Annotated in this window: 369 protein-coding genes, 9 tRNA genes, 7 pseudogenes and 1 CRISPR repeat array (2 of these 386 only partly in view); of the genes and pseudogenes, 228 read left to right on the top strand and 157 right to left on the bottom strand. The window is 72.1% G+C overall.

What is annotated here, in order from left to right; all coding sequences use genetic code 11:
• Together ACQ9ZG_RS10465 and ACQ9ZG_RS10460 are read right to left on the bottom strand one after the other, a co-directional pair.
• Positions 1 to 472, bottom strand: the 5' portion of a protein-coding gene (locus ACQ9ZG_RS10465; protein WP_084997160.1) for an iron-containing redox enzyme family protein. It extends 242 nt beyond the left edge of the window; the window shows 472 of its 714 coding nt (coding positions 1-472); it begins with the start codon at positions 470 to 472; the stop codon falls past the left edge of the window.
• A 326-nt stretch (positions 473 to 798) separates the two neighbouring features.
• Positions 799 to 1,857: pseudogene (locus ACQ9ZG_RS10460) on the bottom strand (radical SAM protein); the annotation flags it as partial.
• A 306-nt stretch (positions 1,858 to 2,163) separates the two neighbouring features.
• On the opposite strand from ACQ9ZG_RS10460, the gene ACQ9ZG_RS10455 reads away from it, so the two are divergent.
• From ACQ9ZG_RS10455 to lanKC, 3 genes are all read left to right on the top strand, one after another.
• A complete protein-coding gene (locus ACQ9ZG_RS10455) occupies positions 2,164 to 2,325 on the top strand; it encodes a hypothetical protein (protein WP_018488908.1) in 162 nt (53 codons plus the stop codon).
• 286 nt (positions 2,326 to 2,611) lie between these two features.
• Entirely contained in the window at positions 2,612 to 3,940 is a 1,329-nt protein-coding gene (locus tag ACQ9ZG_RS10450; RefSeq protein WP_109917320.1) for an MFS transporter, read from the top strand.
• 11 nt (positions 3,941 to 3,951) lie between these two features.
• Entirely contained in the window at positions 3,952 to 6,639 is a 2,688-nt protein-coding gene (lanKC, locus tag ACQ9ZG_RS10445; protein WP_499280349.1) for a class III lanthionine synthetase LanKC, read from the top strand.
• A 338-nt stretch (positions 6,640 to 6,977) separates the two neighbouring features.
• Here the strand turns inward: lanKC and ACQ9ZG_RS10440 are convergent, their stop codons facing one another.
• The 5 genes from ACQ9ZG_RS10440 to ACQ9ZG_RS10420 all read right to left on the bottom strand — a co-directional run bounded on the left by ACQ9ZG_RS10440 (position 6,978) and on the right by ACQ9ZG_RS10420 (position 16,941).
• On the bottom strand, positions 6,978 to 8,879 hold the full coding sequence (locus tag ACQ9ZG_RS10440; protein ID WP_499280347.1) for an AfsR/SARP family transcriptional regulator: 1,902 nt from the start codon (positions 8,877 to 8,879) through the stop codon (positions 6,978 to 6,980).
• Positions 8,880 to 9,054: 175 nt separating this feature from the next.
• Positions 9,055 to 11,976 (bottom strand): helix-turn-helix transcriptional regulator, encoded by a 2,922-nt coding sequence (locus ACQ9ZG_RS10435; protein WP_499280345.1) that lies wholly within the window; start codon positions 11,974 to 11,976, stop codon positions 9,055 to 9,057.
• A 69-nt stretch (positions 11,977 to 12,045) separates the two neighbouring features.
• Complete coding sequence (locus ACQ9ZG_RS10430; protein WP_018488913.1) at positions 12,046 to 12,240, bottom strand: hypothetical protein; 195 nt, start codon at positions 12,238 to 12,240, stop codon at positions 12,046 to 12,048.
• Between the two features lie 167 nt (positions 12,241 to 12,407).
• Complete coding sequence (locus ACQ9ZG_RS10425) at positions 12,408 to 15,524, bottom strand: type 2 lanthipeptide synthetase LanM family protein (protein WP_499280344.1); 3,117 nt, start codon at positions 15,522 to 15,524, stop codon at positions 12,408 to 12,410.
• A 325-nt stretch (positions 15,525 to 15,849) separates the two neighbouring features.
• The gene (locus ACQ9ZG_RS10420) at positions 15,850 to 16,941 is read right to left on the bottom strand and encodes a LacI family DNA-binding transcriptional regulator (protein WP_499280342.1); all 1,092 of its coding nucleotides are present in this window, start codon (positions 16,939 to 16,941) and stop codon (positions 15,850 to 15,852) included.
• A gap of 110 nt (positions 16,942 to 17,051) precedes the next feature.
• Between ACQ9ZG_RS10420 and ACQ9ZG_RS10415 the strand changes: the two genes are divergently transcribed.
• Genes ACQ9ZG_RS10415 through ACQ9ZG_RS10405 form a run of 3 tightly spaced genes read left to right on the top strand, consistent with a single transcriptional unit; the run spans position 17,052 to position 20,250 of the window.
• Entirely contained in the window at positions 17,052 to 18,203 is a 1,152-nt protein-coding gene (locus tag ACQ9ZG_RS10415; RefSeq protein ID WP_028418518.1) for a Gfo/Idh/MocA family protein, read from the top strand.
• Positions 18,200 to 19,378: a dihydrodipicolinate synthase family protein gene (locus ACQ9ZG_RS10410; protein ID WP_109917218.1), complete on the top strand. Its 1,179-nt coding sequence runs from the start codon at positions 18,200 to 18,202 to the stop codon at positions 19,376 to 19,378. Before ACQ9ZG_RS10415 ends, ACQ9ZG_RS10410 begins: the two co-directional genes overlap by 4 nt.
• Positions 19,375 to 20,250, top strand: a complete 876-nt coding sequence (locus ACQ9ZG_RS10405) for a sugar phosphate isomerase/epimerase family protein (protein WP_499280341.1) — start codon at positions 19,375 to 19,377, stop codon at positions 20,248 to 20,250. The genes ACQ9ZG_RS10410 and ACQ9ZG_RS10405 overlap by 4 nt, the downstream gene beginning before the upstream one ends.
• 198 nt (positions 20,251 to 20,448) lie before the next feature.
• Here the strand turns inward: ACQ9ZG_RS10405 and ACQ9ZG_RS10400 are convergent, their stop codons facing one another.
• Entirely contained in the window at positions 20,449 to 21,408 is a 960-nt protein-coding gene (locus tag ACQ9ZG_RS10400; RefSeq protein ID WP_109916704.1) for a glycoside hydrolase family 43 protein, read from the bottom strand.
• 470 nt (positions 21,409 to 21,878) lie between these two features.
• Here ACQ9ZG_RS10400 and ACQ9ZG_RS10395 point away from each other — a divergent pair, with 470 nt between their 5' ends.
• Both ACQ9ZG_RS10395 and ACQ9ZG_RS10390 read left to right on the top strand, forming a co-directional pair.
• Positions 21,879 to 23,534 (top strand): glycoside hydrolase family 76 protein, encoded by a 1,656-nt coding sequence (locus ACQ9ZG_RS10395; RefSeq protein ID WP_109916703.1) that lies wholly within the window; start codon positions 21,879 to 21,881, stop codon positions 23,532 to 23,534.
• Between the two features lie 221 nt (positions 23,535 to 23,755).
• Positions 23,756 to 24,547 (top strand): NPP1 family protein, encoded by a 792-nt coding sequence (locus tag ACQ9ZG_RS10390; RefSeq protein ID WP_109916981.1) that lies wholly within the window; start codon positions 23,756 to 23,758, stop codon positions 24,545 to 24,547.
• A gap of 580 nt (positions 24,548 to 25,127) precedes the next feature.
• Here ACQ9ZG_RS10390 and ACQ9ZG_RS10385 read toward each other — a convergent pair.
• A complete protein-coding gene (locus ACQ9ZG_RS10385) occupies positions 25,128 to 25,265 on the bottom strand; it encodes a hypothetical protein (RefSeq protein ID WP_165273064.1) in 138 nt (45 codons plus the stop codon).
• A gap of 22 nt (positions 25,266 to 25,287) precedes the next feature.
• Complete coding sequence (locus ACQ9ZG_RS10380) at positions 25,288 to 25,521, bottom strand: hypothetical protein (RefSeq protein ID WP_258312351.1); 234 nt, start codon at positions 25,519 to 25,521, stop codon at positions 25,288 to 25,290.
• 1,434 nt (positions 25,522 to 26,955) lie between these two features.
• Here ACQ9ZG_RS10380 and ACQ9ZG_RS10375 point away from each other — a divergent pair.
• Entirely contained in the window at positions 26,956 to 27,633 is a 678-nt protein-coding gene (locus tag ACQ9ZG_RS10375; protein ID WP_109916980.1) for a PASTA domain-containing protein, read from the top strand.
• Between the two features lie 25 nt (positions 27,634 to 27,658).
• A CRISPR array of direct repeats spans positions 27,659 to 28,663; the repeat unit is 29 nt; unit sequence CGGAACACCCCCGCTCACGCGGGGACCAC.
• A gap of 203 nt (positions 28,664 to 28,866) precedes the next feature.
• On the opposite strand, the gene ACQ9ZG_RS10370 is transcribed toward ACQ9ZG_RS10375, so the two are convergent.
• The 3 genes from ACQ9ZG_RS10370 to ACQ9ZG_RS10360 form a co-directional block, all read right to left on the bottom strand.
• The gene (locus tag ACQ9ZG_RS10370) at positions 28,867 to 29,583 is read right to left on the bottom strand and encodes a bleomycin resistance protein (protein ID WP_109916982.1); all 717 of its coding nucleotides are present in this window, start codon (positions 29,581 to 29,583) and stop codon (positions 28,867 to 28,869) included.
• A 113-nt stretch (positions 29,584 to 29,696) separates the two neighbouring features.
• Positions 29,697 to 29,918 carry a DUF397 domain-containing protein gene (locus tag ACQ9ZG_RS10365; RefSeq protein WP_028418530.1) on the bottom strand — a complete coding sequence of 74 codons (222 nt, stop codon included), beginning with the start codon at positions 29,916 to 29,918 and terminating at the stop codon, positions 29,697 to 29,699.
• A complete protein-coding gene (locus tag ACQ9ZG_RS10360) occupies positions 29,893 to 30,729 on the bottom strand; it encodes a helix-turn-helix domain-containing protein (protein ID WP_109916979.1) in 837 nt (278 codons plus the stop codon). The genes ACQ9ZG_RS10365 and ACQ9ZG_RS10360 overlap by 26 nt, the downstream gene beginning before the upstream one ends.
• Positions 30,730 to 30,954: 225 nt before the next feature.
• Between ACQ9ZG_RS10360 and ACQ9ZG_RS10355 the strand changes: the two genes are divergently transcribed.
• Positions 30,955 to 31,302, top strand: a complete 348-nt coding sequence (locus tag ACQ9ZG_RS10355; protein ID WP_109916978.1) for a hypothetical protein — start codon at positions 30,955 to 30,957, stop codon at positions 31,300 to 31,302.
• Here ACQ9ZG_RS10355 and ACQ9ZG_RS10350 read toward each other — a convergent pair.
• Positions 31,275 to 31,781, bottom strand: a complete 507-nt coding sequence (locus ACQ9ZG_RS10350) for a DUF6584 family protein (protein WP_109916977.1) — start codon at positions 31,779 to 31,781, stop codon at positions 31,275 to 31,277. The genes ACQ9ZG_RS10355 and ACQ9ZG_RS10350 overlap by 28 nt on opposite strands.
• A gap of 127 nt (positions 31,782 to 31,908) precedes the next feature.
• Between ACQ9ZG_RS10350 and recD2 the strand changes: the two genes are divergently transcribed.
• Positions 31,909 to 34,134, top strand: coding sequence for an SF1B family DNA helicase RecD2 (gene recD2 / locus ACQ9ZG_RS10345; RefSeq protein ID WP_109916976.1), 2,226 nt, complete (start codon positions 31,909 to 31,911; stop codon positions 34,132 to 34,134).
• A 214-nt stretch (positions 34,135 to 34,348) separates the two neighbouring features.
• Positions 34,349 to 35,638, top strand: a complete 1,290-nt coding sequence (locus tag ACQ9ZG_RS10340) for a citrate synthase (protein ID WP_018488933.1) — start codon at positions 34,349 to 34,351, stop codon at positions 35,636 to 35,638.
• 805 nt (positions 35,639 to 36,443) lie between these two features.
• On the opposite strand, the gene ACQ9ZG_RS10335 is transcribed toward ACQ9ZG_RS10340, so the two are convergent.
• The 3 genes from ACQ9ZG_RS10335 to ACQ9ZG_RS10325 form a co-directional block, all read right to left on the bottom strand.
• Positions 36,444 to 38,948 carry a heavy metal translocating P-type ATPase gene (locus ACQ9ZG_RS10335; protein ID WP_499280336.1) on the bottom strand — a complete coding sequence of 835 codons (2,505 nt, stop codon included), beginning with the start codon at positions 38,946 to 38,948 and terminating at the stop codon, positions 36,444 to 36,446.
• Between the two features lie 163 nt (positions 38,949 to 39,111).
• The gene (locus ACQ9ZG_RS10330; RefSeq protein WP_028415143.1) at positions 39,112 to 39,435 is read right to left on the bottom strand and encodes a heavy-metal-associated domain-containing protein; all 324 of its coding nucleotides are present in this window, start codon (positions 39,433 to 39,435) and stop codon (positions 39,112 to 39,114) included.
• A 135-nt stretch (positions 39,436 to 39,570) separates the two neighbouring features.
• On the bottom strand, positions 39,571 to 40,308 hold the full coding sequence (locus ACQ9ZG_RS10325) for a TetR/AcrR family transcriptional regulator (RefSeq protein ID WP_109916776.1): 738 nt from the start codon (positions 40,306 to 40,308) through the stop codon (positions 39,571 to 39,573).
• A gap of 157 nt (positions 40,309 to 40,465) precedes the next feature.
• Between ACQ9ZG_RS10325 and ACQ9ZG_RS10320 the strand changes: the two genes are divergently transcribed.
• Both ACQ9ZG_RS10320 and ACQ9ZG_RS10315 read left to right on the top strand, forming a co-directional pair.
• Positions 40,466 to 42,910, top strand: coding sequence for an MMPL family transporter (locus ACQ9ZG_RS10320; RefSeq protein ID WP_499280334.1), 2,445 nt, complete (start codon positions 40,466 to 40,468; stop codon positions 42,908 to 42,910).
• A 247-nt stretch (positions 42,911 to 43,157) separates the two neighbouring features.
• Entirely contained in the window at positions 43,158 to 43,907 is a 750-nt protein-coding gene (locus tag ACQ9ZG_RS10315; RefSeq protein WP_109915382.1) for a class I SAM-dependent methyltransferase, read from the top strand.
• Positions 43,908 to 43,926: 19 nt separating this feature from the next.
• Here ACQ9ZG_RS10315 and ACQ9ZG_RS10310 read toward each other — a convergent pair whose 3' ends face one another.
• Positions 43,927 to 44,118: a helix-turn-helix transcriptional regulator gene (locus ACQ9ZG_RS10310; RefSeq protein WP_018487248.1), complete on the bottom strand. Its 192-nt coding sequence runs from the start codon at positions 44,116 to 44,118 to the stop codon at positions 43,927 to 43,929.
• Between the two features lie 218 nt (positions 44,119 to 44,336).
• On the opposite strand from ACQ9ZG_RS10310, the gene ACQ9ZG_RS10305 reads away from it, so the two are divergent.
• A complete protein-coding gene (locus ACQ9ZG_RS10305; protein WP_219995608.1) occupies positions 44,337 to 44,873 on the top strand; it encodes a DinB family protein in 537 nt (178 codons plus the stop codon).
• A gap of 31 nt (positions 44,874 to 44,904) precedes the next feature.
• Here ACQ9ZG_RS10305 and ACQ9ZG_RS10300 read toward each other — a convergent pair whose 3' ends face one another.
• Positions 44,905 to 45,837, bottom strand: a complete 933-nt coding sequence (locus tag ACQ9ZG_RS10300) for a sugar phosphate isomerase/epimerase family protein (RefSeq protein ID WP_109915381.1) — start codon at positions 45,835 to 45,837, stop codon at positions 44,905 to 44,907.
• A gap of 166 nt (positions 45,838 to 46,003) precedes the next feature.
• Here ACQ9ZG_RS10300 and iolC point away from each other — a divergent pair, with 166 nt between their 5' ends.
• The 10 genes from iolC (at position 46,004) to ACQ9ZG_RS10250 (ending at position 60,125) form a co-directional block, all read left to right on the top strand.
• Positions 46,004 to 47,194, top strand: coding sequence for a 5-dehydro-2-deoxygluconokinase (iolC, locus tag ACQ9ZG_RS10295; protein ID WP_499280332.1), 1,191 nt, complete (start codon positions 46,004 to 46,006; stop codon positions 47,192 to 47,194).
• Positions 47,191 to 48,258: a Cgl0159 family (beta/alpha)8-fold protein gene (locus tag ACQ9ZG_RS10290; protein WP_109917222.1), complete on the top strand. Its 1,068-nt coding sequence runs from the start codon at positions 47,191 to 47,193 to the stop codon at positions 48,256 to 48,258. Before iolC ends, ACQ9ZG_RS10290 begins: the two co-directional genes overlap by 4 nt.
• 9 nt (positions 48,259 to 48,267) lie before the next feature.
• On the top strand, positions 48,268 to 49,362 hold the full coding sequence (gene iolB, locus ACQ9ZG_RS10285) for a 5-deoxy-glucuronate isomerase (protein ID WP_258312393.1): 1,095 nt from the start codon (positions 48,268 to 48,270) through the stop codon (positions 49,360 to 49,362).
• Positions 49,359 to 51,476, top strand: a complete 2,118-nt coding sequence (gene iolD, locus ACQ9ZG_RS10280) for a 3D-(3,5/4)-trihydroxycyclohexane-1,2-dione acylhydrolase (decyclizing) (protein WP_499280331.1) — start codon at positions 49,359 to 49,361, stop codon at positions 51,474 to 51,476. The genes iolB and iolD overlap by 4 nt, the downstream gene beginning before the upstream one ends.
• A 73-nt stretch (positions 51,477 to 51,549) precedes the next feature.
• Complete coding sequence (gene mmsA / locus ACQ9ZG_RS10275; protein ID WP_109917065.1) at positions 51,550 to 53,052, top strand: CoA-acylating methylmalonate-semialdehyde dehydrogenase; 1,503 nt, start codon at positions 51,550 to 51,552, stop codon at positions 53,050 to 53,052.
• Between the two features lie 95 nt (positions 53,053 to 53,147).
• A complete protein-coding gene (locus ACQ9ZG_RS10270) occupies positions 53,148 to 53,765 on the top strand; it encodes a DUF4291 domain-containing protein (RefSeq protein WP_499280330.1) in 618 nt (205 codons plus the stop codon).
• A 200-nt stretch (positions 53,766 to 53,965) separates the two neighbouring features.
• Positions 53,966 to 56,620 (top strand): alpha/beta fold hydrolase, encoded by a 2,655-nt coding sequence (locus ACQ9ZG_RS10265; RefSeq protein WP_499280329.1) that lies wholly within the window; start codon positions 53,966 to 53,968, stop codon positions 56,618 to 56,620.
• Positions 56,617 to 57,537 (top strand): ABC transporter permease, encoded by a 921-nt coding sequence (locus ACQ9ZG_RS10260; RefSeq protein ID WP_028415154.1) that lies wholly within the window; start codon positions 56,617 to 56,619, stop codon positions 57,535 to 57,537. Before ACQ9ZG_RS10265 ends, ACQ9ZG_RS10260 begins: the two co-directional genes overlap by 4 nt.
• A 285-nt stretch (positions 57,538 to 57,822) precedes the next feature.
• A complete protein-coding gene (locus ACQ9ZG_RS10255; RefSeq protein WP_109916024.1) occupies positions 57,823 to 59,394 on the top strand; it encodes a vWA domain-containing protein in 1,572 nt (523 codons plus the stop codon).
• Between the two features lie 263 nt (positions 59,395 to 59,657).
• Positions 59,658 to 60,125 (top strand): anthrone oxygenase family protein, encoded by a 468-nt coding sequence (locus ACQ9ZG_RS10250; protein WP_028415156.1) that lies wholly within the window; start codon positions 59,658 to 59,660, stop codon positions 60,123 to 60,125.
• An 18-nt stretch (positions 60,126 to 60,143) separates the two neighbouring features.
• Here ACQ9ZG_RS10250 and ACQ9ZG_RS10245 read toward each other — a convergent pair whose 3' ends face one another.
• The 3 genes from ACQ9ZG_RS10245 to ACQ9ZG_RS10235 form a co-directional block, all read right to left on the bottom strand.
• Positions 60,144 to 61,016 (bottom strand): peptidoglycan-binding protein, encoded by an 873-nt coding sequence (locus ACQ9ZG_RS10245; protein ID WP_018487235.1) that lies wholly within the window; start codon positions 61,014 to 61,016, stop codon positions 60,144 to 60,146.
• A 763-nt stretch (positions 61,017 to 61,779) separates the two neighbouring features.
• The gene (locus ACQ9ZG_RS10240; protein ID WP_258312216.1) at positions 61,780 to 63,774 is read right to left on the bottom strand and encodes a glycosyltransferase family 2 protein; all 1,995 of its coding nucleotides are present in this window, start codon (positions 63,772 to 63,774) and stop codon (positions 61,780 to 61,782) included.
• Between the two features lie 352 nt (positions 63,775 to 64,126).
• Positions 64,127 to 64,199 (bottom strand) — tRNA-Arg (locus tag ACQ9ZG_RS10235).
• A 363-nt stretch (positions 64,200 to 64,562) separates the two neighbouring features.
• Here ACQ9ZG_RS10235 and ACQ9ZG_RS10230 point away from each other — a divergent pair.
• The 8 genes from ACQ9ZG_RS10230 (at position 64,563) to ACQ9ZG_RS10195 (ending at position 74,271) form a co-directional block, all read left to right on the top strand.
• Positions 64,563 to 66,206, top strand: coding sequence for an ATP-binding protein (locus tag ACQ9ZG_RS10230; RefSeq protein ID WP_018487233.1), 1,644 nt, complete (start codon positions 64,563 to 64,565; stop codon positions 66,204 to 66,206).
• Positions 66,203 to 68,263, top strand: coding sequence for a YfjP family GTPase (locus ACQ9ZG_RS10225; protein WP_499280328.1), 2,061 nt, complete (start codon positions 66,203 to 66,205; stop codon positions 68,261 to 68,263). Before ACQ9ZG_RS10230 ends, ACQ9ZG_RS10225 begins: the two co-directional genes overlap by 4 nt.
• Before the next feature lie 112 nt (positions 68,264 to 68,375).
• On the top strand, positions 68,376 to 68,861 hold the full coding sequence (locus ACQ9ZG_RS10220; RefSeq protein ID WP_028415160.1) for a single-stranded DNA-binding protein: 486 nt from the start codon (positions 68,376 to 68,378) through the stop codon (positions 68,859 to 68,861).
• Between the two features lie 189 nt (positions 68,862 to 69,050).
• Positions 69,051 to 70,592, top strand: coding sequence for a Cys-Gln thioester bond-forming surface protein (locus ACQ9ZG_RS10215; RefSeq protein WP_499280326.1), 1,542 nt, complete (start codon positions 69,051 to 69,053; stop codon positions 70,590 to 70,592).
• Positions 70,593 to 70,762: 170 nt separating this feature from the next.
• Positions 70,763 to 71,110, top strand: a complete 348-nt coding sequence (locus ACQ9ZG_RS10210) for a VOC family protein (protein ID WP_109916228.1) — start codon at positions 70,763 to 70,765, stop codon at positions 71,108 to 71,110.
• A gap of 370 nt (positions 71,111 to 71,480) precedes the next feature.
• Entirely contained in the window at positions 71,481 to 73,145 is a 1,665-nt protein-coding gene (ettA, locus tag ACQ9ZG_RS10205; RefSeq protein WP_018487228.1) for an energy-dependent translational throttle protein EttA, read from the top strand.
• Between the two features lie 5 nt (positions 73,146 to 73,150).
• Positions 73,151 to 73,573, top strand: coding sequence for an acyl-CoA thioesterase (locus ACQ9ZG_RS10200; RefSeq protein ID WP_026237383.1), 423 nt, complete (start codon positions 73,151 to 73,153; stop codon positions 73,571 to 73,573).
• Positions 73,570 to 74,271, top strand: a complete 702-nt coding sequence (locus ACQ9ZG_RS10195) for a DUF8010 domain-containing protein (protein ID WP_028415163.1) — start codon at positions 73,570 to 73,572, stop codon at positions 74,269 to 74,271. The genes ACQ9ZG_RS10200 and ACQ9ZG_RS10195 overlap by 4 nt, the downstream gene beginning before the upstream one ends.
• Positions 74,272 to 74,524: 253 nt before the next feature.
• Here ACQ9ZG_RS10195 and ACQ9ZG_RS10190 read toward each other — a convergent pair whose 3' ends face one another.
• Positions 74,525 to 74,929 carry a globin gene (locus ACQ9ZG_RS10190; RefSeq protein WP_018487225.1) on the bottom strand — a complete coding sequence of 135 codons (405 nt, stop codon included), beginning with the start codon at positions 74,927 to 74,929 and terminating at the stop codon, positions 74,525 to 74,527.
• A 127-nt stretch (positions 74,930 to 75,056) separates the two neighbouring features.
• Between ACQ9ZG_RS10190 and ACQ9ZG_RS10185 the strand changes: the two genes are divergently transcribed.
• Positions 75,057 to 76,067: a methyltransferase domain-containing protein gene (locus tag ACQ9ZG_RS10185; protein ID WP_109914007.1), complete on the top strand. Its 1,011-nt coding sequence runs from the start codon at positions 75,057 to 75,059 to the stop codon at positions 76,065 to 76,067.
• A gap of 54 nt (positions 76,068 to 76,121) precedes the next feature.
• Here ACQ9ZG_RS10185 and ACQ9ZG_RS10180 read toward each other — a convergent pair whose 3' ends face one another.
• The 4 genes from ACQ9ZG_RS10180 to ACQ9ZG_RS10165 form a co-directional block, all read right to left on the bottom strand.
• Entirely contained in the window at positions 76,122 to 77,777 is a 1,656-nt protein-coding gene (locus ACQ9ZG_RS10180; RefSeq protein WP_499280325.1) for an FHA domain-containing protein, read from the bottom strand.
• 94 nt (positions 77,778 to 77,871) lie between these two features.
• Positions 77,872 to 79,233 carry a vWA domain-containing protein gene (locus tag ACQ9ZG_RS10175; protein WP_499280323.1) on the bottom strand — a complete coding sequence of 454 codons (1,362 nt, stop codon included), beginning with the start codon at positions 79,231 to 79,233 and terminating at the stop codon, positions 77,872 to 77,874.
• A gap of 41 nt (positions 79,234 to 79,274) precedes the next feature.
• Complete coding sequence (locus tag ACQ9ZG_RS10170) at positions 79,275 to 80,714, bottom strand: protein phosphatase 2C domain-containing protein (RefSeq protein ID WP_499280321.1); 1,440 nt, start codon at positions 80,712 to 80,714, stop codon at positions 79,275 to 79,277.
• A gap of 2 nt (positions 80,715 to 80,716) precedes the next feature.
• Positions 80,717 to 83,395 (bottom strand): serine/threonine-protein kinase, encoded by a 2,679-nt coding sequence (locus ACQ9ZG_RS10165; protein ID WP_499281588.1) that lies wholly within the window; start codon positions 83,393 to 83,395, stop codon positions 80,717 to 80,719.
• On the opposite strand from ACQ9ZG_RS10165, the gene ACQ9ZG_RS10160 reads away from it, so the two are divergent.
• Complete coding sequence (locus ACQ9ZG_RS10160) at positions 83,322 to 83,714, top strand: hypothetical protein (protein WP_499281661.1); 393 nt, start codon at positions 83,322 to 83,324, stop codon at positions 83,712 to 83,714. The two genes, ACQ9ZG_RS10165 and ACQ9ZG_RS10160, sit on opposite strands and share 74 nt — an antisense overlap.
• A 34-nt stretch (positions 83,715 to 83,748) precedes the next feature.
• Here the strand turns inward: ACQ9ZG_RS10160 and ACQ9ZG_RS10155 are convergent, their stop codons facing one another.
• The 10 genes from ACQ9ZG_RS10155 to ACQ9ZG_RS10110 all read right to left on the bottom strand — a co-directional run bounded on the left by ACQ9ZG_RS10155 (position 83,749) and on the right by ACQ9ZG_RS10110 (position 96,184).
• Positions 83,749 to 85,122 carry a coiled-coil domain-containing protein gene (locus tag ACQ9ZG_RS10155; protein WP_109916824.1) on the bottom strand — a complete coding sequence of 458 codons (1,374 nt, stop codon included), beginning with the start codon at positions 85,120 to 85,122 and terminating at the stop codon, positions 83,749 to 83,751.
• A gap of 123 nt (positions 85,123 to 85,245) precedes the next feature.
• Entirely contained in the window at positions 85,246 to 86,322 is a 1,077-nt protein-coding gene (locus tag ACQ9ZG_RS10150; protein WP_499280318.1) for a glutamate ABC transporter substrate-binding protein, read from the bottom strand.
• A gap of 11 nt (positions 86,323 to 86,333) precedes the next feature.
• Entirely contained in the window at positions 86,334 to 87,770 is a 1,437-nt protein-coding gene (locus tag ACQ9ZG_RS10145; protein ID WP_499280315.1) for a GlnX family signal transduction membrane protein, read from the bottom strand.
• Positions 87,771 to 88,232: 462 nt separating this feature from the next.
• Positions 88,233 to 89,213, bottom strand: coding sequence for an N-acetylglucosamine kinase (locus ACQ9ZG_RS10140; RefSeq protein WP_028415172.1), 981 nt, complete (start codon positions 89,211 to 89,213; stop codon positions 88,233 to 88,235).
• The gene (locus ACQ9ZG_RS10135; RefSeq protein ID WP_026237380.1) at positions 89,204 to 90,469 is read right to left on the bottom strand and encodes a 6-phospho-beta-glucosidase; all 1,266 of its coding nucleotides are present in this window, start codon (positions 90,467 to 90,469) and stop codon (positions 89,204 to 89,206) included. Before ACQ9ZG_RS10135 ends, ACQ9ZG_RS10140 begins: the two co-directional genes overlap by 10 nt.
• A gap of 2 nt (positions 90,470 to 90,471) precedes the next feature.
• Positions 90,472 to 91,374 carry a carbohydrate ABC transporter permease gene (locus tag ACQ9ZG_RS10130; protein ID WP_018487211.1) on the bottom strand — a complete coding sequence of 301 codons (903 nt, stop codon included), beginning with the start codon at positions 91,372 to 91,374 and terminating at the stop codon, positions 90,472 to 90,474.
• A 3-nt stretch (positions 91,375 to 91,377) separates the two neighbouring features.
• Entirely contained in the window at positions 91,378 to 92,319 is a 942-nt protein-coding gene (locus ACQ9ZG_RS10125; protein WP_028415175.1) for a carbohydrate ABC transporter permease, read from the bottom strand.
• 6 nt (positions 92,320 to 92,325) lie between these two features.
• Positions 92,326 to 93,657 (bottom strand): ABC transporter substrate-binding protein, encoded by a 1,332-nt coding sequence (locus tag ACQ9ZG_RS10120; RefSeq protein ID WP_109914078.1) that lies wholly within the window; start codon positions 93,655 to 93,657, stop codon positions 92,326 to 92,328.
• A 65-nt stretch (positions 93,658 to 93,722) separates the two neighbouring features.
• Complete coding sequence (locus ACQ9ZG_RS10115; RefSeq protein ID WP_028415177.1) at positions 93,723 to 94,928, bottom strand: ROK family transcriptional regulator; 1,206 nt, start codon at positions 94,926 to 94,928, stop codon at positions 93,723 to 93,725.
• A gap of 185 nt (positions 94,929 to 95,113) precedes the next feature.
• Positions 95,114 to 96,184: a mechanosensitive ion channel family protein gene (locus tag ACQ9ZG_RS10110; RefSeq protein ID WP_109914079.1), complete on the bottom strand. Its 1,071-nt coding sequence runs from the start codon at positions 96,182 to 96,184 to the stop codon at positions 95,114 to 95,116.
• Between the two features lie 313 nt (positions 96,185 to 96,497).
• Between ACQ9ZG_RS10110 and ACQ9ZG_RS10105 the strand changes: the two genes are divergently transcribed.
• Positions 96,498 to 97,034, top strand: coding sequence for an HNH endonuclease (locus ACQ9ZG_RS10105; RefSeq protein ID WP_018487206.1), 537 nt, complete (start codon positions 96,498 to 96,500; stop codon positions 97,032 to 97,034).
• A gap of 93 nt (positions 97,035 to 97,127) precedes the next feature.
• Here ACQ9ZG_RS10105 and ACQ9ZG_RS10100 read toward each other — a convergent pair whose 3' ends face one another.
• On the bottom strand, positions 97,128 to 100,136 hold the full coding sequence (locus ACQ9ZG_RS10100) for a beta-N-acetylglucosaminidase domain-containing protein (protein ID WP_499280314.1): 3,009 nt from the start codon (positions 100,134 to 100,136) through the stop codon (positions 97,128 to 97,130).
• Positions 100,137 to 100,491: 355 nt separating this feature from the next.
• Between ACQ9ZG_RS10100 and ACQ9ZG_RS10095 the strand changes: the two genes are divergently transcribed.
• The 5 genes from ACQ9ZG_RS10095 (at position 100,492) to alc (ending at position 105,695) form a co-directional block, all read left to right on the top strand.
• Positions 100,492 to 100,803, top strand: coding sequence for a hypothetical protein (locus ACQ9ZG_RS10095; protein ID WP_018487204.1), 312 nt, complete (start codon positions 100,492 to 100,494; stop codon positions 100,801 to 100,803).
• Complete coding sequence (gene malQ, locus ACQ9ZG_RS10090) at positions 100,804 to 103,161, top strand: 4-alpha-glucanotransferase (RefSeq protein WP_499280313.1); 2,358 nt, start codon at positions 100,804 to 100,806, stop codon at positions 103,159 to 103,161.
• Between the two features lie 20 nt (positions 103,162 to 103,181).
• Positions 103,182 to 103,412 (top strand): hypothetical protein, encoded by a 231-nt coding sequence (locus ACQ9ZG_RS10085; RefSeq protein WP_019767085.1) that lies wholly within the window; start codon positions 103,182 to 103,184, stop codon positions 103,410 to 103,412.
• A 152-nt stretch (positions 103,413 to 103,564) separates the two neighbouring features.
• Positions 103,565 to 104,476, top strand: coding sequence for a LysR family transcriptional regulator (locus ACQ9ZG_RS10080; RefSeq protein ID WP_109917231.1), 912 nt, complete (start codon positions 103,565 to 103,567; stop codon positions 104,474 to 104,476).
• Positions 104,477 to 104,540: 64 nt separating this feature from the next.
• Positions 104,541 to 105,695, top strand: a complete 1,155-nt coding sequence (gene alc / locus ACQ9ZG_RS10075) for an allantoicase (RefSeq protein WP_109917232.1) — start codon at positions 104,541 to 104,543, stop codon at positions 105,693 to 105,695.
• Between the two features lie 110 nt (positions 105,696 to 105,805).
• Here alc and ACQ9ZG_RS10070 read toward each other — a convergent pair whose 3' ends face one another.
• The 6 genes from ACQ9ZG_RS10070 to pepN (ACQ9ZG_RS10045) form a co-directional block, all read right to left on the bottom strand.
• Positions 105,806 to 106,354: a hypothetical protein gene (locus ACQ9ZG_RS10070; protein WP_109917233.1), complete on the bottom strand. Its 549-nt coding sequence runs from the start codon at positions 106,352 to 106,354 to the stop codon at positions 105,806 to 105,808.
• Positions 106,355 to 106,710: 356 nt separating this feature from the next.
• On the bottom strand, positions 106,711 to 109,287 hold the full coding sequence (gene pepN, locus ACQ9ZG_RS10065; RefSeq protein WP_109917234.1) for an aminopeptidase N: 2,577 nt from the start codon (positions 109,285 to 109,287) through the stop codon (positions 106,711 to 106,713).
• Between the two features lie 221 nt (positions 109,288 to 109,508).
• Positions 109,509 to 110,537 carry an aspartate-semialdehyde dehydrogenase gene (locus ACQ9ZG_RS10060; protein ID WP_109917235.1) on the bottom strand — a complete coding sequence of 343 codons (1,029 nt, stop codon included), beginning with the start codon at positions 110,535 to 110,537 and terminating at the stop codon, positions 109,509 to 109,511.
• A gap of 336 nt (positions 110,538 to 110,873) precedes the next feature.
• On the bottom strand, positions 110,874 to 114,182 hold the full coding sequence (locus ACQ9ZG_RS10055; protein WP_181398386.1) for a S8 family serine peptidase: 3,309 nt from the start codon (positions 114,180 to 114,182) through the stop codon (positions 110,874 to 110,876).
• 252 nt (positions 114,183 to 114,434) lie between these two features.
• A complete protein-coding gene (locus tag ACQ9ZG_RS10050; RefSeq protein ID WP_499280309.1) occupies positions 114,435 to 115,535 on the bottom strand; it encodes a hypothetical protein in 1,101 nt (366 codons plus the stop codon).
• 395 nt (positions 115,536 to 115,930) lie between these two features.
• Positions 115,931 to 118,543: an aminopeptidase N gene (pepN, locus tag ACQ9ZG_RS10045; protein ID WP_499280307.1), complete on the bottom strand. Its 2,613-nt coding sequence runs from the start codon at positions 118,541 to 118,543 to the stop codon at positions 115,931 to 115,933.
• Between the two features lie 188 nt (positions 118,544 to 118,731).
• Between pepN (ACQ9ZG_RS10045) and ACQ9ZG_RS10040 the strand changes: the two genes are divergently transcribed.
• Together ACQ9ZG_RS10040 and ACQ9ZG_RS10035 are read left to right on the top strand one after the other, a co-directional pair.
• Positions 118,732 to 119,382: a mycothiol-dependent nitroreductase Rv2466c family protein gene (locus ACQ9ZG_RS10040; RefSeq protein WP_109917099.1), complete on the top strand. Its 651-nt coding sequence runs from the start codon at positions 118,732 to 118,734 to the stop codon at positions 119,380 to 119,382.
• 133 nt (positions 119,383 to 119,515) lie between these two features.
• A complete protein-coding gene (locus ACQ9ZG_RS10035; RefSeq protein ID WP_109917101.1) occupies positions 119,516 to 119,863 on the top strand; it encodes a VOC family protein in 348 nt (115 codons plus the stop codon).
• Positions 119,864 to 119,947: 84 nt separating this feature from the next.
• Here the strand turns inward: ACQ9ZG_RS10035 and ACQ9ZG_RS10030 are convergent, their stop codons facing one another.
• Both ACQ9ZG_RS10030 and ACQ9ZG_RS10025 read right to left on the bottom strand, forming a co-directional pair.
• Entirely contained in the window at positions 119,948 to 121,300 is a 1,353-nt protein-coding gene (locus ACQ9ZG_RS10030) for a flavin monoamine oxidase family protein (protein ID WP_499280305.1), read from the bottom strand.
• A gap of 61 nt (positions 121,301 to 121,361) precedes the next feature.
• Complete coding sequence (locus tag ACQ9ZG_RS10025) at positions 121,362 to 122,816, bottom strand: aldehyde dehydrogenase family protein (protein WP_109915509.1); 1,455 nt, start codon at positions 122,814 to 122,816, stop codon at positions 121,362 to 121,364.
• Positions 122,817 to 122,905: 89 nt separating this feature from the next.
• Here ACQ9ZG_RS10025 and ACQ9ZG_RS10020 point away from each other — a divergent pair, with 89 nt between their 5' ends.
• Complete coding sequence (locus tag ACQ9ZG_RS10020; protein WP_181398245.1) at positions 122,906 to 123,532, top strand: TetR/AcrR family transcriptional regulator; 627 nt, start codon at positions 122,906 to 122,908, stop codon at positions 123,530 to 123,532.
• A 135-nt stretch (positions 123,533 to 123,667) separates the two neighbouring features.
• On the opposite strand, the gene ACQ9ZG_RS10015 is transcribed toward ACQ9ZG_RS10020, so the two are convergent.
• The 4 genes from ACQ9ZG_RS10015 to ACQ9ZG_RS10000 form a co-directional block, all read right to left on the bottom strand.
• Positions 123,668 to 124,336, bottom strand: coding sequence for a CatB-related O-acetyltransferase (locus tag ACQ9ZG_RS10015; RefSeq protein WP_109915511.1), 669 nt, complete (start codon positions 124,334 to 124,336; stop codon positions 123,668 to 123,670).
• 129 nt (positions 124,337 to 124,465) lie between these two features.
• Positions 124,466 to 125,248 carry a DUF2071 domain-containing protein gene (locus tag ACQ9ZG_RS10010; RefSeq protein WP_109915512.1) on the bottom strand — a complete coding sequence of 261 codons (783 nt, stop codon included), beginning with the start codon at positions 125,246 to 125,248 and terminating at the stop codon, positions 124,466 to 124,468.
• Positions 125,245 to 125,589, bottom strand: a complete 345-nt coding sequence (locus ACQ9ZG_RS10005) for a metalloregulator ArsR/SmtB family transcription factor (RefSeq protein WP_018487186.1) — start codon at positions 125,587 to 125,589, stop codon at positions 125,245 to 125,247. Before ACQ9ZG_RS10005 ends, ACQ9ZG_RS10010 begins: the two co-directional genes overlap by 4 nt.
• Before the next feature lie 192 nt (positions 125,590 to 125,781).
• Positions 125,782 to 126,423, bottom strand: coding sequence for a superoxide dismutase (locus tag ACQ9ZG_RS10000; RefSeq protein WP_018487185.1), 642 nt, complete (start codon positions 126,421 to 126,423; stop codon positions 125,782 to 125,784).
• A 338-nt stretch (positions 126,424 to 126,761) separates the two neighbouring features.
• Here ACQ9ZG_RS10000 and tkt point away from each other — a divergent pair, with 338 nt between their 5' ends.
• The 3 genes from tkt to ACQ9ZG_RS09985 all read left to right on the top strand — a co-directional run bounded on the left by tkt (position 126,762) and on the right by ACQ9ZG_RS09985 (position 131,928).
• Positions 126,762 to 129,029: a transketolase gene (tkt, locus tag ACQ9ZG_RS09995; protein WP_499280303.1), complete on the top strand. Its 2,268-nt coding sequence runs from the start codon at positions 126,762 to 126,764 to the stop codon at positions 129,027 to 129,029.
• A gap of 179 nt (positions 129,030 to 129,208) precedes the next feature.
• The gene (locus ACQ9ZG_RS09990) at positions 129,209 to 129,904 is read left to right on the top strand and encodes a Dps family protein (protein ID WP_028415195.1); all 696 of its coding nucleotides are present in this window, start codon (positions 129,209 to 129,211) and stop codon (positions 129,902 to 129,904) included.
• Between the two features lie 131 nt (positions 129,905 to 130,035).
• Positions 130,036 to 131,928, top strand: coding sequence for a hypothetical protein (locus ACQ9ZG_RS09985; protein WP_499280301.1), 1,893 nt, complete (start codon positions 130,036 to 130,038; stop codon positions 131,926 to 131,928).
• A gap of 31 nt (positions 131,929 to 131,959) precedes the next feature.
• Here ACQ9ZG_RS09985 and ACQ9ZG_RS09980 read toward each other — a convergent pair whose 3' ends face one another.
• Positions 131,960 to 133,414 (bottom strand): amino acid permease, encoded by a 1,455-nt coding sequence (locus tag ACQ9ZG_RS09980; protein WP_109917701.1) that lies wholly within the window; start codon positions 133,412 to 133,414, stop codon positions 131,960 to 131,962.
• 120 nt (positions 133,415 to 133,534) lie between these two features.
• Positions 133,535 to 135,079 carry an amino acid permease gene (locus ACQ9ZG_RS09975; RefSeq protein ID WP_109917702.1) on the bottom strand — a complete coding sequence of 515 codons (1,545 nt, stop codon included), beginning with the start codon at positions 135,077 to 135,079 and terminating at the stop codon, positions 133,535 to 133,537.
• A 292-nt stretch (positions 135,080 to 135,371) separates the two neighbouring features.
• Here ACQ9ZG_RS09975 and ACQ9ZG_RS09970 point away from each other — a divergent pair, with 292 nt between their 5' ends.
• Complete coding sequence (locus ACQ9ZG_RS09970; RefSeq protein WP_018487178.1) at positions 135,372 to 135,965, top strand: biotin transporter BioY; 594 nt, start codon at positions 135,372 to 135,374, stop codon at positions 135,963 to 135,965.
• Positions 135,966 to 136,040: 75 nt separating this feature from the next.
• Here ACQ9ZG_RS09970 and ACQ9ZG_RS09965 read toward each other — a convergent pair whose 3' ends face one another.
• Positions 136,041 to 137,477, bottom strand: coding sequence for an amino acid permease (locus ACQ9ZG_RS09965; RefSeq protein WP_028415199.1), 1,437 nt, complete (start codon positions 137,475 to 137,477; stop codon positions 136,041 to 136,043).
• Between the two features lie 275 nt (positions 137,478 to 137,752).
• Here ACQ9ZG_RS09965 and ACQ9ZG_RS09960 point away from each other — a divergent pair, with 275 nt between their 5' ends.
• Entirely contained in the window at positions 137,753 to 138,241 is a 489-nt protein-coding gene (locus ACQ9ZG_RS09960) for a ribose-5-phosphate isomerase (protein WP_018487176.1), read from the top strand.
• 131 nt (positions 138,242 to 138,372) lie between these two features.
• Positions 138,373 to 139,200, top strand: a complete 828-nt coding sequence (locus ACQ9ZG_RS09955) for an Fpg/Nei family DNA glycosylase (RefSeq protein WP_109917703.1) — start codon at positions 138,373 to 138,375, stop codon at positions 139,198 to 139,200.
• A 196-nt stretch (positions 139,201 to 139,396) separates the two neighbouring features.
• Here the strand turns inward: ACQ9ZG_RS09955 and ACQ9ZG_RS09950 are convergent, their stop codons facing one another.
• The gene (locus ACQ9ZG_RS09950) at positions 139,397 to 140,632 is read right to left on the bottom strand and encodes a GNAT family N-acetyltransferase (RefSeq protein ID WP_109917704.1); all 1,236 of its coding nucleotides are present in this window, start codon (positions 140,630 to 140,632) and stop codon (positions 139,397 to 139,399) included.
• A 105-nt stretch (positions 140,633 to 140,737) separates the two neighbouring features.
• Between ACQ9ZG_RS09950 and ACQ9ZG_RS09945 the strand changes: the two genes are divergently transcribed.
• Positions 140,738 to 141,883, top strand: a complete 1,146-nt coding sequence (locus ACQ9ZG_RS09945; RefSeq protein ID WP_026237374.1) for a PP2C family protein-serine/threonine phosphatase — start codon at positions 140,738 to 140,740, stop codon at positions 141,881 to 141,883.
• Between the two features lie 174 nt (positions 141,884 to 142,057).
• On the opposite strand, the gene ACQ9ZG_RS09940 is transcribed toward ACQ9ZG_RS09945, so the two are convergent.
• A complete protein-coding gene (locus tag ACQ9ZG_RS09940) occupies positions 142,058 to 143,296 on the bottom strand; it encodes a cation:proton antiporter (RefSeq protein WP_109917705.1) in 1,239 nt (412 codons plus the stop codon).
• A 299-nt stretch (positions 143,297 to 143,595) separates the two neighbouring features.
• Positions 143,596 to 144,786, bottom strand: a complete 1,191-nt coding sequence (locus ACQ9ZG_RS09935; RefSeq protein ID WP_109917706.1) for an acyltransferase family protein — start codon at positions 144,784 to 144,786, stop codon at positions 143,596 to 143,598.
• A 458-nt stretch (positions 144,787 to 145,244) separates the two neighbouring features.
• Here ACQ9ZG_RS09935 and ACQ9ZG_RS09930 point away from each other — a divergent pair, with 458 nt between their 5' ends.
• Positions 145,245 to 145,439 (top strand): hypothetical protein, encoded by a 195-nt coding sequence (locus ACQ9ZG_RS09930; protein ID WP_026237373.1) that lies wholly within the window; start codon positions 145,245 to 145,247, stop codon positions 145,437 to 145,439.
• A 137-nt stretch (positions 145,440 to 145,576) separates the two neighbouring features.
• Here the strand turns inward: ACQ9ZG_RS09930 and ACQ9ZG_RS09925 are convergent.
• Positions 145,577 to 145,650 (bottom strand) — tRNA-Gly (locus ACQ9ZG_RS09925).
• A gap of 167 nt (positions 145,651 to 145,817) precedes the next feature.
• Between ACQ9ZG_RS09925 and ACQ9ZG_RS09920 the strand changes: the two genes are divergently transcribed.
• The 5 genes from ACQ9ZG_RS09920 to clpX all read left to right on the top strand — a co-directional run bounded on the left by ACQ9ZG_RS09920 (position 145,818) and on the right by clpX (position 150,563).
• Positions 145,818 to 145,894, top strand: a tRNA-Pro gene (locus tag ACQ9ZG_RS09920).
• Between the two features lie 150 nt (positions 145,895 to 146,044).
• On the top strand, positions 146,045 to 147,439 hold the full coding sequence (gene tig / locus ACQ9ZG_RS09915) for a trigger factor (RefSeq protein ID WP_018487169.1): 1,395 nt from the start codon (positions 146,045 to 146,047) through the stop codon (positions 147,437 to 147,439).
• A gap of 296 nt (positions 147,440 to 147,735) precedes the next feature.
• Complete coding sequence (locus tag ACQ9ZG_RS09910) at positions 147,736 to 148,341, top strand: ATP-dependent Clp protease proteolytic subunit (protein ID WP_018487168.1); 606 nt, start codon at positions 147,736 to 147,738, stop codon at positions 148,339 to 148,341.
• An 82-nt stretch (positions 148,342 to 148,423) separates the two neighbouring features.
• Complete coding sequence (locus ACQ9ZG_RS09905; RefSeq protein WP_018487167.1) at positions 148,424 to 149,107, top strand: ATP-dependent Clp protease proteolytic subunit; 684 nt, start codon at positions 148,424 to 148,426, stop codon at positions 149,105 to 149,107.
• 157 nt (positions 149,108 to 149,264) lie between these two features.
• Positions 149,265 to 150,563 carry an ATP-dependent Clp protease ATP-binding subunit ClpX gene (gene clpX / locus ACQ9ZG_RS09900; RefSeq protein ID WP_018487166.1) on the top strand — a complete coding sequence of 433 codons (1,299 nt, stop codon included), beginning with the start codon at positions 149,265 to 149,267 and terminating at the stop codon, positions 150,561 to 150,563.
• A gap of 85 nt (positions 150,564 to 150,648) precedes the next feature.
• Here clpX and ACQ9ZG_RS09895 read toward each other — a convergent pair whose 3' ends face one another.
• Positions 150,649 to 151,680: a hypothetical protein gene (locus tag ACQ9ZG_RS09895; RefSeq protein ID WP_109917707.1), complete on the bottom strand. Its 1,032-nt coding sequence runs from the start codon at positions 151,678 to 151,680 to the stop codon at positions 150,649 to 150,651.
• A gap of 136 nt (positions 151,681 to 151,816) precedes the next feature.
• On the opposite strand from ACQ9ZG_RS09895, the gene ACQ9ZG_RS09890 reads away from it, so the two are divergent.
• From ACQ9ZG_RS09890 to ACQ9ZG_RS09795, 20 genes are all read left to right on the top strand, one after another.
• Complete coding sequence (locus ACQ9ZG_RS09890; protein ID WP_109917708.1) at positions 151,817 to 154,438, top strand: valine--tRNA ligase; 2,622 nt, start codon at positions 151,817 to 151,819, stop codon at positions 154,436 to 154,438.
• 124 nt (positions 154,439 to 154,562) lie between these two features.
• Complete coding sequence (folC, locus tag ACQ9ZG_RS09885) at positions 154,563 to 156,086, top strand: bifunctional tetrahydrofolate synthase/dihydrofolate synthase (RefSeq protein WP_018487163.1); 1,524 nt, start codon at positions 154,563 to 154,565, stop codon at positions 156,084 to 156,086.
• Positions 156,087 to 156,094: 8 nt separating this feature from the next.
• Positions 156,095 to 156,448: a DUF4233 domain-containing protein gene (locus tag ACQ9ZG_RS09880; protein ID WP_018487162.1), complete on the top strand. Its 354-nt coding sequence runs from the start codon at positions 156,095 to 156,097 to the stop codon at positions 156,446 to 156,448.
• 260 nt (positions 156,449 to 156,708) lie between these two features.
• Positions 156,709 to 157,122 (top strand): nucleoside-diphosphate kinase, encoded by a 414-nt coding sequence (ndk, locus tag ACQ9ZG_RS09875; protein WP_018487161.1) that lies wholly within the window; start codon positions 156,709 to 156,711, stop codon positions 157,120 to 157,122.
• A 287-nt stretch (positions 157,123 to 157,409) separates the two neighbouring features.
• On the top strand, positions 157,410 to 158,429 hold the full coding sequence (locus ACQ9ZG_RS09870) for a rod shape-determining protein (RefSeq protein WP_018487160.1): 1,020 nt from the start codon (positions 157,410 to 157,412) through the stop codon (positions 158,427 to 158,429).
• A gap of 176 nt (positions 158,430 to 158,605) precedes the next feature.
• On the top strand, positions 158,606 to 159,652 hold the full coding sequence (mreC, locus tag ACQ9ZG_RS09865; RefSeq protein ID WP_109914411.1) for a rod shape-determining protein MreC: 1,047 nt from the start codon (positions 158,606 to 158,608) through the stop codon (positions 159,650 to 159,652).
• A gap of 5 nt (positions 159,653 to 159,657) precedes the next feature.
• Positions 159,658 to 160,323 (top strand): rod shape-determining protein MreD, encoded by a 666-nt coding sequence (mreD, locus tag ACQ9ZG_RS09860; protein ID WP_028415208.1) that lies wholly within the window; start codon positions 159,658 to 159,660, stop codon positions 160,321 to 160,323.
• Positions 160,324 to 160,384: 61 nt separating this feature from the next.
• The gene (mrdA, locus tag ACQ9ZG_RS09855; protein WP_109914410.1) at positions 160,385 to 162,604 is read left to right on the top strand and encodes a penicillin-binding protein 2; all 2,220 of its coding nucleotides are present in this window, start codon (positions 160,385 to 160,387) and stop codon (positions 162,602 to 162,604) included.
• Positions 162,604 to 163,797: a rod shape-determining protein RodA gene (rodA, locus tag ACQ9ZG_RS09850; protein ID WP_028415210.1), complete on the top strand. Its 1,194-nt coding sequence runs from the start codon at positions 162,604 to 162,606 to the stop codon at positions 163,795 to 163,797. Before mrdA ends, rodA begins: the two co-directional genes overlap by 1 nt.
• 29 nt (positions 163,798 to 163,826) lie before the next feature.
• On the top strand, positions 163,827 to 165,350 hold the full coding sequence (locus ACQ9ZG_RS09845; protein ID WP_109914409.1) for a CYTH and CHAD domain-containing protein: 1,524 nt from the start codon (positions 163,827 to 163,829) through the stop codon (positions 165,348 to 165,350).
• Between the two features lie 88 nt (positions 165,351 to 165,438).
• Entirely contained in the window at positions 165,439 to 167,367 is a 1,929-nt protein-coding gene (locus ACQ9ZG_RS09840; RefSeq protein WP_028415212.1) for a TIGR03960 family B12-binding radical SAM protein, read from the top strand.
• Positions 167,368 to 167,836: 469 nt separating this feature from the next.
• Entirely contained in the window at positions 167,837 to 168,616 is a 780-nt protein-coding gene (locus ACQ9ZG_RS09835; protein WP_084995639.1) for a TIGR03936 family radical SAM-associated protein, read from the top strand.
• 232 nt (positions 168,617 to 168,848) lie between these two features.
• Entirely contained in the window at positions 168,849 to 173,000 is a 4,152-nt protein-coding gene (locus ACQ9ZG_RS09830; RefSeq protein WP_499280297.1) for an Rne/Rng family ribonuclease, read from the top strand.
• Between the two features lie 342 nt (positions 173,001 to 173,342).
• Positions 173,343 to 174,461 carry a DegT/DnrJ/EryC1/StrS family aminotransferase gene (locus ACQ9ZG_RS09825; RefSeq protein WP_109917050.1) on the top strand — a complete coding sequence of 373 codons (1,119 nt, stop codon included), beginning with the start codon at positions 173,343 to 173,345 and terminating at the stop codon, positions 174,459 to 174,461.
• Positions 174,458 to 175,477 (top strand): Gfo/Idh/MocA family protein, encoded by a 1,020-nt coding sequence (locus ACQ9ZG_RS09820; RefSeq protein WP_109917051.1) that lies wholly within the window; start codon positions 174,458 to 174,460, stop codon positions 175,475 to 175,477. The genes ACQ9ZG_RS09825 and ACQ9ZG_RS09820 overlap by 4 nt, the downstream gene beginning before the upstream one ends.
• Positions 175,467 to 177,179, top strand: a complete 1,713-nt coding sequence (locus ACQ9ZG_RS09815) for a glycosyltransferase family 4 protein (RefSeq protein ID WP_499280296.1) — start codon at positions 175,467 to 175,469, stop codon at positions 177,177 to 177,179. The genes ACQ9ZG_RS09820 and ACQ9ZG_RS09815 overlap by 11 nt, the downstream gene beginning before the upstream one ends.
• The gene (locus ACQ9ZG_RS09810; RefSeq protein WP_109916138.1) at positions 177,163 to 178,827 is read left to right on the top strand and encodes a glycosyltransferase family 2 protein; all 1,665 of its coding nucleotides are present in this window, start codon (positions 177,163 to 177,165) and stop codon (positions 178,825 to 178,827) included. The genes ACQ9ZG_RS09815 and ACQ9ZG_RS09810 overlap by 17 nt, the downstream gene beginning before the upstream one ends.
• Positions 178,824 to 180,110 (top strand): nucleotide sugar dehydrogenase, encoded by a 1,287-nt coding sequence (locus ACQ9ZG_RS09805; protein ID WP_109916137.1) that lies wholly within the window; start codon positions 178,824 to 178,826, stop codon positions 180,108 to 180,110. The genes ACQ9ZG_RS09810 and ACQ9ZG_RS09805 overlap by 4 nt, the downstream gene beginning before the upstream one ends.
• A gap of 224 nt (positions 180,111 to 180,334) precedes the next feature.
• Positions 180,335 to 181,651 (top strand): glycosyltransferase family protein, encoded by a 1,317-nt coding sequence (locus ACQ9ZG_RS09800; protein WP_499281587.1) that lies wholly within the window; start codon positions 180,335 to 180,337, stop codon positions 181,649 to 181,651.
• Positions 181,648 to 183,783 (top strand): glycosyltransferase, encoded by a 2,136-nt coding sequence (locus tag ACQ9ZG_RS09795; RefSeq protein WP_499280293.1) that lies wholly within the window; start codon positions 181,648 to 181,650, stop codon positions 183,781 to 183,783. The genes ACQ9ZG_RS09800 and ACQ9ZG_RS09795 overlap by 4 nt, the downstream gene beginning before the upstream one ends.
• Before the next feature lie 229 nt (positions 183,784 to 184,012).
• On the opposite strand, the gene ACQ9ZG_RS09790 is transcribed toward ACQ9ZG_RS09795, so the two are convergent.
• Entirely contained in the window at positions 184,013 to 184,621 is a 609-nt protein-coding gene (locus ACQ9ZG_RS09790; protein ID WP_109915204.1) for an acyltransferase, read from the bottom strand.
• 294 nt (positions 184,622 to 184,915) lie between these two features.
• Between ACQ9ZG_RS09790 and rplU the strand changes: the two genes are divergently transcribed.
• The 11 genes from rplU (at position 184,916) to ACQ9ZG_RS09735 (ending at position 198,294) form a co-directional block, all read left to right on the top strand.
• Positions 184,916 to 185,236, top strand: coding sequence for a 50S ribosomal protein L21 (rplU, locus tag ACQ9ZG_RS09785; RefSeq protein ID WP_018487143.1), 321 nt, complete (start codon positions 184,916 to 184,918; stop codon positions 185,234 to 185,236).
• Positions 185,237 to 185,250: 14 nt separating this feature from the next.
• Positions 185,251 to 185,508 carry a 50S ribosomal protein L27 gene (gene rpmA, locus ACQ9ZG_RS09780; protein ID WP_015608479.1) on the top strand — a complete coding sequence of 86 codons (258 nt, stop codon included), beginning with the start codon at positions 185,251 to 185,253 and terminating at the stop codon, positions 185,506 to 185,508.
• Between the two features lie 159 nt (positions 185,509 to 185,667).
• On the top strand, positions 185,668 to 187,104 hold the full coding sequence (gene obgE, locus ACQ9ZG_RS09775; RefSeq protein ID WP_028415221.1) for a GTPase ObgE: 1,437 nt from the start codon (positions 185,668 to 185,670) through the stop codon (positions 187,102 to 187,104).
• 309 nt (positions 187,105 to 187,413) lie between these two features.
• Positions 187,414 to 188,913 (top strand): bifunctional cytidylyltransferase/SDR family oxidoreductase, encoded by a 1,500-nt coding sequence (locus tag ACQ9ZG_RS09770; protein WP_028415222.1) that lies wholly within the window; start codon positions 187,414 to 187,416, stop codon positions 188,911 to 188,913.
• A 148-nt stretch (positions 188,914 to 189,061) separates the two neighbouring features.
• Complete coding sequence (locus ACQ9ZG_RS09765) at positions 189,062 to 191,275, top strand: hypothetical protein (RefSeq protein ID WP_499280291.1); 2,214 nt, start codon at positions 189,062 to 189,064, stop codon at positions 191,273 to 191,275.
• 178 nt (positions 191,276 to 191,453) lie between these two features.
• Complete coding sequence (locus ACQ9ZG_RS09760) at positions 191,454 to 192,695, top strand: glycosyltransferase family 2 protein (RefSeq protein ID WP_109916290.1); 1,242 nt, start codon at positions 191,454 to 191,456, stop codon at positions 192,693 to 192,695.
• A 456-nt stretch (positions 192,696 to 193,151) separates the two neighbouring features.
• Positions 193,152 to 194,270, top strand: a complete 1,119-nt coding sequence (gene proB, locus ACQ9ZG_RS09755; protein WP_018487137.1) for a glutamate 5-kinase — start codon at positions 193,152 to 193,154, stop codon at positions 194,268 to 194,270.
• A 127-nt stretch (positions 194,271 to 194,397) separates the two neighbouring features.
• Positions 194,398 to 194,889, top strand: a complete 492-nt coding sequence (locus tag ACQ9ZG_RS09750; RefSeq protein WP_028415225.1) for a DUF8830 family protein — start codon at positions 194,398 to 194,400, stop codon at positions 194,887 to 194,889.
• A 97-nt stretch (positions 194,890 to 194,986) separates the two neighbouring features.
• Entirely contained in the window at positions 194,987 to 196,270 is a 1,284-nt protein-coding gene (locus ACQ9ZG_RS09745; RefSeq protein WP_018487135.1) for a glutamate-5-semialdehyde dehydrogenase, read from the top strand.
• Positions 196,271 to 196,324: 54 nt separating this feature from the next.
• Positions 196,325 to 196,882 (top strand): SCO2584 family spore wall biosynthesis protein, encoded by a 558-nt coding sequence (locus ACQ9ZG_RS09740; RefSeq protein WP_018487134.1) that lies wholly within the window; start codon positions 196,325 to 196,327, stop codon positions 196,880 to 196,882.
• Positions 196,883 to 197,118: 236 nt separating this feature from the next.
• On the top strand, positions 197,119 to 198,294 hold the full coding sequence (locus ACQ9ZG_RS09735) for an SCO2583 family membrane protein (protein ID WP_499280290.1): 1,176 nt from the start codon (positions 197,119 to 197,121) through the stop codon (positions 198,292 to 198,294).
• Here the strand turns inward: ACQ9ZG_RS09735 and ACQ9ZG_RS09730 are convergent.
• The gene (locus ACQ9ZG_RS09730; RefSeq protein WP_028415227.1) at positions 198,227 to 199,354 is read right to left on the bottom strand and encodes a M48 family metallopeptidase; all 1,128 of its coding nucleotides are present in this window, start codon (positions 199,352 to 199,354) and stop codon (positions 198,227 to 198,229) included. The two genes, ACQ9ZG_RS09735 and ACQ9ZG_RS09730, sit on opposite strands and share 68 nt — an antisense overlap.
• Before the next feature lie 111 nt (positions 199,355 to 199,465).
• Between ACQ9ZG_RS09730 and ACQ9ZG_RS09725 the strand changes: the two genes are divergently transcribed.
• From ACQ9ZG_RS09725 to ACQ9ZG_RS09680, 10 genes are all read left to right on the top strand, one after another.
• Positions 199,466 to 199,618 (top strand): hypothetical protein, encoded by a 153-nt coding sequence (locus tag ACQ9ZG_RS09725; RefSeq protein WP_018487131.1) that lies wholly within the window; start codon positions 199,466 to 199,468, stop codon positions 199,616 to 199,618.
• An 84-nt stretch (positions 199,619 to 199,702) separates the two neighbouring features.
• Positions 199,703 to 199,864: a hypothetical protein gene (locus tag ACQ9ZG_RS09720; RefSeq protein ID WP_018487130.1), complete on the top strand. Its 162-nt coding sequence runs from the start codon at positions 199,703 to 199,705 to the stop codon at positions 199,862 to 199,864.
• 38 nt (positions 199,865 to 199,902) lie between these two features.
• Complete coding sequence (gene nadD, locus ACQ9ZG_RS09715) at positions 199,903 to 200,520, top strand: nicotinate-nucleotide adenylyltransferase (RefSeq protein ID WP_026237369.1); 618 nt, start codon at positions 199,903 to 199,905, stop codon at positions 200,518 to 200,520.
• A 19-nt stretch (positions 200,521 to 200,539) separates the two neighbouring features.
• The gene (locus ACQ9ZG_RS09710; protein ID WP_109915353.1) at positions 200,540 to 202,402 is read left to right on the top strand and encodes an LCP family protein; all 1,863 of its coding nucleotides are present in this window, start codon (positions 200,540 to 200,542) and stop codon (positions 202,400 to 202,402) included.
• A gap of 191 nt (positions 202,403 to 202,593) precedes the next feature.
• Complete coding sequence (gene rsfS, locus ACQ9ZG_RS09705) at positions 202,594 to 203,025, top strand: ribosome silencing factor (protein WP_028415229.1); 432 nt, start codon at positions 202,594 to 202,596, stop codon at positions 203,023 to 203,025.
• Complete coding sequence (locus ACQ9ZG_RS09700; RefSeq protein WP_028415230.1) at positions 203,022 to 203,675, top strand: histidine phosphatase family protein; 654 nt, start codon at positions 203,022 to 203,024, stop codon at positions 203,673 to 203,675. Before rsfS ends, ACQ9ZG_RS09700 begins: the two co-directional genes overlap by 4 nt.
• A 194-nt stretch (positions 203,676 to 203,869) precedes the next feature.
• Positions 203,870 to 203,942: transfer RNA gene (locus ACQ9ZG_RS09695), tRNA-Ala, on the top strand.
• Between the two features lie 186 nt (positions 203,943 to 204,128).
• A complete protein-coding gene (locus tag ACQ9ZG_RS09690) occupies positions 204,129 to 204,317 on the top strand; it encodes a hypothetical protein (protein ID WP_109915354.1) in 189 nt (62 codons plus the stop codon).
• Between the two features lie 3 nt (positions 204,318 to 204,320).
• Positions 204,321 to 204,554, top strand: coding sequence for a hypothetical protein (locus ACQ9ZG_RS09685; RefSeq protein WP_018487125.1), 234 nt, complete (start codon positions 204,321 to 204,323; stop codon positions 204,552 to 204,554).
• Positions 204,555 to 204,702: 148 nt separating this feature from the next.
• Positions 204,703 to 204,775 (top strand) — tRNA-Ala (locus ACQ9ZG_RS09680).
• Positions 204,776 to 204,834: 59 nt separating this feature from the next.
• On the opposite strand, the gene ACQ9ZG_RS09675 is transcribed toward ACQ9ZG_RS09680, so the two are convergent.
• Both ACQ9ZG_RS09675 and ACQ9ZG_RS09670 read right to left on the bottom strand, forming a co-directional pair.
• The gene (locus ACQ9ZG_RS09675; RefSeq protein WP_386699360.1) at positions 204,835 to 206,412 is read right to left on the bottom strand and encodes an NADH-ubiquinone oxidoreductase-F iron-sulfur binding region domain-containing protein; all 1,578 of its coding nucleotides are present in this window, start codon (positions 206,410 to 206,412) and stop codon (positions 204,835 to 204,837) included.
• Positions 206,409 to 208,022 (bottom strand): ferric reductase-like transmembrane domain-containing protein, encoded by a 1,614-nt coding sequence (locus ACQ9ZG_RS09670; protein WP_499280286.1) that lies wholly within the window; start codon positions 208,020 to 208,022, stop codon positions 206,409 to 206,411. The genes ACQ9ZG_RS09675 and ACQ9ZG_RS09670 overlap by 4 nt, the downstream gene beginning before the upstream one ends.
• Positions 208,023 to 208,529: 507 nt before the next feature.
• Between ACQ9ZG_RS09670 and leuS the strand changes: the two genes are divergently transcribed.
• The 6 genes from leuS (at position 208,530) to ACQ9ZG_RS09640 (ending at position 218,793) form a co-directional block, all read left to right on the top strand.
• Positions 208,530 to 211,403 (top strand): leucine--tRNA ligase, encoded by a 2,874-nt coding sequence (gene leuS, locus ACQ9ZG_RS09665; protein WP_109916367.1) that lies wholly within the window; start codon positions 208,530 to 208,532, stop codon positions 211,401 to 211,403.
• A 293-nt stretch (positions 211,404 to 211,696) separates the two neighbouring features.
• Entirely contained in the window at positions 211,697 to 212,479 is a 783-nt protein-coding gene (locus ACQ9ZG_RS09660; RefSeq protein ID WP_499280285.1) for a hypothetical protein, read from the top strand.
• A gap of 232 nt (positions 212,480 to 212,711) precedes the next feature.
• Positions 212,712 to 213,557 carry a DegV family protein gene (locus tag ACQ9ZG_RS09655; RefSeq protein ID WP_084995679.1) on the top strand — a complete coding sequence of 282 codons (846 nt, stop codon included), beginning with the start codon at positions 212,712 to 212,714 and terminating at the stop codon, positions 213,555 to 213,557.
• Positions 213,558 to 214,030: 473 nt separating this feature from the next.
• Positions 214,031 to 214,942: a ComEA family DNA-binding protein gene (locus tag ACQ9ZG_RS09650; RefSeq protein WP_499280284.1), complete on the top strand. Its 912-nt coding sequence runs from the start codon at positions 214,031 to 214,033 to the stop codon at positions 214,940 to 214,942.
• 86 nt (positions 214,943 to 215,028) lie between these two features.
• Entirely contained in the window at positions 215,029 to 217,653 is a 2,625-nt protein-coding gene (locus ACQ9ZG_RS09645) for a ComEC/Rec2 family competence protein (RefSeq protein ID WP_499281586.1), read from the top strand.
• 255 nt (positions 217,654 to 217,908) lie between these two features.
• Positions 217,909 to 218,793 (top strand): YceI family protein, encoded by an 885-nt coding sequence (locus ACQ9ZG_RS09640; protein ID WP_109914940.1) that lies wholly within the window; start codon positions 217,909 to 217,911, stop codon positions 218,791 to 218,793.
• Between the two features lie 150 nt (positions 218,794 to 218,943).
• Here the strand turns inward: ACQ9ZG_RS09640 and ACQ9ZG_RS09635 are convergent, their stop codons facing one another.
• On the bottom strand, positions 218,944 to 219,189 hold the full coding sequence (locus ACQ9ZG_RS09635; RefSeq protein ID WP_109914941.1) for a hypothetical protein: 246 nt from the start codon (positions 219,187 to 219,189) through the stop codon (positions 218,944 to 218,946).
• Positions 219,190 to 219,279: 90 nt separating this feature from the next.
• Here ACQ9ZG_RS09635 and holA point away from each other — a divergent pair, with 90 nt between their 5' ends.
• A complete protein-coding gene (holA, locus tag ACQ9ZG_RS09630) occupies positions 219,280 to 220,269 on the top strand; it encodes a DNA polymerase III subunit delta (protein ID WP_028415239.1) in 990 nt (329 codons plus the stop codon).
• A gap of 476 nt (positions 220,270 to 220,745) precedes the next feature.
• Here the strand turns inward: holA and rpsT are convergent, their stop codons facing one another.
• A complete protein-coding gene (gene rpsT / locus ACQ9ZG_RS09625; RefSeq protein WP_018487114.1) occupies positions 220,746 to 221,012 on the bottom strand; it encodes a 30S ribosomal protein S20 in 267 nt (88 codons plus the stop codon).
• 229 nt (positions 221,013 to 221,241) lie between these two features.
• On the opposite strand from rpsT, the gene lepA reads away from it, so the two are divergent.
• The 4 genes from lepA to hemW all read left to right on the top strand — a co-directional run bounded on the left by lepA (position 221,242) and on the right by hemW (position 229,003).
• On the top strand, positions 221,242 to 223,116 hold the full coding sequence (lepA, locus tag ACQ9ZG_RS09620; RefSeq protein WP_109914942.1) for a translation elongation factor 4: 1,875 nt from the start codon (positions 221,242 to 221,244) through the stop codon (positions 223,114 to 223,116).
• A gap of 278 nt (positions 223,117 to 223,394) precedes the next feature.
• A complete protein-coding gene (locus tag ACQ9ZG_RS09615; protein ID WP_028415241.1) occupies positions 223,395 to 225,284 on the top strand; it encodes an AMP-dependent synthetase/ligase in 1,890 nt (629 codons plus the stop codon).
• 299 nt (positions 225,285 to 225,583) lie between these two features.
• Positions 225,584 to 227,608: a SpoIIE family protein phosphatase gene (locus ACQ9ZG_RS09610; protein ID WP_499280281.1), complete on the top strand. Its 2,025-nt coding sequence runs from the start codon at positions 225,584 to 225,586 to the stop codon at positions 227,606 to 227,608.
• 153 nt (positions 227,609 to 227,761) lie between these two features.
• On the top strand, positions 227,762 to 229,003 hold the full coding sequence (gene hemW, locus ACQ9ZG_RS09605) for a radical SAM family heme chaperone HemW (RefSeq protein ID WP_109917211.1): 1,242 nt from the start codon (positions 227,762 to 227,764) through the stop codon (positions 229,001 to 229,003).
• Between the two features lie 164 nt (positions 229,004 to 229,167).
• Here the strand turns inward: hemW and ACQ9ZG_RS09600 are convergent, their stop codons facing one another.
• Together ACQ9ZG_RS09600 and ACQ9ZG_RS09595 are read right to left on the bottom strand one after the other, a co-directional pair.
• The gene (locus tag ACQ9ZG_RS09600; RefSeq protein WP_018487103.1) at positions 229,168 to 229,986 is read right to left on the bottom strand and encodes a DUF3097 domain-containing protein; all 819 of its coding nucleotides are present in this window, start codon (positions 229,984 to 229,986) and stop codon (positions 229,168 to 229,170) included.
• Positions 229,987 to 230,268: 282 nt separating this feature from the next.
• Positions 230,269 to 231,000, bottom strand: coding sequence for an MBL fold metallo-hydrolase (locus tag ACQ9ZG_RS09595; protein WP_415743887.1), 732 nt, complete (start codon positions 230,998 to 231,000; stop codon positions 230,269 to 230,271).
• 178 nt (positions 231,001 to 231,178) lie between these two features.
• Between ACQ9ZG_RS09595 and hrcA the strand changes: the two genes are divergently transcribed.
• The 7 genes from hrcA to ACQ9ZG_RS09560 all read left to right on the top strand — a co-directional run bounded on the left by hrcA (position 231,179) and on the right by ACQ9ZG_RS09560 (position 237,943).
• Positions 231,179 to 232,195, top strand: a complete 1,017-nt coding sequence (gene hrcA / locus ACQ9ZG_RS09590) for a heat-inducible transcriptional repressor HrcA (protein WP_018487101.1) — start codon at positions 231,179 to 231,181, stop codon at positions 232,193 to 232,195.
• Positions 232,196 to 233,332, top strand: coding sequence for a molecular chaperone DnaJ (gene dnaJ / locus ACQ9ZG_RS09585; protein WP_018487100.1), 1,137 nt, complete (start codon positions 232,196 to 232,198; stop codon positions 233,330 to 233,332). It begins immediately after the preceding gene.
• Between the two features lie 132 nt (positions 233,333 to 233,464).
• Positions 233,465 to 234,541 (top strand): nitronate monooxygenase, encoded by a 1,077-nt coding sequence (locus ACQ9ZG_RS09580; RefSeq protein WP_109916411.1) that lies wholly within the window; start codon positions 233,465 to 233,467, stop codon positions 234,539 to 234,541.
• Complete coding sequence (locus tag ACQ9ZG_RS09575) at positions 234,538 to 235,284, top strand: 16S rRNA (uracil(1498)-N(3))-methyltransferase (RefSeq protein ID WP_499280279.1); 747 nt, start codon at positions 234,538 to 234,540, stop codon at positions 235,282 to 235,284. The genes ACQ9ZG_RS09580 and ACQ9ZG_RS09575 overlap by 4 nt, the downstream gene beginning before the upstream one ends.
• A 285-nt stretch (positions 235,285 to 235,569) precedes the next feature.
• Positions 235,570 to 235,929, top strand: coding sequence for a histidine triad nucleotide-binding protein (locus ACQ9ZG_RS09570; RefSeq protein WP_028415253.1), 360 nt, complete (start codon positions 235,570 to 235,572; stop codon positions 235,927 to 235,929).
• 38 nt (positions 235,930 to 235,967) lie between these two features.
• Positions 235,968 to 236,906, top strand: coding sequence for a ribonuclease Z (locus ACQ9ZG_RS09565; protein ID WP_109917426.1), 939 nt, complete (start codon positions 235,968 to 235,970; stop codon positions 236,904 to 236,906).
• Between the two features lie 44 nt (positions 236,907 to 236,950).
• A complete protein-coding gene (locus ACQ9ZG_RS09560; protein ID WP_109917427.1) occupies positions 236,951 to 237,943 on the top strand; it encodes an adenosine deaminase in 993 nt (330 codons plus the stop codon).
• Here ACQ9ZG_RS09560 and ACQ9ZG_RS09555 read toward each other — a convergent pair.
• Positions 237,907 to 239,259: an MFS transporter gene (locus ACQ9ZG_RS09555; RefSeq protein ID WP_028415256.1), complete on the bottom strand. Its 1,353-nt coding sequence runs from the start codon at positions 239,257 to 239,259 to the stop codon at positions 237,907 to 237,909. The genes ACQ9ZG_RS09560 and ACQ9ZG_RS09555 overlap by 37 nt on opposite strands.
• Positions 239,260 to 239,689: 430 nt before the next feature.
• On the opposite strand from ACQ9ZG_RS09555, the gene ACQ9ZG_RS09550 reads away from it, so the two are divergent.
• From ACQ9ZG_RS09550 to era, 8 genes are all read left to right on the top strand, one after another.
• Positions 239,690 to 240,973: a carbohydrate kinase family protein gene (locus tag ACQ9ZG_RS09550; protein ID WP_499280276.1), complete on the top strand. Its 1,284-nt coding sequence runs from the start codon at positions 239,690 to 239,692 to the stop codon at positions 240,971 to 240,973.
• A 175-nt stretch (positions 240,974 to 241,148) separates the two neighbouring features.
• The gene (locus ACQ9ZG_RS09545; RefSeq protein WP_032754063.1) at positions 241,149 to 242,213 is read left to right on the top strand and encodes a PhoH family protein; all 1,065 of its coding nucleotides are present in this window, start codon (positions 241,149 to 241,151) and stop codon (positions 242,211 to 242,213) included.
• Between the two features lie 12 nt (positions 242,214 to 242,225).
• Entirely contained in the window at positions 242,226 to 242,723 is a 498-nt protein-coding gene (gene ybeY / locus ACQ9ZG_RS09540) for an rRNA maturation RNase YbeY (RefSeq protein WP_028415259.1), read from the top strand.
• Complete coding sequence (locus tag ACQ9ZG_RS09535) at positions 242,720 to 244,015, top strand: hemolysin family protein (protein WP_028415260.1); 1,296 nt, start codon at positions 242,720 to 242,722, stop codon at positions 244,013 to 244,015. Before ybeY ends, ACQ9ZG_RS09535 begins: the two co-directional genes overlap by 4 nt.
• Positions 244,012 to 244,368 (top strand): MmcQ/YjbR family DNA-binding protein, encoded by a 357-nt coding sequence (locus ACQ9ZG_RS09530; RefSeq protein WP_099220627.1) that lies wholly within the window; start codon positions 244,012 to 244,014, stop codon positions 244,366 to 244,368. Before ACQ9ZG_RS09535 ends, ACQ9ZG_RS09530 begins: the two co-directional genes overlap by 4 nt.
• 36 nt (positions 244,369 to 244,404) lie before the next feature.
• Positions 244,405 to 245,223 (top strand): aminoglycoside adenylyltransferase family protein, encoded by an 819-nt coding sequence (locus ACQ9ZG_RS09525; RefSeq protein WP_499280273.1) that lies wholly within the window; start codon positions 244,405 to 244,407, stop codon positions 245,221 to 245,223.
• Between the two features lie 34 nt (positions 245,224 to 245,257).
• Positions 245,258 to 245,620, top strand: coding sequence for a cytidine deaminase-like protein (locus ACQ9ZG_RS09520; protein WP_028415263.1), 363 nt, complete (start codon positions 245,258 to 245,260; stop codon positions 245,618 to 245,620).
• Between the two features lie 86 nt (positions 245,621 to 245,706).
• Entirely contained in the window at positions 245,707 to 246,681 is a 975-nt protein-coding gene (gene era / locus ACQ9ZG_RS09515; protein WP_018487086.1) for a GTPase Era, read from the top strand.
• A gap of 23 nt (positions 246,682 to 246,704) precedes the next feature.
• On the opposite strand, the gene ACQ9ZG_RS09510 is transcribed toward era, so the two are convergent.
• Both ACQ9ZG_RS09510 and ACQ9ZG_RS09505 read right to left on the bottom strand, forming a co-directional pair.
• Entirely contained in the window at positions 246,705 to 246,971 is a 267-nt protein-coding gene (locus ACQ9ZG_RS09510) for a protealysin inhibitor emfourin (RefSeq protein ID WP_109916280.1), read from the bottom strand.
• Between the two features lie 118 nt (positions 246,972 to 247,089).
• The gene (locus ACQ9ZG_RS09505) at positions 247,090 to 248,169 is read right to left on the bottom strand and encodes a M4 family metallopeptidase (protein WP_018487084.1); all 1,080 of its coding nucleotides are present in this window, start codon (positions 248,167 to 248,169) and stop codon (positions 247,090 to 247,092) included.
• 292 nt (positions 248,170 to 248,461) lie between these two features.
• Between ACQ9ZG_RS09505 and leuA the strand changes: the two genes are divergently transcribed.
• The 4 genes from leuA to ACQ9ZG_RS09485 all read left to right on the top strand — a co-directional run bounded on the left by leuA (position 248,462) and on the right by ACQ9ZG_RS09485 (position 252,866).
• Positions 248,462 to 250,258 (top strand): 2-isopropylmalate synthase, encoded by a 1,797-nt coding sequence (gene leuA / locus ACQ9ZG_RS09500; protein ID WP_109916281.1) that lies wholly within the window; start codon positions 248,462 to 248,464, stop codon positions 250,256 to 250,258.
• Between the two features lie 165 nt (positions 250,259 to 250,423).
• Positions 250,424 to 251,128: a tellurite resistance TerB family protein gene (locus ACQ9ZG_RS09495; protein ID WP_499280270.1), complete on the top strand. Its 705-nt coding sequence runs from the start codon at positions 250,424 to 250,426 to the stop codon at positions 251,126 to 251,128.
• A 90-nt stretch (positions 251,129 to 251,218) separates the two neighbouring features.
• Complete coding sequence (recO, locus tag ACQ9ZG_RS09490; protein ID WP_006124319.1) at positions 251,219 to 251,965, top strand: DNA repair protein RecO; 747 nt, start codon at positions 251,219 to 251,221, stop codon at positions 251,963 to 251,965.
• A gap of 82 nt (positions 251,966 to 252,047) precedes the next feature.
• A complete protein-coding gene (locus tag ACQ9ZG_RS09485; protein ID WP_109916831.1) occupies positions 252,048 to 252,866 on the top strand; it encodes an isoprenyl transferase in 819 nt (272 codons plus the stop codon).
• 61 nt (positions 252,867 to 252,927) lie between these two features.
• Here ACQ9ZG_RS09485 and ACQ9ZG_RS09480 read toward each other — a convergent pair whose 3' ends face one another.
• The 4 genes from ACQ9ZG_RS09480 to ACQ9ZG_RS09465 all read right to left on the bottom strand — a co-directional run bounded on the left by ACQ9ZG_RS09480 (position 252,928) and on the right by ACQ9ZG_RS09465 (position 256,276).
• A complete protein-coding gene (locus ACQ9ZG_RS09480; protein WP_018487080.1) occupies positions 252,928 to 253,362 on the bottom strand; it encodes a Fur family transcriptional regulator in 435 nt (144 codons plus the stop codon).
• A gap of 132 nt (positions 253,363 to 253,494) precedes the next feature.
• A complete protein-coding gene (locus ACQ9ZG_RS09475; RefSeq protein WP_028415268.1) occupies positions 253,495 to 254,394 on the bottom strand; it encodes a metal ABC transporter permease in 900 nt (299 codons plus the stop codon).
• Positions 254,394 to 255,179, bottom strand: a complete 786-nt coding sequence (locus tag ACQ9ZG_RS09470) for a metal ABC transporter ATP-binding protein (protein WP_028415269.1) — start codon at positions 255,177 to 255,179, stop codon at positions 254,394 to 254,396. The genes ACQ9ZG_RS09475 and ACQ9ZG_RS09470 overlap by 1 nt, the downstream gene beginning before the upstream one ends.
• Before the next feature lie 47 nt (positions 255,180 to 255,226).
• Entirely contained in the window at positions 255,227 to 256,276 is a 1,050-nt protein-coding gene (locus ACQ9ZG_RS09465) for a metal ABC transporter substrate-binding protein (protein WP_109916051.1), read from the bottom strand.
• 177 nt (positions 256,277 to 256,453) lie between these two features.
• Here ACQ9ZG_RS09465 and ACQ9ZG_RS09460 point away from each other — a divergent pair, with 177 nt between their 5' ends.
• Both ACQ9ZG_RS09460 and ACQ9ZG_RS09455 read left to right on the top strand, forming a co-directional pair.
• Positions 256,454 to 257,836, top strand: a complete 1,383-nt coding sequence (locus tag ACQ9ZG_RS09460) for a glycine--tRNA ligase (protein WP_018487076.1) — start codon at positions 256,454 to 256,456, stop codon at positions 257,834 to 257,836.
• 293 nt (positions 257,837 to 258,129) lie between these two features.
• The gene (locus ACQ9ZG_RS09455; RefSeq protein ID WP_028415271.1) at positions 258,130 to 258,351 is read left to right on the top strand and encodes a DUF6243 family protein; all 222 of its coding nucleotides are present in this window, start codon (positions 258,130 to 258,132) and stop codon (positions 258,349 to 258,351) included.
• 133 nt (positions 258,352 to 258,484) lie between these two features.
• On the opposite strand, the gene ACQ9ZG_RS09450 is transcribed toward ACQ9ZG_RS09455, so the two are convergent.
• A complete protein-coding gene (locus tag ACQ9ZG_RS09450) occupies positions 258,485 to 258,964 on the bottom strand; it encodes a MarR family winged helix-turn-helix transcriptional regulator (protein ID WP_109916052.1) in 480 nt (159 codons plus the stop codon).
• Positions 258,965 to 258,994: 30 nt separating this feature from the next.
• Here ACQ9ZG_RS09450 and ACQ9ZG_RS09445 point away from each other — a divergent pair, with 30 nt between their 5' ends.
• Positions 258,995 to 260,059 (top strand): bifunctional NAD(P)H-dependent oxidoreductase/GNAT family N-acetyltransferase, encoded by a 1,065-nt coding sequence (locus ACQ9ZG_RS09445; protein ID WP_109916053.1) that lies wholly within the window; start codon positions 258,995 to 258,997, stop codon positions 260,057 to 260,059.
• Positions 260,056 to 260,880: a formylglycine-generating enzyme family protein gene (locus tag ACQ9ZG_RS09440; RefSeq protein WP_258312217.1), complete on the top strand. Its 825-nt coding sequence runs from the start codon at positions 260,056 to 260,058 to the stop codon at positions 260,878 to 260,880. Before ACQ9ZG_RS09445 ends, ACQ9ZG_RS09440 begins: the two co-directional genes overlap by 4 nt.
• 145 nt (positions 260,881 to 261,025) lie before the next feature.
• Here ACQ9ZG_RS09440 and ACQ9ZG_RS09435 read toward each other — a convergent pair.
• The 9 genes and pseudogenes from ACQ9ZG_RS09435 to ACQ9ZG_RS09395 form a co-directional block, all read right to left on the bottom strand.
• A pseudogene (locus tag ACQ9ZG_RS09435) lies at positions 261,026 to 262,288 on the bottom strand (MFS transporter); the annotation flags it as partial.
• Positions 262,289 to 262,362: 74 nt separating this feature from the next.
• Positions 262,363 to 263,031, bottom strand: coding sequence for a GTP cyclohydrolase II (locus ACQ9ZG_RS09430; RefSeq protein WP_028415276.1), 669 nt, complete (start codon positions 263,029 to 263,031; stop codon positions 262,363 to 262,365).
• Positions 263,028 to 263,828, bottom strand: a complete 801-nt coding sequence (locus ACQ9ZG_RS09425; RefSeq protein ID WP_258312372.1) for a PIG-L deacetylase family protein — start codon at positions 263,826 to 263,828, stop codon at positions 263,028 to 263,030. Before ACQ9ZG_RS09425 ends, ACQ9ZG_RS09430 begins: the two co-directional genes overlap by 4 nt.
• Positions 263,780 to 264,037, bottom strand: coding sequence for a hypothetical protein (locus tag ACQ9ZG_RS09420; RefSeq protein ID WP_181398371.1), 258 nt, complete (start codon positions 264,035 to 264,037; stop codon positions 263,780 to 263,782). The genes ACQ9ZG_RS09425 and ACQ9ZG_RS09420 overlap by 49 nt, the downstream gene beginning before the upstream one ends.
• Before the next feature lie 84 nt (positions 264,038 to 264,121).
• The gene (locus ACQ9ZG_RS09415) at positions 264,122 to 265,420 is read right to left on the bottom strand and encodes a hypothetical protein (protein ID WP_499280265.1); all 1,299 of its coding nucleotides are present in this window, start codon (positions 265,418 to 265,420) and stop codon (positions 264,122 to 264,124) included.
• Entirely contained in the window at positions 265,410 to 266,654 is a 1,245-nt protein-coding gene (locus tag ACQ9ZG_RS09410) for a glycosyltransferase family 2 protein (protein WP_499280263.1), read from the bottom strand. The genes ACQ9ZG_RS09415 and ACQ9ZG_RS09410 overlap by 11 nt, the downstream gene beginning before the upstream one ends.
• On the bottom strand, positions 266,654 to 268,360 hold the full coding sequence (locus ACQ9ZG_RS09405; RefSeq protein ID WP_028415280.1) for a WD40 repeat domain-containing protein: 1,707 nt from the start codon (positions 268,358 to 268,360) through the stop codon (positions 266,654 to 266,656). The genes ACQ9ZG_RS09410 and ACQ9ZG_RS09405 overlap by 1 nt, the downstream gene beginning before the upstream one ends.
• 81 nt (positions 268,361 to 268,441) lie before the next feature.
• Entirely contained in the window at positions 268,442 to 269,545 is a 1,104-nt protein-coding gene (locus tag ACQ9ZG_RS09400; RefSeq protein ID WP_258312355.1) for an SAM-dependent methyltransferase, read from the bottom strand.
• Between the two features lie 277 nt (positions 269,546 to 269,822).
• Positions 269,823 to 270,671, bottom strand: a complete 849-nt coding sequence (locus ACQ9ZG_RS09395; RefSeq protein WP_499280261.1) for a helix-turn-helix transcriptional regulator — start codon at positions 270,669 to 270,671, stop codon at positions 269,823 to 269,825.
• A gap of 176 nt (positions 270,672 to 270,847) precedes the next feature.
• Here ACQ9ZG_RS09395 and ACQ9ZG_RS09390 point away from each other — a divergent pair, with 176 nt between their 5' ends.
• Complete coding sequence (locus ACQ9ZG_RS09390; protein WP_499280260.1) at positions 270,848 to 271,363, top strand: hypothetical protein; 516 nt, start codon at positions 270,848 to 270,850, stop codon at positions 271,361 to 271,363.
• A 145-nt stretch (positions 271,364 to 271,508) separates the two neighbouring features.
• Positions 271,509 to 272,804 carry a serine hydrolase domain-containing protein gene (locus ACQ9ZG_RS09385; RefSeq protein ID WP_499280258.1) on the top strand — a complete coding sequence of 432 codons (1,296 nt, stop codon included), beginning with the start codon at positions 271,509 to 271,511 and terminating at the stop codon, positions 272,802 to 272,804.
• 21 nt (positions 272,805 to 272,825) lie between these two features.
• On the opposite strand, the gene ACQ9ZG_RS09380 is transcribed toward ACQ9ZG_RS09385, so the two are convergent.
• Positions 272,826 to 273,779, bottom strand: coding sequence for an SDR family oxidoreductase (locus ACQ9ZG_RS09380; protein ID WP_109916888.1), 954 nt, complete (start codon positions 273,777 to 273,779; stop codon positions 272,826 to 272,828).
• Between the two features lie 271 nt (positions 273,780 to 274,050).
• Between ACQ9ZG_RS09380 and ACQ9ZG_RS09375 the strand changes: the two genes are divergently transcribed.
• Together ACQ9ZG_RS09375 and ACQ9ZG_RS09370 are read left to right on the top strand one after the other, a co-directional pair.
• A complete protein-coding gene (locus ACQ9ZG_RS09375; RefSeq protein WP_028415285.1) occupies positions 274,051 to 274,893 on the top strand; it encodes a helix-turn-helix transcriptional regulator in 843 nt (280 codons plus the stop codon).
• A gap of 168 nt (positions 274,894 to 275,061) precedes the next feature.
• Positions 275,062 to 275,790, top strand: a complete 729-nt coding sequence (locus ACQ9ZG_RS09370; protein WP_109916887.1) for an alpha/beta fold hydrolase — start codon at positions 275,062 to 275,064, stop codon at positions 275,788 to 275,790.
• Between the two features lie 68 nt (positions 275,791 to 275,858).
• On the opposite strand, the gene ACQ9ZG_RS09365 is transcribed toward ACQ9ZG_RS09370, so the two are convergent.
• Genes ACQ9ZG_RS09365 through ACQ9ZG_RS09345 form a run of 5 tightly spaced genes read right to left on the bottom strand, consistent with a single transcriptional unit; the run spans position 275,859 to position 277,663 of the window.
• A complete protein-coding gene (locus tag ACQ9ZG_RS09365) occupies positions 275,859 to 276,269 on the bottom strand; it encodes a hypothetical protein (RefSeq protein WP_109916886.1) in 411 nt (136 codons plus the stop codon).
• Positions 276,266 to 276,691 (bottom strand): hypothetical protein, encoded by a 426-nt coding sequence (locus tag ACQ9ZG_RS09360; protein WP_499280257.1) that lies wholly within the window; start codon positions 276,689 to 276,691, stop codon positions 276,266 to 276,268. Before ACQ9ZG_RS09360 ends, ACQ9ZG_RS09365 begins: the two co-directional genes overlap by 4 nt.
• Positions 276,692 to 276,732: 41 nt before the next feature.
• Positions 276,733 to 277,125 carry a hypothetical protein gene (locus tag ACQ9ZG_RS09355; protein ID WP_018487056.1) on the bottom strand — a complete coding sequence of 131 codons (393 nt, stop codon included), beginning with the start codon at positions 277,123 to 277,125 and terminating at the stop codon, positions 276,733 to 276,735.
• Entirely contained in the window at positions 277,122 to 277,406 is a 285-nt protein-coding gene (locus tag ACQ9ZG_RS09350) for a hypothetical protein (protein ID WP_109917346.1), read from the bottom strand. The genes ACQ9ZG_RS09355 and ACQ9ZG_RS09350 overlap by 4 nt, the downstream gene beginning before the upstream one ends.
• Positions 277,403 to 277,663 (bottom strand): hypothetical protein, encoded by a 261-nt coding sequence (locus ACQ9ZG_RS09345; RefSeq protein ID WP_018487054.1) that lies wholly within the window; start codon positions 277,661 to 277,663, stop codon positions 277,403 to 277,405. The genes ACQ9ZG_RS09350 and ACQ9ZG_RS09345 overlap by 4 nt, the downstream gene beginning before the upstream one ends.
• Positions 277,664 to 277,770: 107 nt before the next feature.
• On the opposite strand from ACQ9ZG_RS09345, the gene ACQ9ZG_RS09340 reads away from it, so the two are divergent.
• The 8 genes from ACQ9ZG_RS09340 to ACQ9ZG_RS09305 all read left to right on the top strand — a co-directional run bounded on the left by ACQ9ZG_RS09340 (position 277,771) and on the right by ACQ9ZG_RS09305 (position 284,428).
• A complete protein-coding gene (locus ACQ9ZG_RS09340) occupies positions 277,771 to 278,610 on the top strand; it encodes a helix-turn-helix domain-containing protein (protein WP_109917347.1) in 840 nt (279 codons plus the stop codon).
• Positions 278,607 to 278,816: a DUF397 domain-containing protein gene (locus ACQ9ZG_RS09335; RefSeq protein ID WP_103421924.1), complete on the top strand. Its 210-nt coding sequence runs from the start codon at positions 278,607 to 278,609 to the stop codon at positions 278,814 to 278,816. Before ACQ9ZG_RS09340 ends, ACQ9ZG_RS09335 begins: the two co-directional genes overlap by 4 nt.
• Before the next feature lie 155 nt (positions 278,817 to 278,971).
• On the top strand, positions 278,972 to 279,181 hold the full coding sequence (locus ACQ9ZG_RS09330; protein WP_109917352.1) for a DUF397 domain-containing protein: 210 nt from the start codon (positions 278,972 to 278,974) through the stop codon (positions 279,179 to 279,181).
• 175 nt (positions 279,182 to 279,356) lie between these two features.
• Positions 279,357 to 280,322, top strand: a complete 966-nt coding sequence (locus ACQ9ZG_RS09325) for a glutaminase (RefSeq protein WP_109917348.1) — start codon at positions 279,357 to 279,359, stop codon at positions 280,320 to 280,322.
• Positions 280,323 to 280,520: 198 nt separating this feature from the next.
• Complete coding sequence (locus tag ACQ9ZG_RS09320; protein WP_109917349.1) at positions 280,521 to 282,443, top strand: pentapeptide repeat-containing protein; 1,923 nt, start codon at positions 280,521 to 280,523, stop codon at positions 282,441 to 282,443.
• Between the two features lie 230 nt (positions 282,444 to 282,673).
• Complete coding sequence (locus ACQ9ZG_RS09315; protein WP_109917350.1) at positions 282,674 to 283,219, top strand: 2'-5' RNA ligase family protein; 546 nt, start codon at positions 282,674 to 282,676, stop codon at positions 283,217 to 283,219.
• A gap of 175 nt (positions 283,220 to 283,394) precedes the next feature.
• Entirely contained in the window at positions 283,395 to 283,748 is a 354-nt protein-coding gene (locus tag ACQ9ZG_RS09310) for a hypothetical protein (protein WP_018487048.1), read from the top strand.
• Between the two features lie 248 nt (positions 283,749 to 283,996).
• A complete protein-coding gene (locus ACQ9ZG_RS09305; RefSeq protein ID WP_258312427.1) occupies positions 283,997 to 284,428 on the top strand; it encodes a hypothetical protein in 432 nt (143 codons plus the stop codon).
• Between the two features lie 150 nt (positions 284,429 to 284,578).
• Here ACQ9ZG_RS09305 and ACQ9ZG_RS09300 read toward each other — a convergent pair whose 3' ends face one another.
• Positions 284,579 to 287,548 (bottom strand): 3-keto-alpha-glucoside-1,2-lyase-like domain-containing protein, encoded by a 2,970-nt coding sequence (locus tag ACQ9ZG_RS09300; RefSeq protein WP_109917351.1) that lies wholly within the window; start codon positions 287,546 to 287,548, stop codon positions 284,579 to 284,581.
• Positions 287,549 to 287,809: 261 nt separating this feature from the next.
• On the opposite strand from ACQ9ZG_RS09300, the gene ACQ9ZG_RS09295 reads away from it, so the two are divergent.
• The 3 genes from ACQ9ZG_RS09295 (at position 287,810) to ACQ9ZG_RS09285 (ending at position 289,913) form a co-directional block, all read left to right on the top strand.
• The gene (locus ACQ9ZG_RS09295; protein ID WP_018487042.1) at positions 287,810 to 288,106 is read left to right on the top strand and encodes a hypothetical protein; all 297 of its coding nucleotides are present in this window, start codon (positions 287,810 to 287,812) and stop codon (positions 288,104 to 288,106) included.
• A 233-nt stretch (positions 288,107 to 288,339) separates the two neighbouring features.
• On the top strand, positions 288,340 to 288,615 hold the full coding sequence (locus ACQ9ZG_RS09290) for a hypothetical protein (RefSeq protein ID WP_028415298.1): 276 nt from the start codon (positions 288,340 to 288,342) through the stop codon (positions 288,613 to 288,615).
• 272 nt (positions 288,616 to 288,887) lie between these two features.
• Positions 288,888 to 289,913, top strand: a complete 1,026-nt coding sequence (locus ACQ9ZG_RS09285; RefSeq protein WP_499280256.1) for a peptidoglycan-binding protein — start codon at positions 288,888 to 288,890, stop codon at positions 289,911 to 289,913.
• A gap of 182 nt (positions 289,914 to 290,095) precedes the next feature.
• On the opposite strand, the gene ACQ9ZG_RS09280 is transcribed toward ACQ9ZG_RS09285, so the two are convergent.
• Positions 290,096 to 291,019: an AEC family transporter gene (locus ACQ9ZG_RS09280; RefSeq protein WP_109914968.1), complete on the bottom strand. Its 924-nt coding sequence runs from the start codon at positions 291,017 to 291,019 to the stop codon at positions 290,096 to 290,098.
• A 272-nt stretch (positions 291,020 to 291,291) separates the two neighbouring features.
• On the opposite strand from ACQ9ZG_RS09280, the gene ACQ9ZG_RS09275 reads away from it, so the two are divergent.
• Complete coding sequence (locus tag ACQ9ZG_RS09275) at positions 291,292 to 291,720, top strand: hypothetical protein (protein ID WP_499280254.1); 429 nt, start codon at positions 291,292 to 291,294, stop codon at positions 291,718 to 291,720.
• A gap of 129 nt (positions 291,721 to 291,849) precedes the next feature.
• Here ACQ9ZG_RS09275 and ACQ9ZG_RS09270 read toward each other — a convergent pair whose 3' ends face one another.
• The gene (locus ACQ9ZG_RS09270; RefSeq protein ID WP_109914965.1) at positions 291,850 to 292,815 is read right to left on the bottom strand and encodes an alpha/beta hydrolase family protein; all 966 of its coding nucleotides are present in this window, start codon (positions 292,813 to 292,815) and stop codon (positions 291,850 to 291,852) included.
• A 247-nt stretch (positions 292,816 to 293,062) separates the two neighbouring features.
• Between ACQ9ZG_RS09270 and ACQ9ZG_RS09265 the strand changes: the two genes are divergently transcribed.
• Positions 293,063 to 293,653, top strand: coding sequence for a TetR/AcrR family transcriptional regulator (locus ACQ9ZG_RS09265; protein ID WP_018487036.1), 591 nt, complete (start codon positions 293,063 to 293,065; stop codon positions 293,651 to 293,653).
• 45 nt (positions 293,654 to 293,698) lie between these two features.
• Here the strand turns inward: ACQ9ZG_RS09265 and ACQ9ZG_RS09260 are convergent, their stop codons facing one another.
• On the bottom strand, positions 293,699 to 294,064 hold the full coding sequence (locus tag ACQ9ZG_RS09260; RefSeq protein WP_109914969.1) for a hypothetical protein: 366 nt from the start codon (positions 294,062 to 294,064) through the stop codon (positions 293,699 to 293,701).
• A gap of 292 nt (positions 294,065 to 294,356) precedes the next feature.
• Between ACQ9ZG_RS09260 and ACQ9ZG_RS09255 the strand changes: the two genes are divergently transcribed.
• Both ACQ9ZG_RS09255 and dusB read left to right on the top strand, forming a co-directional pair.
• The gene (locus ACQ9ZG_RS09255; protein ID WP_258312091.1) at positions 294,357 to 295,229 is read left to right on the top strand and encodes a hypothetical protein; all 873 of its coding nucleotides are present in this window, start codon (positions 294,357 to 294,359) and stop codon (positions 295,227 to 295,229) included.
• 248 nt (positions 295,230 to 295,477) lie between these two features.
• Positions 295,478 to 296,626 carry a tRNA dihydrouridine synthase DusB gene (gene dusB / locus ACQ9ZG_RS09250; RefSeq protein ID WP_028415311.1) on the top strand — a complete coding sequence of 383 codons (1,149 nt, stop codon included), beginning with the start codon at positions 295,478 to 295,480 and terminating at the stop codon, positions 296,624 to 296,626.
• Between the two features lie 22 nt (positions 296,627 to 296,648).
• On the opposite strand, the gene ACQ9ZG_RS09245 is transcribed toward dusB, so the two are convergent.
• Complete coding sequence (locus ACQ9ZG_RS09245; RefSeq protein ID WP_109914966.1) at positions 296,649 to 297,404, bottom strand: GntR family transcriptional regulator; 756 nt, start codon at positions 297,402 to 297,404, stop codon at positions 296,649 to 296,651.
• A 266-nt stretch (positions 297,405 to 297,670) separates the two neighbouring features.
• On the opposite strand from ACQ9ZG_RS09245, the gene ACQ9ZG_RS09240 reads away from it, so the two are divergent.
• The 8 genes and pseudogenes from ACQ9ZG_RS09240 to ACQ9ZG_RS09205 all read left to right on the top strand — a co-directional run bounded on the left by ACQ9ZG_RS09240 (position 297,671) and on the right by ACQ9ZG_RS09205 (position 308,173).
• Positions 297,671 to 298,849 (top strand): ABC transporter substrate-binding protein, encoded by a 1,179-nt coding sequence (locus tag ACQ9ZG_RS09240; RefSeq protein ID WP_109914967.1) that lies wholly within the window; start codon positions 297,671 to 297,673, stop codon positions 298,847 to 298,849.
• Positions 298,849 to 299,766: an ABC transporter permease gene (locus tag ACQ9ZG_RS09235; protein WP_028415314.1), complete on the top strand. Its 918-nt coding sequence runs from the start codon at positions 298,849 to 298,851 to the stop codon at positions 299,764 to 299,766. The genes ACQ9ZG_RS09240 and ACQ9ZG_RS09235 overlap by 1 nt, the downstream gene beginning before the upstream one ends.
• Positions 299,754 to 300,626 (top strand): annotated as a pseudogene (locus ACQ9ZG_RS09230) (ABC transporter permease); the annotation flags it as partial. The gene ACQ9ZG_RS09235 and the pseudogene ACQ9ZG_RS09230, both read left to right, overlap by 13 nt.
• Before the next feature lie 189 nt (positions 300,627 to 300,815).
• The gene (locus ACQ9ZG_RS09225) at positions 300,816 to 301,991 is read left to right on the top strand and encodes an ABC transporter ATP-binding protein (protein WP_499280252.1); all 1,176 of its coding nucleotides are present in this window, start codon (positions 300,816 to 300,818) and stop codon (positions 301,989 to 301,991) included.
• 35 nt (positions 301,992 to 302,026) lie between these two features.
• Complete coding sequence (locus tag ACQ9ZG_RS09220; RefSeq protein ID WP_499281585.1) at positions 302,027 to 302,821, top strand: HAD family hydrolase; 795 nt, start codon at positions 302,027 to 302,029, stop codon at positions 302,819 to 302,821.
• Between the two features lie 340 nt (positions 302,822 to 303,161).
• Positions 303,162 to 305,873, top strand: coding sequence for a pyruvate, phosphate dikinase (gene ppdK, locus ACQ9ZG_RS09215; protein ID WP_028415318.1), 2,712 nt, complete (start codon positions 303,162 to 303,164; stop codon positions 305,871 to 305,873).
• A 644-nt stretch (positions 305,874 to 306,517) separates the two neighbouring features.
• Positions 306,518 to 307,555 carry an ArsR/SmtB family transcription factor gene (locus ACQ9ZG_RS09210; protein ID WP_099220650.1) on the top strand — a complete coding sequence of 346 codons (1,038 nt, stop codon included), beginning with the start codon at positions 306,518 to 306,520 and terminating at the stop codon, positions 307,553 to 307,555.
• A 207-nt stretch (positions 307,556 to 307,762) separates the two neighbouring features.
• Positions 307,763 to 308,173 carry a VOC family protein gene (locus ACQ9ZG_RS09205; protein ID WP_109917636.1) on the top strand — a complete coding sequence of 137 codons (411 nt, stop codon included), beginning with the start codon at positions 307,763 to 307,765 and terminating at the stop codon, positions 308,171 to 308,173.
• Between the two features lie 87 nt (positions 308,174 to 308,260).
• On the opposite strand, the gene ACQ9ZG_RS09200 is transcribed toward ACQ9ZG_RS09205, so the two are convergent.
• Positions 308,261 to 309,427 carry an alkaline phosphatase PhoX gene (locus ACQ9ZG_RS09200; RefSeq protein WP_084995857.1) on the bottom strand — a complete coding sequence of 389 codons (1,167 nt, stop codon included), beginning with the start codon at positions 309,425 to 309,427 and terminating at the stop codon, positions 308,261 to 308,263.
• Positions 309,428 to 309,843: 416 nt separating this feature from the next.
• Between ACQ9ZG_RS09200 and ACQ9ZG_RS09195 the strand changes: the two genes are divergently transcribed.
• Positions 309,844 to 310,635, top strand: coding sequence for a TSUP family transporter (locus ACQ9ZG_RS09195; RefSeq protein WP_109914112.1), 792 nt, complete (start codon positions 309,844 to 309,846; stop codon positions 310,633 to 310,635).
• A 16-nt stretch (positions 310,636 to 310,651) separates the two neighbouring features.
• On the opposite strand, the gene ACQ9ZG_RS09190 is transcribed toward ACQ9ZG_RS09195, so the two are convergent.
• The 3 genes from ACQ9ZG_RS09190 to ACQ9ZG_RS09180 all read right to left on the bottom strand — a co-directional run bounded on the left by ACQ9ZG_RS09190 (position 310,652) and on the right by ACQ9ZG_RS09180 (position 312,873).
• Positions 310,652 to 311,284 (bottom strand): class F sortase, encoded by a 633-nt coding sequence (locus ACQ9ZG_RS09190; protein WP_028415323.1) that lies wholly within the window; start codon positions 311,282 to 311,284, stop codon positions 310,652 to 310,654.
• A gap of 151 nt (positions 311,285 to 311,435) precedes the next feature.
• A complete protein-coding gene (locus ACQ9ZG_RS09185; protein WP_109914851.1) occupies positions 311,436 to 311,984 on the bottom strand; it encodes a GVDTG sorting domain-containing protein in 549 nt (182 codons plus the stop codon).
• 427 nt (positions 311,985 to 312,411) lie between these two features.
• The gene (locus ACQ9ZG_RS09180; RefSeq protein WP_109917402.1) at positions 312,412 to 312,873 is read right to left on the bottom strand and encodes a DUF5990 family protein; all 462 of its coding nucleotides are present in this window, start codon (positions 312,871 to 312,873) and stop codon (positions 312,412 to 312,414) included.
• Positions 312,874 to 313,046: 173 nt separating this feature from the next.
• On the opposite strand from ACQ9ZG_RS09180, the gene cutA reads away from it, so the two are divergent.
• Together cutA and ACQ9ZG_RS09170 are read left to right on the top strand one after the other, a co-directional pair.
• Positions 313,047 to 313,391: a divalent-cation tolerance protein CutA gene (gene cutA, locus ACQ9ZG_RS09175; protein WP_028415325.1), complete on the top strand. Its 345-nt coding sequence runs from the start codon at positions 313,047 to 313,049 to the stop codon at positions 313,389 to 313,391.
• An 8-nt stretch (positions 313,392 to 313,399) separates the two neighbouring features.
• Positions 313,400 to 313,966, top strand: coding sequence for a gamma-glutamylcyclotransferase family protein (locus tag ACQ9ZG_RS09170; RefSeq protein WP_109917401.1), 567 nt, complete (start codon positions 313,400 to 313,402; stop codon positions 313,964 to 313,966).
• Positions 313,967 to 314,388: 422 nt separating this feature from the next.
• Here the strand turns inward: ACQ9ZG_RS09170 and ACQ9ZG_RS09165 are convergent, their stop codons facing one another.
• Entirely contained in the window at positions 314,389 to 315,120 is a 732-nt protein-coding gene (locus ACQ9ZG_RS09165; RefSeq protein WP_499280251.1) for a SanA/YdcF family protein, read from the bottom strand.
• Positions 315,121 to 315,818: 698 nt separating this feature from the next.
• On the opposite strand from ACQ9ZG_RS09165, the gene ACQ9ZG_RS09160 reads away from it, so the two are divergent.
• From ACQ9ZG_RS09160 to ACQ9ZG_RS09150, 3 genes are all read left to right on the top strand, one after another.
• Positions 315,819 to 316,688 carry a sirohydrochlorin chelatase gene (locus tag ACQ9ZG_RS09160; RefSeq protein WP_499281584.1) on the top strand — a complete coding sequence of 290 codons (870 nt, stop codon included), beginning with the start codon at positions 315,819 to 315,821 and terminating at the stop codon, positions 316,686 to 316,688.
• A 53-nt stretch (positions 316,689 to 316,741) separates the two neighbouring features.
• Positions 316,742 to 318,100, top strand: a complete 1,359-nt coding sequence (locus tag ACQ9ZG_RS09155; RefSeq protein ID WP_109917615.1) for a deoxyguanosinetriphosphate triphosphohydrolase — start codon at positions 316,742 to 316,744, stop codon at positions 318,098 to 318,100.
• A 125-nt stretch (positions 318,101 to 318,225) separates the two neighbouring features.
• Positions 318,226 to 319,485 (top strand): NAD(P)/FAD-dependent oxidoreductase, encoded by a 1,260-nt coding sequence (locus ACQ9ZG_RS09150; RefSeq protein ID WP_028415330.1) that lies wholly within the window; start codon positions 318,226 to 318,228, stop codon positions 319,483 to 319,485.
• Here ACQ9ZG_RS09150 and ACQ9ZG_RS09145 read toward each other — a convergent pair.
• Positions 319,376 to 320,974 carry an MFS transporter gene (locus ACQ9ZG_RS09145; protein ID WP_109916911.1) on the bottom strand — a complete coding sequence of 533 codons (1,599 nt, stop codon included), beginning with the start codon at positions 320,972 to 320,974 and terminating at the stop codon, positions 319,376 to 319,378. The two genes, ACQ9ZG_RS09150 and ACQ9ZG_RS09145, sit on opposite strands and share 110 nt — an antisense overlap.
• Positions 320,975 to 321,161: 187 nt before the next feature.
• Here ACQ9ZG_RS09145 and ACQ9ZG_RS09140 point away from each other — a divergent pair, with 187 nt between their 5' ends.
• From ACQ9ZG_RS09140 to ACQ9ZG_RS09125, 4 genes are all read left to right on the top strand, one after another.
• Positions 321,162 to 321,779, top strand: a complete 618-nt coding sequence (locus ACQ9ZG_RS09140; RefSeq protein ID WP_084995865.1) for a helix-turn-helix domain-containing protein — start codon at positions 321,162 to 321,164, stop codon at positions 321,777 to 321,779.
• 114 nt (positions 321,780 to 321,893) lie between these two features.
• Entirely contained in the window at positions 321,894 to 322,787 is an 894-nt protein-coding gene (locus tag ACQ9ZG_RS09135; RefSeq protein WP_499280249.1) for a class I SAM-dependent methyltransferase, read from the top strand.
• An 82-nt stretch (positions 322,788 to 322,869) separates the two neighbouring features.
• Positions 322,870 to 324,816: a DNA primase gene (dnaG, locus tag ACQ9ZG_RS09130; RefSeq protein ID WP_499280247.1), complete on the top strand. Its 1,947-nt coding sequence runs from the start codon at positions 322,870 to 322,872 to the stop codon at positions 324,814 to 324,816.
• 226 nt (positions 324,817 to 325,042) lie between these two features.
• Complete coding sequence (locus ACQ9ZG_RS09125; RefSeq protein WP_109915538.1) at positions 325,043 to 326,242, top strand: RNA polymerase sigma factor; 1,200 nt, start codon at positions 325,043 to 325,045, stop codon at positions 326,240 to 326,242.
• A gap of 26 nt (positions 326,243 to 326,268) precedes the next feature.
• On the opposite strand, the gene ACQ9ZG_RS09120 is transcribed toward ACQ9ZG_RS09125, so the two are convergent.
• The 4 genes from ACQ9ZG_RS09120 to ACQ9ZG_RS09105 all read right to left on the bottom strand — a co-directional run bounded on the left by ACQ9ZG_RS09120 (position 326,269) and on the right by ACQ9ZG_RS09105 (position 331,872).
• Positions 326,269 to 328,197 (bottom strand): ABC transporter ATP-binding protein, encoded by a 1,929-nt coding sequence (locus ACQ9ZG_RS09120; protein ID WP_028415335.1) that lies wholly within the window; start codon positions 328,195 to 328,197, stop codon positions 326,269 to 326,271.
• Positions 328,197 to 329,930, bottom strand: a complete 1,734-nt coding sequence (locus ACQ9ZG_RS09115; protein ID WP_018487005.1) for an ABC transporter ATP-binding protein — start codon at positions 329,928 to 329,930, stop codon at positions 328,197 to 328,199. The genes ACQ9ZG_RS09120 and ACQ9ZG_RS09115 overlap by 1 nt, the downstream gene beginning before the upstream one ends.
• A gap of 135 nt (positions 329,931 to 330,065) precedes the next feature.
• Positions 330,066 to 331,511 (bottom strand): FGGY family carbohydrate kinase, encoded by a 1,446-nt coding sequence (locus ACQ9ZG_RS09110; RefSeq protein WP_028415336.1) that lies wholly within the window; start codon positions 331,509 to 331,511, stop codon positions 330,066 to 330,068.
• Between the two features lie 52 nt (positions 331,512 to 331,563).
• On the bottom strand, positions 331,564 to 331,872 hold the full coding sequence (locus tag ACQ9ZG_RS09105) for a hypothetical protein (RefSeq protein WP_099220659.1): 309 nt from the start codon (positions 331,870 to 331,872) through the stop codon (positions 331,564 to 331,566).
• A 181-nt stretch (positions 331,873 to 332,053) separates the two neighbouring features.
• Between ACQ9ZG_RS09105 and ACQ9ZG_RS09100 the strand changes: the two genes are divergently transcribed.
• From ACQ9ZG_RS09100 to ACQ9ZG_RS09090, 3 genes are all read left to right on the top strand, one after another.
• Positions 332,054 to 332,126, top strand: a tRNA-Asn gene (locus ACQ9ZG_RS09100).
• A gap of 5 nt (positions 332,127 to 332,131) precedes the next feature.
• A tRNA-Asn gene (locus tag ACQ9ZG_RS09095) sits at positions 332,132 to 332,204 on the top strand.
• A gap of 234 nt (positions 332,205 to 332,438) precedes the next feature.
• Positions 332,439 to 332,512: transfer RNA gene (locus tag ACQ9ZG_RS09090), tRNA-Ile, on the top strand.
• Positions 332,513 to 332,643: 131 nt separating this feature from the next.
• On the opposite strand, the pseudogene ACQ9ZG_RS09085 reads toward ACQ9ZG_RS09090, so the two are convergent.
• A pseudogene (locus tag ACQ9ZG_RS09085) lies at positions 332,644 to 332,880 on the bottom strand (IS630 family transposase); the annotation flags it as partial.
• Between the two features lie 265 nt (positions 332,881 to 333,145).
• Between ACQ9ZG_RS09085 and ACQ9ZG_RS09080 the strand changes: the two are divergent.
• Positions 333,146 to 333,989 (top strand): annotated as a pseudogene (locus ACQ9ZG_RS09080) (IS5 family transposase).
• 57 nt (positions 333,990 to 334,046) lie between these two features.
• Positions 334,047 to 334,514: an NUDIX hydrolase gene (locus ACQ9ZG_RS09075; protein ID WP_109914688.1), complete on the top strand. Its 468-nt coding sequence runs from the start codon at positions 334,047 to 334,049 to the stop codon at positions 334,512 to 334,514.
• Here the strand turns inward: ACQ9ZG_RS09075 and ACQ9ZG_RS09070 are convergent.
• The gene (locus ACQ9ZG_RS09070; RefSeq protein ID WP_181398122.1) at positions 334,499 to 336,985 is read right to left on the bottom strand and encodes an AfsR/SARP family transcriptional regulator; all 2,487 of its coding nucleotides are present in this window, start codon (positions 336,983 to 336,985) and stop codon (positions 334,499 to 334,501) included. The two genes, ACQ9ZG_RS09075 and ACQ9ZG_RS09070, sit on opposite strands and share 16 nt — an antisense overlap.
• 677 nt (positions 336,986 to 337,662) lie before the next feature.
• On the opposite strand from ACQ9ZG_RS09070, the gene ACQ9ZG_RS09065 reads away from it, so the two are divergent.
• The 9 genes from ACQ9ZG_RS09065 (at position 337,663) to ACQ9ZG_RS09025 (ending at position 345,102) form a co-directional block, all read left to right on the top strand.
• Positions 337,663 to 337,833 (top strand): hypothetical protein, encoded by a 171-nt coding sequence (locus ACQ9ZG_RS09065; RefSeq protein ID WP_181398123.1) that lies wholly within the window; start codon positions 337,663 to 337,665, stop codon positions 337,831 to 337,833.
• 289 nt (positions 337,834 to 338,122) lie between these two features.
• The gene (locus tag ACQ9ZG_RS09060) at positions 338,123 to 338,626 is read left to right on the top strand and encodes a MauE/DoxX family redox-associated membrane protein (RefSeq protein WP_109914690.1); all 504 of its coding nucleotides are present in this window, start codon (positions 338,123 to 338,125) and stop codon (positions 338,624 to 338,626) included.
• An 18-nt stretch (positions 338,627 to 338,644) separates the two neighbouring features.
• Positions 338,645 to 339,217, top strand: coding sequence for a TlpA family protein disulfide reductase (locus ACQ9ZG_RS09055; RefSeq protein WP_146225523.1), 573 nt, complete (start codon positions 338,645 to 338,647; stop codon positions 339,215 to 339,217).
• A 28-nt stretch (positions 339,218 to 339,245) separates the two neighbouring features.
• Positions 339,246 to 341,105, top strand: a complete 1,860-nt coding sequence (locus ACQ9ZG_RS09050) for an ABC transporter ATP-binding protein (protein WP_258312020.1) — start codon at positions 339,246 to 339,248, stop codon at positions 341,103 to 341,105.
• Entirely contained in the window at positions 341,102 to 341,557 is a 456-nt protein-coding gene (locus ACQ9ZG_RS09045) for a S26 family signal peptidase (RefSeq protein ID WP_109914692.1), read from the top strand. The genes ACQ9ZG_RS09050 and ACQ9ZG_RS09045 overlap by 4 nt, the downstream gene beginning before the upstream one ends.
• Before the next feature lie 311 nt (positions 341,558 to 341,868).
• Complete coding sequence (locus ACQ9ZG_RS09040; RefSeq protein ID WP_181398124.1) at positions 341,869 to 342,522, top strand: AfsR/SARP family transcriptional regulator; 654 nt, start codon at positions 341,869 to 341,871, stop codon at positions 342,520 to 342,522.
• A gap of 63 nt (positions 342,523 to 342,585) precedes the next feature.
• A complete protein-coding gene (locus ACQ9ZG_RS09035; RefSeq protein ID WP_258312021.1) occupies positions 342,586 to 342,717 on the top strand; it encodes a hypothetical protein in 132 nt (43 codons plus the stop codon).
• A gap of 61 nt (positions 342,718 to 342,778) precedes the next feature.
• Positions 342,779 to 343,885, top strand: a complete 1,107-nt coding sequence (locus tag ACQ9ZG_RS09030; protein WP_109914694.1) for a HesA/MoeB/ThiF family protein — start codon at positions 342,779 to 342,781, stop codon at positions 343,883 to 343,885.
• A complete protein-coding gene (locus ACQ9ZG_RS09025) occupies positions 343,882 to 345,102 on the top strand; it encodes a hypothetical protein (protein ID WP_258312022.1) in 1,221 nt (406 codons plus the stop codon). Before ACQ9ZG_RS09030 ends, ACQ9ZG_RS09025 begins: the two co-directional genes overlap by 4 nt.
• Before the next feature lie 237 nt (positions 345,103 to 345,339).
• Here ACQ9ZG_RS09025 and ACQ9ZG_RS09020 read toward each other — a convergent pair whose 3' ends face one another.
• A complete protein-coding gene (locus ACQ9ZG_RS09020) occupies positions 345,340 to 348,333 on the bottom strand; it encodes an FG-GAP-like repeat-containing protein (protein WP_258312023.1) in 2,994 nt (997 codons plus the stop codon).
• A 239-nt stretch (positions 348,334 to 348,572) separates the two neighbouring features.
• Between ACQ9ZG_RS09020 and ACQ9ZG_RS09015 the strand changes: the two genes are divergently transcribed.
• From ACQ9ZG_RS09015 to ACQ9ZG_RS09000, 4 genes and pseudogenes are all read left to right on the top strand, one after another.
• Positions 348,573 to 354,932, top strand: a complete 6,360-nt coding sequence (locus tag ACQ9ZG_RS09015; RefSeq protein ID WP_499280243.1) for an RHS repeat domain-containing protein — start codon at positions 348,573 to 348,575, stop codon at positions 354,930 to 354,932.
• 8 nt (positions 354,933 to 354,940) lie between these two features.
• Positions 354,941 to 355,423, top strand: coding sequence for a hypothetical protein (locus ACQ9ZG_RS09010; protein WP_109915261.1), 483 nt, complete (start codon positions 354,941 to 354,943; stop codon positions 355,421 to 355,423).
• A gap of 46 nt (positions 355,424 to 355,469) precedes the next feature.
• Positions 355,470 to 355,853, top strand: coding sequence for a hypothetical protein (locus tag ACQ9ZG_RS09005; protein WP_109915262.1), 384 nt, complete (start codon positions 355,470 to 355,472; stop codon positions 355,851 to 355,853).
• A 187-nt stretch (positions 355,854 to 356,040) separates the two neighbouring features.
• Positions 356,041 to 356,172 (top strand): annotated as a pseudogene (locus tag ACQ9ZG_RS09000) (IS5/IS1182 family transposase); the annotation flags it as partial.
• Positions 356,173 to 356,329: 157 nt separating this feature from the next.
• On the opposite strand, the gene ACQ9ZG_RS08995 reads toward ACQ9ZG_RS09000, so the two are convergent.
• The 6 genes from ACQ9ZG_RS08995 to ACQ9ZG_RS08970 all read right to left on the bottom strand — a co-directional run bounded on the left by ACQ9ZG_RS08995 (position 356,330) and on the right by ACQ9ZG_RS08970 (position 362,454).
• The gene (locus ACQ9ZG_RS08995) at positions 356,330 to 357,589 is read right to left on the bottom strand and encodes an Nramp family divalent metal transporter (protein WP_109915263.1); all 1,260 of its coding nucleotides are present in this window, start codon (positions 357,587 to 357,589) and stop codon (positions 356,330 to 356,332) included.
• A 133-nt stretch (positions 357,590 to 357,722) separates the two neighbouring features.
• Positions 357,723 to 358,709, bottom strand: coding sequence for a VOC family protein (locus tag ACQ9ZG_RS08990; RefSeq protein WP_032754089.1), 987 nt, complete (start codon positions 358,707 to 358,709; stop codon positions 357,723 to 357,725).
• Positions 358,706 to 358,990, bottom strand: a complete 285-nt coding sequence (gene thmT / locus ACQ9ZG_RS08985; RefSeq protein ID WP_018486992.1) for a 2-hydroxymuconate tautomerase — start codon at positions 358,988 to 358,990, stop codon at positions 358,706 to 358,708. The genes ACQ9ZG_RS08990 and thmT overlap by 4 nt, the downstream gene beginning before the upstream one ends.
• Before the next feature lie 2 nt (positions 358,991 to 358,992).
• On the bottom strand, positions 358,993 to 359,793 hold the full coding sequence (locus ACQ9ZG_RS08980; RefSeq protein ID WP_109915264.1) for a 2-keto-4-pentenoate hydratase: 801 nt from the start codon (positions 359,791 to 359,793) through the stop codon (positions 358,993 to 358,995).
• A 276-nt stretch (positions 359,794 to 360,069) separates the two neighbouring features.
• Positions 360,070 to 360,870 carry a 2-keto-4-pentenoate hydratase gene (locus ACQ9ZG_RS08975; protein ID WP_109915265.1) on the bottom strand — a complete coding sequence of 267 codons (801 nt, stop codon included), beginning with the start codon at positions 360,868 to 360,870 and terminating at the stop codon, positions 360,070 to 360,072.
• 108 nt (positions 360,871 to 360,978) lie between these two features.
• Positions 360,979 to 362,454: an aldehyde dehydrogenase gene (locus ACQ9ZG_RS08970; RefSeq protein ID WP_050451158.1), complete on the bottom strand. Its 1,476-nt coding sequence runs from the start codon at positions 362,452 to 362,454 to the stop codon at positions 360,979 to 360,981.
• 507 nt (positions 362,455 to 362,961) lie between these two features.
• Between ACQ9ZG_RS08970 and ACQ9ZG_RS08965 the strand changes: the two genes are divergently transcribed.
• The 8 genes from ACQ9ZG_RS08965 (at position 362,962) to ACQ9ZG_RS08930 (ending at position 373,715) form a co-directional block, all read left to right on the top strand.
• Positions 362,962 to 364,527, top strand: a complete 1,566-nt coding sequence (locus ACQ9ZG_RS08965; protein WP_499280240.1) for an FAD/NAD(P)-binding protein — start codon at positions 362,962 to 362,964, stop codon at positions 364,525 to 364,527.
• A 93-nt stretch (positions 364,528 to 364,620) separates the two neighbouring features.
• Positions 364,621 to 366,192: a 4-hydroxyphenylacetate 3-hydroxylase family protein gene (locus tag ACQ9ZG_RS08960; RefSeq protein ID WP_028415346.1), complete on the top strand. Its 1,572-nt coding sequence runs from the start codon at positions 364,621 to 364,623 to the stop codon at positions 366,190 to 366,192.
• 41 nt (positions 366,193 to 366,233) lie between these two features.
• Positions 366,234 to 367,070: a flavin reductase family protein gene (locus ACQ9ZG_RS08955; RefSeq protein WP_499280239.1), complete on the top strand. Its 837-nt coding sequence runs from the start codon at positions 366,234 to 366,236 to the stop codon at positions 367,068 to 367,070.
• A complete protein-coding gene (locus tag ACQ9ZG_RS08950) occupies positions 367,060 to 368,346 on the top strand; it encodes an aminotransferase-like domain-containing protein (protein WP_499280238.1) in 1,287 nt (428 codons plus the stop codon). Before ACQ9ZG_RS08955 ends, ACQ9ZG_RS08950 begins: the two co-directional genes overlap by 11 nt.
• 130 nt (positions 368,347 to 368,476) lie before the next feature.
• Complete coding sequence (locus ACQ9ZG_RS08945; protein ID WP_258312195.1) at positions 368,477 to 369,154, top strand: RraA family protein; 678 nt, start codon at positions 368,477 to 368,479, stop codon at positions 369,152 to 369,154.
• 123 nt (positions 369,155 to 369,277) lie between these two features.
• Positions 369,278 to 370,747: an adenosylhomocysteinase gene (gene ahcY, locus ACQ9ZG_RS08940; RefSeq protein WP_050451159.1), complete on the top strand. Its 1,470-nt coding sequence runs from the start codon at positions 369,278 to 369,280 to the stop codon at positions 370,745 to 370,747.
• Positions 370,748 to 371,115: 368 nt separating this feature from the next.
• The gene (locus tag ACQ9ZG_RS08935) at positions 371,116 to 372,414 is read left to right on the top strand and encodes an ATP-grasp domain-containing protein (RefSeq protein WP_109915648.1); all 1,299 of its coding nucleotides are present in this window, start codon (positions 371,116 to 371,118) and stop codon (positions 372,412 to 372,414) included.
• Complete coding sequence (locus tag ACQ9ZG_RS08930; RefSeq protein ID WP_109915647.1) at positions 372,411 to 373,715, top strand: MFS transporter; 1,305 nt, start codon at positions 372,411 to 372,413, stop codon at positions 373,713 to 373,715. Before ACQ9ZG_RS08935 ends, ACQ9ZG_RS08930 begins: the two co-directional genes overlap by 4 nt.
• Before the next feature lie 42 nt (positions 373,716 to 373,757).
• Here the strand turns inward: ACQ9ZG_RS08930 and ACQ9ZG_RS08925 are convergent, their stop codons facing one another.
• From ACQ9ZG_RS08925 to ACQ9ZG_RS08900, 6 genes are all read right to left on the bottom strand, one after another.
• A complete protein-coding gene (locus ACQ9ZG_RS08925; RefSeq protein WP_499280236.1) occupies positions 373,758 to 374,558 on the bottom strand; it encodes a hypothetical protein in 801 nt (266 codons plus the stop codon).
• Positions 374,552 to 375,133, bottom strand: a complete 582-nt coding sequence (locus ACQ9ZG_RS08920) for a transposase (RefSeq protein WP_084995878.1) — start codon at positions 375,131 to 375,133, stop codon at positions 374,552 to 374,554. Before ACQ9ZG_RS08920 ends, ACQ9ZG_RS08925 begins: the two co-directional genes overlap by 7 nt.
• Complete coding sequence (locus ACQ9ZG_RS08915; RefSeq protein WP_028415351.1) at positions 375,130 to 375,336, bottom strand: hypothetical protein; 207 nt, start codon at positions 375,334 to 375,336, stop codon at positions 375,130 to 375,132. The genes ACQ9ZG_RS08920 and ACQ9ZG_RS08915 overlap by 4 nt, the downstream gene beginning before the upstream one ends.
• 550 nt (positions 375,337 to 375,886) lie before the next feature.
• On the bottom strand, positions 375,887 to 376,663 hold the full coding sequence (locus tag ACQ9ZG_RS08910; RefSeq protein ID WP_028415352.1) for an IclR family transcriptional regulator: 777 nt from the start codon (positions 376,661 to 376,663) through the stop codon (positions 375,887 to 375,889).
• A gap of 193 nt (positions 376,664 to 376,856) precedes the next feature.
• On the bottom strand, positions 376,857 to 377,150 hold the full coding sequence (locus ACQ9ZG_RS08905) for a PqqD family protein (protein ID WP_018486977.1): 294 nt from the start codon (positions 377,148 to 377,150) through the stop codon (positions 376,857 to 376,859).
• Positions 377,151 to 377,801: 651 nt separating this feature from the next.
• Complete coding sequence (locus ACQ9ZG_RS08900) at positions 377,802 to 379,685, bottom strand: phosphodiester glycosidase family protein (protein ID WP_499280234.1); 1,884 nt, start codon at positions 379,683 to 379,685, stop codon at positions 377,802 to 377,804.
• Positions 379,686 to 379,849: 164 nt separating this feature from the next.
• Between ACQ9ZG_RS08900 and ACQ9ZG_RS08895 the strand changes: the two genes are divergently transcribed.
• Positions 379,850 to 381,118, top strand: coding sequence for an MFS transporter (locus ACQ9ZG_RS08895; protein ID WP_028415354.1), 1,269 nt, complete (start codon positions 379,850 to 379,852; stop codon positions 381,116 to 381,118).
• Positions 381,119 to 381,140: 22 nt separating this feature from the next.
• Here the strand turns inward: ACQ9ZG_RS08895 and ACQ9ZG_RS08890 are convergent, their stop codons facing one another.
• From ACQ9ZG_RS08890 to ACQ9ZG_RS08880, 3 genes are all read right to left on the bottom strand, one after another.
• The gene (locus ACQ9ZG_RS08890; RefSeq protein ID WP_499280232.1) at positions 381,141 to 382,634 is read right to left on the bottom strand and encodes a carboxyl transferase domain-containing protein; all 1,494 of its coding nucleotides are present in this window, start codon (positions 382,632 to 382,634) and stop codon (positions 381,141 to 381,143) included.
• Positions 382,624 to 384,234 carry an acyl-CoA synthetase gene (locus tag ACQ9ZG_RS08885; protein WP_499280231.1) on the bottom strand — a complete coding sequence of 537 codons (1,611 nt, stop codon included), beginning with the start codon at positions 384,232 to 384,234 and terminating at the stop codon, positions 382,624 to 382,626. Before ACQ9ZG_RS08885 ends, ACQ9ZG_RS08890 begins: the two co-directional genes overlap by 11 nt.
• Positions 384,235 to 385,013: 779 nt before the next feature.
• Positions 385,014 to 386,255: a nitrate/nitrite transporter gene (locus ACQ9ZG_RS08880; RefSeq protein WP_109917188.1), complete on the bottom strand. Its 1,242-nt coding sequence runs from the start codon at positions 386,253 to 386,255 to the stop codon at positions 385,014 to 385,016.
• A gap of 163 nt (positions 386,256 to 386,418) precedes the next feature.
• Between ACQ9ZG_RS08880 and ACQ9ZG_RS08875 the strand changes: the two genes are divergently transcribed.
• Positions 386,419 to 386,850: an Lrp/AsnC family transcriptional regulator gene (locus ACQ9ZG_RS08875; protein ID WP_028415358.1), complete on the top strand. Its 432-nt coding sequence runs from the start codon at positions 386,419 to 386,421 to the stop codon at positions 386,848 to 386,850.
• Positions 386,851 to 386,878: 28 nt separating this feature from the next.
• On the opposite strand, the gene ACQ9ZG_RS08870 is transcribed toward ACQ9ZG_RS08875, so the two are convergent.
• The 3 genes from ACQ9ZG_RS08870 to ACQ9ZG_RS08860 form a co-directional block, all read right to left on the bottom strand.
• Positions 386,879 to 388,450: a GAF domain-containing protein gene (locus tag ACQ9ZG_RS08870; protein WP_499281583.1), complete on the bottom strand. Its 1,572-nt coding sequence runs from the start codon at positions 388,448 to 388,450 to the stop codon at positions 386,879 to 386,881.
• A gap of 45 nt (positions 388,451 to 388,495) precedes the next feature.
• Positions 388,496 to 389,533: a rod shape-determining protein gene (locus ACQ9ZG_RS08865; RefSeq protein WP_028415360.1), complete on the bottom strand. Its 1,038-nt coding sequence runs from the start codon at positions 389,531 to 389,533 to the stop codon at positions 388,496 to 388,498.
• Between the two features lie 631 nt (positions 389,534 to 390,164).
• The gene (locus ACQ9ZG_RS08860; protein ID WP_181398148.1) at positions 390,165 to 390,731 is read right to left on the bottom strand and encodes a hypothetical protein; all 567 of its coding nucleotides are present in this window, start codon (positions 390,729 to 390,731) and stop codon (positions 390,165 to 390,167) included.
• Positions 390,732 to 390,855: 124 nt separating this feature from the next.
• Here ACQ9ZG_RS08860 and ACQ9ZG_RS08855 point away from each other — a divergent pair, with 124 nt between their 5' ends.
• Entirely contained in the window at positions 390,856 to 391,635 is a 780-nt protein-coding gene (locus tag ACQ9ZG_RS08855; protein ID WP_499280230.1) for an SCO2400 family protein, read from the top strand.
• 137 nt (positions 391,636 to 391,772) lie between these two features.
• On the opposite strand, the gene ACQ9ZG_RS08850 is transcribed toward ACQ9ZG_RS08855, so the two are convergent.
• The gene (locus tag ACQ9ZG_RS08850; RefSeq protein WP_018486966.1) at positions 391,773 to 392,198 is read right to left on the bottom strand and encodes a MarR family winged helix-turn-helix transcriptional regulator; all 426 of its coding nucleotides are present in this window, start codon (positions 392,196 to 392,198) and stop codon (positions 391,773 to 391,775) included.
• Between the two features lie 121 nt (positions 392,199 to 392,319).
• Between ACQ9ZG_RS08850 and ACQ9ZG_RS08845 the strand changes: the two genes are divergently transcribed.
• The 3 genes from ACQ9ZG_RS08845 (at position 392,320) to ACQ9ZG_RS08835 (ending at position 394,989) form a co-directional block, all read left to right on the top strand.
• Positions 392,320 to 393,339, top strand: coding sequence for an NADP-dependent oxidoreductase (locus ACQ9ZG_RS08845; protein WP_018486965.1), 1,020 nt, complete (start codon positions 392,320 to 392,322; stop codon positions 393,337 to 393,339).
• A 341-nt stretch (positions 393,340 to 393,680) separates the two neighbouring features.
• Complete coding sequence (locus ACQ9ZG_RS08840; RefSeq protein ID WP_109917550.1) at positions 393,681 to 394,109, top strand: organic hydroperoxide resistance protein; 429 nt, start codon at positions 393,681 to 393,683, stop codon at positions 394,107 to 394,109.
• Between the two features lie 82 nt (positions 394,110 to 394,191).
• Positions 394,192 to 394,989, top strand: coding sequence for an EI24 domain-containing protein (locus ACQ9ZG_RS08835; protein ID WP_109917549.1), 798 nt, complete (start codon positions 394,192 to 394,194; stop codon positions 394,987 to 394,989).
• 62 nt (positions 394,990 to 395,051) lie between these two features.
• Here the strand turns inward: ACQ9ZG_RS08835 and ACQ9ZG_RS08830 are convergent, their stop codons facing one another.
• Complete coding sequence (locus ACQ9ZG_RS08830) at positions 395,052 to 395,645, bottom strand: TetR/AcrR family transcriptional regulator (RefSeq protein WP_018486962.1); 594 nt, start codon at positions 395,643 to 395,645, stop codon at positions 395,052 to 395,054.
• A gap of 196 nt (positions 395,646 to 395,841) precedes the next feature.
• On the opposite strand from ACQ9ZG_RS08830, the gene ACQ9ZG_RS08825 reads away from it, so the two are divergent.
• Positions 395,842 to 398,481 carry a glycoside hydrolase family 3 protein gene (locus ACQ9ZG_RS08825; protein ID WP_499280228.1) on the top strand — a complete coding sequence of 880 codons (2,640 nt, stop codon included), beginning with the start codon at positions 395,842 to 395,844 and terminating at the stop codon, positions 398,479 to 398,481.
• Here ACQ9ZG_RS08825 and ACQ9ZG_RS08820 read toward each other — a convergent pair.
• Positions 398,469 to 399,602: an amidinotransferase gene (locus tag ACQ9ZG_RS08820; protein ID WP_032754109.1), complete on the bottom strand. Its 1,134-nt coding sequence runs from the start codon at positions 399,600 to 399,602 to the stop codon at positions 398,469 to 398,471. The genes ACQ9ZG_RS08825 and ACQ9ZG_RS08820 overlap by 13 nt on opposite strands.
• Before the next feature lie 395 nt (positions 399,603 to 399,997).
• A complete protein-coding gene (locus ACQ9ZG_RS08815) occupies positions 399,998 to 400,930 on the bottom strand; it encodes an SGNH/GDSL hydrolase family protein (RefSeq protein WP_181398217.1) in 933 nt (310 codons plus the stop codon).
• A 400-nt stretch (positions 400,931 to 401,330) separates the two neighbouring features.
• Here ACQ9ZG_RS08815 and ACQ9ZG_RS08810 point away from each other — a divergent pair, with 400 nt between their 5' ends.
• Positions 401,331 to 401,825, top strand: coding sequence for a DUF3145 domain-containing protein (locus tag ACQ9ZG_RS08810; RefSeq protein WP_026237328.1), 495 nt, complete (start codon positions 401,331 to 401,333; stop codon positions 401,823 to 401,825).
• Positions 401,826 to 401,936: 111 nt separating this feature from the next.
• On the opposite strand, the gene fabF is transcribed toward ACQ9ZG_RS08810, so the two are convergent.
• The 5 genes from fabF to ACQ9ZG_RS08785 form a co-directional block, all read right to left on the bottom strand.
• The gene (gene fabF, locus ACQ9ZG_RS08805; RefSeq protein ID WP_109915216.1) at positions 401,937 to 403,199 is read right to left on the bottom strand and encodes a beta-ketoacyl-ACP synthase II; all 1,263 of its coding nucleotides are present in this window, start codon (positions 403,197 to 403,199) and stop codon (positions 401,937 to 401,939) included.
• Positions 403,200 to 403,275: 76 nt separating this feature from the next.
• Positions 403,276 to 403,524: an acyl carrier protein gene (locus ACQ9ZG_RS08800; protein ID WP_018486956.1), complete on the bottom strand. Its 249-nt coding sequence runs from the start codon at positions 403,522 to 403,524 to the stop codon at positions 403,276 to 403,278.
• A 63-nt stretch (positions 403,525 to 403,587) separates the two neighbouring features.
• Positions 403,588 to 404,619: a ketoacyl-ACP synthase III gene (locus tag ACQ9ZG_RS08795; RefSeq protein ID WP_109915215.1), complete on the bottom strand. Its 1,032-nt coding sequence runs from the start codon at positions 404,617 to 404,619 to the stop codon at positions 403,588 to 403,590.
• Positions 404,620 to 404,632: 13 nt separating this feature from the next.
• The gene (locus ACQ9ZG_RS08790; protein WP_018486954.1) at positions 404,633 to 405,550 is read right to left on the bottom strand and encodes an ACP S-malonyltransferase; all 918 of its coding nucleotides are present in this window, start codon (positions 405,548 to 405,550) and stop codon (positions 404,633 to 404,635) included.
• Positions 405,551 to 405,639: 89 nt separating this feature from the next.
• Positions 405,640 to 406,839, bottom strand: coding sequence for a PucR family transcriptional regulator (locus ACQ9ZG_RS08785; RefSeq protein WP_018486953.1), 1,200 nt, complete (start codon positions 406,837 to 406,839; stop codon positions 405,640 to 405,642).
• Between the two features lie 282 nt (positions 406,840 to 407,121).
• Between ACQ9ZG_RS08785 and ACQ9ZG_RS08780 the strand changes: the two genes are divergently transcribed.
• Positions 407,122 to 407,790: a pirin family protein gene (locus ACQ9ZG_RS08780; RefSeq protein WP_109915214.1), complete on the top strand. Its 669-nt coding sequence runs from the start codon at positions 407,122 to 407,124 to the stop codon at positions 407,788 to 407,790.
• A gap of 156 nt (positions 407,791 to 407,946) precedes the next feature.
• Here the strand turns inward: ACQ9ZG_RS08780 and asnB are convergent, their stop codons facing one another.
• The 5 genes from asnB to ACQ9ZG_RS08755 all read right to left on the bottom strand — a co-directional run bounded on the left by asnB (position 407,947) and on the right by ACQ9ZG_RS08755 (position 415,454).
• Positions 407,947 to 409,782: an asparagine synthase (glutamine-hydrolyzing) gene (asnB, locus tag ACQ9ZG_RS08775; RefSeq protein ID WP_109916102.1), complete on the bottom strand. Its 1,836-nt coding sequence runs from the start codon at positions 409,780 to 409,782 to the stop codon at positions 407,947 to 407,949.
• A gap of 75 nt (positions 409,783 to 409,857) precedes the next feature.
• Positions 409,858 to 411,117 (bottom strand): nucleotide sugar dehydrogenase, encoded by a 1,260-nt coding sequence (locus tag ACQ9ZG_RS08770; protein ID WP_109916101.1) that lies wholly within the window; start codon positions 411,115 to 411,117, stop codon positions 409,858 to 409,860.
• Positions 411,118 to 411,243: 126 nt separating this feature from the next.
• Entirely contained in the window at positions 411,244 to 412,662 is a 1,419-nt protein-coding gene (locus ACQ9ZG_RS08765; RefSeq protein WP_109916100.1) for an MFS transporter, read from the bottom strand.
• Positions 412,655 to 414,496: an NAD-dependent epimerase/dehydratase family protein gene (locus tag ACQ9ZG_RS08760; RefSeq protein WP_499280224.1), complete on the bottom strand. Its 1,842-nt coding sequence runs from the start codon at positions 414,494 to 414,496 to the stop codon at positions 412,655 to 412,657. Before ACQ9ZG_RS08760 ends, ACQ9ZG_RS08765 begins: the two co-directional genes overlap by 8 nt.
• A gap of 181 nt (positions 414,497 to 414,677) precedes the next feature.
• Positions 414,678 to 415,454 (bottom strand): phytanoyl-CoA dioxygenase family protein, encoded by a 777-nt coding sequence (locus ACQ9ZG_RS08755; protein WP_181398383.1) that lies wholly within the window; start codon positions 415,452 to 415,454, stop codon positions 414,678 to 414,680.
• Positions 415,455 to 416,001: 547 nt separating this feature from the next.
• Between ACQ9ZG_RS08755 and ACQ9ZG_RS08750 the strand changes: the two genes are divergently transcribed.
• Positions 416,002 to 416,616 (top strand): hypothetical protein, encoded by a 615-nt coding sequence (locus tag ACQ9ZG_RS08750; RefSeq protein WP_109917209.1) that lies wholly within the window; start codon positions 416,002 to 416,004, stop codon positions 416,614 to 416,616.
• 273 nt (positions 416,617 to 416,889) lie between these two features.
• On the opposite strand, the gene ACQ9ZG_RS08745 is transcribed toward ACQ9ZG_RS08750, so the two are convergent.
• A complete protein-coding gene (locus ACQ9ZG_RS08745; protein ID WP_028415379.1) occupies positions 416,890 to 417,705 on the bottom strand; it encodes a serine hydrolase domain-containing protein in 816 nt (271 codons plus the stop codon).
• A gap of 146 nt (positions 417,706 to 417,851) precedes the next feature.
• Here ACQ9ZG_RS08745 and ACQ9ZG_RS08740 point away from each other — a divergent pair, with 146 nt between their 5' ends.
• From ACQ9ZG_RS08740 to ACQ9ZG_RS08730, 3 genes are read left to right on the top strand one after another with little or no spacing between them, the layout of a single operon-like run.
• Positions 417,852 to 418,427: a hypothetical protein gene (locus ACQ9ZG_RS08740; RefSeq protein ID WP_109916490.1), complete on the top strand. Its 576-nt coding sequence runs from the start codon at positions 417,852 to 417,854 to the stop codon at positions 418,425 to 418,427.
• Between the two features lie 52 nt (positions 418,428 to 418,479).
• Positions 418,480 to 418,980: a MerR family transcriptional regulator gene (locus ACQ9ZG_RS08735; protein WP_028415381.1), complete on the top strand. Its 501-nt coding sequence runs from the start codon at positions 418,480 to 418,482 to the stop codon at positions 418,978 to 418,980.
• Positions 418,980 to 420,041, top strand: a complete 1,062-nt coding sequence (locus tag ACQ9ZG_RS08730; protein WP_109916489.1) for an aldo/keto reductase — start codon at positions 418,980 to 418,982, stop codon at positions 420,039 to 420,041. The genes ACQ9ZG_RS08735 and ACQ9ZG_RS08730 overlap by 1 nt, the downstream gene beginning before the upstream one ends.
• An 80-nt stretch (positions 420,042 to 420,121) precedes the next feature.
• On the opposite strand, the gene ACQ9ZG_RS08725 is transcribed toward ACQ9ZG_RS08730, so the two are convergent.
• The 7 genes from ACQ9ZG_RS08725 to ACQ9ZG_RS08695 form a co-directional block, all read right to left on the bottom strand.
• Entirely contained in the window at positions 420,122 to 421,348 is a 1,227-nt protein-coding gene (locus ACQ9ZG_RS08725; RefSeq protein ID WP_109916488.1) for an acyltransferase family protein, read from the bottom strand.
• Positions 421,345 to 422,403, bottom strand: coding sequence for an alpha/beta hydrolase (locus ACQ9ZG_RS08720; RefSeq protein ID WP_109916135.1), 1,059 nt, complete (start codon positions 422,401 to 422,403; stop codon positions 421,345 to 421,347). Before ACQ9ZG_RS08720 ends, ACQ9ZG_RS08725 begins: the two co-directional genes overlap by 4 nt.
• Positions 422,404 to 422,683: 280 nt before the next feature.
• Positions 422,684 to 423,373, bottom strand: coding sequence for a response regulator (locus ACQ9ZG_RS08715; RefSeq protein WP_084995898.1), 690 nt, complete (start codon positions 423,371 to 423,373; stop codon positions 422,684 to 422,686).
• Positions 423,370 to 424,716 carry a sensor histidine kinase gene (locus ACQ9ZG_RS08710; RefSeq protein WP_109916134.1) on the bottom strand — a complete coding sequence of 449 codons (1,347 nt, stop codon included), beginning with the start codon at positions 424,714 to 424,716 and terminating at the stop codon, positions 423,370 to 423,372. Before ACQ9ZG_RS08710 ends, ACQ9ZG_RS08715 begins: the two co-directional genes overlap by 4 nt.
• A 207-nt stretch (positions 424,717 to 424,923) precedes the next feature.
• Positions 424,924 to 425,790 carry a DUF4429 domain-containing protein gene (locus ACQ9ZG_RS08705; RefSeq protein WP_028415387.1) on the bottom strand — a complete coding sequence of 289 codons (867 nt, stop codon included), beginning with the start codon at positions 425,788 to 425,790 and terminating at the stop codon, positions 424,924 to 424,926.
• Positions 425,791 to 425,876: 86 nt separating this feature from the next.
• Complete coding sequence (locus ACQ9ZG_RS08700; protein ID WP_109916133.1) at positions 425,877 to 427,085, bottom strand: alpha/beta hydrolase; 1,209 nt, start codon at positions 427,083 to 427,085, stop codon at positions 425,877 to 425,879.
• A 142-nt stretch (positions 427,086 to 427,227) separates the two neighbouring features.
• The gene (locus ACQ9ZG_RS08695) at positions 427,228 to 427,932 is read right to left on the bottom strand and encodes a TetR family transcriptional regulator (protein WP_109916132.1); all 705 of its coding nucleotides are present in this window, start codon (positions 427,930 to 427,932) and stop codon (positions 427,228 to 427,230) included.
• 115 nt (positions 427,933 to 428,047) lie between these two features.
• On the opposite strand from ACQ9ZG_RS08695, the gene ACQ9ZG_RS08690 reads away from it, so the two are divergent.
• Positions 428,048 to 429,667: an MFS transporter gene (locus tag ACQ9ZG_RS08690; RefSeq protein ID WP_109916131.1), complete on the top strand. Its 1,620-nt coding sequence runs from the start codon at positions 428,048 to 428,050 to the stop codon at positions 429,665 to 429,667.
• Between the two features lie 224 nt (positions 429,668 to 429,891).
• Complete coding sequence (locus ACQ9ZG_RS08685; RefSeq protein ID WP_258312226.1) at positions 429,892 to 430,392, top strand: peptidase inhibitor family I36 protein; 501 nt, start codon at positions 429,892 to 429,894, stop codon at positions 430,390 to 430,392.
• 145 nt (positions 430,393 to 430,537) lie between these two features.
• Here the strand turns inward: ACQ9ZG_RS08685 and aceE are convergent, their stop codons facing one another.
• Positions 430,538 to 433,270 carry a pyruvate dehydrogenase (acetyl-transferring), homodimeric type gene (aceE, locus tag ACQ9ZG_RS08680; RefSeq protein ID WP_084995902.1) on the bottom strand — a complete coding sequence of 911 codons (2,733 nt, stop codon included), beginning with the start codon at positions 433,268 to 433,270 and terminating at the stop codon, positions 430,538 to 430,540.
• A gap of 507 nt (positions 433,271 to 433,777) precedes the next feature.
• On the opposite strand from aceE, the gene ACQ9ZG_RS08675 reads away from it, so the two are divergent.
• The 6 genes from ACQ9ZG_RS08675 to ACQ9ZG_RS08650 all read left to right on the top strand — a co-directional run bounded on the left by ACQ9ZG_RS08675 (position 433,778) and on the right by ACQ9ZG_RS08650 (position 438,564).
• A complete protein-coding gene (locus tag ACQ9ZG_RS08675) occupies positions 433,778 to 434,215 on the top strand; it encodes a DUF3052 domain-containing protein (protein WP_018486931.1) in 438 nt (145 codons plus the stop codon).
• A gap of 165 nt (positions 434,216 to 434,380) precedes the next feature.
• Positions 434,381 to 434,839: a peroxiredoxin gene (locus ACQ9ZG_RS08670; protein WP_018486930.1), complete on the top strand. Its 459-nt coding sequence runs from the start codon at positions 434,381 to 434,383 to the stop codon at positions 434,837 to 434,839.
• A gap of 149 nt (positions 434,840 to 434,988) precedes the next feature.
• A complete protein-coding gene (locus tag ACQ9ZG_RS08665) occupies positions 434,989 to 435,564 on the top strand; it encodes a TerD family protein (protein WP_028415393.1) in 576 nt (191 codons plus the stop codon).
• A gap of 263 nt (positions 435,565 to 435,827) precedes the next feature.
• A complete protein-coding gene (locus ACQ9ZG_RS08660) occupies positions 435,828 to 436,403 on the top strand; it encodes a TerD family protein (protein WP_018486928.1) in 576 nt (191 codons plus the stop codon).
• Between the two features lie 69 nt (positions 436,404 to 436,472).
• Positions 436,473 to 437,633, top strand: a complete 1,161-nt coding sequence (locus ACQ9ZG_RS08655; protein WP_109916130.1) for a DUF475 domain-containing protein — start codon at positions 436,473 to 436,475, stop codon at positions 437,631 to 437,633.
• A 196-nt stretch (positions 437,634 to 437,829) separates the two neighbouring features.
• The gene (locus ACQ9ZG_RS08650; RefSeq protein ID WP_018486926.1) at positions 437,830 to 438,564 is read left to right on the top strand and encodes a TerD family protein; all 735 of its coding nucleotides are present in this window, start codon (positions 437,830 to 437,832) and stop codon (positions 438,562 to 438,564) included.
• 40 nt (positions 438,565 to 438,604) lie between these two features.
• Here the strand turns inward: ACQ9ZG_RS08650 and ACQ9ZG_RS08645 are convergent, their stop codons facing one another.
• Positions 438,605 to 439,567 carry a TerD family protein gene (locus ACQ9ZG_RS08645; RefSeq protein WP_499280223.1) on the bottom strand — a complete coding sequence of 321 codons (963 nt, stop codon included), beginning with the start codon at positions 439,565 to 439,567 and terminating at the stop codon, positions 438,605 to 438,607.
• Positions 439,568 to 439,847: 280 nt separating this feature from the next.
• Between ACQ9ZG_RS08645 and ACQ9ZG_RS08640 the strand changes: the two genes are divergently transcribed.
• The 4 genes from ACQ9ZG_RS08640 (at position 439,848) to ACQ9ZG_RS08625 (ending at position 445,270) form a co-directional block, all read left to right on the top strand.
• Positions 439,848 to 441,020, top strand: coding sequence for an HpcH/HpaI aldolase/citrate lyase family protein (locus tag ACQ9ZG_RS08640; protein ID WP_028415396.1), 1,173 nt, complete (start codon positions 439,848 to 439,850; stop codon positions 441,018 to 441,020).
• 41 nt (positions 441,021 to 441,061) lie between these two features.
• Positions 441,062 to 443,704: a phosphoribosyltransferase gene (locus tag ACQ9ZG_RS08635; RefSeq protein WP_499280222.1), complete on the top strand. Its 2,643-nt coding sequence runs from the start codon at positions 441,062 to 441,064 to the stop codon at positions 443,702 to 443,704.
• Positions 443,701 to 444,546, top strand: a complete 846-nt coding sequence (locus ACQ9ZG_RS08630) for an HAD family hydrolase (protein ID WP_109917355.1) — start codon at positions 443,701 to 443,703, stop codon at positions 444,544 to 444,546. Before ACQ9ZG_RS08635 ends, ACQ9ZG_RS08630 begins: the two co-directional genes overlap by 4 nt.
• Before the next feature lie 64 nt (positions 444,547 to 444,610).
• Entirely contained in the window at positions 444,611 to 445,270 is a 660-nt protein-coding gene (locus tag ACQ9ZG_RS08625) for an O-methyltransferase (protein ID WP_109917354.1), read from the top strand.
• A gap of 50 nt (positions 445,271 to 445,320) precedes the next feature.
• On the opposite strand, the gene ACQ9ZG_RS08620 is transcribed toward ACQ9ZG_RS08625, so the two are convergent.
• The 3 genes from ACQ9ZG_RS08620 to ACQ9ZG_RS08610 all read right to left on the bottom strand — a co-directional run bounded on the left by ACQ9ZG_RS08620 (position 445,321) and on the right by ACQ9ZG_RS08610 (position 448,132).
• Complete coding sequence (locus ACQ9ZG_RS08620; protein ID WP_026237319.1) at positions 445,321 to 445,539, bottom strand: FmdB family zinc ribbon protein; 219 nt, start codon at positions 445,537 to 445,539, stop codon at positions 445,321 to 445,323.
• A gap of 160 nt (positions 445,540 to 445,699) precedes the next feature.
• Complete coding sequence (locus ACQ9ZG_RS08615; protein ID WP_499280221.1) at positions 445,700 to 447,259, bottom strand: hypothetical protein; 1,560 nt, start codon at positions 447,257 to 447,259, stop codon at positions 445,700 to 445,702.
• 72 nt (positions 447,260 to 447,331) lie between these two features.
• Positions 447,332 to 448,132, bottom strand: coding sequence for a DUF4097 family beta strand repeat-containing protein (locus ACQ9ZG_RS08610; protein WP_109915235.1), 801 nt, complete (start codon positions 448,130 to 448,132; stop codon positions 447,332 to 447,334).
• Positions 448,133 to 448,486: 354 nt separating this feature from the next.
• On the opposite strand from ACQ9ZG_RS08610, the gene ACQ9ZG_RS08605 reads away from it, so the two are divergent.
• From ACQ9ZG_RS08605 to ACQ9ZG_RS08580, 6 genes are all read left to right on the top strand, one after another.
• Positions 448,487 to 448,558, top strand: a tRNA-Val gene (locus tag ACQ9ZG_RS08605).
• 130 nt (positions 448,559 to 448,688) lie between these two features.
• Positions 448,689 to 449,084, top strand: coding sequence for a TraR/DksA family transcriptional regulator (locus tag ACQ9ZG_RS08600; protein ID WP_109915234.1), 396 nt, complete (start codon positions 448,689 to 448,691; stop codon positions 449,082 to 449,084).
• Positions 449,085 to 449,176: 92 nt separating this feature from the next.
• The gene (locus tag ACQ9ZG_RS08595; RefSeq protein ID WP_109915236.1) at positions 449,177 to 449,818 is read left to right on the top strand and encodes a GNAT family N-acetyltransferase; all 642 of its coding nucleotides are present in this window, start codon (positions 449,177 to 449,179) and stop codon (positions 449,816 to 449,818) included.
• A gap of 123 nt (positions 449,819 to 449,941) precedes the next feature.
• Positions 449,942 to 450,160: a hypothetical protein gene (locus ACQ9ZG_RS08590; RefSeq protein ID WP_018486914.1), complete on the top strand. Its 219-nt coding sequence runs from the start codon at positions 449,942 to 449,944 to the stop codon at positions 450,158 to 450,160.
• Positions 450,161 to 450,302: 142 nt separating this feature from the next.
• Positions 450,303 to 450,743, top strand: a complete 441-nt coding sequence (locus ACQ9ZG_RS08585) for a DUF7144 family membrane protein (protein WP_018486913.1) — start codon at positions 450,303 to 450,305, stop codon at positions 450,741 to 450,743.
• 46 nt (positions 450,744 to 450,789) lie between these two features.
• On the top strand, positions 450,790 to 451,074 hold the full coding sequence (locus ACQ9ZG_RS08580; RefSeq protein WP_109915233.1) for a DUF2277 domain-containing protein: 285 nt from the start codon (positions 450,790 to 450,792) through the stop codon (positions 451,072 to 451,074).
• A 59-nt stretch (positions 451,075 to 451,133) separates the two neighbouring features.
• Here ACQ9ZG_RS08580 and ACQ9ZG_RS08575 read toward each other — a convergent pair whose 3' ends face one another.
• On the bottom strand, positions 451,134 to 451,931 hold the full coding sequence (locus tag ACQ9ZG_RS08575) for a DedA family protein (RefSeq protein WP_084995914.1): 798 nt from the start codon (positions 451,929 to 451,931) through the stop codon (positions 451,134 to 451,136).
• A 211-nt stretch (positions 451,932 to 452,142) separates the two neighbouring features.
• Here ACQ9ZG_RS08575 and ACQ9ZG_RS08570 point away from each other — a divergent pair, with 211 nt between their 5' ends.
• Positions 452,143 to 452,880, top strand: a complete 738-nt coding sequence (locus ACQ9ZG_RS08570) for a superoxide dismutase family protein (protein ID WP_258312138.1) — start codon at positions 452,143 to 452,145, stop codon at positions 452,878 to 452,880.
• A gap of 209 nt (positions 452,881 to 453,089) precedes the next feature.
• On the opposite strand, the gene ACQ9ZG_RS08565 is transcribed toward ACQ9ZG_RS08570, so the two are convergent.
• The 3 genes from ACQ9ZG_RS08565 to ACQ9ZG_RS08555 all read right to left on the bottom strand — a co-directional run bounded on the left by ACQ9ZG_RS08565 (position 453,090) and on the right by ACQ9ZG_RS08555 (position 456,341).
• Entirely contained in the window at positions 453,090 to 453,536 is a 447-nt protein-coding gene (locus ACQ9ZG_RS08565) for a DoxX family protein (RefSeq protein WP_028415407.1), read from the bottom strand.
• Positions 453,537 to 453,650: 114 nt separating this feature from the next.
• A complete protein-coding gene (locus ACQ9ZG_RS08560) occupies positions 453,651 to 455,354 on the bottom strand; it encodes an alkaline phosphatase D family protein (protein ID WP_499280219.1) in 1,704 nt (567 codons plus the stop codon).
• A gap of 342 nt (positions 455,355 to 455,696) precedes the next feature.
• Positions 455,697 to 456,341, bottom strand: a complete 645-nt coding sequence (locus ACQ9ZG_RS08555; protein ID WP_028415409.1) for an HNH endonuclease family protein — start codon at positions 456,339 to 456,341, stop codon at positions 455,697 to 455,699.
• A 307-nt stretch (positions 456,342 to 456,648) separates the two neighbouring features.
• Between ACQ9ZG_RS08555 and ACQ9ZG_RS08550 the strand changes: the two are divergent.
• A pseudogene (locus tag ACQ9ZG_RS08550) lies at positions 456,649 to 457,382 on the top strand (ABC transporter permease).
• Positions 457,383 to 457,549: 167 nt separating this feature from the next.
• Here ACQ9ZG_RS08550 and ACQ9ZG_RS08545 read toward each other — a convergent pair.
• Positions 457,550 to 457,693 carry the 3' portion of an HAD-IA family hydrolase gene (locus ACQ9ZG_RS08545; protein ID WP_099220698.1) on the bottom strand. 519 nt of this gene lie beyond the right edge of the window, so 144 of the gene's 663 nt are visible here — the last part of the coding sequence; its start codon lies off the right edge, out of view — the gene reads right to left on this strand; the stop codon is at positions 457,550 to 457,552.

The following is a 457,693-nucleotide window of genomic DNA, read 5'->3' as shown; positions in this document are numbered from 1 at the left end:
GCCCGGTCAGTCCGCCGATGCGCTCGGTCAGCCCGGGCGCGGGCGCGTACCCCTCCAGCACCGCGATATAGCCGAGCAGGGCCACGGGGTGGTGGTGCTCGATCCAGTAGTACTGGGGGCCGACCAGGGCGGCCACATCCGGCGGCGGCAGCGGCCCGAGCGCGTCCTCGGGGGCCGCGCCCGCCGCGCGCAGATCCTCCAGCAGCCAGGCGTCGTGCTCCGCCTCCTCCTGGATGTGCTCGGCCAGATACGCGGTCAGCGGCCCGGAGAGCGGATCGCCGGGCCGGTCCGCCATGCGGCGCAGGGCCAGCTCCATCAGCGGGACCGAGGCGCGGATCACGGCGTGCATGGTGCACAGATAGGTCCGGTAGCGCTCCAACAGCCCCTCGGGGCGCCACATATGGCTGGTCGCTCCCCGGAACTCCGGTTCGAGGAGGAGGAGTTTGGTGCGCAGGCGCGCCGAGACGTCCATGGCCGCGGTGGTCACCGCATGCTCCCGGCCCCGGTGCGGGCCCCGTTCCCGGCTCCGGTGCGGGCCGCCGCCCCGGCGCGAGCCTGGGCTCCGGCTCCGGCTCCGGCTCCGGGCCCGGCACCGGCCTCGGTCCCGGTACGGGCTTCGGCTCCGACCTCGGTACCGGTACGGGCTCCAGCCCCGGCCCCGGCTCCGGTACGGGCCTCGGCTCCGGTACGGGCCCGGGCTCCGGCCTCGGCTCCGGTGCGGGCCCCGGTTCCGGCCCCGGCCACGTTCCCGGTGCCTGCCGCGTCGGCCGCCGCCGCGTCGGCCCCCGCCGCCCCGACCCCCGCGCCCACCAGCCGCGCGTACGCCGAGCAGCCGTGCCGCCGGACGACCCCCTCGGGCCCGCCCAGCGCACCGCGCCGGGCCGCCGCCAGGTCGAGCAGCGCGCCCGCCGGGCCGGAGGCCACCGCGCGGGCGCCGGCCGCCACCGCCTCGTTCCCGCCGAGCGCGCGGCATCCGTCGCAGTAGGAGCCGGGATGGGGGGCGGCGCCGGAGCGGGCGGCCAGATGGGTCGGGCCGACCGTACGGATCATCCGCAACACCGGTGATTCCAGGGCCCGTCGTCGTACGGCCGCCCAGTCGTCGGAGCCGATGTGGCCGAGGTCCAGATGGGCCGGGGCGGGGCGCCGGTCCACCGTGTCCTGGTTGCAGCAGGCCAGCACCGTACCGTCGAAGGCGACCACCGGCCAGGCGGCCATCGAGCAGGGCGCCGCCGCCGACGGGTCCGGTCCGGTGCGCGCGGGGCGGGCCCAGGAGGCGGCCCGGCCGAACGGCCGCACCTCGTTGACCAGGGACGGCACCCGGCCGCCGAACTCCTTGTCGATGGCCCGGGTGATGTCGGCCAGATACGGGTCGTCCGCACCCGTCCCCGTGAGGTGGAAGCTCACGCTCACTCCCGACTCGCGGATGTGGTGCAGGGCCCGGAACACATCCGCGCGCGCCACCTCCCGCTCGTGGTACACGTCCAGGCTCGCGGAGAAGTGGTCGACCTGGGCGATCGCGCGCAGGATCGCGGGCGGGATCCGCTGGGAGCGGGCGAAGAACATCCCGCTCAGCACCGCCGTACGCGATCCGGCGCGGCGGGCCAGGAAGCTCAGCTCGCCCGCGAGCGTGGGCAGGAGCAGCGGCTCGCCGCCCGTCAGCATGACGACGTCCGGCCGGTTCTCGGTGGTGAACGAGCCGACGAATCGCAGCAGTTGGGCGGCGTTCGGCTCTTCCCGCACGGTCAGGTCCGACCCGGTGGAGCAGTGCCGGCAGCGCAGGGGGCAGCGGCGGGTGAGGCCGAGGAGCAGACCGGCGGCCGGGAAGGGCCGCAGTCCGACGAGTTCGGCGAGTTCCATACGGGCCGCCTCCTTCGGGGCCGGGGGCGCGGCGGGCGCACGCCCAGGCTGGGGCGGACCGGTTCGCGGGCGGTCGGCCGACGCTTCAGGGTCGGTATGGGCGCAGGTCAGCGCGGTCCGGGGGAGGGGCGGACGGTCGGCCGGGGCGCCCTCCGGCCACTTCGCGCTGGCCTTATACCGGCCCCATACCGGCGTCGAAGCGTCTGTCAGGCGGCCGTTCCTAATGTTCTCGGCACCGGCAGGCACCGGACCGCGGCAGACGCCACGGACACCGGACCGGCCCACCCCGAGTGGACGGAGACCACCATGTCCGAGAACACCAAGCCCGCCGCCGACGAGAACAACGAGACCGAGACCCCCGAGGTGGAGGCGCACTCCGTGCTGGACCTCCAGGAGACCCCGGGCGTCATCGACCGCGAGATCGTCCCCGGCAACTGCGTCAGCACCGTGAGCCTCGTCCTGAGCTGACCCAGGGTCCACTGGGGCGTGCGCCACGGCGGCTTCGAACCCGCCGTGGCGCCGGCCGCCGGAGTCGGGGCGGCCTCCGTACACCACGGAGGCCGCCCCGCCCCGCGTAAGGGCCCGGCATCCGGCCGCCCCGCGTAAGGGCCCGGCAACCGCCCCGCCCCGCGTACGGGCCCGGCAACCGCCCGACCGGCGTACGGGGCCCGGCCCTCTTCCTCCCCTACGGGACCGGAACCCGCCCGCCACCCCCGCGCACAGCCGACGACCCGACGAACAACGGGAGCCCCCGATGGCCACGCCGCTCCGCTCCAACCGGGATTTCCGGCTGCTCTGGTTGAGCGGCCTCTTCGCCGTTCTGGGCAGCCAGATGAGCGCCCTCGCCCTGCCCCTGCTGGTCCTCAAGATGACCGGCTCCGCCGTGCAGGCCGGTGCGGTGGGGACGGTCTCCGTCTGCGCCCTGCTGGTGACGATGCTGCCGGGCGGGGTCATGGCCGACCGGGTCGAGCGCCGTCGGCTGATGCGGCTCTGCGACGCCGGAAGCCTCGCCGCCGTCACGGCCCTGACCATCGCGGTCTGGTACGGACACGCCCCCATGGTGCTCGTGCTGCTGGTCGCGACCTCGGGAGCCGTGCTGAGCAGCGTCTACGGCCCCGCCGCCTTCGGCCTGATGCGGGCGGTCGTCCCGCCGGACCAGATGGGCACGGCCACCGCACGGCTCCAGGCCCGTACCTCCACGGTCAAGATGGTCGGCCCGCTCGTCGGCGGCGGGCTGTTCGGCATCCACGAGGCCCTGCCCTTCGCGGCCCAGTTCCTCGGACTGCTCCTCTCGACCGTCTGCGTGGCGCTCGTGCGCACCCGCTCCGAGGCGAGGAGCCGGGCCGGTTCGGTCTTCAGCCGCCGCGAACTCACCGCCGGGCTCGCCTTCCTCTGGCAACTGCCTTATCTGCGGACCGTGTTGCTCGTCTTCGGCCTCGGCATGAACTTCGCCTTCGGCGCCCTCACCTTCACGGCGCTCGCCGTCTTCTCCGACAACGGCGCCTCCGGCCTCGGCGGCGGCTTCGTCCTCACCTGCGTCTCGGCCGGCTCGCTCGCCGGGGCGCTGATCGCGCCCCGCATCGCCCCGGACCGCCACGCCCGCGCCCTGATCGTCGCCACCTGCTGGGCCTGCGTCCTGACGGCCGCCGCGCTGGCCTGGCTGAGCAGCGCGCTGCTGGCCGGGCTGCTCTGCGCGATCTGCATGTGCCTCTCGACGGTCGCCAGCATCGGCTTCCTCTCCACGCTGCTGATCGTCACCCCGGAGGACCGGATCGGCCGGGTGCAGAGCGCGGCGGGCTTCCTCTCCTCGATGGTCCAGCCGTTCGGGCCGCTCGCGGGCGGGGCCCTGCTGACGCTGCTCGGCAGCCGTATCGCCTTCGGCACCATCGGCTGTGTGCTGGCCGTCTCGGCGGCCGTGGTGACGCTCGCCCCCTCGGTACGGGCGGGCGCGGCGGCCATCCCACCGCCCACGGAGCCGGAAGCGGAGCGGCTGCCGGACCTGAATCCCGACCCGAAGCCCGAACCGGAGCCCGCCGGAACGTCCCGCCCCGCCCCCGACCCCGCCGGTCCCGGCGCGCACTGAGGAGAGCCACCGTGTCCGTCTCCGGTATCCAGCAGACCCAGCTCTACTGCCTCGCCGACCCCACCTACTACGAGACCCCGGCCCGCCTCCGCGACGAGGAGACCCGCTACCCCCTGGACTCCGCCCCGCCCCCCGAGGGCAGGCGCCGGGTCCGGAACGGGCTGTGGACCTCGCTGCTCCCCGAGGACCGCGAAATCGCCGAGCAGGGCTGGAAGATCCACATCTCCACCGTCCCGGAGGAGGCCGAGGCGACCCTGCGCGACACCGCCCGGATCTGCCTCGCCCACGGCGTACCGTTCAAGTTCCTCCGCAGCGAGCAGGCGCTCCTGCTGATGTCCGACAAGTACATGGCCCGCTCCGGCGCCGGGAAGTTCCTCACGCTCTACCCGCCGGACGAGACCGTCTTCCTGCGGGTGCTGGACGAGCTGTGCCCGGCGCTCACCGGACGCCGTGGCCCGTACATCCTCAGCGATCTGCGGATCGGGGACGCCCCGGTCTACGTACGGTACGGGGCCTTCGTCGCCCGCTGGTGCCTGGACGCCGACGGGGAGCGGGTCCCGGCCCTGCGCCACCCGTCCGGTGAACTCGTCCCCGACGAGCGGGGCGTGGTCTTCCGGGTGCCGCCGTGGGTCACCGTCCCCGAACCGCTGCGCCCGCACCTCGCGGCCCGCGCCGCCGCCGGGGACACCACGTTCCCGTACACGGTCACGGAGTCCCTCCAGTTCTCCAACGCGGGCGGGATCTACCGGGCCCGGCACCGCGAGACCGGCCGGCAGGTGGTGCTCCGCGAGGCGCGGCCGCACAGCGGGCTGGACGCGGTGGGACATGACGCGGTGACCCGGCTGCACCGCGAGTACCGGGCGCTGACCGCGCTGGCCGGGCTGGACTGCGTGCCCGAGGTCCACGGCGTACGGAGCGTGTGGGAGCACCACTTCCTGATCGAGGAGCACATCGAGGGGTCCACCCTCCTGGAGGAGATCGTCGCCCGCTTCGCCCTCCTCCACGGGGAGGGCACGGACGCCGAACTCGCCACCTACACCGCCTGGGTGGACTCCGTGGCCGAGCGGCTCGCCCAGGCGCTGGCGGCGATCCACGCCCGCGGGTTCCGCTTCGGCGACCTCCACCCCACCAACGTCATCATCCGCCCCGACGGCCGGCTGGTCCTCGTCGACTTCGAGTACGCCACCGACCTCGACGACCAGGACACCCCGGTCGCCGGTGCACCGGGCCTCCAGGCACCCACCGGGACGCCCGGCGCCGAGTCCGACGCCTACGCGCTCTGGGCGACCTGGCTCTACATGCTGATGCCGATCATGGAGATGGCCGGGCACGACCGGGCCAAGGCGGTGACCCTGGAGCGGTGGGCCCGCAGGCGGTACCGCCTGGCGGCCGACGCGGGCCCCATCCGGCCCGCCGCGCTGCGGGCCGCGGAGGACCGCCTCGGCGGCGAGGGCGAGATCGCCGCGCTGCTCGACGGGCCCGTCCCCGACTGGGCGGAGCTGCGGACCCGGCTGATCGCGGGCATCCACGCCGGGGCGACCCCCGAGCGCACCGACCGCCTCTTCCCCGGCGACCCGCAGGCCTTCGCGACCGGCGGCGGCGACCTGGCGCACGGGGCCGCCGGGGTGCTGTACGCCCTGCACCGCGTCGGTGCCCCCGTGGACCCCGCCTGGACCGACTGGCTCTCCGACGCCGCCCGCCGCCGTGACCCGGCCGCGCCCGGCGGACTCTACGGCGGGCTGCCGGGCACGGCGGTCGTCCTCTCCCTGCTCGGCCGCGCCGACGAGGGGCGGGAACTCTTCGAACGGGCCGCCGCCGCACCGCCGTCCGCCTCGGCCGACCTGCTCAACGGCCGCGCGGGCATCGCCCTCGCCGCCCTGCGCCTGGCCCGGCCGGCGGGCCGGGGGAGCGCGGGTCCCGCCGCCGCGGCCGGCCCGGTCGCCGCGGCCGATCCCGATGCCAAGGTCGACCACGATCTCGTCGAGCTGGCCCTGCGCACCGCCCACGACCTGGACCGCCTGGTCCGCGGCGAATCCGTACCGGGGCTGGCAGCACCTGCCTCGGCCGGGCTGCTGCGCGGGCTCAGCGGCGCCGCCCTGCTCCACCTCGAACTCCACGCCCTCACCGGTGAAGACCGCCATCTGCGGGCCGCCGGCCGGGCGCTGGAGCGGGAGGCGGGGCACTGTGTGGCGATGCCGGGTGGCACGGTCCAGGTGAAGGACGGCCGACGCCATCTGCTCTACCTGGACCAGGGCAGTGGCGGCGTCGCGCTGGTGGCCCAGGCGTATCTGGCCCGCCGCGCCGCCCCGTCGCTGGCGGCCCTGCTGCCCGGGGTCCGGCGGGGCTGCACGCTCGAATTCATCCGCGAGCCGGGGCTGTTCACCGGCCGGGCGGGGCTCATGGCTACGGCGGGCCAGCTGTCGCCCGAGGGCCGCCTGGCCCCCGACATCCTCGCCTCCGTACGGAACCTGTCCTGGCATCTGCTCGCCGAGGAGGACCGGCTGCTGGTCCCGGGCGCCCGGCTGCGCCGCTGCTCCGCCGACCTGGCGACGGGCGCGGCGGGGCTGCTGCTGGCCCTGCACTTCCTCTCCGGAGGCGGTACGGGGGCGGGCATGGCGGGCACGGCGGGCACGGCGGGCACGGCCAGGCCGGAGACGGACGGGACCCCCGGCCTGCTGGAACTGCTCACCCTGGGGTGACGGACCGGCCACGGGGCCGGACCAGGACCGGGGCCGGACCAGGACCGGGGCCGGACCAAGACCGGGGCCGGACCAAGACCGGGGCCGGGACCGGCGGGGCCCGGCCCGCGCGGTCCCGGCCCCTTCCCCGTCCCGGCCCCTTCCCCGTCCCGGCCCCTTCCCCGTCCCGGCCCCTTCCCCGTCCCGGCCCCTTCCCCGTCCCGGCCCCTTCCCCGTCCCGGCCCCTTCCCCGTCCCGCCCCCTTCCCCGTCCCGGCCCCTTCCCCGTCCCGGCCCCTTCCCCGTCCCGCCCCCTTCCCCACCCCACTACGCGCCCCCACCCCACTGCGCACCCCCGCCCTACTGCGCCGCCCCCACCCGCTCGCGGGCGTACAGGCAGAGCAGCCGCGGCACCTCGTAGAAGGCGGCGTGCGCGGTGACCTCGCCCGTCGGAGAGGTCACCGCCCCCGCGTCGATCAGCGACTCGACCGTACGGATCGCCGCCCGCTCCCCGCACTCCAGCGCCGCCATCGCCCCGTCCAGGGTGATGCCGCCCTCCTGCGCGGGCCGGGCCAGCCGCCCCAGCGCCCGCCGGTCGTCGGCCGCCAGGTCCTGCCAGCCCGACGCCATGCGCCGCCGTACGGAGACGTCCCCGGCGACCAGTTCGTCCAGGGCCGCCGACGGGTCGTCCAGCCGGTCCGCGAACTCCGCCAGCGGCAGATGGCGCAGCACCGCGAGCCGCATCCCGCTCACCCAGACCGCCAGCGGCAGCGCCCCGCAGGCCCGGACGATCCGCAGGGCCGCCGCCGGGTCGGTCCGCAGCCGGCCGGGCCCGATCAGCTTGCCCAGCAGCTCCAGCGCCTCGGCGTCCGCCAGGGCGGCGAGGGCGATCCGGTGCACGGGGGCGAGGCCCGGCAGCTGGCCGCGCGCGGTGAGCACCACCGAGGACGGGCCGGAGGACCGGGGCAGCAGCCCCCGTACGGACGCCTCGTCCGGTACGTCGTCGAGGACGATCAACGCCCGGTGCAGCGACAGCCACTCCTGCCAGGCGTCCTCCGCCCCCTGCGACACCGCCACCGCGACCCCCACCGCCGGAACGACGCCCGCAGCGCCTCCCGGCACGCCTCCGGAGCCGCCCGTCACCCCCGGGACGCTCCCCGGGACCCGGACCCCGCACAACCGGGCCAGTTCGTCCAGGACTTCGGCGGGCGTACGGGCGGAGCCGTCCTCCCGGCGGACCCCGACGTGGAAGCGCCCGTCGGGGAAGCTGTCGCCGAGCAGATGGGCGGCCCGCAGTGCCAGGGCCGACTTGCCGGACCCCGCAGGACCCGAGACGACCGCCACCCGCTCGTCCGCGGCGCCCAACAGCCCCAATAACTCGCGCAGTTCCTCACGGCGGCCGGTGAAATGGCGCGGCGCGGCGGGCAGGGCCGTACCGCGTGAGCTCTCCCGCCCGCCCGTCGGAGGCCGGTGGGTGCGGCCCCGCCCCAGCATCACCTTGTACAGGGCGGCCATCGCCGGGCTCGGCTCCAGCCCCAGCTCCCGGGCCAGCAGCTGCCGGTAGTCGTCGTACACCGCCAGCGCCTCGGCCTGCCGCCCGGACTGGTGCAGGGAGTTCATCCAGGCCACCCGCAGCCGCTCCCGCAGCGGGTGGCGGTCCACCAGATCGCGCAGGCCGTCCACCGCCGCCGCGCCCCGGCCCAGCTCGGTCTCGATCTCGGCCCAGTCCTCGTAGACGGTCAGACAGCGGGCCTCCAGCCGCTCGGCCTCCTCCGCCACCCCGGTGGAGTCCCGCAGGTCGTTCAGCGGCGGCCCCTCCCACAGGTCCAGCGCCTCCCGCAGCAGCCGGGCCGCCGCCCGCAGATCGCCGCGCTCACCGGCGGCCCGCCCGGCGCGGGCCAGGGACCGGAAGCGCAGGGTGTCCAACTCGCCCTCGCCGATGGTGAGCCGGTAGCCGCCGCAGCCGTGGACCACCCGCTCGCGGTCGTCGTCGCCGGTGCTGCCCAGCAGGGTGCGGGCGGCGCTCACATAGACCTGGAGGTTCTTGCGCGCGGTTCTCGGCGGGTCGTCGGGCCAGACCGCGTCGGTCAGCACGTCGACGGAGACCGGGGTGTTGGGCCGGGCGAGCAGGGTGGCGAGGACGATGCGCTGTTTGCGGGGACCGAGCGGGAGCGGCCTGCCGTCCCGTACGGCGGTGAGCGGGCCGAGCAGCGAGAAGTACACGGCGCCGGCCGGGACCGGGCGGGCGGGAGGTCGGATCATCAGCGGGCCTCCGGAAGCGGGGACGAAGGGCAGACTGCCGTACGTACCCTTTGATGCTCCCTACCGCACGGTGGCCGGCACATCGGGGCGGTACCCGCATGTTCCGCCCCCACACCCGACCGAAACCGTCCCGCACCCCCATGTTGTGGGGGTGCGGGACGGGGGAGTCAGCCGTTCATGCGGGTTCGACCTCCACCGCGCACTCCGCCGCGAACTCGCAGAGCGCCGAGCGGTCCGCCCGGCCCGTCTTGCTGAGCAGGCTGGCCATGTGCTTCTCCACCGTGCGCGGCGAGATGGAGAGCCGCCGGGCGATCTGCTGGTTGCCCGGCCGCTCCGGGAGCAGTACGAACACCTCGTACTCGCGCGGGGTCACCCCGCTGGTCCGCAGCGAGAGCGGGATGCGGTCCCAGCCGCCCCGGTGCTGGGTGACGCTGGCCCCGGCCTGCCGCAGCGCGGCCCGGCAGGCGGAGGCGACCGGCTGCACCCCGATCCCGTAGAAGAACTCCTCGGCCCGGCGCAGCCAGGCGACCGGCTCGCCCCACCCGTCGGTACGGGCCGCGTCCGCGACCAGGCGCAGCCCGAGATGGCGGGCGACCGGGAAGGGGGTGGCCCGGGCGTCGAAGGAGGCCACCAGGCGGGCGGCCCCGGACCGGTCGCCGTCCCGGCCCAGCAGCACGGCCTCGGCCAGCTCCAGGAACTGCCCGTTCCATGCGAGTTGGGCTCCGGGCGAGCCGCGTACGGCCGTGAACTCCGCCCCGTCCGCCGCCCCCGTCAGTACCCGCAGCAGGGGGCGCAGCCCGTAACTCCCGCTCAGGTAGAAGTAGCTGGGGTGGTCCTGCTCCCAGGCGAGCACCGCGTCCAGCTTCTCGAGAGCGCGCTCGTGGTCCTCCTCCAGCAGGGCGCCGATCGCCTTGCACAGCCCCAACTGGTGCGGTACGAGCAGGGATTGCTCACCGCCCGCCCGTTTGAACGCGGCCAGCGAGCGGTCCATGTCCCGCCGCCGGCCCCGGTGCGCGGCCATGGTGGCGGTGGAGAGCAGCAGATAGCGGTGGGCCGAGTGGTTGCCGACCCGGGCGCTGGCCTCCAGCGAACGGTCGATGATCTCCTGTGCCTCGTCCCACCGGGCGCAGAGCACCGCGTTCATGGCGAGCAGCCCGTCCACCGTCTGGGTCAGCAGCAGCGCCCCCAGCTCGACCGCCGCCGCCCGCGCCGAGCGGAGCCGGGAGGAGTCCCCGGTCCGCATGAAGGCGTTGGCGCCGAGCCGCACCAGGGCCTCCACCCGCCAGACGGGCAGGTCGTGGTCGGTGGAGAGCGCGAGCATCCGCTCCAGGCAGGCGTCCGCCGCGTCGAACCCGCTCTCGCGCAGCAGCAGCGCCAGCAACTGCCAGGCCTGGCAGGCGACCACGGGCAGCCCCTCGGCCTCCGCGATCTCCGCCGCCTCCCGGGCGGCCCGCTCGGTCTCCGACGGGCACCGGTGCTCCTGGCCCGGCATCAGGGCGAGATGGGCGTCGGCCACCCCGAGCGCGGCCCGGCGGCCGGGGGCGGGCTCCTCGCCGAGCAGGGCGCGGGCGGCCTCGATCTGGCGGGCCGCGTCGGCCGCCCGCTCGGCCATCACGGCGACCCACGCGATCCTGATGTGGATCTCGCCGCGCCGGTCGGCGGCCTCGGTCCGCGCGGGCACCGGCGGCAGCGCGTCGGCCAGCTCCAGGGCCGCGTCCAGGTCGCCGCCCTCGGCCTTCGCGACCGCCAGCGACTCGGAGATGGCGGCCCGGTCGGCGTCGGCGGCCAGGGGGCAGGCTCGCTCCAGCAGCACCACGGCCGAACCGTGGGCCCCCGAGGCGAGCATCCGTCTCCCGGCCTCCGCGAACCGCAGCGCGGCCCCGGCCCGGTTGCCCGCGGCCAGGTGGAGGGAGGCGACGAGCTGCTGTCCGTCCTCGTCCAGCGGCTGCCCGGACCGCTCGACGGCCCCGGCGGCGCGGCGGGCGAGCGAGGCGCGCTCGGCCGGGGCGAGCGAGGAGATCAGTGCCTCGGCGGTGAGCGAGTGGCGGAAGGCGTAGCGGTCCGGGGCGGCCCCGTCCGGGGCGATCACCCCGGCCTCCACGGCGGAGCGCAGATGGGTGAAGAGGGCCCGGTCCTCGAAGCCGGTGACGGTCTGGAGCACGGTGACCGAGAACTGGCCGCCCAGGGTGGCCGCGGCCAGTAACAGCTCCCGGACCGGCTCGTCCAGCCGGTCCAGCCGGCGGGCCCAGCTCCGGACGATCCCCGAGGGGACCGGCCCGCCGGGATCGTCGGCGGCCTCCCAGCCGCCCTCCGACTGCCGCAACTGGTCGGTGTCGAGCAGATCCGCCAGCAGTACTTCCACCAGGTACGGATTGCCGCCCGCCCGTTCGGCCAGCCGCTGGTGCACCACCTGGGGTATCTCCTCGGGCGCCGCCTCCAGGCAGGCGCCGGTCAGCACCCGCATCTGGTCGTCCCCGAGAGGCTTCAACTCCCTCACGCCCGCCGCCTGTCGGCGCTCGGCGGAGCGTACGAGATCGAGTGCGGCCCCCGCCTCCGGGCGGAGCGTCCCCAGCAGCAGGATCGGCAGGTCCGCGAGGTTGTCGATGACGTACTCGACGACCGCGATCGTCTCCGTGTCGCTGTCGTGCAGGTCCTCCAGCAGGATCGTGCAGCCGGACTCCCGGCCCAGCACGGAGAGCAGCCGCAGCAGCGCCTCCGCCAGTTCGACCACGGTCTCCGGATAGCCGGGCGAGGCCTCCTGGCGCCACTCGGGGACGAGCCGGGCCAACGCGGGGTGGTAGGGGGCCAGTTCGGGATCGGTCGGGGTGCCCGCGGCCCGGAACCGGGAAGAGAGCGCTTCCACGAGTGGCCGGAAGGGCACGACCAGACCGGTCGAGGTGGCCCGGCCGCGCAGCACGGGCATGCCGAGCCCGTAGGCCCGGTAGGCGCACTCACCCACCAGCCGGGATTTCCCGATCCCCGCCTCGCCGACGAAGAACAGGGCGCGCCCCGAACGCCGTCGCACGGCGTCCAGGGCGCTGCTCAGCAGGCCGATCTCCTCGTCCCGCCCGACGATGACCGGCGAAGTGGCTCGCATGGGCGCAGGTTACTGGAGTCGAAACTCATCCGGCAGTGCCCCAATGCGCCACAATCCGGCCGAGCGTGGTTAAAGCGGAATCATCGTGGTCCACGGCAGGTCGATGGTGTTGCCCGCTTCGCCCTCCGAGGCGCTGAGAAGCCTGCTGCGCATGCCCAGCCCACCGCCGATACCGAAGGAGATCTGCCCGGCCGGGTGGTCGTAGCCGCCGTCCTGGGGGAGGTTGCCGGATCCCTGCATCGCCGATTCGCTGATGTGCGTCATCTCTGCCTCATTCTCCTTGGAACGGAATGTCTCTGACGTTCGGTCGAGTAAGCGGTCGGTCGTCGGTCGTCTGTCGTCTGTCGTCTGTCGTCTGTCGTCGGGGCGGGCGGGCGGACGGTCGGCTGTGGTGCGTGCGGTACGGGGGAGCGGTCCCGGCCCGGGGGCCGTTACGCGGCCCCCAGGGACGGGTTGAGCAGCAGCGCGGAGCCGATGCGGTCGGGGAACCCCGCCCGCAGCAGTCCGTGCCCGATCCCCGAGAGGCCGGTGAGCAGCCCCGGGTGCGGAACATGGCCGGGGGTCCCGCAGCGCGGCCCCTCCCGGTCGGCGGCGGCCAGCAGCGTCCCGGCCCGGCGCACCCACGGAGTGCGGTCGCCGGGCAGCGCCGGGTGGCCGAGCAGTTCGAGCAGGCCCAGCTCGCCGTGGCAGAGGCTGTCGTCGGCGAGCGGGGTGCGGTCGGCCAGGTCACCGGCGCGCTCCGCCAGCCAGCCCGACAGGTCCGGGTCGGCCAGGGCGGCCGGACTGTCCGCGACCGCGAGGGCCACCCCGACGGACCCCTCGCACCAGGCTCCGCCGTCCGGCACCTCGACGGTCGCCCGGCGCAGGGCCCGCAGCCCCGCCGTACGGTACTGCTCACCGCCCCCCGCCGCGGCGAAGCGCAGCAGCGCCCAGCCGATGCCCGCGGTCCCTTCGGCGAAGCCGCCGGCCGCCGGGAGCGGGGCCACCGCGATCCGCTCGGCACACCGCTCCGCGCCCCGCCAGGCCTCGGCCCGGCCGGTCGTGCGGTGGACCGTGAGCAGGGAGACCAGCCCGCCGGCCGCCCCGCCGCGGACCCCGTACCCCTGCTCGGCGGCGCCCGCCGCGCAGGCCAGCCGGGTGGCGGGGCCCACCAGCTCCGTCACCGTACGGTCGTCGAGCAGGGCGCCCACCTCGGCCAGGGCGTACGCGATGCCGCCGAGCCCCGCGAAGGCCCCGGATCCCAGCACCGCGAGGTCGTCGACCCGGCCGTGCAGCGCGTCCAGCAGCCCCGGCACCGGGGTCAGCGCCTCCCGGGCCGCCTCGGCGTACCGCTCGGCCCCGGTGAGGGCGGCCAGCTGCGCCAGGTAGAGGGCGGGACCGGTGTAGCCGCTCGCGAGGTCGGCCGCCATCGGGGCGAGCCGCCAGTACCGCTCGCCCAGCAGTTCCAGGCCGATCCAGTTGGTGCGGTGCTCGTGCCGGTAGGCGAGCGAGACGAGCTGGTCGCCCACCGACCGCGCGGCGGAGAGGAGGTGTTCGGGCTCGGGGGCCGTCGCCGCCGTCCGGGCCCGCGCCCCGCCCTCCGAGCGGTGCGGCGGCTCGGCGGAGGTGGAGACCATCGCGGCCCGGATGATCCGCTCCTGGTCCTGGCGGTCGACGGAGTCCATGGCCCGGACCTTCGCCTCGACCCGCTCCAGGCCGGTGGGCCCCGGCGTGGCGGGCACCCCGCGGCCGGTGCCGCTCCACAGCTCCGCGGAGCCGGGCCGGGTGAGGAAGACCGGCACGTCACCGGCCCACAGCTCCTCGATCTCCTCCTCCTCCAGACCGGGCAGCGCGGGGGTGCCCAGGGTGGGGGTGCGGAGCAGGGAGAGGACCTGGTGGCGCTCGGCCGCGTCCCGCATCAGATCGGGGTGGGTCGACTCGTCGAGCAGGGTGGTGTAGGTCCAGGTCGGCCGGGAGACCACCCGGACCTCGTCCCGGGCGAAGTCGGTCAGCAGGCCGCGCTTGCCGAGCAGTTCGTCGCGGTACTCGCTGACGGCGGTGTAGCCGACGCGGAAGCCCTCGCACAGGGCGTCGGTGTACGTGGACGGATCGGCCGGAACCCCTTCCAGCCGGGGCCGGTTGGCGGACTCGGTGAACCGCGCGGAACGCCGTACCAGCCGCATGGTGTCCAGGCCCGCGTCGGCCCAGTCGGCGGTCTCGATGGGGGAGGGGGCGGCCCGGCCGCCGCCGATCGCGGAGACGTCGAGCGCGGCCGAGTCCCCGACCAGCAGCTGGGGCAGCAGGCCGACCCGGTAGGCCGAGGCGTGCAGGGCGCGGGCGGCGGGGTCGGCGGAGTGCGCCTGGGTGAGCGGCGGGTGGAACAGGGTCTCCACGTCCACCAGGACCGGATGCGGCCCGCAGGCGATCAGGTTCTCCTGGTGCAGATCGGTGCCGTCCAGCAGATGGAGCAGGGCCAGCAGCGCGCCCTGGCGCCGGTAGAAGAGATGGGTCTCCGCCGGGGAGGAGCAGGGCCGCTCCGCCACGAACTCCACCCACCCGTACTCGCCCCGGTCCAGCACCCGCAGCGCCCGCAGGGACGGTGTGCCCGGCAGCGAACCGAACCATTCCACCAGGGAGTTGAAGTGCCGGTGCGCCGAGAGCGGGCGCGGCTTGTAGACCAGCCGGGTGCCGTCGTTGAAGCGCAGCAGCATCACCGAGCGGCCCCCGCGGTGGCTGTCGCCGGCCCCCGTGTCGACCCCGGTCAGCGCTCCGGGACCCGGCCCGGCACCCAGCGATCCGGCCGTGGGACCCCGGTCGCCCAGCACCCCGGAGGCGGCCAGCAGTTCCCGGTCGTCGGCCAGTCGGCCGAGCATCTCCGTCAGTGCGTCGGCCGCGCTCAGGCTCGTCCGGGCCAGGATGTGGGCCAGCACGGGATAGGCGGTGAGGAAGGCCGCGAGCCCGTCCCGTCCGGCCGTCAGCCGCAGGAAGTCCCGGAACCGTTCCCCGGGCCCCTCGCCGGCCAGCCGCCCGGCCCGCCGCGCCTTGTGCAGCTCCAGCACCAGCGTCCGCGCCGCGAGCCGGGCCAGCCGCGTGGTCAGCTGGGACCGGAAGTCGTCCAGTACGGGGGCGAGCCCGACGGCGGTCCCGGCCCGTACGGCGTTGTTCGACGGGGAGGTGAGCAGCCGGGCGGCGGCCCGCTCGGCGAACGGCGCCACGACGAGGGCGAAGCCGGTGAGCCCGGGGTACTTCCGCTCGGGGACGGCCACCACGGGCGGCGCGTCGGCGATGACCCCCTGGACGAAGACCACCCAGTCGGGCTCGCCCACGGGCGGCTCCCCGACGACTCCGCCCAGCCACCAGGGTCCGCTGCGGGGGGAGTTGTCGGTGGCGGTCCTGGGCGACGCGCCGGGGCGGACGGTACCGGCGGCACGGGCGGCCCCACCCACGGGGTGCGCACCGCCGGTCCCGTTCATGTGCACCACCGCGGTGGACCCGTTCACGGTGACGGCCGGGGGAACGGGACGGGCAGCAGCCCCCGTACCGCCGCTGCCGATCAGTTCCTTCTCCACCGCACCTCCCAGGTCGGGAGCGGCCCACCGGACCGCCTGCGACCATCCTGGCGGTGGTGACTCCCGCGGCGCATGGGGGAGTTGCCCCCATCTTTCGCCCGTCGGCGCGCAGCCCGGGGGTTCCGTACGCTCTCACCAGGGCATGTCCGGCGGATCAGGACCGCACGGTCCGGGCGCCGGGCGCCGGGCGCCGCGGTCCTGGCGCGCGCCGGGGGCCGCGTGCCTGGCCGGGGTCCGCCGGGCGCGCCCCGGGGCCGGGCCGGTCTCACCGGGTCCGGTGCGGGCTCACTCCACGCGGTGCGGGCTCACTCCAGGCGGTGCGGGCTCACTCCACGCGGGGCGGGGCCGTCGACCCCCGGATCATCAACTCGGCGGCGATGGTGGCGATTCCGCCGGGCGGCGGGTTCTCCTTGCCCATCGCGAGCCGCCCGGCCCGCGCCCCCGCCTCGAAGAGCGGCAGCCGTACGGTGGTCAGCGCGGGCACGGCGTCCACCGAGAACGGCAGGTCGTCGAAGCCGGCCACCGAGATGTCCTGCGGGATGCGCAGCCCCTGGTCCCGTACGGCGGCGCAGGCGCCCAGCGCGACGGTGTCGTTGGCGGCGACGACGGCGGTGATGCCGGGCTCCCGGCGCAGTATGTCGAGGGTGGCCTCGTAGCCGGAGCGCCGGTCGTAGGGGCCGTGCACGGTGAGCCGCCCGCCGTCCCCGCCCACGCCCTCGCCGTCCCCGCCGTCCAGTCCCGCGCCCCGCAGCGCCTCGCGGTGGCCCTCCAGCCGGTGGCGGGTGGTGGTGCGTTCGGGGGGCCCGGCGACGTAGCCGATCCTGCGGTGGCCCAGCGAGATCAGGTGCTCGGTCAGCCGCCGCCCGCCGCCCCGGTTGTCGAAGGCGAGCGCGGCGACGAGCGCGTCCCCCCCGGGGAGCGGGGGGCGCCCGCAGAAGACGATCCGGGTGCCCGCGTCCGCCAGCTTGGCCAGCTTCGCGGCCATGGCGGTCTGGTGGTCGGGGTCCTCGATCGCGCCGCCGGTGAGGACGACGGCGGCGGCCCGCTGGCGCTGGAGGAGGGTGAGATAGGTCAGCTCGCGCTCGGGGGAGCCGCCGGTGTTGCAGATGACGGCCAGCTTCTCGCCGCCCGCCCGCCCGGTGCCGTCCCCTGGCCCGCCGATCTGGGTCTGCGCGGCCCCGGCCATGATCCCGAAGAAGGGATCCGCGATGTCGTTGACCAGGATGCCGACGAGGTCGGAGGTGGCGGCGGCCAGCGAGCTGGCGGGCCCGTTGAGCACGTAGTCGAGGTCGTCGACCGCGCGCAGGACCCGCTCCCGGGTCGAGGCGGCGACCGGGTAGTTGCCGTTCAGCACACGGGAGACGGTGGCCGGGGACACCCGGGCGCGGGCCGCCACGTCCGCCAGGGTGACTGTCATCGCTTTCCTCCGTGAGGTCACGTGCGGCGCCCCTCTTGTCCGGCCGCTGTCCGCAGGCTAGCGTCATCTCGTATAGAAAGCGCTTGCTACGGCTGTATGGAGGGAACTTCGTGACACGCAGGACAGTGCGCATCGCCATGAACGGCGTCACGGGTCGCATGGGATACCGGCAGCATCTGGTGCGTTCGATCCTCGCGATCCGCGAGCAGGGCGGCCTGGACCTCGGCGGCGGGGAGGTCCTCTGGCCGGAGCCCGTCCTCGTCGGCCGCCGCGCCCACGCCCTGGAGGAGATGGCGGCGCTCCACGGTCTGACCGAGTGGTCCACGGACCTGGACGCGGTGCTCGCGGACGACACGGTGGAGATCTACTTCGACGCCCAGGTCACCTCGGCCCGGGTGGAGTCGGTCAAGAAGGCCGTGGCGGCCGGCAAGCACATCTATACGGAGAAGCCCACGGCGACGGACGTCGAGGGCGCCCTCGACCTGGCCCGGCTGGCGCGCGAGGCGGGCATCAAGCACGGCGTGGTCCAGGACAAGATCTTCCTGCCGGGCCTGCTCAAGCTGAAGCGCCTGATCGACGGCGGCTTCTTCGGTGAAATCCTCTCCATCCGGGGGGAGTTCGGCTACTGGGTCTTCGAGGGCGACTGGCAGGAGGCCCAGCGCCCCTCGTGGAACTACCGGGCGGAGGACGGCGGCGGCATCGTCGTCGACATGTTCCCGCACTGGGAGTACGTGCTCCACGAGCTGTTCGGCCGGGTCACCTCCGTGACGGCCCAGGTGCACACGCACGTCCCGCGCCGCTGGGACGAGCGCGGCGAGCCGTACGAGGCGACCGCCGACGACGCCGCGTACGGGATCTTCCAGCTGGCGGGCGGGGCGGTCGCGCAGATCAACTCCTCCTGGGCGGTCCGGGTCAACCGGGACGAGCTGGTGGAGTTCCAGGTGGACGGCACCCACGGCTCCGCCGTCGCCGGGCTGCGCAACTGCCGCGTACAGCACCGCTCTTCGACCCCCAAGCCGGTCTGGAACCCGGACCTGCCGGTCACCGAGCCGTTCCGCGACCAGTGGCAGGAGATCCCGGACAACCAGGAGTTCGACAACGGCTTCAAGGCGCAGTGGGAGCTGTTCCTGCGCCATGTGGTGCTCGACGAGCCGTACACCTGGGACCTGCTCGCCGGGGCGCGGGGCGTCCAACTCGCCGAGCTGGGGCTGAAGTCGTCGGCGGAGGGCCGCCGCCTCGACGTCCCGGAGCTGACGCTGTGACGGCATCGGCATCGGCATCGGCATCGGCACCGGTACCGCTGCCGCAGGGCCCGTACACCCCGCGTGCCACCCCGCTGGAGCTGCCCGCCGGGGGCGGGCCGCTCACCTCCCGTACGGTCTACTCGGCGGCCCATGTGGTCGCGGACCCGTACGCGGACACCGGACCGGACGGCCCGGCGGCCGTCGACTGGGAGTCCACGCTCGCCTTCCGCCGTCACCTCTGGTCGCACGGTCTGGGCGTGGCGGAGGCGATGGACACGGCCCAGCGGGGGATGGGCCTGGACTGGCCGGGCGCGGCTGAGCTGATCCGCCGCTCGGCGGCGGAGGCGCGGGCGGTGGGCGGCCGGATCGCCTGCGGGGTGGGCACGGACCAACTGCCGCCGACTTCCGAACCGACCCTGGCGGCGGTGGCGTCGGCGTACGAGGAGCAGCTGACGCTGGCCGAGGCGAACGACGTACAGCCGATCCTGATGGCGTCGCGCGCCCTGGCCCGCGCGGCGAGGGGCCCCGAGGACTACCTCGCGACCTACGCCCACCTCCTGCGCCAGTCGGGGGAGCCGGTGATCCTGCACTGGCTGGGCCCGATGTTCGACCCGGCGCTGGAGGGCTACTGGGGGAGCGCGGACCTGGACGAGGCGACGGACACGTTCCTGAAGGTGATCGCCGAACACCCGGACAAGGTGGACGGCGTCAAGATCTCCCTGCTGGACGCGGACCGCGAGATCGACGTACGCCGCCGCCTGCCGTCCGGTGTGCGCTGCTACACGGGCGACGACTTCCACTACCCCGAGCTGATCGCGGGCGACGAACAGGGCTTCAGCCATGCCCTGTTGGGCATCTTCGACCCGCTCGGCCCCCTGGCGGCACACGCGGTACGCGTACTCGACACGGGTGACGTGGACGGCTTCCGGAGCCTCCTCGACCCCACGGTCGAACTCTCCCGCCACCTGTTCCAGCCGCCGACCCGCTTCTACAAGACGGGCGTCGTCCTCCTGGCCTGGCTGGCGGGCCACCAGGACCACTTCACGATGGTGGGCGGCCTCCAGTCGGCGCGCTCGCTGCCGCATCTGGCGAGGGCATACCAACTGGCGGACGGACTGGGCCTGTTCCCGGATCCGGAGCTGGCGGCGCACCGTATGCGGACCCTGCTTGAGGTACAGGGAGGAACGGCATGACAACAGCGCAAACCCCCACCCCCGAACCCAGCCCCACCCCCACCGCCTCCCTCGCGCGTCTCTCGATCAACCAGGAGACGATCAAGCAGTGGTCGCTGCCCGAGCTGGCGGAGGGGTGCGTCAAGGCGGGGATCGGCCAGGTCGGCCTGTGGCGGGCGCCGATCCAGGCGTACGGCGTCGAGCGCACGGCGAGGCTCCTCTCGGACGCCGGCCTCACGGTCACCAGCCTCTGCCGGGGCGGCTTCCTCACCGCTCTGGACCCGGCCGAGCGGGCCCGCGCCCTGGACGACAACCGCCGGGCGGTGGACGAGGCGGCGGCCGTCGCCACGGACACCCTGGTCCTCGTCTCCGGCGGTCTCCCGCCCGGCAGCCGCGACCTGTCCGGCGCCCGGGAGCGGGTGGCCGAGGCGCTGGCCGAACTCGCCCCGTACGCGGCGGAGCGGGGCGTACGTCTGGCGATCGAGCCGCTGCACCCCATGTTCGCGTCCGACCGCTGCGTGGTCTCGACCCTGGCCCAGGCCCTGGACCTCGCGGAGCGCTTCCCGGCCGAGCGGGTCGGCGTGGTCGTCGACACGTACCACCTCTGGTGGGACGACCGGGCCCCCGCCGAGATCGCCCGGGCCGGGGCGGGCGGCCGTATCCGCGCCTTCCAGTTGGCCGACTGGATCACCCCGCTCCCGGCGGGCGTCCTGCTCGGCCGGGGCCAACTGGGCGACGGCAGCGTGGACTTCCGCGCGTTCCGTACGGCGGTGGAGGCTGCGGGCTACGACGGCCCGATCGAGGTGGAGATCTTCAACGAGGAGCTGTGGGCCAGGGACGGGGCGGAGGTGCTGGCGGAGGTGGCGGCCCGCTACGGGCAACATGCCTGCTGAGAGCCCTGACGGAGCCCGAAGGTAAAGAGATCGTCAAGGGCTGCAACCTTCGTGTGCCCTTCCGGGTCACACATGGCGTCGGGACTTCCGGGGAGGGGTCCGGGGGGAACGGGAAGGCCCGACAGGGGGAAAGCGAGAGGGGTCCGGCCGCGAGGTCGGACCCCATTCTTGCCTGCGGCCCCGGGGAGGCCGCGCCGGTCACTCGAAGAACTTCAGGCTGTGGCCCACGTCGGTGAGGCTGCCGGGGACGTTGGCGCGCCGGTAGGTGGTGCTGCCCCACCAGACCGCCGTCCCGGAGTACCAGTGGCGGTTGGACCAGGTGTACGGGGTGCCCTTGGCGACCGCGTGGTACAGCGTGGGGAAGCGGTTGCCCGACGGGGGGCCCTCGTTGACGTCGCCCTGCGGCAGGACGAACGTCTGGTGGCCGGGTCCGTCCACGTTCACCGTCGGCGTCCAGCCGGACATCATGGACGGCGCGTGCGAGCCGAAGAGGCAGCCGTTGCTCTTGTACCAGTCCCAGACGTAGGTGGGATCGCCGCCCGCCCTGAGCCTCAGGTCGGCGATGCAGTACTTGCTGCTCCAGCTCCCGTTGGCGGAGTAGACGACGTGCAGCCGGCCCTGCGGGTCGACGATGGGCTGGGGGGCCTCGTTGATGTACGGGTTGCCGACGACCCGCTCCCACGGCTCGCGCGGCTGCGAGATGACGTACCGGCCGCCGGTGGCCGCGGTGGGGCTGCTCATCCGGGCGATATAGAGGTTCTGCTCGACGTTGGTGTCGCCGGACCAGCCCGACCAGACGAACCAGCGCTGGCCGTTGAAGGTGAAGGGGACCCCGTCGATCGCCCACTTGTCACCGGGCAGGGACACCTTGACGGCCGCGGAGTAGCCGGACGTCGGGGTGGCGGAGCCGATGTGGTACATCCGGTGGGCCGCGCCCCGCCCGGCGGCGAAGTAGATGCGGTACTGACCCGCGTGGTGCACGATCTCCGGGGCCCACACCTCGCCCAGGTTCCCGGTGTCGCGCCACACCTGGTGCTTGGGGGCCGTGGCGACGCCTTCCGCCGTGGACGCCGTCCGGACCGCGATGCCGCCGTCCACCGCCTTGGCGGAGACGTAGAGGCTGCCGACCTTGATGACGGTCGGATCGGCCCCGCCCACCAGCGAGCGGCCGAGCGCCGAGAAGTCGCCGGCGGCTCCCGGGGCGGTGGACGCGGGCCGGTCGGTGTCCCGTTGCACGGGCTGGGCGGCCGTCGCGGTCTGCCCCAGGGCGAGCAGGGCGGCCAGTCCCAGCGTTACGGCTCCGGCGAGCCGGCGGGAAGGGGGCATGGAGGTCCTCCTGGCGGGTGCGCGGCGACGCGGATGCGAGCGCCTGAGCGCGGGTGCGAGAGCCTGACTGAGAGCGCTCTCAACGTTCGCGGGTGGCGTGCGGACCTGTCAAGGGCCCGGCGGTCGGGTGGGAGGCTGTGGGCCCGCAGGCCTATCAGGGCCCAAATCCCCTCCGTATGAACCGTGTTGACCTGCGGTGACGGCAGTGGGACCCGGGCTGTGCCCTTGACGGCGGGGAGGCGGGGCGGTTCGCTGACGCCCAGCCACCCCCCACTTCCCGCGATTCGCCGGAGGACAGCCCGATGCCCCCGACACTCCGCCCCGTCTCCTTCGGTCCCGCCCGGTCGGCGCTCTGCGCGGCCGTCGCCCTGATGCTCGGTGTGCTGCCGGCCGCGACGGCCCGGGCCGCCGGACCTGCCGCGCCTCCGCCTTCCGCCGCTCTTTCGACGGTGGCCGCACCTCCGGCCTACGCCGTAGCCCCGTCCTCCGCCGCGCCTCAGGTCTCCCTCCCGCCCGACCGGAGCGAGCGGTCCGGGCAGGCCGAGCCGGGCGGCGAACCGTCACGGCCGGCCGTCGTCGCGGACGGGGCCGCCGTCTCGGCCGCACTCTGCAACAAGCACTGCGACGCCCGCGACCCCGCGACCGCGACCTCCGACCGCGTCCCGGTCACCGCCTCCCTCTACGGCCGCTCCATCGCCCTCCATCTGTCCGACAACGATGTCATGGGGTGGGCCTCCATCGACAACGGTCAGGCGGGTGACCAGACCTGGCTGGACCGCTCCTTCGACGGCGGCCGCACCTGGGCCTCGGGCAGCAGGCTCGGGACCACGGCGATCCCCGCGGGCCGGACCGGCTGGCGCTCCCAGATGTACAACGTGGACGACTGGAACAGCGGCGGCATCGGGGCCCTGCGCGCCTGCGGAAAGGCCGGTGACCGGGCGGAGATCGCCTGCACCGGCTGGGCGCGTGTCGACTGGAACGCCGGGAGCCGGAGCAAGGCCGCGGCGACGGCCCTGATGATGAACTACGACCGCGCTTCCGGGAAGTTCGCCGGCTGGTGGACCTCGGCCACCGCGCTCACCTCGCTGATCGACAACATCCGGATCAGCCACATGCCGAGCTACCGCTACGCCGTCGCCAACACCTACGACAAGCTGCGCTCGGCCGAGGGCGGCGACTTCACCAACTCCTATCTGGACGACACCGGATGGTGGGGCCTCGCCTGGGTCGCCGCGTACGACCTGACCGGCGACCGCCGCTACCTGGACACCGCGCGCAAGGACGCCGACCACATGGCGGCCTACTGGACGGACAAGTGCGGCGGCGGGGTGCAGTGGGCCACGGACAAGGCCTACAAGAACGCCATCACCAACGAGCTGTACATCCAGCTCAACGCCGCGCTCCACAACCGCCTCCCCGGTGACACCACCTATCTGCGGCGGGCGACGACCGGCTGGGACTGGTTCAGGAACAGCGGGATGATCAACTCCGGCAACACCGTCAACGACGGCCTGCGGGACGACTGCACCAACAACGGCGACACCACCTGGACGTACAACCAGGGGGTCATCCTGGCGGCCCTCGCCGAACTGAACCGGGCCACCGGCGACGCCTCGCTCCTCACCCGGGCCCGCACCCTGGCCGACGCCTCCACCACCTCCGCCTACCTCAACCCCGGCGGCACCCTCCACGAGCCGTACGAGCCGGACGGCACGGGATGCACCTCCGACGGCGACTCCTTCAAGGGCGCGTACGTCAGGGGGCTGGGCCTGCTCAACAAGGCGCTCCCGGACCGCCCGTACAGCGCCTACCTGGACCGGCAGGCCGACACCGCGTACGCGAAGAACCGCAACAGCCTGGACCAGTACGGCCCCCACTGGGCGGGCCCGCGCACGGTCACTGGCAACGGCTGCCAGCACAGCGCCCTGGACCTCATGAACGCGGCGGAGGACAGCTGACCTCTCCCGCGCCACCCTCGCGCCCCGACATCCGTTCCGGCTCTGACGGCCCCACCTCGGCCCGACCTCCGTCCTACCTCCGGCTGCCCCCCGGCCCGACAGCCGCCCCGCCTCTGACGGCCCCACCCCGCCCCGACCGCCGTCCTGCCTCCGACCGACCCACCCCGGCCCGCGCGGGGGCGGCCCCCGACAGCTCTCCACCACAGCCCCGAAGGAGTCCCATGCCCCGGTCCGCACACCGGCCGGCCCGCCGAGGGCGCGTGCTGCGCCGAGGCCTCACCGTCACCCTGACGGCCGCGGCCCTCGTCCTCACCACCGCCACCATGGCCCACGCCGCCCCGCCGCCGCCCCTGCCCGGCAACGCCGACGACCTGGAACGGAGGTTCCAGCCGGCCCTCGACTACGACAAGGACGGCTGCTACGCCACCTCCGCGATCGGCCCGGACGGCACGATCGCGCCCGGACTGAAGCTCGGCGGCGCCCTGAACGGCGACTGCCGCGACCTCTCGGACCTGGAGAACAGCAACGCCTACTCCCGGGCGAAGTGCGACAACGGCTGGTGCGCCATCCTCTACACCTACTACTTCGAGAAGGACCAGGTGGCGCCGGGCGGCCTGTTCGGCGGCCACCGCCACGACTGGGAGCACGTCGTGGTCTGGGTCCACGACGACAAGGCCCAGTACGTGGCGACATCGGCCCACGGCAACTTCACGGTCCACAAGGCCGCGGACGTCCCCTTCGACGGCACGCACCCCAAGGTCGTCTACCACAAGGACGGCGCGAGCACCCACTGCTTCCGCAAGGCCACCGCCAAGGACGAGCCCCCGGAGAACCACTACGGCACCTGGCACTACGCACCACTGGTCGGCTGGAACGGCTACCCGGACGGCCTGCGCGACAAGCTCCTCGCCGCCGACTTCGGCAAGGCGACGATCGGCATCAGGGACGACCGTTTCACCGGCCACCTGACCAAGGCCCTCCCCAAGGGGGTGCCGTTCAACCCCGCGAGCTGAACGGGGCGGGGCGTGCTCCCTCCCCCGTACGGCCTCCGCCCCGGGGGCCCGGACGAAGGAGCACGCCCCCGCCCCGGGGACAAGAGAACGATCGCGAAGGAACTGCTCCCACCCTCCGGGACCCACCGCACCGGACCACGCCCCGGCCTGCCCGCCGGGGACCCACACTCTGTCCCCGGGCTGGATCGGAACACCCCCGCTCGTGCGGGGAGCACCCGGAGGGAGCGGTGGCAGAGGAGGTGTGGTTCGGAACACCCCCGCTCACGCGGGGAGCACGGGGAGTACGGGGCCGTCATCCGCTCCCTCTCCAACGCGAGAGCAGATGAGTACCCCGGACCCGGGAGCGCATCGGCGGAAGGCGCGGCGACGACGGCCGACCAGAGCCGTCCTTCACGAGGACCGCGGCCTCACGCAGATACAGCGCGGCGAGCCGACCGGGATGGACCGCAAGACCGTCCACCGTATCGAGTACGGCACCAGCGCCCCGAGCCTGACCACGCCGCTCCGCCTGGCGGCGGCGCGCGGCCTACCGCTCGCCGAGCTCGTTGCCTGGGCCGGCAGCCGTCGCGGAGCCGGGCGGTTACGCCTCAGGCTTGGTGGGAATCAGGAACCCCCGTACTGGGCGGGGCTCGTCCGGGTCACGCGAGTCCGGCTCCTGCCCCGCCTCCCACGCGGCCACCAGGTCCGCATACCGCGGGTCGGTCCATTCCTTCGCCATGAGGCACCTCCTCCCTGGAAGGCTACGGCCACTCCGGCTTCGGCATGGGCCGGATCGTGCACTCCGGGGCGTGCTGGCACCGTGCGGCCACCGCCACGAGGGTCTCGTCGGACGGCTCGCCCCACAGCTTCGCGTCCGGCACGTACCCCAGGCTGGTGATGGCCTGCCGGGTGCGGTCCAAGATGGCCTGGTCGTAGTGCGTCGGGTCGTACCCGGGAAAGTGCGCGGCAACGTCAGCCGGCAGGCTCGAACTCAACGGTCTCCTGGCCGCAGCTCTCAGCCAGTACGGCCAAGGTTCCGCCGTCGCCTGATCGACCGACAGCCCCCCGCGGAGTTTCGCCGACGCGCCGTCCGAGGTGTACCACTCACCCCGGTCACCTTGCGGGCCCCTTCGGCGGTCGGCTCCACACGGGACCCGGCGATCGGGACATCCGTCCTGGTGTTGGAGTCTGTGTCGGCCTCCACCAGTGCTTGAACGCACTGCGCTCGTAGCTTTCGAGGGGCTCGGCGGCCTGTGCGGTGGTGGCGACGAGCAGAGGCAGGATGGCGACAGAGGCGGCGTCGAAGCGGCGCATAGCCGGAACATCCCTGCTCGCGGGGAGCGCGGAGGTAGAACGGCGTTGGCCAGGCTCCAGGCCGGAGCACCCCCGCTCGTGCGGGGAGCACCCGGAGGGAGCGGTGGCAGAGGAGGTGCGGTTCGGAACACCCCCGCTCACGCGGGGAGCACCATGTCCTGCGGGTTCAGACCGGCGATCACTCCGGACCACCCCCGCTCGGCGGGGAGCACATCTTTCTGACCTGGTGTCCTATAGGGGCTATGCCGATTCTCGACTCATGGTTGCGGCCGTCACGCTGACATGGTGACAGAGCTGAAATCGTCAGCGGCGGCAAACATCTTGCTGTGCGAGCAGTGCTTCGCGTCGGCGTAAGCAAGGTCCTGCGCAGGCAAGCGCCTACGTCTCCCACGCGCTCTCTCCCGCCCGCTGGAAACTTGGCGCAAAGTCGCGTCAAGTTGTACGGGGCCCCCATCTGTACGGGTGAAGGAGCGGCTCACAGGGGGCGGGCGCCGCGATATGCGGCCATACGATGGGCGCCCCGCCGCCCCTGGAGCCAATGTGTCGGATCACGCCCCGGACCATCCGCCGAAGACCCCGCCTCCGCCGAAGCGCCCGATCTCCCCGCCGCGCCCGGAGACAGGACGGGGCGGTACGGCGAACCCCCGGATGTTGGTTCCCCGCAGGCGATCGGTCAACTGGCTACTGGAATCCTCTTCCTGGGCGCCCAAGTTGGCCTCGGATCACGTAGTTCTCCAGCTGCATGAGTGGGGCCACCGTGAAAGAGATCGGCGTGCGACGGATTTAACGAAACTGCTCGTGCGCATGGCTGCTGCGGACGGCGGCCGTCAGGTTTCCGTGCAACTCGCGGACCAAGGGCAACAGGCGCTCATCGTTGCCTTGTCCCACCGGCCGGTGCGCCCGGTTGTGGATGGCGGGGCGCTCCTGGAACTTGCCGGGTTGGGCGCGGCCTCGTGTGGGATGGATACGGCCGAGGACGGTCGCCGGGTGTGGGCGGTGCTCGACTTGTAGGGGCCTGCTCGTCGTTGGCGTTTCAGGAAGGGATCCTCAGCCCGCCGTCATGGGTCACAACTCCGTCACCGCCGGAACATTCCGGCTTCCTGAGGTGTGCTCGGGTGACTACGGTCGGCTTTCACGAACCTCCCAAGGGGGACGAGTTGAAGAGCCGCACACTCACCGCCGTGCTCGCCTGTATCGCCGCCGTAGCCCTTGTCGGTTGCGACCCTGCGGGCACCGACGCGAAGCCCGAGTCCTCCGCCGCCACGCCTGTCGGTGAAACTCCTACGTCGGCGCCGGCCAAGGAGAAGGAGCCGGTCGAGTCGAAGGCGGTTCCCGACTTCGTCGGCATGGGACTCCAGTCCGCACAGGACGCTGCGCAGAAGGAAGGGTTCTACGCGCTGAGGTCCCACGACAGTGCCGGTCGTGGCCGTATGCAGGCCTTCGACCGGAACTGGAAAGTCTGCTCGCAGAACATGGCGGCGGGCAAGGTCATCCCCACGGACACGGTGCTGGACTTCGGCACCGCGAAGTTGGAGGAGAAGTGCCCAGCCGGTGACGGGAAAGACCCTGAGGTGGTCGGTGGAAAGATGCCGGACTTCGTCGGGAAGTCCGTGAAGGTCGCCCGTATGGCACTCGACTCCAGTACGTCGATCACCGTCAAGGACGCGACCCAGGACCGGAAGGTACTCATGGAGAGCAACTGGCGGGTGTGCACCCAGTCGCCTTCCCCCGGGACCGCTCTGAACGGGCAGCCGGTCGAGTTCAGTGCGGTCAAGTTCGAAGAGAACTGCTGACGTTCACCCGTACCGCTGTTGATTCCGGAACGCCCCCGCTCGCGCGGGGACCGCCGACGCTCGATCGATCTGGTCCGCTATCGACTCGGAACACCCCCGCTCACGCGGGGACCACACCAGTCCGGCGGTGATCAGGCCTCCGGCCCACGGAACACCCCCGCTCACGCGGGGACCACACGTCCGTGCGCAGGGCGAGCACGAGCCGGTCCGGAACACCCCCGCTCACGCGGGGACCACCGCCGACCGGCTCCCCGTCTGCCCCGTATCCGCGGAACACCCCCGCTCACGCGGGGACCACGGGAGCTTTCGCCTCTGGAGCGGCGATGCTCATGGAACACCCCCGCTCACGCGGGGACCACCCCCGAGCAGATCGGCGGCCTCCGCCTGGTGGAGGAACACCCCCGCTCACGCGGGGACCACTGCTGGGCTGGTATGCCGATGCGCTGTGGGAGCGGAACACCCCCGCTCACGCGGGGACCACCCACCCTTCGAGGAGTCGAGCGGTTCCGACTGCGGAACACCCCCGCTCACGCGGGGACCACGGTGGCGTAGAGGGCGCCGGTGCCGACGTCGGCGGAACACCCCCGCTTACGCGGGGACCACCGCGGACGGGCGGCGGCCAGATACGGCTGGGGCGGAACACCCCCGCTCACGCGGGGACCACGACAGGAACGCTTCCGCGGCGTGGGTGCCCGGCGGAACACCCCCGCTCACGCGGGGACCACTTCAGGGTCAGCGCCCCGGCGCGCAGGCGGGCCGGAACACCCCCGCTCACGCGGGGACCACGTGGTCCAGCGCAAAGAGCGCGTCCGCCACGCCGGAACACCCCCGCTCACGCGGGGACCACTACAGGGAACTGCGGTGGGCCGTCGCCGACCGCGGAACACCCCCGCTCACGCGGGGACCACAAGCACGGTGGGGCGCCGCTGCACACGATCCTCGGAACACCCCCGCTCACGCGGGGACCACAGATCCGGCAGCACCCCCCTGTCGCGCCGGTACGGAACACCCCCGCTCACGCGGGGACCACACTTCCTGACCTGCTGGTTTATGGGGGTTTTGCCAGTCCTTGACCCTTGGGCTGCGTGCTCACCTCTACATGATCACAGAGAGGGCGGCTGGGCGCAGTTGGTTCGAGAGCCGTCCACATGGCGGGTGATTCGGCGGAGAGACGTGAGGGGGCGTCCCCGCCGAGCCTGGAGGGGTAGCCTTCAGCGTCCACCGGCTGCTCCGTCACCCCCGCAGCTCCTCCAGCCGAGCCAGCGCATCACGGGCCAAGGCCTCCTCCTCGGCGGCGAGTTGAACCGATCCCGCCGTCTCCAGCCACCCCCGTGCCCCCTCCGCGTCTCCCATCCGTTGCGCGAGGTCCCCGCGCAACACCAGCAGCTGCAACCGCTGCGCCGGCGTGGGCTGTTCGTCCTTCAGCTTCAGTACCCGGTCGATGATCCTGGCGGCCCCCGGGAAGTCCTGCTTCGAGTCCGCGAAGAGGTCCGCCATGTGCAAGGCGCGGGCGAAGACGTCTTTCGGTGCCGCGTCGGCCAAGTCCTCCGGGCTGTCGTCGTCGATCGTCTGGCCGACCCGGATCGTGTTGCCCGTCGGGTCGGTCGTCAGGAACTGCCGTACTCCGTAGGACATGTCCTTCAGCGGGCCGATACGCGGCAGCCCGCGTGCGGGAATGCGTCCGTACGTCGCCTTCAGGTCGGACCTGAACGCGGCGTACAGGCCGTCCACGTCCTCCGTGAGCACGTAGCAGCTCGCGTGCGACGTGCTGGGGTCGTAGTCCTTGAGGCCGTACAGCTGGATTTCGACGGCCCCGCGCTCGACCACCGCGTACGCGTACGGGCTCTTCTGCAAGTGCGTCATCTCGAAGCCCAGGGCTGCGTAGAAGTCGACCACGGACTGGAGCAGTTCCGTGCGGCAGGGCAGCAGGGGGATGGTCTTCTCGGTCATGGCCTTGAAGGTAGTCAAATTTGATTACGTGGGCAATGGGGTATGACAACGGCCCCGTCAGGTCGATGACCGTGACGGGGCCGCTGGGCAGTCGTCGTACGTAAGGCGGAAGGTCAGGCGGAGAGTTCGCCGCGCTTGACGGCCGTGACGAACGCGGACCAGTCCTGGGGCGAGAAGGTCAGCGTGGGGCCGGTGGGCGTCTTGCTGTCGCGTACGGGGACGGAGGCGTGGCCGTCCGCGACCTCCAGGCACTCGCCGTTGGCCCCGCCGCTGTAACTGGACTTACGCCATCCGGTCGGGGTCGCGACGTCAGTAGTGGGCTCGGTGATGTGCATGTTCGTGCTCCTCCGCGATGCTTCTGACGAGCGCCACCGACTTTTGCCGCGAGGCCGCGTCACTCAGGGCGAGAGTGTAGGAGGTGCGGCAGGCGTCAACCAGCGCCGGATCGTCCAGCAGCCGCCCGTTGTGAAGCCCCTCGATGTACGCCAGCGGGGCGGCGTCCGCGAAGGACAGCAGGTAGAGCATGCCCTCCAGGAGAGCGTGTGCTCCGCAGGCGAGGGGCAGTACATGTAGGCGTAGGCGGCCCGAATCGGCCATGTCTGCCACCTTGTTCAGCTGTTCTGCCATCACCCGTGGTCCACCGATGGAGCGCCGGAGCGCACCCTCGTCCAGCAGAGTCCATGTTTCCGGCGCTGACGTCTTCTCCAGCAGGAGTCCTCGTTTGGCGCGGCTGACAACCAACTCGTCAACCTCCTCGGCGCAGTAGTTCGGGCGATAGGCCTGGAACACGGCACGTGAGTACTCCTTCGTCTGGAGCAGGCCAGGGATGAGCGACCCTCCGTACTGACGGATCTCCGTGGCCTCCTGCTCCAACTCCGCCACCACACCGAAGTAGTGGGCGAACGCCGGATCCAGGTCCTCCAGCCACCGCTCGAAGAACCCGTCCGTCCCCAGCGCCTGGTCGATCCGCCGCGCGTCGTCCGGGCTCGGCAGCCGTCGCCCCGCCTCGTAGTGGCTGATGAGCGTCGGGGAGCAGACCACTTCTCTCGCCAGTGCCTCCTGCGTCAACCCGGCCGCCATGCGGCGCAGCTTCAGCTCCTCGCCGTACTTCTCCCGTGCCGTACGCGGCCTTCCGTCCGCCTTCATGCGCGCCCAACTCCTCGATCTGACCAGCGTGCTGTCATGCCCGACCCCCTGGCAGCGTAGCGACCTCCGACCCCACTCTGTGATGGGTTCGCTACGGAAAGAAGCGATCTCATTCACCCTTGCAGCCAGAGAGAAGGCCCCCATGAACCACCCCGTCGCCTCGCCCCCCGCCCCATTGCCGCCCTCCCCGATTCCGTGCTCCACCCCCGGAAGCGAGGTCCGCGCATGAGGGTCATGGGTGGGCAGAGCGGCGCCGGCGCCCCCGCGCGGTTGCTGCCGTGGACGGGGGCGGGCGGGAGGCCCTGCTACCTCGTCGGGAGCGGTACGGGGTACGTGGCGCGCAGGGCCGACGAGGTGGAGGAGATCCAGCTCGACATGGCGTACGAGCTGCTCGGGCACGCCGAAGGGCTCCTGTCCGGGACCGATGCCACCGCGCCGCAACTCCACTTCCTCGCCAGTCGGCTGAGCGAGTCCCTGGAGCAGGTCCAGCGGATCGCGGAGAGCCGGGGGACCCGGTTGGAGGCCGCGCTCGCGGGAGCGCGGCCTCAGGTGAACAGCGACACCAGGCCGTAGGCCCAGATACCCAGGAACACGATCGCGAGGAGCAGGCACCCGCCGGCCGTCAGGAGGTCCGACAGCCGGCTGCTCTCCCCGATGTCCCCCTTCACCTTCGCCAGGCCTTCCCATGTCACCGGGTGCCCGAGGGTGTCCGATGCGGCCTCCCGTACGGCGGCCAGTTGGCGGGCGGCGAACGGTGTCGGAGCCGCAGACTCCGGGCCGCGCCAGGCGACCGCGCGCATCCGGCGCACGGCGTTCGCGTACCGCTCCTCGAAGGCCGCCGTCTCCTCCGGGGAGCGGTCCTCCTCCAGGTACATCCACCGGCCCGCCTCCGCCGGGTCCCCGTACAGGCGGTAGACCTCGGCCAGGCGGCGGCGGGGCGCCGGTTCGCGCGGGTAGGAGGAGACCAGCCCGCGCAGGCGCTGCCTCGCCACCGGTACGCGTCCGGAGGCGAGGTCCGCGTCCACGCGGGCCAGGGTGTCGTTCAGGGCCATGCGCTCATCATGGGGGCGGGGGAGGGGCGTGTACGAGTGAGTTGTCGACCAGGTCGGCCGTTCCCCGTCCCACCCCCTGGGCGGGGCCGTGAACCGCGTTGTCAGTGGCGGGCGGTAGCGTCGGCTCATGTCCAACACGGCCGTCATCGAAGGGGTCCTGGAGAGGATCACGTACGCCAACGAGGAGAACGGGTACACGGTCGCCCGCGTCGACACCGGGCGCGGTGCCGGGGATCTGCTCACGGTGGTCGGGGCGCTGCTCGGGGCGCAGGTCGGTGAGTCGCTGCGGATGGAGGGCCGCTGGGGCTCGCACTCCCAGTACGGCAAGCAGTTTGTTGTGGACAACTACACCACCGTCCTGCCCGCCACCATCCAGGGCATCCGCCGCTATCTCGGCTCCGGGCTGATCAAGGGCATCGGGCCGGTCATGGCCGACCGGATCACCACCCATTTCGGTGTCGACACCCTGGACATCATCGAGAGCGCGCCGAAGCGGCTCGTCGAGGTCCCCGGCCTCGGCCCCAAGCGCACGAAGATGATCGCGGCGGCCTGGGAGGAGCAGAAGGCCATCAAGGAGGTCATGGTCTTCCTCCAGGGCGTCGGCGTCTCCACCTCCATCGCCGTGCGCATCTACAAGAAGTACGAGGACGCCTCGATCTCCGTCGTGCGGAACCAGCCCTACCGGCTGGCCGCCGACGTCTGGGGCATCGGGTTCCTCACCGCCGACCGGATCGCGCAGGCGGTCGGCATCCCGCACGACAGTCCCGAGCGGGTCAAGGCCGGTCTGCAGTACGCCCTCTCCCAGTCCTCCGACCAGGGGCACTGCTTCCTCCCCGAGGAGCGGCTCATCGCGGACGGCGTGAAGCTCCTCCAGGTCGACACCGGGATGGTCATCGAGTGCCTGGCCGAGCTGGCCGCCGATCCGGAGGGCGTCGTACGGGAGAAGGTGCCGTCGCCCGAGGGGGGCGAGCCGGTCACCGCTGTCTATCTCGTCCCCTTCCACCGGGCCGAGCTGTCCCTCGCCGGGCAGGTCAGGCGGCTGCTGAACACCGCCGAGGACCGGATGCCCGCCTTCCAGGACGTGGACTGGGAGAAGGCGCTGGCCTGGCTCGCCACGCGCACGGGGGCCTCCCTGGCCCCCGAGCAGGAGGAGGCCGTACGGCTCGCGCTCAGCCGGAAGGTGGCCGTCCTGACCGGTGGCCCCGGCTGCGGGAAGTCCTTCACCGTCCGGTCCATCGTCGAGCTGGCCCGTGCGAAGAAGGCCAAGGTGGTGCTCGCCGCCCCCACCGGGCGCGCGGCCAAACGCCTCTCCGAGCTGACCGGGGCCGAGGCGTCCACCGTGCACCGGCTGCTGGAGCTGAAGCCGGGCGGGGACGCGGCGTACGACCGGGACCGGCCGCTCGACGCCGATCTCGTCGTCGTCGACGAGGCCTCCATGCTCGATCTGCTCCTCGCCAACAAGCTCGTGAAGGCCGTGGCACCCGGTGCCCACCTCCTCCTCGTGGGCGATGTCGACCAGCTGCCCTCGGTCGGGGCGGGGGAGGTGCTGAGCGATCTCCTCGCGAAGGGCGGCCCGGTGCCCGCCGTGCGGCTGACCCGCATCTTCCGGCAGGCCCAGCAGTCGGGGGTCGTGACCAACGCCCACCGCATCAACGCCGGGCAGCCGCCCCTCACCCAGGGGCTGAACGACTTCTTCCTCTTCGTGGAGGACGAGACGGCGGACGCGGGCAAGCTGGCGGTGGACGTGGCGGCCCGCCGTATTCCGGCCAAGTTCGGCCTCGATCCCCGCCGAGACGTGCAGGTCCTCGCCCCGATGCACCGGGGGCCGGCGGGCGCAGGCGAGCTGAACGGGCTGCTCCAGCAGTCCATCACCCCCGGCCGCCCCGACGTCCCCGAGAAGCGGTTCGGCGGCCGGGTCTTCCGGGTCGGCGACAAGGTCACCCAGATCCGCAACAACTACGACAAGGGCGAGAACGGCGTCTTCAACGGCACGGTCGGCGTCGTCACCGCCCTCGACCTGGACGAACAGCGGCTCACCGTCCGCACCGACGAGGACGAGGAGATCGGCTACGACTTCGACGAGCTGGACGAGCTGGCCCACGCCTACGCCATGACGATCCACCGCTCCCAGGGCAGCGAGTACCCGGCCGTCGTCATCCCCGTCACCAACAGTGCCTGGATGATGCTCCAGCGCAACCTGCTCTACACCGCCGTGACCAGGGCCAAGAAGCTCGTCGTGCTGGTCGGGTCCCGTAAGGCGATCGGCCAGGCCGTCCGCACGGTTTCCGCAGGCAGACGTTGTACGGCACTGGATTTCCGGCTCCGCGGCGGCTCGGGAGGAGACTTCGCGTGACCCCTGCACAAAAATGATCGATCAAATCGGTGGCAAACATCACGGAGGTCTTCCGGAACCGCAGTCAAGGGGGCAGGATGAGTAAGTTGGCGGCACTCAGTGCCGTCAGTAGGTCCAATGGACGACCCCGAGTGCACTCTCCTGAGCCGAATGGGGGAGGGTGGAGACAGTCAGGGCACCTCGAAGAAGAGGCACTACGTCGGTGAGGGATGACGTGAGCGACAACTCTGTAGTACTGCGGTACGGCGATGACGAGTACACCTACCCGGTGATCGACAGCACCGTCGGCGACAAGGGCTTCGACATCGGGAAGCTCCGGGCCAATACGGGCCTGGTCACGCTGGACAGCGGATACGGCAACACCGCCGCCTATAAATCCGCCATCACGTACCTCGACGGTGAGCAGGGCATTCTGCGCTACCGCGGATACCCGATCGAGCAGCTCGCCGAGCGCTCGTCGTTCCTCGAGGTCGCGTACACGCTGATCAACGGCGACCTTCCCAAGGTCGACGAGCTGGCGGACTTCAAGAACGAGATCACCCAGCACACGCTGCTGCACGAGGACGTCAAGCGGTTCTTCGACGGCTTCCCGCGCGACGCCCACCCGATGGCCATGCTGTCCTCGGTCGTCAGCGCGCTGTCCACGTTCTACCAGGACAGCCACAACCCGTTCGACGAGAAGCAGCGCCACCTCTCCACGATCCGGCTGCTGGCGAAGCTGCCGACGATCGCGGCGTACGCGTACAAGAAGTCGATCGGCCACCCCTTCGTCTACCCGCGCAACGACCTCGGGTACGTCGAGAACTTCCTGCGCATGACCTTCTCGGTCCCCGCCCAGGAGTACGAGCTGGACCCGGTCGTCGTCTCGGCGCTGGACAAGCTGCTCATCCTGCACGCGGACCACGAGCAGAACTGTTCGACCTCCACCGTGCGTCTGGTCGGCTCCTCGCAGGCGAACATGTTCGCCTCGATCTCCGCCGGCATCTCGGCCCTCTGGGGCCCGCTGCACGGTGGCGCCAACCAGTCGGTGCTGGAGATGCTCGAAGGCATCCAGGCCAACGGCGGCGATGTCGACTCCTTCATCCGCAAGGTGAAGAACAAGGAGGACGGCGTCCGCCTGATGGGCTTCGGCCACCGGGTGTACAAGTCGTTCGACCCGCGCGCCAAGATCATCAAGGCCGCCGCCCATGACGTGCTGTCCGCGCTCGGCAAGTCCGACGAGCTGCTCGACATCGCGCTCAAGCTGGAGGAGCACGCGCTCTCCGACGAGTACTTCGTCTCGCGCAACCTCTACCCCAACGTGGACTTCTACACCGGTCTGATCTACCGGGCCATGGGCTTCCCGACCGAGATGTTCACCGTGCTCTTCGCGCTCGGCCGCCTCCCGGGCTGGATCGCCCAGTGGCACGAGATGATCAAGGAGCCGGGTTCGCGCATCGGCCGCCCGCGCCAGATCTACACGGGTGAGGTCCTCCGCGACTTCGTCCCGGTCGAGGGTCGCTGAGCCGGGTCCCGTACCCGTTACGCGTACGACCCGTGCGCGTACGACCTGCACCACCGCACACCCGCACCACCGCATCACCGCACTGCCGGGTTTCCGCACGACCCTGTCGTGCTTGGCCTTTTCGGCCGACTGCCTTCGCCCCGCGTACCGCGCTTCGCACAGAGCGCGGTGTCCGGGGCGATTCGGCGTTCCGGGGGTGGTGCGGGGGCGCCCGTGTGTCCGGGGGTGGTGCGGGGTGCCCGTGTGTCCGGGGGTGGGCAAGCCGTCCGGGGTGGGTGGTGGTGGGATTCCTTGGCCTTGCGGCTGGCTTACGGGCGGGCACCCTGTAGGCCTCCAGGAGGGCGCAGGCGGCCCTGTGGCGCTGCGGCGGACCTGGGCGGCTACCCGGGCGGGGGCCGGTCGGGCTGTGCACGCGCGGGGGCGGTGAGGCGGTCCTGAACGCGCCTGTGAAGTGGCGCGGCCCTGAACGCGAGAAACGCCCCGCCGCCGATCCCCCCACGGGTCGACGGTCAGGGCGCTTCCCATATCCCGGAGCGGATTCCCCCCACGGGATCCGGCCGGGCGTCTGTGCAGGGAGCCGAAGCTCCCGTTGTTGTGCTGCGGTCTGCCGGGGTACGTACGCACGGGAGGGCCGCTCAAAGCTCCCCGGTGCACGTGCCCCGGCTCAACGCTTGCCACGGGAGCGTCCCCCAAGACACTCCCACTCGGACGTCCCCCAAGACATCCTTGGCATCGCACTCTAAGACTCATGAACCCACCGGATGGTTACCCTGAAGCCGGTGTGATCTAAATCTCTTTGTGGAAGTTACGTGAAGGCACGCAACCGGAGGCTGTTCGTGACGACGAACACGGACGAAAACGCCATGGCGGCTCCCGCGATCATAGGGTTGAGCAGGCCACTTGCAGCCAGGGGCAGAGCCGCGACGTTGTACCCGAAGGCCCAGAAGAGGTTGCCCCTGATGGTGGAAAGAGTACGCCTGGAAAGGCGGATTGCGTCAGCAGTCACCTTGAGATCTCCACGAATCAGTGTGAGATCGCTCGCTTCGATCGCCGCATCCGTCCCGGTACCCATCGCCAGCCCCAGATCTGCCGTGGCCAGAGCCGCCGCGTCGTTGACCCCGTCGCCGGCCATGGCGACGCTCCGGCCCTCCGCCTGAAGGCCCTGGACCACGGCCATCTTCTCCTCGGGGAGCACCTCGGCGTGGACCTCCTCGATGCCCACCTCACGGGCCACGGCCTCGGCCACCGCCCGGTTGTCGCCGGTCAGGAGGACGGGCCGCAGCCCCATGGCCCGTAGCTCGGCCACGGCCGCCGCGCTGCCTTCCTTGACGGCGTCGGCCACCGCGAGCACGCCCCGTGCCGCCCCGTCCCAGCCGACGGCCACCGCCGTACGTCCGCGCTCCTCGGCCTCGGTGAGGGCGGCGGCCAGCTCCGGGGGGAGGGGGATACCGGCGTCGGTGAGGAGGCGGGGGCGTCCGACGAGGACGGTGTGGCCGTCGACGGTGCCCTGGACGCCGAGTCCGGGGATGTTGGTGAAGTTCTCCGGGGTGGGGAGGGCCGTCCCGCCCAGGCGTTCGACGGCTCCTGCTGCCACTGCCTGGGCGATGGGGTGTTCGGAGGAGTACTCGATGGCTCCGGCCAGGCGCAGGATGTCGTTCTCGTCGGTGCCCTGGGCGGTGTGGATGGCGAGGAGGGTCATCTTGCCGGTGGTGATCGTGCCGGTCTTGTCGAGGACGATGGTGTCGACTTGGCGGGTGGTTTCGAGGACTTCGGGGCCCTTGATGAGGATGCCGAGCTGGGCGCCGCGTCCGGTGCCGACCATGAGGGCGGTGGGGGTCGCCAGGCCCAGTGCGCAGGGGCAGGCGATGATGAGGACGGCGACGGCTGCGGTGAAGGCGGCGGTGGGTCCGGCGCCGCTGCCGAGCCAGAAGCCGAGGGTTGCCAGGGCGAGGGCGATGACGATGGGGACGAAGACGGCGGAGATGCGGTCGGCGAGGCGTTGGGCTGCGGCTTTGCCGTTCTGTGCGTCTTCGACCAGGCGGGCCATGCGGGCGAGTTGGGTGTCGGAGCCGATGCGGGTGGCTTCGATGAGGAGGCGGCCGCCGGCGTTGATGGTGGCGCCGGTGACGGTGTCTCCGGCGGCGACCTCGACGGGCACGGATTCGCCGGTGAGCATGGAGGCGTCGACGGCGGAGGTGCCTTCGACGACGGTGCCGTCGGTGGCGATCTTCTCCCCGGGCCGGACCACGAACCGGTCCCCGACGGTGAGCCGGTCGGCCGGAACGCGTACCTCCGTACCGTCGTCCCTGAGGACGGCGACGTCCTTGGCGCCCAGGTGCAGCAGCGCCCGCAGCGCGGCACCCGCCTTCCGCTTCGCCCGCGCCTCCAGATAGCGGCCCAGCAGGATGAAGGTGATCACCCCGGCCGCGACCTCCAGATAGATCGTGGAGCTCGCGTCGGCGCGCGAGACGGTGAGGTCGAAGCCGTGGCGCATGCCCGGCATCCCCGCGTCCCCCAGGAACAGGGCCCACAGCGACCACCCGAAGGCGGCGAGGGTGCCCATCGAGACGAGCGTGTCCATGGTGGCCGCGCCGTGCCGCAGGTTGGTCCAGGTGGCGCGGTGGAAGGGCAGGCCGCCCCAGACGACGACGGGCGCGGCGAGGGTCAGGGAGAGCCACTGCCAGGAGTCGAACTGGAGGGCCGGGACCATCGCGAGCAGGATGACGGGGACGCTGAGGACGGCGGAGACGATGAACCGCTGCCGGAGCGCGGCGAGGGCTGCCGCCTGCTCCGCTTCCGCGGTTTCCGCCGCGGCGGCCTGCTCCGCTTCCGCTTCCCTTGCCGGTACGTCGGCCGATGCGGGCTCCTGCGCCCGATCCATGGACTGTTCCTCCGCCTCCGCCCGTTCCTCCGCCTCCGCTTTCGCTCGCTCCGGCGTCCGCTCCTTCTGCGGGGCCTGCGGGGCCTGCGGGTCCGGTTCTGGCCGCGGTCCCGGTTCCGTTTCCTGCTGCTCCGGCTGCTCCTGCTGCTCCGGCTGCGGAGGCGCGGCCGGGCGCTTCGGGGGTGCGGTCGGGCGGGCCGTGTAGCCGGTCTTCTCGACCGTCGCGACGAGATCCGACAGTTCCAGCCCCTCGGCGAAGGTGACGCGGGCCTTCTCGGTCGCGTAGTTCACCGTGGCGGTGACGCCGTCCATCCGGTTGAGCTTCTTCTCGACGCGGGCCGCGCACGAGGCGCAGGTCATCCCGCCGATCATGAGTTCGGCCTCGGAGGCGTTCGCGGCCGGGGTCCCGGCTGCTGCTGTGCGGGCCATGTCCGAACTCCTGGGTGGTGCGGTGGCGCGGTGGTACGCGGGCGGGTCACCGGTCGCGGCGCTGGACCGCGACGGGTGGGGCCCGGTGACGCACATCGGGCCGTACCTCACCAGTATCTGCTGGTGGGGCCGGCCCGAGGCGGGAAGGTGGTGCGGGCGGCGCTCAGGCGGCCCGGCCGACCAGTTCGTAACCGGCCTCGTCGACGGCGGCCCGTACGGCGTCCTCGGTCAGCGGGGCCTTGGAGGAGACGGTGACGCGCCCGGTGGCGGCGACGGCCTCGACGGACGTCACGCCGCCGAGCGCGGAGATCTCCTCGGACACGGCCCCTTCGCAGTGGCCGCAGGTCATGCCCTTGACCTCGTAGACCGCGGTGACCGCCTCCGTCGGCTCGATCTGCACGTCGGCGGCGCCCCCGCCGTGGCAGGCGCCGGTGGGCGAGCAGCAGGAGCCGGTGGACTGGGTGGTGGGTTCGGTCTCGGCGGTCATGGTGTTCTCCTCTTCGGCGTACGAGTGTGGCGCGGGGGGGCCACAGGGGTGACCGGGGCGCCTCGCTCCCTCCATGCTATACCCCTAGGGGGTATTAGGGGGAGGCGGGCGCGCCGGTCGGGGCTCCGACAGGCCCTAGAGGATGCGGCCCTCCCGGGCGTGCGGGGCCGTGCGGGGTGAATCGTCGCCGATCAGGGGGTCCAGGTAGCGGTACATGGCCGTCTTCAGCTCCTGGATGTACGCGTCCCGCTCCTCGCCCTCGTGCGCCAGGATCAGGTCGAGCCCGGCCTTGAACATCATGAACGTCATGTCGGCGACCCGGTGGACCTGGGCCGCGGGGGTCGTCGGGAGGTAGCCGGCGAGGATCCCCTCGACCTGGCCCAGCATCGTGACGTGCAGGGTGTCGTGCTCCTCGGTGATCCGGCCGGGGATCTCCGAGCCGTGCATCAGGACGAAGAACGCCGGGTTCTCGCAGTTGAACGCGATCAGCGGGTCGAGCACGGCGTCGAGCATCCGGTCGAGCGGCAGCTCGATGTGGCTCGGGGTGAAGGCCGCTCCGTAGGTGTCGCGCCAGCGGGCGAGCAGCTGGTCGCCCAGCTCGACGGCGATGGCCTCCTTGTTGGGGAAGAACTGGTACAGCGTGCCCGGCGAGACGCCGGCCTCGCGGGCGATGGCGTTGGTGCTGGACGAGGTGTAGCCGCTGGTGCAGAAGACGCTGGCCGCCGCCTCCAGCAACTGGGCGATACGTGCTTCGCCACGGGCCTGGCGGCGGCGCGGACGGGCGGCCCCCGCGGTGCCGCCCGCCTCGTCGGCTCCGGGTTTTCCGGCTGCGCCGTCCCCTGCGGCGCCCTTCTTGGCTCTGGCCTCCGGCACGGCGAATCCCCAGCTTTCGTGATGCGTTTGACAAACGCGAGCACTCGCTCGCATTCTTGTGAAACGCGAGCGATCACTCGTGTTTGCCAGTGTAAGTGGCAACGACTGACCCATGCTGCCCTGTGCCGCCGGGTCTCGGTGAAGGGGACACCGCACCATGTCCGAAGTCAACGGTCCATCCGGGTCGGCCCGGCCGTCCGGTCCGCCTGGCCCGTCCGGCCCCTCCGGTTCATCCACCGCCTCCAGCTCGCCGAATGCTGCCGGCTCGCCCGGCACGTCCGGTTCGTCCCGTCGGTCCGGCCCGTCCGTTCCGGCCGGTGCGCGGCCCGTCGGGGGCTGGACCCGCCTCGTCACCGCCAGGCCCCGGCTCTCCCTGCTGGCCGCCCTGGTGATCACCGCCCTCGCCGTGTTCGCCGGGAGCGGGGTGGCCGACCGGATGGGCAGCGGCGGCTGGCAGGCCCCCGACGCCGAGTCGTCGTACGCGACCGAGGCGCTGGAGCGGGAGTTCCCCGACTCGCAGCCCAACCTGCTCCTGCTGGTGGACAGCGGCACCGCCTCCGTCGACGACCCGGCGGTGGCCGCGGAGGCCGCCAGGATCACCGAGCGGCTCGCCGGGGAGCCGGGCATATCGGGGGTCACCTCGTACTGGCGGACCAAGGCCCCCGCCCTGCGTGCCGAGGACGGCCGCGAAGCGCTCATCGCGGCCCGGATAGGCGGCGACGAGACGGAGGCGGGCGAGACGCTCGAACGGATCGCACCCGACTTCGCCGGGGAGAGCGGTCCGGTGACGGTCTCGGTCGGCGGGCCCGTCGCCGTCCAGCACGAGATGCAGACGATCATCCAGGAGGACCTGCTGCGGGCCGAGCTGATCGCCCTGCCGGTGACGCTCATCCTGCTGGTCATGGTCTTCGGCAGCGCGGTCGCCGCCCTGCTGCCGCTCCTCGTCGGCATCGTCGCCATCCTCGGCACCAACGCCGTGCTGCGCGGTCTGACCGAGTTCACCGACGTGTCGGTCTTCGCCATGAACCTCACCACGGCCCTCGGCCTCGGACTGGCCATCGACTACGCCCTGTTCATCGTCCGCCGCTTCCGCGAGGAGCTGGACGCCGGGGCCGACACCCGGGCGGCGATCGGCACCACACTGCGTACGGCCGGCCGCACGGTGCTCTTCTCGGCGTTGACCGTGGCCGTGTCCCTCTCCGCGATGCTCGTCTTCCCCCAGTACTTCCTGCGGTCCTTCGCCTACGCCGGGATCGCCGTGGTCCTGCTGGCGGCCGCCGCCGCACTCGTCCTGCTGCCCGCCGCGTTCATGCTGCTCGGCCACCGGGTCAACGCGCTCGACCTGCGCCGCCTGCTGCGCCGGGGGCGGAAGGGCGGGTCCGGCACGGCGGCCGCCGCCGAGGAGTCCGGCGCAGGGTGGGCGCGCTTCGCCCGGCTGGTGATGCGCCGGGCCCCCGTCTTCGCCGTCGTCACGACGGTGGGGCTGGTCCTCCTCGGACTGCCCTTCCTCGGCGTCAAGTTCGGTACGGCGGACGACCGCCAGCTCCCCGCCGGGGCCGAGTCCCGGGTGGTCCAGGAGTACATCAGGGACGGCTTCCCCGGCAGCCCGGGCGGCGGTCTGCACCTGCTGGCCGAGGGCGAGGGGACGCCCGCCGCGTACGCGGCCCTCAAGGAGCGGATCGAGAAGGTCCCGGGCGTGGAGCGTGTCGACGGTCCGGTCGCGGGGGACGCGGTCGCCTACTTCAGCGTGCTGCCGAAGGGCGAGGCGGTCGGGCAGGAGACCCAGCAGCTGGTACGGGACCTGCGCGCACTGCCCACCGGCTCCGGCTCCCTCGACACCTCGGTGACCGGCACGGCGGCCGTCCTCGTCGACTCCAAGGATGCCATCGCGGACCGGCTGCCCTGGGCGATCGGCATCATCGTCGTGGTGACGCTGCTGCTGGTCTTCCTGCTCACCGGCAGTGTGCTCATCCCGATCCAGGCGGTCGTGCTCAACGCCCTCAGCCTGACGGCGATGTTCGGCGCGGTGGTCTGGGTCTTCCAGGACGGGAACCTCTCCGGGATCCTCGCCTTCACCAGCACGGGGGACATCGAGACGACCCTGCCCGTCCTGATGTTCTGCGTGGCCTTCGGCCTCTCCATGGACTACGGGGTCTTCCTCCTCTCCCGCATCAAGGAGGAGTACGACCGCACCGGCGACCACGAGCGCTCGGTCACCTTCGGGCTCTCCCGCACCGGTGGGCTGATCACCGCGGCCGCCGTGATCCTGGCGGTCGTGATGGTCGCCATCGGTACCTCCCGGGTCACCAACACCAAGATGCTGGGGCTCGGGATCGCCCTGGCCGTCCTGATGGACGCCATGGTGGTCCGCAGCCTGCTGGTTCCGGCCGTGATGAAGCTGACGGGCCACGCCACCTGGTGGGCGCCCAGGCCCCTGCGCGCCTTCCACCAGCGGTTCGGCCTCAGCGAAGGGGAGTCGGCACCCGACACCTCCGGAGCGAGGGGCGGTTCCGGCGGCCCGGTGACGCCCGCTGCCGATGACGGGACAGGCGACATACCCGGGGCGGCCCGGGAGGGGGAGAAGGTCACCACGGGGGCGTAGCCGCCCGACGACCGCTCCACGGCCGGCCCGTGAACCCGTTCGGAAAGGGGTCTCGGGCCGGCCGTGGAAGGCCTTCAGGCGGGCCGTGGGGGCTGCGTGGAGCGGATGGCGGCCAAGGGCAGGGGGGTCGGGTCTCCCCTTCGGCCCCCTGCCCTCCAAGCGCCCTCTCCGCCTTCGCAACACCAGCTTTGACCTGGGCTTTCTTCCTCCGTATCACTAAAATCGGTGCATGGGGAAAGGGGATCTGATGGGCCGCGACATCCGCACGGCGGACGATGTGATGAGGCTTCTGGACGACCTGTTCGCACCCGAGGCGCACCGCTGGACCACCGGGGCCGCCTCCTGGTGGGACGGCTTCTACGAGGACCGCTCGAAGCCGGTGCCCTTCTTCGCCGACAAGCCGGACGAGAACCTCGTGGCGTACGTCGACCGGGGGTTGATCGGGCCGGGCCGCGTGCTCGACCTCGGCTGCGGTCCCGGGCGCAACGCCCACCGGCTGGCCGCGCTCGGCTTCGACGTCGACGGCGTCGACCTCTCCCCGGCGGCGGTCGCCTGGGCCGAGGAGCGCGTACGGGCGTCGGGGGTCGAGGCCCGGTTCCACCTCGGGGACGCCTTCGATCTGACGGCGGCGGGGGCAGCGGCGGCAGGACCGTACGACCTGGTCTACGACTCCGGCTGCTTCCATCACCTGCCGCCCCACCGGCGCATCGGCTACCTCGCCCTGCTGGACCGCTGCCTCGCCCCCGGCGGCCACTTCGCGCTCACCTGCTTCGCCGCGGGGGAGGGCGGAATGGGCTCCGAGCTGCCGGACGTGGAGTTCTACCGGCAGGGGGGCCTGGGCGGCGGACTCGCCTACACCCCCGAGGAGTTGCGCCGCATCTTCTCGCTCCCGGGCCTGGCGGAGATCGAACTGCGCCGGATGCGCGACGAGACACCCGACTCGCCGCTCTTCGGTGAACCCTTCCTCTGGACGGCGCTGTTCCGCAAAGAGGCGTGAGAAGGGAGAGAGGGAACGGTCAACGGCCGCGGTTGCGGGGGCGGGAGGCGACCCAGGCGCGGACGGTGTCTCCGTACCAGTAGGGCTTTCCGTTCTGCACCTGGTCGGGCGGCGGGAGGAGACCGTGTTTGCGATAGGAGCGGACGGTGTCCGGCTGGACCTGGATGTGCGCGGCAATGTCCTTGTAGGACCAGAGTGTCCTGTCCGTCATCCGTGACACCTCTCTGCGCTGCTCTGTCCGGTGATCACTCAAGCCTGTGCTCGGTTGAACGAACTCCGGCGGGAGGCGGGGTGGGGCTGTTGTGCGCCTGTGACGGAAAACCCGCGTAACAGAGATATGTGTCGCGAAACAGTGACTGTTGTGACAGAAGGGGCGAATGTCCGACCGGTTCACGGGCGTTGTCAGACCCCGGTGCCACGATGGTGACCATGAGTACGCCCGAACGCGCGATGCCGCCACTGGTGGCCGACGAGCGCACCACGCTGGAGAGCTGGCTCGACTTCTACCGCGCCACCCTGGCCCGGAAATGCGCGGGGCTGCCCGAGGAGCGGCTCCGGGAAGCGTCCGTCGAGCCCTCGGGGATGACGTTGCTGGGGCTGGTCCAGCACGCCGCGGCGGTGGAGCGGAACTGGTTCCGGCGGGTCCTCGCGCAGGAGGACGTTCCGCGGCTGTTCGCCCCTGCCGACGGGGGCGGGAGCGGAGGAGGGGGCGGAGGTGAAGGGCACGACGGGGGGTTCGAGCCGGCCGAGGACGCCACGTACGACGGCGCGGTGGCGGTGTGGGAGGCCGAGATCCGGCGGGGCCGGGAGAACTGCGCGGGCCGGGGGCTCGACGAGACCAGCCCGTTCATGGGCGGGGAGGTGACGCTGCGGTGGATCTACACGCACATGATCGGTGAGTACGCGCGCCACTGCGGGCACGCCGATCTGATCCGGGAGCGCATCGATGGGCGCACGGGGGTCTGAAGGCGTCCGGTCGCCCGGCGGGGCGGTGGTGTCAGACGGCCGCGCCGGGCCCGGGGGTTCCGCAGGAGCGGAGGAACGCGCGGGTGCGGCGAGCGATCGGGAGCGGCTTGTCCGGGTCGCACGGGTACATGTCCTGCTCCACGATCGCGAACAGGTCGACGTCCAGGGCGCGCGCCGCCGCCAGGACCGGCTCCAAGGCGGGCACGCCACCGGGCGGTTCGCACATCACGCCCCGCGCCACGGCCGGGCCGAACGGGATCTCGTCCGCCACCACCGCCGCCAGGATCTCGGGGTCGACCTGCTTGAGGTGGAGGTAGCCGAGGCGCTCCCCGTACGTCTCGATGAGCTTCACGCTGCTGCCACCGCAGTAGGCGTAGTGCCCGGTGTCCAGGCAGAGCGAGACGAGGGAGGGGTCGGTGGCGTCGAGGAAGCGGGTCACGTTCTCCTCGCTGTCGATATGAGTGTCCGCGTGCGGGTGGACGACGATACGGAGCCCGTAGCGCTCCCGGACCTCCCGGCCGAGCCGCTCCGTCTGGACCGTCAGATCCCGCCACTGCGCCGGGGTGAGCGTGCGGTCCTCCAGGACCTCGCCCGTCTTGTCGTCGCGCCAGAACGAGGGGATGACGACGAGGTGTTCGGCGCCCATGGCCCGGGTCAGCTCCGCGATGTCCGCGACATGTGCCCAGGTCCGGTCCCAGACGGCGGGCCCGTGGTGCAATCCGGTGAAGACGGTGCCGGCGGAGACGGTCAGCCCGCGGCTGCGGGTCTCGTCCGAGAGCCGGGCCGGGTCGGTGGGCAGATAGCCGTACGGGCCCAGTTCGATCCACTCGTACCCGGCCTCCGCCACCTCGTCGAGGAAGCGCTGCCAGGGCACCTGCCGCGGGTCGTCGGGGAACCACACCCCCCACGAGTCGGGTGCCGAGCCGATACGGATGCGGGCCGAAGAGGGTGCGGAGGGGGTCATATCGGCCAGCGTCGCGGGCCGTACGGATGAGTGTCAAGAGTTCGTCCGAATGTCCGGACAAAATGTTGACAGGGCTCCCGGGCGGGGACTAGACCTGGGACCAGCCGGCCGGCGGGGGCGCACGGAGGCGGACCGAGGGGCGGAACGGAGGCCGAAGGGATGCGCGATGCCTGAGCCGTACGACGTGGTCACCATGGGGCGGATCGGGGTCGATCTCTATCCCTTGGACATCGGGGTGCCGCTCGCCCGGGTCGGGACGTTCGGCAAGTTCCTCGGCGGTTCCCCGACGAACGTCGCGGTGGCGGCGGCCCGGCTGGGACGGCGGACGGCGGTGGTCACCCGGACGGGCCGGGACGCCTTCGGGGACTACCTCCACCAGGAGCTGCGGGGCTTCGGGGTGGACGACCGGTGGGTGACGCCGGTCGAGGAGTACCCCACGCCGGTCACCTTCTGCGAGGTCTTCCCGCCGGACGACTTCCCCCTCTACTTCTACCGGCAGCCCAAGGCCCCCGACCTGGAGATCCACCCGTCGGAACTCGACCTGGACGCGGTGCGCGCCGCCCGGATCTTCTGGATGACCGGTACGGGACTCAGCGCCGAGCCCAGCAGGGCCGCGACGCTGACGGCGCTCCGGGCCCGCAGCGAGGGGCGGGCCGGGGAGCCCCGTACGGACACGGCCGCTGAACCCAGCACCTCCGCCACCGTGTTCGATCTGGACTGGCGGCCCATGTTCTGGGACGGCGGGGACCACGGCTCGGTGGCGCGCGCCCGCTACCGGGAGGCCCTCGCCCACGCCACCGTCGCCGTCGGGAACACCGACGAGTGCGAGATCGCGACCGGCGAGCGCGAACCGTACGCCGCCGCACGCGCCCTGCTCGCGGCCGGGGTGGAGCTGGCCGTCGTGAAGCAGGGGCCGAAGGGCGTCCTCGCCGTTCACCGCGACGGCTCCACCGCCGAGGTCCCGCCGCTGCCGGTGGAGGTCGTCAACGGGCTCGGCGCCGGGGACGCGTTCGGCGGGGCGCTCTGCCACGGGCTGCTGGCCGGGTGGGATCTCGACCTGATCATGCGGTACGCCAACGCCGCCGGGGCCATCGTCGCCTCCCGCCTCGCCTGCTCCTCCGCCATGCCCTTCCCGGACGAGGTGGAGCAGGCGCTGGCGGAGGGGGCCGTACGGGCGGACCTCGCGACCGGGCCGCCCGCGACCGGGTCTTCTGAGTCCGGGGCCTCCGGGACCGGGCCTTCCGAGACCGCGCCCTCCCAGCCCGGGGCCTCCGGGACCGCGCCCTCCGAGCCCGGGGCCTCCGGGACGGGCGGGGACGGCGGCTCGGCCTCCAGGCCCTCCGGGACGGCCTCATGAGCCCCGCGCCCGCCGCGCCCTCCGTCCACGAGCTCGTCCGGATCCGTGCCGAGCACCCCGAGGCGGTGGCCGAAGCCGCCGCGCGACGGCAGCGGAGACCTCTGCTCCGTACGGCCGACTCCTCTGCCCCCGACCTCAACCCAGTCACCGGCACAGGCGCAGGCGCAGGAACCGGCACCGGAACCAGCACCAGCCCAGGCCCAGGCGCCGACACGGGCACGGGCACGGCCACCGCCATCGGCACAGGAACCGGCAGTGCAACCGGCCACCCCGGTCAGCTGATGATCATCGCCGCCGACCATCCCGCGCGCGGAGCCCTCGCCGTCGGGGACCGGGCGCTCGCCATGGCCAACCGGTTCGAACTGCTCCAGCGGCTCTGCCTCGCCCTCTCCCGCCCCGGGGTCGACGGGGTCCTCGCCTCCGCCGACGTCCTGGAGGACCTGCTCCTCCTCGGCGCGCTGGAGGACAAGGTCGTCATGGGCTCCATGAACCGGGGCGGGCTCGCGGGGGCCGCCTTCGAGCTGGACGACCGGTTCACCGGGCACCGCCCCGAGGACCTGGTCCGGCACGGGTTCGACGCGGGGAAGCTGCTGCTCCGGATCGACCACGAGGACCCCGGCTCGCTGGACACCCTGCACGCCGCCGCCCGCACCATCGACGCGATGGCCGCGCTGCGACTGCCGGTCTTCGTCGAGCCGTTCCTCTGCCGGCGCGTCGACGGCCGCCTCCGCAACGACCTCGGCGCCGCCGCCGTCGCCACCTCCATCGCCATCGCGTCGGGCCTGGGCGGCACCTCCGCGTACACCTGGCTCAAGGTCCCCGTCACGGAGGAGCCGGAGGACATGGCCCGGGTCATGGAGACCTCCACGCTCCCCGCCGTGCTGCTCGGCGGGGAGGTGGGCGACGACCTGGACGGGGCGTACGCGAAGTGGCGCGCGGCGCTGCGGCTGCCGACCGTGCGGGGGCTGGTCGTGGGGCGCTCGCTGCTCTACCCGGTCGACGGGGACGTGGCCGGGGCCGTCGACACCGCCGTGTCGCTGCTGCGACCGGGCCGGGACGGGTAGGGAGTGGGCATGGGCACGCATCACGAGGACCAGCAGGAGCACCAGAACCGCCAGACCCCGGACCGCCAGACCCCGGACCACCGGACCCCGGACCACCGGACCCCGGACCACCGGACCCCGGACCACCGGACCCCGGACCACCGGACCCCGGACCACCGGGCCCCGGACCACCGGGCCCCGGAGCGCCGTGCAGGGAGGCACCATCTGCCCTCCGGCAGCGCCGCGCGCGGACCCTATGTCCTGGACATCGACCCGAAAATGGCCGGATGGGATCGGTCCAGTCTCCGCATTCTGGAGCTTGAGCCGGGCGGAGTTCATACGCTCGTCACCGGGGAGTGCGAGTGGATCGTCCTGCCGTTGACCGGTGGCTGTACCGTGCGTACGGCAGGTGACACCTTTGAACTGCTGGGCCGGGAAAGCGTGTTCAGCGGGGTGAGCGATTTCGCCTACGTGCCGCGCGACGACCGGGCGCAGATCTCCTCCGGCGCAGGAGGCCGCTTCGCCCTGGCAGGAGCGAAGTGCGAGCGACGACTCCCCGCTCGCTACGGCCCCGCGCCGGAGGTACCCGTCGAACTGCGCGGCAGCGGCACCTGCTCGCGCCAGGTCAACAACTTCGCGGCCGCCGGCACCTTCGCCTGCGACCGCCTGATCGCCGTGGAAGTCCTCACGCCCGGCGGCAACTGGTCCTCCTACCCGCCCCACAAGCACGACGAGCACGTCCCGGGCGAGGAGTGCGAGCTGGAGGAGATCTACTACTTCGAGGTGGAGGGCGGCGGCCTCGGCTACCACCGGGTCTCCCCGTCGCGCCAGGGCGGTACGGACGTCCTCGCCGAGGTGGCGGACGGCGACGTGGTCCTCATCCCCGACGGCTGGCACGGCCCGTCCATCGCCCCGCCCGGCCGCACGCTGTACTACCTGAACGTCATGGCGGGGCCGGGGGAGGAGCGGGCCTGGCTGATCCGCGACCATCCGGACCACGGATGGATCCGCGACACCTGGCGACACGAACCGGTCGACGCGAGACTGCCGCTGTACACGGCGCATCCGCAGACGGCCCGCCCGGACACGGCGCATCCGTCGCCCGGCCCGGAGGTAACAGGTTGACCCCGACGAGCCCCGCCACCCCGACGAGCCCCGAGTCCCAGACGAGCCCCGCCACCCCGACGAGCCCCGAGTCCCAGGCGAGCCCCGAGTCCCAGGCGAGCCCCGCCGGCCCGACGCCTTCTCAGACCCCGGCGAGCCCCGCGAGCACCCCCCGTACGCGCTCCGCCCGTACCCGCTCCACCCGCCGCCTCACCACCGCTCAGGCCCTGGTCGCCTTCCTCGCCCGGCAGTACACCGAGCGTGACGGCCGCCGCCACCGCCTGATCAGCGCCACGTGGGGCATCTTCGGCCACGGCAACGTCGCGGGCATCGGCCAGGCGCTCGTCGAGGCGGGCAACGGGAGCGGCCTGCGGAACGGCGACCGCGGCGGCAGCCGGACCGCGCCCCGGATGCCGTACCTCCAGGGCCGCAACGAACAGGCCATGGTGCACGCGGCCGTGGGGTACGCCCGGCAGTCCGGCCGGCTCTCCGCCCACGCGGTGACCACCTCCATCGGGCCGGGCGCCACCAACCTCGTCACCGGTGCCGCCCTCGCCACGATCAACCACCTCCCCGTCCTGCTCCTCCCCGGCGACACCTTCGCGACCCGGCCCGCCGACCCCGTACTGCAACAGCTCGAAGTGCCGTACGCGGGTGATGTGTCGGTCAACGACTGCCTGCGGCCCGTCTCGCGCTACTTCGACCGGGTCACCCGCCCGGAGGCGCTGATTCCGGCGGCCCTCCAGGCGATGCGGGTCCTCGCCGACCCCGCCGAGACGGGGGCGGTGACGCTGGCGCTGCCGCAGGACGTGCAGGCGGAGGCGTACGACTGGCCGGAGGAGTTCTTCGCGGAGCGGGTCTGGCCGGTCCGCAGGCCGGCGCCCGACGCGGCCGGGCTGGAGGCGGCGGTACGGGCGGTGCGCTCCGCCCGCCGCCCCCTGATCGTCGCGGGCGGCGGGGTCCGCCACAGCGGGGCCGAGGAGACGCTGGCCGCGTTCACCGCCGCCACCCGCATCCCGGTCGCCTCCACCCAGGCGGGCAAGGGGTCCCTGCGCCACGACCACCCGGCGGACGTCGGCGGCATCGGCCACACCGGCACCGCCACCGCCGCCGAACTGGCCCGCACCGCCGACCTGGTGATCGGCGTCGGCACCCGGTACACGGACTTCACCACCGCCTCCGGCACCCTCTTCGAGAACCCGGCCGTCCGCTTCCTCAACCTCAACATCGCCGGCTTCGACGCCCACAAGCTCGCCGCCCTCCCCCTGGTCGCCGACGCCCGCGCCGGCCTGGAGGCGCTCACCAGCGCACTCGCCGGACGGGGTTACCGGGTCGACCCGGCGTACGAGACGGAGTACACCGGCGCGAAGGAGGCGTGGGAGGAGCGGGTCGAGGCGTCCTTCGCCACCCCCGACCCCACCGCGCGCCCCACCCAGACGCAGGTCCTCGGCCTGCTCGACAGCCTGGTCACCGAGGAGGACATCCTCATCAACGCCGCGGGCTCGCTCCCCGGCGACCTCCACAAGCTCTGGCGCACCCGCTCCCGCGACCAGTACCACGTGGAGTACGGCTACTCCTGTATGGGCTACGAGATCCCGGCCGCGATCGGCGTCCTGCTCGCCACTGCAGCCCGTCCGCGGCCCCGCCCCGTCTGGGCGCTCGTCGGGGACGGCACGTATCTGATGAACCCCACCGAGATCGTCACCGCAGTCCAGGAGAGCCTGCCGCTGAAACTGGTGATCCTCCAGAACCACGGATACGCCTCCATCGGCGGCCTCTCCGAGGCGGTCGGCGGCGAGCGCTTCGGCACGGCCTACCGCCACCGCGACCCCGACGGCGGCTTCACCGGCCCGCCGCTCCCCGTCGACCTGGCCGCCAACGCGGCCTCCCTCGGTCTGCGCGTGCTGCGCGCCACCACCGTCGACGACCTGCGCAAAGCCCTCGCGCAGGCCCGTGACGCCGAGGGCCCCACTTGTGTCTACGTCGAGACCGAAACGCCCGACACTGTGTCGGGCCCCCCTCCGGCACAGGCGTGGTGGGATGTTCCGGTGGCCGAGACCGCGAGCCGGCCGGCGGCGGTGAAGGCCCGCGAGGAGTACGAGCGTCAGGTCGCCGCCCGACGCCGCCACCTGTGAGACCAGCCCCGCGCCCCCATCGAGCGCCGAAGCCCGAAGCCCGGCCGAAGCCTGAAGTCCGAAGGAGTACGTCATGACGAAGACCGTCAACCACTGGATCGGCGGCAAGACAGTGGAGGGCACGTCGGGCGCGTACGGTCCGGTCACCGACCCGGCCACCGGCGAGGTCACCACGCAGGTGGCGCTGGCCTCGGTCGAGGAGGTCGACGCGGCCGTGGCGGCGGCGAAGGCCGCGTACGCCACCTGGGGCACCTCCTCGCTCGCCCAGCGCACCGCCGTCCTCTTCCGCTACCGGGCGCTCCTGGACGCCCGCCGCGACGACATCGCCGCGCTGATCACCGCCGAGCACGGCAAGGTGCACTCGGACGCGCTGGGCGAGGTCGCCCGGGGTCTGGAGATCGTCGAGCTGGCGTGCGGGATCACCACGCAGCTCAAGGGCGAGCTGTCCACCCAGGTCTCCAACCGGGTCGACGTCTCCTCGATCCGCCAGTCGCTGGGCGTGGTCGCGGGCATCACCCCGTTCAACTTCCCGGCCATGGTGCCGATGTGGATGTTCCCGCTCGCCATCGCGTGCGGCAACACGTTCGTGCTGAAGCCGAGCGAGAAGGACCCGTCGGCCGCCAACCTGCTGGCCGAGCTGGCGGCGGAGGCGGGGCTTCCGGACGGCGTGCTCAACGTCGTCCACGGGGACAAGGTCGCGGTGGACGCGCTCCTCAACCACCCCGACGTGGCCGCCGTCTCCTTCGTCGGCTCCACCCCCATCGCCCGCTACATCCACGCCACCGCCTCCGCCAACGGCAAGCGGGTCCAGGCCCTCGGCGGCGCGAAGAACCACATGCTGGTTCTCCCGGACGCCGACCTGGACGCGGCGGCGGACGCGGCGGTCTCGGCGGCGTACGGCTCCGCCGGTGAGCGCTGCATGGCGATCTCGGCGGTCGTGGCGGTCGGCGCGATCGGGGACGAGCTGGTCGACAGGATCCGCGAGCGGGCCGAGAAGATCAAGATCGGCCCCGGCAACGACCCCGCCTCCGAGATGGGCCCCCTGATCACCGCCGCCCACCGCGACAAGGTCGCCTCGTACGTCACGGGCGCCGCCGCCCAGGGCGCGGAGGTCGTCCTCGACGGCACGGGCCACACGGTGGAGGGGTTCGAGAACGGCCACTGGATCGGCCTCTCCCTTCTGGACAAGGTCTCCACCGACTCCGACGCGTACAAGGACGAGATCTTCGGCCCGGTCCTGTGCGTGCTCCGCGTGGACACGTACGAGGACGGCGTCGCCCTCATGAACGCCTCGCCGTTCGGCAACGGCACCGCGATCTTCACCCGCGACGGCGGCGCGGCCCGCCGCTTCCAGCTGGAGATCCAGGCGGGCATGGTCGGCGTCAACGTGCCGATCCCGGTCCCGGTGGGCTACCACTCCTTCGGCGGCTGGAAGGACTCGCTCTTCGGCGACCACCACATCTACGGCAACGACGGCGTGCACTTCTACACCCGCGGCAAGGTCACCACCACCCGCTGGCCCGACCCGGCGGACGCCCCGGCCGGCGTCGACCTGGGCTTCCCGCGCAACCACTGACCGACGCAGCCCCGGCCGACGCACCCCCGGCCGCGCCCGGGCCTCCGGTGAAATCCGGATGCCCGGGCGCGGCCGTGTCCCCCATCCTGGGTCGTATGAACACCCCGTCCACCCCGCCCCGTTACGAGATCCGCGCCCACCAGACCGCCACCACGGTCACCGTCTACCAGGCGTACCGGCCCGCCATCGGCCTCCCCGCCGCACGCGACGGACGGTTTCCCGGCGAGTGGAAGCGGGACCGGATGACGTGGATCAAGCCCAGCTTCCTCTGGATGATGTACCGCTGCGGCTGGGGCACCAAGGAGGGCCAGGAGACCGTCCTCGCCGTCGAGATCGCCCGGAGCGGCCTGGAATGGGCCCTCGCCCACGCCGAACTCTCCCACTACGTACGCGGCGTGCACCCCGACCAGGCCACCTGGAAGCGCAGCCTCCGCACCGCCCCCGCCCGGGTCCAGTGGGACCCCGAGCGCGACCTGGACCTGAACCCCCTTCCGTACCGCTCCCTGCAACTCGGCCTGAGCGGCGAGGCGTCCCGCCGGTACGCGGACGAGTGGACCCTCTCCATCCGCGACGTCACCCCGCTCGCCCGTCAGGTCCACGCGGCGGTCCGGGCGGGCGACCGCGAGCGCGCGGCGGCCCTGCTCCCGGTGGAGACCCCGCTCGACCTGCCCGCACCGCGCCCGGCCCTCCCCGCCGGAGCCCCTGTGGCCTGACGGCTCCCGGCCACGGCCGCCACCACGGGACGCCCGACGCACGGCCCGATGCGCGGCCAATGTCCCCAATGGCCTTCGGCCCGTATAAAGGCCGTACCGCGTCCGGAGTACGGGGAGGGCGCACCGTACCTCTCAGGGAGGCTGTCCACCTCCGCCTGGTGGCACTTCGGGGGGTGGGATCCTCCGTCTAGGGTCGAGGGATGGAGACCCCTACTGCTCGATGGCGGCGCCTGCTGCCCCGTACGCGTGGCCGGTGGGCCGCGGCCGGTGCCGCGCTCGCCGTGCTCGTGGGCGGTGGCACCTGGACCGCCGTGGCCGATGACGGCTCGCCCGCCGTGCAGCGCGAGGACCGGACACTGCGGCCGGGCGGGGTGGAGATCGACACCTCGTACTTCTACGGGGAAGGTTCCGGCAAGCGGCCCGCCGTGCTCATCGGGCACGGCTTCGGCGGCAGCAAGAACGACGTACGGGCCCAGGCCGAGAAGCTGGCCGCCGACGGGTACGCCGTGCTGACCTGGTCGGCGCGCGGATTCGGGAAGTCCGGCGGGGCGATCTCGCTCAACGACCCGGAGGCCGAGGTCAAGGACGTCTCCGGGCTCATCGACTGGCTCGCGGCCCGGCCCGAGGTCCAGCTCGACGCGGACGGCGACCCCCGGGTCGGTCTCACCGGGGCCTCCTACGGCGGGGCGGTCTCCCTGCTCGCCGCCGGGTACGACGAGCGGGTCGACGCCATCGCCCCCGTGATCACGTACTGGAACCTCGCCGACGCCCTCTTCCCCGACGGGGTCTTCAAGAAGCTCTGGGCCGGGATCTTCGTCACCTCAGGCGGCGGCTGCGAGAAGTTCGAGAAGCGGCTCTGCGAGATGTACGAGCGCGTCGCCGTCAGCGGCAAGCCCGACCCGGCCGCGATCGAGCTGCTCACCGAGCGCTCGCCGTCCGCCGTCGCCGACCGCATCAAGGTCCCCTCGCTCATCCTCCAGGGCCAGTCCGACTCCCTCTTCCCGCTCGGCCACGCCGACGCCATGCAGAAGGCGATCAGCGCCAACGGGGCCCCCGTCTCCGTCGACTGGATCTCCGGCGGCCATGACGGCGGCGACAACGAGACACCCCGGGTCGAGGGGCGCGTCGGCGCCTGGTTCGACCGGTATCTGAAGGAGGAGACCGGCACCGACACCGGGCCCGCCTTCCGTGTCACCCGTACCGGAGGCATCGACTCCACCGACGGCGCCGCCCTCAAGCGCGGCGCGAGCAGCGACACCTACCCGGGGCTGCGCAGCGGCGGCCGGGAGATCGCGCTCGGCGAGGGGACGAAGACCTTCCGCAACCCCGCCGGCTCCGCCCCGCCCGCCATCTCCGCCGTCCCCGGCCTCGGCGGCGGGATCTCGCAGCTCTCCTCGCTCGGCGTCGGGCTCTCGCTCGACTTCCCCGGCCAGTTCGGCCGCTTCGACTCGGCCCCGCTGGACACCTCCGTACGCGTCACCGGCACGCCCACGGTCCGGGTGACCGTCAAGGCGACCGAGGGCCGGGACGCGGTGCTCTTCGGCAAGGTGTACGACGTGTCGCCGGACGGCCGCCAGCAGCGGCTGCCCTCCCAGCTCGTCGCCCCCTACCGGATCACCCCCGACCAGCAGGGCAAGCCGGTCGAGCTGGCGCTGCCCGCCGTGGACCACGAGTTCGACGCCGGGCACCGGATGCGGCTCGTCCTCTCCGCGACGGACCTCGGCTACGCCTCCCCGGCCGAGCCCGCCACCTACGCCGTCACCCTCGACGGCCCCCTGACCGTCCCCACCGCACCCGCCGTCAGGACCGCCGCGGCCGCCCTGCCCTGGTGGACCTGGGGCCTCCCGGCCGCCGCCCTCGTGATCGCGGCCGCGCTCCTGCTCACCGCCCGGCGCCGGACCGCGACGCCCGCGCCGGACCCCGCGCTCACCGAGGTACCGCTCCAGATCACCGGACTCTCCAAGAAGTACGCGAAGTCCGTCGACCGGTACGCCGTGCGCGAGCTGTCCTTCCGCGTCGAGAAGGGCCAGGTCCTCGGACTCCTCGGGCCCAACGGCGCGGGCAAGACGACCACCCTGCGCATGCTCATGGGGCTCATCACCCCCGACGAGGGCGAGATCCGTGTCTTCGGGCAGGCCATCCGCCCCGGCGCCCCGGTCCTCTCCCGGGTGGGCGCCTTCGTCGAGGGCGCGGGCTTCCTGCCGCACCTCTCCGGGCGCGCCAACCTGGACCTGTACTGGCAGGCCACCGGCCGCCCCGCCGAGGACGCCCACATCGACGAGGCCCTGGAGATCGCGGGCCTCGGCGACGCGCTGGCCCGTGCGGTGCGGACGTACTCCCAGGGCATGCGGCAGCGGCTCGCCATCGCGCAGGCCATGCTCGGCATGCCGGACCTGCTCATCCTCGACGAGCCGACCAACGGTCTCGACCCGCCGCAGATCCGCGAGATGCGTGACGTGATGATCCGTTACGCGGCCGGAGGCCGGACCGTCATTGTCTCCAGCCACCTCCTCTCGGAGGTCGAGCAGTCCTGCACCCACCTGGTCGTCATGGACCGGGGCCGGCTCGTCCAGGCCGGTCCGGTCGCGGAGATCACCGGTTCCGGCGACATGATCCTGGTGACCACGGCGGAGGAGGTGTCCGAGCCGCTCGCGGAGAAGGTCGCCGCGCTGCCCGGCATCGGCTCCGCCGTCCGCACCGACGACGGGCGCGGCCTCCTCGTCCGCCTGGACGGGGCCACCGCCTCGCGCCTCGTCTCCGACCTCGTCCGGCTCGACGTCCCGGTCACCGGCGTCGGCCCGCACCGCCGCCTGGAGGACGCCTTCCTCACCCTGATCTCCGGAGGAGCAGCATGAGCGCCCCCGTCCAGCCCCCCGAGGCCCGCGGGAAGGCCGGCGCCCCCGGGACCGAGCACCCGGAGGCCGCGGGCTACCGCGCCGGGCGCACGCTCCCCCTCCGCGTCGAGGCCATGCGGCAGTTGCGCCGCCGCCGCACCCTGCTCATGGGCGGGGTCCTCACGGCCCTCCCGTTCATCCTGATCATCGCCTTCGCCATCGGCGGCACCCCGGACGGCGAGGACGGCGGCGGCCGGGGCGGCAACCGGATCAACCTGATGGACGTGGCGACCGAGTCCGCCGCGAACTTCGCCGCCACCTCCCTCTTCGTCTCGGCCGGCTTCCTGCTGGTGATCCCGGTGGCCCTGTTCTGTGGGGACACCGTGGCCTCGGAGGCGAGCTGGTCCTCGCTGCGCTATCTGCTCGCCGCCCCCGTGCCCCGGACCCGGCTGCTCTGGTCCAAGCTCGTCGTCGCGCTCGGCTTCAGCCTGGCCGCGATGGTGCTGCTGCCGGTGGTCGCCCTGGCGGCGGGCACGGCGGCCTACGGGTGGGGGCCGCTGAAACTGCCGACCGGGGGAGCGCTGGCGGCCGGGGACACTGTGCCCCGCCTCGCGCTCGTCGTCGCCTTCATCTTCGTCTCCCAGCTGGTCACGGCCGGGCTGGCGTTCTGGCTCTCGACGAAGACGGACGCCCCGCTCGGCGCGGTCGGCGGCGCGGTCTTCCTCACCATCGTCGGCAATGTGCTCGACGCGGTCACGGCGCTCGGCTCCTGGCGCGACTTCCTCCCCGCGCACTGGCAGTTCGCGTGGGCGGACGCGCTCCAGCCCGAACTGGAGTGGGGCGGCATGATCAAGGGGGCGTCGATCTCGCTGACGTACGCCCTGATCCTCTTCGCGCTGGCCTTCCGCGGGTTCAGCCGTAAGGACATCGTGTCCTGAACCCGGTGTTCCGCGGGTCCGGCCGACCACAGCCGGGCGGAGTCGGCCGCGAAGTCGCTCCGCCCGGCCTCTGTTGCCGCATCGAGATGGTTCCGCAACGCTTTCGTCGACTCCCTTCGGCGGGCTCGTACGTCACATTCACAGGTGTCGGAGAAAGGACTCGGCACCGTGATGACGTGGGGGTTACGGATGCACCAGCGAAGCGGCAGGCGAATGACGGGGGCACGGACGGGGGTCTGGGCAGGCGGCCGGGTGGGTGCGGTGGCGCTTCTGCTCGCGGGCGGAATGCTGCTCACCGCATGCAGCGGTGAGGGGACGTCGGAGAGCACCGCCGCCGACAAGCGCTCCGGCGCACGCCCCCCGCAGAGGACGACCGGCGGCGGGCAGCCCGCACCGGACGCCGCGGCGCCGGAGCGGAACCGGCAGTCCGAGGAGCGCGCCGACAAGGCCACCCCGGACCCCGCCGCCCCCGACTACCTCTCCACCTTCGCCCTGGACGTGGACACCGCGAGCTACGGCTACGCCCGCACCACCCTCGGCAACGGCAGGCTGCCCGACGCGGCGGACATCCGACCCGAGGAGTTCGTCAACAGCTTCAAGCAGGGGTACGAGCGCCCGCAGGGCAACGGCTTCTCCGTCACGGTCGACGGAGCCCGGATCCCCTCCGGTTCCGGCACCTCCACCGCCTCCGGACCCTCCGAGTGGTCGCTGCTCCGCGTCGGACTGGCCACCAGGGCGGCCCCGCCGAGCAGCGAACGGCCGCCCGCCTCGCTCACGTTCGTCGTCGACATCTCCGGCTCGATGGCCGGCCCCGGCCGTCTGGATCTGGTCCGGAAGTCCCTGGACATCCTCACCGACGAACTCCGCGACGACGACTCCGTCGCCCTGGTCACCTTCAGCGACAAGGCCGAGACCCGGCTGCCGATGACCCGCCTCAAGGGCAACCGGAACAAGATCCGGGACGCGGTGGACGAGATGCGGCCCGCCCGCTCCACCAATGTGGAGGCGGGGATCATGCGCGGTTACGAGGAGTCGGTCGAGGGCCACCGCGACGGCGTCAACAACCGAGTGGTGCTGCTCTCCGACGCCCTCGCCAACACCGGGGACACCAGGGCCGAGAACATCCTGGAACGGATCGACTCCGCCCGGCGCGAGTACGGCATCACGCTCTTCGGGGTCGGCGTCGGCAGCGAGTACGGCGACGCGTTCATGGAGCGGCTCACCAACAAGGGCGACGGCCACACCACGTACGTCGGCGACGAGGAGCAGGCCCGCAAGGTCTTCGTCGACCAGCTCCCCGCCCACATCGAACTGCGGGCGCGCGACGCCAAGGCCCAGGTGGCGTTCGACCGGAAGACCGTGAAGCAGTTCCGCCTGATCGGCTACGAGAACCGCAAGGTCGCCGACGAGGACTTCCGCGACGACAGCGTCGACGGCGGCGAGGTCGGCCCCGGCCACACGGTGACCGCGCTCTACGCCGTACGGCTGCGCGAGGGCGCGTCCGGAGAGGTGGCCAGGGCGACCGTGCGCTGGCTCGACCCCGAGACCCGCAAGGCGTACGAGGAGAGCGGCACGGTGCGGACCGGGTCGATCGAGGGCACGCTGTGGGGCGCCGCGCCGCAGCGGCTCCAGGTGGCCGCCGTCGCCGCCTACTTCGCCGACACCCTGCGCGGCGGCGACCTGCCCGGCACCCCCGCACTCCGCGAACTGGCCTCCCGCGCCGGGAAGCTGGCGGCCGAGACCGACGACGACTCCGTACGGAAGCTGGCGAGGGCGATCGGCCAGGCGGAGGCGCTCCGGAACGGCAGGGCCCCGGAGGACGGGGACGGGGACGGGGGCGAGGGGGAGATCGGCTGAGCCGGAGGCGCGCCACCGGCCGGTGGGGGCGTTCGCGCGGCCGTACGGGACGCGACTGCGGCGGGGCGTGACCGTCCGGGACGCGACCGCACGGCGTGCGACCGTACGGCATGCGGCTGTACGAGGTTCGTCCGCGCGCCAAGCGTCCGCGCGCCAAGCGGTCGCGTCAGGTCCGGCCGCCGTGCGGAACACTGCTGCATGAGGTACGGCTGTGCGAAACGCGACTGTTCGAAATGCGGCTGTGCGAACGCCCGTTGCCGGTCATGATGGCCGCCATGACCTCCCTGCTCCTGGTGCTCTCCGTGATCGTGACCGGCCTCTACGCGGGCTTCATGCTGGCGTTCCTGATCGCGGTCATGCCCGGCCTGGCCGAACTGCCGGACCAGCAGTTCACGGCGGCGATGCGGAAGTTCAACGAGAAGGTCCCGCGGCCCGCCTTCCTCGTCCTCTTCCTCGCCGTGGTCGCCCTGCCCGCCGCCGCGCTCCTCACCGGGCTCGGTGAGCACGACGAGGTGGAGGGCCCCGCGCTCGTGGGGGCGCTCGTCTGCGTGGTCGCCGGCCATCTGGTCACGATCGCCGGGAACATCCCGCTCAACAACGCGCTCGCGGCGTCGGCGGGCGGCGACGACACCGCCGCCCGTCAGGCCTTCGAGCCCCGCTGGAACACCTTCCACCAGGTCCGCACCGCGTGCGTGCTGGTGGCCTGCGCCCTGCTGGCCGTCGCGCTGTGAACAACCCGCCGGCCCGGCTCACACGTTGGGCACCTTGAGCCGGTCCCAGCTCGTCCTGCCCGGGATGCCGTCCGCGTCGGTGCCCGTGTAGCCGAGCTTGCGCTGCCAGGCCGCGTACGAGTTCCGGTCGGCGGTCGACCAGGAGGGGCCGGGGCCCACGGTGTAGCGCCCGCAGCCCTCGGCCACCAGGCGCCTGCCCATCGCGGTGATGACCGGGCTGTTGCGCCCCGCCGCGAAGAACGAGGCCCCCGGGAACGGCTCGTACGTCGGTCTCGGCGGCTGGGAGGGCCCGTCCGGCGCGCCGCCCAGCCGCTTCCCGATCCTGGTGCGCATCGAACTCATGGTGAAGCCGCGCGGGTCGACCTTGCCCGGCTGCCACTCCAGATGCCCGATCACCGACCGCTCGCCCCAGCCGTGCGCCCGGCAGACGGCCGCGGCGGCCCGCTCGATCGCCAGCAACTGGGCGGCCGGCCAGGGGTCCTTCCCGTCCCCGAGGTTGACGCACTCGAAGCCGTAGAAGTACCGGTTGCCGTCGGTGTTGGCCTCGTTGTCCGGCGGCAGGGCCTTCTCCGCGATGACGGCACGGAGCACGTCGTCGTCGCCGAGCCCGGCGTGGTTGGCGCGCCCGTTCCCCACGAGATGGACGGTCCCGTCCTTGGCGATGACCCCGTGGCAGAGGGGGCCGGGGAGGGCGGAGTGGCCGTTGTAGCAGAGCTCGACCGAGGACGCGGTGCCCGAGGTGACGGTGTGGTGGATCATCACGCCGTGCGTCGGGCCCCAGGGCCCCTTGTGATTCCGGTTGTTGGTTCGCCAGCTCCGGTGCTCGACGACCTGGAGGCCTTCGTCGCGGAGGGCTTTGAGCAGCTTGTCGGCGGACAGTGGCGTCGCCATCGTGGCGCTCCTTTCCCGGCGGTGCAGGTGTTCGCAGGGATGTACGGTGGGTGTGCGGGAAATGTTCGAGGGGTGGTGGGCAGGACGGGGTGCCGGACGGCACGCCGAAGTGGCGCTCGCCCGAACGGGTTTGCGGAGAAGTGGGGTGCGCCCTGCGGCGGGATTCCGCCTACGGGCCGTACAGGATCGATTTGCCCGTTCTTGCGCCGCCCTGAACGTCGTCCCTTACCGAACGTTTCGTCGGCCCGCCACCCTTGTGCGACGGATTCCGCTTAGAGAGGTGCGGGGGGCGGCTGAGGCGGAAGTTCCGGACCCGGGCCGGGTGGAAGTTCCGGTGCGGGGATGATGCGGGGAGTGGAGGCGGGGCGTCCGGTGCCGGTCCGGGGCGGAGGTTCCGGAGCGGGGATGGGGCGGAGGCTCAGGCCCCGGACGGGGCGCGGGGGAGGGTGACGCGCGCCGGGGGCACGCACTCCCGTCGGCGTATGCGCCCGGCGCTCCGTCTCCTGCCGCGAAGGGGGCCTGCGACCGCCTCACCGTCCTACTGCCCCTCCGTCGACGGGGCGCGCGGGAGAGGGCGTGAGGGGCCACGCCGAGGGGTGCGGAAACGCGAAGGAGCGGCCCGAAGGCCGCTCCTCGTGTTTTCCCGCGCTGCTTCCCGCGCTGCTTCCCGCGCTGCTTCCCGCGCTGCTTCCCGCGCTGCTTCCCGCGCTGCTTCCCGCGCTGCTTCCCGCGCTGCTTCCCGCGCTGCTTCCCGCGCTGCTTCCTACCCCCGCACCTTCCGTACGACCTCCCGCAGCTTCCGCCGCGCCGCCCTCGGCACATCCACCGCGCGCACCTCCACCACCAGGGTGGTCTCCGAAGCCTTCCGCACCGGGCGGGCCGTGTAAGGCCGAGCACCGCGGAACCAGAGGGCGCGGCCCATGCCGGTGAAGTACGGGACGGCGGTGACGGGGAACGGACCGGACGTGGGCAGGGTCACCGCGTAGCGGCCGGGGCTCAGGCCCTTGACCGGGAGCTCCGCCGTGAAACCGCACCCGGCCCGGCTGAGCGAGACCGGCGTCTCGCGGCAGTCGCTCGTGCCGTTCTCCACCCGCAGGCGCAACGCTCCGCGGCCCTGCTCGCTCTCGTCGGCCAGTTTCCCGGCCACCACCAGGGTGCCCTTGCGCGACCTGTGCCACGACGCCCCGGTCACCCGGCAGGAGGTGTCGTCGCGCGGCACCTCGCGGCCGACGTCCAGAGAGAGGTTGCCCCACTTCGTCACGTACGGGGTGACGGTCGTGGGCTCGCCCGGACTCATGGTCACGATCTCCTGCGAGGGTGTCCGTTCGGCATCGGGGCTCTTCATCCGGACCGTACGGCTGACGCCCTGCGCGCGTACGTCGAGGAAGAGGTTCCAGGCGCCCTGGCCCAGCGGGGCGCCGTCCGCCGCCGTGGGCAGGGAGATGTCCGCGACGAAGCCCGCGTTCGCGTAGCGCTCGTCGTCCGGGAGCCCCGGGACGGCCTGCGTCCGCGCGGGGACACGGATCTCCGGGTGCCCCCCGTCGTGGCACCGCAGCACCAATTCGGTGGCCGGGTCCAGGGAGGCCACGTTCTCGATGTAGGCGTGGCCGGTCAGCCGGAGCACGCCGCCCTTCAACCAGTCCGCCGACTCGACCCGGTGGTGCGCCGGCAGCCGGTCGGTGACGTCGAACGCGCTGTCCGGCACCCCCACCGCGGTGTCACGGAAGAGCGGATGGTCCCAGTAGACCCGGCCCCCGTCGACGACGTGACCGCGCGCGGCGTCCTCCTCGGCGTTGCGGATGACCGTGATCACGTCGTCGAACCGGTCGGCCCGCAGCAGGTGCAGCAGCAGCCGGTCGCGCGCCACGAGCTTTTCGATGATCGGGTCGGTGACCCAGTTCTCCACCCAGTCGCGGATCTCCGGGTAGAGGCGCTCGCGGATGTCCTCCTCGCTCTCCCGGAGCAGCAGCCACCACAGCGGGCCGCACAACTCCCATTCGACATGCCGGCGCATGATCTGGTCGCGCCTCGGGCCCGGCTCCAGATAGCGGGCCACCGTCTCGAAGCAGAGCCGGGTGCCCTCCATCCGGTGGCTGAGGTTCTGCGCGGTGAGGGTGAGGTTGTTCCCGTTCGCGCGGTGGCGCTGGTAGTAGCAGTCGTAGTCCGCGACCACGGACACTCCGTCCGCGTTGAGGTACGCGGCGGCGGTGAACGGTTTGTCCTCGGTGTTGCGGACCGGCGGGAAGCGCAGGTTCAGCCGCTCCAGCAACGAGCGGCGGAAGAGTTTCCAGCAGCCGAGGGTCCAGTAGGCGGCCGAGGAGAAGATGTCCGTACGCGGCTGCGTGCTCTTGAAGACGGCGGTGGGGACGGGCCGACCGTCAGGGGAGACCATCTTCCCCAGCACGATGTCCGTCTTGTTGTCGTCGGCCATGGCCACCATGCGGCGCAGTGCGTCCGGGCCGAGGTAGTCGTCGGAGTCGAGGAAGAAGACGTACTCACCGCGGGCCACGTCCAGCGCGACATTGCGCGGCACGGAGGCGGTGCCCGAGTTCTCCTGGTGGATGACGTGCAGTGAGGGGCAGAGCGCGGCGAGCCGGTCGAGTTCCTCGCCCGTGCCATCGGTCGATCCGTCGTTCACCGCGATGATCTCGAGCTGGTCCAGGCCGATGGTCTGCTCCATCGCCGAGTCGATGCACTCGGTCAGCTCGGGCATGGCGTTGTAGGCCGGGACGATCACGCTGACTTTGGGTTGGGGCATCGCATTCCTCGTCGCTGGATCACAGTGTGGTTGTACTCACTGCCACCAGAGAGGTGTCACGGACGAAGGACTTCGTCGAGTACGTGAGGTTTGATGCGTGGAAACGCCCGAAGGTTGCCTGAGATCAACTGCTTTTCCTCAGGATGGCCGTAAATGAGCGGAGAAATGGGTTCCGCTTCGGTCGTCGCGGGCAGCCCGGTAGCGGCGGGTGAGGGCGTGCGGCCTCGCGTTCCTGCGGCTGCTGAACGCGAGGTCCGGGACGCGGAATCGGCGAGGCGCTTGGCGCGATAACGACGTTCGGTCCGGACGGCAGGAAGCCTCCCACCAATAGCTGTTGGTGAGAGGCTGCGTGCGCCCCCGGCAGGACTCGAACCTGCGGCCAAGCGCTTAGAAGGCGCCTGCTCTATCCACTGAGCTACGGGGGCCGGGAGCCCTGATCGGGTGGTTCCGTGGCCGTGCCGGGACAAGGATAGGGCTCCGATCGCCTGGACCCGGTTGCTTCACCTGCGTGGCACGATGTGGAGGTTCGGTGAAGCGAACCGATAATCGCAGGTGAGTACGGATCGTGCATAGCTTTTCGCGTCCTGGGGGCCGGGTGTTGTGCACTCGTTATGCCTGCGCCCCACTCGTCCCCCTTGTCCGGAGCCGGTCCGGGGGTGGTCCGGAGCCCGTCCCGAGTCCGTCCGGGCGTCCGTTCGGACGCTGTCCGGAGAGTGGAACCGCCGCGCAGAGGGGTCTATAAGCTTCAAAAGGGCGCCAAAATTGGGCATTCTTCGCATGTGGTGACCATGGACGTACGGCCTCAGCTCATCGACGCACTTTCCGCCCTGCGCGACCGTGTCGCCGCCGTGCGTCTTCCACTCCCGCTGCCGGGGGCCGAACGCGCCCGGCAGACCAGGGTCGAACTCCTCGCGCAGCTCGACGACTACCTCTTGCCCCGGCTCAAGGACCCCGAAGCCCCGCTGCTCGCCGTGATCGGCGGGTCCACCGGGGCCGGGAAGTCCACACTGGTCAACTCACTGGTCGGGTGCCGGGTCAGCGAGGCCGGGGTGCTCCGGCCCACCACGCGCACGCCCGTGCTGGTGTGTCACCCCGACGACCACCACTGGTTCGCGGGCGTACGGGTGCTCCCGCAGCTCACCCGGATCTGGCTGCCGCCGGGTCAGCCCCGCGACCCCGACGGGCTCGACGACCTCGGCGCCGGTGCGGACGACGAGGCCGACGTGCTGCGGATCGAGACCGCCGTCAGCCTGCCCCGCGGGCTCGCCATCCTCGACGCCCCCGACATCGACTCCCTCGTCGTGCGCAACCGGGTCCTGGCCGCCGAACTCATCTGCGCCGCCGACGTCTGGGTGATGGTCACCACCGCCTCCCGGTACGCCGACGCGGTGCCCTGGCATCTGCTGCGTACGGCCAAGGAGTACGACGCCGCTCTCGTCACCGTCCTCGACCGGGTCCCCCACCAGGTGATCGCCGAGGTCTCCCGGCAGTACGCGGCGCTCCTGACCCGCGCCGGGCTCGGGGACGTACCCCGCTTCACCATCCCCGAACTCCCCGAGTCCGCGGGCGGCGGCAGCGGACTGCTCCCCACCACCGCCGTCGCCCCGCTCCGCGCCTGGCTCACCCACCGGGCCCAGGACCCCGCCGCCCGGCAGCAGGCGGTGGGGCGTACGGCCTCCGGGCTCATCGAGTCGCTCAACGTCCGGATGCCCGCGCTGGCGTCGGCCGTGGCCGCGCAGTACGCCGCCTCCGTACGGCTCACCGGCGTCGTCGAGGACGCGTACGCCAAGGAGGCCGACCGGATCCGGCGCCGGCTGCAGAGCGGAGCGGTCCTCTCCGGGGACGCGCGCACCCGGTGGCGCGGCTACCCCCTCTACAGCGCCCCCGGCGAACTCCTCGAAGCCCTCGTGGACAGCCTGATCGCCCTCCTCCAGTGCTCGGTCTCCGCCGCCGACGCCCAGATCCGCACGCAGTGGAGCCGCGAGCCCGCCGCCGGGGTGTTCCGGTTCGAGGGCGCCGGCCGGGAGTCCGGGGGGTGGGGGCCCGTCGAGGACGTCGAGGGCCGGATCGCCGTGGCCGTACGGAGGTGGCGACGGGTCCTGGAGGAGCTGGCCGAGGAGGAGGTACGGCAGCTCGAACGCAGCGTGGCGCCCGACCCCGAGAGCGTCGCCGCCCTGCTCGCGGCGGCCCTGCTCGGCGGACGGCGCGCCCGCAGGGCCGGGGAGCAGCTCGCCGAACGCATCGGCGCCCAGGGCGCCCTGCGCCTCCGCGACAAGGGCGGCGAACTGCTGACGACCTATCTGGACCAGGTGCTCGGCGGCGAACGCGACCGCCGCCTCGCCCCGCTCGACGCGCTCGACGTCGCCCCCGAACCGCAGGCCCAACTGATCGCCGCGCTGTCCGTCATGCAGAAGGAGAGGTGGCAGCGATGACCGCCGTCACGGACGAGAACCAGGGAAACGGTACGGCGGCCACGGGTGCGCCCAAGGAGGGCGGGGCTCCGGGGCAGGGCGACGGGCGCTGGGACGACGGGCTCATCGCCCGCCGCGCGGCCGCGGTCGACGGGCGGGGCGACGGTTGCGGAGTCGAGGACTCCGCAGGGGGCGACTCCCGTACGGGGGGCCGGGGCCGTTCCCGTACGGGCTCCGCCCCCGTCGCCGATGAGGACGACGTACGGCCGCAGGTCGAGGCGTACGTCCCTTCCGGCGGACCGCTGCCGACCCGGCTGGACGCCCTGCGCGAACTCGTCGGCCTCTCCCGGGCCCGGCTCGACCGGGACACCCTCACCGAGGCGGGACGCGTCCTGGACGAGGCCGCCGCCCGGCAGCGGCTCTCCTCGCGGCACACGGTCGTCGCCATCGCGGGGGCCACCGGGAGCGGGAAGTCCACCCTGTTCAACGCCCTCGCCGGGGCCCAGATCTCCGACACCGGGCTGCGCCGCCCCACCACCTCCCAGCCCATTGCCTGCAGCTGGACCGACGGGGCCGCGGGGCTGCTCGACCGCCTCGCGATCCCCGGCCGCCTCCGCCGCAGGCCGCACCCGGGGCCCGCCGCGTCCGACGAGGCGCTCCAGGGGCTCGTCCTGGTCGACCTGCCCGACCACGACTCCGCCGCGACCGCCCACCGGGACCAGGTGGACCGGGTGCTGGCGCTGGTCGACGCGGTGATCTGGGTGGTGGACCCGGAGAAGTACGCCGACGCCGCCCTGCACGAGCGCTATCTGCGCCCCCTGGCCGGCCATGCCGAGGTCACCTTCGTCGTCCTCAACCAGATCGACCGGCTCCCCGGTGAGGCCGCCGAACTCGTCCTCGACGACCTGCGCCGGCTCCTGGACGAGGACGGCATGGCCCTCGGCGAACACGGCGAACCCGGCGCCACCGTCATGTCCCTCTCCGCCCTGACCGGCGACGGGGTACCCGAACTGCGCGAGCTGGTCGGCCGGTTCGTCCAGGACCGTACGGCGGCCACCCGCCGGCTCTCCGCCGATGTGGCCGCGGCTGCGGCGCGGCTGCGGCCCGTGTACGTGGCGGAGGGGCGGCCGGGGCTGGGGGAGCGGGCCCGCGAGGAGTTCACGGACCGGCTGGCCGAGGCGGTCGGGGCGGCCGCCGCCGGACAGGCCGCCGAGCGGGAGTGGCGCCGGAACGCGGGGCGCGCCTGCGGGACGCCGTGGCTGCGCCTGTGGCGGTGGTACGAGTCCCGGGGGCTGCCGGGCAGCCTGGACCGGATGGGCCAGGCGCTCACCCCGCCGGAGGAGGAGCTGACGGCCCGGCAGCGGGTGGAGCAGGCGGTCCGGATCGTCGCGGACGACGCCGCCGACGGGCTGCCCGCGCCCTGGGCCCAGGCGGTGCGCGAGGCCGCGTTCACCGGGGCGAAGGGGCTGCCGGAGGCGCTCGACGAGCTGGCGCTGAAGGCGGCGGCGGGTCCTGCCAAGGGCTCGAGCAGGTCCTCGGGGAAGGGGACGGGGAAGTCTTCGGGGAAGGGGTCGGACAGGACTTCCGGGAAGGGCTCGGACACGGCCTCGGGCAGGGCTTCCGGCCATGCCTCGGGCGCTTCGGACGGGGGCGGGCACGCCGGCTCGGTGGGCCGGGCCACCGGTGCCGCACTCGGCGGGCGGCCGGCCAAGCCGCCCCGGCCGAAGTGGTGGCCCGCCGCCGTACTGGTCCAGGCGTCCATGACGCTGATCCAGATCTTCGGCGGGCTGTGGCTGCTCGGCCAGATCATCGGGGTCCTGGAGCCCGGACTCGTCACCCCCGCCCTGATCATGCTGGCCGGAGTCGTCGGCGGGCCGCTGGTGGAGTGGTCCTGCGCGGCCGCCATCCGGGGGCCCGCCCGGCGCTACGGGCAGGACGCCGAACGGCGGCTGCGCGAGGCGGCGGCCGCGTGCGGACGGGCCAGGGTCCTGGACCCGGTCTCGGCGGAGCTGGTGCGCTACCGGGAGGTGCGCGAGCGGTACGCGGCGGTGACGGAGTTTTCCACAACCGGCCGGTAATCCACAGGCTCCGACGCACTCCGTCCTCGGCGTCCACCATGAAGTCAGTGCCGGTGACCGGGAACGACGGTGACCGGTCACCGGAACACGACGACGGAATGCGGGGGCGGAAATGAACGGGACGATGGTGACGCTGGTGGGGAACGCCGCCACCGCGGTGGAGTTCCGCGAGACGGCGACCGGGGGAATGGCGCGATTTCGCTTCGCCGTGACCCCGCGGCGCCGGGACCGCGAGACCCAGCTGTGGACGGACGGGCCCACCAGCTTCTACACGGTCTGGGCCTGGCGGACACTCGCCACGAACCTGGCCGCGTCGGTGGCGATCGGGGAACCCCTCGTCGTGCACGGCCGGCTGAAGATCCGCGAGGAGGAACGGGACGGCGGGCGAAGGACGTTCGTGGATGTGGAGGCGGTCGCGGTCGGCCATGACCTGAGCCGGGGGACCTCCGCCTTCCGCAGGGTCGTCCGGACCGAACCGGCCCTGACCTCCGCCCTGCGGGGCGGAACAGACGGAGCGTCAGAGGATGATTCCGGCGCGTCACGGGGCCTGTCGGAAGCCCCTGCCGAAGGCGTCACCGAAAGAGCCGCTGTGTCCTGAAAGGGCTGATCGGGGTGGGCGGTCCGGCGATAACGATTCCGATTCGGAATGGTTGGGCGGAGGCGGGACGGGGGATTACGGATCGCCCGTTCCTTAGGATTCCCGGAGCTCATGGGTCACTTGAGTCTGCTGGCGAGGCATTCCCCACACGCGCACCATGCGCGAGGGCCTCGCCCGGAGGGGAATCCTGTGTTTTCTGCGCCTGCAGTGTCCGCCCGGCCGTCCGACGCGCAGGCGGGGCACACCGCCCGCGGCAGAGCGGCGCGGACCGGGAGGACCCCCGGGCGCGGGCGGGGCGTCTTCCGCCCGGTGGCCGCGCTGCTGCTCTCCGGCCTCGTCACGGCGGCGGCCACCCTGGCCGGGGCGGGGGCGGCGGCCGCCGACGACTCGGGCCGCCACCAGGGCGGCGCGGCGGCGGTGCTCGACGGGCTGAAGACCTTCGACAACGCCGTGCTCCGGATGCCGGGCGAGAACGGTGCCCCCGCCCGTACGCAGGAACTGCCCGCCGGGCTCTTCGAGATGACCGTGGACGGCGGCGGCAAGCTCAAGACGTACTGCATCGACCTCCACAACCCCACCCAGGACCAGGCCAAGTACCTGGAGACCCCATGGGCCGAGACCTCGCTCGGCGCCAACCGGAACGCCGGGAAGATCCGGTGGATCCTCCAGCACTCCTACCCCCAGGTCGACGACCTCGCCGCGCTGGCCGAGGCGGCGGGCACCGGACCGCTCACCGAGAGGACCGCCGCCGCGGGCACCCAGGTCGCCATCTGGCGCTACTCGGACGGCGCCGATGTCACCGCGTCGGACAAGCACGCCGAGAAGCTCGCCGACTGGCTGCAGAAGAGCGCGCGCAACGTCGCCGAACCCCGGGCCTCCCTGACCCTGGAGCCCGCGGCGGTCTCCGGCCGGGCCGGGGAGCGGCTGGGCCCGGTGACCGTGCGCACGGACGCTGACCAGGTCTCCGTGGCGCCGCCGGTGGACGCGGCGGCGAGCGGCATCACGGTGACCGACGAGAAGGGCACCCCCGTCACCTCCGCCGGGGACGGCGCCCGCCTCTACTTCGACGTGCCGGAGGCCTCCGCCGACGGCTCCGCCTCGCTCACCGTCCAGACCACCACCTCCGTCCCGGTCGGCCGGGCCTTCGCCGGGACCACCCGCACCCAGACCCAGATCCTGGCCGGCTCCAGCGAGTCCACGGTCTCCGCCCGAGCCACCGCCACCTGGTCCGAGACGGGCCCCGCCCCCGCCCTCAGCGCCCGTAAGAACTGCGCCGCCGGGGGCGTGGACATCACCGCCGCCAACCGGGGCGACGGGCCCTTCACCTTCGAGCTGGGCGGCACCGAGCACACCGTGGCCGCCGGAGCCACCGAGACGGTCACCGTCCCGGTCGCCGAGGACCAGGCGTACGACTTCACCATCACCGGCCCCGGCGGCTTCCGGAAGAGCTTCACCGGCGTCCTGGACTGCGCCACCAGCGGCAGCGTCATCGCCACCGGCGACGATCTTCCGGCCGACGAGGACAGCGGTATCAACGCCCAGAGCGCCCGCGGCTCCCTCCCCGCCTCCACCGGCACCGCCACCTCGGGCCTTGAGGGCGACCTCGCGGCCACCGGCGGCTCCAGCACCACCCCGATGATCGCCGCCCTCGCCGTCGGCTTCCTCGTCGTCGGAGGCGGAACCCTCTTCGTCTTCCGCCGGAAGGAAGCGGCCGGGCAGCCCGGCGCGTAACGGAGGGCCCGGGGCCGGTCCCGGACCGGAACCGGCCGGTGCCCATGGCCCGAGCCGGTTGCTCCCCGGGGCCGGAGCCCGGCCGTTCTCGGACGGGTTTCCGTGGTGTGGTACTCCTGCGGAGAATGGAGACACGTCTGTTCTCGCTCGGATCTCACTCGGAGGTGTCGATGACCGTTCGCCGTGTCGTGCCCAACATCCGGTCGGAGGCGCTGCAGGAGAGCCGGGAGTTCTACGGCCTGCTGGGCTTCGAGGAGGTCATGAACCACGGCTGGATCATGACCCTCGCCTCCCCGGCCACCCCGGCGGCGCAGATCAGCATCATGGACAGTGACAAGACCGCGCCTGTCGCTCCCGACATGAGTGTCGAGGTGGACGACGTGGATGCGGCTTACGCGGCCATGAGGGAGGGCGGTGCGGAGATCGTGTACCCGTTGCGGGATGAGGAGTGGGGCGTGCGGCGGTTCTTCGTCCGCGATCCCAGCGGACGGGTGGTCAATGTGCTGGGCCACCGCTGACGGCCCCGCTCTCCCGCACCCCTGGCGAAAGCGCCGGTCACAGCCACTTGCTGATGGCCGCGACCGGGACGGTCGTTTCGTGGAGCGGGTAGTGGCGGGTCGATGGACCGGCAGTCCGCATCGAGTGCCGGCAGCATCCACGACGGAGCGCCCTCCCGGGCCGCCCCTCGGCCGTCCCTGGCCGTCCCCGGGCCGTGCCAGGCCGGTCAGGAGCGACCGCAGGGGACAGCCAGTGACAGGTCAACTACGCGGTCGGACCGCCGGGGCCCAGGTCACGGCCCCCTGACGGGACGGGTTACCACCCAGGGATGGACGTCAGGCAAGATGGGGTGTATCTGCCCACACCTCTATTGCTGCCGGACGGTTTCTCTTGGCTGAGTTCATCTACACCATGCGCAAGACGCGCAAGGCGCACGGCGACAAGGTCATCCTTGACGACGTCACCTTGAACTTCCTGCCCGGTGCGAAGATCGGTGTCGTGGGGCCCAACGGCGCCGGCAAGTCCACGGTGCTGAAGATCATGGCGGGCCTGGAGCAGCCGTCCAACGGTGACGCGTTCCTGTCGCCCGGCTTCAGCGTCGGCATCCTCATGCAGGAGCCGGAGCTCGACGAGAGCAAGACCGTGCTGGAGAACGTCCAGGACGGCGCCGCCGAGATCATGGGCAAGCTCAAGCGCTTCAACGAGGTCGCCGAGCTGATGGCGACCGACTACTCCGACGCGCTGATGGAGGAGATGGGCAAGCTCCAGGAGGACCTGGACCACGCGGGCGCGTGGGACCTGGACGCCCAGCTGGAGCAGGCCATGGACGCCCTGGGCTGCCCGCCCGGCGACTGGCCCGTCGTCAACCTCTCCGGTGGCGAGAAGCGCCGGGTGGCGCTCTGCAAGCTCCTCATCGAGGCCCCGGACCTGCTCCTCCTCGACGAGCCCACCAACCACCTCGACGCCGAGTCGGTGAACTGGCTGGAGCAGCACCTCTCGAAGTACGCGGGAGCCGTCGTCGCCGTCACCCACGACCGGTACTTCCTCAACAACGTCGCCGAGTGGATCCTCGAACTGGACCGCGGCCGCGCGATTCCGTACGAGGGCAACTACTCCACGTACCTCGACAAGAAGGCCGCCCGCCTCAAGGTCGAGGGCCGCAAGGACGAGAAGCGGCAGAAGCGCCTCAAGGAGGAGCTGGAGTGGGTGCGGTCGAACGCCAAGGGGCGCCAGACCAAGTCCAAGGCCCGTCTCGCCCGGTACGAGGAGATGGCGGCCGAGGCCGACAAGATGCGGAAGCTGGACTTCGAGGAGATCCAGATCCCGCCGGGGCCGCGCCTCGGTTCCATCGTCGTCGAGGTCGAGAACCTCTCGAAGGCCTTCGGCGACAAGGTCCTCATCGACGACCTGTCCTTCACGCTGCCCCGTAACGGCATCGTCGGCGTCATCGGTCCCAACGGCGCGGGCAAGACCACGCTGTTCAAGATGATCCAGGGCCTGGAGACGCCCGACAGCGGCTCCATCCGCGTCGGTGAGACCGTCAAGATCTCCTACGTCGACCAGTCCCGCGCCAACATCGACCCGAAGAAGACCCTCTGGGCCGTCGTCTCGGACGAGCTGGACTACATCAACGTCGGCCAGGTCGAGATGCCTTCGCGGGCGTACGTCTCCGCGTTCGGCTTCAAGGGCCCGGACCAGCAGAAGCCGGCCGGGGTCCTCTCCGGTGGTGAGCGCAACCGCCTCAACCTGGCGCTGACGCTCAAGGAGGGCGGCAACCTGCTGCTCCTCGACGAGCCCACCAACGACCTCGACGTCGAGACCCTGTCCTCGCTGGAGAACGCCCTCCTGGAGTTCCCGGGCGCCGCAGTGGTCATCTCCCACGACCGCTGGTTCCTGGACCGCGTCGCCACGCACATCCTCGCCTACGAGGGCGACTCCAAGTGGTACTGGTTCGAGGGCAACTTCGAGTCGTACGAGAAGAACAAGATCGAGCGTCTCGGCCCGGACGCGGCCCGTCCGCACCGCGCCACCTACAAGAAGCTCACGCGAGGCTGATGGTCTTGGCTCGTCACCTCTACCGCTGCCCGCTGCGCTGGTCGGACATGGATGCCTTCGGCCACGTCAACAACGTGGTCTTCCTCCGCTACCTGGAGGAGGCGCGCATCGACTTCATGTTCCGGCTGGCGCCGGGGGACGGCTCGCCGTCGTTCTCGGGCGGGTCCGTCGTGGCCCGGCACGAGATCGACTACGTACGGCCGCTCGTGCACCGGCACGAGCCGGTCACCGTCGAGTCGTGGGTCACGAAGATAGGCGCCGCGTCGCTGACGATCGCCTACGAGATCAAGGACCCCGAGCAGGTGTACGTACGGGCCTCGACCGTCGTCGTCCCGTACGACCTGGCGGCGGAGCGGCCCCGGCGGATCTCCGCCGAGGAGAAGCTCTTCCTCCAGGAGTACCTGGCAGAGGAGCCCGCCGCGGCATGACCGTGCCTGTGCAGTCGCTGCTGTTCGCCGACCCGAGGGAGGCGGCGGATCTCGCCGCCTTCCTCGGGCGGCTGCTCCACTACGACCGGGCCGCCGCGGTCCGGTTGCAGGCGGGCGGCGGCGACGCACTGGCCGTGTTCGGCCGCCCGCCCTCCTTCGAGGTCCTCGCCATCCGCGCCGCCCGCCTGGCCCGGCCCGAGACGCTCGACGTCACGGTGTCGGCCGGGGAACTGCTGGAGTCCCTCGACGTCTCCGACGAGGGGCCCGGGGGGCGGGGCGGTGCACTGCCCGCTCCCGTCACCGGGCCGCCCTGGACCGGTGTCCTGCCGCCCCGGGGACCCTGGCGGGAACAGGCCGGGCTGCCCGGCCCCGACGCCCTGCGCGCCGCCCTCGACGAGGCCGTCGCCGAATTCCGTACGCGGGACGAGGCGCTGCCCGAGGAGCTGCGCACCCGTGCCGAGCGCGACCGCATCGGCCGGGAGATCTGGTCCCGCCCGGTCGGCACCACCGAGCTGCCGCTGCGGGCCGTCCACGCCGCGCAGTCCCTCGGCTTCCTCCGCGCCGACCCCGGCTTCCCCGTCTCGCTCCTCGCCGCGGGCGGCTGGCTGCGGCTGCGGACCCCGTTCGGGTCGGTCGCCCTGCGGCGCGATCCGGTGGGCGGGCTGGGAGCGCTGGCGCTGACCGTGGAGCACAACTGAGCGCTCCGGCGGCCGCTGTCACGCTGCTCCGACGCGGCTCTGATTCTGACGCGGCTCTGATCGGTGGCACCGGCTGAGTGGCTCCGACCGGCGGCCCAGGCCGGGCAGCTCGCACCGTGGGGCATGACCGGCCGGCTTCGGTCGGGCACGACCGAGCGGCTGCTAACGTCCCGGGCGCCAACTGTCCCGGGCGCAACTGAGCCGGGCGGATCGGATCGCCCGGCTCGTCAGCCCCGTCCCGGCCCGGTGCGCGTCAGTCCGCCGTGTTGACCATCGAGGCCGCCGCGTACGTCAGGTAGTCCCACAGCTGCTTCTCGTGCTCGGGCGCCAGCCCCAGCTCGTCCAGCGCCACCCGCATATGAGCCAGCCAGGCGTCATGGGCCGCCCGGTCCACCCGGAACGGAGCGTGCCGCATCCGCAGCCTCGGGTGGCCCCGGTGGTCGCTGTAGGTGCGCGGGCCGCCCCAGTACTGCATCAGGAACAGGGCGAAACGCTCCTCGGCCGGGCCGAGGTCCTCCTCCGGATACATCGGCCGCAGCAGCTCGTCGCCCGCCACTCCCTCGTAGAAGCGGTGGACCAGGCGCCGGAAGGTCTCCTCGCCGCCGACCTGCTCGTAAAAGGTCTGCTCCTGAAGCGTGTCGCGCGGAATCTCTGTCACCCGTCCATGGTCGCAGACGCGGCGGCCGAGGTCAGGGGTCCTAGGACCAATGGCCGGGAACCCCGCCACGAGCCGTGTCCGGTCGGGTGCGGTCGCCTCGGCGGCCCCACCGCAGGACAGTGGAGACATGGGCGCACACCGGGAAGTCCCCGCCGGGACCGGATCCGGCTCCGACCCCGAGGCCGACGAGGCGCGGCACACCCTCGTACGGAACATCGTCGCGCGGGGCGGGCTCGCCGACCCCGCCTGGCGGGCCGCCTTCGAGGAGGTGGAGCGCCATCTGTTCGTGCCGTACTACTACGTGCACGGCATCGGCGGCTACGAGCGGCTCTGGGGCGAGGACCCCGACCCCGTACGGCGCCGGCGCTGGCTGCGCGGTGTGTACGGCGACGAGGCGCTGGCCACCCGGATGCGGGACGGCGAGCTGGTCTCGTCCTCCAGCCAGCCCTCGCTGATGGCCCTGATGCTGGAGGCGCTGGAGATACGGGACGGGCACACCGTCCTGGAGATCGGCACCGGCCCCGGCTACAACGCGGCGCTGCTCTCCCACCGGCTCGGCGACGCGGCGGTGACCACCGTCGATCTGGACCCGGAGATCACGGATTCGGCCCGCGCCCATCTCGCCGCCGCCGGGTACCGCCCCACGGTCGTCACCGGCGACGGGGCCCGGGGCTGCAGGCAGCGGGCCCCGTACGACCGGATCATCGCGACCTGCACGCTCCCCTCCGTACCGCCCGCCTGGCCGGAACAGTGCACCCCGGGCGCGTTGATCCTGGCCCCGGTCGCCACCGGGATCGTCCTGCTGGAGGTCCGCGCGACGGCGTACGGGCCGCGCGCCGAGGGGCACTTCCTGCACACCCCGGCGTACTTCGTGCCCCTGCGTGGCGCCTCACCGCTGCCGGAACCGATCGCGCGCCCCGGCGGAGTGCCGAGGCGCGCGATCGGGGACGAGCTCTTCCGGTTCCTGCTGACCCTGACGGCGGGCCGCCTCGATCCGCACGAGGCCCTCTCCCTCTGGGAGCGCGAGGGGCGCCCGGAGCGGGAGAGGTACGGCGTCACGGTCGCGGACGGCCGGCAGTGGGCCTGGCTGGACGACCCGGAGGGGCCGTACACCTGGCCCCTGGGCGACAGGCCCTAGGGTGTGTCCGGCGGATCAGGGCCGGTTGGGCCGCACCAGGCGTCGCGGGCCCGGTCACGATCCGCCGGACACACCCTGGTCCCGGCGGATCGTGATCGTCGTCCAGGCTCCGACGTGCACCTGGTCGCCGTCCTGGAGGGGGACGGGGACATACGGCTGTATCGGGTCCTCGGCGCCGTTGAGCGTGGTGCCGTTCGTGGACTTCTGGTCGACCACGGACCAGCTGCCGTCGGGCTGCTGCACGAGCACCGCGTGCTGGTGGGAGACGCCGGGGTCCTCCGGCGGCACCGACAGGTCGATGTCCGGGGACTCACCCGTGCTGTGCCGACGGCGGCCGATGGTGACCTGGCTCCCGGTGAGCGGCATGCGCTGCTCGGGGGAGTACGCGGGCAGGTTCAGCCCGCTCGCCTCCGGGCCGCTGCGCTGCATCATCGCGAGGAAGTACTCCCGGTCCGGCGCTATGACGGCGGTCCAGGTGGTGGGCGCGGCCTGCTGCGGCTGGCCCTGGCCCTGGCCCTGTCCTTGACCCTGCGCCTGTCCCTGGCCGTAGCCGTCGTTGCCGCCGTAGGACGGGGGCTGGTTCCGGTCGGGGCTTCCGCCCTGGTACGGGTCCTGCTGCTGGAACCCCTGCGGGGGCTGGGGCACATGAGGCGGCTGGGGTGCCTGGGCCTGGGAGGGCGGCGAGAGGACCCAGTCGTCCTCACCGCCACCGTGCGGCGGCCGCTGCTGCGCAGGCTGTTGCGGCTGTTGCTGCTGCCGGGGCGGTGCGAAGGGGGAGGGCGCCGACTGCTGGGGCTCGAACGGCGAAGGGGCTTGCTGCGGCTCGAAGGGCGAGGGGGCCTGCTGCTGGTGTCCGGGCGGCGGGCCCTGCTGGAAGACCGGCGGGGGCGGCGGGCCCTGCTGGAACGCCTGCGGCGGGGGACCGCCCTGGCCACCGGGGCCGCCCGGACCGCCCTGGCCACCGGGTCCGGGGCCGGACGGACCGCTCTGGCTACCCGGACCACCCGGGTAGCCGGGGCCCGTGGAGCCGGTGCGCTCGTCCTGGCCGTCGCGGTCGCTCTGCCCGTCGTAGCCCGGCTGCCCGCCATGTCCCTGTCGGCCGTCGTACCCCGGCTGCCCGCCGTGGTCGGGCCGACCGTCGTAATCCGGCCGACCGTCGTACTCCCGCTGCCCGCCGTGCGGGCCCCGGCCGTCGTCGCCGGTCCGCTCCGGGGCGAGCGGTTCGGCGGGGCGGTTCAGCTGTGAGGGACGCGAGCCCTGGAACTCGTACGGGTCCTGTTGCTGCGGCGCACCGCCGGGACCGCCCTGGGCGCCCTGGCCGGACGGCGGGCCCTGCTGGGCCAGGAAGCCGGGCGGCAGGTTCAGACCGGGCGGCGGGCCGCCGGGTGCACCGGAGCCGCCGGGCGTGCTGTGGCGCGGGGCCAGCGGTGTGTACGAGGTCGCCGTGCTGGTGATGAAGTTCCAGCGGCACTCCTCGCAGAACGGCGCCATCGCCTCGCGCGGCGTACGGCACTGCGGGCACAGCTCCGCCTGCATCGTCGGAGGGCCGCCGTCGTTGCCGACAGGCGGGTAGCCGTAGCCGGGTGCGGGGGGCGGCGGAGGGGGCGGGGGCACGGCGCCGGCGGGGGCGCCCGTTCCGGTCATGCGGTGTCCGCAGACCTCGCACCAGTCCTCGGAACCCGACTGGTGTCCGTTCGGGCAGGTCGGCATGTCGGCGCTTCCCCCTCTCCTCGTCCGGCCCCGGGGCCGTCATGCTGTCGATCGTGGCTTCGTGTACCGGCGAAGACGTGGTACCGCTGACGTGCTACTTCTTGACGCGGACCGTCTTGGTGGAGCGCGTTTCGAGGGTCATCTCGTCCGCCTCCGCGACCTTCGCCTTCAGTCGCACAGTACCGGTCGCCGCATCGACCACGTCGACCACCTTCGAAAGCAGTTTCGCAGTCTCCTCGTTCCCGGAAGCCGACGCCAGCTGCACCGCCCGGCCCAGCTTCGCCGTCGCCCCGTCGAAGTCGCCGGACTTGCGCGCATCCAGCCCCTGTTGGATGACTTGTGCCAGTTCCGCCTGGCCCGTGTAGTGCGCGACCTGCGGATTGATCGAGGTCGAGGCCACCATGTCGTCCGTCCACACCGCCCGTACGAGCCCCTGCGAGAGCACCTGCGGAGCCGCCGCGCCCGTGGGGTCGGGCAGGATCAGCGAGGCCCGGGCCGCCAGCATCTCCCGGCCGATCCCGGCCTCCGGGACCCGAACGCAGACGTGGTAGTCGCGGGACTCGTCGCCCCAGGACCCGGTCGGATAGTCCCCGGCGCGCGGGCCGGCCTCGGTGCGCCGGCCGGTCAGGTCCTCGACCGTGGGCGCCACCTGCTTCACGAACCGGATCTCCACCCCGACAGGCGTCCAGAGCCGCAGCGCCACGTCCGCGACCTCCTTGCCCATCGCGTTCTCCATCATCCGCGTGAAGTCGGCGGCCAGGTGCGAGGGGTCCGCGACGATGTCGGCGGTGCCGAGCAGCGCGGAGGCCACCGAGGTGACCTCCTTCACCTCCCAGTCGGTGCCGACGCCCCGGGCGTCGCAGGTGAAGCGGCCCGCGCAGGCGTCCAGCGTGGCCCGCAGATCCTCCGGGGCCTCGTGCTCGTTGCGGCCGTCGGTCAGCAGGATGCCGTGCCGGATGTCGGCGTCGGCCGCGCCCAGCAGCCGGTCGGCCAGCCGCAGCCAGCTGCCGATCGCCGTCCCGCCGCCCGCGCTCAGCCTCCGCAGCGCCTCCTTGGCCTGCGCCTTCGTTGTCGCGTCGGCCACCGCGAGCCGTCCGTTGCCCGGGTAGACGTCCCTGGCCACATGCGTACCGGCGACCACCGCGAACCGTGTGCCCTCGCGCAGGGTGTCGACGGCCGCCGCCGTCGCGTCGCGCGCGTTGCGCATCTTCGTCGGCGGATAGTCCATCGAACCGGAGCAGTCGACCATCAGCACCACCGCCGCGTCCGCCGCCCGCCCCGGCGCGAACGCCGCCGAGGGCGCGGTCCCCGGCAGCGGGACGCCACCGGTCGTGCCGCCCCCGGTCGAGGTGACGGTGACGATCGCGTTGACCTCGCGGCCGCCCTCCGGCAGGAACTCGTTCTGGTACACCTCGACGGAGAATCGCGGCACGCTCGACTTGGAGAAGTTGGCCATCCGGTCTGTCCCCCTACTAGTGGCTCGCCCGGCCCGGTGGTTCACACGGCGGTGCCGGCCGGTCCCGGACTCGATCCTGCCCCCTGCGGCTGCACGGCGAACGGCAGCAGCGCCACTGTTACGTTGTCGTGGCCCCCGCCGTCGAGCGCGTGCCCGACGAGCACCTGGGCGCCCCGCAGCGGGCTCCGGTGCGCCTCCGGAGGCACGGCCGCGGCCATCTCCTCGGCGGATTCCGCGTAGTTCCACAGGCCGTCCGTGCAGACCACGACCAGGCCGGGGCGGTCCGGCTTGAACGCGGCGGTGTGCGGCTCCAGTTCGTAGGAGTCGGCGCCGAGCCAGCCGGTGATGGCGTGGGCGCGCTCGTCCGCGTACGCCTCCGCCTCGTTCATCAGACCCGCCGCCACCATCTGGGCCGCCCAGGAGTCGTCCTCGGTGAGCCGGGCGGGCGGGCCGCTCCGGTCGTCCGGCACCCAGTAGACCCGGCTGTCCCCGACCCAGCCGACGACCAGGAGCCCGCCCGCCACGATCGCGCCGACCAGGGTGCAGGCGGGGGCGTTCTGCCGCCGGTGGGCCTCGGGCTCCGCCGCCCCGGACGGCTCCTCGGCCAGGGAGTTGACGGCCTCGGCCGCGGCGACGATCGCCTCGTGCATAGCCTGCTGCGGGTGCGTGCCGCGCGGCAGGGACTCCAGCAGCGCCTCGTTGGCGGCGCCGGCGGCGGCGGCCGACGCCTCGTCGGGCCGGCTCGCGGAGGAGACACCGTCGCAGACGATCGCGATGACGGCGGGCGAACCGTCCGGCAGCGCGGTGGAGGAGACCGCGAAGGAGTCCTCGTTACGGTGGTGGCGCAGGCCCCGGTCGCTGACGGCGGCCACCGAGCCGAGTTCCTGCTCCACGTGGTCGCGCTCACGCGGCTGGGCGTGCCCGCAGTTCTCGCAGTACCCGTCGGGGTCGACCCGGCCGGACCGGCAGGCCACGCAGACCTTCGTCCCGGTGGCGGGCGGTGACGGGGCGGGCTCCGCCGCACGGGGGTCGGGCGCGGGCAGCGTGAAGTCATCCGGGACGTCCGGGGTTTCGGAGGCTCCGGGGGCGGGTGCGGAGGTGTCGGGCGGGCCGGCCCTGTCGGCGGCGGAGGCCTCGGGGGCGGTGGTGGCCGCCGGGCTCGGCGGTGCCGTCCGGGGGGCCTGGGACACGGGGGGAGTCGTCGGCAACAGGTTGCCGCCCGAGTCCGTGCCGGGCAGGTCCGTCGCCCGGTGCGTGGGCGCGGGCACATCGGAGCTGTCCGCCTCCGCCGCGGCGGGCCACTCCACGGCGACCTGCGCACCCGGCGCCACGCCGACCGGCAGCGTCGGCCGGTCGTCGGGGCGGGACGGCACGGCCGAGAGGTCGTAACCGCACGCGCCGCAGAACAGGTCGCCGGACGCCGGCGGTTCCTCGCAGCCGGGGCATCGCGCCAGGGCGGGCTGCTGGTGGCTCTCTGACATCTTCACACCCACGTCCGGGGGCGGAAACGGTTGGCCCGCTCCACCAGTTCGATCCTCTCCTCGCCCCGCTGCGCGAGCCGGGCGAGCATGCGGTACGAGCGCTCCAGGCCCAACCGCAGTCCCCGCTCGTCCAGTTCGGCACCGAGCAGCTTCCGGGTCTCCGGAGGCCCGGCCGCCGATCCGCCCGGCGGCGGGGCGCCGGGACTACCGGAGAGTACCCAGTCCAGGGCCTTGCCCAGTACCTCGGTCGTCAACTGCTCGCGGCGCACCGGGTCCAGACCGAACCCGGTCAGCGCCGCCACCTGCGCACCGGCCGCCGTCAGGTCGGCCGTCAGCGGCTCGGCCGCGTCCCGCTCGCGCAGCCGGGCCCGGACGGTGGCGACCCGGGCCGCCGTGTAGTGGATCGACGCCTCCGGCACCGACTCCAGGGTCCGCGCCGCGGCCGCCCGGTCCCCGGCCGCGATCTGCACCCGGGCCAGGCCGAACGCCGCGCTGACGAACCCCGGGTCGGTCGCCCACACGAGGCGGTAGTACTCGGCGGCGTTGTCCAGCTGGCCCAGCACCTCCGCGCAGATCCCGAGCGCCAGCTTGGGCGCGGGCTCCCCGGGGAACGCGTCGTACACCGCGTCGAAGGAGAGCGCCGCGACCTCGTGATCACCGGTCACCAGCGAGGTGACGCCCCGATACCAGACGACCCGCCAGTCGTCCGGGTGCCGGGCCTCCAGGGCGGCCGACGCGGCAGCGGCGGCGTCCTGTTCACGCAGCTCCAGCCGGGCCCGCAGCTCCCGCAGCCGGGTCTCCAAGGAGGCCGCGGGCACCGCTTCCAGGGCCGCGATCAGCTCGGCGGGCGCGGAGGCCATCAGCCCGGCGAGGAACCCCGCGTTCGGGTCGTTCGCGTCGACCCGGGGGACCGGCAGCGCCAGAGCGGTCGCCGGCGCGTCGAACGGGGCCAGCCGGACACCCCCGGCCGCCGCCCCGAAGGGGCCGTACGGGGTGGCGGGCCCGGGGCGGGCGGGGCCGGATCCGGCCTCCCGGTGCGCTGTCGGTACGGGGGAGGGCGCGGGGTGTGCGTGGGCGGCCGGACCGCCGCCCCGCGACTCGCCCGGTGCACCGGTACCTCGCGGGCCGCCGTGCGCGCCCTCCCGGACGTCTCCGGCTCGCGGACCGCCGTACGGGCTTGCCTGCGGGCCGGTGCCCTGCGCCCCCGGGGACGGACCTCCCCGCGAACCCGCGTGCGAGCCGCCCTGCGGGCCGGTGCCCTGCGCCCCGCCCCGTACATGCGTCGCCGTCGCCGTCAGCGGTGCCGCCCCCGGGCCGCCGCGCCCTGCGCCCGCTCCGGGCGGCTGCCCGCCCACCGGCAGCGCACCCGCCACCGCCGACGTCACGGCCCCCGGAGCCACCGGGCCGCCCGACGCCGAACCACCCTGCCCCGGTGCGCCGCCGCCCTGCGCCGGGATCCCCGGCAACGACCCCGCCCCCGAGCCCGCCGCGCCGCCCTTCGAACCGCCGCCGCGCCTGCCGAAGAGTCCGCCGCGTCCCGGGGCCGTCGGGCGGGCGCCCAGCCGGGAGACGTCGTCCACCTGCTCGGCGAACAACTCCGTGTCCGTCACCCGCAGTTCCGCGCCGAACAGTGTTGACAGCGCCGGCCTCGGACGCCCGCTCTGGAGCGCCACGACCTCGCGCAGCACCCCCGTCAGCTGCTCGGCCATCTCCGACGCGGAGGCGAACCGGCGGCCCGGGTCCGGGTCGGTGGCCCGGACCAGCAGGCGGTAGAACGACTCGTAGGCACGGAACACCTCGACGGTGTCCGGGTCGGGCAGGGAGTCCACGTAGACGTTCGTGTACCCCTGGAAGTCGAAGGTGAGGACCGCCAGCGTCCGTGCCACCGTGTACAGGTCGGAGGCGACGGACGGGCCGACCTCCGCCACCTCGGGGGCCTGGTAGCCGACGGTGCCGTAGATGGCGGACTCGTCGTCGTCCATGCGGCGGACCGCGCCCATGTCGATCAGCTTGAGCTGGTCCTCGGTCTGGATCGCGTTGTCGACCTTGAAGTCGCAGTAGAGCAGGTTGCGGCTGTGCAGATGGCCGAGCGCCTCCAGCGCCTCGATCCCGTACGCGCAGGCCTGCTCGACCGGGAGCGGATCGCGCCTCCCCGAGGGGGTGCGGCGCTGGTTGGCGATCTCCTTGAGCGCCTTGCCGCCGACGTACTCCATGACGATGTACCCGTCGAGCGAACCGGTCCGCTGGTCCAGGTGCTCCACGAAGTTGTAGATGCGGACGATGTTGGAGTGCTCGATCTCGGCGAGGAAGCGGCGCTCGGAGATGGCCGCCGCCATCGCGTCCTGGTCGCCGGTGTCCAGCAGCCCCTTGAGGACCACCCAGCGGTCCGAGACGGCCCGGTCCACCGCGAGGTAGACCCAGCCGAGCCCGCCGTGCGCCAGGCAGCCGGCCACCTCGTACTGGCCGTGCACGATGTCGCCGCCGGTCAGCTTCGGCACGAAGGAGTACGGGTGGCCGCACTTGGTGCAGAACCCCTCCGTGCGGCCCGGCCGCTCACCCCGCGAACGGCCCACCGGGGCCCCGCAGTCCGAACGCGAGCAGAACCGCTTGCGCTCGGGCACCTCCGGGTTCTCCATCACCGCCGTCCGCGGGTCGGGCCGGGGCACGCCCGGGACCTCCACCAGCCCCACGCCGAGCCGCCCCCGGGCGGAGGAGGCGGCCGACGCGCCCGAGGAGCGCACCGAGACCGAACGCGAGGCGGCGGAGCCGGAGAGCGAGCGCGACAGCCGCCCCGACACCGAGCGCCGCGAGGACGACGAACGGGACGAGGAGCGTGAGGACGCCCTGGAGGACGAGCGCTGCGAGGAGCTGTCCCGGCCCGCCGCCCTGCCCCCGCCCGCGATCCCGGTGGGCGGTGAGGAGACCATGCCCGTCGGCGAGACGACCGGGGCCAGACCGCAGGTGTCGCAGTACAGCTCACCGCCGCCCATGTCCTCGTAGGCGCCCTCGCACTCCGGGCGCTGGCACTGCGTACTCATCGTGTCTCCCCCCGGTCACCCCGCCGGTCCTCGGGCTCCGCGGACCCCGTCGGTCCCCCGGATCCCTCCGGTGGCCTCGGCGTCAGCAGTTCGGCGGCCGCCTGCTGGTAGCGCAGCACGTTCTGCTCGGCCACCCGCAGATCGCACGGCGCGCTCCACAGCATCCGGCGCGCCGCGTCGTACCGCTCGATCAGCAGCGGGTCCTCCGCCAGACCGTGCCGGGCCACCTTCGCCTTGTACGCGTCCAGCCGGCCGCGCAGCTCCGCGCGGATCGCCAGCGGGGCCGTCACCGAGGTCAGCGACTCGCGGGCGCGCAGCAACTCGTCCTCCGCCTCCTGCTCCAGCGCCTCCAGGAGCGGGGAGAGCCGGTGCCACTGGGCGCGCCTGCGGTACTCGGCGGCGGCGGCCAGCCGCTCCTGGAGGGCCGTCGGCGGTCCGCTGACGGCGGGCACCTCGGAAGCGGCGATCTTGGCCAGCACCTCGCCGCGCGCCGCCCGTGCCTCGGTCAGCGTGCGGTCGGCCCGCGAGAGCACGTCCCGCAGCCGCATCAGCCGCGCCTCGGCGTCCTGCCGCACCGCGAGCACCGCCTCGATCTCCCGCCGTACGTCCTCCAGGGCACGGGCGGCCCGGTCGTAGCGGGAGGTGTCCGGGCGGCCGCCGCCGGGCGCGGCGCTGCCGGGACCGGGCAGCCAGAACGCCAGCGGGTCGGAGATCACCTGCACCCGCAGTGTGGCCAGCTCCTCGGTGATCTCCTCCAGGTCGTCCCCGGCGGGGTGCTCACCGGGGCGCACACCGACCGAGTGGGCCAGCGAACGGGTGCGGTGCAGCTCGGCGGCGAGCAGGTCGATCCGGGCGGGCAGCGCCGACCAGACGGAATCCGACGCGACGACCATGTCCAGCGACCTCGCGTACAGCTCGTTCATCCGGGCGACCAGCTCCTGGAGCGAGAACCGCTCCGAGAGCCGGGCCGGGACGGCGGCCGAAGGAGGCGGCGCCGCATCGGGGTTGGCGACCGTGACCGCCTCGCCGCGCAGCAGCTCGGTGAGGGCGGCCAGGTCCTCCCGGCTGGGGTGGCGGCGGCGGGCCCGTATGTCCCTGGCCTCCTCCAACGCACCCGCGTAGGCGTCGAAGTACCCCCACAGCAGGGTGATCGAGCGCTCGGTCGCGGCCCACCGCTCCCGGGTGACGCCGGACAGCTCGGCCCCCTCCAGCAGCCGGCGTCCGGCGTGGTCCTGAAGGGCGAGGAGCGAGGTCTCGATGGCCTCGTGCTCCGCGCCGAGCCGGGCCAGCGCACGGTCCGCCTCCTCCCGGTCCATCGCCGGGCCGGGGGGCCTCCCCGCGAAGCCGGGGAAGGATCCCGCGACGCTCATCGATCACCTCTCCGCTCTCGCCGTCGGGCCTGTGGGCCGGACGGGGGTCAAGTTGCTCCGGTACGTACGTGTCCACTCCGGCACGCGCCCCCTCGGGTGCTGACGCGCTCCGGCGCCTCGGGGTCACTCGCTGCGGTACTTCGGGGCAGGCGGGGCCGATATGCCGGGCAGTCCGGCCGCCAGCCACTTGCGGTACGACACCATCCAGGCGCTGTCCTTGCCGCCCGCCCGGTAGTCGACGAGGACCTTGTTGACCCGGGCCACCAGGTCGTCGGCCCCCTTCTTGGCCGCCACGCCGTAGTACTCGGTGGTGAACGGGCCCGCACCCTTGAGGGCCACCGCCGGGTCCTGCGCGGCCTGCCCCGCGCCCAGGGCGTTGTCGGTGAGGACGGCGTCGACCTCACCGAGCTGGAGCCGGACCAGGCAGTCCAGTTGGTTGGGGACGGTCAGCCGGTCCGGGTCCTTCTCCGTGCCGTCGAACTCGTCCTTGAATATGGCCCCGTACGACTTCTTCTCCAGCGCCTCGTACGCGGTGGTGCCCTCGCCGGAGCAGACCCGCATCCCCTTCAGCGACTCGTCGTACCCCGTGATGGGGGAGTCCTTGGGGGCCAGGATCTGCTGGCCGGTCTCGAAATAGGCGGTGGAGAAGGAGACCTGCTCCAGCCGCTTGCAGTTGATGGTCATCGTCCGCACGATGACGTCGACCCGGTCCCGCTCCAGGGCGGCGATGCGCTGGTTGGTGGGGATGGCCCGGAAGATCACCGCGTCCGGGTCGCCCAGGATGTCCTTGGCGAGCGCCCGCACGAGGTCGATGTCGAACCCCTCCAGCTCGCCGCTGTACGGGTTGCGGTAACCCCAGCGGTAGCTGTTCTGGTCGACGCCCGCGACCAGCTTCCCGCGCTCCTTGATCTTCGCGATGCCCGGTCCGTCCGCCGACGAGGGCGGCAGGCTCGCCTCCGGCTCGGCGCACGCCTCGGCCCGCACCGGCAGGGTGGCCGTGGTGGACCCGCCCCTCGTGCCGCCCGCCCCCGTCGTGCCCGGGGTGTCCGCCCCGGCGGTCCGCCCGCCGTGCTGCGAGAGCGGCAGCAGGGTCAGCGCGGCGGTGGTCACGCAGGCCACCGCCATCGCCGTCACCCCGCCCCAGCCGCGCAGCCGGACCCGCGGGGTGCGGCGCCGTGCCCCTGTCCTCGCCCTGGTCATCGCTGCCCCTCTCACCGGTACTCCGAGAGCCTGCGGTTGACCCCGAGGATCACGGCGACCGCTCCCAGCACCGCCAGCGCGGCGGCTCCTGTCGGCAGGCCGCGCAGGGCCCCGCGCCCGTCCTCCGCGGCCGCGGTGAACTCGCCCTGCTCATGGGCGAGCGCCTTCCGCAGCGCGGTGTCCACCTGCTGGAAGGACTGCCCCGTGGAGTCCTCGGCCCCGATGATCTGGACCAGCGCACCCTCGTAGTCGCCCTGGTCGTCCGTGGCCCGTGCCGTGCGGTGGCGCTTCTGCCACTCGGTGACGCTCCGGGCGGCCTCGGCGACCGGAGCCCGGCCGCGCTCGTCGTCCGCGAGCCGCTCGGCCTTCTTCAGCTGTGCCGTCAGGGCGCTCATGCCCTCGGCGTAGTCCGTCTCGTACTGGTCGGCCGAGCCGTCGGGGGTCAGCACCGAGCCGCGCGCCACCAGCGTCAGATTCTCGTTGGCCCGTGCCTTCAGGGAGTTGATCCGGGCGTTGTTGAGGACGTCCAGCGACTCCTGGCCCTGGGTCATCGCCGCCCGCAGCTCCGCACGCGCCACCGTGTGCCCCACCGCCAGCCAGAGCAGCAGGACCGTTGCGGCGGCCGTCGCCACCAGCAGCCCGCGGTTGAACACCCGGTTGGTGCGTCGGTAGGTGCGGCGCTGCACCCACACCAGCGCGGCCAGCACCACCACCCCGGCGGCGAGCGAGAGCAAGGGCCAGCGCCGGGCGTCGGCCGCGTCCCGGTCGAGCCGGCCGGTCTCCGCCGCGTACAGCCGCTCGGCGGCCGGCAGCAGCTCGTCGCTCATCTTCTGGTTGGCGTAACGGAGATAGGCGCCGCCCAGCGGCAGCCCCTGCCGGTTGTTGGCGCGGGCCCGCTCGATCAGTCCGGTGTAGACGGGCAGCATCTCGTTGAGCGTGGTGATCTCCTGCCCGGAACTGGTCGAGGAGTCGGTGGTAGCCGCCGCCCTGACCAGCAGCCGCGCCGCCTCCTCGATGTCCTTCCGATACTGCTCCTGCACGGCCTTCGGCTCCTGCGCCCCCGCGAGGAAGCCGCCGGCCGCCATCGTGTCCGCGTCGGCCAGCGAGCGGTAGATGCTCGCCGCGTCCGCGCTCAGCGGCTGGCTGCGGCCCACCACGTCGTCGGCGGCCGACGCCCGCTGCGAGATCTCCAGCCCGGTCACCGCCCCGAACGCCACGACCAGCAGCGCCAGCACGGCCCCGATGATCTGGAGGCGGCCCGGCTCGGTCGTCGCGGCGGCGCGCAGCCGCCGGCTCTGCACGGCCCAGACCGAGGGGCGCCTCGCGGGCAGGGGCTCTCCGGCCGGGCGCCCCGCCGCACCGGACTGTGCGGGCAGGCCGACGGGTGGTGCGGGCGAGTGCTCCGGCGCGCGCTGCGTCCCCGGGCCGCCCTGCGGCAGCTGTGTCACCCGACCTCCCCCTCGGTCATCGACGGTCCCCCCGCCCCCGGCCGACCGGGGCCGAAGCCCGGCCAGAAGTATGGCCGCGGGGAGGGACCTTCACATCAAGAACGCCTGGATCCCGCACACTTCACGAACGCCTGGACTCCGCACCGGTCAACGCATTCGACCAGTGCGGACGCGGCCGATCAAGGCGATCGGTGCAAGGTGCCCCGAAACATCCCCATAAGCGAACCGGCCTCGTCGCCGGTGGCGAACCGGCCCCCGTCTCCCGCATCCCCCGGCCGCTCGCCCGCTCCGCCGTCCCCGCCGCTCCGGACTCCCCATCAGGTACACGAGCGGGCCGCCGGATCGGTTCCCGCGCCCCTCCGCGTTCCCCCGAACGAGGGGCACCCCGCCGCGAACGCGACGGGGTGCCCGGCAGATCGCCGTACGGATCAGCGGGTTGTCGTAGCGGCCGACGGGCCGCCGTCAGGGTCGGGCGTACTGCTCCCGCAGCCGGCGGTGGACCTCCGGGCCCGCTCCCGTACGGTCCAGACCCAGCAACGCGGCCCCCAGCACCGGCGGTTCGGAGACCACCCGCACCACCGCCTTCGGGGCACGGGCCGCCAGCAGTTCGGCGATCCGGTCGTTCAGCCGGGGGTGGCGCGCGGCCAGCACGCTGCCGCCCAGCAGCACCGGAGCCTCCTCCTCCAGCAGGCCGAGCCGGGTGAGCGCCACCGACGCCATCGCCACCACCTCCTCCGCCTGCCGCTCCACCAGCGCGGCCGCCACCGGATCCCCGGCGGCCCCGGTGGCGAACAGCACCGGGGTCAGCTCGTGACGGCGGGCCGACGGGATCACCTCCCGGTGCAGCGCCTCGATCAGCGCGTACATCGAGTCGAGCCCGAAGTGGGCCGGCAGCGTACGGGCCAGCTCGGTCGGCTCGCCGCGCCCGTCCTCCGCGCGGGCGGCGCACCACAGCGCCTCCTCCGCCAGCCCCCCGCCGCCGCCCCAGTCACCGGAGATCCGGCCGATCGCGGGGAAGCGGGCGGTCCGCCCGTCGGGCACCATGCCCACGCAGTTGATCCCGGCCCCGCAGACCACCGCGACGCCCCGGGGCTCGTCCACCCCCGCGCGCAGGATCGCGAAGGTGTCGTTCCGCACCTCCACCGACGCCCCCCACCCCCGGGCCTCCAGCGCCCGGGTCAGCTCGGCCTCCTCGACCGGCAGGTCGGCGTTGGCGAGACAGGCGGAGATGTGCCCGAACGAGCCCGGCGCCGAAGGCAGCCGGGCCACGGCCCGGTCCAGGGCCGAGCCCAGGACGTCGACCGCGGCCGCCACCCCGACCCGCGGCGGCTGGAACCCGCCGCCCCGGGCCGTCGCCAGGACGGTCCCGTCCGCGCCGATCAACGCCACATCGGTCTTGCTGTTGCCCGCGTCGACGGCGACGACCGGGACGTTCACGCCCACGCCAGGTGCTCCCGGTTGTGCGCGATCAGCCGGTCGGTGAGCTGCTCCGCCCGGTCGTACTGGCCGATCAGGGGATGCGAGAGCAGCGCCTTGAAGACCCGGTCCCGGCCGCCGCGCAGCGCGGCTTCCAGGGCGAGGTCCTCGTACGCCGTGACGTTGGCGACCAGTCCGGCGTACAGCGGGTCCAGCGCGGGCACGGCCAGCGGGACCGCCCCGTCGTGGCCCACCCGGGCCTGCACCTCGATGACCGCGTCGTCCGGGAGGAACGGCAGCGTCCCCTTGTTGTAGGTGTTCACCACCTGGACCGGTGAGCCGCCGCCCCCCAGCAGGGAGGCCGCGAGGTCGACCGCCGCCTCCGAGTAGAAGGCGCCGCCGCGCTTGGCGAGCAGTTCCGGCTTCTCGTCGAGCGCCGGGTCGCCGTACATCTCCAGCAGTTCCTTCTCCATCGCCGCGACCTCGGCGGCCCGGGAGGGCTTGGTGCCCAGCTCCCGGACGACCTCGTCGTGCGCGTAGAAGTACCGCAGGTAGTAGGAGGGGACGACGCCGAGCCGGTCCACCAGCTTCCGGGACAGGTGGAGGTCGTCCGCGATGGCGTCGCCGTGCTCGGCCAGCAGCTTCGGCAGCACGTTCTCGCCGTCCGGGCCGCCCAGGCGCACGCCCAGCTCCCAGGTGAGGTGGTTGAGCCCCACATGGTCCAGGTGGACCTCGGCCGGGTTCACGTCCAGCAGCCTGGCGAACTTGCGCTGGAAGCCGATCGCCACGTTGCAGAGGCCGACCGCCTTGTGCCCGGCCTGGAGCAGGGCGCGGGTGACGATGCCGACCGGGTTGGTGAAGTCGATGATCCACGCGTCCGGGTTGGTGCGGCGCACCCGCTCGGCGATGTCCAGCACGACGGGCACGGTCCGCAGCGCCTTGGCGAGGCCGCCCGCGCCCGTGGTCTCCTGGCCGACGCAGCCGCACTCCAGCGGCCAGGTCTCGTCCTGGTTGCGCGCGGCCTGTCCGCCGACCCGCAGCTGGAGCAGGACCGCGTCGGCGCCGGCGACGCCCGCGTCCAGGTCGGTGGTCGTGGTGATCCTCCCGGCGTGGTCCTGCTTGGCGAAGATCCGCCGCGCCAGCCCGCCGACCAGCTCCAGCCGGTCGGCCGCCGGGTCGACGAGGACCAGCTCCTCGACCGGCAGCGTGTCCCGCAACCGGGCGAAGCCGTCGATCAGTTCAGGGGTGTAGGTGGACCCGCCACCCACTACTGCGAGCTTCATTGTCAGCCCTTTACTCCGGTCAGTGTGACGCCCTCGACGAATGCCTTCTGGGCGAAGAAGAAGACGGCGATCACGGGGGCCATGACCAGAACGGTCGCGGCCATGGTCAGGTTCCAGTCGGTGTGGTGCGCCCCCTTGAAGGACTCCAGGCCGTAACTGAGGGTCCAGGCGGCCGGGTTCTCGGAGGCGTAGATCTGTGGTCCGAAGTAGTCGTTCCAGGCGGCGAAGAACTGGAAGAGGGCGATGGCCGCGATGCCGGGTTTGGCCATCGGCAGAACGACCTTGACGAGCGTACGGAACTCACCGCATCCGTCCACCTTCGCGGCGTCCAGGTACTCGTTGGGGATGGTCAGCAGGAACTGCCGCAGCAGGAAGATGGAGAACGCGTCCCCGAAGGCCATCGGGATGATCAGCGGCCACAGCGAGCCGGAGAGGTCCATCTGCTTGGCCCAGAACAGGTACATGGGGATGATGACGACCTGCGGCGGCAGCATCATCATGGAGATGACGAGCATCAGGGACAGCTTGCGGCCCCGGAAGCGGAACTTCGCCAGCGCGTACGCCACGGGGATGGACGACACGACGGTCAGGACCGTGCCGACCCCCGCGTACAGCAGGGTGTTGCGCCACCAGGTGAGGAAGCCCGGGGTGTTGAAGACGCGTTCGTAGTTGCCCCACTCCCAGGTGCGGGGGATGAGGTCGCGGGTCAGCGCCTGCTGGTCGTTCATCAGCGAGGTCAGCACCACGAAGACGAACGGCAGCACGAAGAAGAGCGCGGCGGCGATGCCGAGCGAGTGCACGGCGATCCAGTGCAGCAGCGCCTTGCGCCGGGCGGTGCGGGCGGCGGGCGTGGGCGGGGCCTTCGCCGGGGAGGCGGGGGCGGGCTTGTCGAGGAGCTGGGTCATGGCTCAGTCACCGGCCTGGATCAGGTTGTTGCGGCCCCGCATGAGCAGCGCGGTGAAGGCCATGGCCAGGGCGAACAGGATGAGGGCGACGACACAGGCGGCGCCGTAGTCGAAGCGCTGGAAGCCGAGGTTGTAGACGAGCTGGGGGAGCGTCAGTGTCGACTTGTCGGGATAGCCGGGTTCGAAGGACTGGCCCGAGCCTCCGATGACACCGGAGGCGACCTTTCCGGCGACCAGCGGCTGCGTGTAGTACTGCATCGCCTGGATGACCCCGGTGACCACCGCGAACAGCACGATCGGGGAGATGTTCGGCAGGGTCACGAAGCGGAACTTCTGCCAGGCCGAGGCGCCGTCCAGCTCGGCCGCCTCGTACTGCTCGGTCGGCACGTCCAGCAGCGAGGCCATGAAGATGACCATCAGGTCCCCGATGCCCCAGACCGCGAGCATGGTCAGGGCCGGCTTGGACCAGGAGGCGTCGTTGAACCAGCCGGGCGTCGGCAGCCCGAAGTCCCCGAGGATCGCGTTGACCGGGCCGGTACCGGGGTTGAGCAGGAAGACGAAGGCGAGGGTCGCGGCGACCGGCGGGGCCAGGTACGGCAGGTAGAACAGGGTCCGGAAGACCCCCGTCCCCGTCTTGATCTTCGTGATCAGCAGCCCGATCCCGAGGCCGAACACGACCCGGCAGGTGACCACGACGACCACCAGCCAGAGCGTGTTCCACAGCGACGGCCAGAACATCGGGTAGTCGCGGAAGACGTACGTCCAGTTCGTCAGCCCGTTGAACGTGGGCGCGCCGAACCCGTCGTACGACGTGAACGAGAAGTAGACCGTCGAGACCATCGGGTACGCGAAGAAGACCGAGAACCCGATCAGCCACGGCGACATGAAGGCCGCGTTCCGCAGCGCCGACCTGCGACGCTTGGCGCGGAGGGTGTGCGTCGTCATCGGGGGCTACTTGGCCTTGGCGATGTCGGTGTCGATCTGCTTCGCGGTCTTCTCCAGCCCCGCCTGGAGGTCCTTCACCGCGCCCTTCTCGTACTGGTAGCCGAAGTCCTGGATGGTCAGCTGGTACGCGGCCCCGTTGACGGCCCCGTCGGAGGTGCTGGACTCCGGGTGCTGGGCGATGTCCAGGAAGGTCTTGAAGCGCGGGTCGAACTTCAGGTCCGGCGACTTCAGCGCCGCCAGGGTGGAGGGCACGTTCCGGATGCCGTTGGAGAAGTTGACGACCGCCTCGGTGTCGGTGGTCATGTACTTCACCAGCTCCCACGCGGCGTTCTGCTTCTTGCTGGCGGGGGCGATGCCCACGATGGTGCCGGAGAGATAGCCCTTGCCGTAGCTGTCGGCCTCGTCGTCCGCCACGGGCATCGGCGCGACCCCGATCTCGAAGTCCACCCCGGCGTCCTCGGCCATCCCGAGCCGCCACTCGCCGTCCAGCTGCATGGCGACCTGGCCGGTGTGGAAGGGGTGCTTGGCGCCCCACTCGTCACCGAAGGTGCCCCGGTACTTCTCCAGCTTCTGATAGCCGCCGAGGCCGTCCACCAGCTTCTTCTGGTACGTGAACATCTCCGCGAACGCCGGGTCCGTGGCGAGGGTGGACTTGCCGTTCTCGTCGAAGTACGTGTGGTCCCAGGAGGACATGTAGTGGCTGACGACGGTCTCGTAGCCGTGGAAGTTCGGCATGAAGCCGAGCTGTTCGTAGGTGTCGCCCTTCTCGACCGTCAGCTTCTTCGCCACGTCGGCCAGCTCCGACATGGTCTTCGGCGGCGCGGTGATCCCGGCCTTCTCGAACGCGTCCTTGTTGTAGTAGAGGCCGTAGGCGTCCGTGAGCAGCGGCAGGGCGCAGCGCTTGCCCTCGAACTGGGTGTAGTCGAGCAGGACCTTCGGGAACGTCTTCTCCAGGTCGAGCTCCGACTTCTCGATGAAAGGTGCGAGATCGGTGAAGGCGCCCGACGAGCAGAACTTGCCGACGTTGGCCGTGGTGAAGGACGACACGACGTCCGGCCCGTCCGAACCGCCCGCGCGCAGGGCCTGGTTGAGCTTGTCGTCGTTGATGTTGCCGGAGACCTTCACCGTGATGTTCGGGTGGGCCTTCTCGAAGCGGGCGATGTTGTCCTGGACCGCCTTCACCTCGGCCGGCGAACTCCAGCCGTGCCAGAAGTTGATGGTGGTCTTCGCCTCGGGGTCATCGGTGGCCCCGGCCTCGGACTGGCCGGTACACGCGGTGGCGAGGACCGATATCGCGGCGACGGCGACAGCGGTGGTGGTGAGACGGCTGGTGCGCATGACGAAACTCCCAGGGGCGGGGAAGAGAAGCAGACGACAAGGACGGGGAAGAAGGGGGTGTGGCTTCAGCGCGAGGTGTCGAACACCTCGTCGCGGGTGTCGGCGAGCGCCCGCTCCAGGGCGCCGCGGAGCACGGGGGTGCGGTCGATCTCGCCGAGGACGAGCCGGGGCCGGGAGGCGGCCAGTTCGGCCAGCTCGGACTGGATGAGGGAGCGCAGGACCTCGCCGCCGGCCGCGACCGCGCCGCCGGAGAGCACGATGAGGCCGGGGTCCAGAACGGCGGTGACGGAGGCGAGGCCGGTGGCGAGCCGGTGGGCGTACTGGCCGAGCAGCTCGGTGAGCGCCTCGTCCCGCTCGTACGCCTCCGCCGCCCGGCCCAGCAGTTCGGCGGCGGCCCTGGCGTGCGGCTGCTGCGGTGTGTCGATGCCGAGCGTCCTGGCGAGCCGGGGCACCGCCTGGGCGCCCGCCAGCTCCTGGAAGCCGCCGCTGTTGGCCTTGACGACCTGGCGTACGAGGGGGGTGCCGGGGACCGGCAGGAAACCGACCTCGCCCGCGCCGCCGGTGAAGCCGCGGTGGAGCCGCCCGTTGATGACGAGGGCGGCGCCGAGCCCCTCCTCGTTCCAGAGCAGGACGAAGTCGTCGTGGCCGCGGGCCGCACCGAGGCGCTGCTCGGCCACGGCGACCAGGTTGACGTCGTTCTCGTACTCCACCGGCATCGGCAGGGAGGCGGCCAGCTCGTCCAGGAGGGTGGGGGAGTGCCAGCCGGGCAGGTGCGAGGCGTACCGCAGGCGGCCGGTGCCCGGGTCGAAGGCGCCCGGGGTGCCGATGACGATCCGGTGGATGTCGGCGCGGACGAGCCCGGCCTCCTTCACCGCCCCGTCCAGCGCGTCGGCGACCTGCCGCACCACGCTGTCGGCGCGCCGGCCTGGCGTGGCCAGCTCGAACTCCCCGACCACCGCCCCGGTCACGTCCGCGACGGCGGCCATGATCCGGCGGCTGTTCACATCGAGCCCCGCCACATGCGCGGCGCGCGCGTTCACCGTGTAGAGCTGGGCGCTCGGTCCGGGGCGCCCCTCGCTGGTCCCGGTGGCCACGACCAGACCGGCCGCCTCCAGCCGGGCCAGGAGCTGCGAGGCGGTGGGCTTGGAGAGGCCGGTGAGCTTGCCGATCCGGGTCCGGGAGAGCGGTCCGTGCTCCAGCAGCAGATCGAGGGCGGCCCGGTCGTTCATGGCCCGCAGCACCCGGGGGGTGCCCGGAGTCGTTCCCGTCATCGTGGATGCACCCGCCTCTGTGAGCAGCTCCGCCGGCCTCTGCGGACTCTGTTAGGAAACTTTCCTATCCTTGGGAGGACGGTAAGGCGCGGTTCACCGGGACGTCAAGGGGCGCCCCACCGGATCGGTGGGGCGCCCCTTGTTCTGTCGGTGTTCTTCTGCCGGCGTTCCGCCGACGCGTGCCTCTAGGGGTGCTTGTTCAGGTTCGTGGGCGGTATCGGTGCCGTCGCCAGGGACTGGGGGGAGGTGGCGGAGGCGTACGCCGAGGGGGCGGCCACCCCGGCCGCCGGGTCCGCCGCGCCGTCGCCGTCCGCCTGGAGCGGCACCGCGCCGATCATGCGGATGCCCGCGTCGTCCAGCGCCTGCTTGATGCGCCAGCGCAGCTCGCGCTCCACGCCGATCGACTTGCCGGGCATGGTCTTCGCGGTGACCCGGACCGTCATGGAGTCCAGCAGGACCGCGTCCAGGCCGAGCACCTCCACCGGGCCCCACAGCCGCTCCGACCAGGGCTCTTCCTTCGCCATCGTCTCGGCGGCGGTGGTGATCGCCTCGCGGACGTGCTCCAGGTTCTCCGTGGGGCGCACCGTGACGTCGACCCCGGCGGTGGACCAGCCCTGGCTGAGGTTGCCGATCCGCTTGACCTCGCCGTTGCGGACGTACCAGATCTCGCCGTCGGCGCCGCGCAGCTTGGTGACCCGCAGGCCCACCTCGATGACCTCACCGGAGGCCACACCCGCGTCGATCGTGTCCCCGACCCCGTACTGGTCCTCCAGGATCATGAAGACGCCGGAGAGGAAGTCCGTGACCAGGTTGCGGGCGCCGAAACCGAGCGCCACACCGGCGACACCTGCCGAGGCGAGCAGCGGCGCCAGGTTGATCTTGAAGGCGCCCAGGACCATCAGCGCCGCCGTACCCATGATCAGGAACGAGGCCACCGACCGCAGCACCGACCCGATCGCCTCCGACCGCTGGCGTCTGCGCTCCGCGTTGACCAGGAGACCGCCCAGCGCGGTGCCCTCCACGGCCTGGGCGCTGCGGTTCATGCGGTCGATGAGGTTGGTCAGGGCGCGCCGGATCAGATAACGCAGGGTGATCGCGATGGCGACGATCAGCAGGATCCGCAGACCGGTGCTCAGCCAGGTGGACCAGTTCTCCTCGACCCACCCCGCGGCGTTCCCGGCCTGCTCAGCGGCTTCCTCGAGCGAGCCGCCCGGCTCGGGGGACGGAGCTGCGGACAACAGGACGGACAGGGACACGACGGGGCCTCCAGAGGGACGACGGCTGACCGACAAGAGTAACGAAGCAGGGGGAGTGGATCGTTGCCGTCGGCGGGGGAGAGACAGGTCTCACCGGGAGAGCCGCGCTGTGGCCGATCGCACAGTGCGCGCGGGCGCGCTGGTGGGACGCCCGCCCGGGGCCGGGCGGGGCATCTGACGCCGTGAGGGTGAGAAAAATCCTCCCGGCCCGTTACCCGTACGTGGTGGCGCTTTGACCAGGCATGAGGAGAGACTGAGATCGGATCGTCCCGGCGCGAGCCACGCGCCGCCGGCGTACAAGGAGGCATCCACCGTGCCGCATGTCCTGGTTCTCAACGCGTCGTACGAGCCCCTCGGCGTCGTACCGCTCCGCCGCGCGCTCGTCCTCGTCCTGGAGAACAAGGCGATCTGCCTGGAGGAGTCCGGCGCCTTCCTGCACAGCGCCACCCGTGCCGTGCCCGCTCCCAGCGTGGTCCGGCTCAAGCGCTTCGTCCGGATCCCCTACCGGGGACCCGTCCCCCTGACGCGACGGGCGCTCTTCGCCCGCGACGGGGGGCGCTGCATGTACTGCGGGGCCGCCGCGACCAGCGTCGACCACGTGATCCCGCGCAGCCGCGGTGGACAGCACGCGTGGGACAACGTGGTGGCGGCCTGCCGCCGCTGCAACCACGTGAAGGCGGACCGCCATCTGCCGGAGCTGGGGTGGCGGCTGCGCCATCAGCCCGCCCCGCCGACCGGCCTGGCCTGGCGGATCATCGGGACCGGACACCGGGACCCGCGCTGGCTGCCGTACTTGCAACCGTTCGGCGCGGACGACGTGATGGCCCGGATCGACGGCGTTTCCGCCTGAGACCGGGCCTTTGTCGTCCCCCCCCCGGTCACCGGCACCCGGCCCCCGTGCGGCGGGGGCCTGCCGTGCGGCGGGCGGCGGGCCGTCGGCCGGTCAGTCCGTTGCGGGGGCGCCGGCCACCGCGTACGCCTCCACCGACCAGAGCGAGTAGCCGTACTCGGTCGCCCGCGCGTCGCCCTGCACCCGGATGAAGCGGGTGTCCTTCGCGTCCATCCGCACCGACTCGCGCCCGCCCCGGCCCTCCCGGACGGTCGCGGCGGTGCGCCAGGTGCGGCCGTCGGCGGAGGTCTGGACGCGGTAGGCGGAGGCGTACGCGTCCTGCCAGGAGAGCACCACCCGCCCCAGCCGCACCGGGCGGGGCAGCTCGGCCTGCCACCACGCGCCGTCCTCCACGGGCGAGGACCACCGGGTCTCCGGATCCCCGTCGGCGGCGGCGGAGGCCGGGAAGTCCGGGGTCTCGTCGCCGGAGGAGGAGGCCGTGGCCGTACGGAGCAGATCCGGGCCGCCGGTCCGGGGGAAGGCCCGCACGGTCAGGGTGGACTCCTGGCCGCCGAAGGCCAGCGGCACCTCGTACTCGCCCACCGGGGTGTCCGCCGGGACGGTGATGTCGACCGGCACTTCCGTACGGGACCCGCGCGGCACGGTCGTCTGCTTCGGGACCCGCACCTCGATGCCCTTGGGCGCCTTCGCGGTGAGCGCGCCCTTCACCTCGGCCGGACGGCGCCCGGCCAGCCGCGCCGCCACCCGCTGCGGTTCCCCGCCGATCTCGGCGTCCGTCTCGCCCCGGGCCAGATCGAGCACGGCGTCCGGCTCGTCCTCGAACCACGGCACCAGGGCCCGCAGCTTCGGGGTCCCCGCCGGGACCGCCGGGGCCGGGGCGAGGCTCGGGCTCAGATAGGAGGGCGGCGCGGTCCGGGCGGCCTCCGGCAGTGTCACCCGTACGGCGTCGGCGCGCAGCCCCTTCGCCGCGGTCTGGGTCCAGCCGCTCGGGGACAGCTGCCCCAGCGCCCGCCAGCCCTCGCCCGGAACATGGGCCTCCACCACCGCCCCGGTCAGCCCGGAACCGGGCTCGGCCAGCGCCGTCACGGCCTCCACCGGGCGGGTCCGCTCCAGCCGCACCGTATAGCTGTGGTTGTCCTTGGTGACCCGGCCGCTGGTGCGGTCCACGCCGTTCCAGCCGTCGGCGGTCCTCTCGACCCGGTCCAGGAAGGGGTCCAGCACGCCCTTGCCGACCGTGGCCCGGCCCGCCGCGATCTCCCGGCGCAGCGGCTCCAGCGCCATCAGGGTCCGCCAGGCCCCCGCCCCGTCGCCGGCCGCCTGGGCCTGGAGCAGGTCCACGGCCAGCTCCCCGGCGTGGCCGTAGCGGGCCAGCTGCTCGGTCCACGGGCGCACCTCACGGGCCAGCCGCCCGTCGGCGGGGCCGGACAGGCGCTCGGGGGTCTGCCGCATCACGGTGAAGGCCGCCCGCAGCTCGCGCGCCGCCCGGTCGCGTACCGGGGGTGCGGCCGCCCGGGACTGCCAGAACGCGGCGAAGAGGGGCTGCAGATACGCCGACTCCTCCGCGCCGAGCACCGAGTCCGCGCTGTTGCCCGCGAGCGCCCGCAGCGCCTCCCGGGCCGAGGCGTCCCCGCCCGCCAGATCGTCGATCGCGGCCCGCCACGACTCGTCCGGGCGGTACCCCTTCGGGTTCCAGGCGAAGTCGGCGGCGGTGAAGAGCGGGATGCGGGAGGCGGCCGCCTGCTCCATCGCGTTGGCCAGCAGCGCCGCCGAACCGCTCGCCACCGCCGGGTCCCGGCCGGTGTAGGGGCCGAGGAAGATCCGGCCCTGGGCGTAGTCGTTGACCGGGTAGTTGTCCATGGTCACCAGCGGGTGCCGGAACGCGGCCCGTGCCCCGGCCAGCTCACCGCCGGTGATCTTCTTCGGAACCACCCCGACGCCCGTCCAGGCCACCTGCACCCGGTCGTCCAGCCCGGCGGCGAGCGCCGTGCGGTAGTCGGTCGCCCCGTCCTGGTAGAACTCCGTCGGCAGCACCGAGAGCGGGGCCGCGCCCGGATGGCGCTCCTCCAGATGGCGCGCCACCGCCCCGGCCACCCTCGCCTGTGCGTGGGCCGCCGCCTTCGGGCCGCTGCCGAACGTCTCGGCGTCCAGGTCGCAGTGCCACTCGCTGTAGCTGACATCCTGGAACTGGAGCTGGAAGACCCGCACCCCCAGCGCCCACATCGCGTCGATCTTCCTCGTCAGCGCCCGGACGTCCTGGTCGGAGGCCATACACATGGCCTGACCGGGGGAGACCGCCCAGCCGAGCGTGACGTGCTCGGCCTCCGCCTTCCGCGCCAGCGCCCGGAAGTCCGCCCTCCGCTCGGCCGGGTACGGCTCGCGCCACCGGGCCAGCCGGTAGGGGTCGTCGCCCGCCGCGTAGAGGTACCGGTTCTGCTTGGTGCGGCCCATGAAGGCCAGCTGTGCGAGCCGCTCCTCCTGGGTCCAGGGCTGTCCGTAGAACCCCTCCGCCATGCCGCGTACGGCCGTGCCCGGCCAGTCCCGCACCACGACCCCGGCCACCGCGCCGCCGCTCACGAGCTGCCGCAGGGTCTGGACCGCATGGAACAAGCCGTCCTCGCCGAGCCCGTCCAGCGCCACGGTGGCGCGCCCGCCGACCTCGCCGGAGGCGAGCCGGTAGCCGCCGGTGGGCAGGTCGGCGCGGTCGGGGGCGCGCAGCGCCCGCAGGGCCTCGCCCGCGCCCGGACCGCCGATCCGGATCAGCGGCCCGCGCCCGGGCAGGCTCTGGTGCACGGTCGTGACCCCGGCCTCGCGGAGCAGGGAGCGCAGCTCCGCCACGGCGTACGGATCGGCGTCCGGTGCGGCGACGACGGTGGCCTCGGTGCCCAGCGGCAGGGCCGGGCCGGTGGCCCTGATGCTCTGCGGCCGGGGCCAGACGGCGGGCGGCTGCGCGTTGTCGGCGCGGTCGGGGGAGGTGGCGGGGGGTTTGCCGGGGTCGGCGAGGGGAGCGGGCGCGGCGCCGGCGGCCGGGGCGAAGGGGCTCAGCAGCCCACCGATCACGGCGACGGCCACGGCCGTGGCCTGCTTCCTGCGCCCGAACCGCACGTCGCGCTCCCTCGAAAGGCCTGACTGGGATCCGAGCCCACCACCCGGGCGCGAGGGTGTCAATGCGCATGGCTGATCTGCCGGATTTGCCGGGAATAGTGTCATCTTCGCGTCTGGTGGGGCTGGTGTGGCTGACGGGGGTGGCTGAAAACGGCTGATACCTGCCGCACGGGGGAACGGAATGTGACCTGGGGCACGTTGGGCTCGTTGTCCGGAGGTGAGGATGTACGCCGTTGCCCGAAGGTGTACGCCGCCGTCACGACGCCATGTGTGACGGGTAGGTCACGTCCAGGTCTGCGCCCGTGAGGTCTGGGTAGGCCCTCAAGGTCCTGTTCTCCACGGCCAGGAGGCCACCATGCCCGCATCAGCGCAGCTTCTGCTCTCCGCCCTCTCCAAACAGGTACCCGCCCAAGCCGATCCCGCACCGCTCACCAGCGCACCGCCCCTCGCCGAGGTCGCCCACCTGATCAGCGGGCCCCCGATCGCCGATCTCTCCCTGCTGCTCGGGGAGTCCCCCTACCCCGACGCCGCCCCGCTCACCAGCGAGCCCCCGCTCGCCGATGCCACCCCGCTCACGAGCGAGCCACCGCTCGCCGCCGTCGCCCCTCTGACCAGCGAGCCGACCGCACCCGGCACCGCAGGGGGCATGGAGTTCCCAGGAGTCTGAATGGGCTTGTCCCGGCTCGCCGCACTGCACGGTGTCGCCACCTCCTACTCCCCGTCCCCGGATGTCACGGTGTCCGTCCCCGACGACACGGTCATCGCCGTGCTCGCCGCGCTGGGCGTGGACGCCGGCACTCCGGAGGCCGTACGGAGGTCGCTCGTCGCCGCGGAGTCCCGCTCGCGCCTGCTGCCGCCGACCGTGGTGGTCTGGACCGGTGAGCCACTGCCGCCCGCACTGACCGGACTGCCGCCCGGCTCGGCCGTCAGGGTCGAGCCGGAGCCGGCGGCCGGGGGCGGGAGAGCCCCGGGGTCCGGACCGGCCACCGGGACCGGAATCCCCGCACCCGTGCCGGCCACCGGCCCCGCGCCGAACGTGCCCGCCGGACCGGCGCAGGACACCGCCTCGGCGCCGACAGCCGGACCGGCCGCCGGAACTGCCGGAACCTCCGCACCCGCGCAGGCCGCCGCGTCCGCGCAGATGGCCGGAACAGCCGGAACCGGAACCGCTGGAACCGGAACCGCCGGAACCGCTGCAACCCCTGGAACCGGAACCGCCGGGGCCACCGTTCCCCGTGATCCCGCCGCCCCCGCCGGCTGGACCCAGCCTCCGTACGGCATCCACCGCCTCCACGTCCGGACGCCCGACCACCACGAAGCCTCCGCCACCCTGGTCGTCGCCCCGGCCCGGGTCCCGCAGCCGCCCGAGCGCACCCACGGCTTCCTGGTCCAGCTCTACTCCCTCCTCTCCGCCCGCTCCTGGGGCATGGGCGACCTCGGGGACCTGGCCGACCTCGCCGCCTGGGCCGGGCGCACCCTCGGCTCCGGGTTCGTCCAGGTCAACCCGTTGCACGCGGCGTTCCCCGGCCGCCCCACCGACCCGTCCCCGTACCGCCCCTCCTCGCGCCGCTTCCCCGACCCCGTCCACCTGCACGTCGAGTCCATCCCGGAGTACGGACAGCTCCACGACCGGGCCATCCTGGACGACCTCCGCCAGGACGCCGCCGCGCTCAGCGAGGCCGTGCTCAACAAGGGCGCCCTGATCGACCGGGACGCCGTCTGGGAGCTGAAGCGGCAGGCCCTGGAGCTGATCGCGGAGGTCCCGCTCACCCCCGGCCGCCGCGCCGCCTACTGCGACTTCCTGGCCGAGCAGGGCCAGGCCCTGGAGGACCACGCCCTCTGGTGCGCCCTCGCGGAGGAGCACGGGCCCGACTGGCACGCCTGGCCCGAGCCCCTGCGCGACCCCCGCTCGCCGGCCACCGCCCGCGCCCGCTCCCGGCTGCTGGACCGGGTGGACCTCCACTGCCGCCTCGCCTGGCTGACGGCCACCCAGCTGGCCGACGCCCAGCGGGCCGCCGAGGACGCCGGGATGGAGATCGGGATCGTCCACGACCTGGCCGTCGGCGTGCACCCGGCGGGCGCCGACACCTGGGCCCAGGGGGACCTCTTCGTCCATGGCATGTCCGTCGGCGCGCCCCCGGACGCCTTCAACGCGCGCGGCCAGGACTGGGGCCTTCCGCCCTGGCGCCCCGACGCCCTCGCCGCCACCGGCTACGCCGCCTTCCGGGGCCTGCTCCGTGGCCTGCTGGCCCACGCGGGCGCCCTGCGCATCGACCACGTCATGGGCCTCTTCCGGCTCTGGTGGGTGCCCGAGGGGCGCCCGCCCACGGACGGCACCTATGTCGCGTACGACGCCGAGGCGATGCTCGCCGTCCTCGTCCTGGAGGCCCACCGCGCGGGCGCGGTCGTCGTGGGCGAGGACCTGGGCACCGTCGAGCCCGGGGTCCGGGAGGCGCTCGCCCGGCGCGGGGTGCTCGGCACCTCCGTGCTCTGGTTCGAGCGCGACTGGGGCGGCGACGGCCGCCCGCTGGCCCCCGAGAAGTGGCGGCAGGACTGCCTCGCCACCGCCACCACCCACGATCTGCCCTCCACCGCCGCCCGGCTGACCGGCGATCACGTGACGCTGCGCCACCGCCTCGGCCTGCTCACCCGCACCCTGGAGGAGGAGCTGACCGAGGACGTCACGGGCACCGCCGAGTGGCTGGCGCTCCTCGCCCGGCTGCGGATGCTCCCCGAGGGCGACGGCGACGAGCCCGCAGCCGTCCGCGCGGTCCACCGCTTCCTGGCCGCCACCCCCGCCCGGATGATCGGCGTCTGGCTCCCCGACACCGTCGGCGACCGCCGCCCGCAGAACCTCCCCGGCACCTGGGACCAGTACCCCAACTGGCGGCTGCCGATCGCCGACCCGGAGGGCCACCCCGTCACCCTGGAGGAGATCACCGCCTCGCCCCGCCTGCACGCCCTGATGGAGGTCCTGCGCCCCCGGAGGTCCCGTACGGCACCCCCGGGCGAGCGTCCCGTCTAGCCGTTCGCTACGTTGGCACCGTGGACAAGAAGAACGCTAAGCGCGCCGGCGTCGTTGCGGCCGGGACGACGCTGATGATGATGCTCATGTCGACCCCGGCACTCGCACTCGTCCGGGACGACGGTGACGACCCGGGTCCGGGCCTCAGCGCGATGGAGACCATCGGCCTCTACGTCGTGGCGCCCATCGTGATCTTCCTGGCGATCACGGCCCTGGTCATGGTCCTGGACAAGTCCAAGAAGCAGGTCTGACCCGCAGACGTACGCGGGGTGCGCCGCCGGTAGCAGCTACCGCGCGGCGCACCCGCATGTCCGGCGCCGGACGGGTGGAGCCGGACGGGGCGTGTCCGGACCGGGCCGGGCGGGGCGGCTCCCGGCGGGTGCTCCCCGGGTAGGTTGCGGCCATGACCGAGTGGGACGTCAAGAAGCTCCGTATCCTGCGCACCCTGCGCGACCACGGCACGGTGACGGCGACCGCCCAGGTGCTCCTGATGACCCCTTCCGCCGTCTCCCAGCAGCTCACCAACCTGGCCGGACAGCTCGGCGTGGAACTCCTGGAGCCGCAGGGCCGCCGGGTCCGCCTCACCGACGCCGCCCACCTCGTCCTGCGCCACGCCGAGGCGGTCTTCGCCCAGCTGGAGCGGGCCGACGCCGAACTCACCGGATATCTGCGCGGCGAGGCGGGCGAGGTGAGGGTCGGCGCGTTCTCCACCGCCGTGCCCGCCCTCGTCGTCCCCGCCGTACGGCTCCTGCGCGCCGAGGAGCGCCCGGGACCCGACGTACGCGTAAGGGAGGCCGAGGCGGCCCAGGCGTACGAGCTGCTCACCGCGGGCGAGGTGGACCTGGCCCTCTCGCTGGCCGCCCACGCGCCGACCGCCCGCGACCCCCGCTTCTCCCTCTTCCCGCTGCTGGCCGACCCGCTGGACGTGGCGCTTCCCGCCGCCCACCCGCTGGCCGGCGCGCCCGCGCTGCGCCTCGCGGACCTGGCCGCCGACCGCTGGATCTTCGGCGGTTCGGGCCCCTGGTCCGAGATCACCACGGCCGCCTGCGAGGCGGCCGGATTCGTTCCCGAACAGGCCCACAGCGCCGCCGGCTGGACCGCCATCCTCGCCCTCGTCGAGGCGGGCATGGGCATCGCACTCGTCCCCCGGATGGCCTCCCGGGGGCAGCGTCCGGAGGGCGTGGTGACGCGGGTCCTGGAGGCGGACCGGCCGCGCCGCCATGTGGTGGCGGCCGTCCGGCACGGGGCGGAGAGCGGCCCGGCGGTGGCCCGGGTGCTCGGGGCGCTGACCCGGGTCGCCGGAACGTTCAGCTGAACTGAACGGTATCTGCGAAAACTTTCGATGGACCTGATCGGTCGGTCGGCGCGAAGGTAGGGGCATGACCTTCGACGCGAGCGAGACCACATTCCAGAACCCCGACACCGACCCCCACGCCAATGACGCCGCGCCCTACGGCGGCGGCGACCCGTACGCCGACTACCGGGAGGCGGGCGACCTCCCCTTCACCGAGCTGGTCGACCTCGCGGACCGCCGACTGGGCGGGGGCGTGATCGCCGCCAACGACGAGTTCTTCGCCCAGCGCGAGAACCTGCTCCTGCGCGAGCGCGCCGTCTTCGACCCCGAGCACTTCGGGCACAAGGGCAAGATCATGGACGGCTGGGAGACCCGCCGCCGCCGCGGCGCGGACGCCGACCACCCCTTCCCGGCCCCCGAGGACCACGACTGGGCGATCGTCCGCCTCGGCGCCCCCGGCATCGTCCGCGGCCTGGTCGTGGACACCGCCCACTTCCGCGGCAACTACCCCCAGCGCGTATCGGTGCAGGCCACCGCCGTCGACGGCGCCCCGGGCCCCGAGGAACTGCTCGCCGACGACGTGAAGTGGGAGGAGATCCTCCCGCCCACCCCCGTACGCGGCCACGCGGCCAACGCCTTCGAGATCACCGGCGGCCGCCGCTACACCCACCTGCGCCTCTGCCAGCACCCGGACGGCGGCATCGCCCGCTTCCGCGTCCACGGCGAGGTCGTCCCCGACCCGGCCTGGATCGCCGCGCTCGGCACGGTCGACCTGATCTCGGTGCTCAACGGCGGGACGTACGAGGACGCCTCCGACCGCTTCTACTCCTCGCCCACCCAGATCATCCTGCCGGGCACCTCCCGCAAGATGGACGACGGCTGGGAGAACCGCCGCCGCCGGGTCCGCGACACCAACGACTGGGTCCGCTTCCGCCTCCCCGCCCAGGGCGCGGTCCGCGCGGTCGAGATCGACACCGCCTACCTCAAGGGCAACTCCGCCGGCTGGGTCGCGCTCCAGGGCCGCAACGGCGGGACCGGCGAGTGGTTCGAGATCATCCCGCGCACCCGCCTCCAGCCCGACACCCTGCACCGCTTCGTGCTCCGCGCCCAGGCCGTCGTCACCCACGTCCGCCTCGACGCCTTCCCCGACGGCGGGGTGGCCCGGATGCGGCTGCACGGCGGCTTCACGGAGTCCGGAACCGCCGAACTGACCCGCCGCTACGAGGAGTCGGGCGCGTGACCCCGTAAGCCCCGGCCCCCCCAGTTCCCGCCCGGCGGACGGCTGCGCTCCTGCGCCCGCCCGCCGGGCGGTTTCCAGCCCTTCCGGCGGCCTCCGGCGGGGTACGCGGCTCAGGCGGCGTACGCGGAGAACCGCAGCGTCCGGGCCAGCACCCGCCAGGTGCCCCAGGCGAAGGCGCTGTTGGCCGTGTTGCAGAACGCCTTCCCCGTGCAGTCCGTCGGCCGGTCCTGCCAGGCGCGGACGGTGAGAGTGTGGAAGCCGAGCGTCCGCGAGAACACGAAGCGGATGTGCATCCCGGCGCCCAGCTGGTGGCCCGGGAGCGAATTGATCTGGAAGAAGTCGTTCCCGATGTACTCGACCTCCACCGGATTGCCGCCCAGCAGCTCGCACCGCGCCCCCGCCCGGATCCGCCCCGCGCAGCCGCCGCTCACCGGGAAGAGCCAGAAGTGGTCGGTCAGCTGCCGCCGCACCTCGTCCGCGCCGGTGAAGGGGTGCAGCCCGAGGCTGTACCCGTACGTGTAGAGGCCGTAGCACCCCGCCGGGCCCACCCGGCAGTCGGCGGTGGGCTCCGGCGCGGGGGACTCCGGCGCGGGGGAGGGGCCGGCCAGCAGCCCCGCGCACAGGGCCAGCACGACCGGTACGGAGGCGGTGCCGGGCATCGACCCTCCCGTGGCCTGCGCGTCCGGAGCTGCGACGACCCTTCGGACGCTAGGCCACGGGAGATCACTCCGCGCGCGGGCGTACGGCAAACGCGCCGACGCACGGCGAACGCGCGGGCGCACCCAGACACGCGGGTGCAAGCCGAAGGGCACGGGCACAAGTCAGACGCACGGGCGCGGGCCGAAGAGCGCGGGCGCACCCAGACACGCAGGCGCAGGCCGAAGGGCGCGGGCACAAGCCAGACGCGCGGGCGTACACCGCAATGCGCGGGCGCAGCCGAACGCCCGGGCGTACGCCAAAGGGCGCCCCCTCCGCCGCAGCGGAAGGAGCGCCCCGGGCGCGTACGGACCGACAGCTACGCGGTGGCCGCCGCCGCGTCCGCCGCCTGGGCCTTCAGCGCGCGCTCCACGCCCGCCCGCGACTCCGACATCATCCGGCGCAGGGCCGCGCCCGGCTCGGCCGACTCCAGCCAGGCGTCGGTGGCGTCCAGCGTCTCCTGGGAGACCTGCAGCGTCGGGTAGAGGCCCACGATGATCTGCTGGGCCATCTCGTGGCTCCGCGCGTCCGAGACGTCCTTCACCGAGGCGAAGTACTTCTCCGTGTACGGGGCCAGCAGCTCACGCTGGTCCGGCTGGACGAAGCCGCTGATGACCGCTTCCTGCACGGCGTTGGGCAGGTCGCCCTGCTCCACCACCGAGGCCCAGGCCTGTGCCTTGGCCTCCTCAGAGGGCTGGGCGGCCCGGGCGAAGGCCGCGTGGCGCTCGCCCGCCGCCGTCCTGTCGCGCTCGTACTCGGCGGCGATCTCCTCCTCGTCCAGCAGCCCGACGGCCGCCAGCCGCTGCACGAACGACCAGCGCAGCTCGGTGTCGACGGTCAGGCCCTCGACCGCCTCCGTGCCGTCCAGCAGCGACTGGAGCAGGTCCAGCTGCTGCGGGTTGCGGGCCGTCGCCGCGAAGGCACGGGCCCAGGCCAGCTGGTGGTCGCTGCCCGGCTCCGCCGCGCGCAGGTGCGCGAGCGTCGCGTCCGTCCACTGGTTGAGCGCGGCCTCCCGGGTCTCCGGCGCGGAGTACAGGTCCAGGGCCAGCTTCACCTGGCGGTGCAGCGACTGGACGACGCCGATGTCCGACTCCTTGCCGATGCCCGAGAGCACCAGCGCCAGGTAGTCGCGGGTGGCCAGCTCGCCGTCGCGGGTCATGTCCCAGGCGGAGGCCCAGCACAGGGCGCGCGGCAGCGACTCGGTGAAGTCGCCCAGGTGCTCGGTGACGACCCGCAGCGACTCCTCGTCCAGGCGGACCTTGGCGTACGAGAGGTCGTCGTCGTTGAGCAGCACGACCGCCGGACGGGCCTGGCCGACCAGCTCCTCCACGGCGGTGCGCCCGCCGTCGACGTCCAGCTCGATCCGGCTGGTCCGGACGAGCTTGCCGTTCTCGTCCAGGTCGTAGGCGCCGATGGCGATCCGGTGCGGGCGCAGCGTCGGCTCGCCCTTGGCACCGGCGGGCAGCGCCGGGGCCTCCTGGAGCACGGCGAAGGAGGTGATCCGGCCGTCCGCGTCGGTCTCGATCTCCGGGCGCAGGATGTTGATGCCGGCCGTCTCCAGCCACGCCTTCGACCAGGTCTTCAGATCGCGGCCCGAGGTCTTCTCCAGCGCGCCCAGCAGGTCGGTCAGGCGGGTGTTGCCGAAGGCGTGCGCCTTGAAGTACGCCTGCACGCCCTGGAAGAACGCGTCCATGCCGACGTACGCCACGAGCTGCTTGAGCACCGAGGCGCCCTTGGCGTACGTGATCCCGTCGAAGTTGACGAGGACGTCGTCCAGGTCGGTGATGTCCGCCATGATCGGGTGCGTGGAGGGCAGCTGGTCCTGGCGGTAGGCCCAGGTCTTCATGGAGTTGGCGAACGTGGTCCAGGAGTGCGGCCACTTCGAGCCCTCGGCGTACGCCTGGCAGGCGATCGAGGTGTAGGTGGCGAACGACTCGTTGAGCCAGAGGTCGTTCCACCACTCCATGGTGACGAGGTCGCCGAACCACATGTGGGCCAGCTCGTGCAGGATCGTCTCGGCCCGCACCTCGTACGCCGCGTCCGTCACCTTGGAGCGGAAGACGTACTGGTCGCGGATGGTCACCGCGCCCGCGTTCTCCATCGCGCCCGCGTTGAACTCCGGGACGAAGAGCTGGTCGTACTTGGCGAACGGGTACGCGTAGTCGAACTTCTCCTGGAACCAGTCGAAGCCCTGCCGGGTGACGGCGAAGATGTCCTCCGCGTCCAGGTACTCCGCCAGCGAGGGGCGGCAGTAGATGCCGAGCGGGACGGTCTGGCCGTCCTTCTCGTAGCTGCTGTGCACCGAGTGGTACGGGCCGACGATGAGGGCCGTGATGTACGTGGAGATGCGCGGCGTCGGCTCGAACGTCCAGACGTCGTCCTTCGGCTCGGGCGTCGGGCTGTTCGAGATGACCGTCCAGCCGGAAGGGGCCTTCACGGTGAACTGGAAGGCCGCCTTCAGGTCCGGCTGCTCGAAGGAGGCGAAGACGCGGCGGGCGTCCGGCACCTCGAACTGGGTGTAGAGGTAGGCCTGCTCGTCGACCGGGTCGACGAACCGGTGCAGCCCCTCACCGGTGTTGGTGTACGCGCAGTCCGCGACGACCTTCAGCTCGTTGGCGCCCTCGCGCAGCCCGGCCAGGGCGATCCGGGAGTCACGGAACACGGCGGCGACGTCCAGCGCCTCACCGTTGAGCACGGCCTCGTGGACGGCGGGGGCGACCAGGTCGATGAAGGTCTCCGCACCGGCCTCCGCGGAGTCGAAGCGCACGGTGGTCACGGACCGGTAGGTGCCGCCCTCCTGCGCTCCGGAGAGGTCGAGGTCGATCTCGTACGCGTCCACGGTCAGCAGGCGCGCCCGCTCCTGTGCCTCTTCGCGGGTCAGATTCGTGCCAGGCACGCGGTCATCTCCTTGGTGTGCGACTTGATATGCGGCGTTTCCGGCCATCCTTCCATGCGCGCCGCACCCGAGAGCTCCCGGCGGCGCATCCCGCCGCGCACGCCTGGCGCGATGTCCGGTTTCCGCCGGGACGCGGGCGGACACAGACGGAGGGGCGGCCCCACCGGTGCATTCCGGCGGGGCCGCCCCTCTTCGTACGCGGACGTCCGCGCGTCAGCCCGTCAGCCCTTCAGCTCGGCCGCCACCAGCTCCGCGATCTGCACGGCGTTCAGTGCCGCGCCCTTGCGGAGGTTGTCGTTGGAGACGAAGAGGGCGAGGCCGTGGTCGACCGTCTCGTCGACCCGGATGCGGCCCACGTAACTGGCGTCCTTGCCGGCCGCCTGGAGCGGGGTCGGGATCTCGGACAGCTCGACGCCCTCGGCGTCCTTCAGCAGCTCGTAGGCGCGCTCGACGCCGATCGGGCGGGCGAAGCGGGCGTTGATCTGGAGCGAGTGGCCGGAGAAGACCGGGACCCGGACGCAGGTGCCGGAGACCTTCAGCCCGGGGATCTCCAGGATCTTGCGGGACTCGTTGCGGAGCTTCTGCTCCTCGTCCGTCTCGAAGGAGCCGTCGTCCACGATCGAGCCCGCCAGCGGCAGCACGTTGAAGGCGATCGGACGCTTGTAGACGCCCGGCTCGGGGAAGTCCACGGCCTCGCCGTCGTGGACCAGCTTCTCGGCGTCGGCGACGACCTTGGCGGCCTGGCCGTGCAGCTCGGAGACCCCGGCGAGTCCCGAGCCGGAGACGGCCTGGTAGGTGGCGACGGTCAGCGCTTCGAGACCGGCCTCGTCGTGCAGCGGGCGCAGCACGGGCATGGCGGCCATCGTGGTGCAGTTCGGGTTGGCGATGATCCCCTTGGGGCGTACGCGGGCCGCGTGCGGGTTGACCTCGGAGACGACGAGCGGGACCTCGGGGTCCTTGCGCCAGGCGGAGGAGTTGTCGATCACGACGGCGCCCTGGGAGGCGACCTTCTCGGCCAGCGCCTTGGAGGTCGCGCCGCCGGCGGAGAACAGCACGATGTCCAGGCCGGTGTAGTCGGCGGTGGAGGCGTCCTCGACGGTGACGGCGGAGTCCTGGAAGTCGATCGTGGAACCGGCGGAGCGCGCGGAGGCGAAGAGCCGCAGTTCGTCGACGGGGAAGTTCCGCTCGGCCAGGATCCTGAGCATGACTGTGCCGACCTGACCGGTGGCGCCGACGATTCCGACCTTCACGGGGACTCCTCTGTTCTGTACACGTGTGCGGCTGTGCGGCCCGTTTGCCGCTCCATGATGCGTATGACCGGGCCCGGCTTGTCCAATCCATTGTCCGACCTGCGGACTCTCCGCGCGCGTACCGCAGGATCTGCATCGGCCGTGCGTCCCAAGGGGAACATCTGCGGCGGCCGTCCCCGGGTGTGACCATGAACACGTACGGCTGGCCGCGAACACGCACGGTGGGCCGCGAACCCGTACGGCGGGGCTGGGAGACGTACGGCGGGGCGGGAACACGTACAGCGGGGCGGGTGCTCGTGGAGAGCGCCCGCCCCGCTGCTGTTCGTGCGGTGTCCGTTACGGCGTGACCTTCTCGATCACGACGCTGCCGGTGCCCGCGGCGGTGCCGCGCGCGTTGACCAGCTGGACCTCACCGAAGAACTGCCGTCCCTCGGGGGCCGCACCGGCGACCACGACCTCGGCGCCGACCTGGGCCGAGGCGCCGTTCGCCAGGCTGTAGGTCTTCGACGCGTCGACCTTCAGGGTGCCGAGCGAGGGCGTGTAGTACACGTCCCGGTAGTCGTACGTGGTCGACCCGGACGGAACCGAGTAGCCCTCGACGATCACCGTGTAGGTGCCGGCGGCCGGGTTGGTCAGGCTGACCCGCTCCTCGGAGCCGGCCGTGGTGCCGCTGCCGACCTGGGTGGCGCCCCGGAAGACGTACAGGTCGAGGTCGGCGTTGGCGTCCGACGTACCGCCGATGGCGAAGTCGAGCTTCTCGACGCCCGCACCGATGGTGACGGTGGTCTGGCGGGTCTGGCCGGTGGAGATCGACGGCTTGTCGACCTTGGCCGAGCCCAGCGAGCCGCCCTTGAGCTTGCCCTCGAGGGCCGCGGCGCCGTTGGTGACCGTCCAGTTCACCGCGGCCGGGGTGCCGATCTTGGCCTCGGCGATGGTCTGCACCGCCGGGTCGAAGGAGGCGCCCAGGACGGAGACGTCCAGCTTGAACGGGTTGTCCAGCAGCGGCGACGTACGGCGCGACTCGACCTCGATCTCCCAGACGCCGGGGTACGGGTCCTTGTAGGAGCGCACGTCCGGGCGGCAGGTGTTGGCCGGGTTCTCGTAGTTCGGGTAGCAGTTGACCGTGGAGGTCGGGTCGACCGGCGTCCCGTACGGGTGCAGGGCGATGAACCGGGTCTGGCTGCCCGAGCGCAGCGCGCTGAGGGCGACCTCAAGGGTCTTGGCGCCCTCCGGCACGTTGAAGAAGTACGAGGTGGTGCTGTTGCGCTGCACCGAGCTCGAGTTCTTGAACGCGTAGCCGGGGTGGTTCAGCTCGTTCGCGACGACGACGGTGGAGAGGACCTGGTGGTCGATCCCGACGGTCTTCTTGTCGTCCAGCTCCAGGATGGCGCTGTGCACGCCGGCCTTCTTGGCCTTCGCCGTGACCTTCAGCTTGACCGGCACGTCGAGCGGCAGCGAGACGTACTCGGGGCTGCTCAGCTTGAAGGTGCCGTCGTTGTTCTTCCACGACAGCTTGTGCTGGACGTTGCGGTCCGGACCGGTGGTGCGGGTGACGGTGATCTCGTAGACCTTCGTCTCGCCGACCTTGAGGCCGCCCTCGCGGTCGTAGAGGCCGGTGCCGAAGCCCGGGTCCTTGAGCGCGAAGTCGATCGCGGTGTCGACCGGGGCCTTCACCTTGTACTCGTGCGCCGGGTTGCCCTTCTTGGTGATGAGCTTCCAGGCACCGACGATGTCGATCAGACCCGAACCCTGGACGTGCGCGGGCACGTCCTTGATGTGCGACGCGGAGCTGGTCAGCGCGACACGGAGGTCGGCCGGGGGCAGCTCCAGGCCCTTCTGCTTCGCGGCGGAGAGCAGCAGGGCCGCGGCGCCGGCGGCCTGCGGCGAGGCCATCGAGGTGCCCTGGAGCATCGAGTAGCCGGGCGGCAGGGCGTAGCCCGCCTCCTTGACCGGACCGCCCTCGGACCAGGTCTGGGTGGTGTTGATCGCCGCGCCGGGCGCCGCGATGGTCGGCGTGAAGCCGCCGTCCTCACGCGGGCCGCGCGAGGAGAAGGGGAGCATGTCGTACTTCTTGGTGACGTTGGAGCCGTAGTTCGCGGCCCAGGTCTCCTTGGAGATCGACGCGCCCACCGAGATGACGTGGTCGGCCAGGGCCGGGTCACCGATGGTGTTGAGGCCCGGACCGCTGTTGCCGGCGGAGATGACGAGCTGGACGCCGTAGATGTCGATGAGGCGCTTGTACAGCTCGGCGCGGGCGTTGTTGCCGTCGTTCAGCGCCGGCAGGCCGCCGATCGACATGTTGACGATGTCGACACCGCGGTTGACGACGAGGTCGATCATGCCCTCGGTCAGCGCGATGTTGGTGCAGCCGCCGGACCAGGTGCAGGCGCGCGAGGAGACGATCTTGGCGCCGGGGGCGGCACCGTTCATCTCGCCGCCGAACAGGCCGTTGGCCGCGGTGATGCCCGCGACGTGCGTGCCGTGCGAGCCCTCGATCACGCCGATGTTGACGTAGTCGGCCTTGGCGCCGGCCGCGTTGTAGACCACGTTCTTGCGGGTCTCGACGACGAACGGGATGCGCTCGACGACCTTGGTGCGCGGGTCGTCCTCACCGAAGTACGCGACCTGGAACTTGTCCTTGTACGGCTTGAGGGCCGTGTCGTCGGAGAAGTCCGCGTTCTCGTTCAGGTCCACCCGGACGGTGCCCTTGACCGGGTCGTAGAGCACGCCCCAGACGTCGGTGGTGTCACCGTCGCGGTTGAGGTCGCCCGCCATGTCGCCGCCGGTGGTGGCCGACTCGGCGAAGGTGGCGAACTTGTAGCTGCCCGCCGGGGCGGACCAGGTCTTGCCGGCCGCCGTGAAGGTCGGGCCGGTGACCGTCTGCGACATCCGCAGCCAGGTGCCGTCCCCGTCGCTCACCGGGTCGGTGGCCGTGACCCAGTCGACGATCTTGCGCTCGCCGGTGGTGGTCTTCTTCAGCGCCGGGTGGCCGAGGTCGACACCGGAGTCCAGGACACCGATGGTGATCCCGCGGCCGTCGGCCTTGGGGTTCTTCTTCACGAAGTCGACCGCGCCCGTCTCGAAGGACGGGTTGTACGGGTTCTTCGCCGGGGTGTTCTTGCCCGGCGCCGGGTACGAGCCCGTGGCCTTGGGCTGCTTGGCCCCCGCGGCCCGGTCGCCCGCGGGCGTCGGGTCGTCCAGCTTGATCTCCTGCTTGAGATCGATGCCGAGCACGGAGGTGAGCTTGGAGGCCTTCTCGATGGTGGCCCCGGCGGTGCTGGTGGGCACCGTCGCCCGAACGTAGCCGAGCTTGTCGTAGGTCTGGCCGAGCACGGAGCCCTCGACGGCGTCCAGCTGCTTGGTGACCTGCTCGGTCGCCCCCGGAGCGGTGGCGATCATCATCGTGATGTTCTTCTCGCCCTTGGCCTCGGCCTTCGCCAGAACTTCGGCGTCGGCCTTGCCGAGCTTGTCGCCCCGGTCGCTCGTGGCGGCCGGCTTGACGGGTGCCGGTGCCGGGTCGTCGACGGCGAACACCGGCGCGGCACCGGACGCCGCGAGGGCGGCAGCCAGGCCGGCAGCGGCCGCGATGCGTGCGGCGCGTCTCGTCCCGGATATGGAGCTGGGGGATTCCTTGGTCATCAGCATCCCTGTAATTGAAAGAGAGAGTCCGGAATTCGGTACCGGATGACCGCTCAGCCTGGCGTAAATGACAGAGGTTTGTGGAGAGTTGACGGAGACGAGTCAGGTACATGGCACAGATCCGCCACTGGGGACGATGCGCCACGTGGGATGAATGAGGCCAAAGCGACTGCTGGAATCAGATATTCCGGATGATCGGTCCGGACCACGGGTCCGGTGGTCCGGACCAGTGGAACCGGCGCCACCGGTCCGGACCGCTCAGCGCGGCAGCACCATCACATAGGCCGCGGGCTCCTGGTCGCCCGCCGCCATCAGCGCCGTGCGCACCACTGTGGCCTGCTGCTCCGTCGCCTCGCGCAGCTTCCGCGGGGTGAGGTGGACGACCGTGATCCCGAGCCGCTCCAGCCGCTCCCGCTTGGCGGCGTACGCGGACCACTGCGGGTCCTCCGTGCGCCCCGCACCCCGGTTCCCGCCCCGCCGCTCCGGTTCCGGCGCACCGAACCGGGGTGCCCGGGTGTCCAGTTCCACGGCAACGGCGAGATCCGGCCAGTACGCGTCCACCCCGCCCAGCTCCGGCCCGCCCGGCAGCCGCAGCTCCACGTTCCACAGCGGTTCGGGCAGTTGGTGCTCGCGCACCATCGCGTACAGCCGCCCCTCGGCCGCCGCCCGCCCCTCCGCCAGCAGTGCGTCCACCGCGCCCACCACCGCCGGCCGCCCCAGCACCTTCGCGGCGCTCAACTCCCGCACCAAGGAGCCCGGTTCGCAGTGCCCGGACCGCACGGCCTCGGTCAGCATCCGGCGCACGCCCTCCGCGTCACCCGCCCCCGCCCCCGCCACCGCGTCGGCCAGCGCCCGCTCCACCGGTGCGACGGGCACCCCGGCCAGCCGTACCGGCGGGGGCAGCGCGGCGGCCCGCACCACCTCCACGTACCGGGTCGAGCGCAGCCGCCGGGTCCGCGGCACCAGGACGTCGACGCGGTGCAGTGCCTCCAGGTCCGGCGCCGAGGCGAAACCGTGCAGGGCGAGCGCCGCCAGACCGGTCACCATCGCCTCGCCGAACCCCTCGTCGGAGGGGGTCGGGAGCGTGCGCCGGGAGGAGGCCGGCGGGCGCCCGGCGTACAACAGGGCGCCGTGCAGCCGCTCCTGGCCGCTGGGCGGGCCCGCGTGCAGCAGATAGACGCCCGGCAGCAGCGGCTGCCAGGGGCCGCCGGGCAGACACTGCGCCGACGTCTGCGCGGCGGAGACGCCTCGTGCGCGCAACTGGGCGGCGGACAGGACGCGGTGGGGCGCGTCCTGGAAGCGGTGCGCGGGGCGCGGGAAAAGAGGGGGCAAAGGGGAGAGCGGGGTGTTCTGGGTCATGGTCGATGATTTCCCGCCAACCCGGGCCGTCCTAACCCCTGTTACATGGCCGTCGACAATTCCGGACAACGCTGCCCTAAAGCATGGGCGTTCGAGGACCGAAAAGGGCCTTAACGCGAACAATGCGAAGGGGGCGCATCGGGCGGATGTGCGAGCGCCGATTTCGCGCCGCGCACACTCCGGACCCGCGCGCCCCCTCCTGCCGGGGACCGCCCCCGATCTGCCGGGCACCGCCCCCGACCACGTTGCGGGGACGATCCCGCCTACACACCTGCCGGGCTTGCCCTCGCGCACGCCCCCACGGGGAGCGACCCGATCGCGCACGCGCCGGGGCGGCCCCGATCACGTACGTACGGGACACGACCCCATCGGGCACGTACCGGGGACGGCCCCGATCATGCCCGCGCGTCGCACTCCTGCCCGCGCAGCACCCGCGCCAGGTCGTCCCGGGCCTCCAGGACGAGCCGGCGCAGCGCCGGAGCGGCGTCCTCGTGGCCGCTCAGCCAGGCGTCGGTCGCCGCGAGGGTCTCCGGGCTGTCCTGGAGCGAGGGGAACAGCCCCCGCACCACGTGCATGCCGATCTGGATGGACCGCTCGGCCCAGATCCGCTCGATCACCGCGAAGTAGCGGTCCGCGTACGGGGCCAGCAGCTCCCGCTGCGAGGCCTGCTCGAACCCGGTGATCGTCGCCTCGACCAGGGCGTTGGAGAGCCTGTCCGACTCCACGACCGCCGCCCACGCCTGGGCCTTGACCGCCTCCGAGGGGCGCGAGGCCAGGCACCGTACGTGGTGGCGCTTGCCGGACGCCGTGTCGTCGCGGGCCAGTTCGGCGTCGACGGCCGCCTCGTCCGCCGCGCCGTGCGAGGCGAGCGGCGAGAGGAAGGCCCAGCGCAGCTCCTGGTCGACCTCCAGGCCGTCGATCCGGGCCGTGCCGTCCAGCAGCGAGCCCAGCAGCTGGAAGTCCGCCTCGGAGCCCGCCACGGCCGCGAAGAAGCGGGCCCAGGTCAGCTGGTGCTGGCTGCCCGGCTCGGCCTGCCGCAGCTCGCGCAGCGCGCCCTCGGCCAGCGCCCGGCCGCCCTCCTCGCGCCAGGCGGGGGCGGCGTAGCCGACCAGAGCCGACTGCGCCCAGGCGTGCAGCATCTGGAGGACGCCGATGTCGCTCTCGCGCCCGGCGTGCGCCAGTACCAGCGCGACGAAGTCACGGGCGGGCAGCAGGGCGTCCCGGGTCAGGTTCCACAGGGCCGACCAGCACAGCGCGCGGGCCAGCGGGTCGCTGATGGAGCCCAGGTGGTCGCGGAGGGTGGCGAGCGACCCCTCGTCGAAGCGGATCTTGCAGTACGTGAGGTCGTCGTCGTTGACCAGGATCAGATCGGGCCGCTCGGCCCCGGCCAGCTCCTTCACCACCGTGCGCTCCCCGGCCACGTCCACCTCGGCGCGGGCGTACCGGGTCAGCTCACCCTCCGGCGTACGCCGGTAGAGGCCGACGGCGACCCGGTGCGGGCGCAGCTCCGGGTGGGAAGCGGCGGCCTCCTGGACGACGGCCAGCTCGGTCAGCGTCCCGGCGGCGTCGTACGTCGGTACCGGGGTGAGCGCGTTGACGCCCGCGGTCTGGAGCCAGGAGCGCGACCAGGCGGTCATGTCCCGCCCGGAGGTCTCGGCCAGCACGGAGAGCAGGTCGCCCAGGCGCGTGTTGCCGTAGGCGTGCTGCTTGAAGTAGCGCCGCGCGCCCTCCAGGAAGGCGTCCCGCCCCACGTACGCCACCAGCTGCTTCAGGACGGAGGCGCCCTTGGCGTACGTGATGCCGTCGAAGTTCAGCTTGGCGTCCTCCAGGTCACGGATGTCGGCCGTGATCGGGTGGGTGGAGGGCAGCTGGTCGGCGCGGTAGGCCCATGCCTTGCGGTTGTTGGCGAAGGTGATCCAGCCGTTGGTGAAGCGGGTCGCCTCGACCATCGAGAAGGAGCCCATGAAGTCCGCGAAGGACTCCTTCAGCCACAGGTCGTCCCACCACTCCATGGTGACGAGGTCGCCGAACCACATGTGCGCCATCTCGTGCAGGATGACGTTGGCGCGCCGCTCGTAGGCGGCCGAGGTGACCTTGCCGCGGAAGATGTACTCCTCGCGGAAGGTGACCATGCCCGGGTTCTCCATCGCCCCGAGGTTGTACTCGGGCACGAACGCCTGGTCGTACTTCCCGAAGGGGTAGGGGTAGTCGAAGTTGTCGTGGAAGAAGTCCAGGCCCTGCTTGGTGACCAGGAAGACGTCGTCCGCGTCGAAGTGCTTGGCGAGCCCCTTGCGGCACATCGCGCCGAGCGGGATCTCCAGGGTGGTGCCGTCGTCGAACGTACGGCTGTAGTGGTCGCTCACGTAGTGGTACGGACCGGCGACGACGGCCGTGATGTAGGTGGAGATCGGCTTGGTCTCCGCGAACCGCCACACCCCGTCCTCGTGCGACTCCTCGGCCCCGTTGGACCAGACCCGCCAGCCCTCCGGCGCGGTCACCTGGAAGCGGTAGGGCGCCTTCAGGTCCGGCTGTTCGAAGTTGGCGAAGACCCGGCGGGCGTCGGCCGGTTCGTACTGGGTGTAGAGGTAGACCTCGCCGTCCTCCGGGTCGACGAAGCGGTGCATGCCCTCACCGGTCCTGCTGTACGCGCACCGGGCGTCGACCACGAGGACGTTCTCGCCCTCCAGCAGTCCGTCCAGGGCCACCCGGGACCCGTCGAACACGGCGGCCGGGTCCAGGGCCTTCCCGTTCAGCGTCACGGCGTCCACACCCGGCGCCACCAGGTCCGCGAAGGTCGAGGCACCGGCCCGGGCGGAACGGAACCGGATCGTGGTCAGTGACCGGAACGTCCGCGGACCCGCGTCCCCGGCGCCCCCCTCAGCACCCCCGCCGGCCCCCTCGGGCCCGTCGACGGCGGAACGCAGGTCGAGCTGGACCTCGTAACCGTCGACGGTCAGCAGCTCGGCCCTCTGCTGGGCCTCGTCGCGGGACAGGTTTTCACCGGGCACGGGCACTCCTTCGTGACGCGCGTCATGTGTCGTGTTCGAACCTATTGATCCTTGCACGCGTCTCCGGCGACCGGTATCCGGTATGCGGTGCGGCCGCACCGGACGGCATCCCACGGGCCCTCCGGGAATGGCCGACCTCCCGGAGGCGTTCTGCCTCACAGCAGCAACCGGCCCTTCTGAGGAGCGAGATGTCCGAGAACACCCCCGCGAACGGCACGATCCCGGCCGACTTCTGGTTCGACCCGCTCTGCCCGTGGGCGTGGATGACCTCGCGCTGGATCCTGGAGGTCGAGAAGGTCCGGGACATCGAGGTCCGCTGGCATGTGATGAGCCTGGCCGTCCTGAACGAGGACAAGCTGGACGAGCTGCCCGAGGAGTACCGCGACATGCTGGAGAACAAGGCGTGGGGCCCGGTCCGGGTCGTCGTCGCCGCCCAGCAGCTGCACGGTGACGACGTCGTCGGCCCGCTCTACACGGCCCTCGGCACCCGTTTCCACAACAACGGCGAGGGCCCCACCCTTGAGGCCGTCGCCGGTGCCCTCAAGGACGTCGGCCTGCCCGAGGACCTGCTGGAGTACGCCGACAAGGACACGTACGACACCGAGCTGCGCGCCTCCCACCAGGAGGGCATCGACAAGGTGGGCCAGGAGGTCGGCACCCCGGTCATCGCCGTGCCCGGCGCCGACGGCGAGCAGGTCGCCTTCTTCGGCCCCGTCGTCACCCCCGCCCCCAAGGGCGAGGACGCGGCGAAGCTCTGGGACGGCACGCTGCTGGTCGCCTCGATCCCCGGCTTCTACGAGATCAAGCGGACCCGCACGCAGGGCCCGATCTTCGACTGACCTCCGTCGTCGACCGGTCTCCGTCCTCGGCCGACCTTTGCCGTCGACCGACCTCCGTCTTCGGAGGGGCTCGGGCCGGGAGCGAGCGCGTGCTCCCGGCCCGTTGTCAGTGGCGGCCCGTACGGTGATGACCATGCGAATCTCACCGGAGATGATCACGATCGACTGCCCCGACCCCCGGACGCTGGCCGCCTGGTGGGCCACGGCGCTCGGGGTCGACGGCACGCAGGACTACGGCGAGTTCGTCGTGGTCCCCGCCACCCCGCTGGTCCTCGGCTTCCAGCGGGTGCCCGAGCCCAAGACCGTCAAGAACCGGGTGCACATCGACTTCGCCTCCCCCGACCGCCCGGCGGACGTGGAGCGCCTGACGGGCCTGGGGGCGACGGTGCTGGGCGAGCACTCCCTGCACGGTCTGAGCTGGACCGTTCTTCAGGACCCGGAGGGGAACGAGTTCTGCCTGGCGGACCAGGGGGCGCACTGAGGGGACCGGTCGAACGGTACGACCGGCCCCCTCAGCGCGTCGTACCGGTCGACCGGCGGGCCGTGCCGGTGGGCTGACGGCCCGTCACCGGCCCCGTCCGGCGGCGAGGGCGTCGGCCACCTCCCGGGCCGCGCGCACCCCCGACGCGATGGCGCCCTCCAGATAGCCCGCGTGCTCGTCGGCGGTCTCCGTGCCGGCCCAGTGCACGGGGCCGAGCGGCGCGTGGGGCAGGGGGCTGATGCCCTCGGTGGTGCCCGGCTCCGGCAGGACGACATAGCCGCCGCCCGCGTGCTCGTCGAGGTGCCACGCCTTCTCGTGCCAGCCCACCGGCTTCAGGACCCCCGGCCCGAGGTGCGGGACGAGAGGGGCGAGCAGGACCTGCCGGCGTTCCTCCGCGTCCAGCGCGTCCAGGGCCCGCGCCTCGGGCCCGGCCACGAGCGTGCACAGGTGCCCCGGCCCGCCGGGCGACCCGGTGTCGAACACCGCGCGCCCGGGGGAGTCGAGCACCAAAAACTCGGCCCGCGCCCGATCCCGCCAGAACGGCCGCTCGAACACCGCGATGGCCTTGTACACGGAGCCCATGTACGTGTTCCGCTCCAGGGCGGCCCGGTCGGCCGGGAGCGGCGGGTGGTGCTCGATCCGGGCCGCGACCGGCGGCGGCACGGTGACGATGCTCCGCGCCGCCCGGAACGTACCGCTGCCCGTGTGCACGGTGACCCCCTGCGCGTCCCGTACGAGGCGGGTCACCCGGTGCCCCGTGCGCACCCGCGCCCCCAGGTCGGCGGCCAGCCGGTCGGTGAGCGTCCCCGCCCCCTCGACGAGCAGCGAGTCCTGGGCCCCGCCCCTGGTGGACAGGATGGTCCGCAGCCCGCCCTGCTGCCGGACCATGCGGGCCATCGCGTGCACGGAGTACCGGTCGAGGTCGGCCGTCCACGAGATCGACGCGATCACTTCGAGCAGCCGGCGCGCGACGCGTCCGGGCACCTTGCGCAGCCAGGCGTCGACGGTGGCGTCGTTCCACCGCTCCGGCGTCCCGGTCAGCGCCAGCACCCCGAGCCCCGCGAGGGCGGCCCCGGCGGGCAGCACGGACGGCGAGGCGAGCGGCAGCCTGCGACCCCCGTCGATCACCTGGGGCACCGTTCCGGTGTGCATCGGGTAGCGGGTGGCGCCCGACTCGGCGGCCAGGGCCGTGATCCGGTGGTGGTCGTGGCCGATCCACTGCCCGCCGAGGTCGAGCCGGGAGCCCAGGGCCGTCGTCTCGGCCATCGCGCGCCCGCCGACCCGGTCGGCGGACTCCAGGACGAGGACGTCGACACCGCGCCGGTGCAGTGCACGGGCGGCGGTCAGCCCGGAGAGCCCGGCCCCCACGACGACGACGGTGGCGTCCGGATCACCGCGGTGCGCCGAAGTTCCGTACCGGGCTTCATGGTTCGGCATACGTCGCGCCTTTCGGGAGAGCTGGTGCAAGCGGTACCGGAAGTGGGGAGGAGCGGAGGTCTCACCCGCGCCGCATCATGCGCTGGACCAGCCGCAGCCCGGGGCCGTCGGTGAACGGCGGCTGGGCCAGGCGCAGGGTGTCCGGGGTGAGCGGCTTGCGCAGGACGGGCTTGAGGTGGGTGAAGGCGCGCCAGGAGTGGACACCGTGGTACGCCCCGATGCCGCTGGCGCCGACCCCGCCGAAGGGCAGCCCGGTCGCGGCGGCGTGGACGAGACCGGCGCCATGGACCACCGCGCCGGAGGAGGTCCGCTGCTCGAAGAGGCGGCGGGTGCGGGCCGATGAGGAGAAGACGTACAGGGCGAGCGGCTTGTCCCAGCCGTTGACCACCCGTACGGCCTCCTCGGCCGACGCGACCGGGACGACGGGCAGGACGGGCCCGAAGATCTCGTCCCGCAGCACGGGGTGGGCCGCGTCGGGCCCGACGGCCGGAGAGCCCTCGCCGGAGGACGGGACGAGCACCACGGAGGGGGCGAGGTAACGCTCGGACCGGTCATGATCACCGCCGACCACGACCTCCGTGCCCTCCAGCAGCCCGACGAGCCGGTCGAACTGCCGCTCGTCGACGATCCGGCCGTAGTCGTCACCGGTACGGGGATCGGGGCCCCACAGGTCGGCGACAGCCTCCTTGAGCGCGTCCACCAGCGCCGGAACCCGGTCGGGCGTGGTCATCACGTAGTCCGGGGCGATGCAGGTCTGGCCGGCATTGGTGAACTTGGCCCAGGCGATGCGCCGCGCCGCCTGGCGGAGGTGGGCGTCGTCGTCGAACCAGACCGGCGATTTACCGCCCAACTCCAGCGTGACCGGCGTCAGATGCTCGGCGGCCGCCCGCATCACGATCCGGCCGACCGTCCCGCTGCCGGTGAAGACGATGTGGTCGAACCGCTGGGCCAGCAGCTCCGTCGTCTCCGGAACCCCGCCCTCCACGACCCGTACGGCCCCGTCGGGGAAGTAGCGCGGCACGAGCCGGGCGATCAGCGCCGAGGTGGCGGGCGCCAGTTCGCTCGGCTTGAGGACGGCGGTGTTGCCCGCCGCCAGCACACCGGCCAGCGGGTCGAGCAGGAGCTGGACCGGATAGTTCCACGGGGCGATCACCAGCACCACGCCGAGCGGCTCGGGGACCAGCCGGGCCCGGGCCGGCAGCAGCGCCAGGGGCAGCGGACCGCGCCGGGACCGGGCCCAGCGCCGCAGATGCCGCAGGGTGTGGTCGATCTCCGCGAGGGTCACGCCGATCTCGGTGAGCTGGGCCTCGCCGGACCCCTTGTGCAGGTCGCTCCAGAGGGCGGCCTCGATCGCGGCCTCGTTCTCGGTGATCAGGGCCCGCAGCGCCCGCAGCCGCCGTGCGCGGGCGGCCAGGGGCCGGGTGTCCCCGGAGTCGAAGACCCGGCGCGCCCCGGAGACGGCCGCGCGGGCCGGGGGCGGAAGCTCGGTCGTGGTCGTCGCGGTCGTCGGGGCCATGGGAACCACCGTACCTCAATACGAAACGGATGCTTTTCGTTTACGGTAGCGGAGGTGGGGGCGAGACACCAGCGCGAGAGAATCCGGGTATGACAGCACAGGGCGACACCGAACCGCCGAAGGGCCGGCCGAAGGACCCGCGTGTGGACGCGGCGCTGCTCGACGCGGCGATCGAGGTCCTGAACGAATCGGGCTGGACCGCCTTCACCACCACGGCGGTCGCCCGCCGCGCCGGCGCCTCCACGGCCTCCCTCTACCGCCGCTGGCCTTCCAAGCAGGCCCTCGCCGGAGCCGTCGCCCGGCACATCGCCCTGGACGAACTCGGCGGCATCGACACGGGCTCCCTGGAGGGCGACCTCCGCGAACTGCTCTCCGCCAAGCGCCGCATCCTGGAGAACACCACCGGCCCGGCCCTCCTCTCCCTGATGGGCCAGGCCCCGCACGACGAGGAGCTGCGCCGCATCCTCCACGACGACGTCTACGCGGTGGTGCGCGGCCAACTGGAGACCCTCGTCGCCCAGGCGGTCACCCGCGGCGAACTGGCGGCCCCCCTCGGCGCCTCCCACCTCGACGTCCTGACCCTGGTCCTGGTCGGCACCACGGTGGCCCGCTCGGTCTTCCTCACCCGCCCGGGCGAGGTCGACGCCGACACGGTGGAGACGGAACTGCGCCTGCTGCTGGCGGCGCTGCCGCGCGGGGGCGGGGTGGCGGGATAGCCGGGCCGCGCCTGCCGTGCCTTCCCTGCCTGCGGTGCCTTCCCTGCCGGCCGCGGCTGTTCGGGCCGCGTCAGGCACGGCAGGTGCGAAGGCCGGGCTGAGCGCCCTGAGCGCCCCCTCCGTCCCCCGCCTGCCTCAGCTCCTCGGGGGTGTCCCCGGAGCCGCCGCCTCCAGCTCCGCCACCGTGCCCGACATCACCGTACGGATGTGGCGCGTCAGGTGGTCCGCCGGCCAGTCCCACCAGGCCACCGCCAGCAGGCGTGCGATGTCCGCCTCCGGGTAGCGGGTGCGGATCAGGCGGGCCGGGTTGCCGCCGACGACGCCGTAGTCCGGGACGTCCGAGACGACCACGGACCGGGAGCCGATGATCGCGCCGTGGCCGATGCGGACGCCCGGCATGACGACCGCCTCGTAGCCGATCCAGACGTCGTTGCCGATGACCGTGTCGCCCCGGTTCGGCAGCCCGGTCAGCAGGTCGAAGTGGTCGGCCCAGGAGCCGCCGAGCGTAGGGAAGGGGAACGTGGACGGGCCGTCCATACGGTGGTTGGCGCCGTTCATGATGAACCGCACCCCGGTCCCCAGCGCGCAGAACCTGCCGATCACCAGGCGCTCGGGCCCGTAGTGGTAGAGCACGTTCCGGGTCTCGAACTCCGTGGCGTGCTCGGGGTCGTCGTAGTACGAGTACTCCCCGGCCTCGATCAGCTCCGAGGTGATCAGCGGCTTCAGCTGCACCACCCGGGGCTGACCGGGCATCGGGTGCAGGACGGTGGGGTCGGCCGGGACGGGGGCGGGACCGAGGTTCATGGACCGGCTTTCCGTGATCGAGGCGGGACGGGGCTGGGCGGGGCGGGGCGGACGTGGGGGACGGAGGCCATCGTGCCACCGGCCCGGTGCGCTCCGGGCGTGGCGGCCCGGCGGTCGTGATCAATCCGTTCAGGCCGCAGCCCCCGCACCCGTACCCCCTTCTGCTCCCGCCCCCGCCTCCGTACGCGCCCCCACCCGCAACGGCGCCCCCTGCGTCCACCGGGCCGCCACGCCCCGCATCACCAGCGCGCTGTCCAGCACCGCACTGCCGGGCGGGAAGCGGTCCAGGTCCTCGAAGAACGAGGAGCGCACGGTACGGGGGCGGCCCGCCGTCACCTTCCAGGCGGGCGTGGACAGTTCGAGGACGTCCAGGTGGCCGCCCCCGGCGGCGGGGGAGAGGCCCCGGCTGCCCAGGCGGAAGAACTCCGACGCCTCCGCCAGGTCCGTGAACAGCTCGCTGCCGCGCAGTTCCCCGGCGTCCTCCACCGTCGCGTCCACCTCCACCCCGCCGTCCCGGGTCGCGAAGGCCACCCGCACCGCGCCGGCCTCCTCCCGCACGGCGAAGTCCGCGCGGCCGTGCTCGCCCGGGTAGATCCGGCCGCCCGCGAAGGCGTTGAGGCGGGAGGCGGTGTCGCGGCGCGGGATGTAGACGCCGCGCTCCACGCCGTCCGGACCGTCCCACTCGACGGAGATCCGGTGCGCCGCGTTCTCGCTGGTCAGACCGGTGCCCGCCGGGGCCCAGGAGGGGCGGACGCCGCCGATCCGGAGCAGGCAGATCCCCGCCACCGCCTGGCCGCGCACCAGGTGGGGGCGGAGCGGCGCGGGCAGCAGGGCCGCCGCGATGTGCGGGTCCACCCGGTAGTTCACCAGGAGGCGGCGTTCGATGGTGCTGGAGAGCCCGGTGCGGATCATGAGGCGTCGCCTTCCGGCGCGGAGCGCCACTTCGTGTGCCGGAGCACGATCTGTTCGGGGCACACGGCGCTCAGGAAGCGGCCCACGCACATGGCGAGCCGTTCCTCCGCGAGCGAATAGAGGATGCGGTTGGCGTCGCGGCGCTCGGTGACGAGCCCGGCCCCCTTGAGGACGCCCAGGTGGCGGGAGATGGACGGGGCGCTGATCGAGAACCGGCTCGCGATCTCCCCGGCGGCCAGCTCGCCGCCGCGCAGGTCCTCCAGGATCTGGCGGCGGGTGGGGTCGGCCAGGGCCCGGAAGGCGCTCGCCTCGTCGTCGGGAGCGGTGGAAGGGGAATCCATGGCCCTATATTTAGCACATGAGCTAAAGAGCTAAAAAGGCAAATACGTGCCGGACATGGGAGAACCCCCGCGAGTCACGTCCTCGCGGGGGTTCTCCGTCCATCCGCCTGCCGGGTGAAGGTTGAGAAGACGATCACGAGGCAGGACGCGCTGTGGCCGCGCCCATGGCCGGGGCGGCGCCGGGGGCCGGGATCAGGGGGCGAGCAGCAGGACGTCCGTGCGCTCCTTGGCCGCCGCGTAGCGCTTCGCCACGTCCTGCCAGTTGACGACCTGCCACATGGCCTCGATGAAGTCCACCTTCTGGTTCTTGTACTGCAGGTAGAAGGCGTGCTCCCAGGCGTCGAAGACCAGGATCGGGACCGAGCCCTGGCCCACGTTGCCCTGGTGGTCGTAGACCTGCTCGACGATCAGCCTGTCGCTGAGCGGCTCGTAGGCGAGCACGCCCCAGCCGGAGCCCTGCGTGGTGGCGGAGGCCTTCGTCAGCTGGGCCTTGAAGCCCGCGAAGGAGCCGAAGGACTCGGTGATCGCGTCCGCGAGGTCGCCCACGCCGTCCGCCGCGAGGGGCTCGCCGCCGCCGTCACCGGTCATGTTGTGCCAGTAGATCGAGTGCAGGATGTGGCCGGAGAGGTGGAACGCGAGGTTCTTCTGGAGGCCGTTGATCGCGCCCCAGGCCTCCTTGTCGCGGGCCTCTTCCAGCTGCTCCAGGGTGTCGTTCGCGCCCTTGACGTACGCGGCGTGGTGCTTGTCGTGGTGCAGCTCGATGATCTGCGGGTTGATGACCGGTTCGAGCGCCGCGTAGTCGTAGGGAAGTTCCGGGAGCGTGTACGTGGCCATGATGCGAGCCCTCCGACTGCTGGGAATGCCGTCCAGTTGTTATTGCAACCTATATGCAGGAGCAGGCTAACAGCAGGATGATCCGCGAAGTGATCAGCCCTTCGGCCTAGGACCGGCGGTCCGCTCCCCCCGGGCCTTGCTCCATGGGCCTCCTCCTTCCGCAGGTCTTCCGCCCTTTGTCCCACAGGGGTGATTTGCTCCTTCTGTCGTGCTGCGTACGCCATCGCAGGTTTGGACCCGTCGTTCCGGGGGACCCGGCCAAGCGGCCGGGCGTCGCGGAGCCGGGGTCCGCAGGCGCGCCGCTCGCCGCTGACCGCCCCACCGATCAGGAGGACTTGATGGCACCCCGCAACGCCCCCGACGCCCGCGACGCCACGGATGCCGCCGCCTCCCCGGGCGGCGGTCCGGACCGCCCCCGTGACCCGAAGCTCGCCCTGCCGGTCGCCGACGCGGCGGGCTGGGGGCCGCTCGACGTCCGGGCCGTCGACACCGTGCGGCTGCTCGCCGCCGACGCCGTGCAGAAGGCGGGCCACGGCCACCCCGGCACCGCGATGAGCCTGGCCCCCCTGGCATACCTGCTCTTCCAGCAGGTCATGCGGCACGACCCCGCCGACGACCAGTGGCTCGGGCGCGACCGCTTCGTGCTCTCCTGCGGCCACTCCAGCCTCACCCTCTACATCCAGCTCTACCTGAGCGGGTACGGGATGGAGCTGGACGACCTGAAGGCGCTGCGCACCTGGGGGTCGATCACCCCCGGCCACCCCGAGTACCGCCACACCCGGGGCGTCGAGATCACCACCGGACCGCTCGGCCAGGGGCTCGCCTCCGCCGTCGGCATGGCCATGGCGGGCCGCCGGGAGCGCGGACTCCTCGACCCCGACGCGCCCGCCGGCACCAGCCCCTTCGACCACCATGTGTACGTCGTCGCCTCCGACGGCGACCTCATGGAAGGCGTCACCTCCGAGGCGGGCTCGCTCGCCGGCCACCAGGAGCTGGGCAACCTCGTCGTCTTCTACGACTCCAACCACATCTCCATCGAGGACGACACCGACATCGCCTTCAGCGAGGACGTGACCGCCCGCTACTCCGCGTACGGCTGGCACGTCCAGACGGTCGACTTCACCCGCACCGGCGACTACGTGGAGGACGTCGACGCCCTCCTCGCAGCCGTCGAGGCCGCGAAGGACGAGACCGGCCGCCCCTCCCTGATCCTGCTCCGCACGATCATCGGCTGGCCCGCGCCCACCAAGCAGAACACCGGCAAGGCCCACGGCTCGGCCCTCGGCGACGACGAAGTGGCCGCCACCAAGAAGCTCCTCGGCTTCGACCCGGACGCCGACTTCACCGTCGAGGACGACGTACTCGAACACGCTCGTGCGGTACGGGAACGGGGCGCCGAAGCCCACCGCGCCTGGCAGCCCCGTTACGAGGAGTGGCGCGCCGCCCACCCCGAGCGCGCCGCGCTCCTGGACCGGCTGCTGAAGCAGGAGTTCCCCGACGGGTGGACCGACAGCCTGCCCGTCTTCGACGCCGACCCCAAGGGCATCGCCACCCGCAAGGCCTCCGGGGACGTACTCACCGCGCTGGCCCCCGTGCTGCCCGAGCTGTGGGGCGGCTCGGCCGACCTCGCGGGGAGCAACAACACCACCATGGAGGGCGAGCCGTCCTTCGTACCGGAGGGGAAGCAGACCGGGGAGTTCCCCGGCAACCCCTACGGCCGCACGCTCCACTTCGGCATCCGCGAGCACGCCATGGGCGCGGCCCTCAACGGCATCGCGCTCCAGAGCCTCACCCGGCCCTACGGCGGTACGTTCCTGATCTTCAGCGACTACATGCGCCCGGCCGTCCGCCTCGCCGCCCTGATGAAGCTGCCGGTCACCTACGTCTGGACCCACGACTCCATCGGCCTGGGCGAGGACGGCCCCACCCACCAGCCCGTCGAGCAACTGGCCGCACTCCGCGCGATCCCCGGCCTCGACGTCGTACGGCCCGCCGACGCCAACGAGACCTCCGTCTGCTGGCGCACGGTCCTGGAGCACCACGACCGGCCCGCCGGACTCGCCCTGACCCGCCAGCCGCTGCCGGTTCTGGAGCGCGGCGAGGGCGACGGCGCGTACGCCCCCGCGTCCGGCGCGGCCCGGGGCGGGTACGTCCTCGCCGACAGCCGCGGCGCCACCCCCGACGTCCTTCTCGTCGGCACCGGCTCCGAGGTCCACATCGCCCTGGAGGCGCGGGAGTTGCTCGCCGCCGAGGGGCATGACGCGCGGGTCGTCTCGATGCCCTGCCGCGAGTGGTTCGCCGAACAGCCGTACGCCTACCAGGACGAGGTGCTGCCCCCCGGCGTACGGGCCAGGGTGAGCGTCGAGGCCGCCGTCGCCCAGGGGTGGCGGGACATCGTGGGTGACGCGGGCCGCACGGTCAGCCTGGAGCACTTCGGCGCGTCGGCCGACTACCAGCGGCTGTACGAGGAGTTCGGCATCACCCCGCGCGCGGTGGCCGACGCCGCCCTGGCGAGCATCCGCGCGGCGGCCGCGGGCCCGGTCCGGCCCGGCGGCGAGCGCCCCGGCGCCACCCCGACCGAGGGCGGCGCCGCCGACGCCGGGTAGCGGCCGCCCCGAGCGGTCACGGAACCGGCGGCACCGGGCGGCCCGCGCCCCCGAGCGCTCGCCGTACCGGAGGCCCCGATCGGCCCGCGCCCCGCAGCGGTGACCGCCCCGGGCGCTCCGGCCGGCCCACCACCCCGACCACCACCACCCATCGGAACATCACCAGGAACAGGAGCCCCATGTCACCCGCACGCACCCCCCGCTACACCGTCCCCGGCCTCGGCGTCGACCAGGGACGTCAGGTCATCGACCTCCTGACGCTGCGCCTGCACGCGCTCAACGACCTCGCCCTGACGCTCAAGCACATCCACTGGAACGTGGTCGGCCCGCACTTCATCGCCGTCCACGAGATGCTCGACCCGCAGACCGCCGCCGTACGGGACATGGCCGACGCAGCCGCCGAGCGGATCTCCGCCCTCGGCGGCGAGCCGCAGGGCACGCCGGGCGCCCTGGTCAAGGAGCGCACCTGGGACGACTACAGCGTGGGCCGCGCCGACGCCATCGCCCACCTCGGCGCCCTGGACCTGGTCTACACGGGGATCATCGAGGACCACCGCGCGGCGGTCGAGAAGGCCGGCGGGATCGACCCCGTCACCGAGGACCTGCTCATCGAGCACCTGCGCGGCCTGGAGCAGTTCCAGTGGTTCGTCCGCGCGCACCTGGAGAGCAGCTCCGGAAGCCTGTCGACCGCCGGCGCCGCCACCGAGGAGGCGGCGGCCGCGGCCGCGTCCCCGAAGCGCGCGGCCGCCGGGCGCACCGCGGCGAAGAAGACGGCGCTGCCCGCCCCGGCGAGGAAGGCCACGACCAAGAAGGCGGCGGCGAAGAAGACGACCGCCACCAAGAAGTCGACGACGAGCAGGCGCACCACGCGCTGACCGTCTCCCACGGGCCGGGCCACGCGCCCGGCCCGTTCGTTTCCCTGAGGAACAGGAACAGGGAGAGGAAGCGGGAGCCGCCGGAGCCCCGGACCTCGGGCCATCACCTCACACCTGGTCATAATGCGCGGGTGAACAAAGCTCCTCTGCCCCTCCCCGCCGAGCACATACCCCCCGGCACCGCCGACTGGCGGACCCCCGACGCCCAGCGCTGGCTGGCCGCCGTGCCGGCTCGCTGGGCCCACCCGCTCTGGGCGGTCCTCGCGCTCGTCGTCGCAGGGGTCTGGTACCTGGAGGGGGCGCCCGCCGCCGCCTGTACCTCCGCCGCGCCGTGCGGCACCGACTGGCCGGGGCTCCTGATGGCCGTCGTGCTGGTGCTGACCCTGTACTGGGTGTGGCGCCAGCCCCGGCTCGCCCTCGCGGGGCTGGCGGCGGGGCTGGTCGGGTTCGCGGAGGACGGCGGGTTCACCGAGTCGTTCGGGGAGCCGTACGCGCTCGCCCACCCGGTGGCCGCCGCCTTCGCCGCCGCCGGGCTCGTCCACCGGCTGGCCCTTGCCGGGCGGCAGCGGGCGCTGGCCCTGGAGGCGGCCGGGGAGGTCCGGCAGCCGCTGCCCGGGGCCGCGCGGACGTTCCGCCGGGGCCGGTTCTCCTTCGGGCTGGCCGCCCTGCTGCTGGCCGTCGCCGGGTTCGGCTACTGGCAGGCCCAGCAGGTCGCGGACGAGTACGCGGAGCGGGCCGCGCGCGCCACGAAGCTGACGGGCCAGGTCGTGTCCCTGGACCGGGGCGACGAGGACGCCGACTTCGTCAAGGTGGAGGCCGACGGGCGTACCCACCGCATCGAGACGGCCTACCCCGAGGACTTCCCCGAGGGCGGCACCGTCGATCTCGTCGTGGACGGCGACTGGGCGGCGCTGGTCGCGGAGCCGTACGACGCCTTCGGCTGGGAGCTGCTGGTCCTCGGCGGCCTCGTCGGCGGGCTGGCGTTCTTCGCCAACGGCGTGGACGGGCGGACGCGTTCGGTGCGGCTGAGGCGCGGGCCCCTGCCGGTGCTGAAGGTGCTGGTGCGCGAGGACCACGAGGACGGCCGGAGCTGGGTGTACGCGGCCGACGACCCGGAGGCCCTCCGGCCCGTCCTGCACTTCCACTCGTTGGCCTCCTTCGAGGACGAGGACGAGGACGAGCAGAGGGAGCAAGGGGCCGACGACGATACGGACGCCGTCGACCTCACCAGGTTCCGGCAGATCCTCAAGGGCGAGGACCCTCCGCCGCCGCTGCGCGAGGCCGTCCTGTACGGCACCCCCTGCGCCGGGGCCGAGGTCGCCCTCGCCGCACGGCCCGACGAGGAGACGCCCGAGGTGCTGGTGGAGTGCAGCGTCACCGCCGTGAAGCCGGCCGGCCCGAAGCTGCTGCCGAGCCGGTCGACGAGCCGGGCGGAGGACACCGGGCGGAAGAGCCCACGGCGGTCCGTCGAGGAGATCGCCGCCTCCATGACCCCCGCGGACGGCCTGCGGGTGTGGAAGGCGCACGGCCTCTCGCGCGCCGTGGGCGTCGGCCTGCTCCTCGTCCAGGGCGGCGGCATGTGGGCCATGCTCGACGACGGGTTCTCCTGGACCTGGATCTGGCTGCTCCTCGGGCTGCCATGGCTGATCACCGCCGTCGCGACGGCCCTCACCTGGCGGATCACCGCCGACCGCGACGGACTGTGGGTCACCGGGGCATGGCGGGTGCGCCGGATCGAGTGGGACGCGGTCACCCTCGTACGCCACTTCCAGGACGGCATCCGCATCGGTACGGGCCAGGGGGGCGACGACGTCGAGTTGTCGCCCACCGGCTGGGCGTGGCTGGAGAGGCGCCTGGGCCGTGAGCCGTACGCGGAGCGCGCCGCCGAGGAACTGCGGGCCCTCCGGCTCAGCCCCGGGCTGCGCCCCACCGAGGAGGCGCCGGCGGCCCGGCAGGGCATGCCGGTCGGACCGCCGCTGGTCGCGCTGTCGGTGCTGTGGGGCGCGGCGGTGCTGCTGCTCTGACCGCCGCGCCCCGGGCCGCCGCCCGGACCGGCTACTTCCGCTGTGCGGGGACCGAGGCCCCGGAGCCGTCGGAGGCCTCGGCGTGGCCCTTGCGCCGCTGACGTACGACACCGACGCCGATCAGCACCAGCGTCAGCGCACCCGTGGCCAGCAACTGGTCACGGGTGTCCGGCTGGCGCAGCATCAGCAGGAAGATGCCCGCCATGCCCGCGAGCGCCACGACCGTCAGGACCGGGAAGAGCCACATCCGTACGACCAGCTTCTCGGGCGCCTCGCGCTCGGTGCGGCGGCGCAGGACCAGCTGCGAGACGGCGATGAAGATCCACACCACCAGGATCACGGCGCCGATCATGTTCAGCAGCCAGGGGAAGACGTCGTCCGGCCGCCAGTAGCTGAGCAGCACGCAGAGGAAGCCGAAGACCGAGGAGAACAGCACCGCGTTGCGCGGCACCCCGGAGGAGATCCGGCCGAGCACGGCCGGCCCCTGGCCCCGGGCGACCAGGGACCGCGCCATCCGCGAGGCGCCGTAGATGTTGGCGTTCATCGCGGAGAGCAGGGCGATGAGGATGACCACGTTCATGATCTGCGCGGCACTGCCGACGCCCAGGTGGTCGAGCATGGCGTAGAAGGGGCCGACCTCGGCGACCTTCGGGTTGTCCCAGGGGACCAGGGTGACGATGACCGCCATCGAGCCGATGTAGAAGACCGCGATGCGCCACATCGCCGTACGGACGGCCTTCGCCACGCCCTGCACCGGGTTCTCGGACTCGGCGGCGGCGATGGTGACCGTCTCCAGACCGCCGTACGCGAAGACGGAGGCGAGCAGTCCGATGATGAAGCCGTCCATGCCCTTGGGCAGGAAGCCGCCGTCGCCGGTGAGGTTGGCCAGGCCGGGCGCGTCCGTGTCGGGCAGGACGCCGAGGATCGCCAGCAGGCCGAGCACCAGGAACAGGGTGATCGCGATGACCTTCAGCGCGGCGAACCAGAACTCGAACTCACCGAAGTTCTTCACGGCGGCCAGGTTGGTGCCCAGGAAGATCACCATGAACAGGGCGACCCACGCCCACTCCGGCGTGCCCGGCAGCCAGCCGCTGACGATCTGCGCGGCGCCGATCCCCTCCAGGCCGACGGCCACGCAGAGCAGGAACCAGAAGGACCAGCCCGCCGTGAACCCGGCCCAGGGGCCGATCGCCCGCTCGGCGTGCACGGAGAAGGAGCCGGACGCCGGGTTGGCGGCCGACATCTCGCCGAGCATGCGCATCACCAGCATGACGAGCAGCCCGGAGAGTGCGTACGCCACGATGATCGAGGGCCCGGCGGCGGCGATCCCGGCCCCGGAGCCCACGAAGAGCCCGGCGCCGATCACCCCGCCGAGGGCGATCATCGAGAGATGGCGCTGTTTGAGGCCGTGGGTGAGCGCGGAGTCCGTCGAGGCTCCGGCGGCTGCGGAGTCTGCGGTGGGGGGAGACGCGGAGGTCCGAGACATGGACAAGCTCTGTTCGGTAGCTGAGACGAGGGACGAACCCACAGTCTGAGCATCCGTACCGCTCACAAGGAACGGATGTCCGCTATACGGGCACGAGGCTCACACAAGGTGCGCACGCGCCTACCGGTCGGTGAAACCGGACTCCGTGCGGTCGGTGAAACCGGATCCCGTGCGGTCGGTGGATCCGGACTCCGGGCCGCCGGCAGGCGCGAGCGGCTGCCCCTCCCGCCGCTGCCGCACCACCGCCACCAGCAGCACCAGCGCCGTCGCCCCCGCCGACCACAGCACCTGCGGCCGCGCGCCCTCGTCCGTCAGCATCAGCACCAGCACCCCCAGCAGCCCCGCCAGGGTCAGCCAGGTCAGATACGGGAAGCACCACATCCGCAGCGTCAGCGCCTCGGGAGCCTCCCGCTCCAGCCGGGCGCGCAGCCGCAGTTGGGAGGCGGCGATCAGCGCCCAGACGAACAGCAGCACCGCGCCGACCGAGTTGAGCATGTAGAGGAACACGGTGTCCGGCCAGAGCAGATTGAGCAGTACGGAGACGAAGCCGAAGGCCACCGACGCCAGCACCGCCCGCCGGGGCACCCCGCCGGCCCGTCCCCGGGAGCCGCCCTCCTGCCCCGAGGAACCGCCCTCCTGCCCCGAGGGGCCGCCCGACACCTTCAGCAGCCCGCGCGGCGCCTCCCCGCGCTCGGCCAGCGAGAACACCATCCGCGAGGAGCCGTACAGATTGGCGTTGAGGGCGGAGAGCAGGGCCACGAACACCACGATGTTCATGACCTGCCCGGCCGAGGGCACCCCGATCGCGTCCAGCACCTTCACGTACGGGCTCAGCCCGGCCTGCTGGGCGGTCCACGGCAGCACGGTCACGATGACCAGCATCGAACCGACGTAGAAGAAGAGGATGCGCACCACCGCACTGCGCACCGCCCGCCCCACCGCACGGGCCGGGTCGGCCGTCTCGGCGGCGGCGATGGTGACGACCTCCAGACCGCCGAAGGCGAAGACCACGGTCAGCACCCCGGCGACCACCCCGCCCCAGCCGTTGGGCAGGAAGCCGCCCTCCCCGGTCAGATGGGTCATGCCGACCGGTTCGGTGTCCGGCAGCCACCCGAGGACCGCCAGCACCCCCAGCACCAGGAAGACGACGATCGCGCCCACCTTCAAGGAGGCGAACCAGAACTCGAACTCACCGAAGTTCTTCACGGCCGTCAGGTTGGCGGCGGTGAACACGACCATGAACAGCAGCACCCAGGCCCACGGTTCGACCGCCGGCAGCCACCCGTGGGCGATCTGCGCGGCGGCCGTCGCCTCCACGGCGAGGACCACCACCAGCAGGAACCAGTACAGCCAGCCGACGCTGAACCCGGCCCACCGCCCGAGCGCCCGCTCCGCGTGCACGGAGAAGGAACCGGAGGCGGGCATCGCGGCGGACATCTCGCCCAGCATCCGCATCACCAGCATCGCCAGCGCGCCCGCGATCAGATACGAGACGACGATGGCGGGCCCGGCCACGGCGATCCCGGCACCCGATCCGACGAAGAGCCCGGCCCCGATCACCCCTCCGAGCCCGAGCATCGTGAGATGACGCTGCTTCAGCCCGGGGGCGAGGGGCTCGGAGACGGCCGGGGGAGCGGCGGACGCGGTGGGCGGAGCCTCGTGCATGGGGTGCGGGTCACTCCCGGATCATTCTCAGGCCGCTGATGGGGAGCCTGCCGTTTATGGGGAACCTACAGTCTGGGCCCCCGAGACCCTTCCCGGCAAAACGGGCCACCTCCGTCCCGACCTCCGTGACGAGTGTCACGCCGGAAAGTGATTGTGCAGCGGCGTTTGTGTGAACCCCACCAATGCGTCAACCGCCGCTTTGTGGGCGGCTGATGGTGATCGACCGTTCACCGCTGGGCTAACGTCGGCAGCAGTCCCTCCCCACCCGTCTGCCCTCACCCGCGGAGTCCCGATGAGCACTGCTGCCGCCCCCGTCCGCTCCGGAGCGGTCCTCGCCGACCTGCTCCCCGCCGCCCGGCACCGTTACGCCGTCGACGCGGCCCTCGTCCTGGGCGGCGCCGCCCTCACCGGCCTCGCGGCCCAGATCGCCGTCCCGGTCCCCGGCTCCCCGGTCCCCGTCACCGGCCAGACCTTCGCCGCGCTGCTCATCGGCACCTCGCTCGGCGCCCGCCGCGGCTTCCTCTCCCTCGCGGTGTACGCGGTCGTCGGCATGGCCGGCATGCCGTGGTTCGCCGAGGGCACCTCGGGCTACGCGATGCCGTCCCTCGGCTACATCCTCGGCATGCTGCTCGCCGCCACCGTGGTCGGCGCCCTCGCCCGCCGGGGCGGTGACCGCTCGGTGCTGCGCACGGCGGGCACGATGGCGGTCGGCTCCGCGGTCATCTACGCCGTCGGCGTGCCCTACCTGGCCCTCGCCACCGGCATGTCCCTGAGCGCCGCCGTCGCGGCCGGGCTCACCCCGTTCCTGATCGGCGACGCCCTCAAGGCGGCCCTGGCGATGGGCGCGCTGCCCGCCGCCTGGAAGCTGCTCGGCCGCCGCGACTGAGGCGGAAGGCCGTGAAGGGGCCCGCCGGACCATGACGGTCCGGCGGGCCCCTTCACGTACGTACGTCACACGCCGTCAGCCGCCGGCGGACGCCTTGCGGCTCCGCACCTCGCGCACCAGCGAGATGCCCACCACCAGCGCCGCCACCAGCAGCGAGAGCACGACCTGCTCACGGGCGGTGTCGTCGGTCAGCATGTAGACCAGGACGAAGGAGATCATCGCGATCGTCGCCCAGGTCAGATACGGGAAGAGCCACATCCGCACGACGAGCCTGCCCGGCGACTCGCGCAGGATGATCGCGCGCATCCGCAGCTGGGTGAAGCAGATGACCAGCCAGACGAAGAGCGCCACCGCTCCCGAGGAGTTCAGCAGGAACTGGAAGACCGTGTCGGGCCACTGGTAGTTGAAGAACACCGCCACGAAGCCGAAGACGACCGAGGACAGGATCGCCGCCTGCGGCACGCCCCGCCGGTTGACCTTGGCGAAGGACTTCGGCGCGTCGCCCCGCTCACCGAGCGAGAACGCCATCCGGGACGCCGTGTACAGGCCGGAGTTGAGACAGGAGAGCACGGCCGTCAGCACGATGAAGTCCATCACCTGACCGGCGTGCGGGATGCCGATCGAGTCCAGGGCGGCCACATAGCTGCCCTTCTCCAGGATCGACGGGTCGTTCCACGGCAGCAGGGTCAGCACGACGAAGATCGAGCCGAGGTAGAAGACGGCGATCCGCCAGATCACGCTGTTGGTGGCCTTCGACACGGCCCGCTGCGGGTCCGCCGACTCCCCGGCCGCCAGGGTCACGATCTCGCTGCCCATGAACGAGAAGACCACCATCAGCACACCGGTGAGGACGGCCCCCGGCCCCTCGGGGAAGAACCCGCCGGAGTCCGTGAGGTGCGCGAGCCCCGAGCCGGGGTTGTCGGAGCCGGGCAGCAGCCCGAAGACGGCGAGCAGGCCGACCACCACGAACGCGGCGATCGCCACCACCTTGATCCCGGCGAACCAGAACTCGAACTCGCCGTAACTGCCCACCGAGACCAGGTTCGTGGCGGTCAGTACGACCATCACGATCAGCGCCCACGCCCACTGCGGGACGCCCGGGATCCAGCTCTCCAGGATCTTGGCACCGGCCGTGGCCTCCACGGCGAGCACGACGACCCAGAAGAACCAGTAGAGCCAGCCGATGGAGAAACCGGCCCAGCGGCCCAGCGCCTGGTCGGCGTAGGCGGAGAAGGAGCCGGAGCTGGGACGGGCCGCGGCCATCTCGCCGAGCATCCGCATCACCAGGACGACCATCAGGCCGACCATCGCGTACGAGATGAGGATCGCCGGACCGGCCGCCGCGATGCCCGCACTGGAGCCCACGAAGAGCCCGGCACCGATCACACCGCCGATCGCGATCATCGAGAGGTGGCGGTTCTTCAGTCCTGCCTGAAGCCCGTCCGACGAGTCCGGCCGGTCCGGCTCACCGGGCTCGTGGCCCGGCTGCGCCAGCGTCGTCTGCGACGTCATGGGGGGAGTCCTTACGTTTCCGTGCATGAGGGTGCCCGCCCTGCTCCGCGGTGGGGTGGTGCGGATCCGCGGTGAGGTGGTGCGGAGCCGCGAGGGGTGGTGCGGAAGTCAGGGCAAGGCCACGCATTCAAGCCCGGAGAACAGTGGAAGAGGAACCCCCTCCTCCGGATCATTTGCCTGATCATTGCTCAAGTGAGCCTGGTCACACCGCCATGAGCGGGCGGCCGTGACCCCGCTGACGGCCGCCCCGCGATGTTCGTGCCACACTTCGCACCATGCGCGTGTACCTCGGATCCGACCATGCCGGTTACGAACTCAAGAACCACCTCGTCGAGTGGCTCGGGGCCCACGGCCACGAGGCCGTCGACTGCGGTCCCCACATCTACGACGCCCAGGACGACTACCCGCCGTTCTGCCTCCGCGCCGCCGAGCGGACGGCCGCCGACCCCGACAGCCTCGGGATCGTGATCGGCGGCTCCGGCAACGGGGAGCAGATCGCCGCCAACAAGGTCAAGGGCGTCCGCGCCGCACTGGCCTGGAGCGAGCAGACCGCCGCCCTCGGCCGTGAGCACAACAACGCCAACGTCGTCGCGATCGGCGGGCGGATGCACACGCTGGAGGAGTCGACCAAGTTCGTCGAGATCTTCCTCTCCACGCCGTACTCGAACGAGGAGCGCCACACGCGCCGCATCGAGATGCTCTCGGCGTACGAGACCACCGGCGAACTCCCCCCGATCCCGGCCCACCACCCGCAGCAGGACTGACACCCCCCGTGCCGCCGGGCCCGCGCCCGGCGGCACGGCCATGTCCGCCGCCGCACCCCGGCCGGTACGCCACCGCCGTACTCTCCGGCCCGGACGCCCCACCCCCGTACCCCCACAGGGAGCAGCCCGCCGTGCCCGAGGGACACACGATCCACCGCCTCGCCCAGGACCACGCCGAGCGGTTCGCGGGCGGTCCGGTCCGGGTGAGCAGCCCGCAGGGGAAGTTCTCCGACAGCGCGGCCCTGCTCGACGGGCACACCCTCACCACCACCGACGCCCACGGCAAGCACCTCTTCCTGGGCTTCGGCACCACCGGCTGGGTCCACATCCACCTCGGCCTCTTCGGCAAGCTCGGTTTCGGCACTGCCCCGGTGGAACCGCCCACCGACACGGTCCGCCTCCGGCTGGTCAACGCGGACCACTACGCCGATCTGCGCGGCCCCACCACCTGCGCCCTGATCACCGAGCCCGAGAAGCGCGCGATACACGAGCGCCTGGGCCCCGACCCGCTCCGCGGCGACGAGGACGGGGAGCGCGCCCGGCAGCGGATCTCCCGCAGCCGGACCACCGTCGCCGCCCTCCTGATGGACCAGAAGGTCATCGCGGGCGTCGGCAACGTCTACCGGGCCGAGGTCCTCTTCCGCCACGGCATCGACCCGTACCGCACCGGCAAGGACCTCACCCGCGCCGAGTGGGACCTCATCTGGGCGGACCTGGTGGAGCTGATGCGCGAGGGCGTCCGGAACAACCGGATCGACACCGTCCGCCCCGCGCACCTGCCCGAGGCGATGGGCCGCCCGCCCCGCAAGGACGACCACGGCGGCGAGGTCTACGTCTACCGCCGGGCCGGCCTGCCCTGCCACATCTGCTCCACCGAGATCCGGACCGCGGACCTCGCCGCCCGCAACCTCTTCTGGTGCCCCCGCTGCCAGCCCCCGGGCGGCCGGGCCGACGCCTGAGACCCCCGGCCCGGGAGCCCCGGCGCCCACGCCACCCGCGAGCCGCACGGGAGGGTCCCGGGGCGGCCCGGAAGACCGTTCCGCACGCCCCGGGACCGCCCCCGTACGCGCCGGAAGACCGTCCCGGACGCGCCGGAAGACCGTCCCGTACGCCCCGGGACCGCCCCGTACGCGCCGGAGTACCGTTCCGTACGGCTCAGAACCCGTGCGGCAGCCACGGCTCCACGTGCCACGAGAAGGCCGACGAGACCTCCGCCAGTGCTCCCGGCCGCACCTCGCGCACCCGCCCGGCCGCCGCCAGCGAGGCGAACGGCACCCCGCCCAGATAGGCGGCGCCCAGCTCCCGTACCGACAGCTCCAGATCCGGCGTGCGATCCGGCGCACGCCGGCACGTGGCGGTGCCCTTCGCATCCGCCACCAGATGCCAGCGCCCCGCGTTCCACGGGCAGAAGGCGTCCTCCACCTCCAGCACCACATCCACCGGCGTCCGGTACGCGCGCGCCTCCAGGGCGGCGCCGACCTCCACCAGCCGTACGTAGAGCGAGTCCTGCACCACCGCCCCGCACCGCCGCACGTCCGAGACCAGGTGCATCAGCGGCTCGTCCACCGGGCGCGACCCGGTCTCCAGGGCCGACGTCAGGTCGATGCCGAAGAGGAACCGCCACAGCGCCGCGTACGACGCCGGGTCCAGCGCCGCCAGATCCCGCAGCGCCACCGTCCCCTTCGGCCCCGCCCGGTCCCAGTCGGGCCGCACCCGGAAGGTGGCGTACCCCGTCACCTCGCCGTCCCGCTCGGCCAGCACGCACTGCAGGGGCGAGGCGCCCGCCCGGTCCTGGGCCGTGTCGACCACCGCGGCCCGCTCCCACTTCGGCTGCCGCACCGGCGTGCCCGGACGCTCGGCGGCGAGCCGCCCGTACACCTCCTCGCAGGCGGGCAGGGCCGCCACCGGGTCCGTGTACCGCACCCGCACCCCGTCCGTGCCCGGCGGCACCTCCAGGCTCACGCGGGAGGTGTCGATGTCCAGCTTCAGGGCGCGGGTCGCGGCCCCGTAGCCGAAGCGCCCGTAGATGGCCGGCTCCGACGCCGTCAGCACGGCGAGCGGCTCGCCCCAGGACCGTACGTCGTCCAGCTGGCGCCGCATCATGGACCGCAGCAGTCCGCGCCGCCGGTGCGTCCCCGCGACGCTCACCATCGTCACCCCCGCCGTGGGCACCGCGGCGCCGCCCGGCACGGTCAGCCGGAAGCTGTACGCCCCCGCCGTACCGACGCACGTCCCGCCCTCCCAGAGGCCGAGGCACCTCTCGTGCTCGGTCAGTTCCTGCCAGAGTTCGCGCGACTCCGGGGCGCTCTCCACGCCCCCGAAGGCGCGCTCCAGACAGGAGAACCAGGGGTCCCATTCAGCAGGTCGCAGCACACGCGGTTCGGAAGTCATGGCTCATGCCTACCAGGGCGGGCGGAAGCGGACGACCCGATTTCGCGTGCCTTGTCACCGGGGTCCCCCTGCACCGGAGCCGCCCGGGTGGATAGGGTCCGGGCAATGGCACGTCGCGCAGGAGTGGACGACTTCTGGGCCCGGTGGCGGAGATCGGCGCACCGGGCCCGCATCGGGCTGCGCAGATCCGGGGTGGACTACTTCCGGGGCGACGGCTCCGACTGGATCGCGCTGGCCGGTCTCCTGCTGACGATTCCGGCCATCACCTTCGCCACCATGACCAGCCCGGTCTGGGTCGACCCGGCCGCCCTCGCCCTGCCCATCGTCGCGGGCGGCCTCCTCCTGCGCCCGGCCAGCCTGCTCGGTCTGTACGCCACGGCCGCGGCCGCCCTGATCGTGGAGGCGCTGACGCTGGGGCCGTACGCGGACGGGCCGGCCCGGGTCACCCCGGGCACCGTCCTGGTGGTCGCCGCCTGCGGGTTCTTCGGCCTGGTCCTCGCCCAGTTCCGGGCCCGGGTCGGGGTGCCCTGGCGGCGCGGCGGCACCATGCTCTTCGACCTGCGCGAACGCATCCGGGTCCAGAGCGCCCTGCCCCGGCTGCCCCAGGGCTGGCACCGGGAGATGGCCCTGCGCCCGGCCGGCGGCCAGTCCTTCTCCGGGGACTTCGTCGTCGCGGCCCGCACCAACGGCGGCCGGACCCTGGAGGCCGTCCTCACCGACGTCTCCGGCAAGGGCATGGACGCGGGCTCCCGGGCCCTCCTGCTCTCCGGAGCCTTCGGCGGGCTGCTCGGCTCGCTGCCGCCGCACGGCTTCCTCGCCGCCGCCAACGGCTACCTGCTGCGCCAGGACTGGGACGAGGGGTTCGCGACCTCGATCCACCTGGTGCTGGACCTGGAGTCCGGGGACTACGAGATCTACTCGGCCGGTCACCCGCCCGCCGTCCAGCTGCACTCGGGCAGCGGGCAGTGGGAGGAGAAGTCCGGGGAGGGGCCGCTGCTCGGGGTCTACGACGGGGCCGAGTTCGACGCCGTCAAGGGCTCGCTGGCACCGGGGGACGTGCTGATGCTCTTCACGGACGGCCTGGTGGAGGCGTCCGACCGGGACATCGCCGAGGGCATCGACCGGCTGACCGGCGAGGCCGACCGCTATGTCTCCACCGGCTTCGAGGGCGCGGCCTGGCATCTGATCGAGGCCTGCGCCAAGGACGTCAACGACGACCGGGCGCTCCTGCTGCTCTCGCGCAAGCCCTGAGGGAAGCCGCTCCCGCGCAGGCCCCGAGGAAGCCGCTCCCGCTTCCGTCCTGACCGGAAGGCGGCCGGGTGGGCGGGCCGTTCGTTCCGACGGCGGGACGCCCGTCGTCCGGAGGCGGTCGATCCCGCCTCGGACGACGGGCGCGGACACCCCGTCGACCCCCGTCAGACCCCGTCAGACAGGGACCGGGACCTGCTTCTGATCCTTGTCGCCGTCCTTGCCATCGCCGTCATGGCCGTCACCGCCGCCGCCGTCACCACCGCCGTCCTTGCCGCCGCGCGGGCCCGGCAGGATCCGGGCCAGCCAGTGCGAGCGTCCGGCGGCGAGGGGAGCGAGGACGGCGAGCAGCAGCACATAGCCGGCGATGAACGGCGAGAGCCGCTTGTCCAGTCCGGCCGCCGCCGCCATCGTGGCCAGGATGAGCGCGAACTCGCCCCGGGCCACCAGGGTGGTGGCGATGTTGGCCGTGGCCTGGGTGCCGAAGTCGTAGATGCGGGAGGCCGCGAGACCGGCGGCCACGTTCATGGCGAGCGTCAGGACGACGGCCGCCACCACCGGCCAGAAGACGCTGGGCAGGTCGCCCGGGTCGATGGAGAGGCCGAAGGCGAAGAAGAAGATCGCGCCGAAGGCGTCCCGCAGCGGGTGGACCAGCTTGAGGATGCGCTCGCCGGAGGCCGTCGAGCCGAGCATCAGACCGACCATGAAGGCACCGATCGCGTCGGCCACGCCGAACATCTCGGAGACCCCGGCGATGAAGACCGCGGCACCGAGGAACGAGATGACCAGCAGCTCGTCGTCCCGGGTGTTCATCAGCTTGCCGATGACCTTCGTCCCGAACCGGGCGGCCAGGGCGAGCAGCAGCAGGAAGCCGAAGGCCTTGCCGCCGTCGACCAGCATGGCCGAGAGGCTGTCCGCGCCGGAGAGGATCGGCTGGAGAGCGGCGAGGTAGAGGGCGAGGAAGACGTCCTCGACGACGATGATGCCGAGGATCGGCCGGGTCTCCGGGTTACCGATGCGCTTCAGGTCGACCAGGATCTTGGTGACGATGGCGGACGAGGATATGCCGAGCACACCGGCGAGGACCAGCGCCTCCGACGTACCCCAGCCGAGCGCGAAACCGAAGGCCAGACCGGCGCCCACGTTCAGGACCAGATAGGTCCCGCCCGCGATGGCCATCTTCCGGCCGCCCGTCTTCAGGTCGTCCAGGTGGAATTCGAGCCCCAGGTAGAAGAGCAGGAGGACGAGCCCGAGGGCGGAGAGCATCTCCAGGTCGTGCGGGTTGGAGAGCAGCGTGTAGCCGGGGGTGTGGGGGCCCAGGAGGATGCCGGCCAGGATGAACAGGGGGATCGTCGGCAGCCCGATGCGGCCGCCGAGGCGGGCGAGGACGGCAGCGGCCAGGAAGGCGCCGCCCATGGCGAGGAGGGTGTCTGCGTGTCCGATGAGCCTGTTCCTTCGAGGTAGGTCAAGAGGGCGGGGTGGGTCAAGAGGACGTCAAGGGGGCGTCAATAAATCATCAGTAATTAGTTTACCGAACGATTGACGCTGCAACTATGGAGACGTCGAATCGTCGGCTTTTGTCTGCTTTGCCCCCAGGAGTCCCGACGGCTCGCACCGCCCCGTGAACCGAAAGGATTCGGCCAACCCGGAAACGCGACGATCCCCCGCGGCGGGCGCCGCGGGGGATCGGGTGGGGGGAGGGTGCGGGGGAGGGTTCAGTGCTTCGCGAGGACCTTCCGGTTCTCCGGGTCCTGCGGACTCCTCCGGTCCTGGGGGTTCTTCGGGTCCTTCCGGAAGGCCCAGCGCATATCCGGTTCGGTGGCGAACTTCAGCGCCCGGCGCACGGGCGGCGTGCACATGAGGGTGACGGCCACCGCGGCGGCGATCGAGACGACGACCAGGCCGATGGGGTTCGAGAGCCAGGGGTACTCGTCGAACAGGCCCGCGTACCGGGCGCCCTTGATCAGGAAGCCGTGGAGCAGGTAACCGCAGATGGTCCCGGCGCCCAGCACGGTGAACCAGGTCCTCCGGCCCGGCACCAGGGCCAGGAAGCCGATGGTCAGCACCAGGCCGCAGCCGAACAGGATCAGGGTGATGACCGGGCCGGACCACCACGGCACGTTCAGTTCCTGGGCGCTGTTGGCGCGGTAGAGCCAGCTGAGCCAGACGTGCGGGGCGATCCAGTAGGCGAGGACCAGCGTGCCCGCGAAGAGCGGCAGGGCGAGCAGCCGCACCTCGCGGCGCCGCACCAGCTGGAAGTGCTCGGGCTTCAGCAGCAGGCCGAGGACGAAGAACGGCAGGAACTGGAAGACGCGTTGGAGGTCCAGGTCGTCGCCGATCGTGGGGGAGACCGTGGCCAGCATGGCGATGGCGAGCGCCACCAGCAGCGGGTGGCGCAGGGTGAGCCAGATCGGCGTGGTGATCCGCCAGATGAACAGGGCGGCCAGGAACCAGGTCAGGTACCACGGGTCCGTCAGGCTGATCTCCGCGTCCGTCTGCCCTCCCGCGTAGCGCCGGAAGACCGTGTAGGCCGTCTCGAACAGGATGTACGGCACCACGACACCGGTGAGCAGCCGCTTCACCTTCGGCGCGGACATGTCGAACGTACGCGAGAAGTAGCCGGAGATGAGGATGAAGGCCGGCATGTGGAACGCGTAAACGATCATGTACAGCGCCCGGGTGGCCCGGCTGCCGTCCATCACCGGTTCCCAGGCGTGCGCCACCGCGACCAGCACGATGGCCAGGTACTTCACGTTGTCGAAGTAGGGGTCACGCTTCCCCGCCGCCGCGGATGCGGGCGCGGAGGCCGGAGCGGTGGCCTTCGGCGTCTGCTCGCGTCTGGGTTCCGACTCCGGGGTCGCCGGGGGGAGCGGAGCCCTTGTGAATACGCTCGGAGCTTGGAACATCTAAGGCACCTTAGACCTGTCGATTGCTTCGCGTAAAACCGCGACGGGATATCGCGTGTTCCCCTCCATTCACATGCGAAACCGTCGAGAAGTGACCGTTATGGCATACTTGATCCGCCTTAAACAGGGCATATCGGTCCAGGAGTTGGGCGTGTGAAATATCTCCCGCGCGACGCCGCGAATTACCTGTGAACGACCTGTGAGGGAAAGGGGCCGGAATCCGCCGCCGAAGCCCGGTGGCGTTCCGTGAATATGTGCCCAAAGGATTGCGCGCCGCGAGCCCCGCCCCACCCTGCGTAGAGCCCCCGCGAGCTGGGCAGGATGGCGGGATCCGGTCAGTGTGATCCGTCACCCGGCAGTGGACAGCGGGGAGTTGGTGGCACGATGGACGCGACGGGGCGTGCGGTGGTGTGCGTTTCCGGGCCGGCAAGGCGGACCGACCGAGGGTGTGATCAGACGTGGCTATTTCCCTGTCTATGGTGCTGCTGTTCGCGGTCATCCTGGTGGTGATGATCCGTGGCGGCTCCATCAAGCCCGGCCCCGCGATCGTCGCCGCCCTCTTCGGCTTCTTCCTGGCGTCGACCGGCATGGCCCCGTCGATCAACAGGTTCATGAACTCGATAGCGGACACGATCAACCAGATCAGCTTCTGACGCCGGGTCGGCGTCTTCCGGTCGCAGGGGTGGGCCGCGTCCGCCACGCGCCCCACCGCGCGCACCCGCGCCCGTATCCACCCGTGCACGCAAGAGGGCCCGGTCCGACAGAAGTCGGACCGGGCCCTCTTGTTGTGTGGAGCGGGCGACGGGAATCGAACCCGCGTAGCTAGTTTGGAAGACTAGGGCTCTACCATTGAGCTACGCCCGCGAGCGCCGCACGGCAGGTCCACCGGACCGCGGCACGAAGAGCATCGTAGCGGGTCGGCGGCGGTGTCCGCACACCCGTTGACCCCGGCCCCGGACCGTCGCCGCCCGGCCCCTCCGTAAAGCGGCCGACGCACGGCTCCGGCCCATGTACCCTACGTGTCGCACCGACGGGGTGTGGCGCAGCTTGGTAGCGCGTCCGCTTTGGGAGCGGAAGGTCGTCGGTTCGAATCCGGCCACCCCGACCACCGGCAAGATCGCATTGGGGGAGTCCTCCTCCTTGCCGTTACTATGCAGAATGCGTGCCCGTGTGTCTGATGTACCGGGCTCGGTCCGCGAAGCCGCCGATCGGCGGCCCAGCAGAACCCCAAGAAGTCAGCCACCAAGGAGACCGAACCGTGAAGAGCGCCGTGGAGACCCTGAACCCGACCCGGGTTCGGCTCAGCATCGAGGTGCCCTTCGAGGAGCTCAAGGACAGCCTCGACGCGGCGTACAAGAAGATCAACCAGCAGGTCACGGTGAAGGGCTTCCGCAAGGGCAAGATCCCCGCCCGGGTCATCGACCAGCGGTTCGGCCGCGGTGCTGTGCTGGAGGAGGCCGTCAACGACGCGCTTCCGAAGTTCTACACCGAGGCGGTCAACGAGGGTGAGCTGAACGTCCTCGGCCAGCCCGAGGTCGACATCACCGAGCTGAAGGACGGCGAGCTGCTGGCCTTCACCGCCGAGGTGGACGTGCGCCCCGAGATCGAGATCCCGGACTACTCCGGCATCGAGGTCACCGTCGACGCCCTCGAGGTCACCGACGAAGAGGTCGAGAAGGCCGTGGAGCAGCTGCGCGAGCGCTTCGCCTCCACCAACCCGGTCGAGCGCGCCGCCGCCGAGGGCGACGTCGTCACGATCGACCTCGAGGCCAAGGTCGACGGCGAGGTCCTGGAGGACGGGGTGGCCGCCGGTGTCTCGTACACCATCGGTTCCGGCGAGCTGCTCGACGGCATCGACGAGGCCGTGACCGGTCTGGAGGCCGGTGGCGAGGCCACCTTCACCTCGCAGCTGAAGGGCGGCTCCGCCGAGGGCAAGGACGCCGAGGTCACCGTCAAGGTCACCGCCGTCGCTGCCCGTGAGCTTCCCGAGCTGGACGACGACTTCGCCCAGATGGCCAGCGAGTTCGACACGCTGGAGGAGCTGAAGGCCGACAGCCGCAAGCGCCTGGAGACCACCAAGCAGTACGACCAGGCCACCCAGGCCCAGGAGCGCGTCCTGGAGGAGCTGCTGAAGCTCGCCGAGGTCCCGATCCCGGAGAAGCTGCTCGCGGACGAGGTCCAGACCCGCAAGCACAACCTGGAGCACCACCAGCTCGGCCAGATGGGTCTCGACCTGGAGAAGTACCTCGAGATCCAGGGCAAGACCCTGGAGGAGTTCGAGAACGAGACCTCCGAGCAGGCCGTCAAGGGCATCAAGACCCAGTTCATCCTGGACGAGCTGGTCAACAAGGAGAAGCTGAACGTCAACCAGGAGGAGCTCACCGAGCACCTCATGCGGCGTGCCGCCTCCTCCGGCATGAGCCCGGACCAGTTCGCCCAGGCCGTCGTCGAGGGCGGCCAGGTGCCGATGCTCGTCGGCGAGGTCGCCCGCGGCAAGGCGCTCGCCGTGGTCGTCGAGGCCGCCAAGGTCGTCGACACCAACGGTGAGATCGTCAACCTGGAGGACGACGAGGACGAGGCCGCCGAGACGGCCGAGGCCGCCACCGAGGCCAAGGCCGACGACGCCAAGGCCGAGGAGAAGAACGAGGCCTGAGCCTCGCGCTGATCCACGCCGGTCGCACCCCGATCGGCAGCGGCGGGCCCCGACGCACCACGCGTCCGGGGCCCGTCGCCGTATCCCCCCGAACCGCCGTACGGCCCCGGAACCCCTGTGCCCCCGGCGGACCTTGCGCTCCCAGCGAACAGTTGCGGAACCGGGATGGCGTTGTCCCACCTGCGCGTTAGGGTCCATGAAGAGGAAGGGTGGGGGAGTGACTCACCCACCCGGTACGAAGAAGCTGAGACGGCCGGAGCCGTCAGAGACGAGCAGGTGGATACGTGACGAATCTGATGCCCTACGCCGCCGGTGAGCCGTCCCTCGGTGGAGGCCTCGGTGACCAGGTCTACAGCCGACTGCTCGGCGAGCGCATCATCTTCCTCGGCCAGCAGGTCGACGATGACATCGCCAACAAGATCACCGCACAGCTCCTGCTCCTTGCCGCCGACCCGGACAAGGACATCTACCTCTACATCAACAGCCCCGGTGGCTCCGTGACGGCCGGCATGGCCGTCTACGACACCATGCAGTACATCCCGAACGACGTGGTCACCATCGGCATGGGCATGGCGGCCTCCATGGGCCAGTTCCTGCTCACCGGCGGCGCCGCGGGCAAGCGCTTCGCGCTCCCGAACACCGACATCCTCATGCACCAGGGTTCGGCCGGTATCGGCGGCACGGCCTCGGACATCAAGATCCAGGCCCAGTACCTGCTCCGCACCAAGACGCGCATGGCCGAGATCACCGCCCACCACTCCGGCCAGACTGTCGAGACGATCATCCGCGACGGCGACCGCGACCGCTGGTACACGGCGGAGGAGGCCAAGGACTACGGCCTCATCGACGAGATCATCACGGTCGCGTCGGGCATCCCGGGCGGCGGCGGCACGGGTGCCTGATCCGGTCCTCACCGGACCGTCGGCACCACACCCGCACCCCCTTCTCGTACGCCGAGACCTCCAGCCCCAGAACGCCACCAGGATGGTGAACACCCACATGAACAACTTCTCCGGCGCCTCCGCGAGCGGCCTCTACACCGGCCCGCAGGTGGACAACCGTTACGTCGTCCCGCGCTTCGTGGAGCGCACCTCGCAGGGCGTGCGCGAGTACGACCCGTACGCGAAGCTCTTCGAGGAGCGCGTGATCTTCCTCGGCGTCCAGATCGACGACGCCTCGGCCAACGACGTCATGGCGCAGCTGCTCTGCCTGGAGTCGATGGACCCGGACCGCGACATCTCGATCTACATCAACAGCCCCGGCGGCTCGTTCACCGCGCTCACCGCGATCTACGACACGATGCAGTTCGTGAAGCCGGACATCCAGACGGTCTGCATGGGCCAGGCCGCCTCCGCCGCCGCCATCCTGCTGGCCGCCGGCACCCCGGGCAAGCGCATGGCGCTCCCGCACGCCCGTGTTCTGATCCACCAGCCGTCCTCGCAGACGGGCCGCGAGCAGCTCTCCGACCTGGAGATCGCGGCCAACGAGATCCTCCGTATGCGGACGCAGCTGGAGGAGATGCTGGCCCGGCACTCGACCACCCCGCTGGAGAAGATCCGCGAGGACATCGAGCGCGACAAGATCCTGACGGCCGAGGACGCCCTGGCGTACGGGCTCGTCGACCAGATCGTGTCCACCCGCAAGACCACCGCGGGCGCATCGCTCTGACGTCGGTCTTTCCCCTTGGCACATTCCGTTCGCACGGTCTCGACGGTGTGAACCGTGCCAAGGGGGGCCCGAACGGGGGCCCAGGCAAGGTACCGTCGGATAGAGGCACCAGGAGCCGCTGAACCAGGCGGCGTCCCAGGCGAAGGGGAAGCACCTCGTGGCACGCATCGGTGATGGCGGCGACCTGCTCAAGTGCTCGTTCTGCGGCAAGAGCCAGAAGCAGGTGAAGAAGCTCATCGCGGGACCCGGTGTGTACATCTGCGACGAGTGCATCGATCTCTGCAACGAGATCATCGAGGAGGAGCTCGCGGAGACGAGCGAGGTCCGCTGGGAAGAGCTTCCCAAGCCCCGCGAGATCTACGAGTTCCTGGAGGGGTACGTCGTCGGGCAGGAGCCCGCGAAGAAGGCCCTCTCCGTCGCGGTGTACAACCACTACAAGCGGGTCCAGGCCGGGGAGAACGGCGGCGGTGCCGGTCGTGAGGACGCGATCGAGCTGGCCAAGTCGAACATCCTGCTGCTGGGCCCCACGGGCTCCGGCAAGACGCTGCTGGCGCAGACGCTGGCCCGCATGCTCAACGTCCCGTTCGCCATCGCGGACGCCACCGCGCTGACGGAGGCCGGCTATGTCGGCGAGGACGTCGAGAACATCCTGCTCAAGCTGATCCAGGCGGCCGACTACGACGTCAAGAAGGCCGAGACCGGGATCATCTACATCGACGAGATCGACAAGGTCGCCCGGAAGAGCGAGAACCCGTCGATCACCCGCGATGTCTCCGGCGAGGGCGTCCAGCAGGCCCTGCTGAAGATCCTGGAGGGCACCACCGCCTCCGTGCCGCCGCAGGGCGGACGGAAACACCCGCACCAGGAGTTCATCCAGATCGACACGACGAACGTGCTGTTCATCGTGGGCGGCGCCTTCTCCGGACTGGAGAAGATCATCGAGTCCCGGGCCGGCGCCAAGGGCATCGGGTTCGGCGCCACAATCCGCTCCAAGCGGGAGATCCAGGCGAGCGACCAGTTCCAGGAGGTCATGCCGGAGGACCTGGTGAAGTTCGGGATGATCCCCGAGTTCATCGGCCGTCTCCCCGTGCTGACCTCGGTCCACAACCTGGACCGCGAGGCGCTGCTCCAGATCCTCATCGAGCCGCGCAACGCCCTGGTCAAGCAGTACCAGCGCCTCTTCGAACTCGACGGCGTGGAGCTGGAGTTCGAGCGCGAGGCCCTGGAGGCCATCGCCGACCAGGCGATCCTGCGCCAGACCGGCGCGCGCGGCCTGCGCGCCATCATGGAGGAAGTCCTCCAGTCCGTGATGTACGAGGTCCCGTCCCGCAAGGACGTCGCCCGTGTCGTCATCACCCCGGACGTCGTCCGCGACCACGTCAACCCGACGCTGGTCCCGCGCGAGCCGCGCACGATCGGCAAGAACGACGGCGGCCGCCACGAGAAGTCCGCGTAGCGGCACGGCAGTCACGTACGCCGAAGGGGCGCCCGACCGGTCAACCGGCGGGCGCCCCTTCGGGGTTGTGCGCGAACGCGGTGCGTCAGATCTTGGTGCGCGAGGTGTTGTAGAGCTTGGCGGCCAAGGCGGCCGTCTCGTCCTGGGTCATCGGCTTGTTCGTGATCGCTCCACCGATGTCGAAGCCGATCACCACGCCCACGGTGCTGTAGTCGGCCCAGATGCAGACCGGCATGGTCATCTCCTTGGGCCCCTTCTGCGGGGTGCCGTCGGCCTTGTCATTGATGACCTTGACGTCCTGGCACTTCATCAGCGCGCCCTCGAAACCGGCCGGATCGACAGCCTTCGGGCTGCCCACCAGTGAGCCCTTGGTGTCCTCGCTCGCCGCCGCCTCCTTCTCGGCGTTCTTGAAGGAACCGTCGATGACCTTCTCGGGGTCCTCGACCTCACCCCAGACGCCCTGGAGCATCAGCATCTTGGCGAGGAGCGGGTTGGTCTTCAGGTCACCGCTCACATACTGGGCGCTGACCTCGTGCGGGTTCTTGACCCCCAGGGCCTCGGCCTCGGCCTTGTCCTTGCCGCTCATCGCGGACTCGGGCTTCGTCTTGGACGGGTCCTGCTTGTAGTCGTCCACCGCCGCCGCGGGCGTCAGCTTGTAGCCGCGCGTGGCGTCGGCCACGTCGCTGTTGCCGGTGCCGCCCGCGAAGTACCAGACGCCCGCCCCGATGACCGCCAGCGCCAGCACGGAGGCGCCCACGATCAGCCCGGTCTTCTTCTTCGGCTGCTGCGGCGGGTACGGGGGCTGCCCCCCGTACCCTGGCTGGCCGCCGTACGGGGGAGTGGGCGGCTGCTGCCCGTACGGTCCCGGCTGCTGGGGCTGCGGGTAGCCGTAGCCGGGCTGGCCCTGCGGCGGGGTGCCGTAGGCGGGCTGGCCGTACGGGCCCGGCTGCTGCGGCGGGACACCCGGAGGGGCCTGCTGGGGGTAGCCGTAGCCGGGCTGGCCCTGCGGCGGGCCCTGTGGCGGCGGGCCGCCGTACGGCCCGGGCTGCTGTCCGTACGGTCCGGGCTGGCCCTGGGGCGGCTGCCCGCCGTACGGGCCCGGCTGGTTGTAGCTCATTGCGGTGTCCCCTCCGAAACTCTTATGCGTTGCGAACATCCTGACGGAAGCCGCCCTGACACGGGGGATCGGCCCCGACACCGTTACTGAACCAATCCGTTTCAGTGCAGTCCTGTGACGGCCCTAAACTGTCCCCGTGACCGAGAACTCATCGCAGCAGCCAGCCAGCAACCCCGAACTGCCGACCACGTACGCGCCGGCCGATGTAGAGGGGAAGCTGTACGAGCGCTGGGTAGAGCGTGGTTACTTCGAAGCCGACGAGCACAGCGACAAGCCGCCCTACAGCATCGTCATCCCGCCGCCGAACGTCACCGGCTCCCTCCACCTGGGCCACGCCTTCGAGCACACCCTGATCGACGCCCTCGTCCGCCGGAAGCGGATGCAGGGGTTCGAGGCGCTGTACCAGCCGGGCATGGACCACGCCGGCATCGCCACCCAGAACGTCGTCGAGCGCGAGCTGGCCAAGGAGGGCAAGTCCCGCCACGACCTGGGCCGCGAGGCCTTCGTCGAGCGCGTCTGGCAGTGGAAGAACGAGTCCGGCGGCCAGATCTCCGGCCAGATGCGCCGCCTCGGCGAGGGCGTCGCCTGGTCCCGTGAGCGCTTCACCATGGACGAGGGCCTCTCCAAGGCCGTCCAGACCGTCTTCAAGCAGATGTTCGACGACGGGCTGATCTACCGCGCCGAGCGCATCATCAACTGGTGCCCGCGCTGTCTCACCGCGATCTCCGACATCGAGGTCGAGTACCAGGAGGACGACGGCGAGCTGGTCTCGATGACGTACGGCGACGGGGAGGAGACCATCGTCGTCGCCACCACCCGCGCCGAGACGATGCTCGGGGACACCGCCGTCGCCGTCCACCCCGACGACGAGCGCTACCAGCACCTCGTCGGCAAGCAGATCAAGCTGCCGCTGACCGACCGCACCATCCCCGTCGTCGCGGACCACCACGTCGACCCCGCGTTCGGCACCGGCGCGGTCAAGGTGACCCCCGCCCACGACCCGAACGACTTCGAGATCGGCACCCGTCACGACCTGCCGTTCATCTCCGTCCTGGACGAGCGCGCGGTCATCACCGCCCCCGGCCCCTTCGAGGGCCTGGACCGGCTGGAGGCCCGCTCCGCCATCGTCGCCGCCCTGCGCGCCGAGGGCCGGATCGTCGCGGAGAAGCGGCCGTACGTCCACTCCGTCGGCCACTGCTCGCGCTGCAAGACCACCATCGAGCCGCGGCTCTCGCTCCAGTGGTGGGTCAAGGTCGCCCCGCTCGCGGAGGCCGCCGGTGACGCGGTCCGCGACGGCAAGGTCAAGATCCACCCGCAGGAGATGGAGAAGCGGTACTTCGACTGGGTCGACAACCTCCACGACTGGTGCATCTCGCGCCAGCTCTGGTGGGGCCACCGCATCCCCGTCTGGTACGGCCCGAACGGCGAGGTCGTCTGCGTCGGACCCGACGACGAGGCGCCCACCGGCGAGGGCTGGACCCAGGACAGCGACGTCCTGGACACCTGGTTCTCCTCGGGCCTGTGGCCCTTCTCCACCCTCGGCTGGCCCGAACGGACCGACAGCCTCGCGAAGTTCTATCCGAACTCCGTCCTGGTCACCGGCTACGACATCCTCTTCTTCTGGGTCGCCCGGATGATGATGTTCGGCCTGTACGTCAACGACGGCACCCCGCCCTTCGGGACCATCGTCCTGCACGGCATGGTCCGCGACGAGCACGGCAAGAAGATGTCGAAGTCCTTCGGCAACGTGGTCAACCCGCTGGACTGGATGGACAAGTACGGCTCCGACGCCCTGCGCTTCACCCTCGCGCGCGGCGCCAACCCCGGCACCGACGTGCCGATCGGGGAGGAGTGGGTCCAGGGCTCGGCGAAGTTCTCCAACAAGATCTGGAACGCCACCCGCTTCGCCCTGATGAACGGCGCCACGATCGAGGGCGACCTGCCCCCGGTCGAGGAGATGTCGGTCACCGACCGCTGGATCCTCTCCCGGCTCAACAAGACGGTCGCGGACGTCGACGCCTTCTACGACGACTTCCAGTTCGCGAAGATCAGCGAGTCGCTGCGCCACTTCGCCTGGGACGAGGTCTTCGACTGGTACGTCGAGCTGTCCAAGACCACGTTCTTCGCGGGCGGCCGCCCGGCCGAGGTCTCGGGCCGGGTCCTCGGTGAGGTCCTGGACGTCATGCTGCGGCTGCTGCACCCGATCGTCCCGTTCGTCACGGAGGCGCTGTGGACCGCGCTCACCGGGCGCGAGTCGATCGTCATCGCCGAGTGGCCGGGCGACTCCGGCTTCCGCGACGACGCGGCGGAGAAGGAGATCGAGCTGGTCCAGCAGGTCGTCACGGAGGTCCGCCGCTTCCGCAACGACCAGGGCCTCCAGCCCGGCCAGAAGGTCCCGGCCGAGCTGACCCTGACCGGCACGGCGCTCGCCCCGCACGAGGCGGCCATCCGCCAGCTCCTGCGGCTCCAGCCCGCCGGGGACGGCTTCCACGCCACCGCCTCCCTCCCCGTCGCCGGGGCCACCGTCGCGCTGGACCTCTCCGGCACGATCGACGTCCCGGCCGAGCGCAAGCGCCTCACCAAGGACCTGGAGGCCGCGCGCAAGGAGAAGGCCCAGGCGGAGGGGAAGCTCGGCAACGAGGCCTTCCTCGCCAAGGCGCCGGACAACGTGGTCGACAAGATCCGCGGCCGGCTCACTAAGGCCGAGGCGGACATCGAGCGGATCTCCGCCCAGCTGGCGGCCCTCCCGCAGAGCTGACGTGCTGACCGGCGAAGCCCCCGCACCCCCGGCAGCCCGGGGATGCGGGGGCTTCCCCGTACCGCCGGTCCGCCCGGTGCCGGGCGCTGCGCGCGATGCCGGCGGCCATCCGTAGACTGGCCCCGTGAGTGAGCCCCGCCCTTCAGACCGGCACGACGCGTCCGAGCCCGACGACACCTTCGAGGAGATCGTCGGCGAAGAGACCCAGCGCGACCCCGACCTGGCGGTGATCGAGGCCGGGAGCCGCACCCTGCGCACCTACGGGGGCACCCCCCAGGCCGACGCCGTCCCCGCCCGGCCCGCCGACCCCGAGACCGACCAGGCGCTCCGCGCGGTGGAGCAGGAGCTGGCCGGACGCTGGGGCGAGACCAAGCTGGAGCCCTCCGTCACCCGCATCGCGGCGCTGATGGACGTCCTCGGTGAGCCGCAGCGCGCCTACCCGTCGATCCACATCACCGGCACCAACGGCAAGACCTCCACGGCCCGCATGATCGAGGCCCTGCTCAACGCCTTCGAGCTGCGCACCGGCCGGTACACCTCGCCGCACGTCCAGTCGATCACCGAGCGGATCAGCCTCGACGGCGCCCCGATCCCGCCCGAGCGCTTCATCGAGACGTACGGGGACGTCAAGCCGTACGTCGAGATGGTCGACGCCCAGCAGCCCTACCGCCTCTCCTTCTTCGAGGTGCTCACCGGCATGGCGTACGCGGCCTTCGCCGACGCGCCCGTCGACGTGGCGGTCGTCGAGGTCGGCATGGGCGGCACCTGGGACGCCACCAACGTCATCGACTCCACCGTCGCCGTCGTCACCCCGATCTCCCTGGACCACACCGACCGGCTCGGCACGACGCCCGCCGAGATCGCGGGGGAGAAGTCCGGGATCATCAAGGAGGGCGCGACCGTCATCCTGGCCCAGCAGCCGGTGGACGCCGCCCAGGTGATGCTGAAGAAGGCCGTCGAGGTGGACGCCACCGTGGCCCGCGAGGGCATGGAGTTCGGCGTCACCTCCCGCGAGGTCGCGGTCGGCGGACAGCTCGTCACCCTGCGCGGACTCGGTGGAGAGTACGAGGAGATCTTCCTCCCGCTGTACGGGGCCCACCAGGCGCACAACGCGGCCGTCGCGCTCGCCGCCGTCGAGGCGTTCTTCGGCATCGGCGCCGAGCAGGCCCGCTCCCTGGACATCGACGCCATCCGCAAGGCGTTCGCCTCGGTGGTCTCGCCCGGCCGTCTGGAGGTCGTGCGCTCCAGCCCGACCGTCGTCCTGGACGCCGCGCACAACCCGGCGGGCGCCAGAGCCGCGGCGGACGGCATCTCCGAGGCCTTCAGCTTCTCCCGGCTGATCGGCGTGGTCGGCACCAGCGGCGACAAGGACGTGCGCGGGCTCCTGGAGGCCTTCGAGCCGATCTTCGCCGAGATCGTCGTCACGCAGAACTCCACCGACCGCGCGCTGGACGCGGACGAGCTGGCCGCCGTCGCCGTCGAGGTCTTCGGCGACGACCGGGTCCAGGTCGAGCCGCGTCTGGACGACGCGCTGGAGGCGGCGATCACGCTGGCCGAGGAGGAGGACGAGTACGCGGGCGCCGGAGTGCTGGTGACCGGATCGGTGATCACGGTCGGCGAGGCCCGGCTGCTGCTGGGAAGGGGCTGAGAAGAAGGATGCGTACGCTCTGCGCCTCGACGCTGATCGGTGAGTTCTTCGTGATCGGCTTCGCCGGTCTCGTCGCGATGAAGCTGGACGACGTCTCCATGGCCGCCGTCTGGACGGTCTGCGGCATCGGCATGGTGCTCTCCCTGCTGCTCTGCGGGATGATCACCCGCCCCGGCGGTGTCCAGCTCGGCTGGGCGCTCCAGGTGGCGCTGGTCCTCAGCGGCTTCGTGGTCCCGATGATGTTCATCCTCGGGCTGGTCTTCGGCGGTCTGTGGTGGGCCTCGGTGCACTACGGCCGCCGGATGGACGAGGACAAGGCCCGCTGGGCCGCCGAGCGCGAGGCCGGAGAGGCCGCCGCCTGACGCACCCCCGGCACGCTCGACGGTGACCGGGGCGGGGAGCCCGCTCCGGCACCGCACGGCCGTCGGCGCCCGGGCCGGAGGGATCCCGCTCCGCGCCCCGTACGGTCACCGGCACCCGCGCGGGGCGGTCCCGCCCCGGCCCCGTACGGCCTCCGGAGCCCGGGGCCGGGGGTGACTCTCGGTGAACCCGGGCGCCGAGCCGTTTCCGCACCCCTGTAATCTCGCCCTCACCGCACCCGTATGCCTGCAAGGAGCCGCACATGACTCAGCGCACCCTCGTCCTGCTCAAGCCCGACGCGGTCCGCCGCGGCCTGATCGGCGAGATCGTCGGCCGGATCGAGCGCAAGGCGGAGTGGCGGATCACCGCGCTGGAGCTGCGCACCCTGGACCACGACACGCTGGAGCAGCACTACGGTGAGCACAAGGGCCGCCCGTTCTACGAGCCGCTCATGGAGTTCATGGCCTCCGGCCCCGTCGTCGCCCTGGTGGCCGAAGGCGAGCGGGTGATCGAGGGCGTCCGTGCCCTGGCCGGCCCCACCGACCCGATCGCCGCCGCGCCCGGGTCGATCCGCGGTGACTTCGGCACGATCACCCGGGAGAACCTCATCCACGCCTCGGACTCGCAGGAGTCCGCAGAGCGAGAACTGAAGCTCTTCTTTCCGGGACTTTCCTGACCCGATCGGCCAAACAGCGCTGCTTGCCCGGGGCGACCGAAGTAATTCGGTCGCCCTTCGGCATAGGGTTCCCTCTCGCGGGAACGCATCCCTCCGACGTAACGTCACCATGGGTAGAACGGCCACCCGTTCCGCTCACATGGCGAAGGACCCTCGCGCTGTGTCCGTGCATACGGCACTACGATGGAAGCTTCCACGCCCGCAGCGCCAACCTCGCCTACCAGAACAAGCCATCTTCGCTTCCTGGGAAGGCCCGACGCATCCTCATGGGGAACAAGGGGAACTCAATGTCGTTCATCGGCCGTGACATGGCTATCGACCTCGGGACTGCCAACACGCTGGTGTACGTCAGGGGGCGCGGCATCGTCCTGAACGAGCCGTCCGTCGTGGCCATCAACACCAACACCGGCGGAATTCTGGCGGTCGGCTCCGAGGCCAAGAAGATGATCGGGCGGACGCCGGGCAACATCGTTGCCGTGCGGCCGCTGAAGGACGGCGTGATCGCCGACTTCGAGATCACGGAGCGCATGCTCCGCTACTTCATCCTCAAGATCCACAAGCGCCGCTACCTGGCCCGCCCCCGGGTCGTCGTCTGCGTTCCCTCCGGCATCACCGGGGTCGAGCGCCGCGCCGTCATCGAGGCGTCCACGCAGGCCGGCGCGCGTCAGGTGCACATCATCGAGGAGCCCATGGCCGCCGCCATCGGCTCCGGCCTGCCGGTCCACGAGGCCACCGGCAACATGGTCGTGGACATCGGCGGCGGCACCACCGAGGTCGCGGTGATCTCGCTTGGCGGAATCGTCACTGCCCAGTCCATCCGGACCGCCGGTGACGAGCTGGACAACGCGATCATCCAGCACATCAAGAAGGAGTACTCGCTCCTCCTCGGTGAGCGGACCGCCGAACAGATCAAGATCACGATCGGCTCCGCGTACGACCTGGACAAGGACGAGCACACCGAGATCCGCGGCCGCGACCTGGTCTCCGGACTGCCCAAGACGGTCGTCATCTCGGCCGCCGAGGTCCGCAAGGCCATCGAGGAGCCGGTCAACGCGATCGTCGACGCCGTGAAGACGACGCTCGACAAGTGCCCGCCCGAGCTGTCCGGCGACATCATGGACCGCGGCATCGTCCTCACCGGCGGCGGCGCGATGCTGCGCGGCCTCGACGAGCGGCTCCGCCGCGAGACGGGCATGCCGATCCACATCGCCGAGGACCCGCTCGACTCCGTCGCGCTCGGCTCCGGCAAGTGCGTCGAGGAGTTCGAGGCGCTCCAGCAGGTGCTGGACGCCCAGCCCCGCCGCTGAGGCGCGGGCAGCGGAATGTCACCCGATCCGGCGCGCGGACGCTGCGGCTCCGCCCGCCGGATCGTTGATATAGATCGTTGATGCACACGTACTGACTGCCATCACGACAGCCACGTACACCCAGAGACGAACACTCAGGCACGAACATTCCGACGAGGAAGGCACGGCCGCCGCACGTGAGGGACACACGAGAGAGCCGGCTGCTCCTGGTGCTGCTGATCGCCATCGCATTCGCCCTGATCACGGTGGATATCCGAGGCGGCGAAGGCTCACCGGTCGACGGCGCGCGGCATGCCGCGGCCACGGTCTTCGGGCCGGTGGAGAACGGCGTCGCGGCAGCGGTCGACCCGGTGGGCAACGCCATAGGAGCGGTCCGCGACTCCGGGAAACGGCACGACCGGATCTCCGCCCTGGAGCAGGAGAACGCCGCGCTGAAGGCGAAGCTCGGCAGCGACGACCGCACCGACAGCCGCGTCCGCCAGCTCGACACGATGCTGAAGACCGCGGGCGCCGGGCAGTACGGCATCAAGGGCGCCGAGGTCATCGCCATAGGAGCGGCCCAGGGCTTCTCCTGGACGATCACCATCGACGCCGGCTCCGACGACGGCATCCGCCGGGACATGACCGTCCTCAACGGCGAGGGCCTGGTCGGCCGGGTCACCACCGTCGGCCCCAGCACCTCCACGGTGCTGCTGGCCAACGACCCGGCCTTCACCGTCGGCACCCGGATGGAGAAGACCGACGAACTCGGCTTCGCCACCGGCCAGGGCTCCCGCCCGCTCTCGGTCCAGTTCCTCAACGGCAAGGCCAAGGTGAAGGCGGGCGACCGGCTCGTCACCTTCGGCTCCAGCAAGGACAAGCCCTTCGTGCCCGGCGTCCCGGTCGGCGAGGTCGTCCGCGTCGACCCCGCGGGCGGCGCGCTCACCCGGACCGTCCATGTGAAGCCGTACGTCGGGTTCACCAAGCTCGACATCGTCGGCGTCGTCGTCCAGGCCCCGCGCTCGGATCCCCGCGACACGGTCCTGCCGAAGCAGCCCGCCAAGACCAAGCCCAAGCCGACCCCCACGGTCACCGTCACCGTCCAGCCCAACGGCGACCTCGTCGACGGCTCCGGCAAGGTCGTCGGCAACATCAACGACCAGCCGGGCGACGGCCAGGCGGCCGGGGACCGGCAAGGCAACGCCCGACCCGACAACGCGACAGACGACCAGGAGCAGAGCTGATCCCCATGCGCCTCAACCGGACTCTGCTCTCCACCGCCCTGGTCGTCGTCGCCCTCGTCGTCCAGGTCTCCGTCCTCGCCCGCCTCCAGCTCCCCGGCGCCGTGCCCGACCTGCTGCTCCTCACCGTCCTCGGACTCGCCTTCGTGTACGGACCGGTCAGCGGCTCGCTCATCGGCTTCGGCGCCGGCCTTCTCGCCGACCTCGCACCCCCCGCCGACCACGCGGCCGGGCGCTACGCCCTGGTGCTCTGCGTCATCGGCTACCTCGCCGGTCTGGTCCGGCCGGAGAACGGGCAGCTGAAGTCCGCCTTCGCCCCGATGGCCGCGGTGGTCGCCGCCGCGCTCGGCTCGACCCTGCTGTACGCGGGCGTCGGCGCCCTCGTCGGGGACACCGCCGCCCGCCACGTGGGCCTGGGCAGCCTGCTGCTCACCGCCGCGATCTACGACCTGCTGCTGGCCCCCTTCACCGTGCCGCTGATCATGGCCCTGGCCAGACGCACCGAGAACGACCCGGTCTCCGAGGCCGCGGGCTCCAGCAAGGACGTCGCCGCCGGCTGGCTCGCCTCGGGCACCGGTCTGCGCATCGGCAACCAGCGCGGCGGCCTGCGCATGAAGGCCGCCCGCAGCCGTGCGTCCCGCGCGGGACGCATCAAGGGGGTCAAGCGCCTGTGAGGCCCAACTCCCCGGGGGGCCACCCCCGTACCCCCAGCCGGACCACCACCGGGGGCACCCCGTGAGCAACATCCCCGAGACCGGGCGGACCCAGCGGGTCCAGATCCGGCTCATCGTCATCCAGGTCCTCGTCTTCTCGCTGCTCCTCACCCTCGGCGGACGGCTGTGGTACCTCCAGATCCGCAACGGCGAGGAGTACACCACCAAGGCGGCGGGCAACGGCGTCCAGCAGGTCGTCCAGCCCGCCGTGCGCGGCTCGATCCTCGACGCCCGGGGCGTGCCGCTCGCCGACAACGAGACCCGGCTCGTCGTCTCCGCCAGCCGCACCGAGCTGCTGAAGATGAAGGACGACGGCGTCGGCGTCCTCACCCGGCTCGCCGAGGTGCTGGACATGGAGCCCCAGGAGGTCCGGGACAAGGTCCGCCTCTGCGACTCCAAGACCCCGCAGCCCTGCTGGAACGGCTCGCCCTACCAGCCGATCCCGGTCACCGACGAGGCCACCACCCAGCAGGCCCTCCAGATCCGCGAGCGCGCCGAGGACTTCCCCGGCATCACCGCCGAGCCCACCGCCGTACGCCGCTACGCCGCACCCGGCAAGGCGAAGACCTCCCAGGTCCTCGGCTACCTCTCGCCGGTCACCGACGAGGAGATCCAGAAGGCGCTGGACGGCCCCTCGCCCTACCTCCGCTCCGACCAGGTCGGCCGCTCCGGCCTGGAGCGCACGTACGACAAGGAGCTGCGCGGCAAGGCGGGCGTCACCCGCTACGAGGTCGACAACCTCGGCCGGGTCATGGGCGAGGCGGAGAACGACCCGGCCGTGCCCGGCTCCAACCTGGTCACCAGCCTCGACGCCCGGGTGCAGGCGGTGGCCGAGTTCGAACTCGCCGCCGCGATGAAGCAGGTGCGGGGCGAGACCGACAAGATCACCGGCCGTAAGTACGAGGCCGACTCCGGCGCCGTCGTCGTCATGGAGTCGAAGACCGGCCGGGTCGTCGCGATGGCCTCCCAGCCCGACTACGACCCCAACGCCTGGGTGGGCGGCATCTCCGGCAAGGAGTACGCCAAGCTCACCAGCAAGAAGTCCAACTACCCGCTGCTCAACCGGGCCATCCAGGGCCAGGCGCCCGCCGGCTCCATCTTCAAGGTGGTCTCCGCCAGCGCCGCCGTCCGGGCCGGGCACGCCTTCAACGACCGGTACAACTGCAGCAGCTCCTACAGCCTCGGCAACCAGACCTTCGCCAACTTCGAGTCCCAGGGGCACGGCCCCATCACCCTCGGCGAGGCGCTCAAGTACTCCTGCAACACCGTCTTCTACCGCCTCGGCCACGACGAGTGGGCCCGGGACGGCGGCATAAAGCCGAAGAAGGACGCGAAGAACTGGTTCTACACCACCGCGCGCGACTTCGGCCTCGGCTCCGAGAGCGGCATCGACCTCCCCAACGAGGTCAAGGGCCGCATCCCGGACCGCGAGTGGAAGCAGAAGTTCTGGGAGGCCAACAAGGACGCCTGGTGCAAGGAGGGCAAGAAGGGCGGCACGTACGTGCAGCAGATCGCCTACGAGAGCTGCCTCGAAGGCAACCAGCTCAAGGCCTACGACAGCATCAACTACGCCATCGGCCAGGGTGACGTGCTGGTCACCCCGATCCAGATGGCCACCGCCTACGCCGCCATCAGCAACGGCGGCACCCTCCACGAGCCCACCGTCGGCAAGGCCGTGATCAGCCCCGACGGCAAGTCCGTCCGCGAGATCGAGCCCAAGGCCAGCGGCAAACTGCCGGTCAGCGCCCAGACCATCAAGGACCTGGACAAGGGACTGCGCTCGGTGGTCGAGCCCGGCGGCACGGCGGCCTGGCGGTTCGGCGGCTGGCCGCAGGACAAGATCCCGATGCGCGCCAAGACCGGTACCGCCCAGGTCTACGGCAAGCAGACCACCTCGTGGTTCGCCACCTACACCGACGACTACACGATCGTCATGACGATCTCCCAGGGCGGTACCGGCTCCGGCGCCTCCGGGCCCGCCGTCCGCAAGATCTACGACGCGCTCTACGGCCTCGACGCGGCCGGCAACCAGGATGTGAAGAAGGCCCTGCTGCCCACACCCCAGAAAGCGCTGCCCAAGATCCAGCCCGACGGCTCGATCCACGCCCCGAAGATCCAGCCGTACAACCCGGTGCCCGCCCAGCCCGAGGGCCAGGCGGCCGACCCGGAGAACCTGCTGCCGCAGCCTCAGGGCCAGCCAGGGCTCACCGGCTCCCCGGCCACGACAGGGAGGCGACCCTGATGGCAGGTGGCTTCTCCGTCGCCCGGTACGCCCCCGAGCGGGGCTCCTGGGCCAAGCTGACCGCCCGCGACTCCCTCGCCCGGCGGCTGGACTGGCCGCTGCTCGGGGCCGCGCTGGCGCTCTCCTTCCTCGGCGGGCTCCTGGTCTGGTCCGCGACCCGCAACCGCGACCACCTCACCCAGGGCGACCCGTACTTCTTCCTCCTGAGGCACGCCCTCAACACCGGCATCGGCGTCGCCCTGATGATCGGCACGATCTGGCTCGGCCACCGCACCCTGCGCGGGGCCGTCCCGGTCCTCTACGGCATCTCCGTGCTGCTGGTCCTCGCCGTGCTCACCCCGCTCGGCACCACCGTCAACGGCGCCCACGCGTGGATCAAGCTCCCGGCCGGGTTCTCGATCCAGCCCTCCGAGTTCACCAAGATCACCATCATCCTGGTGATGGCGATGCTCCTCGCCGCCCGGGTCGACGCGGGCGACCAGGCCCACCCCGACCACCGGACCGTCGCCAAGGCGCTGGCCCTCGCCGCGATCCCCATGGGCGTCGTCATGCTGATGCCCGACCTCGGCTCGGTCATGGTGATGGCCGTCATCGTCCTCGGCGTCCTGCTCGCCTCCGGCGCCTCCAACCGCTGGGTCTTCGGCCTCCTCGGCACGGGCGCCGCCGGGGCGATGGCCGTCTGGCAGCTCGGGCTGCTCGACGACTACCAGATCGCCCGCTTCGCCGCCTTCGCCAACCCGGCGCTCGACCCGGCCGGCGTCGGCTACAACACCAACCAGGCCCGCATCGCCATCGGCTCCGGCGGCCTCACCGGCACCGGGCTCTTCCAGGGCACCCAGACCACCGGACAGTTCGTCCCCGAGCAGCAGACCGACTTCGTCTTCACCGTCGCCGGTGAGGAGCTGGGCTTCCTCGGCGCCGGACTGATCATCGTCCTGCTCGGTGTCGTCCTGTGGCGCGCCTGCCGGATCGCCCGCGAGACCACCGAGCTGTACGGCACGGTGGTCGCCGCCGGGATCATCGCCTGGTTCGCCTTCCAGTCCTTCGAGAACATCGGCATGACGCTCGGCATCATGCCGGTGGCCGGGCTGCCGCTGCCCTTCGTCTCCTACGGAGGGTCCTCGATGTTCGCCGTCTGGGTCGCCATCGGACTGCTCCAGTCGATCAGGGTGCAGCGGCCGATGTCCGCCTGACTCCGGCCCCCGCGGGTAGGTGTCCGTACATGGCGGACACCAAGCGCGAGATCGAGCGGAAGTACGAGGCCACCGACGCCACCCGGCTGCCCGACCTGAGCCGGGTGGCCGGGGTCGCCCGGGTGCTGGAGCAGGGCGTCACGGAGCTGGACGCCGTCTACTACGACACCCCCGGCCTCCGCCTGACCGCCGACTCCCTCACCCTGCGCCGCAGGACCGGCGGGGCCGACGAGGGCTGGCACCTGAAGTTCCCCGTCGCCACCGGCATCCGCGACGAGCTGCACGAGCCGCTCGCCGACACCCTGCCGCGCTCCTTCGCCGCCCTCCTCCGCTCCCGCCTCCGCCACGACGAGGTCACCCCCGTCGTCCGCCTGCTCTCCTCCCGCGACGTCCGGCACCTGACCGACGCGGACGGCACCCTCCTCGCCGAGGTCAGCGTCGACACGGTGCTCGCCGAACGCCTCGCGGGGGAGGGGAGCGGCACCACCGCCACCTGGACCGAGATCGAGGTCGAGCTGGCCGACGACGGCGACCCCGCCTTCCTGGACGCCGTCGAGAAGCGGCTCCGCAAGGCCGGGGTGCGCCCCTCGGACGCGTCGTCGAAGCTGGCCAGGGCGCTGACGGAGACCACCCCCGTACGCAAGAAGAAGCGGGAGACGGAAGACCCGCGCACCGCCGGAGACCACGTCCTCGCCTACGTACGCGAACAGATCCGCACCATCGTCGAGCGCGACCCCGCCGTCCGCCGCGACCTGCCCGACTCCGTGCACAGGATGCGCGTGGCGACCCGTCGGCTCCGCAGCGCCTTCAAGACGTACCGCAGGATCCTGGACCGCGAGGTCACCGACCCCGTCGGCGCCGAGCTGAAGTGGCTCGCCGGGGAGCTGGGCGTCGACCGCGACCAGGAGGTCCTGGACGAGCGGCTGACCGGCAGGATCGACGCCCTGCCCACCACCCTGGCCCTCGGTCCCGTACGCGGGCGGCTCCAGGTCCGGTCGGCCGCCCGCCGCACCGGATCGCGCCGCCGGATCATCGACGTCCTGGACGGGGAGCGGTATCTGGACCTCCTCGACACCCTGGACGCCCTCGCGGCCGACCCGCCGCTGCGCCCCGCCGCCTCCCGCGCGCCGGGGAAGGCCCTGCCCCGCGCGGTGCTCAAGGACTACGAACGGCTCGCGCGCCGGATGGACCACGCCCTGGAGCACCCGCCGGGGCCCGAGCGGGACACCGCCCTGCACGAGGCCCGCAAGGCCGCCAAGCGCGCCCGGTACGCGGGTGAGGCCGCCCGGCCCGCCCTCGGCAGGCCCGCGAAACGCCTCGCCAAGCGGATGAAGGCCGTCCAGTCCCTCCTGGGCGACCACCAGGACAGCGTGGTCGCCCGAGAAGCCCTGCGAGCCCTCGCCGCCCAGGCGCACGCGGCCGGGGAGACCACCTTCACCTGGGGGCTGCTGTACGGCCGCGAGGAGGCGACCGCCGACCGCCGCGAGCGCGAGCTGCCCGAGGCGTGGGCCCGCGCCTCCGATCCCGTACTGCGCGCGGATCTCCGGCCGTGAGGCGGTGAGGTTCCGCGGGCGGATCTGAAGGGCCGGGGCGCGGGGTACGCTTGATGGTCACCCCTGCCGGCTCACGAAGGTTCGCGAGATGTCTGCCGCATCGGTCTTCCCACAGCTCGAAGCTCTGCTCCCGCATGTGCAGAAGCCCATCCAGTACGTCGGCGGTGAGCTGAACTCCACCGTCAAGGACTGGGACAGCTGTGACGTCCGCTGGACCCTGATGTACCCCGACGCCTACGAGGTCGGGCTGCCCAACCAGGGCGTCATGATCCTCTACGAGGTACTCAACGAGCGCGAGGGCGTCCTCGCGGAGCGCACGTACAGCGTCTGGCCGGACCTCGAGGAGCTGATGCGCGAGCACAAGGTGCCGCAGTTCACCGTGGACAGCCACCGCCCCGTCGGCGCGTTCGACGTCTTCGGGCTCAGCTTCTCCACCGAACTGGGCTACACCAACATGCTCACCGCCCTGGACCTCGCGGGCATCCCGCTGGAGTCCAGGGACCGCACGGTGGACCACCCGATCGTCCTCGCGGGCGGCCACGCGGCCTTCAACCCCGAGCCGATCGCGGACTTCATCGACTGCGCGGTCATCGGCGACGGCGAGCAGGCCGTCCTGGAGATCACCGAGATCATCCGCGCCTGGAAGGCCGAAGGGCGTCCCGGCGGGCGCGACGAGGTGCTGTTCCGGCTGTCGAAGACCGGTGGCGTCTACGTCCCGCGCTTCTACGACGTGGAGTACCTCCCCGACGGGCGCATCGGCCGTGTCGTACCCAACCGGTCGGGTGTGCCGTGGCGCGTCTCCAAGCACACGGTGATGGACCTCGACGAGTGGCCCTACCCCAAGCAGCCCCTCGTCCCGCTCGCGGAGACCGTGCACGAGCGGATGTCCGTGGAGATCTTCCGCGGCTGCACCCGCGGCTGCCGTTTCTGCCAGGCCGGCATGATCACGCGCCCCGTGCGGGAGCGAAGCATCACCGGCATCGGCGAGATGGTCGACAAGGGCCTCAAGGCGACCGGCTTCGAGGAGGTCGGCCTGCTCTCCCTCTCCTCCGCCGACCACAGCGAGATCGGTGACATCGCCAAGGGGCTCGCGGACCGCTACACCGAGGACAAGATCGGCCTCTCGCTCCCCTCCACCCGCGTCGACGCGTTCAACGTGGACCTGGCCAACGAGCTGACCCGCAACGGCCGCCGCTCCGGTCTCACCTTCGCCCCCGAGGGCGGCTCCGAGCGGATGCGCAAGGTCATCAACAAGATGGTCTCGGAGGAGGACCTCATCCGGACCGTCGCCACCGCCTACGGCAACGGCTGGCGCCAGGTGAAGCTGTACTTCATGTGCGGCCTGCCCACCGAGACCGACGAGGACGTCCTCCAGATCGGCGACATGGCGGTCAACGTCATCGCCAAGGGCCGCGAGGTCTCCGGCCAGAACGACATCCGCTGCACGGTCTCCATCGGCGGTTTCGTCCCCAAGCCGCACACCCCCTTCCAGTGGGCCCCGCAGCTCAGCGCCGAGGACACCGACGCCCGGCTGAAGAAGCTCCGGGACAAGATCCGGGGCGACAAGAAGTACGGCCGCTCCATCGGCTTCCGCTACCACGACGGCAAGCCCGGCATCGTCGAGGGCCTGCTCTCGCGCGGCGACCGGCGCGTCGGCTCCGTCATCCGCGCGGTCTACGAGTCCGGCGGCCGCTTCGACGGCTGGCGCGAGCACTTCAGCTACGACCTCTGGATGAACTGCGCCGGGAAGACGCTCCCCGAGTACGGCGTCGACGTCGACTGGTACACCACCCGCGAGCGCACCTACGAGGAGGTCCTGCCCTGGGACCACCTGGACTCCGGCCTGGACAAGGACTGGCTCTGGGAGGACTGGCAGGACGCGCTCGACGAGACCGAGGTCGAGGACTGCCGCTGGACCCCCTGCTTCGACTGCGGCGTCTGCCCCCAGCTCGACCTGGACATCCAGATCGGCCCGACGGGCAAGAAGCTGCTCCCGCTGAGCGTCGTCAACAAGTAGCGCCCCCCCCGCGCACGTCCCCCGCGCAGGCCCGGTCCGCCATCACGGACCGGGCCTGCGCGTCATGCGGGACATGGGCGACCACCCGCCCCGGCCCCTCGTCCGGGACGCGCCCGGGACCGCCCCGGCCAGGCCACCCGATCGACCCTCGCCATCGCCCGCGAATCCGTGCGGCAGGCCCCCCGCGACGCCTGGCGCGCACCCGCCGGAGGGGCGGGCGGGGCGCGGTCCGGGGAACCGCGGGGGGTGCCTGCGCGTACTCTGGGTAGTACAACGACTGTCCCCAGCGCGGTGCAGGCGTCCGAGACCTCCCTGCCGGGCGAGAAACTCGTCAAGCGGGGGTGAGCCGGCGCGGTACCCCGGGGACCACCCCGTACTTCGTGGGCGGCGCTCCCCGGCGCCCGCCCCGCACCGAGGAGAAGAACCACTGGGCAAGCGACAGCCCGAAGGCCCGCCGCCCGCACCGGCGGTGCAGCGCATCCGACTGCGCTACACCAAGCGCGGCCGCCTCCGGTTCACCAGTCACCGCGACTTCCAGCGGGCCTTCGAGCGGGCACTGCGCCGCTCCGAGGTGCCGATGGCGTATTCGGCGGGCTTCACCCCGCACCCCAAGGTCTCCTACGCCAATGCCGCCCCCACCGGCACGGGCAGCGAGGCCGAGTTCCTGGAGATCGCCCTCACCGAGGCGCGCGACCCCGACCGCCTGCGCGAGCTGCTCAACGACTCGCTGCCGGACGGTCTCGACATCACCGACGCGGTGGAGGCCCGCACCTCCGGCCTCGCCGAGCGGCTGACCGCCTCCGTCTGGGAGCTGCGCCTGGACGGCGTCGACCCCGACGAGGCGCGCAAGGCCGTCGACGCGTTCAACGCCGCCGAGGCCGTCGAGGTCCAGCGCAAGGCGAAGAACGGCATCCGCACCTTCGACGCCCGCGCTGCCGTGGCCGACCTCCAGGCCCTCGATCCACCGGCCGATAGGCCGGGGGACGGGCCCTGTGCGATACTGCGCCTGGTTGTTCGGCACGTGACACCCGCCGTGCGACCCGACGACGTCCTGTCCGGTCTCCACGCTGTGGCCGACCTGGCGCCGCCCGTCCCCGCAGCGGTGACGAGGCTGGCGCAGGGGCTCTTCGACGAGGAGTCCGGCACGGTGACCGACCCGCTCGCGCCCGACCGCGAGGCCGCCCCGACCGCCCAACCCGCGGTCGCAGCAGCCGTCGCGACGGCGCCGGAAGGTGCAGGTTCCGCGTAGGGCGGACGTTGTAGCGCAGCCCTGCGACTCGGGAGCCACCTGGGTCGGGCCGCGCAGTGTGACCCATAAGACTTTCGCCAGGCCGTCCGCAACACCGCGTACGGAACCGGCGAGCCAGACACCAGCTCCCGTGCGGCGCCCGCGCCCCGGACGAGCGGTATCGCACCACTGCGTACCGTGCCGGACCGGAATCAGACGCGGCGCCCGGGAGCGCGACGGGAGAACCGCCCGCATGCCTCAGTCGAACGAGCCCGCTGCCAACGGGAACAACGAAGAGAACACCCCCGGGGACAAGCTGCCGCCGCGCCGCAGGCGCCGCGCCGCTTCCCGCCCCGCCGGCCCGCCCGGCGGCGCCGTGACCCCCGCCGCCGAGGAGACCGCCGCACCGGCCGCCGAGGCCGCCGCCGTGGAGGCCCCGGCCGCCGCGCCCGAGGAGACCGCACCGCCCGCCCGTACGCGTCGCCGCGCCGTGCGCAAGGCCACCGCGCCCGCGGGCGCCCCGGTGACGGCCGAGCCGGCCGCCGCGGAGCCCGTCGCCGAGGCCCCGGCCGCAGACGAGCCCGCCGCCGAGGAGGCCCCGGCGCCGCGCACCCGCCGCCGTGCGGTCCGCAAGGCCACCGCTCCGGCCGGTGCCCCGCAGGCCGCCGAGACCGTGGAGGCCGTGGCGGTCGTCGAGACCCCGGCCGAGCCGCTCGCGGAGGATGAGGAGGACGAGGAGCCGGTGGCCGTCGAGGCCGAGGCCGCCCCGGAGCCCGCCGCCCCGCGCCGCCGCCGCGCCTCCCGCAAGGCCACCGCGCCCGCCGGTGCCCCGCAGGCCGCCGAGGCCGCGGTGGTCGTCGAGCCGGCCGCCCCCGCCGAGCCGGTGGCCGAGGCCGCCGCCGTGGCCTCCGAGCCCGCCGAGCCCGCCGCCGAGGCCCCGCGCGGCCGTACCCGCCGCCGCGCCTCCGCCCCGGCCGGTGCCCCGCAGGCCGCCGCCGCCGAGGCCCCGGCCGCAGACGAGCCCGCCGCCGAGGAGGCCCCGGCGCCGCGCACCCGCCGCCGTGCGGTCCGCAAGGCCACCGCGCCCGCCGGTGCCCCCGCCGCCGAGGAGACCGCGGCCGTCGAGGAGCCCGTCGAGACCGGCGAGAGCCTGCCCGCCGCCGTGGCCGAGGAACTGGCCGCCGAGGCCGACGAGGTCGAGGAGGCCGCCCCGCGCGGCCGCCAGCGCCGCCGCGCCACCGCGGCCGCCGGCAGCCCCGAGTTCACCGCCAGGGCCGAGGAGCCGAGCCGCAAGGGCCGTCGCGCGACGCGCCCCGCCGTCGCCGTGTTCCAGGCCCCGGTCTTCGCCGAGCCGATGTTCCAGACCCCCGAGACGGCGGCCGCCGCCGCTGCCGCGGCCGGTTCCTCCTCCCCGTACGACGACGTCGACGAGACCGAGGACGAGCAGACCGCCCAGGCCGCACAGGTCTCCGCGCCCGCCGAGGCCGCGTCGCAGGGCGGCTCGCGCCGCCGTCGCCGCCGCCGTGGTGAGGCCGCCGAGCCCGAGCAGGCCGCCGCGCCCGCCGCCCCGGTGGAGGAGCCCGCCGACGAGGCACCCGAGGCCGAGGCGGACGAGCACGAGGGCGACGAGAACGACGAGTACGGCGACCGCCCCTCGCGCCGCCGCCGTCGCGGTGGCCGTCGCCGCCGCCGGGGCGAGGCCCATGACACGGACGAGGCCGAGCAGCACGCCGACGAGGCGCCCGCCCCGGCCCGCGCCGACGAGGCCCGTGCCGAGGACGAGCAGTCCCAGGCCCAGGAGGCCGACGACGAGGAGGAGGACGGCGACTCCGCCGCCTCCGGTTCGAGCAGCAGCCGCCGTCGGCGCCGTCGCCGTCGCCGCAGCGGTGACGCCGCCCCCGAGAGCGACAACGGCACCGACGACCCGGAGCGTACGGTCGTCAAGGTCCGCGAGCCCCGCAAGAAGGAGGAGCGCGAGCCGGGCACCGGCTTCGACGAGGTCCAGTCCATCAAGGGCTCGACCCGTATGGAGGCCAAGAAGCAGCGCCGCCGCGAGGGCCGCGAGCAGGGCCGCCGCCGCGTCCCGATCATCACCGAGGCCGAGTTCCTGGCCCGCCGCGAGGCCGTCGAGCGCGTGATGGTCGTCCGCCAGAGCGGCGAGCGCACCCAGATCGGCGTCCTCGAGGACAACGTGCTCGTCGAGCACTACGTCAACAAGGAGCAGGCCACCAGCTACGTCGGCAACGTCTACCTGGGCAAGGTGCAGAACGTCCTGCCCTCCATGGAGGCCGCCTTCGTCGACATCGGCAAGGGCCGCAACGCCGTCCTGTACGCCGGTGAGGTCAACTTCGAGGCGCTCGGCATGGCCCACGGGCCGCGCCGCATCGAGACCGCGCTCAAGTCCGGCCAGTCGGTCCTGGTCCAGGTGACCAAGGACCCGATCGGCCACAAGGGCGCGCGTCTGACGAGCCAGGTCTCCCTGCCCGGCCGCTACCTGGTTTACGTGCCCGAGGGCTCGATGACCGGGATCAGCCGCAAGCTCCCCGACACCGAGCGCTCCCGCCTCAAGACCATCCTCAAGAAGATCGTTCCCGAGGACGCGGGCGTCATCGTGCGCACCGCCGCCGAGGGCGCCAGCGAGGACGAGCTGCGCCGTGACGTCGAGCGGCTCCAGCAGCAGTGGGAGGACATCCAGAAGAAGGCGAAGGGCACCAGCGGCTCCAACGCGCCGACGCTGCTCTACGGCGAGCCGGACATGACCGTCCGGGTCGTCCGCGACATCTTCAACGAGGACTTCTCCAAGGTCATCGTCAGCGGTGACGACGCGTGGGAGACCATCCACGGGTACGTCTCGCACGTGGCGCCCGACCTCACCGAGCGGCTCTCGCGCTGGACCTCCGAGGTCGACGTCTTCGCGACGTACCGCATCGACGAGCAGCTGATGAAGGCGCTGGACCGCAAGGTCTACCTGCCCAGCGGCGGCTCGCTGGTGATCGACAAGACCGAGGCGATGGTCGTCGTCGACGTCAACACCGGGAAGTTCACCGGCCAGGGCGGCAACCTGGAGGAGACCGTCACCAGGAACAACCTGGAGGCGGCCGAGGAGATCGTGCGCCAGCTGCGGCTGCGCGACCTCGGCGGCATCGTCGTCGTCGACTTCATCGACATGGTGCTGGAGTCCAACCGGGACCTCGTCCTGCGCCGGCTCCTGGAGTGCCTGGGCCGCGACCGCACCAAGCACCAGGTCGCCGAGGTCACCTCGCTCGGCCTGGTCCAGATGACCCGCAAGCGGGTGGGCCAGGGCCTGCTGGAGTCCTTCTCCGAGACCTGTGTCCACTGCAACGGGCGCGGGGTCATCGTCCACATGGAGCAGCCGGCGTCCGTCGGTGGCGGCGGGGGCAAGAAGTCCCGCAAGCGCGGCCGCGGTGGCGCGGGCCACGACCACGAGCACGAGGACCACACGGCCGTCGAGCCGGCCGAGACGGAGGCCGAGCTGGCCGCCGAGGTCGCCGCCCCGGTGGCGGTGGAGCCCGAGGTCACCGCCGACGAGGAGTTCTACAGCAGCCCGGCCGAGGCCGAGGCGGCTGCCTCGCGCCGCGGTCGTCGCCGGGCGTCCCGCAAGGCGTCGGCCCCGGCCGGTGCCCCGAGGACCGAGGCGCCCGCCCCGGTGGCGGAGACCGTCGTCGAGGAGCAGGCTCCGGTGGAGGAGCCCGTGACCGAGGCGGCCGTCTCCGAGCCGGAGGCCGTGGTCGAGCCCGCGGCCGTCGTGCCCGCGCCGGAGACCCCGGAGGCCACGGAGCCGGAGGCCGCGCCCCAGGGCCGTACGCGCCGCCGGGCCACCCGTAAGGCGTCCGCCCCGGCGGGCTCGCCGAAGCAGGCCGGGCCGGCTGAGCCGGTGCGGCCCGCAGAGCCCACCACGGACCCGGTCGCGGCCGAGGACCCGGTCGTCGAGGCGGCCGCCGATCCCGCGCCCGTGACGGAGGCCCCCGTGACGGAGGCCCCCGTGACGGAGGCCCCCGAGGCGGAGGCCCCCAAGGAGGCCGCACCGCCGCGGGCCCGTCGCCGGGTGACCCGTAAGGTCACCGCTCCGGCGGGTTCGCCCACCGGTGCGGAGGAGGCGGCGGTCGTCGTCGTGGAGTCGGCACCCGAGGCCGAGGCCCCGCAGACCGCCCCCGTGGCCGACGGGTCCGACGAGCCCGCCCCGGCGAAGAAGACGGCCCGCAAGGCCGCCGCCAAGAAGGCCCCGGCGAAGAAGGCGGCGGCCAAGAAGACGGCCGCCAAGAAGACCGCCGCGAAGAAGACGACGGCGAAGACCGCTGCGAAGAAGACGACGAAGAAGACCGTCGCCGCCGAGCAGTCGTCCTCCGCCGTCACCGCTTCGGCCCCGCCCGCCGACGGCGAATAATCGAACGACTGAGTAATTCTCGCTCGTTTGTTCTTTTCCCGTGGCCCGTTCCGATACTTTCGGAGCGGGCCACGGGCCTTTTTCCTGAACAGTTGCAACGGGCGGTTAACAGCGCCGAATTGGTGTCGGTAATCCCTGATAACGTGACCGCGGTCGCTGGATCGCCGGAGTTCTTTCGCGAAAGCCGTATTCGACGATCGGCCCGGTGACGCACAGACGGACCGGATTCCTCGGCAGGGCGTCGGCATCATGCCGATGAGGTGTCGCGCGGTCGTGAGAGATGTCCCGCACCTCGGAGTTCCGCCCTCTGCCGAGCTGTCGCGGTGTTCAAGGAGGAAGTCCATGACGGTCATCAACGAGCAGCCCATTCCCGCTGCCCGTCCGGTCATCGGGGAAGAGGAGATCGAAGCGGCCGTACGCGTCCTGCGCAGCGGCCGGGTCGTACAGGGGCCCGAGGTCGCGGCCTTCGAGGAGGACTTCTCCCGGCTGGTCGACGGACGGCACTGCGTCGCCGTCAACTCGGGTACGTCGGCGCTCCACCTGCTGCTCCTCGCGCTGGGCATCGGCCCCGGCGACGAGGTGATCGTCCCCTCGTTCTCCTTCGCGGCCTCCGCCAACGCGGTCCGCCTGACCGGCGCCGACGTGGTCTTCGCCGACATCGAGCCTGGCTCCTTCGGCCTCGACCCGGCGGCCGCCGAAGCCGCGGTCACCCCGCGCACCGCCGCGATCATGCCGGTCCACCTCTACGGCCACCCGGCGGGGATGGACCGGATCGTGCCCGTCGCCGCACGCCACGGGCTCGCCGTGGTCGAGGACGCCTGCCAGGCCCACGCCGCGTCGCTGCACGGCACCCCGGTCGGCGCCTTCGGCGCGGGCGGCACCTTCAGCTTCTACCCGACGAAGAACATGCACGCCCTGGAGGGCGGCATGGTCACCACGGGCGACGCCGAACTCGCCCGTACGCTCCGGCTCCTGCGCAACCAGGGCATGGAGCAGCGGTACGCCAACGAGATCGTCGGCGCCAACATGCGGATGACCGACGTCTCCGCCGCCGTCGGCCGGGTCCAGCTCACCAAGCTGGCGGAGTGGACCGAGCGTCGCCGCACCCACGCCGCCCACCTCGACGCCCGCATCACCGCACCGGCCGTCACCACCCCGCCGGTGGCCGAGGGCGCCCGGCACGTCTACCACCAGTACACCGTGCGGATCCGGGGCGACCGGGACGCCGCGATGGCCGCGCTCACCGGGGCGGGCGTCGGCAACGCGGTCTACTACCCGACGCCGATCCACCGCCTCAAGCCCTACTGGGAGCCGGACCAGAAGGCGGGCCGCGTCTGGGAGCTGCCGGAGACCGACCGGGCGGCCGCCGAGGTCGTCTCGCTGCCCGTGCACCCCTCGCTCACCCCGTCCGACCTGGAGCGCATCGTGACCGCCGTGAACTCCCTGGGGGAGCAGCTGTGAGTGCCGTACTGAAGGCCGGACTCATCGGCCTCGGCTCCATGGGGCGCCACCACGCCCGGGTCCTCGCGAGCCTCGAAGGCGTCGAACTGGCCGGTGTCGTCGACCCGATGGGCGACCGGAACGGCTGGGCCCAGGGCGCCCCCGTCCTGACCACCGTCGACGAACTCCTCGCGCTCGGCGTCGACTACGCCGTCGTCGCCTGCCCCACCGGTCTGCACGAGAAGATCGGCCTCCAGCTCGCGGACGCCGATGTCTGCGCGCTGATCGAGAAGCCCCTCGCGGACTCCGTCGGGGGCGCCCGGCGGCTGGTCGAGGCGTTCGAGTCCCGCGGTCTGGTCGCGGACGTCGGCCACATCGAGCGCTGCAACCCGGCTCTGCTCTCGCTGCGCAGCCGGCTGGAGGCGGGCGAGCTGGGCGACGTCTACCAGGTCGTCACCCGCCGCCAGGGCCCCTTCCCGCACCGGATCGCGGACGTCGGCGTGGTCAAGGACCTCGCCACCCACGACATCGACCTCACGGGCTGGGTCACCGGCCAGGAGTACACCTCGATCGCCGCCCACACCGTCTCCAAGTCGGGCCGCCCGCACGAGGACATGGTCTCCGCCGTCGGCCGGCTCTCCGCGGGCACGATGGCCAACCACCTGGTCAACTGGCTGAGCCCGCTGAAGGAGCGGTTCACCTCGGTCACCGGGGAGCGCGGCTGCTTCATCGCCGACACGCTCACCGCCGACCTCACCTTCCACTCCAACGCGGCGGTCACCACCGAATGGGAGGCGCTGCGGGCCTTCCGCGGGGTCTCCGAGGGCGACATGGTCCGCTACGCCATCCCCAAGCGGGAGCCGCTGCTCGTCGAGCACGAGCTGTTCCGTGACGCGGTCCAGGGCAAGCCCGCCGACCTCTGCACCCTGCGGCAGGGGCTGCTCACCGTCGAGGTGGCCGAAGCCGTGCTGGAGTCCGCCTCCAGCCGTACGACCGTCACCCTCCCGGCTCCGGAGCGGACGGGCCATGGCCGCTGACCTTCCCGATCCGACGGAGAACCCCGAGCCCGTCGAGAACGCAGAGAGAACCGAGCCCGCCGAGCCCGCCGATCCGGTCGAGCCCGCCGATCCGGTCGAAACCTCGGAGAGAACCGAGGGCGCCGAAGCCGGCGGGATCATCGCCCGCCCTCCCCGCCGGGGCAGCCGCGGCCGGATCGTCATGCTCGTCGACAACAGCGTCCACGGCGACTCCCGGGTCCAGAAGCAGGCGGCGTCGGCCGCCGCGGCGGGCTGGGACGTCGTCCTCCTGGGCAAGTACTCCGGCAAGGAGGAGGAGACGGTCTGGACGCTGGGCGAGGCCGAGGTCCGCCTCATCGGGGTCAAGGCCAAGATGTCGACCCGCCCCAAGGACCTGCGCGGGGCCCCGATGCGCCGCCCCCTGGCCTACCCCTCCGAGCGGGTCGCGGACTTCCGGCTCCAGCAGGTCAAGGCGTGGCGGGCCGACCTCCGGGTCCGCGGCGCCGCGCTGAAGACGGGGGAGGACCGCTCCCCCCTCGGCCCCGTGGGCGGCCGGGTCTGGCTCGCGGCACGCCGGGGCGCGGCCCGGGCCACCGGCCGCTGGGTCAAGCTGCGCATGCGCCACACCAGGAAGCTGCGCACCATCCGCCGCACCCGCTCCACCCCGCTCGACAGGGCGACCACGGCCTTCTGGCTCACCACCATGGGGGACCGCGCCTGGCGGCGGCTCGACCCCGCCGTCTGGGACTTCGAGCTGGCCTACGGGCCCGTCATCGACGAACTGCGGCCGGACATCATCCACGCCAACGACTTCCGCATGCTGGGTGTCGGCGCCCGCGCCAAGCTCCGCGCCCGCGCGGCCGGACGCCGGGTCTCGCTGGTCTGGGACGCCCACGAGTACCTGCCCGGGGTGCGCTCCTGGGCCAACCAGCGGAAGCTGCCCGCGATGGTGGCGTACGAACGCGAGCACGCCAGGTACGCCGACGCGGTGGTCACCGTCTCCGGCGGCCTGGCCGATCTGCTCCAGCGGACCCACCGGCTGCCCGAGCGCCCCGCCGTGGTGCTCAACGCGCCGGAGGCGGCGGACGCGTCCCGCTTCACCGATCTGCCGGTGCCGGACCTGCGCGCCCTGTGCGGTATCGGCCCGGACGTCCCGCTGCTCGTCTACAGCGGGCTCGCCGCCCGTCAGCGCGGCCTCGACATCATGGTCGACGGGCTTCCCGAACTGCCCGGGACCCATGTCGTGTTCGTGGCCAGCCACCCCGAACTGCCGTACATCCTGCGGCTGATGAAGCGGGCCGAGGAGCTGGGCGTACGGGACCGGGTGCACGCCCTCCCGTACGTACCGCACTGGCAGGTCGTCTCGTTCCTCTCCACCGCCGATGTCGGGGTCATCCCGATCCACCACTGGCCGAACCACGAGATCGCCCTGATCACCAAGTTCTTCGAGTACTCGCACGCCCGGCTGCCGCTGGTGGTCAGCGATGTGCGGACGATGGCGGAGATGACCCGGGAGACCGGTCAGGGCGAGGTCTTCGAGGCGGAGAACGTCGAGGACTACGTACGGGCCGTACGGGCCGTGCTCGACGCGCCCAAGCGCTACACGGCCGCCTACGAGGCGGAGGGCAGACTGGACGCGTGGGTCTGGGAGGCCCAGGCCGAAGTTCTGGACGGGGTCTACACCCGGCTGATGCGAGGAGCAGGGGATGGCCGCAACCCCTGACGTCACGGGCACCCCTGACGTCACCGCAGTCCCTGACGTGACCGTGGTCGTCGCCGTCTACGACACCATGCCGTATCTGACCGAGTGCCTGAACTCCCTGCTGGGGCAGAGCATCGGCCGGGAGCGCCTGGAAGTCATCGCGGTGGACGACGGGTCGACCGACGGCAGCGGCCGCGAGCTGGACCGGTTCGCGGCCGAGCACCCGGACGTGGTCACCGTGGTCCACCAGCCCAACTCGGGCGGGCCCGCGGCGCCGAGCAACCGGGCGCTGGAGCTGGCGACCGGCCGGTTCGTCTACTTCGTCGGCTCCGACGACTACCTGGGCGAAGAGGCGCTGGAGCGCATGGTGGCCTGCGCCGACGCCGACGGTTCGGACGTGGTCGTCGGCAGGATGGCCGGCGTCAACGGGCGCTATGTCCACCAGAAGCTGTACCAGGAGGGCCGGCGGGAGGTCACGCTCTTCGACTCGGCGCTGCCCTTCACGCTCGCCAACACCAAGCTCTTCCGCCGGGAGCTGGTGGAGAAGTACGGGCTCCGGTTCCCGGAGGACATGCCGGTCGGCAGCGACCAGCCGTTCACCGTCGAGGCGTGCGTCCGGGCCCGCCGGATCTCCGTCCTCGCGGACTACACGTACTACTACGCGGTCAGACGCGGCGACGCCAGCAACATCACCTACCGGGCGGACCATCTCTCCCGGCTCCGGTGCACGGCCCGCATCATGGACCACACCGCCGGGCTCATCCCGGCGGGCCCCCGGCGTGACGCCGTGCTCCGGCGCCACTTCGAGTGGGAGCTGTCCAAGCTCGTGCTCGAAGACTTCCCCGCGCTTCCTCTCACCACCCGGCGGGAGATCTGCGAGGGGCTGACCGTCCTGCTCGACACCTACTTCACCGACGGTCTGCGCGAGGCGACCGGGGTGAAGAGACGGGTCCGCTTCGGTCTCGCCCGGCGGGGCGCCGTCGAGGAGCTCAGCCGCGCCATCGCGGAGGAGGCTGGGCACGGGGCACCGCCCTTCCTGCTGGAGGGGGGCCGCGCCTTCGCGCCCTACCCGGGCTTCCGGGACGCCGCGACCGGTCTCGACGACCGGTGGTACGAGGTACGGGAGCCGGTCGCGGGCAGGCTCGCGGCCGGTACGGAACTGGAGTCGGCCGCCTGGGAGCAGGAGGGGGACGACCTCACCCTCGCCCTGAAGGTGCGGATCGGCGTCACCGGCGACACCGCCTCCGCCTTCGTCGCCCTCGCCCGGGGCGCCCTGCCCAAGAGCGCCGACAAGCCGGGGGCGCGCAGGCTGCCCGAGAAGGCCGTACGCCCGGAGGCGGTCGGCGAGTTCACCCGGGAGCCCGCCGGCGACGGCACCGGCACCCTGCTGACCGCCCGCATCCCGGTCGACCGGGTCCGGGCCGAGCGCGGGGTACGCGTCTACGTCGACGTAGCGGGTACGACGTACGAGATCCCGGTCCGCACCGGGGGACTGCCGCTGCCGCTGGCCCGCCGGTGGGGGAGGGCCACGCCCTACCGGGCCTCGGCCAACCGGAATCCGAAGGGGCGGCTCGTGATCACCACGGCGCTGCTGTGGGAACCGCCACCCCGCATGGGCGTCCGGCTGCGCCGCATGCTGTCCAGGCTGAAGAGGAAAGTGACCCGATGAAGATCTGTGTAGTCGCGCTCGGCAAGATCGGGCTCCCGCTCGCCGTGCAGTTCGCCGCCAAGGGCCATCAGGTCATCGGTGCGGATGTCGACGAGAGGGTCGTGGAGCTGGTCAACGCGGCCGCCGAGCCGTTCCCCGGCGAGCACGACCTGGACGTGAGACTGAAGGAGACGGTCGGCGCCGGGCTGCTCTCCGCGACCACCGACACCACGGCCGCGGTCGCCGCGTCCGACGCCGTCGTGATCGTCGTGCCGCTCTTCGTGGACGCCGAGGGCACCCCGGACTTCGGCTGGATGGACGCCGCCACCAAGGCCATCGCGGCGGGCCTCAAGCCGGGCACCCTGGTCAGCTACGAGACCACGCTGCCGGTCGGCACGACCCGTACGCGCTGGGCGCCGATGCTGGCCGAGGGCTCGGGCCTGACCCCCGGCGACGACTTCCACCTGGTCTTCTCCCCGGAGCGGGTGCTCACCGGCCGGGTCTTCGCGGACCTGCGCCGCTACCCGAAGCTGGTCGGCGGCATCGACGAGGCGTCCGGCGCGGCGGGCACCGCCTTCTACGAGGCCGTGCTCGACTTCGACGAGCGTGCCGACCTGCCCCGCCCCAACGGTGTCTGGGACCTGGGCACGGCGGAGGCCTCCGAGCTGGCGAAGCTGGCCGAGACCACCTACCGGGACGTCAACATCGGCCTGGCCAACCAGTTCGCCCGGTTCGCCGACCGGAACGACATCGACGTCAAGAAGGTCATCGAGGCCTGCAACAGCCAGCCCTACAGCCATATCCACCAGCCCGGCATCGCCGTCGGCGGCCACTGCATCCCGGTCTACCCGCGGATGTACCTGTGGAACGACCCGGAGGCCACCGTCGTGCGCGCGGCCCGCGAGGCCAACGTGGCGATGCCCCAGTACGCCGTCGACCTGCTGGCCGCCGCCTACGGCGACCTGGAGGGCGCCGGGGTCCTGGTGCTGGGCGCGGCCTACCGCGGGGGCGTCAAGGAGACCGCGTTCTCCGGGGTCTTCGGTGTCGTGGAGGCGCTGAAGGCGCGGGGCGCGATGCCGTTCGTCTCGGACCCGCTGTACACCCCCGAGGAGCTGACCGCCCTCGGTCTCGTCCCGCACGACGGCCACCAGGCCGTCACCGCCGCTATCCTCCAGGCCGACCACGCCGAGTACCGCGAGCTGTCCGCCGCCGATCTGCCGGACGTCCGCGTCCTGGTCGACGGCCGCCGGACGACGGACCCGGAGAAGTGGGCCGGGGTGCGCCGGGTCGTCATCGGCGGCTGAATTCCCGTACGGCCTCCGTCATTCCGTGCGAATTCCCTCCGGGGGAGGGTCGATGAATTCCCTTGCCGTCGGCCGTCCCCCGGCGAACTCGTGTACGAAATGAACGCGGTTGGCGGCAAAGGCCACCGTGCTAGCGTTTTTGGGTGTCCAAAACCCCTGCTCCCAAACATGTGATCTATCTGGCCATCGGGTTTCCCCCGGCCGCCAAGAGCTGCGCCTATCGGATGCGGGAAACCGCCAACCAATTCGTCTCACAGGGCTGGGACGTCACGGTGGTGACCATCGCCGACGCGTCCTGGGAGCGGGACTTCGGCCTTGACCACACCCTCTCCGAGCGCGTCGACCCCCGCGTACGCATCGTGAAACTGCCGCTGGTGCGCGAGGACCTGGAGACCGACATCCGCACGTTCTCCGAAGAGCGCGCGCTCCGGCCGGCCCAGTGGGCCGCCGCCTACCGCAAGAAGGGGATGGACGACTTCCCCGAGCCGATCTACGGCGGCTGGAAGGCCGACCTCGAACGGGCCGTCGAGCGCGTCCACCGGGAGAAGCCGGCCGACCTCGTCCTCGCGACCTGCGTGCCGTACGTGAACATGGCCGCCGCCCTGCATCTGTGGGAGACCCACCGGGTGCCGTACGCGATCGACTTCCGCGACGGCTGGTCCGTCGACGTCCTCGGGGACGGCGAGGCCTTCACCCCCGACTCGCCCTCCGGCGTCTGGGAGCGCAGGGTGCTCTCCCAGGCGCTCTCCCTCTGGCTGGTGAACGACCCGATCGCCGACTGGTACCGGCAGCGCCACCCCGACCTGGCCGCCCGCTTCCACGTCGTACGCAACGGGTACGACGAGGACAGCGTCCCCGCCCGGACGCGCACCCCCGACCCGGAAGCCGGGCTGGCCTTCGGGCACCTCGGGGTGGTCACCTCGCCGCCGCGCATCCTGAAGGCCGTCCTCGACGGCTGGCGCACCGCCCGCGAGCGCGATCCGCTCGTCGCCCGCTCCCGGCTGGAGATCCGCGGCCAGATCGGCTCCGGCGCGGCCCGCGAGGCCAACGCCCACATGGAGATGATCCGCCAGGCGCAGGCCCGGGGGGAGGCGGTGAGCTTCGGCGGGGCCGCGCCCAAGGCCGAGGTGCCGGACATCTTCGCGAGCTGGGACGTCCTCCTCCTCATGATCATGGGAGGGAAGTACATGACCTCCGGCAAGGTCTACGAGTACGCCGCGACCGGCCTCCCGGTCATGTCCGCGCACGAGGTCGAACACGACGCCGGCACCGTGATGACCGGCCACCCGCTGTGGACGGGCGCCTTCGGCTTCGACGAGGAAGCGCTGGCCACGGCCTACTCCGCCGCCGCGAAGCTCGCCGTCGAGGCGACCGACGAGGACCGGGCCGCCGCCCGGGCGCACGCCGCCCGGTACGCGCGGGCCGCCCAGCTGGGCCCCGCCGTCCGCAGGCTCATCGACCGGGCCAACGGCGCCCCGGACGACACCGGGGCGCAGGCCGCGGCCCCGGCCACCCACGAGGCGGAGGACCTCTCGGTATGACGCAGGTACTTCTGATCGCCGGAGCACCGCCGCAGGAAGCGGTCCTCAGGGCGTCGGTGGAGCGGTTCCGGGCGGCGGGCGCCACCGTCGGACTGGTGGGACTCTTCGCCCCGGACGACATCGAACCCGGCCTCGGCCTCGCCGGACTCCGCTCCCTCCGGTCGGCCGCCGCCGAACGCGGCACGGCGTTCGAGAAGCGCGTCGCCAAGCTCCCCGCCCCGCGCCGCGTCTGGGCCTCGGCCGAACGCGACCGGCAGGTCCGCCGCGCCGGGCGCCGGGCCCACGTTCTGGTCGCCCTGGACGCCTCGGCCGTCTACACGGTCTGGCAGCTGGCCCGGGTGAACCGCAGGGCGCACGCGGTCTTCGGCATCGCGCCCGCGCTCAAGGCGGTCGAGGAGCGCCGCGCGCGCCCCCTCCACCACGCCCTGCGGGACGCCGCCCGGACCGTGCCCACCCCGGCCACCGTCGGCCGCTCCACCCGGGGAGCCGCCCGGCGCGTCGTCGGCGGGGCGCTGCGCCGCGCCTCCTCCCCGGCCGTCATGCGCACCACGCTCGGCGCCCGCTCCTGGCGCGGGGTGGTGGCCGCGCCCAGGGTGCCGGACCGGCTGCGGGCCAAGCTCGCCCGCCGCGTCAGCCTCAGCATGGCCAAGGGGGGCCGCAAGGCGGGCGCCACCCTGGTGCTCGGGGACGCGGCCCGCCGCACCACCGACCGGACGCTGCGCGCGGCCCTGCTCGCCGAGGCCGCCCGGGCCGACCTGGCGCGCGGCCACGACGACCCGGCACTGCGCCGGACCGCGTACGAGGCGGCGCTCGCCCTGGCCGACCGGCGCCACGCCAAGGGGGACGCCAAGGGGGCGGCTGCCTCGCTCTCCTCCGCGCTCACCCTCGCCTTCCCCCGGGCCGTCCACTTCGACGCGCTGTCCTCCCCCCTGGCCGCCGACCCCGCCGGCTACCTGGCCCCCTTCCGTGCGAGCACCGCCTTCCAGGCCCTCACCGCACCGCGCGGCCGCACCGCCCCCGCCGCCCCCGTACCGGCCGGCCGGCCCCTGCGGCTGCTGGTCACCACGTACTCCAACGCCAACTTCCTCCACCCCATCCGCGAGCGGTACGCCGACCACCCCGGCGTCGAGATCCGCTTCCTGGACCTCAAGGAGGACGAGGCGCTGCGCCCGCTCGCCCGGGGCGGCCAGCGGATGATGGAGCACGCGCTCGGCGGCGCGCCCGCCCTCGGGGAACAGACCGAGGCGGCGCTCCGGCCGCACCTGGAGTGGGCGGACACGGTCTTCGTCGACTGGTGCACCAACGCCGCCGCCCTCTTCACCCTGGCCGACCCGGGCACCACCCGGATCGTCGTACGGCTGCACAGCTACGAGGCGTTCACGCTCTGGCCGCACCTCGTGGCGTGGGACCGGGTCGACGACGTGGTCTTCGTCGGGGACCACCTGCGCGATCTGGCCGCTGCCTGCCTGCCGCCCCTGGCGGAGCCGGACGGGCCGGCGCTGCACGTCATCGCCAACGCCATGGACCTGGAGCGGTTCCGGCGGGAGAAGACCGGCGCCGACGCGCGCTTCACCGTCGGCCTGATCGGCGCGGGCGTCGTCGCCAAGGACCCGCGCTGGGCCGTGGAGGTCCTGCGGCTGCTGCGGGAGCACGACGAGCGGTACCGCCTCGTCGTCATCGGGGACGGGCTGGACCGCAAGGCGAGCCCCGCGGCCCGCGCCTACGACGACCTGCTCCGGAAGGACCTGGCCGAGCTGGAGCCCACGGGGGCGGTCCGGCTGCTGGGGCGGACGGAGGACGTGCCGGAGGCGCTCACCGGGGTCGGGGTGATCCTCAGCAGCTCGGTGCGCGAGAGCTTCCACTGCGGCCTGGTCGAGGGGGCCGCCAGCGGGGCGCTCCCGGTGGTCCGCGACTGGCCCTTCTTCGCGGGCGGGGAGCACGGGGCCCGGACCCTCTTCCCCGCCGACTGGGTGGTCGCCACCCCGAGGGAGGCCGCCGACCGCGTCCTCGCGCTGACGGCGACCGAGGAGAAGTGGCGCAAGGCGACGGCCGACGCGGCGGAGCACGCGCTGACGACCTGGGACTGGCCGGTGATCGCCCCCGGTTTCGACCGGCTGCTGCTCAAGGGCTGATCGCTGGAGGGCAGACCACGGAGGGCCTGACCGCTGGAGGGTCGGCCTGCGGAGAGCCGACCTGTGGAGAGCCGAGCCCTCGCCCGTACGACGGCCTAGCACTCCGGCGTACGGGGCCCGACCGCGCTCCCCGTGCGGCCGACGCTCCGGCGTACGGGGAGGGGCCGGGTGCGCCGCTCGTACGCCCGCGGGCATCCCGCGCCCGGGTCGTCCCCGGACCCCGTACACCTCAGGCGCGGGTGGCCCGCTCCACGAGGGTGCCGTCCTCCTCCTCGTACACCGTCCCGTCCTGCGGGCACTCCCACACGCCCGGCTCGCCCTCGCGGGCGGTCAGGCGCTCCCCGCTGCGGCCCACCCAGCCGATCCGCCGGGCTGGTACGCCGACGACCAGGGCGAAGTCGGGGACGTCCCGGGTCACCACCGCGCCCGCCGCGACCATGGCCCACCGGCCGATCCGGACCGGCGCCACACAGACGGACCGGGCCCCGAGCGAGGCGCCCTCCGCGACCTGGACGCCAACGGCCTGCCAGTCGCCGCCGCGCTTCTGCCTGCCGTCGGGGTCCACCGAGCGCGGGTTGTGGTCGTTGGTGAGGACCACCGCGGGGCCGACGAAGACGCCGTCGGCCAGCTCGGCGGGCTCGTAGACGAGGGCGTAGTTCTGCAGCTTCACGTTGTTCCCGATGCGGACGCCGGAGCCGACGTACGCGCCCCGGCCCACCACGCACCCCTCGCCGAGCTTCGCGCCCTCCCGGATCTGCGCCAGCTCCCAGACGCTGCTCCCGGCCCCGATCTCGGCGCTCTCGTCGACCTGGGCGGTGGGCTGGACCCTGTAGTTCACGTCGTACGCCTTTCACGGGAGCCGGAAACCGGCCGGTCCCGGGCAGCATAGGGCGGCGGCGGGCCCTGCGGCCGGGTGGCGCGACCCCGGTTTGACCCCCGGAACCCGGCCCCGTAACCTTGACCCTCGGTGTGTTTCCGTACACACCTACCCCTGAGCACATCCCTCCCGGTCCCGGTCGGTGTTCGCGCCGTCCGCCAGGAGAGGCCGCTCATCCTTCCGGATCGTCCCGGGCCCCGGCCCGTGCGAGCGGCTGGCATCAGGGGATCCGTTCCGAGCGAGAGAGAGATCCGCGTGTACGCCATCGTGCGCAGCGGTGGTCGCCAGCACAAGGTTGCTGTCGGCGACATCGTTGAGGTTGACAAGATTTCCACTGCCAAGGTTGGCGACACGGTCGAGCTCTCGACCCTGCTCGTTGTCGACGGTGACGCGGTCACCAGCGACCCGTGGGTGCTCGACGGCATCAAGGTCACGGCCGAGGTCGTGGACCACCACAAGGGCGCGAAGATCGACATCCTTCGCTACAAGAACAAGACCGGCTACCGCCGTCGCCAGGGTCACCGCCAGCAGTACACGGCGATCAAGGTCACCGGTATCCCCGCGGCTGCGAAGTAAGGGACTGAGAACACATGGCACACAAGAAGGGCGCATCGTCCACTCGGAACGGGCGCGATTCCAATGCTCAGCGGCTCGGCGTGAAGCGCTTCGGCGGCCAGGCCGTCAACGCCGGTGAGATCCTGGTCCGCCAGCGCGGCACCCACTTCCACCCGGGCACGGGCGTCGGCCGTGGCGGCGACGACACGCTGTTCGCGCTGACCGCCGGTGCGGTGGAGTTCGGTACCCACCGTGGCCGCAAGGTCGTGAACATCGTTCCGCTCGCCGTCTGAGTTCTTCCTCAGCGCGCGCAGAACGGCACACAGCACCTTCCGAGGGCGGATCCCAGCTTTCCCGGCGAACGGGGAAGCGGGTCCGCCCTCGGCGTGTTACGACAGAGACAATTCCGGTTTTTCCGCTGTACCTGCACCTGTTATCTGGAGGCACCCACCATGACCACCTTCGTGGACCGCGTCGAGCTGCATGCCGCCGCGGGTAACGGAGGCCACGGCTGCGCCTCCGTGCACCGGGAGAAGTTCAAGCCGCTCGGCGGCCCCGACGGGGGCAACGGCGGCCGGGGCGGCGATGTGATCCTCGTCGTCGAGCAGTCCGTGACCACCCTGCTGGACTACCACCACAGCCCCCACCGCAAGGCCACCAACGGCCAGCCCGGCGCCGGTGACAACCGTTCCGGCAAGGACGGCCAGGACATGGTCCTGCCCGTGCCCGACGGCACCGTCGTCCTCGACAAGGCCGGCAACGTCCTCGCGGACCTGGTCGGCCAGGGCACCACCTTCGTCGCCGGACAGGGCGGTCGCGGCGGGCTCGGCAACGCGGCGCTGGCCTCCGCCCGCCGCAAGGCGCCCGGCTTCGCGCTGCTCGGCGAGCCGGGGGAGAGCCGGGACATCGTCCTGGAGCTCAAGACCGTCGCGGACGTGGCGCTCGTCGGCTATCCGAGTGCGGGCAAGTCCTCGCTGATCTCGGTGCTCTCCGCCGCCAAGCCGAAGATCGCGGACTACCCCTTCACCACGCTGGTCCCCAACCTCGGTGTCGTCACGGCGGGTTCGACGGTCTACACCATCGCGGACGTCCCCGGCCTCATCCCCGGCGCCAGCCAGGGCAAGGGCCTCGGCCTGGAGTTCCTGCGCCACGTCGAGCGCTGCTCGGTGCTCGTGCACGTCCTGGACACCGCGACGCTGGAGTCCGACCGAGACCCCCTCTCCGACCTCGACATCATCGAGGAGGAGCTGCGGCAGTACGGCGGTCTGGAGGACCGGCCCCGCATCGTCGCGCTCAACAAGGTCGACATCCCCGACGGCCAGGACCTGGCCGACATGATCCGCCCCGACCTGGAGGCCCGCGGCTACCAGGTCTTCGAGGTCTCCGCCATCGCGCACAAGGGCCTGAAGGAGCTGAGCTTCGCGCTCGCCGGGATCATCGCGAAGGCGCGGGCCGACAAGCCGCAGGAGGAGGCGACCCGGATCGTCATCCGCCCCAAGGCCGTCGACGACGCGGGCTTCACGGTCACCGCGGAGGGCGAGGACCTCTACCGAGTACGAGGCGAGAAGCCCGAGCGCTGGGTGCGCCAGACCGACTTCAACAACGACGAGGCCGTCGGCTACCTCGCGGACCGGCTCAACCGCCTCGGCGTCGAGGACGCGCTCGTCAAGGCGGGCGCGCGGGCCGGTGACGGGGTCGCCATCGGCCCCGAGGAGAACGCGGTCGTCTTCGACTGGGAGCCGACCATGCAGGCCGGTGCCGAGATGCTGGGGCGCCGCGGTGAGGACCACCGCATGGAGGCCCCGCGTCCGGCGGCCCAGCGGCGCCGGGAGCGCACTGCGGAGCGTGACGACGCTCAGCAGGAGTACGACGAGTTCGACCCCTTCTAGCGGGCGCACAACCTCCAGGACCGGAAGGCCCGACTCCGATAGGAGTCGGGCCTTCCGGCCATTTGGGGGCGGACGCGGGCGGTCCGGGCGCCCGAACCGGACTCCAGGGGGCGTGAGGATGTGCAGATTATGAAAGTTCTCTATGGATTCGGTATCGGGTGGAACCTGTCGGGCTTCACCAACATCCCTGGCCAGACGGTGAACGGGGGGTTTCCGGGGGGTGCGGGACGGGGGTCGTCCGCCTTGCGGGACGGTCACGGAGAGTGCGAACATCGCGCTGTTCCACCCCCATAGCGAAGTAGGTCGTCTGTGTCTCTGCCCCACGAAGCCAAGCTCCGGACCACAGCGGTCGTGCTCGCCGGCGGCACCGGGCAGCGGGTGGGGCTCTCGATCCCCAAGCAGCTGCTGAAGATCGCGGGCAAGGCGGTCATAGAGCACACGCTGACGATCTTTCAGAACGCCGAGGACATCGACGACATCATCGTGATGATGGCTCCGGGGTTCGTGCCGGACGTCGAGAAGATCGTCGTCAAGGCCCAGTTGACCAAGGTCACCCGGGTCATCGAGGGCGGCGCCACCCGCAACGAGACCACCGAGCGCGCCATCGCGGCCCTCGGCGAGGGTCTCGCCGAGAACGAGGACCGCAACGTCCTCTTCCACGACGCGGTGCGCCCCCTGCTGTCACAGCGCGTCATCAGGGACTGTGTCGCCGCCCTCGACCGCTACCAGGCCGTCGACGTCGCCATCCCCTCCGCGGACACGATCATCGTGACCCGCACCCACGGCGAGGACGGCGAGTTCATCACCGAGGTCCCCGACCGCTCCCGGCTGCGCCGCGGCCAGACCCCGCAGGCGTTCAAGCTCTCCACCATCCGCAAGGCGTACAGGATCGCGGCTGGTGACCCCAACTTCCAGGCCACGGACGACTGTTCGGTGGTCCTCAAGTACCTCCCCGACGTGCCGATCCATGTGGTCGCGGGCGACGAGTACAACATGAAGGTCACCCAGCCGGTCGACGTCTTCCTCACCGACAAGCTCTTCCAGCTCGCCTCCACCGCCGCCCCCCGCCAGGCCGACGAGGCCGCCTACCGGGAACTGCTCTCGGGCAAGACCGTGGTGGTCTTCGGCGGTTCGTACGGGATCGGCGCCGACCTCGCGACGATGGCGGAGAGTTACGGGGCGAAGGTCTACGCGCTGGGCCGGTCGACCACCGGCACCCATGTGGAGAACCGGGCCGACATCGAGGGGGCGCTCGCCCGGGCGCACGCCGAGACCGGGCGCGTCGACTACGTCATCAACACCGCGGGCGTTCTGCGCATCGGCAGGCTGGCCGAGACGGACGACGCGACGATCCAGGAAGCGCTGAACGTCAACTATCTGGCCCCCGTCCAGATCGCGCGCGCCTCCTACACCTACCTCGCCGAGACGCAGGGACAGCTGCTGCTCTACACCTCCAGCAGCTACACCCGCGGCCGGGCCGAGTACAGCCTCTACTCCTCCACCAAGGCCGCCATGGTCAACCTGACCCAGGCGCTCGCCGACGAGTGGGCGGGCGAGGGGATCCGGGTGAACTGCGTGAACCCGGAGCGGACCGCGACACCGATGCGCACCAAGGCCTTCGGCCAGGAGCCGGAGGGCTCGCTGCTCTCCTCGGAGGCCGTGGCCCGCACCTCACTGGACGTGCTGCTCTCCGAGCTGACCGGGCACGTCATCGACGTACGACAGCAGGACCCGACGGCGGAGGCCTCCGCCTCGTCCGGGTTCGATCAGGCGCTGGCCTCCGCGCTGGACCGCCAGGGGGACGGTTAATCATTCTCGGCACCGACGCGACAACGGGCCTCGGTCACCGCTTGACGCGGTGACCGAGGCCTTGCGCGTATACGCACATTCATATTTTCCTCATTTACGTGAACCTCATTACGTGAAACCAGCCGGCACCCCCTGGAGCAGGTTCTTCATGATTTCCCAAGCCATCCGCCTCGCCCGTGTGGGCAGCAGATCAGAACTGGCGGCAGCGTTGCTGATGGGGCTCGGATACCCCTGTGTGATGCTCGCCGCGCTCATTCCGAACGTGTGGTTCTTCGCGGCGGCGGCGGCCGTCACCTACCTCGCGGACCGGTACCTGCACCATCGGGGGAGCTATGTGATCAACCGGCTCGGCAGGGTGCGGGCCGGACTGTCCATCCGCTTCCTGCTGCGCCAGCTGATGATCATCCTGCTGCTGGCCCGGCTCGATCTGTCCGAGGGGCCGCTGTTCTACACGGCGGTCGCCTGCTTCCTGCTCTTCTTCGGTCTCCAGATCCCGCAGGGCGCCCTGACGACCCTGATCAAGCTGCGCCGCACGATGCCGGTCATCACCCGCAACGTGGACCTGAACGCCGTACGCATCCCGGACGCCCCGCCGAGCGCGCTGCTGCGCCGCTCGGGCGAGAAGATGCTGCACCTGGACATCCCCGCGATGGCCGGCATCCTGATCGCCGCCGGGACCGGTGAGAACGCCGCCGCCTACGCCGGTGCCGCGCTCAGCCTGCTGCTCGCCCTCCTCTACGTCGCGGCGCTCGCCCCATACCTGCGCCGCAGCCGGCTGGCGCCCCGGCCCGCCGCCGTGCTCAAGGCCGTCGACACCTGGCTGGGCGAGTACCAGCCGACCGTGGTGCTCTACTTCTCCGGCTCCAACGAGTCCGCCTACCAGGGCAACATGTGGCTGGAGACCATGGCCCGGATCGAGGGCCGGCCGCTGATCATCATGCGGGAACGCGGTCTGGTCCCGCAGCTGGCCGAGACCTCCGTCCCGGTGATCTGCGTCCCGGCGGGCACCCATCTGATGAACCTGGACCTCTCCACCGTCCGGGTCTGCCTGTATCCGGCCAACGTCGGCAAGAACATCCACATCCTGCGCGTGCCGACCATGAAGCACGTCTTCATCGGCCACGGCGACAGCGACAAGCTCGCCAGCGTCAACCCGTACTCCAAGGTCTACGACGAGGTCTGGACGGCGGGCCGGGCCGGCCGCGACCGCTACGCGCTGGCCGACGTGGGCGTCCGGGACGAGGACATCGTCGAGGTCGGCCGCCCGCAGCTGGAGTCCATCGAGAGCGGTGCGGGCGCGCTCCGCAACCCCATCCCGACCGTCCTGTACGCCCCCACCTGGGAGGGCTGGGACGACAACCCCGGCAACACCTCGCTGCTGCTGGCGGGCGAGAACATCGTGCGCGGGCTGATCGACGCGGACGAGCCGGTCCGGATCGTCTACAAGCCGCACCCCTTCACCGGCATCCGCAACGCCAGGGCCAAGGCGGTCGACGCCCGGATCCGGGCCATGCTGGAGAAGGCCGCAGCCGAGCGCGCCGCCGAGCCCCGCTGGGCGCGGGAGGCCGGCCGGACGGCCGCCGACCGGAGCGCCGCCGAGGCCGAACTCGTCACCATCGGCGCCCGGTTGGCGGAGCTGGTCGTGGTGGGCCGCCCCGGCGCGGACGAGGCGGAGGAATCGCGGGTCTCGCTCGCGGACCCCGCCCGCGAGGCGGAGACGGCCCGGCTGCGGGCCGCGTGGAACGACGCCTACTGGCGCTCCTTCGGCTGGTGGGAGCACCGCACGGTGACGGGCTCGCAGCCCAGCCTGTACGACTGCTTCAACGAGTCCGACGCCATGGTCTCGGACATCTCCAGCGTGGTCTCCGACTTCATCGCCAGCGGCAAGCCGTACGCGGTCACCGACTCCGCGGGGCTGGGCGCCGAGGAGTTCCGGCGGCAGAACACCGCCGTACGGGCCGCGGTGGTCCTCTCCAACGGTGCCGGGGAACTGGGTGAACTGCTGGCCGCCGTCGCGGACCCGGCGGCGGACACCCTGGCCGGGGCGCGCCGGGAGCTGAAGACGTACCTCCTGGGCCCGGACGAGCCGACCTCCATGGAGCGGTTCAACGCCGCCGTACGGGCGCTCGCCGCCAAGGCGGAGGCCCGGAACACCGGGGTCGCCCAGCGGATCGGGGACCAGGCCGTGGCCGTCCCGGACCGGGAGGCGGACTCCAGCGGTGTCGGTACGGGCGAGCCGGAGGCGACGGCGGCGGCCGTCGCCACGGCGGACCCGGACGCGGTGGCCGTCCCCGGCGGCGAGGCGGAGGCGGTGGCGGCGGCGGAGGCCGCGGTCGCCTCGGAGGCCACGACGGCGCGCTGAGGCGCACAGCCGACCGGACTTGTCCGGAAAGAGACCCAACCCCGACGACGGCCCGTACGTCTCCCTTGGAGAAGGGGATGTACGGGTCGTTCGGCATGTGTGCGCCTAAAGAGTCTGTATGCAAAGAGCGCAGAGCCGGGCAAATCTCCTTCCCTCGTGATCAAATCGGCGGGTGGATATGGCCGACATGCCCAGGACGAACCACGAGCCCGATGTCAGTGTGATCATCGGGGCGTATGAAGCGATGCCCTATCTGATCCGGTGTCTGGAGTCGGTGGACGCGCAGACGATCGGACCCGGACGCATGGAGATCGTCGCGGTCGACGACGGCTCCACGGACGGCACCGGCGAATACCTGGAGGAGTTCGCCGCCCGGACGGCGATCCCCATGCGGGTCGTCCGGCAGGAGAACTCCGGCGGCCCCAGCGGCCCGCGCAACCTCGGCCTCGGGCTGGCCCGGGGCCGGTACGTCTTCTTTCTCGACGCCGACGACTACTTCGGTGAAGAGGCCCTGGAACGCATGGTCGCCATGGGCGACCGGGCGGGCACGGACGTGGTCCTCGGAAAGATCGTCGGCGTCGACCGCAGTGCGGCCAAGTCGATGTGGGGCGAGACCGTCGAGCGCGCCGATCTCTTCGACTCCGCCATCAAGTTCACCCTGAGCGCGCAGAAACTGTTCCGGCGCGACCTTCTCGTGCGGCTCGGCATGAGCTTCGACGAGAAGCTGCGGACCGGCGAGGACGCCCTCTTCACCATGGAGGCGTATCTGCGCGGCGACGGGGTCTCCGTCGTCGCGGACTACACCTGCTACTACCTGGTGGGCCGGGAGGACGGCAAGCAGCTCACCAAGAGCGGCGGCTACGAGCTGCGGTTCGACTCGGCCAGGGCGCTCATGAAGCTCATCGCCGACCATGTCCCCCCGGGCCCGCGGCGCGACACCCTGATGGTCCGGCCCTTCGTCATCACGCTGCTCCCGCAGTTCGGCCCCGTCCTGCTCGGTCAGAGCGAGGCGGTGCGGAAGCACAAGCTGGAGCTGGCGGCCCCGCTGATGCGGGCCTACTGGACGCCGGGGCTGGCGCGCCGGCTCAAGGTCCAGGAGAGGCTGCGGCTGACCTGCGTGGCCGAGGGGCGGCTCGATCTCCTGCTGGACATCCTGCGGTTCCTGAAGGACAAGAAGAAGCCGAAGGCGGTCCGCAAGGGCCTGCGCGGCCGGCTCCACCTCACCTACCCGCACTTCGGGGACGCCGCGGGGCTGCCGGACGCGGTGTACGAGCTGACCGTGCCGGAACGGATCGGCGGCGGGAAACCGGTGGCGCCGGAGCCGCAGACCGCGGCCGTCTTCGTACGGCGCCTGAGGCGCAAGGCCCGCCGGACGGCCGGGGCGCTCCGGACCGCGCTCCACGTCCCGCGCCGGGCCTAGGGCCTGTCGTCAGACTGCCGCCTGCCGCCTGCCGCCTGCCGCCTGCCGTCCGGGCGACGACGGCAGTCTGACGACAGGCCCCAGGGGGTGACTCCACGCGCCCCGTGAGCGCGGACGCCGCGCCGTCCGGGAACATCGGGGGACAGCCGATGCCCTCCCCCTCCTGGAACCCCCTGCCGGCCAGGCACCGCGGGACGGTTCGTCGGTCGCGGGCCCCGGGCGGCACCGGTCCCCGGGCGGACCGGGGCCGCCCGGCCGGAGGGGCGACGGACCCGTCCCGGAGGGCGTCCTACCCCCCGCGCTGAGACGGATCGGCGCCCCGCCGACGCCTCGCGTAGATTGTGGGCGCCGATGAGGACGACATGATGGGGACGGGCGTACGTGTCAGGGGCAAGCGAATTCGAAGGCGCACTCCGCACACCCTCCGACCGGGGTGACTCCGGACGGCGGGCGGAGGTGACCGGTGCCCGCAGGATCGTGGTCAAGGTCGGCTCCTCCTCGCTCACCACCGCCTCCGGCGGCCTGGACGCGGACCGGGTCGACGCCCTCGTCGACGTCCTGGCCAAGGTCAGGGACGGCGGCGAGCGCGAGGTCGTCCTCGTCTCCAGCGGGGCCATCGCCGCCGGACTCGCCCCGCTCGGCCTGGTCCGCCGCCCCAAGGACCTCGCCCGCCAGCAGGCCGCCGCCAGCGTCGGCCAGGGCCTCCTGGTCGCCCGCTACACCGCCTCCTTCGCCCGCTACGGCGTCCGCGTCGGCCAGGTGCTCCTCACCGCCGACGACACCAGCCGCCGCGCCCACTACCGCAACGCCTTCAGCACCCTCGACAAGCTCCTGGAGATGGGCGCCGTCCCCGTCGTCAACGAGAACGACACCGTCGCCACCGACGAGATCCGCTTCGGTGACAACGACCGGCTCGCCGCCCTCGTCGCCCACCTCGTCCACGCCGACCTCCTCGTCCTCCTCTCCGACGTCGACGGCCTCTACGACGGCCCGCCCGGCACCCCCGGCGCCTCCCGCATCGCCGAGGTCACCGGCCCCGGCGACCTCGCGGGCGTCACCATCGGCAGCGCCGGCAAGGCGGGCGTGGGCACCGGCGGCATGGTCACCAAGGTCGAGGCCGCCAACATCGCCACCGCCGCCGGGGTCCCCGTCGTCCTCACCTCCGCCAGCCGGGCCGCCGACGCCCTCGCCGGCCGCGACACCGGGACGTACTTCCACCGCACCGGCCGCCGCTCCGCCGACCGGCTGCTCTGGCTCGCCCACGCCTCCACCCCGCAGGGCGCGCTCACCCTCGACGACGGCGCCGTACGGGCCGTGGTGGAGCGCCGCACCTCGTTGCTGCCCGCCGGGATCTCCGCCGTCGAGGGCGAGTTCAGCGCCGGCGACCCGGTGGAGCTGCGCGACCTGCGCGGCACCCCCGTCGCCCGCGGACTCGTCAACTTCGACGCGAAGGAGATCCCCCAGCTGCTCGGCCGCTCCACCCGCGATCTCGCCCGTGAGCTGGGTCCCGCCTACGAGCGCGAGGTCGTACACAGGGACGATCTGGTCATCCTCGTGCCGCGCCTCACCCCCTGAAACGGCTGAAAGTCCCGCCATCGGGCAGGGACCTTTACCAAAACCGCCCCACGCCCGGCCGTTGACTGGTCCACTTTGTAGCGGGGAAACAGGGGACCGCACAGCAACACATCACAGGAGGCCGCCGGTGAGACGAGCGCGCCCGGGGGCGTCGCCCCGAGGCACGGGCAGCCGCGCCCTGACGAGCGTCGGAGCGGGCACCGGTTTCGACCGGAACCCGCCCCTGGGAGGCACTGCCGACCAGGAGCCGGTGCCGGAGCGCCAGGAGGACCGCCCGCAGTCGAAGCTCTGGCACATCACCCTCAGCGTCTCGGGGGCCGAGACCCCGCTGCGGGAGGTCAGACGCGGTCTGGAACAGCTCGCGCACGACCATCCCTTCCTGCTGACCAGCCGTTACGCAGCCGACCACGCGGAGATCCGCTACTGGGAAGAGGCCCGCGACCTGCACGACGCCGCCGCCGTCGCCCTGCGGCTGTGGGGCGAGCACCGCTCCAGCGCCCAGCTGCCGCCGTGGAAGATCGTCGGCCTGGAAGTGATCGACCGCGAGACCTACCACCAGCGCATCGCCGAGGGGTACGGGCCACCGCCCGCCGCCCCCGTCGGCGTGCACCCGTACTGAAAGGCCGGGTGACGCGAGACGTCCGCCCCTCGGGTCGGCCGTCTCGCATCACGGGATACGTGCCGTATGCCCGCAGAGCGCGCATTACCCTGCGGGCATGACCACGCTCTCGCCCTACGACAACCTGTCCCCGGTCGCGCAGACCGCCTACCGGGCCCGCGCCGCCGCCGCAGATATCGCGCCACTTCCGCGCGCTGCCAAGGACGACGCGCTGCTGGCCATCGCGGACGCCCTCGAAGTGCGGACCGCCGAGATCGTCGAGGCCAACGCGCAGGACGTCGAGCGGGCCCGCGAGGCCGGCACGAGCGAGGGCATCATCGACCGGCTCACCCTCACCCCGGAGCGCATCCGGGCCATCGCCGCCGATGTACGGGACGTGGCCGCGCTGCCCGACCCGGTCGGTGAGGTGGTGCGCGGCTCGACCCTGCCCAACGGCATCGACCTGCGCCAGGTCCGCGTCCCCCTCGGCGTGGTCGGCATCATCTACGAGGCCCGCCCCAACGTCACCGTGGACGCGGCCGCCCTCTGCCTCAAGTCCGGCAACGCGGTCCTGCTGCGCGGCTCCTCCTCCGCGTACGCCTCCAACACCGCCCTGGTCCGCGTCCTGCGCGACGCCGTCGGCGGCTCGGGCCTCCCCGCCGACGCGGTCCAGCTCGTCCCGGGCGAGAGCCGCGACTCCGTACGGGAGCTGATGCGGGCCCGCGGCCTGGTCGACGTCCTCATCCCGCGCGGCGGCGCCTCCCTGATCCGTACGGTCGTCGAGGAGTCCACGGTCCCCGTCATCGAGACCGGCACCGGCAACTGCCACGTCTACGTCGACGCCGAGACGGACCTGTCCATGGCGGTCGACATCCTGGTCAACTCCAAGGCCCAGCGCCCCAGCGTCTGCAACGCCGCCGAGACCCTGCTCGTCCACAAGGACGTCGCGGACGCCTTCCTGCCGCTCGCCCTGGACGCCCTGGCCGAGGCCGGGGTCACCGTCCACGGCGACGAGCACGTCCTCGCCCGCGCCGAGGGGACCAAGGCCACCGTGGTCCCGGCGACGACCGAGGACTGGGAGACCGAGTACCTCTCGTACGACATCGCGGCGGCGGTCGTGGACTCCCTGGACGCGGCCGTGGCCCACATCCGCCTCTGGTCCTCCGGCCACACCGAGGCCATCGTGACCACCTCGCAGGCCGCCGCCCGCCGGTTCACCCAACTGGTCGACTCCACCACGGTCGCCGTCAACGCCTCGACGCGCTTCACCGACGGGGGGCAGTTCGGCTTCGGCGCGGAGATCGGCATCTCCACCCAGAAGCTGCACGCCAGGGGCCCGATGGGCCTGCCGGAGCTGACCTCCACGAAGTACATCGTCACCGGCGACGGGCACACCCGGTAGCCCGACTTTCCGGAGCGCCTGCCCAAAAGGTCCCGGCACGGCTACGCTGAATCCGTGCCGGACGACGTGGGGGGCAAGCCGTTCCCGGACGGCTGGGAGCCTGACGACGACCGCGGGGGCGCGGACAAGGACTTCGCCTCCGTGGTGTTCGACGAGGACTTCGTCCGGGCCGCCGTCGTCCATGAGCCCACCGCCGTGGAGCGCCTGCTCGCCGCCGCGGAGGCCCGGGCCCAGGCCGACGCCGCCCGGGCCCGCCGCAGCCGCCGCCCCACGGACGGCGAGTACGGCTCCCACCGCCGCCCCCGGCCCCCGCACGACCCGCAGGACCTCGACTACGACCCCGACGACCACGACGACTCCGGCTCCTACGGTCCCGCCGGCTACCGGGGCGCCGCCCGCTGGCACCGCCCGGTTGCGTGGCTCCTGGCCCTCGTGATGGGCGTCGGCATGGTCGGCCTCGCCTTCTCCGCCGCCCACCGCACCGCCTCCGCGAACCGCGAGGACCAGGTGGTGCCGCCCGCCACCAGCGGGGTGGACCAGCCCGGGGCGATTCCACCGGCCGCCGTGGACCACTCCCGCCCCACGGTCTCCGCCACCCCCTCCACTCCCTGAGCCGCTCCCGCGCCGCGCACCCCGCACCGGGGGATCGGCCCGCCCGTCACCCGTACGGCGGTGTCGGCCGCCGCCACTTCCCGCCGCTCTCCGCGTTTACGTCACCGCCGATCGACCTACTCTGAAGATGTGACCCCTCGCTTCCGGGGGGCTTCTCGCTGCCGGACGCCCGACGGCCGAAGCAGACCGTGGCGCACCGAGCAGACCGGTGGTGCGGAGATGGCGGGAGAGACGTCATGACAGGCCGCTCAGAACCGCCGAACGGCCCGCCCGAGAACCCCGAGGGCGGCGAGGACGAGTACGGCTCGCTCGTCTTCGACGAATCGTTCATCCGCAGTGCCCGTGTGCAGGAGTTCTCGGCGCAGGAGCGGATGGGCGAGCCCGCCCGCGCGGTGCGCACGCTGCCGGAACCGGTGGCCCCGACCGGCCACGGCTCCCGGGCCGCCATCGTGCTGGTCGTCCTCATCGCCCTGGCCTTCGCCACGGCCGTCTACATCGGCTTCCGCAACCCCTACCCGCAGCCCGTCACCCGCCGGGCCGAACCGCTGCGCACCACCGTCGTGCCCCTCGCCCCCCGCGGCCCCGTCCCCGCCGGATCACCCGAGCAGCTCTACCGGGCCGCCCCGCTCTCCGGCTTCCGCGCCGGCGCGGCCGGCATCAACTTCCCCTCCGTGCGGCGTACGCAGAACTTCTCCGACAGCCAGATCACCACCGCCCTCGCCACCGTCAAGGACTACCTGGTGGAGTCCTCGCTCAACCCGGCCGTCCTCACCGGCCAGGTCCGCCGCCCCGTCGAGCAGCTCCTCGACCCCGACCAGCGGGGCCAGTTCGAACGGTCCCTGAGCAGCCCCGCCGACGACGGGCTCCACGCCGCCACCGGCTGGCTGGTGCGCTTCGACCCGGCCCAGGTGGAGCTGGCCGACCCCCAGGTCCGGGTCCAGGGCACCCTCTCGTACGCCGAGGACGGCGCGGGCACCCTGGAGATCGTCTCGGACCACACCTTCACCTACGCCCTGCGCCCGGCGGGCACCACGGCCGAGGAGGACGGCGCCTCCCTTTTCACCGTCCGGCGAGAGGTGCGCTTCCGCCTCGACCGGGAGGACCTGCGCCTGCACCGGCTGGAGCTGCGCACCGCCCACGTACAGGCCGGACCGCAGTCCTGCTCGGCCGGCGCGACCGGGACGCTGCGGCCGCTCCTGGCGGGGGAGCGGGCCGACGCCCGGGGCCCGGCGGCCACCGACCCGTACGCCCCGGGCCGGCCCGCGGCGGCGCTCTGCGGCACCCTGGCACCCCTGGCCACCCCCACACCGGCCGCCTCGGGCGCCTCGGGCGCGCCCGGTGGAGCTACCCCTTCCGAGGCCCCTCCTCAGGGCTCTGCGGCCCTTCGGGACTACCGCCCCCATCCGTCGTAGCGGAACCTGAACCGCCCGCACCGCCCTTGGCCCCACCGCCGCCACCGGTGAACTTGTCGCGCAGCTTGCCGCCCAGGTCCCCGGCGCCCCCGGCGATGTCACCGACCAGCTTCATCAGCGGGTCCTTGCTCGTCCGCACCGTGTCGGCGTAGTGCGAGGCCGACTCCCGGAAGGAGTCCGAGACCGAGGTGTCCTTGTCCTCGTCGCGCCGGGGGTAGTGGCCGTCCATGATCCGCTGGAAGTCGCGGGTCTCCGACCACTTCTTCAGCTCGGCGGCCCGCACCGTGGTGAAGGGGTGCGACCGGGGCAGCACATTGAGGATCTTGAGGACCGAGTCCCGCAGATCCCCGCCCTTCTCGTACTCGTCGGCCTGGGCGAGGAAGGCGTCCACGTTCATCTGATGGAGGTGGTTGCCACCGGCGATCTTCATCAGACCGCGCATCGACGCCTGGATGTCCTGGCCCACCAGCAGACCGGCCCGGTCGGCGGAGAGCTCCGACTTGCGGAACCACTCGCGCAGCGCCGTCACGATCGCCATGATCGCCACGTTCCCCAGCGGGATCCAGGCGACCTTCACGGCCAGGTTGGTGAGGAAGAGCAGGATCGTCCGGTACACCGAGTGGCCGGAGAGGGCGTGGCCCACCTCGTGGCCCACCACCGCCCGCATCTCCTCCTCGTCGAGCAGCTCGACCAGGCCGGTGGTGACCACGATGATCGGCTCGTCCATCCCGATGCACATGGCGTTGGGCTGAGGGTCCTGCTTGACGTACATCGGCGGGACCTTCTCCAGGTCCAGGATGTAACACGCGTCGCGCAGCATGTCGTGGAGGTGGGCGAACTGCGCCTCGCTCACCCGGACGGAGTCGGAGAGGAAGAGCAGCCGCAGGCTCCGCTCCGGGAGCAGCCCGCTGAGCGCCTTGAACACGGTGTCGAAACCGGTGAGTCTGCGCAGCGCCACCAGGGCCGAGCGGTCCGCCGGGTGCTCGTAGGCCCGGGACGAGATCCCGGGGAATCGCCTGCGCGCCCTGCTCGGCACGTTCTCGTGACTGATGTCGGTCATGGATGGCCCCCTGTTCGTACGAGACGTTGCTCGCCCCCCGGACAAAACCCAGCGTAGGTGCTGGCGCTACGGTGTGCGGGGGGCTGTGGATAACTTTGAGGAGCGCCCGAAATGCCGCACATCGCCGTAACCCTGGCTGCCGCTTCCGCGGAACAGGGACCGGGGGCCACCCTCCGGATCGTGCTGCTGGTCTCGATCGTCGGAGCGGTGCTGCTGGCCTGGTTCCTGCTGCGCGGATACCGCAACAACGACGACAACGACTGAGTCGGCGTGAGCGTGCCCGAAGGCCCCGCATACGATGTGCCCGACGTCTTCCTTCCGCCTCACGATCGATAGGTCCTGCCGAAGATGAGCCTCACGAGCACCGCACACGAGCTGGTCACCCTCGCCTCCGGAGGTGAGGGCGGCGGCAACCACGAAAGCCTCAGCCCCTACCTCATCGGCGGCCTTGCCTTCCTCGCGCTGATGTTCCTGCTCTGGGTCACCACCCGCTTCAACCGCGACCGCTGAGACAGAGGCGTACAGCTGTGCCAGTAGGCTCTGCACGCATGGGAGAGCAGGAAGTGCCTACCGGCCCCGGCAAACGCCGCGTCGGCGTCATGGGCGGGACATTCGACCCGATCCACCACGGACACCTGGTGGCGGCCAGTGAAGTGGCCGCCCAGTTCCATCTCGACGAGGTCGTGTTCGTCCCGACCGGGCAGCCGTGGCAGAAGAGCCACAAGAAGGTCTCCCCGGCCGAGGACCGCTATCTGATGACGGTCATCGCCACCGCGTCCAATCCGCAGTTCTCGGTCAGCCGCAGTGACATCGACCGTGGCGGACCGACGTACACCATCGATACGCTGCGGGACCTGCGCGAGGTCCACGGCGACGCGGACCTCTTCTTCATCACCGGCGCCGACGCGCTCGCCCAGATCCTCACCTGGCGCGACGCGGAGGAGCTGTTCTCGCTCTCCCACTTCATCGGTGTGACCCGGCCGGGTCACGTGCTCACGGACGACGGACTTCCCGAAGGCGGTGTCTCCCTCGTGGAGGTGCCGGCGCTGGCGATCTCGTCCACGGACTGCCGTGAGAGGGTCGCGCAGGGGGAGCCGGTCTGGTACCTGGTGCCGGACGGCGTGGTCCGCTACATCGACAAGCGCCAGCTGTACCGCGGCGACTGAGCCACGGAGAGGGGCACCGGTGAACGACCGACAGAACCCGTACGGCCACGACCCGTACTACCAGCAGCCGCAGATCATCGGTTACGACGAGTACGGGCAGCCGGTGTACCAGCAGCACGGGCAGGAGCAGGGCGGGCAGCAGTACGACCCCTACGCCGCCCAGCAGGGCCAGGGGCAGGCACAGACACAGGGCCACGTCACGGACCCGGGGTACGGCTACGACCCGTACAACCAGCCCCAGCAGTCCGAGCAGCCCCAGGCCCAGCCGTACGACCCCTACGCGCAGCAGCAACAGCAGCACCAGGACCGGAGCGGCAGCGACCAGGGGTACGCCCAGGGGCACGGGCAGAGCCAGGGCCAGGCGCAGGGTTACGGGTACGGCGGCTACACCGACTACGGCTACGCCACCGGGCAGCAGCCCGCCGCCGTCGACACCGGGCAGTGGAACATCCCGCAGCAGGGCACCGCCCCCGTACCGGAACAGGCGCCTCAGCACGCGGCCCAGCAGGAGCAGCGGCAGACAGCCCGGCCCGCGCCCGACCGGGCGTCCGAGGGGGTCTTCGGCCCGTCGTCGGAGGCGGAGACCGAGGCGGATTCCGCCGTTCCCGGGCAGCGCCGTCCCGCCCCGGACTACCGCACCGAGCAGTTCTCGTTCATCGAGGAGCCCGACGAGGACTCCGAAGACGTCATCGACTGGCTGAAGTTCACCGAGAGCCGCAGCGAGCGGCGCGAGGAGGCCCGGCGAAAGGGCCGCAACCGGATGATCGCGCTGATCGTCGTGGCCGTCCTCGTGGTGGTCGGCGGCGTCGGCTACCTCTGGTCCGCCGATCTGATCCCCGGCCTCTCCGGCAAGGAGGAGAAGAAGACCGTCGCCGCCGGTGCCCAGCAGCGCGACGTGATCGTGGTCCACCTGCACAACACCAAGAAGGGCGGCACGTCGACGGCCCTCCTCGTCGACAACGTCACCACCAAGCAGGGCACCACCGTCCTGCTGCCCAACACCCTGGCCGTGGCGGGCGACGACGGGACCACCATCACGCTCGGCAAGTCCGTCGACGACGACGGCCGGAGCGGCACCCGGGAGGCCGTCGAGACCCTCCTGGGTACGAAGATCAGCGGCACCTGGCGGCTGGACACCCCGTATCTGGAGATCCTCGTCGAGCAGGTCGGCAACATCGAGATGGACACCGACATCGATGTTCCCGATGCCAAGAAGGGCGCCGACCCCCTGGTGAGGAAGGGGGAGGCGCAGACGCTCAGCGGCCCGATGGCCGTCGCGTACGCCACCTACCTGGCCCCCGGGGAGGCCGAGGCCAAGCAGCTGAACCGGTTCGGGGAGGTCATGCGCGCGGTGCTGCGCAAGATCTCGGAGGACCCCAAGGCCGCGACCGTCACCGTGGAGACGCTGGCCCAGGTCCTGGACCCGTCACTGCCGGAGAAGGACCTCGGCGCCTCGCTCGCCAAGCTGGCGTCGCGGGCCAAGATCGGTGACTACAAGACGATGCTGCTGCCGGTCCAGGACGACGGCACGCTCACCGACGCGGCCACCCGAAGCGTCGTCAAGGACGTCCTCGGCGGCTCGGTGAAGGCTCCGGAGGAGGGCGCCCCCCTCAGGGTCGCCGTCCGCAACGCGACGGGGAACGCCAAGGCCGCGGAGTCCGCCCGGATCACGTTGGTCAACGGCGGTTACGCCTTCGTGGACAGCGGCAAGGCCGACGACGAGGCCGAGTCCGTCGTGATCTACGGGAGCGCCGGGGACAAGGAGAAGGCCACGGAGGTCGCCAAGACCCTGGGGCTGTCCGCCGGGGCCGTGAAACAGGGCGAACCGGCGGCCAACGCGGACGTGTCCGCCGTGCTCGGCCAGAACTACAAGATCAAGTAGCCGTAGGTCCGTAGGTCCGGAAGTCCGGAAGCCCGGAAGTCCGGAGACCCGGAGGCGGTAAGGCCGGCGTCGGCAGGTGGTGGCAGGCCGACGCCGGCAGTCCGCGAGGGCCACCGTCGGCGGGAGGGAAGGGTTGTCGGCGGTCCGTGAGACCCTGGGGGTTGTATCCGACCGCCGACGAAAGCCTGCATGTGACCGCCACGGACCGCTCCATCGAGCTCATCAACGCCGCCGCCCAGGCGGCCGCCGACCGGCTCGCGCACGACATCATCGCCTACGACGTCAGCGATGTGCTGTCGATCACCGACGCCTTCCTGCTGGCCTCGGCCCCCAACGACCGCCAGGTCAAGTCGATCGTCGACGAGATCGAGGAGCGGCTCCAGAAGGAGCTGGGCGCCAAGCCGGTGCGCCGCGAGGGCGACCGCGACGCCCGCTGGATCCTCCTCGACTACGTCGACATCGTCATCCACGTCCAGCACAGCGAGGAGCGCGTCTTCTACGCGCTGGAGCGCCTGTGGAAGGACTGCCCGGAGATCGCCCTTCCCGAGGACGCGGTCAAGACCCGCGGCAAGGCCGAGGAGCACGCACAGCTCAACGGCGTCACGGAAGGCGACCCGAGCTGAACGGCAGTCGCGGCGGCAGGGGCCGCAGGATCGTCCTCTGGCGGCACGGCCAGACCGCGTGGAACCTGGAGCGCCGCTTCCAGGGCACCACGGACATCGAGCTGACCGAGGAGGGTGTCGCGCAGGCCCGCCGGGCCGCCCGGCTGCTCGCCTCGCTGAAGCCCGACGCCGTCGTCGCCTCCGACCTCCGGCGGGCGGCGGCCACGGCCGCCGAGCTGGCGGCGGTCACCGGCCTCACCGTCTCCCACGACGCAGCGCTCCGTGAGACGTACGCGGGGGTCTGGCAGGGGCTGACGCACGAGGAGATCGTCGAGCGGTACGGCGACGAGTACGCCGCGTGGAAGCGCGGCGAGCCGGTCCGCAGGGGCGGCGGCGAGCTGGAGACCGAGGTCGCCGACCGGGCCGCCCCGGTCGTCCTGGAGCACGCCGACAAGCTGCCCGCCGACGGCACGCTCGTCGTGGTCAGCCACGGCGGCACGATCAGGACGACGATCGGCCGGCTGCTGGGTCTGGAGGCGCACCACTGGGAAGGGCTCGGCGGGCTCACCAACTGCTGCTGGTCCGTCCTGGGCGAGGGCGCGCGCGGCTGGCGCCTGCTGGAGCATAACGCCGGCACCCTGCCGGAGCCGGTGCTCGGCGACGACGACTAAGGCTCCCGACCGGGGCCGCCGGGGGGACGACGAGGGGGCCGTGAGGCCCGCCCGACACCGCCCCGGGCCCGCCCGACGGGGTCTTGGGACCTGCCCGGCAGCGCCCCCGGGGCCGGATTTCACTTTCCGGCAGGTCACAGGCTAAAGTTCTTCTTGTTCGCAGCGCGGAAACGCAGGGAAACAGAGCGAACAGCGGGGCTATAGCTCAGTTGGTAGAGCGCCTGCATGGCATGCAGGAGGTCAGGAGTTCAATTCTCCTTAGCTCCACAATCGAAGATCCCGTCCCCGTCTGGGGGCGGGATCTTCTGCATGGGGCCTCCGACCGCGCCGGGCCTCCCGCTCCGCCGCGTGGGGATCTTCCGCGAGGACCTGTGAAGCGGGCTGACCCCCTTGCGGGGTCATGGCAGAATCGGAGCGCCGGAGGGGGCGACGGACCGATCGGGAGGGAGCGCGATGCCTGCGAGTCGCGAACGCGTCCCCGGCCTGCCCCTGATCACCGCCCTGCCACCCGACCCCGTAACGTCCGACGACCGATCCCGGCTCGGCTGTCCGTCCTGTGGTTCGTCCCACGTGGCCCAGGTCCTGGGCGACAACGGAGGGGTCTCCTACGTGTGTACGGCCTGCGGCCACAGCTGGAGCTGACTGATGGGTGCCCACAGGCGTAAGTGCGACTGGTGCGGCAGCGGCACGCCCATTGTCAGGGACATGGACCCGATCAACGCCGAATACCAGTACTGGTGCGAGGAATGCGCGCGGGCGCTGATCATAAAAGGCGACCCCATCGAGACCTACCGGGAGCTGGAGGGGGAGCCGATCTACGGGCGGCTCCTGGAGGAGCACTGCACCCTGAAGCGGTTCTACTCCTTCGCGACGGCCTGACGCCCCACCCCTCTGGCCTGCGGCTGACGGGTCAACAAGCGGAATAATTCGGGCATATGTGCATGCACTGGAAACGATTTGGTGAAGCACCGGGGGGACCGTGTAATGTTCTCGATGTCGCCAAGGGGAACCGGGCGGCAGACAGTAAGGGGCTATAGCTCAGTTGGTAGAGCGCCTGCATGGCATGCAGGAGGTCAGGAGTTCAATTCTCCTTAGCTCCACAGTGAAGAAGCGGGCCACCCGGATCGGGTGGCCCGCTTCTTTTCTTGTTGCGACCCACTCAGCCCCGGCCGCCGCCCAGGGCCCGCCGGTTGACGGCGGGGAGCGCGGGCCGCGGCTCGGCGGCCGACTGCTCGATCCGGAGCGCCAGCGCCGGGCAGCGCCGTACGGCCCGCTGGGCGCGCCCGCGCAGATGCACCGGAACCGAGGCGTCCGCCAGCGCCGGATAGCCGTCGGGGCCCAGCCGGACCAGCTCGGGGATCAGGTCCGCGCAGAGGCCGTGGCCCTGGCAGAGCGTCCAGTCCACCGCCAGCTTCTCACCGCTCGGGATCGACTCCTCCAGGTCCTGGTAGCCGGTGGCGGGCAGCGGCAGCACGCCTGCCGTCTCACGGCCGCAGCCGCCGTCCAGGACATGCGCGGCGAGGTCGTCCGTGAACGCGGACAGCGTCGACATGAAGAACCGCGCCGAGCCGTCCGGATGCTTGCACGCCCCCCGCCCCCTCACGGCCTGGGTCACCTCGCGCAGGGCCTCCAGTGCGGCCGGCCCGCCGCCGTTCAGCACGTCGGAGAGCCCGCCCGCCGCGGCGGGAAGCCCCAGCTTGCACGGGCCGCACTGCCCGGCGGTCTCGGCGGCCAGCCAGTTGGCGATCCGCAGGGACTCGCCGAGCGGGCAGGTCTCCGGCCCGATCGGCAGGATCGCGCCCGCGCCCAGGGCGCCGCCGACGGTGGCCAGGGACTCACGGGAGATGACCGCGTTGTGGCAGGCGGCCGCGTCGATCCAGTTGCCGTGGTAGCCGCCCGTCAGCACCCCCTGGGGCAGCGGCGGGGCCCCGGCCAGCTGGAGCACGTACCGCAGCGGCACTCCGGTCGGCACCTCGACGACCATGGGCCGTGCCACGTCGCCGGAGACGGTGAGCAGGACGGTGCCCGGTTCGCTCGGCAGCCCGGTGTGCCCGTAGCGGCGGGGGCCGATCCGGGCGGCCACGGCGAGCTGGGCGTACGTCTCCGCGTTCGACAGCAGGGTCGGGGCGCCGCCGACCCCGGTCTCCGCCGCCCGCTCGCGCCGGCCCGGGGGGAGCGCGGGGCCGCCGTTGGCCGCCCGGATCACCGAGGACGCCTCGCCGGAGACCATGCGCTCGGGGGTGCGGACCACCCGGGCGCGCAGCTGCTGGCCGCGCCGGTCGGAGAGGCCGCGCTCGGCGAGCGCCGCGCGTACGGAGACCTCGGTGGAGTTACGGGTGACGGCGACGACCAGCGTGCGCGCGCCGAGCGCCTCGGCGGCCAGCAGGGCCCCGTCCAGGATCAGGTGCGGGGCCCGGTTGAGCAGGACGGTGTCCTTGCGGCAGGCGGGCTCGCCCTCGCTCCCGTTGATCACGACGACGGGCCGCACCCCGCGCCGGATGGAGGCCTTCGCCACCGCCCGCAGCTTCCTGCCGAAGGGGAACCCGGCGCCGCCCCGCCCCCGCAGGGATATCGCCTCGGCCAGCTCGGCCAACCGCTCTCCGGTCACGGGTTCGAGGGGCCCGTGCACCTTCAGGTGCATGGCGAGGTCGAGCCGCTCCACCAGGTCGAATCCGGTGGTCAGTTGCGGCAGGCCGACGACGCGGACCTCGGGCACATCGGGAAGGGGGACGTTCACGGTCGGTCTCCTGCGGGTGCGTGCCAGGGTTCGCCGGCCGCCGGGGGCGCGGAGAACGGTCCGGCTCCGGGGCCGGGCGAGGGTGTGGACCTTGATACGGGCGTGGGCGTGGGTATGCCGGTGTGGGGCTCGGGGGCCGGGGCCGCCGCCCGGTAGGGGGAGGGCGTCGCCTCGGCGGGACCGGCTGCGCCTATCGGAGCGGTGTCGAAAGAAGGCGTCGATTCGGCTGTGCCGTGGATCGGTGCGCCAGAGGGAGGCGTGGTGTGGAGCGGCGGCTCCGTATGGACCGGCGGTGTGTACAGCGGTGGTTCCTGCGGGGGCGCGTAGGTGTGCTCGGCCCCCGGCGGGCCGTGGTGGGCCTGTGCGGGCGGTGCGGGGGAGGGGGCGGGCCACCGGGCGTCCTGGGCGCGCGAGGGGCCGCCCGCCTGCGAGACGGCGCGGTATCCGGCCGAGATGCCGGGCCCGCCCGCAGGGCCGTCGGCGAGCCGGTCGGAGGGGCGCGGCGGCGGCTCGTACACCGGGGACGGGAACCCGTACGACGGCTCCGTCCCGTACCGCACCTCCGTCGGCGCTTCGTGCAGCGACCGCGTCTCGTACGGCGGCCGGGTCCCGTGGAGAGGCGACGTCTCGCGCGGAGGCGATGCCCCGTGGAGGGGGCGCGTCTCGTACGGCAGGGGCTGTGTCTCGTCCAGGGGCCGCATCCCGTGCGGGGGTTGGGTCCCGTACGAGCCGGAGAGCCGCACGGGCGGGGGCATCGGTGGAGCCGAGAGCGTGCGCGGGCGCACCGGGGTGCCCCGCACCTCCCCCTCCGGCGCACGCCACCCCATGGGGCCGCCGGGTGGCCCCTCGCGCTCCGGGCCGGACCGTACGGGGCCGCGCAGCACCGGGTCCGGCATGTCGAAGCCCGCGTCCGGGTCGAGCAGCGCGGCGAGCCGGTCGGTGATCCGGCGCTTCGTCGGGCGGGGCAGCAGCCGCAGGCACAGGGCGCCGGCGACGCCGGTGAGGCAGAGCCCGTACATCACGACGACCCAGGTGGCCGGGGGCCGTCCCGCGTACAGGCCGTGGATCAGCGCCGCGCACCAGGCCGGGTAGGCCAGCGCGTGCAGGGCGCGCCACCGTCCCGCGATCCCGCCCGCCTCCCTGGGGGCGCCCAGCGACTGCCCGAGCCGGGTGGCGGTGGGGGGAGGCTGCGCGAACGCGCTGCGCAGGGCGCCGGTCGCGGCCGTGACCACCATCAGCAGCCCGGCCAGCGAGCCGAAGCCGATCAGCCCCGCCGTTCCCGTGACACCCAGACCGAAGGGTATGAGGGCACCGATCAGGGAGACATGGCCGAGGGCGACCTTCACGGTGCCGTGCAGCAGCAGGAAGCCGAGCGCGGCCACGGCGGTGGCCCGGTGGACGCCCTGGCAGACGATCCGCTGCCGCGTGGAGAGGAACAGCCGGTCCGTGGCCAGCAGGCCCCAGGCGACGGCCGCGCTGAGCGACACCAGCGACAGGACGCCGGTGGTGAAATCGAGGGTTGCGCGCAAGGCGTCGCTCCCCGCGACGGCGAGCAGAGGGATGAATACCAACGTGACGACAGTCAGACCGCCTTGTACCGGCCGACTCATTCCGGGGCTCATGGAGGGGGATACGCGGATCTTGCGATGAGGGTTCATGGGGGCGACTCCGAATAGTTCGGCAAAGCGGTCCCGTTGCCGCATGCTAGGGCGCCCCATACCAACCGGTACGGGCTTTGCTCGGTTGCCCCGATAGAAGTCGGTACGCCGAGTAACCTCTCCGTCCCACGCCTTCAGGAGGCCGCTTTTCCGGCCTCCCAGGACCGTTGCCGAGCGCCACGGAGCCCGCTTCCGCGCGCACGGGACCCGCTTTCGCGCACTGCGGGGCTTTCCGGGCGCCCTCGATGGAGCGGCGTCCGCCCTCCGGTCGCTCCCCGCTGCCTTCCGGGCACGTGCGGTACCCTGACGCCATGCGTGCCGTACGCCTTCTGCTTAGCGAGCCGCGCTGAACAGTTCCGACCGGTGAGAACGCCTGGTCGGAGTCAGCGCGGCGTCCCCTCCTGTGCGAGGGGATTTTTCGTTTCCCGGCAGATGACGATCGATGGAGCTTTGAGGATCATGAGCGAGACGAATTCCGCTGCCGAGACGGCCGCGCCGCACCGCTACACGGCGGCGATGGCCGCCGACATCGAGGCACGCTGGCAGGACTTCTGGGACGCCGAGGGGACGTACGAGGCGCCGAACCCGACCGGTGACCTGGCGGGCGACCCGGAGCTGGCCGCCAAGCCCAAGAAGTTCATCATGGACATGTTCCCGTACCCCTCGGGCGCGGGGCTGCACGTCGGCCACCCGCTGGGCTACATCGCCACCGACGTCTACGCCCGCCACCAGCGCATGACCGGCCACAACGTGCTGCACACCCTGGGCTTCGACGCGTTCGGCCTGCCCGCCGAGCAGTACGCCGTCCAGACCGGCACGCACCCCCGGGTCTCCACCGAGGCCAACATGGAGAACATGAAGGTCCAGCTGCGCCGGCTGGGTCTGGGCCACGACAAGCGCCGCTCCTTCGCGACGATCGACTCCGACTACTACAAGTGGACGCAGTGGATCTTCCTGCAGATCTTCAACTCCTGGTATGACACCGAGGCCGACCGGGCCCGTCCGATCGCCGAGCTGGTCGAGCAGTTCGAGAACGGCACCCGTGCCACGCCCGACGGCCGTGAGTGGGGCGCCCTGAGCGCCGCCGAGCGCGCCGACCTGCTGGGCGGGTACCGCCTGGCGTACGCCTCCGACGCCCCCGTCAACTGGGCGCCCGGCCTGGGCACCGTGCTGGCCAACGAGGAGGTCACCGCCGACGGCCGCTCCGAGCGCGGCAACTTCCCCGTCTTCAAGGCCAAGCTGCGCCAGTGGAACATGCGCATCACCGCCTACGCCGACCGGCTGCTGGACGATCTGGACGGGCTGGACTGGCCCGACGCCATCAAGCTGCAGCAGCGCAACTGGATCGGCCGCTCCGAAGGCGCCCGGGTCGAGTTCCCGGTCGACAGCGCGGGCGGCATCACCGTCTTCACCACCCGCCAGGACACCCTGTTCGGCGCCACGTACATGGTGCTGGCCCCCGAGCACGACATGGTGGAGCGGATCATTCCGGCCGCCTGGCCCGAGGGCACCCACCCGGTGTGGACCGGTGGCCACGCGACCCCGGCCGAGGCCGTCACCGCGTACCGCAAGCAGGCCGCCGCCAAGTCCGACGTCGAGCGGCAGGCCGAGGCCAAGGACAAGACCGGTGTCTTCACCGGCGCGTACGCCACCAACCCCGTCAGCGGTGAGAAGGTCCCCGTCTTCATCGCGGACTACGTCCTGATGGGGTACGGCACCGGCGCGATCATGGCCGTACCGGCGCACGACGCACGCGACTTCGCCTTCGCGCGCGCCTTCGAGCTGCCGATGCGCTGTGTCGTCCAGCCGTCCGACGACCGTGGCACCGACCCCGCCACCTGGGACGACGCCTTCAGCTCGTACGACGCGAAGCTGGTCAACTCCGCCAACGACGAGATCTCGCTGGACGGCCTGGGCGTCGTCGAGGCCAAGGCGAGGATCACCGAGTGGCTGCGGGAGCACGGCGTCGGTGAGGGCACCGTCAACTTCCGGCTGCGCGACTGGCTGTTCAGCCGCCAGCGCTACTGGGGCGAGCCCTTCCCGATCGTGTACGACGAGGACGGCATCGCCCACCCGCTGCCCGAGTCGATGCTGCCCCTGGAGCTGCCGGAGGTCGAGGACTACGCGCCGCGCACCTTCGACCCCGAGGACGCCTCGGCCCAGCCCGAGACCCCGCTGTCGCGCAACGCGGACTGGGTGAACGTGACGCTGGACCTGGGCGACGGCTCCGGTCCGAAGAAGTACCGCCGCGAGACCAACACCATGCCCAACTGGGCCGGTTCCTGCTGGTACGAGCTGCGCTACCTGGACCCGAACAACGAGCGGCAGCTGGTCGACCCGGAGATCGAGCAGTACTGGATGGGCCCGCGCGAGGGCCGGCCCACGGGTGGTGTCGACCTGTACGTGGGCGGCGCCGAGCATGCCGTACTGCACCTGCTGTACGCCCGTTTCTGGTCCAAGGTGCTGTACGACCTGGGCCACATCTCCTCCGCCGAGCCGTTCCACAAGCTGTACAACCAGGGCATGATCCAGGCCTTCGTCTACCGCGACAGCCGGGGTATCGCCGTCCCCGCCGCCGAGGTGGAGGAGCGCGACGGCGCGTTCTTCTACCAGGGCGAGAAGGTCAGCCGCGTGCTGGGCAAGATGGGCAAGTCCCTGAAGAACGCGGTCACGCCCGACGAGATCTGCGCGGAGTACGGCGCCGACACCCTGCGCCTGTACGAGATGGCCATGGGCCCGCTCGACGTGTCGCGCCCCTGGGACACGCGTGCCGTGGTCGGCCAGTACCGGCTGCTGCAACGGCTGTGGCGCAACGTGGTCGACGAGGAGACCGGCGAGGTCACCGTCGTCGACACGGAGCCCGGTGAGGACACCCTGCGCGCCCTGCACAAGGCCATCGACGGGGTCGGCCAGGACATGGCGGCGATGCGGTTCAACACCGCCATCGCCAAGGTCACCGAGCTGAACAACCACCTGACGAAGGCGGGCGGCCCGCTGTCGCGGTCCGTGGCCGAGCGGCTGGTCCTGCTGATCGCCCCGCTGGCCCCGCACATCGCGGAGGAGCTGTGGCGCCGACTGGGCCACAGCGACTCCGTCGTCCACCAGGACTTCCCGGTGGCCGACCCGGCGTACGTGGTCGACGAGACCGTCACCTGCGTCGTTCAGATCAAGGGCAAGGTCCGGGCCCGCCTGGAGATCCCGCCCTCCATCACGGACGAGGAACTGGAGGCGCTGGCCCTGGCGGACGAGGCGGTCGTCGCGGCGCTGGGCGGGGCCGGGATCCGCAAGGTGATCGTGCGCGCGCCGAAGCTGGTGAACATCGTCCCCGCGTGACGACCGCATCGGACGCGTGACGACCGCTTCCGACGTGCGACGACCGCTCCGGACGTGCGACGGATTCGGACGTGACGACCGCCGGGACACGACGATCACCCGGACAGGACGATCACCCGGACGTGACGGTCGCCGGGGTCTCACGCTCGCCGTGAGCGGCTGTCCCGCGTGATCAGGGCCATCCCCTACGGGCAGGTTGGGGGTTCCGAGGGAACCCCCAACCTGCCCGTTCCGTTTACGGTGGAGGGGGCGACCGGTACCGGCGGGCCGCATCGAGACAGCGAGGGGCATTCATGGAAGCCGCGATCACGATCCTGGCGCTGCTCTTCGTCGCGTTCGTCGCGTTGGGCGTCTATCTGACGGTCAAGGCCGTCGGCGCGGCCAAGCGCGGGATGGACCGCACGATCACGCAGGCCCGGCGCACGGTGGAGGACACCACGCTCCGGGCCAAGAGCTTCGGCCAGACAGGCGTGGCCGGTGAGCTGGCACAGCTCCGGCTCTCCCTGCGCACGTCGATGCGCGCCACCCAGGACGCCCTGCACGCCGGAGTCGCGGAGGACCCCTCGCTCGCGGAGTCGGTGGACCTCTTCCGGCGGCTGAGCGCCCACGGCCTGGAGCTGGACGAGGAGCTGAAGCGCCTGGAGCGCGAGCCCGACCGGGCGACGGTCTCCGGTCTGCTTCCGCAGCTGCGGGAGCGCACGCAGCGCATCACGCACTCGGCGGACTCGCTGCGCTGGGCGGCCCGGGACCGCGCCCGGCAGTTCGCCGACGGTGACCTGGACGCGCTCAACGCGCAGATCGACATCGAGGCGGGGGCCCTGCGGCACTGGACGATGGAGGAGCGGCCGGGGGCTGCCTCCGGTGGAGAGGCCACCTCCCGTGGCCGGGGCGCCGGGGCCGACGCCGGGGCGGAGTGGCCCGCGCCGCCCGCCGGAGCGGGCGGCGGCAGCACGGCGGACGAGTCCTGGGGCGGCCCGGCCCGCGAGGGCGCCCCGCAGGCGATCACCGCGCCGGACCCCCGGCTGGGGACGCGGTATCCGTGGCAGAAGTCGGCCAGGCCGGAGACGACCAACTGACGGCGGGGGCGGGGCTGCGCGACAGTCAGCCCTGTTCATGGCCGAGTGCCGTCCTCCGCTCTGGGGCCCCGGGGTTCTGTGCTGCCGTGGCTGAGGGCGACGTCCTGCTGTGGCCGAGACGACCGGATGCCGGTGGCCGAGGGTGACAGGACGCGTTCCGAAGTGACCGTCGATGATCGGATGACCGGGGCCGGACTCCCGGACTCCCACCTCTGCGGGTAACCTCCGGCACATGTCCCGCCATGTCGCTGTCGTCACTGATTCAACGGCCTATCTGCCGCCCCGGACGATGGAACGGCACGGCATCACCGCGGTGCCGCTGACCGTCGTCCTGGGCGATCAGGCGCTGGAGGAGGGCACGGAGATCTCGGCCCGCTCGCTCGCCCAGGCCCTGCAGAAACGCCACTCCGTCACCACCTCCCGCCCCAGCCCCGAGGTCTTCGCCGCGACCTACCGGGCGGCGGCCGAGGCCGGGGCCGACGCGCTGGTCTCGCTGCACCTGTCGGCGGAGTTCTCGGGCACGTACGACGCCGCGTTGCTGGCGGCCAAGGACGCGCCGATCCCGGTACGGGTGGTGGACACCGGGATGGTCGCCATGGCCCTGGGGTTCTGCGCGCTCGCGGCGGCGGAGAGCGCGGAGGCGGGCGGCAGCCTGGACGAGGCCGTGGCGGCGGCGGAGAAGCGGGCCGCCGGGACCTCCGCCTACTTCTACGTCGACACCCTGGAGTACCTCCGCCGGGGCGGCCGTATCGGCACGGCTCAGGCCCTGCTGGGGTCCGCGCTCGCGGTGAAGCCGATCCTGCAACTCGACGGCGGCCGGATCGAGATGCTGGAGAAGGTCCGGACGGCCTCCAAGGCCATCGCCCGCCTGGAGGAGATCGTGGCGGAGCGGGCCGGTGGGGCGACGGTGGACATCGCCGTCCACCACCTCGCCGCGCCGGAGCGGGCGGAGCGCCTGGCGGAGCGGTTGCGGGAACGGGTGCCGGGCCTGGCCGACCTCCATGTCAGCGAGGTGGGCGCGGTGATCGGGGCGCACACGGGGCCGGGGCTGCTGGGCGCGGTGATCTCGCCCCGGTGACGGCTCCGGAACCCTCGCACGGGTGACCGGGATATCCACAACCGGCCTGTTGTCCACAGGAATCGGGCCTGCTCAGCGGGTTCTCGCGGTGGTGCCTAACGTCGTGAGGCATGGCCCTTCGAACTCCTCGGGCGCTGTCTCCCGACCACGCGCCCACCACATTCCCGCTGCCTCGTCCGCCCCAGCGCCCCTGTCCGGCTCAGCCGGCCCAGCTGGCTCAGCCGCCTGAGTCGTCGGGTCCGTCGTCCTCCCCGGCTTCCGGCGGTGCGGAAGCGGCGGCCGCTGCCGAACGTGCTCCCGCGGCCGGGCGTCGGGTGCGCCGGGGGCCCGGCATCCGTCCGAGCGGCCGGGCGGGTGTTCGCCCCGGGGTTCGGTCCGGGGCGAACACCCGTGTCCGTTCCGGCGGGAGGGGGTCCGCGCGAGGGCGGGCAGCCCTTGCCGCGGCGGCGGCTCGACGGCGGGCGGACGCGCTGATGGCGGCCGCGCCGGTCCCGGAGACGTACCCGCTGCGTGAGGACGGGGCGGGGGCGAGCGCCCAGGAGCACGAGCAGGGGCCCGAGCGGTCCGGCGGGCAAGCGCTGGTGCGGGAGCCGGAGCTGAGGCCGGGGCCGGTGCCGGGGCCGGTTCCTGACCCAACTCCGGAGCGGGCGCGGGGGTGGGAGGCCGCGCGGCTCCGGGACCGGGCTCTGTTGTGGGTACGGCTCAGAGGAGGCCTGGCGCCACGGACGCTCGCGGCCCTGACCCTGGTGCTGCTGGTGGCCGTCGGCCTCGCCGCCTTCCACTTCTGGTCCGTACGCCCGGAGGAGGTCCGGGTGCCGGAGGCCGTGGGGGTGGGGGACGCGGCGGTGACCGATGAGCCGTTACGGGCCGGAGCCGGGGGCGCGGTGCCCCGTCCGGTCGCGGGCGCACCGCCCTCGCCTCCTCCCGAACCGCCCGGGGAGATCGTCGTGGATGTCGCGGGCAAGGTGCACCGGCCGGGCGTCCAGCGCCTCCCGGCCGGTTCCAGGGTGGCGGACGCGCTGCGGGCGGCGGGCGGGGTGCGCGCCGGGGCCGATGTCACGGGGCTCAACCGGGCGCGCGTGCTCATGGACGGTGAGCAGGTCCGGGTAGGGCTGCCCCAGGCACCGGTCGACCAGGCTGCCCCCGGTGTGACGGGCAGGGCGGCGGGTGCATCGGGACCGTCCGGTCCGGCGGCACCGCTGAGTCTGAGCACGGCGACCAAGGAGCAGCTCGAAACCCTGCCGGGGGTCGGGCCGGTGCTGGCGCAGCACATCATCGACCACCGCACGGAGAGCGGCGGATTCCGGTCCGTCGACGAGCTTCGGCAGGTCAGCGGTATCGGCGACCGCCGGTTCGCCGACCTCCGGCCGCTCGTGCAGCCGTGAGCGGCGTCGGGGCGAAGCCCGCGGCGGGCGGGACCGCCGGTCGGGCACCGGGTGCGGCCCGGGCGAGGGAAGAGGGGCCGACGGACCTGCGGCTCGTCCTGCCGGCCCTGTCCATCTGGGCCGCCGCGGCTCTCGCGCTGGGGCAACCGGGCCACCGGGTGGCCGCGGGGGTGGCGGTCTGCGCGGTCGCGGCGCTGGTGCTCCTGGCGGTGGCGTTCGGTGGGCGTGGGCGTGGGCGGGGGCGTGGACGTGGGCGCGTGCGCGGGAGGGCGGTGGCGGGTGGCGGGAGCCGGAACGCCGTGTCCGCCGGGGCCGCCGGGGCTGCAGTGTCCGCAGTGCCCGCCGGGGCCGCAGTGTCCGCCGGGGCAGTCGGGGCCGCCGACCCCGGGCAGCCCACCCGATCACGGCAGCCCACCCGGTCGAGCCAGCCCACCCAGACCGGGCGGGCAGCCCGGTTCGGCTGGGCAGCTGTGATCGGGGTCGTACTGCTCTGTGGCGCGGCAGGCGGGGCCTCGGCCGGGTTGCACGGGGCCGATGTGCGGCGTGGGCCTGTCCCCGGGCTGGCGCAGGAGCACGCGCGGGTCGGCGCCGAGGTGCGGGTGACCTCGGACCCCCGGCCGACCCGCCCCGGTGTGCGGGGCAGCCACAGCACCCCCGCCACGCTCCTGATCAACGCCGACATCACCGAGGTGGCGGCCCCCGACGGTCGGCGGACCCGGGTCCGTACGCCCGTGCTCCTCATGGTGTCGCCCGGGGACGACCGGGCGGCGTGGCAGGGGCTCCTGCCCTCCACCGGGCTCCGGGTCGCCGGGCGCCTGTCACCCCCTGCCCACCAGGGCGAACGCCTGGCCGGGGTGCTGCGGGTGGAGAGCGAGGGGCCGCCCAGGACCACCGGGAACCCGACGGCGGTCCAGCGGGCCGCCGGCAGTCTGCGCTCCGGGCTGCGGGAGGCGACGGACGGGCTCGACGCGGACGCGCGGGCGCTGCTGCCGGGGCTGGTGGTCGGGGACACCTCCCGGGTCCCGCCGGATCTGCACGACGCCTTCAGGGCCACCGACCTCACACACCTGCTCGCCGTGTCCGGGGCCAATCTGTCGATTCTGCTCTTCCTTCTCATCGGGCCGCCCGGATCGGCCCTGCACAGCGAACGGCGCGGCCTGGCACCGAAGCTCGGCATCTCCCTGCGCGGGACCGCACTGCTCGGCGGGGTGCTCACGCTCGCGTTCATCGTCGTCTGCCGCCCCGAGCCGAGCGTCCTGCGGGCGGCGGCCTGCGGTCTGATCACCCTCCTCGCCATCGGGACCGGCCGCCGCAGGTCCCTGATCCCCGCTCTGGCGGCGGCCGTCGTGCTCCTGGTGCTGTACGACCCCTGGCTGGCGCGGAGTTACGGGTTCCTGCTCTCGGTCCTGGCCACGGGCGCCCTGCTGACGCTCGCGCCCCGGTGGAGCGCGGCGCTGCAACGGCGGGGGATGCCGGGACGGTTGGCGGAGGTGCTGGCGGCGGCCGGGGCCGCGCAGGCGGTGTGCGCGCCCGTCGTGGTCGTCCTGGCCTCGCGGATCAGCCTGGTGGCGATTCCGTGCAACCTGCTGGCGGAGTTCGCGGTGGCGCCCGCGACGGTGCTGGGGTTCGCGGCGCTGGCCGTCGCCCCGGCCGCCCCGCCGGTGGCCGAACTGCTGGCCCGGATCGCGGGCTGGCCGGCCGGGTGGATCGCCCGGGTGGCCCGTACGGGGGCGGACCTTCCCGGGGCGGAGGCCCCGTGGCCCGGGGGCTGGGCCGGTGCCGCCCTCCTGGCGGGCCTCACGGTCCTGGCCGTGCTGCTCGCCCCTCGGTTCGCCCGGCACCCCTGGCTCTGCGCCGCCGCCGCGCTGCTGCTGGTCCTGGTGGTGGTGCGGCCCGCCCCGCTGACCCGGGTCGTCACCGGATGGCCACCGCCGGACTGGGCGTTCGCGCTGTGCGACGTCGGGCAGGGCGATGCGATGGTGCTCGCGGCCGGGGAGGGGACGGGGGTGGTCGTCGACGCCGGGCCCGACCCCCGCTCCGTCGACCGCTGTCTGCGGGACCTCGGCGTCACCCGGGTGCCCCTGGTCGTCCTGACCCACTTCCACGCCGACCACGTCCGGGGCCTGCCCGGTGTGCTGCGGGGCCGGGCCGTGGGCGCGATCCAGACGACGAGCCTCGACGAGCCGCCCGAGCAGGCCGCGTTCGTCCGGCGGACGGCGGCCGGGGCCCGGGTCGCGACGGTCCGGGCGGCCCCAGGTGAGCGGCGCAGGGCGGGGCCGGTGGAGTGGCAGGTCCTCTGGCCGCGTGCCGGGCCCGGGGGAGTGGCCGCGGTGAAGGGCGGGGGCGGGCCGAACGACTCCAGCGTGACCCTGTACGTACGGGCCGCGGGCGGGCTGACGCTGCTGCTCCTGGGCGACCTCGAACCACCGGCCCAGCGGGGCCTGCTGCACGGCCCGTCGGAACTGCCCCGGGTCGATGTTCTCAAGGTGGCCCACCACGGTTCCGCCTTCCAGGACACGGGGCTGCTGGACCGTGTGCGGCCGAGGCTGGCGCTGATCTCCTGCGGCGCGGACAACCCGTACGGCCACCCCGCGCCCCGGACCCTGGACGCGCTGCGGGCGGCCGGGGCGCGGGTCCTGCGGACCGACACCGACGGGGCCGTCGCGGTGACGGGCGCGGGCAGGGAGCTTCGGGCGGTGGGCCGTTCATGACGGGAGGCCGGAGGGACGCGCGTACGTACACGGGGACGAACACCCAAACGCCCAAATCCCCACCTATGCCCATAGCTGCGGATAGCTCGTATCACCTCCGTGCAAGACCTGACCAGCCCCTCCTAGCTGCGCTGTTTGCCTCGAACGTCTCAACAGTGATCGAATGTCTATTCGTCGGTGGGGCGCTGTTTCCGACAACGACGTCCACCTGTCAGAGGCCCCGAAGCGCGGAACGCCCCTGGGGGTACGGAGAAGATGTTCGGCCGTTGGCTGGGAAGCAGGAGCCAGGCGGGCGCCGGGCGCGGTGGGGCCCTCGCCGGATTGCGGGTGCCCCCTTCGGCGGGCGTCCTCGGCTGCCGGGTGCTCGACCCGGTCGGCGAGCCGGTCCGGCAGGCGGAGTTCGTCATCACGGACGGGGTCGGCCGCAAGGTCGTGGGCGGCGAGACGGATCCGTTCGGGAGTGTGTTCGCCACGGTTCCGGAGGGCGACTACCGGCTGGCCGTCACGGCCGAGGGGTACACGCCGTTCCACGGGGCGGCCACGGTGGTCGCGGGGGGCCACGCGACGCCGGGCGATGTGGTCCTCCAGCCCGCGGCACCCCCGCAGCTGCCCGAACCGGGGGACTGGGAGGTCGAGCCGAACCACTCGCAGATCGGGTTCACGGCCCGGCACATCGGCATGGCCCGGATCCACGGCAGGTTCAACACCTTCGCCGGTGCCGTGCGGATCGCCGACCGCATGGAGGACTCCGCCATGCACGTGATCATCGACGCGGCGTCGATCGACACCAACGTCGGGATGCGCGACGACCACCTGCGCTCCGCCGACTTCCTCGACGTCGCCCGCTTCCCGACGCTGGAGTTCTACAGCGAGCGCTTCGTCCACCGGGGCGGCTCCCGCTGGGCCGTCACGGGCGCCCTGACCCTGCACGGGGTCAGCCGTACGGTGACGCTGGACACCCAGTACCTCGGGCTCGGCCACGGCCTCCAGGGCGAGCGGCGGGCCGCCTGCCGGGCCACCACCGAGCTGCACCGCGAGGACTTCACCCTCACCTGGCAGACGATGCTGGCGAAGGGCATCACCGTGGTCGGCCCCAGCATCGCCATCGACCTGGACATCCAGATCGTCCCGAAGGGCTGAGCCGGGGACGGGGCTCGCTCCGAGGGGCCGACGCGGGGCGAGCCCCGTCCCGACGGCCGACTCGGGGACGGACAATCCTGCCCGAGTGCTTACCGGGCCCGGCGCGGGAAGCACTCGCCCCGGCCCGAACCAGGGATACGGGGCCCTGCCCTACGGCTTCTCCAGCCACCCCTCGTACTCCGCGGCGAACTCGTCCAGCGCGCCGGGGTCCAGCCGCTCCGCCGGGTCCTCCACGACCACCAGCCACTGGGCGTCCTCGGCGTCGTCCTCACCGGCCAGGGCGTCCCGTACGAGCTGCGGCTCCTCGGCGACCCCGAAGCGGTCCGCCAGCTCCTCGGCCACCTCCTCCGCGGCGTCGCGGTCGGGCAGCACCAGTACATGTCTCACGTCGCTCACCCGGCCATTCTCCGGTACGGCCCGTGGTGCCCCTGGCCCCGGGCGGCGGGGAGACCGGGCTGTCAGTGGGGCATGGGATGCTGGATCGCGATGGCCACCAGGAAGAATTCCACCGACGATCCGCTCGCCCCCGTCACGCTCGCCGTGGGCCAGGAGGACCTCCTCCTGGACCGTGCCGTGCAGCAGGTGGTGGCGGCCGCCCGTGCCGCCGACGCCGACACCGACGTACGCGACCTGACGTCCGACCAGCTCCAGCCCGGCACGCTCGCCGAGCTGACCAGCCCCTCGCTCTTCGCCGAACGCAAGGTCGTGATCGTGCGCAACGCGCAGGACCTCTCGGCCGACACGGTCAAGGACGTCAAGGCGTATCTCGGCGCCCCGGTCGAGGAGATCACGCTCGTCCTGCTCCACGCCGGCGGGGCCAAGGGCAAGGGGCTGCTGGACGCGGCGCGCAAGGCGGGCGCCCGGGAGGTCGCCTGTCCGAAGACCACCAAGCCGGCCGAGCGGCTCACCTTCGTCCGCTCCGAGTTCCGCACCCTCGGGCGGTCCGCGACGCCCGAGGCGTGCCAGGCGCTGGTCGACTCGATCGGCAGCGATCTGCGGGAGCTGGCCAGCGCGGTGTCACAGCTGATCGCGGATGTCGAGGGCACGATCGACGAGGCGGTCGTCGGGCGCTACTACACGGGGCGGGCCGAGGCGTCCTCGTTCACCGTGGCCGACCGGGCCGTCGAGGGGCGGGCCGCGGAGGCGCTGGAGGCGCTGAGGTGGTCGCTGTCGACGGGGGTCGCGCCCGTGCTGATCACCAGTGCGCTGGCCCAGGGTGTACGGGCGATCGGGAAGCTGTCCTCCGCGCGGGGCGGGCGGCCGGCCGACCTGGCCCGCGAGCTGGGCATGCCACCGTGGAAGATCGACCGGGTGCGGCAGCAGATGCGGGGGTGGACGCCGGACGGGGTGGCCTCGGCCCTGCGTGCCGTGGCGGCGGCGGACGCGGGGGTGAAGGGCGGGGGGGACGATCCGGAGTACGCCCTGGAGAAGGCCGTCGTGGCTGTTGCGCGGGCCGCGCGGGCGGGTGGGCGGTAGCCCCTTACGGACGTGTGCGGCCGTGGGCCCGTCGCCCCTCGGGTCCCCGCGCTCATCGGTTCCGTGCGGTCACGGGTTCCGGCGGTTACCGGCTTCGCCCTCGAGCGCCGGCCGGGCTGGGACTGGCCGTGCGGGTGCACCGTACTGCGCGGGATCTCGTCCGAGCGCCGGTTCCGTCCTCAAACGCCGGACGGGCTGGATATGCCCCCGACGGGCCGGAAGCGAGCCTCCGGACGGGCTGGATATGCCCCGCCCGCCCCGGAAGCGAGCCCCGGGCGTCGGCCCCGGCATGCCGAGAGCCCCGGGCTCCGATCTGGGGAGATCGGGGCCCGGGGCCTCGGGTCACACTCTTGGTGCGCCGCACCCGCGTGGCGAACGCAGGTTCGGTGTGCGGCGCGGGGGGCCGGGCAGGGGCGGGAGAGAGGGCCCGCTGATCCGTTCCGGCTGAGTCACATCAGTGAGCTTCGGGAAGAAGCTCAGGCCTGCAGGGAGGCAACCTTGGACGCCAGCGCCGACTTCTTGTTGGCGGCGGCGTTCTTGTGGATGACACCCTTCGAGACAGCCTTGTCGAGCTGACGGGAAGCGTCGCGAGCGGCCGTGGTGGCCTTCTCGACGTCACCGGCGGCGACGGCCTCGCGGGCCTTGCGGATCGCGGTCTTGAGCGACGACTTGACGGCCTTGTTGCGCAGGCGCGCCTTCTCGTTGGTCTTGTTCCGCTTGATCTGGGACTTGATGTTCGCCACGAAAGAGCCTTTTCAGGTTCGATTGGATCTACGAGTTGTCCTCATCGGCTTCAGAAGAGCCACTGAGCACAGCTGTCCACGGTAGCAGTCACCCTCCGACCGGCCCAAACCGGTCGCTGTCCCGCGGGCGTGGGACGATGGAGCCTACGTATCGATCCGACCGACGATCCGACCGACCCGACATCGACCCGAGACACGGCGTTCGGCGTCTCAAGAATCAGGACCCTGCGTGCCCGCGACTCCTTCCAACGTGCCCGAGCCGAGCCGTACCGACCCGGCGCTGATCCGCAACTTCTGCATCATCGCGCACATCGACCACGGCAAGTCGACCCTTGCCGACCGGATGCTCCAGCTGACGGGCGTGGTCGACCAGCGGCAGATGCGCGCTCAGTACCTCGACCGGATGGACATCGAGCGCGAGCGCGGCATCACCATCAAGTCCCAGGCGGTCCGGCTGCCCTGGGCGCCCACCGAGGGCGAGGACAAGGGGCTGACCCACGTCCTCAACATGATCGACACCCCGGGCCACGTGGACTTCACCTACGAGGTCTCCCGTTCGCTCGCGGCCTGCGAGGGCACGGTCCTGCTGGTCGACGCCGCGCAGGGCATCGAGGCCCAGACGCTGGCCAACCTCTACCTGGCGATGGAGAACGACCTCACCATCGTCCCGGTGCTCAACAAGATCGACCTGCCCGCCGCACAGCCGGAGAAGTTCTCCGAGGAGCTGGCCAACCTCATCGGCTGCCAGCCGGAGGACGTGCTCAAGGTCTCGGCCAAGACCGGTGTCGGCGTGGACGCGCTGCTCGACCGGGTCGTCCGGGACGTCCCGGCCCCGGTCGGTGTCGCGGACGCCCCCGCCCGCGCGATGATCTTCGACTCGGTCTACGACTCGTACCGCGGCGTCGTCACCTACGTCCGTGTCGTCGACGGCCAGCTCAACAAGCGCGAGCGCATCCGGATGATGTCGACCGGCGCCACCCACGAGCTGCTGGAGATCGGCGTCTCCTCCCCGGAGATGACCCCGGCCGACGGCATCGGCGTGGGTGAGGTCGGCTACATCATCACCGGCGTGAAGGACGTGCGGCAGTCCAAGGTCGGTGACACGATCACCTCCCTGCAGAACGGGGCGACCGAGGCGCTCGGCGGTTACAAGGACCCCAAGCCGATGGTGTTCTCCGGGCTCTACCCGCTCGACGGATCGGACTACCCGGACCTGCGCGAGGCGCTCGACAAGCTCCAGCTCAACGACGCCGCCCTGGTCTACGAGCCGGAGACCTCCGCCGCGCTCGGCTTCGGCTTCCGCGTCGGCTTCCTCGGCCTGCTCCACCTGGACGTGGTCCGCGAGCGGCTGGAGCGCGAGTTCGGCCTCGACCTGATCGCCACCGCGCCCAACGTGGTCTACCGGGTCGAGATGGAGGACGGCACCGAGCACATCGTCACCAACCCGAGCGAGTTCCCCGAGGGGAAGATCGACAAGGTGCACGAGCCCGTCGTCCGCGCCACGGTGCTGGCCCCGAGCGAGTTCATCGGCGCGATCATGGAGCTGTGCCAGGGCCGGCGCGGCACCCTGCTCGGCATGGACTACCTCTCCGAGGACCGGGTCGAGATCCGCTACACCCTGCCCCTCGCGGAGATCGTCTTCGACTTCTTCGACCAGCTGAAGTCCAAGACCCGGGGGTACGCCTCCCTCGACTACGAGCCCACCGGCGAGCAGAGCGCCCACCTGGTCAAGGTCGACATCCTGCTCCACGGCGACAAGGTGGACGCCTTCTCCGCGGTCACCCACAAGGACAAGGCGTACGCGTACGGGGTACGCCTCGTCGCCAAGCTCCAGAAGCTCATCCCGCGGCAGAACTTCGAGGTGCCGATCCAGGCCGCCATCGGCGCCCGGGTCATCGCCCGCGAGACGGTCCGCGCCATCCGCAAGGACGTCCTCGCCAAGTGTTACGGCGGTGACATCTCCCGTAAGCGGAAGCTGCTGGAGAAGCAGAAGGAGGGCAAGAAGCGGATGAAGATGGTCGGCAACGTGGAGGTCCCGCAGGACGCCTTCATCGCGGTGCTGTCCACCGACGAGTCCGCCGGGGAGAGCAAGGGCAAGAAGTAGCCCCCTCCCGTCCGCCCACGGCGACGGCCTGCCGCGCGGCGGCGGTCGGCGCGAGGGCCCTCACACCGCAGTACCGTGCGGTGTGAGGGCCCTTTCGTTATGAAAGCGGCGGCCCGTTGCCTCTTACGTTGCGCGCGCGTGCGTTCTACTCTGATCACGCATCGATGGTTACTCGCCAGTTAAACAAGCCGAACAAGCAGGTTGCGCAGCAGGACAGCAGTAGTAGTCGCAGGATCAAAGAAGCCGGTCGTAGCAATGCCGCAGGCCCGGAGGACGTCGTGAGCGACACACAGACCAAGATCGATAACCGGCCGCCCTCCGTGGCGGCCCTCTTCATCGACCGCGTTGCGGCGACCCCGGACGGGGAGGCGTACCGCTACCCGGTCCCGTCGGCCTCGGGCGAGGGCCCCGACGACTGGAAGTCGCTGAGCTGGGGCCAGGCCGCGGAGCGGGTCTACGCGATCGCGGCCGGGCTGATCGCGCTCGGCGTACGGCCGGAGGAGCGGGTCGCCCTCTCCTCCGCCACCCGGGTGGAGTGGATCCTCATCGACCTCGGCGTCATGTGCGCGGGCGCCGCGACCACCACGGTCTACCCCTCCACGAACGCGGAGGAGTCCGCGTTCATCCTGGCCGACTCCGAGAGCCGCGTGCTCGTCGCGGAGGACGCGGAGCAGCTGGCCAAGGCCCGGGAGCGCCGCGCCGAGCTGCCCGAGCTGGCCCATGTCGTCGTCATCGACCCGACCGGCGTCGAGCCCGCCGCCGACGACCCCGAGGGCTGGATCATCACCCTCGCGGAGCTGGAGGCCCGGGGCAACGAGCTGCTGGCCAAGACCCCGGACGCGGTCACCGAGCGGGTCGCCGCCATCACCTCCGACCAGCTGGCCACCCTCATCTACACCTCCGGCACCACTGGCCGCCCCAAGGGCGTACGGCTGCCGCACGACAACTGGTCGTACATGGCGAAGGCCACCGTCTCCACCGGGCTGATCAACGCCGACGACGTGCAGTACCTGTGGCTGCCGCTCGCCCACGTCTTCGGCAAGGTCCTCACCTCGGGCCAGATCGAGGTCGGCCACGTCACCGCGATCGACGGCCGCATCGACAAGATCGTCGAGAACCTGCCGATCGTCCAGCCGACCTACATGGCCGCCGTCCCCCGCATCTTCGAGAAGGTCTACAACGGGGTCGCCTCCAAGGCCCGTGCGGGCGGTGGCGCCAAGTACAAGATCTTCCAGTGGGCGGCCGGGGTCGCCCGCGAGTACGCCAAGGTCTCCCAGGACAACTTCCGCCGCACCGGCAAGGCCTCCGTCCCCTTCGCGCTCGGCGCCAAGCACAAGGTCGCCGACGCGCTCGTCTACTCCAAGATCCGTGACGCCTTCGGCGGCCGGCTGCGCGCCTGCGTCTCCGGCTCCGCCGCCCTCGCCCCCGACATCGGCTTCTTCTTCGCGGGCGCCGGCGTCCACATCCTGGAGGGCTACGGCCTCACCGAGAGCAGCGCCGCCTCCTTCGTCAACCCGGGCGAGGCCTACCGCACCGGCACCGTCGGCAAGCCGCTCCCCGGCACCGAGGTGCGCATCGCGGAGGACGGCGAGATCCTGCTGCGCGGCCCCGGCATCATGCAGGGCTACCACAAGCTGCCCGACAAGACCGATGAGGTGCTGGAGTCGGACGGCTGGTTCCACACCGGTGACATCGGGGAGCTGTCGGCCGACGGCTATCTCCGGATCACCGACCGCAAGAAGGACCTGATCAAGACGTCCGGCGGCAAGTACGTCGCCCCGGCCGAGGTCGAGGGCCAGTTCAAGGCGGTCTGCCCGTTCGTCTCCAACATCCTGGTGCACGGCGCGGACCGTAACTTCTGCACCGCGCTCATCGCCCTCGACGGCCCCACGATCCTCAACTGGGCCGCCGAGAACGGCCTGGAGGGCAAGGAGTACGCGGAGGTGGTCGCCGCCCCGCAGACGATCGAGCTGATCGACGGCTACGTACAGCGCCTCAACGAGGGGCTCCAGCGCTGGCAGACCATCAAGAAGTTCCGCCTCCTGCCCCGTGACCTGGACGTCGAACACGGCGAGCTGACCCCGAGCCTCAAGCTGAAGCGGCCGGTCGTCGAGCGGGAGTACCAGGGGCTGATCGACGAGATGTACGCGGGTTCCCGCGAGGCGTGACGCCTGCGCGCGCGAACCGCTGACACCCCGTGTGCGCACGGGCGGGGCGGCCGGACACCGAAAGGGTCCGGCCGCCCCGCTGTGACCGGGGGCCTCTCTGTGACCGAGGGCCCCGCTGCGACGGGGATCGGCTGCGGCGGGGGCTCGGCCGAGGCCGCCCGCTGTCCGCTCCCCGGGGCGTTTCCCGCAGTCCCGCGTTCGAGCCTGCTCGATTTTCTGCCCAGTTCCGTAACTCGGTGCTTATGGGTGCGTCCGGTCTGTCACTCTGTCGGAGTCGTCGGACCCGTAGGAGCCGCACCGTGGCACCCATCCCCTTGCAGCGGGACACCGTGCAGCGCCCCGGCACCATCCGTGCCGGGTACGCGCACGGCCCGCGCCCGGCCAGTCGCACCAGCCTGCCCGGGATACCTCTGGCCCCCTCCGCCGCCCGCCGGTTCGTGCGGGCGGCGCTCGCGGAGTGGACCGGGCTGGGGGTGCCCGCCGCCGTGGGCTTCAGCGACCGGCTCGCCGACGACGCGGTGACCGTCACCAACGAGCTGGTCACCAACGCGGTCGTGCACGCCGGAACCACGGTCGACCTGGTGCTCAGGCTGGAGGAGGAGGGCGGCGATGAGCCCTCGGCCGCCCTCGTCCTGGAGGTCACCGACCACCACCCGGCCCGTCCGGTGAGCGGCGACGAGCCCGAGGCGGCGACCGGGGCTCCGGCCCGTGCGGAGACCGGGGAGCCCACCGGGCTGCCCGATCCCGCCGAGTACGGTCGCGGCCTCCAGCTCGTCGCCACCCTCGCCGAGTCCTGGGGCATCACCTACCGCACCGGCCTCAAGACCGTCTGGGCCCGGCTCCCCGTCGACGACTGGAGCGGGCCGCCCGCCCCGCCCGACGGGGACTCCCTCCGGCGCGGGCTGCGTGCCGCCGAGATCCTGGCCCCCGCCGCCCGGCGCACCGAGCGCGACGACGCGGTCTGGGACAGCCGGGGCGCCCCGGCCTTCCTCGCGGAGGCGTCCGACCTGCTGGCCGGGCAGCTCGACGAGGACCTGGTGGCCGCCATAGCGGGCCAGCTGCTGGTGCCCCGCCTCGCGGACTGGTGCGCGATCTGGCTGGAGGCCGAGGGCGGGGGACCGGGCGCCGAACCCCGGCTCGCCCGGGTCTGGCACAGCGACGAGACCGGTACGGAGCCGCTGCGGACGGCCCTGGAGCGGGAGCCCCTCCGGCTTCCCGCCGACATCGGACCGGGGCCCGTACACGTCCCCGTACCGTGGTCGGCGCAGCGCGGCCCGTACACCGGGAACGCGCCCGGCGCCGAGGGCGGTCCGCACCCCCAGGACGGCCCGCCCGCCGGGGACGCCCCGCACCCCGGCAGCCGTGACGGGGCCGCGCTGGCGTTCCGGATTACGGCGGGCGGCCGGGCGCTCGGGACCGTGCTCGTCGGGCGGGAGGGGGTCGCCCGGATGCCCGAGGCCGTCGCCTCGCTCATCGAGGACTTCGTCCGCCGCCTCGGGCTCGCCGTCGGCGCCGCCCGCGCCTACACCCGGCAGGCCACCATCAGCCGCATCCTCCAGCGCGGCCTGCTCCCCAGCAAGGTCGCGGAGATCCCCGGTGTCACCAGCGCCCTCGTCTACGAGCCGAGCGACGACGGAGTGGTGGGCGGCGACTTCTACGACATCTTCCCGTGCCCCGGCGACCGCTGGTGCTTCGTCCTCGGGGACGTCCAGGGGAGCGGGCCCGAGGCCGCCGTCGTCACCGGCCTCGCCCGCCCCTGGCTCCGGCTCCTCTCCCGCGAGGGGTTCGGCGTCGGGGAGGTCCTGGACCGGCTCAACCGGCTGCTGCTGGACGACGCCATGGAAGCCGCCGAGGCCGCCGCCCTGATGGTCGCCGCCGCCGGGGGCCAGCAGCTCCACGACGGCACCCAGTCGCGGTTCCTCTCCCTGCTGTACGGGGAGGTCGTGCCGCTTCCCGGCGGGGGCGTCCGCTGCACGGTGGCCAGCGCCGGGCACCCGCTGCCGCTGCTGCTCCGCCCCGACGGCTCCGTACGACCGGCGGCCGAGCCGCAGGTGCTGCTGGGGGTCGTGGAGGACGTGGCGTACGAGAGCCAGGTCTTCGACCTCGCGCCCGGGGACAGCCTGCTCTGCGTCACGGACGGGGTGACCGAGCGGCGGTCGGGCCCGCTGATGTTCGACGACGGGGACGGCCTGGCCCAGGTCCTCGCCGGGTGCGCCGGGCTGCCGGCCGAGGCGACGGCCGAGCGCATCCGGAGGGCCGTCCACGAGTTCGCCGAGCAGCCGCCGGACGACGACGTGGCCCTGCTGGTCCTGCACGCCGGCTGAGCGGGCCGGAGGTCTCCGGGACCGGGCGAAGGCTTCCCGGAACAGCCGGACGTCTCCCGGACCGGGTGGGGCGGGCGGGGCCGGTGGACCTGGTGGGGCGGGCGGACCGGGCGGAGAGCGGCCCGGTCCGGGAAGCTCCGGCGGCGAGCGACAATGGGCGGTATGCCTTCCGTACTTCCCGATGGTGAGCCCGTGCCCGACGACGGGGCGCTGCCCCGCCATGCCCTGGAAGGCGCAGCCGACCGGCCTCTCGGCTTCTACCTGCACGTTCCGTACTGCGCCACCCGCTGCGGCTACTGCGACTTCAACACCTACACCGCCACCGAGCTGCGCGGCTCCGGCGGAGCCCTCGCCTCCCGCGACAACTACGCCGCCCACCTGATCGGGGAGGTCCGCCAGGCCCGCAAGGTCCTCGGCGACGACCCGCGCCCGGTCCGTACCGTCTTCGTCGGCGGTGGGACGCCCACCCTGCTCCCCGCCGCCGACCTCGTACGGATGCTGGCGTCGGTCAGGGAGGAGTTCGGGCTCGCGGAGGACGCGGAGATCACCACCGAGGCCAATCCGGAGTCCGTCGATCCGGCCTACCTCTCCGCCCTGCGCGAGGGCGGCTTCAACCGGGTCTCCTTCGGGATGCAGAGCGCCAAGCAGCACGTCCTGAAGATCCTGGACCGCACGCACACCCCGGGCCGGCCCGAGGCCTGCGTCGCGGAGGCACGCGCGGCCGGCTTCGACCACGTCAACCTCGACCTGATCTACGGCACCCCCGGCGAGTCCGACGACGACTGGCGGGCCACCCTGGACGCGGCGATCGGCGCGGGCCCCGACCACGTCTCCGCGTACGCGCTCATCGTCGAGGAGGGCACCCGGCTCGCCCACCGCATCCGGCGCGGCGAGATCCCCATGACCGACGACGACGCCCACGCCGACCGCTATCTCATCGCGGACGAGGCCTTCGCCGCCGCCGGGTTCGACTGGTACGAGGTCTCCAACTGGGCCACCACCGAGGCGGGCCGCTGCCTCCACAACGAGCTGTACTGGCGCGGCGCCGACTGGTGGGGCGCGGGCCCCGGCGCCCACAGCCATGTCGGCGGGGTCCGCTGGTGGAACGTGAAGCACCCGGGCGCGTACGCCCAGGCGCTGGCCGAGGGACGCTCACCGGGCGCGGGCCGCGAGATCCTGGCCGAGGAGGACCGCCGGGTCGAGCGCATCCTCCTGGAACTGCGGCTCCGCGAGGGCTGCCCGCTCGCCCTGCTCAAACCCGACGGCCTCGCCGCCTCCCGCCGCGCTCTCACCGACGGGCTGCTCGAACCGGTTCCGTACGAGGAGGGCCGCGCGGTCCTCACCCTGCGCGGGCGGCTTCTGGCCGACGCGGTGGTGCGCGACCTGGTGGACTGAGCCGGGAGCCGGGAGCCGGGAGCCGGGAGCCGGGAGCCGGGAGCCGGGAGCCGGGCAGGGGCCGGGCAGGGGCCGGAGGCCGTTGGGTCAGGCGCTGGAAGCCGGACGCCGACGACCGAGGGCCTGTGCCCCCGTATCCCCTTGTCCCGCGTGTCCCCGTGGCATCACTCCGGCAGTGTCACGAAGTCGATCAACTCCTCCACCCGCCCCAGCAGCTGCGGCTCCAGGTCCTTGTAGCTGCGCACCGTGGACAGGATGTGCTGCCAGGCCGCCCCGGTGTTCTCCGGCCATCCCAGCGCCCGGCACACCCCCGTCTTCCAGTCCTGGCCGCGCGGCACCACCGGCCAAGCCCCGATCCCCACCGACGACGGCTTCACCGCCTCCCACACGTCGATGTACGGGTGGCCCACCACCAGCACGTGCGGGTCCGAGACCTGCGCCGCGATCCGGGACTCCTTGGAACCGGTCACCAGGTGGTCGACCAGCACCCCGAGCCGCGCGTCCGGGCCCGGTCCGAACTCCGCGACGATCGCCGGGAGGTCGTCGATGCCCTCCAGGTACTCCACGACCACGCCCTCGATGCGCAGGTCGTCGCCCCACACCCGCTCGACCAGCTCCGCGTCGTGCCGGCCCTCCACATAGATCCGCCCCGCCCGCGCCACCCGGGCCCGCGCACCGGGCACCGCCACCGAGCCGGAGGCCGTACGGGTGGGGCGCACCGGGCCGCCGGGGGCCGGGCGGACCAGGGTGACCACCTTGCCCTCCAGCAGGAAGCCGCGCGGCTCCATCGGGAAGACCCGGTGCTTGCCGAACCGGTCCTCCAGGGTCACCGTCGGCCCCTGGGCCGTCTTCTCGCAGCGGATCACCGCCCCGCAGAAACCGGTGGCGACCTCCTCCACGACCAGATCGGGTTCGGCGGGGACCTCGGGCACGGGGGCGGACCGCTTCCACGGCGGGGTCAGGTCCGGCTGGTAGCTGCGCATGGCACGACGATAATTCGCCCCGCCGGTACGGGGATTCGCACCCCGCCACGACACGCGAGCCGGAGCGCGCAACCGTGCGCCGCCTGAGCCACCCGCCCGCGCGCTCTCTCACGCACCCCCGAGAGCCCCGCCCGCGCGCTCTCTCACACACCCCCCGAGAGCCCCGCCCCGCCGCCCGCCGCCGTACGCAGACCCGAAGCGCTCCGCGCCGCCGACCGCCGCCCCACGTACCCCCGAAGCGCCCCGCCCCGCCGGCCGCCCCCTCGCCCAGCCCGAGCCCCCTCACCCCACCCCGAACCGCTCCGCCAGCGCCTCCCGCTGCCCCCGGACGAACGCCGCGTCCACCACCGCCCCGTGCCCCGGCACGTACAGCGCCTCCTCGCCGCCCAGTTCCAGCAGCCGGTCGAGCGCGGCCGGCCAGCGGGAGGGGATCGCGTCACGGCCCGCCTGCGGGTCGCCCGACTCCTCCACCAGGTCCCCGCAGAGCACCACCGGAGGCTCCCCGCCCGTGCCCGGGACCAGCACCGCGAGGTCGTGGCCGCTGTGGCCCGGGCCCACATTGGCCAGCAGCACCTGACGGCCGCCGCCCAGGTCGAGCGTCCACTCGCCGGTCACCTCGTGGTGCGGGACCACCAGCGTGTCCACCGCCCGGTGCGCCTCCTCCTCCGCGAGCCCGTGGCGCACGGCGGACCCGGTCAGCTCGTCCGCCGAGCGCTCCAGCAGCGCGGTGATCCCCACCGCCCCGTACACCTGCGCCCCCGCGAACGCCGCAGTGCCCAGCACATGGTCGAAGTGCGGGTGGCTCAGTGCGATATGCGTCACCCTCCGGCCGAGCAGCGCCTCGGCCTGCCCGCGCAGCTCGACGCCCTCGCGCAGCGTCGAGCCGGTGTCGTACAGGAGCACCCCGTCCGCCCCGGCCACCAGCGCCACCGTGGCGTCCCAGCCCGGCAGCCGCCGCCGCCCGGCACCGTGACCCAACCGCTCCCAGCCGAAGTCTTCCCACAACACGTCCATGGGACGACGCTATCGGCAACGTCCCGGACGGCTCGGCGGCGGCATGGCCGGTCACCCTTGCCCCGGCCCCACCCCACCCCCGTACACTGACCGGTGGGTAGCTGGCACTCGTACGCACCGAGTGCCAGACGGAGAGCCGGGACAGAGCCCCGGGGAACGACAGCTGGAGGTGTGCGCCATGCTCAGCGAACGCAGACTCGAGGTGCTGCGCGCCATCGTCCAGGACTACGTCGGCACGGAGGAGCCCGTCGGCTCCAAGGCGCTGACCGAACGGCACCAGCTGGGCGTCTCCCCGGCCACCGTCCGCAACGACATGGCGGTGCTGGAGGAAGAGGGCTTCATCGCGCAGCCGCACACCAGCGCGGGGCGCATCCCCACCGACAAGGGGTACCGCCTCTTCGTCGACAAGCTCGCGGGCGTCAAGCCGCTCTCCTCGGCCGAGCGCCGGGCCATCCAGAACTTCCTCGACGGCGCGGTCGACCTCGACGACGTGGTCGGCCGGACCGTGCGGCTGCTCGCGCAGCTGACCCGGCAGGTCGCGGTCGTGCAGTACCCCTCGCTCACCCGCTCGACGGTGCGCCACGTCGAGCTGCTCTCGCTCGCCCCCGCCCGGCTGATGCTCGTCCTGATCACGGACACCGGCCGGGTCGAACAGCGTATGATCGACTGCCCCGCGCCCTTCGGCGAGGCATCGCTCGCGGATCTGCGGGCCCGGCTCAACAGCCGGGTCGTCGGACGCCGCTTCGCCGATGTCCCCCGGCTGGTGCGGGAGCTGCCGGAATCCTTCGACAGCGAGGACCGGGGAACGGTTTCCACGGTTCTCTCCACCCTCCTCGAAACCCTGGTCGAGGAGACGGAGGAGCGGCTGATCATCGGCGGCACCTCCAACCTCACCCGCTTCGGGCACGACTTCCCTGTGATGATCCGGCCGGTGCTGGAAGCACTGGAGGAGCAGGTCGTCCTGCTGAAGCTGCTCGGTGAGGCCACGGACCCAGCCATGACCGTGCGGATCGGGCACGAGAACGCCCACGAGGGGCTCACCTCCACGTCCGTCGTCGCGGTCGGCTACGGTTCGGGCGACGAGGCAGTCGCCAAACTCGGCGTGGTCGGACCGACCCGCATGGACTACCCCGGAACGATGGGAGCGGTACGCGCAGTGGCACGTTACGTCGGACAGATCCTGGCGGAGTCGTAAGTGGCCACGGACTATTACGCCGTACTCGGCGTACGCCGCGACGCATCGCAGGACGAGATCAAGAAGGCATTCCGTCGGCTCGCCCGCGAGCTGCACCCGGATGTCAACCCGGACCCGAAGACCCAGGAGCGGTTCAAGGAGATCAACGCCGCTTACGAGGTGCTCTCGGACCCGCAGAAGAAGCAGGTCTACGACCTCGGCGGCGACCCGCTCTCCGCCAACGGCGGTGGCGGCGCGGGCGGTTTCGGAGCCGGCGGCTTCGGCAACTTCTCCGACATCATGGACGCGTTCTTCGGCAACGCCGCCCAGCGCGGGCCCCGTTCGCGCACCCGGCGTGGTCAGGACGCCATGATCCGCCTGGAGATCGACCTCAACGAGGCGGCCTTCGGCACCACCAAGGACATCCAGGTCGACACGGCGGTCGTCTGCAACACCTGCAGCGGCGAGGGCGCGGCCCCCGGCACCTCCGCCCAGACCTGTGACATGTGCCGCGGCCGCGGTGAGGTCTCGCAGGTCACCCGGTCCTTCCTGGGCCAGGTCATGACCTCGCGCCCCTGCCCGCAGTGCCAGGGCTTCGGCACGGTCGTGCCGACGCCGTGCCCGGAGTGCGCCGGTGACGGCCGCATCCGCTCGCGCCGCACGCTCACCGTCAAGATCCCCGCGGGCGTCGACAACGGCACCCGCATCCAGCTCGCCGGTGAGGGCGAGGTCGGCCCCGGCGGCGGCCCGCCCGGCGATCTGTACGTGGAGATCCACGAGGTCGCGCACCCGGTCTTCCAGCGGCGCGGCGACGATCTGCACTGCACGGTCACCATCCCGATGACCGCCGCAGCGCTCGGCACCAAGTGTCCGCTGGAGACGCTGGACGGCCTGGAGGAGATCGACATCCGGCCCGGCACCCAGTCCGGCCAGTCGGTGCCCCTGCACGGGCGCGGCATCACGCATCTGCGCGGCGGCGGCCGGGGCGATCTGATCGTCCACGTCGAGGTGATCACCCCGAACAAGCTCGACGCGGAGCAGGAGCGGCTGCTGCGGGAGCTGGCGAAGCTCCGTGGCGAGGAGCGGCCCCTGGGCCAGTTCCAGCCAGGTCAGCAAGGCCTGTTCTCGCGGCTGAAGGACGCTTTCAACGGCCGCTGAGACGTTTTCCGCCTTTCACCGCGCCGCCCGCCGGTCCCCGACCGGCGGGCGGCGCCGCGTTCGGCGGGGGAACCGGTCACACCGGACGCTGGCTGATTCGGCCCTGTGCGACGGACGTGGCACGATGCGTTCATGTCCTCCGCGTTGACCGATCTCTGCCGGTATCCGATCGTGCAGGCCCCCATGGCGGGCGGCGCCTCCGGACCTCAGCTCGCCGCCGCCGTCGCCGAGGCCGGTGCGCTCGGGTTCCTGGCCGCCGGGTACAAGACGGCCGACGGGATGTACAACGAGATCAAACAGCTGCGCAGGCTCACCGGCGGCCCGTTCGGCGTCAACCTCTTCATGCCGCAGCCCGCCCTCGCCGACCCCAGCGCCGTCGAGGTCTACCGCCACCAACTGGCCGGTGAGGCCGCCTGGTACGAGACCCCGCTCGGCGACCCCGACAGCTGCGCCGGTGACGACGGGTACGAGGCGAAGGTCGCCATCCTGCTGGAGGACCCCGTCCCGGTGGTCTCCTTCACCTTCGGCTGCCCCACCCGCGACACGCTGGACGCCTTCGCCAGGGCGGGGACGTACACCGTCGTGACCGTCACCTCCGCCGAGGAGGCCCAGGCCGCCCAGTGGGCCGGTGCCGACGCCGTCTGCGTCCAGGGCGTCGAGGCGGGCGGCCACCAGTCCACCCACCGCGACGACCCGCAGGCCGACCACACCGGCACCGGGCTGCTCACCCTCGTCACCCAGGTCCGCGAGACCGTCCAGCTGCCGATCGTGGCGGCGGGCGGTCTGATGCGCGGCGGCCAGATCGCCGCCGTCCTGGCGGCCGGGGCCGACGCCGCCCAGCTCGGCACCGCCTTCCTCGTCTGTCCCGAGTCCGGCGCCCACCTGCTCCACAAGCAGGCCCTGACCAACCCGCTCTTCGTCCGCACCGAGCTGACCCGCGCCTTCTCCGGGCGGCCCGCGCGCGGCCTGGTCAACCGGTTCATCCGCGAGCACGGCCCGTACGCCCCCGCCGCCTACCCCCAGGTCCACTACCTGACCACCGGGCTCCGCCAGGCCGCCGCCAAGGCCGGGGACGCCCAGGGCATGGCCCTGTGGGCCGGGCAGGGCCACCGGATGGCCCGCGAGCTGCCGGTGGCCGAGCTGGTCGAGCTGCTCGCCACCGAGCTGGAGACCGCCCGCACGGCCCTGAGCCCGGGGAGCCCGCAGTGACGGCACCGGTCTTCGTCGTCGAACGGATGCCCACCGGCCCGGAGTTCGTGCTCGACGGCCCTGAGGGGCGGCACGCCGTGTCGGTCCGGCGGCTGGAGCCCGGCGAGGACGTCGTCCTCACCGACGGGCTCGGCCACTGGGCGCAGGGCGTGGTCCGGGCCGCCGAGGGCAAGGACCGGCTGACCGTCACCGGCATCGGGACCGTCCACGAGGAGCCGGAGCCCGCGCCCCGGATCACCGTCGTCCAGGCGCTTCCCAAGGGCGACCGGGGCGAGCTGGCCGTGGAGACCATGACCGAGACGGGCGTCGACGCGATCGTGCCGTGGCAGGCCGCCCGCTGCATCACCCAGTGGAAGGGCGACCGGGGCGCCAAGTCCCTGGCGAAGTGGCGCAGTACGGCCCGGGAGGCGGGCAAGCAGTCCCGCCGGGTCCGCTTCCCCGAGGTGGCCGGGGCCATGACGACCAAGCAGGTCGCCGCGCTGCTGACCGGTGCCGACTTCGCCGCGGTCCTGCACGAGGACCGCGACCACGACAGCACCCCCCTCGCCACCGCCGGACTCCCCGCCACCGGCAGCATCGTGCTCGTCGTCGGCCCCGAGGGCGGCGTCTCCCCCCAGGAGCTGACCGCCTTCGCCGAGGCGGGCGCCCGCCCGTACCGGCTGGGCCGCAGCGTGCTCCGTACGTCCACGGCGGGCACGGCCGCGACCGCGCTGCTGCTGGGCCGCACGGGGCGCTGGGCCTGAACAGGTCCGGGGCCGGGCCGTAGCGGGCGCAGGGGCCGGACGCGGCACCAGGGCCGGACTCAGCACCAAGGCCGGACGCAGCGCCAGGGTGGGATTCACACCAGTGCCGGACGCGGCACCGGGACCGCACGCAGGCCGGGGCGCCGGGGGCGAACGCGGCCCGGAGCGGCCGGGGCACCGGTGCGGGACGGAGGCCGCGGTCCGTCCCGAACGCCGCCCGGCCGCCCGGCACGAAGGCTTAGCATGAGCCGTACTGATCATCAGCGAGCGAGGAGACCCGGAGCCATGGCGGGAGAGCCGCAGACCGACTGCCTGTTCTGCAAGATCGTCTCGGGAGAGATCCCGGCGACCATCGTCCGGGAGAGCGAGACCACCGTCGCCTTCCGCGACATCAACCCGCAGGCCCCGACCCACGTCCTGGTCATCCCCAAGGTCCACTACCCGGACGCCGCCTCGCTGGCCGCCGCCGAACCGCGGGTCGCCGCCGACGTGCTGACCGAGGCCGGGGCCGTCGCCGCCGACGAGAAGATCGACTCCACCGGCTACCGGGTCATCTTCAACACCGGCTCCGGCGCCGGCCAGACCGTCTTCCACGCGCACGCCCACGTCCTGGGCGGCCGCGGCCTCCAGTGGCCCCCCGGATAACCCTTCCCGTACAAGCAGTAGCGCAGGAGCGTCTCCCCATGTCCGTACGCGAGCTGGTGGTGCTCGGCACCGCCAGCCAGGTCCCCACCCGGCACCGCAACCACAACGGCTATCTGCTGCGCTGGGACGGCCAGGGCGTCCTCTTCGACCCCGGCGAGGGCACCCAGCGCCAGATGCTGCGGGCCGGGGTCGCCGCGCACGACATCGACCGGATCTGCGTCACCCACTTCCACGGCGACCACTCCCTCGGGCTCGCCGGGGTGATCCAGCGCATCAACCTGGACCAGGTGCCGCACCCCGTCACCGCCCACTACCCGGCGAGCGGGCAGCACTTCTTCGACCGGCTGCGGTACGCCACCGCCTACCGCGAGACCGTCGAGCTGGCCGAGGCCCCGGTCTCCGGCACCGGAGGGGTCCTCGCCACCACCCCCACGTACACCCTGGACAGCCACCGCCTCTCGCACCCCGTCGAGTCGTACGGCTACCGCCTCACCGAGCCCGATAGCCGCCGCATGCTGCCCGCCCTCCTCAAGGAGCACGGCATCGCCGGGCCGGACGTCGGCCGCCTCCAGCGCGAGGGCGCCCTCGGCGGCGTCACCCTGGAGCAGGTCTCCGAGCACCGGCGCGGACAGCGGTTCGCGTTCGTCATGGACACCCGGCTCTGCGACGGGGTGTACGCGCTCGCCGAGGGCTGCGACATGCTCACCATCGAATCGACCTTCCTCGACGAGGACGAGAAGCTCGCCACCGACCACGGCCACCTCACCGCGGGCCAGGCCGCCCGGGTGGCGCAGGAGTCCGGCGTACGCCATCTGGTGCTGACCCACTTCTCGCAGCGCTACAGCGACCCGGAACTCTTCGCGGCCCAGGCCCGCGCCGCCGGGTTCGACGGCGAACTCACCGTCGCCCACGACCTGATCAGAGTCCCGCTCCCGCCCCGGCACCTCAGCGTCCCGCTCCCGCCCCGGCACCACTGAACCACCGCAGTCCGAAAAAACCGCACCACCGTTTGCGAGACACCGTGCACCTCCCCAAGGCAGAACTCCACCTCCACATCGAAGGCACCCTCGAACCCGAACTCGCCTTCGCCCTCGCGGAGCGCAACGGGGTGACCCTGCCGTACGCCACCACCGACGAACTGCGCAGGGCCTACCAGTTCGACGACCTCCAGTCCTTCCTGGACCTCTACTACGCGCTGATGGCCGTGCTGCGGACGGAGGAGGATTTCACCGAACTGGCCGACGCCTACCTCACCCGCGCCGCCGCCCAGGGCGTCCGGCACGCCGAGATCTTCTTCGACCCGCAGGCCCACACCGCCCGGGGCGTCCCCATCGGCACGGTCGTCGAGGGGCTGAGCCGGGCGCTGGAGCGCAGCGAGGAGACCCACGGCATCTCCACCCAGCTCATCCTGTGCTTCCTCCGCGACCTCTCCGCCGAAGCCGCCCTCGGCACCCTGGACGCCGCCCGCCCCTACCTGCACCGGATCAGCGCGATCGGCCTGGACTCCGCCGAGGTCGGCCACCCGCCCGCCAAGTTCCGCGAGGTGTACGAGGCGGCCACCGCCCTCGGCCTGCGCAAGGTGGCCCACGCGGGGGAGGAGGGGCCGCCGGAGTACATCCGGGAGGCGCTGGACATCCTCGGCGTCGAGCGGATCGACCACGGGCTGCGCTGCATGGAGGACCCGGAACTGGTGGCCCGGCTGGTCGCGGACCGGGTGCCGCTGACGCTCTGCCCGCTCTCCAACGTCCGCCTGCGCACGGTCGACACGCTCACGGACCACCCGCTGCCGGAGATGATGGCGGCGGGCCTCCTCTGCACGGTCAACTCCGACGACCCCGCCTACTTCGGCGGGTACGCGGGCGACAACTTCGACGCCGTGCGGGACGCGCTCGCCCTGGACCCGGAGCAGCTGCGCACCCTGGCCCGCAACTCCTTCGAGGCGGCCTTCCTCGACCACGACGAGGAGCGCCGGGCGCGCTATCTGTCCGAGGTCGAGGCGTACGCGTTCGACTGACCGGGCCCGCCGTCCGGACCGGCCGTCCGGATCGCGCTGCGCACCAGCCGCCTGCGCCGTACGCGGAGTTCGGTGACGGGCTGCTCCGGTGAGCCGAGCTTCGGCACCGCGCCGGAGAGGCTGCCGGTGGTGGCGGCCAGCAGAGCGGCCGGGGCGCCACCGCGGCGGCGGACCGAGCCGGGCACCAGCGGGCGGCCACCGGTGTGCAGCGCCACGGCGGTGACGGGCGCGGCGACCAGGAGGGTGGCCGCGCCGAGGATCAGCCCCATCGCCGGGTAGCCGGCCTCCTCGGAGAGCACGCTGCCCAGCAGCGGGCCGCAGGCGACGCCCACGGAGGAGGCCGAGCCCGCCAGGACCGCCCAGCGGCCCCGTACGTCCAGCGAGGCGGCCAGGCCGATCAGATAGGAGAGCACCACCGGGTAGACGGTGTTCCACAGGATCTCGCCGGTCGCGAACGAGGTGAGGTCCCGGGCCGAGGAGCTGAGCACGATGCTCCCGGAGATGATCACGGTCCCGAGTCCGATCGGCACCGCCCGGCCCACCCGCGCACCGAGCACCCCCGCGCCCATCACGCCCAGCAGCCCCGCGCCCAGGGCGGCGGCGAAGACCGCGCCGACGGTCACCTCGGTCAGCCCCGCCTGGGTGATGCCGATGCGGCTGCTGACGCCCCACAGCGCGTTCTGCGCCATGGACCAGACGAGCATCCCGCCCGCCAGGACGAGACCGGAGCGGCGGTGCGGCAGCCGGCCGGTGAGCGGGGAGGCGGACTCCCCGGGGACCGTGGGGCCGTTCAGCCGGGCGGTCGCGGGCCAGACGAGCAGCGCCACCAGCGCGATCGCGGCGAAGGGGAGCCGGTGGCCGCCGCCGAGATGGGGGATCGTCAGATAGAGGGCGCCCGCCGTGGCGGAGACGGTGAGCAGCCCGAGCGAGGACGTCCGGTGGGGGTCGCGCTGGGCGGCGATCCCGGCCGCCGCGACCGCCGTCGCCGCCCCGGAGCCGAAGCCGCCGACCACCACGGAGAGCACCACCAGCGGCACGGACCCGGCCAGTGCGGCGGAGCCGTACCCCAGGGCGGCCAGGACCAGCCCGATCCGGGCCGGGGTGCGGGACCCGTACCGCTCGACCCGCCCCGCCAGGGTGAACCCGGCGCTCGCCGAACTCAGCAGCAGGACACTGCCGACCAGCCCCGCCTGAGCGGCACTCAGACCGAGATGGGCGCTGAGCCGGCCGACGATGGTGGGGAGGAGGTAGGAGGCGAGGTAGCCGGCCGTGAAGACGGCGACGACGGGCCACGCGGTGCGCGGGCGCGAGGACATGGGCGTTCCTGGAGACATGCCTGAGCGGGCGGGGGGAGGGGAGGGGGTGGAGCGACGCGCGGGGGCAGGGCAGGGCGGAGCCGGGCGATGCCGACGCGCGGGAAGGGCGGAGCGGAGGGAAGGCAGGGGAGATGCGATGGAATGCGGGGAGATGCGAGAAGTGCGGCTCTCGTCGGGCAACGTCCCCGAAGGTGCTCGCGGGGCAATTTGTATCAAGCGCTCCCAGCCCACCGAAAGCCGCCTCGCTGTGATCTGGGCCACTTATGCGTTTATGCACTCGGAAGCCGGGTATAGGCGCATGTTTATGCAGGTCAGCACCGCCCGTCGGGCAGCCCCGCATCGGCGGGGAGGCTCCACCCCGGTGCCCGAATCGGGCAGACTGGCCGGATCTCACACTGTCCAGATCTGCCGCACGGCCGGGGAGCGCACGGTGAGCACTGACACTCCAGGAATCGACCCCCTGCTGGCGCTGCGCGCGCCGCAGGACCCCGCCTGTGACGTCTTCCTGACGGGCACGGTCTTCCTCGACATCATCTTCACCGGCCTCGACAGCGCCCCGGTGCGCGGCACCGAGTCCTGGGCCCGGGGGATGGGCTCCAGCCCCGGCGGCGTCGCCAACATGGCCACCGCGCTCGCCCGGCTCGGCCTGCGCACCTCCCTCGCGGCGGCCTTCGGGGACGACCACTACGGGGAGTACTGCTGGGACGCGCTCGAACAGGGCGAGGGCATCGACCTGTCGATGTCCCACACCGTCCCCGGCTGGCACTCCCCGGTGACCGTCTCGATGGCGTACGAGGGCGAACGCACGATGGTCTCCCACGGCCACGAGGCCCCGGCGCCGGCGACCTTCCCGGGCACGGTCCCGGGGCCCCCGGACCGCGAGGCCCCCACCGGAACAGCCCCCACCGGAACTGCCCGCATCGGAAGCGCCCCTGGGAGTGCCCCAGCCGGAACGACCCCCGCCGGAACAGCCGGCACAGGAAGCGTCCCCGCCGGAACAACCCCCGCCGGAACCGCCCCTGGGAGTGCCCCCGCCCCGCACCCCGCCTTCCCCCGGTGCCCGCCGCGCGCCCGGGCCGCCATCGCCTCGCTCGTCCCGGGGCGCGGCGAGCCCTGGGTGGCCTCCGCCGCCCGGCACGGCGCGCTGATCTTCGCGGACGTCGGCTGGGACGAGACCGGCCGCTGGGACCTGGACGCGCTGCCCGACCTGGCGCACTGCGAGGCGTTCCTGCCCAACGCCGAGGAGGCGATGCGCTACACCCGTACGGACTGTCCGCGCGCCGCCGCCCACGCCCTCGCGGAACGGGTCCCGCTCGCCGTGGTCACCCTGGGCGCCGAGGGCGCGTACGCCGTCGACGGGCGGACCGGGGCCGCCGCCCAGGTGCCCGCCATCGAGGTGGAGGCGCTGGACCCGACGGGGGCGGGGGACGTCTTCGTGGCCGGGTTCGTCACCGGCACCCTGGCCGACTGGCCGCTCGCGGACCGGCTCGCCTTCGCCGGGCTGACGGCCGCCCTCTCGGTCCAGGAGTTCGGCGGTTCCCTCTCCGCCCCGGGCTGGGCCGAGATCGCCGCCTGGTGGCAGCGCATCCGCACCCTCGACGACCAGGACCCGGCCGCCCTGGAGCGGTACGCGTTCCTGGAGGAACTGCTGCCCACCACGGCCCGCGCCTGGCCGCTGCGGCGGGCGGTCCCCACGATCGGCTTCCGCCAGTGAGGGGGCACCGGAGGCCGGCGCCGGTGAGCACCGGCGCCTCCACAGGCCCCCCGCACACACGGCCGGTAAAAGGACTCCGTGTTGTCACCGCCAAGTCGTAGGCTTGGTGATCCAGAGGTTGTCGAACAGCGAGAACCCTGCAACGGGAGGTATGCGCAGGCCCGAGGGCCGGCCCATGACTCAGTCATCCACACAGCCGCAGGCGCGTGCCCAGATCCGCATCCCGGCCGCACACCCCATGGTGATGCTCCTCGGATCGGGTGACTCGCTGTTGCGCGTGATCGAAGAGGCCTTCCCGGCGGCCGACATCCATGTCCGGGGCAACGAGATCAGCGCCACGGGCGAGGCGGCCGACGTCGCCCTCATCCAGCGCCTGTTCGACGAGATGATGCTCGTGCTCCGCACCGGAGCGCCGATGACGGAGGACGCAGTGGAACGGTCGATCGCCATGCTCAGGGCGGCCGGCACCGGCGAGGGGGACCCCCAGGGCGAGACACCCGCCGAGGTGCTCACCCAGAACATCCTCTCCAACCGCGGCCGCACCATCCGCCCCAAGACGCTCAACCAGAAGCGGTACGTCGACGCGATCGACCAGCACACGATCGTCTTCGGCATCGGCCCCGCGGGCACCGGCAAGACCTACCTGGCCATGGCCAAGGCGGTCCAGGCGCTCCAGTCCAAGCAGGTCAGCCGGATCATCCTGACCCGCCCCGCGGTCGAGGCGGGGGAGCGGCTCGGCTTCCTGCCGGGCACCCTGTTCGACAAGATCGACCCGTATCTCCGCCCGCTCTACGACGCCCTGCACGACATGCTCGACCCCGACTCGATCCCGCGCCTGATGGCGGCGGGCACGATCGAGGTGGCGCCGCTCGCATACATGCGCGGCCGGACCCTGAACGACGCCTTCATCATCCTCGACGAGGCGCAGAACACCAGCGCCGAGCAGATGAAGATGTTCCTCACCCGCCTCGGCTTCGACTCCAAGATCGTCATCACCGGTGACATCACCCAGGTCGACCTGCCGAGCGGCACCAAGAGCGGGCTGCGCCAGGTCCAGGAGATCCTGGACGGCGTGGAGGACGTGCACTTCTCCCGCCTCACCTCCCAGGATGTCGTCCGGCACAAGCTCGTCGGCCGTATCGTCGACGCGTACGAGAAGTACGACAGCCGAAACGGTCAGCAGGACGGTCAGGCGGACGGCCGGGAAGCCGGCCGACGCGACCGCCGTAAAGGGAAGTAGTCGCAGCGCACCATGTCGATCGACGTCAACAACGAGTCCGGAACCGAGGTCGACGAGCAGGCGATCCTCGACATCGCCCGCTACGCCCTGGCCCGGATGCGGATCCACCCGCTGTCCGAGCTCTCGGTGATCGTGGTGGACACCGACGCCATGGAGCAGCTGCACATCCAGTGGATGGACCTCCCGGGTCCGACCGATGTCATGTCCTTCCCGATGGACGAGCTGCGTCCGCCGCGCAAGGACGACGACGAGCCCCCGCAGGGGCTCCTCGGCGACATCGTGCTCTGCCCGGAGGTCGCGAAGCGGCAGGGCGAAGAGGCGCCGACGCAGCACTCCATGGACGAGGAGCTCCAGCTCCTGACCGTCCACGGGGTGCTGCACCTGCTCGGGTACGACCACGAGGAGCCCGACGAGAAGGCCGAGATGTTCGGCCTCCAGGCCGCCATCGTGGACGGCTGGCGCGGTGAGCAGGGGCTCACCGGCCCGTCCCCCGCCCCCACCGTCTCGTGATCGCGCCCCTGATCACCGGAGCCGTCCTGCTGGTCGTCGTCGGCTGGCTGGCCGCCTGCGCCGAGGCGGGCATCGCCCGTACGTCGAGTTTCCGGGCGGACGAAGCCGTCCGGTCCGGGCGGCGCGGCAGTGCGAAGCTCGCGCAGATCGCCGCCGACCCGACCCGCTATCTCAACGTCGCCCTGCTGGTGCGGGTCGCCTGCGAGATGTCGGCCGGGGTGCTCGTCACGTACGTCTGCCTCCAGAAGTTCCCGGAGACCTGGGAGGCGCTGGCCTTCGCGATGGGCGTCATGGTCCTCGTCAGCTATGTCGCCATCGGGGTCTCCCCGCGCACCATCGGCCGCCAGCACCCGCTGAACACGGCGACGGCCTCGGCGTACGTCCTGCTGCCGCTGGCCCGGATCATGGGCCCGATCCCGCAGCTGCTGATCCTCATCGGCAACGCGCTCACCCCCGGCAAGGGGTTCCGCAAGGGCCCGTTCGCCAGTGAGGCCGAGCTGCGGGCCATGGTCGACCTCGCGGAGGCGGAGTCGCTGATCGAGGACGACGAGCGCCGCATGGTGCACTCGGTCTTCGAGCTGGGGGACACGCTGGTGCGCGAGGTGATGGTGCCGCGCACGGACCTGGTCTCCATCGAGCGGTTCAAGACGGTCCGGCAGGCCCTCACCCTCGCGCTGCGCTCCGGCTTCTCCCGGATACCGGTCACCGGCGAGAACGAGGACGACATCGTCGGCATCGTCTATCTCAAGGACCTGGTCCGCAAGACCCACGTCAACCGCGACTCCGAGGCCGACCCGGTCTCCACCGCGATGCGCCCCGCCGCCTTCGTCCCCGACACCAAGAACGCCGGGGATCTGCTGCGCGAGATGCAGCGCGACCGCAGCCATGTCGCCGTCGTCATCGACGAGTACGGCGGCACGGCCGGCATCGTCACGATCGAGGACATCCTGGAGGAGATCGTCGGGGAGATCACCGACGAGTACGACCGCGAGCTGCCGCCCGTCCAGGAGCTGGAGAACGGCTGCTACCGGGTGACCGCGCGCCTCGACATCGGGGACCTCGGCGACCTCTTCGGGCTCGACGAGTACGACGACGAGGACGTGGAGACCGTCGGCGGCCTGCTCGCCAAGGCGCTCGGCCGGGTCCCGATCGCGGGGGCCTCGTCCGTCGTCGACCTGCCCGACGGCCGGCGCCTCCGCCTCACCGCCGAGTCCACGGCCGGCCGCCGGAACAAGATCGTCACGGTGCTGGTGGAGCCGGAGGAGAAGGAAACGGAGACGGAGAGCGTATGACGCCGGAGCGGCTGCGGGCCTTCTGCCTGGAGTTCAACGCGAGCGTGGAGGAGTTCCCGTTCGGGCCGGAGACCTCGGTCTTCAAGGTGCTCGGCAAGATGTTCGCCCTCACCTCCCTGGACGCCCAGCCGCTGACCGTCAACCTCAAGTGCGACCCGGACGACGCGCTCCGCCTCCGCGAGGAGCACCCGGCGGCCGTCGTCCCCGGCTGGCACATGAACAAGCGCCACTGGAACACGGTGACCGTCTCCGGCGTCCCGCAGAAGCTGCTGCGCGAGCTGATCGAGGACTCCTACGACCTGGTGGTCGCCGGTCTCCCGAGGGCGGAGCGGCTCAAGCTGGACCGGCCGTAGGGCCTGTCGTCGACGAACGGCCCCCGGAGCGGCGGTATGACGGAACAGCTCGACCGCGCCACCGGCCTGCTCCGGGAGGTGCTGGGGCCCGACCTCCTCGGCGCCTGCCTCCACGGCTCCGCCGTCCTCGGCGGTCTGCGGCCGGCCAGCGACCTCGACATCCTGGCGATCACCCGGCGCAGCCTGGACCCGGACCGGCGGCGGGCGCTGCTGGCGGGCCTGCTGGAGATCTCGGGGCTCACCGCCGGGGTCCGGCCGGTCGAGCTGACCGTCGTCGTCCACTCCGCCGTCCGCCCCTGGCGCTACCCGCCGACCGCGGACTTCCTCTACGGCGAGTGGCTGCGCGCGGAGTTCACCGCGGGCGGGCCGCCGCTCCCCGCGCCCCTGCCGGACCTGGCGGTGCTCCTCACCGTCGCCCGGACCGGCGGCCGTCCCCTCACCGGGCAGCCGCCCGCCCGGCTCATCGACCCCGTGCCCCACGCCGACCTGGTCCGGGCGAGCCTCGCCGGCCTCCCGGAACTCCTCGACGGCCTCGCCGACGACACCCGTAACGTCCTGCTCACCCTGGCCCGGGTCTGGGCCACCCTCGCCACCAGGGAGATCCTGCCGAAGGACGCCGCCGCGGACTGGGCCCTCGCCAGGCTCCCCGCCGAGCACCGTCCCGTCCTGGAGCACGCCCGCGAGCTGTACCGCACCACCCTCTACGCGGACGAGCGCTGGAGCCCCGCCCTGACCGCCCGGGTCCGCCCGCACGCGCGCGAGGTGCTCGCCCGGATCGACCGGCTGCGCGCCGGGGCCGACGGCGGGCCCGCACCCGCTCCCGGGGAGCCGCGCGGCCCGCGCCGGGGCGCATGATCGGCCGCGCCCCGCCGCTTCGTATGCTCGTGCCATGACCGACACCACCGGCACCACCGACCTCGACGCCGAGGACCGCAAGATCGTCACCCTGGCGCGCAGCGCCCGTGCCCGCAACGGAGTGGCCGAGGGCGCCGCCGTACGCGACGAGACCGGGCGCACGTATGTGGCGGGCACCGTGGCGCTGGAGTCGCTGAAGCTGAGCGCCCTGCGGACCGCCGTCGCCATGGCCGTCGCCAGCGGCGCCACCTCGCTGGAGGCCGCCGCCGTCGTCTCCGCCGCCGAGAGCCCCGCCGACGAGGACCGCGCCGCCGTACGGGACCTGGGCGGACCGGAGACGCCGGTGCTGCTCGCGGCTCCGGACGGCACCCTCCGGCTGCGGGTCACGGCGGGCTGACCGGCCGCCCCGAGCCCCTGTCCGCGGCGGCCTTCCGGCGCGTCCGTGCGGACCGCTGTGCGGGAGCGCCGCCGCGATCGGGGAGAATGGTCGCCATGAGCGCTCGACCGAACCAAGAAGCCGCTGCCCAGCGGGCGGAGAACGACGCCCCCCACCGGGCCGGTTTCGCCTGCTTCGTGGGCCGTCCCAACGCGGGCAAGTCCACCCTGACGAACGCTCTGGTCGGCCAGAAGGTGGCGATCACCTCCAACCGGCCCCAGACCACCCGGCACACCGTGCGCGGCATCGTGCACCGCGACGACGCCCAGCTGATCCTGGTCGACACCCCCGGCCTCCACAAGCCGCGCACGCTGCTCGGCGAGCGGCTGAACGACGTGGTCCGCACGACGTGGGCCGAGGTCGACGTCATCGGCTTCTGCCTGCCCGCCGACCAGAAGCTCGGCCCGGGCGACAAGTACATCGTCAAGGAGCTGGCGGGGATCAGGAAGACCCCCAAGATCGCCATCATCACCAAGACCGACCTGGTCGAGTCCAAGGCGCTGGCCGAGCAGCTCCTCGCCGTCTCCGCGCTGGCGGAGGAGCTGGGCTTCGAGTGGGCCGAGATCGTGCCCGTATCGGCGGTCGGGGACAAGCAGGTGGGCCTGCTCGCCGACCTCATCGCCCCGCTGCTCCCCGAGAGCCCGCCGCTCTACCCGGAGGGCGACCTCACCGACGAGCCGGAGATGGTCATGGTCGCGGAGCTGATCCGCGAGGCCGCGCTGGAAGGCGTACGCGACGAGCTGCCGCACTCCATCGCCGTCGTGGTCGAGGAGATGCTGCCGCGCGAGAACCGTCCGGCGGACAAGCCGCTGCTGGACATCCACGCCAACGTCTACATCGAGCGCCCCAGCCAGAAGGGCATCATCATCGGCCCGAAGGGCCAGCGGCTGAAGGACGTCGGAACGAAGTCGCGCAAGCACATCGAGGCGCTGCTCGGCACGCCCGTCTTCCTGGACCTGCATGTGAAGGTCGCGAAGGACTGGCAGCGCGACCCGAAGCAGCTGCGGAAGCTCGGTTTCTGAGCCGCCTCACGGAGCGGCCGGTCTCACGCGCCCTCCTTGAGGACGCGTGAGACCAGCGTGCGCTGCGCCCCGGTCAGATCGGGGTCAGCGCAGTACACGGTGTGGTCCCCGGCCGTGATCGCGTACCGGAAGCCGTCCGGCACCCCGGACGGCGGCTCGTCCGGGGTGGTGGCGAGGACCTCCGCGGCGAGCGACTCCCACTCCGCCGCGTCCCCGCGGTCCTCGGTGTCGATCGCCTGGCTGCGGGAGATGCCGGCGAAGCCGCCGGTGCGGGTGACCTGAATACGCATGGGGTCCTGTCTAGCGGGGGCGGGGCGGGCCCTCAACCCCGCCGTACGGGGCCGGGGCGGTCACGCCCGCCTCACGGGTCCGGCTCCGCGGTCTCGCTCCGTCGTCGGTACGGCGGTGTCACTCCGCCGTCGGCACGCCCACCTCGGACCAGGCCTTCAGGACCGCCTCCTTCTCGCCGCGCTCCCCGAACCGGCTCCCCGCCGCCGCGACCGTCAGCCGGGCGAACCGCGCGAAGTCGGCGTTGGCCGTCAGCTCGCCGCCGGTCAGCACGTCGAACCAGATCTGCCCGGCCCGCTCCCAGGCGTTCCCGCCCAGCGCGTTGGCCAGCAGGTAGAACGCCCGGTTGGGGATGCCGGAGTTGATGTGGACCCCGCCGTTGTCCTCCTCCGTCTCGACGTACTCCTCCATCGAGGCGGGCTGCGGGTCCTTGCCCAGCACGTCGTCGTCGTAGGCCGTGCCCGGGGCCTTCATCGAGCGCAGGGCGTCCCCGCTGACCCGGGGCGCCAGCAGACCGGCGCCGATGAGCCAGTCGGCCTGCTCGGCGCTCTGGCCCAGCGAGTACTGCTTGACGAGCGAGCCGAAGACGTCGGAGACCGACTCGTTGAGCGCGCCCGACTGGCCCTCGTAGCGCAGGTTGGCGGTGTACTGGGTGAGGCCGTGGGCCAGTTCGTGGGCGATGACGTCGATGGCGTACGTGAAGTCGAGGAAGATCTCCCCGTCGCCGTCCCCGAAGACCATCTGCTCGCCGTCGAAGAACGCGTTGTTGTACTCGTGGCCGTAGTGGACGGAGCCGATGAGCGGCAGGCCCTTGCCGTCGATCGAGCTGCGCCCGTAGGCGGAGAGCAGCAGGTCGAAGGTGGCGCCGAGTCCGGCGTACGCGCGGTTGACGCTGGCGTCCGAGGTGGGCTTGTCGCCCTCGCCGCGGACCTCGGTGCCCGGCAGGGAGGTGCCGTTCTCGCAGTCGTACAGGGTGCGGTGGGGCCGGGAGGGGACCGCGCCCGCCGTGGGGGTGGCGGGCGCGGCGGCCAGGGCCGTCAGCCGACGGCGGTCTCGGCGGAGGCCGTCGGCCTCCAGGGTGCGGCGGGCGGGTCCGGCCAGCCGGGGGTCGCCGGAGTGGGAGAGCTTGTCGAGGACGTGGGGCGGCACGATGGTGCAGAAGACGGGGTTCAGCCCGTCGGCACTGGTTCGAGGCTGCATGATTCGACTGTGGCACTCCGTCACCGTCCTGTCACTGGTTGCGACGATGATTGACGAAATGGAGTGATGAGTCACCGTTTCCCCCTCATCGATGCCCGGTCCCGCATACTGATACGGACCGACACCCCGGGCCACCCTCGGCTAGGCTCGTCGCATCATGCGTTTCGGGCTGCTTCTCCTTAGCTGCCGCGGCGAGGGCCTGTAGTCGTAGGCCGACTCCCTCCCCGCGGAGTCTGGTGCTGCAGCGACACCGTCGGCCGACCCCATGTCGGACCCCGAGGAGCCCTACGTCATGACCACGCCCGTGAACCCCGCCGGTGCTGTGAACCCCGCGAGCGACGCCGTCGGCCGCCCCACGCCCGTCACCAACGCGACGCAGCTCCAGAAGCCGTCCGGGATGCCGGTCCACAAGTACCGCGGCTACGACGCCGTGGACATCGCCGACCGCACCTGGCCGGACAACCGGATCACCGTCGCGCCCCGCTGGCTGTCGACCGATCTGCGCGACGGCAACCAGGCGCTGATCGACCCGATGAGCCCGGCCCGCAAGCGCGAGATGTTCGATCTGCTCGTACGCATGGGCTACAAGGAGATCGAGGTCGGCTTCCCGTCCTCCGGCGAGACCGACTTCGCCTTCGTGCGCTCCATCATCGAGGAGGGCGCGATCCCCGAGGACGTGACGATCTCCGTCCTGACCCAGGCCCGCGAGGAGCTGATCGAGCGGACCGTCGAGTCGCTGGTCGGCGCCCGCCGGGCCACCGTCCACCTGTACAACGCCACCGCCCCCACCTTCCGCCGCGTCGTCTTCCGCGGCTCGAAGGAGCAGGTCAAGCAGATCGCGGTGGACGGCACCCGGCTGGTGATGGAGTACGCGGAGAAGATCCTGGGCCCCGAGACGGTCTTCGGCTACCAGTACAGCCCGGAGATCTTCACCGACACCGAGCTGGACTTCGCCCTGGAGGTCTGCGAGGCGGTCTGTGACGTCTGGCAGCCCGAGGAGGGCCGCGAGATCATCCTCAACCTGCCCGCCACCGTGGAGCGCTCCACGCCCTCCACCCACGCGGACCGCTTCGAGTGGATGTCCCGCAACCTGACCCGCCGCGAGCACGTCTGCCTCTCCGTCCACCCGCACAACGACCGGGGTACGGCGGTGGCAGCGGCCGAGCTGGCGATCATGGCCGGGGCCGACCGCATCGAGGGCTGCCTGTTCGGCCAGGGCGAGCGCACCGGCAACGTCGACCTGGTCACCCTGGGCATGAACCTGTTCTCGCAGGGCGTCGACCCGCAGATCGACTTCTCGCAGATCGACGAGATCCGCCGCACCAGCGAGTACTGCAACCAGATGGAGATCCACCCCCGCCACCCGTACGCGGGCGATCTGGTCTACACCGCCTTCTCCGGCTCCCACCAGGACGCCATCAAGAAGGGCTTCGACGCCATGGAGGCCGACGCGGCCGCCCAGGGCAGGAGCATGGACGACATCGAGTGGGCCGTGCCGTACCTGCCGATCGACCCCAAGGACGTCGGCCGCTCCTACGAGGCCGTCATCCGCGTCAACTCGCAGTCCGGCAAGGGCGGTATCGCCTACGTCCTGAAGAACGACCACAAGCTGGACCTGCCGCGCCGGATGCAGATCGAGTTCTCCCGGATCATTCAGGCCAAGACCGACGCCGAGGGCGGCGAGGTCACCCCGACCCAGATCTGGTCCGTCTTCCAGGACGAGTACCTGCCCAACGCCGGGAACGCCTGGGGCCGCATCCAGCTGCGCTCCGGCCAGACCACCACCGACACCGACGGCCGGGACACCCTGACCGTCGAGGCCACCGTCGACGGCACCGACACCGTCCTGACCGGCACGGGCAACGGCCCGATCTCGGCGTTCTTCGAAGCGCTGCAGGCCATCGGCATCGACGCCCGGCTGCTGGACTACACCGAGCACACGATGAGCGAGGGCGCCTCCGCCCAGGCCGCCTCGTACATCGAGTGCGCGATCGACGGCAAGGTGCTGTGGGGCATCGGCATCGACGCCAACACCACCCGCGCCTCGCTCAAGGCGGTCGTCTCCGCCGTCAACCGCGCCTCCCGCTGACACCCGGCAGTGGTCGTACGGACCCCGATCGCCCGCTCCGGGCGGTCGGGGTTCGGCCATATCCGAGGGTTGTGACCTCCCGAGTACTGACGTCACATCACGCATGTGGCTAACATCACGTCCAACACACGGCAATGTTGCCGGAGCGTTACGGAGGTGTGCGACGTGCGGTCAGCCAAAGGACAACGCGCTCTGAGGCCGGTCCTCTGCGGCATCCGCACGGTCTGGGACGCCGTCGGCGACGGGGCCTTCTTCTGCCCCGGCTGCGGCGGCGACCGCAACTACCGCCGTCTCACCGGCCGCCGCCGGCTCACCGTCCTCGGCATCCCGCTGGCCCGCCGGGGCGAGACCGGGCCCGTCGTGGAGTGCGCCGCCTGCTGCGCCCGCTTCGCCCCCGACGCCCTGGACCACCCCACCACCACCCGGTTCTCCTCGATGCTCCGGGAGGCCGTCCACACCGTCACCCTGGCCGTCCTCGCGGCCGGCGGGACCACCTCCCGTACGGTCCTGGAGACCGCCGTCGGGGTCGTCCGCGACGCCGGGCTCGACGACTGCACCCAGGAGCAGCTGTACACCGTGGTGGAGGTCCTCGCCGCCGACGCCGGGCCCGGCACCGCGGCCGACCCGACGGCCGAGGCGTGCGGCCCGGCCCTCGCCATCGAGCTGCACGAGGTGCTGGCCCCGCTCGCCCCGCACCTGGCCACCGCCGGACGTGAGTCGGTGCTGCTCCAGGGCGCCCGGATCGCGCTGGCCGACGGGCCCTACAGCCCGGCCGAGCGGGAGGTCCTGACGGCGGTGGGCGGCGCCCTGCGGCTCCCGGCGGCCGACACCGCCCGTCTGCTGGCCGCGGCGGCCCGTACGCCCTCGTAGGGGCCGGGAGGGCCGGGAGAAGCCGACCGGCGGCCCCGCGAAGCGCCCACCGGCCCCCGCGGCCCGCCCCCGGTGGGCGACAATGGGCCCATGAGCTTGTTCCGGGACGACGGCATCGTGCTGCGTACGCAGAAACTGGGCGAGGCCGACCGGATCATCACGATCCTCACCCGCGGCCACGGCCGGGTCCGCGCGGTCGCCCGGGGGGTGCGCCGCACCAAGTCCAAGTTCGGCGCCCGGCTGGAGCCGTTCTCCCACGTCGACGTGCAGTTCTTCGCGCGCGGCAGCGAGCTGGTCGGCCGCGGGCTGCCGCTCTGCACCCAGAGCGAGACCATCGCCCCGTACGGCGGCGGGATCGTCGCCGACTACGCCCGCTACACCGCCGGCACCGCGATGCTGGAGACCGCCGAGCGGTTCACCGACCACGAGGGCGAACCGGCCGTCCAGCAGTACCTGCTCCTCGTCGGCGGCCTGCGCACCCTCGCCCGGGGCGAGCACGCGCCCCATCTGATCCTGGACGCGTTCCTGCTGCGCTCGCTGGCGGTCAACGGGTACGCGCCGAGCTTCGAGGACTGCGCGAAGTGCGGGATGCCGGGGCCCAACCGGTTCTTCTCCGTCGCGGCGGGGGGCGTCATATGCGGTGACTGCCGGGTCCCCGGCAGCGTCGTACCCTCGGCACAGGCCCTCGAACTGCTGAGCGCACTGCTCAGCGGCGACTGGGCGACGGCGGACGCCTGCGAGGCCCGTCACGTCAGGGAGGGGAGCGGGCTGGTGTCCGCCTATCTGCACTGGCACCTGGAGCGCGGACTGCGCTCGCTGCGGTACGTGGAGAAGTGACGCGGGCCCCGGGCGGGCCCGGGCGCGCCCTCGGAGCGCGACGCGTTACGTGAAGAAGTGACACAGGGAGACTGAGAAGCTCATGGCAGTACGCGGGATCCTCGGCGGCCGTAACCGGCGCACGTACAAGACCCCCGAGCCGCACCCCTCGGGCGCGGTGCCGCCGAAGATCCCCGGCGAGCTGGTGCCCCAGCACGTCGCCGTCGTGATGGACGGCAACGGACGCTGGGCCAAGGAGCGGGGGCTGCCCCGCACCGAGGGCCACAAGGTCGGTGAGGGCGTCGTCATGGACGTCCTCAAGGGGTGCATCGAGATGGGCGTCAAGAACCTCTCGCTCTACGCCTTCTCCACGGAGAACTGGAAGCGCTCGCCGGACGAGGTGAAGTTCCTGATGAACTTCAACCGGGACGTGATCCGCCGCCGCCGCGACGAGATGGACGAGCTCGGCATCCGCATCCGCTGGGTGGGCCGCATGCCCAAGCTGTGGAAGTCCGTGGTCCAGGAGCTCCAGGTCGCCCAGGAGCAGACCAAGGACAACGACAGGATGACGCTGTACTTCTGCGTCAACTACGGCGGCCGCGCCGAGATCGCGGACGCGGCGCAGCGCATCGCCCAGGACGTGGCGGCCGGGCGGCTGGACCCGTCGAAGGTCAACGAGAAGACGTTCCAGAAGTACATCTACTACCCGGACATGCCGGACGTGGACCTCTTCGTGCGCCCCAGCGGCGAGCAGCGCACCTCGAACTACCTGATCTGGCAGAGCGCGTACGCGGAGATGGTCTTCCAGGACGTTCTGTGGCCGGATTTCGACCGCCGGGACCTGTGGCGGGCCTGCCTGGAGTACGCGCAGCGCGACCGCCGCTTCGGCGGTGCGCAGGAGGCGGCGGAAGCCGCGAACTGAGTACGGGAAAGGGGCGGGCCCGGTGCGCGAAGCACCGGGCCCGCCCCTTTCCGCAGGTCCGTTACGCCTTCTTCTCGGCGCACTCCGCGCAGGTGCCGAAGATCTCGACCGTGTGCGCGACGTTGACGTAGCCGTGCTGGGCGGCGATCGTCTCGGCCCACTGCTCGACGGCCGGGCCCTCCACCTCCACGGCCTTGCCGCAGAGCCGGCAGACCAGATGGTGGTGGTGGCTGTCGGTCGAGCACCGCCGGTAGACGGCCTCGCCCTCGGTGGTGCGCAGGACGTCGACCTCGCCCGCGTCGGCGAGGGACTGCAGGGTCCGGTAGACCGTCGTGAGGCCCACGGAGTCGCCGCGGTGCTTGAGGACGTCGTGCAGCTCCTGGGCGCTGCGGAACTCGTCGACCTCGTCGAGGGCCGCCGCCACCGCCGCCCGCTGCCGGGTGGACCGGCCGCGTACCGGCGCTGCGTTCGTGCCACTGATCGGCGCCGTGGCCACAGGTGCCTCCTCGTGTCGCCCGTACATGTGTCGGGCCATTGTGCCAGCCCGCCCGGGTGCCGCACTCGGACGCGCACGTCACCCGGCCACGTACGTGCCGCACGGCTCCCGGGCCCGGACCCCGTCCGCGGCTCAGACCCGGACGTCGTCCGCGCCCCGGCGGGCCGCCGGTACCTCCAGGGTGCACTCCGCACCCTCCGCCTCGCTCTTCCGGGCGCGCCTGCGGGCGAGCGGAGCCGCGAGCGCGGTCAGCGCGACGAACACCGCGATGGCCAGCAGCACGATCGTCGCGCCGGGCGGGACGTCCTGGTAGTACGAGGTCACGGTGCCGGTCAGGGTCACCGCCGTGCCGATCACCACGGAGAGCACGAACGTCACCCGGAAGGACTTGGTGATCTGCTGCGCCGCCGCCACCGGCACCACCATCAGCGCGCTGACCAGCAGCAGCCCGACGACCCGCATCGCGACGGTCACCGTCACCGCGGCCGTGACCGCGACCAGCAGGTTCAGCACCCGCACCGGCAGCCCGGTGACCCGGGCGAACTCCTCGTCCTGGCTGACGGCGAACAGCTGCCGCCGCAGCCCGACCGTGACCAGTACGACGAAGGCGGCCAGCACGGCGATGGCGATGACGTCCGACTCGGAGACGGTGGAGAGCGAGCCGAAGAGGTACGAGGTCAGGTTGGCGTTGGAGCCGGTGTCGGAGAGGTTGATCAGCATGACGCCGCCCGCCATGCCCCCGTAGAAGAGCATGGCCAGGGCGAGGTCGCCGCGGGTGTGCCCGTACCAGCGGATCAGCTCCATGGTGACCGCACCGGCCACGGCGACGGCGGTGGCCATCCAGATGGGGCTGGTGGAGAGCAGGAAGCCGAGGCCGACGCCGGTCATCGCGATATGGCCGATGCCGTCGCCCATCAGGGCCTGCCGGCGCTGGACCAGGTAGATGCCGATGGCGGGCGCGGTGATGCCGACCAGCACGGCCGCGATGAGCGCCCGCTGCATGAAGGGAGGGTTCAGGAATTCGAACAGCATCAGGTCAGCAGTCCCGTCCGTACGGGCTCGGCGGCCGCGTGGGGGTGTACGTGGTCGTGGCCGGGCAGGGCGTGCTGGCCCAGCGCCTCCGGCGGCGGGCCGTCGTGGGTGACGCAGCCGTCGCGCAGGACGACGGCCCGGTCGATCAGCGGCTCCAGCGGCCCCAGCTCGTGCAGGACCAGGAGCACGGAGGTGCCCAGCGCCACCTGTTCGCGCAGCGTCGCCGCCAGGATCTCCTGGCTGGCCAGGTCGACCCCGGCCATCGGCTCGTCCATGATCAGCAGCTCCGGCTCGGCGGCCAGGGCGCGGGCGATCAGCACCCGCTGGTGCTGGCCGCCCGAGAGGGCGCTCACGGAGTCCTTGGCGCGGTCGGCCAGGCCCACCAGCCCGATGGCCCGCTCCACGGCCGCCCGGTCCGCCTTCCCCGGCCACCGCAGCTTCGTACGGGCCAGCCGGCCGGAGGCGACGACCTCGCGGATGGTGGCGGGCACCCCGCCGGCGGCCGTGGTGCGCTGCGGTACGTAACCGACGCGGCCCCACTGGCGGAAGCGCCGCAGCTCGGTGCCGAACAGCTCGACGGTGCCGCCGGTCAGCGGGACCTGGCCGATCGCGGACCGCACGGCGGTGGACTTGCCGGACCCGTTGGCGCCGAGCAGGGCGACGACCTCGCCGCGCCGCACGGTGAGGTCCACGCCGCGCAGCACGGGGCGCGCGCCGAGCGTGGCCGTGGCGCCGCGCAGGCTGACGACGGCCTCGCGGTGGGTGGTGCTCTCACGCTCGGGCATGAGTGCCTCCGATCCGACGGTCGTACGAGTAAGACGGGTGGTGCGGGTCACTTCGCGCCGAGTGCCTTCTGCAGCGCGGCGAGGTTGGACTCCATGACCTCGATGTAGTCAGCGCCCTGGGACTTCTTCGTGATTCCCTCCAGCGGGTCCAGGACGTCGGTCTTCAGCCCGGTGTCCTTCGCGAGGGTCTTCGCCGTCTTGTCGCTGGCGAGCGTCTCGAAGAAGACCGTGGTGGCCTTCTCCTTCTCCGCGATGGTGTGCAGCTCCTGGATCCGGGCCGGGGTCGGCTCGGCCTCCGGGTCGATGCCCGCGATGCCCTGCTGGGTGAGCCCGTAGCGCTCGGCGAGGTAGCCGAAGGCGGAGTGGGTGGTGATGAAGGTCTTGGTGGCGGTGTTCTTCAGCCCGCTCTCGTACGCCTTGTTGAGCTTGTCCAGCTCGGCGACGAGGGCCTCGGTGTTCTTCTTGTAGTCGGCCGCGTGGTCCGGGTCGGCCTTCTCCAGGGACTTGCCGACGCCCCGGGCGACCTCGGCGTACTTCACCGGGTCCAGCCAGATGTGCGGGTCGGCGCCGCCGTCCTGGCCGTGGTTGTGGCCGTCGTCCTCGGAGTGCTCCGCGTGGCCTTCCTCGCCCTCGTGACCGTGCTCGTCCTCGTGGCCGTGGCCCTCTTCTTCGCCCTCGTGGCCGTGGTCGTGGCCGCCGACCTCGGCTCCGTGGTTCTCCAGCGTGGTGAGGGTCGCGGCGTCGACGGTGTTCTTCACACCGGACTGCTTGATCGCATCGTCCACGGCGGGCTGGATGCCCTTGAGGTAGAGCACGTAGTCGGAGTCGCTGATCGAGCCGATCTGGCGCGGGGTGAGCTCCAGGTCGTGCGGCTCGACGCCCGGCTTGGTGAGGCTGGTGACCGCGACGTGCTCGCCGCCGATCCGCTCGGCCAGGAACTGCATCGGGTAGAAGGACGCCGTCACCTTCAGCCTGTCGCCGCCGCTTCCGTTGCCCCCGTCGGCGGCGTCGGAGGTGGAGCAGGCCGAGAGAGCGGTCAGACCGAGGACGACTGCTCCGGCGACGGCGGTGGTGGGTATGAGGCGACGTACGTTCATGACAGTCATTTTCAACAAAACTGGAAACGATTGTCAACAAGGCTGATGAGATGCCCGGAAGATCACATAGGGGAGGCGCCCGGGTTCCGCGCACCGCCACCGATTTGATCCGGGGGGTGCGCGCGCCGGTAATCTGGCCCCTTCGCCCGTTCGTCATCGTCGTATGAAGAGAGCACCGTGGCCGCCGACAAGATCGACACCATCGTCAGCCTGAGCAAGCGCCGTGGCTTCGTCTACCCCTGCAGCGAGATCTACGGCGGTCAGCGTGCCGCCTGGGACTACGGGCCGCTGGGCGTCGAGATGAAGGAGAACCTGAAGCGCCAGTGGTGGCGCTACATGGTCACCGCGCGCGAGGACGTGGTCGGTATCGACTCGTCGGTCATCCTGGCCCCCGAGGTCTGGGTCGCCTCCGGCCATGTCGCCACCTTCTCGGACCCGCTGACCGAGTGCACCTCCTGTCACAAGCGCTACCGCGCCGACCACCTGGAGGAGGCGTACGAGGACAAGCACGGCAAGCCCCCGGTCAACGGCCTCGCCGACCTCAACTGCCCCAACTGCGGCAACAAGGGCACCTTCACCGAGCCCAAGCAGTTCTCGGGTCTGCTCTCCACCCACCTCGGCCCGACCCAGGACTCCGGCTCGGTCGCCTACCTGCGTCCCGAGACCGCCCAGGGCATCTTCACCAACTTCGGCCAGGTGCAGCAGACTTCGCGCAAGAAGCCGCCGTTCGGCATCGCGCAGATGGGCAAGTCCTTCCGGAACGAGATCACTCCGGGCAACTTCATCTTCCGGACCCGCGAGTTCGAGCAGATGGAGATGGAGTTCTTCGTCAAGCCGGGCGAGGACGAGGAGTGGCAGCAGTACTGGATGGACCAGCGCTGGAACTGGTACACGGACCTCGGCATGCGCGAGGAGAACATGCGCTGGTTCGAGCACCCGAAGGAGAAGCTCTCCCACTACTCCAAGCGCACCGCCGACATCGAGTACCGCTTCCGCTTCGGCGGCAGCGAGTGGGGCGAGCTGGAGGGCGTGGCCAACCGCACCGACTACGACCTCAAGGCGCACTCCGAGGCCTCGGGCACCGACCTGGTCTACTACGACCAGGAGGCCAACGAGCGCTGGACGCCGTACGTCATCGAGCCCGCGGCCGGTGTCGGCCGCGCGATGCTGGCGTTCCTGCTCGACGCCTACGTCGAGGACGAGGCGCCCAACGCCAAGGGCGTCATGGAGAAGCGCACCGTGATGCGCCTCGACCACCGCCTCGCCCCGGTCAAGGTCGCGGTCCTGCCGCTCTCCCGCAACCCGCAGCTCTCCCCGAAGGCCAAGGGCCTCGCGGCCGACCTGCGCAAGAACTGGAACATCGAGTTCGACGACGCGGGCGCCATCGGCCGCCGCTACCGCCGCCAGGACGAGATCGGCACCCCGTTCTGCGTCACCGTCGACTTCGACACCCTCGACGACAACGCGGTGACCGTGCGCGAGCGCGACACGATGAAGCAGGAGCGCGTCTCCCTGGACCAGATCCAGGCGTACCTCGGCGCCCGCCTGCTCGGCTGCTGACGCGTCCGTACGTCCCGCCGTACGCGCTTCCCTCCGTGCGTGAGGGATGAGGCCCCCGGTTCCGCTCGGCGGAGCCGGGGGCCTCACCCCTTCCGGCCGGGCGCTGCCGCCGACGGCCGGAAAACCTGGTGCCGCGCGCTCCGGGGGCGGGGTACGGTTTCCGTATGTCTTCGTTCTTCCAGATCTACGAGTGAGAGCGCGGCGGGTGGGTCCACCCCGCCGCCCCCGGGACCCCACGACCGGTCCCGATCACCTTTCGCTGATTCACTTCTCACCCCGAACGGGAGAACGCCATGGCCAAGGGCCGCAACAACCTCCTCGGCGTCGGCGGGCAGCGCAAGAAGCTGTCCCGCGCCGAACAGCAGGGCGCGGGCTCCGCGCGCGTTGCCGACCGCAAGGTCGCCGAGGACAAGAAGCAGGAGCTGGTCCGCAAGATGCGCGAGCGCGCCGAGGCCCAGACGTCGGCCACCGCGTCGGCGGACCCGGCCGAGCAGGGCGGCTCCGCGCAGAGCTGACGGCTGAGCAGTACGCCGTACGACGGTGGGCCCGGATCATCCGTGATCCGGGCCCACCGTTCTGTTCCGCACCCCCCCCCGAGGCGTCGGAGGCGGTGGGCTCCACCTTCTCCGCCCTTCCCCGCCAAGGGAGTTACGCGTCCGGCGCCGGCTCGTCGGCCGCGAGCTTGCGGGCGATGGCGCCGAGGGCCGTCAGCTCCTCCGGGGCGAGGCGGTCGACGACGTGCCTGCGGACGGAGGCGACATGGGAGGGGGCGGCGTCCCGCAGGGTGTCCCAGCCCGTGGGGGTCAGGGCGAGGAGGCAGCCCCGGCCGTCGGCGGGGTCGGGGGCGCGCCGGATGAGATCGCGCGCCTCCATGCGGGAGGCGTGCCGCGAGAGCCGGCTGCGGGACCAGCCCATCTTGTCGGCCTGTTCGTGCAGCGTGCTGGTGCCGTCCGGGCGCTCGGACAGGGTGCTGAGCACCTCGTAGTCCGGCTCGGAGAGGCCGAGTCCGGCCAGGTCCCGCGCGGTGCGGACCTGGACGGCGGTGACCATGCGCAGATATGCCCGCCAGGTGCTCTCCTCGGCGGCCGAGAGCCACTCGGCCGGGGAATCCGGCTGATTCGTTGACATGGAATCAATCTACCGGCTAATTTCGTTTCCATGACAACGAAACGCCCGCGCATTCTTGTCCTCGTCTCCAGTACCCGCCCCAACGCGCTCGGCCCCGCCGTCGGCCGGTGGGTCGCCGACACGCTCGCGCCCGACGCCGAGCGGCTCGGTGTGGAGCTGGTGCTCCAGGCGATCGGCGATCTGGAACTGCCCTTCCTGGACGAGGAGGAGCACCCGTCGGCCGGTGTGTACCACCACGAGCACACCCGCCGCTGGAGCCGGATCGCCGGTGGCGCGGACGGCTTCGTCGTCGTGACGCCTGAGTACAACCACACCATGCCCGCCACCCTGAAGAACGCCCTCGACTACCTGGGCGCCGAGTGGGCCTGGAAGCCGGTCGGCTTCGTCAGCTACGGCCACACCTCGGCCGGCACCCGGGCGGTCCAGCACGCCAAGCAGGTCGTGACCGCCCTGCGGCTGGTCCCCGTGGGGGCGACCGTCGCCCTGCGGATCGGGGACGTGGTGCGGGGGGACGAGCTGTCGCCCCAGCCGCGCCACGCGGACGCGGCCCGGGGGCTGCTGGCCGAGCTGGTGCGGGCCGCCCACGCCCTGGCCCCGATGCGCGAGCTGGAGCACCCGGAGGCCGTCGAGGGCCCGCTCCCCGGCTCGTACGCGCGCCGGCTCGGCCCGGACGACGTGGCCGAGGTCACGGTGCTCCAGCGCTGCTGCTGGCTGGAGGAGGCCCTCCTCAACGACACCCTGGCGATCCCGGTGCTCCATGAGTCCCCGGCCGACGTCCGCGCCTGGCTGGCCGACTGGGACGCGACGGGCCTCTGGCGGGACGGCCGGCTGCTCGGCATGGTCCGCACCCGCCGTACCGGCACCGACCTGCAGGTGGGACGGCTCGCCGTCGTCCCCGACCTGCGGGGGCTCGGCGTGGGCCGCTGGCTGCTGGGCCACGCCGAATCGGCGGCGGAGAAGGGCGGGCGCATCGTCCTGTCCACCGGCGCCGCCAGCCACCGCAACCTCGCGCTCTACCGGCGGCAGGGGTACGTTCCGGTCCCCGGCGGCCAGGAGGAGGGCGTGGTGGACCTGGCCAAGCCCGTCGCGGTATGAGCGGCCGTACCGGCGAGCACGACATCGGTCAGGAAGCAGAGGGCCGGGCAGCGGAGAGCCGGGCAGCGGCGGACCAGGAGAAGGAGCAGCTCGTGGAACAGGTGGACTGGGTCGACATCCCCGCCGGGACCCTGCGTCGGGGCACACCCGCCGACGCCGTACCGGCGGTGGCCCGTCGCTACGCGGACACCGGCGTCCCGGTGGAGTGGTATCTGAAGGAGGCCCCGCGCGCCGAGACCCACGTACCGGCCTTCCGGATCGCCCGGACCCCCGTCACCGTCGGGCAGTGGGCCCTCTTCGCCGCGGCCACCGGCCGCCCGGAGCCGCAGGGCACGGCGGACCACCCGGTCATCGGGGTCGCCTGGGAGGAGGCGGCGGCCTACTGCCGGTGGGTCGGGGAGCGCACCGGCCTCGCTGTGCGGCTGCCCACGGAGGACGAGTGGGAGCGGGCCGCGCGGGGCGACGACGGCCGGGAGTTCCCCTGGGGCGACGAGTACCGCACCGGACTGGCCAACCTCGTGGACCTCGGCCTCGGCACCACCACACCGGTCGGCGCCTTCCCCGAGGGCGCCAGCCCCTTCGGCGTCCTGGACATGGCGGGCAACGCCGACGAGTGGACCTCCACGCTGTACGCCCCCTACCCCGGGGCCCCCGACGACGTGCCGAAGACCGAGGACTGGGCCTTCGACCCGCACATCACCCGGGGCGGCGCGTTCCGCCACGACCGGGATCTGGCCCGCTGTGCCCGTCGGCACGGGGCGTACGAGAAGGACCTGACGGCGATCGGCGTCGGTTTCCGGCTGGCGGCTCCGGCCCGGTGAGCCGGCCCCCGGGCGGCTCGGTGGCCTGGCTCCGGGGCACCCGGGCGGCCTCGTCCCGTGGCATCCCGGCGGCCTCGCCCAGGGGCACCCCGGCGGCCTGCTCCCGGGGCGCCCCGGCCGTCTCGCCCCGGGGCGCCCCCAGGCGTTCCGGGGACATCCGGCCCGCCAGGTGGTACCCCGCCCCGCCCAGCGCGGTCAGCACCGCCAGCACCCCCCACAGCACCAGGGTGTGACGCTCGATCAGGGCCCCCACCAGGGCGGGACCGGTGATGGCCGACACCGTCCAGGTGAGGTTGACGACCGAGAGGTAGCGGCCCCGGGCGTGACGGGGTGCCACGGTCGCGGAGACCGCCGTCATGGCGGGGGTCGCCGCCATCTGCCCGAAGGTGAACAGCACGACGGCCGCGCAGACCAGCACCACCCCCACGGCGCCACCCGCCGCCGGCAGGACCGCCAGCAGCAGGAGCGTGGCGAGCATCAGCACCGCGCTGCGGACGACGACCCGGCTGCGCCGGACCGTGGCCAGCCGGGCGGTGAGCGCGGACTGCGCCACCACGATCAGCAGGGCGTTGAGGGTGAAGGCGGTCGAGGGCAGCCAGGCGGGCAGCCCGCGCACCGCCACCAGATAGACCGGCAGCACGGTGGTGGGGATCAGCCAGGCGAAGACGAACGCGGTCTGCGCCCCGATCAGTACGAAGACCGTCCGGTCGCCCCGGAGCGCCCGCCAGCCGCCCTTCTCCCCGCTCTTCTCCCCGTCCTGCTCCCCGTCCTGACCGCCGTCCGTCCCCGGTACGGCGGTGGTGGCCGGCCGGGGAGCGGCGGCGGCCCGCACCCGGCGTCCCGGGTAGGCGAAGAGCAGGGCCGTCACGGCGCTCGTGCCCGCGTTGATCAGCACGATCAGGACGGCCGCGCCGGACCAGCCGGTGCCCAGCAGGGCCCCGCCGACCGCCCCGCCCAGCCCCACGCTCGCGTTCTTCCCGGCGGCGGTGAACGCGTACCACCGGTCCAGCTCCTCGCCCTGCGCCAGATCGGCGACGAACGCGGGCCACGACACCCAGTACACCCGCTCCGCGCACAGCACGACGAAGAGCACCGCGACCAGCGACGCCTGGCTGTCCACCAGCAGGTAGCAGAGGTAACCGACGGTCGCCAGAAGGTTGTTGGCGACCAGGGACGCCTTCGGCCCCCACCGGTCCACGGCGATCCCGGCCAGCGGTGCGACCGGCAGGGAGAGCAGGGTCGCCAGGCTCGTTCCGTACCCCACCTCCTGGACGGTCAGATCGGTGGTGAGCAGGAAGAACAGGAAGTTGAGCGGGATGAACATCCCCACGCCGAAGGAGTCCAGCGCCGTCGCGGCGACGATCCGGCCGTTGCCGGACAGGCGCGGGATCCCCAGGCGGTCGGCCACGCGGGCCTTCCTGGAGCCGGGGGCGCTTCCGGGGCCTGGGGCGCCCCCGGAGCGGGGAGCGTGCTCCTCCTCCGTCACGTCCGTTCCGGGTCGGGCAGCTCGATCCGGTGACCGGCGACCTCCCGTTTGGCCACCAGATAGCCCCGGTTGGTGCTGCGGACGAACGCCCCGGTGGTCCGGGTGGAGCGCACCTCCACCCCGCTGTCCGTCAACTGCCGCGCCTTGTCGGGGTTGTTGGTGAGGAGCTGGATGGCGTCCACCGAGAGCGCGGCGAGCATCTGGGCGGCGGGCCGGTAGTCGCGCAGGTCGTCGGCGAAGTTCAGCTTCCGGTTGGCCTCGAAGGTGTCCAGGCCGCCGTCCTGGAGGAGGTACGCGTCCAGCTTGTTGTAGAGGCCGATGCCCCGGCCCTCCTGGCGGAGGTAGAGCAGGATGCCCCCGTGGTGGGCGAGGAGGTCCAGCGCCTCCCGGAGCTGGGGCCCGCAGTCGCAGCGCCCGGAGCCGAACACATCGCCGGTCAGGCACTCGGAGTGGACCCGCACCAGCGGGATGTCCCGCTGCCGCTCCCCGAAGACCAGGGCGATGTGCTCCCGGCCGTCCACGAGACCGGTGAAGCTCAGCATTCTCGCCGTCACCGTGCCCGTACCGGTCTCCACCGGCACGGGCACGTCGGCGCGGACCGCTGCGGGCAGTAAGGCGGTCGAGGGGGTGTCGAGCCCGGCGGCCGTCGGAACCGTGCTGCTCATGTGTCTCTTCCTCCAGGCGGGGACGGTGCGGGTGGGGGAGGGGGCGGTGGCGGAGGGGGCCCTGTGTCCACCGGCTCCCACAGGTGCGCCGGCAGATCCCACGCGTACTCGCGCCCGAGGTTGGCGGGGTCGAGCAGCTTTCCGTAGGAGGCCCGGTCGAGTTCGGGGACCTGGGTGCGGTGGCAGCGGATCGCGCGCTCCTTGGCGGCCGTGGTGCCACCGTCGAGGGCGTACGGGAGAGGCCTGGCCTCCTCCTCCGAGGCGCCCGGGAAGTGCTCCCCGAACCACTCGGCCAGGGCGAGCGGGTCCTCGTTGTGCCAGGTGTAGGTGGACCAGGTGCCGTGGGCGCGGTGGCGGTTGCTCATGGCGAAGAGCTGGTAGGGGTAGTCGGCGTAGAGCCGCACCCGGGGCGGTGCCCCGGCGGCGGCGAGTTCACGGCAGGCGGCCAGACCGGTGTCGCGGACGGCCAGATGGTCCGGGTGGCTCCCGATGGCGGAGGGCAGCCACACCTCCCCGGCCCGCCCGATCCGCTCCCGCATCTCCCGGCGCAGCGCCCCCGTGTCCGGCGGCCCCGTCCGGTACTGGCCGTCCAGATGGTCCCAGGCGTCCAGGGCCACTCCCGTACCCCGGTAGGCGGCCGCGTCCTCGCGCAGCCGTTCGTGGGCCATCTCCCGTGACGTACGGGCTCCGAGAAGCTCGTCCCAGGGGGCGAGGAAGGCGGGGTCCTTGGGCACCCCGGCGAAGACGGTCACCACCTCACCGCCGGGCCGCAGCGCACCGAAACAGGAGAGCACCACGTCGTCGGCGTGCGGCGAGAACACCAGGACGGGGACGGCCGACCCTCCGGCACCGGCACCCGAACTGGCACCAGAACCGGCACCAGCGCTTCCGGGACCAGAACCGGCACCAGAACCGGCACCAGCGCTTTCGGAACCAGCACCAGCACCGGCACCAGCGTCGCATCCAGCACCGGCACCGGCACCGGCGTCGGGACCAGCACCAGCACCGGCACTGACACCAGCCCCGAAACCGGCCCCCGTACCGGCACCAGCCCCGAAACCGGCGGCGTCCGCGCCCCGGGCGTCAGCGGTCATCGTTCCTCCAGCGTCAACGGACGGGACCAGATCAGCGCGGCGTCGGGAAGGGCGGCGAGCCGTTCCGGCGGCAGGGGCGACGGGCGGCCGTACGCCTCCCGGTCGTCGAACCCGGCCCGCAGCCCGTCCTCGGCCAGCGCGACCAGCGGTTCCACCCGGTGCCGGGCCCAGCGCCGCAGGTCGGCGCGGTCGGCGGTGCCGCCGAGGACCAGGCTGCGCAGGCAGAGCCGCACCCGGTCCCCTCCGGCGCCGGGCGCCCGGCCGGCCGGGGTGTGCAAGGCCATCAGATAGGCGGCGTACCAGATCTCCTCGCACAGGGCGCCCAGCAGCCCGCTCGGCGGACGCAGCGCCGCCACGGCCCGCGCCGAGCGGCCCCGCCCCCGGCCCTCCTGCCCCGCCGCCCGCAGATAGCCCTCCCGGGAGGCCCGGCGCGGCGCGGGGGTGTCCGCCGCCAGGACCAGCTGGACCCGGCCCTTGAAGAGATGGACCAGCACGTCCGGGGCCGCCGCCACCGGCCCCGCCGGGTCGGGCCCCTCGGCCGTCCCGTCGGCGAAGCAGGCGGAGTGGCGGGGCCCGTACACGTCGTTGCCGACCAGACTGGTCCCGTCGGCGTGCTCCACCCAGTGCGGTACGGGGATCAGCACCCGCCGCCCCCGGCGCCCGAGTTCGCGGGCCAGCACGGTGTCGTCCGGCTCCGGCCCGGTGACCTCGGCCGGTACGGCGGCCAGTAGCGCGTCCACGTCCGCGCGGGGCAGGACGAGGGCCAGGCTCGGGGTCCACTCGCCCGGCACGGCGGGCACCCAGGAAGCACCCTGGAGGGCCGCCGCGCGGGTGGCGGCGCCGTTCCAGGAGTTCCAGTTGGCGTACAGGGCCAGTGGCGCGTCGGGCAACTCCCGCACGGCGTCGGCGACTCGGGCGGCGAAGTCCCGGCAGGGCACCACGTCGTCCTGGAGCACGACATGGTGGGTGGCGTCCGGTGCCACCGCCGCCCACGCGGCCCGCGCCGTCCGCAGGGCCCCCGGCCCGGCTCCCGGCGCGGGGTCGGTGACCACCCGGGGGTCCCACCTGCCCAGCCCGTCGGCCAGCTCCGCCGCCTGGGCGGCCCGCCGCGGATGGGCCATCACGGCTGCGCCGATCACGGCGGCGGAGCCGAGGCCGCCGGCCGGGGCGACGCCTGCGCGCGAGGCGGCGTTCCCGGCCGAGCCGATGCTCCCGGCCGGGGCAGCGCCCCCGGCCGACGTGGCGCCCCTGGTCGAGCCAGTGCCCCCGGCTCGGCCGACGCTCTCAGTCGCCACGCGAGCCCCCCTCCGAAGCCGGACGCGCAGCGGAGTCGCCCGCTGAACTCCCGTACGGGGCAGATCCGTTGACCCGAATTCCGGCCCCGGCGACCGCCTCCACCGCGACCGCCGCCCCGTCGGAGGAGCCCTCCCGTACGCTGTGCCACCCCCGCTCCCCCCGGGCCCACTCGTACAGGGCCAGATAGACCGCGAAGGCACCCACCATGTGCCAGGGCACGACGAGGGCCCAGCCCGTCGTGTCGGTGCGCTGCCGGTAGGCCGGGTCGCGGCGGGCGCCCAGGACGCAGGCCGCGTCCGCCAGCAGCAGGGCGAGCGCCGCCGGGCGCAGGCGGCGCACGGCGACGGCGCCCGCGCAGACCACCGGCAGGGCGGCGCGGGCGGCCAGGGAGCCGACCGTCACCGCGCCCAGCAGCCGTCCCCGGGGCGGGAGTCCGCGCCAGCTCACGGCGACCGCGCGGAGCTGTCCCCGGGTCCAGCGGGCCCGTTGGCGCAGGGCGGCGGCGGGGCGTTCGGTGGCGCTGACCCGGGAGGGCGAGGCGAGGAACCCGGTCTCCACCCCGGCCCCCATCAGCCGCAGGGACCAGTGGTAGGACTCCTCCACGTCGTCCGCGCGCACGGGCCGCACCAGGTCCCAGGTGGCGGCCCAGGCGTAGACGGAGCTGCCCGCCACCACATGGACCCCGGCCAGCCGTTTGAGGCCGCGCACCGAGGCGTGCCACACCGCGTCCTCGCCCGCCTTGGCGCGTGCGGTGAGCCCGGTCCCCGGCTCGCTGAACTCCTCGGCCTGGACGAGCGCGTGGCCCTGCTCCAAGGCGTGGACGGCCTCGGCCGCCTGCCCGGGGTCGGGGACCACATCGGCGTCCAGGATGGCGATCACCTCGCCCTCGGCGTACGGGAAGGCGTGGTTGAGCGCCGCTCCCTTCGGGCTCATGCCCGGCAGGCGCAGCAGCCGCCAGTCCAGCCCGGCCCGCCGGTACGCGGCCATCGCCGCGCCCGCCCGTGCCGCGTCCCGGTCCCCGGCGGCGCCCGCCTCGACGAGCCAGAGCACCTGGAGGAGTTCGTCCGGGTAGTCCAGGGCGGCGATGGCGCGCGCCGACCGCTCGAAGGTGGCGGCGCTCTCGCGGTAGAGGGGGGTGAGCACGGTCAGCCGGCGGGTGGGGCGCCGGCCGGGCAGCACGCCCGCCACCGCATGGGGGTGCAACGGCCGGGTGGGCACCAGCAGATCGGTCATCACGCGGTCCGCGAGGCGTCCGGTGCGATCTCGTGGACCGCCCCGTCGTAGGAGGAGGCGAGGAAGAGGCCGCGGTCGCTGTCGTACGTCATCGAGGAGATGCCCGCCGTGGTCGGGCGGACGTCGGTGGACCAGCGGCCGGTCTCCCGGTCGTAGACCGTCACGCGCCCGTTGTACGCGCCGATGGCGATGCGGCGGCCCTCGTCGTCGGCGCTGACGCACTTGAGGGAGTGGCGGTGCGGGGTGGGCACCTCGGTGACGGTGAAGTCGGGGCTCCACAGGCGCAGGACGAGGTCGCGCGAGACGCTCGCGAACCAGCCGCCGTCGCCCAGCCCCACGCACCCGTTGGCGATCATGCCGTGCGCGTCCGCCAGGGTGTGGCGCCGGGTCAGCCCGCCCGTCTCGTGCCAGGCCGCGCCGCCGTCCGCCGAGACGGAGAAGATCAGCTCGCCGGAGAGGGCCACGCCCTTGACCGCGTTGCCGTGCAGGGGCACGTCCCGGATGTGCTCCAGCGTGCCGTCGTCCGCCTCGGCCAGGACGACGCCCTCACCGGTGTACGCCCCGACGACGACGTGGCGCCTGCCGTCCCGTTCGAAGGCGACCGCGCAGTTGAGCGGGGAGCGGTGCTGGTGGACCGGGGAGCCGGTGAGCGCGTCGAAGACGGTCCCGAGCTGTCCGCCGGTGACGACCGTGTCCCCGACGGGGGTGAGGAAGTTGCAGAGGCTGTCCGGCTGGGCGTGCACCTCACCGTCCCGCCACAGGACGCCCGCGTCCCCGATGGTGTAGGTCGAACCTCCGTGTACGGCGACGGCGTTGAGGCCCCAGGTGGGGGCGACCGGGTCCTCGCTCCACCGGCCCGCGGCGAAGTCGTAGCGGTGGTAGCGGTCCCCGAACGTGCCGAAGACGATCTCGGAGCCCGCGGCGAAGGCGCAGGTGCGCGGCCAGACGACGGGCGGCAGGGCGACGCTGTCGCGCAGCTGGGGGGTCGGGCCGGAGACGTCCCACAGCCGCATCGTCCGGTCGTAGCTGAGGGTGATGAGCAGCCCGCGCTCCTCGCCCAGCACCACGCGCTTGATGCCCGCGTCATGGGCGGGCACGTAGTGGCGCTCCCCGTCGCGCAGGACGATCAGCTCGCCCTCGTCGTTCCCGGCGTAGACCGTGCCGTTCCCGCCGATGGCGACGGTGTCGGTCTCCACCCCGCCGAGGTCCAGGTCCTCCACCAGCCCGCCGGTCTCCAGCGACCACCGCTTGATGGTCCCGTCGTCGCTGGAGCTGATGATCTCCCGGCCGTCGTGGCTCCACCCCACCGAGATGACGTCGGCCTTGTGCCCGCCGAAGACGTGGAGCAGGTCACCGGCGAAGTCGAAGACCCGGACGCGGTGGTCGCGGGACGCGGTGGCCACCTTCTCCTCGGTGGGGTGGAACGCGGACATCTCCACGTCGTCCTCGTGGTGGCCGAGCACCGCGCGCAGCCGCATGTCGGGGACCGACCAGATGCGGGCGCTGTAGTCGCTGGAGGAGGTCACCAGGAATCTGCCGTCGGGGCTGAAGGCGCACTGGTTGGCGAGGTGATCGTGGGCCACCCGGGCGAGCGGGACGCGGGTGCGCTGGTCCCAGAGGATGACGTGGTTGTCGTACCCGGCGGTGGCGACGTAGGAGTCCTCGTGGGCGGCGACGCCGCTGATGGGGCTGGAGTGGCGGATCACGGTGAAGGTTCCCTTCGTGGGGCGCTTGCGGGCTCGTACGGGGGAGAACACGTGGTGCCTGGGAGGTCGGAACGGGGGAAGTCAGTTCCGGCGGTAGACCAGTCCGACACTTCCCCTTTTCCGTTGATAAGCGACGCCCTCCACCAGGAAATCCATCCGGGGTGGCACGAGGGTGTGCCGCCCGGCCGGCCGCCATTTCTCTTTTCCCGGACCGGAGAACCAGGGGAGCAGGGAACTCTCGATGAATTCGGGCGAAGAGGTGATGAGCAGCAGATCGGTGGGAAGGTCGTCGACCACGGAAATATCGTCGATGTAGTAGAAGATTTCCGCGAGGAGATAGGCGTCGGCGGGGAAGTGGCGCTTCGACGCCAGCTCCTCCAGGGTGTCCGCCGTGAGGCCGGTGGCGCCGAGCCGCCGGGCGAGCCGCCGCCGGAATTCGTCGTGCGGCTCTGTGGCGGTCACCGTGAGCCCGCTCGCGCGGAGCGGCCCGGTCAGCGCCCCCTCGCAGGCGCCCGGCTCCACGACGGTGGAGTCCGTGCCGCCCAGCGCCCCGCGCACCCAGCGGGTGGTGGCGGCGACGCGCTCGCGTTCGTACGCGGAGGTGTCGAGCCCCCACGGATCGGGCGGCACCTCCACATGCCCGAGCGGGGCGTAGAGCAGGTAGTAGAGATGCTCGGCCTGCCCGGGGCCCAGGCTGAAGAACTGCTCGCAGGAGGGGGCGGTGGCGGTGATGACCTGCGGCTGCCGCCCGCCCTCGCCGCTCAGCAGCTCCGGCGGCAGCCGGTTGAGCGCGTCCAGCTTGATGCCCAGCAGCCGGCCGTCCAGGGGGTGCGCGCGGTCGACGGCGAACTGCGAGTGCCCGGCGTGCCCGACCGCGTACCGTACGGGGCGTCCGCCCGCCGCTCGGGCCGCCAGCAGCCCCGAACGCGCCTGCTCCGCCCGCCAGTCGGCAGGATTGTGCGCCCACCACACGGCACCGTCCTCCGCCGCGGACCCGAGGGCCGGTACGGCGGGGTCGGTGGCCGGATCCCCGGTCCCCGCTTCCCGCAGCAGCCGCTCCACCCGCGCCTCCAGGCCCTCCGGGGGAAGCTCGGCCGTCCGCCCGCCGAGTCCGGTCAGGACGACGCGCACTTTCTCGTCCGGTGAATCCAGAATGCTGAGGAATTCACTCAGGACATCGACCACGGAATGAGCTATGACGGCGTGCAAAGCTACCCCCGTTGTCCCCTGTGGGATCGGAGCTGCACTATAGGCACGGCGCCGATTTGAAGTAAAGGGTGCGATCGCCTTCCCGGGCCGGGAGGGCGGGCCATTCCTGCCTCTTTGCCGATGGTCCGGACGGGCCGCTCCTGGTTGCCGGGCGGATGTTATCGAAGCATTCTTTCAATATGTGGGTGTGGGTGGAAAATGCCTGCCGGAAAAGTCTGTCAGGTCGCTGCCGAAGGGCGTGAACCTGCCACCGTCATTCCGGCCACCCCGGAGCGGCTCCCGCCGGTCCCCGCCGGCCCCCGTCCGCGCCCGGCGGCTCGGCGGGCCGCGGAAGCAGCCCCGCGTCCTGGGCGCGCAGCACCGCGCCGAGCCGGTCCGAAGCCCCGAGCTTCCGGTACAGCGCGTTGAGGTGCTTGTGGACGGTGCGCGGCGAGATGCCCAGCCTGCGTCCGATCCCCTCGGCGGTCAGCCCGGTGGCCAGCAGGTGCAGCACGTTCGTCTCGCGCGGGGTCAGCGGTGCCGCCAGGGAGTGGTTGGCCTGCCGTCTGCGGTCGCCGCCCGAGGACGCGCGCAGCGCCGTCAGGAGCGCCCGGTGGGCCGTCGCCGCCTTGAGCAGCGGCTGGACGCGTGCGGCGTAGCGCTCGTCGTGCCGGGTGAAGTCGCCGCCGGAGCGGTGCACCAGGAACCCGCTGACGTGCGGCCCCCTCTCGGGAAGGGGCAGCCCGAAGACGTGGTGCGTCCCGAACGCCTGGCGGAGGGCGTCGGCGGTCGGGCTGTTCTTCCACGTCCGCATCCCCACCACGCGGGCGGCGCTCTGCGGCGTCCAGTCGGAGCTGGCGCCGTACCGGTCGATGAAGGGGTAGCCCGATCGGATGTGGGCCTCCACCGAGTCGTCACCGGCGCCGCCGTCCGGTGCCCGTCCCGGGGACCGGATCACCACACTCCCGTGATCACGTGTCCAGGGCACCTCCTTGACCACGATCAGCTCCCCGTCGAGCGCCAGGAGCAGTTCCTCGGTGAGCAGCGGCCAGACCAGTCCGGGGGTCTCGGTGCTCATCACCTCGACCGCCAGATCCAGCATGCGTGCGTAGCGGTCCGGCATGACGACTTCCCCCGAGGTCCCCGTGAATGGTGCCCCGCCACGGTATCCCGTCGTTGTCCATACGCACTTCTCTCCATGGTCCGGCTCCGGGCGCTCCCGCCACGCTGGGCACGGGGCGGACCACGGCCGAGTCCCGGCCCGCCACGACCGACCACCGACAACCGGAAGGGCGCCGCATGCGGCCACTGCGTTCCGTACTCACCTCCCTCACCGCGGTCTGCGCCCTGGCGGCAGGCCTGGCCGTCGCGGGGCCCGTCACCCCGTCCCAGGCCGCCGCGTCGGACTGCACGGGCGGCGCCCGGGGCTTCCGCGACCACCCGGACAACGCCTCCGGGGACACCGACAAGCCGCGCCGCCTGGACCTCGGCGGCGGCGTCGTCATCACCCTGGAGAAGGGGGCGTACGTGGGCCAGCAGATCGCCTTCGGGAAGATCAGCGGCCCCACCCGTCCGGGTGACAAGGTCTGGATGGACTGGCGGGCCGGCGGATGGGACGACGGCGGCAGGCCCGAATGGCCGGTCCGCCCCTGGCTCCAGTGCGGACCCTTCACCGTCCAGAGCCACGGCCAGAGCCTGACCACTCCCTTCAAGCGCACCAGCACCGACCCCGACTACCAGTTCCGGGTCTGCGGTTCGCTCGCCACCAACGGGGTCGTCCGCTGCGCCACCGCGAACGGCGTCGACTGGTGGTGACCCCCGTGCGCTCCGTGCCCCGGGTCGCCCGGGGCACGGGCGCCCCGCATGCCCCCGTCACCCGCCGACACCACGGGGACCCGCCCCGCTCCCGGGCCCGCCGTACCCGTTCCGCGGCAGAAGATCCGCAGCAGAAGAACCGAGGATGACCATGCCCCTGCCCCTGTCGTCGCACCGGCGCCTGACCGCCGGCGCGGCCCTGCTCGCCGCTCTCGCCGGTGTGCTCGCCCCCGCCACCACCGCCACCGCGGCCCCTGCCCCTACGGCCCCTGCCCCTACGGCCCCGGCCGCCGCCCCGGCCCGGACGCCCGCGCCCGACATGGCCGGGGTCGTCGCCGCACTGGAGTCCGCCATGGCCAACGGGGCCCCGGGCGCGATGGCCCGCTACCTGGGCCCGGACGGCGCCAGGGAGCGGGCCGTCGGCGTCCGGGACCGGCGGTCGGGCGCGGCCATGGACACCCGGGCGCGGTTCCGGATCGGCAGCGTCACCAAGACGTTCTCCAGCGTCGTGCTGCTCCAACTGGTCGACGAGGGACGGCTGACGCTGGACGCGCCGGTCAACACCTACCTCGAAGGGCTCCTGCCCGACGACCGGATCACGGTCCGTCACCTCCTCACCCACCGCAGCGGCCTGGCCGACTACACGGACGCCATGTTCGAGCGGACCGTGCCGGGCTTCGAGGCTGTACGCAACCGGGTGTTCAGCTACCAGGAACTGGTCGGCCTCTCCCTCGCCGAACCCCGGACCACCGAGCCCGGCGCCGCGTACCGGTACTCGAACGCCAACTTCGTCGTCGTCGGCATGCTGATCGAGAAGCTGACGGGGCGCCCGGTGGCCGACGCCTACCAGCGGCGCATCATCAAGCCGCTGCGGCTGGACGCCACCTCCTACGTCCACCCCGACACCCGTATCCGGGGCACCCACGTGCGCGGCTACCTGCACCCCGACGAGGCCGGTGAGCCGCTCGTCGACTCCACCGAACAGACCCTGTCCTGGGCGCAGTCCGCCGGTGCCGTCATCTCCAGCCCCGCCGACCTCAACACCTTCACCAGCGCGCTGATGCGCGGCCGGCTGCTGTCCCCGGCGGCGCTGGAGGCGATGACCACCGTCACACCGACGGACGCCACCGGCACCCGCTTCTACGGCCTCGGTCTCCGCCGCTACGACCTGACCTGCGGCACCCAGGTGTACGGACACACCGGCACCGTCCAGGGCTACTACACCTACGCCTTCTCCACCCGCGACGGCCGCCGCAGCCTGTCGGCCCTGGCCAACACCTCCAACCACGGCGCCGCGAACACCGCGTTGGGCGACACCCTGGAAGCCGCCTTCTGCGGCAAGAAGCGCTCACCCGCCCCGACCGCGCGCTCCACGGCGCCCGGCGGTACCCCCGACCGCGCGCCGCTGCCCGCCGAGCGCGACCTGCCCGAGCGCCGCTGAGGAACGGCGCCCGGAGGCCCGCTACCGGTCCGCCCGGTCCGCGAACCGCACCGAGGTCAGCTCCTCGGAGACCTCCCAGACCCGGCGGGCCTCCTCGGTGCTCGTGAGCCGGCTGTACGGCTTCTGCTCCGCGGGCGGGCCGCCCATGTGGCCGGGGCCCTTCGGCCCGTAGAGGGCGCCGCCCCGGGAGTCGGGCGAGACCGCCGCGTACAGCGCGGGCAGCTTGGCGCTCTCCACCGTGCCCACGATGATGCCCCGGGCCGACAGGAAGCGGATCAGCCGCACCCCCACGGTGTCCTTGGCGCGGCCCAGCTCCGGCCGGGCGGCCAGCAGGCTCGTCGGGGCGACGCCCGGGTGGGACAGGTTGCTGGTGATGCCCCAGCCCTCGGCCCGGCTGCGCCGGTCGAGTTCGAGGCCGAAGAGACCGAAGGCGATCTTCGACTGGCTGTAGGCCTTCATGCCGTCGTAGGAACGCTCCCAGTTCAGGTCGTCCCAGTTGATCGCGTTCCGGTCCGCCGAGACGCTGATCTGCGAGGTCACCCGGGCCTGCCCGGCCCGCAGGAGGGGCAGCAGCCGGCCGACGAGGGCGAAGTGCCCGAGGTGGTTGGTGCCGAACTGCAGCTCGAACCCGTCGGCCGTCGTCTGCCGGTCGGGCGGGGTCATGACGCCCGCGTTGTTGACCAGGAGGTGGATCGGCAGCCCCTCCCCGGCCAGCGAGTCGCCGAGCGCGGCGACGGAGTCCAGCGAGGACAGGTCGAGCGGGCGCAGCGACACCTCGGCGCCGGGGGCCTGCCGCCGGATCGCGGCCAGCGCGTTCTCGCCCTTCGCCGGGTTGCGTACGGGCAGGACGACCTCGGCACCGGCGGCGGCGAGCCGGGCCGCGATGCCGAGCCCGATCCCGTCGCTGGCACCGGTGACGACGGCGCGCTTGCCCGACAGGTCGGGGAGGGTGATGTCGGGTGTCTGACGGGCCATGGGAGCTCACTCCTCGTGAGGTCGGGTGGGGGTCCGGACGCTTCCACGGTGACGCCGCCGTCCCGGCCCATCCAGGGCCTGCTGATCCCCTGACCGGCGGGACGACGTTCGACCGGCGAGCCGACGTTACGGCCGACGGGCGCCGGAATCCGGCGGCGCGCCCGGCCGTATGGGGGGATCGGCGATCCGTGGTTCGGCCGGCTGCCGGACGGTACAAAGGAAGGGGGCGGGACACCCCGGAACGACCGGGGAGACGGGACGGAGAAGACCCATGGAGATCGACCGCGGCGGCCTGGCCGCGTTCCTCCGGCACCGCCGGGAGCTGCTCCAGCCCGAGGACGTCGGCCTCCCGCGCGGACAGCGCCGCCGGACCGGCGGGCTGCGCCGGGAGGAGGTGGCCGTGCTCTGCCACATGTCGACCGACTACTACGCCCGGCTGGAGCGCGAGCGCGGCCCCCAGCCGTCGGAGCAGATGATCGCCTCGATGGCACAGGGCCTCCACCTCTCCCTGGAGGAGCGCGACCACCTGTTCCGCCTAGCCGGCCACACCCCGCCGGTCCGGGGGACGACCGGCGAGCACATCAGCCCCGGACTGCTCCGTATCCTCGACCGCCTCGACGACACCCCCGCCGAGATCGTCACCGAGCTGGGGGAGACCCTGCGGCAGAGCCCGCTCGGCGTCGCCCTCACCGGCGACACGACCCGGTACACGGGCCTCGCCCGTTCCATCGGCTACCGCTGGTTCACCGAACCCGCCACCCGGTCGCTCTACGTCGCCGAGGACCACGACTTCCTCTCCCGCATGTTCGCGTCCGGCCTGCGGGAGCTGGCCACGCTGCGGGGCGCCGGCTCCCGTGCCGCCCACTGCGCCGAGCTGCTCCTCGGCCGGAGCGACGAGTTCCGCCGCCTCTGGGAGCAGCACGAGGTGGGCATCCGCCCGCACGAGGTCAAGCGCTTCATCCACCCCGAGGTGGGGGTGCTGGAGCTGAACTGCCAGCGCCTGCTGGACCCGGACCAGTCCCACAGCCTGCTCGTCTACACGGCGGCCCCGGGCAGCGAGAGCTACGACCGGCTGCGGCTGCTGTCGGTCATCGGGGCACAGGCGATGAGCTGATCGCACACGATCCGCCGTGCCGCTGTGCCGCTGTGCCGCTGTGCCACCCGGCCGGGGCCCCGGAAGCCCGTCCGCGACGGCTCGGCCGCCCGCAATCGCGGCCCGACGGTGATCGGCGCCCTAGGGTGCGGTGAGGGGCGGGACCGACGCGAAACAGGGCGGTACGTCATGGGGAACTATGTCCTGGTCCACGGGGCCATGCACGGCGGATGGTGCTGGCGCTCCGTGCGTGACCTGCTCGCCCGGGCCGGCCACCGGGTGTTCACGCCGAGCCTGACCGGCCAGGGGGAGCACCGGCACCTCCTCGGCCCGGACGTCGGCGTCGCCACCCACGTGGCGGACGTGGCGGACCTGCTGCACTACGAGGACCTCGACGGCGTCCACCTGGTCCTGCACAGTTACGCCGGTGTCCTCGCGGGCCCGGTGGCCGAGCGGGCCGCCGGGCGCATCGCCTCGGTCACTTTCCTCGGCGCGTTCGTCGTCCGGCCGGGCGAGTGCCTGCTGGACGTCGAACCGCCCGGGACGGCCGACCGGTACCGCGCGCTGGCCGCGGCGGAGGGGGACGGCTGGTACCTGCCCGCCGACGCCTCCTTCCTCACCCAGTGGGGCATCACGGACGAGGAGCTGGCGGCCTGGGTGGCGCCCCGCCTCACGGCCTTCCCGCTGCGCTGCCAGACGGACGCCGTCGACTTCGATCCGGGGCCGCTCGCCGCCCTCCCCGCCTCCTACGTGCGGCACACGCGGCCGCCCCTCCCCAGCCTCGAACGGTCCGCCGACCGGGCGCGGGAGCACGGCTGGGACGTCCACTCCCTCCCGACCGGCCACGACATGATGCTCGAAGACCCCCGGGCGACCGCGCACCTGCTGACCCGCGTCACCGGCGACGGGACGGCCTGACCGACAGGGGCGGTGCCTGACCGGCGGGGGCGGTGCCTGACCGGCGGGGGCGGTCATGGCGATCCGGATCAGGACACGCTCCCGTCGTTCTCGTGGTCGCCGGACTGCGGGAAGAGGTGGGGGTGTTGGCGGTTGAGGTGGTGGGTGATGGCGGTGTGGGTGGGGTCGGTGATGTCCCAGCTGTGGGCGGAGGGGTGGGCGCTGAACAGCTCGCAGGCTTCGTTCGCCGCGTTACGGGGGTGGCGCGCGGGACACCAGGGGAGCGGGGTGAGCCGGGCGAGCCCGGAGCCCTGCCAGCGGACCCAGACGGCGCTGCCGGGGTGCCCGCCTTCGTCCCAGAGGAGAGCCGCGTGGTGGCCGTCGTGGTCGGTGCCGAGTTCGCAGAGGACGTGTGCGCTTTCGGGGCGGTGTCCGGGAGGCGAGAGGGCGATGAGGCGGTCGGGGGGTGGGAGGAGGGCGAGGGCGGTGCACTGGTTCACGGTTGGGGCCGTCCTCGTGGATCGTCGGTGGTGTTGTCGGTGGCGTCGTCGGTGGTGAGTGTTCCGGCGATGAGGTCTGCGAGGGGGTCGGTGATGTCCCAGGAGTGGCCGGTGGGGTGGCGGTTGTAGAGGGAGCAGGGCAGGACGGCGTTGTTGGCGAGGTTGCGGAGGGTGGCGGGGCACCAGGGGGCGGTGTCGATGCGGTGGGCGGGATGGGTGTCGGGGGTGTGGGCCGCGGTCCAGAAGAGCCAGAGGGCGGGGTGGTCGGGTTGTTCGGCGGGGCGGAGGAGGGCCGCGTGGTCGGTGGGGGCGGGGTGTTCGCCGAGTTCGCACAGGACGTAGGGGGTGGGGGCGGGGGTGTCGGGTTCGCCGGGCAGGGTGATGAGGGCGGTGAGGATGTCGTCGAGGGGGATGCGGGTCACGGCGGTGCACTGGAGCACGGGGGTCTCTTCCGTCGGAGGGGTTACGGGTGGCGGCGGCCGGGGAAGGCGTGCCATCCGGCGAGGGTGAGGCTGAGCCCGACGGCGGGGTCGAGGACGGTGAAGTGGAGGGGGAAGCCCGCCTCCAGGGTCCGTATGGCGTCGTCCTGAAGCCGTCCGGTGGTGGCCCAGTGGCGCAGGGTCTCGGGTGCGTCGGAGCTGTGGAAGAGGACGGGCCGCACATCGGCGGTGGTGGTCGGCGGGGGCGGATCGCCGTCCTGGGGCGCGCGGTTGCCGTGGGCGTCGGCGAGGCGGAGGGCCTGGCGCCGGAGCCAGAGGAGGACGAGGCGCCGGTTGCGTACGGCGGCGGAGCCGAGGGAGGCGTACCGCTGCCCGTCCGACACGGTGACCTCGGCGGCGTACGCGGCGCGCTTCACGCGGCACGCTCGTGGTCGCCGGGGGAGCGGATGAGGGCCCGGAGGCGTTCGGCCGCCGCCTCGATCTCCGCCACGGCGGCGGTCTGTGCGGCGGCGTGGCGTTCGTCGAGAGCGGCGTCCAACTGGGCGAAGAACAGGGCCCGGTAGGCGGGGTCGGTCTCGATGCGGACGAGTTCGTCGAACGGTGGGACGGGCCGGCGCGGCCGAGTGAGCGCGCGAGCGAGGCGGGTGAGGCGGGTGAGGCGTTCCCGGAGTCCGGTGAGGGCGTAACTGCGGTTCACAGGACCTCCCCCCGGCTGCGGGCGTTGGCGCGGGCGGTGCGGGCGCGGAGTTGCTCTATGGGGAACGGGGGCCGTACGTAACGGGGTTCGACCTCCCACTCGGTGCCGCCGCCCATGGGGCGCAGCGACCAGTAGAAGCCGGCGACCCCGCGGAACTCGCCCACGCGGTTGTCGCGGCTGGTGTCGACCAGGAGGGTTCCCAGGGCGGGGAGTTCGGGAGGTCCCGCAGTATTCGGGCACGCGTTCACGCCGTACACCTATCGCTCCTCTCTGTAGCTGAACGGCTACCGGGGCGACTCAGACTGACCTACCGTGAGAACCCCTTCAACTGAGGGAACCTGAAGGAAGAGTTGGGAGTGCGGCCATGGTCAATATCAAGCAGCTGAACCCCGCCAGCAGCCCGCAGGCGGCCTTCGGAGCACGTTTCCGCAAGTTCAGGGAGGACCGGGGATGGACGCAGGACGTGCTGGCCCCGAAGATCGGGTACTCCAGCCAGCACATTTCCGCGGTGGAAACTGTTCGCAAACCGCCGACCCTTCGCTTCTCGCGGAAGTCCGACCTGGCATTTGGTACGACCGGAACGGACGAATCGTTCGAGCGCGAGTACATGGAGATGCGGAACGGCTCGCTGAAGGAGGGCTTTCCGGAGTACGTGGGGTACGAGGGCCGGGCAGTGGAGCTCCGGATCTACAACCTCGGTCTCATTCCTGGGCTGTTACAGACGCCTGACTACGCCCGGGCCATGGCCTACGGTGCTGTGGAACGCGGGTCCATCAGCTACGAACAGGCCGATCAGCGGGTCGAGTTCCTGGCGCGGCGGCAGGAAGCGCTGGTGCGGTCGCAGCCGCCCATGGTGTTCGTCGTCATGGACGAGAGCTGTCTTCATCAGGCCATCGGGGGTCCGGAGGTCATGAACGCTCAGCTCCGACGGCTGGAGGAGATGTCCGCGCGGCCCAACTGGATTATTCAGGTGGCGCCGTTCAGCCTCGGCGAGCGCAGGGCGTTCGACCTGCCGGTCAACCTGCTGACCATGTCCGACCGGTCCATCGTCGCGTACGCCGAATCGCAGGCACAGGGGTATGTGGAGCGCGAAACATCGCTAGTGGCACCCATGTTCACGGCCTACCATCAGATGCAGGGCGAGTCGCTGTCGAAGACGGCGTCTGTGGCCAAGATCAGCAAGTTGCGAAAGGGCACCCCGTGAAGACCGAATCCCCCCGTTGGTTCACGTCCTCGTACAGCTCGAACGGCGGTGACTGCGTCGAGGTGGCCGCCAACCTGGTCGCCTCGCAGGGCATCGTCCCCGTCCGTGACTCGAAGGTCGTCGACGGCCCGGTGGTCGGCGTCCGTACGGCCGCGTTCTCCGCGTTCGTCGCGGGCGTGCAGGCCGGGCAGTTCGACGCCGCCTGACGATCCCCGTTCCGAGCGCCGCCCCACTCTGCCCCGCGCAGGGTGGGGCGTCCTGCTGCCCGGCGGCCACGGCCTGAAGGTGCTCTGGCGGCCATCTCCGGGCTCGTGCATGGTGGGACGTCCTGGAACTTCCCGTGACGGAAGGGCACTTCGCGATGACCGAGCAGCACCCGCAGTGGTTCACGTCCTCGTACAGCTCGAACGGTGGCAACTGCGTCGAGGTGGCCGTCAACCTCGCCGCCTCGCGCGACACCGTCCAGGTGCGCGACTCGAAGAGCGCCGACGGCCCGGTGGTCGGAGTCCGCCCGGCCTCGTTCTCGGCGTTCGTCGGGGGGGTGCGGGCCGGGGCGTTTGGCGCCGTCTGACCGCTGCCGTCCAGGTCGCCCCACCGTGCCGAGCGCGGTGGGGCGACCTGCTGCCCGGGCCCGAGCGGGGTTCCGCCGCGCGTCCCGGTCGGCGGGTGGGGCGGCCCGGGGTGCCTTTTCCCGTTTCGTCCCCGTAGCATGCCGGTGCCTCCCCTCCCTCCCGTCAGGAAACACCGTGTCCCACCTCTCCGCCCCTCCGGCGAGCAGCGCCGCCCTGAGCACCGGTTCCCACCGCTTCGGCGCGGTGATCAGCCGCATCGCCGGGGAGATCGCCGCGCTCACCGACCACGGCACCCCCGCCGACTACATACCGATGCTCGCCGGGGCCGACCCCCGGCGGTTCGGGATGGCCGTGGCGGAGCCGGACGGGACCGTCTACGGGGTCGGCGACTGGCGGCAGCCGTTCTCCACGCAGTCCATCTCCAAGGTCTTCGCCCTGGCCCTGGCCCTCTCCCTGGACGGCGAGCAGCTCTGGCGCGGCGTGGGGCGCGAGCCGTCGGGCAACCCGTTCAACTCCCTCGTGCAGTTGGAGTACGAGAACGGCATCCCGCGCAACCCGTTCATCAACGCCGGTGCCCTCGTGGTGACCGACCGGCTCCAGGCGCTGACCGGGGACGCCGCCGGCCGGGTGCGGGAACTGCTGCGCACGGAGAGCGGCAACCCCGCCATCGACTTCGTCCCGGAGGTGGCCGCCTCCGAGGCCGCCTTCGGCGACCGCAACGCCGCGCTGGCCCACTTCATGGCCTCGTACGGCAACATCACGCTGCCGGTCCCCGCCCTGCTCGCCGCCTACTTCCGGCAGTGCTCCATCGAGGCCTCGTGCGCGGACCTGGCCCTCGCCGCCGGATTCCTGGCCCGGGGCGGTCTGCTGGCCGACGGGTCCGCGCTGCTCACCCGCAGCCAGGCGAAGCAGGTCAACGCGGTCATGCTCACCTGCGGCACGTACGACGCGGCCGGGGAGTTCGCCTACCGGGTGGGGCTGCCGGGCAAGAGCGGGGTGGGCGGCGGCATCATCGCGATCGTGCCCGGCGAATGCACGCTGTGCGTGTGGAGCCCGGGGCTGGACCGGCGCGGCAACTCGGTGGCCGGTGTCTCGGCCCTCGACCGCTTCACCACGCTCACCGGCCTCTCCGTCTTCTGACGCGCCGCCGCGCCCGCCCGCCGCGGGCACCGTCCGGCCCGCCTCCCAGCTGTCCTCGTGCCGGACCGCACACTGAAAACTTCAGTGGCGCACGCTTCATTTCAGTGCGCCCTTCAGCAGCGCACCGGAGCTTTCAGGCATCTGCCCCGCTGCAAGCCGGTCCCGCAACTGCTCGATAGCACCAGACGTCCTCAAGGCATGACGTCTGGTACACCTCCCCTGCCACCCAACACCCCGCCGTCGTGGCAGCACTGCGGCCACGACGCCACGTCGGCCGACCCTGTCGGCTGCCGCGGCATCCACGTCCCCGGTCACACCGCGTGCCTCGCCCACCTGGCCGACACCGACCGCGACGCCTACCTGAACGGCCTGACCCCCGGCGCCGACATCGACCACCGCGGCACCCCCTTCACCGAAGACCTGCTGCACCGGTTACTCACCGCCCTGCACGACCCCACTACCGGTCAGGCCCACATCGGCACCGCCGAGTTCGGCGGGGCGGCCTTCACCGGCAACGCCTGGTTCGGCGACGCGACTTTCACCGGCGACGCCTGGTTCGGCGGGGCGACTTTCACCGGCGACGCCGGGTTCGGCGGGGCGGCCTTCAGCGGCGACGCCTGGTTCGGCGGGGCGACTTTCACCGGCGACGCCGGGTTCGGCGGGGTGACCTTCAGCGGCGACGCCTGGTTCGGCGGGGCGACTTTCACCGGCGACGCCGGGTTCGGCGGGGTGACCTTCAGCGGCGACGCCTGGTTCGACGGGGCGACTTTCACCGGCGACGCCGGGTTCGGCGGGGTGACCTTCAGCGGCGACGCCTGGTTCGGCGGGGCGACTTTCACCGGCGACGCCGGGTTCGGCGGGGTGACCTTCACCGACAGCGCCTATTTCGACGGGGTGACCTTCACCGACAGCGCCTGGTTCGACGAGGCGACTTTCACCGGCGACGCCGGGTTCGATGGGGCGACCTTCACCAACACCGTCTGGTTCGACAGGGCGCGGTTCGAGACGGCGTCGCGTCTGGGGCCGCTGGTGTGCGGGGAGAAGGTGGTGTTGGACGGTGCGGTGTTCGATCAGCCGGTGACGGTGGAGATGGCCGCTCGCGAGGTGAGCTGTGCGCGCACCCGGTGGGCCTCGACCGCCACGCTGCACCTGCGCTACGCCGAGGTGGATCTGAGGGACGCGGTCCTGGAGTACCCGGTGGTGGTCGCCGCCCGCCCAGACTCTTTCCCCCTTCTCCACTCCGTTGGCCTGCTGCCGGAGGCGGAGCTGTCCGGCAGGAAGCCCGGCGTGCGTCTGACGTCGGTGGGCGGGGTCGATGCCGCGCACCTCGCGCTGCACACCATCGACCTGAGCATGTGCCGGTTCGCCGGCGCCATCCACCTCGACCAGCTCCGCGTGGACGGCTGGTGCACCTTCGCCACCACTCCCACCGGCCGGGGCCGACGCTTCCCCTGGCGGTGGAGCCGACGCAACACCCTCACCGAGGAGCACCACTGGCGGGTGCGTACCGCCGGCCGCCCCGCCCGGGCGCATGGCTGGACCACCCCGCCTCAGGACGCCCCCGCACTGCCGCCTGCCGCGGTGGCCGCGCTGTACCGGCAGATACGCAAGTCGCTGGAGGACGGCAAGAACGAACCAGACGCCGCCGACTTCTACTACGGCGAGTGCGAGATGCGCCGCCACGACTCCACCCGCCCCCAGAGCGAGCGGGCACTGCTGACCGCCTACTGGGCCCTGTCCGGGTACGGGCTGCGCGCCACCCGGGCGCTGGTCTGGCTCGGGGCGGCGATGGCCGCCACGGTCGCGGTGATGGTGCTGTGGGGCCTGCCCGTCGACGATCCCCAGCCGACCACCACGGGGCGTCAGGCCGCCGTCGGACAGCAGGTCACCCTCACCACCGACACACCCGACCCGGTCAACCCCACCGGCCCGCTGCCCGACCGGGCGACGAGCGAACGGTTCGAAAAGGCGCTGCGGGTAGTGGTCAATTCGGTGGTCTTCCGCTCCTCCGGGCAGGACCTCACCACCATCGGCACCTACACCGAGATGGTCTCCCGTCTTGCCGAACCCGTCCTCCTCGGCCTGGCCGTCCTCGCCGTCCGCAGCCGCGTCAAACGGTGAGCTCTGACCACACGACAGAGGAGGCGATCCAACACCCCAGCGGTCACTGAAGTGATCGGCGTCCTCGCGCCGCCTTGAGGAGCCGCACGGAAGATTTCAGTGCCCAGGTCACAGGACTGCCCACGGGAATCTTCCGTGCGTTCCGACACCTCGTCTCAGCTCAGCTCAGCTCAGCTCCGGGCCGCCTGCGCCTGCCCGGGGGTTCGGCGGGGCGGTCGTACGCTGCGCGGATGCACAGCATCGAACTCCTGCCGGACGCCGCGACCGAGCGGGCCGTGCGGAGAGTCTGGCAGGCCGTCGCGGACGCGGGACTGCCCAGCCTCGCCGACCACGGCCACCCGACGAACCGGCCGCATCTCACCCTCGCCACGGCGGACACCCTGCCCGCGGCCACACGGAGCGTGCTGGCGCAGGCCCTCACCGCGCTGCCGCTGCCGCTCCACCTGGGCGGACTGCTGCGGTTCTCCGGCCGGTTCGAGGTGCTGGCCTGGGCGGTCCGGCCTGACGAGGCTCTGCTCGCCCTGCACGAGGAGGTGTGGCGGACCGTGCGGGAGGCCCCTGGGGCCGGCCGCCCCCACCCGCTGCTCGCCCCCGGCCGGTGGGTTCCGCACATCACCCTCGGCCGGGGGCGCGGCGCGGTGTGGCCCGGACCGGACAGCCGTTGGCTCCCGCCGAGTGAGAGCGCGAGTGGGACGGCGTCGGGGTGGTGGGCCGCCGCCCGGAGGTACGACTCCACGAGCCGGACCACGGCCCGTATCGGCCCGGACAGGGCCTGAGCCGGATGCGGCCTCCCGGGAAGGCGGCCGTGTCTGTCGCGGTTCGCTCGTCCCGGGCGTGCCGCGCGTGAATCGGGGCAACCTCCGGATGACGCGATCGGTAAGGCGTCCCGCCCCGGGGCCGTGGGCAGTTCGACGACAGGTCCCGGGGGGAAGAGAGCGAGGAGACGGACCAGTGAACGATGTGTGGGCGTTCGGACAGGACAACGGCTACGCCGTGGGTCAGCCGCTGACGGGCTTCAGTGTGGAGGCCGCCGACGGTGTCATCGGACATGTGGAACGCCAGGAGGACACGCCCGGAATGCAGCACCTGGTGGTCGACACCGGGGTGTGGAAGTTCGGCAGGAGCGTGCTGATCCCGGCCGGTGCGGTGACCGCCGTCGACGCCGGGGAGCAGATGGTGAGGGTCGCGCCGTCGCGCGACGAGATCAAGGCGGCCCCCCGGTTCGAGACCGACAGCGAGACCACCGACCACGGCTATCTCTCCGAGGTCGGCGCGTACTACCTCTCCCTGCGCGCGAGCCACTGAGCTTCTTCAGCGTTGCAGCGGACGGAGCCCGCGGCGCCGGTCGCCCTCAGGGGTGACCGGCGCCGCGGGCTGCCGCCCTTTCCACGCGCCATCATCACCCTGGTGCATCTGCGCGAACACCCGACCTGCGCGAAGCTCGCCGCGGGCTCTCGCATCGGCGAGGGAACCGTCTCCGAATTTCGTCGGCTACCGGGTCGAGATCCGCTGACAAGAGACCATCTACAAATAGGGGTATGGGGAGTATGCCGGTGGGAAGAGCGCGTCGCGCCGTCATATCCCTGGCCCTGGGGCTGGCGATGGCCCTGAGCGGGTGTTCCACCGCCGGTACCTCGGCCGTGGACACCGACGGGCTGCCGGGCGTCTGGACCGGGAGCGGCGGCGGCCGGGTCGAGTTCCACGCGGATGGCCGGTTCAGCATGACGGGGATTCCCGCCGAGTCCATCGCCTTCTCCTGGAGCGAGCCGCGGAACGGTGCGACCAGGGTCTCGGGTGCGGGAACCTGGGAGCAGCATGACGTCTACGACGACACCCTGCTCCTGATGATCGACGCCGGCGGCTCATTCCCGACGGACGAGGAGATCGCCAGCCTCATGGTTGCGGAGGACGGCCCGCCCCAGGTGCTCTTCTTCAGCACCAACGTCGACAAGCCGTACGGCTACGAGATCAGAAAGAGCTCGTAACGTCGCCCGACGACTCGGCACACAGACTGGGCCCGGCAGAGGAACACGGAGCGGAAACGGAACGGCGCTGCCCCCTCCACGGCCGGAGGGGGCAGCGCTCTGTTGTGCGTGGTGCGCGGTGCCCGTTGCGCGGTGCGCGGGGCCAGGGGCTCAGAGCCGTTCGATCCAGATGTTCCGGAACCTCGGGTTCTCACCGGGGTCCCCGTGGTCCTGCAACTTGATGTGCCCGGGCGCCGGGCCCTCCGGCCGGCCCGCGCCGGTCGGACCGGGGACGGCCACGTCGTCGTGGACCAGCGTGCCGTTCCACCGCAGGGTCACCCGCGCGTCCTCGGTCTTCTTCCCGTCGCCGCCGAAGCGGGCCGCCCGGAACTCGATGTCGTACGTCTGCCAGGTGCCGGGCGCGGTGGCCGCGTTGACGTCCGGGGCCTTGCGCAGGTAGATCGCCCCGGCGTCGTCCTTGGCGGGCACGTCGACGCCGAAGGAGTCCAGCACCTGGAGTTCGTACCGTTCCTGGATGTACACCCCGCTGTTGCCCCGGGCCTGACCGGTGACCTCCGGCGGGTAGTGCGGCTGGTACCACTCGGCGTGCATCCGGAAGTCGCCGTACTTCTCCTTCGTACGGATGTCCCCGCCCAGGGACTCCATGGAGCCGTCCGCCACCGGCCACTTCGCCGGGCTTCCGTCGCCGGACTCCCAGGCGTCGAGGTCCGAGCCGTCGAAGAGCACGGTGCGCTGCGTCGGGGTGACGGTGAGGTTGTCGAGGTTCACATGGCCGGTGTCCTCGGGCTCGTACGCGTACGTGATCGTGTTCGCGCCCTTGCGCAGCGGCACCGACTCGACGTGGGTGGCCCACCTGTTCCAGGCGACCGTGGAGTCCAGCCAGACCTGCTTGTGGCGCTCGCCGTTGACATACAGGGTCATGGAGCGGGGCCTGGGCTCCGGGTCGGAGTTCTGCCCGTTCGCGTACCGCAGGGCCAGGTCGTGCCTGCCGTCCTCGTCCGCGCGGACGGCGAAGGTGGTGCGGGAGCCCGGCTCCCAGTTGTTGTCGATGAACCCGGCGCCGGAGTAGCCGGAGTGGTTGTCGTTGAACTTGGTGCCGCCGGACAGGGACGCGGACTCGGCCTCGTACACCGGCGGTGCCTTCGAGCCGTCGGGCAGCGTGGTGAGGGTGTACCACGCCTCGGTGCTCCACAGCTCCTCGCCGTTGACCGCCGCGAACGGGCGCGGGGACTGGACGTGGACGACATGGCCGGGGCGGAGGCCGTCCAGCTTCAGCGTCACGGTTTTGCCGTCCTCGGAGAGCGTCGCGGAGGTGACGTCGAGGGCCTGCTCGTCGATCTTCGGGCCGCCGTACCTGGGGGTGGCCACGTAACGCCACTGCTGCGCCTCGTACTTGGCCGCCAGATCGTCCGCCGTCTCCTCGGAGAGCGGCTGGGTGTACTCGATCGCGAAGCCGCCCTCGACCGCGCGCATGGCCCGGATGTCGAAGGCCCGGTCACCGGTACGGGTGAGCTTCTGGAGGCCGAACTTCAGCTTGCCCTCCTGGCCCCAGTTCCCCGAGTCCCCGATGCCGCCGGCGTAGATGGCCCCGTCCGGGCCGACGCTGATCCGGTTGACCCCGGCCTCCAGGCCCTGCGTCATCCGGAACACGGCGCCCTGGTACTCGCCGCCGACCTTCTCCAGGTAGGCCCGCTGGAGCCCGCCGTAGGTCACGTCACCGAAGAGCATCTGCCCGGCGAACGGGCCGTCGTCCAACTGGATCGGATTGCTGGGCGAGTTGGAGATCTCGCCGTGCGGCAGCCAGAGGACGGGCTCGGTCACCGGCCGGTCGTCGTAGATCCCGTCCGGGTTGGTGTGGTGGTTGTAGAACGCGCCCTGCTCGATCCGGACCAGCTTCGACGTCGGCACGTACGCGCCCTGGTTGTCGGTGGCGAAGATGGCGCCCTCCGGGCCCCAGCCGAGGCCGTTCGGTGTGCGCAGGCCCCCGGCCACGTACGACACCTTGCCGGTCGCCTTCTCGATCTTCAGGGTGGAGCCGCGGTTGGGCACGTTCTGCGGGTCCTGGGTCGCGCCGCCGGGGACCATCGCGATGCCCGTGCTGACGTAGAAGTTCCCCTCCTCGTACAGCAGGCCGAACGCGAACTCGTGGTAGTTGCCGCCGAACGGCCAGGTCGCGATCTTGCGGTACTCGTCGGCGACCTCGTCACCGTCCTCGTCGACCAGCGCGGTCAGGCCGTCCTTCTCGGAGACGTAGACCGTGCCGTCGACGTACTTGAGGCCCATCGGCTCCAGCAGGTCCTCGGCGATCAGCTTCTTGGTCACCTTGGACGGGTCGGTGTTCCCCGTGACGTTGTCGAGCAGATACACCTGCCCGAGCCGGCTCTCCCGGCTGCCGCCCCAGGTGCTGACGGCCAGTCGGCCGTCGGGCAGCCAGTCCATGCCGGTGACCTGCGGTTCGAAACCGGTGGGCCGCAGGTCGGTCAGCGTGTAGTCGGGGTGGACCCCGGCCAGCGGCAGGCCGTCGCCCGGCGACTCGTCGATGCCCTCGCACAGCTTGCGGCCGGGCGAGGTGACCCGGGTGACGTCGGCGTCGGTGCTCAGGACGGAGGTGGGCACGACGGTGAACGCGCTTGCCCCGGGGGGCCGCCACTCCAGCAGGAGCCGTTGGTCGTACTCGCCGTCCCAGTGGTCGATCCGCAAGGCGTGGTGGCCGGTGGAGAGGTCCACCGAGCCGTCCTTGGGGCGGGCGCCGTGCTTGCCCCCGTTGTCGATGACCTGGGCGCCGTCGATGATCAGCCGGGAGCCGTCGTCGCTGGTGATGCGGAAGTCGTGCCTGCCGGCGGACTCGATGTTCAGGTTGGCGGTGACCTCGGTGACGAACCTGCCCTCCATCCCGAAGTCGTCGGCGGTGGTCCAGTCGATCGTCGGCTTCAACTCGTCGACGTTGGGCGTCTGTCCGGGCTTGAGCGTGCAGAAGTCCTCCAGCACCATCTGCACGTCGAAGACCCGCATGGTCACGCCGGGTTCCTGCGGCGGCAGGTCGGGAGGCTGCGCGGCGGCCGTACCCGGGACGAGGGTGGCGAGGAACAGGGCTGAGACGAGTACGGCCAAGCGCCGCATGGGCCTTCCTCCTTGAGGGCCGGGGCAGCCGGCTGTCCGGTGGCCGACGGGCTGCCGTTCACAGTGAAGGGCAGCCCCGGAGGGAAAGGCAACAGGTCGGTAAGCGCTTTCTATTTATCGTTGGAAAGAAACCGTGATCGCGGTGGCCGCCGTCAACTGGCCCAGGGGGGCCGTGTGTTGTGGTGCGGCGGGGCGCGGCTCCGGGCGGAGCCGCGCGGTGCGGTGCGGTTTCGAAGCCCGCCGGAGGGGCAACCGGCCGCCATGGACACCAAGGAGAACGTCGAGGAGAACGTCGGGGAGCGCGCCGGGGGAGCCTTCGAGGAGGCGCCCGTGACTCAGGGGGACGAGCACCACGTCCTTCTGAGCGCGGACACCAACGGCGACGGGAAGCCCGATGTGTGGGTCACCGACACGACCGGCGACGGGACGGCGGACCTGTACCAGTTCGACACGACCGGCGACGGGAAGGTCGACGTGACGGTGGTCGAGGGCGCGGAGGAGCCCGGCACGGACCGGCTCGTGGTGGAGGGTGACGGCGGGCATCCGCAGGAGGTCTAGCCGCCGGGGCCGGTCGCCTGGGTCCGCCGCCTGGGGTCCGGTCGCCGGGGGTCTGGCCGCCGGGCCCCAGCTGCCGGGGGCCGGGTGTCGGGGGGCCGGCCGACGGTGCGTCCGACGCATTCAACGCATTTCCTGTCAAATCCCAGTGTTACCAGAGGAGTTGGGGGTACGCGAACGTCAGGCCGGTCCGATCGGGACCGGGTCTCGCAGCGACCGTCCCGAAGGAGCGACAGATGACCACGCACTACACCAACCAGCCGACCGGCCAGCAGCACCACCAGGGCGTGCCGCAGCGCGGGGCGGCCAACAACACGGTGAGCATCATCGCCATCGTCCTGGGCGTGATCGGGTTCCTCTTCCTGCCCATCGTCTTCGCTCTGGCCGGTGTGGTCCTCGGCATCATCGCGAAGACCGTCCGGCACGAGCGTCTCTCCACCGTGGCCATCGTCGTGAGCGCCGTGGGCCTGGTGGGCGGCATGATCCTCGGTGCCGTACTCGCGAGCATGTGACTCCAGGTGTGACTCCGTGGCGGCCAGGTGGTTCCGGGGCGGTCTCGGAGGCGCCCCCGGGTGAGGGAGACAGGCGGGCAGGCAGGCCCCACCACGCTGAGCGTGGTGGGGCCTGTTGTCGCTCCGTGGCCGGACGCGCCGGGTCTCTGCCGGCGGCCGACGGCCTGCGGCTGGGCCCGGGCATGGGTCTGTGGGCCCCTGACAGGCCCGCCGGGCTCGCCTAGCGTCGGTGCGGCCGTGTCCATGTGCTCGACCGTTTCGAGGGAGACCCCATGTGCCGATCCTGTGCTGTGCCCACCGGGCCGAACGACCTGTCCGCCGGGGCCGTGCGTCCGCTGCCGGGGCTGTCCCGGCGGGGGCTGCTGGCCGGTCTGGGCCTGGGCGCGCTCACCGTGGGCCTGTCGGCCGGAACTTCCGTGGCAGGCGAGGCCGAGGCTGAGGCCGGAGCGGCGGCCGAGGCGGCGGTTGCGGTGGCGGCGGCCGGGAACGGGGCCTGGGCCGGTCCGGCGCAGGGGCGTTTCCCGGCCGGGGGCCACTACGGCGCGCCCCGGGGCGGCGGGTCCCACGCCGGGCAGGACGTCAGCAACTCCACCGGGACAGCGGTCTACGCGGCGGCCGCCGGTACGGTCGTCCGCCGGTCGTGGGGCGGCGGGCTGCCCGGCCGCACCGGCAACGGGCTGGTGATCTCGCACGGCGGCGGCCAGTACACGTACTACGGGCACCTCAGCGCCTACCGGGTCGCGCTCAACGCCACCGTGACGGCCGGACAGCGCATCGCCGACATGGGGGCCACCGGCAACGTCACCGGCCCCCACCTGCACTTCGAGACCCACACGGGAGCCCTGGGCACCACCGTGAACCCGGTCTCCTTCCTGGCCGCCCGGGGCGTGGACCTGGCCGGTGGCTGGTCGCGGATCGACCCGGGCGCGAGCGGCACGACGGTCGTGGTGATCCAGCACCTGATGAACCAGCGCGGCTACGGTCTGGTCGTCGACGGGGCGTACGGTTCCGTCTCCGCCGACGCCGTCAAGCGGTTCCAGCGCTCCAAGGGGCTGGCGGCCGACGGCCAGGTCGGCCCGGCCACCTGGCCCGTACTCGTGTACACCCTGCGCCAGGGCGGCAGCGGCTCCCACGTCCGGGCCCTCCAGACCGCCCTGAACAAGCGCGGCGCCGGGCTGGTGGTCGACGGCGGGTTCGGTGCCGTCACCACGGGCGCGGTGCGGGCCTACCAGAGCGTCAACCGCCTGGTGGCCGACGGGGAGGCGGGTCCGGTGACCTGGCGGGCGCTGACGGGCTGACCGCCGACGGCCGCGGGATCCGGGGGCGGTGCCCGCGCGGGGAACGGGGGCGTGCCCGTACGGCGTTCTGGGGGCGGCGCCCGCGCGGGGGAACGGGGACGTGCCCGCACGGCGCCCTGAGGGCGGCGCCCGCACCGTGAACGGGTGCTGCCCGCGCGGTGATGGGCGCGGCCTTCGGTGGGTCAGCTCAGCAGCACGGCGGTGACGACGAGCGCCGGGACCGACAGCAGGGTGGACAGCAGGACCGAGTCCCGGGTGAACCGTTCGGCGATGCCGTAGTGCGAGGCGTACGTGAAGAGGTTCTGGGCGGCCGGGAGGGCGGCGATCACGACGACGTCCAGGAGCGCCGCGCCCTCCAGGTGGAAGAGGCCCGCCCCGACGGCCCACGCGACGAGGGGCTGGAGGACCACCTTCAGCAGGACGGACAGGCACAGCGCTCCCCGGTCCCCGCCGCGGCCCGGCCGTTCGCTGCCCCGCAGGGAGATGCCGAAGGCGAGGAGAACCGCCGGGATCGACATGTTGCCGATGAGGACGAGCGGTTCGAGCACCGGAGCGGGCAGGCTCCACCCCGTGGCGGCGACCACCACGCCGGACAGGGAGGCGATCGCCATGGGGTTGCGCAACGGGGTGGTCAGCCGCCGGACGAACGACACCGACCCCTCGGCGCGGCTCAGATCGAGAACGGTCAGCGCCAGCGGGGTGATCACGATCACCTGGAGCAGGAGGACCGGCGCCACGAGGGAGGCGTCCCCGAGGACGTAGACGGCGATCGGGATCCCCAGGTTCCCCGCGTTGACGTAGCTGGAGCACAGGGCCCCGAGCGTGACCCGTCCGACGTCCCACCGCAGGAACACCCCGGCCACCACGGCGAACACGGCGGCCGCCACCGCCGTGGCGACCGCCGTGACGACCAGCCGCTCCGACAGGACGACGGAGAGGTCGGCCCCGGCGAGCAGGGTGAAGAGCAGGGCCGGCGTCGCGACGTTGAACGCCAGCCGCGTCAGCACGGCCCGCCCGTCCGGCCCCAGATAGCCGGAGCGCCCGAGGACGTAACCGACGGCGATGACGGTGCCGATGACCGAGAATCCGGTGAGTACTCCCTGCATGTCCTTCTCACGGACGGAACGTGTGCGGTGGGTCTCCTGGCACATCGAGGGCGGGTCGGGCAGGAACCCGAACAAGATCGGAAAGAGCCTTTCGCGCCGGGATGACTCTTCCGTCGCTTCCCGGTCACGTTCTGATCAACCTCCGTGCGGTTCGGCTCCCGGGCTGCTTGGAGCCCTTCGGCCTGAAGGCCGCTACCCCGCACGGCCGGCCGGAGCAGCCTCCGTAAGCTGGCCCGCGAGCGGCGCACGGCGGGACGGGGGCGGACATGCGGGTGAGGAAGAGGCGTACTGCCTGGGCGCTCGGCTACTTCCTGATGGGCGTCGCCTGCCTCCTGGTCGCCGGGGTGATGGCGGCGGGCGCGGACCGGCCGGTCCATCTGATCCCGGTCGTGGTCGTCGGCGTACCGGGGGCGCTGCTGACGCTGCGCGCGCCGCGGCTCGGCGTCTCCTACGGACCGGCCGGGGTGCGGTACTCCGGTCTGTTCGGAACACGGACCCATGCCTGGGCGGACATCCGGGAGGTGCGGGTGGCCGTCCTGCCGGGGACGGTCTACTCGTCCGACGTCCCGGAACTGGTGCTGGCCTCCGGCGGGACGGACCAGCTGCTGATGCTGGGGGGCCACAGCTGGGGCCGGACCCGGAACCGGCGGATCACGCGGCTGGTGGCCGACCTGGAGGCGGCACGCGCGGCGGCGTCCTGAGGGGGGCTGACGACCGGGGGCGCCCGGGGCCTGCTTGGACTCGACCCGTCCGCCGTCGGTGCGGTCGGGGGACGGCGGCTACCTGGACTCGACCTGTTCACCTTCCGTGCGGTCGGGGCCGGCCGGGGCCTACTTGGACTCGACCCGTCCCACGGCGGCGGGGCCGGTCGTCAGCGCCTCGGACGCCGTCCGCCAGGCGGGGGAGCCGGGGTGCAGCCGGGTGCGGAGGTAGGCCGCGGAGAGCAGGGACAGGGCGGCGACCCGCTCGGGGTTCTCGTCGGTGGTCTCGGCCGCGTCGTAACCGGCGATCCCGCCCAGTCCGTGCTCCGCGTCGAACAGGGTGAGCAGGGTCTTGGGGCCCGGGGCGAGAACGTAGGGGTCGGCGTGCCACTCCGGCCCCCGGTCGGTGAAGTGCCGGGGGTCGTCCTTGTCCCCGGCGACGACCAGGGCGGGCGTGCTCATGGTGGAGAAGTCGACGGCCCCGATGACCGGCCACTGCCGCGCCATCGGCCCGTTGAAGGACTCGCCGCCGCTGCCGGGCGCGGCGAGCAGGACGCCCGCCGTGATCCGGGGGTCGAGGAGGCGCACCACGGTTCCGGTTCCGGGATCGGTGAGCCCGGCACCGAGCAGGAGGGCCGCGGTGAAACCGCCGTACGAATGCCCGGCGAGACCGACGCTCGTGCGGTCGACGCGCCCCGCGAGCTGCGGAACGGCGCTCTCGATCTCGTCCAGCCGGTCGAGTATGCGGCTCATGTCCTCGGCGCGGGAGCGCCAGAAGTCCGGTGCGCCGGGCGCGTCCGCGACCAGGTGGCTCAGGGTCCGCGAGGTGAGGTGGGTCGGCTGCACGACGACGAACCCGTGGGCGGCCCAGAAGTCGGCGAGCGGTGCGTAGCCGTTGAGCGAGGAGAGGTGGTGCGAGGGGCCGTGGCCGTGGGAGAGGAGGAGGACGGGGAGCCCGGTCCCGGTCACGGGCGCGGAGACCCGCAGCTGGAGGTCGACGGGGCGGCCGGGTACGGGCAGGGACAGGGGGCTGACGGACACGACGGGGGAGGGGGTCCCCAGGATGTCGGCCGCGAGGCCGGTGGCTGTGGTCATGGTGCGGGTGCTCCTTCGGTGGCACGGGCCGTCCGCGGGTCTGCTGGGACCCGGCGGCGGACGGAGAGGGCAGGGGAGGGCAACGGAGGGCGGCAACCGGTCCGGGCGGGATACCCTGAACGGAGCGCCGCTCCACTTAGTATCCGGAGCGCTGTTCCGTTTTGTCAATCGCGGGCGAACCGCAGGGTGACGGCGGAAGGGACATCGCAGGCGGCGGCGCAAGGGACATCGCAACGGAAGGAGTCCGATGACCACCGAGCCCTCCACGGGGGAGCCCGCGGCCCGGGGCAAGCGGGCCGACGCGCAGCGCAACCGGCAGACGGTGCTCGCCGCGGCCGCCGACGTGTTCGTCACCTCGGGCGTCGACGCGCCGATCCGGGAGATCGCGAGCCGGGCGGGGGTCGGCATGGGCACGATCTACCGCCACTTCCCGACCCGGGCCGACCTCGTCACGGCGGTCTACCGCCACCAGATCGAGGAGTGCGCCGAGGCGGGCCCCCGACTGTCGGCCGAGGCGGACTCCCCGTTCGACGCGCTGCGCCGGTGGATCGACCTCTTCGTCGACTTCCTCGTCACCAAGCACGGCCTGGCCGACGCCCTCCAGTCGGACAGCGACCGCTTCGCCCCCCTGCACGCGTACTTCCTCGACCGGTTGCTGCCCGTCTGCGCCCTCCTGCTCGACGCGGCGGTCCGCAGCGGCGACATCCGCCCCGGCACGCAGCCGTACGAGCTGATGCGCGGGATCGGCAACCTCTGCATCGGCCGCGACGACGACCCCGACTACGACCCCCGCCGCCTGATCGCGCTCGTCCTTGAGGGCCTCCGGCACCGTGCTTGAGAGTGTTCGGCTCCGCGCTTTGGAGTCTCCGGCTCCGCGACGCGCTCACCCCCCGGCGGACGCCCCCAGTTGCCTGATCTTCTCGAAGGGGTAACCGCCCACCACCGCGATGACCAGCGCGTACGCCGCGAAGGCGGCCAGGCCCGAGGTGGATACGGACCGGCCGCCGCCGCTCAGGATGACCGTCCCGAGGGGGACCAGGGGTGCCAGGCCGAGGATCGCCGCTCCGGTGCACCAGAACGCCACCAGGTCGTTCGCCCGCTGCCGGAGGGCGGGGTCCGACCTGACCGCCGCCGGGACCTCGTAGCCGGTCGCCCGGTCGCCGACCTTGCCGCGGTAGCCGGTGCGGGCCGCGAGGGAGCCGGCCAGGCCCAGCAGGAGAAAGCCGCCGAAAAGGAACAGGTAAGCCATGTACACCCCATGGGTGAGTTCGTCGAAGTCTGCACGCGCGGCGAGCGCGTCGCTACCCTGGCGGCTGCCGCCGCCGGGGGTGTGGCGGTCCGATCCGCTACAACAGCGACGACCTGAGCCGAACGGCTTACCAGCCCAGCGTTGAATCCGGATTCTCCGGAGCAGATCATAATGCCGCTGCGGGCCTGAGTGCCTGGGCTGGAGCGGTCCCAGGACCGGAGGTCTCGTGGCGGCGGACAGCGGCTCACCGGCATACGTCAGCGGACTTGCGGCAGCCGGAAGGGGCATACACATGGGTGAGCGCGGATTCGATCTGCCTTTGAAAGCCACGCGCGAAGTCATGGACCGGCGTGAGGAACTCGCTGACAGAGCCTGTGAGGCACTGGCCCTGGCCGGTCTTCCCGCTTGTCGGGGAACCTCGCAGGACAGGCCCGGTGCGAACGTTCGGGTGGATCCCCTTGCCGACGGTGGTGTTCTCGTGGAGTGGGGCACTCAGGAAGAACTCGCGACCGCAGTGGCGAACCTTCTGGAAAGCGGGGTGGATCCCTCGAACCTGCCCCACGCGATACGCCACTACGAAACCGTGCAGACCTGCATGCGGGACGCGGTCCTGCGGATCCTCACGTCAGCCGGGTTCCAGGCGGCGAGGGCGGACATGCACACGTACGGAAGCGCGGTCCACGTCGAAGGGGCGCACCCCCTGATCCCACTCGTGCTGTCCCCGCCCGATGAACTCGTGGGCCAGGGACTCCCCTCACCCCCACCTCACGAAGAAGGAGCCATGACCGAGCGGGCAGCCGAAGCCGTGTCGCGTCTTCGGGAGCAGTTGGCCTCCGACGTCTTCGACGCCTTGGAGGCGGCCGGATTCACCGTGCATCAGGAAGGCCGGAGCCCGGCGGAACCGCGAGGCGTCCTGCTGTCGGTCGATCCGAGTGAAGGCCTGGAGGGCGGGGTGTTCGTGAGGTGGAATGTCGCCCATGCCCTCTCCAGGGCCGCGATGGAGAGCGCCCAGCGGGAGGGGACGCAGGCGCGCACCTTTCAGCACTACGGCTTCGTGACCTCCCACATGCATGCGACCCTGATCTCCGTTCTCACGTCGGCCGGGTTCCAGGCCGTTGACGTCGATAGCGAGATGGACCCTTACCTGATCCGCGTCGTCCGCTGATTCCGGAGAGCCGCGCAGGCAGCGCTGGACGAAGTCTCAGACCCACCGGAGACGGCCCCACGTCCAGCACTCTCCTGTCGGCAGATGTGGAACCGTGCACCCCGGCGCACCTGCCCCCGGCGCTCTCCATCCCCGGTCCAGGTCGTCGGCCGTCCCCACGTGCGCGCGGATGGCAGCGGCGAGCAGACAAGGGGGCGGGCGAGGGCGGCTGCGGGCGCCACTCGTCCGGCGTACGCGACAATGGACCCATGACCACGCTCGCCCCTGTCCTCCCGCAGCTCCGCATCGGCCCGCACACCGTGCAGCCGCCCGTGGTGCTCGCGCCCATGGCCGGTATCACCAATGCCCCGTTCCGGACGCTGTGCCGGGAGTTCTCCGGGGGCAAGGGGCTCTTCGTCAGCGAGATGATCACCACGCGGGCGCTGGTCGAGCGCAACGAGAAGACCATGCAGCTGATCCACTTCGACGCGGCCGAGACCCCGCGCTCGATCCAGCTGTACGGGGTCGACCCGGTCACCGTCGGCAAGGCGGTCCGGATGATCGTCGAAGAGGATCTGGCCGATCACATCGACCTGAACTTCGGCTGCCCCGTGCCCAAGGTCACCCGCAAGGGCGGCGGCTCCGCGCTCCCGTACAAGCGGCCGCTGCTGCGGGCGATCCTCCGGGAGGCCGTCTCGGGCGCCGGGGATCTCCCCGTCACCATCAAGATGCGCAAGGGCATCGACGACGACCACCTCACGTTCCTGGACGCCGGGCGCATCGCCGTCGAGGAGGGGGTGACCGCCGTCGCCCTGCACGGGCGCACCACCGCCCAGCACTACGGCGGCACCGCCGACTGGGACGCCATCGCCCGTCTCAAGGAGCACGTCCCCGAGATTCCCGTGCTCGGCAACGGGGACATCTGGTGCGCCGACGACGCCCTGCGGATGATGCGCGAGACCGGGTGCGACGGTGTGGTCGTCGGGCGCGGGTGCCTCGGGCGGCCCTGGCTCTTCGCCGATCTCGTCAGTGCCATGGAGGGGCGTACGGAACGGCACGCGCCCACCCTGCGCGAGGTCGCGGACGTCATGGTGCGCCACGCGACGCTCCTGGGGGAGTGGATCGGTGACGAGGCCCGGGGCGTCATCGACTTCCGCAAGCACGTCGCCTGGTATCTCAAGGGCTTCGCCGTCGGCTCCGAGATGCGCAAGAAGCTCGCCATCACCTCCTCGCTGGAGGAGCTGGGCTCCCAGCTGCACGAGCTGGACCTCGACCAGCCCTGGCCGGACGGTGCCGACGGGCCCCGGGGGCGGACCTCCGGCAACAACCGGGTCGTCCTGCCGGACGGCTGGCTCAAGGACCCGTACGACTGCGCCGGGGTCAGCGCCGACGCCGAGCTGGACACCTCCGGCGGGTGAAGCGGGCTGAGGCCCTGAAGCCTCAGCCCGTCACGTCCGGGCCCGCCCTCCGCTCCAGCGGGGCCGCGCCCGCGGAGTTCATCACGTTAAAGACCACGCTGCCCGCCCGGTAGCGGTCGTCCGTCCACTCGATGGCCCGGCCCGCCGCCGTGTACGACAGGTGGCGCTGGCGCAGCAGCGGGCTGGCGCGGCGGACCTGGAGGAGGCGGGCGTCCTCGCTGCCGGCCGCCACCGCGTCGATCAGGTGCTCGCCGTAGTGCGCCACGATGTCCGCCCGCTCCGCGATGCTGTCCATGATCGAGACGCAGTCCTCCGGCAGCTCCAGGACCGCCGGGGCCACCCAGTCCGCGTACACCGTCCGCTCGACCATCACCGGTTCGCCGTCCAGGTGGCGCAGGCGCAGGACGTAGAGGATCCCGGTGCCCGGCTCCGCGTCCATGCGTTCGGCCTCCTCGTCGGTGGCCGGGCGCAGGGTGCGGGTCAGGATGCGGCTGCTGACCTCGCACCCCAGGGCCTGCGCCCACTGCGCGAAGCTGTTGAGCTGCTGGAAGCTCTGGCGGCGCTCCTGGCGCAGGACCACCCGCCGGGCCCCCTGCCGGGAGCCGATCAGGCCCTCCGACGCCAGCAGCGCCACCGCCTGGCGGACCGTGCCGCGGGAGACGGACCAGCGGGTGGCGAGGTCGCTCTCGGAGGGCAGCCGGGAGCCCAGCGGGTACGTGCCCGTGCGGATGGCGTGCCGCAGCGACTCGGCGATCTCCCGGTAGCGCGTAGCGCCCACGCGTCCCCCTTGGCTTCATGTGAACCGTACGTTGTGTACAGGTCCGCTCTTTCGCGACGGTCCTGCCGCTCACTCTAGCGTCGTCGTGACACGTTTCGATGCGAGGTCGTTATCTACCACAAGCCCTGGATAGTGGGCTTTCCTCTTCCTGCCCTCTTGCGGCACCAGACATGGGACGTTAACTTCCCGGACACCTGGCCCGGGCGAACTGGTGCCAGCTTGTATGAACAAGTGGCCCTCACACTTCGCTTCCGGGAGATACCACCGTGCGCAGAGCCCGACCCCGTCCCCGTATCCGCGCCAACGGCCGTACCGTTGCCGCTCTCGCCCTCACCACCGCCACCCTCACCGTCCTCACCGCCTGCGGTGCCGCGCCCGAGGAGAAGGCCGAGACCGGGGCGAACGGTGTGAAGTCCGCCGACGCCGCCTCGGCCGCCGACTTCGGCGGGATGGAGAAGCTGGTCGCCGCCGCCGAGAAGGAGGGCGAGCTGAACGTCATCGCCCTGCCGCCGGACTGGGCCAACTACGGCGAGCTGATCAAGACCTTCCAGGAGAAGTACAAGGTCAAGATCAAGAGCGAGACGCCGGACGCCTCCAGCGCCGACGAGATAGCCGCCGTCAAGTCCCGCAAGGGCCAGAAGCGCGCCCCCGACGTCCTCGACCTCGGCATCGCCTTCGCCCGCAGCGGCGCGGCCGAGAACCTCTTCGCCCCGTACAAGGTCACCGCCTGGGACAAGATCCCCGACAGCCAGAAGGACGCGGACGGCCGCTGGTACAACGACTACGGCGGGTACGTCTCCATCGGCTGCGACGCCGCCCGCATCACGACCTGCCCCGAGACCTTCGCGGACCTGCTCAAGCCCGAGTACAAGGGGAAGGTCGCCCTCAACGGCAACCCGACCAAGTCCGGCTCCGCCTTCGGCGGCGTCTACGCGGCGGCCCTCGCCAACAAGGGCTCCTTCGGGGACATCCAGCCCGGCATCGACTACTTCGGCAAGCTGAAGAAGAGCGGCAACTTCATCCCCGTCGAGTCCACCCCGGCCACCGTCGAGAAGGGCGAGACGCCCATCAGCATCGACTGGGACTACCTGAACGCCGGGTACGCCGACCAGTTCAAGGGCAAGGGCGTCGACTGGAAGGTCTCCGTCCCGAGCGACGGCGTCTACGCCCAGTACTACTCCCAGGCCATCAACAAGGACGCCCCGAACCCGGCGGCCGCCCGCCTGTGGATGGAGTACCTGTACAGCGCCGAGGGCCAGAACCTCTGGCTCAAGGGGTACGCCCGCCCGGTGCTGCTGCCCGCCATGACCGAGGACGGGACCGCCGACAAGGCCTTCGTCGCCAAGCTGCCCGCCGTCGAGGGCACCCCGGCCTTCCCCTCCTCCGAGGAACTGGACAAGGCCAAGGCCACGCTCTCCGAGAACTGGGACAAGGCCGTCTCCTGATGACCGCCTCCCACCCGTCCGCCGCCCCGGGACCCGGGGCGGCCGCCGCCGGGGCCGCCGGTCGTACGCGCCGCCGCCGGCCGGCCCGCGCCTGGCTCGGCGCGCTCCCGCTGCTCGTCTTCGCCGGGCTCTGCTTCGGACTGCCCGCCGGTGCCCTGCTGTACGGGGCCATCACCCGTACCGACCCGGCCTCCGGCGCCACCGAACTCACCGCCGAACACCTCCAGCGCTCGCTCCAGGGGCCCTACCTCACCTCGCTCACCGGAAGCGTCCAGCTCTCCGCGCTGACCGCCGCCATCGCCACCGTCGTCGGCGTGCTGATCGCCCAGGCCGTCGTCACCTCCCGGCGGGCCGCCCTGCGCGGGGCCGTGCTCACCGCCTCCGGTGTGCTCGCCAACTTCGGCGGCGTCCCGCTGGCCTTCGCCTTCATCGCCACCCTCGGCATCTCCGGTGTGGTCACCCAGCTCGGGAACCTGGACGCGCTCGGCTGGAACCTCTACTCCTTCACCGGACTCACCGTCATCTACCTCTACTTCCTCATCCCGCTCATGGTCATCGTCGTCGTCCCGGCCCTGGACGGGCTGCGCCCCCAGTGGCGCGAGGCCGCCCGCAACAACGGCGCCACCGCCTGGCAGTTCTGGCGGTACGTCGGACTGCCGGTGCTCGCGCCCTCGCTGCTCGGCGGGTTCGTCCTCCTCTTCGGCAGCGCCTTCGCCGCGCACGCCACCGCCGCCGCCCTGGTCGGCGGCTCCGTACCGCTGGTCACCCTGAAGATCGCCGACGCGCTCTCCGGGAACGTCCTGGTCGGCCAGGAGAACGTGGCCCTGGCGCTGAGCCTCGACATGATCGTGATCGCCGGACTGGTGATGGCGGTCTATCTGCCCCTCCAGCGACGGAGTTCCCGATGGCTGCACTGACCACCGCCGCCCCGGCCACCGGGGCGCCCGTCCCGGTGAAGACCGCCCGCCGTCCGCGCCCGCGCTACTGGCGCGGAGCCGTCCTGGCCGTCGCGGGGCTCTACTTCGTCACCCCGCTGCTCTCCTCGTTCGTCTTCACGGTGCACGTGCCGAACCAGGGGCTCACCTTCGAGGCGTACAGCGGCATCCTGTCGGCCGACGGCTTCACCGAGAGCCTCTTCCTCTCGCTCTCCCTCGCCGCCGCCACCATCGCGCTCGCCCTGCTGCTCGTCGTCCCCGCGCTCGTCGCGGTGCGGCTCGGGCCGCCCCGGCTGCGGGCCGTCGTGGAGGTCGTCTGCATGCTGCCGCTGGTGGTGCCGCCGATCGCCCTGGTGACCGGGATCGCCACCGTGCTGCGCTGGGGGCCCGACCACTTCTCGCGCACCCCGCTCTACCAGACCTTCCTGGCCGTGCAGAACGAGTCGTTCCCGGTGGTGCTGGTCCTCGCCTACACCGTGCTGGCGCTGCCCTTCGTGCACCGCTCGCTGGACGCGGGGCTGCGGGCCGTGGACGTGCCCACCCTGGTGGAGGCGGCCCGGAACTGCGGAGCGAGCCGGCTGCAGGTGATCGTCAGCGTCATCCTGCCCAACCTCCGCTCCTCACTCGCCGGGGCCTCCTTCCTGACCCTGGCGCTGGTGCTCGGCGAGTACACCGTCGCCTCGCTGCTGGGCTTCCGGCCCTTCGCGGTGTGGATCGTCACCGTCTCCGGCGCCGAGGCCCGGATGTCGGTCGCCGTCTCGCTGCTCTCCCTGCTCATCACCTGGGCCCTGCTGCTCGTCCTCTCGCGCGCCGGAACCGGGTCGTCCGCCGCCGCCACCGCGATTCCCGCCGGACCCGCCGCGGCCTCCGCCCCGGCCGGTCCCGCGGCCGTCCCTGCGGCCGGAACCGGAGCCACCGTCTCCGCCCCGGGCGCCGGAGCCGCCGCGACCCCGGCCGCCGCCGCCCCGGGCGCCCCGGCCACCACCCCGGCCGCCGCCCCCACCCCCGTACCCGGCAAGGAGTAGCCACCCATGTCAGCCCTGCCAGCCCCGCCCACCGCCACCACCCCCCGCTCCGGGCCGGTCCCGGCCGCCGCCGCGTCCGCGGGGCGGGCCACCACCGGGGCGCGGGTGGAGTTCCGCTCCCTGCGCCGGGCGTTCGGCCCCACCGTCGCCCTCGACGGCCTCGACCTCACCGCCGAACCCGGCGAACTGCTCGCCCTCCTCGGCCCCTCCGGCTGCGGCAAGACCACCGCGCTGCGGGTCCTCGCCGGGTTCGAGCAGCCCGACTCCGGTGAAGTGCTGGTCGACGGCGAGGACATCACCCCCGTCCCCGCCAACCGGCGCGACGCGGGCATGGTCTTCCAGTCCTACAGCCTCTTCCCGCATCTCAACGCCCGCGACAACGTGGCCTTCGGCCCCCGGATGCGGGGCGTCGCCACCGCCGAGCGGCACGCCACCGCCGACGAACTGCTCGAACTTGTCGGCCTGCCCACCCACGGCGACCGCTACCCGCACCAGATGTCCGGCGGCCAGCAGCAGCGCGTCGCCCTGGCCCGCGCCCTCGCCCTGCGACCCCGGGTCCTGCTCCTGGACGAACCGCTCTCGGCACTCGATGCCAAGGTCCGGCTCACCCTCCGCGAGGAGATCCGCCGCCTCCAGCTCGCCCTCGGGATCACCACCATCTTCGTCACCCACGACCAGGAGGAGGCGCTCTCCATGGCCGACCGGGTCGCCGTCCTCAACGCGGGCCGCCTGGAGCAGTGCGCGCCCCCGGCCGAGCTGTACGAGCGCCCCGCCACCCCGTTCGTCGCGGAGTTCGTCGGCACCATGAACCGGGTGCCGGGACAGCTGACCGGCGACGGTTCGGTGGTCGTCGCGGGCGCCCCGCTGCCGGTCGACGGGGACGTTCCCGCAGGCCGGGGCGGGGTCGACGTCCTCATCCGGCCCGAGAGCATCGGCGTCACCGCCGACCCGGAGGGCACCGCCACGGTCGTCTCCGCCTCCTTCCTCGGCTCGGTCACCCGGGTCCTCCTCGACCTCCCGGACGGCGCCTCGGTCAAGGCCGACCTCGCCTCCCGCGACGCCACGGAACTGGCTCCGGGGGTACGGGCCCGGGTCACCCCGGTCCGCCGGCCGGTGCTGGTCGTGCCCGCGGGGGAGAGCACCGGGCCGGAAGCCGCCGCCGGTGACAAGGTGGACGCGTGAAACCACCGAGCGCCCCCGCCGCCGTCCTCTTCGACATGGACGGCACGCTCGTCGACACCGAGGTGCTCTGGTGGGAGACGGCCCGCGAGGTCGCGGCCGGGCTCGGCCACCGGCTGACCGACGCGGACGCCCCGGAGGTGGTCGGCCGGGCCGTCGCCGACACCGCCGCTCATCTGATCGAGGTCACGAGCGGCGACCCTTCGACCCTTCCCGGCGCGGCGGCGGGCCGGGACCCCGCTCCGGAGTGCCCGGCGGCCGACCCGGCCCCCGCCCCGGAGCGCACCGAGGTCGACCGGGCCCCCGCCCCGGAACGCACCGCGGCCGACCGGGCCGCCGCCCTGGAGCGCACCGCCGCCGAGCTGACCGACTCCTTCTTCCGGAAGGTCGACGCGGGCGCCCCGCTGCGCCCCGGCGCCGCCGCGCTGCTGACCTCGCTCGAAGCCGCCGGGGTGCCGTTCGCCCTGGTCAGCGCGTCGCCCCGGAGTGTGGTCGACGCGGTGGTGGCGGGGGCGCTGGCCGGAGTGGACTTCGCCTTCACGCTCTCGGCCGACGACACCGTACGGACCAAGCCGCACCCCGATCCGTACCGGGCGGCGGCCGAGCGGTTCGCCGCCGATCCCGCCGCCTGTGTGGCGGTGGAGGACTCCCCGGACGGCACCGCGTCCGCCGACGCGGCGGGGTGCGCGGTGCTGGTGGTCCCGTCGCTGCTGCCGGTCGCCCCGGGGCGGGGGCGGACGTTCGCCCGTAGCCTGGAAGAGGTGGACCTCGGGGTGCTGACCGACTGCCTGAGGCGTCCGAATCCTGAAATCCAGGGTCCGAAACCAGCGTGATTCACGCCACCCTTGATCGGGGGTCCGCTCAGATGAGCGGATTGGCGGTGGCTGCACTTCTGGAAGACCTGGCACTCAGTGCCAGGTGGCAGCCTTCGAGAAGTGTACTCAGGTGCGGAATGGTCCGCTCATATGAGAGTCCATGGTCAAGAAATGGCCATGCTGCCTTCATCGGTTGAACGGAGGATCGCACTCCACTCGTCGGGGAGTTTCTTTAGATCTGCTGGCGGACGGGTGGTTGCGGCCTCATGACGACCAAGTGGACGTACCCATACGCCTTCGATCTGGGTATGTTCCTCGCCGTCAGGGCAGCCACCGCGTCCTCGAGGAGTCGAGACCCGTGTCGGAAAACAAGGATCCTCAGAAGTTCGTCTACGACTTCACCGAGGGCAACAAGGATCTGAAGGATCTTCTGGGCGGCAAGGGTGCGAACCTCGCCGAGATGACCAACCTCGGCCTTCCCGTCCCTCCGGGCTTCACGATCACCACCGAGGCCTGCAAGGTCTACCTGGAGAGCGGGCAGGCCCCCAAAGCCCTCCGCGACGAGGTGAGTGCGCACCTCGCCGCGCTGGAGGAGCGGATGGCCAAGAAGCTCGGCCAGGCGGACGACCCGCTCCTGGTCTCCGTCCGCTCCGGCGCCAAGTTCTCCATGCCCGGCATGATGGACACGGTCCTCAACATCGGCCTCTCCGACGCCTCGGTGGCCGGCCTCGCCACCCAGTCCGGCGACGAGCGCTTCGCGTGGGACTCCTACCGCCGCCTCATCCAGATGTTCGGCAAGACCGTCCTGGGCGTCGACGGCGACCTCTTCGAGGAGGCCCTGGAGGAGGCGAAGGCGGCCAAGGGGATCACGGTCGACACCGACCTGGCCGCGGCCGACCTGAAGAAGCTGGTCAAGCAGTTCAAGAAGATCGTCGAGGCCCAGGCCGGGCGCGCGTTCCCGCAGGACGCCCGGGAGCAGATGGACCTGGCCATAAACGCGGTCTTCGACTCGTGGAACACCGACCGCGCCAAGCTCTACCGCCGCCAGGAGCGCATCCCCGGCGACCTCGGCACGGCCGTCAACGTCTGTTCCATGGTCTTCGGCAACCTCGGCCCCGACTCCGGTACGGGCGTCGCCTTCACCCGCGACCCGGCCAGCGGCCACCAGGGCGTCTACGGCGACTACCTCCAGAACGCGCAGGGCGAGGACGTCGTCGCCGGTATCCGCAACACGGTGCCGCTCGCCGATCTGGAGTCGATCGACAAGAAGTCGTACGACCAGCTCATGGGCATCATGGAGACGCTGGAGAACCACTACAAGGATCTCTGCGACATCGAGTTCACCATCGAGCGCGGCCAGCTCTGGATGCTCCAGACCCGGGTCGGCAAGCGCACCGCCGGTGCCGCCTTCCGGATCGCCACCCAGCTCGTGGACCAGGGGCTGATCGACGAGGCCGAGGCCCTCCAGCGCGTCAACGGCGCCCAGCTCGCCCAGCTGATGTTCCCGCGCTTCGACGACGAGGCCAGGACCCAGCTGCTCGGCCGGGGCATCGCCGCCTCGCCCGGCGCCGCCGTCGGCAAGGCCGTCTTCGACTCGTACACCGCGATCAAGTGGTCCCGCTCCGGCGAGAAGGTCATCCTCATCCGCCGCGAGACCAACCCCGACGACCTCGAAGGCATGATCGCCGCCGAGGGCATCCTCACCTCGCGCGGCGGCAAGACCTCGCACGCGGCGGTCGTGGCGCGCGGCATGGGCAAGACCTGTGTCTGCGGCGCCGAGGACCTGGAGGTCGACACCAAGCGCCGCCGGATGACGGTCGGCGGCACGGTGATCGAGGAGGGCGACCTCGTCTCGATCGACGGCTCCACCGGCAAGGTCTACCTGGGTGAGGTACCCGTCGTACCGTCCCCGGTCGTCGAGTACTTCGAGGGCCGGATGCACGCGGGCGCCGACGACGCCGACGAGCTGGTCGCCGCCGTGCACCGGATCATGGCGTACGCGGACCGGGTCCGCCGGCTGCGGGTGCGGGCCAACGCCGACAACGCCGAGGACGCGCTGCGCGCCCGCCGCTTCGGCGCCCAGGGCATCGGGCTCTGCCGCACCGAGCACATGTTCCTCGGCGAGCGCCGCGAGATGGTCGAGAAGCTGATCCTGGCGGACACCGACGACGAGCGCGAGAACGCCCTCGCGGCCCTCCTGCCGCTCCAGAAGGCCGACTTCATCGAGCTGTTCGAGTCGATGGACGGCCTGCCCGTCACCGTACGGCTCCTGGACCCGCCGCTCCACGAGTTCCTGCCCGACATCACCGAGCTGTCGGTGCGCGTCGCCCTCGCGGAGTCCCGCAAGGACGCCAACGAGAACGACCTGCGCCTCCTCCAGGCGGTCCACAAGCTGCACGAGCAGAACCCGATGCTGGGTCTGCGCGGGGTCCGTCTGGGTCTGGTCATCCCCGGGCTGTTCGCCATGCAGGTACGGGCCATCGCCGAGGCCGCCGCCCACCGCAAGAACGCCAAGGGCGACCCGCGCGCCGAGATCATGATCCCGCTCGTCGGCACGGTCCAGGAGCTGGAGATCGTCCGCGAGGAGGCCGACCGGGTCATCGCGGAGGTCCAGGCCGCCACCGGCACCGACCTGAAGCTGACCATCGGCACCATGATCGAGCTGCCGCGCGCCGCGCTGACGGCCGCCCAGATCGCGGAGGCCGCCCAGTTCTTCTCGTTCGGCACCAACGACCTGACCCAGACGGTGTGGGGCTTCTCCCGCGACGACGTGGAGGCCTCCTTCTTCACCGCGTACCTGGAGAAGGGCATCTTCGGGGTCTCCCCGTTCGAGACGATCGACAAGGACGGCGTCGGCTCGCTGGTGCGCAGCGCCGTGGAGGCAGGACGGGCCACCCGCCCGGACCTGAAGCTCGGCGTCTGCGGCGAGCACGGCGGTGACCCGGAGTCGGTGCACTTCTTCCACGAGGTGGGCCTGGACTACGTCTCCTGCTCCCCGTTCCGGATCCCGGTGGCGCGGCTGGAGGCCGGCCGGGCGGCCGCGGGAGCGAGGGCCAGCGACAGCCGCTGATCCCGGAGCGGTCCCGCGCCAGTCGCCGGGCCGCCATGGAGAGACCAACTCCGGGGATTTATAAGGGAATTGGGTCGAGTCCCTCATCGGCCCGCCACCCTGGACCGATCCCCGGAACACCCGGAAGCGGCGGCACCCTGTGCGGGGGTGCCGCCGCTTCGCTCTGTCCGACGGGAGGCATTCCGCTTCTTGCCGGGAGCCGCCCCGCTCGGCCGCGGGAGCCGTTTCGCTTGTCAGCGGAATATGTACCGCGCACCGTCCCGGAGCGGAATGTGCGCTACCGATGTGTCGTAGCACACATTGCTTCGTTTAATACGCAAAGAAGCGAGGGTGTCCGCAGAGTGGACCGGAGCCGGGACCGGGGTGCGGTCCATGGATCCCCACCCATGGACCGCACCCGGCTTACCCCCGTCGGGTACGGAGCCGCACCGTCGCCCGCCGCCGCCGAACACACAAAGCCCCCCACGGCCTTCACGTGCTCATCCGGCGGGCACCGGATGCGTACCCGACGTCGTACAGCTTTTCGGGTGAAGCGGAACGGGGCGAGACGTTTCACTTCTGGCCGAAACCCCGTGGTGACCTCCTGTGACGGTCCGCATACCCTTCGGTGGGGGCAATTGCGGATGCAACAGGTGGGGGCGGTAGTGCTGCGGATCCATGTGTCCAGGCTGGACCTTTCGCGCGTGCGGATGGCCACGAGGCCGGACGCGTTGTGGGAAACGATTCTCAGTTTTCATCGGCTGAGGGACCGGCGGGCTTCGACGGTCTTCGGGAAATGGCGGACCGAAACACGAGCGCGGTTGAATGGTGAAGCGCAACTGCTGGCGGCGGTCGTCCCGCCCCGCGGCTATTTCCCGGATTTCCTGACCCCCTCGCAGGAAGGCGCCGAGCCTTTCGGGCTCGACGTGGGAATGGAGGCCCTGCGCGACACGCCGGTCGACCGCATCCGCCGCGAGCTGGACCTGATGGCCGCCGGCCGGCGGCGGCAGCGGAACGGCCGGGCGGGCGGCGGCTGCGACGCCGGGCCCGCGCGGATCACGGCCGCCCTGCCCGCCGCGCTCTCCGAGGGCCGCGCCGAGCCCCTCGCCCGGCTCATCGGCGCCCTGCGCGGCTACCACGACGCCGCCGTCGAGCCGTACTGGCCGCACATCCGCGCCTCCATCGAGGCCGACCGGGCCGTGCGCGGCCGGGCCCTCCTGGACGGCGGGGCCGAAGAGCTGCTGGCCACCCTGCCGCCGATGATCCGGTGGCGGGCGCCCGTGCTGGAGGCGGACTACCCGGTCGACCGCGACCTGTATCTCGACGGGCGCGGGCTGCTGCTCCAGCCCTCGTTCTTCTGCCGGGGCACCCCCGTCGTCTACCGGGACCCCGCGCTCCCGCCCGTGCTCGTCTACCCGGTCACCCACACCGGCGCTCCGGCCTTCGCGGAGCCCGGCCCCTGGCTCGGCCGGCTCGTCGGCCACACCCGCTCCGCCGTCCTGCAGGCCATAGGCACCGGCTGCACCACGAGCGAACTGGCCCGCCGCGCCGGGGTGTCGCTCGCCTCCGCGAGCCAGCACGCCTCCGTCCTGCGCGAGGCGGGCCTCGTCCTCACCCTGCGCCACGGCAGCTCGGTGCTCCACACGCTGACCCCGCTGGGCGGCTCGCTGCTGCGGGGCGGGGCACCGATGGCGCTGTCCTGAGCGGGCCGTGAGCGTGTGCCCCGGGCGTGGGCCGTGGGCGTGATCCGTGGGCGTGTTGCCTTGGGCCTTGCGGCGGGGCTGCCCGGAGCGCTTCGAAACTTCTTCCCCGTACGGCGATGAGTTCCGGGCTGCCCCGCCGTCTACCCCTTCGACAGCGCCGCACGGACCACGGCAGCGCACGACGGAACGCAGGAAGAGGCAACGACCATGGCTCAGATGATCTTCGTGAACCTGCCGGTGAAGGATCTGGAGACCGCGAAGGGCTTCTTCGGGAAGCTCGGCTACGGCATCAACCCGCAGTTCAGCGATGACAAGGCCGCGTGTGTGGTCATCAGCGACACGATCTTCGTCATGCTGCTCACGGAGCCGCGCTTCAAGGACTTCACCAAGAAGGACATCGCGGACGCGTCGAGGACGACCGAGGTCATCCTCGCCCTCAGCGCCGAGAGCCGCGAGAAGGTCGACGAACTGGCCGACGCGGCCCTGGCGTCGGGCGGCTCCCCGGCGGGCGAGACGCAGGACATGGGCTTCATGTACGGCCGCTCGTTCCAGGACCCCGACGGCCACATCTGGGAGGTCGTCTGGATGGACGAGTCCGCCGTCCAGGGCGAGGGCTGACCACGCCGGTCCGTGAGGGCGTGCGCCGGGGTCACAGGGGAGTCCCGGCGCACGCGCGGGCGGCGCGGTCGCCCGTACGCGGACGCGTCAGCCGCGGAACGGACCCGTCACCTCGTACGTGATCCCGCCGGACGAACTGCCGCTGGTGCCGCGCTGCGAGGAGAAGTAGAGCCGCCTGCCGTCCGGCGAGAAGGCCGGGCCGGTGATCTCCGAGGAGGACTGCCCGGTGATCCGCAGGAACGGGGCCACCGTGTCGGCGGGCGTGATCAGGCAGATCTCCATGTTGCCGCCGTCCTCCGCCACGTACAGGTCGCCGGAGCCGGACCGGGTGACGTTGTCGACCCCGGTCAGCGGCGCCGCGCCGCCCGTCACCAGCGAGTCGTCGTACGTCAGCGAGATCGACGAGGTGGTCGCGTCGTACGCCCACACCCGGTTGTCGCCCTTGGTGGTGAACCAGCAGGTGCCCGCCGCGTAGAAGCACCCCTCGCCGCCGTTGAAGACCTTCGCGCCGGAGACCTGGTGGCGGGTCTGGGTCGAGGAGGCGGCCGGGTCCGGGACGTCGGCCCAGGTCACGGCGCCGGAGGTGCCCGTACCGCCGACCAGGACCTGGAGCGTGCCGCTCGACAGGTTGCCCCAGGTGGCGGGCCGGAAGCGGTAGAAGCGGCCGTCGCTCTCGTCCTCGGTGAGGTAGACGTACCCGTGGTCGGGGTCCGCCGCGGCCGCCTCGTGCTTGAACCGGCCGAGCGCGGGCCGCCGTACGGCCGCGTTCACTCCCCAGGGGTCGGTCTCGTAGACGTACCCGCGTGTGACCTCCTCGCAGGAGAGCCAGGTGTTCCACGGGGTGGAGCCGCCCGCGCAGTTGTTGTTCGTCCCCGACAGGATCCGGTACGCGTTCGTCACCGTGCCCGAGGAGTTGAACCGCACCGCGCTCGCCCCGCCGCCACTGCCGGAGGAGACCTCGGCGTTGGAGACGTAGATCCACCCCGAGCCGTCGGCGTAGGTCGCCCCGCCGTCGGGGGCGCTGTGCCACCGGTAGGAGGTGCCCGCCACGGTCTGTCCCGACCGGGCGATGATCCGGCTGGTGAAGCCGCTCGGCAGCTGGATGCCGTTGCCGTTGGCCGCCTGCAGCGCGCCGTACGGGCCGGGGGCCGGCTGGGCGGGGGCGGCGGAGGCGGCGCCGCGCCACAGGGTGCCGCCGAAGGCCGCCGCCGAGCTGCCGACCACCGCCGTGCGCAAGAAGGTCCGACGTTCCACGATCACTCCACGGATGAGTGAGGGCCCGCCGCCCCGGACGGGACCGGCGGGTCGCGCGTCAGGACTGTAGGGGCGCGTAGTTGACGTGCCCTCAACAAGCGGTGAACTGTGGGAGGCCGGGGCCGGGCGGCCACCGTCCGCTCCGCGCGGTCGACGCTCTCTCCGGGCCCCGGCGTACGGGTCGAAGCCGTGCGCCTCCATGAACCCCGGCTCGACGGGGGAGAACGTCCTGCGGGCCCTTCCTCACGGGCTCTTCCTCGCGGCTCTTCCTCACGGGTGCTTCTCCACGGAGAGGGCCCGGAGGCCCGGTGTGACCCGGCGGCATCGCACCGGCTTCCCGGACGGACCCGTGCGCCCGGCACCGCAGGCCAGCCCCTGTGAGTCCCCGCTCCTGGCGCCCCCTTAGTGTCGAGGACATGCCCGACATCACCCTCACCACCCTGGTCCTCCTCTGCCTCGCCGCGGCCGCCGCGGGCTGGATCGACGCGGTGGTGGGCGGGGGCGGGCTGCTGCTCCTGCCCGCCCTGCTGCTCGGCCTGCCGAACGTCCCCGCCGCCCACGTCCTCGGCACCAACAAGGCCGTCGCGATCGTCGGCACCTCGGGCGCCGCGATCACCTATGTGCGCCGGGCCCCGGTACGGGTCGGGCTGGCGGTACGGGTGGGGCTGATGGCGCTGGCCGGTTCGATGGGCGGGGCGTTCTTCGCGGCCGGGATCAGCAGCGAGGTGCTGCGCCCGGTGATCATGGTGGCACTGCTCGGGGTGGCGGCGTTCGTGCTGCTGCGCCCGTCGTTCGGCACGGCGGCGCAGGAGGGCGCGGACGCCCGGCCGGTGACCCGGGCCCGGATCGTCACGGCGGTCGTGCTGGTCGGCGGCGGGATCGGCTTCTACGACGGCCTCTTCGGCCCGGGGACCGGCACCTTCCTCGTGCTGGCCCTCACCGCCGTACTCCACCTGGACCTGGTGACGGCGTCCGCCACCGCCAAGATCGTCAACGTGTGCACGAACGCGGGGGCGCTGGCCATGTTCGCCTACCAGGGCTCGGTCCTGTGGCAGCTGGCAGCCGTGATGGCCCTCTTCAACCTGGCGGGTGGGATGGCGGGGGCCCGGATGGCGCTCAACCGGGGGAGCGGCTTCGTCCGGGCGGTGCTGCTGACGGTGGTGTTCGCGCTGGTGGCGAAGTTGGGCTACGACCAGTGGACCGCGTAGCGGACCGGGGGGAGGCTCACCGCACATCGGTGAGATGGGCGTAGGCCACCACGTTGCCCTGGTAGCCGGTCTCCTTGGAGAAGCCGCCGCCGCAGGTGATCAGCCGCAGCGAGGCGTGCGGGGAGTCGCCGTAGACGCGCTGGTCGGGGAAGTCCTTGTTGTCGTACACCTCGATGGCGTCGATCGAGAAGACGGCGGTGCGCCCGTCCTCGCGGACGACCTCGACGCGGGTGCCCTTGGTGAGGGCGCCGAGGGCGTAGAAGACGGAGGGCCCCTCGGCGTTGTCGACATGCCCGGCGACGACGGCGGTGCCCTTGGCTCCGGGCGGGACCCCGTCGGCGTACCACCCCGCGAGGTTGCGGTCCTCGTCCGGCGGTACGTCCAGGCTGCCGTCTGCCCCGAGCCCCAGCCGCATCATCGGCGCGTCCACGTCGATGCTCGGGATGCGGATGCGGACGGGGTCGGAGGGCCGCAGCGGTTCGGCCACCGGAGAGCCCGGCTGGAGCTCGGGCCCGGCGGCGAAGGCCTGGGCGCTGGAGGGCTGCGGCGGGATCAGCTGCTCGCCGGAGCCGTTCTGGACCAGCCAGATACCGCACAGCACGGCGATGCCGACGAGCCAGCCTCGGGCTTTCTGCGCGCTCTGGGACACGGGGAGTCCTGGGGGTGAGCCGTGGGGTTTCGCGGACTGGGGGTGAGCCGTGGGTTTCGCGGACGAGGCTGCCCGGGCCGGACGCGCGGGGGAGCGGGTCGGGCCCGGGAGCAGGGGGCGTGCCGGGCCGCGTCGGCCCGGCACGCCCGCCTCAGCGGCCGTTCTCGGTGCCGGGCTCGGTGCGGCGGCGCAGCAGCCAGAGCCCGCCGACGGCCGCCAGGCCGATCACGCCCACGCCGAGGGCGACCTGGGTGGAGTTGGGCTCGACGCTGCCGCCGACGCCGGTCCGCACATGGCCGGACGGGCGCTGGTGGTCGGGCTTCTCGTGCTTGCCGCCGCCGATCACCTTGAGGTCCCCGACCGCGTCCTTGCCGTTGTCGCAGGTGACGACGATCTCGTAGACCCCGGGCCGGGTGTCGTGCGGCACCCGGAACTGGCCGACGAGGACCTCCTTGTGCGTACCGTGGCGGAGTTCGAAGTCCCCGGCGTCCAGGGAGTTGGCGTCACCGATGCCCGATCCCTTGGGGCCGCAGGCGGTGGTGTTCACGGTGACGGTGGCGCCGGGGGGCGCGGTCGCCGGGGTGATCTCCAGCCGGCCGAAGTTGTCCGCGTACGCGGACGGGGCGGCGGCGAGACCGAGCGCTATGACGGTGGCCGCGGCGGTGGCGGTACCGGTCACGAGGCGGGCAGGACTGCGCATGGGTTCCTCCGGGCAGACGGCGCGAGCGGTGGTGTCCTGCCCCTGACCTAACGGCGGGTCGCCACCGCATGCCTTCTGACACCGGATCAGCTTTCACCCGTACGGCCCGGCGCGGCACTCTTGCTGTCGAGGATCACCGCAGGTCAGGGTGGTGCGACTGGTCCGTTCGGTCCGTGCTGCCGGTCCGGGTGCCGAACGAGTGAGCCCCGGATTCCTCATGTGACCCAGGTCACATACATGTCTTCCCGGGGCGGGGGCACACGGTAGACATCCCCCCACGGGACGGATTCCCTCCGCCCCCCACGGCACCCGCCCCCACCCGGCCCAACCCCCCCTGGGCCCGGTGGGGGCGGTGTCACTTCCACGGGCTCGCCGCCCGGCCCGTCACTCCGTCCCCGCAAGGTCTGTCACGGGCTCGTCGCCGGGATCAGGTGCCCGCGCCCGCGCTCCAGGAGATCGCCGGCGGCCGCACCCGGCCGCACAGCGGCTGCCCCTTCCCGTCGGTCAGCCCGAGCCGCCCGGTGAGCCGCCCGGAGCGCACCGCGGCCTCCAGGACCTCCGCCCCGATGTCGTCGAACATCAGCTTGGCGCGCCGGAACATGCTGAACACCCCGGCCCCGTCCACCGTGCCCCACGACAGATAGACGAACCGCCCGCCCAGCCGGTTCTGGATGTACGGCCCCGAGACCACGACCCCGTCCGCCGTCTGCTCGGCCGTGCACTCCAGCGTCCACGAAGCGCCCGGAGCGTCCCCGGGGCAGAGCCCGAGCAACTCCCCGGGCCGGTCCTTGCGCTGTACGCCGACGTGGATGTTCTCGCACCCGGGAAAGTCGGAGTCCGGCCCACAGGCGCGACCGGGAAGCGCCGATGCCTCGATATGGATCTGCATGGACCCATGGTCCGTCACGGCGGGCCGCGGACGGTCACGGCACTTCTGGACCGGTCGGCCGGGCGGGGCGAATCCCCGCGGGGGGGAAATCGGCGTCCGTACGGCGGCTGACCCGTGCGGGGACGACAATCGGTGCACGGGCAGGAGTCCGCCGTATCCGAGGAGACCGAACGATGACAGCGCCGCCGCCGGCATGGCTGACCGTACTGACCACGACCGACAGCGAGGAGAAGGCCCACGAGCTGGCGCAGGGGGCGGTGGAGGCCCGGCTGGCGGCCTGTGCGCAGATCTCCGCGCCCGTCACCTCGGTCTACCGCTGGCAGAACGCCATCGAGTCCTCCGAGGAGTGGCAGGTGCTGTTCAAAACGGCGGGGGAGCGGTACGAGGAGCTGGAGGCGTATCTCCTGGCGGCCCACGACTACGAGAACCCCGAGGTCATCGCCGTCCCCGTCCTCCGTGGCAGCGCCCGCTACCTCGGCTGGGTGACGGCGGAGACGGCCCCCGCAGCCGCTCTGTGACGGCGGCCATGAGCACCCCGCACCCGGGCTCCCCGCCCACCGGCGAACTGCCGTTCTTCGTCTACGGGACGCTGCTCCCCGGCGAACCCAACCACGAGCTGTTCCTCCGGGGCCGTACGACGGGGGAGCGGCCCGCCGTCCTGCCCCGGGCCCTGCTGTACGACGGGCCCGGCTACCCGTACGCCATCGAGGGCCACGGCCGGGTCCACGGCACCCTGCTCACCGCCGTGCCCGGTGTGTACGGCGAACTGCTCGGGCTCCTGGACCACCTGGAGGAGTACCTCGGCCCCGGCCACCCGCGCAATCTGTACGAGCGGGTCGTCCGGGAGGTCGAACTGCCGGGGGAGAGCGGCGAAGGGGCGGACGGCCCGGGGCGGGACCGCGCGGTGGAAGGCCACCCGGGGCACGGCAGGGCGGAGGAGGGCGAGGGGAGCGCCGTCGGTGCGGGGCCGGTGCGGGCCTGGGTCTATCTCGCCGCTGCCGCCGTCACCCGCTCCCTCCGGACCGGCGGCAGCCTCATCGACGGCGGCCGATGGGTCACCGGGAGGCCTCCGGGCGGACCGCGCACACCGTGAACCCCGGCATCCGCGACACCGGGCCGAGCACCGGGCCGATCACCGGGTCGGTCGGCGCGCCGCCCATGCCGGCCTGAGGCGCTGGGCCGGAGCCTGGGAGCCGGGCCGGAGCGTGTGGGGCCTGAGGGGGGGGCGGCCGGAGCGGCTGGCCCTGCTCAGGGCGTTCCGCGGCCAATGGGCCTCGCCCGAGCGTCTGCCTGAGCCAACGGCCCCCGCTCAGCGCCTGCCTGAGCCAATGGGCCTCGCCCGAGCGTCTGCCTGAGCCGACGGCCCCGTTCAGCGCCTGCCAGGGCCAATGGGCCTCGCCCGAGCGTCTGCCTGAGCCGACGGGCCCCGTTCAGTGCCTGCCGGGGCCAACGGCCCCCGCCCGAGCGCCTGCTTGAGCCAACGGCCCCCGCTCAGCGCGAGCCAACCGCCCCCGTTCAGCGCCCCGCCGACGCCAGTGCCTCGGCCACGCCCCCCTCCTGCGGGCCCAGGAAGTGCGGGTCGGGGCGGAACAGGGCCTCCAGGGCCGCCTTCCCCGACGCGGCCAGCTCGCGGGCGCCGCCGTAGTACCACGTCGCGTCGCGGGGCTCGTCGACCCCGACCCCGTACGCGTCGATCCCCGCGGAGCGGCAGAGAGTGGTCGCCCGGTGGATGTGGAAGCCCTGGCTCACCAGCACCGCCCGGTCGACCCCGAATATCTTCTTGGCGCGCGCGCACGAGTCCCAGGAGTCGAACCCCGCGTAGTCGCTGACGATCCGGTCGTCCGGCACCCCGCGCTCGGTCAGATACGTCCGCATCGCGTCCGGCTCGTCGTACTCCACGCGGCTGTTGTCGCCGGTGACCAGGACGACCTTCGCCTTCCCCGTGCGGTACAGCTCGGCCGCCGCGTCCAGGCGGTGGGCCAGATACGGGGTCGGCCGGCCTTTCCACAGCCCGGCGCCGAACACCATGACGACCTCACCGGCCGGGGCGTCCGCCGTGGTCCCCACCCGGTCACCCGCCCCCAGCCGCATCCAGGTCGCGGGCAGCAGGGCCAGCACGCACAGGGCCATCACGCCCTGCACGGCGAGCCGTCGGCCCCGCCGGGAGCGCGGCAGCCGCAGCGGTGGGAGCCGCAGCCGCGCCCGTCGCGGCCGTGGCCCCTCTCTCCCGTCCCCGGCCGCCCGCACCCGTCGCAGCTTCCGTACCGCTCCTGCCGCTCCTGACGCTTGTGCCGCTCGTGCTTCTTGTCCCTCTCGCACCCGTCGCATGCGAGCCCCCCTCGTCGTCCGTACCGTCTCCGTACCGTCCTGCGGTCTCACCTCACCTGACGAGCGAAACGCCCGAAAGGTTCGTCGATCGGCAGATAGGGGTGCAGGCCCCACCCCCTACACCGGCAGGCCCCACCCCCCCCACACACAGACCCCCGCCCCGCACACCGGCCGCCCCCCCATGAGCCGGAGGTAAGCCACCGTCACCCTCACGCAACGGCCCGGCAACCTCCGCCCGGCACCATCGGTCCATGACGGAGCCGCCCACGCAGCACTCCCGCCGGCCGCCGGACCCGCGCCCGCCCTCGTCCTCGCCCCCGCCCCCGTTCCCCGGAGGCGAAAGCGGAGGCGGCCCCAGCCACGAGAGCCCCGGCCACGACAGCCCCCGCCCCGGCCCCGGCACCCCCGGCCCCAGCCACGACAGCCCCGGCCCCGGCGGCCCCGGCAGCCGCGTCCCCGCCAGCCCGAGCCCCGGCAGCGACGACAGCCCCGGCCACAAATCGGCGCCCGGCCACACCACCGTGCCCCTCGACAGCACCGCGCAGCTCCTCACCCGCGTCACCGCCCAGCTCGCCACCCAACTCAGCCTCGTCTCCCGGAACGGAACCCGCCGACCCATGGACCGCACCCGACCCATGGACCGCACCCGGCCCCCCGCCGCAGCAGGCGCCCAGCCCCCCGCCGCAGCAGGCGCCCCGCCCTCCGCGTACGCCCCGCCCTCCGCGTACGCCCCGGGCGGCGACCCGCCCACCCTCCTCCTCGTCGCCCACGGCAGCCGCGACCCGCGAGCCCTGCGGACCGTCCTCGCGCTCCTGGACCGGGTCCGCGACCTGCGCCCCGGGCTGGACGTCCGGCTCGGCCACTTCGAGCTGAACCGGCCACTGCTCCCCGCCGCCCTGGACGGCCTGCGCGGGGCCGACGCCGTCCTCGTACCGCTGCTCCTGGGCCGCGGCCACCACGTCAAGCGCGACCTGCCCGCCGCCGCGGCCGCCGCCCCCTTCGTGCGGACCCGGATCGCCGCCCCCCTCGGGCCGCACCCCCTCCTGGTGGAGGCGCTGTACGGGCGGCTCGTGGAGGCGGGCTGGGACGCCGCCGAGCAGGGCGACCGCCACACCGCCGTGGTCCTCGCGGCGGCCGGGTCCCGCGACCCCGACTCGGCCCAGGACACCCGGCGTACGGCCCGGATGCTCCAAGAACGGCTCGGCGGGGTGCCCGTCGTCCCCGCCTACGCCTCCGCCACCACCCCCACCGTCCCCGCCGCCCTGCGCCGGCTGGCCGCCCGGGGCCGGCACCGTACCTTCGTCGCCTCGTACTTCACCGCGCCCGGCCGCCTCGCGAGCGCCGCCGCCGGGGCCGCGCCCCGCGCGGCCGCCGCCCTTCCGCTCGGCGCCCACCCCGCCCTGGCCCGCCTCCTCCTCCACCGCTACGACCAGGCCGTGTCGGCCACCGCCCCCGCCGCGGCAGTGAGGTTGCTCGCTTCCGCCTGACTCCCCGGCCCGCTCACGGCGCGTTGTCGGTCCCGGTCGCTACTGTCGGAACCATGGACGGGACACAGGGCGTACGCGGGGCGGAACAGACAGACGGCACGGAAGGTGCCCGGAGCGCACAGAGCGGGACCGGACCGGTGCCGTACGGGCCTGCCGACACCGAGCGCTTCGACACCGAGCCGGACAAGCGCCCCGGCCGCACCGCCTTCCAGCGCGACCGGGCCCGGGTGCTGCACTCCGCCGCGCTGCGCAGGCTCGCCGGGAAGACCCAGGTGGTCACCCCCGGCACCCGCTCCCACGCCTGGGACGCCAGCCCCCGCACCCGCCTCACCCACTCCCTGGAGTGCGCCCAGGTCGGCCGGGAGCTGGGCGCGGTCCTCGGCTGCGACCCGGATCTGGTGGAGACGGCCTGCCTCTCCCACGACATGGGCCACCCGCCCTTCGGCCACAACGGCGAGCAGGCGCTCAACGACTTCGCCTCGGACTGCGGCGGTTTCGAGGGCAACGCCCAGTCGCTGCGGCTGCTGACCCGCCTGGAGCCCAAGCGCTTCGTCCACGACCCGCGCACCGGCGAACTGGTCAGCGTCGGCCTCAATCTGACCCGGGCCGCCCTGGACGCCGCCACCAAGTACCCCTGGCCGCGCGGCGCGCACCCCACCGACCCGCACTCGGTGAAGTTCGGGGTGTACGCGGACGACCTGCCGGTCTTCGAGTGGGCCCGCAAGGGGGCGCCCGAGGGCCGCACCTGCTTCGAGGCCCAGGTGATGGACTGGTCCGACGACGTGGCGTACTCGGTGCACGACTTCGAGGACGGGCTGCACGCCGGGCACATCGACCCCAACTGCCTCTACGCCGAGCCGGAGCGCGATGCGATCTTCGCGGTCGCCATCGGCCGGTACGTCCCCGCCGACACCAACCCCCAGGAGCTGGCCGACGCGCTGGACCGGCTGATCGAGCAGGAGTGGTGGCCGCACGGCTACGACGGCTCCGCCGTGGCGCAGGCCCGGCTGAAGGACGCCACCAGCCAGCTCATCGGCCGGTTCTGCACGGAGGCCGAGACCGCCACCCGCGCCGTCCACGGCCCCGGCCGCCTCACCCGGTACGGGGCGGAGCTGGTCGTTCCGCGCACGGTCCGCAACGAGTGCGCGGTCCTCAAGGCGGTCGCCGACCGCTATGTGATGCAGCGCGCCGAGCAGGAGACCCTCCGCGCCGACCAGCGCATCGTCATCGCCGAGCTGGCCGCCGCCCTCACCGCCCGCGCGCCCGAGGGCCTGGAACCGCACTTCCGCGCGCTGTTCGACCAGGCGACCGACGACCACGCCCGCAAGCGTGTCCTGGTCGACCAGATCGCGGCTCTCACCGACGCCTCCGCACGATCCCTGCACGCCGCACTCACCGAGCGCCGGGGCTGAGGGGCAGACTGGAAAGTGACCACTGGGGGTGACCTGTTCGGGGCACACCCTCTTTCGTCATCACGCTGCGTGCGGGACGCTCGCAGCCGGGGGCGCCGCGCAGCACAGTACTGAGGAGGCATCAAGTGGTCGACGCACATCGGACATTCGTCATCGTCGGAGCGGGACTCGCAGGGGCGAAGGCGGCCGAGACACTCCGCGCGGAAGGGTTCACCGGCCGGGTGATCCTCATCGGGGACGAGCGCGACCACCCCTATGAGCGGCCACCGCTCTCCAAGGGCTACCTCGGCGGCAAGGAGGAGCGCGACAGCGTCTTCGTGCACGAGCGCCCCTGGTACGCGGGTGCCGACATCGAACTCCACCTCGGCCAGCCCGTCACCGCCCTTGACCGGTACGCGAAGACCGTGCAGCTCGGTGACGGCACCGTCGTCCACTACGACAAGCTGCTGCTGGCCACCGGCTCCGAGCCCCGCCGCCTCGACATCCCCGGCACCGACCTCGCGGGCGTCCACCACCTGCGCCGCCTCGCCCACGCCGACCGGCTGCGCAACGTGCTCGCCGCCCTCGGCCGGGACAACGGCCACCTGGTGATCGCCGGAGGCGGCTGGATCGGCCTGGAGGTCGCCGCCGCCGCCCGGGGTTACGGGGCGGAGGTCACCGTCGTCGAGCCGTCGGCCACCCCGCTCCACCAGGTCGTCGGCCCCGAGCTGGGCCAGATCTTCACCGAACTGCACAGCTCGCACGGCGTCCGCTTCCACTTCGGCGCCCGCCTCACCGAGATCATCGGCCAGGACGGCATGGTGCTGGCCGCCCGCACCGACGACGGCGAGGAGCACCCCGCCCACGACGTGCTCGCCGCGATCGGCGCCGCCCCGCGCTCCGCCCTCGCGGAGGCCGCCGGGCTGGAGATGGCCGAGCGGGCACAGGGCGGCGGCATCGCCGTGGACGCCTCGCTGCGCACCTCGGACCCGCACATCTACGCCGCCGGGGACGTCGCCGCCGTCGCCCACCCGCTGCTCGGCGTCCGGCTGCGCGTCGAGCACTGGGCCAACGCCCTCAACAGCGGACCGGCCGCCGCCCGCGCCATGCTCGGCCAGGAGGTGACGTACGACCGGGTGCCGTACTTCTTCTCCGACCAGTACGACCTGGGCCTGGAGTACTCCGGCTGGGCGCCGCCCGGCAGTTACGACGAGGTGATCATCCGGGGGGACGCGGGGAAGCGCGAGTTCATCGCGTTCTGGCTGAAGGACCGCCGTGTCCTGGCCGGGATGAACGTCAACGTGTGGGACGTGACGGAGACGATCCAGGAGCTGATCCGGGCCGGTCAGCAGCACGATCCGGAAGCGCTGGCCGATCCGTCGGTGGAGCTGTCGTCCCTGCTCTGACCACCTGCGCGGGGACCGGGGCCGGGCTCTTCGGGCCTCGGAGGAGCACGAGAAGGAAGAGCGCGGCCATCACGGCGACCCCCGCCCACATGGCCTGCTGCCAGCCGTCGACGAAGGACCGCTGGGCGGCGTCCAGGAGTGCCTGGCGGTGCGGTCCCGCGTCGCCCGCCGCCTCGACCGCGTGGGCGACCCCCTCGCGCGCGGTGTCCGCCGCGCCTTCCGGGATGCCGTCCAGCCGGCCGTCCACGGCACCGCGGTAGCCGGCCGACAGCAGCGCACCGAGCAGGGCGACCCCCAGCGCGGTGCCGAACTCGCGGGTCACGTCGTTCAGCGCGGACGCCACACCCTGGCGCTCCCGCGGCAGAGCGGCGGTGATGGCCTCGGTGGAGGGGGTCATCGCCAGCCCCATGCCGAGGCCCATGGCGAGCATGCCGGGAAGGACCGACAGGTAGCCGCCGCCCACGGAGACCAACAGGGCCATCAGCGCCAGTCCCGTGCCGCCCAGCGCGACCCCCGCCGCCATGGTCGTACGGGCCCCGACCCGTGCGGCCAGCCGCGGGGCGAGCCCGGACGCCAGCATCATCAGGACGGCCATCGGCATCAGCGCCAGGGTGGACAGCAGTCCGGACCAGCCCAGCACCGCTTGGAGGAACGGGAAGAGCACCACGGCGATCCCCGCCTGCACCCCGAAGACGACCAGCAGCGTGACCGAACCGCCGGCGAGCCGCCGCTCACGGAAGAGCCGTACGTCCAGCAGGGCACTCTCCCGGCGGTGCAGCTCCCGGGCCACGAAGGCGACGGTGGCGAGGGCGCCGACGGCGAGGGCGGAGAGGGTGACGGGGTGGCTCCACCCCTTCTCCGGGCCTTCCTGGAGAGCGAAGATGAGGCCGGTCACGGCGACGACCGAGGCCAGCGCGCCGACGGTGTCGAAGGAGTGCCCGGTCCGCTCCCGGGAGTCGGGCACCGAGCGCACCGTCATCGCGAGCGCCACCACGATCAGCACGACCGGCAGGACGAACAGCCACCGCCAGCTCGCCACGTCCACCAGCAGCGCGGAGAGGAACATCCCGATGATGCCGCCGCCCCCGGCGACGCCGGTCCAGACGCCGATCGCCCTGCCGCGCTCCTCCTCGGGGAAGGTGGAGGTGATCACGGCCAGCGTGATCGGCATGATCATCGCGGCCCCGATTCCGCTGAGGACCCGGGCGCCGAGCATGACCCCGGCCGTCGGCGCCAGCCCCGCCAGCACGCTCGCGGCGCCGAAGACGGTCAGCCCGGCCACCAGCATCGGTTTCCGGCCGATCCGGTCACCGACCGCGCCGAGCGGCAGCAGGAGCGCCGCCAGGGTCAGGGTGTAGATGTTGATGATCCACAGGACCGTGGACTGGGAGGCGCCGAACTCGACGGCCAGATCGGTCTGCGCCACGTTCAGCCCGGAGACCGACGCGATGACCGCCATCAGCGCGACCGAGACGGCGATCAGGATCATGCGGAGGCGGCGCGGACCGGGCGGGTCCGGTTCGACGGCCCCGGGAGTCCGGGGTCCGGGACCGGCTCCGGATGCCGGTCCCGGCGCGGGCGGATGCGTTCTCATGGGTGCCTCTCATGTCGTACGGGGCCCGGCCCTTCCGGACCCGCGCCACGACGCTAGGCGCGTTTTGCGGTCAAGGCATACAATGTTGCGCATGGAGCAAGATGATGGCGACCTGGACAGCCTCGTACGCAAACGCATCCGCGCCCTGCGGGTGGCCCAGGGCTGGTCCCTGGAGGAACTGGCCGGACGGGCGAACCTCAGCCAGTCCTCGCTCAGCCGCATCGAGAACGGGCAGCGCCGCCTCGCCCTGGACCAGCTCGTCACGCTCGCCCGGGCCCTGGACACCACCCTCGACCAGCTCGTGGAGACCGCCTCCGACGACGTCATCACCAGCCCGATGATCGACGGCGCCCACGGGCTGATGCGCTGGCCCGTCAAGGGCGACCCCGGTATGACCGTCGTACGGCAGCGGATGACCGAACCGCCCCCGGACAACCCGGCCCGGATGCGCGCCCACCCCGGCCGGGAGTGGCTCGTCGTCCTCTCCGGGACCGCGACCCTCATGCTGGGCCACCGCCGCTTCCGCGTGGAGACCAACCAGGCCGCAGAGTTCCCCACGATGCTGCCGCACGCCATCGGGGCCGAGGGCGGCCCGTGCGAGATCCTCGGGATCTTCGACCGCGACGCCCGCCGCGGCCATCTGCGCGAGGGCCGGGGAGCCGCGAAGGACTGCGCGCCGGACCTGCCGAACACGACATGACGCCCGGAGCGCGTACGGGCTCCGCTTGCGCGCCCCGCATCGGCGGCGGCCGACTCCTTGCCAGTACCGGGAGACGTCGTGCCGTACGGGCATGGCCGCCCTAGCGTGGGACCCATGACGCACGCACACACCACGCAGGCACCCGCCCACGGCCACGGCCACGCCCACACGTCGGACCACCACGTCGAGGGGGAGATCCTGGAGCTGGACGCCCAGGTGCTCGCCGAGCACACCGCCGCCCTCATCGACCGGCTCCCGCTCCAGGCGCCGCCCCGCCGGATCGTCGACCTCGGGTGCGGCACGGGCGCGGGCACCTTCGCCCTTCTCGGCCGCTTCCCCGAGGCCCACGTCACCGCCGTCGACACCTCTGCCGCCCACCTCCAGCGAGTACGCGAGAAGGCGTGCGCCCGGGGCGACGAGGGGCGCGTACGGACCGTGCAGGCCGATCTCGACGCCGCCGACTGGCCCGACCTCGGCACCCCCGACCTGGTGTGGGCGTCGGCCTCGATGCACCACATGGCCGACCCCGACCGGGCCCTGCGCACCGTCCACGGCCTGCTCGCCCGCGGCGGGCTCCTCGCCGTGGTGGAGCTGTCCGGCTTCCCCCGCTTCCTGCCCGCCGACGCCCCCGCGGAGCGGCCCGGCCTGGAGGAGCGGTGCCACGGGGCGAGCGTCCGCTTCCACGCCGAACACGTGCCGCACCGGGGCGCCGACTGGGGCCCGAAGCTGACCGGCGCCGGGTTCACGGTCGAGGACGAGCACGTGATCACGGTGGACATCGGCCAGGACACCGGCCGGACGGAAGGGCCCCGCGCCGGGACGATCGGGGCCTACGCCCTCAGCAGCCTCCGCCGGCTGCGCCGCAGCGTGGCCGACGCGCTCGCGCCCGAGGACCTGGCCGCGCTCGACCGGCTGCTCGACACCGGGGGCCCCGGCTCCCTGCTCCGCCGCGACGACCTCGCCGTACGGACCGAACGCACCGTCTGGGCCGCCCGCCGCCCGGCCTGATCCGCGGCGCGGGCGCGTCCGGGGGCGGGGCCCGGAACCCGGCGGGCGTCAGGCTGTCCGACCTCACCCGTAGACTTCATCCGTGGCCGGCAGGATCAACGATGACGACGTGAAGGCGGTACGGGACGCGGTCCCGATCGACTCCGTGGTGTCCGAGTACCTCCAGCTACGCAGCGCGGGCGGCGGAAACCTCAAGGGCCTCTGCCCCTTCCACGACGAGAAGTCCCCCTCCTTCCAGGTCAGCCCCGGCAAGGGCCTGTTCCACTGCTTCGGCTGCCAGGAGGGCGGCGACACCATCGCGTTCGTGATGAAGATCGACCACCTCTCCTTCTCGGAGACGGTCGAGCGCCTCGCCGCCAAGGCGGGCATCACCCTGCGGTACGAGGAGGGCGGCTACAACCCCTCCCACCAGCGCGGCGAGCGGATCCGGCTGATCGAGGCCCACCAGGCCGCGGCCGAGTTCTACGTCCGCGCGCTGGAGAGCCCCGAGGCCGAGATCGGCCGGAAGTTCCTCGCCGAGCGCGGCTTCGACCAGGAGGCCGCGGCCCACTTCCGCGTCGGCTACAGCCCGGCCGGGTGGGACCACCTCACCCGCTATCTGCGCGGCAAGGGCTTCAGCGACAAGGAGCTGATCACCTCCGGCCTCTCCCAGGACGGCCGCCGGGGCCCCATCGACCGCTTCCGCGGCCGGCTGATGTGGCCGATCAGCGACACCGCGGGCGATGTGGTCGGCTTCGGCGCCCGCAAGCTCCGCGACGACGACAACGGCCCGAAGTACCTGAACACCCCCGAGACCCCGATCTACAAGAAGTCCCAGGTGCTGTACGGCATCGACCTGGCCAAGAAGGACATCGCCAAGGCCAGTCGGGCCGTCGTCGTCGAGGGGTACACCGACGTCATGGCCTGCCATCTCGCCGGGGTCACCACCGCCATCGCCACCTGTGGCACCGCCTTCGGCAACGACCACATCAAGATCCTGCGCCGCCTCCTCATGGACAACGGCAGCGCCCGCGTGATCTTCACCTTCGACGGCGACGCCGCCGGCCAGAAGGCCGCCCTGCGCGCCTTCGAGGACGACCAGAAGTTCGCCGCCGAGACCTACATCGCCATCGCCCCGGACGGCATGGACCCCTGCGACCTGCGGCTGGTCAAGGGCGACGACGCCGTACGCGACCTGGTCGAGCCGCGCACCCCGCTCTTCGAGTTCGCCCTGCGCCAGATCGTCGGCCGGTACGACCTGGAGACCCCGGCGGGCCGGGCGGCCGCGCTCGACGAGGCCGCCGCCGTCGTCGCCAAGATCAAGACCAGCAGCGTGCAGCGGGAGGTGGCGGTCCAGCTCGCCGGGTTCGTCGGCATCCTGGACCAGGAGTTCGTGGTCCGCCGCGTCGCCCAACTGGCCCGCTGGGCCCGCGACAAGGGCGGCGAGGGCCGGGGCGGCGACGGACGCGGCGGCCGGGGCCCGGGCCCCCAGGACCGCCGTGGCGGCGACCCCCGGTCCGCCCAGGCCTACCCCCCCGCCGGCCGCACCGCCTCCTCCGGCCCCGCCCTCCACCTCCGCAGCCCCGCCCACCGCACCGAGCGCGAGCTGCTGAAGCTGGCCCTCCAGAAGCCCGCACTGGTCTGCCCGGCCTTCGACGCGTACGGCGCGGACGAGTTCACCGCCCCGCCCTACACCGCCGTGCGCCGCTGCATCGAGGAGGCGGGCGGCGCCGAGCGCGGGCTCGGGGACAGCCGCGAGTATCTGGTCGCCGTCATGGACGCGGCCCCCGACGACACCGTCCGCAGCCTCGTCACCGAGCTGGCGGTCGAGGTCTTCCACGGCAAGACGATCGACGAGAACTACGCGGGCGTCCAGCTCGTCCAGGTCCGGCTCCGCGCCGTCGACCGCCGCATCGACGACGTACAGAGCAGCCTCGCCCGCCTCGGCAGCAACGTGGCCCCCCACGAGCTGGCCGCCGCGCAGAACGAGGTCTGGGTCCTCCAGCAGTACGCCCAGTCCTTGCGGGCCCGGGGCGCCGACGCGCTCTGAGCGGCCGGGGCCTCCCCAGGCCCGCTCCGGACCCGGGAGCAGTAACCGCCCGGTGACCGAACGGAATCAGAAAGTCCCCGCACGCCCCTCGTGACAACCCTGTGCCGTGCCCCACACTGGGGCTGCCAGAGTCATCGGAGTGCGCGGGCCCGATCTGTCTCGACCCAGGGCCCCGGCGCGGACCTCCGTCCCGTCATCAGGCAGCGATCACCTGGAGGTCGCCCCCGTGCAGACCCGGACCGTGACGAGCACGACCGAGCACATGTCGGTGATTCCCACGCAGAACCGGGCCGTCCGCCACCCGGAGAACCCGCGGGAGAGCCTTCCGGACAGCTCCCGGGAGAACCCTCCGGAGAACCCGCAGGGGAGCCCCCGGGAGGACCACCCGGAGACCGCGGCCGACGGCCCGCCCGCACGGGCCACCGACGCGGTCACGAGCGCATCCGAGGCCGTCATGGAGGAAGCGGAGGACGCCCCCGAACCCCGCGAGGCGCGGAACCGGGCGGAGAACGGCGGCCCCACCTCCGACCTCTTCCGGCAGTATCTGCGCGAGATCGGCCGCATCCCGCTCCTCACCGCCGCCGAGGAGGTCGAGCTGGCCCGCCGCGTGGAGGCCGGGCTCTTCGCGGAGGAGCGACTCGCGGGCACCCCGGACCTGGACTCCCGGCTCGCGGGCGACCTGGACCGGCTCGTCGTCATGGGCCGCACCGCCAAGCGCCGGCTCATCGAGGCCAACCTCCGCCTGGTCGTCTCCGTCGCCAAGCGGTACGTGGGGCGCGGGCTGACCATGCTCGACCTGGTCCAGGAGGGGAACCTCGGGCTGATCCGGGCGGTGGAGAAGTTCGACTACGCCCGGGGCTACAAGTTCTCCACGTACGCGACCTGGTGGATCCGCCAGGCGATGTCCCGCGCCCTGGCCGACCAGGCCCGGACGATCCGCGTCCCCGTCCATGTCGTGGAACTGATCAACCGGGTGGTCCGCGTCCAGCGCAGACTGCTCCAGGAACGCGGGTACGAGCCCACCGCCGACGAGGTCGCCGCCCAGCTCGACCTGACCCCGGAGCGGGTCACCGAAGTCCTGCGCCTGGCCCAGGAGCCGGTCTCCCTGCACGCCCCCGTCGGGGAGGAGGACGACGTCTCCTTCGGCGACCTCATCGAGGACGGCGACGCCGCCTCACCCGTCGAGTCCGCCGCCTTCCTGCTGCTGCGCGAACACCTGGAGGCGGTCCTCTCCACCCTCGGGGAGCGCGAACGCAAGGTCGTCCAGCTCCGCTACGGCCTGGAGGACGGGCGGCCCCGCACCCTGGAGGAGATCGGCCGGATCTTCGGCGTGACGCGCGAACGCATCCGCCAGATCGAGTCCAAGACCCTCAGCAGGCTGCGGGACCACGCCTTCGCCGACCAGCTCCGCGGCTACCTGGACTGATCCCGGGCCGGCACCCCGCCCCGGCCTCAGTCCACCTCCGCCAGCGCCTCCGCGAACTGCGCCGCGTACAGCCGGGCGTACGCCCCGCCCGCCGCCAACAGCTCCGCGTGCGTGCCCTGTTCCACGATCGACCCGTTCTCCATCACCAGGATCACGTCCGCGTCCCGGATCGTGGAGAGCCGGTGCGCGATCACGAACGACGTACGCCCGTGGGCCAGGCGCGCCATCGCCTTCTGGATCAGCACCTCGGTCCGGGTGTCCACCGAGCTGGTCGCCTCGTCCAGCACCAGGATCACCGGGTCGGAGAGGAACGCCCGCGCGATGGTGATCAGCTGCTTCTCGCCCGCGCTGACCCCGGAGCCCTCGTCGTCGATCACCGAGTCGTACCCGTCGGGCAGCGTCCGGACGAACCGGTCCGCGTGCGCCGCCCGGGCCGCCTCCTCGATCTCCTCCCGGGTGACCGCGCGCGCGGCGCCGTACGCGATGTTCTCCGCGATGGAACCGCCGAACAGCCAGGTGTCCTGGAGCACCATGCCGATCCGCGACCGCAGATCGGCCCGGGACACCTGCGCCACGTCGACGCCGTCGAGCGTGATCCGCCCGTCGGTCACCTCGTAGAACCGCATCAGCAGATTGACCAGCGTGGTCTTGCCCGCCCCGGTCGGGCCGACGATCGCGACCGTCTGCCCCGGCTCCACGCTCAGCGACAGATTCTCGATGAGCGGCTTCTCCGGCTCGTAGCGGAAGGACACCTTCTCCAGCGAGACCCGCCCCGTCAGCTCCTTCGGCAGTTCGCCGCGCTCCGGGTCCGGGCCCTGCTCCTCCGCGTCCAGCAGCTCGAAGACCCGCTCGGCCGAAGCGACGCCCGACTGCACCAGGTTGGCCATCGAGGCGACCTGCGTCAGCGGCATCGAGAACTGCCGGGAGTACTGGATGAACGCCTGCACGTCACCGATCGACAGCGTGCCCGAGGCGACCCGCAGCCCGCCCACGACCGCCACCAGCACGTAGTTGATGTTCGAGATGAAGAACATCAGCGGCTGCATCAGCCCGCTGGCGAACTGTGCCTTGAACCCGGCCTCGTACAGCGCCTCGTTCTGCTCGGCGAAGTCCCGCGCGGACTCCTCCTGCCGCCCGAACACCTTCACCAGGGTGTGCCCGGTGTACATCTCCTCGATATGGGCGTTGAGCCGTCCCGTCACCTGCCACTGCTTCACGAACTGTGGCTGCGACCGCTTGCCGACCTGCGTCGCCACGACCACCGACAGCGGGATCGTCACCAGCGCGACCAGCGCCAGCAGCGGCGAGATCCAGACCATCATGATCAGTACGCCGACGATGGTCAGCAGCGAGTTGATGAGCTGCCCCATCGTCTGCTGGAGCGTCTGCGAGATGTTGTCGATGTCGTTGGTCGCCCGGCTCAGCACCTCACCGCGCTTGGCCCGGTCGAAGTACGACAGCGGCAGCCGCGCCAGCTTCGTCTGGAGGTCCTCCCGCAGCTGGAAGACGATCCGGTTGATCACCCGGATCGACAGCCGCGTGGCCACCAGCATCAGCGCCCCGGCGGCCAGGTAGATCACCAGCACGGCCAGCAGCACGCCGCCCACCGCACCGAAGTCGATGCCCCGCCCCGGGGTGAAGTCCACCCCCGAGAGCATGTCGGCCATCGAACCGCTGCCCTCCGCGCGCAGCCCCTCGATCGCCTCCGCCTTCGTGGTGGCGCCCGTCAGCTGCCGGCCGACCACCCCCGCGAAGATCAGGTCGGTCGCCTTCCCCAGGATCTTCGGCCCGGCCACCGACAGCCCCACGCTGGCCGTCACCGCCGCCAGCATCAGCCAGAGGGAGAGCTTCTCCCGGCCGAACCGCCGCAGCAGCCGCTTGCCCGACCCCTTGAAGTCCATCGACCGCTCGGTGGGCGCGCCCCCGGCCATCATCCGTCCGCCAGGACCGGCCATCACGCGGCCTCCGCTTCCGTCAGCTGGGAGAGCACGATCTCCCGGTACGTCTCATTGCCGCCCATCAGCTCGTGATGGGTACCGCTGCCCACGACCCGCCCCTCGTCCAGCACCAGGATCCGGTCGGCGTCACGGATGGTGGAGACCCGCTGCGCCACGATCACCACGGTCGCCGCGGCCGTCTCCCGGGCCAGCGCCGCCCGCAGCGCCGCGTCGGTCGCGTAGTCCAGCGCCGAGAACGAGTCGTCGAAGAGATAGATCTCCGGCCGCTGCACCAGCGTCCGCGCGATGGCGAGCCGCTGCCGCTGACCGCCCGACACATTGGTGCCGCCCTGGGCGATCGGCGCCTCCAGCCCGTGCTCCAGTCCCGCCACGAACTCCTTGGCCTGTGCCACCTCCAGCGCGTGCCACAGCTCCTCGTCGGTGGCGTCCGGATTCCCGTACCGCAGGTTCGTCGCCACCGTCCCCGAGAAGAGGTACGGCTTCTGCGGCACCAGGGACACCGTCTTCGCCAGCAGCACCGGATCCAGCGTCCGCACGTCCTCGCCGTCGACCAGCACCTCGCCGTCCGTCACGTCGAACAGCCGGGGTACGAGACCGAGCAGCGTGGACTTCCCGCTTCCGGTGGATCCGATGATCGCGGTGGTCTCCCCGGGGCGCGCCACCAGGTCGACGGCCCGCAGTACCGGCTCCTCGGCACCCGGGTAGCGGAACTCCGCACCGCGCACCTCCAGCTGCCCGTGCCGACGCAGCTCGGTGACGGGGGAGACGGGAGGCACGACACTGGAATCCGTGCCGAGCACCTCCTCGATGCGCTCGGCGCACACCTCGGCGCGCGGCACCATCATGAACATGAAGGTGGCCATCATCACCGCCATCACGATCTGCATCAGATACGCGAGGAACGCGGTCAGCGCACCGATCTGCATCCCGCCGCTGTCGATGCGGTGCGCGCCGAACCACACCACCGCGACGGACGACAGGTTGACCACCGTCATGACGGTCGGGAACATCAGCGCCATCAGCCGCCCGGTCGCCACCGACACATCGGTCAGCTCCGTGTTGGCCCCCCGGAACCGCTCCTCCTCGTAACCGTCGCGGACGAACGCCCGGATCACCCGGTTGCCGGTGATCTGCTCGCGCAGCACCCGGTTCACCGTGTCGAGCCGCTCCTGCATCGTCCGGAACAGCGGCCGCATCCTCTTCACGATGAGGCTCACCGAGATCCCGAGCACCGGCACCACCGCCAGCAGCACGGCCGAGAGCGGGACGTCCTGGCCGAGCGCCATGATGATGCCGCCGATACACATGATCGGCGCCGACACCATCAGCGTGAACGACATCAGCACCAGCATCTGGACCTGCTGGACGTCGTTGGTGGTCCGCGTGATCAGCGAGGGCGCCCCGAACCGCCCCAGCTCCCGGGCCGAGAACGACTGCACCCGGTCGAAGACCGCCGCCCGCACGTCCCGGCCCAGCGCCGAAGCGGTCCGGGCCCCGTAGAAGACGGCCCCCACGTTGCAGAGGACCTGGAGCACGCTGACGGCGATCATGAGGCCGCCGAACTCCAGGATGTAGCCGGCATCGCCCTTGACGACACCGTTGTCGATGATGTCCGCGTTCAGGCTGGGCAGATACAGGGTGGCGCAGGTCTGGAGCAGCTGGAGCAGGACCAGCAGCACGATGGGTTTCTTGTACGGGCCCAGATGGGCCCGCAGGAGTTTTATGAGCACGCGTGTCTCTCGGAGTCGGCCGTGTCTCTCTGAGTCGGCGGAGGGCAGAGGCCGACCAAGTTTCGCGTACGCCGTACTCCGACAGCGAGCCGTTTTCCCCAAACTCCGGTCAAGGCTGGAGCGGGCGCGGTGCTCCTACTGGCCCCCGCCGAAAGCCCCGGGGTGCAACTGGTCCCGGGTTGCCACGTACTGCTGACGCACCGCCCCGCCCACCGCCAGCTCGTCGCCCGGCTCCAGCACCTGGGCGGCGGCGCCCTGCCAGGACGGGGGAGTGCGCGGGTCGAGGGTGCCCTGCGAGACGCCGAGCGCCCAGGCCGCCTGCCGGGCCGCGCCGATCGCCGCGTACTGGGCGGGCTGCGGTACGACGACCTGCGTGCCGAAGAGCGCGGGCGCCAGGGCCTGTACGGCGGGCAGCTCGGCGGCGGCGCCGAGCAGGAAGACCCGGCGCACCTCCACGCCCCGCCCGCGCAGCACGTCCAGGGCGTCGGCCAGCGAGCAGAGCATCCCCTCGAAGGAGGCCCGCGCCAGATGCTCGGGCTTCATCGACTCGCGCCGCAGCCCGCAGAGGGTGCCGGCGGTGTGCGGGAGCTGCGGGGTGCGCTCGCCCTCCAGATACGGCAGCAGCACCAGCCCGGAGGCGCCGGGGGTGGACTTGAGCGCCAGGGCGGACAGCTCCTCCAGCCCGTCCACGCCGAGCATCTCGGCGGTGCCGCGCAGCGCCCGTACGGCATTGGAGACATGGACGACCGGCAGATGCATCCCGGTGGCGTCGGCGAAGGAGGTGATCATTCCACTGGAGTCGGCGAGCGCCTCGTGGTGGACGGCCATGACGGAACCGGAGGCCCCGAGCGAGACCACCGCGTCGCCCACCGCGACCCCGAGCCCGAAGGCCGCGGCCATCGTCTCACCGGTCCCGGCGGAGATCAGGAGCCCTTCCGGGGTCATCCCGGCGGACTCGGAGGGGCCGAGCACCTCGGGCAGGGCGGCCGGGTGGCCGAGGGCCAGCTCGACGAGGTCGGGCCGGTAGGACGCGGCCCCGGCCGACCAGTAGCCGGTTCCGGAGGCGGCGCCCCGGTCCGTGGTGCGCCGGGCGGGCCGGCCGAGCAGCTGCCACACGAGCCAGTCGTGCGGCTGGAGCACGGCGGCCACCCGCTGGGCGTGCTCCGGCTCGGTCCGGGCCAGCCACCGCAGCTTCGCCACCGGCTGCGAGGCCTGCGGTACGGCCCCGACGGCCTCGGCCCAGGCCTGCCGCCCGCCCAGCGAGTCGATCAGATCGGCCGCGGCCACCTGGGCCCGCCGGTCGTTGCCGAGCAGCGCGGGCCGCACGAGGTTGCCCTGCTGGTCCAGCGGGACGAGCCCGTGCTGCTGGGCGGAGACACCGATGGCCTGCACACCTTCGAGCAGCCCGCCGGAGGCCGCCTCACCGAGGGAGAGCAGCCAGGCCTGCGGATCGACCTCGGTGGCCTTGGCCTCGACCGGGTGGGCGGCATACCCCTCCCGGAGCACGGCACCTGAGTCCGTGTCGCAGACGACGATGTGAGTGAAGGCGGAAGAACTGTCCAGCCCCGCGACTATGCCCATACGGAGATTCTGCCGCACCGCGGGACGTTCCCGGAACTCACGCCCGCACCCCTCAGGTGTTGGTCGTGCCCCAGTCGTCCTCGACGCCGCCGTTCTGGCTGCTGCGCTCCTTCAGCGACCGCACGCGCTCGGCAACGGAGGCGGGCACCCTGTCCCCGACCTTGTCGCTGACCGAGTGGTACGCCTTTCCGGCGATGTCCCGGCCGCTGTGCGCCGCACTCTCGGCGGCGTTGCGCACGGCGGGGTTCTCCGCGAACCGCTGGGCCGACTTCTTCAGCTGCTCGTAACGCTCGCGCCCGGCTCGCGTGCCGAGCACGTAACCGAGGGCCACTCCGGCGATGAACGTGAGCCGGTACCGCATGGCTGCCACCCTTCCTACGCTTGGTGCGACGTGTGCAGGCCGCCTACCCGCGGGCACCCGAGATCACCCCGGGCGATACCGATTGGCGGAGCACCCCCCTGCTTGCGCTAATGTATGTGTCGCAGCGAACGCGCGCCGCCCGGCAGCCGCCAGGCAGGTACGATTCGAGGCAACGCAGCAATCCCCTGTAGCTCAATTGGCAGAGCAGCCGGCTGTTAACCGGCAGGTTACTGGTTCGAGTCCAGTCGGGGGAGCGCGATCCCCTGTAGCTCAATTGGCAGAGCATTCGGCTGTTAACCGGAGGGTTACTGGTTCGAGTCCAGTCGGGGGAGCGGTACGGAAGAGGACCCTTCGGGGTCCTCTTTCGCGTGCCCGGCCGCCACCCTCCCCAGGGCGCCCGAGGGCCCCGGAGTGACACGTTCGGGTCTTCTCGATCTTTCCTGCAACCGGGCAGCACGCAGCGCCGTCCTCAAGATCAGGCGAAGTCGGCCATCCGAAGCGAGAGATCGTATGACCGGCTATGCTGCGGCAGACGGTGCGCACACTTGTACGCGCCACGCCGAGAAGGGGCGGTAGCTCAGCCGGTTAGAGCAGCGGACTCATAATCCGTCGGCCGTGGGTTCGAGTCCCACCCGCCCCACCGGGTTTCCCCAGGCAGAATCGTTCTGACCTGGGGAAACGTGGTCTTCACGGCCGCCTTTCCGTGCGGTGTCCGCCGCGTGCCGTGTCTTGGTCCGGCGTAGCGTCACGCCACGGTGCCCGAGCAGGCAGCGGAGGGCCTCCCAGGCAGGCCAGGCCGATCTCGTTGAAGCGGTGGATGACGTCACGGACGGCGTCCTCGTCTGCCCGCACGAGATTCGCGATCACCGGGACGCTGTTCACCTGCGGAGGCCGGCACCGTCATCGCCCTGCGGAACCGCCGCCCCGCACCGTGCTGGTGCTGCCCCGCCGTACGATCCGCTGCGGCTTCCGCCCCTCCTGATCAGTCAGTCCGCGGACCCTGACCAGCCCTGCCGTCGCCCCTCCTCGCACCGAACGGACGTGTCGTCACATCCAACCGGTGCAGGGTCGGCCGGCACCACTACCCGGTGATCGTTTGCGGTCGGAGCGCTGACGGCCTCGGCAAGAGTCCGCAGCCGCTCCTCGGGGTTGACCGTGCATCCTCGCTCCGCGAGCAGGGGCCGCACCTCGCCGACGGCGCACTGGTCCTTCCTGAGTGCTCAGCCGAGCAGTCGCTGGGTCTTTCGCAACCAGCCAACTCCCCGAGACCGTCATGCCGCCCTCCTCGCGTCGCTGCCGCTATCCCTCCGACACCACCGTCGCCGAATGGGCGCTGATCGAACCGCTCCTGCCCGTCCCCGCCTGCCAGACCAAGACCGGCGGCCGGCCGGAGGAATGGCACCGCCGCGAGATCATCGACGCGATCCGCCACGTCGTCGACAACGGCGTCAAATGGCGTGCTCTGCCCTGCGACTACCCGCCCTGGCAGACCGTCTACTACCACTTCTGGCGCTGGAACCGGGCCGGAGTCATCGCCTTCCTCCGCGACCAGCTACGCCGCCAGATCCGCACGGGCCAGAGGCGATACCCCTGGCCCGTCACACTGATCGTCGACTCACAGTCCGTGAAGGGCGCCGAAACCGTCTCCAAGGCCACCCGCGGCTTCGACGCCGGAAAGAGAATCAACGGACGCAAGAGACACATCGCCGTCGATACCCTCGGCCTGCCCGTGATGATCACGGTGACTCCCGCCGACACCACCGACCGCGACGCCGCCCGAGAACTCCTGTGGCGCCTGCGGGTCATGGAACCCCGAATCACCCAGGTCTGGGCCGACTCCGCCTACGCCGGCCAGCTCGTGAACTGGACCTGCGACTTCCTCAACATGGCTCTCAAGACCGTGTCCCCCCCGCGGCGCGAAAGGCTTCGTCATCCTGCCCCGCCGCTGGAAGGTTGAACGCACCCTCGGCTGGATCATGAAATCCCGCCGCAACGTCCGCGACCACGAACGCCTGCCCCAACACTCCGAAGCTCATCTGACCTGGGCACTCATCACCCTCATGACCAGACGGCTCACCGGCAGTGGACCCCGCGCGGACTGGACCAGAGGGGCCTGATCTTGAGCACATAGGGGAGGCAGACGATCGCACGGCGTAGTGACGGAGGCTGTGAGGATGAGCCATCCGAGAGTCCGCGTCGCTGCCTATGTGATCCGCCAACAAGACGTTCCTGAGCTGCTGGTCTTCGACCATGTCGACTATCCCGAAGCTGGCACCCAGATCCCTGCGGGTGGTGTCCAACCCGGGGAGAGCCTGGAAGAAGCGGTTCTGCGAGAAACGCCAGAAGAAACCGGCCTGCAGACCGCTCGCATCATCAGGCAGCTTGCGGTCGAGGACAAGCCGCATCCACAGACCGGGCACCCACGGCGCACGAACTTCTTTCATCTCCAAGCCTCCGCGGACACCCCCGACGCATGGGTCCATCGCGTCCTCAGTGACGGCAGTGACGGCAGTGACGCCAGCATGATCTTCTCCTGTCGCTTCCTGCCGATCCCGCTACAACTCCCCTTGGCAGACGACCAGGACACGTGGCTGGACCGCATCAACAGGGACTGGAGAACACGCACTCAGCCGTTGAGCTGACCCCGCTCGCCAATAGTCGAGAAGGCGTCAACGGGCCAAGAACCCAAACACTCACTGAGACACCGAGCCTCACCCCGTAGCAGCCCCAGGTCGTGGTTGATCTCTTGCGCCTGGCGGTACATCAGGAGGGCCTGTTCTGCCTCGCCCAGCTGCTTGAGCGCCATTCCGCACCCCTGGAGGGCGTTTGCCTCCCCGGCGCGCCAGCCCACCCGGCGCGAGAGTTCCAGGCCCGCCTTGTTCTGTGCCAGCGACGCCTCGAGATCCGCCATGCGGAGGAGCACGAGACCTTGGGAGAGGTGCATGGCCGCCTGACCGGCCATGTCGGACTGGCGCTGGGCCGCAGCCATCGCGGTGGCGGAGATGCGCAGCCATTCCGTATAAGGACGATGGTGCTGGAGCAGATCCTGCAGGGCGTTGACGATGAGCGGCGCATAGCCCGGCGGACCGTGTTCCGCTGCGTAGGTGATGGCCAGAAGAATGTTCTTCCACTCCGCGTCGAACCAAGCCAGCCCCTCCTCCGGGCCGTCGAAAACACTTGGCCCGGCGCAGGGCACCTCGTCCGCGTCGTACGGCATGCTGGGAAGCTGGTACCCGCATACGTCCACGAGGTCGATAACCGCGAGGAAGTAGTGGGCCAGGAGACGGCGGACAGCGGCCTCCCTCTGTTCGGGTGGATCTTCTACGGCAGCGCGTTCCGCCGCGTACTCCTTCACCAGGTCGTGCCAGGAATAGCGCTGAACCCCCGACTCGCTCATCAGGTGCACGCGGGCTATGGCGGACAGGAGATCGTCGGCCGTGTCGGGGGCGGAATCGATCTGTGCGGCGGCCGCGCGCGCGGACACGCCCGCATGAGGGACCACGGCCAGCAGGCGAAACGCACGCTGTGCCGTGACGGGCAACGCCTCGTAGGACAAATCCAGTGCTGCTCGTACGGCGGCGTATTCGTCACCCTCCACCTTCAACTGAGCCAGACGCCCTTGCCGCGTCAGCCGCGCTATGTACTGACCGATGGTCCTGTGCTCCTGGTCCGCAATCCAGGCCGTAGCAATGGACAGGGCGAGCGGTAGGCGGTCGCACAATTCGACCAGCTCGGCGGCGGCTTCGGGTTCCCGCTGTGTCCTGTTCTCGCCCAGGCCTCGCCGGAGCAGGCCCAGGGCCTCCTCACCGTCGAAAACGTTCAGGGTAAGTCGCCGGGCCCCGTCCAACGCCACCAGGCCTTCCAAGCGGTCCCGGCTGGTGACGACCGACATGCAATGCGAGCCACCGGGCAGGAGTTCTCGCACCTGCCTTACATCCGCAACGTTGTCGAACACCAGCAAGGTGCGCCGACTGGACAGCAGTGAGCGGTAGAGGGCCACCTGAGCCCCCGGGTCGACCGGCACATCCCTGGCGGACCAGCCCAGGCCCTGGAGCAGGATGGGCAGGGCCTCGGTGACAGGCATCGGCTCCGACCGGTCGAAGCCCCTCATATTCAGGTACAACTGGCCGTCCGGAAAACGGGCGGCGACTCGGTCTGCCCAATGGAGGGCCAAGGACGTCTTGCCCACTCCGGCGCCCCCCACCAGGAGGACGGTCGGCTCTCTGTCCGCGTGCATCTCGTCGAGGCGCCGCAGCTCTTCTCGCCGACCGGTGAACCTGGGGGTACGCGGAGGAAGCTGACGCGGCCCCACAGGTCGTCGGGGTCCTATGGCGACAGGCACGGTGGACACGCCTCCCGTCGGAACCCCACCTCCCTCGATCATGCTGAGGCGCAGGCGCCGGAGCTCATCGGACGGCTCCACGCCCAACTCTGCTTGCAGCACGATCCGATAGTCCTCGTACACCTCGAGAGCCTCGGAGCGGCGGCCGGAGTGGCCGAGGGCTCGCATCAGCTGGCCCCGCGGCGGTTCACGCAGCGGCTGCTCAGCGGTGAAGGCCATCAGGTCCTCGATGGCCTCGGCCGCGCGCCCCGAAGACAGCTGGCACTCGGCACGGCTCACGATCGCCAGGGCCCGAGCCTCACCGAGCCTACGCGCCTCCACTCCGACCTCCGTCGCCTCGAGATCGACGAAGGGATCGCCCCGCCACAGAGCGAGGGCCCCGTCGTACTGATCAATCGCCTGCGAGAACCGCTTGCGCTGTGCGGACCGGCCGGCCTCATCGAGCAGACACGCGAATTTGACGACGTCCAGTTCGTCGTCCTGGAGAAGAATCGAGTAACCGGGGCTGCGGGTGACGATCAGCCGACGCCCTTCAATATGCAGGGCGCGGCGTAATTCCGTGACCAACGCCCGTACGCGGGCGGGGGCGGTGGAGGGGGCTCTTTCCCCCCAGAGCCGGTCTGCGCAACACGCCACCGAGACCACTTGATTAGGGTTGAGCAGCAGCGCTGCCAGCAGCCCGCGTTGTCTGCCGGTGAGCGCGACGGGCTGGCGTCCAATTTCGACCTCCAGGGGGCCCAGAACCCGGAAGCGAACCTCGTCCACGGTCATGCCCATGACTGTAGACGAGGCGTAGGGGGCACTCAGCTGCAGGGCTTTCAAGCCACTGTCGGCCCCTCTTTCCGATCGCGATCACGGAGGCTCCGGCTCGCCCCTGCGCCTCGGGCTTACGCGCGGTGGGTCGTACCCGCGTGTGCGCGTTGAGAATGGCGGTCGCGGAGTGGTCTTCTCCGCGCTCACGGTCGCCTGGGGCGGGACTGCCTCGCTGATGTGGGCACCCCGCGAGCACAGACATGCTCACCTCCGCTTTCGACGCCAGGGCCACCACCGCCACGATTTGTACTCCCCTGATCCAGATCCCGGCCCGCCCGCACTGCCCGCCGCGTCACTCTGTACCTGCCGAACAGCCGGCCCTGGCGGTCGGTCTGGACACACGCCTTCGACATCGCCCGTGTACCGGTCGGCTGACCCGAGCAGACCATGCCCGCCCGCAAGGGGCCGACGGGAACCGGACCATCCGGTGAATCACGGTTACGCGAATCGCCACTGTCTGACCGGCGGTGATGTCCCACCGTCACACCATCGAGCCATACAGGCCGAACAGAGATCACGTATCGCTCTGAGCTCGTGAAAGATCCCTGAAAGGTTGCCGCGGAATCCTGAAGAGGCGCAGAAGGAACGGCGCAGGGGGATGCCGAATCCGGCATACGTCTACGAAAGGAAAGAAGATGTCCAAGGCGATCACCAGTCTCGTCATGAAGGTGGCCGACAGGCTGCTTCCCAAGACCGAAGCCGCGGCCGGCTGCCCGGAGTACTGCGAGACCTGGTGGACGGGTACGGTCTGGCGGAAGTGCTGCTTCTACGCCAACTGCACTGCCAATTGTGTGAACATCGGCTGATCCCGGTTTCCTACCCTGCCAGGGGCTCTTCGGTGAAGATCCTGGCGTAGACGGCCGCGATACGAGACGTCCTACTGTCCGGCAGGACGGGGATTTCCCCGGCTGCAGAATAAGGGGCGGTCGGACTGCACCCTGGTAACCACCGCCTTTCCTGCGGTGGTTACCAGGGCCCGAATCATCCCGGTCAGATATGGGCGCTTGTCATCGGAACAGCTCTTGGCCAGTGCCAAGCGGCGCACGCACCGACATCGGTGCGATGAGTACAGGGGCAGGGGTCCAATTGAGTACCATGGTCATATTCTGTCAGATATTGATGGCGACGGTATATCTTTTGTCGGCCGTTCTGAAGCTGCGCGAGTTTTCCGCCTTCCGGGCCCACTTGATTTCCACCATGCCAGACGTACGTCCTTTTGCGAGCTTCTTGGCGGCCGGCGTCGTAGCGACTGAGATCGGAACGGCACTTGCCCTGATGGTAATCCGCCCGGCATGGATCGGGTTCTCCCTCTCCGTGCTCCTGCTGGTCGGTTTCACTCTGTATCTGGTGGCCATGCTCAGGACCCGAAGGAGCGCATCCTGCGGGTGTGTGGGGGACGGCGGGGGGCCAATCTCCGGCGTACACGTGACCCGCAACATCCTGTTGGTCATGGTTTCCGGAGCAGGTGCGCTCCTGGCCACTGGTATGGGGGACACGCCAGCTTTCGCGTTCTACTTCTCCCTCGGCCCCGCAGTAATAGCCGGCGCTCTCCTGCTCTATCTAGATGAAATAGTGTCGTTCTTCAAAATGGCAACGTGACTGAAAAGGAGTTCCATCGTGGCGATCCTGTTCTCCGTGCTGGCCTTGCTCGTCGCTTCCGCTGGGTGTGCGTTGTCCTTGGCCGTTGCGCTGAGAGTGAAGAGACTCCTTGACCCTTTGGTCGAAGAGGGAGGGGTGGGCACGGGCCGGCGGCCAAGGGGAATTCCGCTGGGAACACCCGTTCCCGGCGTCGGTGCGATGACAGACGTCCACGGCGAGCGCGTGGAGTTCCCGGCCCAGGACGGTGCGCAGTGGATTCTGACCTTCCAGTCCACGGGATGTAGCGGCTGCAAGCAACAGCTTCCCGAGTACAAGAAGTTCCTGGAAACCTCCGGGATTGCGCGCGACCGAGTCTTTTCCCTGATCCTCGGGGACGAGGAAGGGGTTTCCCTTTATGCAGATGAGCTCAGGGATGTCAGTCGAGTAGTTCACTCGGGTGAATCGGTGGATCGAGTGGTCAGAGAGATGGGGGTGACCGTATGGCCGACGTATTCAGTCATCGATGGATCTGGAAACGTGTCCTATTCCGTGCAGAGTTCCGCTCGTTTGACGGGAGATGAAACCCCTGTCTCACCCGTCAGGGTCAGCTGACGGAGAAGACGGCTCAGGAGGAGTGATCGTGGAAGAGAACGATTCCCCCAAAATACTCCCTGCCCGCGCTGCCGTGGCCGCACTTGGCCTCGCCTTTCGCGCATCGCCTCTGCTGGTCCTCGCGTATGTCGTTCTGGCTTTGGCGAGCGGCTCTCTCCCGGTCGCCATCGGATGGCTGACCAAGCTGATCGTGGACGGCCTGGTCGATGGCGTGTCTTTGGAAAGAGTCATCACTCTTGGTTCGGCTCTCGCCGTCGCAGGTCTGCTGCAGGGGATTGCGCCGATCGTCTCGAGGTTCCTTGGCGCTGAACTCGGCAGAGAGATCGGGCTGATCGCTCAGGAGAGCCTCTTCACCGCGGTGAACCGGTTCATCGGGCTGGCGCCGTTCGAGAGCCCGAACTACTTGGACAGGATGCGGCTCGCAAAGAGATCTGGGCAGGACGGCCCCCATCAGGTCCTTGACGGAGGGCTGGGAACCGTACGCTCGCTCATCACGATCACGGGGTTCGTGGGGTCTCTCTTCATCTTGGCTCCGCTCATGGCCTGCTTCATATTGGCCTTCGGTATTCCGGTACTGGTTGCTGAGATAGCCCTGTCCAGAGTCCGAGCCAAGATGCTGTGGCAGATCGGACCCACGGAGCGGCGAGAGATGTTCTACGACCAGCTCCTGTCCAGTGAAGAGGCAGCAAAGGAGGTGCGCCTGTTCGGGCTGGGCGACTTTCTGCTCGGCCGAATGCAGAAGGAACGACGGGCCAGCAACTCGGCCAAGCGACGTGCCGACCGGCATCAGGTGCTCGTCCAGTCAACCCTGACGCTCCTGGCGACAATCCTGTCGGGAGCCGGCCTGCTGTGGGCAGTGAAGTCAGTATCAGCCGGAGACCTTTCGGTCGGAGATATCGCCATCTTCATCGCGGCCGTTGCCGGAATTCAAGGGGCGTTGACCCAGCTGGCGGTCGACTCGGCAAGGGTCCACCAAGCACTTTCACTATTTCAGCACTACCTCGCTGTGACAAAAGCGCCTTCTGATCTTCCCGTACCTCGAGACCCGCTGGAAATCCCACCACTTCGTCACGCTATCGAATTGCGCGATGTATGGTTCCGGTATTCCGACGACCACCCGTGGATCCTGCGCGGAGTAAATCTCACTATCTCGCAGGGTAAGTCGCTGGCGCTCGTGGGACTCAATGGCGCCGGGAAGTCGACCCTGGTCAAGCTGCTATGCCGTTTCTATGATCCGACGCGCGGCGCCATTTTGTGGGACGGAATTGATCTGCGAGAGGTCGACGCAGCACGGATGAGAGCGCGCATGGGTGCAGTTTTCCAGGATCATATGCATTACGATATGACGGCTCACGAGAACATCGGCCTGGGCGACCTGCGGGCTATCGACGATTATCCTCTGATCGAGGAAGCGGCGGTGAATGCGGGAATCCATGATGTGATCGCTTCCTTGCCCAAGGGGTACGAAACGCTCCTTACCAGGATCTTCTTCATGGAAGCCGACAAGGACAACGAGAAGACGGGAATCGTGCTCTCCGGCGGGCAGGCCCAGCGTCTGGCGCTGGCCCGAGCATTCCTGCGCGGTCGACGTGACTTCGTGATACTGGATGAACCGGCCTCCAATCTTGACGCGGAAGCCGAGCACGAGATCAACTCGTCGCTCCGTCGACACCGCGACGGGCTGACCACACTTCTGATCTCGCACAGACTCGGATCGATCCGAAACGCGGACCATATCGTCGTGCTCTCGAACGGAAGGATCGTGGAGCAGGGAGCCCATTCAGAACTGATGGCACACGAAGGCGATTACGCTCGACTGTTCGCTCTTCAGGCCTCCGGTTACCAAGAAGAAGCCGATTCTGTTCCGCTTGGGCAGGCAGGCCGATGACCACTCTTGGGTGGTGCCTCATCGGGCTTTTTGCGGCTGTCATGGTAGTGGCTCTGATCTCCTACAAAATGCTGCGAAGCAGCCTGGTCATCGTGACGGTCACGGGACTGAGCATGTTGCCTACCTACAAGCCCGGCGATCGGGTACTCGTACGGCGGAGAAGAAGGCCGACGCGTGGAGAGATCATTGTTGTGAAACGGCCTGGCCGAGGCGGAGACCTCCGGAATGGGCGAGCTCGCGGAATTGGTTTCCGGTTCTCCGGCGTGTCAAGCGATCAATGGCTGATCAAACGTGTTGCAGGGATTCCTGGCGATATCGCTCCGGAAGGCGGGGCCGTTCCTCCTGGCAAGTTGGTCCTTCTCGGCGACAACGCATCGGTCAGCCTCGACTCTCGGCAATTGGGTTTCTTCTCCTCGGAGCACGTGCTGGGAACGGTCTGGAGACGCTTCTGAGGGAAGGGCATCGGCACGGGGCCACGTGAACCTCACCGTCCACGGAGCCCTCGTCGCGGAACCGGGTCGACCGACCTGGCCGTGACACCACGCCCGGCGCCCGGCCATGCACGATCCATGCGTCATCCATGCGCACCGACTGCCAGGTTTGTGGCCACCACCTAACGAACGGCAGGTACCACATGGATGTGCGGCTTCTCGGCTGTGTTCAAGTACACACATCGGCCGGCAAGATCATGCTCCATACAGCCGTCAGACGTTTCCTTGCTTCTCTGGCTTGGTCCCCTGGCAGCTTTGTGTCGGACGAGGTCATGATCGAACGGCTGTGGGCGACTGAAGTCCCCCAGCATCCGCGCCAAGCGCTCTACACCTACGCTGCCCGGTTGAGGCAGGCGCTGGATGTCGGCGGTAGCCGCACTCGTGACTCCCCCCTCGTGCGACGCCCCGGGGGCTATCTCTTCGATATCGAAAGAGATTCAGTCGATCTCTTTCGATTCCGGAATCTGTCGCGGTCAGCGAAAAGTGCCGCGTACCGGGGGGACAGCACCATGGCGGTGCATCTGTTCGATGACGCACTGGCTCTGTGGCACGGTGATCCGCTGTCCGACCTGGACAGAGGGTGGGCCGAAGGGGCACGTATATGCATTCGGCGTGAGTATCGAGCAGTGATCGTCGGAAGAGCTGAGGCCAGTTTGTGTGTCGGTCGACATGAGGAGCACCTACCCGCACTTCATCAACTCGCCGCAGACTACCCGGAAGACGAGAGGATCGCAGGTCTTCTCATGCTCTCCCTTTATCGCAGCGGACGCCAGGGCGAAGCACTGGCCTGTTTCAGTAACATTCGCTCACGACTGATTCGGCAACTCGGTGACGAACCCGGCTCCATGCTGCAGATACTGCATTCCCAAGTTCTGAGAAGAGATCCAGAGCTGAGTCATATTCATGGACTTCCGGTGGCCAATTGATTTTTAGCCGCTGGTCGGTTTTCGCCGTCGGCGAAAGCTATTTCTTTCACGGAGGGGAAACACATGACGGAGAAGGATCTCACGGAGAAGTTCACCGGCGACATCGACGGTTCGGATGAGCAGGAAGCCGAACTGATCGAAATCCGGCTTCTCGACAAGATCGAGACTATCCAGAACAAGCACCAGGACGGATAGTCCGGATGGTCTGGGGTGGCAGAGCATCTCGCTCTGCCACCCCAGGCAGGGGAGGTTCACGATGAGATACCCGCGGGTCAAGGAAGAGCATGAACCCTATCGATTTGATGACGGTACGATTCGAATTGGTGGCGAGCTGTACGGAACTGCAGCGGAGATCGTCGACTCGAATGGATGGGCCTGGGATGCGCTCAGCTTGATGGACGGAAAGACTTCCGTCACCCGGATTGTGGACGACCTGGCGTCCCGGTATACATCTTTGGGTCACATCGGTGCCCGCAAGGTGATTGAGAAACTTCTGGACTCCGGGTACGTCGAGGACTCCGAGGTGGAAACTCCAGCAGGGCTCGATTCTCATGAGGTCGAAAGATACAGTAGGAATCACGCCTTCTTCCGGCGCGTAGATCTGAGGCCGCGGGTCAATCCATGGGAGGATCAGCTCAGCCTGAAGAGGGCAAGGGTCCTTCTTCTCGGCGTCGGGGGCGTCGGAAGTCATGCCGCATGGTCACTTGCAGCCGCAGGTGTCGGCTCACTTCACTGCATCGACCCTGATGCGGTAGAGGAATCCAATCTGACGCGGCAGGTCCTGTATGTGGAGTCAGATATTGGGAGACCAAAAGCGGAGGTCGCCGTCGAAAGGCTCTCGGCAGTCAACTCTTCAGGGTCATTCTCATACGAGCAGCGAATGGTGGACACAGAGGCAGAACTTTCGGACCTCGTATCCGGATTTGATGTATTCGCTCTGTGCGCGGACGAGCCACGCCAAGGGTTCATTGCGAGTCTGACCAATCGGGTGTGCGCTGACCGAGGAGTGCCTTGGGTATCCGCCGGATATAATGGGCCGATGGTCGCCGTGGGTGTGTACGCCCCCACCGGACCGTGCTACGAGTGCATTGCGGCGGGTGAAGAGGAAAGGCTGAAGCCAGGGGCGCAGCTGCATTTGAATGGAACCGGTGTGCTGGCACCCTTGGCAGGAATCGCCGGTCAGTTGGTCGCGTATGAAGTCATCTCGCTGATCACGGGGATCGGTAGACTCGCCCCTGGATACGTTCGGGGAATAAACCTGATCTCTCCTGATCAGCACGTCTTCGTGCGGCACCCAGCCCGCCCTGGGTGCGAGCTGTGCCGTCCCCATCAGCAGGACAGCCTCCGGTCGGCGAAGCCATGACCGAGGACGACGCGGTGCAGGTGACCTTCCGTTCCATCAGGTCCCGCAAGGATGGCGATGAATGGATTGTCGGACGTGTGGAGACCGGCCAGATCCTAGCGCTGCCGGACGTGGGCATGGCAGCGGTGAGGCTCCTGATGGAGGGGCGAACCATCGCGCAGACTCGGGCCGAGCTGCGGGAGGTCTCGGGGCGTGACATCAATGTCCGTTCACTGGCGGAGGGTCTCGCCCGTTCGGGTCTGGTCTCCGCGATCGGCCTTCGGACGTTCTCTCAACAGCCCACCAAGGTGACTCTGCCGGCACTGAAGATGCGGCACTCCCGGTGGGCCGTCCACCCGGCAACGCATGCCGTCATCCTCACCGTCGCCCTCAGCGGCCTGGTGGCAGCAGCAGTAGAGCCCACGATCCTGCCCGGCTGGAGTGACTTGCTATGGACTGACTATGGAACGTTCGTGCTGTTCACGCAGTCTCTCGTGGCGTGGTGCCTGATTCTTCTCCATGAGATGGCCCACCTGCTTACTGCACGGGCCGTTGGTGTCGCGGGCCGCGTGAGACTGGGTACTCGCTTGCAGTTCCTGGTGGTCCAGACGGAGGTGACGGGGATCTGGCTCAGCGGCCGTCGCGAACGTCTGACGGTATATCTGTCCGGTATTGCCCTTGATGCGGCGATCGCAGGTGGCTGTCTGTTGGCCATAGCCGCAGGTCATGACAGCCCGCTCCTGGTCGTTACCATCCTCACCGTTTTCTACGCGTTCATGGGGCAGTGTCTGGTCTTCATGCGCACCGATCTCTACTTCGTCGTCCAGGACCTCACCGGTTGCCGCAATCTGTACAGCGATTCCGCCGCGTACTTGCGAGCCCTGGGGCGTCGCCTCCTGCTCCGACCAGCCCAGAACCCACTCGCCTCGCGCTGTGAGTCGGAGCGCAGGGCGATACGCGTCTTCGCCGTGCTCATGGTCATCGGTACGACAGCGTGCATCGCTGTGGCAGTTCAACTTCTTCAGGACGTCACCTGGGCACTGGTGGCCCGTTCGATCACCGTGCTGCTGCACAGCAACGGCATCCTGGCCCGACTCGACGCCCTCATGACCATCATCGTGGTGGTGGGGCTACAGGTGCTGTGGGTTCGTCTCTGGTGGCGGCAGCACGGCGTGAAGGTGGGCCAAGCATGGCGGTCGGTAAGCCGTGCTCGCGGCTCGGCTTCGACGCGCACGTGACGTCCGGCCAATGCTCGGTGACCTTCCGGCGCGGGCAGTCTGCCGCCCCGCGAGATGGGCTGACGGGCAGCGCATGCGCCCGGCGGAATGCCTCCGAATATACGGGGGCGGTGGAGTGCCCCTTGGCGCCGTCGTGCGCCGTGCGGTACTGAACGCCGTCGCCCGGCCGTCTCCCGGTGCGGCGCGGGCCGGTCGCTCACGTTCGGACCGCACCGCACCGGGAGTTCTGGAACAGGGTCAGGCAATGGCCCTGATGGCGTGCCAGCCCCCGGTTCCGACGACGGACGGCGGCTGTGCCCCGCCGGTCGCCCGACCGGGGTGGAACATCAGGTTGCCGCTGCCCGTGACCAGGTGGGTGGACCACAGGTCGGTGACGCCGTCCCCGTCGGCGTCGCCGGGCGCGGTCATCAGCGGGTGGGTGGCGGTCGGCAGGCCCGTCGCGTAGGTGGTGCGCGTGGCCGGGTCGGCGAGGGAGGTCGGGTCGGTGCCGCCGTCCGGGCCGGGCTTGCCCCGGTAGAGCCAGACCTGACCGCTGACGGTGTCGCGGGCGATCAGGTCGGTGTACCCGTCGCCGTCGAGGTCACCGGGAGAGACCAGGGTCATGTTCTTCCAGCCGGTGCCGGCGATCGGGTAGCCGTAATCGAGGTGGCCCCCGGTGTAGCCGGGCAGGTACCACAGGGCGTCGCCGATCACGGCGGCGAAGTCGACCTTGGCCGCGTCGGGATCGGCGCCCATGTCACCGAGGGAGACGAGCTGGTCGATGGAGGCGGGGTCGATGTACTCGGGCTCGCCCGGCGAGGCGAACTGGCCGATCTCCTGGCGGGTCTCCTCGTCCACACGGCCGAGGCCGTCGGTGGGGTAGAGCCAGATCCTGCCGTCGCTCCGGCGGGCGATCAGGTCCTCGTACCCGTCCGCTGTCCAGTCACCGCGGTGGGTGATCAGGGAGCCCGCCCACTCTCCGGTGGTGGAGACGTCCATCCGGGTGCCGAGGCGGCCTTCGCCGTTGCCGGGGTAGAAGCGCAGGTTGCCGCTCGCGTCGACTGCGTAGAGGTCGGGGTGGCCGTCGCCGTTGAGGTCGCCCGGTTTCTCGGGGGTTCCGGGGCTGGACGCGTAGAAGAGGTAGGCCTGGGTGTCCGACTTGTTGCCGGCCCTGTCGTGGCTGACGACGTACAGGGTATGGGGACCGGTGTGGGTCGGCGTGAGCCTGACCGTCACGGAGCCGCCCGCCGCCGCCGGAGTGGCGACGGTGGTGGGCGGATTGGTGTTCAGCCCGTAGGTGTACTTCACGACGTCGGAGACGCCACTGGAGTTCAGGGTGAACGATCCCTCGGTCCGGGCAGGCGCACCCCACGATCCGCTGTCACCGCTCGGGAAGTCGGTGGAGGTCACGCCGGGCGGGGACGAGGGACGACTGGAGTCGAAGCCGAACGCGCAGCCACCGCCGGTGGGGGTGAACCCGGAGGACGTATGGGCGTCGAGGGCAGACACCTTCCAGGAGAACCGGCCGCTGGAGCCGAAGCCCTCGTAGCGTTTCAGGTCGTTCTTGGAGACCACGGTGGAGGCCATGCTGCCTGAGGTGACCTGGACATCGCGGTTGATGATCATGACCCCGTCCGCGGCGTCATTGGGGTGCTTGCCGGTGGGCCACAGGTGGAAGCGCGCCTTGACGGTGCCTCCGTCCGGGTCGGAGACCTTGGCCCTGAGGGTCACGTCGGTGTTGCCCAGGGTGACGTAGGGGGCGACGTTGCAGGCTGTGTCCGTGCTGGTGGAAGGCGAAGTCTGCAGGCTGGACGGGGTGTTCGGCTTGCGGTTGTAGCTGATGATGATCTTCGGGTTGCTGTTGAACCGCTTCCAGGTGTACGTGTCCGTCTCCGAGGTGGAGCGGAGTCCCACCGTGAAGTCGGCCCAGTTGCCCGCAGCGGCGCGCTCGGCGGCGACCTTCGCGTTGAAGTCGACCCCGCGTGCGGCACAGCTCGAGTTGTAGCCGTAGGCGAAGGACTTGGTCTCCAGCTTGGTCGACCAGGACGGTTGCTTGTTCCAGGTGGTCTGGTTCGAGATGGCACCGGTCAGCCACAGCTCGGTGTTGCGCCCGGAGCAGGACCAGGAGTACGTGTTGGTGATCTGGAACTGCGCGGAGAGGACCTGCACCCCGCCCAGGCCCTTCGAGTTGAGGCGGAAGAACGCGCGGGACTTGCCGCCGGAGTCCTGCTCGTAGCCGACGCGCGGCTGGTCCTTGTAGCTGCCGTTCCAGTTGGTGCCGTTCCAGAAGGAGGTGGAGGGGTGGCGGGAGTAGGCGATGGTCCACGCCTGCCGGGCGCCGTTGAAGTTCGGGTCGAGGTAGACCGGGTAGGTGGTGGCGTCGCCGTTGAGCAGATCCTGGTCGGGCGTCAGGGTCAGGGAGTCGGGCGAGAGGGTGAGCGGCAGGTCGGCCGTCCGGACGCCCGGGTCGGACTCCTGGGCGAGGGCGGTACGGCGGGCCACGCCGGTGCTCGATGAGTCCCACATGCGCGGTGTGGAGGTGGAGAAGACCTCCTGGCCCTGCGGGGTGAGCGCGCGGAGGGTGTCCGATGCCTCGTCCTTCTCGAACTTCACCCCATCCGCTTCGAGCCCGTAGGTGATGGTTTTCAGGCGGGGCTGGGCCGCGGCCTGCGCGTTCTTCACGATGAGTACGTGCCCGAAGCCGTCCAGCTTCGCCGAGACCGCCAGGTCGACACCGGGGAGGACTTCCGGATAGGTCGCGGTAGGGCCTTCCAGTCGCGGCTGCGGCAGCGGGTCGGGCCACTTCAGGGTGACGCTGCGCCCCTTGTCGGTGAAGGTGGCCAGCTCCTTGTCGCCGCCAGAGGAGAACGCGACCTCGCCGGGGGCTGCCTTGGGTACCAGCCGGTCACCGCTGCGGTGCAGGTCGGTGTTGATGGCCTGCCACCGACCGGCCCGCTTGACGCGCACCGGCGCGGTGTGTTCCGTACGGCGCATCGTGCCGTCGGGCATGGCATGGACCTCGCCGGTCTCCGTACGGGCGGAGGTGACTTCGACCGGCTCGCCCTCGGCCGTTGCGCGTGCGGACGCCTTGGCCTCGGTGGCCATCAGAGCTGTCGCTTCGTCAAGGGCCGCTGTGGGCTGCCCCGGTGCGGCGATGGCGGGGGTGGTGCCCGAGAGGCAGGCGGCGGTGAGGAGGCCGGCGAGGAGCGCACTGGTGCGCCGCCGTCTCGCCCTGCCCGGTATGTGCGACATGTGGTCACTTTCTTCTGCTGGGAAATCGACAGCCGCAAGCCGCACAGGGGCGTTAGGGCCCGTGTGCGCCCTGCGTGAGGCGCTCTGCGCGGTCCTTCCGGTCGCGGATCACCTCTGTCCGGGGAGTCGACCGCACAGGGGTCAGTGATCTGCATCCAAAAGGAAAGGTCAAGGATTGACTTTACCTTCACATTAACTTTACATTGAGCGTCTCTCGGCGATCTTGTGAGGATTCCCTCGTGTACGTGGACACCACGCTGCCCAAAATTCGTTACCTGGCCCAGGTGTTGGTCACCATTGCCATCGTGACCATGGTGGCGCTTCTGGCCTCCCTGATCCCGGGCATGGATGTCGCCCATGCGGCCGGGCAGAGGACCGAGCCGCCCGGCATACGGCACGAGAAGTCCATACCCGGCAAGGACTTCGTGCCGGGGAAGCAGGACCGTTCCAGCGGGACGGACCGCGACTGGGAGGTGCCTGAAGCGAGTTGGCCGACCGGCAAGCAGACCGCGCAGATCGCCGCGGCCTCGGCCGGGAGCAGGTCGGCCGCCATCGGTGCGGGGCCGGTATCGGTGAGGCAGGCGGATGGCGCCCGGACCGAGAACACCGCCGACACCGGCCTCGTGGAAATCGAGGTAATGGACCGGAGGGCCGCCGAACAGGCCGGCGTCAACGGGGTCCTGTTCACGGTGACTCCCACCGTTCCGCTTATGGTGAGCAGAGCCGGATTCGCGGCTGATGCACCCCCCTCGGGTAAAGTCGAGGTCAAGTTCAATTACCGTGATTTCGAGGGTAGTTTCGGCGCCAACTGGGGTTCCCGCCTCGAACTGGTCGACGCCGCCACCGGCCAGTCCCTCACCCAGCACAACGACACCTCCGCCCGTCAGCTGACCGGCGAGATCGACCTCCCCCAGGCCCGCGCGGGCAGAGCCGCCCAGCCGGTCGCCCTGGCCGCGGTGGCACGGGCGGCGGGGTCGGGCGGCGACTACTCCGCCACTTCTCTCTCCCCTTCCGGTTCCTGGATGGGAGGCTCCTCATCGGGCGGCTTCTCCTGGACCTACCCCGTGGACGCACCGGAGGTCCCGGGCGGTCCTGAGCCGGAGGTCGCGCTGGGGTACTCCTCGCAGTCCATCGACGGACGCACCGCTTCGACGAACGCGCAGTCCTCGTGGATCGCCGAGGGCTGGGACTACGAGCCCGGCTTCATCGAGCGCCGGTACCGCTCCTGCTCGGACGACCAGGGCACCGGTGCCAACAACCCGGGCCAGGCGGGCAAGACCGGGGACCTGTGCTTCGGTTCGGATCAGATGGTGATGTCCCTGGGCGGGTCCTCCACCGAGCTGGTCAAGGACGACACGAGCGGCGCCTGGCGGCCGGCGGACGACGACGGCTCCAGGCTGGAGCGCAAGACCGGCGCGGAGAACGGCGCCCGGGGCGGCGAGCACTGGGTCCTCACCTCTACGGACGGCACGCAGTACCACTTCGGCCTCAACAAGCTGCCCGGTGCCGCCGCCCAGCGCACCAACTCCACCCTGACCGTGCCGGTCGCGGGCAACCACGCCGGGGAGCCCTGCCACGCCTCCGCGTTCGCCGACTCGTTCTGCGACCAGGGCTGGCGCTGGATGCTGGACTACGTCGTCGACCCGCGCGGCGACGCCATGTCCTTGTGGTGGACCAAGGAGTCCAACCACTACGGCAAGAACAACAAGCCCGCCGGTGTGAGGTACGACCGCGGTGCCTACCTGAAGAACATCGACTACGGTCAACGCGCCGACAAGCTGTTCACCCAGAACGCAGCCGCGCGCATCACCTTCACCGTGGCCGAGCGCTGCATACCCGGCTCCGGCTTCACCTGCGCGGAGACCGACCGGACCCCGGCCAACGCCAGGCACTGGCCCGACACCCCGATCGACCAGCAGTGCAACGCCGGTGATCAGTGCAAGGACAAGAACTCCCCGACGTTCTGGTCCACCAAGCGCCTCACGAAGATCACCACCCAGGTCAACAACGGCGGCTTCAGAGACGTCGACTCCTTCACCCTGGACCAGAGCTTCCCCGCCACCGGGGACGGCACCTCGCCGGCCCTGTGGCTGGAGTCCGTCGAGCGCACCGGACACGGCCAGGACGGCACCACCGCGACCATGCCGAAGGTCACCTTCCGCGGTGAGCAGATGGACAACCGGGTCGACGGCTTCGAGGGCCTGGAGCCGTTCTCCCGTTACCGCATCCACGCCGTGGACACCGAGAACGGCGGCACGATCGGCGTCACCTACTCCCCGCAGCAGTGCAAGCGCGGCGGCACGATGCCCGCCAACCCGCAGACCAACACGCTGCGCTGCTACCCGCAGGTCTGGACGCCGAAGGGCGCCCTGGAGCCGATCACGGACTACTTCCACAAGTACGTGGTCACCCAGGTTCGCGAGGAGGACAACGTCACGGACGCCGTGGCCAAGGTGACGAGCTACGAGTACCTGGGCGGCGCGGCCTGGGCTTACGACGACTCGGAGAACACCGAGGCCAAGCGGCGTACCTGGTCGCAGTACCGCGGTTACGAGCGGGTCCGCACCCGGCTGGGGTCCGGCACCGACGTCAAGCAGCTGACCGAGAACCGCTACTTCCGCGGTATGCACGGCGACAAGCTGCCGTCGGGCACCCGCTCGGTGGAGATCGAGGACTCCGAGGGCGGCAAGGTCACCGACCGCCTGGAGTTCCAGGGCCAGTTGCGCGAGGAGATCACCTACGCCTCCGACGGTGGAGCGATCGCCGCGGCCACCAAGCTGACGCCCTCCGCGGTGAAGACCGCCGAGCGCGAGCGCACCGGCACCACCCCGCTCCAGGCGTACATGGTGTCCCCGGTCAAGTCCGAGACCCGTGAACACGTCAAGGACGCCACCTGGCGGCGCAGCTCGGAGACCACCACGTACGACAGTGCCGGACTGCCCACCGAGGTCGAGGAGACCGCCCCTTCGGGCAAGAAGGCGTGCACCCGCATCGAGTACGCCCGCAACACTGCCAAGCACATCCTCGACACCGAGTCCCGCGAGGTCACCACCACGGGGGCGTGCGGCGCCCCCGGCGGCCAGGTCATCGACGACACGCGGTCCCTCTACGACGGCGGCGCGTACAAGGCCGCTCCGGCCCGGGGCCTGGTTACCGAGGTCCAGGAGCTCAACGCGGCGGGCGACGGTCACATCACGGTCGACCGGACCGAGTACGACATCCACGGCCGGGAGACCAAGACCTCGGACGTCGAGGGCGACGAGACCCGTACCGTCTTCACCCCGGCCACCGGCGCCGTCCCCACCAAGCAGGTCGACACCGACCCGCTCGGCCACACCGACACCACCGAGTTCGACCACAGGGGACTGCCCACCGCGGAGATCGACGCCAACGGCAAGCGCGTCGACATGCGCTACGACCCGCTCGGGCGCCTGTTGAAGGTCTGGGACATCGACCGGAACCCGGCCACCCAGTCCCCGTCCGCCGAGTACGACTACACCATCCGCCGCAACGGCCCGACGATCGTCACCAACAGGACCCTGAAGGACGACGGTTCGTACGCCACGAGCTACGAGATCCTCGACGGCCTCCTGCGTACCCGCCAGACGCAGGATGCCGCGGTCGGCGGCGAGGGCCGCATCGTGAGCGACACCTTCTACGACAGCGTGGGCCGTGCGTACAAGAGTAACGACGGATACTTCAACGACCAGAACGTCGCCCCCAGCCTGCTGACCGTCGGCGACAACGTGGTGCCCTCGCAGACCCGGGTCGTCTTCAACGGCCTCGGTGAGGAGACCTCCGAGGTCACCTATCACTACGGCGACGAGAAGCTCCGCAGCACCACCGTCAAGGACGGCGACGCCATCACCGTCACCCCGCCCAAGGGGGAGACGGTGACCACCACCTACCAGGACACCGACGGCCGCGCCACCAAACTGCGCGAGTACACCAAGACCGACCGGTCCGCCTGGCAGGACACCACCTACAGCTACGACGACCAGGACCAGTTGACCAAGGTCACCGAGCCCGGCGGCGGTGAGCACACCTTCACCTACGACGCCCGGGGCCGTCAGACCTCGACGACCGAGCCCGACGGCGGCACCACGCGCTTCGAGTACGACCGGGGCGACAACGTCACCGCTGTCGTCGACCCCCGCGGCAACAAGCTGGTCACCACCTTCGACAAGGCAGGCCGTATCACCAGTCTGCGCGAGAACTCCACGAGCGGCCCCAAGCGGGCCGAGTGGACCTACGACAGCCTCGGCAAGGGCCTGCCCGTCGCCTCCATCCGCTACGACGAGGACGGCAACGCCTACCGCGACGAGGTGACGGAGTACGACGTCAACTACCGCCCCCGCACCACCAGGACCACCATCCCCGGCACAGCCGGAAAGGCAGCGGGCGAGTACACCTACACCTACGCCTACACGCCCACGGGCAACCTGTCCTGGGTCGAGCTGCCCAAGGTCGGGCCGATGGCCAAGGAACGCCTGGTCTTCCGGTACAACCGCGACGACCTGCCCATCTCCATCTCCGGCGCCGCCAACTACGTCACCGACGTCATGTACTCCAAGTACGGGGAGATCCTGCGCTCCGAGGCCGGACCCGCCGGCAAGAAGCTGTTCTCCACCTACTTCTACAACGACTTCACCCGCCGGACCGACCGCGTCGTCCACGACCGTTCCGTCCAGCCCGGCCGTATCGACGACACCGCCTACTCCTACGACGAGGCAGGCAACGTCACCGGTATCTCCCGCACCCCCGGTCCGGGGATGCCCGACGCGCAGACCGGCACCGACACCCAGTGCTTCGCCTACGACCAGCTGCGCCGCATGACCTCGGCCTGGACGGCGCGGGAGAAGTGCGCGGCGGACGGCCCGAGCAGGGCGGCCGTCGGGGGCCCCGACGCATACTGGCAGTCGTACGAGTTCGACGCGTCCGGCAACCGCACCAAACTGGTCGAGCACGACACCACCGGGAACGCTGCCAAGGACATCACCCGGACCTACAGCTACGGAGGTGACGCGGGCGGCCCGAACCGGCTGAGGGAGATCACCTCCACCGGCGCCGACGGCACCACCAGGTCCACCTTCGGCTACGACAACGCCGGCAACACCACGACCCGCCAGAACGGCGGCACCACCCAGTCCCTGGCCTGGGACGTCGAGGGCAACCTCGAATCCGTCACCGAACCCAAGGAAGGCGGAGGCGAGAAGAAGACCTCCTACTTCTACGATGCCTCCGGTGAGCGTCTCCTGCGTACCGGCGCGGACGGAGCCACCACCCTCTACCTCGGCGAGACCGAACTGACCGTCAAGGCGGACGGGACCGAATCGGTACAGCGCTCCTACACGCACCCCGACGGCGCCACCACCGTCCGTTCCTCCGACGGTGGACGCGAGGTCCTCCTCGCCGACCACCACGGCTCCACCCAAGCCTCCGTCGACATGATCGCGGCGGGCATGCCGGTCACCCGGCGCCTGCTCACCCCGTTCGGAGAGGACCGCGGCGCGGCCCCGTCCACCTGGCCCGGATACCGCGGCTTCGTCGGCGGCACCCGCGACCAGGACACCGGTCTCACCCAGCTCGGCGCCCGTCCCTACGACCCCGCCACCGGCCGCTTCCTGTCCGTCGACCCCATGGTCGACTACCAGCAGCCCGCCACCATCAACCCCTACGCCTACTCCAACAACGCCCCTGCCACCTTCTCCGACCCCGACGGCCTCTTCTTCCCCATCCTGATCGGTATCGCGGCCCGTATCGCGATCCAGGCGGCCATCCGCGCCGCCGCCCGCCGGGCCGCCCAGATCGCTGCTCGCAAGGCGGCCGAGGCCATCCGTAAGAGGGCCCTGGCCGAAGCCCGCAAGCGTGCCATCGCCGCGGCCCGCAAGAAGGCCGCCGCCAAGGCCAAGCGCGAAGCCGCCCGCAAGGCCGCCGCGGCGAAGCGTGCCGCAGCCAAGCGCGCCGCCCAGCGCGCCGCGGCGAAGCGGGCGGCAGCCCGCCAGGCCGCAGCCCGCGCCAATCAGCGGGCCCAGCGCGCCGCGGCGAAGAGGGCCCAGGCCGCCCGCGCCGCCGCCCGCAAGGCCAAGCCCAAGCCCAGGCCGCAGCCGAAGTCGCAGCCGAAGCCGAGGCCGAAGCCGTCCCAGAAGGCCAAGCCCGCTCAGCAGAAGAAGGCCAGCCCGAAGCAGTCGGCCGGCAGCAAGGCCCGTGAGGAGATCAAGAGCGAGGCCAGGGGGCAGGCCGAGGACGCTGTCGCCGAGCAGAGCAACGCCGCGGATCTGGCGTCGAAGATCGATGTCGAGAACCTTTCGATGACCAGGACCGTCGAAAATCACACCTGGGACATCGCTGGGACTCGAGATGTCGATGCTCCCAACTTCGGCAGGGCCGCACGCCCCTACATGAACGGCAACAACGGGATGCTCCTCCGGGAGATCATGAGGGGATCTGCGCCTAGGATGGATTCCCGGGGCGCCCCTGGGGTCGTTGAGTGGAGAACTCCCGGAAGACTGAACAGAAGCAACGGGATCTGGGAGCTCAACATCGACGCAAACTCCAACAGAATCGTCCACTTCCTCTTCAAGAGCAAAAAGGGCTAGCACTCGAAATGAAATTTTCGATCCAGGGCGGATCTCCTCTTGAAGGCGTTCTCACCTATGACGAGTCCGAGTACGGATTCTCCTTCAGTGCGCAGAGTGGGGATTCGCTGAGCGAGAGGCTCGGATCAGAGGGGGTTGCGAGCGTGCTGATCGACACACTCCAACTCGAGGTTGACATCGAGTCCCGGGAAGTCCTGTTCGCCTGGGGGTACTTCCCGAACGTCAGGGGCGTCGTGGCCGAATCGGATGCCCCGCAGTTCACCCCGGGGCGGGTTTTCGTCTCGTCGGACCACCCCTTCGAGCCCGGAGTTTCCTTCGAGGTCCCCGGGGAAGGGTGGCAGGTTTCCTATGATCCTTCCTCCGGGTGGGTCACCATTCGTCTGGAAAAATCTACCGATCCTGAGTTCGTTCAGATCGCCGGTGGAACTGTCCTGGGTATCGAAGAGGGGAATCTGGTCTCGGTCCGACTCAATCCTGTTTTCGCAGGGTGACAGGCGGTGAACTGGGAGATCCGTCCTCCCCGGAAGGAAGCGCGCGGTGAGTGATCGGTGGAAGGACCCCGGGGTTCTGCGGGGCGCGGTGAGCGGGGCTGAGGCGTTCAGCCTGCCGGCTGCGGACGGCATGGCCGGGTCCTTCGAGGTGGAGTACGTGGTCACCGGCGTGGGCGTGAGCGAGATTTCCTACACCACCGGGCCCGGCGACGCGGGCGAGGTGGTGGTCGAGGGCCCACGTCTTCCCTGGCGCACCACGGTGCGCATGACGGGTGCGGAGGCTGTGCCGGTGCTGAGCGTCATGCTGAGCGAGGACGGGGGCCGGATCGAGAGTGTGATCCGTGTCGATGGCTTGGAGGCGATGCGGTCGACGGCGGCCGGGGCGTCAGGGACGTCGGTGTGTGTCGCCGAGCCGGGTGGGGCGTGGTGACGCGAGGTCGGTCTCCAGCACATCCCGCTCGCGCATCGGCTTGCGGATGCCGTTGTGTATCGCTCGGACACGGTCGGCACCGCGCCGCCCACTCGTCCTGAGCACGTGCCACTGGTCGCAGGGGCTGCCTCGCGGGGATCAGCCGGAACCACCGACCGGAGCGTGAAGGCGGGCCGGTGCGCGTGAAACCGGCCTGCCCGTCGATCGAGCCCTGGGCCTGCTGACGATCCTGCGCGAGCATGACCCCGACATCGTCCTCCTCGACGGGACGCTCGCAGAGTGCGATCGCGTCGGCGACAGTCGTGCCGACTGCTCGGCGAGCACCGGGAGCGCCCCATGGCCCGAGGTACGTAGCGCACGGCACTGTGGTTGCCTTTCCGCAGGTGAGAAGCGGCACCCATCGAGGTCCCAGCCGCTCCACCTCGGTTCTCTCGGACCTTCGGGGCGCGTACGGGATCAGAGCCCCGGCCCCGGCCTCAGCCGAAGAGCAGCTGGACCAGCAGGTACAGGTTCAGGGCGGAGAGCACCACGCAGATCACCGTGCCCGTCCAGGTGGTGATCCGGCGGTTGACCAGGGTGCCCATCAGGGCGGGGCGGCTGGTGAAGTAGACGAGCGGGGCCAGGGCGAAGGGGATGCCGAAGGAGAGCACCACCTGGGAGCCGATCAGCGCGTCGTCGGGGGAGACGCCGAGGGCCAGGACCACCAGGGCGGGCAGCATGGTCAGGCCGCGGCGGAGCAGGAGCGGGAGGCGGCGGCGGATGAAGCCGTCCATCACCACCTGCCCGGCATAGGTGCCCACGCCCGACGAGGACAGGCCCGACGCCAGCAGCGCCACCGCGAACGCCAGGGCCGCCGTACCGCCCACCAGCCGGCCCAGGTGCTCGTGCGCCCCGGTCAGGGAGCCGTCGAAACCCCCGCCCGCGCCGTGGAAGAGGACCGCGGCGACACCGAGCATCGCCAGGTTGATCAGCCCGGCCATCCCCAGGCCCCCGACGCAGTCCGTGCGCAGCGCGCGCAGGGCCGTCCGCATCGCCCGCTCGCCCACCGGCCGGAGCCGGCCCGCCGTCACCGCCGAGTGCAGATAGATCACGTGCGGCATCACCGTCGCGCCGATGATCCCGACCGCCAGCGTGAGCGACTCCGTACCCGCCAGCCGCGGGACCAGTCCCTCCGCCAGCTGCCCGCCGTCCGGGCCGCCCACCGCCACCAGTTGGTAGAGGAAGCCGAACCCGATCACCGCCAGCAGGAACGTGGTCGCCAGCTCGAAGGGCCGGTAGCCCCGGCTCTGCAGGGCCAGCAGCGCGAAGCTGATGACGGCCGTGGCCAGCCCGGCCGGGAAGAGCGGCACCCCGAAGAGCAGGTTCAGCCCGATCGCCGCGCCCACGAACTCGGCCAGGTCCGTCGCCATCACGACCAGTTCGGCCTGGACCCACAGCCCGGCCGCCACCGGCTTCGGCAGCCGCTGCCCGCAGAGCGCCGCCAGGTCCTTCCCCGTCGCCAGGCCCGTCTTGGCCGACAGGTACTGGATGAACATGGCGACGACGTTCGCCGTCACCAGCACCCAGACCAGCAGATAGCCGAAGTTCGCCCCGGCCTGGAAGTTGGTCGCGAAGTTGCCCGGGTCCACATAGGCCACCGCGGCGACGAACGCCGGACCGTAGAAGGCCCGGCGCACCCGGCGCACCTCGATCGGGGTGGACTCCCTGGCCGGCTTCGGGGGAGCGGGCGTGGTCATGCGTGGATCGTCCCTTCGGGCCGGGGCGGGGGCAGGCGTGTGCCGATGCGTGAGTGGCTGGGTGCCCAGGGGGCTGGAGGTGAGCGGGTGCCCCGGGACGCCTGGGTGTCGTCCGGCCTCCCGGGGCCTCCGCTCAGCTCGCCTCGTCCTCGGCCGGCTCCGGGGGCACGGGCGGTGTGCCGTACGTGAAGTACGTCTCCTGCGGCAGGTTCGTCCCGCCGATCGCCGTCCCCGTGTCGATCTGGTCCATCGTCCACGTACGGGTCTCGAAGTCCGGCTCCAGGATCAGGATGCCCGGATCGCCGAACAGCTCGATCCGGTTGCCGCCGGGCTCGAAGACGTACAGGAAGGAGCTCTGCGTGATCCCGTGCCGGTCGGGGCCCGCCTCGATGGTGATGTCGTAGTCGCGGAACATCTCCGCCGCGTCCACCGTGTGCTGCTGCACCCCGTAGTAGAAGGCGACGTGGTGCAGCCGGCCCCGGGCGCCCCGGGCGTCGCGCATGACGGCGACGTCGTGGCTGAGCTGGCTGCTGCTCATCCAGACCCCGGCCTCGACCTCACCGTCCACCACCCGCTCGTTGGTCCGCAGCCGCAGGTGCCGCTCGAAGGAGTTCCGCATCGGGGTGACGTCGCTGGCCAGCAGGTTGAGGTGGTCCAGACGCTTGATCGGCAGCCCCTGGAGCGGCTTCTTCGACGGGCGGCTGAGGATCTTGCTGCGCAGGTCCTCCGGCGCCCGGTACTTCTCCGCCTCCCACAGCAGGCTCATGTGGTGGCCGTCGGGGGTGGTGAAGTCGTACGTCTTGCCGTACCCGTACTCGTCCTCCGTCCACGCCCCCTCGCCGTTCCCCGCCTGCAGCGAGCGCACCCGGCGCTCCAGCGCCTCCGGCGACGTCGTCCGCAGCGCCGCGTGGTCCATGCGGGCCACCGGGCCCTCGGTGATCTTCAGACTCCACTGGTACGGGTCCTCGTAGCCGCGCAGATAGACCGACTGGCCCTCGCGCCGGGTCTCGTACATGCCCAGCAGATCCTTGAAGAACCACAGGGTGCCGTCCGGGTCGGGGGTGTGCAGCTCGACCCGTGCGAGGTGCGCGATCTCCTGCCGGTGCTGTTCGTCGCTCATGTGCCACTGCCTTCCTGCGCCGGTGCGGGCGGTCTGCCGCCCACGGTCTGTGGGGAGTTGCTCGGTGGGGCGGCGCCGTCCGCCGTACGGGCCGCCGCGCGCTCCGCCGTCGTCACGTCGCCCGCCGCCCAGTGCTGGGGCGCGACCTCGCGGATGACGACCCGGATGTTCGCGACCGGGGCGCCCACGGCCCGGTGCGCCGCCTCGGTGAGTTCGTGGATCAGGGCGCGTACCTGCTCGGGCGAGCGGCCGGTGCCGAGGGTGACGTCGATGAAGGGCACGGTCAGCCCCCCGCCAGGGAGACGGCGCCGAGGGTGGAGAAGCTCGCGCGGACGCTCGAACCGGGCCGTACGTGGACCGCGTCGGTCATTCCGCCGGTCAGGACCAACTGGCCCGGCTCCAGGGCGAGTCCGCGCTCACCCAGGGCGTTCGCCGCGAGCGCCAGCGCCTCGGCCGGGTGGCCCTGGACGGCGGCACCGGTGGCCGAGTCGACCGGCTCGCCGTCCACCTCCAGCAGCACCGCCTCGTGCGCCAGGTCCAGCCCCTCGGGCGAGCGGCCGACCGGGCCCAGGACGAAGAGCGCGGAGGAGCTGTTGTCCGCGACCGCGTCGGCCAGGGTGAAGGAGAAGTCCTGGAAGCGGCTGTCGATGATCTCGATCCCGGCGTGCACCCGCTCCACCGCCCGGAGCGCCGTCGCCGCCGTGACACCCGGCCCGGCCAGCCGCTCGCCCATCACGAAGACGATCTCCGGCTCGGCGCGCGGGTGGATCAGCCGTTCGCGCGGGAGCGGCTCGCCGGCAGGCAGCACCATGGCGTCCGTCAGCCAGGCCAGGGAGGGCGAGTCGATGCCCATCCGCAGCTGTTTGGCCCGCGAGGTGAGGCCCAGCTTGACCCCGATGAGCCTCTCGCCCCGGGCCAGGCGCTGTTGCAGCGCCTCGTACTGCACGGTGTAGGCGCCCGGCAGATCGAGCGTGGGCCACTGCGCGGTGATCGGGCCCCGCGCGGTGACGGAGCGTTCCGCCTCCAGCAGGACCGCGGCGGCACGTCGCGTGTCACCCGGTCGTATTTCCAGTGCCTCGGCCATGGACGGCCTCCTCCTCGAAGGGGTGGGGTGGGTATGGGGAGTTGGTGGGGGAGGGGGTGTGCATGTGCGGTACGGAGGTGGGCCGACGGGGCTCCGCCCTTGGGCCGGCGCCGCTGGGGTGTGGGCCCTGCTCGGGTGTGGGGCGTGCTCGGGTGTGGATCCCCGCTCGGGTGTGCGGCGTTGCGCGTGCGTAGGCCCCGCTCGTGCGTGAGTCGTTGCTCGCGCGGCCCCGTTCTCGCGGCAGCCCCCGCTCGGGTGCGGAACCCGCCCCGGGCGTCAGCCCGCCCGGGTGACCGTCGCCGTGCCCAGCCCCGCCAGCGACGCCGTCACCGTGGAGCCGGGCGGCAGCTCCGTGGGCGTGGCGAAGCCGGAGACCAGGACGCTGCTGCCCGCCGTGAGCGGGAAGCCGTCGTCCCCCCGGGCGTTCGCCGCCCAGGCCAGCGCCGCCAGGGGCGAGCCGAGTGCCATGCCGGTGGCCCCGGTCGCCACGACCGCCCCGTCGCGGTGCAGCACGTAACCGGCCAGCCGCAGATCGGTGCCGGCGGGCCTCACCGGCTCCGTACCGAGGACCACGGAGTGACACCCCGCGTTGTCGGCGGCCAGGTCCAGGACGGTGGCCGGGCCGTCCTCCACCCGGGAGTCGGTGATCTCCAGCGCGGGCAGCACGAACTCCACCGCCCGCAGCGCGTCGGCCGCGTTCGCGCCGGGGCCCTCCAGCGGTGCGCCGAGGACGAACAGCAGCGCGGGTTCCGCCCGCGGACGGATCAACTCGTCGGCGGCCGGGAGGAGCTGGGTCGTACGGAGCATGCCGGAGGTCAGCCGGCCGAGCACCGGCTCCGTCGCCCCCTCCAGGGCGCGCCGCGCGGTGGAGGAGGCCAGGCCCACTTTCAGCCCGCGTATCCGCTCGCCCCCGGTGGTGTGCAGGCGCACCACCTCCGCCTGTACGCGGTAGGCGTCGGCGAGGGTCGTCACCGTACCTTCGCGGCCGGGCGACGCGGTCGGCTTTCCGGTGCGGTGGGCGCTGTACAGCCGTGCGGCCGTCCCGTGTGTCGTGTCGGCGTCCTGATGTGCGGTCATGGTGGATGCGTGCCTCTCGGTGTTCCTGCGGTGGGCCGGGGCCGGAGCCGGGGGCCGGGGGCCGGGTTACGGGGTCGGCGGTGCGGGGGAGGGAGCGCGGTGCGGCGGTCAGCGGATGCGCAGGACCACGGCCCGGGGCTCGGTGAAGAACTCGCGGGAGAAGTTCCCGCCCTCCCGGCCGACACCGCTGATCCCCTCGCCCCCGAAGGGCATGCGCAGATCGCGCTCGAAGTAGCAGTTGACCCAGACGGTGCCGGCCTTCCAGCGGGCCGCCATCCGGTGTGCGCGGTCCAGGTCGCGGGTGAAGAGGATGCCCGCCAGCCCGTACCGGGTGGTGTTCGCCAGCCGCAGCGCCTCCTCCTCGGTGTCGAACGGGATGACCGTCTCCACCGGGCCGAAGATCTCCTCCTGGGCCGTGCGCGAGTCGTTGTCCAGCCCCGTGATCACGGTGGGCCGGTAGTAGTGCCCGCCGGAGAGCGCGGCGTCGTCCGGCGGGCCGCCGCCGGTGAGGACCGTGCCGCCCTCCCGCTGGGCCAGCTCGACATAACCGTGCACCTTCTCCCGGTGCGCCCGCCCGATGAGGGGACCCATGAACGTCCCCTCCTGGCGGGGGTCCCCGACCACCAGCTTCTCGGCCTCGGCGGTGAACCGCTCCAGGAACTCCGGCAGGACCGACCGCTGCACGAGCAGCCGCGAACCGGCGAAGCAGACCTGGCCGCTCCCGCCGAAGATGGCCCGGATCGACTCCGGCACCGCGATGTCGAGATCCGCGTCCGCGAAGACGATGTTGGCCGACTTGCCGCCCAGCTCGGCGGAGACCGGCGTCAGGTTGGCCGCGGCCGCCGCCATGATGGCCGCCCCGGTGGCGCTGGAGCCGGTGAAGGTGATCCGGTCCACGCGCGGGTCACCGGTCAGCGGCCCGGCGACCTCGTCACCGCCGTACCCGTGCACGATGTTGAGGACGCCCTCCGGCAGCCCCGCCTCCAGCGCCAGCTCCCCGAACCGGGCCGCCGTCAGCGGGGTCTGCGGCGCCGGCTTCAGTACGACGGTGTTGCCGAAGGCCAGCGCGGGCGCGACCTTCCAGGTGGCGAGCATGAGCGGCGCGTTCCACGGGCTGATCGCGGAGACCACCCCGGCCGGGGCGTGCAACGAGTAGCCGAGCACCGGGCCGTCGGGGTAGGCCTCCTCGGTGGCGAGGGCCGCGAAGTCCGCGAAGAACCGTAAGTTCTGGGCGACCCGGGGCATCTCCCCGTGCCGGGCGTGGCGGAGGGTCTTCCCGCTGTCGTGGGACTCCAGCAGGGCCAGCTCGTCCCGGTGTTCGTCGACCGCGTCGGCCACCGCGTGCAGGACCGTCCGCCGCTCGGCCGCCGTCATCCGGGGCCAGGGCCCCGCGTCGAAGGCCTCGCGCGCCGCCGTGACGGCCAGCTCGCCGTCCCGGGCGGCGCCCCGGGCGACGGTGCCGAGCAGCGCGTCGTCGTGCGGGTCGCGGGTCTCGAAGGTGCGCCCGTCCTCGGAGGCGACGGAGCGGCCGCCGATCAGATGGTGAACCGTCCGCTTTTCCGCGGCCGTGGCGCCGATGGACATGCGAATACCCCCTGGATTCCGGATTTCCGGTGGTGGTGTGGGTGGGTGGGTGAGCGGGTGCGGCGGGCCGGTGGATTCCGGCGCGACTGCGTTCCGGCTGCGCGATTCAAGGGCAGTGGATGCGCGGAACGGAAATGCGTCCGGCGCGTATTCATCCTGCGATCCGCCCGTCGGGCCGGTCAAGAAGAGTCTTTTCTGTTGACCCGTTTTTGGGACTTGTATCGCGTGGCGCCGGCTGTTGACCGGCGAATCGGCGGCTGGGTAGCGTCGTTGGCGTCGGAACGGGATACGGGAGCCGAGCGAGGCGCCCGGTCTCGGAGCCCGCGGGCCGTCGGCCTGTGCGGGACGGTCCCGTGGGGTTCCGCCGCCTCGGCCGTCGGCCGGCCGCCGCTTTCCCCTTCCTCTTCTCCTTGTTGATTTCTTTCCGATGCCTTGTCTCCGCCTGTTCCGCTTTCCTTCCGCATTTCTCTTGCTGGTCACCAGTGCTCCGAGGGGGACGTGTTAACCATGGGCTCAAGACAGCTGAGCCGGAATGCCGCCATAGGCGTGGTCGGGGGAGGGGCGGCCGCCGTCTGCCTGCTCGACGCGCTCGCCGGGGCCCCGACGGCCCCCGGCGAAGTCACGGTCTTCGAGCCCTCGCCCCATCTGTGGCGCGGCCGGCCCTACCAGCCGGACCTGGACACGGTCCGGGTGAACATCGCGCCCGGAGGGATGTCCGTACGCTTCGGGGACCCGGAGCACTTCCCGGGCTGGCTGGCCGCCCGGGACGCGGTGCTCGGGATGGCCGAACCCGACTTCGTCGACCCGATCAACGGGCTCCGCTTCATCCCGCGCGCCACCTACGGCGCCTATCTGGAGCAGTCGGCCCGCGAGGCCGTCGCCCGGCTGCGCGAGCAGGGGTGGCGGGTCGACATCGTCCCCGAGCGGGTCACCGCCGCCGAGCCCGCCCCCGGCGGCCGGGTGCGGCTGTTCCACGGCGACGGCGAGAGCCTCACCGTCGACCACACCGTGCTCTGCGTGGGCCGGGGCCGGCCCGGCGACCCGTACGGGCTGACCGGCCGGGACGGCTATCTGCCCGACGCCTACCCGCTGGCCCGCACCCTCGGGGAGATCGGTGCCGACGCCGACGTCGGCGTCATCGGCGCCGGGCTGACCGGCGTCGACATCGTCCTCTCGCTGCTCGCCCGCGGGCACCGGGGCCAGGTCCTGCTGGCCTCGCGCAGCGGAGTCCTCCCCCGGGTCCGCCAGACGGCCCGGCCGCACACCCTGAAGCACTTCACGGCCGAGTGGTTCCGGGGCGCGGCCCGGCGCGGGGAGACGGTGACCCTGGGCCAGGTGGTCGACCTCATGCGGGCCGAATTCGCGGACGCGGGCGAGGACTTCACCGCCGTGGCCCGGGAGATCACCGCCGCCGCGGAGGCCGAGGACCCGGTGAAGCGGCTGCGCCGGCACCTGTCCGAGGTGGACTCGCCCGACCGGGGGCTGCGCATCCTCCAGCAGGCGGTGCCCGCCACCGGCCCCGACGTCTGGCCGCTGCTCCCGGAGTCCGACCGCAGACAGCTCCTGCGCGACCACTACCGCTCGATGATGAGCCTGTGCTGCCCCATGCCGGCGACCACCGCGACCGCCCTGCTCGGCATGGTCGACAGCGGGCAGTTACGGATCGTCCCCGACGTACGGGCCGTGGAGCCGGCGCCCGGTGGCGGCTTCGCCCTGCGTACGGGGGACGGGGCGCCGCCGCTCCGGGCCGACCGGCTGATCAACGCGGTGAACCCGGCGCCCGGCGGGCTGCCCGCCCGCGCCCAGTCGCTGGTCACCTCGCTGGTCTCCGGGGGGCTGGCCGAACTCCACCCGCGCGGCGGCGTCGTGACGGAGCGGGCCACCAGCCGGCTGCTGACCGGCGGGCGGGCCCACCCCGGTCTCTACGCGCTCGGTGACCTGGCCGCGGGCAGCCTGTTCTTCACCTTCGGGCTCCCCTCCATCGTCGACCGCGCCCACGACATCGTGCAGGCGATCAGCGCCGGTGACGGCCCGTCGTTGCCCGCCACCGAGGACGCCGTACTCAGCGCCTGACGATCCGCCGCCTGCCGCCTGCCGCCCAACCACCCGCCGTCCGGCACCCCGTAACCCTCCCGACCCCTGACCCGGAAGCTCCCTGGAGGAGACATGACCGCCGAGCCCGTCGCCCCGCCGACCCCAGCCGCCCACCGACCCAACGACGTGCGCCCGATGACCGGCGACGAGTACCTGGACTCGCTGCGCGACGGCCGGGAGATCTACATCCACGGCCAGCGGGTCAAGGACGTCACCACACACCCCGCCTTCCGCAACAGCGCCCGCTCCGTCGCCCGCCTCTACGACGCCCTGCACGCCCCCGAGGCCGAAGGCGTGCTCCGCGTCCCCACCGACACCGGCAACGGCGGCTTCACGCACCCCTTCTTCAAGACCCCGCACACCGCGCAGGACCTGGTCACCAGCCGGGACGCCATCGTGCGGTGGCAGCGCATGGTCTTCGGCTGGATGGGCCGCACCCCCGACTACAAGGCGTCCTTCCTCGGCACCCTGGGCGCCAACGCCGACTTCTACGGCCCCTTCAAGGAGAACGCGCTCGCCTGGCACAAGCGCGCCCAGGAACGGGTCCTCTACTTCAACCACGCGATCGTCCACCCGCCGATCGACCGCGACAAGCCGGCCGACCAGACCGCGGACGTCTGCGTGCACGTCGACCGCGAGACCGACGCCGGGCTGGTCGTCTCGGGCGCCAAGGTGGTCGCCACCGGCTCCGCGCTCACCAACGCCAACTTCGTCGCCCACTACGGCCTGCCGCTGAAGGACAAGCGGTTCGGCGTGGTCTTCAGCGTGCCCATGGACACCCCGGGGCTGAAGCTGCTGTGCCGTACGTCGTACGAGATGACCGCCCAGGTCATGGGCAGCCCCTTCGACCACCCGCTCTCCAGCCGGCTGGACGAGAACGACGCGATCATGGTGATGGACCAGGTCCTCATCCCGTGGGAGAACGTCTTCATGTACGACGCGGAGGCGGCCAACTCCTTCGCCAACGGCTCCGGCTTCGTCGACCGCTTCACCTTCCACGGCTGCGCCCGCCTCGCCGTGAAGCTGGACTTCATCGCGGGCTGCGTCATGAAGGCCGTCGAGATGACCGGCACCGCGGGCTTCCGCGGGGTCCAGGCGCAGGTCGGGGAGATCCTCAACTGGCGCGACCTCTTCTGGGGCCTCTCCGACGCCATGGCCAAGGACCCCGTGCCGTGGGTCGGCGGGGCCGTCCAGCCCAATGTGCGGTACGGGATGGCCTACCGCACCTTCATGGGCGTCGGCTATCCGCGCGTCAAGGAGATCATCCAGCAGTCCCTGGGCAGCGGGCTCATCTACCTCAACTCGCACTCCTCGGACTGGAAGAACCCGGAGATCCGCCCCTACCTGGACCAGTACCTGCGCGGTTCCGGCGGCATCCCGGCGATCGACCGGGTCAAGCTGCTGAAGCTGCTCTGGGACGCGGTGGGCACCGAGTTCGGCGGCCGCCACGAGCTGTACGAGCGGAACTACGGCGGCGACCACGAGGCGGTCAGGTTCCAGACGCTCTGGGCCTACCAGGACTCCGGAGAGGCCGGGGCGCTCAAGGACTTCGTGGACGCGTGCATGGACGAGTACGACCTGGACGGCTGGCGGCGCGACGACATGTTCGACCCGGACGAATTCGCCTTCGTCCTGGGCCGTTGAGCGGGGTGGGGGGCGGGGCGCGGGGCGTGCCGGACCGGCCGGTGACGGCCGCCGCTGCCGCCCCCGCGGACGGGACCGCGCTGCTCGCCGCCACACCGGACCGGATGCGCGGGGCGCTCGGGCACTTCGCCAGCGGGGTCACGGTGGTGACCACGGCCACCGAGGGGCCGGACGGGCCGCACGCCCACGGCATGACCGCCAACGCCTTCACCTCCGTCTCCCTGGACCCCCCGCTCGTCCTGGTCTCCATCTCCACCCACGCCCGCTCCCACCGGCGCATCGACGACTCGGGCCGGTACGGGGTGTCCATCCTGGGCGCCGGACAGGGCCCGGTCGCCCACCACTTCGCCGGCGGGGCCCAGTCCCCGGAGGCGGTGTCCCTGGAGTGGCGCGACGGCCTCCCGCTCGTCGGGGGAGCGCTGGTGCACCTGGCCTGCCGGGTCCGGCAGAGCCACCGGGCGGGCGACCACACCCTGTTCGTCGGTGAGGTCGAGGGGCTGTGGCTCGGCTCCGGCGGCCCGCTCGTCCACTACCGCCGCGACCTGCGCGCCCTGGCGGGACCGGCACCGACGGCAGCGGGTGACCCGGAGGCCGTCTCCGTACGCGATCGGGCCCCCGCCCCGGCCTCCGTACCGCCCCGGGCCCCCGCCCCGGCCCCCGTACCGCCCCAGGCCCTCGCCCCCGCCCCCGTACCGCCCCAAGCCCCGGTCCCCGTACCGGATCGCACACCGGCCCAGGATCCCGGGCCCACCGCCGTACGGGAGCACGCACCGCACCAGGCGCCCGCACCCGCCCCCGTACCGCACCAGGCCCCCGATCCCCGCCGCGACCCGAACCTCGGCACCGACCGTGAAGAGAGGCCCGCACATGCCCGCTGACCCCGGCCCCGCCGCCCTCGACCTCGCCGACCTCGGCGGTCCCGGCCCCTCCGCCCCCGGCCCCGGCGTCCGGAGCTGGGACCGGCTGTTCGCCCGTCATGTGGCGAGCGACACCGGCGACCAGATCACCGCCATCCTCGACCAGTCCGGCGCCACGGACGCCATCGCCCTCTCGGGCGGCTTCCCGCACCCCGACACCTTCCCCGCGCGGGCGCTGGCCGAGAGCCATGCCCGGGTGCTCGCGCAGCCCGCCGCGCTCCAGTACGGGCCCACCCCCGGGCTCCCCGGGCTGCGCGACTGGTTCACCGGTTGGCTGGCGCGGGCCGAGGGGCGGACGCCCGCCGACGGCGAACTGCTCATCACCAGCGGCGGGATGGAGGGCCTCGGCCTCATCACCCGCAGCCTCCTCGACCCGGGCGACCGGGCCGTGGTCGAGGGCCCCACCTTCTTCGGCGCCCTCGTCGGCTTCCAGCGGCAGCTGGCCCGGGTGGAGACCGTGCCCGTCGACCGGGACGGGCTGGACACCGACGCCCTGGCCGAGTTGCTGCGCGGGTCCACCGGGCCGGCGCCCAAGCTCCTCTACCTCGTCCCGGACCACCAGAACCCCACCGGCCTCACCCTCTCCCTGGAGCGCCGCCACGCCCTGATCGCGCTGGCCCGGCGGTACGGGTTCCTCGTCGTCGAGGACGTCGCCTACCGCGAGCTGGGCTTCGACGGGGAACGCCACCCCAGCCTCTGGGCACTCGCCCCCGATGTCGTGGCCCAGGTCGGCACCTTCGCCAAGACCTTCACCCCGGGCATCCGGCTCGGCTGGGTCGTCGCCCCGGCCCGCCTCACCGCCCAACTGGCCCGCGCCAAGCAGAACACCGACCAGTGCACCGGCGCCTACGGGCAGCTGCTGCTGGAGGACTACGGGAGGTCCGGCGGGTTCGACCGCCAGATCGCCGCCTCCCGGGCCTTCTACCGGCGCCGCCGGGACGTGATGACCGAGGCCCTCGCCGCCCATCTGCCCGAGGAGGTCGCGTACACCCGGCCGCACGGCGGCTTCTTCAGCTGGCTCACCCTGCCCGGGGGCATCGACACCGTGGCGCTCCAGGAGCGGGCGCTGGCCGCCAAGGTCAGCTATGTGCCGGGGCGCGCCTTCTACGCCGGGGAGCAGGGCGGCAACAGCCTCCGCCTGGCGTTCAGCCGGGTGCCGGACGAGCAGATCGCCGAGGGCGTACGCCATCTGTCCGGCGTTCTCGCCGCAGCGATCGGCGCCACCACCGCGCGCTGACCACCGCCCCCACGGCCCCGATACCGCGCGCGGGCCACCGACCACCGACCACCGACCGCTGACCGCTGACCACTGAGCACTGACCGCTGTCCCATTCCTTTCCACCCTCATGAAGGAGAAGGGTCCCGCCATGCCCACCCAGCCCACCCGGCCCACCGAGCCGCCGTCCGCCCCGCCCGGCGTCGACGCCCTGCGCGAGCTGCTGCTCCCCGAGTACAGCCCGAGCTGTCTGGCCGCCGACGCCGGGGACCGTATCGGCGCCATCGGCGGGCTGCTCACCGTCAACCCCGCCCACCGGGTCGTCGGCCCCGCCCTGACCATCGACCTCTCCGAGCAGGACCTGGTCGACATCCTCCCCGTGCTCGGGCAGGCCCGGCCCGGGGACGTCATCATGCTGGCCTGTCACGGGATCACCGGGCTGGCGATGTGGGGTGGCCTGATGACGACTTTGTCTCAGGTGGCGGGGATCGCCGGAGCCGTCGTCGACGGGGCCGTCCGGGACGTGGACGAGATACGCGACCTCGGCTTCCCCGTCTGGTACCGCACCGCCCAGCCGCGCCGCTGCCCGCCGGCCGACCTGGACGGTGTCGTGCAGGTCAACGTGCCGGTGACGATCGACGGGGTGACGGTACGGGCGGGTGACATCGTGGTCGCCGACGAGAACGGGGTGGCCGTCGTGCCGCCTGACGCGGCGGAGGAAGTAGCTGTTTCAACAAGGGAGTTGCTGGCAAAGGAGCGGATCGTGCGCGATCTGATGAACGCGGGGGCGACGCTTCCGGAACTACTGGCGCGATTCGGCCACCTGTAATCGGCCGAGGTATCGCGTCCACGAGCGGGAATGGCATGCTCGTTCCGAGGCCACATGAGAGAGTTGGACCCAAAAGCCGCTGACGTTTCGTCACCAGCATTTCCAGACAGGGAGAATGACAGCATGGCTGTTGCGTTGACCGCGGACAGTGCCGGGTCGGTCGGGGGATTCAAGGTCGCCGATCTCTCACTCGCCGAGCTGGGCCGCAAGGAGATCCGTCTCGCCGAGCACGAGATGCCCGGACTGATGGCCCTGCGGCAGGAGTTCGGCCCGCAGCAGCCGCTGGCCGGAAAGCGCATCGCCGGCTCTCTCCACATGACCATCCAGACCGCCGTCCTGATCGAGACGCTCGCCGCGCTCGGCGCCGACGTCCGCTGGGCCAGCTGCAACATCTTCTCCACCCAGGACCAGGCGGCCGCGGCCGTCGTCGTGGGCACCGAGGGCACGGTGGAGGAGCCCAAGGGCAGCGCTGTCTTCGCCTGGAAGGGCGAGACGCTGGAGGAGTACTGGTGGTGCCTGGAGCAGCTGCTGACCTGGCCCGACGGCTCCGGCCCGCACTCGATCGTCGACGACGGCGGTGACGCCACCCTGCTGGTCCACCTGGGTGCCGAGTACGAGGCGGCGGGCGCCGTCCCGGACGCGCTCGCCGACGACCCGGAGGAGCACCGGATCATCCTCGACGTGCTCCGCCGCTCGCTCGTGGACAACCCGGGCAGGTACTCGGAGATGGCGAAGTTCATCGTCGGCGTCACCGAGGAGACCACCAACGGCGTCAACCGGCTCTACCGCCTCGGCAAGGAGGGCAAGCTCCTCTTCACCGGGATCAACGTCAACGACGCGGTGACCAAGAGCAAGTTCGACAACCGCTACGGCATCCGCCACTCGCTGGTCGACGGCATCAACCGCGCCATCGACGTCATGATCGCCGGGAAGCTCGCCGTGATCTGCGGTTACGGCGACGTCGGCAAGGGCGCCGTGGCGTCCCTGCGCGGCCAGGGCGCGCGTGTCGTGGTCACCGAGGCCGACCCGATCTGCGCGCTCCAGGCGGCCATGGACGGTCTGAAGGTCGTCACGCTCGACCAGGTCGTCGAGACCGGTGACATCTTCATCACCACCACCGGCAACCGCGACATCATCATGGCCGACCACATGGCCCGCATGAAGCACAACGCCGTCGTCGGCAACGTGGGCCACTTCGACAACGAGATCGACATGGCCGGCCTCGCGCAGGTGCCGGGCATCGAGAAGACCGAGATCAAGCCGCAGGTCCACGAGTGGGCCTTCCCCGACGGGCACTCGATCATCGTGCTCAGCGAGGGCCGCCTGCTCAACCTGGGCAACGCGACCGGCCACCCGAGCTTCGTGATGTCCTGCTCGTTCGCCAACCAGACCCTGGCGCAGATCTCGCTCTTCGACCCGGCGCAGAACTACGGCACCGACGTCTACACCCTGCCCAAGCACCTGGACGAGAAGGTGGCGCGCCTGCACCTCCCCGCCCTCGACGCCCACCTCACCGAACTCACCAAGGTCCAGGCCGAGTACATCGGCGTGGACATCGAAGGCCCCTTCAAGCCGGACCACTACCGCTACTGACGGGTCGGCCCCGCCTTCGGGCCGATCCGCGGACGACACCCTCGGGCCGGCCTCACACCTTCGGCCCGAGGGCGGGCCCGGCACCTTCGCTCCGAGGGTCGGCCCGACACCTTCGGACCGATCCACCGGGCCGATCCACCGGGCCGATCCACCGGACCGATCCACCGGACCGGCCTCCGGACGACCGAGTGAGAGGCGTCCGCCGCCGGTTCCACCCGGCGGCGGCGCCCCGTGGCGGGCCGTGACCCGACCGGCCGCCACAGCCACCCGCGCACGACCCGCGCGGCCTTTCCCGAAATACGGCCTTCGCCCCTCCGCGGCACGCCGTCTTCTGTCGAAGTCCTCTTTCGAAAAATGGGGGAACCACCGTGTTCGATCTCGCGCGCGCCCATGCCAACGGCGACCGCTATCTGCTGCTGCTCGGCTCCGACATCCTGCTCCGTGAACGCGGCATCGTGTCGGCGCTGCGGACCTACCCCGGCCCGGTGATCGGGATGAGCGAGACCCCGGCCGCGCAGAACGCCAACCGCTTCTTCGACCACGTCCTGCGCGCCGACTACTACGACGAGCGCCAGGCCCTCGAAGCCGTCCAGCAGTTCGAGCGCGAGACCGGGCTGCGGCCCGGCGCGGTGGTGCCGATCATCGAGATGACCGTGCACGTCTCCGTCGCCGTCGCCCGCCACTACGACCTGCCCCGGCTCTCCGACGCCTGCCTGGCCAAGGTCCGCGACAAGCACACGATGAAGGCGGCCTTCGAGGCGGCCGGAGTGCCCTGCGCCCGCCACCGCCTCTTCGGCACCCTGGAGGAACTCCACCAGGCGGCCCGGGAGCTGGACTTCCCGCTGGTGCTCAAGCCGCGCGACTTCGCCGGCAACGTCGGCACCGTGCGGGTCAACGGCCCCGGCGAGCTGGACGAGGCGTACGTCTACTGCCGCGACTCCCTGCTGGAGATCGCCCCGCTGTACGGGTTCGAGGACGGCCGCTTCCAGGCCGAGGAGTTCGTCACCTCCACCCACGAGGTCTCCGTCGAGGTCGCCAACCACCGCGGTGAGCGGAGCGTCGTCGCCGTCACCGACAAGTCCAAGGCGGGCGCCCCCTACTTCAGCGAGCGCGGCCAGCTGGTGCCGAGCGCCGACTCCGGCAACGAGGAGCTGCGCCGGGTCGCCCTGGCCGCCTGCGCCGCGCTCGACATCGACCACGGACTGGCCCATGTCGAGGTCCTGGTCGACGGCGACCGGCTGAGCGTCGTCGAGGTGGCGGCCCGGCCCGGCGGCGACGGGATCATGGACCTGATCGACCGCGTCTACGGCTTCAGCCCCTACGACCTCCACTTCGGCTCGTACACGGACACCCTGGACGGCCTGCCCCCCATCACCGCGGAGCCCGCCGGCATGGGGGCCACGGCCTTCCTCAAGGCGCCGCCCGGCACGATCACCGAGGTCAAGCCGGTCCACGACCTGACCCCCGAGGAGGTCGGCCTCTACATCACCGCCCAGGTGGGCGACGTCTCCCGGCCGCTGACCTCGTACCTCGCGCGCGACGGCGTCCTGGAGTGCTTCGAGCGGGGCCAGAGCGACCAGCGGGCCTTCCGCGCCAAGGCCGACGAGCTGGCCCGGCAGCGTACGGAGCAGATCTTCACCGTCGAGGCGGAGCACGACCCGTCATGATCCGCGGCACGTTCCGCACGGTCGCCGGACTCAACAGCGATCTGCGGGCCCTGTTCGTCTCCACCCTGCTCTTCCGGGCGGGGACGATGGCCTTCCCCTTCCTCGGCGCGTATCTGCTCGGACAGGAACGTTACGGCGTCGAACAGGTCGGCCTGGTCGTCGGCGCCTTCGGCCTCGGGGCGCTCGTCGCCGACGTGGGCGCGGGGGTGCTGCTGGGACGGCTGCGGCCGGTCACGGTGATGCTCGGCGGCTGCGTCGGCTACGCCCTGGTGCTGGCCGTCGTGCCCGCGCTCTCCGCCGTGCCCGCGCTCCTCGTCGCGACCCTGCTCTGGGGCATGGCCTTCGAGATCTACACGCCCGCCAGTTACGCGCAGGTCGTGGCGGGTTCCTCGGCCGACCAGCGGAAGATCGCCTTCTCCTGCAACCGGCTGGCGATCAACCTCGGCATGGGGCTCGGCCCGGCGGTCGGCGGTCTGCTCTTCACCGTGGCTCCGCAGGCGCTGTTCTACGTCAACGCCGTCTGCGTCCTCGCCGCCGCCGGGGTGCTGCTGCGCCGCTCCGCCTCCACCCGGTCGGCCACGACCGCCGGGGCGGCCGGACCGGGCAGGCTGCTCTCGCCCACCGTCCGCGACGAGTCCCGGTTCTGGACCCTGTTCGTCCTGGCCCTGCCGGTGCACATCGCGTACGCGCTGCCGCCGATCCTGCTGAGCACGTACGTCATCGAGGGCATCGGGCTGCCCGCCTACTGGGTCAGCGTCGTCTTCGTGGTCAACGCGGCGGCGATCGTGCTGTTCGAGGTGCCGCTGAACAAGGCCATGGTCCACATGTCCCACCTGCGGTCACTGCTCATCGGCTACGTGCTGGCGGCGGCCGGGTTCGCCCTCACCGGGCTCACCTCCAGCGGGCCGCTGCTGGCGGTGATCGCGCTGCTCTGGACCTGCGGGGAGATGATCGTCTTCCCGGCCCTGCTCAGCTACGTCTCCCAGCTCTCCGCCCCGACGGTGATCAACCGCAATGTGAGCCTGTACTCGGCGGGCGTCAACGTCGGATTCATGACGGCGCCGCAGATCGGCGGGGTGCTCTCGGCCGGCCGTTCGCCGGGCACCCCCTGGCTGGCCGCCGGGACGGCGCTGGCCGCGGCGAGCGTGCTGATGGTGGCCGCCCGCTTCTCCCGGGCCACCTGGTGCCCGGACGACGAGCATCCGGGCGCCGACGACGGCCCGGAGGGGCAGGCGGCGGACGGGACGCCGAAGGACGGACAGGCCGACCGGGCGCCCCAGTCGGCGGACTCGACGGGCTGACGGAGGGGGTGGTCCGGGAGCCCCGGACCACCCCCGGCCCCCTCAGGAGATCTCCACCTCGAACGCCAGGTCCCGGCACCGCTGCACCACCGTCGTCACCCACTCCTCCGGCCGCGCCGGATCGTAGGAGCGCATGGTCTCCATCGCCCAGTACTCCGCGAACGGCAGCGCCCTCGGCCGGGTCTCCCGCAGCCGCCGGGCCCGCCGGCGTGGCTCCCGGGAGCCGAAGTCGCTCTCGCTCTCCAGCAGCGCGTCCACCGTGTGCCCCAGCGCCGAACGGGCCGCGAGCACCGCGCTGGGCACGTCCCGGGCGGCCAGCCGGCGCCCCGCGTCCTCGATGGCCCGGTCGGCCGCGGCGAGCGAACGGGTGGTCACGAGGGCCCGGAACGCGGAGCCGCCGATCCGCCGCTCGCACTCCTTCGCCCACTCCGTGCCGCTGAGCGCGAGAGGGGCGCTCATCCGTTCCAGGAACAGCTCCTCGGCGTCGCTCAGCACCCCGACCGCCGTGCCGCCGCCCTCGAACCGTTCCCGGGTGACCTTGGCGAGCACCTGCCGGACCTGGCCCTCCAGCCAGTACGTGATCTCCCAGCGCCGGCCCGCCACCGACAGCGCCAGCGACGGGACTTCGGCCGGGGAGAGCCGCACGGGCAGCGCGCGGGCGCCCTCTCCGGTCCACGGACCGGTGGAGACCACGTGGAAGTCGTACGTGCCGCCCTCGTCGGCCCAGCCGCGAGCGGCGGGTCCGACGCAGCAGACCGCGAGGCAGCCGTCCGGTATCAGCCCGCGGCGGTCCATCTCCTCCAGGCAGCCGGTCAGTCCGGCGCTTCCGGCCGGGGTCACCACGCCGAGTCCCGGCCGGGGCCGAAGAGGCGGACGGTGAAGTCGTCGGGCTCGCGCACCCGCAGACGGGGCTGCAGGCTCCCGGCCCGCCGCCGCGCGGCCGCCGCCGGGCCCGCCGACGGGGGAGCCGTCCGGTTCAGCCGCTCCTCGGCCAGCTCGCAGACGGCCTCCGCCCACTGCACCAGCTCGCGCGACTGCCCCGGGGTGTGCTGCCGGTGGGCGCTCTCCCGGAGCTGGTCCCACAGCCCCGCCGCGCTCCACTGGGTGAACCGGCGGTGGGTGTTCTGCCAGGACACCGTGAACGCCCGGGGCAGGGCCCGCCAGGGTACGCCGCTGACCAGGACGAACAGGATGGCGGCGAAGGTCGCCTCGTCGTCGGCCCGTTGGCTGCCGCCGCCCTGCGGACGGACCGCCGGGCGGGGCAGATGCCGGCGGGCCAGCGGCCACAGGGCCATCGGGGCGAGCCAGGTGAACCGGCCCGCGCCGGGGAGGGGGACGCGGGGGCCGGGCACCCTCGCCTCCGGGAGGGTGCTGTTCGTCCGCCGCAGCGGGGGTAACGGATTGCCTTGGTGGGTCATGTCCTCTCCAGGGCGGTCGTGAGCGGGCGGAGGACGCGCGCGGCCGGGAGGCCGCACCGCGTGTCGTCACCGTGGCCACCGTCGCTGTGGGCCAGGTCCTGTCGAGTGGGCGGTTCCTGCTGTCGGTCGATGCGTACGGCCGCTGCACGCAGCCAGGTCTGCGTCGGTGCGGAGTCCACCTGTCCTCCCTCTGCCGTGGTCATCGGCTGCTCTCCGGCCCCGTCCGTCGGACGACCCTGTCGTGAAGACGGGCATGCCGCCGGGTGAGGTTGCCTCGGGAACGGCGTGCTGCGTTCCGGCGCGGTCGATCGGCTTCCTGACGGTGGCCCCCTCCACCCGCGGTCGCTCGGGGTGAGCGGCCGACCTGCCTGCCGGAGCATTGAATCGAACGATGTTCTTCGATGCAGAACGCTTGCTCGAAAGCTAGGCGCGGTCCAAATGGCGTGTCAAGCAACGGCTGTTGCCGGTGGACGCACCGGTGCATACCTCAACGGACATGGACGGACCGGACGGGCGCAGGCTCCTGGAATCGGCCGGGATTGGTCGGCGTGGGGCATGGGTAGTGTCGGTCGGGGCCGCCCGGCCGGGGTCCCGGTGGAACCGGTTCCGGCCGGTCCGCGAGGGGGCGGATCGGGGCGGTGGCAGCGGGTCGGGGGTGGTGCGGACGGGGCGGGCCGAGCGTGACGGGGGCGTGGCGATGGGCGGTGGCGGCGGCTTCGGCGGGCCGGCCGGCGGACCGGGCGGGGGAGCGGTTCAGAAGGAGGCGACCCGGTTGCCGAACCGGTGGGCGCCGAGTTCGCGCGAGAGGCTGCGGGCCGTCTCGCGGGTCGCGATCGAACAGCCCTGCCGGTGCCGTTCGTCCAGCAGGCGTTCGACGGGTCCGACGAGGCCGATGGCCCCCGCCGCGCACCCGGTGCGGTCGAAGATGGGGGCCGCGATGCCCGCGTCGCCGAGCGTCGCCTCCTGCTTCTCCACGGCGTAGCCGACCTCTCTGGCCTGCGCCAACTGCGCTTCCAGCACCTCGGGTTCGGTCACCGAGTGGCCGGTCAGCGCAGCGGGCGGGCGGCTGAGCAGGCGGGTCCGCAGCTCCTCGGGGGAGAAGGCCACGATGGCCTTGCCCAGCGCGGTGGTGCTCCAGGGCAGCGTGGCCCCGGTCTCCAGCGGCTGCGCCACGTTCCCCGGCCGGCAGACGTGGTGGATCACCAGGACGTCGTCATGGACCAGCACCCCGACCCAGACCGCCTCGTCGGTCCGGGTGGCCAGCAGGTTGGACCAGGTGAGGGCGCGGGTGCGCAGCTCGTGCGTGTCCAGGTAGGCGTTGCCGAAGGTCACCAGGGCGGGTCCCAGCCGGTATTTGCCCGACTCCTGGTCCTGCACCACCAGGCCGTCCGACTCCAGGGTGCGGAGCAGGCCGTGCATGGCCGATTTCGACACCCCGACCCGGTCGGCGAGTTCGGTGACCCCCAGTCGCGGGGAGGCCCCCGTCAGCTCCTTGATGATGCGTACGGCGCGCTTGACCGACTCGACCATGGGCCCACCCCTGTTCGGTATGAGTGAACACTGTTCTCTTTGACAGCGTCAATGTTCACGTTCTTGTACGGCATGGCCATGGTGCCCTACCCGTACGGAACCGGGTTGCCGGGGTGGTGGCGCCACCGGCCCCGACCCGGGGGCGGCCGCCTCCCGGGAGCGTCGCCCGGGGCCGCCCGGCGCTGCTTCGGGGTCACCCGGGGACGACCTCGACCACCCCGTGCGCGAGGAGTTGGGCGGCGAACTCGACCGTGTCGCCGGTGGCGTTCTCGGCCGGGACGCCGTACTCCTCCGCCACCACGGCGGCGATCCCGCGCAGCGTCGACGTGCCGTCGATCCGCCGGACGATGGCCTGCGCCACCTCGTCCAGCTCCAACGCGTGCTCCCGCACGGCCACATACATCCGCCCCCGGTACCGGCGCGCGCGGGCCTCCACCCGGCGCTGCAGAACACTGGCCGGTGTCAGCTCGATCTCGGTCTCCCCCATGGCTCCCCCATCGTGTGTGCTCCACCCGGTGAATCCTGATGCCCGGGATAGGAATGCAACCGGCGGCCGACCGGACCGTCAAGGTCCACCTGAGACAGCCAACCGCCCGACCGGCCCGTACGGTTCGGCTCCGCCGCAGGTGGGGCGCGGGGCGCGCGGGGGAGTGGACGGCCGGGGGCGCCGGACGGGCGCGGCGAGATGAGACACGGCCACTCCGACCACATGAGACACATTGCCTTCCCGGCAGCCCCCTCGCGGCCGGGGCCCCGCGCGCCGGCCGAAGGCATCGGCCCCGCGCCACCCGGGCTCCGGGCTCCGGGCTCCGGGCTCCGGGCCTCCCGGCCTCCCGGCCCCCCAGCCCCAGAGGTCCCTCGGCTCCGGCTCCCCGGTCTCCGGCCTCCCGGCTCCGGCCCCTCAGCCCCGGAGGCCCCTCGCCCCCGGCCTCCCGGCTCCGGTCTCCGGGCTCCGGGCTCCGGCCTCCCGGCTCCGGTCTCCGGGCTCCGGGCTCCGGGCTCCGGGCTCTGGCTTCCCGGCTCCGGGCTCCGGGCTCTGGCCTCGCGGCTCCGGAGGCCCCAGGCTCAGGCCCTCAACCCCGGCCCCTCAACCCCGGCCCCTCGCCCCGGCCCTCGCCCCCGGCTCAGGCCCCCCGGCTCACGGCTTCTCGACGACGACCACGGCGTTGCTCACGCGTCGCTCGCGCAGGGGCCCGCCCCAGTCGTCCACCGGCCGGTTGTAGAGCGTGTTCCCGGCGATGAGGGTGGTGTCGCCGCCGCTGCCGAGCCCCACCGCCTCCCGGGCGCCCAGCCACTTCATCACCGCGGCCGCCTCGGGCAGCGTCGCTCCCACGCTCAGCGCCGGGTCGCGGCCGTCGATGGTGACGAGCAGCAGCTCACCGGCGGCGGTGACCCCCGCGAGCGTGCGGGCGTGACGCTGCAGCAGCGTGTTGTTGGCACGGCACTTCTGCCCCGGTGCGAGGTCGGCCGGTACGCAGGAGGCCTGGGCCATCCCGTTGGCGGCCGGGTTCAGCCACACCTCGCCGCCCCGTACCAGTGCCGGCGTACCGCCCGCCACCGCCGAGAGCTCCGGGGTGGTCACGGACCTGCCGTCCCGGCCCCGGACCGTGGAGCCGGGCTTGAACGCCTTGCCGACCTCGCTGTGCGCGCGGAGCCAGGCGGCGCCCTCCCCGATGCCCTGGAGGACCCGGCCGCCGGGCGGGATCGGGCCGCCCGCCGGGGTACGGAGCTGCTTGACGACCCAGTTGCCGTCCATGACCACATCGACCGTGTGTGCCAGGAACTCCGCCTGGTCCGCGTACCACTGCGCCTGCCACCCGGTGACGGGGTCGGTCCAGCTGTCGCCCCGGCGCACCGGGGTGGGGGTGGCGGCGCCCCACTCCGGGCGGAAGACCACGATCTCGTCGGGGTCGTGGCAGGTGGTGTTCCGCCAGGGCTGGAGCGTCCGGGTGCGGTTGGAGGCGCGGTAGTCGTTGCCGACCCCGCCGCAGCCCAGCACATGACCGGCCGGCCGGTGGATGCCGTCGACCACCCGTACCGCCCCGTCGGGTGCGGTGATCCGGGTCTCGGAGCTGATCTCGTCCACGGCGGCCCGGCCCTGGAGCCCCTCCAGCAGAAGGGCGGTCCTGCCGTTGTTCGGGGTGCCGAGCAGCACGTTGTTCTGCAGGTACAGGCCCTGCGGCACGCCTTCGAAGCCGCCGAAGTCACCGTTGTTGGGGCTGTCGATGTCGAACTCCGAGCCGTTGACCGCGACGAGCGCCCCGCTCTCCGCCGCCAGTTGCCGTACGGTCTCGGAGCCCCGGACGTCCTTGCCGTGCACGGCCTTCAGCGTGACCCGGGCCGACGGCGCGACCGTGATCACCCTGACCTGCCACGGGCCCCGGCTCGCGCTCCCGTCCTCGGCGGTGAAGAAGATCCGGCTCCTGCCGAAACCCGCGTCCGCCAGCGCCTGCCGGGCCTGGACGGCGTCCTCCCGGCGGTCGGCGGCGAACCGGCCGACCCGGACCCCGTACCCCACCACCCGGCTGTCCGTGTCGGCGCTCTCCGGCACGGTGAAGACATCGACGCGGGCGGTGAATCCGGCCGCGTCCAGGTCCTTCGCCAGCCGGTCGGCGTCCGCCCACGATCCGAAGGTCTCCGTGCCCGTCTGCGGATGGCGGACCCAGACCGACCAGGCGTCCGAGGCCTCGCCCTGCCAGTACTTGCGGTAGGTGACCCCGGGAGCCAGCAGGTCGGCGGGTCTGGTCCGGGTCGGTACGTCGGCGGGGCCGAGCGGCATCCGCCCCACCGGTTCCGTTCCGGCCACCGCCCCGCCCGTACGCGGCGGTTGACCCGGCGCCGCCGCCCCGAGCAGCAGCACCGAGGCGACGGCGACGGCCGCGGGCACCCGGATCCGGCGGACGAACCCGGCGGGACGGATGAACCCGGCAGGACGGGCGGACCCGGCGGGACGGGCGGACCCGGCGGGACTGGCGGGACGGGCGGACCCGGCGGGACGGGCGGGGAGGGCGGATCCGGACACCGGTCCGGGTATCGGCCCGGGCAGCGGACGGTGCGGCACAGCGGTCTCCGTTCGGAAAGGCCCTGGCAGGGCGGTCGCCCCACTTCACCACGCCGCCCCGCCGGGCCACCGGCACACCCCGGGCCGCCCGGACCGCCGGAGGGCGGCCGTGCCTACCATCCCCTGTGACCGATACGACCGAGCAGCCCGCCCGCCGCCCCCGGATATTCGCCGACCTCACCCCCCTGCGCGCCTACCCCGACTACCGGCGGCTCTGGTTCGGGAACACCGTGTCCTGGATCGGGCAGGGGATGACGGCCCTCGCCGTCTCGCTCCAGGTCTACGACATCACCGGCTCCGCGTTCTCCGTCGGGCTCATCGGGTTCTGCTCGCTCGTGCCGCTCGTCGTGTTCGGGCTCTACGGCGGGGCCGTCGCGGACACCGTCGACCGGCGCAAGCTCGGCCTGTTCAGCGCCGCCGGATCGTTCCTCCTGGCCCTGGTCCTGGCCCTGGCCACCTTCGCCGGGGCCGAGAACGTCGGCCTGCTGTACGCCATCGTCGCCCTCCAGGCCGTCTGCTTCGCGCTCAACGCCCCGGCCCGCTCCTCGATGATCGCCCGGCTCCTGCCGCCCGAACAGCTGCCCGCCGCCAACGCGCTCAGCTCCATGACCACGACGACGGGCGCGCTCGTCGGCCCGATGCTGGGCGGGCTGATCGTCGGCTGGTGGGGGTACCGCGCCGCGTACACCGTCGACGCCGTCACCTTCACCGCCTCCCTGTACGCGATGTGGCGGCTGCCCTCGATGCTGCCCGACCGGACGGCGGAGGGCGAGGCCCGCAAGCGGGCCTCCGTGACGGACGGGCTGCGCTTCCTCGGCACCCGGCCCAACCTCCGGATGACCTTCTTCACCGACCTGTGCGCGATGGTGCTCGCCCACCCCCGGGCGCTCTTCCCGGTGGTCGCCGTCGTCTGGTACGGGGGTGACGCCCGGACCACCGGCCTGCTCGTGGCCGCCCCGGCGCTCGGGGCGCTGCTCGGCGGGGTCTTCTCCGGCTGGCTCGGCCGCATCCGCCGCCACGGTCTCGCGGTCCTGCTCGCCGTCGGCAGCTGGGGCGCCGCCATCGCCGTCTTCGGCCTCACCCGCCACCTCTGGCTGGGGCTGCTCTTCCTGGCGCTCGCCGGGTGCGCCGACACCGTCTCCATGGTCTTCCGGAACACCATGCTCCAGGCGGCGGTCCCGGACGAGATGCGCGGCCGGCTCCAGGGCGTGTTCATCGTCGTGGTGGCGGGCGGGCCCCGGCTCGGGGACTTCCTGGCCGGGTCGGTGGCCGACCTCACCTCACCGGCCGTGGCCGTCGTCGGGGGCGGGGCGGCCTGCGTGGTGGCGGTCGGGCTGCTGGCCCTGAAGTGGCGGGGCTTCGCCCGGTACGACGCCCGCGACCCGCAGCCGTAGCCGCCGCCCCGCCGTGGCGGCCCTACCGGACGACCGACCGGGCGATGCCCAGCTCCACCAGGTCCTGCGGCCGCAGCCGGAGCTGGTCGGCGGTGGCACCCGTCTCCTCCGGCGGCCGCTTCAGGATGGCCGCCGCGAGTTCGGGCGCGATGACGGAGAAGTAACTGTCCGCCGTCACATGGGTGTTGCCCGGCGCCGCGAGGGCCAGGGCACCGCCCGAGCCGCCCTCGCCGATCACCAGGGTGGTCACCGGCACCCGGGCCGCCGCGATCGCCGCGAAGGTGTCCGCGATGGCCGCGCCCTGGCCGGCCCGTTCCGCCTCGGCGTCGTTGGCGGCGCCCGGGGTGTCGACCAGGGTGAGGACGGGGACGCCGAGCCGGTCCGCGAGCCGGATCGTCCGGGCCGCCGCCCGGTATCCGGCCGGGCGCGTCGGGGTCCCGCACTGTGCGACGTACGCGACGGCCCGTCCGTCCGCCCGCAGCCCGAACCCGCTGAGCAGCCCCGGGTCCGTACCGCCGGACCGGTCCCCGTGGAGGGGGAGCCGTACGGCGAAGTAGTCGTCCAGATACGCCCGGGCCCGCGGCCTTCCCACCGCCCGGGCCCGCTCCACCGCCTCCCGCCCGCTCCCCGGCAGCCCGGCGGAGGACGGTGCCTGGGCCCGGGGGAGCGGCGCTGCGGCGGGTCCGTCCCCGGTACCGGCAGCCTCCTCGCCCGTCCCCAGAGCCCGCAGCCACAGCCCCACCGTGCGGGGCAGCTCCGGGCCCGGGACCACCGCGTCCACCTGGCCCGCCGCCGACTGGCCCTCGGCGCCGTACGCGTACGGGTCGGCGTCCGGCGGCCGGACCCGGGAGCCGGCGAACCCGATCTGGGCGCCCGGCAGGGCAAGCACCACATCCGCGCCCGCCCCCACGGTGGCCCAGCCGCCGCCGGTCGTGGGGTCGCGGACCACGGCGATCTGCGGGAGCCCCGCCGCCCGCAGCCGGGTGGAGGCGGCGGCCACCCGCTGGAGCTGGGTGAGCGCGACCATGCCCTCCTGCATCCGGCTGCCACCCGTGGCGACGAGCGCGACCAGCGGCAGCCGGCGGGCCAGCGCCAGGTCGTACGCGGCCTCCAGCCGGTCACCCGTCAGCAGCCCCAACGAGCCGCCCAGGAAGCCGAACTCGAAGGCGAGCAGCACGCACTCCCGGCCACCGGCGACCCCGGTCCCGTACACGACCGACTCGTCCTCACCGGTCCGCTCCGCCGCCCGTGCGCGCGCCGCGTCGTACCCCGCCCAGCCGAGCGGGCCGTCCGGCGGGAGCGTGCGCGGCGACGGGGGCCGGTGCTCGGTGAAGCCCGCCCCGCCGGTGAGCAGGGCGATGGCCTCGCGGGCGGTGGCCCGGGGCGTCGCACCGGACGGCGCGCCGACGGGAGCGTCACCGGACTCGGGGGAGCCACCGGCCAGGGGGGCGTCACCGGACGCGGGGGAGCCATCGGGCAGGGGGAAGCCACCGGACGCGGGGGAGTCACCGGACATGGAGCGACCTCTTCATGATCTTCCCCAGGTCGTTGCGGGGCAGCGCGTCCAGGTAGCGCACGGTACGCGGACGCTTGTGCGGGGCCAGCTGCCCCGCCACCAGATCCGCCAACTCCTCGGCGGTGGGCGGCGAGTCGGGGTCGGCCGGGACCACCCACGCCACCACCCGCTCACCGAGGTCCGGGTCCGCCTCGCCGGTGACGGCGGCCTCGCGCACGCCGGGGTGGCCGAGGAGCACGTTCTCGATCTCGCCCGCGCCGATCTTGTAGCCGCCGCTCTTGATGAGGTCGGTGGCCTTGCGCCCGACGATGGTCACGTACCCGTCCGTGTCCACCGTGCCGACGTCGCCCGTACGGAACCAGCCGTCGGCCGTGTGCGCGGCGGCGGTGGCGTCGGGCCGGTTGAGATAGCCGGTGAACAGGTTCGGGCCCCGGACCTGGATCTCCCCGATCGCCTCCGGCCCCTCCAGCACCGTGCCGTCCTCCTCCACCAGCCGCAGCTCCACCCCCGCGAGCGGCGGGCCCACCGTGCCGGGGCGCGGCACGCCGTCCGCCCGGATCCCCGTGTTCATCAGGGTCTCCGTCATCCCGTACCGCTCGATCACCCGCCGCCCGGTCGCCGCCGCGACGCGCTCGTGGTCGTGGACGGGGAGCGCAGCCGAACCGGAGACCAGCAGCCGCGCCCCGGCCAACGCCCCGGCCAGCGCGTCCCGTCCGGCCGTCCCCGCCGGGGCGTCCAGCACCTCCGCCAGCCGGTGGTACATCGTCGGTACGCCGAAGAGCATCGTGCCCCCCGACCCCAGTTCCCGCGCCACACCCCCGGCCGAGAACGCCCCCAGGTGACGCAGCGAACCGCCCCGCCGCAGCGGTCCGAGGACGCCCAGGATCAGCCCGTGGACGTGGAACAGCGGCAGCGCGTGGACCAGCACGTCGTCGCCGGTCCACCCCCAGGCGTCCTCCAGCGCGTCCAGCGACGCGGCGACGGCCCGCCGGGGGAGCACGGCCCCCTTGGGCGGGCCGGTGGTGCCGGAGGTGTAGACGATGAGGGCGGGGGACTCGGGGTCGCCTTCCCCGGGCCCGGGCGCGCCACCGTCCGCCGGGGCACCGCCTCCGCTGTACCCGTCCGCCGTCGCGCCGCCTCGGCCGTCCGCGTAGGCCGCCGCGCCGCCTCCGCCTTCCGCGTACGCCGCCGAGCCGCCTCCGCCTTCTCCGTACGCCGTCGCGTCCCCGGTCTCCGCCCGCGCGTCCACGGTCACCCGCCGCACCTTCTCCAGCGCGGGCGGCAGCTCGTCGGCCCCTCCCGCCAGGACGGCCGTGGGCTTGCTGTCGGCCAGGATGTGCGCCAACTCGCGTTCGCCCGTGCGGGGGTTGAGCGGCACCACCGGCACGCCGGCCCGCAGGGCCGCCACCACGGCGATCACCGTCTCCGCCGTCGGAGTGGCCCAGACGGCGACCCGGCCCGCGTCCGCGATCCGGGCGGCGAGGGCGGCGGAGGCCCCGGCCAACCGGCCGTAGGTCAGGGAGAGATCACCGAAGCGGACGGCCTCCCGGGAGGCTGCCGGGCCGGTGGGGGACTGGAGCGCGGGAAGAAGGAGGGTCACGCCGGGAAGCCTAGGGGCTCGGGACGGCCCCGGCCGGGTGCCGGGTGCCGATGAGGGGAGCGTCACCATCGGCCGACGGCGGCCGTTCTCCCGGCGTCACGAGTTGACGGTTTCGGAGCCAACTCCCCTGCCCTGCTGCGAAAATGAATTTCGCGACTGCGATGTGGATGAGGCGGCACGGTGGAGTGGACATGCGAGGCGTGCGGAGGTCCCGTGGCGCAGGCCGAAGGGGTGACAACCGCTGCGGCGGTACGGGGCCACGCTCGGGAGGCCGGGCACGACCAGGCGAGTGTCCGGCGTGTGACACCGTCGGGCATCGTGCAGCGCTGGCGTACCGAGGCCGACCGGGAACGGTGGAGAGCCGAAGAGCGGGCATCGCAGGCGCGGGGACGCCCTGAGAAGGGCACAGCCGATGAAGCCCCAGCGGAGGAAGCCGCGAGCGCGACCCCACGTCGGCCCGAAGGCTGGTACGTGCACACCGCCGCCACATCTGGCCCCACCCGACTGCCGACAGCGGGCCGGGCCTGGGGGATCGGCTGTCTTTCGCTGCTGTTTCTGATCGTCGTCCTCGGGCTGTTCACCGAACCTCTGGAGGGAGGCCCGGGCGGGAACGGTGACAGCCCTGGTGAGAGCCGTGAGGAATGCCGCGAGAGGTACGAAGGTGCAGGCGATGGAACGGTGGACTGGAGAGGCATCTGCGACCTCATCGAGTAGCCCGCCGACCCGGTGGGCGCCGACCGTACAGGCCGCACCGGGCAGGGCTGCAGAGAGCGGAGACCTCACCCGCCGCGCCGGAGGTTCCGCATCCGTGCGTACGCGTACACGCATCCCGCCAGCGCCAGGTCGGACAGGAGCATGAAGCCGATCGCGTACGAGTCCTTGGCGCTGTAGATCGCGCCCATCACCAGCGGCGGTACGAACCCGCCGAGCCCGCCCATCGCGCCCACGATCCCCGTCACACTGCCCACCTTCGCCTGCGGGGTCACCTGCGAGACCAGGGCGAAGACGCTGCCGCTCGCGGTGCCGAGCCCGGCCGCCATGGCCAGCAGGGCGATGGTGCCGGTCGGGTTCAGGGGCGGTTCGAAGGCCTGGACGACCGCCATCAGGGCCGCCAGCAGCAGGGCGCCCGCCGTCACGAGCGCCGGGTGGACCCGGTCCGAGAGCCAGCCGCCGATCGGCCGGAAGACGACGGTCACCAGCGCGAACCCGGCCGCCTTGGTGCCCGCCTCGGTCGGTGACATCTCGTACCAGGTCTTCAGGTACGTCGGCAGGTAGACCCCGAACGCCACGATCCCGCCGAAGCCGATCGCGTACAGCGCCGACAGCTCCCAGGTCACCCGCAGCCTCGCCGCGTCGCCCAGCCGGTGGGCCAGCGTGTCCGTGGGGACCTTCCGGCCGGGGTGGTCGCTGACCAGGACGGCGGCCAGCAGCGCGAAGACCACCAGCGCCCCCGCCACCACGAGGAACGGCAGGTTGTCGCCGTGCTTCGCGATGCGCGGGGTGAAGTAGCCGGAGAGCGCCACGCCGCCCATGCCCATGCCGAACACGCCCAGCGCGAACCCCCGTCTGGCGGGCGGGAACCACGAGTTGACCAGCGGGACGCCGATCGCGAACGTCGTGCCGCCGAGCCCCAGCAGGAAGCCGACGGCGAGCATCGCCCCGTACGAGTTCCTCGCCGGGATCAGCAGCAGCACCGGCACGATCGTCAGCGCCGACACCAGCGGGAACATCAGCTTCGCGCCGTACCGGTCGGTCAGCGCGCCCACCGGGATCCGGCCCAGCGACCCCACCAGCACCGGCACCGCCACCAGGAGCGACTGCTGGAACGAACTGAGCCCCAGCCGGTCCTTGTAGTCGCCGGACATCGGCGCGATCAGGTTCCAGGCCCAGAAGGTGAGGGCGAAGCCGATCGTGGCCATGACGAGGTTCCGGTACGCGGCGGCGGACGGCGCCGCGGCCGCGGCTGCCGCCGGGGCGGGGGCGTCCGGTGGCTCGGGGGGCTGCTTGACGGCGGAGTTCACACCGCAAGTCAAGGGCGCGGGGGAGCGCGGGGCCCGCCGGAGTGCGCCGACCGGGCGACGGCACCCGCCCTCCCCGGCCGTCACGCCCCGGCGACCACACGCTTGCCCCGGCCGTCACGTGCTTCCCCCAGCCGATATCGCCACAAGCTGGGACAATCGCGGTATGGATCGGCTGGACAGGGAAATCCTCGGCATTCTCCAGGAGGACGCCCGGATCTCGTACCGGGATCTGGGCGTACGCGTGGGGCTCAGCGCCAACGCGGCGGGCGACCGGGTCCGCCGGATGCGCAAGGACGGGGTGATCCGTGGCTTCACCGTCATCGTCGACCCGGCCGCCGACACCCGTTCGGGCCTGGTCGTCTTCATCGATGTGACGCTGCGGCTGGACACGACGAACGAGGAGTTCGAGCGTTCGGTGCTGATGCTGCCCGGGATCACGGAGGTGGTGCACGTGACGGGCGGCCACGACTATCTGATCCGGGCCACGGCGGCCGACCCGGTGGCGCTGGACTCGCTGCTGCGGCGGCTCAAAAAGGAGGCGGGCGTGGCCCACTCCACCACCCGGATCGCCCTGCGGGCGGCGCCGAAGCACTGACGGCGGGCTCCCGTCCTGCCCCGGGAGCTCACAGCGGCGCCTGCCAGGTCACCGTCGTCGACCGGCCGCCCTCCTCGTCTCGGCCGTCGTCCGCCACCAGCAGCCGTACGGCGCCCCGCCCGTCGGCCAGCCGCACCGTCGCGTCCACCTCCACCTCGATGGCCGAGACCCCCGGCCTGCGGTGCGCGGCGGCCAGCGCCTTGCGGAGCGCGGCCAGCAGCTCGCGGCCCGTCGCCTCGCCCACCAGCGCGTCCACCGCCCCCGTGAAGTGCACCGACGGCGGAAAGCCCAGCAGCGCCGAGGCGCCCCCGGTCTCCCGCAGCACCCGGCCCCGGAACGTGCTCGGGGCCTCGGCGGGCGGCTGCTGGAGGGCGAAGATCGCGGTGCGGACCTCCTGGATGGTGGAGTCCAGCTCGTCCACGGCCCGCCCGATCAGCTCACCGGCCTCCCCCTCACCGGCCTCCCCCTCACCCGTGGCCCGCCGGCGCGTCGACTCCAGCATCATCTCCGTGGCGAAGAGCCGCTGGACCACCAGATCGTGCAGGTCACGGGCGATCCGGTCGCGGTCCTCGTACACCGCGAGCTGCTCCCGGTCCGCCTGCGCGTCCGCCATCACCAGCGCCAGGGCGGCCTGCGAGGCGAACTGGGTCGCCAGCAGCCGGTCGACCGCCGTGTACGGGGGCGCGCCGCGCCGCCGGGGCAGGGCCAGGGTTCCGATGAGCCGGCCGCCGCTCTGCAGCGGCAGCATCATGCTGGGCCCGAACCGGGACCGTACGTCGGTGGTCATCCGGGGGTCGGTGGCGGAGTCGTCGATGAAGACCGGTTCGCCGCCGAGCAACTGGACCAGGACGGGAGAGCCCGGGGCGATGGTCGTGCCGACGATGCCCGCCGGGTCGTCGAGGGTGGAAGCCGTCACGATCTCCATCCCGCCCTCCTCGGTGGGCTGGAGGATCACCCCGGCCGAGGCCCCGGCGAGCACCCGGGCGCTCTCGGCCACGGTCATCAGGGCGTCGGCCGCGTTCGTCCCGGTCAGCAGGGCCGTGGTGACGGCCGCCGCCCCCTCGATCCACCGCTCGCGCTGCCGGGCGCTCTCGTAGAGCCGGGCGTTGCCGATCGCGATGCCCGCCTGGGAGGCGAGGACGTGCAGCAGGGCCCGGTCCGTCTCGGTGAAGGGGCCCGAACTCTTCCCGGCCAGACAGAGGTGGCCGAAGAGTTCGGTGTGCACCTGGATGGGGGCGACGAGATACGCCGGAGCGGGCGCACCGGCAGGCTCTCCGCCCCTCGCCTCCGCCCCCGCTCCCGTCTCTGCCGCTGCCTCTGCCTTCGCTCCCGTCTCTGCCTCTGCCTCCGCCCCCGTCCCCGCCTCTGCCTCCGTCGGCAGTCCCGCCCGGCGCTCCGGGAGGAGGCGGTCGACGGAATGCCGCTCGGCCTCCGTCATCCCGGTCCTGTAGAGCGCCTCGGTCCGGTCGTCGTCGGGCTCCAGCACGCCGAGGGCGCCGTGCCGGGCCCCGGTCAGCGTCGTGGCGGTGTCCACGATCTGCTGGAGGGTGGCGCGGAGCCCGAGGTCGCTGCCGATGCTGAGGACGGCCTCCAGGAGCATCGGCAGCCGGTCGACGGGGGACAAGGAGTCCGGGAACCCTTCGGCCTAGCCCGCCAGCGGGTTGAGGACCATCGGCTGGATCTTGCCGTCCAGCATCGCTCCGAGGCCGAGCACCGAGCAGACGTCGGGGCGCTCGGCGATGTGCACCGGCATCCCCGTCGCGTCCCGGAGCATCTTGTCCAGCCCCGGGAGCAGCGCGCTGCCGCCCACCATCATGATGCCCCGGTCCGCGAGGTCGGCCACCAGATCGGGCGGGCACTCGCGCAGCACCTTGCCGACCCCGTCGAGGACGGCGGTGAGCGGGGTGTGGATGGCCTGCCGTACGGCGGCGGTGTCGACCCGCACCGAGCGGGCGAGCCCGGTCGCCACGTCCCGGCCGTGGATCTCGGTCAGGGCGGGCCCGGTGAGCTGGAGGCCGTTGCCGTGCAGCGCCAGCTGGAGCGGGCGCACGGACTGGCTCGGCAGCAGCAGCGCGTGGTGCTGGCGCAGGTACTGGATCACCGCCTCGTCGATCGCGTTGCCGCCGACCGGGATGCGGACGGCCGTCACGATCGAGCCGAGCGACAGCACCGCGATCTGGGTGGTGGCCGCCCCGCACGCCATGATCATGGTCGCGGTCGGCTGCTCCACCGGCAGCCCGCACCCCGCAGCCGCCGCGATCAGGGTGTCCACCAGCTCCACCCGTCGGGCGCCGAGCCCGACCAGGGTCTCCACCGTGGCGCGCTGGGCCAGCGGATCGGCCTCGTGCGGGATGCAGGCGGCGGCGCGCAACCGGGGCTTGCGGCGCAACTGGCGGCGGAGCTTGTCGCCGAGGAGGTGGCGCAGCATCCGCTGGGCCATCTCGATGTCGACCACGGAGCCGCCGGAGACCGGGCGGACGACCCGGATGTACTCGGGGGTGCGGCCGGTCATCTGCTCGGCGAGCACGCCGACCGCGATGAGTGATCCCGTACGGATGTTGACGGCGGCGACGCTCGGTTCGTCGACGACGAGCCCGAGCCCCTTCACATACACCCGGGTCCTCGCGGCCCCGAGATCGACGGCGACGTGGCAACGCTGCAACTGCTCAAGGCTGACGGTCACGGCGGATTCTCCCGAGGGCGCGGACGGTGGCACCGGCGGCGAGCCGGCCTCTCCTCGCATCGTCGCGTCCCCCGCCGGGTCGCGCGCGCTGGGCTGGTCCGTCGAGGGGACCCCGAGCTGACGCCCCGTCGGGTCGGGACCGACGGCCGGTCGCCCCACGGCCGACGGCTCGACCGGCCCGGGCGCCGACTGCCCGGCCCGTCCGCGTGCTGACGGCCCGCCGACCGGCGGCCGACGCCCCGGCCCGACCGGGCGCCGACGGTCCGACCGGCGCGGGACTCACGGTCCGACCGGTCCGGGAACCGATGGCTCTGCCGGCCCGGGACCGTCGGTCCGGCCGGCAGCCGATGACCCCGCTCGAACGGCCCGGGGGCCGACTACCCCGCCCGAACGGTCGGGGCGCCGACGGCTCGGCCTGCCCGGGACCCACGGCCCGACCGGTCCGGGGGCCGATGGCTCTGCCGGCCCAGGGGCCGACGGCCCGGCCGGCGGCGGACGACCCCGCCCGACCGGCCCGGGACCGACGGTCCGACCGTCCCGGCGCCGACAGCCCGACCGCCCGCCCTGGGCGCCGACGCCCCCGCACGTCCAGGCGCTGACGCCCCGTCGGCCGCCTGCGGCCCGGCTCCGCTCAGCCCGGCAGCAGCCGCTGGAACAGCCCCCAGGTGAACTCCGCGACATACGGCTGTCCGCTCCCCGGGTCCGTGACGGCCAGCGCCCACCGGGTCGGCGCGCTCCCCTCCATCGGCCGCGCCGGAGGAAAGGCCCGCGCCGCCTCGTCCACCGTGCACGACCAGGGGCGGAGCGACGGTACGGAGGTCAGCTCGGGGCCCGCCGCCCCCGGGGCCCGGACCAGCCACTCGTTCCACACCGCCCCGCCCGGACCGGCCATCACCTCGAAGCGCAGGTCCGGCCAGAGCGGCACCGGCCAGAGCAGCGCCTCGCACTCCACATCGCCCACGCGCCGCTTCAGCGTCAGTTCCGGCTCCCCGAGCACCGAGCGGTAGCGCCGCAGCGACCCCCGTCCCCGGGGTGCCCGGACCATGGCCTGCCAGCGGCGGTTGGCCTCCCGCATGTCGGCGAGCGAGGCGCTCAGTTCCCGGCGGGACTCCTCGACCAGTTCCGGCTGGTGGTCGGCCATGCGGCGGAGCAGGACGAGCTGGAATTCGAGCGGGCCGAAGGGGGTGGGAGCGGTCATGCCGCCCATCTTCCCGCAGGTCAGGCGTATCGGACCGGCTGTCCGCGGAATCCGGTGTTCCTCACAGGATCCTCACCTCGTCGGCTTCCTCCGTCGAACCGCGCCTGCCTAGTCTGCGGGCGCCATGGATTACTGCCACCCGTGCCGACGGCATCTCAACGGAGCCCTGGCCTGCGCCGGGTGCGGAACTCCCGCCGAGGCACTGGGCCCCTTCGCGCCGCCCGTGCCGACGCCCGCGGGCCCCCTGCCGGACGCGCCGGGCGGACCGGGTGACGCCGCCGCGCCCGCTTCCGGTGATCGCTCCCGGTCCCGGTCCCGGTCCCGTCGGCGTGCGCGGGGCAACCACCGCAGACGCGGCCGTACGGTGCTGCTCGCCGTGGGCGGCCTGCTCCTGGCGGCGGGGGCGCTGAGCCTGGCGGAGCTGGCGATGGAGCCGGGCGGCCGGGACGACAGCGCCGCCGACTACGTACGGGAGGCGCCGCGCGGTCCGGAGGAGCCCGTGCCGGACCCCACCTCCGGTGCCGCCTCGGGCGGAGGGCCGCAGGATCCGGGCCCGGTGACGTCCGAGGAGGGCAGGCCCGTGGACCCGTCGGCCTCGGCCTCGGGCACCGGTCCGGCGGTGTCACCGGCTCCCGGCGCCGCCGCGACGGCCTCGCTCACCGGGTCCCCGCACCCGGACGAGGACCAGGAGCCCGGCGACGCCACGGCCTCACCCGGTTCGACGCCGGACGCGTCGGACAGCCCGCCCGCCGATCCGCCGGGCCCGGGGGAGCCCGATGAGCCGGAGGAGCCGACGACCGCGCCCGCGCCCCCACCGCCGGGCGAACCGACCGTGGACCCGACGCCCACGCCCACCCCGACACCGTCCCCGACGTGCACCCGCTTCCTGTGGTGGTGCGTGTAAGCCCGGTGGTGCGGACAAGCCCGGTGGTGCGCGTCAGCCCATGGGCTCCGGCATCCGGTGGTGCGCGGAGGTCCACAGGCTCCGGCATCCGGTGGCTCCGGCGTCCTGTGGATGGGGCGCTCTGTGGCTCCGGCGGGTCAGCTCTCGCCCAGCATCCGCCGCAGCAGATCCCGTAGCACCGTCCGCTCCGCGTCCGACAGCTCGGCCAGCGGCTCCCGGGCGAAGTCCAGCGAGTCCCGCAGCTCCCGGGCCGTCTGCCGGCCCGTCTCCGTCGCGGCGGCCAGCTTCACCCGGCGGTCGGCCGGGTCCGGCCTGCGCTCGACCAGGCCGCGGGTCTCCAGACGGTCGACGATGCCGGTCACGTTCGACGGCTCGCACTTCAGCTTGACGGCGATCTTCCGCATCGGGGTCGGCTCCAGCGCGAGCAGCCCGAGGACCCGCGCCTGCGCCCCGGTGAGGGAGTGCGCGGCGGCGGCACGGTCGTACTCCTCGTGGTAGCGCGCCACGACGGTGCCGATCAGCTCGACGACCTCGACGGTCAGGGGGTCTGTGCGGGTGGCCATGGGAACCAGCGTACCGATTTACTTGACAACATGAAATATTAAGGCGCAGGGTTGTTTCACGTCATGAAGCTTTTTCCCTGAGGCTTCCCCCCCCGTAGGACATTGAGGAGAACCCGAGCCCATGTCTGCAGCACTTCCCGCGTCCAGCCGCGAATGGCACCTCGTCGCCCGCCCCCACGGCTGGCCGGAGGCCGAGGACTTCGCGCTGCGTGAGGCCGCGGTGGCCGCTCCGGCCGAAGGCCGCATCCTCGTCCGCAACAAGTACTTCTCCGTCGACCCGTACATGCGCGGCCGGATGAACGACGTGAAGTCGTACACCCCGCCGTTCAAGCTCGACCACCCCATGGACGGTGGCGCGGTCGGCGAGGTCATCGCCTCGAACGCCGAGGGCTTCGCCGTCGGTGACCACGTCCTGCACGGCCTCGGCTGGCGCGAGATCGCCCATGTGCCCGCGCAGCACGCGGTGAAGGTCGACCCCGACCTGGCCCCGCTCTCCGCCTACCTCGGCGTGCTCGGCATGACCGGACTCACGGCCTACGCGGGCCTGTTCGAGGTGGCCTCCTTCAAGGAGGGCGACGCGGTCTTCGTCTCCGGTGCCGCCGGTGCCGTGGGCAGCCAGGTCGGCCAGCTCGCCAAGCTCAAGGGCGCCTCCCGGGTCATCGGCTCGGCGGGCTCCGACGAGAAGGTCAAGCTGCTCGTCGAGGAGTACGGCTTCGACGCCGCGTTCAACTACAAGAACGGGCCGGTCCGCGACCAGCTCAAGGAGGCCGCCCCGGACGGTATCGACGTCTACTTCGACAACGTCGGCGGCGACCACCTCGAAGCCGCGATCGGCGCGCTCAACGTGCACGGCCGCGCCACCATCTGCGGCATGATCGCCCAGTACAACGCCACCGAGCCGACCCCCGGCCCGCGCAACATGGCGCTGATCATCGGCAAGCGGCTGCGGCTGCAGGGCATGCTCGTGGGCGACCACGCCGACCTCCAGCCGAAGTTCGTCCAGGAGGTCGCCGGCTGGCTGGCCTCGGGCGAGCTGAAGTACCAGGAGACGGTGGTCGAGGGCATCGAGAAGGGCTACGACGCGTTCGTCGGCCTGCTGCGCGGCGAGAACACCGGAAAGATGATCGTCTCGCTCGTCTGACCCGCGCAGGTGAAGTGGACCGGTCCTCTTCACCGGGAGGCGACTTCACCGGGAGGCGACTTCACCGGGAGGCGACCTCACCGGGAGACGAGTTCGACGGGGAACGAGTTCGCCGGAGAACGATCCGCCCCGACCGGTCCCGCCCGCGCCCGCGCACGGCCTGGCCCCGCCCGCCTGGCCCCGCCCGCCCGGCCCCGCCCGCCCGGGGCCGGACCGATCCGGTCCGAGCCGTCCGGGGCCGGTCCGCGCCCACCCGGGGAAGGCACCCGTTAGGCTCGTCCCCAGGCCGTCGCGATCGTGGGCGCGAGTCGCGGCGCACCAACAGGAGGAATCCGCACATCATGACCATCCAGAAGATCGACGTCGCCTACACCGCTGTCGCCACCGCCGAGAACGGCCGCGACGGCCGGGTCTCCTCGGACGACGGCCGGCTCGACGTCGTGGTCAACCCGCCGAAGGCCCTGGGCGGCAGCGGCGCGGGCACCAACCCGGAGCAGCTCTTCGCGGCGGGCTACAGCGCCTGCTTCCAGGGTGCGCTGGGCGTCGTCGCCCGCCAGGAGAACGCCGACATCTCCGGCTCGACGGTCACCGCCGAGGTCTCCATCGGCAAGACCGAGGCCGGCGGCTTCGGCCTGGAGGTCGCCATCCGCGCGACCATCCCCAACGTCGACGTCGCCACCGCGCAGGCGCTCGTGGAGAAGGCCCACCAGGTCTGCCCGTACTCGAACGCGACCCGCGGCAACATCAAGGTCGAGCTGTCCGTGGCCTGATCACCGCACCGCTCTCCGAGGACCGCACCCCGCACCCGGGGTGCGGTCCTCGCCGTCTCCGTACGCCAGTACGCTGACGCCCATGAACGATCTCGGGGCAGGCTTCGGCTACTTGCTGAAGGGGCAGCGCTGGGTCGCCCGGCACGGACGGTGGTTCGGCTTCGGGCTGCTGCCCGGACTCATCACCCTGGTCGTCTACGCCGGAGCCCTGGTCGGACTCGGTTACGGCGCCGACGACTTCGTCGCCTGGGCCACCCCGTTCGCGGACGACTGGTCCTCGCCCTGGCTGGGCCTGCTCCGCACCACCCTGACCGCGCTGGTCTTCATCCTCGGCCTCTTCCTCGCCGTCATCACCTTCACCGCCGTCACCCTCCTGGTGGGCCAGCCGTTCTACGACTCGCTCTCGGAGGAGGTCGAGCGCAGCGAGGGCGGTGAGGTCCCCGAGTCGGGGCTGCCGCTCTGGCGCGAACTGTGGATCTCCGCCCGTGACTCGGTCCGTATCCTGCTGCGCGTCGCGCTCTTCGGGATCGCCCTCTTCGCCTGCGGCTTCATCCCCCTCGTCGGTCAGACCGTCGTCCCGGCCCTGGGCTTCTGCGTCTCCGGCTACTTCCTGGCCCAGGAGCTGACCGGCGTCGCCCTCCAGCGGCGCGGGCTGCCCCTGAAGAAGCAGCTCGGGCTGTTGCGCGGCAGGCTTCCGATGGTGCTGGGCTTCGGCGTCCCGCTGGCCCTGTCGTTCCTGGTCCCGTTCGTCGCGGTGTTCCTGATGCCGGGAGCGGTCGCCGGGGCCACCCTCCTCGCCCGCGACCTGGTCGACCCGGCCAGAGGCTTCCCGGCCACCGGCACCGGCGGGATCGCCGCGCCGCAGGAGCGGGCCGTCTGACCGGGTGCCCGCCGTGCCCCGGGGGTGCTGACCACGGCTCCACGGGGCCTTCGGCCCTGGGTCTACGGGGCCTGAGGCCCTGAGCCCCCGCCCCGCAGCAGCCCCAGGAAGTCCTCGAACGCCTCCGGCATGTCCACCGCCTCCGGGTCCAGCAGCCACTGGTACTGGAGCCCGTCCAGCACCGCCACCAGCAGCACCGCCGCCTGCTCGGGGGTCAGCCCGCCCGGCAGGGTCGCGCCGTACTCCGCGCGCAGGGTGGCGGCCATGCCCGCCCGGACCTGGGTGTAGCGCCGGGTGAAGAACTCCCGGGCCGGGTGCTCCTCCGTCACGCTCTCGCCGAGCAGAGCCGAGAAGGTCTGCACGATCCCGGGCCGCATCGCGTTGTACTCCACCAGCGAGCCCAGCAGCTCCAGCCGCCACGCCCCGTCCTCGCCGCTGCGGCCCCCGCCGCCGGTGTCCCAGCGGTCCCGGTCCTCCAACACCGCCACCAGCAGCGCTTCCTTGGTCGGGAAGTAGTGCAGCAGCCCCTGCTGGGTCAGGCCCACCCGCTCGGCCACCGCCCCCAGCGTCGCGCCCCGGTAGCCCCGCTCGGCGATCACTTCGAGGGTGGCCCGCAGGATCCCGGCCCGCCGCTCCTCGCTCCTGGCCCGTGCCATCGCCGCCGCCTTCCGTGCCGCCCGGCCCCACGCGGACGGCTCTCAGCAGGACCGTACGTCATCGCCGGACCCGCACCCCATCATCATAACGAACAGATAACAAAACCTACCGATCTACCTGTCACCGCGACACCATGGAGACATCCGCCGGGCACGCACCGGAGGCGTCCACCGGACTCGACCAGGAGGTACGGCCGTGGCAGCCGCGTCCAGCACCAGCAACTCCGAGGCCCTCCGCCGGACCGCCGTCGACGCGGCCCTCGCCGCCCTCGGCCTCGACGACAAGGCCCGCCTGCTCGCCGGACAGGACCTCTGGTCGCTGCCCGCCCTGCCCGCGATCGGCCTGCGCTCCCTGGTGATGTCGGACGGCCCGATCGGCGTCCGGGGCGTCCGCTGGACCGCCGCCGACCCCTCCGTCGCGCTGCCCTCACCGACCGCCCTCGCCGCCACCTGGGACCCCGCGCTCGCCCGCCGCGCCGGCCACCTCCTCGCCCAGGAGGCCCGCCGCAAGGGCGTCCACGTGCTGCTCGCCCCGACCGTCAACCTGCACCGCACCCCGCTCGGCGGCCGCCACTTCGAGGCGTACAGCGAGGACCCGTATCTCACCGGCGAGATCGGCACCGGCTATGTCCGGGGCGTCCAGGACGGCGGGGTCGGCACCACCGTCAAGCACTTCGTGGCCAACGACGCCGAGACCGACCGCTTCACCGTCGACAACGTCGTCGCCCCGCGCCCCCTGCGCGAGCTGTACCTCGCCCCCTTCGAGCGGATCGTCAGGAACGCCCACCCCTGGGGCATCATGGCGGCCTACAACCAGGTCAACGGCTCGACCATGACCGAACACCGCTACCTCCAGAACGCCGTGCTGCGCGGCGAATGGGGCTTCGACGGCTTCATCGTCTCCGACTGGCTCGCCGCCCGGACCACCGTCGGCGCCCTCACCGGCGGCCTGGACGTCGCGATGCCCGGCCCGCGCACGGTCTACGGCGAGGAGCTGGCCGCCGCGGTCCGGGCCGGGGAGGTGGACGAGAAGCTCGTCGACCTCGCCGTACGGAACGTCCTGCTGCTCGCCGCCCGCACCGGAGCCCTGGAGACCGCCCCGCCCGCCGTGGCCCCCGCCGACCTCCCCGCGCCCGTGGACGGCGACGCGCTGGCCCGCGAGATCGCCCGCCGCTCCTTCGTGCTCGTACGCAACGAGATACGCGAAGGGGCGCGGCCTGGGGCGGACGACGAGGTACGTGACGGGGTGGGCGACGAGGTACGTGACCGCGCGAGCGGCGAGGCGCGCGAGGGAGAAGGCGTACGCGACGGGGCCGCCGTCCTGCCCCTCGCCCCCGGCACCACCGTCGCCCTCTCCGGTGCCCTGGCCCGGGACGCCCGGGTGCTCGGCGGCGGCTCGGCCCTGGTCTTCCCCGACCATGTGGTCTCCCCGCTCGACGGGCTGACCGCCGCCCTCCCCGAAGGCGCCCTGACCTACTCCGTCGGCGCCGACCCCAGCGACGAACTCGCCACCGCCGACGCCGGGTTCGACCTCACCGCCGTCTGCCGGGACGCCGAGGGGGCGGTGCTCGCCACCGTCCCGCTGCCCGGCGGACAGATCCAGTGGATCGGCGCCGACCTGCCCGAGGGCGTCACCCACGACACCCTGGACACCGTCGAGATCACCGGCACCTTCACCCCGCGCGAGAGCGGCGAGCACACCTTCGGCACCCGGGGCACCGGCTCCTTCGCCCTCACCGTCGACGGCCACCCGCTCTACGAGGGCACCCAGGACCGCGCCCCCGGCACCGACCCGCTCGGCGCCTTCTTCAACGAACCGGTCGAGCGCGGCCGCCTCACCCTCACCGGGGGCACCCCCGTCCGGGTCTCCCTCAGCCACCGCCCCGGCCCCTCCACCGGCCACCCGCTCCGGGGCGTCGCCTTCTCGCTCGTCCACCTCACCCCCCGCCGCGACCCGGACGAGCTGATCGCGGAGGCCGTGGCGGCGGCCCGGGACGCGGACACCGCCGTCGTGGTCGTCGGCACCACCGAACGCGTCGAGTCCGAAGGGTTCGACCGCACCGACCTGCGCCTCCCCGGCCACCAGGACGCCCTGGTACGCGCGGTCGCCGCCGCCCACCCCCGTACGGTCGTCGTCGTCAACTCCGGCTCCCCGGTGGAGCTGCCCTGGCGGGACGAGGTCGCCGCGATCCTGCTGACCTGGTTCCCCGGCCAGGAGGCGGGTCACGCGCTCGCGGACGTGCTCACCGGGGCGGAGGAGCCCGGCGGCCGCCTCCCCACCACCTGGCCCGCCGTCCTCGCCGACGCCCCGGTCACCGCCACCACGCCCACGGACGGCGAACTCCCGTACACCGAAGGCGTCTTCATCGGCTACCGCGCCTGGGAGAAGGCCGGTACGGTCCCCGCGTACGCCTTCGGGCACGGCCTCGGCTACACGACCTGGGCGTACGACACCCTCACCGCCACCCCCGGCACGGTCACCGTGCGCGTCCGCAACACCGGACCCCGCCCCGGTGGCGACACCGTCCAGATCTACCTGGCCCCGGAACCGGCGCCCGGAGCGGCCCCGGACGCCCCCGAGCGCCCCGCCCGCTGGCTCGCCGGCTTCGCCCGGGTCACGGCGGCCCCCGGCGAGACCGTGGAGGTGACGGTCCCCGTCGAGCCCCGCACGTACCAGGTCTGGGACGAGGAGGCGTACGGCTGGACGACCGTCCCCGGCACCTACACCGTCCAGGCGGCCCGCTCCCTGGCGGACGTCCGCGCGACCACGACGGTGGAGATCACCGGGGACGCCGGGACCCCCGGGGACCGGCCGGACGGGGGTCAGTCGACGTAGGACTCCAGCGTTCCGCGCCGCCGCACGTCCAGCGTCGCGCAGTGGAACGAGCCGCCGAAGGGCGCGTAGTGCATCAGGTCGCAGGGGATCGGCTCGAAGCCCCACCCCTCGAGCGCGCGCAGCATCCCCGTGTGGTGGCGCTCCGCGATGACCCGCTTCTCGTCGACCATGAGGATGTTCATGCTGAGCCACTTCCCGCACATCGAGGTGGTCCGGAGCACCAGGTCCCTGACGGGCTCCGGCTCGGGGGCGACCAGGATGTCCCAGGAGTCCAGGACGGGCGGCAGCCGGTCGACGTCGATGTACTCGGGGTTGACCAGCGCCTTCCCGGGCTTCAGCACCAGGAACGTCGTGTCGATGTGCATGGGCGTCCGGCAGCGGCTCTCGATCTCGTGGATGCGGTAGCCGGGGCCGAGGTGGCGGCGCAGCCACTCGATGCCCATGGCGTTGGTGACGTTGGAGCGCGTGACGAACAGGTCGCGCCCGGCCCGGACGAAGTCCGCCGCGTCGAAGACCGGCTCGAACTCGGTGAGGATGTACCGCATCGGCTCGTCCTTCTTCGGCGTCCGGAACTCCCGCTCGAACAGTTCGTCGGTGAGCTGCGGCTTCGGCGCGGAGGTCCAGCGGGCCCCGCGCCGGAAGTAGTCCTTCAGGATCCGGCGGTAGGAGTGGGTCTCGAAGTACCGGCACGGCCACGCCATCGGGGTCTCGATGATCTCGTCACCGATCACCAGCATGCTGTCGCGCGGGCAGGTGTTGCAGAACCCGCGTGAGGTCCAGCCCGGGGTGGCGAACCGCTGCCGGTGGTCGACCGCGTCCGGACGGGTGACGGTGATCCCCAGGGACGTCAGCAGCGAGACGAACCCGTCCAGCTCCTCCTGGGCCGGCTCGATCAGCCGGCGCGGATATCTGTAGCCCGCCGCCAGCCCCTGGAAGCGGGCCGCCCACGGCGGGATGTTGCAGGAGACCACCGGGTGGCTGGAGGGGATCGTGGCGTCGTCGAGCCGCCCGACGATGATCTCCTCCAGCGGATCCCACTCGTTGTGGGAGTTGACCGGCGAGACGAGCGGGGCGGCGTCCTCGGACTCCGGGACGCCGGGCCCCTGCGCCAGTGTCGTCATGATCAACCACCCTCGGCCGTCGACGGGCACATCACGCTCCCCATGGTGAACGGGGAGACGGGGGTCGCGCCACCCGTCGGGGCCCTGCACCGGGGCGCGCCACCGCCGGACCGTGTACCGAGGGGCGCCTCCGCCGGGGCCGTGTACCGAGGGCGCGCCTCCCCGCCACGCCGGGGCCGTGTACCGAGGGGCCGCCTGCGCCCCGCCGGGGCCGTGTACCCAGTGAGGGGCCGCCTTCGCCCTGCCCCGGGCCTTCGCCCTGCTTCGGGCCTTCGCCCTGCCCCGGGCCTTCGCCCTGCTTCGGGCCTTCGCCCTGCTTCGGGCCTTCGCCCTGCTTCGGGCCTTCGCCCTGCTTCGGGCCTTCGCCCTGCTCCGGGCCTTCGGGAGGCGCCGGCCTACGCGGGTGGCTCGGCCGCCGTGATGTTGCGGTACGCGATCTCCGCCAGCCGGGCCTGCCCGTCCCGGCTCGGGTGGAACCAGTCCCACGGGCTGAGCTGCGCCCCGGTGAAGCGGAAGCCGAAGACCGCCCCGCCGTCGTACCGGCAGTACCGGTCCTTCGCGCAGACGTCCCGCAGCACCTCGTTGTACGCCACCACCCGCTCCTGTACGGCCTCCCGCCGGGCCACGGCGGCCGGGCCCAGGTCGTCGGCGTCGGCCAGCATGGACCGGCAGACCCCCAGCTCCCAGATCCGCTTGCCGGTCTCGTTGGTCCGCCCGGTCGACCAGAGCCGCTTCAGGTCCGGCACGCTGGCCACGTACACCCGGGCCTTCGGCGCCCCGGCCCGCAGCTGCCGCATCGACGCCTCGAACGACGCCCGGAAGTCCTCGACCGGTGTCATCAGCCGCACCGAGTCCCGGCAGGCGTCGTTCGCGCCGATCATCACCGTGACCAGTTCGGGCCGCTCCTTCGCCGCCAGCGCCATCTGCTCCGGCAGCTGCACCATCCGGGCCCCGGAGACCGCGTGGTTCCAGCTGCGGTCCGCCGCCTTCTCCTCCCCGAGCAGCCGTACGGCGACGCTGCGCACCAGGCGGTCGCTGCCGGTCGCCCAGGACACCTCGGGGCAGTCCGCCAGCATCGAGCAGGCGTCGAACCCCCGGGTGATGGAGTCCCCGACGGCCGCCACGGACCCGGGGGCCGGATTCCAGCCGGAGGCGGACGAGGGGGAGGGCGTCGGCGAGGCGGAGGGTGAGGCTCCGGACGAGGGGGCCGCCGCGTTCCGTGACACGCCGTCACCCGGACCGTCCCCCGGCCCGTCACCGCCGCACCCGGCGAGCGCGGCGACGCCCACGAACGACAGCGCGAGAACCGCCGCCCCGGCCCCGCGCATCCGAGGGCGTGTCGCACGCTCCGCCATCTCGCTGATCCCCTCCGGTCGACCCCTGGTTTATGCCTCTGGTCATGCCCCCGGCACGCCCACGATCCCCAGGTCGCGGGGGTGCGCGCCCTGGCGGGTGAAAGCGGGTGAATCAGTGGCCCGGGACCGACGGTACGTCACACGGACGGCCCCTGCGCACGGTAGCTTTTCCCCGTCGGACCAGCGGCACCGCTTCCGCCCTCGCCGGGGCGGGCGGCTCCGGTACATTACGTCACGTCACACACTGTCCCTTTTCAGGAGATTAACTCCCGATGCTGTTTACTGATGACAACCTCGGGCCCTGGCCGGAAAGAGACGGTACGGACGCGAGGCCGCTGGGGAAGGCGTACCTCGTCCCACACGGGAGGTTCCGGTGACGACACGTGGAGTCCTGTACGTTCACTCCGCACCGCGCGCGCTGTGCCCACATGTCGAATGGGCAGTGGCGGGCGTCCTCGGTGTGCGGGTCCAGCTGGACTGGATCAGACAGCCGGCCTCGCCCGGCACCTGGCGGTCCGAATTCTCCTGGAAGGGCCGCGTCGGCACCGCCTCGCAGCTCGCCTCGGCCCTGCGCGGCTGGGACTTGCTCCGCTTCGAGGTGACCGCCGAGCCGTGCCCCACCGCCGAGGGCGAGCGCTACAGCTCCACCCCCGGCCTCGGCATCTTCCACGCCGTCACCGGCATGCACGGCGACATCCTGATCCCCGAGGACCGGCTGCGCGCCGCGCTGGCCCGCTCGACGCGGGGCGAGAGCGACCTGGAGGCGGAGATCGCCTCCCTGCTCGGCAAGCCGTGGGACGACGAGCTGGAGTCCTTCCGCCACGCGGGCGAGGGCGCGCCGGTCCGCTGGCTGCACCAGGTCGTCTAGTTCCCAAGGCTCTGCCCCCGGGCCCGCTCCGCCATCGGCCCCAGGCGCCCGTACGTGACGAAGCCCGCCTCCCGGGAACCGGGAAGCGGGCTTCACCCGTAAGGCCACGGGCTACACGGACCGGAACGCCAGCACCACGTTGTGCCCGCCGAACCCGAACGAGTTGTTGATCGCCGCGATCGGCCCCTCGGGCAGCGGCCGGGGCTCGCCGCGCACGACGTCCGCGTCGATCGCCTCGTCGAGGTCGTCCACGTTGATGGTCGGCGGGGCGGTGCGGTGGTGCAGCGCGAGCACCGTCGCGACGGTCTCGATACCGCCGGCGCCACCCAGCAGGTGCCCCGTCATCGACTTCGTCGCCGAGATCGCGACATGGTCCAGGTCGTCGCCCAGCACCTTCCGCAGCGCCTTGATCTCCGCGATGTCACCCTGCGGCGTCGACGTGGCGTGCGCGTTGAGGTGGACCACCTCGGACGGCTTGAGGTCGCTGTTGTCCAGCAGGTTCTGCATCGCGGCGGCGATCCCGCGCCCGGTCGGCTCGGGCTGCGCGATGTGGTGGGAGTCGGCCGACAGACCCTGTCCCAGCACCTCGCAGTAGACCCTGGCACCGCGCCTGGCGGCGTGCTCGGCCGACTCCAGGATGACGACGCCCGCGCCCTCACCGAGGACGAAGCCGTCCCGGCCGGTGTCGTACGGGCGCGAGGCCTTCTCCGGCTCGTCGTTGCTCTTGGACATCGCCATCATGTTGGCGAAGGCCGCGATCGGCAGCGGGTGGATCGCCGCCTCGGTGCCGCCGGCCACGACCACGTCGGCCCGGCCGGTGCGGATCATCTCGACGGCGTACCCGATGGCCTCGGCGCCGGACGCGCAGGCGGAGACCGGGGTGTGGACACCGGCCTGGGCGTTGACCTCCAGGCCGACGTTGGCCGCCGGGCCGTTGGGCATGAGCATGGGAACGGTGTGCGGGGAGACGCGGCGTACGCCCTTCTCCTTCAGCACGTCGTACTGGTCGAGCAGGGTGGTCACGCCGCCGATGCCGGAGGCGATGACGGAGCCGAGCCGCTCGGGGGCGATGGACTCGTCCTCGCCGGCCTTGGCGGTGAAGCCCGCGTCCGCCCAGGCCTCGCGGGCCGCGATCAGCGCGAACTGCGCCGAGCGGTCCAGCTTGCGGGCGAGCGGGCGGGGGAGTACGTCGTTCGGGTCGACGGCCGCGAGGGCGGCGATCCGGACGGGCAGTTCGGCGAAACGCTCGCCTTCGAGAGGCTTGACGCCGGACCGGCCGGCCATCAGACCTTCCCAGGTCGATGCGGAGTCGCCACCCAGCGGAGTGGTTGCGCCGATACCGGTGACGACCACGGTGCGATTGGTCGAGTTCACTGGAAAATCTTCTCCACGTGTAGAGGGTCGTGAATCAGCGGCGCCACCGCCGGGTGGCGACACAGCCGGGCTGGGATCAGCCCTGGTGCTTCAGGATGTAGTCGGCAGCGTCGCCGACCGTCTTGAGGTTCTTGACGTCCTCGTCGGGGATCTTGACGTCGAAGCGCTCCTCGGCGGCGACGACGACCTCGACCATGGACAGCGAGTCGACGTCCAGGTCGTCGGTGAAGGACTTGTCCAGCTGGACGTCCTCGACCGGGATCCCGGCGATCTCGTTGACGATCTCGGCGAGACCGGCGACGATCTCTTCCTGCGTGGCGGCCATCTTGGCGCTCCTTCGGTGGGTTTGTTCGGTGTTCGTACGCACGGACCGGAAGGTCCGGTGTGCCTAGGGGAGGGTAACGACCGTCGCGGCGTAGACGAGACCCGCCCCGAAGCCGATGACGAGCGCGGTGTCGCCGCTCTTCGCCTGACCGGTCGCCAGGAGCCGCTCCATCGCGAGCGGGATCGAGGCGGCGGACGTGTTGCCGGTGGACTCGATGTCACGGGCGACCGTGACGTGCTCCGGCAGCTTCAGGGTCTTCACCATCGAGTCGATGATCCGCATGTTGGCCTGGTGCGGGATGAAGACGTCCAGGTCCTCCGGGGCGATCCCGGCCGCGTCCAGCGCCTGCTGGGCGACCTTCGCCATCTCGAAGACGGCCCAGCGGAAGACCGCCTGGCCCTCCTGGGTGATGGCCGGGAACTTGATCTCGCCCTTGGAGTCGAGAGGCAGCTTGGAGACGTCGCCGACGTGCAGGTCGTTCCAGGCCACCGTCTGCTTGATGGTCTCGGACTTGTCGCCCTCGGAGCCCCAGACCGTCGGGCCGATGGCCGGCTCCTGGGAGGGGCCGACGACGACCGCGCCCGCGCCGTCACCGAAGAGGAAGGCCGTCGCGCGGTCCTCCAGGTCGGTCAGGTCGCTGAGCCGCTCCACGCCGATCACGAGGACGTACTCCGCCGAACCCTCGACGATCATGCCCTTGGCGAGGGTGAGGCCGTAGCCGAAACCCGCGCAGCCGGCCGAGATGTCGAAGGCGGCGGGCTTGCCCGAACCGATCTTGTGGGCGATCTCGGTGGCGACGGCCGGCGTCTGCTTGAAGTGCGAGACGGTCGAGACGACGACCGCGCCGATCTGCTCGGGCGCGATGCCCGCGTCGGCGATGGCCTTTCCGGACGCCTCGATCGACATCGCGGCCACGGTCTCCTCCTCGGAGGCCCAGTGGCGGGTGACGATGCCGGAGCGGGAGCGGATCCACTCGTCGGAGGAGTCGATCGTCTCGAGGATCACCTCGTTCGGCACGACCCGGGTCGGGCGGTAGCCGCCGACCCCGAGGATGCGCGCGTACGGGGCGCCCTTGCTGGGCTTGATCTTCGACATGCTCTCGGGCTCCTTAGGCGCCCGCGTGCTCGGAGATGAGCGCGCGGGCAGCGTCGAGGTCGTCGGGTGTCTTGAGCGCGAGCGTCCGCACGCCGGGCAGGGCCCGCTTGGCGAGCCCGGTGAGGGTCCCGCCGGGGCTCAGCTCGACCAGCGCGGTGACGCCGAGCTTCTGGAAGGTCTCCATGCACAGGTCCCAGCGGACCGGGTTGGCGACCTGGCCGACCAGCCGGGCGACGACCTCGGTGCCGGTGGCGACGGTGTGGCCGTCGGCGTTGGACACGTACGTCACGGTCGGGTCGGTGACCGTGAGGTCCCCGACGGCCGCGCGCAGCTTCTCCACGGCCGGGGCCATGTGATGCGTGTGGAACGCGCCGGCCACCTTCAGCGCGACGACCCGGCGGACACCCTCGGGCTTGTCGGCCTCCAGGGCGGCGATCTGGGCCGCGGTGCCGGCGGCGACGATCTGGCCGCCCCCGTTGACGTTGGCGGGGGTGAGGCCGAGCTTCTCCAGGTGCGGGACCGTGACGGCGGGGTCGCCGCCGAGCAGGGCCGCCATACCGGTCTCGGTGACCGCGGCGGCCTCGGCCATGCCGAGCCCCCGGGTGCGGACGAAGCGGAGTGCCGCCTCGTCGTCGAAGACGCCGGCGATCGCCGCGGCGGTGATCTCACCGACGCTGTGACCTGCGACGACGTCAGGGGAAGCGGCGTCGAGGGCGGCCGCGGAGAGCAGTCCGGCGGCGACCAGGAGCGGCTGGGCCACGGCCGTGTCGCGGATCGCGTCCGCGTCCGCCTGCGTGCCGTAGTGGGCAAGGTCGAGCCCGATGGCGTCGGACCAGGCCGCGATGCGGTCGGCGGCACCGGGGAGGTCGAGCCAGGGAGTCAGGAAGCCGGGCGTCTGAGCGCCTTGGCCGGGAGCGACGAGTACGAGCACCCTCACACTCTCTCTTGTGGACGGCTCCGGCCGCCCGTGGGGACAGGGACGAAGAACCGTCAGGGGAATTGTTGAAGTCCAACAAAAGTCTAGGACTGCTGATCCACCGCGGCCAAGCGCCCCAGAATCAGGGCGATCCGCAGGGTGAACGCGGAGCGGACATCGGAGGGTGACCATCCGGTGACGTCGGTCACACGTCGCAGCCGGTAGCGCACGGTGTTGGGATGCACGAAAAGCATCCGTGCCGCCCCTTCCAGACTGCTCGCCTGCTCCAGATAGACACTCAGCGTCTCCAGGAGCGCGGAACCGGCTTCCTCCAGCGGTCTGTAGATCTCCTCCACCAACTGCTCCCGCGCCGCCGGGTCACCGGCCATCGCGCGCTCCGGCAGGAGATCGTCCGCCAGCACCGGGCGCGGCGCGTCCTGCCACGCGAGGCACGCCTTGAGCCCGGCGGCCGCCGCCTGCGCGGACCGGGTGGCGGCCAGCAGGTCCGGCACGACGGGTCCGGCGACCACCGGCCCGGCCGCGTACGGCCCGATCAGGCCCTTCGCCACCTGGAGCGGATTGTCGCTGCCGCCCGCGATGACGACGAGCCGGTTGCCGAGCACCCCGGTGAGGACCTGGAGCTTGGCGTGCCGGGCGGCCCGGCGGATCGCCTCCACGGTCAGCTCGCTGTCCCCGTCGGGTGCGGTGCCGAGGATGACGCAGACGTGCTCGGGGGAGTTCCAGCCGAGCGCGGCGGCCCGGGAGACGGCGCCTTCGTCCGCCTCCCCGGAGAGCACCGCGTTCACCACCAGCGATTCCAGCCGCGCGTCCCAGGCGCCCCGGGCCTCGGCGGCCTGGGCGTAGACCTGGGCGGTGGCGAAGGCGATCTCGCGCGCGTAGACGAGCAGCGCCTCCCGCAGCACGGACTCGTCGCCCGGCGCGGCCACCTCCTCGATCGCGGCCTCCATGACCTCGATCGTCGTCCGCACCATCTCGACGGTCTGCCGCAGGGTGATCGCCCGGGTCAGCTCACGCGGGGCCGTGCCGAACACGTCGGTCGAGATGGCCTGCGGGGTCTCCGGATGCCGGAACCACTCGGTGAACGCCGCGATACCGGCCTGGGCGACCAGGCCGATCCAGGACCGGTTCTCCGGGGGCATCGCCCGGTACCACGGCAGCGATTCGTCCATACGGGCAATCGCGTTGGCGGCCAGCCGGCCGGAGGACTGCTCCAGCCGTTTCAGGGTCGCGGCATGCAGGTGGGCGTCGTGGGCGGCGGGCTGCTCAGGATCGGGTCGGGGCACGAGGACAAGACTGCCTTATCGGGCCGGTGGTTCGGTGGGGCGGGGCGACGGTCCGCCCTACCGGCGGGTACGGGAGCGCCCGGACCGTCGGCCTCCGCCCCGTACGGGACCGCCGTGCCACCATGCGGACCGTCAGCCTCCGTCCCCGTACGAGGCCGCCGCGCCGCCGCCCGGACCGGCGGCCTCCGCCCCGTACGGAACCGCCGCGCCACCGCCCGGACCGGCGGCCTCCGTTCCTGGACAGGGCCGCCGCGTGACCGTCCTCCGGGCTACCGTGGCCGGGTGATCTCCGTACACAGGTCCGAGGACCGCTACCGGGGCGGTGAGCCGGACGCCGGCATCGAGACCCGGCACGCCCTCTCCTTCGGCTCCTTCTACGACCCCGACAACCTCCGCTTCGGCCCGGTCCTGGCCTGCAACGAGGAGCGCCTCGCCCCCGGCGCGGGGTTCGACGAGCATCCGCACAGCCATACGGAGATCGTCACCTGGGTGGTCGAGGGCGAGCTGACCCACCGCGATTCGACGGGCCGTTCCACCGTCGTACGGGCCGGGGACCTGGCCCACCTGAGCGCCGCCGCCGGAGTCCGCCACGTCGAACGCAACGACGGCGACGTCCCGTTGACCTTCCTCCAGATGTGGCTGGCCCCTCTGGAGTCGGGTGGCACGCCCTCGTACACGGTCACCCCCGCCCTCGCGGATCCGGCCGGCTCGTACGCCCTGCCCGCCTCCGGTGCGTTGCTGCACGTACGGCGGCTGACGGAGGGCGGGCGCACCGCCCTGCCGGACGCGCCGCGCCTGTACGCCCATGTGGTGCGGGGCCGAATCCGCCTGGACGGCCAGGAGTTGGCGGCCGGGGACGCGGCCCGGGCAGTCGGTGCCGAGGGTCTGGAGGCGGTCGCGGTGGAGGGGGCGGGGGCGGCGGAGCTGCTGGTGTGGGAGCTGGCCGGGTGACCGGTACGGGGGCGGCGGCCGGGGCCCCGAACCCATGACGGGCCGTCCGCCGGGACCGCCCCCGACGGGAACCGCCCCGGCGGCCGTGGCCCGATGTCGCGGGCACGGCCGCCGGGGCGGGCCGAGGGAGCGGGGTGTGCGGCTCGACGGTTCGCGTCAGAGCACGACGTCGACGTCGTAGGTGCGCAGCCAGTCGTCGAGTTGCAGGGTGGTCTCCAGCGCCGCCCTGCTCATGCCGCTCTCCAGAGCCGCCGCCCCCTGGCCGCGGACCCGCGCCTGCGTGGCGGACGACAGGAGCGGGGCGAGCGGGCTCGATCCGTCGAGGATCACCGCCGCCAGACGCTCGCGGAGCGTCCGGTTGTAGGCGTCCGCCCTGATGGAGGGATAGGGGGTCTTGATGCGCTGGGCGACCGCCTCGGGCAGCAGGTCCTTCATCGCCGCGCGCAGCAGGCTCTTCTCCCTGCCGTCGAAGCTCTTCATCGCCCAGGGCACGTTGAAGGTGTACTCGACGAGCCGGTGGTCGGCGAAGGGTACCCGGACCTCCAGACCACAGGCCATGCTCATGCGGTCCTTGCGGTCGAACAGCACCTGCGCGTGGCGGGTGAGGGCGAGGTAGGTGACCTCCCGGTAGCGGGCCTCGGTGGGGTCGGCGATGCGGTCGCCCGCGGAGATCTCGGCCACCGCCGCGCTGTGGCAGTCGCGCTCGTAGGTGTCCAGGTCCAGCTTGGCGAGCAGATCCGGAGTGAAGACGCCGTCGTTGCCCTGGTAGTTCTGCCGCCCCTCGTACACCCACGGGAAGGTGGAGGAGAGCACCACGTCCTCCTGGCGCTGCCAGCGGTAGCCGCCGAACACCTCGTCGCCGCACTCCCCGGAGAGCGCCACCGTCGAGTGCTGCCGGACGATGTCGAACAGCAGGTGCAGGGAGGCGTGTTCGTCGCCCTTCGCGATCGGGAGGTCGTAGGCCTTCAGGACGGAGGACCGCAGGGCCGGGTCGAGCAGGTCGGGCGCCCGCAGAGGCAACTCGCTGTGGAGGGAGCCGACATGCTCGGCCAGCAGCCGGGCGTAGATGTGGTCCTCGTTGGCCCCTTCGCCGGCCGTTCCGTCCAGGTCCGGGTCGCTCACCGAGCAGGACCGGATACGCCCCTGGCCCTTGGCGCGGCTCACCTGGGCGGCGAGTGCGGTCAGGGAGCTGGAGTCGAGTCCCCCCGAGAGCAGGGTGCACAGCGGTACGTCGGAGATCATCTGCTGCTCCACGACCGATTCGAGCAGCTCGCGCACCGTGTGGACGGTCCGCTCCAGCGAGTCGGTGTGGTCGGCGACCTCCAGCTGCCAGTACCGGTCCTCGGTGAGGCCCGCCCGGTTGACGCGCACCGTGCAGCCGGCCGGGACCTCCCGCATACCGCGGAAGATCGCGTGGCCGGGGACCTTGGCCACCGAGAGGATGTCCCGCAGTCCTTCGGCGTCCAGGACGGCCTTGAAGGCGGGGTGGGCGAGGATGGCCTTGGGCTCGGAGCCGAAGAGCACACCGGACGGGGTCTCCGCGTAGTACAGCGGCTTCACGCCCATCCGGTCCCGGACGAGCAGCAGCTCCTCCTTGTCCTGGTCCCAGACCGCGAAGGCGTAGATGCCTTCCAGCCGGGTGACGAGCGCGGGACCCCACTGGAGGTAGGCCCGCAGGACGACCTCGGTGTCGCTGCGCGTGGTGAAGCTGTGCCCCAGGGAGACCAGCTGGGAGCGGAGCTCCTGGAAGTTGTAGGTCTCGCCGCTGTAGGTGAGCGCGGCGCGCGAGCCGGGCGTCTCACCCGAGGTCATCGGCTGGCAGCCGCCCTCCAGGTCGATGACGGAGAGGCGCCGGTGGCCCAGGGCGACATGGTCCGCGATCCAGACGCCTTCGGCGTCCGGACCCCGGCGGGCCATCGTGTCCGTCATGGCCCGCGCGACGTCCCGGTCCACGGGGCGCGCGAAGTCGACCCACCCTGCAATACCGCACATTCGAAGAACTCCTGAAATTGACGGGGGCGTTATGGGTGAAAGAGGAGAGGGAGGCGGCACCGGCGCCGCCCGAGGTCACAGCCGTACGACGTGCGACTGCGGGCGCGCCGACCCCCGGGTGTCGAGCAGCAGCCGGGCCCGGCTCTCGATTGCCGCCAGGTCGTACGCCGAGTGGCGCTGGAGCAGGATGGAGATGTCCGCGTCGCCCAGCGCGCCGTCCAGGTCCGTGACGGCGCGGACCGGAGTGCCGTCCACCTCCCAGCTCCCCACGTGGGGGTCGTGGTAGACGACCTCGGCCCCGAGCGTGCGCAGCCTGCGGACCACGTCGCGGGCCGAGGTCTCCCGCTGGTCGGCGATGTCCGCCTTGTAGGTGACGCCCAGCAGCAGGACCTGTGCCCCGCTCAGCGTGGTGCCGCTGTGGTCCAGGAGCTGCTGCGCCCGCTCGACGACGTACCGGGGCATCCGGGCGTTGATCTCCTGGGCGAGTTCGACCATCCGGAAGGGGTAGCCGAGCGTACGGACCTTGTGCGCGAGGTAGTTGGGGTCGATCGGGATGCAGTGGCCGCCCACCCCGGGGCCGGGGCGGAAGGCCTGGTAGCCGAAGGGCTTGGTGGACGCGCAGGAGATGGCGTCCCACAGGTCGATACCCAGTTCGTGGGAGAAGATCGCCATCTCGTTGACCAGGGCGATGTTGACGTGCCGGTAGGTGTTCTCGATCAGCTTCGCCATCTCGGCCTCGCGGGTGCCCGAGGCCTGGACGACCTGGTCGACGAGCTTCCCGTAGAAGGCCGCCGCGGTCGTGGTGCAGTCCTGCGTGTAACCACCGACGACCTTCGGGGTGTTGCGGATGCCGTAGATCTTGTTGCCGGGGTCCACCCGCTCCGGCGAGAACGCCAGGTGGAAGTCGGTGCCCGCGCGGAGCCCGGATCCCTCCAGGATGGGCAGGACCACCTCTTCCGTAGTGCCCGGGTACGTGGTCGACTCCAGGACCACCAGGGTCCCGGGCGTCAGGTGCCGGCTGATCGCGGCGCAGGCGCTCTCGACCATGACCAGCTCCGGTCCGCCGTGCTCCGCCAGCGGGGTGGGGACGCAGATCACCACGGTGTCCGCTTCCGCGATGACGCTCTCGTCCGTCGTGGCCGTGAACCCCTGGGCCCGCAGTTCGGCCACGGTGGCGTCGTCGATGTCATCGACATGGGAGATACCGTCGTTGAGCCGGGCGACGGTCGCGGCGTCACGGTCGAGGCCGACGACGCTCAGACCGGAACGGCCGGCCTCCACGGCGAGGGGCAGGCCTACGTAGCCGAGGCCTATGACAACCAGGTCACTGCGCACAGTGCTGCCTTTCGGGAAGGTGGGACGTACGGAGAAGGGGGCGACGGGACACGGGGAGGCGCGCCGTACGGGACGGTGCGACGCCGCACGGCGAAGCGGGAGATCCGCCCGGGCGCCCGCCGCGGGTCAGTCGTTGCGTGCCCGGACGGCCAGTGAGGCGACCAGCAGGGGCGGCAGGAGCAGCAGCGAGAAGGTGATCGCGTATCCGCCGAGCTGACCGGTCCCCGCGGCGAGGCCCGCGTTGAGCACGGCGGTCGCGAACGCCAGGACGACGACCTGCCCGAGGTTCATGTTGGTCTGCATGGCGCTGGTGGTGTGGCCCAGCCGGTCCGGTGCACTGTGGGAGAGCGAGAGCACCGTGACGCAGGGGTCGAGCATCCCCATCCCGATCGCCGCCAGGGGCATGGCCACCATGGCCAGCACCGGCGACATCCCGCCGAAGCTGCCCGCGATGGCGAAGGCCACGGACGCCGCCATGATCAGCGCACCGGCGGTGACGAGGCGGTGCCGGGCGACGTTCTGGAGGAGCTTCCCCTGCACCCACGCCGCGCCCGCCCACAGCACCGCGGAGGCCGTGAACGCCACACCGACCGTGACCGCGGCGACCTTCCGCTCGGTGATCAGCATCAGCGGCACCAGCGCCTCGACGGTGAAATACGTGCCGGAGGTCAGTCCGCGCAGCAGTACGGCGGTGGGCAGACCACGGGCGCTGCGCCACGTGCCCTTCGGCAGCAGACGGGGGGCGAAGACCACCAGGAGCGCGACGCCGGTGACGACGAAGAGCAGGTGGCGCACGTCCCACCCGGAGACCCCGTACTGGCCGAGCGCCGCGCCCAGACTGAGCATCGCGGCGACCAGCACCGGGGGCCTGGAGGCGCGTTCCTCCTCGGGCGGGAGATCGACCGGGACCGGGTCCTCGGCGTCGGCGCCGGAACCGGCCGGGGCCCGGCGGAGCACCGCCACCAGGGCGATCGAGGGCAGCGCGGTCAGCACGGCCAGGCCGTAGAAGACCACCCGCCAGGACCAGGCCTCGGAGACGACCCCGGCGATCGGCGGGCCGACCAGGGACGGAATGATCCAGCTCGCGCTCATCATCGCGAGCATCCGGGGCCGCAGGTACTCCGGGTACGACTGGCCGATGGCGGTCGTCACGGACACCGCGACCATCCCGGCCGCCAGCCCGTCCACGAAGCGGCCGATCACCAGCTGCCAGATCGACAGGCTGGACGCCGACACCAGCAGCGTCACCACGGAGAGGATCATGCCCAGCGCCAGCGGACGCCGGGCACCGGAACGGTCCGCCCAGTGCCCGCCCAGTACGCCACCGAGCAGGCTGGCCGCCACGAAGCTGCCCGCCACCAGGGGGAACAGGGAGACCCCGTCCAGATCCTGGGCGGCCGTCGGCAGCGTGGGCACCACGGCCAGCGCGGCGAAGCCGGTCAGGAACATCACCGCGGCGAAGGTCAGGGTCGCCGGTGCGTACTGCCGCGAGAAGATCCCCGGCTGGGTGTCGCTCGGCGGTCGAAGGGTCTGTTCCTCAGCCATCGGTGTCCTGTTGCAGTAGATCGGAGAGTTCGTCATGGGTGTCGCAGGCCAGCCACTGCGCCTGGGCGCGGGCGCCGTTCCGCAGCGGGGCGGACGCGCGCCAGCCGGTCTCGGCCGTGATCAGTTCCGTGCTCATGGGCGGCGTGTGCGCCGTGTCCTCGCCCGAGGTCCGCTCCCACGCCGTCAGCCGGGCCGTCTCCGCGGCGAGTTCGGCCAGCCGCTCCTCGTCGAAGCGGGCGGAGGCCACGTTGTAGACGGTGGACCGCACGGGGGCGGCGAGGACGGCGGCGATCGCCTCCGCCGCGTCGCGGTGGTCGACCAGTTGGTGCACCCGGCCCTCCACCAGGGTCATGGAGCGGCGGGTCCACGCCTGGAGCATCCAGGTGGCGAGCACCCCGCGCACCGGGGCGTGCCGGCCCACCTGCTCGGCGAGCCGGACGAGCTGCACGGGGACGCCCGTCTCGCCGCCCCATCGCAGGCACGCCTGCTCGTCGTTCCACCAGGCGCGGGCGACCGGATCCCGCGGCGGCTCGGTCACCGTGTCCTCCGCGCACTCGTCGGCGGCGGAGCCCCGGTACACCTCCGCCGAGCCGATGTGGACCAGGCGGCGCGTTCCGGCCTTCTCGGCTTCGGCCAGCAGGTCCTCCACGGCGTAGGTGCTCCCGGACGGGTCACCGAGGTGGACCACGGTGTGGACCTCCTGCCCCCGTCCGCCGCCCAGCCGCTCGCTGTACGCGGCGGGCCGGCCCGCGTCGGTGAGCAGCCGCGCCAGCTCCGCCCCGAGGGCCGGTGCGCCTCCGGTGACGACGACCGTCGCGGCGGGGGCGTCGGGCCGTGCGCCGGTGCCGTGGGCGGTGCGGCCGGCGGCGAGGGCGGCCAGGGCCAGTGCCCGGATACGCGGAATCATGGGCAGCAGCTCGGCGTCGGTGTACTCCTCGCACAGGCCGCCGGGGCCCAACGAGTCCATGACGGCCGCGGCCGCCTCGGGGTCCGGCTCGCGCCCGGTCGCACCGGCGACCGCGACTCCGGTGGCGAAGGCCGTCAGCCACACCTGTCGGCGTACCTCGTCGGGCAGGTCCGGTTCTCCGGCCCCGGCGAAGTCGGCGTCGCACCGCTCGGCCAGGCCGAGGCGCCGCAGGTAGCGGTCGGTGTCCAGGTACTCCCAGCGCCCGTCCTGGCGCACCGCGCACTTGGACTCGCCGTACTGGTAGAAGGGGACGACGGGGAACGAGGCGCAGTCGGGGGAGACGACATCGGCCGCGGCATCGGTGAAGTAGGTGGCCCGGCGCCAGCCGTGCTTGCTGTTGCCCGCGAGGCTCGGCACGTCGTCGTGGTCGACGGTGCTGGGGACCGCGATCCGCACGGGGATGCCGAGCGCCTTCAGATACCGCTGGATGACGACGTCGTAGGGCCAGCCGTCACCGTGCTCCGCCGCGAACCGCGCGTAGCCGCGGGCGGCTTCGGCCGGCAGCATCAGCGCCAGCGAGGGGACGTGCTCGTCGACCGCGTAGGCCCAGGAGGCTCCGGTGAGTGCTCCGAGGCGGACCACTCCGCTGTTCCGGCCCTCCCACCCCTCGTAGAAGGCGACCGCCTCTCCCGGGACCGCGGCGGCGGCCTTCTCCACATGGTCGAAGAACCCCCGGGCCAGGATCACGTCGTCCTGGAACACGATGTGGTGCGTCGCCGCGTCCCCGACACAGCTCCAGGAGGGGTTGGCGGTGCGCAGCGCGGTGGGCGGGCCGGAGGGGTCCGGGTCCTGCACCACCTGGATACGTCCCCGGGGGTCCTTGGCCGCTATCTCCCCGGCGGCGGAGATCCTCCTCGGGTGGGTCATCACAGCACCTGTCAGCGTGACAGCGTTCACGGCTTGCCTTTCTGGCCGTTCAGGGCCCGGCCGGGCCGTCGGAAACGTCGGCGCGGCCGGGCGGAGCGTCCTCGGTGGGAGGTGGAAGGGTGAGCGCGGGTACGGGCGGGCCTGCGGCCGGCCGGCTCAGCAGGTCAGTCCGCCGACCGGTTCACTGCTCGGTCGCGTCGGAGTTGCGGACCTTTCGCACGTTCTCGTTGAGTCCGTGGTCGGCGCCCATCTGCCGCTCGAGTTCGATCATCGCGGCGGGGCGGTAGTTGAGGATGTACGCGCGGCGCACGCCGTCCGTGGTGTTGCCGCGGGAGTAGTGCAGTGTGCTCCCGGAGTGGGCCACCGCCTCGCCTGCCCGCACCGGTACGGGCGTCGCCCCCGGCTCGTCCTCGGAGCAGTCGCACTCGATGTTCTTGCCGTCGCTCGTGGGGTGGTGCGGCCGCAGCGGCTCCAGGTGGGATCCCCGGACGTACCACATGCAGCCGTTGTCCAGATCCGCGTCGTCCAGCGCGATCCAGATCGACACCGCACGCTTGTCTGGCATGTCCACCCAGTAGGCGGCGTCCTGGTGCCAGGGCGTGGGAACGGCCGTGTGCGGAGCCTTGTGGATCATCATGTCGAAGTCGAGTTCGGCGTCCGGCCCGATGAGTTCGCGGGCCGCGGAGAGCGCCTTCTCGTGCAGCGGCAGATCCTTCAGCGGCGGGTGGAGCGCCGACGGCCAGATGATCTGGGTGATGTTCTCCCGCACGCCCTCCTTGCGCTCGACATGCGATCCGAGGTCGGTGCGTTTTTCGCCCGATTCGATGTCGCCGCTGAGGAATCGGTCGTAGATGTCCCGGTACTGAGCGAGGTCCGCGGTGGATATGAGCCTTCCTACGGGGGTGAATCCGTCATCGGCGAACCTCTGTGCGATGCTGGAAATCGTCTGCGTGGTCAAGATGTGCAGCCCTTCGTCCTCTTCGCTGCGCACTCCACCCGTCCTGAGTCTTCCGGAAAACGGGGCAGCCCACGACGAAGACATGATGGTCAATGGGAAGAGTTCGACGCCCCTTTGGCTTGGTCTAGACCGCCTGGGGCCGAACGAAAGTTACGTCACGGCCAGATCTCGGTCAACCGCTTTTAGGTGTAAGCCCCGGCGCCGAAAGCTGAATGGACGCTTCCGCTCTTTGGTGAAAGTGCAGGTCAGAAGGTCGCTGAGAACGATGAATCGTTCATTGTGAGATGCAATGGTCTTGCCGGGGTGTTCATCTGCCGACATGATCCACGGGGGATGGGGCTGAAATTCGCCGTCGTTCCGATGCAGTTGTCGACGTCATCGAGACAGTTGGGTGAGGGTGTGTCCGAAATGTGGAAACCAGTCGCTCGGCCAGTCCTGTGCGCCGTTTCCCGGCGTCCACTCCTTGCTTATGAGGTGCTGAACGTCGACTTCCAGCCACTCTGCATCAAGGTTTCATAATTCACTTCAGGCCGTATTGGAGAGAACCATGACCAAAGCCCTGCGCGTGCAAGCGGCAGTGCACCACAACCCCTATGCCTACATGCTGGGCGAAGCGGAACTCGTCGCTCTGTTGTCGGAGCTGGGCCGCCGTCGGGCCGAAAGCATCCTCCGCAACCACACCGCGGCGGAAGGTCAGGCACCGCGCGGCCCCTATCCGCGTCCGGCCATGGGCTTCGTCATCCTCGACCCGACGGCCGACGCGCGGGCGGACGACACGGAGGCGGTTCTCGGCGCGATAACGGTGGGGGAGCAGGCGCGGCAGTTCCTCCCGAAGGCGGCGGCCAAGGCCGCGGCGCACCGGCGCCTCGGGCACGACAACGGATCGTCCGTCCACACCGATCCGCATCTGCTCGGCACGGGCGCCTTCCGCTACGGGCATTCGGCGGAGGTGCGGGGGGTGATCGCCGCCGCCAGCTCGCAGAGCACGGACCAGGATCTGTACGAGGCGTCCCGCCTGGCGGCGGAGTTCGCCGAGGGCATCGCGGCCCGTCACCAGGAGTTCGAATGGAGCGTGGGGGAGACGGACTGGCTCTCCCCGGACGACCTGCCCCTGGCTCGGTACAGCGAGATGGTCGCCTGGTTCCCGGACGACAGGGCCTGACGCGGCGACGGGCCGGGCGCCGACGGGTGCGGCGGAGGGGCCTGCGAGGCGCCCCCGCCGCGTCCGCCACCGCCCCCGGTCGGGTGCGACGAGCCGGACGGCGGCGGGCGGGAGCCAATTCCGGCCAACGCCGTCACCGGGGCCGGTGACGGGGGCGGGGCGAAGCGACGGGGCGGCCGCGAGGACAAACGGAAGGCCGGGGTGTGAGGGGCGGAGACCGCGGGCTGAATGGGGCAACGGTAGGGGCGGCCGGTTGGCCGCGCCAGGCCGGGTTCAGCCCGCGATCTCCGCCAGCACCGCGTCCGTGAACGGGGTCCACGCCTCCGCCGCCCACGGCCCGAAGGCCCGGTCGGTCAGGGCCACGCAGGCGGCGCCGGCCACCGGGTCGATCCACAGGAACGTGCCCGACTGGCCGAAGTGGCCGAAGGTCGCGGGGGAGGAGGATGCGCCCGTCCAGTGCGGGGACTTGGCGTCGCGGATCTCGAAGCCGAGGCCCCAGTCGTTCGGGTTCTGGTGGCCGTAGCCCGGCAGGACGCCCTTGAGGCCCGGGTGCACGACGCTCTGGGCCTCCAGGACCGTACGGGGGTCGAGCAGGCGGGGGGCCTGGACCTCGGCGGCGAAGCGGACCAGGTCGTCCACGGTGGAGACGCCGTCACGGGCGGGGGAGCCGTCCAGGGACGTGGACGTCATCGCCAGCGGCTCCAGGACGGCCTGGCGCAGATACTCCGGGAACGGGATGCCGGTCGCCTTGGCGATGTGGTCGCCCAGCACCTCGAAGCCCGCGTTGGAGTAGAGCCGGCGGTTGCCGGGCGGGGCCGTCACCCGGTGCTCGTCGAAGGCGAGGCCGCTGGTGTGGGCCAGGAGGTGGCGGACCGTGGAGCCCTCGGGCCCGGCCGGTTCGTCCAGCTCGATCGCCCCCTCCTCGTACGCCACGAGTGCCGCGTAGGCCGCGAGCGGCTTGGTGACCGAGGCGAGGGGGAAGCGGTGGGCAGTGGGCCCGTGCGTACCGAGGACGGTGCCGTCCGCCCGTACGACGGCGGCCGCCGCGGTCGGGACGGGCCAGGTGTCGATGATCCGCAAGCTCTCCATGGGACCGAGCCTAACGTTCGCGCCGACGGCCCCGTCACCGCGTCCGAAAGGTGCCGGAGCCGCCGATCCCCGCCCCCTTCGACGGCTACTGTGCGGAGGCGAGAAGCTGCGCAGCGCAGCCGTACGAGGAGGCTCCCATGTCACCTGTGTCATCGCCCTTCGGCCCCCAGCACGCACCCGCCGGTGATGTGGGCGCGGCGCTCATGTTGATCGACTCCCGGCTCAAGAGCGTCTACGACGGTATGCGTAAGGACGAGAGCGAGGACGAGGACGAGGGCAGCGCCGCGAGCGAGGCCGAACGCCGTGAGCTGGCCGGGCACGTGGGCGACTCCCTGGGGCCGGGCGGCGTCCATGAACTTCTGGACGGTGCCTGCACCCTCATCTACCTGTTCATGACGTGGCTGCGGCAGGCCCACGAGGAGCACGGCAAGGACGTCATCGAGTACGTGGTCCCCACGCTCGTGACCTCGATGCGCATGATGCCCCGCAGCATCCGCCCCGAGGCGATCCCCACCATGGCCGGTCTGGTCATCGCCGCGGGCACCGGCCTGAGCCCGAGCCTCTGGCGCCAGCAGTACGGGGACTGGACGGAGGCGGAGATCACGCCGCTGGAGGCCACCGCCTTCCTGCTCGCGGAGTGCATCAACCGCATCACCGAGGACCAGGACTTCGCCACCCGCCTGATCACCGACGCCCTCACCCGGGCCGAGGAAGAGCTCTGAGCCTCCTTTTCCGCTTGCTTCGAGTGCACTCCAGGGATTTAGCGTGGAGGACATGACGGTGATCGACGGAACGTCCCGGAGCGCTCCCGCTACCAGTACCCGCACACAGGCGCCCTCCGGCGTGAACGCCTGTACGGCCGTGCCCGAGCCGCACCCCCGTCCCACCGGCAAGGACACCTACACGATCAGCGAGGTCGCCGCCTTCACCGGGCTCACCGCGCACACCCTGCGCTGGTACGAGCGGATCGGGCTGATGCCGCACGTCGACCGCTCGCACACCGGCCAACGCCGCTTCTCCGATCGCGACCTGGACTGGCTGGTCTTCGTCGGCAAGCTGCGGCTCACCGGGATGCCCGTCGCGGACATGGTGCGGTACGCGGAGCTGCTGCGTGAGGGCGAGTCCACCGTCGAGGAGCGGCAGGAACTGCTGGAGTCGACCCGCCGCGATGTGATCACCCGCATCGCGGAGCTGCACGACACCCTCGCCGTCCTCGACCACAAGATCGAGCTCTACGCGGGCGCCCGCCGGGCGCCGGAAAGGCACAGCGCCTGATGACCGACAACGACAACCACGGCAACTCCATCGACACCACCCGGCTCGACACCACCCGGCTCGACACCGTCCGGCTCGGCGGCGACGGCGGGCCGGCGGTCGGGGTCCAGGGCCTCGGCTGCATGGGCATGAGCGAGTTCTACGGCGAGACCGACCAGCGCTCCGCCCGGGACACCCTCGACGCGGCGCTGGAAGCGGGCGTCACCCTCTTCGACACCGCCGACATCTACGGGCGCGGGGCCAACGAGGAGTTCCTCGCCCCCTTCGTCGGCGCCCACCGGGACGAGATCACGCTCGCCACCAAGTTCGCCATCGAGCGGACGGACGACCCGCGGCACCGGGCGGTGCGCAACGACCCCGCGTACATCCGCACCGCCGTGGAGGCCAGCCTCCGGCGGTTGAGGACCGATGTCATCGACCTCTACTACATGCACCGCCACGACCCGGCCGTCCCGTTCGCCGAATCGGTCGGCGCGATGGCGGAGCTGGTCCAGCAGGGCAAGGTCCGGCAGCTCGGGCTGAGCGAGGTCACCGGCCCCGAGCTGCGCGAGGCGCACGCGGTGCACCCGATCGCCGCCCTCCAGTCGGAGTGGTCCCTCTTCAGCCGGGACGTGGAGCTGAGCGCGGTCGGCGCGGCGGCGGAGCTGGGCGTCACGCTCGTGCCGTATTCGCCGCTGGGCCGGGGCTTCCTCACCGGGGCCTTCACCGACGCGGGCCAGGAGCTGGGCGAGGGCGACTTCCGCAAGCACCAGCCCCGCTTCACCGGCGACAACGCCCGCGCCAACGCGGCCCTGCTGGAGCCCGTCCACAAGATCGCCGCCGCCCGCGGGGTGACGGCCGCCCAGGTGGCACTCGCCTGGGTGCAGCAGCGGGCGCAGGTGCACGGCCTGACGGTCGTCCCGATCCCCGGCACCCGGAAGCGCAGCCGTCTCCTGGAGAACGTGGCGGCGACCCGGCTGACGCTGACGCCCCAGGAACTGGCCCTCCTGGAGCCGATCGCGGGCCAGGTGGCGGGGGACCGCTACCCGGACATGAGCAGCACCTCGGCGGCCCGGGAGTAGCAGGTACGGGGAAGGGGCGAAGCCTGTGAAGTCATCGCCTGGTTCATGGAGTTCATCACGACCGAGCCGCCCCGCCCCCCTCACGCCAGCCCCAGGGCGAAGACCGCGAACCCCGCCGCGAGCAGCCCCGCCACCGCGCGGCGGGCGTTCGCGGCGCGGGTGCCCGCCTGCCACGGGGCGTCGAAGCGGCGCGCGTACCGGGCGATCAGCACCAGCAGCCCCGTGAACACCGGCAGCCACACCAGCCGGGCCAGGATCCAGCCGACCGTGTCCGGCCCGCTCGTCAGCCCCGCCACCGTCGTCCCCGTGAGCGAGACCGGTACGGCCGCCGCCAGCATCGCCGTCTGGTGCCAGCACAGGATCGTCATCGCGGACAGGTTGACCACCACGACCGGCGCCCACAGCAGCGGCCTGCGCAGCAACCGCCCGAGCCGCTCCCGTATCAGCATCGCCGCCCCGCTCTGGGCCGCCGCCAACGCCACCACCAGCAACGACGGCGGGTGGGAGTTGGTCCGCACCTCGCCGGGCACGCCCACCATCGACGCCGGGTAGTGGAAGACCAGCAGCAGGACGGCGAAGAGCACCGCGCCCCCGACGAGCAGCAGCCGCGCACCCCGCCTCCCGATCCGGCCCTCGCCCCAGGCGACGCCGAGCAGGTAGGCGAAGAGCCAGCCGGGCAGCAGGTTGACCAGGCTCAGCCAGGACGGCATCCCGTCCGCGAACGGCCCGTACCGCAGGAAGTCCACCACCGCGACCGACCCCAGCAGCGGAAGCGCCGCCCACCCGCCGAACCGTCGCGCGAGGCTGACGCAGAGCGGCGTGAGCGCGGTGACCACGGTGTACACCCCGACGAACCAGAGCGGCTGGATCACCAGCGTCGACCCCGTCCGCAAGGTGTCGCCCGGCACGCCGAGCCAGGACAGGGCCGCCAGCAGCACCGCCCACACCGCCGCCACCCCGAGCACCGGTCTGCCGAGCCGGACCAGCCGCCCGCGCAGCCAGGCGGCCGTGGTCGAGGGCCGGCGGTGGTAGGAGAGGACCGAGGCGTACCCGCCGACCAGGAAGAAGATCCCCAGCATCTGGAGCACCCAGCTGAACGGGGCGAGGGCGCCGAACGTGGCGAGCGGGCTGGCGTTGTGCAGCCCCTCCGCGTCGAGCCGGAAGCCGCCGAGCATCCAGTGCCCGAGCGGCACCGCGAGCAGCGCGAGGGCGCGCAGCCCGTCGATCGCCCGGTCCCGGTGGGCGGGGGTGGCGGCGTCGACCCGGGCGGCGAGCCGGTGCGCGCGCGTGTGCGCAGGTGTCGTCATCGGGCCGCGCCCTCCGCCGAAGCCCCCCGGGCGATCGACGCCAGGACCCGCAGCGACTCCGTGCCCGGGGCGAAGTACCCCGCGTGCCCCTGGGTGTCGTAGGCGGGTATGCGGCGGGCCCCGAACGCCGGGTCGGTGGGGTCGGCACCATGGCCGAGCCCGGCGAACCGCACGCTCGGCACATCGTCTATCCAGTCGTCCGGTGCCTTCGCCGCCCACACCCGGGCGCGCGTCCGCAGCGCGTCCACGTCGTCGGCCCGCATGCCGGGGGAGCCGAGGACCACCAGGTCGGTGGCGGGCAGGCGGTGGGCGGCGAGCCCGCAGACGACCGAGCCGTAACTGTGGCAGAACACGGCCGGTTCGGGCAGCCCGTCGGCGACCAGCCCCTCGGCGAACCGCTCCAGCCGCTCGGCGCCCGCCTCCGCGAGCCGTCCGGTGGCGGCATCTACGCCGACGCCGACGGGGGTGGTGTAACCGGCCCAGGCGATGACGGCGGTGTCCGGACCGGCCGCCTCGCGCAGGGTCCTGGCCATACCGGGAGGGGCGCCGTGGGCGGCGACCTTCCGGTCGAAGGTCCCCGCGTCGTTGTCGGAGCCGGGCACCACCACCGAGACCCGGCGCGCGGTGCGCAACTCCCCGAAGACCTCGGCGACCTGGCCTCGCCCGCGCGGATCGAAGGCGAGGATCTGCCGACCGGGCGAGGCGAGCGAGCGGTAGCGGGGATCGTCGGAGGCGGCCAGTGCGAGGGCGTTGGCGCGGTAGCGCAGCTCCAGGGGCGCCCCGTCGAGATTGCCGACGACGGACGGATGCCGCACGAGAAGGAGATGACGCTCCCGGCCGTCCAACCCGGAGAAGAACGCGGCCACTTCGGCAGGGGCCGAGCGCTCCGGATCGGGCAGCCCGCCGCCCGGTGTCCGGTCCGCCCGCCAGGACGCGCTGCCGGGCGGCGGCCCGGTCAGCGCCTGCTGCGCATCCCCCGAAACCCAGCCCGCCGTCCCCGTCACCACGCTGGTGGCCAGTGCCAGCGCGGCCACCGTCCTCGCGTATCGGCGCATCGTGCCCTCCCTCTCTGCCGCCGCACCGATCGGTGCGAACGGGAGGAAGGTAGGAAGAGGACGGGTGAGGGGGCGTCACACCGAGGGGCCAACTCCGATGTACTACCGGGGTAGGGGGTGGGGTACATCCTGGCTCGGAGCCACGTCGCCGCGCCCCTGCGCCCCTGCGTCCCCACGTCCCCCAGTCCCTCCCGGGCCGGAGCGCCACCCTCGCCCGGGGTCGGAACCCCACCCTCGCCCTCCGGCCGGAGCGCCGGCCTCTCCCCACGCGGGCCGGGAGCTACGGCGCCGCGTCCCCCGGAGTCACCAGCCCCGACTCGTACGCGAAGATCACCGCCTGCGCCCGGTCCCGCAGGTCCAGCTTGGCCAGCACGCGGCCGATGTGCGTCTTCACGGTCTGCTCGGCCAGCACCAGCCGCTCCGCGATCTCCTGGTTCGACAGGCCCCGGGCGATCAGCTCCAGCACCTCGCTCTCGCGCGGGGTCAGCCCGTTGAGCCGCAGCGCCTGCCTGCCGCGCGTCACCCCCGCAGGCCGCTGCGCCGCGAAGTCCGCGATCAGGCGCCGGGTCACGGAGGGTGCCAGCAGGGCGTCGCCCGCCGCCACCACCCGTACCGCCGCGATCAGATCGGCGGGCGGGGCGTCCTTCAGCAGGAACCCGGAGGCACCTGCCCGGAGCGCCTCGTACACATAGTCGTCCACGTCGAACGTGGTCAGCATCAGCACCTTCGGCCGGTGCACCACCCCCACCGGAGGGTTCAACAGCTCGCGGGCGGCGGCCAGTCCGTCCATCTCCGGCATCCGGACATCCATCAGGACCACGTCCGGGTGCTGGTGACGGCTGACCTCCACGCCCTGCCGGCCGTCCGCCGCCTCGCCCACCACGTCGATGTCGCCCTGCGCGGACAGCAGCGCCGCGAACCCCGCCCGCACCATGGCCTGGTCGTCGACGATGATCACGCGGATGGTCACAGGTCCTCCGAAGGGGGTGGGGCGGGCGGGGACGCGGGCGGTGACCCGGCCGGGGGCAGCGGTATCCGGGCCGCGACCCGGAACCCGCCGTCCGGCTGCGGGCCGACGCCCAGCGTGCCGCCGGTCAACCGTACGCGCTCCCGCATCCCGACCAGCCCGTGCCCGGTCCCGCTCGTCTCCAGCGGTGAACTGCGGCCGGCGGCGGGCCCGTTGACGACGAGCACGACAAGGTGGTCGATGTCCCTCGCGACGAGGACCCGGGTCCGGGCCCCCGGCGCGTGCCGCACCACGTTGGCCAGCGCTTCCTGCACGATCCGGTACGCCGACAGGTCGACGGCCGGTGGCACCTCGCCCAACTCCTTGGAGAGCGAGAGATCCACGGGCAGTCCCGCCCGCACCGTCGCCTCCGCCAGCTGCTGGAGCCGGTCCAGCCCCGGCTGCGGCGCCCGGTCCCCCTCCGTACCGTCGCTCCTCAGCACCGACAGCAGCCGCCGCATCTCGCCCAGCGACTCCCGCGCGGCCGCCGCGATCGCGGTGAACTCCTCCTCGGCGGCCTTCGGCAGCCCGCTGATCCGGTACGGCGCCGAGTCCGCCTGCACGGTGATCACCGACATGTGGTGGGCGACCACGTCGTGCAGCTCACGGGCGATCCGGGTCCGCTCCTCCAGCAGCGTGCGCTGCGCCCGCTCGGCCTCGCTGATCGTCTCCTGCTCGGCGAGCCGCCGCTGCGCCACGCCCCGCTCCCGTATCGCCCCGCCGATCACCAGCACCACCGCGCCGAGCACGGTCAGCAGCAGGGCGCTCCCGCTGCTCCGGTCCGGGGCGATCAGGTGGAGCACGGCTCCGGCTCCCCCTGTCACCGCCCAGACGGCGATCACGGTCCGCCGCGTCTCGCGGAGCCCGATCGCCAGCAGCAGGAAGAGATAGGCGACGGTCCCCGGCGGGGTCCACGGCCAGGCCTCGTCCCGGCCGGAGGTTTGCGCCAGCAGCACCAGCGCGCCCACGACGTCGGCGGGGAAGATGATCCACCACGCCTGGAGGGGGCGGTGGGCCAGCATCAGCAGCGGCGCCGCCTGGGCCACGCCGAGCGCCCCGGCCAGTGCGCCCGACACGCCGTACTGCGAGGTCAGGACGGTGATGGTGACCGGGATGAAGGTCGCGGCCAGTGCGAGCACGACGACGTACGGAAGCAGCCGCTGCCAGAGTTTCGGTGCACCGGCCAGCAACGGCGTGGACGGGTGGGACGCGTGGGACAGCCCGTGGCCCAGCTCGCGCAGATTGCGGCGGGCGGCGCTCAGCAGGCCGTCGGCGGGCGGTGGGGGCCCGGCGGAGGAAGTGGACATGACCGGGCCAGCCTAGGAGGACGACCTCCACCGGCACGTCATACCAGGGTCCCGAACCTGCCCCGGCCCACCTCATACCGGGGTACGGGGTGGTGTGACCGGACCTGTGACCCGAGCCGGCCCCCCGACCCCGGGGCGCCGCTCGGAACCTCACGCTCCGCCGGCGGCCGAGCCGGTCCGTACCGGCTGGGCGGGCCGGAACCCGCTTCACAGCTCCGCGAGCAGCTCCGCCTTCTTCGCGCTGTACTCGTCGTCCGTCACGAGCCCCGCCTGATGCAGCTCCCCGAGGTGGTGTATCCGCTCGGCGATGTCCGCCGGGTCGCGCCGCCCGGCGTTCACCAGGACCGGGGCCGGTACGGCCGGCGCGCTCGCGGCCCGGCGTACGGATTCCAGTACGGCGGCGGCGAAGGGCAGTGACTCGTGCACCGGCCCGTAGCCGAGGCCGAAAAGCACCGCCGCGGGGTCCTGGTCCGCCGCGACCCTGACCTCGGCACCCTCCCGGGGCAGCAGGCGGAGGTGGCCGTCCAGGGCCTCGGGGGAGCGCCACTCGATTCCGGCCAATTCGTTCACCCGGTACGTCTGGTCCCCGGCCTTCCACTTCGCGCTGGAGGCACCCGTCCAGAACCACCGGAAGGAGACCCGCTCCCCGTCGAAACCGGCCCGCCCGTCGTACGCCTTGAACTGCATCGGCGCCTCGGGGGCGGCGACCAGGAAACGGTCGGCGGGCTCGTCGGACGCGGGGCCCAGACGGGACCGCAGCTCGTCCGCGTAGTACTCCGCGAGCAGCTCCCGCTCGGCCGGAAGCACCAGGCGGTAGGGGTCGCACCCCTCCTTGAGCTGCCCCGCGGCAGCCTCCAGGAGCGGGTCGGCACCCGGTCTCGGGACCGCACGCAGCACCACCGTGTCCCGCTTGCCCGGGGTCAGCGTCACCGACGACAGCGCAGCATGCGGGATGCGGCGCTCCCGCAGGCTCTGCAAGAGCTTCGGCGTGCGGATACCCCGTTCGAAGCGGATGAGCACGGAGTCGGCGTCGAACTCCCAGGTGGCATGAATTCCGGCCAGCACATCACCCATGTGCCTCATCGTATGCGGCACAGGCGCGCACGTCCCCCCTCGGCGTAAGTCCCAGTTAATCGGCTTGTCACGCAGCTCTACGCGCGTCAGGTCTCGCGTCCACCGGAAATACCACTGCGGCACGCGCCATCGGCGGTGGCACAGCGGACCGATCCATATGCGCCGACCCCGATCGCGGCCAGGTTGCCGAGGCTCTCGGTGCCCGGTTCGAAGTAGCCGCTGTGTCCGGAGGCCCCGGCCGCCGAGACCAGCCGGGCGCCGAAGGCAGGGTCGACCGGGTCGGCGCCGTGGCCGATCCCGCCGAACTCCAGGTGCGGCACGTCCTCGATCCAGTCGTCCCGGTCCCGCATCGCCCAGATCCGGGCGTCGGTGTCCAGCCGGGCGGCGCTCTCGGCCCGCATGCCGGGGGATCCGGCGACCGCGATGTCGGCCACCCGGTGGGGGGCCTCGCCGGCGGCCACCCCGCACACGACCGAGCCGTAGCTGTGGCAGAACAGGGAGACCGTCGACCTGCCGGGCAACGCCCCCACCAGGGCGTTCAGCCGTACGGCCCCCTCCGACGCGAGCCCGCCGAGCATCGCGTCCACGCCGAGTCCGGCGGGGGCGGTGTAGTCGGCCCAGGCGATCACGGCGGTACGGGTCCCGGGGGAGGCCGCGCGCTCCGCCCCGTACAGGGACTTCGCCATGCCGACGGGCGCGGAGTTGACGCGGCGGGTCCGTTCCAGGGTCAGCAGCTCGGTGTCGACGCCCGGCACGACCACGGAGACCCGTGAGGCCCGGTCCAGGTCACCGAAGACCTCGGCGGCGCGGCCCCGGCCCGACGGGTCGAAGGCCAGGATCTGGCGGTCCTTCGCGAGCATGGACCGGAAGCGGTGCATCCGCCGGGCGGCCTCGTCGCGGCCGAGCGCGGTGAGCCCCTCGTCGTACGTACGCCGCTGCTCCACGGCCGCCGCGCGCTTCAGGGCCAGCCGGTTGGCGTGGTAGCGCAGGGCGACCGGGGCGCCGTTCAGATTCCCCACGATCGAGGGATGCCGGTCCGCGAGCGCGAGCCGCTGCCCCGAGGTGAGCGTGGCGAAGAAGTGGGCCATCCGGTAGGCGGGCGCTCCGGCCTCCGGCAGCGCACGGCCCACGGTCCGGTCCCGCGCCCAGGAGGCGAGGGCGAGCTCCCGTTCCCCCTCCGCGTGGCGGTCCCGTACGGCGGACCAGCCCGTGGTCGCCAGCATCACGAACACGACGGCCACGGCGAGCAGCGCACGCCAGGCGGTCAGGGTGGGAGAGGAGTCGAAAGAAGTCACTGCGCCACACCCTAGGAGACGGGCGCGGGCGACCGTGATTCAGGTGAGACACGTCACCCGGCTGCGGGCACGTCACCCGGTCGCGGTACGTCACCGGGCCCGTCACCCCCGTCGCGGGCGCGTCGCCCGTCCATGGGCCCGGTCACTCGGCGGTGTGTACGTCACCCGGCTGCGGCACGTCACCCTCGGAGCCCTCCGGCCGGCGCCAGTCGCCCGCCAGGGCCGGGACCAGCTGGTCCAGGTAGGCCTCGGTGAGGTCGCGCAGGGCCTCCACGCTCGAATCGTGGCCCTGGCCCCACAACTGCCCGGTCACCCGCATCACCCCGGAGAACGCGGCCACGGCGACCCTCGGGCGCGGGTCCCGCTCCACGTCGAGCCCCTCGCGCTCCGCGATGAGCCCGGCGATCTGGTTCTCCAGGGCGATCCCGCGCCGCATATGGGCGGCCAGCAGGGAGGGGGTCGACTCGATCATCTGGTAGGTCCGCATGTGCAGCTCCACCGTGATGACCTCCTCGATCGCCTCGCCGATGCTGTTCCAGGCGCAGAGCACCGCCCGGCGCATGGCCTCGAAGGGGGCCTCGCGGGCGGGACGGCGGCGCAGCTCCGCGATGAAGCGGGACTCCACCATCTCCTGCACCGCGAAGGTCACCTCCTCCTTGCTCGCGAAGTAGCGGAAGAAGGTGCGCTGGGAGACATCGGCCGCCTCGACGATCTCGTCGACGGTGGTCCGTTCGTACCCCTGGGTGGCGAAGAGTTCGAGGGCGGCTCGCAGCAGGGCGTCACGGGTGCGCCGCTTCTTGCGCTCACGGAGTCCGGGCCGGGTCGCGCCGCTCTGCCCGTGGGTCACGTACGAGTCCTCTTTCCGCTTGTTTGTCCAGGTCAGCATACCTGTGAGCTACGCGACAGTTACTGACTAGTGAATGCGTTTGTCAACTGTCAGTAGCTGTCACTAGTCTCCGCGTATGACTAGTCAGACCACCGTCGAGAAGGCGCCGCAGGAGCCCGGGGACGGCCCCGTACCCGCCACGGCCAAGGGGCTTCGCGGCCACCCCTGGCTGACCCTGTTCGCCGTAGCCATCGGCGTGATGATGGTCGCGCTCGACGGCACGATCGTCGCCATCGCGAACCCCGCGATCCAGAAGGACCTCGGCGCCACGCTCGCCGACGTCCAGTGGATCACCAACGGCTATCTGCTCGCCCTCGCCGTCGCGCTGATCACCGCGGGCAAGCTCGGTGACCGCTTCGGCCACCGGCAGACCTTCCTGATCGGCATCGCTGGCTTCGCGCTCTCCTCCGCGGCGATCGGTCTCTCCGGCGAGATCGCGCTGGTCATCCTCTTCCGTGTGTTCCAGGGCCTCTTCGGCGCCCTGCTGATGCCCGCCGCCCTCGGTCTGCTGCGGGCCACCTTCCCCGCCGAGAAGCTGAACATGGCCATCGGCATCTGGGGCATGGTCATCGGTGCCTCCACCGCGGGCGGCCCCATCGTCGGCGGGCTGCTCGTCGAGCACGTCAGCTGGCAGTCGGTCTTCTTCATCAACGTGCCGGTCGGCATCGTCGCGCTCATCTTCGGTCTGGTGATCCTCAAGGACCACCGCGCCGCCAACGCGCCGCGCTCCTTCGACATCTTCGGCATCCTGCTGCTCTCCGGCGCCATGTTCTCCCTCATCTGGGGCATCATCAAGGCCGGTGAGTCCTGGGGCTGGGGCGGCGTCTGGACGTGGGTCTTCCTCGGCCTCGCGCTCGCCCTCTTCCTCGCCTTCGGTGTCTGGCAGACGCAGGTCCGCGAGCCGCTCGTCCCCCTCGCGATGTTCCGCTCCATCCCGTTGACGGCCGGCACCATCCTCATGGTCCTGATGGCGTTCGCCTTCATGGGCGGCCTCTTCTTCGTGACGTTCTTCCTCCAGGGCGTCCACGGCCTCAGCCCGGTCGACAGCGGACTCCACCTGCTGCCGCTGACCGCCATGATGATCGTCTCCTCGCCGGTCGCCGGTCTCCTCATCACCAAGTTCGGCCCCCGCGTCCCGCTGGTCGGCGGCATGGTCTGCACGGCCGTCGCCATGTTCGGCATGACGACGCTCAGCGAGTCCACCGGCACCTTCGCCATGTCCCTCTGGTTCGCCCTGCTCGGCTGCGGCCTCGCCCCGGTCATGGTCGGCGCCACCGAGGTCATCGTCGGAAACGCGCCCCTGGAGCTGTCCGGTGTGGCCGGTGGCCTCCAGCAGGCCGCCATGCAGGTCGGCGGCGCGCTCGGCACCGCCGTGCTCGGCGCGGTCATGTCCTCCAAGGTCAGCTCCGACTTCGCCGGCAACTGGGCGGACGCGGGCCTGCCCGGCACGCCCGACCCCGCCCTGGAGAAGGCCGCCGAGTTCGGCATGGTCCCCGTCGACGCGCTCTCCCAGGCACCCGGCATGACGCCGGAGGTCGTCGGCGCGATCGGCAAGGTCATCCACGACACGTTCATGTCCGGCATGGGCCTCGCGTTCACCGTCGCGGGCGTCGTCGCCGTCATCGCGGCCGGTGTCGCCACGTTGACGAAGCGCGGCGAGAACGCCGAGGCGGGCGCCGGAGTGGGCCACATCTAGCAACCGCCCCCAGGAAGCGGACCGGAGGCGGGGGCTTACCCCCGTACGCCGTCAACACCGCGCACACGACAGCCCCGCCGAACCCTTTCGGCGGGGCTGTCGCCTATCAGGGTGGCGTCGGCCGTCCGCTCTTCCCCGGACCCCGCCGCGCTGGTCAGGGTGGTCAGGACAGCGCAGCCGCCGAGAGCCGGCGGTGCGCACACGACCACGGGGGTTCATCCACCATGCGCACGATCCGTACCGACCGCACGCCCGGCACCAGCGGCGCAGCCCGCACGTCCCGCACCTCTCGCACCTCTCGCACCAGCCGTACGTCCCGCGCCTCCCGGACGACTGCTCTCGCCGCGGGCCTGGCCGTCACGGCGCTCACCGCGCTCGTCCCGCAGGCGCTCGCCCACGACCGCGCCGTGGCGAGCGGCACGCACCCGGCCCCGGACACCCGGCTCGGCACCTGCGAGGCGGGGAGGCTCTGCCTCTGGAAGAAGCCCGACTTCGCCGGCGCCCGGCAGACCTACGAACTCGCCACCGTCGACATCGAGAGCTGCACCCCGCTCCCCAAGGGCGGCGACGCCCAGTCCCTCGCCAACCGCACCGGGCGGCCCGTCACCACCTACCAGTCGGCCGAGTGCCAGGAGACGGGCGAGTTCGAGACCTACCCGGGCGGCGGGACCTGGGTGCCCCGCTCCCCGTACCAGGTGAGGGCGTTCAAGATCTGGGAGAACTAGGCCCTCGTCCGGACCGGGACGGGAACCGGGCCCGGGAAGGGACGGGAACCGGGCCGGGGAGCGGACGTGCGGGTGCCCGGAACACGCCGAGGGGCGGCGGCGCACCCGCGCCACCGCCCCTCGGGCCCGTACAGCAGCTCTACGGCTAGGCGTCGCCGCCCGCCGCGCCCGGATCGGCCGCGGCCACATCCAGGAGGTCGTAACGGTCCAGCGCCGTCTTCAGGGCCGACCGGTCGACCCGGCCCTCCTTCGCCAGCTCCGTGAGCACCGCGAGGACGATCGACTGGGCGTCGATGTGGAAGAACCGGCGGGCCGCACCCCGCGTGTCCGCGAAGCCGAAGCCGTCGGCGCCCAGCGACTGGTACGTCCCCGGCACCCAGCGCGCGATCTGGTCCGGCACCGAACGCATCCAGTCCGAGACCGCCACGAACGGGCCCTCGGCCCCGTCCAGCTTGCGCGTCACATACGGAACGCGCTGCTCCTCCTCCGGGTGGAGCAGGTTGTACCGCTCCACCTCCACGGCCTCGCGCCGCAGCTCGTTCCAGGAGGTGGCCGACCAGATGTCCGCCTTGACGTTCCATTCCTCGGCGAGGATCTTCTGCGCCTCGACGGCCCACGGGACCGCCACACCGGACGCCAGGATCTGCGCCGGGATCTCGCCCGCCTCACCCTGCTTGAACCGGTAGACACCCTTGAGGATGCCCTCCACGTCCACGTTCTCCGGCTCGGCCGGGTGCTGGATCGGCTCGTTGTAGACGGTGAGGTAGTAGAAGACGTCCTCGTTGGCCTCGCCGTACATCCGGCGCAGCCCGTCCTGCATGATGTGCGCGATCTCGTACCCGAAGGCCGGGTCGTAGGAGACACAGGCCGGGTTGGTCGAGGCGAGCAGCTGCGAGTGGCCGTCCGCGTGCTGGAGGCCCTCACCGGTCAGGGTCGTACGCCCGGCGGTCGCGCCCAGCACGAAACCGCGCGAGAGCTGGTCCGCCATCTGCCAGAACTGGTCACCGGTGCGCTGGAACCCGAACATCGAGTAGAAGACGTACACCGGGATCAGCGGCTCGCCGTGCGTCGCGTACGCCGAACCGGCGGCGATCAGCGAGGCCGTACAGCCCGCCTCGGAGATGCCGTCGTGCAGCATCTGACCGGTCGGGGACTCCTTGTACGCGAGCAGCAGGTCGCGGTCGACCGCCTCGTACTGCTGGCCCAGCGGGTTGTAGATCTTCGCGCTCGGGAAGAACGCGTCCATGCCGAACGTGCGGTACTCGTCGGGGGCGATCAGCACGAAACGCTTGCCGATCTCCTTGTCCCGCATGAGGTCCTTCAGGATGCGGACGAACGCCATGGTGGTGGCGATCGACTGCGAACCCGAACCCTTCTTCGCAGCCGCGTACGTCTTCTCCTCGGGCTGCGGCAGGGGCTTCGCACGCACCACCCGGGTCGGCACGTAGCCGCCCAGACTGTTGCGGCGGTCGTGCATGTACTGGATCTCCTCCGAGTCGCGGCCCGGGTGGTAGTAGGGCGGGTAGCCCTCGTCCAGCTGCTTGTCGGTGATCGGGATGTGCAGCCGGTCCCGGAACCGCTTGAGGTCCTCGACCGTGAGCTTCTTCATCTGATGGGTCGCGTTGCGGCCCTCGAAGTTCGGCCCCAGCGTCCAGCCCTTGACCGTCTGCGCCAGGATCACGGTCGGCTGGCCCTTGTGGGCCTTGGCCGCCGCGTAGGCCGCGTACACCTTGCGGTGGTCGTGGCCGCCGCGCCCCAGGTGCAGGATCTGCTGGTCGGTCATGTCCTTGACCATGTCCCGCAGCCGCGGGTCGTCACCGAAGAAGTGCTCACGGATGTACGCGCCGGTCTCGGTGGCGTACGTCTGGAACTGGCCGTCCGGCGTGGTGTTCAGCTTGTTGACCAGGATGCCCGTGCGGTCCTGCGCCAGCAGCGGGTCCCAGGAGCGGTCCCAGACCAGCTTGATGACGTTCCAGCCGGCGCCCCGGAACTGCGACTCCAGCTCCTGGATGATCTTCCCGTTGCCGCGCACCGGGCCGTCGAGCCGCTGCAGGTTGCAGTTGACCACGAAGGTCAGGTTGTCCAGGCCCTCACGGGCGGCGATGGAGAGCTGCCCCAGCGACTCGGGCTCGTCCATCTCGCCGTCGCCCAGATACGCCCAGACGTGCGACTTGGAGGTGTCGGCGATACCGCGCGCCTCCATGTAGCGGTTCATCCGCGCCTGGTAGATCGCGCCGAGCGGACCGAGACCCATCGAGACGGTCGGGAACTCCCAGAAGTCCGGCATCAGCCGCGGGTGCGGGTAGCTGGACAGCCCGTCCGGCGCCTTCGACTTCTCCTGGCGGAACGCGTCGAGCTGCGTCTCGCTCAGCCGGTCCAGCAGGAACGCGCGGGCGTAGATCCCCGGGGACGCGTGCCCCTGGAAGAAGATCTGGTCGCCGCCGTCGCCCTGGTCCTTGCCCCGGAAGAAGTGGTTGAAGCCCACGTCGTACAGCGAGGCGGAGGAGGCGAAGGTGGCGATGTGGCCGCCGACGCCGATCCCCGGACGCTGCGCCCGCGAGACCATCACGGCCGCGTTCCAGCGCGTCGCGTTGAGGACCTTGCGCTCGATCTCCTCGTCGCCGGGGAAGAACGGCTCGTCCTTCGTGGCGATCGTGTTCACGTAGTCCGTGCTGCGCATCTCCGGCACGGCGACACGCTTCTCACGCGCGCGCTCGATGAGCCGGAGCATCAGATAGCGGGCCCGCTCACGGCCTCGCTCGTCGACGGCGGCGTCGAGGGAGTCGAGCCATTCCTGGGTCTCCTCGGGATCGAAATCCGGGACCTGGCTCGGAAGGCCGCCAATGATGATCGGGTTGCGATCGGATCCGGAAGCCACACTGTTCCTTCGCTGTTCGGTGGTGCTCTGCGGGGTCTGTTACGGGGAACGTACCCCCGGGACAACTGCCTGTGCGCCGCCTCCATCGTGCTACCGCGAAGGCCCGAACGTCATCTCTACCGTGGGGTAACCCCGAGGTTGCGAAAATTCTCCGGCGGGGCACGAGTATGAGCGGTACGCGGCTGGGTACGGGCAAACCGCAACCTTACGCCCAAGCCGTCCAAGCGTTCCCAAAGGCCGTTCGAATCCGATTGGCGGAGCGAAACGGCATAAGCTGAGGAAGGACGTAAACGGATGGGGTGACCTCGTGGAGCCCCGGAGGGACCGGCCCAGGCCCCGGGAGAGACATGCCGGAGCTTGCGGTGACGTGGCAGGGAACGTCACCGTTTAGGCGGTCTCGCACGCCGGGTACTTGCGCGATTCGCCGGGCCCGTGTGGACTACGGCCTACGCCCCGCGCACGCGCGTGGCTGCAGCATTTTCCGAAGACATGATCAGGAGGCATCCCGTGAGCGCGACCGCGGACCACGCGGAGGAGCGGACCAACCCGGCGGCACGCCTGGGGTTCGAGCCCGGACAGGTGGTCCAGGAGATCGGCTACGACGACGACGTCGAGCTGGAGCTCCGTGAGGGCATTGAGGCCACTACCGGCCAGGAACTCGTCGACGAGGAGTACGACGACGTCGCAGACGTCGTGCTGCTCTGGTTCCGCGACGAGGACGGCGACCTTACGGACGCGCTGGTGGATGCCATCGGTCTGCTCGAGGACGGCGGTACGGTCTGGCTGATGACGCCGAAGACCGGCCGTGACGGATACGTCGAGCCGAGCGACATCAATGAGGCTGCCCAGACGGCCGGTCTCGCCCAGACCAAGAGCATCAGCGCGGGCAAGGACTGGACGGGCAGCCGTCTGGCCACCCCCAAGGGGGCCAAGGCCAAGCGCTGAACGACTCGCAGGACCACCCGGGGCCCCCGGCCGCGCCCAGGCGCCGCCGGGGGTCTTCGTACGCGCCCGTACGGCCCTGCGTAGGGTGGGTGTCACCCGCACGGGCCTCCCGGGCCCGGGCGGCGGGACGTGAGAAGCGGGAAGCGGCGAAGGGAAGCGTGTTCCATGGCGATCGAGGTCGGCACCGAGGCCCCGGATTTCGAACTCAAGGACAACCACGGCCGGACCGTGCGGCTCTCGGACTACCGGGGCGAGAAGAACGTGGTGCTGCTCTTCTACCCGTTCGCCTTCACCGGCGTCTGCACCGGTGAGCTGTGCGCGCTCCGCGACGAGCTGCCCCGCTTCGAGAACGACGACACCCAGCTCCTCGCCGTCTCCAACGACTCCATCCACACCCTGCGCGTCTTCGCCGAGCAGGAGGGCCTCGAATACCCGCTGCTCTCCGACTTCTGGCCGCACGGCGAGGCCTCGCGGGCCTATGGGGTCTTCGACGAGGAGAAGGGGTGCGCGGTGCGCGGCACCTTCGTCATCGACAAGGCCGGCACCGTCCGCTGGAGCGTCGTCAACGGCCTGCCCGACGCGCGTGACCTGAACGACTACGTCAAGGCGCTCGAAGCGCTCTGAGACGATCTCCCGACGGATCTCCTGGGGCGCCCGGTCAAAAGCCTGTTTTGGCCGGGAACCGGTCACTAGGATCCAATCGTTGATCCGATGCCAACGAACGACGGGGACGCTGGTGTCTGCCGGCCCCTGAGAAAACTACTGGAGGACTCGTGGGAGTCAGCCTCAGCAAGGGCGGCAACGTCTCGCTGACCAAGGCCGCGCCCAACCTGACCGCGGTCATCGTCGGTCTGGGCTGGGACGCCCGCACCACCACCGGCGGTGACTTCGACCTCGACGCCAGCGCGCTGCTGACGAACACCGAGGGCAAGGTCGCGACGGACGGCAATTTCGTCTTCTTCAACAACCTGAAGAGCCCCGACGGCTCCGTCGAGCACACCGGTGACAACCTCACCGGTGAGGGCGAGGGCGACGACGAGGTCATCAAGGTGAACCTCGCCGGTGTCCCGGCCGATGTCGACAAGATCGTCTTCCCGGTCTCGATCTACGAGGCCGAGAGCCGTCAGCAGAGCTTCGGCCAGGTCCGCAACGCGTACATCCGCGTGGTGAACCAGGCCGACAACACGGAGCTGGCCCGCTACGACCTGAGCGAGGACGCCTCCACGGAGACCGCCATGGTCTTCGGCGAGCTGTACCGCAACGGTGCCGAGTGGAAGTTCCGCGCCATCGGCCAGGGCTACGCCTCGGGCCTGCGCGGCATCGCGCAGGACTTCGGCGTCAACGTCTGAGGACGCCGGTCACTCCGGTGACCGCGGACGCACCGCGTTCACGCGGCACCGGGCGCGGCGTCCGAGCAGTACCGAGCAGTACGGGGCGCGCAGCGTCCACGCAGCACTGAGCAGTACTGACCGGTCGCACGGCGCTCACGCACCACCCCGTCCGGCGCCGCATCCCGTGCGGCGCCGGACGCGCTCAACCGGGCGCTTTCGACGCCCGAGCACGGGCGCCCGAAAGCGCCCGTCCGCGTTTCCACGACTCGGGGAGGACACACATGGGCGTCACGCTCGCCAAGGGAGGCAACGTCTCCCTCTCCAAGGTCGCACCCAACCTCACCCAGGTGCTGGTCGGGCTCGGCTGGGACGCACGCTCCACCACCGGAGCCGATTTCGACCTCGACGCGAGCGCACTGCTCTGCCGTTCGGGCCGGGTGCTCGGTGACGAGTGGTTCGTCTTCTACAACAACCTCACCAGCCCCGACGGCTCCGTCGAGCACACCGGTGACAACCTGACGGGTGAGGGCGAAGGCGACGACGAGTCCGTCATCGTCCGGCTCGACCAGGTCCCCGCCCACTGCGACAAGATCGTCTTCCCGGTCTCCATCCATGACGCCGACAACCGGGGCCAGGCGTTCGGCCAGGTCAGCAACGCCTTCATCCGTGTGGTGAACCAGGCCGACGGCCAGGAGCTGGCCCGTTACGACCTGAGCGAGGACGCCTCCACGGAGACCGCGATGATCTTCGGCGAGCTGTACCGCTATCAGGGTGAGTGGAAATTCCGTGCAGTCGGTCAGGGGTACGCGTCGGGGCTGCGCGGCATCGCTCTAGACTTCGGCGTCAACGTTTCATAACGCCGCGCACGGCGCGGGGGAACCCCGTTCGCACCAGGGGAGACCCTTACACAACACGATGAGGTACCAGTGGTTCTGAAAACCTTCGGCTGGTCGTTCGCGGTGACCGCGCTCGGCCTGGTCGCAGCCTTCTTCTACGGGGGGTGGCAGGCTTTCGGCATCGTCGCGATCCTGTCGATCCTGGAGATCTCGCTCTCCTTCGACAACGCGGTGATCAACGCCGGAATCCTGAAGAAGATGAATGCCTTCTGGCAGAAGATCTTCCTCACCATCGGCATTCTCATCGCCGTCTTCGGTATGCGGCTGGTGTTCCCCGTCGTGATCGTGGCCGTGAGCGCCCAGCTCGGCCCGATCGAGGCCATCGACCTCTCCTTCAACGACCCCGACAGGTACAAGGAACTGGTCACGGACGCCCATCCGGCGATCGCCGCCTTCGGTGGCATGTTCCTCCTGATGATCTTCCTCGACTTCATCTTCGAGGACCGTGACATCCAGTGGCTCCGCTGGATCGAGCGTCCGCTCGCCAAGCTCGGCAAGGTCGACATGCTGTCGGTCTGCGTCGCGCTGGTCGTGCTGCTGGTCAGCGCGATGACCTTCGCGACCCACGCCCACCAGCACGGTGGCGGCCACGTGGACAAGACGTCGACCGTCCTCCTCTCGGGCATCGCGGGGCTGATCACCTACCTGGTCGTCGGCGGGCTCTCCGGCTTCTTCGAGGGCAAGCTCGAAGAGGAGGAGGAGCGCGAGCAGGAGGCCGAGGAGCAGGCCAGGAAGACGGGCAAGCCGGTCACCGGCGTCGCCCTCGCCGGAAAGGCCGCGTTCTTCCTCTTCCTCTACCTGGAAGTCCTGGACGCCTCCTTCTCGTTCGACGGGGTCATCGGCGCCTTCGCCATCACCAACGAGATCGTGCTGATGGCCCTCGGCCTCGGTATCGGCGCCATGTACGTCCGTTCGCTCACCGTGTACCTGGTCCGCCAGGGCACCCTGGACGACTACGTCTACCTGGAGCACGGCGCGCACTACGCGATCGGTGCGCTCTCCGTCATCCTGCTGGTCACCATCCAGTACGAGATCAACGAGATCATCACCGGTCTGATCGGTGTCGTCCTCATCGGCCTCGCCTTCTGGTCCTCGCTCCGTCGCAACAAGGCCATCGCGGCCTCGGGCGGAAGCGGCGGGGATGCCGGCGGAAGCGCAGGTTCCAAGGCAGAAGTCCACTCCGGGGTGTGACCCGGTAGGGATTGAGGAACGCTCTCTGCGGGGCGGCCCACACGGCGAAGGCTCTCCGGGATTCTCCCGGACCCGACCCGGGGCCGCCCCGCAGCGCTGTACGCGCGGATGAGTGCGGATGGACGAGGCGTGCGGACCGACAAGTCGGCAGGCCGACAGGTGGGCAGGCCGAGAGGCCGGACAGGTGGGGGTTGGGATGGGGTTCTTCGACGGTCTGTGGCCGGCGCGCGCGGCGCAGTTCGACGCGGGCAACGGCACGTCGAGCGCGATCACGCTCTCGAAGCGCAATGCCACGGTCTCACTCAGCAAGCAGGGCGCGCTCTCGGGCAACCTCCGCGTCAACCTCTCCTGGCGGATGCGCACCTCGGACATCGAGGGCCGCTCCCGCCAGAGCGGCCGGCTGCGGCGCCCCCTCAAGCTCTTCCAGCCCGAGGTGGTCCAGGCGCACACCCAGGGCGTCGTCAACGTCGACCTGGACCTCGGGTGCATGTACGAGCTGGCGGACGGCACCAAGGGGGTCGTGCAGCCCCTGGGCAACCTGATCGGCGACCTGAACAGCCCGCCCTACATCCGGCTCAGCGGTGACGACCGCTTCGGCGCCCCCTCCGGGGAGACGGTCTACGTCAACCTCGACCAGCGCGACCAGTTCAAGCGGCTGCTCTTCTTCGTCTACATCTACGACCGGACGCCCGCGTTCGACCGCACGCACGCCAAGATCACGCTCTACCCGGGCAACGGCCCCCGGATCGAGATCGAACTCGACGAGCGGGCCCCTCAGGCCCGTTCCTGCGCGGTGTTCACCGTGGAGAACGTCAAGGGCGAGCTGATCGTGCGGCGCGAGGTGAAGTTCGTCTACGGCTTCCAGTCCGAGCTGGACCGGCTCTACGGCTACGGCATGCAGTGGGGGCGGGGCTACAAGTCACGGACCTGAGCGCGCCGCTCCCGTGTCCCAGGAGCTTTCGGGGTCCGGTTCAGGCCCGGATGAACTGCGGGCCCTGCGGAGGCAGCACGAAGTGCGGGTCGGGCGCGTGGGCGGCGGCCGCCGCCGGCTGCGGATAGCCGTACGCGGGCGGCGCCCCGGCCCCCTGCGGGTAGCCGTACGCGGGCTGCGGCGCGGGCCCGGGGGGAGCGGGCGGGACGGCCGGGGGCGCGACGGGCGGCGGATAGCCGTAGGCGGGCTGCCGGTGCAGGACGGTGGCCTGGGAGTCGGGGCTCGGCGCGGCGGGTGCGGGAGGCTCTTCGGCGCTGCCCGCCGGACCGCCCCCGTGACCGGCGCTGACCGCCGAACCGGAACCACTCGCTCCGACCGCCGGACCGGACCCACCGGCTCCGGCGCCGGAAGCGGAGCCGCCGGAACCGCCCCCGCCCGCCCCCGCCGCCTCCGAGTCGTCGACCGAGATGCCGAAGGCGGTGGCCAGCCCGATCAGCCCGGTCGGATAGCCCTGGCCCACCGCCCGGAACTTCCACCCCTCGCCGCGCCGGTACAGCTCGCCGCAGATGATCGCGGTCTCCTCACCGGTCTCCGGCCGCACGTCGAAGACCGCCAGCGGCTCCCCGTCGGCGGACGCCACGTCGAAGAGGAGTATCCGCAGGTCCGGCACGCTCGCGAAGGCGGCACCGTCGGACGAGGCGGCGATGACCACCTGCTCCACCGAACCGTCGAGCGCGCCGAGGTCCGCCTCGATCGTGTCCGTGAGCCCCTCGGGGATGCTGCGCTTCGGCAGCCGCCGGACCAGCCCGGACGGGTGACGCGGCTGGTTGTAGAAGACGAAGTCCTCGTCGGACCGCACACGGCCGGAGGAACCGAGCAGCAGGGCGGAGGCGTCCACGTCGGGGACGTCGGCCCCCGGCGTCCAGCGCAGCACGGCCCGTACGGCCATGGCGTCGACCTGGACGTTCGAGCCCTTCAGCATCGTGTGCGTCATGGGCGTCATCCTGCCTGCTGGCGGCACGTGCGGACAACGCGGGGGCGGCAAAGACCCGGTTCTGTCGCGGTTGTGCGGCGCGGCCGACGGGCCGGAACGGCGCCGGAGCGACGAGGGCGCGGCGAGGGCGCGGCGAAGCCGGAGGGAGGCGGAACGGTACCGCGAGGAGAGCCTTGGTGAAGGGCGGGTAACCGGAAATTCATGTACATCGGGAACTGTTGACACTCGTCCGTACGTACTATTACCGGCCATACGTTGTCCGGCCGGTCAGGCAGTTCGGGGGAAACTCATGCGTCACTTCGGGTATATGTCGCCCGCTGCCCGGGAGGGCCTGTTCTTCCGGGAGCCGTGTGAGTTCAGCGCGGACTCGCCCGCGAGCCTGCTCTCCGTCGCCCTCGGCGCCACGCTCTACTCCCCGGCCACCCGGCCCGCCCTGGCCGACGACGTGATGAAGCAGGCCGCCCGTGGTGTCGTCTCCATGGTGCTGTGCCTGGAGGACTCGATCGACGACGCCGAGGTGGTCGGCGCCGAGGCCAACCTGATCAGGCAGTTCACCGACCTGGCGGAGCGGGAGCCGACCGGTGCCGGACTGCCGCTCCTCTTCGTCCGGGTCCGCGAACCGGGCCAGATCACCGACCTGGCCACCCGCCTCGGCCCCTCGGTCCGAATGTTGTCCGGTTTTGTACTTCCCAAGTTCACCGAGGAGCGTGGATCGCTCTTCCTGGAGGCCCTGGCCGAGGCCGAGGCGGCATGCGGCCACCGGCTCTTCGCCATGCCCGTACTCGAATCGCCCGAGCTGCTCCACCTGGAGACGCGCGGCGAGGTCCTCCAGGGCATCGCGCGCTGCGTCGACAAGTACCGGGACCGGGTGCTCGCCCTGCGGCTCGGCGTCACCGACTTCTGCTCGGCCTACGGGCTGCGCCGCGCGCCCGACATGACGGCGTACGACGTCCAGATCGTCGGTTCCGTCATCGCCGACGTGGTCAACGTGCTGGGCCGGGCGGACGGCACCGGATTCACGATCACCGGCCCGGTCTGGGAGTACTTCCGCCGCCAGGAGCGCATGTTCAAGCCCCAGCTGCGCCGCAGCCCCTTCCTGGAGGGCAGCGCCGAGGAGCTGCGTACGGCACTCATCGAGCACGACCTGGACGGCCTGCTGCGGGAGATCGAGCTGGACCGGGCCAACGGCCTGCTCGGCAAGACCTGCATCCACCCGTCGCATGTGGCACCCGTCCACGCACTGTCCGTGGTCAGCCATGAGGAGTTCACCGACGCGCAGGACATCCTGCGCCCCGAGCGCGGGGGCGGCGGGGTGCTGCGCTCGGCGTACACGAACAAGATGAACGAAGTGAAGCCCCACCGGGCCTGGGCCGAGAGCACGCTGCGGCGGGCCGAGGTCTTCGGTGTGGCGAGGGACGACGCCGGCTTCGTGGACCTGCTGGCCGCGGGCCTGGCGACGTGAGTGCGCGTTCGACGAGCGGGCGCGTGAGGAGAGAAGAGACCGTGGACGTGGTGTGGTCGGGCGACTGGGTGGCCGAGCGGCTGGGCGTGGCCCTGGAGGGCGACGGGGAGCTGCGGGAACTGCTGGGCCTCGCCCTGCGGCGCAACCCCAAGCGGGCCCATCTGCTCGTCTCCAACGTGCTGGGCAAGCACGTGCCCCAGAAGCCTGCTGTCGTGTACGGGGCGGGGTACGGGCTCGGTGAGCGGGTCCGGGCGCTCCTCGGCGCCGAGGAGGCCCGCCGCGCGGTGGTCCTCGGGTACGCGGAGACGGCCACCGGCCTCGGCCACGCCGTCGCGGACGGCCTGCGGGACGCCCCGTACCTCCACTCCACCCGGCGCCCGGTCGCGGGCGTGGCCCCGGCGGGCGGCTTCGAGGAGGCCCATTCGCACGCCACCTCGCATCTGCTGCTGCCGGAGGACCCGGAGCTGCTGGCGGGCGGAGCGGAGGCGTCCACTCTGGTGCTGGTCGACGACGAGTTCTCCACCGGCAACACCGTGCTGAACACCATCCGCGCGCTGCACGAGTCGCACCCGCGCGAGCGGTACGTGATCGTCGCGCTGGTCGACATGCGCTCACCCGCGGACCGCGACCGGCTGACCGCGTTCGCCACCGAGATCGGCGCCCGAGTCGACCTGGTGACCCGCGCCGCCGGAACGGTGTCGCTGCCGGACGGCGTACTGGAACGCGGCCAGGCGCTGGTCGCGGAACGGGAGGCGGAACAGGCGTCCCCGCCCGGGCAGGCGGAACAGGCCGCGCGGGCCGGACGGGCCGGACGGGCCCAGACGCGGGCGCGGGCCGGAGGAGCCGGTGCGGACGCTGGCGCGGACCCGTCCACAGGCGTCGGGAGAGCCGCGGGTGACTCCGGGGAGACCCCCGAAGGCCGCATCGCCGGTGGACCCGCGGGCGACTCCGGAAGGGCCCCCGAAGCACCCGCCCCCCTCACCCGGGTCGACCTCGGCTGGCCCGCGGGCGTCCCGGACGGCGGCCGGCACGGCTTCACCCCGGCCTACCGGGCGGCGCTCGAAGAGGCGCTCCCGGGCATGGCGGAGCGGATCGCGGCCGCGCTGGGGCCGGAGCCGCGCCGGATCCTCGTCCTCGGGTTCGAGGAGCTGATGTACGCGCCGCTGCGCCTGGGCACCGCCCTGGAGGAGACGCTGGGCGCGGACACCGACGTCCGCTACTCCACCACCACCCGCTCCCCGGTCCTCGCCGTCGACGACCCCGGCTACGCGATACGCACGCGCCTCGTCTTCCCGGCCCACGACGCCCCGGCGGACGGCCCCGGCGACCGGTACGCGTACAACGTGGCGGGCGCGGGCTTCGACGCGGTGGTCGCCGTCGTCGACTCCGCCGCCGACACCCCCGAACTGCACGCCCCCGACGGCCTGCTGGCCCGCCTGGCGGCCCACACCGGCCACGTCCTCCTCGCGGTGGTCCCCTCGTACACCCCCCGCCCCACTCCCGCCCCCCACCAGGAGCCCTCCGTGCTGCCCGAGCCCCTCCGCGGACCCGCCTTCTCCAGTTACGCGCCCGAGGACGTCGGCTGGCTGCTCCAGGACCTCTCGGACACCCGGCTGGAGGCGCCCACCGAGGAGCGCGAGGAGGCCATCCAGAGCGGCGGCGCGCACTACGCGGAGTCGCTGCCCGTGGAGTACCAGCCGAGCGCCGCGTACCAGGCCCTGTTCACCGCCGCCCTGGACGCCTCGGCCGCGCGCATCGCCCGTGCGGTGGGCACCGTCACCGAGACGGTCCTCGCCGAGCGCGGCCCGCGCCCGGTCCTCGTCTCGCTCGCCCGCGCCGGTACGCCGGTCGGCGTGCTGATGCGCCACTGGGCCCGCCTCCGGCACGGCCTCGACCTCCCGCACTACGCGGTCTCCATCGTCCGGGGCCGGGGCATCGACGCCACCGCGCTGCGCTGGCTCGCCGCCCACCACGACCCGGCCGACGTGGTGTTCGTCGACGGCTGGACGGGGAAGGGCGCGATCACCCGCGAACTGGCGGCGGCGATCAGCGCGTTCGAGGAGTCCAGCGGGATCTCCGGCTTCGACCCGGAGATCGCGGTGCTCGCCGACCCGGGCGGCTGCGTCCGTACGTACGGCACCCGCGAGGACTTCCTGATCCCCTCGGCCTGCCTCAACTCCACGGTCTCCGGCCTCATCTCCCGTACGGTGCTCCGCGCCGACCTGGTCGGGCCGGACGACTTCCACGGCGCGAAGTTCTACCGGGAGCTCGCGGAGGCCGACGTCTCGGGCGACTTCCTGGCGGCGGTGTCCGCGCGCTTCGACGAGGTGGCGGACGAGGTGGACGCCGCCGCCAAGGAGCTGTCGGCCGCCGACCGGGCCCCGACCTGGGAGGGCTGGGCCGCCGTCGAGCGGATCAGCGAGGAGTACGGCATCCACGACGTCAACCTGGTCAAGCCGGGCGTGGGCGAGACCACCCGGGTCCTGCTGCGCCGGGTCCCCTGGAAGATCCTGGCCAGGCGCGGGGCGGGCGCGGACCTCCAGCACATCCGGCTGCTGGCCGAGCAGCGCGGCGTCCCGGTCGAGGAGGTCGACGACCTCCCGTACAGCTGTGTCGGTCTGATCCACCCCCGCTACACGCGCGGCGCGACCGGGGCGGACGGCAAGGCGGTCCAGGGCGCATGAGCACGACTTCACCCGCCGCGTCATCGCCCGTCCCGTCGGCCACCCTGGTGGCGAGCGACCTCGACCGTACGCTGATCTACTCGACGGCCGCGCTCGACCTGAGGATGCCCGACGCCGAGGCCCCCCGGCTGCTCTGCGTCGAGGTGTACGGCCACAAGCCCCTCTCGTACATGACGGAGACGGCCGCCCGCCTCCTCACCGAGCTGGCGGGTGCCACGGTCTTCGTCCCCACCACCACCCGCACCCGCGAGCAGTACCACCGCATCCACCTCCCGGGCCCCGCACCCCGGTACGCGATCTGCGCCAACGGCGGCCACATCCTGGTCGACGGCGTCTCCGACCGCGACTGGCAGCAGCAGGTGGAGGCGCGCATCGCGGACGAGTGCGCCCCCCTCACCGAGATCCGCGCCCACCTCGCCGCCACCGCCGACCCGGCCTGGCTCCTCAAGGAACGGGTGGCCGAGAACCTCTTCGCCTACCTGGTCGTCGAGCGCTCCCTGCTGCCCGAGGAGTGGGTGAAGGAGCTGGCGGTGTGGGCGGCGGAACGCGGCTGGACGGTCTCCCTCCAGGGCCGGAAGATCTACGCGGTCCCCGTGCCGCTCACCAAGAGCGCCGCCATGGACGAGGTCGCCCGCCGCACCGGCGCCACCCGCACCCTCGCCGCCGGGGACTCCCTCCTCGACGCGGACCTGCTGCTCGCCGCCGACCTCGGCTGGCGCCCCGGCCACGGCGAACTGGCCGAACACGACTGGCGAGCCCCGCACGTGGTGGCGCTGGAGGAGCGGGGCGGTGCGGCGGGGGAGGAGATCCTGCGCCGCTTCCTGGCCGCGTCGACCGGGTGAGGCCCGGCCCGGTCCGGCGGCCGGTTCGGCTGCGCCGGGGCGCGGGTTGGGCGAGGCTGGGGGCATGACCAAGGGCAACGAAACCAAGATCACGGACGAGCTGTACGCCTACATGCTGGCCCACAACCCGCCGCTCGACCCGGTCCAGCGGGAGCTGGTGGAGACCACCTACGCCCGCTTCCCCGACCACGCGGGCATGGTCTCGGCCGAGGAACAGGCCCCGCTCCTCGCCTTCCTGGTCCGCCTGGTGGGCGCCCGGCACGTGGTGGAGGTCGGCACGTTCACCGGCTTCAGCGCCCTGGCGATGGCCCGCGCGCTGCCCGCCGACGGCACGCTGATCGCCTGCGACATCTCGGAGGAGTGGACGGCGTACGGGCGCGAGGCCTGGGCGAAGGCGGACGTCGCGGACCGGATCGACCTGCGCATCGCCCCGGCCCTGGACACCCTGCGCGCGATGGAGCCCGAACCGCACATCGACTTCGCCTACCTGGACGCGGACAAGGGCGGCTACATCGCGTACTGGGAGGAGCTGGTGCCCCGGATGCGGCAGGGCGGGCTCATCGCCGTGGACAACGTGCTCTTCCACGGCGGTGTCACCGACCCCGAGGCGACCGGATCGGCGGCGGCGATCAAGGAGTTCAACGACCATGCGGCCGCCGACGCCCGAATGGACACCGTGCTGCTCACGGTCGCGGACGGCTTGACACTGGCCCGCAAGAAGTAGCGCGGGGTCCTGCTCTCCGCTGTCGGGCCGCCGCCGTCAGCCGTCGCGGCTCAGCCGCAGCAGCCGCCGCCGCAACAGCCCCCGCCCCCGCCTCCGTTGGAGGGCGCGGGGGCGGACCCGGCGGCGCCCCCCACGGCCACGGCGGAGAGCAGCTTGACGGTGTCGTCGTGCCCGGCCGGGCAGGAGGCCGGGTCCGAGGACTGGGCCATGGGCCGGCTGAGTTCGAACGTGTCGCCGCAGGTACGGCAGCGGAATTCATAGCGAGGCATGGCCACAGGCTAGAGCCATCCCCGCCGGACGGCTACGCCCCCCGACCGGACGGTCATGCACCCCCCGACCGGGAGGTCACGCCCCGCCGACCGGGAGGCCGGACGTCGGCCCCGCCGGTGTCGGATCCCGCTCGCACCGACGGCTCACGTCGGCGCAGGCTCAGCCTCCGCCCCCGCGCTCCTCGCGGATGTCGGAGACGACGCGGGCGGCGGTCTGCCGGACGGCCTCGGTCTCGGTCAGGAAGTGCCAGTAATCGGGGTGACGGCCCTCCAGACCGGCGATGGCCCGGTCCAGGCGGGCCACGGAGTCGTCCAGCGGGCGGGCGTGCCGGGGGTCGGGGGTGTGGCGGCCGGCCATGGCGAGGCGCTGGGCGTCCCGGACGGCGAACCGGGTCCGCTCGATCTCCTGCTGCGGGTCCTTCGCCACGGCGTCCAGCCGCTGGAGCCGGTCCCCGGCGGCGGAGACCGCCTCGTCGACCGCGTTGAGCAGGGCCCGGACCGTGGAGAGCCGGGAGGTGGCATCCGCCCAGCGCTGCTCCTCACGCGCCTTCGCCGCCTCCGCGAGCTTCTCCTCGGCCTGCCGTACGTTGACGGCGGCCTGCTCCGGCACCGGCTGGAGGTCCTGCCAGCAGGCGGCCGAGAACCGCCGCCGCAACTCGCTGAGGACCGGCTCCACCGAGCCCGCCCGCGTGGTCAGGGCCTGGGCGCGGGTCCGCAGCGACACCAGTCGCCGGTCGATCTCGGCGGCCCGCTCCGGCAGCCGCTCAGCCTCCGCCCGCAGGGCCTCCGCGTCGCGCAGGACCACATCGGCCCGCTGGAGCGTCTCGGCGACGCCGTGCTTCCCCGCGCCCTGGTTGAGCTTGGTCAGCTCCGGGGCGAGGGCCGCGAGCCGGGCCGCCAGCTCATCGGCGCGCAGCCCCGCAGCCCGTACCGCATCGAGCGCGTTGCTCGCGCCGAGCAGCGCCTGCCGGGCCCGCTCCACGGCCGGGGCGAGCCGGGCGAGCTGGGTCTCCGCACTGCCCAGCAGTGGCCCGAGCCCCTGCCCGAACCGGTCCAGCTCGCCCTTGACCCGGACGAGATCGTCCTTGGCCCGGGTCAGCTCGGTGCGGGCGCGGGAGGCGACGGAGGGCTCCAGGTCGTCCCGGTCCAGATCATGGCTGTCTACGGCGGTGATGTAGGCATGGCTGACCTCGTCGATCCGCCGCCCCAGCGCCGCGAAGTCCTCCGCCGCCTTGCGGCCGCGCGGGGAGTTGTCCACGGCGTTGATCGTCTCGATGGAGATCTTCAGATCACGCTGGGCGGTGTCCAGCTCGTAGAAGGCCTCGGCGGCCGCGTCCCGTGCTGCCTGGGCCTCGGCGCGCTGGCTCTCCCCGCGCCCGCCGAACCACCGGCGCGTGCCGCCTCCGGCGAAGGCGGCGGGCAGCGCCGCGACGAGGAGTGGCACGGGCAGCAGCACGAGGGCCAGAGCGTCCCGCATCCCTCGCCCCGCCGCACGGTGAGCCCGCCCGCCGGGGGCCGCCCGGTGCTCGTCCGTCGCCGATGGGTGTCCTTGCCCGGCCGGGGCTGCCCTGTGGCCCTGCCTGGCCGGGACTGATCCCTGCTCCTGGGCGGCCGGGGCCGACCACCGACCCGGGGCGCCCTCGTTCCTGGCACCCGGATCACTCCCGACGGCGGAACTCCCACCCGCTCCTGCCTCTGGCCGCGTGTGTGTCGCCGTCACATCCCTCTCCCGTGCTGTTCCGCCCCTGCCCGGTACATTCTCCCACCAGGTAAAGACGAACACACGGGCCCGTTAGTTCGCGGTTCGCACCTTCACTTCCCCGTTGTCGCTGCGGGCCTTCACCACATGGGCGCTGCTCTCGCTGCGCGGTACGTCGACACTGACCTCGCCGTTGTCGGCGCCGGCGGTCACCGCGTACTTCTCTCCGCCCTGCGGCAGATCGATGACGATGCTCCCGTTGTCGCTGACCGTGTCCACGAGATCGGGGACGCCGCTGAACCCGAGCCGGATCTCCCCGTTGTCCGCGCGGGCGAGCACGGACCTGGTGCCTATCCGTTCGGCGAGGACGGACCCGTTGTCGCTCTTGAGGTCGAGCGGCCCGCCGGAGTCCCGTACGACGATGTCGCCGTTGTCGGCGGAGAGCCGCAGCGGGGTGTCGAACCCGTCAGCGGTGACCCGGCCGTTGCCCGCGTCGGCCACCACGGTCACTCCGCGGGGCACCTTCACCTCGTGGCGCGCGGCACAGTTGCTGATCATGGCGTCGCACTTCACCCGGAGCGTGAGGGTGTCGTTCTCCATCTTCCAGTCGGGATCGGGCCCACTGCCCAGCACCACCCACCCGCCGACCTGCCGCTCCACCTCGACCTCGCGGACATCGGCCGGCACCAGGGTCACCGTCGAGTCCGCGGCGTCGATGGTCAGCGTCTTCCCTTTCAGCGCGAACGTCTTGCGCTCCACGGGCGCGTCATCGGCATCGGCGCTCCCGCACCCGGCCAGAGCCAGCGCCACGAGCGCGACCCCGACCCCCACGGCGACCGCACGGCCGGGAACCCCGCGCTGCTTGCGGATCGGTGCGCTGATACGGATGTCCACGGTGATCGGTCCCCCAGGAATGACGGCTGCCAGGAATGACGGCTGCGCGGTGCCACCGGTCGTCACCGCCGGTGCGTACTGCCAACCGTATGTACCGGCACCCCTGCGACGGCATCCGGACCGCCACCGTCTCCGGGGTGGGGTTATCCCCCGGTCCCGCTCGTTCCGGCCGGTCTGGGTCGGCTCCCCCGGTTTTCGTTCGGGCCTCCGGTTTCGCCCGGGTCCGCTGGTCCAGCTCGGGTCCGCTGGTCCCGCTCGGTCGCCCGGTCTCGTCAGGGTCCGCACCGGCGGTCCGGGCCGCCCTATCTGTTTATGACCAGGGGCCCTGTCCATGTACGCTGTTGTCTCCTCCACGGGTGCGTAGCTCAGGGGTAGAGCGCTGCTCTTACAAAGCAGATGTCGGCGGTTCGAAACCGTCCGCGCCCACCGGTGCGACGTACGAAGGCCCCGACCGTCATGGTCGGGGCCTTCGTCGTGCGCTGCCGCCCGCCGGTCCGGGGGAGAGAGCCCGGGGAAGCTCGTGGAATGGGCGCTTCCGAGCCGGTGTTGTGAGGGGGTGGACCAGGAGACCGGTGGCGAACCGTACCTTCCGCCCGAGCCTGCGGACGTACGGCAGCGGCTGCTGGCCGAACGCGGCGCCACCCGGGAGCGTATGGACGCTCTGAGCCGGGATTTCGAGGCCATCGTCGAGGCGAACGCGTTGGTGGCAGTTGACGACGAGCATGACCCCGAGGGGGCGAGCACCGCCTTCGAGCGGGCCCATGTCGCCTCCCTGTTGACGCAGGCGCGCGAGCACCTGGCCGCGCTGGATCTCGCCGTGGAACGGCTGGAGGCCGGTGAGTACGGGCGGTGCGAGCGGTGCGGGGAGCCGATTCCGACGGCGCGGCTGGAGGTGCGGCCGGCTGCTACGACGTGTGTGCGCTGTGCCGGTGGGGTGCGACCCGGCCGGTAGTCGCACTTCATGGTGGGCGCGGCCGGTAGCCGTATTTCATGATGGGCGCGGCACTCGGAGCGGTGGAGCGGTACGGGAGAGGGTGGTTGCTGATGGGAGAGAGCCTTGCGGAGATTCTGGACGGGGCCGCGGCTGGGCGGTTTCCGGTGCCGGACGGGCGTACCACCGTGGTGGAGGCGCCGAGCGGGCGGGACTGGGGGGTGATCGCCTTCACCGCGCACTCGGTGGTGTTCACCGATGAGGATCCCGCGTGGGTCCGTACGACCCTCGCCTCCCTGGACTGCGACGCGCTGGCCGCCACCATGCATCCGCGCTTCCTGAACGCGCTCCTGAAACGGACCGGCCGGACCACCGACACGATCGACCTGCTCACCGTTGCCTCCGCTCTTCCCGGTGATCCTCCGCTGGAGCTGCGGGAGATCACCGATCCGGTCCACCCCCGGGTCGTGAGCGCGCGTCGGCGGCGGGACGGGGTCCGGATGTGGGCGGTCGACGGTGGGGTGCTGGTTCTCGGGCGTGGGGTGGCGGGGCGCTGGGAGGTCGCCGTCGAGCTGGAGGAGGGCGCACGGCACCGGGGGCTCGGGCGGGCCCTGGCCACCGCTGCCCGGCATCTGGTGCCCGAGGGGGAGCCGCTCTGGTCGCAGCAGGCGGCGGGCAACGCGCGCAGTATCAGGGCGTTCCAGGCCGCCGGGTTCCGGCCGGTGGGCTCCGAGGCGTTGCTGCTCGTGCCGTAGGGCCTCGTGCCGTAGGGCGAGGGGGCGCCGGACGGTGGAGCGTGGGGCAGTGGGGGAGCCGGGCGCGTGGGCGTGCGTTCGTTCCGGGATGCGGTCCCGAAGCCGCCGGGGCACCGTGTAGGCATGGCCGCGCATCCGCCCGTGATCGTCCACCCGCCCTCCGCGTCCGGAGCGCGGCGGGTCACCGTGCACGGGCAGATCGTAGGCGTGGCGCACGGGCGGGGCGAGGTGGCCGCGTTGCTGCGGGCCGCCGGGTTCGCGCCGGGGCCCGACCAGGCCGTCGAGCTGGACCGGCCGGGGCTGATCGAATGGCGGGGCGGGGACCTCGACACCTGGGGATGACCCCCGTCAGGTGTCACCCGAACGGGTGCGTCCAGGTGGCTGGCAAGAAGGGCCGGGAGGAACGTCGAAACTGATCTGCGTGCCGCATCGGCGCAGGTCAGGACAGCAGGCGCTCCGCGCCTGTCCCGGCCTAGGAGGTCCCATGTCCCAGCCCACCGCACCTACACCCGGGTCCTCGCGCCCCGTCACGGACGACGGCGTCGGCAACGCGTGGGCCGGCGGCGGAACGCTGTTCGCCGGTTTCCTGCTTCTCGTCGACGGTGTGCTCGGGGTGATCAAGGGTGTCGCCGGGATCGCCACCAACGACGTGTACGCGGCGGTCAACGACTACGTCTTCAAGTTCAACGTCACCGCGTGGGGCTGGATCCACCTCGTCCTCGGTGTCGTCCTGATCTTCGTCGGCTGGGGCATCCTCAAGGGCGCGACCTGGGCCCGGGCCGTGGGCATCGCCCTCGTCTCGCTGAACCTGATCGCCAACTTCATGTGGCTCCCGTACACGCCGATCTGGGCCATCGTCACCATCGCCATCGACGTCTTCATCATCTGGGCGCTCTGCACCGACCGCTCGGAACCGGCGGTCTGACGGCCGGCACCGGGCCGTTGTCAGTGGTGAGGTCCACACTGGAACCATGTGCCGCAGCATCAAGACCCTTCGACCGCCCGCCCTCCCCGAAGAGGCCACCGAGGAGGACATGCGGGCCGCAGCCCTTCAGTACGTGCGCAAGGTGTCCGGTTTCCGGGCGCCCGCCGCGCACAACCGGGAGGTGTTCGACCGGGCCGTCGACGAGATCACCGCAGCCACGATGAAGCTGCTCGACGGGCTGGAGATACGGGGCTCCGCCCGGGGCCACGCCGCCCCTGTGGATGCCCCTGCCGCCGCCGCGACCGCCGCGCGGGGTGCCTCCGGCGGATGAGCATCGCCCGGTCCCGGGCGGCGGACAAGCGTCGACCGGGACCGGGATGCCTCAGGCCCTCAGGGCGAGACCGGTGCCGGTGCGGGTGAGGCGACCGGGGTCGGTCCGTTCGGCTGGCCGGGAACCGCGCCCCGCACCGGGCCGGGGGCCTCCGCCGCCCGGGAATCGGCGGGCGGGGACGGCACGGCGTCGGAATCCTGGAGCGCTTCCGGCGAGGCCGCCGCCGCAGCGGCCCGCACCGCCGCCGGGCGGCGCTTCACGACGAATGCCGCCAGTGCGCCCGCCATGAACAGGGCCAGCACCGAGACGGCCGTCCCGAACCAGGTCGAGCCCAGCCACCGGCCCCCGAAGTAGCCGAGCCCCACGCTGTACCCCGCCCAGGCCAGGCCCGCCAGGGCCGACCAGGGCAGGAAGTCCCGCACCCGGCGACGGGCGGCGCCCGCCCCCAGGGAGACCACCGAGCGGCCGGCGGGGGCGAACCGGGCGATGACCACGAGTGCGCCACCGCCCCTGCTCAGTGCCGCGCCGAGACGTTCCTGCGCCCTGGTGAGGCGGCGTGACCGGGCGATCGCCCGGTCCAGCCGGTCGCCCCCGCGCCAGGCCAGCCGGTACGCGACCAGATCACCGAGGACCGATGCGGTGGCCGCGCAGAGGATGAGGACGAGGAGCGAGGGCACCTCGCCGGTCGCGTTGCCGGACCCGTTGACACCGGTGGAGCCCGCGGCGGCGGCGGTGGCGGCCGTGATGACCAGGACCCCGCTCGGCAGGAGGGGGAGGAAGACGTCCAGGAGGACCGAGACCGCGACCACGACGTAGATCCATGGACTGCTGGTCAGCGCACCCAGACTCTCTAGCACCCGTCGACTCCCCGATCGTGTCAACGCCGCGACGTCGCAGGGGAGCGGCATGGGCGGCAGGTTCGGCTGTACAGCGTACGCCGGAGAGTTCCTCGTGGATCGTTCAGGGTGGGGTGATGTTGTGCGGGTCACGTACCCCTCGTGCCCCGTGGGCGGTACGGGCCGTTAGGGAGGCGAAGGCGACCGGCACGAACGAGAGCAGGGGCAGCGCATGACCGGATCAGTGGACCGCGCGGTGGCAGGAGAGGGCAGGAGGACCGGGCGGCGGAAGGTCCTGGTGGGGGTGGCCGCCGTCATGATGCTCGCCGGTGGTGGCGCCTCCATCGCCCATGGCGCGGCGGACGGCCCCGGCGGTGGAGGGCACGCGGCCCACGGCCCCGCGAGCGCCGGTGGCAGCGCGGACGGACAGGCGAACCCGGGCGGAAAGGCGGACGCGGACGGAAAGGCGGACGCGGACGGACAGACGAGCGAAGTCGGCATGGTCGGCGGAGCCTCGCGGAGCGGGGGGTTCTGGATGCGGGCCGACGGGGTGTTCTCCCCGCCCGGCTCCTTCGTCCCGTCCGACGCCCTGACGTACGACACCGGCCTGGTCCCGGCCGCCGCGCGGATCGAGGTCACGCAGTACGCCGACCGGACCACCGCCCGCGTCGGCACCCGGCTCAGGGGGCTCCTCCCGAACCGGGCGTACGGGATGCATGTGCACACCTCGCCCTGTGCGGCCGATCCCGCCTCGGCGGGCCCGCACTACCAGCACAGCGCCTCGGCCACCGCGGATCCGGTCAACGAGGTGTGGCTCGACTTCCGCACCGACCGGAACGGCGCCGGTGCGGCGGAGGCCCGGCACGACTGGGGGTTCCGGGACGGCGGCGCCCGGTCGGTGATCATCCACGATGTGCAGGGCGGGGCGGGCAAGCGGATCGCCTGCTTCACCGTGCCGTTCTCGTCGTGAGCCGTGAGCCGTGAGCCGTGAGCCGTGAGTACTGACCTGTGAGCCGTGGGCACTGAGCTGTGAGGACTGGCTCTTGGCCCTGAGCGCTCAGCCCTGGGCCTCCTGCGTAGGGGCGGACCAGTCACCTGAACACCCCCGCCGGGTCGGCTCCGGCGGGGGTGTTCAGGCGTTCCGGTGTGCCGGAAGGCCGGGCCGGGTGTCAGGCGAGGTCAGGCCGGGACGGCCGTGGCCGGCTCGCGGCGGGACTCCTCGGCGGAGCCGCGCTCGGAGCGTGCCCCGAGGAGCCGGTCCACGGCTCCCGCGCCCGGGCCGGTGAAGACCAGCAGCAGGAACGCCCAGCAGAAGAGGGCCGAGGCCTCGCCGCCGTTGCCCACCGGGGTGAGCGCCTCGGGCTGGTGGACGACGAAGTAGGCGTAGGCCATCGAGCCGGAGGCCAGGAAGGCGGCGATGCGGGTGCCGAGGCCGAGGGCGACCAGGGTGCCGCAGACCAGCTGGATCAGGGCCGCGTACCAGCCCGGCCAGGCTCCGACCTCCGGCTCACGGCCGCCGAAGAGGCCGAAGAGGCTGGAGGCGCCATGGATCGCGAAGATCAGGCCGATGACGAAGCGGAAGAGGCCGAGCGCATAGGGCTGGGCCCCGTTCAGGCGAGTGGACATGGGGGGTGGGCTCCTTCGGTCTGGGTGGGGACATGAACCGACTGAGCGCCTCAGGTTAGGGAAACCTCACCAGTACTTGCAACTTCAACATTCTGGCGTGTGGCTGAAAAGTGACTACGACTCCTTGGTGAGTGAACGCTCAAGAACCTTCACCAGCAGGTTGTTCCTGAAGGTCGACTTGGCCTGGACCAATGTCAGCGCAGAGTTCCGGCCATGCAGGGTCAGCGTCATCAACTGGTTGCCGAACCAGGGGCCGCCCGTCCTGCTCCACGACACCGGCGGGCGCTGGGTACGGCCGTGCCGGATCAGCAGTCGGCCGATGGTCCGGCCCACCCCGCTCCAGCCGAAGCGGAATGTCCAACGGAGCGATCGGGGAACCGAGTTGTGCAGGGGTGAGCACGTCAGCTGGAGGACGCGGGACTCCGGTGCGCCGCCGGACGCGGTGTCGGGCCAGCGCGGCTCGGCGATGTAGGCGTGGTGCAGGTCCCCGGACAGCACACATACCGTCGCCGGGGCCTCCGGGCCGCTCCCCGACCGGCGGAGCAGCTCCGTGAACCGGTCGAAGGAATCCGGGAACGCGGCCCAGTGTTCGAGATCGGCCGCCCGGCGCACCTTCTCGCCGAAACGTGCCCACCGGCTGCCGCGCGACCCTCCGCACAGGGCCGCGTTCCAGCTCTCCGCGTCATGGGCGAGCGGCGGCAGCAGCCACGGCAGCGAGCTGCCGATCAGGATGTGGTCGTACGCGGAGGGGTCCGCGAGCACCGTGTCGCGGAGCCAGGCCGCCTCGCGGTCGTCCAGCATCGCCCGCCGGCCCTCGGACAGGACGCGGGCCGCCCGGGTGTCCACCATCAGCAGTTGTACTCGGCCGAAAATACGCTGGTAGCTCCAGCGGGTTCCGGCCGGATCCGCGTCCGCCCCGGCGGCGTGGCGACGCAGCGCCTCCGTGCCGTCGGGGACGGCCCGGACCGTGGCGTACAAGGGGTCGGTGGCCAGTTCGGCGGGGGAGAGGTTCCCCAGGTGCTGGTAGACCCAGTACGACATCAGCCCGCTGACGATCCGTTCGTGCCACCAGGGCGTGGCGCGAATCTGCTCCTGCCAGGCGGCGCTGGTGTTCCAGTCGTCGATGACGTCGTGATCGTCGAAGATCATGCAGCTCGGCACGGTGGAGAGCAGCCAGCGGACCTCGGGGTCGCGCCAGGACTCGTCGTAGAGGCAGGTGTACTCCTCGTAGTCCGCCACCTCCGCGCCCGGCGGTTCGCGCAGATCGCGCCGGGCCGCCAGCCTGCGCCGCGTCGCCCCGGACGTCTCGTCCGCGTACACCTGGTCGCCCAGCAGGAGGAGGACGTCCGGGCGCTCGGCGGCCGGGTCGGCGGCGAGCCGGGCGGCCAGGGTGACCAGCGCGTCCGGGCCCGCCGGGTCGTGCCCGTCGGCGGGCGCCGCGGCCCAGCGGCAGGAGCCGAACGCGATACGGAGGGCGGGAGCGGGCCCGTCCTCGCCCGGTCCGCTCCCGGCCGACGGGCCCGCCGCCGCAGGGGTGGTGATCGTGCTCGGCGGGAGGCGGGAGTCCTCGGGCGGCCAGACGCGCCGGCTCCCGATCCGTACCTCGTACGCCGTCGTCGTGCCGGGCGTCAGCCCCTCCACGACCACCAGGGCGTAGTGGTGCCCGGCCACCGCGAACGTCGGGGACGCGCCCGAGGCGCCGTCCGCGCACCGGACCTCCACGGTGCACGGACGGCTCGCCTCGACCCAGACGGTCGCGGTGGAGCCGGACTCGTGGTCGACGTACCGCAGCAGTGGTCCCAGAAGCAGCCCGGCCATGTCGTGCCCTCCTCGCGCCGTACGTCACGGATGGGCTCCGTAACGTACAGAACCGCGCGGAGGAGCGCACGGGTGCCGCGCGCCACGTGCTGCGTGCCGGGGCGGGCGAGCGGGTGGGGGCGCACGGCCGGTGCCGGTGCCGGGTGCGGGCCGGCGTGTGGGTGCGCCGTTGTGCGCCCGACGCCCGACGCTCGGTGCCCGACGCCTGATGCCCGGTGGTCGACGCCCGGCGCCCGGTGGCCGCCGCCCGCTAGTCGGCGCCCGGTTGGTCGCCGCGGTTCGCAGGTCGCGGGGTTGAGGGGCCGCGCGGTCGCTCGGGGCGTGGCTCTCGCGGAGGGGCGCTCAGCAGCCGTTGAGCGCCGACTGCAGTGCGCTCTTCTCGGCGGAGTCCACCTTGAGGCCGTAGTAGTGCTTCACGTGCACCCACGCGCGGACGTACGTGCACTTGTACGCGGCGCGCGGCGGCAGCCACTTGGCCGGGTCCTTGTCGCCCTTGGACTGGTTGACGTTGTCGGTCACCGCGATGAGCTGCGGGCGGGCCAGGTCGTTGGCGAAGGCCTGGCGCTGGGCGTTGGTCCAGCTGCTCGCGCCGGAGCGCCAGGCCTCGGCGAGCGGGACCATGTGGTCGATGTCGACATCGGACGCGGCGCTCCAGGTCGCGCCGTCGTACGGCGAGTACCAACTCCCGCTGACGGCGGCACAGGAGGCGTCCTGCTGGACGTTCGTACCGTCCCGCTTGAGGACGACCTCGCGGGTGTTGCAGGTGCCCGACTGGGTGATCCAGTGCGGGAACTTGTCGCGGCTGTAACCGCTGGAGGAGCCCTCGGCGGCGACGGTGAGCTGGCCGAGGTAGGTGCGCGCGGTCGCCGCGCTGACCGGGGTGGGCATGGCGGCCTGGGCGGTCGGGGCGGTGAGCAGTACGGAGGTGGCGGCGAGGGCGGCGGTGGCGGCGGCGACCAGTGAGCGACGCGCGTAGATACCGGACATGCGAACTCCCTTGATGTGGGGGTGCGTTGGCGGGCGGCATGTGGAGCCCGTCCAGCGTGGCGGCGCCAGGTTTCCAGGGGATGGGCGCCAGGTGACAGCGTGACGACATGTTCACGTCACATCAAGGGGTGTGACAGATCGTGCGGAAGTGAAACGTCCGCCGGGGTGGGGTGGTTGGGGGCGGAGGCGTGTCGTCCGGGCGGGACGGAGCGGGGGTGAGGGTGTGGGGGTAAGGGGTGCGGTTCCGCGGCGGGCGGGGCCGGGTGGGGCGTGACGGCGGGGTCCGGGGCGGATCTATCGTTGCCGCGTGCTGCTTCCGGTCTCCCCGACCCTCGGGGTCGTCCTCGTCGTCCTGCTCGTTCTCGCCGCGGCGATCGCCGCGTGGGCCCGGCTCGGCCGTTCGCGCGAGATCCTGGTCGCCGGGGTGCGGGCCGCGGCCCAACTCGCCGTTGTCTCCCTGCTCATCGGCTGGGTGGCCCAGCGGCTGGGGCCGCTGCTCGCGTTCCTGGTGCTGATGTTCGCCGTGGCCGCGTGGACGGCCGGGCGCCGGGTCACCCCCAACCGCACCGGGTGGTGGGCGGCCGTGCCGATCGGGGCGGGGGCGCTCCCGGTGGTCGGGCTCCTGGTGGTCACGGGGCTCGTGCCCGTCCGGGGGCCGGCCCTCATCCCGGTGGCGGGCATCCTGATCGGCGGAGCGCTCACCGCGACCGTGCTCGGCGGGCGGCGCGCCCTGGACGAACTCGCCACCCGTTACGGGGAGGTGGAGGCGGGGATGGCGCTCGGGCTGCTCGACCGGGACGCCCGGCTGGAGATCGTGCGGCCCGCGACCGCGGACGCGCTGCTGCCGGGGCTGGATCAGACGCGGACGGTGGGGCTCGTCACGCTGCCGGGGGCCTTCGTGGGCATGCTGCTGGGCGGCGCCTCACCGGTGGAGGCGGGCGCCGTGCAGCTCTTCGTCCTAGTGGCGTTGATGGCGGTGCAGGTGGTGGCCGTCGCGGTGGTGCTGGAACTGGTCGCGCGGGGCGGCTGCACCGGGATTGAGTCCGGGCGCCTGCGAGGGCGGCCGCCGGGGCTTCCGGGGGCGGCCGCCGGGGCTCCGGGGGCGGGTCGGGGCGTCGGCCGGGGCGACTCCCCGAGGGGCAGGCTCCGGCGACTCCGTTGGTTCCAGGGGTTCCAGAGGTTCCGGCGGCTCCAGGGGTTCCGGCGGCTTACGCCGCCGTGATGTGCAGGCGGATCGCGCCGTCCTCGGCCGCCTCCACCCGGATCCGCGTCAGGTCCTCGACGTGCGCGTCCGGCGCCAGGGCCGCGGCGCGCGGGCCGACGCCCACGACCCGCATCCCGGCCGCCCGGCC

Origin of the sequence: Streptomyces araujoniae (assembly GCF_050871195.1) — a bacterium.
Classification (GTDB): domain Bacteria; phylum Actinomycetota; class Actinomycetes; order Streptomycetales; family Streptomycetaceae; genus Streptomyces; species Streptomyces bacillaris.
Note: the sequence above shows the minus strand (reverse complement) of the source record. Positions and strands in the feature narration are given on the sequence as shown.

What these genes read in the sequence shown, in the direction of transcription:
- ACQ9ZG_RS08640 (WP_028415396.1), top strand. Translation starts at nt 439,848, where the DNA reads ATGCGTCACTTCGGGTATATGTCGCCCGCTGCCCGGGAGGGCCTGTTC.
- ACQ9ZG_RS10055 (WP_181398386.1), bottom strand. Translation starts at nt 114,182, where the DNA reads ATGCTGATGACCAAGGAATCCCCCAGCTCCATATCCGGGACGAGACGC.
- ACQ9ZG_RS08875 (WP_028415358.1), top strand. Translation starts at nt 386,419, where the DNA reads ATGGATCGGCTGGACAGGGAAATCCTCGGCATTCTCCAGGAGGACGCC.
- ACQ9ZG_RS10155 (WP_109916824.1), bottom strand. Translation starts at nt 85,122, where the DNA reads ATGAGCGTCGCGGGATCCTTCCCCGGCTTCGCGGGGAGGCCCCCCGGC.
- ACQ9ZG_RS08590 (WP_018486914.1), top strand. Translation starts at nt 449,942, where the DNA reads ATGGCCGCGCATCCGCCCGTGATCGTCCACCCGCCCTCCGCGTCCGGA.
- ACQ9ZG_RS08555 (WP_028415409.1), bottom strand. Translation starts at nt 456,341, where the DNA reads ATGTCCGGTATCTACGCGCGTCGCTCACTGGTCGCCGCCGCCACCGCC.
- ACQ9ZG_RS10220 (WP_028415160.1), top strand. Translation starts at nt 68,376, where the DNA reads ATGAACGGGACGATGGTGACGCTGGTGGGGAACGCCGCCACCGCGGTG.
- ACQ9ZG_RS09410 (WP_499280263.1), bottom strand. Translation starts at nt 266,654, where the DNA reads ATGACCGATCTGCTGGTGCCCACCCGGCCGTTGCACCCCCATGCGGTG.
- ACQ9ZG_RS08565 (WP_028415407.1), bottom strand. Translation starts at nt 453,536, where the DNA reads ATGTCCACTCGCCTGAACGGGGCCCAGCCCTATGCGCTCGGCCTCTTC.
- ACQ9ZG_RS09105 (WP_099220659.1), bottom strand. Translation starts at nt 331,872, where the DNA reads ATGCGGTACCGGCTCACGTTCATCGCCGGAGTGGCCCTCGGTTACGTG.
- ACQ9ZG_RS09725 (WP_018487131.1), top strand. Translation starts at nt 199,466, where the DNA reads ATGCCGCACATCGCCGTAACCCTGGCTGCCGCTTCCGCGGAACAGGGA.
- ACQ9ZG_RS10010 (WP_109915512.1), bottom strand. Translation starts at nt 125,248, where the DNA reads ATGATCCGCACCGGGCTCTCCAGCACCATCGAACGCCGCCTCCTGGTG.
- ACQ9ZG_RS09600 (WP_018487103.1), bottom strand. Translation starts at nt 229,986, where the DNA reads ATGCGCAGCTACCAGCCGGACCTGACCCCGCCGTGGAAGCGGTCCGCC.
- era (WP_018487086.1), top strand. Translation starts at nt 245,707, where the DNA reads ATGGTCGCCATGAGCGCTCGACCGAACCAAGAAGCCGCTGCCCAGCGG.
- ACQ9ZG_RS09825 (WP_109917050.1), top strand. Translation starts at nt 173,343, where the DNA reads ATGACGGTCATCAACGAGCAGCCCATTCCCGCTGCCCGTCCGGTCATC.
- ACQ9ZG_RS09010 (WP_109915261.1), top strand. Translation starts at nt 354,941, where the DNA reads ATGAAATTTTCGATCCAGGGCGGATCTCCTCTTGAAGGCGTTCTCACC.
- ACQ9ZG_RS09195 (WP_109914112.1), top strand. Translation starts at nt 309,844, where the DNA reads ATGCCCGACATCACCCTCACCACCCTGGTCCTCCTCTGCCTCGCCGCG.
- ACQ9ZG_RS09965 (WP_028415199.1), bottom strand. Translation starts at nt 137,477, where the DNA reads ATGACGTCGCAGACGACGCTGGCGCAGCCGGGCCACGAGCCCGGTGAG.
- ACQ9ZG_RS10305 (WP_219995608.1), top strand. Translation starts at nt 44,337, where the DNA reads ATGAGTACGCCCGAACGCGCGATGCCGCCACTGGTGGCCGACGAGCGC.
- obgE (WP_028415221.1), top strand. Translation starts at nt 185,668, where the DNA reads ATGACCACCTTCGTGGACCGCGTCGAGCTGCATGCCGCCGCGGGTAAC.
- ACQ9ZG_RS09385 (WP_499280258.1), top strand. Translation starts at nt 271,509, where the DNA reads ATGACCATGCCCCTGCCCCTGTCGTCGCACCGGCGCCTGACCGCCGGC.
- malQ (WP_499280313.1), top strand. Translation starts at nt 100,804, where the DNA reads ATGGGCTTGTCCCGGCTCGCCGCACTGCACGGTGTCGCCACCTCCTAC.
- ACQ9ZG_RS10195 (WP_028415163.1), top strand. Translation starts at nt 73,570, where the DNA reads ATGACCGTGCCTGTGCAGTCGCTGCTGTTCGCCGACCCGAGGGAGGCG.
- ACQ9ZG_RS09565 (WP_109917426.1), top strand. Translation starts at nt 235,968, where the DNA reads ATGTCCGTACGCGAGCTGGTGGTGCTCGGCACCGCCAGCCAGGTCCCC.
- ACQ9ZG_RS10330 (WP_028415143.1), bottom strand. Translation starts at nt 39,435, where the DNA reads ATGACCGCCGAGACCGAACCCACCACCCAGTCCACCGGCTCCTGCTGC.
- ACQ9ZG_RS08995 (WP_109915263.1), bottom strand. Translation starts at nt 357,589, where the DNA reads ATGACCACGCCCGCTCCCCCGAAGCCGGCCAGGGAGTCCACCCCGATC.
- ACQ9ZG_RS09765 (WP_499280291.1), top strand. Translation starts at nt 189,062, where the DNA reads ATGATTTCCCAAGCCATCCGCCTCGCCCGTGTGGGCAGCAGATCAGAA.
- ACQ9ZG_RS09395 (WP_499280261.1), bottom strand. Translation starts at nt 270,671, where the DNA reads ATGCCGGACCGCTACGCACGCATGCTGGATCTGGCGGTCGAGGTGATG.
- ACQ9ZG_RS09580 (WP_109916411.1), top strand. Translation starts at nt 233,465, where the DNA reads ATGTCCTCCGCGTTGACCGATCTCTGCCGGTATCCGATCGTGCAGGCC.
- ACQ9ZG_RS10125 (WP_028415175.1), bottom strand. Translation starts at nt 92,319, where the DNA reads ATGACGACGCACACCCTCCGCGCCAAGCGTCGCAGGTCGGCGCTGCGG.
- ACQ9ZG_RS09285 (WP_499280256.1), top strand. Translation starts at nt 288,888, where the DNA reads ATGTGCCGATCCTGTGCTGTGCCCACCGGGCCGAACGACCTGTCCGCC.
- ACQ9ZG_RS10385 (WP_165273064.1), bottom strand. Translation starts at nt 25,265, where the DNA reads ATGGCGAAGGAATGGACCGACCCGCGGTATGCGGACCTGGTGGCCGCG.
- ACQ9ZG_RS09035 (WP_258312021.1), top strand. Translation starts at nt 342,586, where the DNA reads ATGACGGAGAAGGATCTCACGGAGAAGTTCACCGGCGACATCGACGGT.
- ACQ9ZG_RS08835 (WP_109917549.1), top strand. Translation starts at nt 394,192, where the DNA reads ATGAACGATCTCGGGGCAGGCTTCGGCTACTTGCTGAAGGGGCAGCGC.
- ACQ9ZG_RS08725 (WP_109916488.1), bottom strand. Translation starts at nt 421,348, where the DNA reads ATGACGACACCTGCGCACACGCGCGCGCACCGGCTCGCCGCCCGGGTC.
- ACQ9ZG_RS10170 (WP_499280321.1), bottom strand. Translation starts at nt 80,714, where the DNA reads ATGTCAGAGAGCCACCAGCAGCCCGCCCTGGCGCGATGCCCCGGCTGC.
- ACQ9ZG_RS09110 (WP_028415336.1), bottom strand. Translation starts at nt 331,511, where the DNA reads ATGGGCATAGTCGCGGGGCTGGACAGTTCTTCCGCCTTCACTCACATC.
- hemW (WP_109917211.1), top strand. Translation starts at nt 227,762, where the DNA reads ATGGGCGGTATGCCTTCCGTACTTCCCGATGGTGAGCCCGTGCCCGAC.
- ACQ9ZG_RS09060 (WP_109914690.1), top strand. Translation starts at nt 338,123, where the DNA reads ATGGTCATATTCTGTCAGATATTGATGGCGACGGTATATCTTTTGTCG.
- ACQ9ZG_RS09990 (WP_028415195.1), top strand. Translation starts at nt 129,209, where the DNA reads ATGTCACCCGCACGCACCCCCCGCTACACCGTCCCCGGCCTCGGCGTC.
- ACQ9ZG_RS08660 (WP_018486928.1), top strand. Translation starts at nt 435,828, where the DNA reads ATGGGCGTCACGCTCGCCAAGGGAGGCAACGTCTCCCTCTCCAAGGTC.
- ACQ9ZG_RS08570 (WP_258312138.1), top strand. Translation starts at nt 452,143, where the DNA reads ATGACCGGATCAGTGGACCGCGCGGTGGCAGGAGAGGGCAGGAGGACC.
- ACQ9ZG_RS09340 (WP_109917347.1), top strand. Translation starts at nt 277,771, where the DNA reads ATGGTCAATATCAAGCAGCTGAACCCCGCCAGCAGCCCGCAGGCGGCC.
- ACQ9ZG_RS09445 (WP_109916053.1), top strand. Translation starts at nt 258,995, where the DNA reads ATGACAACGAAACGCCCGCGCATTCTTGTCCTCGTCTCCAGTACCCGC.
- ACQ9ZG_RS09735 (WP_499280290.1), top strand. Translation starts at nt 197,119, where the DNA reads ATGACAGGCCGCTCAGAACCGCCGAACGGCCCGCCCGAGAACCCCGAG.
- ACQ9ZG_RS09800 (WP_499281587.1), top strand. Translation starts at nt 180,335, where the DNA reads ATGCGGGAAACCGCCAACCAATTCGTCTCACAGGGCTGGGACGTCACG.
- ACQ9ZG_RS08745 (WP_028415379.1), bottom strand. Translation starts at nt 417,705, where the DNA reads ATGGAGAGCTTGCGGATCATCGACACCTGGCCCGTCCCGACCGCGGCG.
- ACQ9ZG_RS09145 (WP_109916911.1), bottom strand. Translation starts at nt 320,974, where the DNA reads ATGATCCTGATCGCCGTCTCGGTCGCGCTGATGGCGGTCATCGCGTCG.
- ACQ9ZG_RS08705 (WP_028415387.1), bottom strand. Translation starts at nt 425,790, where the DNA reads ATGGGTGATGTGCTGGCCGGAATTCATGCCACCTGGGAGTTCGACGCC.
- ACQ9ZG_RS09025 (WP_258312022.1), top strand. Translation starts at nt 343,882, where the DNA reads ATGACCGAGGACGACGCGGTGCAGGTGACCTTCCGTTCCATCAGGTCC.
- ACQ9ZG_RS08845 (WP_018486965.1), top strand. Translation starts at nt 392,320, where the DNA reads ATGTCTGCAGCACTTCCCGCGTCCAGCCGCGAATGGCACCTCGTCGCC.
- ACQ9ZG_RS08630 (WP_109917355.1), top strand. Translation starts at nt 443,701, where the DNA reads ATGAGCACGACTTCACCCGCCGCGTCATCGCCCGTCCCGTCGGCCACC.
- ACQ9ZG_RS10255 (WP_109916024.1), top strand. Translation starts at nt 57,823, where the DNA reads ATGCTGCTCACCGCATGCAGCGGTGAGGGGACGTCGGAGAGCACCGCC.
- ACQ9ZG_RS09370 (WP_109916887.1), top strand. Translation starts at nt 275,062, where the DNA reads ATGGGGAACTATGTCCTGGTCCACGGGGCCATGCACGGCGGATGGTGC.
- ACQ9ZG_RS09220 (WP_499281585.1), top strand. Translation starts at nt 302,027, where the DNA reads ATGGACGGCACGCTCGTCGACACCGAGGTGCTCTGGTGGGAGACGGCC.
- ACQ9ZG_RS10335 (WP_499280336.1), bottom strand. Translation starts at nt 38,948, where the DNA reads ATGGCCCGCACAGCAGCAGCCGGGACCCCGGCCGCGAACGCCTCCGAG.
- ACQ9ZG_RS09440 (WP_258312217.1), top strand. Translation starts at nt 260,056, where the DNA reads ATGAGCGGCCGTACCGGCGAGCACGACATCGGTCAGGAAGCAGAGGGC.
- ACQ9ZG_RS09950 (WP_109917704.1), bottom strand. Translation starts at nt 140,632, where the DNA reads ATGACTTCCGAACCGCGTGTGCTGCGACCTGCTGAATGGGACCCCTGG.
- ACQ9ZG_RS09980 (WP_109917701.1), bottom strand. Translation starts at nt 133,414, where the DNA reads ATGTCTCGGACCTCCGCGTCTCCCCCCACCGCAGACTCCGCAGCCGCC.
- recD2 (WP_109916976.1), top strand. Translation starts at nt 31,909, where the DNA reads ATGTCCAACACGGCCGTCATCGAAGGGGTCCTGGAGAGGATCACGTAC.
- ACQ9ZG_RS09180 (WP_109917402.1), bottom strand. Translation starts at nt 312,873, where the DNA reads ATGCAGATCCATATCGAGGCATCGGCGCTTCCCGGTCGCGCCTGTGGG.
- ACQ9ZG_RS08735 (WP_028415381.1), top strand. Translation starts at nt 418,480, where the DNA reads ATGACGGTGATCGACGGAACGTCCCGGAGCGCTCCCGCTACCAGTACC.
- ACQ9ZG_RS09690 (WP_109915354.1), top strand. Translation starts at nt 204,129, where the DNA reads ATGCCTGCGAGTCGCGAACGCGTCCCCGGCCTGCCCCTGATCACCGCC.
- ACQ9ZG_RS09235 (WP_028415314.1), top strand. Translation starts at nt 298,849, where the DNA reads ATGACCGCCTCCCACCCGTCCGCCGCCCCGGGACCCGGGGCGGCCGCC.
- ACQ9ZG_RS10260 (WP_028415154.1), top strand. Translation starts at nt 56,617, where the DNA reads ATGAGCGCCCCCGTCCAGCCCCCCGAGGCCCGCGGGAAGGCCGGCGCC.
- ACQ9ZG_RS09430 (WP_028415276.1), bottom strand. Translation starts at nt 263,031, where the DNA reads ATGAGCAGCACGGTTCCGACGGCCGCCGGGCTCGACACCCCCTCGACC.
- ACQ9ZG_RS09555 (WP_028415256.1), bottom strand. Translation starts at nt 239,259, where the DNA reads ATGTCCTCGCGCCCGCGCACCGCGTGGCCCGTCGTCGCCGTCTTCACG.
- leuA (WP_109916281.1), top strand. Translation starts at nt 248,462, where the DNA reads ATGACCACGCCCGTGAACCCCGCCGGTGCTGTGAACCCCGCGAGCGAC.
- ACQ9ZG_RS08580 (WP_109915233.1), top strand. Translation starts at nt 450,790, where the DNA reads ATGTGCCGCAGCATCAAGACCCTTCGACCGCCCGCCCTCCCCGAAGAG.
- ACQ9ZG_RS08890 (WP_499280232.1), bottom strand. Translation starts at nt 382,634, where the DNA reads ATGTCCGGTGACTCCCCCGCGTCCGGTGGCTTCCCCCTGCCCGATGGC.
- ACQ9ZG_RS10395 (WP_109916703.1), top strand. Translation starts at nt 21,879, where the DNA reads ATGCCCCCGACACTCCGCCCCGTCTCCTTCGGTCCCGCCCGGTCGGCG.
- ACQ9ZG_RS09870 (WP_018487160.1), top strand. Translation starts at nt 157,410, where the DNA reads ATGTCGTTCATCGGCCGTGACATGGCTATCGACCTCGGGACTGCCAAC.
- ACQ9ZG_RS08975 (WP_109915265.1), bottom strand. Translation starts at nt 360,870, where the DNA reads ATGACCGCACATCAGGACGCCGACACGACACACGGGACGGCCGCACGG.
- ACQ9ZG_RS09475 (WP_028415268.1), bottom strand. Translation starts at nt 254,394, where the DNA reads ATGCTGTTCGAATTCCTGAACCCTCCCTTCATGCAGCGGGCGCTCATC.
- ACQ9ZG_RS09910 (WP_018487168.1), top strand. Translation starts at nt 147,736, where the DNA reads ATGCCCTACGCCGCCGGTGAGCCGTCCCTCGGTGGAGGCCTCGGTGAC.
- ACQ9ZG_RS10095 (WP_018487204.1), top strand. Translation starts at nt 100,492, where the DNA reads ATGCCCGCATCAGCGCAGCTTCTGCTCTCCGCCCTCTCCAAACAGGTA.
- ACQ9ZG_RS09660 (WP_499280285.1), top strand. Translation starts at nt 211,697, where the DNA reads ATGGAAGCCGCGATCACGATCCTGGCGCTGCTCTTCGTCGCGTTCGTC.
- ACQ9ZG_RS10360 (WP_109916979.1), bottom strand. Translation starts at nt 30,729, where the DNA reads ATGAAGGCGGACGGAAGGCCGCGTACGGCACGGGAGAAGTACGGCGAG.
- ACQ9ZG_RS08905 (WP_018486977.1), bottom strand. Translation starts at nt 377,150, where the DNA reads ATGGGGGAGACCGAGATCGAGCTGACACCGGCCAGTGTTCTGCAGCGC.
- ACQ9ZG_RS09530 (WP_099220627.1), top strand. Translation starts at nt 244,012, where the DNA reads ATGACGCCGGAGCGGCTGCGGGCCTTCTGCCTGGAGTTCAACGCGAGC.
- ACQ9ZG_RS08915 (WP_028415351.1), bottom strand. Translation starts at nt 375,336, where the DNA reads ATGACCACGGCAGAGGGAGGACAGGTGGACTCCGCACCGACGCAGACC.
- ACQ9ZG_RS09470 (WP_028415269.1), bottom strand. Translation starts at nt 255,179, where the DNA reads ATGCCCGAGCGTGAGAGCACCACCCACCGCGAGGCCGTCGTCAGCCTG.
- ACQ9ZG_RS09760 (WP_109916290.1), top strand. Translation starts at nt 191,454, where the DNA reads ATGGCCGACATGCCCAGGACGAACCACGAGCCCGATGTCAGTGTGATC.
- ACQ9ZG_RS09640 (WP_109914940.1), top strand. Translation starts at nt 217,909, where the DNA reads ATGTTCGGCCGTTGGCTGGGAAGCAGGAGCCAGGCGGGCGCCGGGCGC.
- ACQ9ZG_RS09270 (WP_109914965.1), bottom strand. Translation starts at nt 292,815, where the DNA reads ATGACCACAGCCACCGGCCTCGCGGCCGACATCCTGGGGACCCCCTCC.
- ACQ9ZG_RS10120 (WP_109914078.1), bottom strand. Translation starts at nt 93,657, where the DNA reads ATGCGCACCAGCCGTCTCACCACCACCGCTGTCGCCGTCGCCGCGATA.
- ACQ9ZG_RS09170 (WP_109917401.1), top strand. Translation starts at nt 313,400, where the DNA reads ATGAGCACCCCGCACCCGGGCTCCCCGCCCACCGGCGAACTGCCGTTC.
- ACQ9ZG_RS09295 (WP_018487042.1), top strand. Translation starts at nt 287,810, where the DNA reads ATGGACACCAAGGAGAACGTCGAGGAGAACGTCGGGGAGCGCGCCGGG.
- ACQ9ZG_RS09960 (WP_018487176.1), top strand. Translation starts at nt 137,753, where the DNA reads ATGCGCGTGTACCTCGGATCCGACCATGCCGGTTACGAACTCAAGAAC.
- ACQ9ZG_RS09830 (WP_499280297.1), top strand. Translation starts at nt 168,849, where the DNA reads ATGCCTCAGTCGAACGAGCCCGCTGCCAACGGGAACAACGAAGAGAAC.
- ACQ9ZG_RS08815 (WP_181398217.1), bottom strand. Translation starts at nt 400,930, where the DNA reads ATGCGCGGGGCCGGGGCGGCGGTTCTCGCGCTGTCGTTCGTGGGCGTC.
- ACQ9ZG_RS09650 (WP_499280284.1), top strand. Translation starts at nt 214,031, where the DNA reads ATGGCGGCCGCGCCGGTCCCGGAGACGTACCCGCTGCGTGAGGACGGG.
- ACQ9ZG_RS08820 (WP_032754109.1), bottom strand. Translation starts at nt 399,602, where the DNA reads ATGACGACACTGGCGCAGGGGCCCGGCGTCCCGGAGTCCGAGGACGCC.
- ACQ9ZG_RS10025 (WP_109915509.1), bottom strand. Translation starts at nt 122,816, where the DNA reads ATGGCCCCGACGACCGCGACGACCACGACCGAGCTTCCGCCCCCGGCC.
- ACQ9ZG_RS08730 (WP_109916489.1), top strand. Translation starts at nt 418,980, where the DNA reads ATGACCGACAACGACAACCACGGCAACTCCATCGACACCACCCGGCTC.
- ACQ9ZG_RS09795 (WP_499280293.1), top strand. Translation starts at nt 181,648, where the DNA reads ATGACGCAGGTACTTCTGATCGCCGGAGCACCGCCGCAGGAAGCGGTC.
- ACQ9ZG_RS09525 (WP_499280273.1), top strand. Translation starts at nt 244,405, where the DNA reads ATGACGGAACAGCTCGACCGCGCCACCGGCCTGCTCCGGGAGGTGCTG.
- ACQ9ZG_RS09485 (WP_109916831.1), top strand. Translation starts at nt 252,048, where the DNA reads ATGGCAGTACGCGGGATCCTCGGCGGCCGTAACCGGCGCACGTACAAG.
- ACQ9ZG_RS10405 (WP_499280341.1), top strand. Translation starts at nt 19,375, where the DNA reads ATGACAACAGCGCAAACCCCCACCCCCGAACCCAGCCCCACCCCCACC.
- ACQ9ZG_RS09810 (WP_109916138.1), top strand. Translation starts at nt 177,163, where the DNA reads ATGGCCGCAACCCCTGACGTCACGGGCACCCCTGACGTCACCGCAGTC.
- ACQ9ZG_RS10290 (WP_109917222.1), top strand. Translation starts at nt 47,191, where the DNA reads ATGAGCCCCGCGCCCGCCGCGCCCTCCGTCCACGAGCTCGTCCGGATC.
- iolC (WP_499280332.1), top strand. Translation starts at nt 46,004, where the DNA reads ATGCCTGAGCCGTACGACGTGGTCACCATGGGGCGGATCGGGGTCGAT.
- ACQ9ZG_RS09880 (WP_018487162.1), top strand. Translation starts at nt 156,095, where the DNA reads ATGCGTACGCTCTGCGCCTCGACGCTGATCGGTGAGTTCTTCGTGATC.
- ACQ9ZG_RS09840 (WP_028415212.1), top strand. Translation starts at nt 165,439, where the DNA reads ATGTCTGCCGCATCGGTCTTCCCACAGCTCGAAGCTCTGCTCCCGCAT.
- ACQ9ZG_RS08870 (WP_499281583.1), bottom strand. Translation starts at nt 388,450, where the DNA reads ATGCTCCTGGAGGCCGTCCTCAGCATCGGCAGCGACCTCGGGCTCCGC.
- ACQ9ZG_RS08795 (WP_109915215.1), bottom strand. Translation starts at nt 404,619, where the DNA reads ATGTCGAAGATCAAGCCCAGCAAGGGCGCCCCGTACGCGCGCATCCTC.
- ACQ9ZG_RS10365 (WP_028418530.1), bottom strand. Translation starts at nt 29,918, where the DNA reads ATGCACATCACCGAGCCCACTACTGACGTCGCGACCCCGACCGGATGG.
- ACQ9ZG_RS10030 (WP_499280305.1), bottom strand. Translation starts at nt 121,300, where the DNA reads ATGCCGAACCATGAAGCCCGGTACGGAACTTCGGCGCACCGCGGTGAT.
- ACQ9ZG_RS09390 (WP_499280260.1), top strand. Translation starts at nt 270,848, where the DNA reads ATGCGGCCACTGCGTTCCGTACTCACCTCCCTCACCGCGGTCTGCGCC.
- ACQ9ZG_RS10440 (WP_499280347.1), bottom strand. Translation starts at nt 8,879, where the DNA reads ATGATCCGACCTCCCGCCCGCCCGGTCCCGGCCGGCGCCGTGTACTTC.
- ACQ9ZG_RS09745 (WP_018487135.1), top strand. Translation starts at nt 194,987, where the DNA reads ATGACCACGCTCTCGCCCTACGACAACCTGTCCCCGGTCGCGCAGACC.
- ACQ9ZG_RS08960 (WP_028415346.1), top strand. Translation starts at nt 364,621, where the DNA reads ATGACCGCCGAGCCCGTCGCCCCGCCGACCCCAGCCGCCCACCGACCC.
- ACQ9ZG_RS08965 (WP_499280240.1), top strand. Translation starts at nt 362,962, where the DNA reads ATGGGCTCAAGACAGCTGAGCCGGAATGCCGCCATAGGCGTGGTCGGG.
- ACQ9ZG_RS09135 (WP_499280249.1), top strand. Translation starts at nt 321,894, where the DNA reads ATGACGCACGCACACACCACGCAGGCACCCGCCCACGGCCACGGCCAC.
- ACQ9ZG_RS08670 (WP_018486930.1), top strand. Translation starts at nt 434,381, where the DNA reads ATGGCGATCGAGGTCGGCACCGAGGCCCCGGATTTCGAACTCAAGGAC.
- ACQ9ZG_RS10115 (WP_028415177.1), bottom strand. Translation starts at nt 94,928, where the DNA reads ATGACGGGAACGACTCCGGGCACCCCCCGGGTGCTGCGGGCCATGAAC.
- ACQ9ZG_RS10230 (WP_018487233.1), top strand. Translation starts at nt 64,563, where the DNA reads ATGGACGTACGGCCTCAGCTCATCGACGCACTTTCCGCCCTGCGCGAC.
- rodA (WP_028415210.1), top strand. Translation starts at nt 162,604, where the DNA reads ATGGCAGGTGGCTTCTCCGTCGCCCGGTACGCCCCCGAGCGGGGCTCC.
- ACQ9ZG_RS10350 (WP_109916977.1), bottom strand. Translation starts at nt 31,781, where the DNA reads ATGGCCCTGAACGACACCCTGGCCCGCGTGGACGCGGACCTCGCCTCC.
- ACQ9ZG_RS09670 (WP_499280286.1), bottom strand. Translation starts at nt 208,022, where the DNA reads ATGAGTCGGCCGGTACAAGGCGGTCTGACTGTCGTCACGTTGGTATTC.
- ACQ9ZG_RS09845 (WP_109914409.1), top strand. Translation starts at nt 163,827, where the DNA reads ATGGCGGACACCAAGCGCGAGATCGAGCGGAAGTACGAGGCCACCGAC.
- ACQ9ZG_RS08970 (WP_050451158.1), bottom strand. Translation starts at nt 362,454, where the DNA reads ATGTCCATCGGCGCCACGGCCGCGGAAAAGCGGACGGTTCACCATCTG.
- ACQ9ZG_RS10390 (WP_109916981.1), top strand. Translation starts at nt 23,756, where the DNA reads ATGCCCCGGTCCGCACACCGGCCGGCCCGCCGAGGGCGCGTGCTGCGC.
- ACQ9ZG_RS09330 (WP_109917352.1), top strand. Translation starts at nt 278,972, where the DNA reads ATGACCGAGCAGCACCCGCAGTGGTTCACGTCCTCGTACAGCTCGAAC.
- ACQ9ZG_RS09905 (WP_018487167.1), top strand. Translation starts at nt 148,424, where the DNA reads ATGGTGAACACCCACATGAACAACTTCTCCGGCGCCTCCGCGAGCGGC.
- ACQ9ZG_RS09040 (WP_181398124.1), top strand. Translation starts at nt 341,869, where the DNA reads ATGATCGAACGGCTGTGGGCGACTGAAGTCCCCCAGCATCCGCGCCAA.
- ACQ9ZG_RS09815 (WP_499280296.1), top strand. Translation starts at nt 175,467, where the DNA reads ATGGCCGCTGACCTTCCCGATCCGACGGAGAACCCCGAGCCCGTCGAG.
- ACQ9ZG_RS10370 (WP_109916982.1), bottom strand. Translation starts at nt 29,583, where the DNA reads ATGACCGAGAAGACCATCCCCCTGCTGCCCTGCCGCACGGAACTGCTC.
- ACQ9ZG_RS09155 (WP_109917615.1), top strand. Translation starts at nt 316,742, where the DNA reads ATGGACGGGACACAGGGCGTACGCGGGGCGGAACAGACAGACGGCACG.
- ACQ9ZG_RS08690 (WP_109916131.1), top strand. Translation starts at nt 428,048, where the DNA reads ATGACTAGTCAGACCACCGTCGAGAAGGCGCCGCAGGAGCCCGGGGAC.
- ACQ9ZG_RS09300 (WP_109917351.1), bottom strand. Translation starts at nt 287,548, where the DNA reads ATGCGGCGCTTGGCCGTACTCGTCTCAGCCCTGTTCCTCGCCACCCTC.
- dusB (WP_028415311.1), top strand. Translation starts at nt 295,478, where the DNA reads ATGACCACGCTCGCCCCTGTCCTCCCGCAGCTCCGCATCGGCCCGCAC.
- ACQ9ZG_RS08980 (WP_109915264.1), bottom strand. Translation starts at nt 359,793, where the DNA reads ATGGCCGAGGCACTGGAAATACGACCGGGTGACACGCGACGTGCCGCC.
- ACQ9ZG_RS08860 (WP_181398148.1), bottom strand. Translation starts at nt 390,731, where the DNA reads ATGACCGCTCCCACCCCCTTCGGCCCGCTCGAATTCCAGCTCGTCCTG.
- ACQ9ZG_RS08720 (WP_109916135.1), bottom strand. Translation starts at nt 422,403, where the DNA reads ATGCGCCGATACGCGAGGACGGTGGCCGCGCTGGCACTGGCCACCAGC.
- ACQ9ZG_RS09205 (WP_109917636.1), top strand. Translation starts at nt 307,763, where the DNA reads ATGGCTCAGATGATCTTCGTGAACCTGCCGGTGAAGGATCTGGAGACC.
- ACQ9ZG_RS08930 (WP_109915647.1), top strand. Translation starts at nt 372,411, where the DNA reads ATGATCCGCGGCACGTTCCGCACGGTCGCCGGACTCAACAGCGATCTG.
- ACQ9ZG_RS09720 (WP_018487130.1), top strand. Translation starts at nt 199,703, where the DNA reads ATGAGCCTCACGAGCACCGCACACGAGCTGGTCACCCTCGCCTCCGGA.
- ACQ9ZG_RS09685 (WP_018487125.1), top strand. Translation starts at nt 204,321, where the DNA reads ATGGGTGCCCACAGGCGTAAGTGCGACTGGTGCGGCAGCGGCACGCCC.
- ACQ9ZG_RS10355 (WP_109916978.1), top strand. Translation starts at nt 30,955, where the DNA reads ATGAGGGTCATGGGTGGGCAGAGCGGCGCCGGCGCCCCCGCGCGGTTG.
- ACQ9ZG_RS10450 (WP_109917320.1), top strand. Translation starts at nt 2,612, where the DNA reads ATGGCCACGCCGCTCCGCTCCAACCGGGATTTCCGGCTGCTCTGGTTG.
- ACQ9ZG_RS10320 (WP_499280334.1), top strand. Translation starts at nt 40,466, where the DNA reads ATGTCCGAAGTCAACGGTCCATCCGGGTCGGCCCGGCCGTCCGGTCCG.
- ACQ9ZG_RS10135 (WP_026237380.1), bottom strand. Translation starts at nt 90,469, where the DNA reads ATGAAGCTCGCAGTAGTGGGTGGCGGGTCCACCTACACCCCTGAACTG.
- rpmA (WP_015608479.1), top strand. Translation starts at nt 185,251, where the DNA reads ATGGCACACAAGAAGGGCGCATCGTCCACTCGGAACGGGCGCGATTCC.
- ACQ9ZG_RS09065 (WP_181398123.1), top strand. Translation starts at nt 337,663, where the DNA reads ATGTCCAAGGCGATCACCAGTCTCGTCATGAAGGTGGCCGACAGGCTG.
- ACQ9ZG_RS08750 (WP_109917209.1), top strand. Translation starts at nt 416,002, where the DNA reads ATGACCAAAGCCCTGCGCGTGCAAGCGGCAGTGCACCACAACCCCTAT.
- mreD (WP_028415208.1), top strand. Translation starts at nt 159,658, where the DNA reads ATGCGCCTCAACCGGACTCTGCTCTCCACCGCCCTGGTCGTCGTCGCC.
- ACQ9ZG_RS08685 (WP_258312226.1), top strand. Translation starts at nt 429,892, where the DNA reads ATGCGCACGATCCGTACCGACCGCACGCCCGGCACCAGCGGCGCAGCC.
- ACQ9ZG_RS09280 (WP_109914968.1), bottom strand. Translation starts at nt 291,019, where the DNA reads ATGCAGGGAGTACTCACCGGATTCTCGGTCATCGGCACCGTCATCGCC.
- ACQ9ZG_RS09375 (WP_028415285.1), top strand. Translation starts at nt 274,051, where the DNA reads ATGGAGATCGACCGCGGCGGCCTGGCCGCGTTCCTCCGGCACCGCCGG.
- ACQ9ZG_RS08910 (WP_028415352.1), bottom strand. Translation starts at nt 376,663, where the DNA reads ATGGTCGAGTCGGTCAAGCGCGCCGTACGCATCATCAAGGAGCTGACG.
- ACQ9ZG_RS10040 (WP_109917099.1), top strand. Translation starts at nt 118,732, where the DNA reads ATGTCCGAGAACACCCCCGCGAACGGCACGATCCCGGCCGACTTCTGG.
- ACQ9ZG_RS09070 (WP_181398122.1), bottom strand. Translation starts at nt 336,985, where the DNA reads ATGACCGTGGACGAGGTTCGCTTCCGGGTTCTGGGCCCCCTGGAGGTC.
- ACQ9ZG_RS09450 (WP_109916052.1), bottom strand. Translation starts at nt 258,964, where the DNA reads ATGTCAACGAATCAGCCGGATTCCCCGGCCGAGTGGCTCTCGGCCGCC.
- ACQ9ZG_RS10015 (WP_109915511.1), bottom strand. Translation starts at nt 124,336, where the DNA reads ATGAACCTCGGTCCCGCCCCCGTCCCGGCCGACCCCACCGTCCTGCAC.
- ACQ9ZG_RS09320 (WP_109917349.1), top strand. Translation starts at nt 280,521, where the DNA reads ATGACGTCTGGTACACCTCCCCTGCCACCCAACACCCCGCCGTCGTGG.
- ACQ9ZG_RS10070 (WP_109917233.1), bottom strand. Translation starts at nt 106,354, where the DNA reads ATGCCCGGCACCGCCTCCGTACCGGTCGTGCTGGCCCTGTGCGCGGGG.
- ACQ9ZG_RS10080 (WP_109917231.1), top strand. Translation starts at nt 103,565, where the DNA reads ATGACCGAGTGGGACGTCAAGAAGCTCCGTATCCTGCGCACCCTGCGC.
- ACQ9ZG_RS10020 (WP_181398245.1), top strand. Translation starts at nt 122,906, where the DNA reads ATGACAGCACAGGGCGACACCGAACCGCCGAAGGGCCGGCCGAAGGAC.
- ACQ9ZG_RS10265 (WP_499280329.1), top strand. Translation starts at nt 53,966, where the DNA reads ATGGAGACCCCTACTGCTCGATGGCGGCGCCTGCTGCCCCGTACGCGT.
- ACQ9ZG_RS09260 (WP_109914969.1), bottom strand. Translation starts at nt 294,064, where the DNA reads ATGGCTTACCTGTTCCTTTTCGGCGGCTTTCTCCTGCTGGGCCTGGCC.
- ACQ9ZG_RS09465 (WP_109916051.1), bottom strand. Translation starts at nt 256,276, where the DNA reads ATGAACGTACGTCGCCTCATACCCACCACCGCCGTCGCCGGAGCAGTC.
- hrcA (WP_018487101.1), top strand. Translation starts at nt 231,179, where the DNA reads ATGCTCAGCGAACGCAGACTCGAGGTGCTGCGCGCCATCGTCCAGGAC.
- ACQ9ZG_RS09945 (WP_026237374.1), top strand. Translation starts at nt 140,738, where the DNA reads ATGGCACGTCGCGCAGGAGTGGACGACTTCTGGGCCCGGTGGCGGAGA.
- ACQ9ZG_RS09595 (WP_415743887.1), bottom strand. Translation starts at nt 231,000, where the DNA reads ATGGACGTGTTGTGGGAAGACTTCGGCTGGGAGCGGTTGGGTCACGGT.
- ACQ9ZG_RS08650 (WP_018486926.1), top strand. Translation starts at nt 437,830, where the DNA reads ATGGGGTTCTTCGACGGTCTGTGGCCGGCGCGCGCGGCGCAGTTCGAC.
- ACQ9ZG_RS10430 (WP_018488913.1), bottom strand. Translation starts at nt 12,240, where the DNA reads ATGACGCACATCAGCGAATCGGCGATGCAGGGATCCGGCAACCTCCCC.
- ACQ9ZG_RS08645 (WP_499280223.1), bottom strand. Translation starts at nt 439,567, where the DNA reads ATGACGCCCATGACGCACACGATGCTGAAGGGCTCGAACGTCCAGGTC.
- ACQ9ZG_RS08830 (WP_018486962.1), bottom strand. Translation starts at nt 395,645, where the DNA reads ATGGCACGGGCCAGGAGCGAGGAGCGGCGGGCCGGGATCCTGCGGGCC.
- ACQ9ZG_RS08760 (WP_499280224.1), bottom strand. Translation starts at nt 414,496, where the DNA reads ATGACCCACCCGAGGAGGATCTCCGCCGCCGGGGAGATAGCGGCCAAG.
- ndk (WP_018487161.1), top strand. Translation starts at nt 156,709, where the DNA reads ATGACTCAGCGCACCCTCGTCCTGCTCAAGCCCGACGCGGTCCGCCGC.
- ACQ9ZG_RS10455 (WP_018488908.1), top strand. Translation starts at nt 2,164, where the DNA reads ATGTCCGAGAACACCAAGCCCGCCGCCGACGAGAACAACGAGACCGAG.
- ACQ9ZG_RS09935 (WP_109917706.1), bottom strand. Translation starts at nt 144,786, where the DNA reads ATGTTCCAAGCTCCGAGCGTATTCACAAGGGCTCCGCTCCCCCCGGCG.
- iolB (WP_258312393.1), top strand. Translation starts at nt 48,268, where the DNA reads ATGGGCACGCATCACGAGGACCAGCAGGAGCACCAGAACCGCCAGACC.
- ACQ9ZG_RS10270 (WP_499280330.1), top strand. Translation starts at nt 53,148, where the DNA reads ATGAACACCCCGTCCACCCCGCCCCGTTACGAGATCCGCGCCCACCAG.
- ACQ9ZG_RS09730 (WP_028415227.1), bottom strand. Translation starts at nt 199,354, where the DNA reads ATGACCGACATCAGTCACGAGAACGTGCCGAGCAGGGCGCGCAGGCGA.
- nadD (WP_026237369.1), top strand. Translation starts at nt 199,903, where the DNA reads ATGGGAGAGCAGGAAGTGCCTACCGGCCCCGGCAAACGCCGCGTCGGC.
- ACQ9ZG_RS10300 (WP_109915381.1), bottom strand. Translation starts at nt 45,837, where the DNA reads ATGACCCCCTCCGCACCCTCTTCGGCCCGCATCCGTATCGGCTCGGCA.
- ACQ9ZG_RS09160 (WP_499281584.1), top strand. Translation starts at nt 315,819, where the DNA reads ATGGACCGCACCCGACCCATGGACCGCACCCGGCCCCCCGCCGCAGCA.
- ACQ9ZG_RS10310 (WP_018487248.1), bottom strand. Translation starts at nt 44,118, where the DNA reads ATGACGGACAGGACACTCTGGTCCTACAAGGACATTGCCGCGCACATC.
- ACQ9ZG_RS08840 (WP_109917550.1), top strand. Translation starts at nt 393,681, where the DNA reads ATGACCATCCAGAAGATCGACGTCGCCTACACCGCTGTCGCCACCGCC.
- ACQ9ZG_RS08945 (WP_258312195.1), top strand. Translation starts at nt 368,477, where the DNA reads ATGCCCACCCAGCCCACCCGGCCCACCGAGCCGCCGTCCGCCCCGCCC.
- ACQ9ZG_RS09045 (WP_109914692.1), top strand. Translation starts at nt 341,102, where the DNA reads ATGACCACTCTTGGGTGGTGCCTCATCGGGCTTTTTGCGGCTGTCATG.
- ACQ9ZG_RS09970 (WP_018487178.1), top strand. Translation starts at nt 135,372, where the DNA reads ATGAGCACTGCTGCCGCCCCCGTCCGCTCCGGAGCGGTCCTCGCCGAC.
- ACQ9ZG_RS08990 (WP_032754089.1), bottom strand. Translation starts at nt 358,709, where the DNA reads ATGAGCGACGAACAGCACCGGCAGGAGATCGCGCACCTCGCACGGGTC.
- ACQ9ZG_RS10050 (WP_499280309.1), bottom strand. Translation starts at nt 115,535, where the DNA reads ATGACCCAGAACACCCCGCTCTCCCCTTTGCCCCCTCTTTTCCCGCGC.
- ACQ9ZG_RS09140 (WP_084995865.1), top strand. Translation starts at nt 321,162, where the DNA reads ATGTTGCGCATGGAGCAAGATGATGGCGACCTGGACAGCCTCGTACGC.
- tkt (WP_499280303.1), top strand. Translation starts at nt 126,762, where the DNA reads ATGGCACCCCGCAACGCCCCCGACGCCCGCGACGCCACGGATGCCGCC.
- ACQ9ZG_RS10180 (WP_499280325.1), bottom strand. Translation starts at nt 77,777, where the DNA reads ATGCCGACCTGCCCGAACGGACACCAGTCGGGTTCCGAGGACTGGTGC.
- ACQ9ZG_RS08850 (WP_018486966.1), bottom strand. Translation starts at nt 392,198, where the DNA reads ATGGCCACCCGCACAGACCCCCTGACCGTCGAGGTCGTCGAGCTGATC.
- ACQ9ZG_RS10250 (WP_028415156.1), top strand. Translation starts at nt 59,658, where the DNA reads ATGATGGCCGCCATGACCTCCCTGCTCCTGGTGCTCTCCGTGATCGTG.
- ACQ9ZG_RS08800 (WP_018486956.1), bottom strand. Translation starts at nt 403,524, where the DNA reads ATGGCCGCCACGCAGGAAGAGATCGTCGCCGGTCTCGCCGAGATCGTC.
- ybeY (WP_028415259.1), top strand. Translation starts at nt 242,226, where the DNA reads ATGTCGATCGACGTCAACAACGAGTCCGGAACCGAGGTCGACGAGCAG.
- ahcY (WP_050451159.1), top strand. Translation starts at nt 369,278, where the DNA reads ATGGCTGTTGCGTTGACCGCGGACAGTGCCGGGTCGGTCGGGGGATTC.
- ACQ9ZG_RS10210 (WP_109916228.1), top strand. Translation starts at nt 70,763, where the DNA reads ATGACCGTTCGCCGTGTCGTGCCCAACATCCGGTCGGAGGCGCTGCAG.
- ACQ9ZG_RS09030 (WP_109914694.1), top strand. Translation starts at nt 342,779, where the DNA reads ATGAGATACCCGCGGGTCAAGGAAGAGCATGAACCCTATCGATTTGAT.
- mmsA (WP_109917065.1), top strand. Translation starts at nt 51,550, where the DNA reads ATGACGAAGACCGTCAACCACTGGATCGGCGGCAAGACAGTGGAGGGC.
- ACQ9ZG_RS09255 (WP_258312091.1), top strand. Translation starts at nt 294,357, where the DNA reads ATGGGTGAGCGCGGATTCGATCTGCCTTTGAAAGCCACGCGCGAAGTC.
- ACQ9ZG_RS09380 (WP_109916888.1), bottom strand. Translation starts at nt 273,779, where the DNA reads ATGGCCCGTCAGACACCCGACATCACCCTCCCCGACCTGTCGGGCAAG.
- ACQ9ZG_RS09520 (WP_028415263.1), top strand. Translation starts at nt 245,258, where the DNA reads ATGACCGACACCACCGGCACCACCGACCTCGACGCCGAGGACCGCAAG.
- ACQ9ZG_RS08710 (WP_109916134.1), bottom strand. Translation starts at nt 424,716, where the DNA reads ATGTCCACTTCCTCCGCCGGGCCCCCACCGCCCGCCGACGGCCTGCTG.
- ACQ9ZG_RS09290 (WP_028415298.1), top strand. Translation starts at nt 288,340, where the DNA reads ATGACCACGCACTACACCAACCAGCCGACCGGCCAGCAGCACCACCAG.
- ACQ9ZG_RS10240 (WP_258312216.1), bottom strand. Translation starts at nt 63,774, where the DNA reads ATGCCCCAACCCAAAGTCAGCGTGATCGTCCCGGCCTACAACGCCATG.
- ACQ9ZG_RS09075 (WP_109914688.1), top strand. Translation starts at nt 334,047, where the DNA reads ATGAGCCATCCGAGAGTCCGCGTCGCTGCCTATGTGATCCGCCAACAA.
- ACQ9ZG_RS08855 (WP_499280230.1), top strand. Translation starts at nt 390,856, where the DNA reads ATGGATTACTGCCACCCGTGCCGACGGCATCTCAACGGAGCCCTGGCC.
- ACQ9ZG_RS09545 (WP_032754063.1), top strand. Translation starts at nt 241,149, where the DNA reads ATGACTCAGTCATCCACACAGCCGCAGGCGCGTGCCCAGATCCGCATC.
- ACQ9ZG_RS10005 (WP_018487186.1), bottom strand. Translation starts at nt 125,589, where the DNA reads ATGGATTCCCCTTCCACCGCTCCCGACGACGAGGCGAGCGCCTTCCGG.
- ACQ9ZG_RS10245 (WP_018487235.1), bottom strand. Translation starts at nt 61,016, where the DNA reads ATGGCGACGCCACTGTCCGCCGACAAGCTGCTCAAAGCCCTCCGCGAC.
- ACQ9ZG_RS08585 (WP_018486913.1), top strand. Translation starts at nt 450,303, where the DNA reads ATGTCCCAGCCCACCGCACCTACACCCGGGTCCTCGCGCCCCGTCACG.
- holA (WP_028415239.1), top strand. Translation starts at nt 219,280, where the DNA reads ATGGCCACCAGGAAGAATTCCACCGACGATCCGCTCGCCCCCGTCACG.
- ACQ9ZG_RS10420 (WP_499280342.1), bottom strand. Translation starts at nt 16,941, where the DNA reads ATGACAGTCACCCTGGCGGACGTGGCGGCCCGCGCCCGGGTGTCCCCG.
- ACQ9ZG_RS09265 (WP_018487036.1), top strand. Translation starts at nt 293,063, where the DNA reads ATGACCACCGAGCCCTCCACGGGGGAGCCCGCGGCCCGGGGCAAGCGG.
- ACQ9ZG_RS09120 (WP_028415335.1), bottom strand. Translation starts at nt 328,197, where the DNA reads ATGGCCGGTCCTGGCGGACGGATGATGGCCGGGGGCGCGCCCACCGAG.
- ACQ9ZG_RS09315 (WP_109917350.1), top strand. Translation starts at nt 282,674, where the DNA reads ATGCACAGCATCGAACTCCTGCCGGACGCCGCGACCGAGCGGGCCGTG.
- alc (WP_109917232.1), top strand. Translation starts at nt 104,541, where the DNA reads ATGACCTTCGACGCGAGCGAGACCACATTCCAGAACCCCGACACCGAC.
- ACQ9ZG_RS09940 (WP_109917705.1), bottom strand. Translation starts at nt 143,296, where the DNA reads ATGGGCGGCGCCTTCCTGGCCGCTGCCGTCCTCGCCCGCCTCGGCGGC.
- ACQ9ZG_RS08595 (WP_109915236.1), top strand. Translation starts at nt 449,177, where the DNA reads ATGGGAGAGAGCCTTGCGGAGATTCTGGACGGGGCCGCGGCTGGGCGG.
- ACQ9ZG_RS09020 (WP_258312023.1), bottom strand. Translation starts at nt 348,333, where the DNA reads ATGTCGCACATACCGGGCAGGGCGAGACGGCGGCGCACCAGTGCGCTC.
- ACQ9ZG_RS08765 (WP_109916100.1), bottom strand. Translation starts at nt 412,662, where the DNA reads ATGGCTGAGGAACAGACCCTTCGACCGCCGAGCGACACCCAGCCGGGG.
- ACQ9ZG_RS08620 (WP_026237319.1), bottom strand. Translation starts at nt 445,539, where the DNA reads ATGCCTCGCTATGAATTCCGCTGCCGTACCTGCGGCGACACGTTCGAA.
- cutA (WP_028415325.1), top strand. Translation starts at nt 313,047, where the DNA reads ATGACAGCGCCGCCGCCGGCATGGCTGACCGTACTGACCACGACCGAC.
- recO (WP_006124319.1), top strand. Translation starts at nt 251,219, where the DNA reads ATGAGCTTGTTCCGGGACGACGGCATCGTGCTGCGTACGCAGAAACTG.
- ACQ9ZG_RS09570 (WP_028415253.1), top strand. Translation starts at nt 235,570, where the DNA reads ATGGCGGGAGAGCCGCAGACCGACTGCCTGTTCTGCAAGATCGTCTCG.
- ACQ9ZG_RS09975 (WP_109917702.1), bottom strand. Translation starts at nt 135,079, where the DNA reads ATGCACGAGGCTCCGCCCACCGCGTCCGCCGCTCCCCCGGCCGTCTCC.
- ACQ9ZG_RS09895 (WP_109917707.1), bottom strand. Translation starts at nt 151,680, where the DNA reads ATGAGCTACAACCAGCCGGGCCCGTACGGCGGGCAGCCGCCCCAGGGC.
- ACQ9ZG_RS10000 (WP_018487185.1), bottom strand. Translation starts at nt 126,423, where the DNA reads ATGGCCACGTACACGCTCCCGGAACTTCCCTACGACTACGCGGCGCTC.
- ACQ9ZG_RS08625 (WP_109917354.1), top strand. Translation starts at nt 444,611, where the DNA reads ATGACCAAGGGCAACGAAACCAAGATCACGGACGAGCTGTACGCCTAC.
- asnB (WP_109916102.1), bottom strand. Translation starts at nt 409,782, where the DNA reads ATGTGCGGTATTGCAGGGTGGGTCGACTTCGCGCGCCCCGTGGACCGG.
- ACQ9ZG_RS10175 (WP_499280323.1), bottom strand. Translation starts at nt 79,233, where the DNA reads ATGGCCAACTTCTCCAAGTCGAGCGTGCCGCGATTCTCCGTCGAGGTG.
- ACQ9ZG_RS10435 (WP_499280345.1), bottom strand. Translation starts at nt 11,976, where the DNA reads ATGCGAGCCACTTCGCCGGTCATCGTCGGGCGGGACGAGGAGATCGGC.
- ACQ9ZG_RS10150 (WP_499280318.1), bottom strand. Translation starts at nt 86,322, where the DNA reads ATGACCAGGGCGAGGACAGGGGCACGGCGCCGCACCCCGCGGGTCCGG.
- ACQ9ZG_RS10130 (WP_018487211.1), bottom strand. Translation starts at nt 91,374, where the DNA reads ATGACCCAGCTCCTCGACAAGCCCGCCCCCGCCTCCCCGGCGAAGGCC.
- ACQ9ZG_RS10185 (WP_109914007.1), top strand. Translation starts at nt 75,057, where the DNA reads ATGGGCGCACACCGGGAAGTCCCCGCCGGGACCGGATCCGGCTCCGAC.
- ACQ9ZG_RS10035 (WP_109917101.1), top strand. Translation starts at nt 119,516, where the DNA reads ATGCGAATCTCACCGGAGATGATCACGATCGACTGCCCCGACCCCCGG.
- ACQ9ZG_RS09505 (WP_018487084.1), bottom strand. Translation starts at nt 248,169, where the DNA reads ATGCAGCCTCGAACCAGTGCCGACGGGCTGAACCCCGTCTTCTGCACC.
- ACQ9ZG_RS09655 (WP_084995679.1), top strand. Translation starts at nt 212,712, where the DNA reads ATGTCCCGCCATGTCGCTGTCGTCACTGATTCAACGGCCTATCTGCCG.
- ACQ9ZG_RS09510 (WP_109916280.1), bottom strand. Translation starts at nt 246,971, where the DNA reads ATGCGTATTCAGGTCACCCGCACCGGCGGCTTCGCCGGCATCTCCCGC.
- ACQ9ZG_RS09225 (WP_499280252.1), top strand. Translation starts at nt 300,816, where the DNA reads ATGTCAGCCCTGCCAGCCCCGCCCACCGCCACCACCCCCCGCTCCGGG.
- ACQ9ZG_RS09455 (WP_028415271.1), top strand. Translation starts at nt 258,130, where the DNA reads ATGGCCAAGGGCCGCAACAACCTCCTCGGCGTCGGCGGGCAGCGCAAG.
- ACQ9ZG_RS10225 (WP_499280328.1), top strand. Translation starts at nt 66,203, where the DNA reads ATGACCGCCGTCACGGACGAGAACCAGGGAAACGGTACGGCGGCCACG.
- ACQ9ZG_RS08920 (WP_084995878.1), bottom strand. Translation starts at nt 375,133, where the DNA reads ATGACCCACCAAGGCAATCCGTTACCCCCGCTGCGGCGGACGAACAGC.
- ACQ9ZG_RS09185 (WP_109914851.1), bottom strand. Translation starts at nt 311,984, where the DNA reads ATGCGCAGTCCTGCCCGCCTCGTGACCGGTACCGCCACCGCCGCGGCC.
- ACQ9ZG_RS08560 (WP_499280219.1), bottom strand. Translation starts at nt 455,354, where the DNA reads ATGGCCGGGCTGCTTCTGGGACCACTGCTGCGGTACGTCGACCACGAG.
- ACQ9ZG_RS10315 (WP_109915382.1), top strand. Translation starts at nt 43,158, where the DNA reads ATGGGCCGCGACATCCGCACGGCGGACGATGTGATGAGGCTTCTGGAC.
- leuS (WP_109916367.1), top strand. Translation starts at nt 208,530, where the DNA reads ATGAGCGAGACGAATTCCGCTGCCGAGACGGCCGCGCCGCACCGCTAC.
- ACQ9ZG_RS08950 (WP_499280238.1), top strand. Translation starts at nt 367,060, where the DNA reads ATGCCCGCTGACCCCGGCCCCGCCGCCCTCGACCTCGCCGACCTCGGC.
- ACQ9ZG_RS09805 (WP_109916137.1), top strand. Translation starts at nt 178,824, where the DNA reads ATGAAGATCTGTGTAGTCGCGCTCGGCAAGATCGGGCTCCCGCTCGCC.